Here is a 329,032-nt window from a genome sequence, read left to right on the forward strand (position 1 = left end):
AGTTTCGCGGTACGTTTTCACGCCGAGAACGACCGTTGCGGCGTATGCGGTAACCGCGATGAAGTCCGCGAGGATTATGGGTGCACTCACTGTTCTGTCCTCCCGCCATCGGCGGCGACATCTGGACCATCTTCGAGAGCACTTTCCGGGCCGTCCCCGTTGCCATCGTCCGCCAGTACTTGCTTGCGGCGCACGTACGCTGCAAACAGGAACGCGAGTCCTGATCCCATCAGACCAAGGTAGTGCTCGGTGTAATTGAGTACTGTACCGAGAAACAGGTTCTCGACGTTGGTCACGACCGTTGCTAGAATCAGTAGCATGTAGCCGAGTACGAACAGCCGCGAACTCCGCCGGTAGTACAGTAGTACTGGTATGAGTCCGATAACGGCAATAATCGGGAGTACGGCTTTGTGTGGGTCAAGTGCGGCCAGCCCTGTTTGCATGCGACGATATCAGCTTCAGGGTGTGTTATATGTTACCGCCCAATTACAACGGTTGAAAACGACATAACTGTTGTTCGAATAGTGGACCAAAGATAGTGGTCGGCTACTTACGACGAGCGAGAGTTAGCCCGGTGGCAGCGGCGAGGACTGCGATGCCGGCGAGTGTCCCGAACAACACCGTCGCGTTCGCAAAGGCCAGTATCGACCCAGCGAGACCACCGCCGAGCGCGCCGACCCCGAACACGCCCAGATAGGTGAAGCCGTACGAGAGTCCGCGCGTGCCGGCGGGCGTGTACTCGGCGACGGCGGCCTGATACATCGGCTGGACGACGAACAGCGCGACGCCCAGAAGTGCACCCAGCACCGCCAGTGGACCGAAGCCCATCGCCGACACCGGAACGAACAGCACCGCGAGGACAGCGAGCACTAGGAACGAGCCGGCGATACCGTATTCGACGGGAATCCGGTCGCTCAGTTTGCCGCCGGCGTACTGTCCGAGGACGCCGATGAGCAGCAGGCCCGCGTAGAAGTAGTCCTGTGGCTTGAGTGTCTGGCCCGTCCCGGCCTCGATACCGAGCGCGGAGAGCACGCCGGGAGGCAACAGCGTCTCTATCGGGATTGGCTCGAAGCCCGGCAGGTCTCGTAGGAGTTCCGGAAGGAACGTGAGGACACCACGATAGTACAGTCCCGAGCACATGACGACGACGAACACCAGGATGAAGCTCCCGGCCAGCAGCTGCTTGCTCTCCGAGAGGAACTCCTCGAGCGAGTCGATACCGCTGCTGGCCTTTGACCCGCCGTCAGTCGCGGTCGTCACCGCCGCCGTCTCGTCGAAGCTCGCCTGCGAGGCATAGACGGCGGCGAACAACGCAGGGATACCCAAGACAAGCGCGACGGTCCGCCACTCAGCGACCAGCAGGAGAATCGCGGCGACGAGTGGGCCGAGGCCGATACCGAGGTTGCCGGCGACGCCGTGATAGGCCAGTCCGGTCCCGCGCTGTTCGACACCTTTGCTGATGAGCGAGAGCCCGGCTGGGTGGTAGACGCTGGCCGAGAGGCCCCAGAGGACAAGCGCCAGCGCGATGACGACCATACTTGGGGCCAGGCCAAGCAGAATGTACGAGCCGCCCATCCCCAGCAGACAGCCGGTGATGAGTCGGCGGGAGCCGATGCGGTCAACGACGATACCACCCGGGAGTGCCCCGGCCCCGAACAGGCCATAGCCCAGCGTTACGATGATGCCGACGGTCGCCGTCGTCACGTTGAACTGTGCGATACCGAGGTTGATGAGATCAAACTCCGTGAGCCAGATGACGACGAATATCGGGATCGCCATCTCGTAGGTGTGGACGAGCCCGTGTGCGAGCATGACCAGTGCGGTGATCGCTCGGTCGTTCGCGTTCACACTGTGGTTCGTGTCGGCCGCCGTCAAGTGTGTGACGGTTTCGCGCATTCATGCGTGCGCCTTTTTGTCCCCTCCCAAAAGCAGGGGTGGGTTTTTATGTCCGAACAGTATAGGCGGCAAGTGTGAGCAAAATCAAGGTGTCACTTCCGGACCAGGTGGACTCGGACATCCAGCGACTCGTCGAACAGGGCGAGTTCCTCAACCGCGACCAAGCAGTCGAAGACCTCCTGAAGCGAGGGATTTCGGCCTACAATACCACAACCGAAGAGACCGAGACTCTCGATGAAGAGATTTTCGACCAGACGGCCTCGGAACAGCAGGACCCGGCGATGCAGGACGACTTCCTCTAATCGCGGTTCTGTGAGAGTCGGCCGTCGTCCTCGGATGCCCGCTGTCCGGAGCCGTCGTTTTCCTGTCGCTGTTGTTTCATTTTTGCGCCGGGTTTCGGACCTCTGTCGACTGACTCGTAGGGCGTCTCTGCGATGCTCTCCGGGATGATGTACCATGCGAGACCACCGCCGACGACGGTTCCGACGACAAACGTTCCAGCGACAATCGGTAGTTCCGAACCCCCGTACAACGTCACAAGCCCCATCGAGACGCCGAAGAGGAGCGCGAATCCGACTTGCGTATATTTGAGAAATCGTTTCCGGTCGGCGTCTGTCATCGAGGGGCCGACCATTAGCGACACCCGGTACAGATTGGCTGTGTCCGGACGCTCATCAGTAGAAGCCCCGCTCTACGTCTTCTTCGATAACGTCCTCGAACTCCGCGTCAAGTAGTTCCTCCGCTTCTTCGAATGTCTCGGTGAGTTCAGTCATCTGGTCTGGCCGGTCGTGGTGATCAAACTCCATCGGGCCGTAGGCAGGGGAGTCCATCGCGTCCATCATGTCCTCCAGCAGCGCTTGCGGTGACGTCGGTGCGTCCGCATGCGTTTCGAGGACCGTTTCGAGGTTCTTGGCCTTCTCTTTGGCGTCGTCCTCGTCTTCCGGCCCCTGCTGGACACCGAAAATTCCGGACCCGTCGTTCGGAAACAGCGGGTCGATGTCGTCGTCGATTCGGCGGGCCACCTGCGACCCGACGCCCTGGACCTCGAAGGGGTTCTTCGCGTAGGTCTTGAGTTGGTAGACACCAGCGTCGGGGTGACCGAAGTAGATATCCTCGCCGATTCCGTTCGCGCGGTCGCCCCCGACGGCACGCCAGTCCCCCGGATTGGCATTGCTCTCCATCACGTCTTCGAGAATGTCCTGCCAGTCACGAACGCGCATTGTCAGTTCCTTGTTCGGACTGAGTCAGAATGAACCCATCGGTCCCGACTGCTGCCCGGGAGATGGAGAAATGTCGTATATACTGGCTGAGTGTCCTCACGACTGCGGCCGCTGTCGACAACCATACCGGGGATTGATTATCTTTCACGCCAGTTTCTATGATAACAGCTCGGGGTGTCGCGGTACGGGCGCACGTTACGAGGGGCGACAAGTGGGTACAGCATCCGATACCGACCATGGCGGTGTTGACTGGCGGCAGCTACTACTGGTAAGTCTCTGCCTCGTCGGGCTAATTGTCGCTGCGTTTCTGGCCCCACCACCGGTTACTGAGAGCGGGGTCGACAACAGTGGGGGCAGTGACGGGAGCCGCGGGTCTGAACCACTCACGCAGACACCAACCGATACACGAGAACAGCGTCGCGACGGTGGCGGGAGCACCAACGTCACAGGCGACACAGAGCCGATTCCGCTTCCCGGCGAGACTACCCCGCCCACTGCGGACGGCTGTGGTGTCCTCATTGAATCGACGCCAAAAGCCGGGCATCCCCTCACAGTCCTGGTGTATCAAGATCTTGAACCAGCGGCCGCGACCCGTGTCTGGTTCAATGACCGATATGTCGGTCGGACTGACCAGAGCGGGCAGGTGACCGGACAGGTGCCCTACCAGCGCGAACTGAACGTAACGGTCGAATCGCCGGGCGTAGAGTCATGTCAGTTCTACCGTCGGCCGGACGAGGGATCGGGGACTGAAACGGCTGACCGTCTCGCGAGAGAGAATATGTGGCTATCTGGCGAGGGTGATTCGACTGCTACGCGCCAGCAGACAGCGGCCGACAATAACACCGGTCAGTACCGTGTCGCCGGGAACGTCAGCGTGACACTGCTTGGCGAACCGTACCCCGGGTCGACTGTCCCGCTCGTCGCAACGGTCGACGGCGTCCCGGTACGAAACGCGACCGTGAGCCACGACGGCGATATTGTCGGCCGAGCTGACACCACCGGCCAGTCTCAACTGACAGTCCCAGATAGCGATACCACTGCAGTAACTGTGTCCCGCGGCGAGTTCGAGGGTACCGCACGCGTCGACGTACTGAACTTACACGTCCGCGTCGTGCCAGCGAAGACCCTCCCAGTACCGAGTAATAGCGCCGCGGTTAACGCCACAATAAACGGCAAGGCAGTCACGAACGCAACTGTCACGCTCGGCGACCAGCGCCGCGGGACAACTGGCGCTGACGGCACCGTTGCTGTCTCACTCCCGGCAAATCCCTCGCTTACCGTTACAGCGGCAACAGACAGACAGACAGCGAGAACGACGCTCTGGGACGCGTATATCGGGACCGTTGTGGTGAGTTCGATGCTGCTGGTGGTAACTGTGGTGACTATCGCTATCGCCGCATTGCTGTACACTCCCAGGGTCGCACGCGGCGTCGGTGTGCTCTGGGCTATCTTTGATTCGCTGTTTTTCATCGGCGTGCTCTGGGAACGCGATGGACTGGTCATCGCGCTCACAGTCGTGGGCGTCGCCGCGCTGTACCACTATCGATCGGATGCGATCTCGGGCGGGCAGGCGGTCGCACATGCTGCCAGGAACGGCAGTAAAAGGGTTGCTGGCCTCGTCGCCCGTGTCGTTCAGTTGACCCGGCGAACAGCACTCTGGCTCGTCGGCTGTATCGAAGCCATGTTGCGCATTGGCCAACGACTGGCTATCCGTCTGGCCGCATGGCTCACGTCGCTGCCGCTGACGGTGACAGGACTGTCCCGTCGCTTCAGGCAGTGGCTCCGGTTGGCCGGGTATCGAGCCATCACTGTGGTCAGGGCTGAAACTACGCCGCGCAGGATTGTAACGCTCGGATTCTCGTGTGTCGGCGTGATACTGAGCTATGTTCGCTGGGGCGCGGCCGGTGCCGTCGTGGCTGGGGCCGGGGTGGCACTGAGTGCGGTCAGTGTCTACATCTCTGGCCGGACCGACGATACGGACCGCCAGACTGAGGCGTCTCGTCCCGGACCAAGCGAGTCGGGTACCGACTCGTCAGACGGCGACGAGTCGGCGCTCCCGTCGCTTCGGGACATCTGGCGTGCGTTCGCTAGGCACGTCGTCCCCGGGCACTGGCGGACGCGGACGCCCGGCGAGGTGTCCCGGGCCGCAATCGACAGCGGCCTCCCGAGGGCCCCCGTCGAAGCACTGACAGAGGCGTTCCGGGATGTCGAATACGGCGGCTATTCGAGCGATAACCGCCGTGAGCAGGCCCGTAACGCGTACGATGCGCTGGTGAGTGCGAGTGACGAGCAGGAGGACACAGAATGAATCGTCGTCACGTCGGGCTGGGAATCGCCGTGCTGTGTGGCATGTTACTCGTGGCTGCCGGCGCGGTTATCGGACTGATAGGGACGCCAGAACCCGCGGCTTCCGGACCGGGTGCGGCGGGTGTCCTCGTCCTCCTCGTCTGCGTGCTCGTGGCCGTCTGGAAGCTCTTGCGGACGCCCGACAACCCCACGATATCACCGTCACCGTGGGCTGATGACGACGGGTTCACCAGAGAGTATCTGGAGACGACACCGACAGATGACGCTGTCTCCGGAACCGAACTCGCAGAACGCGTTGAAGCGGCGGTTGCGAAGGCCCGCGACGATGGGTCGGTCGACGAGAGCCTTGACCCTGTCCGGGAACCACTTCGGGCGACGCTCACGGAGGCACTGGTTCAGGGAGGTCACGACCCCGACACGGTAAAAGCGCAGCTAGCCGCGGGGACCTGGACGGACGACCCGGTTGCCGCCGCGGTACTGGACGAATCCGTCACGCCGCCGGACCGGCCGTTTCGCGCGCGCCTCCGGGCTTGGCTGTTTCCGGAAAAGGCCGTCCGAAAGCGGTGTGGGCGAGCAATGGCGGCAGTCAGCGTTGCGGCCGATGATGCGTTGCCGGCAGTGGTCGGCCAGCGAGCGCCGCGTCCGATGCCAGTCGTCGCCCCAGCAGTCGCCGACCTGCAGCGGGCGGCTGATGGGAGCCTCCAGCGGGCCGTCGACGGGTCGATTCCCGAGCGGGAAGACATCGGGGCTAGCGCAGACGGCGCGTCAGAAGATGCCCGCGTCGACGGAGCCGGCACTGGGGACGGAACTGGCGCGGACGACGCGACCAGCGGTGACCCGGAAACTGGCGGGACAGCACCGGTCGACGATAGCGGAGCGGATACCACAGCGACAGACAGGGCCGACTGGGGCGACGTGACGGAGGGGAGAAACTGATGGGGCGACGAGCCACGCGGTGGCGCGGCGCAATCGTCGCCGCGCTGGCACTCGCCGGAGCGGGCATCTGGGAGGGGAGCGGGACACTGCTGCTGGCCGCTGCACTCCCGCTCTCGTATCTGGCCTACGGAGTCCTGTCGACTGCTGCTGTCCCGGCAGACCTCGTCGTATCGCGGGCGGTTGACCCGACGCCAGCGCCGCCGGGGCACCCTGTCGAAGTCCAGTTGACGGTGACAAACAGCGGCCAGCAGACGCTGTCGGACATCCGGGTCGTCGACGGCGTTCCGACTGACCTCGCAGTGCTGGACGGGTCGCCCCGCGGTGGCGAGACACTTGCTGCCGGCGAATCAGTCACGCTCGAATACACCCTCATCGCCCGCCGGGGCGAACACGACTTCGACGAGCCACGGCTCCGCGTCCGGGGAACGGGTGCCGGCGAAGTCGCGACTGCGACACGACACCCCGAGGGCGATGACAGGCTGGTGTGTCAGTTGGACGCTCGGGCGCCGCCGCTGTCCGACCAGGGAACCGACCGCGTGGGCCAACTCACGGCCGACGCCCCCGGCGATGGCTTCACCTTTCACTCGACGCGGGAGTATCAGCGCGGTGACCCGGCCGGCCGCATCGACTGGCGCGGCTACGCGAAGCGAGGAGAGCTGTCGACGGTCAACTACGAGCAGTGGGTGTCAACGACGGTCGTGTTCGTCGTCGACGCCCGTTCGCCAGCGCGGGTGACCGCCGGGCCCGGTCGCCCGACTGCGGTCGAACTCGGCGCGTACGCGACTACACACGCACTGACCTCGCTGCTGGATTCCGGCCACGAAGTCGGGCTGGCAATCGTCGGCATCGACGGCGACGGTCCAGCGGGACTGACCTGGCTCCAGCCAGGTGACGGACCCAACCAGCGGTCGCTGGCTGTCGAACAGCTACGAGCCGCTGCCGATGCTGCCGAGAGCGACCCGGTTGGTGGGCCAGCAGACGAGGCCGACACACAGCGGCAGTTCCGGAAAGTTATGGAGATGGCCGGACCCCGCTGCCAGCTGGTGCTCGTCTCGCCGTTGCTCGACGACGCGCCGGTCACTGCAATGGCGTCGTGGGCAGCGTTCGACTGCCAGCGAGCCGTGCTCTCGACGGACGTAACCGCGGCGAGCACCGTCAGCGGACAGTACGACCACGTCCGCCGTCGGACCCGTCTGGCGCGGTGTCAGGCGTCCGGGGCCCGGACAATCGACTGGCGACGTGGGACACCGCTGCCGCTCATCCTCGACTACGCCTTCGCCGTCGCGGCGCGCCAGCCGAATGGCAGCGCCCAGCCAGGAGGCGGAGCCTAAATGATTGCCGGGCCGCGACTCGACACACCATCGGCCGTCGGCGACGAGGGGCGACCGCGGGCGACCAGTCTGACTATCGCCGCGCTCATAGTCGCTGCGTCCGCCCTGGCGACAGGCGTTCTATTCGGCGACCCACAACTGTTCAGTGGTATCGCACTCCTCGCCGGCATTGCCGTGGCGGGACTGACGCTGCTGGACCGAGACGGACTGGGACCGACGGTCATTGGTCACTTCTGTTTCCTGCCGGCGGCGACCGGCCTCATCGCCTCGGTCGGGCAGGTAGCAGCCGCCCCGCTTCTTGGGTTCGGTGTTGCCGTCGCAATGGTCGGCGTCGCGACTGCCTGGACCAATGTGCTCGATAGAGAGGCAGTGTCAGCAGCGACAGTGAGCAGCGCCGTTTCGTATCTGTTCGCAGTGGTCGGCCTCGTCGTTGGCACGGTCGTAGTCGTGCTCGCGTTGTTTTGCTGGGAACTGGTGAGCGCTGTCGCTGGCGGGACATCACCGATGGCCGCCACGGTCTGTCTTGGTGTCCTCGGCGTCGCCGCGTCGGGCTGCCTGTATTTTGCCGTGGCACAGCTCCCACTCGTGCAGTTGACAGCGCGGAGCCGCCGAGACGCGATGGCGACCAGATTGAAACGGGGGACCCGGTCACTCAAACTGGTCGCAATCGGTTCAGTATCGTTCACTGTGGTCGCCCCGCTGGCGCTACTGTTTACGCCGTTTGGTCAGCTCGTCGCGTCCCCACCGTTCAGTCTCGGTATCCGAGTGCTGTCGTCGTGGGTCGTTCTCGCGCCGCTTCTGGCAGTCACAGTCGGCGCGCTGGTTGCTGGTAGCGGTGTGATTGTCATCCGAAAGTTCACAACTGAGTTCAACGCCGCCTCGGTGCGGACTGTCGGGGCCGCCATCGCGGCAGTTGGCTATCTGGTGTTGGTAGCCCTGTTCCTCCTGCGAACCGGGATCTTCGGGTTCGCCTCGCTCCCAGCGGTGTTCTTTGGTGCCCTCCTGCTGCCACTGGTGGTGTATCTGCTGCTTGTGCTCGTCATCGGCGCGCTCATCTTTGGCCTGTTGCCAGCACGTGCCGGCCCCGCGGCACTGACCGCTTCGGGACTCATCTGTGCGAGCATCGGTGCGGCACAGGCCGACCTTCCCACGCTACTGGTGTTTGCTGGTGTCGTCAGCGGCCTCGTCGCCTGGGACGTTGGCACATTCGGTCTGGGATTGACGGCAGAACTGGGGCATCGTCCGGAAACGCGACGGCTGGAGCTGTATCACAGCGTGTTCGCCGTCGGCGTCGGACTTCTCGGCATCGCCGCCGTCGGCATTGTCGATGCAGCGCGCCACGCTGTCGGTTCCGCAGTCGGATCGCCGGAGACAATGGCACTCGCCGCGGTCGGTGTGTTACTGCTGCTTGCCCCACTTCGTGGCTAAGAGACGGACTCACTGCTGATCCGTCCAGAATGGATCAGTAGCCACGAAGCTCGACAGATAACGGCTAATGGTACACATTGATACACCCCGAGTACAACGCATGGAGCATGGCCGGGTCATCGTCGGATTTGAGCGTTGAGGCGGCGTCAGAACACTGTCTCAACATTGTGGAGCGAGTTGAGGAGGCTGTCGTTGTCGAACGCCGAGTGCTGTTCGAGACACTGGCTGGCGTCATCGCCAGAGGACACGTTCTGGTCGAGGACGTACCGGGAACGGGTAAAACGGTTCTGGCGCGGGTGCTGGCGGAGGCGCTGGGCCTTGAATTTACTCGGGTACAGTTTACACCTGATCTGCTGCCGGCGGACGTGACCGGGTCAAACGTGTACAACGAGCACGAACGGGAGTTCGAGTTCGCAGAGGGGCCGGTGTTCTCGAATGTCGTGCTCGCAGACGAAATCAACCGTGCGCCGCCGAAGACCCAGTCTGCACTGCTTGAGTCAATGGAAGAGCGACAGGTCAGTGTCGACGGGACGACGCACCCACTCCCAACACCGTTCGTCGTTATCGCGACCCAGAACCCCGTCGAGCAGGAAGGGACCTTCCAGCTTCCCGAGGCCCAGCGGGACCGCTTCAGCGTGAAGACGTCGATGGACTATCCCGATGTCGATGGGGAAATGGGGCTGCTTGACCGGCGGGCCAACCGGCGAACACTCTCGCCATCGGTCGATCCGGTAGTTGACCCAGAGACGGTTCGTGCCCTTCAGGAGTGTGCGGAAGACATCCGCGTCGACACCAAGGTTCGTCGCTACATCGTCGACCTGGCGCGGGCGACACGCGAAGACGACCGGGCAAAGATCGGCGTTTCGCCGCGGGGCGTGCAGCGGGTTTTCGAGGCTGTCCGGGCCAGCGCGGTCATCGCTGGCCGGCAGTATGCCACACCTGATGACGTGAAGCGACTGGCAAACGCAACGATGAGTCACCGACTGGTCCTGACGACAGAAGCTACTATCGAAGGGACCGAAAAAGACGACGTGATTCAGGCCGCGCTGGACGCTGTCGACGTGCCCGCAGTCTCACCGAATGCACCGGAGACGGACGACAGGGCCGAATCGACGGCACCGAGCGGGTCCGAACCTGCTGACTCTCTATCGGAACCCTCACCAGACGGTAATTCTCCCGGGCAGCGCCCGTCGCAGAGTGCTGCTGGAGCAGAGGAGAGCCAGGCTAGACAACTGGACGGGGATGGCGACCAGCCCGCCAACTCATCAGGTGACACGCGAAGCCGGAGTGACGAGGACGACATCGAACAGGGACAGTGAGCGCGAGCGGGTAGCCGAACGGCTTTACTCTCCGGAACAGCCAGACGTGGTATGGAAAGCGAACACAACGTCCTCGGCGGGGAGTTGGCCCCCTGCTCGATGGACCCCGAGACAGGGTTTATGCGCGATGGCTACTGCTACCCGCTCCAGCGTGACCCGGGCCGGCACGAGATCTGTGCCGTGATGACGGCGGAGTTTCTGGAGTACAGCAAGGCACAGGGCAACGACCTCGTGACGCCGCGGCCAGAGCTGAATTTTCCGGGTCTCGACCCCGGTGATAGCTGGTGTGTCTGCGTTCCGCGCTGGATAGAGGCCCACGAGGCCGGGCACGCACCGCCAGTGAACCTCGACGCGACGAGCGAGGACGTCCTCGATGACGTGTCGCTGGAGACGCTCGAAGAGTACGCCGCCGATACCGAGTCCGATGCCGATACGACCAGCGAATGAGCCCCGGCGCGAACGACTTTTGAGGGACCGCCCCGTCGCTTGGGTCGTGCAACAGGGGAGGGCCGAAGCATGAGCGTAGACCGTGTTCGCGGTGTCGTCGTCGACATCGACGAGCCGAAGACGGTGAACACCCAGTACGGCGAGAGCGACCTCTGTGAGGTGACGATACGTCCCGACCGCGGGGCCGGCGAGCCCACGACGGTGACGCTTTGGGGGAAGTGGACCGAGAACGCCGCGGTCATCGAGATGGGGATGGAGATCGCCGTCTACAACCCCGACGAGCGGGAGTATCAGGGCGAACAGCAGTACTCCGTCGGCGGCGACGCCACGCTGGTCGTCCAGCCGGACTTCCTCGTCGACGTGACCGACATCCGGGCGTGGGTGCAGTGCCCGCGGATGTACTACCTCCGGAAACTCGACGGTGCGGAGCACGCCTACCCGCTTGTGAAGGGGACGGTCGTCCACGAGGTGTTCGGCGACCTGCTTCGGGGCCGGGACCTCGACACCGCTATCGAAGAGCAGGTCGACGCCGCCGGACTGGATATTGGACTGCTGGGCCGAGAGGCCGACGAGGTGGCCGGAGACGTGCGCGACCACGCGTCGGCTATTCAGGGGTGGCTCCAGCAGGGGACGCTCACGGAGACGGATGGAGCGGCGACAGCCGCTGACAACTCGGAGCGGGACTTCAGTCCCGCGGAGAGCGAGTGGCGCTCCGAGATGACGCTCATCTCCGAGCGGTTCGGCATGAAAGGGCGGGCCGACGCCGTCCGGCGCGGGATGCCCGTCGAGCTCAAGACCGGCAAGAACACCAAGCGGGAGCCGCGGTTTCAGGACAAGATCCAGGCGACGGCATACGCCCTGATGCTGGGGGAGCGCGCGGCTGGCACGGGCAGCGCCGTCGACGCAGCCCCGGACACAGGTACGCTCCTCTACACCAAAAACGCCGCCGTCGACCGCAACGAGGAGAGCGGCGACCTCTCGCCGGCCAAGGAGTTCTCTATCGGGAGCGGGCTGCTGAACTACGTCGTCCGGACCCGCAACGCGATTGCGGCGATGGAGTACGACTCTAGCGTGCCGACGGGCTACGAGGCCAACGCGAAATGCGAGTACTGCTTCGAACAGGACACCTGTATGGCCGTCTCCGGCCGCCTCGACCAGGAGTCCAAAGCAGGAACGGTCGGTCGAGCGGTGCCAGACGAGGAACTGGACTACTTCGAGCAGTTCTACACAGCCGTCGAGGCCGAGCGCCGGTCCGTCCACCGAGAGTACGCAAAGCTCTGGGAGCAGACGCCCGAGGAGCGCGCCGACAACGACCGGGCGCTCATCGGCCTCGAACCGACCGGCCGCCGGGAGCTCGACGGCGGCCGCTGGGAACTGCGCGCGACAGGGACCGGGGCCGTCTCGAAGATCCGCGAGGGCAATCTCGTGCTCGCCAGCGACGGCGACCCGGTGACCGGTAACGCTGAACTCAGCCCGCGTCGAACGTCTTGGCGAAGAAATCGTCGTCACGGCCGACGAGCCGCTTGACCTCCGCCGACTCGACGTGTACCCATCTGAGCTAACCACCGACCGGCTCCAGAATGCGCTGCACGACGCCGTTCTCCTCCAGTCGCCCGAGCAGAAGGACGTGTTGTTCGGGCGGCGCGAGCCGGAGTTCAAGCCAGTCGAGGAGACGTTCATCGACAACAACGACGCCCAGAACGAGGCCGTCCAGCTGGCGGTCGGCGCAGAGGACTTCGCGCTGGTCCATGGGCCGCCGGGGACGGGCAAGACGTACACGCTGGCGCGGATGGTCCGGGCACTGATAGCCCGGGGCGACCGCGTCCTGCTCTCGGCGTTTACCAACCGTGCCGTCGACAATCTGCTGGAAGCGCTGGAAGACCAGGGCTACACCGATATTGTTCGCGTTGGCACAGAAAGCGGCGTCCGCGAGGATATGCAGAAGTACCGGCTGGAGACCAGCGGCGACCCCGGCGAGTGTGCGAGTCAGCTCCAGAGCGCGCAGGTCGTCGCGGCGACGACGGCCACCTGCGGCGGGAGCACGCTTCAGACACAGGAGTTCGACGTGGCTGTCGTTGACGAGGCCGGCCAGCTGACCGAACCGGGGACGCTGGCGGCGACGACGCTGGCCGACCGGTTCGTGCTGGTCGGCGACCACCAACAGTTGCCGCCCGTGGTCCAGTCAGAGAACGAGACGTTGTCGACCTCGCTGTTTGAACGACTCATCGATGCTCACCCAGACGCAGGCGTGATGCTCGACTGCCAGTACCGGATGGCCCAGCACATCCAGGCCTTCGCTTCGCGGGAGTTCTACGACGGGCAGTTGCGGCCGGCGACTGGCGAGGTGGCCGCACAGCGGCTCGACGACCTCGACGGCGTTGCGACGGCGAGCTTGCCTGAAGGCCTCCGGGACCGCGTGGCGTTCGTCGACCCGGACGGCAGTCAGGTCGGCAACACCAACCCGACCGAGGCCGATCGAATTACCGAAATCGTCGCGTCGTACCGGTCTGCGGGAGTTCCAGCCGACGACATCGGCGTTATCGCGCCGTACCGCGCGCAGGTCGCGGAGATTTCCAAGCGCCTGCCGGACGTGACCGTCGACACGGTCGACCGGTTCCAAGGGTCGAGCAAGGAGGTCATCATTATCTCCTTTGTCGCCACCGGGACGCTCGACAGCCCAATCTTCGAGGATTACCGGCGTATCAACGTCGCCCTCACGCGGGCGAAGAAAGCGCTCGTCCTAGTTGGCGACGGCGACGCGCTGGCGACCGACGAGGTGTACGGCCGGATGGTCGAGTGGGCGCGGGGCTGACTACGCGTCCGCGTCGCCGCCTCTGGCGCCCGTCCGCAGCCCTGCGACGTGTGCGGTGAGACGCTCTCGTAACGTGTCTCTGAGTTCTTTTGCGGTGTCTTCGTCGATATCGTACACCTGAGCGACGCCGCCGAGCAGGCTTGACGAACTTGCCGTGTCAGCCCCCACGGTCGCCAGGTCGCGGCGGCGCTGGAACGGCGACCGCGTGACGAACACCGTCTGGAGCCGGTAGCACGGAACAATGCGCGTTGTCCGCCGCCAGAAGCCGCTCCGGGTCGCCAGCACCGAGTCATCGAGGTCGAACCCGCGGTGTCGCCAGCGGAAGTGTGCCGCCGGCACGACCGGGAGGAAGAGGAGAGCGGCGAGCCACCAGTAGCCGGTTTCAAGCACCAGCAAATCGATGCCGTAGGCGACTGCGGTGAGCCCGGCCGCGGCCAGCGAGAAGCGGGCGAGATAGCGCCGCCGGGCGCGCTTCGGCGGGCGGTCGAAGTCGAGGTCGCCGAACGACTCGATGTCGCGGGCCAGTTCGTATACCTCCTCGCGGGGCGCGAGGGGCACGGCGACGCCCTGTGTTGACTGCTGATTCCCACCGCTGTAGCCGGCCGTCTCAACAGCCAGCGTTGCGTAGCCGAACCGTCGCATCAGGACGTTCTCGCGGATGGTGACCGTCTGGACCTTCTCCAGCGGGATGTTACCGCTGTACCGGCGCAACAGCCCTCGCTCGTACCGGAGGTCGCCGTCGGCCTGTGTGAGTCGGAAGCCGTAGTATTCGATGACGGTCAGCGCCACACTGACGACCAGCGCAAGCAGGAGGAACTGGACGACAGAGAGGGCGGCGAAGACAGCCAGTCGCGTGGATTCCGGTGAGCTAGCCAGCCAGCGGACGACAGGCCCATTCAGCGACGCCCCAACGAGGTTCGCATTGAACCGCAGGACGGTCCAGACGATATCCATCCCCAGCGGGAGCGACGCGAGCGTCAGGACCGGCGCGGCCGGACGGACGGAGACGAGCGCGTACGTCAGGAGTTCGCGCTGGTCGAACGCGAACAACAGCGACCCGTCTGGCTGGTCGCGTGGTTCCGTGTCCGAAGCCGAGGCCGAGTCCCCGAAGTCATTCGCCGTCTTGGCGTCGCCGGTGTGTGCAGGTGTGGGACCGGTCACGCCGGGAAGGTCAGCGTGGGCCGACCGGCCAGATGTTGCAGTCTCAGACACCGCGTCGGAAGTTTCTGCCGCCGACTCGGCGGCTTCGTCCCGGTCGTGGGTCCGCACGTAGTTCCGGAGACGTTTGACCTCCGCCTCGTCGACCGCGTCCAGTGTGGCTTCCGTTGCGCTGCCGCCAGCCGTCTCGAAGCGGACGATTGCGAGCCCGAGCAGGCGGTTGAGGATGTTCTGTTCGACATCGAGGTTCTGGACGCGGCCCAGCGGAATCTGGCGGGACTGCCTGGCGAAGACACCAGATTCGACAGTGAGCGTGTCCCCATCGAGTTCGTAGCGAAAGCGGAGATAGCGCGCCAGCGCGTAGCCGCCAAACGTCAGTGCACCGAGCAGGCCCAGCAGCGGAACCGCGAACGCTGGCAGTCCGAGCATGCCGGTCCCGAGCGACCCGCCGAAGAAGCCGAAGAAGCCGCCTTGCAGCGCCGCTCGGGCAACGCTCAGGACCGCACTTCGCGGATGGAGCCGGTTCATACCGCGTCCGTGGCCTCGCTCTCGTTCGCGAGGTCACGGAGTTGTTCTCGCAGTTCGGTGGCTCGTTCGGGCCGCAGTCCGGGGATCGTGATGTCCGCGCCGCGGGTCCCGGCAGTGTAGACGACGACGCTCGCCAGCCCGATGGCCCGCTCTACCGGGCCGCGCGTGGTGTCGACGTGCTGAACACGAACGTACGGGACCGACGTGTCGGTCCGGGTGACGACACCGCGGAGGAGAAAGAGCGCGTCGTCCTGTAGGTCAAAGCGCCAGATCCGGTGGGCAGCGATTGCGTGGGCAACGCCAAGAAACACGAGCACAACCCAGCCGACGACGACCACCGTCTGTGGCAGTGAGACCGCGAACCGGTCAACAAGATACGCGATGACGCCGAGCACCGACGCCTGGATAACTGTCGACAGAACCCACAGCAGTCTCACCCGCGGGTGAAGCGACTCCATGTCCGAACCGAGGGGCCGGCCGCGGATTAACGGTTTGGCTCCGGGCCGAAATTGGAACGGTTTCGACCCGAACGCGGGGGACAGTTCATCCGGAGTTCGAAAAAGTTCCTTTAGGTAATCCATCGCGTGTCCAGACGGAATATGGCAGACACTCGACGCAGATTCCTCACGACGCTTGCAAGCACCGGGACTGTACTCGCACTCGCAGGGTGTAGCGGTAGCGACGGTGACGGCAGTGGCGGAACAGACGGTGAAATGACTGAGGGCGAGATGACCGAAGGTGGGATGACCGAGAGTGAGATGACGGACGGCGACGCAATGGATAAGGGGGAAGAGATGACCGAAGGATCGATGGACGGCGATATGGGCCCCACTGATCCCAGCGATGCCCCGATGGCGTCGGTCGACCGATTCAGCGACGCCGCCGGGATGCTCCACCAGCGCAGCGCAAACGACGCGCTTCCGGACGCCGACGAGCCGATCGACTTCGACGAGCAGTTCCTGACACAGGGATACGGGCCTGACGGAACCGTTATCGAGTACTACGATTTCGACGTCCAGCCGACCGAGGCAGCCCCGATTTACGCGCTGTTTTACGAAAACGGTGACCCGGTCGAGGACCAACTCAACATCATCGACGTGGTGCCCGGCGACGAGGGGTACAACGATTTCTGGCAAGTCCACAAAGTGACAGTGCCCGATGGCTACGAAGCGAACACGGCGACCAGCGTTTCTCATATTCGGGAGGCGGGTTACGACATTGAGCCGACGGAGACGATCAAGAACTGCCCGGTGGTTCCCGACGGGTCAACCGCGGAGCTACGACACAGTGTCGACAGCAGTTCGGCCGACTTGGTCGAGGGCTGGTACGATGGCGAAGTAGTCCCATACTTCCTGTTCGGCGAGGCGTCGCTATCGTCGTCCGACGGTACCGTCCCGATCTCCCCGATTTACGTGAGCTTCAACGCGAACCCCGACGAGGACGGCGGGGGCCCGCCATCCGGTTTCCTCTCGGAAGAGGGGAGCGACCAGACGCACAACGTCACCGCGACAGTGCCGGGTGACGACGGCTACTCGCCGCTGTGGCTGGTCAACATCTTCGACAACGCGGACTTCGACAGCGTTTCTGACCTCGACTCGGCCCAAGACGCCGACATCCTGGCCTCAGGCGCGGCGATGGTCAACTGTCCGGTCGTCGCCGAGCAGTAGGGCAGCCGCGGACAGCACGTTTGCCCCGATACTGTTCCGTCCCGTCTCAGTCACCCGGTGATGACCGTAGCGGACTACACGCGCTCGTTGACCTGTTCGGCGACCCGCTCGCCGGGTCGGCGGAGGTGGCCGCTCTCGACTTCGTAGACGTAGCCGGTCACCGTGACATCGTCAGGAATCAGCTCATGATTTTCGAGGTACTCGACCTGTGCCGCACAGGTCGCGTCGATGTCGTCGGTCATCCGGACCCACTCCGCGATTGACGCGTCACCGATATCTAGCTCCGGCAGTGCCGGGTCCAGATCGATATCATCGAGGTCACCATCGACCGCGGACTCGAACCCTGCAACGATATCCTCGTCGGACGCGCTCATCATTCCACAGTCGGTGTGGTTGACGACGATGATTTCCGTCGTATCGAAATACTGTGTTGTCAGCGCCGCTGAGCGAATTACGTCGTCTGTTACTTTCCCGCCGGCGTTTCGGTATATCTGTGCGTCGCCCAGCGAGAGCCCGAGCGCATCCTCAACAGGGATTCGCTCGTCCATACACGCTACGACCAGCAGTTGCTTGTCGGTCGGGATGCCCTTGCGCCGTCGACGCGCCCAGTCGTCCCTCGCGTCGACGCCGTCGTCGACCGATTCGTGAACGTGGCCGGCCTCCGGCTCTTCATGATCGTGTGCGTCGTCGTCGCTCCCGTGTGTGTGATGTGGCATTGCAGAACACGCCTTTGTGCCCCGTGGCCTTTACTGCTTGCTCGCCGGCAGTACAGCGGACGGGAGACAGGCACTCGTGTCGAACAGTGCCAGCCGCTCAGTCGTCAGTGGCGACGGTGCTGTCATCGGCATCCCCGTCCTCTATTTCGTTCAGGACTCGCTGGTGGAACTCCTGCAGGACAGCCGACTCGTCATCGGCGAGCACAACGTCGCTGGCCATCAGCGTCGCGAGACCGAAAGCCCGCGGCGACGGCGAGTCGACGCGGGTCCGAACCACGTCCACGTCGCCGTCCTGCATCGCACGCAGGACGGTCTCGATGCCGTCGACGTTGAGCTTATCCTCCAATATCTCCCGGTAGGTCTCCTCGACGACGGCGAAGTCACCGAGGTCCTCAGCGAACCCGAGCAGCATCTCCGAGGAGACTTGCTGCTCGCTGGCCGATTTCTCGTAGCCCTTGTAGCGTTTGAGTATCATCAGCGACCGCGTAGCGTTGATGCGGAAGTACCGCTGGAGGAGGTCTGTCCCGTCGAGGCTGGCCCGGAGGTCCTCGCGAGCCGTTTCTGGGTCCAAATCGCGGACGATTCGCGCGATATCCACCTTCCGGTTCAGCGGCATCGAGAGCGTGAAGCCGTTGTCGGCGACGGCGACCTGAACGTTTGCGCTGGCCGCCCGAGCGATGTGGTAGGCCAGCAGCCGTGAGAAGCCATCGTTGAACCGCCGGCCGTAGTTCGAGTGGACGTGGTAGTGGCGTTCGTACTCATCGTGGTCAAGCGTTTCCTCGATGACGAGGCGGTCAGTCGTGGCCACGCTGTCCGGGCCGGCGTAGGCCACCTGTTCTCGGAACATCCGCGCGATGGCCCGGACGCTGTTCTCGTCGACGGGGAACGTCCGGAGCCAGTTCCTGACTTCCGACATCCCCCCATCGCCAAGCCGGTCCAGCAGTTGCCCCTGAAAGTCGAGTATCTCGCGTCCGAGGTCGTATGAAAGGGGGAGGCGCTCGGAAAACCACGAGGGGACCGTCGGGCGGGCGGCGGTCCGGTCGACGTACACCTTCGACCCGCGGCGATAGCGGTACTCGAAGTTGTTTCCGCCCAGCACGAACACGTCGCCTTTCTCCAGCGTGTCCAGATATGACTCGTCCAGTTGGCCGACCCAGCTATCGTCGCTCCGGGTGACCACATCACAGGTAAACGAATCCGGAATCGTCCCGATGTTGGTCATGTAGATGACTCGCGCAAGCCGGCCGCGTTTGCCGATGAGGTGCTCGCCCACGTCGTAGTCCTCGTAGTGGTGCTCGCCGTCAGGCGCGTCGTTCGTGTCCCGCCAGATTTTGGCGTAAACGTTCTTATCCTCCATCCCCGGGTAGTCGGCGGTCATATACCGCATCAGCTGTTCCCAGTCCTCGTCGTCGTAGTCCCGGTACGGATAGGCCCGCCGGAGGACGCTTTTGAATGTCGCCTCGGGGCGAACGTCGTTGATAGCCATGCCGTATATCTGCTGTGTGGCCACGTCCTGTGCATTCTCGGGGATGAACACGCGGTCGACGAATCCCCGCTCGGCCTTTTCCAGCATCACCGCGCACTCGACCAGTTCGTCGCGATCCAGTGCGATGACGCGGCCCTCGACAGTCTCGCCGAGCTGGTGGCCGGCGCGGCCGATACGCTGGAGCAACGCGGCGACGGATTTGGGCGACCCGACCTGTACGACGAGGTCGATGTGGGGCATGTCGATACCCAGTTCCAGGCTGGTCGAGGTTGTCACTACGTCGAGCGAGCCCGCCTTCAGCGACTCCTCGATGTCGCGGCGTCGCTCCTTCGAAAGCGAGCCGTGGTGACAGCCGGAGTTGGATTCGTCGTAGCCATCAAACTTCTCGCGGAGGTTATGGAGGACCCGTTCGGCCCCCGAGCGTGTGTTCGTGAACACGAGCGTGTTGGTGTGGGACTGGACGTGGTCGTGAAGCTGTTTGTAGAACCGCTCAGTGATGATATCCCGCGGCGTGTTGATGAGGTCGTCGGCCGGACAGGACAGTTCCATGTCGAAGTCCCGGGCGAAGCGGGTGTCCACGATTTCGTAGTCCCGTGGGTCGCCACCGGGTTCCTCACAGCCGACCAGAAACTCGGCGACGGTGTCGAGTGGTTCGACGGTCGCCGAACAGCCGATGCGCGTCGGCGGTTCCTCGACCATCTCCTCTAGGCGCTCCAGCGATACTGAGAGGTGCGTGCCGCGCTTGTTCTCGGCGAGGCTGTGGATCTCGTCGACGATGACGTACTCGATGGTTTCGAGTTTCTGCTTGAACTTCGGCGAATTCAGCAGAATTGCGAGGGTTTCCGGCGTCGTGTTGAGGATGTGGGGCGTGGTTTCGAGCATCGCCTGCCGCTCGCTGTCGCTGGTGTCACCGTGGCGGATGGCGTGCCGTATCTCCACGTCCTCGCCGCGCTCGTCGAGTTTGGCAGTGATACCATCGAGTGGCTGTCCGAGGTTCCGGTGGATATCGTTGGCCAGCGACTTCAGCGGCGAGACGTACAGGCAGTAGACGGAGTTCTCCAGTTCGCCCTCGCGGGCCTTCCCGAACAGTTCGTTGATGATACCGGTAAAGGACGCGAGGGTCTTACCGCTCCCTGTCGGCGCACAGATGAGGGCGTTCTCGCGCTCGTGGATGAGCGGGATGGCCTCCTTCTGTGGCGGGGTGAAGAAGCCGCCGTTACCGGGGACGAACCCACCGAACTGCTCGACCCACCACTCCTGAACGACGGGCGCGAGGCGGTCAAGCACCTCGGCGTCGTCAATGTCGACCGCCTCCGGGTCGAACTCCGGGTCCGTCGCTGCGAGACGCTCGCGTCCTCCCATTGTCGGCTCTTATCGACCAGTAGGACTGCCGTGGCAAGTGGGTTCCGCCATATCGATGGGGAAAACGCCTAAGCGACCGCCGCGTCTGGCCTGGGGCATGGCTGACTCCTTCGACGTACTGACGCCGCTGGTGACGCCGTTCGACGCCGACGGCGAACTCGACGTTACCAGTCTGGAATCGCTGGTCCGGCACGTCTCGGCGGCGGGCGTCGACGGCATCGTTCCCTGCGGGACGACTGGTGAGTTCGAAACCTTGTCGCCACGGGAGTACCGGACCGTCGTCCGAATCACAACAGAGACAGCGCCCGACGACTGCCGCGTTATTGTCGGGACGGCCGCTACCGACGTGCCGACGGTCCACGAGCGGATGGCGTTCGCCGCCGAACAGGGCGCGGACAGCACGCTAGTCGTACCGTCGTACTACGGCGGGCAGGCGAGCGGAGCAGGCAACGAGGCGTTCTTCGACGCGGTGCTGGCCGACGCGCCGCTGCCCGTCTACCTCTACAACATCCCCGGAGCAGTCGGGCAGAAATTGTCCGTCGAGACGGTCGCCGCGCTTGCCCAGTCCGACGCCGTCGCGGGACTCAAGGACTCCTCGGGCGACCTTCCGTACGTCACCGCGGTCATGAATCAGACCTCTGAGGACTTCACCGTCTACCAGGGCCACGACGGCCTGTTCGTCCCGTCGCTGGTGCTTGGCGGCGACGGTGGCATCAGCGCGCTCTCGCACCTATTGTTCGACGAACTGGAGCAGGCGGGTACTGCCGTCGCAAGCGGCGACGTTGCACAGGCCAGAACAGTCCAGCGGGATGTCCTCTCACCGCTCTCGGACGCGTGTGCCGAGTTCGGCTTCGCGCCCACGGTGAAGGCGTTGCTCGCCGACCGCGGTATCATCGACCACGCGACGGTTCGACCGCCCCGAGACTCGCTCTCGTCGGACGCGGTCGCGTCGGTGACCGAACGGCTGGAGTGACTGTTTAGACTCAAATATTCCCGTGAGGTTCCACGAGATTCATTACGCTGGGCGGCAGTGAACGCAATATATGTCGTTGCTGCCCTCCCGCGGTCCCGACACAAGCACCTCACAGGACGGGGAGCTACAGGTCGTCGGGGTCGACGAAGATGTCTCAGCCGTACTCGATGCCCTCTCCTCGGAAACGGCCAGAGAAATACTCAACACGGTGTACGAAGAGCCGGGGACGCCCTCTGAACTAGCCGACCGGCTCGATATGTCGATACAGAAGGTCTCCTATCATCTGGAGAAACTAGAAGACGAGGAACTCATCGCTGTCGCCGGGGTCCAATACTCTGAGAAAGGCCAGGAGATGAAGGTGTACGAGCCTCCCGAAGACCCGCTGGTGTTGTTCGTCGGCACACAGGAGCGCAAGCGGTCGCTCCGGTCGCTCATCCGCCGCGTCCTGCCCGTTATCGGTATCCTCACCGCGGCCAGCGTCATGCTGCAACTCCTGCTCGGGCAGTTCCCGATCCAGTTCGGGAGTTCGGGGGCCGGCGGCGATGCGGGAACCGCCGGTGACGGTGCGCAGGGCGGCGGAGACGTTGAGAGTCTGGACACGGCGAACCGGACAGCCTCGACGGCCGAATCCACACCGACCTCGACGGCGTCGGACGACGGTGGGTTCCAGATAGCCGAGGCGACGGAGACACCAGAGGCCACGCAGGCCCCGAGAAGCACTCCGGCTCCAGAGGCTGACACCCCGGTCGCAGCAATGACCGAGGAGGCACGGCAACTAACGACCGACGCCGCGGCCAGTGGCGGCTTCCATATCGAACCCGGCGTGGCCTTCTTCCTCGGTGGGCTGCTGGTCCTGACGCTATACGTCTCGTTCTGGGCGTACAGAAACTACCGCTAAATCGGTCTCCCTATCCAGTCGCTTTAATCCGAGTCGACCTGTTCGGCGACCAGCACGCCGGCCTGCTCGGTAACCATCTCGACAGCTGTCAGCGCGTAGCCGGCATCGGTGAAGGCATCGGCGAGGACGCCGACCGTCGCCGGGTCGTCGACTTCGGGGCTGTAAAACGGTGCGTCGGGATCGTCGTCGCCGAACAGCATCACGTCTCCGAGGACAATGCGCCGCGGCCCCAGGTCGGCGATAGTGTCGATCGCCTCGCGTTTCTCGTCGTCACCGAGGTGGTGCATGGCGAAATTCGATGTGACGATGTTCACTGGGCGGTCGACGTTCGGAGCGCGGAAGCGACCGTCGCCGAAAGAAACGTTCTCCACGCCGCGTTCTTTCGCTTTCTCTTGGGCTTTCTCCAGCATTCCGTCGCTGATATCGCGGCCGATAACCTCCCGTGCATCGGACGCGAGCGCGAACGCAATCGCTCCGGTACCCGTGCCGAGGTCGAGCACTACGTCATCACTCTCGGGGGCCGCGTGGTCAACGACGAAATCGACGCAGGCGCGATACGCCGCCGAATCCTGTTCTTCATCGTACGCGTCGGCGTGGTCGGAGAATCGCTCAGCGTGTTCGTCAAGTGATTTCTTCATACTCGTCACTCGGTGCGGCCGTACAAGTGCTTCCCGCTCCGTTTTGCGGTCTCGGCGTGGGTCCGGTTCGGTAAAAACGCGTTTTGAGCCACAGGTGCGCTTTTGCTATCCCCGGCCGAAGCATGAATTGCGCCGTCGACGGGTGACCTTCCCACACGGCCGCCCTGACCCCGTCCCCGCCGACGGCCACCGCCCTCACTCCGCTGACGCTCCCTGGTGGTTCCCCTGCCGACGTGTGCCCCCAGACACCAACCCTTTGTCCGTTCGCTCGCTGTCGTCCGGTATGCGTCTCACGTTTCTCGGCACCGGCAGCGCCATGCCCACCGGCTCTCGAATGCAGACCGGCTATCTACTGGAACGCGGTGGGAACCGCCTGCTTGTCGACTGTGGTAGCGGCGTGTTGCACTCGCTGGCCCAGACAGACACGGGGTACGAAGGTGTCGACACCGTCCTGCTGACCCATCATCATCTGGACCACGTTTCCGATCTCGACGTGCTGATGAAGGCCCGCTGGCTGGCCGGTGAGACGGACCTCACGATCGCTGGCCCGCCGGGGACGAGCGACCTTGTTCGTGACCTGCTCGAAACACACGACTATATGCAGGACCGGCTGGACCTGACGGTCAGGGACCTCAATGGCGGACCGTTCGAACTGTCTGGGTTCCGCGGCGACACCTGCGAGACGCGCCACTCGATGCAGTGTTTCGCCTACCGGCTTTCTGTCGGTGACGGGCCAGCAATAACGCTCGGTGCTGACTCCGAAGCGTTCACAGACCTCATCGAGTTCGCCGATGGGTCGGCCGTACTCGTTCACGACTGCTCGTTCCCGGACGACGTGGACGTGTCGAACCACCCAACGCCGAAGACCCTCGGTCAGACGCTCCGCGATGCCGACGCCGAGGTCGGCCGCGTGTATCTCACCCACCTGTACCCACACACGGAGGGACGACACGAGGAGATGCTTGAGTCGATAGCAGACAGCTACGATGGCGACGTGCAGTTCGCCGAGGACAGCCTAACGATAACAGTCAGCTAGACGCGTTCGAGCGTGACGCGGAACTCGGCCCCGCCAGCGTCGCTTTCGCCCACGCTGACGCTGCCGCCGTAGGATTCAGTCAGCGCCCGGACGAATCCGAGGCCAAAGCCGGTGCCTGAACTCTCCTGGCCCTTGACCCCCATCTCGAAGATATCAGCACGCAGGTCCGGCGAGACACCATTCCCGTCATCAGCGAAGCAGACCGTAACTTCGTCGGGACTGACTTCCGCCGGGTACACTCGCATATGGACTTCGCCCTCGTTGTGGACCGCCGCGTTGGACATAATGTTCGTGAACACCGAGTCAAGCAAGTCACCGCCGTACACCTGATACTCGAAGTCTGACGACACAAAATCAATCGTCAGTGACCCGTAGTTGTCTCTGACATCACGCACGGTGTCCCCGAGGACTGATTCAAGATCCTGTGGCTCTGGATTGTCTTGTGCTTCCAGCGTCGAGACAAGGTCGCCGACGCGCTGGATGAGGTCGGCGGCGCTTTCGGCTGCGCGTTGGATCTTGCCGGCGTACTCCTCGGTCTGGCCGTCGACCTGTCCAGCGACGACATCGGCGAACCCGGCGATGACCTGCAAGTCGTTGCCCAGGTCGTGGCGGAGCAGTCGGTCGTACATCTCGATCATCTCCTTTCGCCGTTCGAGGTCCCGGTGTGCCCGTTCTAGCCGTTCACGGGAACGGATGTTAGAGATGGCCGTCGCGGCGTGAGTGGCAAGAATCTCCATCGGTCTGATGTATTCGTCCCCGAACTCCTCGACGGTCTGTGACCGAGTGACCAGCACAGCAGTCACCTCATTACCCATCCGAGCGGGGACAGCCAGCGCACCCGTCACATCCGAGTCGGCAGCGACAGCGGCATCAGACCCCTGTTCGACCAGCGTCTCGCCAGCCTCCTGCGCCCGTCGAGCGAGGTCACTCGGTGGCTCGCCCTGAACGAGATTCGGGTTTGTACTGTGGACGACACGGAGCTCGTCGTCACGAACCTCGACGAACGTAGAGTAAGAGAACTCGAACAGCAGCGACATCGCTTCGAGCGTGAGCGAGACGACTTCGTCGACGGACTCGCACCGATTGAGCGCCTGACCGTATTTGTTCAGGTCAGCGACCTGTCTAGCAAAATCCTGTTGTTCTTCGAACGACATATCACCCACTCCTCGCAGACATTGGAACTATGTACCAATGGAGAGCGGGGAAAAAACGGTTTCGGGGGACTCACCGGCAGAGTGAAAAATGGCAGACATATGTCGTGGGTACGCGGCCTCAGTCGAGTCGGTAGCGCAGCAGCGCCGCGACACCGCCCAGATTCGAGAGTTGCTGTCCGGGCGCAAACTCCGCGGAAAAGACGGTTACGTCACCGCCTTTTTGTTCTGTCGTTTCAATGATGTGGTCAACATCGATGTCCCAGTCGCCCTCGCCAGCCCGCTCCAGTCGGAGGCGCTCATCGAGCACGAGCAACGTCTCGATAGCGCCGTAGTCGGCCGCTTTTGCGACTTCCTCCGGGCCGTAAGCCACCTCCGATCCTGAGCCGATGCGCTCCATCAGTTCGTCGATGTAGTCCGCCTCTTCGGCGATGCGGGTCTGCTGCTGGACGTCCTCGACAGCGCCGCGTTTGAGTACTTCGTGAACGCCACGGTCGCCGACGGCAGACGTGTCTACGACGGTAATCTGTTCGGCAATGTCGGGAATCTCGTCCTGAAAGTGATCCAGTGCGTCCTGCTTGGTGAACCCGGGGCCGGCGAGGATGTAGGCGTCCACGTCCTGACGTTTGAGGACCGACGCCAGTTCGTCAAACAGTTCCTTTCGTGGGCGGGCGTACTCCCCTTTCCCGGTCGTCGAGGTGATGGTCGCCCGCTCTTCCGTGCCGTACTGGGCGACTGTGTGGACGTGTGCTTCGCCTTCCTCCACGGTCGCAATCGCCACGTCGGGGTTCTCCGTCGCCTCGACGGCCTCTTCCAGGCGGTCGGCCTGATCGGGCTTGAGGTGCTTCTCGACGGTGAGTTCGGTGTGTTCCTCGACGTTGAGCGTGTGGTGAAAGCCCAGCTGGTCCTCGCGGGAGCAGTCGACGATTTCGCCGCCGACACGGAGGCGGTTGGCGAACTTCGCGAACTCCACGTCGGTGACCTCGATCTGAATCCACATCGGCTCCCGCTCGCCGCCTTTGTCCCGGAGGTTGTCATCGTTGCGCTGGATGCGCCGCGTCGTGTCGCCGGAGACGAGGTCCCCCGGCTCGATGACATACGAGAGATGCCAGAGGTCGTCAAGCGTCTCGGGGACCACCTCGATGCGTTCTGCCCCTTCCGCGGTGGTCTCCTGACTCTGTATTTGCATACTGAAGCGTCCGCTTCATGGACACAAGTGTTCTGCCATTCGATTCGCCGGGACGCAAAATGCGGAATCGGCGTACTGTGTCGATCAGGCAACCGAGCCTGTCGCGGGCGTCTCATCGCCGGCGTCAGTGGCGGGCATATCTCGCACGGCAGTATATGTAGCAGTACGTGTGCCGTGCTGTCAGGTGTAGCCGGACAGCTCTCAGCGTCACTGCTGTTCAGCGTTGCCATCGCCGGCCGCCTGCAACCGCGCAAACGCCTCCCACGAGGGGTCTGCTCCAGGGTGTGACTGCCGAGTGCCATCGACGTACAGTCCTGAACCGTCGGTCACCTCGCCGACGACGGCCGCGGGCGTCCCACAGCCCCGAAGCGCGTCGACGACGCTATTGGCGTCCGCAGGGTCGACAGCGGCCAGCAGCGTCCCGCAACTACTGACGTGCCAGGGATCGATGTCGAGCGCGTTACAGAGATCCGTGACGCCGTCGGCGACCGGCATTGCGTCGCTGTCCACGTCGAACCGGACGCCCGCGCCGTCAGCCATCTCGATGAGCGCACCGGTGATGCCGCCCTCGGTCGCGTCGTGCATCGCCGTCACGTTTCCGGCGTTCGTCGCGGCCATGGCATCCTCGACGAGAGCGGTGTCGGCCAGCCGTTCCTGTGCGGTGGCGATTCGGTCGGGCGACAGCCCGATCTGCGCCGGGAAGAGAGTCGAAAACAGGCCCGTGACCTCCGCACCGGGGCCGGTCCCGACGACCAGTTTGTCGCCCGGTCGTGCGCCGTCCGGCCGGACGATGTCCCCGTGGGACCCGACGCCAAGCACCGTTGCGCCGCCGACCCAGGAGTAGTCAACGCCCGAATACCGGGCGGTGTGGCCGGTGACGACACTCACACCGACTTCTTCAGCCCGTCCGGCGAAGCCGTGCCACATCGCCGCCAGTTCGTCATCGGTCATCTCCGGCGGTAGCGTGAACGTCACGGAAAGATGGGTTGGTGGGATGCCGGAGACGGCAACGTCGGCCAGTACTACATCGAGTGCAAACCGACCGGCCCGCTCGAACCCCAGATCGGGGAGAACTGACAGCGGGTCAGTAGCTGTAACGAGGGCGTCGCCGCCCACGTCGATGACGCCGAAGTCAATGCCGTGGGTCGGCCCCAGCGTCACATCCTCTCGGTCCGCACCCAGTTCCGGATAGATGACGCTATCGAACAGTTCGCGGTCGATTTTTCCGAGGTCACTCATGCAGCCAGCCACCTCCGGCGCGGTGTTCCCTCTGACCCGACATGGTCAGTCCTCAGTCATTCGACTACCGCCAGGCGGCAAGAACTCCTGTATCTGGTCCGGGCTGGCGACCTTACGGACGAACGACTCGTCGGCGAAGCGGGACCTGAACTCCCGGTACAGGCGCTTGGCGATGTCGTTCTGCGCGAACTGTCCCGGTTCGACGGTGATGCTGGTCGCGGCCTGTCCCTCGATAGCCGCGGGTGGGCCGCCGATGACTCGCGTCTCGTCGTCGCAGGTGATGCCGACGGCGACGCCGGCCGGCGTGCCCTCAAAGTACGTCCGGTCGCCGCGGACGGCGAAGCCGCCCTTCTCCAGGTACTCGCCGCTTTCCGGCGTCTTCGACACCTGATCGGGGTCGACCATGTACACGTCGCCGGCGAACTTCCCGTCTTTCCAGACCGAGGAATACGAAACCGCGAACTTCGCGGCCTGGTCCAGTGACGACTGCGGGAACTCCACCTCCTTGGACGGCTCGCTGGGGCCGGTCGCTTTGAGTACCGTGACCGGGCCACCGTGAGCCTGGGCGTGGAAGAACTTGTCACCGCCCTCCAGATACTTCTGGACGAGTTCCTCGTTGTCATCTGCGTCCCGACCGCCGATGACGAGGAAGCCGTCTGAGGTGTGGAACCAGCGGAACTGCTCGTACCAGCGTTCAGTCGACCGGGTGGGGATGGACTGCATCGAGAGCCAGTCCGTCGGTTCGTCCTCGCCCTCGTCCTCGTCGGTCTCGTCTTCGCCGTCGTCGGCCTCCCACTCGTCCCGCCGCTCTTTGACCGCTTCGAGGTCCTCACGGGTGTTCTCGATAGCGGCGAGCGCGCCCTCCTTCTTTTCCTCGATGCGTTTGGCCTCTTTGTACAGTTCGTCGGCGTTCTTCTCGACGCCGGTGAAGGCGTCCACTGTGACCCGCGTGCCGTCAATGTCGAGGGTCACCGTCCCCTCGCTCCCGTCGAGAGAGACGACCGCCTCGGCAGCCGCGATGCCGCGGTCGGCTCCCTCGTCGAACTTCGCCTCGATGTCGTCCCAGGACACGTCGTCCTCGCGGGCGGCCTGAACCGTCGAGAGCACGTCGTCGACGAGGTCGTAGTTGGCGTACAGCAGTTCGGCCTTCTCCCGCTCGGCCTCGGCGTCGGCCTCGAAGTCCTCGATAGCCTGTTCCTGCTGCTGGATGATTCGTTTCTGTTTCTCGATCTCGGCCTCGAAGTCCGGGCGCTGTGTTTCGCCGCCCTCGACTTCCTCCTCCCGCTGGAAATTGAAGAAGTAGTCGTCCAGCGCGGAGTTGAACTCCGTGAAGGATTCGCTGTAGAGTTCCTCGTACTCTGACAGCGGAATCGGGGTCACGTCGACGCGCCGCCGGTCCGGGTCCTCGTCGGTCTCACCGCCGCTTGCCCCGTCACCGTCATCGAGCGTCTCGTAGTACACCCGCGGGTCGACGTTCCCCTCACGCAGGCGCGTCCCCATCTCGTCGATGAGTTCGTACAGCCGCTCGAAGTCGGACTCGTCGAGGTCGTCGACGGCGACGTTGTAGTCAATACCGGCGCGGGTACACAGCTCCTCACCGTAGAGACCGCCGAAGTTCAGTTGCGTCGCCAGCGTCCGCACGAGGTCGGCATCGGATTCCTTGATACGGGCGACGAAGCCGTCGTAATCGACGGTCATCGGGTTGAACCGCGCCGACGGGAACTCGTAGGGTGTCCCGGGTGCGACAGTTCGGGATTTGAGCCGAACCGTCTCCAGACAGTCGATGACCTCGCCGTATTCGTCCAACACGGCAACGTTGCCGTCGCCGAACAGTTCTGCAACGATAGTCGTCGACGCGTCCTCGCGGTCGAACTCCAGTTCGATGATGCGGTCGAACTCGAACTGCTCGACGCGGACGAGGTCAGCGCCCGACAGTCGGTTCCGGAGCATCATCGCGAAATCCGGCGGCCGACCCGGCGCGTCGGGGACGTGGCTCTGGTCAGCAACGTGGGCGCGCTTGACATCACCGACCTCGATGAGGAACTCGACGCGCCCGCGGTCGAAGTCCCGGAGCTTCAGTCTGACGAGGTCGTCCTCGGGGTAAAGGTACGCCTTGTCGAGCTTCGCGCCCTCGTAGCCGGCGAGTTCGCCCTCAAGCGCGGCGAGGTCGACGCTCGTCAGTTCCCGCTTGTGGTCCATGTCGGTGGCTGTCGGCGGGCACCCAAAGGCGTTCCGTTACCCGCTGTCGGCGATTGCCTCGCCCGTCTCCAGCCCGTTCCGGAGCGCCGCGTGGAGTCGCCCCTCGCCGGCCACCCAGTCGCCGGCAAAGTGCAGGTCGTGCTCGGCCGCACACGACAGCAAGTCGTGGTCAACGTCGCCTTCGGGCTGGGAGTAGCGCCAGTGCTGGTGGTCGGTCCAGTCGGGGTCAGCTCGCCGGTCGTCGTCCAGCAATCGGGCCGTCCGCGATGCGATGTCGTCGATGAGCGTGTCGGGGTGTTCGTCGTAGTTCGCAATCGACCACGGCTCGTTCATCTGGACCAGTAGCAGGGACTCGCCGTCGGGTACGTGGCCGTCTTTGCACTCTTCGCGGCCGATCCAGCCGATATCGTGGTCCTTGTCGCTATTGACCGCGGCGTACCACGACACGTCGAGTTCGAAGGGGTAGTGCAACACGCCGGCGATGACCGTTCGATAAGGGACCGTGGCGACCTCCTGCCGAAGTTCCCGGCAGTCGTCGTGGTCCCACCGCGACTGTCCCAGCAGGTCAGCCGTCTGTGGGGCCGGCGGTGTCAGCAGCGCAGCATCGAAGTATCCAAGATCCGCCCCCTCATCGTCCTCAAGCCGCCAGCCGTCGCGCTGTCGCTCCAGACGCTCGACCCGCACACCGTTCTCCACGTCGGCGTCGGCCTCGTTGAACAACCGCTTTGCAACCTGCGTAATGCCCGCCTCGTATGTCCATTTGTGTTCGTCAGCATCTCGACCAGTGTCGATATCGCCGGTCCTGTCGAACGTGTAGACCGGTTCCTCGATATCGACGAGTCCCTCGGTTGGGAGGGTCTCCGTGACCAGTTCCGTCACGCGACCGTCGTCGGCCTTGAGATAATTCGCCCCGTACTCGTACGTACAGTCACCATGCCGCCGAGTCGCGGCGCGCCCGCAGACGCCGCGGCTCTTCTCGAACACTGTTACGTCGACGTCCGCGTCGTGGAGCGCGTACGTTGCCGCTGCACCGGCACCACCGGCACCGACGACTGCGAGGTTACGAGCCATACTTGCTCGTCGGACGGTACGAGTAAAAATCCACCACACAACCAGTTCGGACCACCCGCCCGGGGCCCGATTCAGCGGCCCCGCTGGCGTCGGACGCTCTGACGCGTCCAGCCGATGACGACGAGTATCGCGACACCGACGCCCACCTGTGAGAGTGTGAATCCGGGGCCCTGTGCCGCAGTCGTTTCCCGGTCGCCGCCGTCAGTGACCGAAACGGATTGGTTCTCTACTCTGAGCGAGCCCGCTGTCTCGCCGTTGACTCGAACGGTTCCATCGACCGCCTCGAACTCAGTCTCGACGAGTGCCTCTTCCTCGGGGTCGAGTGCCACTCGGTCCGTTGCCACCGGTTTGCCGTCGACCGTCACAGTCAGTGTCTCGTTAATCGGCCGCGAACCGGCGTTCGTTACTGTCGTTCGCACAGTCGTATTGAACCCGGACCGGACCCAGTCAGCCGACAGTGACGCCTTCCTGACCTGCAAGTCGGCGTTTCCCTGCCCCGCGAGAGCGGAGCCTCCATCGGTACCCGTTTCCGTCCCGAATCCAGCGGTTTCGTTTCCGATGCCGGTCGTGTTGCCGGGAGGCGCGCCACCGCCTGCTGTTCCGTTCTGCGTGGTTGCGTTCACGCCCTCGGTCGGCGTCCGACTTTCATTCCTATCCGACTCCGTGAGATTGTCATCAATTCCACTGTCGGACTGAGAGTCGTCGCTATTATCGGAGTCATCAGAGTCGTCGGAACCGCCTGAATCGTTCGAACCACCACCATTGGTATCGCTGTCGTCGTCGGAGTTGTCATCTGAGTCGTCGGTGTCGGCAGCACCGGCATTGTCATCTGTTTCAGTTGCGTTCTGTGTCCCGTTTTCAGTCCCCTCGCTGTCGGTTGGTTGTTCAGTCCCTTCACCCTCAGTCGGCTCCCCAGTCTCTTCACTGTCGGTCGGTTCTTCGGTCACCTCACTGTCGGTCGGTTCTTCGGTCACCTCACTGTCGGTCGGTTCTTCGGTTTCCTCGCTGTCGGTTGGTTGTTCAGTCCCTTCACTGTCGGTCGGCTCCTCAGTCTCCTCGCTGTCGGTCGGTTCTTCCGTTTCCTCGCTGTCGGTTGGTTCCTCGGTCTCCTCGCTATCAGTTGGTTCTTCAGTTTCCTCACCGTCCGTCGGTTCTTCGGTCTCTTCACTGCCGGTCGGTTCTTCAGTCCGAGTCTGTGTCTCGGTATTTTCTCTTTCTGTGGGGTCCTCAGTTTGCGTCGGCTCCTCCGTTTCTTCGGTTTCCGTCGATTCCTCCGTTTCTTCGATCTCAGTCGAGGGTTCTGTCGCTGGACTTTCCGTGGGTTCCTCCGTCTGGCCGCTTTCAGTCGGGCCCTCCGTTTCTTCCGATTCAGTTTGGGCCTGTTCGGTTGACGTCTGTTGGTCCTCCGCAGTCTGCTCGCCGCCCGCCGGTGTGTCCGTCTCATTCACCTGTCCAAGCAGTCCTCCGGAGTCGGTCTGAAAAATAGGTTCGACTGTGCCTACTCCAGCGTCCGATACACGGTTCTGGGGGCCGGCATCGGACGCAACCACGCTACCGACGGCGAATGCGGACGCGAGCGCAGCGGTACCGAAAACGATAGTGACCGCAGTGAAGAGTGTCTTTCCCTCGCTCATACAGGGAGGTATGCGAGTGAAGGATTAGTTACCCAGCTGCCAAATCCTCGGTAAGCTCCTCCTTCATGCACAGTTGAGGTAGCGAGGCCGGATGCCCTGCCATCCGCATGGGTACTACACCCGACGACGGACGCGGACAAGACCGGCGATCAGCGCCAGCGCGAGTGCGACTAGCTGGACGGTGAATCCCGGGCCAGATGCTGCGACCGTTTCGGCGGCTGGCTCTGCGCCGCCACCGCTTTCACCAGTCTCGTCAGTCCCGGACCCACCCGTGCTCTGGGCGGTAGTCGAGCCGACACGCAGGTCACCGGCACTGACGCCGTTGACTGCTACTGCGCCGTTGACAGCCTCGAACTCTATTGTCACAGTAGTCTGTTCGCCGGCGTTAAGCCGGACCGTCCGAGAAGCGACCGAGTTGCCGTCAACAGTGACCGTCAGCGTCTGTTCGACGGTTTCGTTGGTCGGGTTCTCGACTGCCGCCCGCGCCGACGTGTTGAACCCGGACCTGACCCAGTCAGCCATCAGGGACGCATCAGCAACAGTGAGTTCTGCGGGTGTCGGAGTCGATGTATCCGTATTCGAAGAGTCGGATGCCTTCGGAGTGGACACATTGGCGGCCGGGGAAACGACAGAGATAGTTGATAAATTGGACGCCGTCGCCCGAATGGACCTGTTCGTCGCATCGACAGTACTGGGTAGCTGACTCCAAGACCCGTTGTGGTACTGGAACACCCGGACAGCGTCCATCGACCCGTTGGCCGGAAGCGCCGATTCGTTTAGCCGTAGGGTATATGTCGCCCGGCTGATAGCAGACGCATTTGCGCCGGAGGTGACGGTCACGTATCCGCGCACGCCATCTTCCTGAACCGCAACCATATCGTTTGGCGTGGCGTGTGGGCCGAGCAGCGTCGCGTTGAACCCATCGCTTTCGTTGGTCACGTTAAGCGAGAGTTCAGAGAGGGTAAACGCCGGCGCGGTCTCGGACGGACCGGAGCGGTTCAGCGACTGGGTGACCGTCGAGTTCGCGGCGTCGGCAGTCACTTGGACAGTGACTCCGTTGTCGATCTGTGACTGTGAGATGGAGGGAGCCTCTGCGCCGCCGCCGTTGTCGGTCTCGTCTGAGTCGTCATTGGAACTGAATCCGCCGCCGCCACCGCCTCCGCCGCCACCACCACCGCCGCCGCTACTGCTCTCAGCTTCGACGGCGAGCGTTTCGGTGGTTGCGTTGCCAATAGAGAGCGACCGATCTCCCTCATCATCGAAGGAGATACTGAATGACACAGTTGCTGTCTCACCGCCGGCAATCGGACCGATGCTTTTGGACTTGAGCGTCTGGTTGCTCTCTGTGAGCGCCGCGGTGTAGTTCCCACTCTCTGTGCCGACATTTGCAACAGTCGCTGTCACGTCAACTGATTCGCCGGTTTCAACGGATGAACTGCTCAGCTTTGCGTCACGAATCTTGAACGTCGCGGGCTGGGTTACTGAGATGTTTCCGCCGGAGTCACTGTTGACCGCCACATCGTACTCTCCGCCGCTCTCGAAGACGTAGACGAAGGTGACCTCGGTCTGTTGACCGCCCGAGAGCGTAACGTTCCTCGTGTCCACGATGTCGTCGTTGGTCTGCAGGCGAACTGGGGAGGTCCCCTCCTCGTCACCATTGTTGACGACCGTGGCAGTCACCTCAACGGGCTCGCCTGTTCGAGCGCTCGTCCGGTTCAGTTCGACAGCAGTCGTGTCGAACGCCGCCGGCTCTTTGACCGTGACTGTGCCCGCTCGCGCGCCATTGATATCGACGACGTAGTTCCCACTGTCGTTGAAGACGTGTTCGTACGTGATTTCTCTCGCCTCACCGCCATCTAAAGTCACTGTTCGGCTCTCCACGACCGAATTCGCGACTGAGAAGTTCCCTGTGACGTTCCCCGCCTGTCCACCGGTGTTCGTTATGGTCGCGCTAAGTTCGACAGCACCGCCTTGGGTCACGGACTCGCTACTGACTGCCGCGTTGCTGATCTCGAACATCGCCGGCTCAGTCACGGTCACACGGGCTCCGAACTGGTTGTCGACGGCAATGTCTCGCGTCCCCGCATCGCTGAATGACTGGACGAACGTGACAGTCGCTTCCTCGCCGCCGTTGAGTGTCACCGATTGCGTGTCGATCGTGGTACCGTCTTCCTGTAACCGCACATCGGCCGTCCCGGTCTGGTCACCTTCGTTCCGGACGGTCGCGGCGACCGCTATCGGCGCTCCGGTGACGACATCCGTTCTGTTCAGGTCAACGCTGGTGGTTTCGAACGTCGCCGTCTCAGACACACGGACCGTCCCGACCCGCACCCCATCAAGATCGATGGGGTACGTGCCAACGGCAGTGAACGGCTCCGTGAACGAGACAGTCGTCGATTCTCCGGGGCCTAATTGCAGGTCCGTGGCGCTCGTCTGCTCGTCAGCAACCGTAAGCGGGACCTCGTAGGTGCCGGCCTGGTCGCCGGTGTTCGTGACCGTTGCAGTCACCGCGACGCTCTGTCCCTCGCTCACACTTGTCGTGTTCAGCGCCCTATCGGATACCTCGAACGTCGCTGGCTGCTCTACTGTGACGGTCTGTGTCTCGCTCCCGACGGTGAACTGGTACGTTCCGGGCTCGTCGAACGTCCGCACGTACGTGTCCGTCCCGGATTCACCCGGTGCGAGGTCGAACGAGACGGCGTCGGGGACTTGATTCCCCGTTTCGATCCAGAACTCCTGGCCTGCGGTCACGGTTCCATCGTTTCTGGCCCTCACCGTCAGTTCTGCCGCGTCGCCCCGGGTGACCGTCGTCCGGTTCCAGCTCGCGTCGGTGATCTGGATATCGGGCTGGCCGACAGTCAGGGTGCCGGCAGTGACACCGCCCACCGTAACCTCGTGGTCACCCTCATCAACAGCTCCTTCAAGGCGATAGAGGTACGTCTCGTTGGCTGTCTCTCCAGCCGAAACCGTTATCGACTCCTGGCCGACCTGCGTACCACCAACTTCGATAGGCAGGGAAATTGTACCGGTCTGTCCACCAGCATTCTCCACCGTCACCCATAGCTCCGGCTCGCGGGTTCCGATGCCGCCCGTATCCGTGTCAGTATTGACCTGGGTGTCGATGAGCCCGGCGTCCTGAATCTGGATATTGGGTGGCTCAGCTCCACCGCCGTTCTGTGCTTCGACGATCAGCGTCCCAGCGGTCGTATCGCTAACCGAAATCTCCCGCTCGCCGCTGTCGTCGAACGAGCGACTGAAGCTCACTTCCCGAGAGCTATCGCCGTCGACTGCAACTGACTGCGTGTCAACGGTACTGCCGTCGACAACGAGTTCCGCCTCAAAGGTCCCGGCCGCCGCGCCGTTGTTCACGACCGTCGCCGTCACATCGACTGATTCGCCGACGGCCACGGTGTCAGTGCTCAACTGAGCGTCCCGAACCGCAAACAAGGCCGGTTCGAGTACGTCGACATCACCGGCCGATTCACCCGCGACGTCGACGGTATACGTTCCGCCACTGTCGAACGAATGCGTGTACGACACCGTCGTGGACTCGCCGCCGTCGAGCGTTACCTCCCGCGCTTCCACCGTGTCATCGTTGACCGTGAACGGCACCGCCAAGGTCCCCGCCCGGTCGCCGGTGTTCGTGACGGTGGCCGTTATCTCGACGGGCTCACCCACGTCGACCGTCGACCTGTTGAGTCCCCGCTCGCTGACCTCGATACTTGGCGGGTCGCCTACGCTGATCGTCTGGGTTTCCTCGGCGGTACCGAACTCGAATGTCCCGGATTCCTCGAACGTGTGTACGTACGTGTCCGTCCCGGACACGCCCGGTTCGAGGTTGAAAGACACTGCGTCAACTGACGTTCCGTCTACGTAAGTGAAAACATCCCGCTGGCCGGAAACAGCGCCGGTGTTCTCTGCGGAGACCGTCAGTTCAACGGCTCCACCTTCGCTGACCGTCGTCGTATTCCATGAATGGTCCGTGACGGTGATGTTGGACTCGCCGACGACCAGCATACCCGCAGGTTCACCGTTGACCGTCACTTCGTGTTCCCCGTTTTCGATATAGCCGCCGTCGCTGGTTTCGAGTAGGTACGTCGTGGTGACGTTCCTCGTTCCATCGGCGTTGACGGTCACCTCTTCGGGGCCGATGACCGTCACTTCTCGCCCGCCGACCTCGACAGTAATTGTTTCTGTCCCGTCCGTGTCGCCCGTGTTCTCGAACGTGACCCACAGCTCAGGCTCTGGCGTATTCATCTGCCCCGTATCGACCCGCTTGTCGATCAATCCGGCGTCCTGTACCTCGATGTCCGGTCCCGCAACCGTCTCTGTCTCGTGATTGGACGCCGCCGCGACACCCGTCCCGTACATCGGGGCCGTCGACACCGCAACCACAGCCAGTAGCGTCATCGCTGATAGCCACAGGCCCGTAATCTTACCCATGGGTTGGCCGATGATAGTCTGGTAATTAGTTAGCGGGAACGAATCGCAAAGTAAGGTCATATTATCGCTGCTACCGTCCGCTACCGCCGGTTCTAGTCTAATAAGGGCCGGGACACGGCATTACAGATAATGCCCTATTCGATCCACTCCGCCAGCACAGCCAGCGCGTCGGTATACATATAGTACCTCAAATGACGTTCGTCCTTTCAATCGTCGCCATCACCCGCGGCGCGGTGGCGAGCCTCACGCTGACCGGGCACTCAACAGTGCAGTTCTGCAGTATGGTCCATCGACAGGACACTCAGTCACACGGGGACAGTAGCGGTGAAAATCAAGTCGGGGCTATCAGAGACGCTTGCTCACGTACGGGCCGTCCTGTTTGTACCCCAGTTTCTCCCGGTAGTACTGCCGGACACCGATGCCGGAAATGACGGCCAGTTTCGGGAAGCCGGCGTCCCGGGCCAATACCTCCGCTTTCTCCAGCAGTTTCTTCCCGTAGCCTTTGTGCTGGTGGTCCTCATCATCACCTTCCTGCCCGACACCGACGGCGTTACCGTAGACGTGGAGTTCACGCACGATTGCGGCGTCCTGTAGCTCCCGGCGCACTGGGTCGTTGGGGAATCGAAGCCGACAGAAGCCGACGAGCACGTCGTTGTCGAAGTCTTCGAAAGAGATGAAGTGTTCCGTGCCACCACAGGCCTCGTAAGTCATCACGTTGAGTTCGATGTTCTCGGCGGCGTCGTCGCTGTGTCCAGCCTCCCGACAGCGGATACAGTCACACGTCCAGTCGTGTTCTTCCATCCGCTTCCAGGCGAGTTGCCGGAGGTTCGACTTCCAGACCCCACCTTCGATGAAGTCAGCCGGGATGTCCCGCTGGACGCGCTGGAGACGAGTGTAGCGGGGGATCATATCCTTGATTTCGGCGACTAGCTCGGCGGCCTCGTCGTTGTCCAGTGGGTCGAACTCGTCTTTGCGCCACCAGTCGTAGGTGACGGTTCCCTCGACGATTAGCGTCGGGTATATTTTCAGGTAGTCCGGCCGCCAGTCGGTCTGCTCAAAGATACGTCGGAAGTCCTCCAGACACATCTCCTTTGACATCCCGGGCTGGCCCGGCATCATGTGGAAGCCGACTTTGAACCCCGAGTCGCGCAGGCGACGGTTGGCGTCGATGGAGGCCTGGACGCCGTGGCCGCGGTGCATCTCGCGGTTGATCCGCTCGAAGGTGGTCTGGACGCCCACTTCGACTTTCGTTGCGCCGAGGTCGAGCATCCGGTCGATCTGTTCGGGGTCACACCAGTCGGGCTTTGTCTCGAACGTCGTGGCGACGTTGCGGACGTCAGCGGTCTCGTTCTCCGCGATGACGTCCTCGAGATAGCGGAACTCGTAGTCGTCTTCGGCGAAGCTCACGTCCTCTGCGGGCGTCGGCTCTCTATCCACGTCGAAGTCGTTCATCGCCTCGAGGGCTCGCTTGACGAACCACTCCTGATAGTCGTGGCTCCGGGCCGTCATCGTCCCGCCCATCACGATGAGTTCGGCCTTGTCGACGGGGTGGCCGATCTCCCGCAGTTGGTTGAGCCGAAGGGTGACCTGGCCGTACGGGTCGTAGTCATTCTGTTCGCCGCGTGCGGCCGCGGGTTCGTGACCGGTGTAGGACTGGGCGGAGGAGAACTCCGAATCGGGGCCGCCGGGACAGTACAGACACTTCCCGTGGGGGCACCGCTCTGGCGATGTCATGATCGCGATAGGGGACACACCTGAGGCGGTCCGAACCGGCTTGCGCTGGAGGACCTCCTCCAGCACCTCGCGGTGCTCTTGTGGCGCGTAATCGAGCAGTTCAGAGTTTTTCGGCACTTTCGGCGCGGAGTACTCCCGGCAGACGTCGATCTTGGCTGATTCGACGTCGTCGCGCTCGACCTCACCTGCGAGAATCCGGTCGACCAGCTCCGCACACACCTGCTGGAAGGTCTCTGTCTCGTCTGGGTCCGGCGTCTCCGTACTCATCGGCGTTGTGCGAAATCGGCGTCTCGGCCGAATAAGCGTGTCGCTCGGGTATCGTCAATGATGGGGCTAGCCGTGGGGTTCATTGTGCTGTCACCCCATATCAGAGTATGAGCGGTAAAACGGACGACAGCGGGAGCCTTGACCGGCCGACCTTCCGCGGCTGCGTATTCTGTTACAGCGCTGAGTGGGCGTACTACGGTGCCAAGAAGGCGGCTAAATCCGTCTCGTCACCGGATACGTAGGGCCCGTCGAATTCCGGAAACAATCCGGGGCCGTCTGCCCTCCGCCGCAGACGCCCTCGTTATTTTGAGAGATACTGCAGGTAAGTCGATACATATTGACCAAAGCGTGCGAACGACTGTCGATACGTCAATGCTGGTGCTGGCGATCCGCTGTATTGTGAGCGGCCGGTAACACGACTGCCGCCCAGAGAGCGGCGATAAACTAATTTCTAGAAAGGACGACCGGTTCTCCGGCCACGAGGGACGCACCGAGCGACACTATATTCCTCCGGTAAGGGGGCGAACGCGACGATACCGCAGTTCAAGCATTGATAATCTGCGCGAAAGGGTTAATTTGCGGTACTCGAACGATGCGTACGTATGGCTCAGTCAACGGGAAATGTCGGGCAGACAACAGACAGTAATCCAAGCGTAGCCGAGCGGCTACAAAGCTTTGTATCCTACATTCCGGACGGCTCGACAATCCCGGACAAGCAGTGGCGCAACCGGCACCGGAGCGTGGTACTCGTGACACTGCTTCACATCCCGTTCTTATTCGGGCTTGGTATCTACACTGGGTCTACTCCAATAACAGAAGCGCAAATACCTGCAACCCCGCTGTCTCGGGTACTGCTACTCTGTGGGGTCGTGTTTGCCCTGTCTGCAAGTAGCCTCATCCCTCGCTTCAGGCGGCGTGTCAGGACCATTCTCTCGGTTACGGCAGTATTTGTGTCGTCACTGGCTCTTGTCCAACTCTCTGGCGGCTATATCGAAGCCCATTTTCACTTCTTTGTTGGGATGGCGATAGTTGCTGTGTACGAGGACTGGGTCCCATTCCTGTGGGGACTGGCGTATGTCGTTCTCGCCCACGGATACTTCGGGACCATCGACCCGAGTCGCGTCTACAACCACACGGCAGCGATTAACAACCCGTGGGCATGGGGGCTTATCCATGGTGGGTTCGTCCTGATGCTGTGTGTCGCCCTCGTGAACAACTGGGTATCGACCGAGCGGTCACGTGAGAAATCCCAGGCACGCTTTGAACAAGCCGAACAGCGCGCCTCGGACATCGATGACCTCCAAGCCAAGCAAGAGGAGATAGAGCAACAACGCGCCGAGGCAAAAGAAGCCCGTAAAAAAGCGGAGCGAAAAATGCAGGAAGCCGAGCGGCAAAACACTGAATTGCAGGAGACGGCCAGCAGATTCAGTGAGGCCATGTCGGCCGCTGCCGACGGTGACCTAACAGTTCGGGTCGACCCTGACGTAGCTGACAACAACGCGATGGTACAGATCGCCGAGTCGTTCAACAAGATGATGACGGAGACGGAGTCGGCGATGGAAGAGATACAGACGTTCTCTCAGGAGGTTGCGTCCACAAGCGACCAGGCCACGGCCGGTGCGAACCAGGCAACAGGGGCCAGCGAAGATATGAGCGAATCGATTCAGGGAATCGCCAGCGGGGCGGCCGAACAGCAGGAGATGCTCGAAACCGTTTCCGGCGAGATGACTGACCTGTCGGCGACTGTCGAAGAGGTCGCCGCATCTGCCGAAACTGTCGCGGAGCGGTCCCGTGAGACGGCCGAAATCGCTGACGACGGCGAAGAGACAGCACAGGAAGCGATAGCAGGCTCCCGGGAAGTCCAGACGGCGATCGATTCGACCGTTGAAAACGTGGAGCGACTGGACGAGAAAATGGCTGAGATCGGTGACATCGTCGAACTCATCGGTGACATCGCTGAGCAGACGAACATGTTGGCCCTGAACGCCAACATAGAGGCTGCCCGGGCCGGAAACGGGTCTGGCGGTGACGGGTTCGCCGTCGTCGCGGACGAGGTCGAACAGCTAGCCGAGGAGACGCAGGCCTCGGCGACCGAAATCGAACAGCTCATCGCGGAGACGCAGGCACAGACCGAAACCACGGTCACGGAGGCGCGGGGGGCCAAGGAGGATATGCAAGAGAGCACCGAAGCCGTAGAGGCTGTTGTCGACACGTTCTCGCAAGTAGCTGAAAACGCCGAAGCGACTGACAACGGTATTCAGGAGATCAGTGACACGACCGATGATCAGGCCGCCACGACCGAGGAAACGGTGTCGATGGTCGAGGAGGCCGTGGACATCAGCGAGTCGACCGCCGCGGAGACCGAAACCGCCTCCGCGACGGCGCAGGAACAGGCCGCGTCGATGTCACAGGTCAGCGCCAGCATCGAATCCCTTGCCGAGCAGTCCGAGCGGCTCCAGACGATGCTGTCGGAGTTCGACGTCGGCAGCCGCTAAGACTCACTCGTCCCAGTACTCTTTTTCCGCGTTCATATCGAGATATGTTGACAGCGTCCGGTCTGCTTTCTCGCCGCCCGGAGGCGATCCGGCATACAGCCCGACCATCTCCCGGTCGGGGTAGACGGTGATGTCCGGCTCCTCCATTGTCGAGACCATCAGCAGCCGGAGTTCAGACTCACCAGCTTCGATTTCGTGCGCGCTCTCCTCGCCAGCCGGGAGCGCGACGTAGTCGCCCGCTTCCAGCGCGTGCTCGTCGGCCTCGGGGCCGAGCCGGAGTGTTCCTGTTCCGCCCCGAACGAATATCGCTTCCTCGTTGCCCTCGTGGTAGTGGCGCACCCAGAGTCGCTTGCCCGGCGGCACGGCATAGAGACTCGCGCCGAGTTGCTCACCCCCGGCAGCGTCACCGATCTGCTTGCGTCTGAAGGTCCGGTCGCCGTGGTCGTGGTCGGTCCAATCGAGATCGGCTTCGTTGACGGGGCCGTCGCTCATGCCCGATCAGATTGCCGGCGGGGAGAAAAAGTCTGCCGCGTTACAGCTCGTCAGCCAGCACGTCGAGCATGGCGTCGAGGACGGCCGGGCGCTCGCCGGCCAGATAACGGATGGTGCCTTCGCGCACGCTCCGTGTCGCGACGCCGCCTTCGGGAACTCGCTCGCTGACCTCGTTGACCAGTTCGTGCAGGTCCAGATCGCCGTTGGCGCGGACGTACATCGTGTCCGTCGAGATGCCGAGCACGGCGTCGCTCTCGTCGCGAACGTCCCGGTGGAGTTCATCGAGCAGGAGCGACTCCGGCGGGAACTCGTACTGGTGGGTGAACGCGTCCGTGTCGAGGACGGCGATGTCGACGCCGTCGACGGTCCGGTGATCGAGATTGGCCCGGGCGGTGGACACCTCTTCGTCGACCTTCTCGCGGAACTGCTCGGCGATGTGGCCAGCCAGGCCGCCCACGTCTTCCTCGTCGTCGCCGAATACGAGGTCGGTGATGAGTTCGCGCTTGTCCTCGTAGGACTGGTAGTGGGCTTCAAGCGCGACGGCTTCGCGGAGTTCCGACACCGCGGTCTCGTCGTAGCCGGCCTCGCTGGCGGCGTCCACGTAGGGTTCTGGGATATCCTCCCAGAAGCTCACAGCGGGGAGGTGTTGCAGGTCGTCGCGAACGTCTTCGTTGACGTGTGCAGCGACGTTGGCCGCAAGCGCCGTCGAGGTGGTTTCGGAAACGGCGTCAGCCGAAGGTGAGACGACAGCGTCGACGGTGTCGACGACCGCACCGTCGACGTCGATGTCGTCGATGACGACGCTCGGTGCGCCGTACACGTTCAGCAGGTCGAAGCCGTCGAGGCTCTCGCGCGTGCCGCCGGCGGCGACAAAGACGAACAGCGGGAGCTTCTCCTCGTGGCGCTCCCGGTTGTCAAGCATCGTCGTCGTGTCCTTCGTCGCGTCGTCCATGTCGTAGACGCCGCCCTCAATCGGTCGCCGATCGAAGTAGTGATACTTCGCGTCGGCGCGGCGGTGCTGCTCGGTGACGAGCGGGAGCGCGGCCCGTTCGAGCGCGCTGCCGGCGAGGTAGCCGTCCGCAGTGTTGGCGTGGCGAACGATGACCGGTCGGTCGGTCAGCACTGCTTTCCGGATCTGGGTCGCCGCTTCGACCAGTTCGTCGGAGAGGGCCGCGACCGCCGTGTCTTCGGCGAGCGGTTCAGCCGTGTCGGGTCGGGCCTCGTCGTCGAGCGCATCGGCGAGTCGCTGTTCGACTTCTTCGCGCTCCTCTGCTTCGAGCACGCCGAGGTCCTCGGTCTCGACCTGCAGTTCGCCACGTCGCTCACGGACGTCGCCCGACAGTCGAACGTAGTCATCTTCTTCGACTTCGGGGTAAGCGCGGACACCCGCTTCGACGAAAGCCGCACAGTCGACGGTGCCGGTCTCGTCCTGCAGTTCGAACACCGTCGGCCCGGAGGTTTGTCGGATGCCGACGACTTCGCCTTCCAGTCTAACGTCCGCACCGACGTGGTCGTCAAGGTCGCCGATAGCCGCGGCGACCGGTTCATCGGTCGTCGCTTCGTCCGACTGACTCGCCTCGCTCTCTGCGTCGGCTTCCTCGTCGGATTCGGTCATGACGGCGGTGTTCGACCCACTGTCGTTGCCGCCGACGGCCGCAGTGCCCTCGACGCGGTCGGCGTCGCTGGCTCGGCTGACGGCACCGGCGCTTGTGGAACTCTCAGATTCAGACTGGCTTGCGCCGGAGTCGTCGTCCGCACTCGACACGTCGTCACTCTGGTTTGCGGACTCGTCGGCCGTCGACTCGGACTCGACTTCTTCGTCCTCCTCGTCATCTTCGTTCTCAAGTAGGACGGAATGGCCGATTTCCGGGTCGTCGACGAGGACGCCGCGGAACTCGCGCTCGGACTGGCGAATCGACCAGCCGAGGTCGACATTGCCGTTGTCCCGTACGTTTTTGACCTGAACGTAGACGTTGTCGCCCGACTCCCAGTCGAGGGAATCGAGCCGCTGGTCCAGTTCGCTCCGGTGGAGCAGCCCCGTTACGCTGTCGCCGATGTCGACGAACACGCCGAACTCGGCGAAGCCGTCGACACTGCCGCGGTAGTAGCGGTCGACCGATAGCTGGTCGGCACGCGAGCCACGGAACTCGAACAGGGCGTCCTCCTCGTGGAGGTCACAGATGCGTCCTTCGACAGATTTGCCGCAGATGATACACGAACCCATTACACGGTGCAAGTATGTCGGGCCTAAAACGGTTGTCGAATTCCGGCCGAACGAAACAGGTCCGCTATTCGAACATCTCTCTCTCCTCTTCCAGCAGTTCGAGCCCTGAAGCGACCGCTTTCGCCTGTTCCGGGAACAGAGCAACCTCGATTTCGCTTCCCTGTTCGTCTTCGAAGGCAATTTTGACGCGCTTGTCGCCGTATTCGCGAACGTCGACGCCGTCCACGTCGTACATCTTGATCGTCGCTTCCTTGTTCGACGGGCCGACGCTCTTGAACGCTCCATCCTTGAGTTCCAGCATGAACTGGTCGATGTCGATACTGAGCATCGTTCGGAAACGCATGCCGACGGACCCTAAAACCCGTAGTTAGCGGCCAGCACCGAGAGGGCCTGGAAGCCGCGGAAGCCGTAGCCGAAGATAATTGCGGCAGGGATGGCCCCGACGATCGCGGCCACTGGGAGTCTAACGTTGTGGACGACAGCGGTCCCAATCAGGTACAGCCCCGCGCCCCAGGCGGTGACGAGCACCCGGACCTCTGCGCTCGGCAGACCCGCCAGCAGACAAGGGGCCATCGCGTAGCACATCACCTGCACGGTCTCGCTGACGCCACCGCGGTCCGACGCGACGGGGAGCAACAGCAGTGTCTGCAACGCCGCCGTTAGATGCACCGTTGCCGGCGTGACGAACACAAGAATGGCAAACAGTGCCAGTACCGCAACGCCTGGCGAGAACCCGCCGATGGCGGGATAATCAAACGGCCCCGTAGACAGGAGTCCCCGTTGGGCCAGTTTGACGACGGCGTAACGGCTCACTTCCTCGAAGAGGACGACCATCGCCGCGAACACCAGCCCCGGGGCCTGATCACCCGGTCCGACGCCGGTGCGGAAGAACCGCCGCGGACGCCGCAGTATCTCGACCCACGCGCGAACAAGCGCGGTTGGCCCCCGGTCCCGGCCACCGGTCGGATTCTCGACCCACTGAGTCACGCCGGGAACTTGGGCGCGGGCCGGTTTGACCGTTTCCTTCTCTCGGCCAGTGGCCCCTTCCAGCACAGACACGCATAGCGGTCTACGCGGCTAATCATCTGCTCCTTCGAATCAGTCGCTCACGGCTCGGACACCCACGGCGGTCCTCACGGCTAATCATCTGCTCCGACGTTCTCCGCACTCTCGAAACACGCCGGGTCCGGTTCGATGTTCGCGTACTGGACCGCTTCCTCACCGAGCGTCGTCACGCGGTCTTCGATGTCGGCGTCGACTATCTGATCGTCGGCGATATGATCGCTCGCGTTCGGAACTGCAGCCTGGTGTGGGATGACCCAGCAGTTCAGCGCCCGACAGACCGAGCGAAGGTGTTCGAGCGCGGTGATCGGAAAGCCTCCACCGGCAACTGCCAGTAACCCCACAGTTTTGTGTTCGAACTCATCGAAGCCACAGTAGTCGAGTGCGTTCTTCAATACGCCCGAGTACGACCCGTGATACACCGGCGTCCCAAGCAAAATCGAATCAGCCGCGTGGACGCTGTCAGCGAACGCGATGGCGTCGCCTGCCTCACGGTGGTCGGCGTCGAACACCGGCAGGCCAAACTCTTGGAGGTCAAGCAGTTCCGTCGTCGCTCCGGTCTCTTCGGCGGCGGCGAGCGCGCGCTTGATGCCGACTCTGGTGTAACTCTGCTCCCTGAGACTGCCGACGACGCCGACGACGTGTGGTTCGGACATGACGGACCTATGGAGTGGGGCCGGTATATCGGTGGGGGAGACAGAGTGCATCGCTAGTCTCGGTTCCGCTTCCGGATTGTCACGACGACGGCGGTTATCTGGTCGACGCTCAGTTGTCGTGGTACACGTAGAGGAGGTTCGGATACGGGATGTATGCGACGCGTTCCAGCTCGCCACCGCTGACCTCCTTTTTCAGGTGAACGCCGTTCGACCCCTCAACCACGTCGTGGATATTCTTGATTTCGGTGCCGTCACTCAGCTCAGCTGTCATGTGTGACATTACACAGCCTACGCACCCTGGTCGTAAAGCGCCCCGGGCTGTGCGTGGTCGACAATAGCAGTCGCTGAAAGCAGTCCGGATTGCGCATGGTTCGCTGACGTGAGCGGCTGGAAAAGGTGTTCGTGGCTCAGGAGCCGAGCTGGATCTTCTCGGACGAGGCCTCCTCACGGGAGCGGTGGCCGAGGTCGGCTTTAAGTGCCTCGATAGCTTCCTCCGGGTCGGTCTCCGAATCGAAGACCCGGTCGAAGCCGAGCGCTTTGAACGTCTCCCGCGTCTCCTCGAAGGAGTCCTGCCCGACAGCGAGGTTGCCGCCGATGTACGTCGTCACGTCAAGTCCTGCTTCGTTGATCTGCTGCTGGAACCCTTGGCAGTCCTGCTCGGCGTGGCCGTACAGCGACGAAACGAGTATCGCTTCGGCATCATGTTCATCCGCGGCGTCGATGAACTCCGACTGGGACGACTGGACACCGAGGTTGACTACGTTGAACCCTGCCGCTTCGAACGCTCGTTCCAGAATGGTAATCCCAACGACGTGCGCGTCGGAGCCGATGACACCGAGGATGACTGTCCTCATACAAGACGATCAATGGGTGTCACCTACATAAACCTAATGATAAACCATGATATATAGTGAGAGTGATTCACACACAAAGGAGAGGATATTAGCCATGATAGCACAAACGAGCCGATAGACACAGCATCTATGGGACGCGACACGATTCAGCATCCGGCCGAGCCGGCGGGACTGCGCCGCCTATCGCGTCAGTTTACCCGGTGTGGAACTGGCTCGGAACCATCTGTCTGTCCGTCGCCGGGACACACATGACGACTATCCGCCGAGCCTTCGACGCCGACGCCGACGGCATCCGCCGGGTCGCACGGGCAGCATGGCACGACGCCTACGACTCGCTGGACGCCGAAGTCATCGACGAGACGATATCCGACTGGTACGCCGACCCACTGGGCAGCGCGCTCCACGGGTGGGCTGGCGGCGTCCCCGCCAACGACCTCGACGACATTGAGGCGACGCTACTGGTCGCCGAGCAGGACGGCGAAATCGTCGGCTTCACCCAGGGCATCACCATGCATACAATGGGAACGATGCTGCGGCTGTACGTCCATCCGGACCATCACAGTGAGGGTGTCGGGACGGCGCTATACGACCGACTCGAAGACATCTTTCTGGAGCACGACGTCAAGCGGTTCCGCGCGCTCGACCTGGCCTCGAATGACCGGAGCCGAGAGTTCTTCGAGAACCTCGGCTTCGAGCGGACGAATGTTCGCACACTGACTATCGGCGGCGACCCCTACGACGAGGCCGTGTATTCCCGCGAGCTATCGCCCGAGCAAGGCGATGACTAGCATCAGAGCGTCACCTGCGTGTCGTGTTACAATCAGTGGCGGTTACCGCTGTAGGCGCGCGACCGTTTCGCCATCGCTGTCGTCAACATCGACTAGCCCGTCGTCGGTTAAATCCGCAAGCAGCCCGCGGAGCCACTCCCGGCCGTGCTCCCCCTCAGGTGCGTTGCCGAAGGTCGTCACGTGTCGCCGTTCCGTGACGGACAAGGTGGCTATATGCTTCCCGAACAGCGTTCCGGTGTTGGGCGGGGGTCGTCCCCTCGCCGGGGAAGTCCGCCGCCGTCACCATGGACGCTATTCGGTCGTCGCCCGGGGTGTCCACGTCGGCTGTTCCCGGTCGGCGTCGGCGGGGTCGAACTTCCACAGTCCGCCGCGCTCGTACTGAACGCCGGGAAGCCACGGCAGGACCGTCTCAGCCCACGTCCATTCAAACCGGGGTTCTTCCCGATTGGCGACTGTCCGAAGGTTCTTCCCGGCGGCCCCGCTCGTTCCCTGTTCGCGGATATGGGTCAGGACCGCTCGGAACGCCCTACGCCACGCGAGCGACCCCTTCGCCTTCGCCGGGAATTCCACGGCGGACACGGCGTCCTGAACCCATGCGTTCACGTCGGCGTCGTCGGTGACGGACATGGTCACTGTTCACCCCCGCGTTCAGCGACGGCTTTCTGGTACTCGCCGGGGTCGTCAACCGAGGCCGGGTGAACGCCGTTCCGGTCCTTCAGGAACGCCGCCGGGCTGTCGTAGTCCGCCGCCGCGAATTCGACGTAGTCCTCGGCACAGAACGCGGAATGCGCCCGTTCGTCCGGCGTCATCACGCGCTGTCACCCCCGAGAAGTCGGTCTACCGCGTCGTTGTAACTTTCGTCTTTGTTCCGTTCGTCTTCAAGTCGTTCCTTCACGTCCGCGTGAAGTATCACGGTGGTAACTTCGACCGGCATTACAGCCGGACAATTTCCGCCATTAATTAAGACAATCCGTGACGCTGTAACCTTCAACCCCTGCTCTCCCCGAGTTAGCAATACAGGGACTGTGTTCAGTGTTGTCCCTTTCGCTAATGAACCTCGTAATAATGCCCTTCTTGCCCGTAGTTTGAGTCTGGAAAGATCAGGTACCCCCCCGTTTTTCAGATTATATATCAGCCAATCCAAACATCTGGTTAGTTATTAGACATAGTGAATTCGTATATTGCGTAGTCACTGTTTTGATATACCAGTGAGAAATTCGCAGATTGTTGCAGCGAAGGGTGTAGTTCTGGAGATTGCTGCTGATAGCCCAAACCCGTCACCAGCCGTCCCACTGGGACAACAACGTAATCTGTCGAAATCGGCTCCGATGTAGCTAGTTTACGGAGACAATCAGCAGACTTACAAGACTGAATTGTGCGCCGTTGTTCAAGTTCTGTTTGCCGTTCACCATGGTCCCACTCCGCGCCGCGGGGGGCAACAAGAGAACGTCGATCGGAGAGGAGCGGCCACCACTCAGCGAAGTCGTCACCTACCATGAAGCTTGCATTAGACTCGGTATTGGTCTTTGCCCACTCGGCTGCGTCCAAGCCACCACTCCTAATAAACGATGGTGGAGCGTTCGCGCCAACAGCGCCCAAACCAGTCGCAACAGGGACAATCACAAGGCTCAGCACGGCTAAGATGGCTCCGGCTTGTTTCAGTCGCCGCTCGTTGATACCTCTGGCGACCTTGGTGAAGTAGGTCGGGCCGTCTTTGACGAGGAACAGTGCTGCAAGCGTCACGAGTGGGACGATGATGAACCGGGGCCGGGGTGTGAAGTAGGTAGAAAACGCGAGCAAGAGGAGCAAAAATGTACGGCGTTTTATAAGAGCTGTGAGGGTTCCGAATAATCCCAGTGTTACCCAGAACGGTCTATTCGTCCCGCGCCATCCCTCGGTGTAAATTCTGTTGACGGGATTCCAGGTCCATTGAAAGAGTCCGTTCCTAGACCCAGACACGTTCAGGTACATCTCAAGGCCATGGTTGAGGATTGACGGCAGCAACCAGATCGCTGCCACAAGCAGACTGCCAACCGCGATCAACACACCCCACCGAAACGTCCGCACGGTTGGATCAAAGGCGAGAAAAGCCGCAAGGACAGCCAGACAGGACATGAACCCATAGAACGGATGTGTTGAGATCGCCAGACCGGTGAGTAGTGTGGCCACAGCAAGCAGACGGCCCTCCCGGCCGCGAAAGAGCCTAATTGAGATAGCAATAAGCGAGAGATATAAAATATATCCAAGCGTGCGAACCGTGCCGCCAGCGGTCACATGCCAAAAGTACACCGACGGACTCACCGCCAGAGAACTGCCAGCAAGGACGGAGATCAACTTTCCGGAGCCTGAATCGCGGACGTAGGTTAGGACCGCATAGGTTCCCACAAGTGTCGCCACAACATGAAATAGGAGTGGGAGCCACATCGCAGCCGTTAATGGGGAAATGATTTTTGCGACAAGTGCGGCGATGATTGCACCGAAGGGGGGCATCCCCATCCGGACACCGTCAGCCGTGTACAACGGCACTGTTTCGGGATATGTTGGGAAGTTGTTGAGGACAGTATCACCCACTGCGAAATAAAAGCCGCCAGCTAATGCCGGATACGTATGAGAGACGGCGTAATCCGCGATGAGTGCGACCGCGCACAGAAACGGTAATAAATAAACTGCGCAGTTACAATTTAACAGGTCGCTCGGAGAGAGATTCTGAGGAATTCGAAAACGCATATATTTACAATTAAGTGATAAGTTGATCGTGTTCAGTTGATTACGCCATTCGGGAAGTACGGTCTATTGATGTAAGCACCGTGAATACCTTCGGTAGTGAAGAACCGAAGGGTTCGTCTTCTGTGTCTTCAATGATGTTCAGAAATTCACGCCGAATTTCATCATGGGTCTGTAATTCCCCAGACTCGACCCGATAAGTAAGAGATTCGAGTTGGTCGCGCATAGAATATCCTCTAAGCCACCAGACCTTAATCTGTTGGTCGTAAATATATCGGTGTATCGATGGTCCACTTTACCTACGTCGGTTTTACCAGACAATCATTGAAATATGTATTTCTTTTATACCCGGAAGCGGCTGGTGCGTTTACTGTTGAAGCCGGACAATGGTATCACCATCCTGTTCAGCGAGTTCAACCAGCCCGTCATCGGCCAAATCAGATACCAGCCCGTGAAGCCATTCGCGTCCGTTGTCGCCGTCAGGCGCGTAGTCAACGCGGACCTTCGGTCCGAGGTTGTCAAGAGTTAGTTCGTCGTGGTTCCCAAGGGCACGGATAACCCGTCCGCGAAACTGTCGGCGGCTTCCCTCGAAGTCGGGCTGTTCAGGAACGTCTGGGGCGGTGAAGTCGCCTGTCTCGTAGGCGTAACACCATTTGCGCCATGGACAAGATTCTTCCTCACACCGGGGCGTTTTCTGACAGGCGACGCCACCCAGTTCCATGATTGCGTTGTTCCAGACCCGCGACTGCCCTGCTGGCATAAGCGTGCTCGCAGCCGATTCAAATGCCGAGTCGTCGTCTGGCACATCGAAGGCGCGATACAGGACGCGCTTGACGTTCGTATCGACGACAGCGTTCCCATTGTTGAACGCGAAGGAGGCGACAGCGTTGGCGGTGTAAGGGCCGACACCCATCAGTTCGCTGAGGCCGTCCGGGTCGCGGGGCCACTTGCCGTCGTAGTCGTCAATCACCTGACCAGCTGCTTCGTGGAGATACTTCGCCCGGTTGTTGTATCCCAGCGAGTGACTGGTCCAGAAGCCGACCACGTCCGAGCGGTCGGCCGCTGCCAGCGCCGCCGCGGTCGGCCAGCGGTCCAAAAAATCCTCCCAGGCGTCGACGACCCTGTCCAGTTGGGTCTGCTGGCTCATCACCTCGGAAACGAGAATCTCGTACGGGTCTGTCGTCTCTCGCCACGGGTACGAGCGGTGGTCTGCCTCGTACCACTCCACGAGTGCGTCCTGGACAGCCGACGGGTCCGCAGGCACGCCTCCCTCGCGGTCCGTCGCTGTCGACTGGTCGGTCATACCCTCGTTTAGCTCTGTCCTGATTTGTGCGTGGCGGTCGTTACCGCTTAGTCGTCGACCTCGGACCGTCCCCACTCGAACTCGGTCCCGTACCAGTCCGGCTCGTCCTCGCTGAACACGTCCGCGAACACGAACATCGCGCCGTCGGGGTAGGTCGTGTCGATGTACAGTCGCCAGCCGTGGGCCTCCGCGATGGTCTTGACGATAGAGAGGCCGAGCCCGGTTCCGTCCTCACTCGTCGTATGGCCGTACTCGAAGATGTCGTCGACCGCTTCGGTCGGAATCCCCGGCCCGTCGTCGGCAACGTAGAACCCGTGGTCCGTCAGTCCGACCGTGACAGTCACGTCCGGGCCGACGTGGTCGATAGCGTTTCGAAACAGGTTCTCGAGGGCTCGCAAGAGTCGCGCCCGGTCAGCGTCGATGGTTCGACTGCCCGCGACTTCGATGCTGGCGTCCTTGTTGTCGATGTTGTCCCACGCCTCGGTGACGACGGCCTCCAGCGGAACCGGCGCCGTCTCCTCAACGCTCGCGCCCTTTCTTGTCAGCGTCAGCACGTCGTCGATGATGGATTCGATACGGTCGTGTGCGTCTTCGAGTTTCTCGATGTGAGACTGGAGGTCAGCCGACTCCGTCTCCGGGTCCGACAGCCGGGTCGCAAGCAGTTCGACATGCCCTCGGGCGACTGTAAGCGGGTTTCGGAGGTCGTGGCTCAGCGTCGATGCGAATTCGTCCAGCCGCTCGTTCTGGCGTTCGAGTTCATGGCTCGATCGCTCGGCCTCCTTCCGGGCCGCCTGTGCCTGTTGTATCTGACTCCGAAGCGTGTCCCGCATATTTCCGAAGGCGCCGTACAGCCGCCCGAGCTCGTCCTGCCGAGCGGTCGAGATGTCAACACCCAAATCACCCTGTTCCATCGCCTGCGTCCGGCTTCGGAGCTGTCTCAGAGGCCGAACCGTGTGCCGTCCGAAGAGGTACCCTGCGACGCCCAAAGAGACGACTGCCGTCCCGACGACAGCGAGAAATCCCAAGCCAACGAGCCGACTCGTTCCGTACAGCGACTCGCGCTCAGCGCTCGTCACGACCACCCACGACGTGCCGTTGACGGGCGCGTACGCTGCAACACGGTCCCCAGTTTCGATAGTCGTCGTTTGGCCCGCTATTGCGGCCTGAAGGCCGTCTGACTGATGGGCGCGGAACCGTCCTGGCCACCGATAAGCGGGTCCCCGTCCCCGGTGAGCAGTTGCGTCTCGAACCCGTTGCGCCCGTCGTGAAACTGCTCAGCCGGGACCCGGGCAACCAGCACTAGTGCCCCATCGCCATCGGGGACAGGGGTCACGAACGCCATCGAGTGGCCGTCACCATCCGTGTATGCTGTCGATTGCACCACTGTCTCGGTACCGGCGGTGTCATTCGTCGCCGCCAGTACGGGGGACTTCCACGCGGGTTCAACCGCCCACGGCGACCGGCCCTCTGTGTTCGTCTCAGTGCTGGCGACAACCATCTGGGAGTCGTCGACGGTGGAGACGTAGTGGAGCGAACGAATTTGCGACGACTCTGCCGTAGTGAGGTACTGTCTGACATCTGCGGACGTCCCAGTGTCGTACACACCTGCGGCTGCAATAGCAGTAGCCTCCGTCTCGGTGGTCGTCCGCCACTGCTCGATACTGTCGGCGCGATGGGTTGCCGACGTTTCGAGGTCTGTCGCCGCATCGCTGACGATTCGTTCCTGTATCTGCAGGTAGCTGCCGAAGCCGACGGCTGCGAGTACAACGACGATTACTGCCAGCGCGACAGCGAACTTCGCTGTGTAGCTCCGCGCGTACATATCCGGGACGACTGCGTGAAGCCGCTCTAGCAGCCCGTCGGGTTGACTGGACGCTGCTGTCTCGTCCCCACTACCTGTCATTATCTGATCTGAATCCTATGGTAGCTGACCGCTACACATCGTTATGTTCAACCCATGATATAATTTATCATATGTTATACTCGTAGCGATACGTGCTTCGAGGGAGCGTCCCCAGACGAGTCGTAAGGGGTTTCCTCGCGCTCGTCGTCCCCTTTCGTATGAGCCTTGAGGATCTACAGGATGATATCGAAGCGGTGTACGGCGACTTCGACGACGAATTCGAGCTGTCGATTGACCGCGAGACGCGCAACGAACTCGCGATGCTGTCAGTCGCACTCGATCCGGACGACCCGGATGAACTCGTCAGGCGTGCAGTTCATATGCTGTTTCAGTCGACTGTCGACCGCGGGACGCTGGATTTCCACCTCCGATCGAGCTACGACTGCACGTACGACGAGTACCTCTCGGGGATGACCTTCGACCAGATGACCGGGAACGACTTCCCCCAGCAACAGGACAAGGACGACCGGCGCTACCAGTTCTAAATCCAGAACACGGCGCGCGTGGCGAAGGCGCGGTTCGGCCTCGGGCAGTCAACACTGCTTTGAGGCCCAGAAACATCCCGAGCATCCCGCAAGCAGGACGAGACACAATCGTCTGAATCGACTCCGGGGATAGTTGCAAGCGAGTCGACATAGCTCCCACATGTGTGATCAGTTAGCAGTTAGTGATGGGAGACAGACGCTCGTTGCTTCTCATCCAAATATCAGCCAGCGAGACAGGCAGAAGATATGCCCCGTCACTCAGTTGTACACCCGCACGATGTCAGTCTGGTCGTAGGTGAAACAGTTGGATTCCGGCACAGATTGTGCGGATACCGACGCATATATAATCCACCTGATATATACGGGGAGAAGTTATAAAAAACGTCAAAATCATTCTTGGCTGTGGGATTAGCGCCCGGTCTACCGACGTGGATTCTCCTTGGTGCATTCGCGATAAACCTGGGAATCGCTGGAATCGCCGTTCGTCGGCGGAGCGTCCGCGGAGCAGTACCGCTCGCTGCGATAATGGCCTCTGTCGCGCTTTATTCGCTCGGCAACGGTGTTCTGTCTGCAAGCACGACAATGTCGACGTACCGGACTGGTCTCGTTATCAAATACATCGGCGCGGTCGGGCTCGGGCCAACACAGTTCTGGTTCGGGCTGACATACAGCGGCCGGGAATCACTCCTGACCCGCCGACGCTGGGCGCTACTGCTCGCTCCCCCGGTCATCGTATTCGGATTTGTCGTGACTGCACAGTCACACGATCTGATATGGACCCTCGACGGGTTCGTGCAGGGACCGCCGCTCGCGAGTCCGGAGCGTGAGAACGGCCCTGTCTTCTGGTTCAATCTCCTGTACCAGTACACTCTGATCGGGACGACGTACGTCATTGTCGGGCTCTTCGGGCTCAAACGAAGCGGTCGATACCGGACACAGGCGACCTTGATGTTGCTTGGCGGCATTATTCCGATGATTGCGAGCGTGGTGTTCATCTTCGGCAGCGGCCCGATGGGGTCCGCCGACCCGACAGCGTTTTCATTCACCTTTACGGGGATTGTTTTCGCTATTGCGCTCTTTCGCTTTGACCTCCTTGACTTGATGCCCGTCGCGAGACACACGCTCGTCGAGGAGATGTCCGATCCCGTCTTCGTCGTTGATAAAGACGAACGGCTTGTCGATGTAAATGAGGCTGGGGCGGACTTCCTCGATGATGAAGGGGCGGCAATCGGTCGGTCCGCGTCCGAAGTCATGCCGTCCTATGACTCGCTCCCAGACGGCGACGGCAGTGCCGACGCCGATGTCGTCATTGAGGCTGACGGCGGGCCGCACTACTTTGATATTAACCGTACAACGCTCACCGATCAAACTGGCTCAATGATCGGACACCTGCTCATCTACCGTGACGTGACCGATCGACGTATCGCTGAAGAGCGGTTCCAGCGCCTCATCGAGCGGTCTTCGGACATGGTGACAATTCTGGACGAAGACGGGGATTTCACGTACGTCAGCCAGCCAGTCGAGAAGATACTCGGGTACGAACCTGCGGAGTTAGTCGGTGAGAACGCCATCGAATACATCCATCCTGACGACAGGCAAGGCGTTGCTGAGGATTTGGCCAAATACGTTGACGATCACGGCTACTCCGGCACGTACGTAGTGCGATTCCGGGACGCAGCCGATAACTGGCGTTTCATCGAGGCACACGCAACGAATTTGCTTCACGACCCGTTCGTCGAGGGAATCGTTCTGAATTCCCGAGATGTGACCGAACAGCTACAGCGGAAGCAAAAACTGGAACGGCAGAACGAACGACTGGACCAGTTTGCAAGCATTGTTGCGCACGACCTTCGGAATCCACTGAACGTCGCTAGCGGACGACTGAGCCTACTTGAGAGCGATGTCGATGCCGATCACAGCGCGTCGATTGGGACGATTCAGGAGCAACTCGAGCGTATGGAGTCTATCATCGACGACTCGCTCACGTTGGCCCGCTCAGGTGAAACGGTGACTGAGACCGACGAGGGAGACCTCGAACTGATCGCATACGATGCTTGGCAGAGCGTCGAGACTGACGGAGCGACCCTCGTCGTCAAAACGACACTCCAACTCGATGGTGACCGTAATCGACTTCGGACCCTGTTTGAAAACCTGTTCCGGAACAGTGTCGAACACAATGAATCGGCCGATCTGACCGTCAAGGTCGGGTCCGTACCCGACGGGGTCGGGTTCTACGTTGAAGACACCGGGACGGGCATCCCCAGTGAAGAGCGTGACGCCGTCTTCGAGCAGGGATATACCACAAACGAAGAGGGAACAGGATTCGGCCTGGCTATTGTCAGAGACATCGTTCAGGCACACGGGTGGGATATATCCGTCACTGAGGGAGAAAGTGGCGGAGCCAAGTTCGTTGTCGAATGCCACGGGTCTCTCGTGGTGAACCAGCCGGAAACCACCTGACACCAAGCTGTTTCGTCAGCTGTGCGACATGTAAACGACGGCTTGTGTGTCTACGGCGATGACCGCCGTTATCGCACCGTGACCAGCTCCTGTTACTGGCGCTGTACCTGTCACTACCGACGATACGACGGCCTCGGCACAAGCCGCGGTACGACATCTTTAGAGGTCGACGTACTGGTCTTCCCACTCGCGCCGGGCGTCTATCTCACGACGCCCGCGACGCGTGAGCGTATAGAAGTTGGTCCGGCGGTCGCGCTGGCCCTTTTCCACCAGTCCCTTGTCGACAAGTGTGTCGAGGTTCGGATACAGGCGACCGTGATGGATCTCCTTCTCGTAGTACGCTTCGAGTTCCTCCTTGATAGCTAAGCCGTGGGGTTCCTCCCTGCCAGCGATCACGTAGAGAAGATCACGCTGGAATCCTGTCAAGTCGTGCATCGATTCTCCTATGTAATGATTTAGTATCTATACTGTTAAATATATCGGCCCAGAGAACTTGAGGTGGTTTCAGTAGTTTTGGGTCTCGAATTTTCTGTATGTAGGCCCTCAGTCATCGTTTTGTCCATATGGTAACTACAGTCAGTATATAATCATTCTCCGGAAACTGATTGCAGCAGTATTATTTGTCAGTACAGGAGAGAGATGGGCGGACTAGTCCTGTGTGAAATGGGTGATGTAGTTGGCCGCAACGTCACCGCGGCAGAGCACAGACTGATAACCGACACTCTGGAAGACAGATCAGAGGCCACGCTCAACGCAGTGGCCAGAAAGTCACGTTCACACCGGCGTCACAGGTGGCGTTTGAGTTGAAAGTAGAGTGCGGCGAGCCGAGGGCAGCGACGGGACACGCAACAGCGAGCTCAAACTGGTAGTGGTCCGGGAACGCGACAGGCACAGAGTTGTCCATCGAGTACGTTCTATCGTCAGTAATCACTTTCTGGATGTACAGAAATCACTCGTGTCAGGTTGTTTGCAGCGAAGTAAGTGGAAAGCGGTCGCGAAAAACGCGACCGCTTGCCGCCCTGAATTGGTCCCCGCTGACGCTTCGGCCCTCCAAGCGAAGCGTCACTTGGTCGAATGGGGCAGAATAACTTAAAAGTACCGGCCCCGTCCAGCAGATGTTAGTTATCGAATTAGAAGCGAATGTAAGCTGTAACTAACCTAGATGTGCTCCTCCTCAAGCGCCCAGCCAAGTGCTCGCTTGTAGTGGGTGAACATCATACGGACCCGCTCGTGGTCCATCTCCTCGTCGTCTAACTGTTCAGCAAGGAACTCGTACTGCTCGCGGATCTCGTCTTCCGAGCGCATGCGTTAGCGTAGACAGCCCTCACGGAACAATCTTGAGGACAGCCCTCTCAGCATCAGGTATGAAAGTCCGCGGGGAGCGCGAGTGTCAGGACTGTGGCACGCGGTGGCGGTACTACGAAACGGGAAGCATTGCCTGTCCGGACTGTGGCAGCATCCACAGTGTCGGCATCGACGAGCACACCGAACACACCGACACACCGGCCACGCTCGATTTGACGCCGGTGCGGAGTCGAATCGATGCGGATACGACCCGGGAAATCGCCGACACGGCAGCAGAGCACTGTCGGGAATACACGCGCAAGCGAGGGTTCATCGACGCGGGCGAGCTTCGCCCGCTCGACCCGACGTTCGTCGCCGCGGTCGAACTCCAGCATGTTGGCGCACACCTCTCTCGGGAATTGCGCAGCGGCGACCCAGCAGAGCGGTACTTCTACGAACTGCTCGGCGGGGCTGACGACGGCGACCATCCGGCTGTCGAGTCAGTCCCGTCGGCCCTTCGCGTGCCGTACGGGCTGGCGATGGCGGCCGCCGTCGACAGCTATCAGCGGGACGTGCGGACGTATCTGGACGCCAATCCGGACCCTACTGCACGACAGCTCTCCGGGCGGATTCGCGACCATCGAAAGCGGGTCGAAGCGCTGGACGGCGATGTCGACCCCGCAGACGCGAACCGTCTCGTCCATGCGGCGCGGGACCTGGGTTCGTACATCACCGGCGACGAAAGTGCCTTCGTCAGAGCCGAAAACTGGCTCACCGGAATCGAGGACGACACGGTTTAACCGGTCACCGGAGCCGCCGTACAAGCGACTCGTCCAGACAGTTTTCAGGGACTGATTCCCGCCACGTGACGGTCTCTATCGATTCGCCGTCAAGGCCGGGGTCCGACGCGAGCGCCGTTGCATCTGCCGTCCCGCGATAGGTCCCGAAAAAGAACGTCGCCTCGCGGTCGCCGTCGGTTACTGTGACCTCGGTGACGGCAGCCAGTTCATTGACAGCGATAGGCACACCAGTCTCCTCGCGTACTTCGCGGCGCACCGCTTCCTGACGCGTCTCGCCGGTTTCGACGCCGCCGCCCGGGAGCTTCCAGATGTCGTCCTCGTAGACGAACAGCAGACGGTCCGCCGGGTCGGTGACGAGCGCGCCGACTGCCCAGTGGAGCCCGCGGTCGGCACGGCCACGGACGCCGTCTACGCCCGCCGTGTCACTCTCTCTGGTCACTCGGCGGGTGAGCACGTCCCGGTCCGCAAAATCCGCAAGCGTCGGCATTCAGGGGAGGTCGACGTCAATGTCGTGTTGCAGGCCCGTCGCTTTGACCGTATTGTACAGCAACATCGCGCGGGTCATCGGGCCGACACCGCCGGGAACCGGCGTGATCGCGCCGGCGACCTCTTTCGCGCTCTCGTACTCGACATCGCCGACGAGTTCGTACCCCTTCTCGGTGTCGGCGTCGACGCGGTTGATACCCACGTCGATGACCGTCGCGCCCTCCCCAATCATCTCGCCGTCGATCATCTCCGGGACGCCGGCCGCAGCGACGAGGATGTCAGCGTTTCGCGTCCGTTCGGCGAGGTTTTCGGTGCGAGAGTGACACACCGTCGTCGTCGCATTGCCGCCCGGGGCTTTCTGAATGAGGAGGTTCGCCATCGGCTTGCCGACGATGTCCGAGCGGCCGACGACGACGGCGTCCTTGCCCTCAGTGTCCACACCGGCGCTCTCGATGAGTTTCTGGATGCCGTGGGGTGTGCAGGGCTTGTACCGAGCGTCGCCGGCCACGAGTCGGCCGACATTCTCCGGGTGGAAGCCGTCGACGTCCTTCATCGGGTCGATGGCTCGCAGGACCGACCGGTCCTCGACGTGGTCGGGGACGGGCATCTGGACCAGAATACCGTTGACGTCGTCGTCGGCGTTGAGGTCCTCGATGGTGTCGTACAGTTCGGCGGCGTCCGCGTCGGGGTCGATGTCGATGTCGATGGCCTCGATACCGACCTCCTCGCAGTCGTCCTGTTTCATCGAGACGTACGTCTCGCTGGCCGGGTCCTCGGACATCAGCACTGTTGCCAGCGACGGGCGGTGGCCGGCGTCGGCGAGGCGGTCGATGGACGCGACCAGGTCGTCCCGAATCGACTGTGCGACGGCGTTGCCGTCGATAATCTCTGTCATTAGGTACAACGGCGGCGCGGGGCGGTATGAACGTCCCGGATTTCAGTCAGCCGCGACAGGCTGGCACGCTCAGGGACAGTCCGACTCGGCGATTGACTTCCGCCCGGCTCCCTGCTGGATGGCCCGTGTCACGCCGCTCGGGACAGCCACCGTCATCGCCTGCCCGCCGTACTCGTGGGTCTGGTCATGCCCCCGAACCACGACACAGCCCACGTCGTTTGGAACCGTAATCGTCTCCGACCGGGTGAACGGGGCCGTCGAGTGAGCGTGCCGGAGGCCCCGGCGCCCGAGTCGGTCGCCCGCCAGCGTCTCGACTTGCCACCAGTTCGCGTAGCCGTCCTCGCCGTCGTCATCGTGGTAGAGTGTTACGTCGAAGCGGTAGTCGCCGCTCCCCTCGTCCGTGAGTTCGACGCCGACGACGTTGGCCTCCCGCAGGTCGAGCGCCTCGGCATCAGTTGTCTGGCCAGCACTGGCCCGCTCGGCTGTGGCAGTAACAGTATCTGTCTCTGACGCTGTTGTTGTGGGCTCACTCCCGCCACCATCGCTGTGTCCGGTTTCCTCCCCTGACTCGACCTCAAACTGCGTACAGCCGGCGAGTGTTGGCAGGGAGGCACCCAGTGCATAGAGCATCCGGCGTCGGGTTGCGCGGAGCATACCAGACGTGTCGGCTGGAAATGGTAAAAAGTGAGTTGCGGAGTGTGCGGATAGCAGAACCGCAGGCTACAGCTTCTGGCGCTATTCGTACAGCGTGTACTCGTCGGTCATCTCGTCCACGCGATCGCTGACTTCCGTGACGACATCGTCGTCATGGGGCGCGTCGACAACCTTGTAGATGAGGTCTGCGACCTCGCGGCAGGCGTCCTCGTCGAAGCCACGCGTGGTGAGCGCGGGCGTACCGGCGCGGATGCCCGAGGGGTTGAATGCTGAGCGGGTCTCGCCCGGAACGGTGTTGGCGTTGAGGACGATACCAGCTTCCTCCAGCGCTTCCTCGACTTCCTTGCCGGTGGTGTCCGGGTGGGACGGCCGGAGGTCGATGAGGACGAGATGATTGTCCGTGCCGCCGGAGACCAGATCCAGCCCGTGCTCTTTGAGTCGGTCGCCGAGCGCGATGGCGTTGTCGACGGTCTGCTGGGAGTATTGCTCGAACTCGGGAGCCAGCGCCTCACCGAAGCCGACGGCCTTGCCGGCGACGTTGTGCATCAGCGGGCCGCCCTGCGAGCCGGGGAAGACGGCAGCGTCGATGTCGTCGGCGTATTCTTCGTCGCACATAATGATGCCACCGCGGCCGGCGCGGATGGTCTTGTGCGTCGACCCAGTGACGAAGTCGGCGACACCGACCGGCGACTCGTGGACGCCGGCGGCGACGAGACCAGTGATGTGAGCGATGTCTGCGAGGTGGTAGGCGTCGACCGCATCGGCGGCTTCCTGAATCCGCTCGAAGTCGACTTCGCGCGGGTACGCCGAGTAGCCCGAAACGATGATGTCCGGCTCGAACTCCTCTGCATGGTCGTGGAGGCCTTCGTAGTCGATGTAGCCGGTTTCCTCGCCGACCTTGTACTGTTCGACTTCGTACACCTGCCCGGCGAAGTTCGCCGGGTGGCCGTGTGAGAGATGGCCGCCGTGGGTCAGGTCAAGCGAGAGGATCTTGTCGCCGGGTTCGAGGACGCCGAGATAGACGCCCATGTTGGCCTGTGAACCGGAATGTGGCTGGACGTTGACGTGGTCCGCGCCCCACAGCTCCTTTGCGCGGTCGATAGCGAGTTCCTCGACGTCGTCGGCGTACTCACAGCCGCCGTAGTAGCGCTCGCCAGGATAGCCCTCGGCGTACTTGTTCGTCAGTTCGGAGCTCTGTGCCTCCATCACAGCCTCGCTGACGTGGTTCTCACTAGCAATCATCGCCAGTGTGTCGTTCTGCCGGCCTCGTTCGCCTTCCAGGGCGTCTGCGACTGCCGGGTCTGCTTCCCGTACGGTTTCGTAGCTCATGTATCCGAGTCAGGACCGATACGACAATAATCTACCCTTTGACCCACGTATGTGCAATGTTATTATTTACCGTCTGGTGCCGGGGTATGGGGGGTGACGACGTGCTGACAACCGTACGTATATATCAGATGACGTTCTGTATAATCACACATGGTCACCTGGGGGGTGGCAGGCGAGCGGGTGGGCCGGGACGGCGGTGAAACGCTGGACTGGGATGGGGAGACGGTCGACCCGACCGCACTGGTGCACCAATTACACAATCGGGAGAGTACTGACGGCGAACAGCTACCACAACGTGTCGACGATTGTTACCGTGGGTCCGTCACCGAGTTAGCGCTACCGGCGGTTGATGCCACGGTAACCCGCGTTGCTGCTGATGCCGATAGCGAGACGGTTGATTCACCGACAAGGCTTCAGGAAGGGGAGTACCTGTTGACGATGCAGGCCCGCGCTGCGGATAGCGACCGGGACTCACCGCTGGGCGTCGTAGATGACATCCGGATCCACGTCCGCTTCGACGGCCCGGCGTCGCTCCACTCGGCCGGTATTACTACCGTGCTTGGCTTCCAGGAGCCGACGAGCATTACCGTCGGATTCGTCTGGGAAACGAACGCGGAGCGGCCGCATCTGCAGGTCCCCGCGACGCCCGCAGGGCTCGCAACGGCAATCACACATCTGAGCGGGGCTCATCACACGATGCAGCCGTCCCGCTCGCACCCGGAACTCCGCGGGCACCCGCCGATAGTCACGACCGGCGAGACAACCCGCATTCCGGAACCGGTTCGGCAGAACCGTCCCGAGACCGGTATCACGCTCCGTGTTCCAGAGTGCGAGGCGGAACTGCTCGTCAGCGCACCACTGGCGTACTATCTCGGGGCCGAAGTGGTGGTCGAGTCACGGGACGCCGCACTGTTGACGGCCGAAGGCACGTCGGTACAGCTCTCCTTCGACGCATGGCCGTCGCTACAGGCCGGCGTCGCAGCGCTGCTCCGGAAGGTATTCTATCTGGACTGCCAGGTCAGACGCGTCGACCCGGCCGAGAGCGGGCCTCGTATTACGTCCGCCCTCTCACTTGACCCGGACACGATTCGGTCGCTATCGCCGGCTGGACGGCTCGAACGGTACATCGATGTCTCCGATGAGGCCGTGAACTCGATTCTACCTGAGTGGCCCCTTTCGACGTACGTCTCGCCGGAGCCGGAGCGGGTCCGCTATCTGCCCTTCCTGCTTGACCGGCTCAGTCTTATCTACCTGCCGGACAGCTCCCGGCTTGACCAAGATGAGCTTCTCGACAGGACGCTGGCGGATTCGTATCTGAGCCGCGGGTCGGCCGAACGCCCACCGGTCATTGAACCGAACCTGCGTGAGGGGCAGTTGCACTCGTGGCTCGCTCCGGGGAACCCGATAGACGCTTGCAAAACGCCGCCGGAAGCGTACGTGAACCGCTACCGTAGTCAGAACCATGATACCGACAGCCAACAAGTCGCGGTCGTCCTCAACGACGAGGAGATGGCTGACGAACACACAGAAGTCACGGAGATATACCGGGCAGCGGACCTCCCGATGGACGTGCGGGTCAGCGAACTGCTGTCGGTCAACGAACTGGCCGACGTGTTCCGGCAGCCGACGGAGTTCGTCCACTTCATCGGCCACTGCGATGAGGAGGGACTGCGCTGTCCCGACGGTAATCTGGCGCTGTCGTCGCTGTCAGAATCCCGAACGCAGACGTTCTTCCTGAACGCCTGTGGCTCCTACGATGAAGGGCTTGACCTGGTCAAACAGGGTGCGGTCGCCGGCGCAGTGACACTCACCGACGTGCTGGACAAGCACGCCGCCCTAGTCGGGACCGCCTTCGCGCGCTTGCTCAGTAACGGATTCAGCATCCAGCGAGCGCTGGAACTCGCGCGCCGGCGGATAATGATGTGCAAAGACTACGCGGTTGTCGGCGACGGGACATACTCCATCGTTCCCAATCCGGCACACCCGGCGGTCGTCTGGCTCTCCGAAGGAGAAACCGGGTTCGACGTACAGTGTACGGTTGTATCCCCGGAACGGCCCGGTGAGAGCTACCGCCTGCCATTTGACGACAGCGCCGCGCTAAACGGCGAACAGACGAGCCACTCGCTCGGCGCTACGGAACTGGCCGACGCGCTGGGTCAGACCTCATTGCCCGTCATCTACGACGGGGAGTTCCACTGGTCCGATGATCTGGCCGCCCGCCTCCGGACGGGCTTCTGACGACTCCAAAAATGTAAGACAGGTGGTTTATCCTGAGACGGCTGTCGCCCGTTTCGACACTGGCCAACCGAGCAGTCGTAGTAATACGACACGCCATCGTTTCCTTGCGTACCCAGGTGAAGGTCTGATCTGGTCCTAAGTCGTGGCTTCTGGCGGGAAGGAAACAGTGAGACCAGCCACTGATTCGGCCAGATTTACACAGCGTTGATGAGCAGAACAGATGGTTCAGTCCGTGAGGCAAGCGGCTTCTGCTTAGGATAATTGATCAATATTTTATCGCTGTTCGCTGGTGGGTGTTGTCGGATTGTTGGCGAAATCAACACAGTATGGCCGGTAAAATTAAATATAACAGTACACTATATACTGGCAAGGGACAATGACCGAAAATCTCCTGCAAGACGACGTCGGTTCTATGTTGACCACGGTGTTTGGGGCAACTGACGAGCCGGTGTACGTCGTGAACCCGTCACGACGGACCATTTCTGAGCTTGTATCGACATTAGACGCAGATTCGGGCGCTCCAGAAGTTCGGCTGTTGGCCGACGAGCGGGCACTGAAAGACGTCATGGACGACTTCCTTGTCGCGAGCACCGCGGCCGACCTCATCGACGAGGGCCGGCTCACGATGCGACTGCTTGACGACGTGCCGAACCACTCGGTCGCGGTAACTGTGGATACGGTGTACGCGCTCGTCACGATCAGCGACACGGTCGGCGGTCTCGGGACCGATGACACGGCGTTCGTCGACAACGCCTACGACTACTACGACGCAGCCTGGACGGACGCCGACGAGTATTCACTCCGAACGCCGCCGCTCAACCGCGTCCAGAGAACGCTGGAATCCGATATCGGCCCGGAAACCGCATCGGACTTCAACGATGTTCTCAGCTCTCTGTCGACGGCCCGCGGCGACGGCGACGGCCTCGACGAGGTCACCATCAGTCTGCTCGTGGCCGCACGGAACGGCGAACTCCTGTACGACATCAGCAAATGGGGCGAGGATGTCGGACTGGCGAGCAAGGCGACGTTCTCGCGGACCAAGACGAAACTCGAAGACATGAATCTCATCGACACTGAGAAGGTCCCGATTGACGTGGGTCGACCGCGACTCCGCCTGATGCTCGGTGACGACCGGCTCAAAGACGCCGACCCGGATGAGCTGGCCTCCGTGGCCCAGTCCATCCTCGCCGCGTAGGTTTTTCTCCCTTCACCACGAGGGCTTCGGCATGCGAACTGTCGAAGTCGTCGGGCGTGGACCGGCTGTCGATGCACTTGCCGCGTTTCTCGCTGATATCGACGTTTCAGTAGCACAGCCGTCGACACCGGCGGACAGCAGTGGCGACCTCGTCATCGTCGTCGATACCGTCGGTTCGGAGACGTTTGCGGCATGGCACGACCGGGCGAAAGTCGAAGACAGCCCGTGGGTCGCCGTCGAACTGGGCGGCGTCGGCGGTGTCCCGATTACTGATGCCGCGATCAGCGGATTCGGACCTGAGACGGGTTGTTTCGACTGCCTGCGGGCTCGGGTTGAGGCGACGGTCGATGACACCGAGGAAGTCGCAGAAGCCCCGGCAGCAGCCACGCAACGATTCGCGGGGGCGCTGGCCGGTCGACTGGTGACCCAGTTTCTCGACGGTGACGCTGCCCTCTTCGGGACTGTCACGGAACTCCCACACACCCAGCGGCGGTTCCTGCCTGTCCCGGGCTGTGATTGTGGCGGGACACAGAGCCATACCCTCGGTGACGGTCGACAGACAGCCCCTGACAGCGAGGCGCTATCACGGGCGGAGCTGGGCCTTGACGACCGGGTCGGTATTGCAACGGAGGTCGGCGAAGTCGAATCGTTCCCGGCTCCGTACTACCTGTCGACGCTCGCCGACACCACCGGTTTCAGCGACGTATCGGCCGCCGCCAAGGCCGCCGGTGTCGCCGTCGACTGGGATACAGCATTCATGAAAGCGCTGGGCGAGAACTACGAGCGGTACGCGGCCGGCGTCTATCGAGACGGGAATCTACAGCGCGGGACAGTCGCCGATATTCCGGATGCCGTTACACCTGATGCATTCGTCAGAGACGAGGCCGAGTGGGACAAATCGACGGTGCTCCCCTGGGTTCCTGCCGAAAATCTGCTGACCGACGAACACCGGTCACTTCCTGCCGAGACCGTCCACTATCCGCCGCCGTCGAACGCCGTCAGACCGGCAACGACGACCGGGCTCGGGCTGGGAAACACCGTCACCGAGGCGCTGCTGACCGGGCTGTACGAAGTCATCGAGCGTGACGCCGCAATGCTGTCGTGGTACTCGACGTTCGAGCCGCTCCGGGTGGCCGTCGACGACCACGAGCGATACGAAACGCTCCGGCGGCGGGCGACATCTGAGGGCCTCGACGTGACAGCGCTGTTACTGACACAGGACGTGGACGTGCCAGTCATCACTGTCGCACTGGAACAGGACGGGTGGCCCCGCTTCGCACTCGGGACCGACGCAGATCTGAACCCGGGTGCGGCCGCCGTCGGCGCGCTGGAGGAGGCGCTTCAGAACTGGATGGAACTCGACAGCATGGGTCCCGAGGCAGCCATGGACGCACAGGGCGCTATCGGGCGCTACGCCAAATCGCCCGGTGAGGCGGCCGACTTGGCGGCTGCGGAGACGGCGGTCCCGCTGGACTCGCTTGGCCCTGATGCGGACCTCTCCGGCGAGGAAGAGCTAGAGACGTTGTGTGACCGGGCAGCCGACGCGGGGCTCGCGCCGTACGGGACACGGCTGACGACGCGCGACCTCGAACAGCTCGGGTTCGAGGCGGTCCGGGTCGTCTGTCCGTCGGCACAGCCGCTGTTCTTCGGTGACTCGTTCTTCGGCGAGCGGGCCGAAGCTGTGCCGGCCGACCTCGGCTTCGAATCACGACTCGACCGAGATCATCATCCGTTCCCCTGAGGGCAGACGGCATCAACCGCGTCAGATACCGAACGTCGCCCGCAGCATGTCTCGCGAGCCCGGCCCGAGGCCGACTGCGGTAACGGCGATGAGCAATAGCAGTGCGTACCGCGGGCTGTCGTCGATGAATTCCTGGTTGAACAGCGAGACGACCAGCGAGGCGACGGCGAGCTTGACGATCAGGAACGGCCATGACGTGCCGATAGCGGCCGAGAGGCCGGCCGGCTGGAGCGTCTCGGTAGCCGCGATGATGAACTCGTTGGCCGGGTGTTTCGGGTAGTACGTCAGCGGTACATTGAGTGCGTTGAGCCAGTCGGCCAGCAGGACGTTCGCGACACCGTCGATGGCGTGGCCCCAGATGACCAGCAGACCGATATAGCCAGTGCCGTCGTTCATCGCCGGGCGGTAAGATTCAAATAGCCGGTACAGCCCGTAGGACAGCGCTGACGCCAGTGCGACAGTCGTGATGAGGACTGACGGGTACAGCGTTGCGTACTCACGGGTGAGGGCGACAAACGTGAGATACAGGAGCGTCACAGCGACAAAGGCCCCGCCGATAGCGCCGGTCGTCCGGTAGTAGCTGTCGACGACCCCACGCCGTTCGAGGTCCACGCAGACGACGAGGACGAGCAGCGTCAGCAAGAACACGGTACCGTAAATCACGGGGCTGATGATGAGCGAGCTGAGCGGGTACTCGACGATAGGTGTGACTCCGGCGTCGACCGCGCGGTCAGTTGCGTCCTCGACGGTCCGCAACGCACCGCCGAGCAACATGAACGGCACAAACGCGAAGTAGAGCTTCGGGTCTTCGGCGATGTCCAGTCGCTCGAGGAGAAAGTAGACGCCGACGAGCATATACACCAGAATCAACATATACCCGATTTCAGAGACGATAGTGTATCCCGGTTCGGCGATGAGCCGTCCCTCCTGGATGGCCGCCGCACAGCCATCGTACAGTGGTTGTGGGCCGGATGCAGTCATTTCGGCACAGCTGGCCGACTTGGCGTCGGCATACACTGGCCCCCAGAAGTACTGCCAGAGGAACCGATCCCAGACGGCCTGTGGAGCGGCCGTAACAGCGCCGACCGCGACGAGGAGGACTGCAACGAAAGAGCCCACCCAGAGCTGGCCGGGCCCGTACTCATCGACGGCTCGCTCGAACGTATCCATGGCCGAGTGACCGGTGGCAGGCGGTTTTAGCGTTCCGGTCCCGTGTGCGTGGCGCGGAGTTCCGCGTGGTACTGAACTGCGTGGCGAAAGTGTGTTCAGTCCTGCCTGAGCGCTTCGTTGCCGGCCGTCACGAAGGCCTCGTGTGCCTCACCGTTGGAGGCGACGACAGAATCACTGTCGTGGGTCCAGGGCTCACCATTGAGGTCAGTAACCGTGCCGCCAGCCTGTCGAACCATATGGACGCCGGCGAGCGTATCCCAGGGAGCCATCGAGCGCGTGCAAACGAGTCCCTCAAGCGCCCCGTCAGCAACGTGGGCCAGCGTTGCCTGGAACGAACCCAGGCGCCGGATGTCGCCGAAGCGGTCACCGACAGCGCTACACAGCCGACCGAACTCGTCCCGGTCATCACGGTCCCACCAGCCGACGGGGGCCACGGCAAAGGTCTCCGGGTCGGTTCGTCCGCTCACGGAAAGTTCAGTCCCGTCTCGCGTCACGCTTTCGGGGCCGGCGGCGTAGAGGTCACCGTACGAGGGGAGATAGGTCACCGATGCGACCGATTCGCAGTCGACAACGGCGCTAACGGACGTCCCCCACAAGCGCATTCCGCGGACGTAGTTCGCCGTCCCGTCGATCGGGTCGATGACCCACACGGAGCCACTGTCAGGGACGCTATCGACCCCTTCGACATCGCGGTCGACCTCTGGGCCGGCCAGCGTCGAGAGGTCCTCCTCACAGAGGAACCTGTCACCAGGGAACTCCGCTCGAATCGTTGTGACGACCTGCCGCTGGGCGTCGCGGTCTGTTTCCGTGACGAGGTCGTTCTTGTTTGCCTTTGACTCGACGCTGAGGTCGCCCCGGAACTGCTCGCGGGCCACGACACCGCCGGCACGGGCCGCTCGCTCGGCAACCGCCGCCCGGTGGCTTGCATCTGTCATATCTGATGCTGGACCGCCCGTGTTCAAACCATCTCGCCTTCCAGCAAAACAGGGCCGACAGCCGGCGATGGGTTACTCCTCTTCGACAGCCTCGTCAACAGCATCGAGAATGGATTCAGCGATGTCCCGTGCCTCATTGGGCGTGTACAGGACCTGATTCCCTAGCGACTGTTCGATACGGACGTAGCCGTCATCGTCCTCGATGGAGAAAAACGCCGTATTCTCCAGCGGTGGCACGGGCAGGCTGGCCCCCTCGGACTGGTCTGTAGCCATGTTACTGATTAGCACATAGAACAGCTTAAATCTACGGCTCGGGACGACAGTGCTCGCCCAGTTACAAATATTAATAATTGGGCCGCAACGACTTATACTCGTCTTGGATATGTACATATATGGCATCGATACGTGGGGCACTTCAGTTCAGCAAGGACATCTCAGTTATCATGCTTTTAGGAGGCGTGTACGTCCTTGGACTAAGCGTCACAACGCTGGTCAGTGCATTGGAGGACCGACTGCCACGGCTACACGCTGCTGGTGGCGAGATACGGAGTCGACTTCGCCGCCCGGTGTAAGCCGCTCGGCAATTATGAAGCCCTAGAGTCGTCGACTGACACACGGAGTCAAGTGGTTGTCTCCAGAGTGCGTCTATCCAAGTTGGCAAATTTTTCCGACCGTGGACAATATCTGGGACCACTTCTCTGTGTCTCTCGTTAGACTTCCGGTGTAGTGTGATTCCCGCAAACGTGGCCGCCCTGTTGGTCATTGTATTGTAGTGTTTGAATGTCTGCAAATGATACCCGCTGCAGAGATAGTCCACTAGTTTGATAGATGTCTGTTCCACAACGTACATTAGTACGTGAATAATGTTCTCTATTGATAGGTGTCTACACCACAATATCGTCATGGTCGGAAGAAATTGTGCACATTCAGAGGAGAATAGGGAAGCCTCATGCTAACTATTGTTATTAATGATGGGTTATCCTACCCAACAGCTTTATTATATGCTGCTTTGACATGACATCCTGTGTGGGAAGCACGCGGTACCTATCAGAAGTTAGCCACTGAAATCAAATAAAATGGGGCTTACTAGCCGTATTCACCGAAAGCCGTTCAGGGGAGTGGAGAGCGTATGCCACTAGACGCGCCAGTTACAGCCGAGGTACGGGAATGACAATACAAGCAAATCAGGCAAATCAAGCGGACGAACGGGGGATCACAGCCAGCACTGCAGACGAGTTTCTTGTCACGCCGGAGAGCGAAGTCAGGCCGGTTTTGAGCGTCGTGATGCCCACCCTCAACGAGGAGAAAGGGATCGTAGAATGTATCGATTGGATCAAGACCGCGATCTCGGAGTTGCGCGTCCCGACTGAGATTATCGTAAGCGACAGTTCGACCGACGCGACTCCGGAGCTAGCTCGCGAGCGGGGTGCGACAGTCGTGACACCTGACGAACCGGGCTATGGCTATGCGTATCGCTACGCGTTCGACAAGGCACGAGGAGAGTACATCGCGATGGGCGATGCCGACACGACGTACGATTTTAAGATGATTCCACAGCTCCTCGAGCCGGTCCAGAACGGCGACGCGGACATCTGTATGGGGAGTCGACTTGAGGGAGAGATCCGTGACGGGTCGATGCCGCCGCTGCACAAATACGTCGGCAATCCGCTGTTGACGCGGTTCCTGAACACGTTCTATGGAGCCGGTGTCAGCGACGCACACAGTGGCTTCCGTGTGTTCACCAAGGACGCGCTCGAAACGCTAGAGCTAGAGACGACCGGGATGGAGTTCGCCAGCGAGATGATCATGGAGGCCGGCGCGAACGATCTCACCATCGAGGAGGTTCCGATTATCTACCACGAGCGGGAAGGCGAGGAAACGCTCGACAGTTTCAGTGACGGCTGGCGACACGTCCGATTCATGCTCGTGAACGCGCCGGATTACCTGTTCTCGTATCCAGCTCTATTGCTTGTCTCTGCTGGGGCAGTGTTGATGTCGCTGTCAATTGCCCAGCTGTCGGTTGGTGGCGTCAACTTCGGAATACAGACAATGGTCGGCGGGTCGTTGCTGGCAATCGTCGGGTATCAGGTCTGGACGCTCGCGCTGTTCAGTTCCATCGCTGCGAACCCGATCAACAAGCCGGAGGGCGTGCTTGTCGGTATGATACGGGAGCAGTTCCAGTTGGAGCACGGCGCGTCAATCGGTATCCTCGCGGCTGCAGCCGGAATTCTGTACCTCGGGGGCGTGTTTGGACAGTGGCTGCTCGCCGGCGAAGCGGCGTTACCGTCAGCCACGGCGACCCTACTGGCCTCGACAGTCGTGGTCCTCGGGCTACAGACAGTGTTCGGGTCGTTCTTCATGAGTATGCTGGCAGACAGCACCTAATCATTGACTGCCGTTTTCGTGCACTAATCAGTTCTGCGTACACCTGCTAGAGCACGTCCCGTTCTCCGCACACACAACGTCGGGCTGCGTTCGGTTCTCAGCAACGAACTCCCACTCGTTTCGACCCACGCTGTCGGTGCCGTTCGAATAGGTGAGTTGTCTGTACAGCCCGTTGTAGTTCATCACGCTATCGTACTCTGTCTGGGAGTAGCGCTCCTTGTCGATACCGTCCTGATAGGCGTCGAGCCCCATCGCATGCCCGAATTCATGCATAAACAGTGATGCGGTGATCTTCGTCGAATCGAACCGCTCCATCGCCGCGATTTCGGGTCGTCCCGCGCCGACGAAGTAGTCGTCACCGTTGTAGGCGACGTCATCGGTGAGCAAGACGTAGTAATAGCCGTCAGAACTGTACTCCGAATGGTTGGCTCGGAAGTCGTAGATATCGTTCCCGGAACCAGCACGGGATTTCGAGTGGACTGTTCCGTTGGTCGAGAGATTAGTATCATCCGTGACGAGATGAATGTCGATCCCGGTGGAGTCGTCCGGGTTCGAAACGGGTGCATTCTCAAAGGTCTCAACAATAGAGGTCTGGACTGAGTCGCTGAGCGTCGTTGACTGGGTAGAATCGACTTCGACATAGATATCGGTTCGCAGCGGGTCTGCATCCGGAATAGCCTGCTCACAGCGGACTTCCATGCCGTCCGGATAGCCGTCGCCGTCCGTGTCCGCGTCGGTCGGGTCGGTGCTGTAAGTGGACCGCTCTAGCGAATCCGACAGTCCGTCTTCGTCTGTATCGGTGGCGTTCACATCGGCCTGTGCCTGCTGTACATTTGGCGTATCGGCCCCACCACCACTAGCGGTGTTCACCTGTGGCGATATTCCGGCAGCTGGAAACACGACACCGGCGAGTAGCCCCGTGATGAGGACGATGGCACCGACACGAACCACCGGCACGTTACGGAGCCATCGGCCCGTGAGACGATGGGCTCCAGCAGGGGTGCCTGCATCTCCAGTTTCAATATTAAAACTGAGGCCAAAAGTCTCCTTCAGGCAAATCCGCAAAAACCGGGATAAAATAGACCCTTGAGTCATCTATGACCCAATGTTTTCGATTAGAAGGTAAGTAAGTAATTCTCCAAATATCAATATCGATTTCGATATTGGATCGGGTGTATATCCGAAGTCCCTGGCTGTGTCTGTCGGTATCTTCAATGGGCTCGATTCAGTAACAGAAGGTAATGCGTGTTACCCGGCGGTTCTGGCTCACGCTCACTGCTATCGGGAGCCTCGTCATAGGTGGTGGGCTGCTCGATGCACCCCTCTTAGTCGTCGGAGCCGTCGCGCTCGCAGGCTGGCTGCTCGCAATGCAGGTTGCGTTCGTTCGTGGCGTTTCACGACTTGAGGACGAACTCACAGTTAGCCAGTCGCTCGACCGGTCCCGAATACGGACCGGCGCCGAAACGACGTACACACTCGACGCATCGGTTGACGCTGCCGGCGATCACCTGCCGCTCTCCATCGAAGCACGGATTCCACTCACAGCGCAGATGGAAGCGGGTCCCTCTCCAGACATCACTCTCGGTACATCGATGCAGTCGTCATCAGTGACACTCCCGCTCACCTGGGAGACTGTTGGCAACTACACCGTTCCCGGAGCCACGGTGACTGTCAGTGACGGCACCGGGCTGTTTACCCAGTCGTTCACGACGGCTCCCGGCCCCGAAATAGCAGTCGAGTCGCCGTCGGTCGGCCCGATTCACGTTGGCCAGGGTGGGAAACAGTTGCTACGCGGTGTCGGCGAGCACGATGCCCGCGGGCGGACAGGTGGCTTGTCAGCCGAGGAGATTCGAAAATACGTTCCGGGTGACGCACTGAAATACGTCGACTGGAAGGCGACTGCCAGACTAGACGAGGCGCACGTCCGTAACTACGAAGCCGAGAGTAACCGTAGTGTGGTACTTATCCTCGATCACCGTCAGACGCTGGGTGATGGTGCACCTGGCGAAACGAAGCTAGAGCACCTCAAAGCGGTCGCCGCGGCGTTCCAGCAGCGTGCCGAAACGACCCGTGACCCGTTAGGGTACGTAACCATTGATGACGCAGGCGTGACAGACTCGAGAGTCCCCGTAGCGAGAACCGAGGTTTACAGGTCGTGTCAGCATCGGATTAATGACCTGGACACCGAAACTGAGACACCGGCAACAGCTATCACAACAGCGACTCACACCGGAACGGAGACAGGGAGAGTAAATCCGTCGACAAGCACACAATCACCGATAGAAGCGACGCTGCTAGCGTATCGGAACGCTGCTGGGTCAAAGCAACATCTTCCAGACCAACCACTGTACAACGGGTTGCAAGCGGCACCACACGAGATACGTAGCGCGGACCTGTTGGTCATCTGTACAGACGACAGCAACCCGAACGAACTGCGGAACACAGTTGGACTGGCAAGACGCAACGCGACGGAGGTCGTCGTATTTATTACGCCCGCAGTGGCCTTCGATACGGACCTTCTCACTGACCTTGGTACCGCCTACAAACGGTATCGGACCTTCGACCAGTTCCGGCGCGAATTGAACGAGATCGACGCAGTGACGGCCTACGAGGTCGGGTCGCCGGACCAGATCTCGGCTATTCTGTCTGGCAGCCCAGCGAACACAGACCAAGGGGAATACGTATGAGTATGGCACTAGCGAGGGAACGGTCGCTCCGATCACCGACTACCGTGCTCGGCCTGCTGGGAATCGGCATCGCGGCAGGCGGACTTGTCCTGAGTGGACCGGTCTGGCTTGGCCTCATCGGTATTGTCCTCGGCGGTCTCTACCTATCCGGAGCAGCCGTTCTCGCCGTCGTGCTTGGACAGATAGCGCTTATCACAGTCGATGCACCGTCACTTATACCCCTCGTCCTTGTCGAAGGTGGCCTGTTCCTCGCATTGCTTTCAGTCACTATTGAGATACCCGACAGTCGGGTCGCTGGCAGCCTCGTGGCGCTTGTCGTTCCACTGCTCGGCGGTCTTTCCTGGCTGTCGCTCGGGCCCTTGAACCTAGATCCCCTCAGGGTCGGGTCCGCCCTCCTCGTTGGGATTGCTATCGTCGGCTATCTGCTTCACCGATATCTGCTGATAGAACTCGACATCGTGACTGAAGACGTAGCTGCGGATCGTGATTTCCTATGAGTCAACCCGAGCCCTCGCAACTGGACGCATCAGCTGATGACAGCGACCAACAGACCGATGTTGTACCGGATGGTCAGACACTCGAAGCGGAGCTAGAAGTGTTGCGGGAGGAGAATCGCCGGTTGCGCGAGTCATACGTGCATGCGAAGCGAGCAACGTTCAGACGGACCGCGATAGGCTTTTTTACGGTCGGTGGTCTCTCCCTCATAGCGGCGTTCGTCTTTCCGGCCCTGCAAACCATCTTCATCGCGTTCGGTGGGACCGGTGTGTTCGCCGGCATCGTCACGTTCTATCTCACTCCCGAGCGATTCGTCTCTGCGTCAGTCAGTGATACTGTGTTTGACACGCTGGCCGATATCGAACAGCAACTCGTCAGCGAACTTGAACTCCAAACTGAGGCAGTGTATGTCCCAACAGCATCCCGCCCTGAGACGACTGCACGCCTGTTCGTTCCACAGCACGTCGAGTACGCAGTTCCCGACCCGGAGCAGTTGGGAGAGCTGTTCGTCACAGGCGTCGAGTCGGAGCAGGGCATATCGCTCCCTCCGACCGGTGGCCGGCTATACACCGAGTTCGAGCGAACGCTCTCGGGTGAACCCGATGACGACCCCCATTCAATAGCGACACGGCTGACTGCGGCCCTGTCCGAACAGTTCGAACTTGTCGACGGTACAACGATCGAAATTGATGGCGAGAGCCGAACCGCTTCTATTGCCATTGACAATCCTGCCTTCGGCGATATTCACCAGCTAGATCATCCGGTGGTATCACTGCTCGCGGTGGGGTTTGCCACGGGCTTTGACCGGCCGGTTACCGTCGACACGCGTGATGACGAGCGGTTCAGCGGTGTCGTGACCGTTTCGTGGGACGGACTCGAACAACCATCGGCGCAGTCCAATAGCGCGGCGACCCCGGAAAAAGAGACGACCACGATCCCAGAAAACAGCTAACTGCGGTCCGATCGCTATTCGAACTCACGTTTCGTCCCGCCATCGCCGACCGCTGTCTCGGTACCCGTACTGTGGTCGGTGTCGGACCCGGGCGGCGTGATCGACTGGAGAATTTCTTCGATAACCGCTTCGGCGCTGATCTGGCTTAGTTCAGCGTCGCTGTTCATAATGAGACGATGGCGCAACACCGGGAGCGCCATCTCTTTGACGTCGTCCGGGATGACGTACTCTCGGCCATTCAGACGAGCGACCGCCTTGGCTGTATTCTGTAGATCGATGGTCGCCCGCGGTGAAGCGCCGTGAATGACGTTTCGATGGTCTCGCGTTGCGCCGACAATAGAAAGAATGTACTCTTTGATTGTGTCTTCGATGTGTGTCTCAGGGACTACTGTCCGGGCGTCCAGAAGTTCGTCCCGAGAGATGACCTGTGAGATAGAGTCCGCATCGAGCGTCGGGTTTGCGTCGAACCGGTCAAGGATAGCGCGCTCCTCCTCTGAGTCGGGAATCTCAGTGACGAGTTTCATCTGGAATCTGTCGCGCTGGGCCTCTGGGAGTTTGAACGTTCCTTCCATCTCGAGTGGGTTCATTGTCGCAACGACCGTAAACGGAGTCGGAAGTTCGAGCGTCGACCCCTCGATAGACACCTGCCCTTCCTGCATCGCTTCGAGCAGCGCGCTCTGTGTTTTCGGCGGGGCGCGGTTGATCTCGTCAGCGATGACCAGATTAGTGAACACTGGGCCTTTCTGCAGTTCGAACTCGCCGTTTCGCTGGTGATACACTGTCGTTCCAGTGATATCCGCGGGGAGCAGGTCAGGCGTCATCTGAACACGAGAGTGCTGAAGATCCGTCGCGTTGGCGACGAGCGTGGCAATCGTCGTTTTCGCGACACCGGGGACCCCCTCAAGAAGCACATGGCCGCGTGTAAGCATGGCAACAGTAATGTGCCGAAGAACCTGCTCGTTCCCGATAAGAACTGTTTCCGTCTCCTCTCTGAGACGGTCGTACAGTACCGACGGATCAGTCATTACGCTGACGTTCGGACCGCTGTTTAATAATGGCTTCCGTTACTCGCTCTACCTGTGCGGCTTCCCAGTCCGGATGCCGGGCTGTGAGATAGGTCTCCACGCCGTCTCGGGACAGGTGCGGGTCCGACTCGTGACCTCTGTATTCGCTGAGTCGATCACGGAGAGACTCATCGAGACGGCGGTCGTACGCGAGCAGCGCCCCGACCAGTACGACGCCACAGAACAGCAACAGCGCGTCCGACCGCTGTACAGCGAGGACGGCAGCGGCCACTGGCGGGACACTACTGGCGCGTGAATAATCCAGTAGGGCCGTGTCGTGATTGGCGACGATGTTCTGGACGAACCGTCGGTTGTCACCACGTTCAAGCATTGCGTTCACGAAGATGCTCGGATCACTGACAGCGATAACTCGACCGTCGCCGACCGATTCGCTCGTGACGACGGGTCGGGACGCTAACTGCTCCTCGCCGTCAAGGTTGGCGTTCCCGTTACTGTCGAGGTAGGCATACTCAGAGGTGTTGACGAGCGTCGTCGCGCTGCCGGCTCTGACAGTCGTCCCGTAGTTGAGGACGACAGTATCGACGCCTGTAGTCTCTGGATAGTCGCCGGCAGGCGTCGCTTCCGGGAACGAGGAGTTCCGGTAATAATTTCTGTTGTCGTACACCGGGCGGCCGTCGAAGCGTGCATCTGCACCGACAGCCGCGAGTAGCTCATTTCCGTGTGGGCGATAATCCTCAGCGACGACGAGTGTCCCACCGCTTCGAACGAACTCAGCGATTCGTGTCCGCTCGCTTGACGAGTACGGCTCGGCCGGCGAGAGAACGACGGCAACGGTGCCGTCCGCGTCACTCGTCGGATACTGACTTACGTTCGTTCCGACGGTCACGTTTGCACCGGCGTCAACTGCGACGGTTCGGAGTTCGCCCGCCCCGTCCCACTTGGAATTATACGCACCGAACGCTGCTGAGGACGTGCTCGCGGCGTAGACGAGTGCGATGACCGTGAGGGCAGTGTAAGTGGCAAGCAGTAGCTGTGGGAGAGTGACCGACGGCAGCCAAGAATCGTCAGGAGACGGTGTCGGTGCCATCAGATCAGCCCCGGCGGTAGAATCGCAAGGATCCGTTTGATCACCACGTAGGCAAAGCCCACCAGACCAAGTGCGATGAGCCACCAGAGCCGCCGTCGCCAGCGCGGCGACACGGCCTGCGGTGCAACCAGTTCGACAGTAACGAGAAATCCGATCAGCGAGACAACGAAAAACAGCTCCAGCGTCAGCGCATCCAGGAGGGTCAACACGAGGATGGTACCAAGTACCCACGTGAGATGCCCGTATATGAACTGCTGGCGCTGTCGTGTCGCCATACTACGGCGTTCTTGTCGGTAGACAGTCAAAGTTCCGACCGACGGTCGACGGCGCAGGTTTCCACTGAACAAGCCGATCCCCGGCTAGTGGCTCGGTCAGTCGTCGCCAGGCTGTCCAGCATCCGCCGACTCCTCGTCGGGCGTCCGTGTTCGGTCGCCGCTCGGGAGCAACGAGACCGGCGAGGCCGTCAGATACGGCACCGTTGCGACGAGGGCCCCGAACAGAGCAAGCGAGACGCCGCCGACAAATATCGCTGCAAGGATGGCTGGCGGCGTCCGCGCGGAGAGGCGGAAGCCGAAGAAGACGAGCCAGCCAGCCCGTTCCAGCAGCTGCAACGCGAGAACCGATAGACCAAGGGCGAGGCCGGTCGCTGGAATCGCGATTCGAGCGATGTCGGCCAGAATCGTCCGCAAGACCCGCCACTGCGTCGCGCCGGTCGAACGATGGATGCCGATAGCCTGCCGACGCGCGTGGACTCCCTGCGCGAATGTCGCCGTGGTACTGCCGACGGTACTCAGCGCCGAGAGGACGACAAGGACGCCGAGAATCAACTGGACGTTCCCGAACACGCCCTCGACGGAGCGCTCAATTGGTGTTCCGGACGCGTACGACCCGCTGCTTGCCACCGCCGATGCCAGCCGCCGGTCGCCGGTCACCTTGTAGTCCGCTGTGGTGAGGGTGGTCCCGTTGGCTGTCATTCGATAGGTGTACGTTCCGGGCTGGCTCCGTCCGCCGTCCGGGGAGAACCGCGTTTGCGTGACGTTTCCAGGCGGCATATAGACGGTCCGGTTCCGGGAAACGCCGGGACCAATGACGCCCACGTTGCGCGTGAGCGGTTCCTGCCAGGGGTTTGCGAGTCCGACCCTGAGCGTTGGCGTCGTCAGGACCGACCCCGATGACGGAGCTATCGACAGCTCCCCGTACAATTCCCGCTCGGTTCCACGGACGATCTGAATGTCGTGTGTCGCCGTCTGGTCTCCAGACCGGGCCGTTATCGTGTAGTTCCCCGGCTCGCGTGGCAGGGGAACGACGGCGACACCGCTCGACCCAGTTCTGAGCGACGGGCCGTTCACCGTGACGGTGGCGTTCGAAACTCGTTCGCCAGTTTTCGTAACGACAGGGACGGAGAGTCCCGACCCGGGCGGGGCCTGTGACGGCAGCTGGCTCGGAATCTCGATCGCGTTCGGCGAGACGACGGTCACCAAATGGGTGTATTCCCCGGCAGTAGCGTTTGCGGTCCCCAGTTCCGACGCGGTAACAGAGACAGTACTAGTCCGTTCCTGCCCCGGCGGGACAGCCACCGTCGTTGTTCGCTGGTCGCCCTGATATCGGACTGTGACTTCCCGGTCTACCCGCTCGTTGCCGACGTTCCGGACGGCGACAGTGAGGTTGACTGTGTCACCTTTCGTGACGCGACTTGGACCCGACAGCCCTGTTACGACAGCTCCCGACTGGTTGGCCGCGACACCGTCGGCGTCGTCGAGAGCTGAGACCGAGCCTTTGACGCGAATCATATGGACCTGCCCTGGCCCGGTCGCCAAGTCGGCTGCGGAGTCAAGCGGCAGAATGAGCAGGTCATCGAGCGTTCTGGGGGCGTCGTACCGCCCGACGATGGTGACCCGGCGAACCCCAGGCTTGACGCTTCCACTGACGGTCAGTTCGTCACCGACCTCGACATCAAGCGTCTGTGCGAGGTCGCTCCCGATGACGGCCTCGTCATGTCGCTGTGGTCGCTGGCCTTCGACCAGCGTGGCCCCGGTGACGTTCGCGAACGCGTCGTACTCCGCCCCATGAGCCATGTACGGCTGGCCGTCCGAAACCTGGGCGTAGATGATCTCCGGGCTGGCCGGCGTCCCGTCGGCACTCAGGGCCGAGGCGTACTCAGCATCGAGACGACTGTTCAGCGGGTGGGGCGCGCCGGCTTCAGTGATGGTCCCGGTTCCGCCTGCTTCACCGCCAAGTGGGGACGCAAGGCCGGCCAACGAGACGACCAGCAGGAATGTGATTCCGAACACGGTCAGCGTCGCCGCCGTCGGCACGACCGAGCGCCACGAGAGAAACGTCGGTGTGACCCAGCTTCTGAGCCTCGCAAGCGTCGACTGCCCGGACTGGCCGGATCGAGTATGGCGGTTTCCGAGAGATGCCGGTGGACGAGTCGCCGCAGGGTAGGCCGCAAGCGCGCCTGCAACCAGCCCCATCAAGACGAAGATTCCAGCGACACCAGCAACGACAGTGGCGCTCTGGCCGGTAACAGTGATATCAAGCGCGATTGGGAGGCCGACGAAAATCGCGACGTTGACGAGCGCCTTGATAAGGATGAGTCCGACAGCGTAGCCCAGCACGACGCCGGTCGTGACGAGGAGACCAGCGCGGAGCGTAAACAGGAGCCCCACGCGCCACCCCGACGCGCCGGTCGAGCGGATAACTCGTATCGCATCGAGTCGGTCGCGAACGCTCATCCGCGTGACGTTATAGACGACGATGAGGACCAGCAATCCGCCGGCAGCCGCGGCGATACCCAGCGCCCAGAGAACCTGCTCCAGACCACCGAGGACATACAGGAGCGCGCTGACAAGCGGTGCCCCCTCACTCGGAAGACTCCCGAGCCCGGTCCCGCTCGGGCTGTGGTTGATCACGAAGTAGCCGGTGACGCCAATCCGCTGGGCAGTCGAGGCGTTCGTCGCGTACCACTGATTCGAGAGGAACCTCGTTCCCCGCTCCTGTGGCACGACCGTGAGCGAGACGGTGCTGTTCGACCCGCTGACCGTTCGGGTCTGTTGGTGGGAAACTGGTCCCCGGCCGTCGACCCCATGGGGGATTGTCGGTAATCGACCCTCCTGCCACTGGGCCGACCCCTCGATGAGCACCCTGGGCGTATCGGGCGGAATGCCGACGAGACGAACGTCGGTCCCGTCTGTGGTCGCCGTCGCTGTCGGGAGCACGGTGACATCCTCGCCGGTTTCCGGGGGGCCGTTGTCCGCGTCGTGGTAGGTGACTGTCCCGGAGTTCGCAAGCGGCTCGGCGAACGTTTCCGAGTACGTGACAGCGGTGAACAACAGCAGGACCGTACCGATGAGAAACGCGGCCGTGACGGCGACGACGACGACGGTGAGCCGATCCCGTCTGGACCAGCGAAACAGGAGGGCGTTTCTGTATCCCATCGATTCGTTAGTTCGTCTCCGTGGACGGGCTCGCGTCCGGCGCCGAGGCGGTATCGGAGACGAGCGTGCCACCGCGGATGAACAGCCGTTCGTCGAACCGCTGTGCCAATTGCGGGTCGTGGCTGATGACGACAAGTGCGGTCTCCGTCGATTCCTTCATACTGAACAGGAGGTTTAGCACCGATTCGGCGGTATCCGGATCTAGCTGCCCGGTCGGCTCGTCAGCAAGGATAATTTCGGGGCGGTTTGCGAGTGCCCGCGCGATAGCAACCCGCTGTTTCTCGCCCCCGCTCAGCGTCGCGGGGTACTGGTGTTCGAGTCCGGCGATGCCCAAGCGTTCGAACAGCGTGTCCAGCCAGTCGGGATCTCGGTTGCCCGCATGTTCTTGCGGGAGCGATGCGTTCTCGCGGGCGGTCAGGTCGCCGATGAGCTGGAAATCCTGAAAAACGAACCCAAGCGTCGTCCGACGCAGGCGGGCACGCTGGCGTTCGGATAGGGCACTCGCGTCTCGGCCGGCGACTTCCAACTGACCGCTAGACGGTGATTCTAGCAGTCCGAGGACATTGAACAGGGTCGACTTGCCGGCTCCGCTAGGCCCCTGAACGAGCATCGCCGCGTCGGACCCGACGGTAAGTGAGACACCGTCGAGAATCTTGGTCCCCCGTCGTGTGACACACAGCCCTGAACCGACGAGGACGGGGTCAGTCATTGTCGGCCTTTCTGCCGGCCCCGTATTGTATGCCACGGTTACATACACGGGAGAGACTGAGGGTGGAGAGCCAATCGAACTGTGTGCGCTCAGCAGTTCGTTCGGTTCCCGCCGGGGCGAACAAGGTACACGGAGTCGATCCCTCGGGTGTCATAGACCACATCGTTCTCGTAACGCCATTCCTCCAGCGCCGCGGGCGTGGTCTTCTCGCTTCCGGCCGGGAACAGATGTGCCCCGGTTGTCCCCCACGATGCCCGCGACAGCGTCGGGCAGTTTGGTTCCGCACCGCCACCGAGCCACCGGGCGGTCGGCTGGTACGTACCGTTGGCTGAACCCGGATAGTACAGGTCGACGATACGGCTGAACGGATGGTCGGAAGCCCACTGCTCGTCAACATGATCTGCGGTGAACGTGGCGGCCGCGAACTGCGATTCGGTCGCCCCCGTCGGGAACGCTAGCGTGTCGAGATTGACGAACGCGATAGGCATCGTTACGACTGCGGCGACCACGACGACAACTGTCAGAACCGTTGCGAGTCGGTGGTTGTGGGCCTTCGGCGATCCAACTCCGCCGTCCGGCGACGGCGACCGCCGATAGGCGACCGATGCGACGCCGATGCCAGCGAGCACGAACACGGGCAGATGAATGAACGTCTGCCCGCGGAGCGCCGTCCCGTAGTACTCTGGCGTCAGCGAGGCGGTCAACGAGAAGTACACAGTAACAATTGGCGCTGAGTAGCAGCGCAAGCACGACCGGGCCGATCAACCGACGATCACGGCTCGCGCGCGGGAGGCCGACGACCGCAAACGCCACCGGGACAGCAAAGGCCGCGACAAGCACCAAAAGGCCGATCGGCGTGGTCTGTGTCCCGGGGAACACGGTCTGTAACGCGTTCGCACCGAGCGTCAGGAACCAGAGACCGACTGCGCCGCCGATGGTCACCCGCTGCAGGCGAGCGCTCGTCCGCTGGAACCAGACAAGCGTCGCCACCAGCACAACGACCCAGGCCAGGAACAGCCCTGGATACGCGCTGATACGGTCAACGTAGGGAACCTCCAGTAGCGAGCGTTCTGCAATCCAGTAGTACCCCCACATATACACCCAGAAGCCCGCGACGACGGCGAGGGCGGTGACGGCATCACGACGCGACGGAATACCGGCGAGATAGGCGGCTAGCACCCCCGTCAGTACCAGCGCAACGATGAGCGAGCTAAACGTGTGCAGGAGCGGGAAGGCAGCGAACAGGACGATCACAACTGCCCCCCATCGACGCCTGTATCGATCCGTCGTGAGCAACCGATGAACGGCAATCGCAAACAGCGGAAGCAAGAGAAACGCCAGTGCCTCCTCGTCCGTCTGTCCGGTGCGCCGGAGATAGATGCCTTCCACCGCGAGCCCCATCCCGACCACGCCCATCGCCAGCGTCGTGCGCGAGTGTCGCCATCGACTCGACTGCGCGAGGCGTTTGACTAGCGCCATCGCCGTCAGACAGGATGCCGCACCAGTGACCGCGACGACCAGCTGGGCGATGTACAGCGGCCGTTCACCGGTGAGCGAACCGACGACCGTCAGCACAGCGGTAAACACGATGTTGTCCGCGCGGAACCGTGTGAGCGGAAAGGTCCCCGTCCGAAGCGTGTCTCTCGCCAGCGCGACGTAACCGAATCCGTCTAGCGTCGAGGGCAGTGGTGTCCAGTGGAGCGTCGTCAGTCGGGCCGCGGCTGCCACGGCCAGCACAGCCACGATGAGCAGCACTCGTCCAGTCCGGCCGTCACTCATTGCCGGGTCCTACAGCGGGTGGGTGTAAGATAGTTACCGCATTCCGCCGGCGGAGTCGGGGCTTACGATAGGCTGTCGATCTGAAACTCCCTAGCGTGTTCGACTGCGGCTTCCGCACTGGCACGGTCCATCTGGTCCGCCGAGAAGGCCGCGCGGTCGTATGCCTCCACGACGGTCCGGGCCGCGTCGACCTGATCTGTGTCGAGGGCGCTGTCCTCACACCATGCAAGCAATTCCCAGTGCGTCTTACTGTTCTGAAAGTCCGCAACAGCCCGGATGTCATCGGCGACCGATTCGTATGCCATCGTGACCGCTGAGTCGTACTTGCCGGCCGCGAGAGCGTTCCCCATCTGGTCCGTCGGACTGTCAGTTGATGTGGGAGTGTCGTCGGTGGACTCGATGGCTTGTGGTTCGTCGGTGTCCGCCCTCACGGTCGTCTCTGTCCCCTCAGACTGGGGGGTAGCGTCGGAAAACAACCCAAGTCGACGAAAGATGACCTCAAGAATCAGAAGGATAATCGCGGTCAGCAGTGCAGCGATGACCGGGACCGTGAAGAACGAACGGATCTGCGACACGAGCGGCTGGGGACTACTCCCTGACGGCTCCGTTGAGCCACCCGAGGTATCAACGGTCGCCGACGACTCTGCCGCCTCAGGGCCGACTATGATCGATGCGGTCGCGCGCTTGCCAGCAACCGCACGGCCCTCATACGGAACCACGGCCGTGACGGTTTGCTCACCGGTCGATACGCTTGGCGGCAGCCTGATGCTGGTCGTCACCGTCCCGTTGCTTCCGGTCACCACGCGTTTGAACAGCGCCCCACCGATGCGTAGTTCGACCGGGACATTGCTCACACCCTCCCCGTTGACGCGCACTGCCGTCGTGACTGTTAGTTCGTCGCCGGTAGCGAGACGGGTCGGTGACCGGTCGAGGGTGAGCGTCGGGGTCACCTGCGTGACACTGGCAGCGACGGTTGCCGTGTCACCGAGATACACCGCAGATTGGGCCGGAGTATATCGGACCGTAACGTCAGTGGGACCGGTCCGTGCCGACCGGGGCCGGTACTGAAACGCGAACGAACCGTTACCATCGGTCTCAACGAGTCGTGTTCGGTTTTCGACTTCGAGTCTGACCTGCTCGTTCGCGACGGGCGTCCCGTTCGCCGTCCGCAACGTCCCGCGGATGGTAGCGGGGTTCGTGTAGGAAATCGATCCGGGACTGATCTGAACGTCGAGAGTCGTATTCACAGCCCCTGTCTGGGTTTGTATTGGCGTCTCGTTACTGTCAGTAGCGACGGCTGTTGACCCGCCGATCCCGACAAACAGGACCAGCAGGACTGTTCCGACACCAACGAACCACGACTGCAGAGTTGCCACTACCGGACTCGACAGACGGTACGCATATTCTTTTTATCATTTCCGCCGCTGAGCGCTGAAGACAGCAGTTCCAAACCTGATTTCGGGCCACAGCAGAGACTCGAACCGGCGAGTGGACAGTCAGTGATTCCCGTTCGACTTGATCTTACGGGCGCGCTCCACAGCTGCTTCAGCCCGTGACGGCTCGACTGATGTCGGCGCGAACGCTGCGGTCTCGAAGGTTTCGACCACCGTTTCGATATCTGCTATCCGTTCTTCCGGGACGCCATGCTCCTGGCTCCGCTGGAGGAGTTCCCAGTGTGTTGCCCCCTCGTCAATCCCGTTTTCCACTGCCAGCACGTCGTGAACTGTGGTGTACGCTTCCATCGCTGCGGCGTCGTAGTTCCCGCTGTCCAGATACATCCCGACGCGGTCCTCGAACGTCGGCATCGGTTCATCTGACGACGTCGCCGACGGATCAGGGTCAGTCAGTGATGCATCACCCGTCTCGGCCGGATCAGGCGAGTCCATTTCCCGGGATTGGCGGACCCGTGACACGACAAACCAGGCCGCGCCGACAACTGCAAGCGCTACCCCGCCACCAAGGACGGGCAGCCAAGTGTAGCCGATAGCCCCGTTCCCGAAGGCTGCTACTGGGTTCTCGTTGGAGCCGAGCAGTATCGCCACCAGCTTATCGATAGTTGATAGATCAGTATCCGAATCGGAGCCGACCGGTGGGTCGCCACTGCCGGACCCGGCCGCCAGCGTTGCCGTTGCAGTCGCGTTACCGAGGTTTGCCCTCGGCTCGTCGTATGTGGCGGTAACAGTAACTGATTCGTTGTTCTGCGGATCCTCAAGAACAGTCTGGAACGACCCGTTCCGGTTCGTCTCGACCCGCTGTGTTCCGCTAGCACCAATCTGCAGGCGTACCGGACGACCCACCACTGGGCCCTCCTCAGCAACAGTCTGGAGTTTCCCGCTGACGAGGACCCCGTCATCCGTGCGTGATGCATTCACTGAGAGGTTTGTTCGAGTCTCGACGACGACAACAGGGGTTTCCGACTGGACGCCTGCAATTGCTCGGTCCTCATACGGAACCCGGGCGATGACCTGACGCTCCCCGTCGTTTACCGTCGCCGGGAGTCGGATCGTTTCTGTGGCGGTGCCGTTCGGTCCGGTCGTCGTCCGCGCAACGATAGACTCACCAATAGCAAACTCGACTGGGACCGCATCGACATCGTCCGACGCGACTGTCACGGACGCCGTGGCGTTGAGTCGGTCGCCGTATCCCACCGAATCCGGTGCGATTTCGCTCGTCAGGTCCGGGGCCACCTGTTGTACGGTAATCACGAACGTGGCGTTGTCGGACAGGTACACCGAGTCAGTTTCTGGGACGTACTCGATCGATATGGATTGCGACCCGAGCCTGGCCGAACGTGGCCGGTACTGCGTTTCGAATACGCCGCTCGAATCAGTCTGGACAGTCCGCGTCCGGTTCTCGATCCTGAGTTCGACCGCCTCGTCCGCGATGACCGAGCCATTCTCAGTCTGTATCTGGCCGGCGACCGTTCCGGAGTCACTGAATGATGCGGTCGAGTCTATCGACCGAACCGTGAGTGTCGTTCCGACGAGCGTCTCTTCACGGATGACTGCCTGTGTCGCCGTGATGTTCGCTGTCGTCTCGTTGATCTCGGCCTGTCCCGAAGACAGGTCGATAGATGTGGTGTTCTCGATCCGGTCGAGGTTCTGATTCAGTTCGTTGCTCCTGTCGCTGATGTTCGACGCCGTTCGCTCCATCGCCCGTGCAGTGGTGCGGGCTTCGCGTTCGTTACCGCGCTCGCGTGCTGTCTGATATGCCGCGTACTGTTGCCGATACCGCTGGACCTCGTTCGTTAGGTTTCGCTGGTTCTCGCGCGCGGCCTCGAACTCTTTTGCAGCGGTGTCGTCCGTCTCCGACGACGTGTCTCCAGCAACCTCGACGTACTGCTCTAGACGCTTGTCGTAGTCGTCGCCGAGGACCGACCGAGCCCTGTCGTACTGGGCGTTCGACAGCGCAATACTGCTGTTTTCCAGCTGTCCGCCCATCGTTCGAGCTAACCAGCCGGCTGTTTCGTCGCTGTACTCCCCGTTCGATACCGAATCCGGGTTTTTCTGTTGCGTCTCGTTGTTGTCCGCCGGCGTCTCCACCTGACGGTTCAGAGCCGGACCCCCGTCGTCGGTTCCCATCGCTGCCACCCCACCAGCGCCCGCTGTAAGCCCTAATATTGCCAGAGTGACGAATACGACCCACGACTGGCTCCGAAGCACACTGAGTTATTCTCCCGGTTTGGTAAAATGCGTTCGATTAGCTTACCGGAGACAATTGCAGCCATAGACCGAGACGGAAGGCGAAGCAATCAGCTATTTTTTTTACCGTGCCGATATGACACACTCCCAATGGCTGAAACCCAGGCGTGGAAACTACTCTTGCCGCGCCAGCTCCGCCACCTCCCGGCTGATCTAGCAGGCGTTGTCGGCGTTGTGGTCCTGACAAATTTGGCTGCCTTGCTGCCGGTCGTCTCCGACACGCCGGTCCGCATCATCGCCGGGCTCGTGTTTGTCCTTTTCATCCCCGGCTATGCGTTCATCGCAGCGCTGTTTCCAGAAGCTGGGAGTGGCCCCAGTGCCGACGATGAAACCGTTTCGAACCCAGAAGCGGACGGGATCGACGGGATCGAACGGACCGCACTCTCGTTCGGGCTCAGCATCGCTCTCGTTCCCCTGGTCGGCTTGGTGTTGAACTTCACACCATGGGGCATCCGCCTGCTTCCGATTCTTGTCTCGCTTAGTGGACTGACGCTCGTATTGACCGCTGTCGCGGCTGTCCGACGCTGGGCGCTGCCCGCCGATGAACGGTTCCGCGTTCCGTATCGCGCGTGGCTTAGTGCCGGACGTGAAGAGCTATTCTCGCCGGCCTCGCGGACTGACGCTGCCCTGAACGTACTGCTAGTCCTGAGTATCCTGCTTGCAACCGCCAGTGTCGGATACGCCGTCACGGTGCCGAAAGACGGTGAGCGATTCAGCGAATTCTACCTGCTGACAGAGGGTGAAGACGGCGAGCGCGTCGCTGACGGCTATCCGACGGAGTTTCAGCGGGGCGAAGGTCGCTCGTTGATCGTCGGTATTGGGAATCAGGAACACGAGCGGACGGAGTACACCGTTATCGTCGAGTTACAACGCGTTGAGCGCGTCGGGAATGAGACGCAGGTCCGGGAGCGATCTGAACTACAGCGCTTCCAGCCGACGCTGGGACACAACAAGACCTGGCAGCGCCAGCACGAGGTGGAGCCCGAGATGACTGGGGAGAGACTTCGGCTCCAGTACCTGCTGTACCGTGGCTCACCGCCTGAGACTGTGGCCCAATCGACCGCGTACCGGGAAGTCCACCTCTGGGTGAACGTGACCGGTTGATCCGTGTTCTTGTAGAGGGCAGCACCATCCCAGGTAAAACGGGGCTATCCCGCGGCCTGCGCTTTGAACACTGGACCCAGCGAACAGCTTTTATTTTCTCGGCCCATTCGCTTCACGGTGTACCCCGCAGGCCACTTCCTCCTCGCAGCCGTCCCGCTGACGGCGTATACGGTGGCTCGGTGGCATCGCCTCCCGTCCGGGCCGATGGTACTGCTCCTGCTTGTCGCGACACAACTTCCGGACGTAATCGACAAGCCGCTCGCGTGGACGTTTGCTCTTCTTCCGAGTGGGCGTATGCTAGCCCACTCGCTGGTCATCTCGCTCCCCGTCCTCACCGTCGTTGTACTGCTGGCTGCCCGCCGTAGCTACGGGCGGTACGCAATGGTGTTTTCTGCCGGCTATCTCTCACACATCGCCGGCGACTTCTATCCGATTGTGCGACTCGGGACGGATTACTACTTCTTCCCGAACCTGTTCTGGCCGGTGGTTGCGGCAAACCCCGATAGAACGCCGTCGTTTGCAGCGCATTCGCCCGACGGTCTGCTCTCGCTCGCTGTCCCCTGATCGTCTTCGGACTGGCCGTCAGCTACAGTTTCGTGACGGTGTACCGGAAAGACGAACGGATATCAGTGGAAATCCCACCGCGCTAACGCTTTGCTCACCGGTCGTTGTAAGCTGAAGTGACAACTCTCCAGCGGCGGACATCAGGTTAGCAGTCAGATAGAGTCGTTGCTGTTCCCAGCACTGGTGTCCACGGACTAAAACTAAAACGACGGTCTCAGACTGGGGCTGTGGATTCTATCGGCGCTTCGCCGCAGTTGACACAGACGTACTCTTCATCAACGGTGACCACGACCGGTGAGTTGCACTTGATACACTTGATCTTCGCCGCACGAGATGGTTTTGCGTAGTCCCCCATTGTATGTACCTTACACTGTCATGTTATCTGTAAATAATATAAAATTACCCCTTTCAGCAACATTGAATCTGCAACCGCTGGTACATGATAGTTCAGTTATTCGAGAACCGTAGACTTCGAATGGGCATGCAGCGGAGAAGGAAATCGCATCGGAGAAGAACCGAAACCGCTGTGTAAACTGGCGCGTTCGTTAGTCGCGTCGTGCCAGGAATCCAGCGCCTAGCAGTGCTAGCACCGCGACGAGGACGGTGAACCCGGGGCCACTCGAACTCGTGGTTTCGACCGTGCCCTCCGTTCCGGCTGTGTCCGTATCGTCGGGTTGCTGTGCCCCACCACCTGCGGTCGTAGCTGCTTCCGTTGGTTCCGCTCCGCCTCCAGTCTCGGTGCCGTCGTCGGTGTCGGTGTCAGTCGTAGTTTCGTCCGCTGTGTCTTCTTCGGTACTCTCGTTATCGGAGTCGTCATCACCGCTATTGTTGTTGTCGCTGTCGTCGCTTCCGTTGTTGTTGTTGTTGTTATCGTCGTTGTCGTCGCTTCCGTTGTTGTTGTTGTTGTTATCGTCGTTGTCGTCGCTTCCGTTGTTGTTGTTATCGTCGTTGTCGTCGCTTCCGTTGTTATTGTTGTCGTCGTTGTCGTCGCTTCCGTTGTTATTGTTGTCGTCGTTGTCGTCATTTCCGTCGTTGCTGTCACTGCCATCATCGCCGCCGCCAGTGTTGTTATCACTGTCGTCGTTATCGTCGTCCGACTGTGACAGTGTGACCGTTCCTGTGGAGGAACTGATCTCGTTTGAGTCTTCGCCAACAGCGACGTGCACGTACGTGTACGTCCCGTTCGACCAGGAGTCGAGCGTTTCGACATCGATGGTGGTATCGGAGGTATCGGATACCGTTGTCGCCGAGGCGTGCATCATATTATCACCAGTCGAATCCGGCGATGCTTCGGAGAGAACGAATCCGAACAGGCCGATCAGCCCCGCGGACGGCATCGTCCCCGCGGCTGTCGAGTCCCCACCGGTGAGGGTAGCGCCATCACTGGCCGACGAAACGCCGTTGACGCCCTCAAAGGAGTTCTCGACCGTGACTTGATCTTCGGAGAAATCCTCATTGATGTCACCAGTCACCCGAACGGTGCTCGTCTGGCCCTGCAGTTCGTCCTCATCGAACAACAACACGGCGTGCGTGACAGAGTCGTCTTCCAGTCCGGTCTCGATATCGAGCGAGACGTTATCCCCGGTGGAGACATTGTCGGCGGTCGCCTCGACCGTAGACGCGCTTTCCTGAACCAGCGTCTGTTCAACGCCGACAACGGTCACGTTTCCATCGGCCGAAACGTTGTTGTCCGAAACCGACAGTCCTTGTCCGTCATCGACGGTGACCAGAATGAAGCCGTAGGCACCACCCGAGTCAGGTGTGTACGAGGTTTCGAGCTCACCATTTTCATCTAGCGAACCGACCCCGTCCGCGTCGTCTAACAGTTCGACCGAGTTGGCGTTGGAATCGTTCGTAAAGATACTGAGCTCAGATCGGTTCTGACGCTTCCTTCGCTAAACCCAGCCGACTCTGGGCCTTCAGAGAGTCTGACAGCAAGCAGTTGCGCCTCGTCGCCGGCGAGTCCCGTGGTTCCAGCCCCGGTAGTTGATTCAAACGTAAGATCAACTGCTTCGTCTGTCTCGTGAATCGTGTACTCATCCCTGTTGAGGGGAACGTCACCGGTCTGTGCAGACTCGATGTTGATGTACGTCTCTGGCGCTGCTATCGTCGTTGGGCCGGTAGAAGACGTCCGAAGTGGGAGCAGTGACCGCTCCCAGACATCCACGTTTTCCGTCACTGCCGTCGTTTGTCCGTCATCCACTGGCGTTGCCGCTGCCGACGTTACCGACAAGGGAGCGGCTAACACCAGCAGCACTGCAATCGCACAAATTACAGTGTGTTTTCCTCTTGGTGTTTTATACATTACTGAATTTTTTCGGAGGGATACGGTATAATTCTTATGCAGTGACACTCAGCGCTACACAGTGTCATATGAAGGTTTCAAAACACGTAGATACTGTTGCGGGATTTTACAGGGCGAATCCTGAATCCTGTCTCGGTACGGTTACCCTATTCGCATCGGTGAGAACTGTACAGAATAGCGACTGGTCGGCGCTATCTAATTGACAATATACCTGGATGTAGGGTCAGTTGGACGACATATCCGTGGGATCGGTCAGGATCAGTAACGGTCGGTGATAAAATGGGTGACTTATTCTGTGGGCCGGCCCCGTGAAGTCCGCCAGAGCAGTTATTCTGCCTCGTCTTCGTCGTCCTCCGCAGTGTTGTTCGGTCCGCCAGCGTTATCTGGGGGACCGCCGCCGTTGTCAGGGCCGCCGCCCGGACTCAGTGCCACCGTGCCAGTATCCGAGTTGACCGTCCCGGACTCAGTGCCGACCGCGACGTGGACGTACTGATACGCGCCGTTTGGCCAGGAATCCAGCGTCTGGACCGTTACGTTGCCGTCAGAGTCAGCGCTGACGACCGTTGCAGAGGCGTGGATAACGTCGCCGTCGGCATCCGCTTCAGCTTCGGAAACCACGGTGCCGAATATACCCTGTACCCCGATTGCAGGTATCGACTGGTTTTCGGAGAGATTGAGACCTGCGATACCGGTGTTGTCGCCGACTGTCGCAACACCGCTGACGCTGTCAAAGGAATTTTCGACAGTGATCTGGTCCTGACTGAAGCTCTCGTTTAGCTTGCCGGACACCGTCACCGTACTTGACTGCCGCTGGAGTTCACCCTGTCTTACCAGCATTACTGCGTGCGTGACGTTTTCGTCCGCCATCTCTGTTGCAACGTCTAGCGTGACGTTATCACCGGGATTGACCGGGTTTTGCGTCGGCTTGACGGTCGAAGCGTTGTCCTGCACAAGCGCCTGCTCGACACCGACAACAGTAACTTTCCCGTTAACCGACACGTTTCCGTCGGATACCGACAGCCCCTCTTCGCCGCTATCGACAGTCACCAAGACGAAGGCGTATACACCGCCCGATTCAGGAGTGTAGGACGCGTTTAGTTCACCCTCGTCACTTATCGCTCCAACGCTATCTGCATCATCGAGTAGTTCCGCTGACGTGAGATTCGAATTGTTTGCGAAGATGTCTCCGAGTGAGCCCGAAATGTCGCTCGTGTTTGCGCCTTCGGTGGTCGGTGCTTCATCTAACTTGACAGCCAGTAGTTGCGCTTCGTCGCCGGCAAGTGCCCTCGTCCCGGCACCGATCCTTGGCTCGAAGGACATATTTATCGACTCGTTGCGCTCATGGACTGTCAGCGTCCGCTTGTTGAGCGGTAAGTCGCCAGTCGCAGCTGATTCGACGTTGATGAACGTCCGAGGTGCCACTATCGTAGTCGGCCCTTCTGACGTCGTTCGAAGCGTGAGCGGGGACCGCTCCCACACGTCGACGTTTTCAGTCACCGAGACCGACTGGCTCTCGGCAACGGGGGTTGCTCCGACAGTGGACGTCACTGATAACGGACCAGTGAGTACCAGCGTGACTGCCATCACGAGGATGACAGTCGGTTTTACTATTGGTGTTTTTACCATTACCAAAACAGTACTGAAGCCTGTGATATATTTCTTGTGCAGTGACACTATTTGAGTGACTCCAGAGAGCCTCTAGACGCACATAGCGCACAAACTAGAGTGGAATTGATTGTTTTCTTTTAGTTATTTCTTTTTGATGGATACTAGCAAATAAGGTGGTAATTAACCGATACTAAAACAGTCTATATAATAGCCCAGTGACTGTAGCCTGTGTTTAGAACTGTAATTACTGAACTAATCTGGTACAATTCAGTAGAGAGTTCGCTTCATCGGGCAGGTGCCATAGGCTAGTTACTGAGGGCTGTCAGGCACGCGGCGCTGCAATTCCACCTGACTCGCATGAAATACCCGAAAGCATGACATCGGCCCGTTTTCGGACGGATTGTGGCATGGGAGACTCCCCTCAGAATCCAGTCGGGACGAGACCACAGTGGGAGAGAACACGGAGAACCGCATCGGGAAGATACGTCTCTGGTATATTGGGTCGGAGAATTGCGAGGGAAGATCGCTCCGTGCGAGTCTTCCAGCACCGATCGGCTTCGTCTTCTCCGCGAGTCACCACCGGGGACGGCGGCGGACTCGCGACCGTGACGACGGCCGCTCACTGTTTGCGAGGGACCGTGTCGGTCCAACAGTGCGATGGAAGGGATTTGAACTACGCGGAGGCGGGCAACCGCCCCTGCTCTCATTCAAACTCTTCCGTGTGCATCTTTCGGCGCCGCGTTGTGCGGCCCCTATACGATGCGAGGGAAGGGATTTGAACCCTTGGACCCCTACGGGAGCGGATCTTGAGTCCGCCGCCGTTTCCTGGCTTGGCTACCCTCGCACGCGTATTGCATTCAGATACATGGTAGTACGGTATAAATGTCGTACGGAAGCGACTCGGGACCGGCCAGGCACATGGCAATGCTTGAACCGAATACACTAGACCTCACCGCGATCGTGCGCTCGGGGGTAGATTGGGTTTCAATGGCAATCATAGCTGACAGAACCGGTGGTTTGACCCACCATGAACCAGTAGCGTAGGCATGGACGACCACACGCGCGACCCGACCGTCGAGGCTCCCGACGGGAACCCATCGGGGTGGCGAAGTGACGGTCAGTGGGAACACGAGACGCTCAGACGGGCCGTGGTCCACGGCGTCCGCCTGTACAACTCTGACGAGTTCCACGAATCACACGACTGTTTTGAGGACGAATGGTACAACTACGGCCGCGGGAACACGGAGAGCAAGTTCCTCCACGGGATGGTGCAAGTCGCTGCCGGCGCGTACAAGCACTTCGACTTCGAGGACGACGACGGGATGCGGTCGCTGTTTCGCACGTCACTGCAGTACTTCCGTGGCGTCCCCAACGATTACTACGGCGTCGACCTGCTAGATGTTCGGACGACGGTAACAAACGCACTATCGGACCCGTCGGCACTACACGGCTGGCAGATCCGTCTCGATGGCGAGTACCCGACGTGCCGCCCGGAGGATATCGAGTTCGCGGAGTCGCTCGAACACTGACTGAATCCGGACAATTCTAAAGGCTGGGCGCGTTATCACGTGTAGATGCGAATCGAGCAACTGGGAGACGGGGTTCCAGAAGTGGCCGTCGTGGGGAGCATCCACGGCGACGAACCGTGCGGCAGGGACGGCATCGAAGCCATCCTTGCCGACCCGCCAGAGGTTGAGCGCCCTGTCAAATTTATTATCGCAAACGAAGCCGCCCTTGACGCGAACAAGCGGTATCTCGATACGGACCTCAACCGCTCGTTCCCTGGTGACACCGACAGTGAGTCCCGCGAGACACGGTTAGCCGCGACCATCACGTCTGAGCTCCGTGATTGCACTGTGCTTTCGTTGCACTCCACGCAGTCCTACGATGGGATGTTCGCCCTTGTCGACGAGCTCACACCAGAGATGGAGGACCTCTGCAGTGTCCTTTCCGTAGACGCCGTTGTACAGACGAAAGGTGCAAACAAGGGGCGAATGATTGCGACAGTGGACTCCGTTCTCGAGGTCGAGTGCGGATATCAGGGCTCCGCGGAAGCCGCTGAGAACGCAGCGCAGGTCATCCGAGAGTTCCTCGCCGCCACCGGCGTTACCGCCGAGTCACCGCCGCACCGAGAGACATCACTGCCAGTGTTCCAGCTCGGCGAGCCGATTCCGAAGGCAGCAGCCGACCAGTACGAAGTGTTCGTCCGGAACTTCGAGCCGGTCCCCGAGGGCGACCCTGTCGCAGCAGCCGACGACGAAACCGTTGTTGCGGAGGAGCCCTTCCACCCGGTGTTGCTCTCAGCCTACGGCTACGAGGACGTGTTCGGCTTTACCGCGGATCGGATCGGGATGCTTGATTGAGCGGGTTTGTAGCGGGGTTCGGCCCAGTCGTTATCTCACCGTCGATTAGTCATGGTTTTGCGCGAGAACTTCATACGAGGTATACTCAATCGTGTCCGGGTCGTCCGCAAGAACCGGGTCGAGTAGTTCATCTTCCCAGCGGAGCCACGCATCCGGATACGCCGACTTCGGCACCGGCTCATCAACAGGGCCCCAGACAGCCTCCCAGCTGGCCTTGCTCTCGTACACCCAGACTGCTGCGAACTGATCTGTGCGGCTTCCCTTGATGCCACGCCCGATCCGGTAGTCGACCAGTCCGGGTATGTCATCGAAGAGATTCTCGTCAACTGCTTCCGTAACTGCGTCGCAAAAATCAGCGGAGCTTGCCGAGTCAGCCAATTCGTACTGGTGAATGCTTACGATCATCCTGCAGTGTCGTTTTGGCTTTCTGTCATCATTGCTGTATTCCCTGGCCCAGAGTCAGTGTCATTCTGTAGCAGCCCACTGTGCTTCCGCCCGACGGATAGGTCAGTCCTCTGTGGTGGCTGACTCTTACTTAGACTGCTGCTGGCCATCAGTCTCGACTAAATGACAGGCAGCGCGGTGTCCATCCGCGACGGCTACTGTTCGCGGTTTTTCCCGAGCACACACTGTCGGAAACGCCTCAACGAGGAGTTCGTGTGCGCGGTCGGCCTCGCCATCAAGTACGAGGTCGAGTGCGTCTTCGACAACCCGGTCAGCCCGGCTATCGGCGAGCGTCTCGGGCATGTCGAACTCATCGCGTATCGCCCGTCGGGTCTGGCTGTCTGTGACTTCCTCGACTGCGGCACCAGTCTCGGCGGCGACGAACTCCCGGACGGTTTCGTGGTCGATCCCCTCCTCGTTGAGTCGGTGTCTGAAATCAAGCACTGCCCGCCAAGCGGACTGTTCGAAATCGTACGCTTCGGGCGGAATGACTTTCGGACACCGCGTGTGGAAGCGGCAACCACTTGGTGGATTCGCCGCCGACGGGAGATCACCGGAGAGGATGATACGGTCGCCACGCGCTCGTGGGTCGAGTGTCGGTATCGACGAGACGAGCACTTCGGTGTAGGGGTGGCAGGGTGCTTCGAACAACCGCTCGGTCGGCGCCGTCTCGACGATCTCGCCGAGGTACATCACCGCGATACGGTCGCAGATTTCCCGGATCACACTCATGTCGTGGCTGATGACGATGACACTGAGGTCGAACTCCGACTGCAAGTCCTGGAGTAGGGCGAGGATGTCGGACTGAACAGAGACATCCAGTGCGCTCGTCGGTTCGTCGGCGATCAGCAGGTCCGGGTTCAACACGAGCGACCGAGCCAGGGCGATTCGCTGTTTCTGTCCCCCGGAGAACTCGTGGGGGTACCTGTCGATGTCATCCGCGGAGAGGCCCACCCGTTCCAGCAGGTCCGACACCACTTCGCGCCGTAGCTCCCGGTCCGTCACACCGTGGATGACGAGCGGTTCTGCGACCGAATCCCCGATGGACATCCGCGGGTCGAAGCTGGCGCTGGGGTCCTGGAAGATCATCTGCGCCTTCCGCCGGAAGGCTTTGAGGTCGTCGTCGTCGAACGCCGTTACCTCCTGGCCGTCGAACCGGATCGACCCGGCGGTCGGCTCGACCAACTGCAACAGCGCCCTGGCGGCTGTCGATTTCCCACAGCCTGATTCGCCGACGATACCGACCGTCTCCCCGTGGTCGACCGTCAGGTCGATGCCATCGACGGCTTTGACCCGGCCGACCTCCCGTTTGAGGATTCCCTCGGTGATCGGGAAGTGTTTGCAGAGGCCTTCGATCGCCAGCAGCGGGGACTCACTCATCGGTGCGCTCACCTTTGTGTCCGTTCTCCACTACGGCTGGGTCGCCGTTCGGGCCGTAGTGGATACAGGACGCCGCTTGGCCGTCGCCGAGGTCGTACAGAGGCGGCTGGTCGCCGGTGACACAGGCGTCTCGGGCGTACGCGCAGCGGTCGGCGAACCGACAGCCAGCCGATACGTCGTGAAGGTCGGGAAGCGTGCCCGGAATTGTGTCAAGTTTAGTGCCGCGCCCGGGGAGACAATCGAACAGGGCTTGCGTGTACGGGTGGGCCGGCGACTCAAACACGTCGTAGACGCTCCCGCGTTCCATGACAGCCCCCGCGTACAGCACGACGACCCGGTCGGCTACCTCGGCGACGACGCCTAGGTCGTGCGTGATGAGCAGTATCGACATCCCCAATTCCGATTGAAGCCCCTTGAGGATGTCTAGCAACTGGGCTTGGATAGTCACATCCAGCGCGGTCGTCGGTTCGTCAGCGATCAAGAGGTCCGGATTCGCCGCGAGTGCCATCGCGACGGCGACCCGCTGTTTCATCCCACCGGATAGTTCGTGGGGGTAGGCATCGTAATGACTTGACGCGTCGGGGATATCTACTTGGTCAAGCAGCGTCACCGCGCGCTCTTTGGCCTCGGCTTTGCTGACATCTTCGTGTAGCTGAATCGCTTCGCGCACCTGCCACCCGACCGTGTAACAGTGGTTGAGGGCGTCCTGCGGGTTCTGGAACACGTGTGCGATTCGGTTCCCCCGGACCTCCCGCAACTCCCGCTTCGAGAGCGTCACTAAATCGCGGCCGTCGAACGTAACCGACCCGTCGACGATTCGGCCGGGCGGCATCGGAATCAGCCGGGTCAGCGTCTCCGCCGTCACCGTCTTGCCGCTCCCGCTCTCGCCGACGATGCAGACCGTCTCACCCCGGTCAATGTCGAAGGAGACGCCGTCGACGGCTCGAAGCCGGCCCGCGTCCGTCTCGAACTCGACGGTGAGGTCCTGCACAGACAGGAGTGGGGCGTTACGTGATGGACTCGCTGGGGCCTGGCGCTGGTCGCTCATGTGTTCCTCCCCGAGCGCGGGTCGAGGGCGTCCCGCAGCGCATCGCCCACGAAATTGAACGCCAGAATGGTGAGAAAGAGAAAGACGCCGGGAATCGTCGAAACCCACCACGCCGACCCGAGGTCGGACCGGCCGGCTGCGATGGTCTGTCCCCAGGAGGGGATCGTGGGGTCACCAAGGGAGAGAAAGGCCAAGCCGGCTTCGAACAGGATAAGTCCCGGAATCAACAGCGTCAGATTCGTGATGACCGTCCCAGAGACGTTCGGGAGGATGTGTCGGCGGATGACGTGTTTCGCGTCCGCGCCGGCGCAGCGAGCCACTTCGACGTACTCATCTTCCGAGCGCTGGAGCGCTGCACTCCGAACCAGTCGCGCGGTGCCGCCCCAGCTGAGCAGCCCAAACACGAGAATGAACATCAGCAGACTCCCGCCGAAGAGATAGATGAGAAGGATGTACAGCAGGAACGACGGAAACACTTGCTGGATGTCAACGTAGCGCATGAGTGCCTCGTCGACCAAGCCGCCGAGGTAAGCGGCCACGGTCCCGACGGTTGCACCGATACTGATGATGAGAAACGACGTGATCAGGCCGATGCGGATGGAGACCCGCATCCCAAGGACGACCAGCGCGAGGATGTCCTTGCCCTCACCGGTCGTTCCGAGGGGAAACGCCCAACTCCCGTAGCACTGACCGTTTGCCACCCGACCGGCACACTGCAACGGGACCGAGCTGTCGACGGCCACGCCGACCGGCGGCTGGTAGCTCTGTATCAGTTCGACCGAGGGTTTCCCGACGAGCAGTGGGCCGAACAGACCGATCGTGAACAGGACCACCAGATAGCCGAGGCTGACGACAGCGGCGCGATTCTTCCGGAACTCCCGCCAGTAGTGGGCAGCCATCCGCCGATTCGTCCACAGCGGGACGAGAATATAGAAGCCAAACAGCAGCAGCGACAGCGTGAACAGCCAGTCCAGCTGGGTGATGTCCCAGCCATTTCGGAATATGGGGTTCGGCTTGAACAGTGGTGACGGACGGAAGTAATCGTAGAGGAACAGGGCCGCGAGAAAGAGCAGCGACAGGAGGAACCCGGTCGTTTGCCGGGAGAGTCCGACCCCCCGGTCGGCGTCCCAGTCAATGTCCTCGAACCGTCGGCGGGGCGTATCCGAACTCATCAGCGATCACCGTAATCGATTCGGGGGTCGAGAACGGTATACGCGATGTCCTGGAGCAGGTTGCCGACGATAGCGATGAACACGCCGATCAGCGTCGTTGCGAGCACGAGCGGCGTGTCCTGGTTCTGTATCGCACGGAAGCTCAACTGCCCGAGCCCGGGGATGCCAAACACCACTTCGACGAGATACGAACTGGCGATGAACAGCCCCAGCAGGTCGGCTACGAGAATCGTCGACAGCGGGACAGCGGCCGGCCGGAAGACATGTCTGAGCAGTATCCGTCGCTCTGAGGCACCTTTGGCCTTCGCCGTCTTCGTGAACGTTGCTTGAACGTACTCCAGCGCCTCCGCGCGGGAGTAGCGCGCGAGACTGGCAATCGAGCCCGTTGTGAGGACGAACACAGGCAAAACGAGCTGTTTGGCGTTGGCCAGACTGAATACGGGGACATCTGGGTCGAACACGATAGGGACGAGGTCAAGATGGACACCGAAGATGACCAGCAGGATGATCCCGAACCAGAAGTTCGGGATGGCATAGCCGAAAAACGCGACGAACGTCGCCGCATAGTCGAACTTCGAGTACTGGTGGGTTGCCGAGTACAGCCCGACTGACAGCCCGAACACAACGGTCAACACACTCCAAGGAACCGAGTACATGACCGTGTACGGTAGTGCGTCCATGATGGCCGCGGTCACTGGCTGGCCCCGGGACGTGCTGTACCCCCAATTGAACGTCGCCATGTTCGTCATGTAGTCGACGTACTGTCGCCAGAGCGGTCGGTCTAACCCACGCCGCTGTTCGTAGGCTTCCCGTGCAGCCTCCGCGTCACCGCCCGAGACAGCCGCCTGAAACTGGATTGAGGCGAGCGTCTGTTCCTGAGTCACCAGCAGCAGCGCCCAGGTGATCGAGAGGATAATAAACGTCGCAACGACCGCCCAGAGCAACCGGCGGACGACGTACCACCTCATCTATCGAAGTAGTACCGCTGGTAGTCCCACCCACTGGCGAAGGTATCGCTCGGCCCGACGAGAGGGTCCTGTGCCCCGGTGATATCGGACTCCATCAGCAGAAACCCGAACGGCTGCTCCCGTGCAATCTGCTGGAATACCTGGCCGAACAGCTCCTGGCGCTCGGCCTCGTCGACGGTTCGGGACGCCTCCGCATACAGTTCCGGGATATTCGATTCTGGTACGTAGCCCGCGTAGTTGGCGTTCCCTCGCTCCCGGAAGAACGTCACGCTCGAACTCGGTGTTCTGGGATACGTGTTGAACCCCAGTACGACCGACATATCCCACGGTTCCTGGCTGACGGAGGTGTCCCGAGGTCCGCCGTTGAACGTTCCGGAACTCCACGGAGCGTCTTCGCCCTCTGGCGGAGAGTTCGACGCGTACTGTTGCTGAAACGTGTTCCCAGGGATCGTCTCGATCTGGATACTGATCCCCAGATTGGACTCGATCTGCTGGCCGACCAGTTCCGCCAGGGTCTGGTTCGTGTTGCTGGCCGAACTGGCGTACAGCGACAGCGTAACGGGGTCGCCGTCCGGGTTGAGGAGCATCTCCCCGTCGTACTCGTATTCGGTCCCCTCGATGCCCTGCTCCATCCGCGTTCGCGCCGGCCCCGAGCCCTGGAGATCGCCAGTCCCGAACGTGTACTCTTGGATCTCCTCCTCGGCATACCACTTCGAGAACCGCGGCTGCATCGTGTAGGCCGGTTCCGCGAAGCCCCGATAGAGGTTCTCCGCGAGGGTCGTCTTGTCGACGGCACAGACGAACGCCTGTCGCACCGGAATCTCTCGGAACAGCTCCCAGCCGTTCGCGCGCATGTTGTACTTCAACGCCTGGACGAAGGGCTGTGGCTGCACGTACACGTCGATATTTTCGTTCTCCTGGAACTCCTGTGCGCTTCGCGGTGGGATGCCGGCAATCGTCACCTCACCGTTCCGGAGCGCGTTGAGTCGCGAGGATTCTTCGGGAATTACCTGGACCGTGTATGATTCGAAATACGGAACGTTGTCCCATTCCTCGCCCAACTCGTCGACGTTGCGGAGATAGTAGTCATCGTTTCGCACAGTGACGTACTGGGACTCTCGTTCCCACTCCTCGTACGTGTACGGCCCCAGATTGCCGGTGTACTGGAGCGTGTTAATCTCCTCGTCCTGTCGGAGCCCCTCCGCATCCTTATCTGGAACGTACTTCTCTAAGATGCCCTTCGGGAGGCACAATTGGCCCCACATAATCGGCTTGAGCGGGAACGTTGGATCGACTTCTGGGAGCCTGATCTCGAAGGTGAGCGTGTCCACCTGCTCAACCGGAATCGGTGCGCCCTGCCGAAACCAGTCACCGGCGTTCGTGTACCCCGCCCAGTTGTCTTCGCCCTGGAAGACGTTCGTGATCATATATACCCAGTCCTCGGCAGTCATCTGCCCGTAGCCACCGCCCCACTGGAGATTGTCCCGGAGCGTGATCCGGTAGGTCTGTCCGTCCTCTGTCGATGGCTCGGCCCACAGCGGGAAGACGTTCTGGTCGTTGTCGACCGCCCAAGCACTGTCCAGCGTAAGGTCGATGTACGCGCCGGATGCCGTGTCGTTGACGTACAACCAGTTCAACGAGTTCGCGTCAGACCCGGCGACGGACGTGTACGCACCCGAGACTGTCCGCGAACTCGGATTTTCAGCCGCGTCGGCCGTGGCTGTGCCGCCGCTATCGCCATCGACCTCACGGTCAGTCTGTTCTGCGCCCCCGCCAATCAACCCGTCACAGCCTGCAAGCGCCGTGGCCCCGCCCACGCCGAGTACGTGCAACAAGTCTCGCCTGTTTGGTCGGTAAAGCCCACCCTGGTACTGGTCCTCGGGTGACATTGACTATCAAGAAGTGTCCAATATCAATAAGTATCACTGCTACTTTAGGAACCGGTGTACCTTTATCAATAAATGCGGGTATATAACATAACTACAGTTAGAAGGATAATTTTTCTCGTTCCTGTATTTTTGTTCTGCCCAGCAGACCGATCCGTCTGATGTCACCGACCCATCAGAGTTGAATTGACGGCACGGGACACTTCCAAGGATAGAGACGACGCTGGAGCCACTCGTACCCACACCATGATTTATTCTCGTATAGACCGTGTTTGAGAATGTATGTCAGAGCAAATCCAGCAGGAACTCGATGTCGACCGGTTTACGCTTGGACTCGTCGGACCGGACCAGGAATGGGCCGGCACAGTGGCCGACGGCGGGACCGTTCGCACCCACACGCCCCCTGCGTGCTGGGGACCGATGGTCACCCCCGAGTTCCGCGGCGGCCACGAGGTGACGCGACCGATCCGGGTCGAGAACGCCGAACCCGGCGACGCACTCGTTGTCCGTATCAAGGATGTTGAGGTGACGAGTATTGCGACGAGTACGGGCAGCATGGCCGAACGGGAGGACGCCTTCGGGAGCGACCCGTTCGTCGACCATCGATGCCCGGAGTGTGGCACCGAATGGCCCGACAGCGTCGTCGAGGGGACCGGCGAAGACGCGATTCGCTGTGCGGAGTGTGGAGCCAATGCCTCGTCCTTTGGCTTCGAGTTCGGGTATACCGTGGCGTTCGATGAGGACCGCTCGGTGGGGCTCACGGTCGGCCCCGACGGTGCGGCGGACCTCGCGGAGCGCGCCGACGAGGCGATGGCACTGCCCGACCACTCCCGGCAACACCCAATTTTGCTGTACAAGCCCGACGAGATTCCCGGCACGCTCGGGCACCTCCGACCGTTCATCGGGAACATCGGGACGACGCCGTCGGTCGAGTTCCCCGATTCACATAACGCCGGTGACTTCGGCCAGTTCCTCATCGGTGCCGACCACGACTGGGGCCTCGCCGACGAAGCGGCGCTTGCGGCCCGCACGGATGGCCACCTGGACTCGAACGATGTCCGCCCCGGCGCGACGCTCATCTGTCCCGTCGAGATAGACGGCGCGGGCCTCTACGTTGGGGACCTGCACGCCAACCAGGGTGACGGCGAACTCTCGCTTCATACGACCGACGTGAGCGGCCGTACCGAACTCGAAGTCAGCGTCATCAAGGACCTCGACATCGATGGCCCACTCCTGCTTCCGAACGAGTCGGACCTGCCGGATATCGCCAAGCCATACACGGACGCCGAGCGAGAAGCGGGCGAGGCCCTCGCTTCCGATCATCATGTCGATGACGTCGTCGATGCAGCGCCGCTCCAGATCATCGGGTCCGGCGCGACTATCAATGACGCCACCGAGAACGCATTCGCACGGGCTGGAACGCTCTTCGGTATGTCAGAGGGTGAGGTCCGGGCACGCTGTACGTTCACCGGCGGCGTCGAAATCGCGCGACTACCCGGCGTCGTCCAGCTCTCGATGCTCGCGCCGATGGATCTCCTCGAAGAACAGGGGCTCGCCGGAACCGTCCGCGAACAGTACGACCTGTAGTTGGACAGCGGCTGGTGGCGTTCACCCACCTCGCATCGCCGGAAAGAGTTCGACCGCCGCGCCGGACGGGACCCGCTGGTCGTGGGAGGCGTTGTCCCCGTCGACCATCACCCGCACACTCGGTCGGAGTTCGCCGTTCGCATCGACTAACTGTGACTTCGCACGCGGATACGCGTCGACGAAGGCCGTAATCACGGCTCCAACAGTGTCGCCATCGACTGTAATTTCGACTGTCTTCGCCCCTGTCGCCGCACGGAGCGACCCGTACACGGTCACGTCCACACTGCTCAGTTAGGTCCAAGACCGCAAAAAGATACGTCTCCCGCTCGATGTCGGCGCTGGATGTGAACGGCTTCGCCGGCAAGACAGTCCGACCAGATCGGATACTTTGTCCCGGCTTGTGCGAATACTATCGCGATTCAAACTGGAACCAAACGTAGAGTCGCCGGCTGCGATGACAGATAGCAAACATACAGAAGAGGTTTACAACCGCAGATGAAACCGGAAAGACGCTACTATGCCCTCCAAGCAAGCCGTCAGTAGCCTCGGGAGTCTGCTCGCCGTACTCGGACTCGCCGGGGTCGCAACAGCACAGCCTACAGCCCCGGGTGGGAGTGCGGGCCCGGGCTTCAATATCGTCCTGCGTTTCGGTGTCGGGTTCGTCATGATCTCGGTGTTGGGCGCCGCAGCAGCCGCTATCGGCCCGGAGTACACGACGAACGCCGTGCGGGAGATTCAAGACAACCTCGGCGACGCAATCGGCTGGGGGATTCTCGTCGGCATTCTGGTCCCCATCGGGCTGGTACTACTCACGCTGACGATTATCGGCGCGCTGATATCGATCCCCGGACTGCTTCTCATCGGCATCCTCAGTATCGTCGGCACCGGCATTACTGCTGTTTGGGTCGGGAATTCGGTTATCGGCGATGACGGCACCGTTAGCGCAACAGACGGCGTCGCCGGGGGGCTGTTACTGGCCGTTCCCTTCGCGATTCCAGTCGTCGGCGGCTTCCTCCTCAACCTCATAACGCTCGTCGGCCTCGGTGTCGTCGGCCGCGGGCTGTACGAGGAATGGTCGGACTGAGCGAGTGGTCGCCGACGGTTGAAGCGGTTTCTATCGGGTTCAGCTCGCACCGGGACACCCGAGTTCGTGCGGGTCGTCGTACACCTCCGGCGGAATAGAGATGGCGGTTGGTTCACCGTACTCGCTGTACTGGACCGTGATCGTGGCAGTTGCAGTCGCTCCACGCTGTGAGATTTCTATCCTGAGTTCCGACTGTACCGGTCGGTTCGTGTTTGGATTAACCCAGAGTCGCGCTGTCGCGTTCTCAAGCGAACCGCGGTTTAGATCCATGTCGCCAGCCTGTCGACGATCGATGAGTGATTCGATAGTTTCGGCGCTCGGGGAGGCCGTGACAAGGACCGTCCGGTTGCCGTCAAGCGTCTCATTGCCCCGCCAGTAGACGTTCGAGCGTTCAAAGAGCAGTAGTTGCCGATGGAGCGGCGTCGCGGTCGCCCACGGATCGGAACGCGATACGTTCTCGACGGCGTAGCCACCCCAAGGGTCCTGACAGCCCTGGTACGCTTTGTACCCGTCGACATAGGAGTCGATCGACTGGTCTTGCATCCGCGTCGTCGCTTGCATCCGTTTTACGGAGACGTTTACCGCACCATCGCCGTCGACTCTGACGGTCCGTGATTGCTCACCATCCGACGCTACCACATGCATCTCCATATCGAATCGATACGCTTCGACGGCGGCAACAGTGCTGTTCGCCTCCTCGACGACCGTGACGGCTCGTTCGTCGCTGGGTGGCGGGCTATCAGCCATGAATGTCCCACACCCGGCAAGGAGGGAAACGATGCATACGGCGAGGACCAATCGTCGCATACAGTGTTCTCGCTCGCCCGTCCGTCTAAAAGCTCATGGGTCCGATTCGTGACAGCCCAACAGCTGAAAATAGCGCCTTCGTCGCAACCGTACGGGAAGCTTCCGGCAGAATAGGGTCAATACGTCGTCAGTAGCTCTATTTCCCGTCTACGTGGATAGGTGGCAAGCAGGTGGAGAAACAAGAACAGAATGCAAGCGAATAGGCCGCTCCCTTTGGAACTATTAGATTGAGGACCGCTTCCCGGAGAATCGTTATTTCCGACCTGATATGCAGTACGCTGACTCTAGCGTGGTGCAGACACCGCTATCTAACGTCGAGTTGGGATTGCAGGTCCGCTACCAGCACGTACGCCACCAGCGTCAGGACGAGCACCGAAAACCCGGTCCAGAGATGCAGGTTCACTGCGCCCTCACCGACCCACTGTGGGACTGCCGGGCGCACAACGGGCGGCTGAAGCGGCCAGAGCAGGTCCGACGACACGTACCAGTTCGGCGGCAGGAGTTGCTGATTATCGGCCACCAAGTGTGAGAGATGGGCGAACGCAAATGCTGTCCCAAGTCGGGCCCGGTCCGTTCGGACTGCGTAAGCGATGACGACAATCGAGAGCGGAATTGCGAACGGGAGCGAGTGCATAAACACCCGACCGGAGGGGATGAGATGGAGTTCGTACGCTAACGGCTTGTCGATGATATCTGGGAACTGGCTGCCGAAGAACGTGACTGCGACCAACTGGAGCGACGGGAGCTGTCTGTCCCGGAGGAGTGCGTATACTGCGATGGGGAGGAGGGCGATGATGAAATGCTCGCTCGGGAGGACCATTTTCTGGTTAGTAGTGCTGAGGTCATGTGCGAGGAAATGCCTTGTGTGGGATGTTCTGCGTGTGTCATCGCGTTCAGATACTCAGTCCACACTGTTCCCTTCAGGGACACTCCGCTGTGTCCGGTGTTCTTTGGGGTGCGTTCGCTTTGGATGTGTTGCGCCGATATTAAATGACAGTTGCCATGATTGAGTTGACTGACACCCGCGAGGACCCCGGTTGGAGCGACCACGGCAATGTGGGGCTCAGTACACGAAGCAACGGTGTATCCACTTCTCTAGCCCGGTTAAGTGCCAAACTACTATTATATGTAGAATTGAATGTTTTATGTATATATATATGAACGATAAATCCGTGACTAACTCATCAATAGCGGGTAGTGCGAGTGATCAATCTAAAACGAAAATTGACCCCCATAGAGCCCCTTCAGTTGCTATTGTAATCCTCACCTGGGAGAACTACGAAGAGATAACCAAATGCTTGGACTCAATACAGTCGATTACATACCCTGATTATCGTGTGATTGTTGTCGATAATGGCTCAAAAGATGGCTCAATAGAACGGTTGCAATCAGAGTACAGCTGGTGTGAGTTTGTTCTCAACGAGGAGAACAAAGGGTTTGCAAAGGGGAACAACGCCGGCATTTCCTACGCTCTTGATACTGAAGCAGAGTACGTTCTTCTTCTCAACGATGATACCATCGTGACGCAAGACTTCTTGCAGCCTCTAGTTAATGCGATGCAAACGTACGATAACGTCGCAGCTGTCGGCGGTGTCAACCTTCACGCCGATTCGGGGGAAGTCCACAATGCAGGGTATGCTTTTCATCCCTGGATTGCAGCGAAAGGGGAACTGTATCGCAAACCGAAAGAGAGCGAACCATACTCAGTGGACTACGTCCAATCATGCCTTATCCTTCTGAACCCCGATTTTCTTGCAGAACACGGTCTGCTAAATGAGAATTATTTTCTAGGAATGGAGGATGTCGATCTGGCGTGGAAGGCAAGAGAGAACGGCTGGAAGGTATTGACAGCCCCTGACTCGCGGATCCGACATCACGTTGGTGAAACTTCCACGCGATCGCCATTCAGTTCGTATCACAAAATGAGAAATAAGCTACAATTCGGGGCCGAAAACCTCTCACTACCATGTCGAATGCCTCTCTACCTGACGATTATGGCTGATACAGTGTATCTGGTTCTATTATGGTCCGTAACCGGTGGGTTTGATAAAATACGAACAACTATGCTTGGAGCATATGATCATTTCAGAGACGCTGAATTTAGAGATTACAATGAACTCACTAATTGAACGTCTTGCCGATTCGTAGAGTAGGCGTTGTAAAAGACGGACAGCATGTCGTCTGACCTCTTTGCTGACTACCCTGCCTCACCAAGTAAACAAACCAATGTCGCGGTGAGATTCATTGGGTGTCAAAATTGGAATGGGGTTACGCACGACGGTCTTCCCGTCATTGAGCGAGTATAGCTGATGGGTCAACGCAGATGGCTGATTCAACGTTCTTACGGTACAAAAACGACCGCAGCTGCACATACCACGCCCGGCTTTGCGATTTCAATTGCACCCACGATGACGTTATCATATCCGGTATGCAAGTCAGCGTGTTCTCGCTACTATCGTATCTGGTGCCAAGCAGACCATTGACTCGTCTTCTAATCTAATGAAAATGGCTATCTTCGCCTCTAGTGACTGGACCGGGATATTTCTGAGCTGGTTTTGAGATCATACAATGAACTATATGTGTCCACTGTTTCTTCAGCCAAATTGTCGTAAGATTGTGAACGAGCATATGCTACCATTTGATCTTTCTCGAATCCGTGGACGGATTCAGACGCAGCAATCGAAAGTATATCGGCCAAGGCATCTGGATCTTCCGGCGGAAAGACCATTCCAAGGTCGTAACGGTTAGTACGGAGAGCCAGCTCACCAAAGTCCGAGACAATAAGTGGACGCACAGCAGCGCAAGCCTTCTGAAATACACCGCTAGTTCGGTATTCGCCGAATTGGCGTCGATACGGAAGAACCACCGCATCTGCAGCATGAAAGTATGACTTGACATCTTCCTCTGGAACGAATTCAAGTGTAGAGTGTAGCGCGATATTTGAGGCGGTGGTTGTGAGTGCAACGTCTTCATCATCAACATCCACCGGAGGTCCAGCCAATACAACAGTACATGGTGGACCTTCATACCTGCTACAAGCATCAAGAAGGATATCGGGTCCTTTTTCGTAACGAGTCTGGCCAAAAAACAAAAACATGGGACCCTCAGTAGGAATCCCAAGTTCATTCCGAAGATTTTTTTTATTTGACTCTTCGGTCCAGAGTTCAAGTGGATCCGGAACCACTGTACAGGACGTAGATTGGTTGCCCACTTTATTGATATAGGAGTGTGCTTTGTCACTATGAACAAACACATTATCAATCATATCCGAAGCCAAACAGCCACGCAGTGAGATACCTGGTGGACAGAGTTTAGAAGTCAAACTTTTGTTATAATCAGCAAGAGCTGACATAAGTCGGCGAATATTTTTTCCGTTTACATGAATGCTCAACTCGGTTGCGACCTCATCGGCCCACGAAAGAACTCGGTTATCCCCCATAAAAAAGAATGCACCGTTGATAGTGCCACACATCTTGAATGTTCGATCGGGAACAGGTGTAGTCGCTAGCTCAAACAGGAGATCGTCAATGTGGAGTGCATGCAAGATATCGTAATCACGTGACCCAGCGAATTCAAACAGATATTTTACAATCTTGCGCTTATTTGTAAAATTAAAGCTGTCGGATAAATAATATACGTTATGATTAAATTGGCGCATATATTCTGGACGAGACCCAGTAGAGAGATTACCTTCCGGATGTGGCTGCGTTAATAAGAAATCGACAGTTGACACACGCGGATCATCTTCAAGTTGATCAAGTAGTTTACCTGCATACTCAATGTGATGACCGTCGGAGTGTTGATCAAACAACAAAATATCCATATCTGAAATATCGAATTCTGATTATTTAAAACCGACGTGAGTCCGTGGTTACGACCCGTGATGTCTATAGTTTCTAGCCTAACAGCAAGCCGCCATCAGACAACAGGAACGCTAACAATATCGGTGCAGTCGAAGTTGTCGCCGGTGCAGTATGCTCACCGCTCAACGCAGTCCACAGTAAGTCCACTGTAGGAGAGTTCAATGTTAGTATCTCCAAATAGAAACATGGCTTCAGACATTACCTCGAGATTGCTGTCCGTGGGGGAGTTGATCTCTAACTCACTTGCTGAATCCACAGACATAACCGTTGTTGACGAGAGACTCAAACACACACAGGTCGCACTTCTCTAAACTCATCAACAACCGCGACGACCCTGAGACGTTTGACCCCTGCCTGCGCACCTCATAGGCCGCAACTCTATCATCAGCGTGTCGTCTAGACCAAACTATTAGTGTGGTTGACATGAGATGCCTCGCACTTGATGCAGTGAATCTCGAACTCAGCCATTCAGCAGTCCCATCAAATGATTTCTTTAGATACATCCATGGCTACGAGGTCGACTCAGACGGGCGAAGACTCAAATTTCACTTTCACACACGCGCGAACAGTCGTTTTACCAACTTAAACTGCGACAAGGATTCCAAGCAATCGGCGGCTTATATCGAAGAACAGAAAATATCTGTCGATACCGGCTAAGAATTCGGCTATCGTGCTCGATAGATGTTGCACAGACTCGGAATCGTTCGTAGTGAGGACAAAGTGTATATGATTGGTACAATCGAAGTGCTTACACACAGGAGAATGCTACGTATCTCGCTTGTCAGTGATCACTTCAAATACTTTGTCGTATTGGTCCATTAACGAGTCCCAAGAATGATGCGACGCAATCTCCGACCCTGCAGTCGCGAGTCGGCGCCGGAGTTCGTTCGAAGAACGAAGCCGTTTGATGCCGCTGACAAACCCGTCAGCGTCCTCGTAAATAAGCACCTCCTTGCCGTTTTCAACAGTGAGCCCTTGTGCGCCAACGGGCGTGGTAATTATCGGTAACCCCGCAGCCAGATAGTCTAACATCTTTAATTTAGTCCCGGAGCCACTAAATAGCGGACAAAGAGCCACGTCCGCTAACTGTAAGACGCCGGGAAGTTCGTCAACATAGCCAGGTGTGTACACGTTACTCACCGATGTTGAGGGAGGATTGCGTCCAATGAGAAGGAAATTTATATCATCAAATTTGGGTGCAATTTCGTTTATAATTACCTTTGCCGCGCGTTTGTTTGGTGCGTAATCGTATGAGCCAAGGAACACACACGTGAATGTGTCCTCACCTACGCCACATTCCCGTGCCGCCTGTTCTGGATTACCACCGCTGCGGATCCACTGGAAGTCACAGCCGTTTGGTATGACGAACGTCTCAACTCCGGCCATCTCCTCGAATAGAGTCTGATCATTCTCGGATTGGAACACCGTCACATCGGCTGCTCTAATCGCCTGCTGTTCGAAAGAATAGAGATTCTCTACCGCCCGGTGTCGGAGATGTTTGGGGACTGATCTCTCGCGGAGATAGCCGTCCAGTATCGTATGTGCGGCATTGTGCTTGTTCAGCAGCATCGCCGCATCGTGTTGCGCCGAGAGTTGGACTGCTGCATCCGTAACCTGGGGGAACTCACAGATGATGACATCGAATGTGATATCCCTCGAATTGACTTTCGTGACGAGCGCCCGAGTGAGTAGCTTTCGAAGTGGATGTCGCTCGTGGAATAAAAATAATCCCGTCCAGAGGTCGTTCCAGATCGGTTGCCAGGTAAACAGTGGGCTTGTTAGGTCAATCCACTCAATATCATTTGACGGTTGTTCATTGCAGTGAGGGGCAGCCACCCAGAGATCACCTAATTCAGTCATTTTTTGGGCGGTTTTCCAAAGACGCACTTCTGCTCCGTTTTGAGGCTGGTACATAGCTGTCCGAGTGAGCTGTAAAATATTCATTTGTCAAGAAGGGGTATACATAACTCTCGAACGGTATTGACCAGATGTTCGGGAGCCACACGTATTAGTTATATTGTGCTAATAGCTTGAACACCGCTTGAAATGTAACCGCTGCAACAGTACTGAGACTAGCGAAGATATCGTTCTACTTTTTGCGAGACACGTACTTAAAAGAAGACCTTGTATAGCCTTCGTGTTGTGAACTCGGCGTTCTTTCCGAAATCTACCAAGCGCTCCTCATGGGTTCGTTGATCGTAAAGTTGAGCAGGTGCTCTCCCCCAACCTCCAATAATCGACTGAAGCTGCTACCTTGTGGGATGCGGTAATGAAGCCGAGTGAGCCAGAATCACCACTTGGAAGACACGGGCGAGTGATTATTCGAGCTTCTTCAGCCGCTCATTGAGCGCTTTGATATCCTCTTCGATATCGCTGAAGTTCTCGTTCAGTGGGACGTGCCAATCCAGGGAACCCCGCGCGGGTCGATTGTACTCGCCAACGATGTTGGTGTTAGTCGTGTCATTGGTCGTATCGCTGGCCGTGTCGTTGGTCGTATCGCTGGCCGTGTCGTTGGTCGTGTCGTCGGTGCCGAGTGTCGCGGTGACACGGTTGCGCCAGCGCTGGCCACCTTCGGGCAGTAACGACTTGTCCTCCGGCCAGATAGTGTGTTTCGGGTTATCGATATTACCGTTCCAGTACGTCTGGAACACTACGTCATGGCTCTCAATCCAGTCGAAAAACCGGTTAATAAACATGGGATTGTCGGTGCCTCCGTTGTTCACCCAGGCACTGGATGCGAGCCCCCATTCACGGAACCCCAGAGACGCACCGCGGCTCTTGGCGAAATCAAGCCACATCTCCAGTTGCGGTTTGTGCTTTTCGGTCCATGCGCGCTCTCGCTGTTCATCAGTGATGTCCTCGGGGTCGCTGGGATAAATACCGTTTGCGCCATCATAGAACGAGGGTGCAACGATAGGGGCAGGTTCACCATCGGGCCAGTACTGCGAATCCATCGGCCAAGCTTCCGGTGCGATACCCTGTCTATTCCTGGCAGGAGCGAAACAGAATCTAAAGTTAGCCCCGTTGACTGACTGCATCACACTTACCAGACGGGCGTAGGCATCGGCGTAGTTCTGCGGGTCATTTGGGTATTTTCCTGACCAAGACAAATTAAACTCATGATTGGGCGTGATAATTGTATCGCCCATGCCGAGACTGACTAATTCTTCTGCAAATGAACGGTAACGACCGTTGAAATCTCCCTGCGCTGGCGCGGCGTAATCGCCACGGCTATCGCCGGCAAATTCGTAGGCAATGACCATTCTACGATCGGTCTCGCCGAACGTCTCTTGTAGCGACTGTTTGGTGTTCCGAGCGCCTGAACCAGGTTCCCAGGTGATACCGACCGCGTCGAACATACCAGCGGTATATGTCGTCGTGATCAGATCAATGTGTTGACCGTCCAACCAAGCATTTTCGAACCTTTCTACTTGATCTTTGCTTGTGAGATATATTCCGTGCTTCATGCTGTGGGATACATTAGCGCATTCGTTCTGTTTGCTATTCGACGATCCATATGGCGTTCGAGTCGCCTCGGTAGGTGTTCAATGGTTCCAGCCATGCAAGGACTGCTATACGGTATCTATAATTAACCGTAGTTACCCCCTACTATCTGTAAGGAACCTATAACTAGTCTCTGGAGGGAATGTAAATTAAGTTTGGTTATCAAATAGCTACCAATAATCATACCGAGACTGCCAGATCGTAGAAAAGTTCATCTATGGCGCCGAAATAACGTGTTTAGACATGAGGTAGGGAGGTATTTACCCACCAACTGAGACTGGTTCGCGATCGGCCCCTGCATGAAATTTCTGGTGCCTGAGAGGTCATAGAATGATTAACATGGTTTTCCGCCATCAGTTGTGAGGAGCGTTGCTGCTTTTGAATATCGGCATGATGTCGGTGCATCAGATGCCAGTTTTTCCGGAACTGCCACAGCATTTGAATTGTTCCATGACACCCTGGGTTGGATCTCAGTTCAATGGCTCGGACGAGACTGTCCGGGGCCAGACAGGACTGGGTACGATAGTAGGACGCTCATACGTAGGGAATCGGTGCAGCATCATAGCACAGTTCCGACAGTGGTTTTCACCGTTTCGTCTCTGAGTTTTTTTTTCGACCCGGTTCCGTAGTTGGTGCTCTCTGAGGTGGAATGTGAGTTTGTCTTTGGAGATGCTTCGATACGGCAAGAGCCATGCATCGCGCCAGCGATACGTAGTCCTCGCAAGTGTTGATGTGTACGTCGTAATCAGCGTTTTCACCCTCATCGTGGACCACATACTGCTGGTTGAACGCATCGACCTCATCGATGGCTCGTACGGCCGAAAGTCATCAGCGTAAACTATTACACACACCGACTGACGGTGTCCGAGCAGGAGTTGAATCATCGATTCCTTGCCACTTTTCGGAGTGAGCTTACGTCTCTGACGTACCACAGTCGGCGAGAGTGAACACCGGTCGCTTGTCCTTGTCGTGCTGTTCCATGCCTTGCATAGACAGGCCACGCGAGCGCGACGGTCGGTCGCGCTCGCGACTCTTCTTTCCTGCGTTGACGCACGGTTCGACGATTTTCACCAGTACTTTTGATGTGGCCAAGGCGCGTCCGGCACTTCCTGTGGGCCCCGGACGCATCGATATAAGATTCTATACGTGACAGGGGGTTCAGGATCCGGTTGGCCGGTGTGCGTGTAGGCGGTAAAATGATACTTACTAAACAGTCTCGCGGAATACCAGAAGACTGTGCCGTACCTGTCGTTGAATGTCCAGTCGCATCCTTACACAGATCTCGTCGAAACTCTCGATAGCAACTGTACTGAATCAATGATTTGGTACGGCAGCGTGGCAAGGGGCGTCGTGACGGGAGCGAACCTGTGCCGGCAGATTCACCATCTGACGTTCCACGATGAGGGTCTTGACTGGGAACATTGTTCCTCGGGTGGCGCGGCCGTGCCACCTATCCCGCTCTGTGACTTTCAGTCTCTACTCCGCCTTACTAACAATCCGCTACAAGAAGGTATATAGTCTAAAATCGTGCCAGTACCAACCTTATCGAGCGACAAAATACGAAGTGCTGTTTCGATCTGCCATCATACCGATTTCACCAGTCGTGTAGATCTTGTTTTCGCTGGTAGTGAGATCTTTCTGCCAATTCTCGGCGACAACCAGCGTTACCAAGGACCTGCGTTCCGGAATCAGGCGGATACTATGATCGACCCACCGTTGCCGATACATCAGCAACTCTTCATCAGATCTGATAGAACTATTTTCTATCACGAACGACTCAGATTCGGTACCGTATCTCATCAGGCCAATAGAAGTATGCCAGTCTGTGCTGACGCTGGCGTCGTTCCGTTGAATAAACCCGGACGAAAGCCGAAAGCTCTGCATTTCGGCGTGACTAAAATCCTTCTGTGGGTCGGGCGTTGTTTGTCTCTCCCAGAGGTCAGGACCGGACTGAAGCGCGTATAGGTCATCCGCTGCAACAGCTGCTCCTGCAGTCGATAGTAACACGAAGACGACAATCGCGGGTAATGCCCGTTTTATCTTCGAGTTGGTCAAAACTTGGTAGAGTCCAATCCCAAGAACGAACGCGACGAACAGGCTGAATGGCAGCTGTAACCTCGCACTCCCGTGTAAATCGATAGGCAATCGTAACATCAAAATAGAGCCAAAAAGGCCCACGACAATCGGTCCACCCGCGCGCCGGTATTCGCTCGATTTATCCAGTAAAATAGTCGCGCTGAAGGCAAGTGCGGCTACGAGCATGATGTTATACACTCCGCCGGGGCTGAGCAGGCTGATAAGTGCATCACTGACTGTAGTTTCAGGGATTTGGACCCCGAGCAATTCGAGTTTAGCACCGGCACCGGCATCGGTCGCGGCCTTACCACCGCTAATCACGTCAAAGAAAGCACTGATCAGGGTCTCATAGAATACATCCTGCCATAGCCAATAAATGATGCTACCAGCAGCCAATGATGCTATGGGAACCACCTGTGGCCGAACCGTACTACCAGATGTATATAAGTGGTTCAAAATAATTGGACAGATAGTCAATAAAAGAACCATCGGGACAAACAAAACCACGGTAAGGTGATGGGTAAACCACAGAGCCACAACGATCGGTGATGAGAGGATCAGCCCGGTTAGATACCGTCGTGGCCCTGCAGAGTTGTATTTGAATGCGACCAGAATAATAATAGAGATGAGCGCCACTGCCAACGATTGTGGATAGAAATACACGCTATATCGGTGTATTGGATCGAGCATGGTAACACCAAGAGCAATACAAACTGGTATGAGTTCGCTGTCGAACAGCATCTGAGCGAGCAGGTACACCGTGATAACGACAACGATATAAACACAAATTCCGATCAAAACCAGCGAGGAATATGGGGAAAAGTTAGTAAGGAGACTGACTGACCCGGCTAACGTCTGGAGCCCTGGAAAGAAGTGATAGAACGATGTTTCGGGGATCGTTCTCCAAGTGCCACTCGAGATAATGAGATCTGTATAATGAACGTGCTTCGGTATATCACCTCGCCCGAAATAAAAATCCGTAGACAGGAACTTAGTTACGAGATCCACCGAAAACAACGATAGTATCTGTGGCAAAACATACTTTGGTGATGGTTTCGCGTACAGTTGAATTATCAATAATGAGTAACCGACAGGGAGAATCATCACAAGAACAAACGTCCTGGCGATTGAGGCGTCCGCTCTGGAAAAAAGGCCGATTCCCGCGACAATCAGCACAGAAAAAAGCGCAATGAAGTGGACTGATAGGCGCAGCGACCGGCCGAACGATTTGAAACCAGTCGGTGAGCTTTTCGGCGCGATCGTGTTACCGGTGAAGCAGTAAATGATTAGCGCGATCAAGAGCCCAATAAACCCGTAGCCGCTTTTTATACCGATTATCGGATCAAAATTCACAAAGATGAGTAGCGATGCAACCAATGCCAACAGGAGTGAGACCGGAAGTAAGTAGGGGGTGAACTGTTGCCAGTATGTGACACTAGCTGAGACTGGTCTCATCATTTTCAATTGATATTTAACGACTGAACGTAACGGAGCAGGTATTATAATTATGTGTGTTTTTCGGGCTTTATTCTGCGAGGTCATTTCTATATTCCGTGATAATATAAATAAGCTACATATAGAACCGATTGACTCCCCTAAGGTTTCTATCGCAGTGCCGGTACGTGGTGCCTTCAATCTGTTTTTATTCGGGGTACCGCGGTAGCTGGCCGTACTGAACAGCTGCCTGAACCTAGTTGGGTAACCGAATCACGGTCCGAGCCAGCGGTACGACAGCTGTTTTTCGAAAGTCGTTAGATTGTTTCACAGGGCCCGATTGGTCGCACTGCTAGTACTCAACGGAATTGTGATCTGAACTCTTCAGAGGCATCTGGATTTGATGAGTACTGATCAGATACATGCAGTGAGTCCGGTCCGATATAATGGGGGCCAGCAGTGTAGCTCCAGAGATTGTGCCACCCGACAATGTCGGAGTTTGCCGACATCCATTCGGCGATATTTGCGATGAACTTTCTATTATCACCACCACCGGCGCCGTTCCAGTTACGAGCAGTTATACCGTACTCAGGGAATACGAGCGTTTTTTCATGTCGTCTCGAAAATTCTGCCCAAAAGTCTAAACCAAACTCCTCATTAACGGTTTTTTTCCAGTTTTGCTCACGACAATACTTGATCGACCTGTTGCCGCATTGACTCTGATATATTTCTCCTGCATCGTACACCGTAGGACCAATCATATCTACCCACTCATCTCCCGGATAGGCAGTCGTCGGGTCCATGTCCTCTCGGCCGTTACTTGGAGCCCATATGTAACTGAAGTTTGAGCCTCCAACGGAATTCATTGCACTGACCGTCTGTTTCCAGGCCTCGATGAACATATCGGGTCGTCCGACTGCACCGTCTGACGACCAATGGCCGTTGAATTCGTGACCAATCCGGATAGTTGCATCCGCCATCCCGTTGTGGGTCAAGCTACTGCCGAAGTTTCGGTGTTGTTCGGTGTGCTCTCCCCCCGCAACAGCTGACAGTGTCGAATCGGACGGGGGGAACATTTTTGCGGTCACGATAATGTCTCGCTGGTCTGCAATCGGCTCTATAGGAATCTCAAACGGCATGTTCTTTATGCGATAATCGTCCCAACCATCTCTCGGAACGCTGAACGAGTAGTGGTCAACGGTCCGTCCGAACCACTCTTCCCAGGGCTTTAGAGCGGATTCGTCGCCGAGGTATATCCCAACCCCAATATTGTCTCCTACCGATTTCTCTTCGGCAGGTGTTTCGGACGGGTCTGAGGCGAGTGAACGGCAACCAGACAATAGACCCGATCCGAGGACCGTCACAGCCGACAGCCCCTTTATAAATCGTCTCCGGTGCTGTCCATTTGTGTGCAGCGGTTCGCTATTGTTCGTTTGTGGGTCATTCTGGTAGGTCATCTTGTCAAAATATTACATTGTAACAATGGTACGCATTCGAGCGGAAAACTTGCAGTGTCTACTCGCGTTGGGGTTATTCAATTTTGTCCTCGCTATAACTCCGAGGCGCATTAACACGGTTATTTCAAGATTACCTCTCCCACGCCGGGTCATTTGTATCCGAGATTCTCCAGTTGGGTTTGCACTTGATTACTCACTTCTCGAACTTTGTCTCCCTCTGGCCACGGTGGGAGTTGCTGTGTCAGTTCGGACTCAACACCGTCCGGTAATTGAACCGTGGTTTCGCTCGGAATCTCGAATCCGAGAGTTGTGTCATCACCATTTGATCGGATCATCTTGTAATCTGAGTCGTAGATAGCTTTTTTTTCGTATCCATATCTCGACCCTTCAGTCAACAACATCCGTTGGGCAGGGAAGGGGTCACTATGTGAGTGCCCAGTGACCCCATCTGGAATATCAATAGACTTGTCTGAGAGTAATGTGGGGAAAATGTCGATAGTGGAACAGTCTTCGCTGGAGAATTCTGTATTTTTGTATAGGATTGGTACTCTGGAGATCGATTCATAAGGCGTCCCCCCGTGACCAACAGAGTACGCTGGCCGAGAGTCGTAGAAATTCGCAGAGTCGAGTTCCGGATGTTCCCACAGAGCTTCTCCATGGTCACTGGTAACGATGACAGTCGGATCAGTGTGCAACTTCCCACCAAGACGTCCGATTAGCTTCGAGATCTGAGAATCCACGTAGTTGACCGATGCTCGGTACAGGCGTTTTTTATGCTCCTGAAAGTACTCAGCGCCTTTCCCGTCCCAGTTGTCTGCGTAATCTCCCCATTTGGTTATTCCGTCCAAGTCGTCGTCGACCCGATACTCCCGCCAGTATTTTTCAGGGGGATCCGTGGGCTGGTGAGGATCAGCCAGATGGATATACGAGAACGTACTGTTGGTGATGTTGTTGTCTAACCACGTCTCATAGTTCGTCAGGATACGTTCTGCACCGGCGTCGTTGTACAGTTTGTGGGTTTCAAACCGCCCACTCGCTGCGAGAAACGGCATGAGGAAACCGAACGCTCCATATGTATTGTACCCTACACTAGCGAAGTGTTCAGGTAGAGTATGCTCCGTCGATTTTGGCGGAAGATAGATTTCATCTACCCCAACGTTGTCAGGGTCGTCATTCTGTCGAATCGCACCGTGCTGATGAGGATATAATCCGGTTAGTATCGAACTGACGGACGGATACGTCCACGGCGAAGGGGCTACAGCAGTAGTTTTGTCGAATTCGTTTAGCAGGGGTGTATCATGGGCGTTTATTACATCGCACCGGAGTGAATCAACTACTATCAGAATGATGTGGTCGTCACCAGCGGTGTGTGTTCTGTGGGTAGGAAGATTCCTATTGCTATACTCGTAGTCCGCCCTTTTTTCATGGAAGAGGTTATTCGGTACTATTTTGCCTAAAAACCTGTTTAGAAAGTTGCTTGCCCCGAGTTGGGAGTAGATTCCGAGTCCCTTTCTCACGGTCTCTTTCATAGGATTGTTTTATATTGTGCCCAGCAGTACTTAGAGCCTCGGGATATGACAATACAATATTATTTCAGTTTTGATATTATTTCCGGGCAGAAGGGCCGGTATCTCCCAGTCAATACACTGTCTCAGTCAGCCAGTAGGCGGATTTCAGCGCGGATCCGTTCGATTTTCGTGATGAATGCTACACACGTTGAGAGCCTGTCGAATCATCGGTATCCGAGTTCTTTAAGCCGCTTTTCCACTGCATCCGTCGCGTTTGCCCGGTTGGTGAATATATCACTCATAAGATTCTTTTTCTGTTTATGCCGCTCCAGCTTTCTCGACACAGCTTGCCGACTGGAATTTGAGTGATCTAGTATCGGTTGCTGCTCCGTTGGATCCGCTTCCAGATCGTAGAATTCGGTATCTATCTTGTTTCCATCCATGTCATAGGCTTCTATCAGTTTTGCACTTGAGGTTCGCAATCCGACATACACCCGTTCCTGGCCGTGAGAGTGATTTAGTATAATGCTCTCTCGTGGTTCACCATCGTAGGGTTCGCCGGTCCAACTATCGGGGATAGCTACGTTTACCCATTCAGCGATCGTTGGGGCGACATCGAGTTGTCTGATGGGGGACTCATCCATGCTAATGTCCGGATGCCGTACGAATAACGGGACTCGAACACACTCTTCGTATAGCCGAGCGTGACCGATATTTCCGTGATGAAGTTCCTCCCCGTGATCAGCCATCACAACAATGATCGAATCCTCCGGGAGAAATTGTATAACTTCTTGGATCCGCTCGTCAAGACGGTTGACACACTCCCAGTAGAGATCTCGGATCGTGTCGAGTACGCTATCAGGCGCGTCCATTCCGTATCGGGAGTACTGGACGAGTGAATAGTAATTCTTCAACAGTCCAGTTGTAACGCCACGCCGAAGTCCCGGATAGTATGGTGCATGGATATCCATGAGATGCATCCATAAGAACCGAGGTGAATCGGTTCCGTCAAGCCAGCGTCGCGCACGGGTAGCCACCTCCGGTGCAGTCACTCTGGATTCTAGTTTGAGGAAGTTCCGAATTCGATCAAACTCAGAGTATTCTGAACGGTTTGCGCCCTCGTTTTGATTACGCATTCCATCATTCCAGAACTCGTCGAAATGACTGGCCCACTTTCCGAGGAAAGGGTTCGAAGCTAGAAAGGCACCAGTTTTGTACCCTCTTCGAGACAGCAGTTTCGGTAACGACATAACGCTATCACCGACCAAATTCGGGTCTTCGGTTCGGTAAACCTCGTGGGAGTATTGTGACGCGAGTATCGCTGGGAACACCCCGTTTGTCGCGGCGGCTTGGCAGATGGCCTCATGTTTCTGGAAATCGGAGGTTAGCTCTTGAAAATGTGGCATCTCCGAGGGGGCATCGTATCGCCAACAGTCAATGGTTAACAAGACTACGTCTCGTTTCTCGGACCGGCCCGTTTCGGTAGCGCTCATCTGTGTCTATCTTCTAATCTAAATTAGATAGAATCTGATATTATTATTTGCACCATATAGGATACAAGAGGTGCTAGAGGAGAAGGTAGAGACTACATTACCACCGAGACTGTGTTCTGATAGCGGGGTCAATTCGTCTCTCTGCAAGGCCGCGCAGCAGTGTTATCAAGATCTTGTCATGGCGTATGAGCCTTACAGTTCGTGGCTACATTCAATAAATAGTCAATACCCTACAAGGGTTGTTAGTTAGAACGTGTACCTGCTGCAAATGTCTCTAACAGGTAGTGGCGGGCAGCAGTTGCTCGCCGCTGACAACGACAACTCCGATGTCACTCAGCGGGGAGGAACTACTCCTAATGTCTCATTAGGGCAAGAAAGGGATCAGAACGGATTAGCTGACGTCGTTTCATGAGTTACTGATAATAAAAACGACTACCGATAGATACCACCACTGAGCTGGAGTCAGTTAGTGTCACCCGCTCATATGGCAGAGCACACAGTCCACGGCAATAGTATCAAAACGAGTTGCCCAGTAACCGCCAAAATCCCTTGGTTCTTGTCGTTCACGGCGTGGTAGACTCCTAATATTAACACACCCAGAGCGCAAAAGTCAAACCAATTATATGAGTTTTCTCGAAATACTGAGACAGAAGGGACTCGTTACGACCGCTGGAATCTGTAAATCATACATTTTCGAGGTACTGTACAAATACTATCTCAATCGGCGAAAGAATGTGTCCGTACATGATTCAGCGGATATCCACCCGAACAGCAGATTTGGGGCTGATGGTTCAATAGTAATCAGGTCGGGTTGTCGCATCCGGAGACGTGCAGTCATTTCTCCGTCGGGAGGGAGCATCGAGATTGGTGAAAACTCGCTCGTAAACGCTTTTACTATGCTGCTTGGGCACGGATCAATCCGAATCGGTACAGACGTTTTGATTGGCCCACACACAGTGCTTGCAGCGGCCAATCATACATTTAGCGACCCTAAAGCCCCCATTATTCAACAGGAGATATCAAAAGAGGGTATCAAGATCAATGACGACGTATGGGTCGGTGCGAACTGCACAATCCTAGACGGAGTTACTCTTGGTGAAGGTAGTGTCGTCGCTGCTGGGAGTGTCGTGACTGAACCAGTCCCAGAGAACGCTGTCGTTGCTGGGGTCCCTGCCAAGCAAATTGGGACAAGGAATTGAGTGTCGGTGCCAGATCGGCGTTCAGTTGTGTGTTATGTGTGAAAAAATATAAATCGAATGGATATATCAATTAATATACTAGCAAAGGATGGCATGGATAGATCTGAGTAATATTTCCGATTCCGTTGGTCAATTTTTGAAAGATGTAAGTGCGTACTCCATCGCGGGGTTTATTCCGGCGGTTTTGAACATAGCAGCGCTAACGATTTTTACCCGTATATTCTCGCCAGCCGCGTTCGGTCGTCATTCGATCGCAATCGCGTTGGGGGGATCGGAAGTACGCTACTATATGGATGGTTAAACAAGTCGATAATTCGATTCGCGCCCGAGATGGATGAGAGAAGAGTCATCGGTACCGTATATGCCGTTGTCATGGGGATCAATATCGTCTTGATCACCATCGGTGGGAGCCTCTATCTCTTCGCCGGGAGTTCACTGGATGAGTACCAACCCTTCTACGTCGCGACGTTGGCGTTTCTGATGATCCAAGGAGCATTTCGGCCTATGATCGCACTGCTCAGAGCGACGCTGAAGTCCAAAGTAGTGACCCTTTTTATGATGGTTAGAGCAGTTTCCATGCTCGTACTCTCCGTTCTAATCGTACTATTTGTATACGATCATATCGCCGGATGGATCTGGGGCCGCATTATCGGGATCAGTATCGGTATTTTGCTAATTGTTGCGGTTTCGGATGCACTCAGAGTGATGCCACGGATTGACCGGGGTACGCTGATAAAGATATCGGGGTACGGACTTCCGATGGTAGGTTGGATAATGGGGGACCCGTTGTTGAACCAGGCAGATCGATTTTTGATTGAAGTACTCAGAGACAGCGCTACGGTCGGAATTTATGCTTCGAATTACAGTCTCGCCGATCGTGGAATGCGACTCGTGATGATACCGTTGCTTGATGCCATTCAACCAATAGTTATCAACAAGTGGAACGGTGATAACGTCAAGGAGATTGAGGGGTTATTACGTCAATTTACCAGATATTTTTTAATACTCTCTGTTCCCGCACTGGTCCTGTTGGGAGCACTTAGTAGACCGCTGAGTGAGGTCTTTCTTGGCCAAGAGTTCCATGAGGGATTTATAGTAATACCAGTCGTAGGTGCGGGTGTTCTTATGTGGTCGTTTTCAAATATCGGCCAGATAGGGTTAGAGATTCAGGAGCGGACCGCTCTGATGTCTCGAGGACTGCTCCTGTGTGTGGTATTCAACGTCGTTGCCAACGTTCCGCTCATCATAGCGTACGGATATGTAGGTGCAGCAGTCGGGACGTTCCTCAGTTACGGTGCGTACAGCGTGTTCGTGTTCTGGTCGTCCCGTGAGCGTATAGAATGGGACTTGCCAGTCCGAACAATCTGGAGTGTCTTCTTAGCGGGCAGCGCCATGGCAGCCATCCCATTATTTCTGTACGTTACCAATCGGTATACAATGATACGTCTGTTGTTATTATCTTTTTTCCTACCATTCATATACTTCCTCGTGTTATATCAGATCGGCGAGATTACAAGGGACAATATTGCACAGATCAGGGAATTCGTATGAGCCCTCAGTAGTCGTTTTTGCCCTGTGCTGGCGAGTAACGAGAGGTTCACCGATACGATGCGGTGTTTGAGACGTGGCTCTGGGCCGAACCCGCTGAGATCACGATTACTAACTCGACTATACAAAATCGACGAAGTGTACGTCTCTGCTGGCCTCAAAGGCAGCAAGCGCGACTCATAGTTGCGTTCGCGTATCTATCCGGGTATGCCGAGAATTAGACAGCGGCGACAAACCGCCGGTGTTCACGCTGTTCGGTTGTGGCTCGGACGATCGATACGTCACGCCAGCGAAATCAGCAGACGAATCAATCACCCGACTCCCGCTGGTTAACCACGAATAGGAGTCATTGTTCGCCCATACCGGCAGATTTCGCTCCTACGACACGCTAAATGAAGACGATATGTTTGAGCCCGATACATCGTTCACAGCAACCGAACAGACGCTGACGACAATTACACCATCTAGAGCCAGCAAAAAGTTTCAAGAGACAAGCTACAGTCGTACCTCAGAAGCTTTCAGTTCTCCCGCAAACCTACGAAAACCAAGCGACAAAGCACTCAAACAGTCTCTTGGCGCTGCCCCCTAAAAATTGAAAACGTACTTCACAAGAGCGTTGTTCTAAATTTGGCCACAAGGTGTATTTCGTGGCAATTCCTGAAAGTATGCCTTCAAAATGCACTTGCTGGAGCAGTATAACACTGCATACGTTTACATTTTATATCTTGTACTTATACGGTTATGAAGTTGCATAATATATCTTACCATGGGGTACTGTTTTATCATATGACTCTCCATCTGCTCGAGGAGGTCAGGCAGTCCGAGGTCGTGCAGGCAGATCAGTTTTAATAGTACCTCTACGAACCCCACACTCAGCCGAAATATTTTATTATAATCTAACCACTTACTCCAGTATCAAATTTCACTCGAGTGGTAGGAGGCTGATAATTTTATAGGACTACAGCAATTTTCTCATAATGACCGACGTAACGGTTATTGGTGGTGGTGTGGCAGGATGTTCACTTAGTTATCTCCTTGAGCAAGAGGGATTCGACGTAACAATTGTTGAGAAAGATGCCATCGGTGGTCTCCTTCGGGAGATCGAGTTCGAAACAGGTTATCATTGTGATTCGGCACCTCATCTATTGTTCTTTGATGAGGATGAAGAGGCAGTGGTCGGCGAACTCTTCTCAGAATTCACGCATCTTGAGCCTCACGAGTTCTACGCTGCAACGTATCCACGTGGAACGCTTTCCGACCCACATCACTATCCAGTGAGCAAGCAAAATATCGACGAATGGGATGATGCAGATTCTATTCGCAAAGAGCTAGCAGACGTTCCTGGGAAGACTGACGCTGAGTACTTTGCACAGTATATGAAAAATCAGGTTGGGGAGACATTATATAATAGATATAACAAGAACTATACTGAGAAGCACTGGGGGATAGATCCAAAACGGATCACCGGTGACTGGTTCGATTTCAAAATAAGTTTTCCCGAGGAGGAGCAGGAGTTTTTCGGCGACGGTGCGTACTATCCTGAGGACAAGTATACCGATATTCTCCAGTCAATGGTTGCTGACTGTGAAATTGTGTTCAACGGTGTCTCAGGTTTAGAGACAAACGGAAACCAAGTCACGGCAATCAAAACAGAGGATGGTCAGAGGATTGAAAGTGACCTTTTTGTCAGTACCATCGACCCCAGCATTCTAATCGATACGTCAGAGTCACTCAATTACCGAAGCATGGTGATACTTGGAACACATCTGAAAGCTCATGATCGGCTATTTCCTGATCATGTCGATTGGGGATACTTCCCGAACCACTATGACTTTACTCGCATCACCGACTACGACTTTATTCCACAGTCTACGCCTAACGGGGAGTATATTCTAACCACAGAATTCCCTTGTTTCATTGGCGATGATATCTGGGCGAACTCCGAGGAGTGGTACAGTGAATATTTGATGGACTTTTTACATGATCAAGGTATTAACGCGGAGTTACTCGATGCCCAAGTCAGGCGCGCACCGCGTGCGTATCCACTCCCGGTCGCCGAGGAGATTGATACGTTCGAAGATATCAATAATCAACTCAATGCCTACGAGAATATGTTCAACCTTGGTCGGGTGAGCACCTATGAATACATCTGGATTAAAGATATTGTCCAGCAAGCATACAAAGCTCGGAATGACATCCTTGAGTACGTCTAATGTTCTTAATCTGAAAGCGTACCATATTGTTTGGAGGGGCCGCTATCAATCCAATGTAACAGTTACCGAACTACAGTTATCCGTACCAATGACAGCTCTGAATATTCAATTGGCTGACTAGATTCAGTACCCATGGTAGTTGGCTTGACGTGAGTTACATGCTCTGTCGCGAGGAGTTGTCGATAGCGGTTGGACAATGCCGATAGGGGAGCTGTCGCTGTCGGCACGGTTACCGACAGCGATAGCGAGGCCACTCGCAAGGCGGCATCCCTGTCAATGACTGCCGGTAGAACCGGTCGTCAAATGGGCGATTCGCAGGGACAGCCCGATACACCGCAAAAACCGTCCGCTAGGCACACCATCCCGATGAACTCTCTGAGCGACTACAGTCAGTCGTGGCCACATCTTCAGCAAACAAACTTCTCAACTAACCGGCTGTGTGGAATTCTGGAATGCATTTTGTTAAACACTATATAAAATGTCCGCTCAGTTCAGGACTGTCTTGAGGTAGAATGCGATTCCTAACTGTCCGCTCTAAATGATAGTCTGTTTATAATTAATTCCGTTACGTGATTACTTATTACTAGGTAGACGTATGACTGACAGGCACTCCGAAACGGCCGACGAAGTGTTTATAACTGGGATAGCAGGGTTCTTGGGAAGTCATCTTGCTGATGAATTCTTGAGACAAGGGTACGATGTTGCTGGGAATGATAACTTTGTCGGGGGATATGAGGCAAACATCCCGGCAGATGCCGAGTTCCACGAAGTAGACTGTAAGGACATTTCGAGCATGAAGTCAGCAATGGAAGGTGCTGATATTGTGTATCACACCGCAGCGCTCGCATATGAAGGACTCAGCGTATTCTCCCCCAGTCGTATCAATCAGAGCATATACCAAGCGACGACTGCGACACTCACCGCAGCCGCGGACGTTGGTATCGACCGTTTCGTCTATTGTTCCAGTATGTCGCGGTATGGAGAGAACGATATGCCGTTTACTGAGGACATGGAGCCACAACCTCAGGACCCATATGCCGTAAGCAAGGTAGCTGCAGAAGAGATGGTTGAGCTGATGGCTGATATCTACGGGTTCGACTATGTTATTGCTGTACCACATAATATTATCGGGCCACGACAACGGTATGACGACCCATTCAGAAATGTCGCTGCAATTTTTATAAACAGGATGCTACAGGACAAGCAGCCAATCATTTACGGCGACGGCGAACAGAAGCGCTGTTTCACTTTCATCCAAGACGATGTGCGACCGCTACAGAAACTCGCCCACTACGATAATGTTACTGGCGAGGTCATCAATATCGGTCCCGATGATGAGTTTATAACCATCAATCACCTTGCTGAAACAATTGCCGATATTCTCGAGTTCGATCTTGATCCCATTTATAAGCCAGATCGGCCACAAGAGGTTAAACTGGCAAACTGCTCGGCTGATAAGGCACGCAATATGATCGATTACGAGGCAGAATATACCCTCCGTGACGGTCTACAGGAGATGGCGGCTTGGATCGAGGAGCGTGGTGCGAAGGAGTTTGAATACCATCTTGAGTGTGAGATTGTCAACGAACAAACTCCCGAAACGTGGACAAATGAGTTGATTTAGGTCACTTAGACAGCGTGTCGTAGAATCCGTCTCACACCCTATGGATGGCTCTCTTGACGACTCCATCTCACGTATGGCAGAGAAAAATCGGATTTTATGTTCAATTCAGGCGAGAGTACATGAGCTATTCTAGCAGAGAACTGTTGTGCGATGTATTTTGCCCAAATGAACTTTTTCGTTTTCAAGGGATCCTTGAGAGAGGTTCATGTCGGATTGATACTCTACTATCACTAATAGAGGTGGTCACTTGTCATACGGAAAGTGTGGGACCTCCTGATGTGACAGAGTGACTAAGCGGGAACACAGCTACCGATAGCCAAGGTCCTCAAGTCTAGATTCCACATCCCGTTCCAAATGTGGCTCGTTACTTGATCCGACATCTGATTCGATACAGTCTACCCGCCGTTCCGCAGCCGTTTTGATATCAGCTACTGCCTCCTTTTCGGCCTGCGTCATAGACTGTATCTCGTGCCCGGTCTGTATCTCAGTGAGGCGGGCCTCATCCCGTAACTCGTCTATTTCGTAGAGCCAATCTTCAGACCGTACGCCAACAATCGGGTTCCCTTCAACCTCATGTTCAGAAACAATATAGTCTCTGGTCGTTGACGTGACTGTTTGTCCTTCATACTCGTTTGGGATACCTATATCGGTCGCTTGGTGGAACATCGGCGGGAGGTCGAGCAGACTTACTAAGTCATCGGTTGCATTGCTGATTTCTGCCGGCCCGTTTACCACGACGAGTGGAACTTGGATTAATTCATCATACATCCGCTCCGGCTTCCCATATTGGCCATGTTCACCGAACAATTCGCCATGGTCCGAGGTTAGGACTATTAGTGTATTTGCTAGTTGGCCAGTTGACTCAAGTGATTTAATAAGTCGGTTAATTTGGCCATCTACGTAGACGATAGCTGCTCTGTACAGATTACGCATCTTCCCGATCTCTTCATTGGTAAGGGTTGTGGAGTCATCAAGCAGCATCGAGTACAGTTCAGAGACAGTTTCCATGTCGACGTGTTCGACGCCGAAAGACTCTCTATATTCTTTTGGGGGAAGCAGGGATGGTGTACATCCATATAATGGGCCCAACAGAAGAACGGGCGGTCCGCGTCTCGTAGCCAACTAATTGTATCGTCCGTTATTACTTCAGCGCTGACATACGGTCGTGATTTCCCACTGATGTGACGGTACGCCGATTTTATTATTCCTGTTAAATTTATTAAGTTATCGATACGTTCAAACTTTGGATTGTTTATTTCGATTCCACGAGGGAATATCCTCGTCGCAATGCCCATCATCGGGTTCTGGTAATCTTTAAATTCATCAAACCCGACGTCGTATTCAAAATGACTCGACAGGAAGGGGTTGCTGTGGAACCCCGCTGTTGAGAAGCCTCGATTCCGCAGTTCAACAGCAACTCGAGGCCTCTCTTCTATCAAAGGACCGAGGCCGTCATAAGATAGCGGGAGCGTCCCAGTTAATATCCCAGGGAATGACGGTGATGTACCCGGCCCAGTTGCGAACGCTTTCTCGAAGCTGACACCAGCTTGTTCCAGTTTTGGACCTGCGACGAGTGAAGACTGAATCTGATCCCAAGTGTCGTACCGGAGTGAATCGTATGTGATTAGTAGTACGTTATCGACGGTATCATCAGTCATAGTCGAGACTTCCTCCCTATCTTTTGTTCGACCTGAGACGTACCCGTGAGCATATCATAGTAGTTGTCGATGGCAGTTTCCTTGACGAAGTTTGCTTCAAAAGCTCTTCTAGCGTTTTGACCTTGCCTTTCAACACACTCCGGGTTATTTTGCCAGCATTCTATAGCGTCTGCAGCTGCCTCAGCGTCTCCCTGCTCAACATTAACGCCTGCATCGAACTGGTCAACAATTTGTGCTTCGTCATCGTTGGGCTGAGAAATCACAAGTACCGGCTGTCCAGCAGCCATCGCAGTGTACAATTTGCTTGAGACAACAATACCTTCGAATCCTTCCTTTACCGCTACAACCGAAGCATCGGCGGCAGTAAGACTGTAAGGCAGGTCTTCCCATGGCTGATATGGTAGGAAACGAACGGTATCGCCGTGGACATCTAACTCCTCCGCTAACTCAGTGATTCGGTCCTTGTTGTCGCCTTCGCCGATGATCAAGAACTGGATATCAGCATCATCCAATTTTGCTGCTGCTTTGACTAGTGTTTCCAGGTCGTGAAACGTTGCAATGTTCCCAGAATAAAGGACTGTAAACGTATCTTCAAGGTCATGTTCTTTGCTGAACCAGTTGTCGGATTTTTCCATCGGTGTAATAAAATCTTCATCTTCCCAGTTGTGTATAATCTTGACTTTGGTCGTGTCGAATGATGCACCCGCCTTCGCGGTGATGCGTTGTTTCATTACCGGACCGAGTGCAACAACGTGTTTTGCATCTTGGAAAGCGGTTCTGTCAAAAAACTCCCAAACTTGATGGACAAACCCACCCCTTTGTAAATATCCAAGCTCGACAGGTTCGTCAGGGTATAGGTCATATGCGATGTACGTGTACTCCCACCCTCGGACAGTACAGACAAGCCACATTGCAGCAGACATGAACGGCGGACAGGTAACAAATATCAGCTCCCGTTCACCTTCAACCCGTTCAATAAGTAGCAGGACTGTCATCCAAGCCGTAAACAGTGTCCAATTCATAAGCCGGCGCAGTAGTGAGGACTGTCGGACTTGTGGAGCCCTGATACGACGAACGGAAACGCCCTCGTAAGTTGAATAAGTTGGCTGCTGTTCGTTATCACCACTGTGGTAGTTCGGTTGACCCGTGTATACTGTCAGGTTTAGGTCACGTTCACGTAACCCGACAGCCAGATCCGTCATCAGTTGGCCGGTTGACGCTGTATCTGGGTGGAAGTACTCGGTAACCAGTAGGTACTCCTTATTATCCCCGGACATATTACCGTTCGTGGAGAAGCGTTTCTAGATTTGATTTTACGTAGTCACGGTCCCTATTATTCAGATACCAGTCTAACGTGTTTTCAAGCCCCTCTTCGAGCGTGTACTCTGGCTCCCAATTGAGGCGATTTTCAGCACGGGTTGTGTCTGCAGCCCTGTGTCGAACTCCAACTGGCTTGTCAGTCATATACTCTACTTCGCTTGGTTCCCAATCGAGATGCTCAAATATTGAATCGACAACCTCATTGATAGAGACATAACGCCTAATACCAGCGTTAACCGGCGTTGCATCAGTAATATTTTCAGCCGCAAGCCGGAGTGCCCGAGTTATATCTCTCACATACGTGAAGTTGCGAGTTTGTTCACCGTCGCCCCAGATTTGAAACGGATCCTGCTTTGCGTACGCCTTTGCCATTAGCGCGATTATCGCATGTGTTTCATTTTCGCGCGGCCCATAAGCGGTAAAGATACGGACGATACTCGCATCAATATCGTACTGCTCGTGGTACGCCTGTAACGAACGTTCACCCATGAGCTTAGCCCACCCATACACCTCATCGGCGTATGCACCACCTCGCTCATCGAAGCTTACCATATCTTCTTGCAGTCGTTGACGGTCTTGTTGGATGTCAGTCGGATACGTACACGCACTAGAGGCGAACGTGATTCGCTTAACATCGTTCTTTGCCGCAGATTCGTAGACGATATTATCTAGAGACATATTTGTTGCACAGTTAGCGGGATAATTAGAGATGTACCCACGACCACCGTGATCCGCAGCAAGGTGGAAGACAGTATCAATGCCGCTTGTAACTTCAAGGGCGAACTCCGTGTTTTTCAAATCCCCTTCAGCCACCTCTATTTGATTCCTTACCGCCCTGAGGTTTTCTTTCTCACCGCTAGAAAAGTCGTCGGCGACCCGAACGGCTGCCCCCTCTCCGACGAGATCTTCGACCAGATGGCTCCCGATAAATGATGCCCCACCAGTCACTAGTACGCGTTCATCCCCCCAGTCGATCATAGCTGGCCCCCTTCGGCTTGAATCGGCGATTGATGTGCATCTAGTTCTACCTCGGCCCATCTGTAGACCCGCTTGAGTCCATCTTTGAGCCCTACTGATGGCTCCCAGTCAAGCTCAGATTCCATTTTTGTCATATCGCAGGCGTACTTGTCGGTCCCGGTTGGCTTCGAGCGATCGTATTTCAGCGAGAGGTCCTTCCCACTAATTTCAATGATCATCCCAGCAAGGTCCTCAATAGTAGTTACTTCTGTAGAGTTCCCGAGGTTAATCGGATTTCCGTCAGCTTTCTTAGATAGCGCCTTAATCATCCCGTCAACAAGGTCAGTTACGTATATGAACCCTCGTTGCTGGGATCCATCTCCGAAGAGTTCAATCGCATCGCCGTCAGATGCCTCAATGACCTTCCGACAGAGAGACGGAATCACGTGACTGCTCTCTGGGTCCAAGCTCTCACGAGGACCGTAGCAATTGAAAATTCGGACGCTACTTGTTTGTATGTCTGTATCTGTGTGGTATGCGCTACAAGCTATTTCGCCAAGGAGTTTGGCCCATCCGTAAGTGCTGTGTGGATTAGCTGGGATCGCTTGATCTTCAGAGAAAAGATTCAAATCATCATGTTGCTGTCTGTACACGCATGCGCTCGATGCAAACAGGAAGCGGTCAACATCGTTGATTCGCGCGGCCTCAAGCATAAACTGGTTCATCAAAACGCTGGGGGTGAGTCCTCCGACGTTCTCTTTTTTTATGTAATGAATTCCACCCACGCTTGCGGCTAAGTGAAAAACGTAATCAATCCCTTCAGTTGCCTCAATGCATCCCTTCTGCGTCGTAAGGTCAACGGGTAGTATCTCGATACTATCTTGGACTGAATCCAATTTCGATACCTCGCCACGCGAAAAGTTATCAGCTACTCTGACGTTGGCTTCAAGTGAAACCAATTTTTCGGTCAGAAAGGAGCCGATGAACCCAGAGCCACCCGTAACGAGTACGTTGCTGCCTGAGAGGTTGACAGACATGAGTCACACTAAGATTTATCTTGTACGTACATTGTTATGCAAGGTTTACTGACACCCATTGGTATTGAGCAATCCTGTCAGCTACCCCGCTCGCGCTGAGGCACTCGCTGAGAACGGGCTTCCTATTTCCACAACGCAGTTGCCGCAGGAGTGAATACACCCAGTCTGCTCCCGTGTTGAGGTCATACGTGGGTTCGGCCGATACCCGTAGAGCCCATTGGAAAGAAATTCCAGCTTTACTCACTGTAGGTGAAAAATCGGGTGAATAGCGTATCGAAGATGCTGACAACGCTATATCACCTCCTTACTGCGTTTTTGACAGAGGTCTCAGTGCCCGCCATCAGTTTAACTTAGCGATATCCGAGCATCTCAAGTTGCTTTTCGACTTTTTGTTCAGTATTGCCGTCCACAGTTGTCGGTTCTATATGAGTCGTATATTCATTTTGGCCTTGGCCTGTTGTTTCGACCCATGGAACCTTTCGTAGCTGTGGAAGAGGAAGCATTGGGTGTGCGTAGATGCCAAATTCACCAAATGACTCACCATGGTCGGATGTGATAACTATCTTATCGGCATCAATATCCGTGATGATTGTTTCAACGCTCTCCAGTCCGAAAACGAGTTCTTCTATGTACGCGTTCCAGACCTGTTCTTTAGAGGTGCCACTTTTTAGGGCGTTCCATGGATCATTCTCTATATCGTTTAGTGGTCGATTCTGTTTAACTGAACGCGCCCCATATGGTATGTGTGGCGGGAGGTAGTGCACAATCATCCGGCTGGCGCGTGTGGATCGCCATGTCGATATCGCACGGTCTGTTACAGCGTATGGCATCACAGTCCCACTGAACGGGTTCTTTGGTCCGTATCTCCACACCTCGTCGAATTCGCAGAAGTGGTGGGGTTCAACAGTATCCCAATTTGTGAATCTTTTTGAAAACTCCGGCCAGTTTGGTTCAGCCTCGTGCCGTAGCCCCCACCTACTTGTGGGGTTTGCTGTTACCAGTGCTGTATTTCTGATCTCGTCTATGTTTTCAGTTGTGAACGTATGGGCAACCCACTCACGCGTTGCACTTCCTCGGGACCATACTGTCGTTCCAGAGTCGAGGAACTCATACTCCGACGCCACTTGATCCATCGCGTCTGCCCTGCACGTGTCAAGAATTAATAGAACATCCCATTCACGGTCGAATATATCGACACCGTGAGGGACCCAGGATGAGGAAATCTTCAAAAGAGCATCCGCTAATTGCTCTAAACGCGCTTTTTTTGGGATTCGACTATTAATGGCGCTCGAGAAATATTGGAAGGGTGTCGTCACCATACTTCTTAGATGTAATATAAAAATAAATCTCCCCCGACATATAGTTATATACGCTTTTGATCGGTGTATTATACGTACTACTCAAATTTGGGTAGATGATAGACCGTAGACTCAGCCTTCGTCCTATATTTCTTTGAATTTTGCTCTGCTGATATCCTGTTCAAGCCTTGCGGTTTCGTATAGCGGCTAGTTACTAGGGCCTGTTCATAAACGGCCAAGAGAGAACATCCTTCACATATTATCGATGAAGGTTTTCACCAAGACATTTGAACTAGGTAGGAGCAACCGATAGACCACTTCTATTCAATCTCATTGAGTCGCTTATTCAGATATTTAGTATCCTTTCAATGCCCTCGGAATTCTCGCTGTGTGGGATCTATAAGTCCAGAACTCTCTTTGCTGGTAAATCGCAATTCCCAAGCTGGGGAGACTGAATGTCATTCTCAGTGTCAGTCTCGTCACCGGTCCCGGTGTCAATATTAGAAACGTCGTTGGTATCGGTTCTACCACCGATACCCACAGGCGCTTCGCTTCCCCCAAGCTTTTGTTAATTCGATGTGATATATGTCAAGCATAGCCGCACCTCAACAAATATCGTGCTACTATGTGGAACTGATAAGCTACAATACCCCTGTTCCGACACAGCGGAGAGCGTGAGAATATAGTGAATGCCTTCAGATCAATAAACTGCTGATTAGATTAAACGACCGGTATTTTTGAGACTCGGAAACCAAATTCGCTTGCTTAGTGTGCTAGTATTGATGTTGTATCTTACCAAATGTTGATTCAGCGGTATGCTACCTCACGCACACCTTGCTTTTGCATACATAGCTTTTTCATCGTACGCTCATTCTGCCTTCCGTCGTGCTCCCGGCCAGCGTGAAGCCCTTGCAATCCTCGTTGGTTCTCAGTTTTCAGATATTATTGACAAACCCTTGATATTTCTTGGGGAGCCATTTGTGAGTGGTCGGACTGTCGCCCACTCAGTACTGGTAGTGTTCCCCGCTATTTTTATCCTGACCCTCATCTGTCGACAGTATATCCAAGATGGGAAGATAGCTTTTGCATTCGGGCTGAGCTGGATTTTACAACCGTTTGTAGATGCGTCGATATTTATCATCCACGGAACAGTGGCACGAGATTTCATCGAGATATCATTCTTAGTTTGGCCCTTCACCATACCTGCTGATAATATCGTTCAGATGTTATCGAATATCAATTACGTTGAGACAGCAATTCAACAGAAACCAGTCTGGATGGCACAGAGGGTACCGAAAAAACAGAATCTTCGAAACTGGATCCGTACTTTCGAGATACTCATAACCATCATATTTGCAATATTTTGGTACCACGATGGGGCCCCAGGCATAGACCTGCTCAAATCCGTTCGCTGACCTTCGGAGTGTTTTTATCTATGATTTCGGCTGGAAAATATAGGATAAGTATAGACATGATTATAAAAACAGCTGTCGATAGCAATACACGCCTAGTAGTATTAGCATTCGAACATTTACAGTGCGGTTAGGAGGATAGTCATAGTAGCGCCGATGATGATACGTCTATAATTGTCTGAATCGGCAATTTCTACACTATACACTCCTGAGAAACTGGAGCGCAAATACGGGGTACGCCGTGTATGTAAGTAGCCTCGGGTGCTGCACCGACATATACAAAGGTTACGATAAGTGGGTGTTCATCATAATATTGAAACGGTTTTTCAGAGGGAAATCATCGATTTTTATGCAGAGGGTTACTTCCGGGCGCAGCAGACCGCTGCTACATACGTTTCTGTGATTGGTGGTCCACGGTCAAGCTCATGATGAATCAAAGTGCTTGTCTTCAGGAGGAGAATACTCTTATTTCAGAAGGATATGAATAATAGACATGCTGTCACTCTTTGAAGAAGAGGAGTGGGACCCAATCATCTTATCTGACCTCATCGCTGTTGCTATTTTTACCCTGGTAACTGGTCTGTTTGTGTTTGTTCCACCACTGGATCAAACTCCAATACGGCCCATATTCGCACTAATATTTCTTCTATTTGTTCCAGGATATACTATTGCTGTTGCGCTCATACCTCAAGCCAGGCGGAAGAGCGCCGAGAACCAGGCCGCTGGGATGACCGATACGGTCTTAGAATATCTTGTGTTCGCGTTCGGAATTAGTGTTTCACTCCTGATCTTGGTGGCGCTCGCTTTGGGATTGAGACCTGGAGGGATTAATCCGGTTTTCATATATAGTTCACTAGCGCTCATTACCGTGACCTGCCTCCCGATTGCAGCGGTACGGCGATTCAGTGTTCCACCAGAAGACCGGACTCAACCGATACTTTGGGAGGTTACCCGTAGGACGAGTTCAAAATTCTCCACCGAGCAGGCAACTCCTAAGCTAGCTCTCAATATTGCATTGGTAATTATGCTCATTATCACACTAGTTTCTGCTGGTGCCGGGTTCGGTGAACAGCGGGACGCTGATATTACAGAGTTCTATCTTCTATCTGAAAATAGTGATGGGGAATTTGTGGCGACAGACTACCCATCTTCGCTTACTCGCGGTAGTCCCGAACTTTTTGCTCTTGGTATCAACAATCAAGAAGGCGAGACAATTGAATACACCGTAATTGTCCTTTTACAGCGGTTTGCAGATAGGAATGGAACGGAGATACTTGTCTCAGAAACCGAATTACAGAGAGTCAGTAGTACCGTTAGAAATGGAGAAACTGTGCAGATAAATATCTCAGTAACGCCAAAGGCCTCCGGCTCAAACTATCGGCTGACTTATTTACTCTATGTTGGGGAGCCGCCATCTGATCCAACTGTGAATAATGTTTATCGGGAGGTACACCTCTGGGTCGACATTGAAGACGCTCCGTAGTCCCAGTAGTGCTCATCTATACCCTTCTCCAATTCACTTGTTTCTTGATCGCCACGGTTATCACAGAGATGGTTCTGATAAGGTAGATCATGTCTGGCTCGAATGAGGACGATAATATCTTCAAAACTGGCGGCATATTTGCTAATAGGGAGTTGGTTCGAGTCGGCCACGTCCCTGATCTAGAGCGGGTCGTCGGCAGAGACGACGAAGTCAATGCTATCGGGCAAGCACTCGGTCCGGCAACGGTCGGCGGCCCACCGGAGAGTACGATCATATATGGGAAGACCGGGACCGGAAAGTCACTCGTTGCGAGGTGTGTGTCTCGTGAGGCGCACTTTGAGGCACAAGCTAATGACGTTTCGTTTCAGCAGGCGTATGTCGACTGCTCCGATTATCAGACCGATGCCAAGGCAAGCCGGGAAATGGCGCGTAAACTGGCGGCGAACCTCGACGCAGATATCGACGTCCCGCGTGTCGGGATCGGAGCCGCCGACTACCGTGACATCACTTGGGACCTGCTTGCGGAGTACGATATTAACTCACTTGTCGTGATTCTCGATGAAATCGACAAGCTAGACGACGAACTGTTACGCAGCCTCTCCCGAGCTCGAGAGAGCGGGAAGGCGGAGGCCCACGTCGGTGCTATCTGTATCAGCAACAAAATCGAATATCACGAGCGGTTGAGCGAACGCATCGACTCCAGTCTTCAGGAGAATGAACTCGTCTTTGATTCCTACGATACCGGCCAGTTACGGGCGATTTTGGAAAACCGGACAGACGCTTTCAAACCAGACGTGTTGGAGCCCGACGTGATCCCGAAGGTCGCGGCCCTCTCAGCCAAGGAACACGGGGATGCACGGAAAGCGATCGATACGCTGTACGAAGCTGGCCGTCTCGCTGAGAAACAGGGGACAGGAACAGTCACAGTCTCACATGTCGATGACGCCGTCCAGCGAGCAGAAGTGAACCGTTTCGAGAAACTCGTTCGTGGAACGACGCCACATGTGAAATACATTCTCCGAGCGCTGGCGCTACTTACTGTCGACAACCCAGAACAGGAGGCGTTTCGAACCCATCAGATCTATACGCTCTATCTGAAGGTCGCGGAGCAGGCTGGAGCGGATCCGCTCTCCGAGGATCGCGTGTACCGACTGCTGAAAGAACAGTCGTTTCTCGGGGTGACTGAATCGAATCATACAGGGGGCGGACAGGGTGAAGGGAGCTACTTGGAACATCGGCTACTTCGAGACCCAGAGGTCGTCATTCAGGCCATTGATAGCTCAACGAAGGGCGGGGACCCATGACGGTACTTCACTCGTTACGAGGTGTGTGGGTCAGCTTCGGTCACGGCACGCTGGGTCAGTCGTCAACTGTACCGGCGACAGGACGGGACTAAGGATCACAATGTGTTCGCTGCTGTCGTGACGACACAGACGTCCGTCATGCCGGCCTGCTATACACGATTTCGGCAGCCAACAGAGGATGTCTGGGGGACCCGGCTCTCACCACTTGGTGTCCGAGTGACTTACTGAGGAGTTGCAACGGCTACAGGAAGCAAAGTCTGTTTCTTGTCTTACACCGCTCAAGGGATAGCGGACTATCACAGTCAAAGTTCGGCGAAAAACCCGGACTAAGTGACTCTCACGAGGTATATTGTCGGTGAGCACTAGTTGAATTGGGCTGCTTCCAGGTGGTACTGGACACTCCAATACACACAAACTGGCAGTATTCTACGAGCACTTCAGTACAAACGAGGCGCGTAAGCTGTTGGAGAGATTTGAATTTCGGCTCACGCCAAGGTTCAGGGATGACTCAGCATAGTGGAGCTCAAATTCAATCACCTCCAGCACAAGTACTCTGATCAGCGTATTCCCAGAACGGTGACACTCCACAAGGAGGTCGCCGCGTGAAAGGACTCTCTAAGTGCCGAGGATACCGACATCAACCATCAATCTACCTTGGAATACGTATGGGTTAAACTCCAACGACTTTACTCACCAACTGGGGAACCCATAGATCGGGTAGGCATCATCTTAATGAGGGAAGAATGGAAACAGTTCAGTCGGAGTTATGAAATAAAAGTATGCACTTTCTCGTCATAACCAGAGAGTGGCCAGGATATACTTTGGGTGGCATATCATATCACCTAAGCAATATGTACCAAAGTGTTGTCAACATGGGTCACAAAATAACTGTTATTACTGGTGTTTGCCCACAAAGTAGAGATGAATTATTAGATGATAAGCCACCGACTGAAGAATTATATAAGCTACAATTTGGACATAGGAAAGGACACTTCGTTTTGTTTCCTGTTGCATTGAAAGCGTTTCTTTCTGATTTTGACTTTGATAATTTTGATGCTTGTGTCACCCACACAGAAATTCCCTATCATATCCCTCTACCGACCGTATCGAAACGGCACGACTGCTATCAAGAGACAAAGGCATATATACGTTCAGGACTCCCCCTGCATGAATCGATAGGGGATCGCCTTCTGGAGCCTTTACGTAAGGTTATTTATAACCGTTCTTTGGACATGTCGGATCACTTGATTTTTAATAGTAAACTTTGCCGAGAAGCATGGGCAGAGCACTACAACCTCGAGACTCCTTCTACGATCTCACATAACGGAGTTGATACAAACCGCTTCTATCCGGACCCTGGGTCACTGGACAATGAGTACATCCTGTTTGTTGGGAATTCTGAACGTAAGGGGCTATCTAAAGTAATTGAATTCGCAGAATCAACAGATAACTCTGTGATTATGGTAGGACCCTCTCAGATAAATAGTCAGAGTGTAAAAGCAGTTGGTCGAGTTAGTCCTGAAAAGCTTCGACGTATCTATTCAGACGCTGCAGTCACCGTTCACCCTACAGGATTTGAGGCATTTGGTAACGTTGTTCTTGAGTCGGTTGCTTGTGGCACACCCGTTGTTACTACTGATCGATGTGGAGCAGCCGAATGCCTGCCGAGTAGTTGCTGTATCACAACAAACGATTTGATTAGTGGGGTAGAATCGGCTCGGGAATTGGAAGAAAAGAATTGTGTTGAAGCCGCTCAAAATCTCACTTGGAAATCCCCAGCCAAAGACTTGGTTGAGGTTACAGAAGAGTTAGTCAGGGATATTACAGAACCATTGGAACGCCTTGGCTGAAATCTCTTCGGGGAGGCACCTGTTCGTAGCTGGCAATCAAAATCATTAGCTGCAAGAGACAGACCGAGGCACACGCGTTTTCGCACGAATACTCAGATGGATGTCGTCTTGAGGCTGCAACCTTTGCCCGCGCCAATCGTTCTCCAATGATTGTTTTCTCTTCCAACACTAACTATTTCGCCTTCGCCTCAACGTGATCAATTTGATGCGGAATGCTATCTTCGACCCTATAATTAGTGTCGAGTGGATGATTAGTTCTTTTACATCGTGAGAAGCAGCCGGCACGAGGGCCATCTTGTTGTGGTCATTGCACCGCTCATATATATCAACCAATCATAAACAAACATATACGTCTATATCTTATCTGCCTGCTTTTGCTGTGTGACGGCCGCTGCAATCGGAATTTTTCCTCTGTCGAAGTGATTATATAATCGTAGCCATAGTCGGTAGTTCCCATCGTTCCTGATTGCTGACTCGATATCTGGTACAGAATAGACGAGATCAGTGGAACCGATTCAGTCAGTCGAACAAAGACGGCGGTCTCACGATAGTGAGAGTGCCGTCACCGAGATAAGAGCTATAGCCATCGCTCAGCAGAGGGCTGGCGGTGGACGCGGACGGTTTCAGCCCGCGTCCAGCTGGCTGTAAGTCGGCGGGATACCGACCTGGTTGGTCGGTGCTTCCCACTTCCGACGTAACGTTTCGTCGAGTGCATGGTCAATCCACTCTCGGAATACCTCAAAGCGGAACCAGACAGGGAGTGCTCGCCCGCCGCGCCGCGGCGTGGCGAGCACGCCCCACCGAACGATGAGCCAGATATTCCGCAACAGGAAGCTCACCAAGATATACAGCAACCGCACGGCCGGATCGGTCGTACTCGTCCGTGCACGTGCTTGACGCATCGTCCGGAAGGCTGTCTCGATAGATGAGCGCTGCTGATAGAGGGTTTCGACTTCCTTGGACGTGCGATCGGCCAGATCGCACGCCACGTAAGCCCGAACGAGCAAGCCGTGTTTGTCTCGGTTCCCCTGCTGATAGGAGACGCAGACCGCGAGCGGGAAGCGAAGTTCCCGCTCGCTCCCCTTGTACATCACATACTTCGTCCAGTAGGAAACGGTCGTGTCCAGTTTTTCGGCCATCTGTTTCCCCCGTCGGATGACTGGGAGAGCGACTGATGCGGCAGCATCCAGTCGCTCGATAGATGCACCGTCGTAGAAGCCACGGTCAGCGAGGAGTACAGCGACATCGAATGGTAGGGCCGCGACGTGGTCGAGCAGTCGCTCAACCGCGTCGCTTGTGGGCTCGTCGCCACGGACAGGCGTGACTGCAACGATCAGAGGTTTGGCTCGGCAGAGGGCGAACCCGGCGAGGTAGCGATGGCACTGCGAGGTGCCATCGCGTGGTTTCGAGTGATAGAGTTCGCCAGCTTCAGCGTGTGGACAGCCGTGGTAGTGAATATCAACGAAGTCGAGGCAGATGATCCTCGGGCTGGGGCTGAGGATCATCTCCGCCTGTTGAACGAAGAGGTTGTTGACGATAGCTTCGAGTTCCTCAGGTGGGACGGTGTGCAGTTGTGTGAGCGTGTAGTCGTCGGAGTAAGTTCCACAAGTGGTGTCGGTGACAGCTTTGACAGACTTCTGGTCAACAGCAGCTTGGAGGAGCGTCTGGCGAATGATCCCGGAGTCGAAGGCTGCGGCTTCGACTCCGGGGATCGGTATTTCGTCCAGTAAATCAAGCGCTAAGGTTTCAAGGTCAGAAGCCGTAAGAACGGTGTCTGGTTAATAGAGAAATCTCATAATCACCCAACCAGACGTTCTCTAAGAATCTAACTTCGTCAGTCGTGATTATTGGCTATCTTGATGGGAACTACCGATAGTCATAATTGCCCTCGTCTTCGTCACTCTACCCGTATTTATACTCACATCTTCGTTCTCCGTGTCGTCTGATTTGTTCGACTGCAGTTCCGCGTGGTGTCGACATTATCTGGATGGGCCCGCGTACTTGTTGAGTTGATTCGGAAGGTCTTGTTGAGCATACTACCGTCTGCGACCTATTCAACGAATACTGAATGTGTTCTCGGCAACTAGCGCAAAGTCAATAAGAACCGATGAATCAACTACTAGAAGAGCCTGTCATAGAATCCATCTCATAGCTTGAGCTTCTCGCGGCCAGGGTTATCGCCCCGCTCAAAGCTGGTGATTGCAACGACGAGCCGGAGACACAGCGCAACGAATACTTCTGTTCGTGCGTGGACGCGGCCTCGGGCGCGGACGTGCCCGAGGCCGCAATCCTTGACTGCGTCGTTAGTTCGTTCGACTCCTGTCCGGCTGTTATACGTCTCGTCCAAGATAGATTGTTTCAGCTGAACGTCCTCGCTGTGTTCCTCGATTCGGTCTTCGACCCTGTACTCGATGTCCTTCGGGTCGTCAGTGTTTCGCGGATTGTATGGAGCGATTGGCACGACCCCTGCGGCCAGCAGGTGGTCGTGCCAATCGAGGATGTCGTAGGCGCTGTCTCCGAGCATCCAGACCGGTGTATCGACGGCGAGCGCGTCACGCGTGACGCGCATCGCCGTCTCTTGATCTGCTTGTTTAGCCTGTGTGAATTCCGCCGCAATTGGGATCTTCGCGCCGGTTGAGGCGATTGTACAGCCGAAGCCGTAGTAGTACTCTTCGGCTGTTGGATCGTAGTTCCACGATGCGGCGTCGTTGTGTTGGATCGCTTCGACGTGAGTCGAATCGATGGAGTACGTGGAGTCGAGCAGGCCGCGGGCGGCGGCCTGCTCGACGAGTCTGTTGAAGACATCGTCAACGACGTGTTCGAGATCAGTGAGAAACCGGTCAATGGTGTCTCTGGATGGCGGTTTGTCGAGACCGCAGTAGTACCAGACAAGGCTGTGTTGGAGTTCTCGTGTGACTGGACGAGTGCCGTAGACATCCTCGTAGTAGCAGTGTAGAAAGCCGCGAAAGAGGTCTGGTGGTTTGTGAACTCGTGTTCGCCCCCGCTTCGAGGGGGCGAACACGTCGTAATCCAGCAGAAACTCGAACTCAAGATGCTCGAACAGCGGTACCGTCTCGGTAGCCGCTGCATTCAAGAACTCGTTGACCGAAGCTACGTTTTGCAGGGCTTTGGAGCTGGTGGACACAGTTTCCAAACCCTGCTGCTTCGCACGTGACGCTTTCTATGACAGGCTCACTAGAACGGAACACCATCCAACCTACACTATCGCTAGATCAATTCATCGCGGAGTTCCCTGATGACCACTGTGGTGGCATAGACGTCTCGAATGAAAATACAGAATACTCCCTTTGATACTTCTGTTGCCCCGTGTTCTTGTTCTAACCCTCAACCTGCGGAACCGAACACGGAGGACTGCTATCGGACGATAAGGATACTCGGATAGCGCCAACGGACATATGTGCGTCTAGAATATGCATCTGAGAGAAAGATGGCCTAGAGTTTGTGGCGCTCGTCATTCACCTGTCATTCTCTGCTCACTGGTGTGTTATCCTTTCTATGATAGCCTCAAACATGGATGGCTACGTAGAGATAGTTTTACACCATCCTAAGATTACAATTGAATATGGCTTACGAGGTAGTTATTCCAAGTATTAAAGATGAAGTAATGACACTCAACTCGGTTCCAGAACAGATACCCACCCACGTGGTTAGGGAAGGGACTCTCAATGAAGCGAGGAATAAAGGTGTCAAAATGTGTGAGTCAGATATTGTCGTCATTTTAGATGATGACATCTCATTTTCTAAATCAACATTAACTGATGTAGTAGAATTAGTTAATAAAAACACATTAGTTGGGATGGCTGAGTCAATGATTGGTTTAATTATGGGTAGGGTTATGGCTTTCAACAAGGATCTCTGGCGAGCAGTTGGAGGGTTTGATGAAATACTACGATCACACAATGGTGATACGGACTTCGCTATAAGAGCAGTAGAACAAGGATTTGACTTGCAACGCATTCCGCAGTCTTGGTTTGACCACAAAGAACATCCCCGGTCTGTTACTTGGTTTGATTGGGCCTGGCGATTAGTCTATCTCTCTGCCTAGGCATCCTAAGTGGGCCCCTCGGTTGGTAGACTCTATTGCGTTGAAAGAGTACGCTCCCTTTATACGAGTCTGGGATAGCTAAATGTCCTCAGAAGACGAATTATTATCAACAAATTTTGGACAACAGGTTATCTCTGGCACAACCGCTAGAGTTATAACCGCCGCTATTGGGTTTGTTGGAAGTATTTATTTCGCACGTTTCCTTGGACCTACAGTTTTCGGTGCTGTATCCCTTATTTTAGCCCTCTCTGACTTAGCAGCACGACCCATCCATGGAGTGGGAGCAGCAGCAAAAAAAAGAGTCTCTGAACGCGACTCTTTGAGGGGCCCCCTTCTTACTATACTCCTTGGTGTGAGTGTAGGCTGGTCGATACTAATTACTATTATTTTTATACCCCTAAATAATATCATAAACTCCATGATTTCTGTAGACTATGCGTCTCTATATCTTATAGGGTTAATCGCTGCTACTGGAACTTTTACAATTTTGGGACTTCTTGTAACAGGGCGGGGAAAAGTAAGCGAATTTTTGTGGACTAATGCCATTCGAAAGAGCGGGGCTGTCGCACTACAATTAGCTCTAATTATATCTGGATTCAAAGTTTTGGGCTGGGCTTTAGGGCTTTTGATACCCACTATCGGCTTAATAATCATCTTGATTGCACTGATTGATGCTAAGCCGGCCGTTCCTTCATATTCACTGCTGAGAAGCATTTGGGACTTCGCACGCTTCAGCTCAATAAGTTCTCTTCTCTATGCAGCATACTCACGTCTTGACCTACTTTTAATCGGAGCACTTGTCGGTACAACCGCAGCAGGATACTATAGAGTAGGTTGGCAAATAACTATGCTTAGTATTTTTCTTGCAGAAACTATAAGTGATACAATAATGCCCAAAATTAGTTATTTACACCAAAACGGGAATTCAATTGAACTAGTAGACGAGATTGAAAAGGGGCTGGACTTTGCGCCAATTATATCTATCCCGATCTTGTTCGGGGCGATTGGTATAGGAGGGCCTCTGATAACTATTATTTATGGCGAAGATTTCTCACCCGCTGTATCGTTGGTTATTTTTATAGCATTTATTCGGGTATTTATGTCTCTTTCTAACCCTGTAATGGCAGCGATAGAGGGTATTGACCGGCCCGAAGTTGAGCTGCGGCTAACTACAGTTGGTCTGGTGTTCAATTTATTATTCGGTATTCCTTTGTTATACTTCTTTGGGCCAATAAGTCTCATAATCGTATCCGGCTTTGCTGAATTGATTCGGGTTAGTGGTGGAGTCCTATATCTTATGAGAAAATTTGATGATTTTTCGCCAACCAGCCGCTTACATACTATTCAACTCATCGCCGGAATATTTATGAGTGTATTCCTCATTTTTATTCAAAATTCCATAGTTGTAGATTCGATATATTCTTTATCAGGAATGATTCTTTGTGGTGGATTTCTTTATGCGGTCATACTAATATCTATGAGTAACAGAGTGCGCAATCTAATGCGCGCTGGATTACCTATACCATCTGAATAGATTTTGAAACACACATTCCTTACAGCACCGTGTCAAAGAATACTTTTCACGCCTACTTTCGACACAACTTGGCGGTTAGCTCAGTTATACAGAACCACATTGAGAAAACTTCCAGAGACCCCCAATACGGATGAGAGCTTTCACCCACTTTAGGAAGTCAGTCCGCTGAGTGTTAACATTGATTGTGGCGCTTTCGCACCAATACAACGGAGACTGACGGAACCCAGCGCTGATAATAAAGGCTTTTGAGGAAGTTCACGGGTCGTGTTTAGTTAAGCGTGAAAAGTGAGGCGAGGAAATTTCTTGCTGGTCTATGGCGAAATCGCCCGCCTCAACGGTCATAGAAAATGGATTGATTTGGATTTTATCGAGCGCGAGCGGACACCCAAGTCGGCGATGGCGTTGGGTATTCAATCGCACGTTGCGGGACATTCGTTGTCGAATACCGTCGAATTACTCAACTCGCTGGGTGTCCAACGCAGTCGAAAAGCGGTCCATGATTGGGTTCAGAAAGCCGATCTACAGCCAGAATCTGGTAAGTCTCCGAATCAGACTGCGCTAGACGAAACAGCGATTCGAATCAACGATCAGCAATTCTGGCTGTACGCCGCTGCCGGTCCGCAGTCGAACGAACTGCTTCACGCCTGACTGTTTGCGACGACTACTACCCTCACAGAAATTTTCCTATGCGAACTTCGGTAAAAACACGATATCGAAACTGCCGTCTTTCTCGTCAATGGCGCTCAACACCTCCAAGCTGCACTTCAACGATCTGGACTACGATTTCAAATATGCCGCCACGGAAATCGGAACGCTGTCGAACGGATTTTTCGAGAGTGGAAGCGTCGAACCTCGTCGTTTTCGGACTGCTTCAGTCACGTCGACCGGAGACCGCCGAAAACGGGTTACAAGGCTTCGTTCGCTGACGAAATATCAATAATTGAATATTACTGGTTCTCGGATAGACAGCACCATCTCTTCGCCACAGCGATTGACGTAGCTTCGACATTGTGTTTGTCGATAGTAAGCCAGTGCCGGTGTCCCGCTATCAACCTAAACGGCCTCACAGTCGCCATTAGGATATCTGTTTCCGAGATTTTGATTTTGCCGATCGTAGAGAAGAGCGAAGCCAGTGCATATATGCTGAGACACGGTTGGCTGATTATTATACAGGCTCTACAGCAGACTTTATTGTAATCCACCTAAACATAGCTAATATCCAATCCGGAACTATGCTCCCTAAAATATCAAAGTCGGCTGACATACTACGGAAGCAAGGAACAAAACATCTAGCTAAAGAGATTTGGGCTTACTGTCTACAGAGTGAAGACTTAGCCCGGAAATTAAAGAAGGTAGTTGGGAAGGAGAAGTATGAACAGATTGTTATGTTTCCGCTCTTGGGTTATTGGCCGCGCTTAGAGTTTCCGCAAACATTTAATGAAAAAATCTCCAACCGGAAACTCCATACAGATAATGATCTATACACAAAATTATCAGACAAGTATGCGGTTAGAGAATACGTGAGAGACAAAGTTGGAGATGAGATCCTCAACGAAGTATATTGGGTGACTGAAGAGCCCCAAGATATACCTTTCGAAGATCTCCCTAACAAATTCGTAGTCAAAAGCACGCATGGCAGTGATATGATTAACATTGTTGATGATAAGAGTACTGTAGATTTTGACGAAATCATATCTGAATGTGAGAACTGGCTTCAAACTGAGTTTGGATCACCAACAAATGAATACTGGTATCAAAGGATCGATCCGAAAATAATTGTAGAAAATAAAATACAGTCTGACAAGTACAAGGTTCCAGTCGATTTTAAATTTTTTGTATTTCATGGTCAAGTTGAATGCATACAAGTCGACGTAGGCAGGTTTGATGAGCATTCTCGCTGCATGTACGGCCCAGACTGGGAACTTGAGGACTATACGATAAAATACCCCAAAGGAAAGGGAGCTGATGAGCCTGAAATGCTAGATGAAATGATTGGGATAGCAGAGAAGTTGGGAGAGGACCTGGAATTTGCAAGAGTAGATCTATACCAACCTAAAAGCGACAAAATTGTTTTTGGTGAAATAACTCTCTCGCCCGGCGCAGGATACGAATGGTTCTCTCCACCAAAATATGACTTTATATTGGGATCATACTGGTGAAATGAGAAATTATAGCACACTAAAATAACATGTCCGCACAATCATCAATGAGAAAGAAAACAAGCATAATAGTTCTTATTATCATAGGAATTATTCCTCTAATAATGAATGAATCATTAGGACACTCTGCATACTATCGAGACGCCTTTTTTTATGCTGACAAGGTAGTTGCAGAGCAGATTCTAGATTATGGGTCAGTTCCACTAAATCCTGATGCACAAGTTTCAGATGCAGATCTCCGTTATTGGGGTAAAATCACATCCCGCCATTCGCAGCCTGTTCTTCCTATTTTTATGGTCATCGGAAATTTAGTTACCGGACTACCATTATATGTATTTCACAGTCATATTCCGTTGTATTTTATACTGGGTGGATTTTACTACATTATCTCAAAGAATTTTGCTTCGGCAAAGACCTCTATTCTTGTTGGAATAATTGGAGCTACAATAACAAATAATCCTATGAATTCTGGAGGCAGACTAATTAACAAGATATTGCTTCTCTTCTTGATCTGGTCAATAATCTATTGTTTCACTCATAAAGACTTTCATCGGGTAAGCTCTGTCTTTGTGCCAACTTCGTTGATAGCCCTCTTGTTTTTGTATCCGCGCCGTTTCATACAAGGGGCAACACTTGTTCTTCTTACATCTATTAGTCTATCCATAATGAGGCGGCGTAAGTTGCTGATTGGATCGTGCGTTTCCATTGTTGGGACGTGGGTTATTCTAGCTGTTCCGTTCAATGTATATTCTTATTATCTCATAACTGTATTCTCCAAACTGAGTAGTCTCGGTGGGAATGTTTCATCAGATGTTTCACCTAATCGGGTTCTTTCTACTCCAAATTATAATTTATTGCCAATAGTTCCATTATTTCTTTTAGGTGTTATTGGCGGGATTGTTGTAATAGCTGGGTTAGTTAAATATCGGACAGGTGAGAGTGAAATTCGACTTAAACAAGTACCACTTTTCCTTTGGGGAATTAGTATCACTTCTCTTGTATTTATGCAATTTGCTGTAGGATCCTCCTGGTTAAGCGGGAGATATGTTTCTACCTCCCTGCCTCTAATAGTTATAGCAGCCTCAGTCGGTGTAAAGGCAATAGATAAGAAGAGTGGGTTTAATCTAGCTAAGGGTTTGTTGGGGATTATAGTGATTCTTTCTCTAGTTTCGTATGGTCTTGTTGCCTCGTCAGCTTGGGTCAACATCCATACATATTCTAATGAGGATGTAGCGACAGCACAGTGGGCTTCATCGTATTCACAGTCAGAGATTAGATCTGATATGGCGGGGTCCGCGTTAGTGGTTCCTAAATCTGAAGCCACCTATCCTCTAAATAAGGAAAATATGAACGAGACATTTTATGATATAAACGTGAAGGAGCCACGGCATAGAGAGATTTTTATATTCCATACAGGTATGTACCAAGATGGGCTCTATTTGCCTCCGTATCCTCGTGAACCCGTATCTTATCGGTGGTTTGAATCGACTACTGCATCGAAAAATATAGTATACAGCAATCGCAAAAGTAAGATTGTGTGGGCAAGCCCAAGACGGTCAGTCACAGATTAGAATATATAATCTCTAACTCCTTTCCTGCATTTTGATAGTGCTGCTCCTTAGCATAAGATGAAACCCCTTTCTTCGGATATTTTTGATTCTCTTCAAGAAAATAAGATATATTTTCCATCAAACTCTCGACGGACCCGGTCTCGAACGTTTGACCCAGCTGATTTTGCTCTATTGTCGTACCAATATCTGAGCTTTCAGGTCCAATTATGTGCTTATTTGCCATACAAGCACGTCTAAGTGAGGACGAAATTCCTTCTTGATTTCGATAAGGAAGTACTAAGCAATCTGCGGCTATAAAATAGAGATCAACCTCATTCTCTGGTATATATTCTAGTCGAGATTTTATGTTCACCTCTGAGTTGGTATTGGTCTCCACAACATCTCGCTCAGTTATCTCTCCAGGCTTTCCTGCGAACAAAAATGTGCTCGGCTGTTTGATCATCTTCGCTGCATCTAACAGTATGTCTGGTCCTTTTTCATGTCTTAAGGTTCCGAAAAACAATAATACTGGATCTGGTGATTCTATGCCAATTTTTTTTCTTGCCTCCCGCTGTGAAACATCTTGCTGTATTGGTGGCGTAGGATTAGGGACTACTCTAACGGAGTTATGTTCAATTCGATGGAATTTTCGAACGGTTCTCTGTTTCATTTGCTCTGAATGAACGAGCAATCTGTCAATGGTTTCATCAGCCACAAGTTTCTCTGTGGCGTACTTTGTTACTCTTCTTGGCGGGTGTCGTAATATATTTTTAGCTGTTTTATTACTAAGGACGGTATCATTCTTGAATTTTTGAAATGGATCAGTCCGATGGATTGTTGCAACAATCGGAAACGGAGGGTTTTCTCTGGTTGACGTAAATAAAAATGGTATCTGAAGCTGGTCAAGGCTGGGTATGTGGAGGACATCTAAATCTATATTAGAATCAAATATCTCAGTAAAGCACCTATGCCTATAAAAAAGCGACTCAATATAGGATTGTATCGGTGACTGCTTCTCGTTGGGTGACGAAGGGAGCAGACAAACAGTCATTCTCTCTATATCCTCAAATTCTCCGATAAATTCGTGATCTTTTGGAGTGAATAGATGTACATTATGACCTAATTCAGTAAGTGATTTAATAGTCCATTTCGTATGGGCAGTATGGTGGCCTAACCATCTTAAACTTACAATGCCAATATCCATTTATGTGCCATAAATTCTCTTTAGGTCTAAATCCTTGCGAAATTAGATTTGATTTACACGAACTATAGACCGCCGTATAAAATATTTTAAATGTGTATAAAATCGGATTGGTATCGGATAAGATTTTAATAAGAGTTTGAAATTTGAGAGTATACAACATAGCATAATGCGAATAGCCTACGTCAGTAACGTTATTTACCCATTTGTCACCGGCGGCGCCGAGAAGCGAATCCACGAAATCGGCACGCGTCTCACTAACCAAGGCCACGATGTCACAATCTACGGCCGGCACTACTGGGACGGGCCCGATGAAATCACCCATGAGGGAATGACGCTGCGCGCGGTCGCACCCGAAGCAGACCTCCACAACGGAGATCGTCGTTCCATCACGGAAGCCATAGACTTCGCAGTCCGAGCGCTCCCATCCCTCCGCAGGCGTCTCCGTCGCGATGAACACGACATCATGGTCGCCAGTGTCTTCCCGTACTTCCCGGTTATCAGTACGAAACTTGCCACCCTCCGTACGGACACACCATTCGTAACGACATGGCATGAGGTCTGGGGAAACTACTGGGAGGAGTATCTTGGCCACCTTGCCCCATTCGGCAAACTCACCGAGCACGTCACCGCACGCACGCCACAGTATCCGGTAGCGATCTCGTCCATCACGGCCGACCGTCTCGCTGCTATTGGTCCCGCACGGGAGACCATCGAAGTCGTCCCGAACGGCATCGACATCAAGCAGATCAGAAGCGCCCCACTCCCCGAACAGGGCTACGACGTGCTCTTCGCGGGCAGACTCATCGAACACAAGAACGTGGACGTTCTCCTCGAAGCCTTCGACGAGATCGCCGGCGACCACAACAACGCCACACTGGGTATCATCGGTGACGGCCCCGAACGCGAACGCCTAGAAAGAAAGGAGGAATCACTGACTCACACTGACCGTATAGAATTTCTTGGTTTTCTCGACGATTACGAGGATGTTCTTGGCCATATGCGCGCCGCCGATATCTTTGCATCTCCGAGTACCCGGGAAGGATTCGGTATTACCTTCGCCGAAGCGATGGCCGCAGACTGTACTGTCATCGCTGCCAACCATCCTGATTCAGCTGCAGACGAGGTCATTGGCGATGCAGGCTTCCTTGTTAATCCAGCAGTCGAGTCACTGACAGACACACTCGATGTCGTACTACGTGGTAAACGACCACCAACCAATCCCGTCGAACGTGCGCAACGGTACGACTGGGATACGGTCGCCGATCAGGCAGAAACTGTTTATCAGCAGGCTATCGAACATTCTTGCTAATCCATATTTAGTTGTATCAGACCATACTTCAAGCAATCTTGATCGACCCAGTACCGTTCGAACTCTATTATTTCAACTGCTATGATGGCAACATATGCAGTCAGCACCTCAAGCATTCAGAGTATTTTAATCGGAGTCTCTCTATCGGTACCTTTGCAGAAACCGACTATCGGCTCGTCCGTCGCCCTGTCTGGGAGAGCTAACTAATGAACCCCCGAAGAGTGGGCAAGAGTGCAATAGTAGTCACTGGGAATGTTTTAAATGAGAGTCTGAACTAATTTTGTTATAAACCACGTTAACAGTAGACCGACACATAAGCCGACGCTAAGTGCAGTCTACAATCAAGTAGCCACAGTAATCTGCCGCCCCGGCCACAGTCATTCGGGCCGTGCCCGGACCGATAGGGACTGTATCGGCCACGTCTGGCAACCGTTGGCCGACCTTCACCAGTTCGATCCTTGTTTCCACGTCGATGCTAGTCTCACCGAGGACCGTCACGACCAGGTCCACCGCCCGACCGCGAACTACCGGTGCGTCCACGAGCGTCTGCAACTGGGTCTTCCGTGGAGCTGCACACACCCGCTCACGACTGCTTTTTGTGAACTGGACTATCTGGCCGGCGTTCGCTCCACGCCCTGCTAACTCAAATTTTGCTCGGACCATATGGTCTAGAACACAACGTTCAACGGCTAGTCTCCGATGACATCTACCTCGTACTCACTCGCTCGCACTCGAATCGGGAACCAGCCCTCTTCATCGACTCCAAGCAGTGCTTCGGAGTAGCCATCAGTGCCATTCCCGGCTTTTGCCGACTGCACCCAGTCGATCTCTCGGTCGCTGAGGTTGAACCACTCAGCCAGTTGCTGAGCCGCCTCATCAACGCGGTGGATGATCGTCATCGAACAGAGGTTTGCAATCGTCCGGGCTTCCGGCGTGAGTGCGAACTCACCACCGGTCTGGGTGATGAACTGCAGGGAGATATCGTAATGCCGACTGTGACGGACAGCCGTTTCGAGGAAATCCAGCGATGTTGCGTCATTCATCAGGTAGTGAGCTTCGTCGATAGCGAACACCACCCGTTTGTCCGTCTGTTTGGCGCGTTTGTACACTGCGTTGAACAACACCTGCATCATCAGACTCGTTTCGGACCGCCCGCGCGTCCCCTCCTCCTGATGCAGATCGAGATACACCACATCGGATGTGATATCGAACTCAGTAGGTTCCGCAAGGTTCGCGAGATCGCCACCCTCCCTGAAGGACGGCCGCAGGTCGATCAACAGTGATTCTGCATCCGTCCGGACGTTCTCCTGTTCACCAGCTGTGACGTAGCCAAACGTCGCCGGATCGTCTAGCAGTTGCTCAAGAACGTCAATCACGTCACGGACGGTCGGTGATGGCTGGTCGTGTGTCGCTGGGTCCCGGGTAATGCCCTGTTGCTCGTAGGCCTCCTGAACACACCGGCGAAGTGTCTGCTTTCGATCACCAAGGGGATTCCCAGCTACCTGTTCGAAGAACGTCTCGAAGAACGTGAGAACCCACGAGATTTGCTCAGCCCACGGGTCCAGATCCGGGACCGTATCTAACACAGTCGTCGGTGTGGGCTGTATCTCTAGCGGATTGAACGACCGGGACCCGCCGACTGTGACACGCTCACCGCCGAGTGCGTCGTTGAGTGACGCAAACCCTTCAAGCGGATCCAGCATCACGAGTACCGTGTCCTGATCGTGCATTGCTCGCCGGAGTAACTGCAGTTTCGTCGAGAAGGACTTGCCAGCGCCGAGTTTGCCGATCACCATCGCACAGTAGCCCGTTTCTCTGGCAAATCGATCAAGCAGGAGGGGACTCTCATTGAGTGCGTACGTCCCGTATTCGATGCCATGTTCGGCCATCGCTCCCGAGACGAACGGGAACATTGCCCCCAGTGCGCCACCCAGCATCGGCGTCTGCGTATCCTGCTCAAGATTCATCTTGTCCACACCGACCGGGCTGGCTGAGATGAGTGCGTCCAGTTGTGCCCATCGCGGCGACACTGGCGTTAGATTTGCTGGCGCTCGTCTGGCCGCGTTCGCAACCGTTTCGGACGTGACATCTTTGTTTGTCTTCCCTCGCTCGGTGAGATACATCGACACGTCGAACGCTTCCATCGACGTGTTTCGAAGCACATCGTACAGTTCCTGGTAGTCCTGCAGGTCCTTGCTGACTCCCCGTGCGCCTGCACGGCGCTTCTCCGAGAGATACTCCATTTCCGCTTCCAGATCCTCGATTTTGTTCTCCAGCGAATCCAGCGTCGTCTGCGTGTCTCTGGGTGTGATGTGTATCGAGATGTCTGTCGTTCGTGTCTCGGCCGTCGAATACAGTTTCTCGAAGAGCCCATCCCGCGGTGCATCCGGAAACTGGCCAATCCAGAACGTGCGTGCCCACCGCTCACCGGTTCGTATCGCCGTCGGCGTTCGCTCAATTTCCGATGGTGCGATGAGTGACTGATGTATATCTGCAGGTGTATCCAGTGACCGTTCACTCTCCCTGTCGACGACATTGAATGCAGGCGTGTCGTCCCCAGAGGATTCCGCTCCTGATGCAGTGTCTGAGTTCCCTCGGAAGGGAAGCCAATCCCACGTCATGGGCGGTCCCCCACGAGCGGACGTGTCCGGAGTATCTCCTCAAAGTCACCGTATTCTAACGTCTGGCCGGCCCAGAACTCACTGATGACTTCTGCCCCATCGCTTGCATCGACGGTCATCGCTTCACACCCTTCGATATCGCGTATTCCGGACTGAACACGAGAGAGTCGCTCTTCGAGTGTCGTGAACAGCGCCTCACGCTGTCGTTCAGGTGCTGGGGCAGTCAGCGCACGCACGAACACGCCGAGTACCGGAATATCACTGAGCGTCGTCAGGATACTCTCCCGTTCGAACTGGACTTCCTCGGGCGAGACCGTGACGATCACGTAGTGGTCTCGGATCGTCATCTGTCGGGCTGCCAGATCCTGTTCGTACCACTCGATATACCGCTCGATGAGTGTCCGGAGTTGTGTGTTTGCCTTTACATCAGGGTCCTCCAGCCGCTCACGATAGTGATCGAGATACGTCTCGACTGGGAACGGCTGGGTTGTCGAGTAAATCTGTATCGGGAATGTAACGGTCGTGTTCAGGAAGTCCTGAAAGCTATCGGCCGTTGTGGCCCATTCTTCCTCTGTTGCCAGTGCCATCGACGGTGGCGACACCCGAACAAGACCGATAACGGCGCCGTCTTGGCGCTTGATTGCGTTTGCATCCGGATACACGCGCTCAAGCTGGTGGTGATCCAGTGCCTCCGAATGTGATTTCTCCGTTGCGGTCGTATGGAATCGGATCATCGTCACCAGCCAGTCGAGGCTTGAGGTGTACGCTGGTGTCACGTACACGAACACCGCGCCGATACAGATCGCAACTGCAACGATCGGGAGAAGTATCGCCTGGATCGTGTAGCCAGCAATCCGTGTCGACGACGGGACGACTAGTTGTACGAGCAAGACGACAGCAACGGCGGGCAACAGTACCACGACGGCGTCGCCGAGGGTGTATGATCCAAGCAGCTTTGTTTCGGTACCAAGCGACTTCGGGATTCGTTTCGACGGAGTTCTCTCAGCCATTCTTAGTAGATGTAACGTGGGTTATCGTCATCGTCCGAGTCGCCATCCGACTCGTCAGTCTCGACGGACTCTGCGTCGGCCCCCGACTCGTCAAACGGGTCGGACTCGGGTGACTCGTTCTCGTGATCATTGTCTGGCGTGTCATTGTCGTCTCTATCCGTACTGGTTCTCGATTCGTCAGATTGTGCGGGATTGCTACGCTCGGTCGTCTCCGAGCTATCAGTCGTCGATGTACCGACCCTGGAACGAAGCGTTCGCTTCGTCTGGTCCACTTTACGGCCAACAGTGTGTGCGCTGGATGACCCCGACCCGAGCACTTCCTGGCCGCTGGCTCTGATCGCAGACTGTCCCGTGAGTCCACGACGGAGGTTCTTCAGGCCCAGCGTTCCGCGTTCACCTGCGTTCTCGACCGTTGCTTTGCGGTCGTGAGCACGCCGGCGTGAACTGTGCTGGGCCGCACGGTCAGCCATGAAGAACAGCGCCCCGGCCTGCCAGAAGAGGACAAACGGGGCGATAACTGCGATGAGCGGCGTAATGATGGCCAGAAGCCACTGCCCGAATCCACCGATCGAAACCGTGACTGAATCGCCCAGCAACTCGCCCAGGCGAAACAGTACCGCGATGGGAACCGTCATGAACAGGAACGGGACGTAAAAGCCCGCAAGTCGCGACATGAGCCGTGCAACCGGTGCAAACGGGCCGACACCCGGAACCCAGAACACGATCACCAGTGGCATCAGGAGGACATACAGGTATAGCGCCATCTGCCGGACGAGATAGATAAGCGCGAGAACGAGGAAGATCGTCAGATCGAGTGTCGCAGCAAGCGTCAGTCCCGAGAGCCCCATCGCACCGAACGATACTGTCTCGAACAGGCCGATACTGTCGAGGCTCGGCACAATATAATCGACCAGCCCATCGATGAATCGCAATGACAGTGCGGCCATCCACCACCACGACAGGATGCCAAGCAGGCCGGCAAATGCCCGCTTTTTGAGCTTCGTTCGATGGTACCCGCTGAACAGGTGGCTTGTCGATTCTAGAAAGATGATCACGCCAAGCGAGAGTCCCCACAGCAGGAGTGTCAGCGGGACCATCGTCTCCCAGTAGTACGTGTAAATCGACGGCCAGCCGCCGTTCGACGGTTGACTGAACACTGCATCCGGACGTGGCGTCGTCACGATCAGGTCGATGAGTGCCCCGACGTTGTCGCCGACGAACCCGAACACTGGATCGACCAACTTCTTCAGGAACCGCTCCAGTGCGTCGACGAATACGTCCCCCAGTGACTGTGTCATATTTTCCTCGCAGTGCTGTTGGTTGTCCGTCGGTTCCGTGCCGACCTGCTCCGTCTTGTCCTGTCCAACAACAGAGTGTGTCTCATTACAGATTCCTCCATGGGGGCCAGAATCCCCATCCCGTAATGCGATCGATCAACAAGCCAGCCAGCAGGAGCGTGCCGACCTGAACCCCAATCGTGAACAGGAGGTGGACGTACCGCAAGACCGTTCCACCGGTCGCCACAGTCGTTGTGTCACCCACGTAGCCAGGGATCGTCCGCCACCAGTCATCTGGCCGGTAGGTCGCAGTGATAGCATTCCCCTGCCGTGGGATCGTCGTTGTGACGGTGCCGTTTGCAGTCGTGTTGACTCGCTTCCCAGCAAGCTGGATATAGCCGTCACGAGTGACTGTTTCGATAGGCACACCCGTTGTAGCGTCTCTGAGTGTCGCTGTGACCGTCACGGTGTCTGCAGTCGTGTTCTGGACAGTGAGACGCAGATCACTCCGGTTTACCGAGAGATTCGAGGTCGTCTCTGGTGACAGACGTGTCGGTGACCGTCGAACGAGTCCAACTGCTCGAACCGGCTGGTCAGTGTCTTCCGGTGGCGCTCTGGCAGCGATCCCGAAACTACCTTCGTAGGTTCTGGTTATGCTATCCAGTGCAATCGACGAGTCAAGGGTAGGTGCCCGGAGCGTACGGCCGTACGAATCAAGGACTGTAATCTCACGGTGCGCATCCTGTGTGGTCCCAGTTCGGATCGGATACGCGTACACTTGGACTGGATGTACTGGTGAGTGGCCTGTTAGTGTCGTCTCTCCGTCCGTTTCGGTGAGTGTGTCCCACCCGGTATCCCGGGCGACGTAGAATCGCCAGATACCACGAATCTCTCCGGATGGCAACTGGAGTCCATACCAGGGCTGGCTCCGGAAGGCCACAACACCCAGATCTCCGTTCGGGTATGTGGTTCGATACCCAGAGAGCGTTGGGTTGTACACGCTCACCTGCCGCTCTTGTTCAACCGTGACCGTCTCGGTGTGCGTCTCTACCCGTCGTGTCCAGTAGTCTCGACAGGTTCTGTTCCCGTTGACGGGCTTGCAGACAGTTTTCTCTTCGTAGATGGTTTCTGTCAGCTCTACTGTGGCTGTTGCCTGAAGCACAAGCGGCTGGCTCCCAGAGACGTTTCGGGGTTGGTTCCGGTATGTGAGACGGACGACATTGTCTGTCGTCGTGTTCGCAACTGTCTCGCCGTCCATCCGTAACGTCACGTTCTCTATCGCGTGAGCGACAACGTCCCACTCAGTCCGGCGTGTCGGTGCATCTGTCCCGGCCGGCACGGCAACTCGGTAGTCGATTGTTCCAAGCACCGTTCCGTTCGGGGCGACGTACAACGGCTGCCGGCGTTCCGATACCATGGCTTTCGTCGACGGTGTGACCCCGGCAATTGCGACACCCACGTCTTTGAGATACGTGCCGTTAGTCCGAGTTGCTCCAGTCGGATGGATCGCTCGCGACGCATTCGTTGCGGGCATCTCGGCAATATCGCGCCGATTCCATGTTTCAGCCGCTTCAGGTGGCGCATCAAGTGGCACGTCACTCGTGTATCTGAGTGTCTCCGATGCTGATGCATTGGCAGTAGCAACGGTCTGTCGCTCTTCGTCACCGCTCCACAGATCATTGAATTCCGATTTATTCACACCATGGTCAGCCGTTTCCGGTGGATGTCCCGCAACCGGTAGTGCTGTGCCAAGGATGGCCCAGAGGCAGGCGATTCTGAACAGCGTGTTTCGAGCCATCTGCTCAGAAACTGCAACTGGTCCCACCTGAGACAACTGACGACAGAAGGAACTGGACGATCGTCGTCGCAAGCGGTGCGACGATGACGCCCCACACCAACCCCTGTGTTCGGATCTGTTTGAGTTCCATCTTCGTGTCGGCCTGTCGCACCATTGGTGTTGCAACTGCTGCACCAAGAGCGAGCGTCCCACCGACCAGCGGTCCGCCGAACTGGATCAGCGTGAAGATGTTCTTGATCGTCACTGCCATATCTGTCTGACAGAATTCTTCGCCGATTCCCTGTGCAGCAGCTGGCTCAACACATAGCAACGCCAGTGCTATCACGCCAACCGAGACCTGCCGACCGTACTGTTTCAGCAGTGCGATACGATTCCGTTCCGATGCCGAACTATCGGCACTAGATGTGACCCCCATCATTCCTATCTCACCGCCACTGTGTCAGTGAACTCCCCCCGGAATCCACTGTTTTCAGTGGCTAATCCAATATAGTAAACACTTTTATTTAAATTTAACCATTCTTAATGGAGTATTAATTTGCTGACGGGGTTACGAAAAGTCTCGCCGACCTCGTTGATAGCAGTCCCAACAGGGAAATTCCGGAAGACAGTCCTCGCACTCATCGGCGTTGGAGTCGTCAGTAAGGCGGTTTGTGCCATCTGTGGGTGCCCCCTCCCCAGTGTCCGAGTCCAATGAGGATCCACCGTCGCCTCTGAGATGGGCCCGAACCTGAGAGCTGCGGCGTGTTTGGTTCCCTTGTGGCCGTCGGATCGCGATTGCGACTCGATGTTTGCACGCGCCGTCAAATCGCTCGTCGGCTGGACAGGTACACGCTTGGGGAACTGACCCATCCATCCTGACGAAATACTCGTGATCGGCCGGGTTCGCATGACTTTCGTTGCGAATCTGGAACCCGCTTCCGACTGGCCTGATGTCGAACCGTTCGTACTGTGCGCGCTTTGCGACTCGGGTCGAGAACGTGAGTACTTCGAGTGGGTGCATAATCGCTCTCGCGGCGCACTGCAATGCGCCCGCACCCCTCCGGGCGCACAAAAACACTGCAGAGAGGCATTACTGTCTTGCCTGTGTGGTAAGCTGGGGTCTACCCCAACGAGACGTTTTATTCACCGACATCCCCCGCCACACGCAGGTACATTTGCTCGTCGACGATGCGGGACAACCAAGTGGTGTGTGGCGACACAACACGTTCCATCTTCGCCTCACCGACCAATACAGTACGCCGCTGAGACGGTGATCATGATTGGAGCCAGCACTGTACCCTAAACTGCGTCACAGTGGGCTGGACGGAATCACTCCATAAAGTCCGTGACAATATCCATCGAGGGGATGGCCTGTTGGGCGCCCTCTTCGGTGGTCGCCAGCGAGGCAGCAGTGATAGCAACGGTGACAGCGCCGACTAGCGGTTCGTCGGCCGCAAGCCGAGCAGCGAGGTAGCCATTGAACACGTCGCCGGCACCGGTCGTGTCGACGGGACTGACGTCTGGTGGGGTAACGCTGACCGACTCCCGGCCGGGTTGCTGGATGATCGCCGGGTCGGCGCCGCGCTTGCGAATCACGGTGCCCTCAAAGTCGGCAATGGCGTCCCGGAGCAGTTCGTACTCGTAGGCATTGGGGGTGATGATATCGACGGCGTCGTACTGGAGCAACGGCTCCGCACCGACCGATGGCGCCGGGTCGTAGATGACCGTCGGTCGATCGGGCTCGCTCTCGAGAGAGCTGACCAGTGACTCCATGGTTGACATGGGGATCTCGTTTTGCAGCAGCAGGCACTCGGCGTCGAGGATCGCCTCCCGGTGACGGTCGGCGTACGCACTGTCGACAGCCCCGTTAGCCCCTGGGATGATCGCAATCCGGTTCTCGCCGGCCTGGTCCACGAAGACGTACGCCTTCCCGGTCTCGGCGTCGGTGGACTCAATGTGGTCGACGTTGACCCCTCGGCCGTTCAGTGTCGAGAGGACGCTGTACTCCGCCTCATCCGAACCGACCAGTCCGCAGAGGGTCGTCGCCGCGCCGGCCCGAGCGGCGGCAACTGACTGGTTTGAGCCCTTTCCGCCGATCATGGTCCGGTTGACGAACTCATCAATCTCCGCAGGGACCGACTCGACGACCCTGGTCTCGTCTGGTGACGGGAACCACTCGTATCGGGCCGGCAGTTCCTTGACCGTCGTCTGGTCGAGACGCGCCACGAGGTCGACATTCACGCTCCCGAAACTCACCACATCAGACATCTACGCGGCTATTCGTCACCGGGAATAAAATGAGTGGCCACTGCAAACAATTTCAGGCGCGGTGGCCATGGCTATTGCAATTCTTACAGCCGTGGTCGTTTACACGCTCTATGATTAGTGGATACACTCTCCAAGCCTTGCAATCCACCCACGACAGAAACCGTAGAACAAACCAGCCGATCCGGTACACTGTCCCGCTGTACTGACTGCTCACGGAAGCTTGTAGACAGCAATACCGGTATGCCCACACTGGGGACAGGCATCCATCTCGGTGTCCTCTATGATAGTTTTTCCACACCGCCGGCACTCTCGATACACTGTCATGCGCTTGAACACCCTCCGAAGCCAGTCACCGATCATTCGTCGTCTGTGAGGAAGGCAATGAGTCGGTCACGGTGACTCCGGACCGTTGCCGCCGACACGTCTGCAGCATCAGCAAGTGCCAGTTGCGTCGGTGGATCCGCCATGGACGATGCGGCAACCGCGAGACAGGCCGCCCCAAAGCCTGCAGGATGGGTTCCACTGCTCACTCCTTCGTCGTGAGCACGGGCGGCGAACTCCCGTGCTCGCTGCTCGACCTGGGCAGGCAGTTCGAACTCGTCGGCGATCGACGGAATGAACGCGATCGGGGATTGCGGTGGCACGGGCAGTGCAAGTTTCCTGTTGAGCGTCCGGTAGCCGTTCTCGACGCATCCTACATCGACTGGTGTAACGGCTGCGACCTCCGCCAGAGTTCGTGTCGTTTCGTTCAGTCGGCAAATCGCGTACACGCTCGCGGCCGCGATGGACTCGATTGACCGACCGATGAGAAGGTCATTGTCTTGTGCAGTCCGGAACAGGGAACTCGCCTGTTCGCGAAGTGAATCTGCTAACTCCAGCTCCGAGGCGATCCGTGCAATCTCACTGAGTCCAGTGGCGAGATTCCGTTCGGCTTTCGAGCGCCACCGTGCTCTCGAGTGCTCACGACGGAGTCGATTGAGCTGACGCTGTTTCTTTGCTGGAAGTGCATTCCCGTTTGCATCCGTCTTGTAACCGATTTCCGTTGAGAGCCCTCGATCGTGCCGTGCTTCTGTGAGTGGCGCACCTGTTCGTGCTTTCGACGTATCGTCATCGGGGAATATCCGAGGACCACGTCGGTCAAGTCGGCAACCCTCGATGACGACGGCACAGTCCCGACAGGTGATTTCTCCACCGTCCGTTTCGAGGGCCCCACCACACTCCGGGCAGGTATCCGCAGCAATCGTTCGACCGCTCGATTCATCGAAGCCACGTTCGTAGATATCGCTGGAAGCCATCTGTGAATCCGAGGCCAACGCTGGCTGGCCCCGCACCCCTCAGGGGCCAATAAACCGCTCGGCGGTGGCTGTTACTGGTCTCGATAGTCAGCGAAGCTGCCATCCGACGGACCACCGTTGAGTCACACTGTCTGTAACCCGAGCAACTGCTTGTTCGATATTGGTGTTTCTGAATGAGACGAATACCAACGGTATACCGAACGACTCTCGATCGAGTCGTCCCTGACCGAACGCAACTGCGAGCGATATCGATTGATCGTACCCTTTCGTCTGGATTTCCACTGCGCTGCTCGAGTCGGCGAAAAACTGACTGACGTTCCCGCGGGAAATAGCGATTGGGCGAGATAGCCGGATGAGTTCAGTTTCGAATCGGTGATGGATTCTCTTTTATTAGGCAGCGCTCACTTGTATTGGTACTCTTCGACGACTTCGATTACCTCGGTCGCGGTTCGACTGATTCGACCGAGGCGGTCCAGAATCGTGTCAGGTTCTTCGGACTCCCATGCGGCGAGGTACAGGGCTGACCCGCTCATGTCTAGTCCGAAGTGTCGGCCCACGACGTAGGCGACCGATTCGGCTTCGACCTCTCGTTTCGTCCGCTCAGGTTTGTCTGTGACGCCCTTATGAAGTAATGCGTGGGCGTATTCATGGACAAGGACCGCAGCCATCGCGGCAGCACTCTCCCGAGCTTTGATCTCAATGGCAGCGTCGTACTCTTCTTCATCGTCGACCGGGCGACAGATGCCTTCGGCAGCGCCGTGTTGCCACTCCTCTGCATCAACGACAGCTACCTGCACCTCCAGCGTGTCCGCTGCTCCAGTGACTGCTGGAAACAGATCTGTGGCGTCCCCGCGTGCGTCCGTATCCAGTTCTGGCAGGGGTTCGCCCTCAGTCTGTGAGATATCAAAGACGGGGACGGGTTTGAACGCCACAGGCCCCTCCGACCACTTGTCGGGTGGCGTCTCGTCGTACTCACAGTCAGTGTCAGCGTGATAATTGGGGGAGTTCCCACAGCCCGGACACTGCTTGGCGATGATGGGTGCCCAGATCCAGATGGCCTGCTCGCCGTCTTGGACCTGTCTGTCGAACTCCTCCTGCCACGTCCGGTAGCCGGCGACTTTCGTCGCCTCGGGACACTGCCGGGCGATTAACAGTGTGTTCCGATACGAATAATCGTGGAAGCGACTCTGGACGTCAAGCCATGCTTGGAACTGCTCGCTTGCCTTTGCGTCGTCGACCTGTTCGGTCAGGTCCTGTACCCACTGTTCGATCGTGCGATGCATCTCGTCGGTGCGAGTGTCACTGGAGGGAAACTCCACTCGCGAGGTCGTGTTCGAAGCCATCTCGAAAACCTGCGAGGCACTGTGTGTGGCCCCGCACCCCTCAGGGGGCAAAAACAACCCGCAGGAGTGACGTTGCAGGACAGAGTGCTGAATGATGGCAGTCTGGTTCCGTTTGAGGTCCCGTGAGTTACTCTGAGGAAATCTGCCGTGGGAGGACCTGCCCCCAAATGTGCTTTTCGAGTAGGCGGACTGTCAGCGGGCGTTCTACCTCGATACAGCAGGAGAGTCGCGGATAGCCAAACCGAACCGCTGCCGCATCGTGCCAGTGTGTCGGTTCCGGGGCAGGATCGACTTCGACAGTACAGGTCGAACAGAGACCGCGGCCGCCACAGTTGGCGTACTGCGAGACAGTCCCGTATACAGGGAAGCCGCGCTGCAGTAACGCATCTCGGAGAGTGGTACCTCGTTCAACCTCGATAGTCGTCTTTTCATCCCCGGTAATGACCGTCACTGGAACGGTTTCGCTCATACGTTCGCTATCTTTTCTCTCATGAGCAGTCATTGATCGGAACAGCCAGCCCCTTGCATACCGCTCTCCCCGATACCAGCCTGCTTGCATCGGTGGGAATTGCTCGCCCTACGAATCCTCAGCTGATGGTAGCCGACTCGACAGTCGATCAAACCGACTCTGTGAAGCATCCTTCCGCGTTGCCGTCGTTTCTGGCTTATAATCTGCCGTGGCTAGCTCTCCACTCTCCACAGTGACCGACATGATCGCATCAGCGTGGTGCCCATCCTCAGGCAGTTCGGCTGCGTCGATCACTGCATGGCCGATCTCTGTGCCGTCCTGTTCGAAAAAGACGGTTGCGAGCCCGTTATCGATTGAATCGACAACGGCAGTGTACTCGCCGTCGGCCACTTCATCCAGATCTGTCATTCGTATGTCTCCTGACGGACGACACCCCCGTCACTGTTTCGCATAATCACTGTATCGCCACCGTTGTTCCAGATCGGGGATCCCGACCCCCAGTAGAGATCAGTGTCACTGTCGGCCCCACTCCCGGTGTGCAGCGTTACTGTCTCACCAGCACCCAGCGTGTAGCTATCCGGGAACGTGTACGTCTTTCCGACGTCATCTTCGACTGTCCACCCCGAGAACGCCAGTGGCTCGCCACCGGTATTTTCGAATACCACGTACTCGTCGTTGAGGTTCTCACGGTCGTCGCCCTCGGCGTCAGCGTTGATGGCCGCGATCTGAAGCGCGTCGGCCGTCCCCGTCGTCCCACCGTCAGTCGCGACAGTCGCTGTCCGTGTGGTGACTGGGCTGGCACCGAGCCGGTCCCGCTCAACGACACTGCCACTGGTTCCCGGCTCAACGGGCTCGCCGTCACGGGTCGCAAGCGGGTCCGTCGGCGCAGCCTGTTGTGTGCGAATCGAGACACCTGCCCCGTCGCTGACCAAGACGATATCGCCGTGGGTCGCCGTCCAGTATGCGGGTATCGATCGGTCATGCAGGCGTTGCAGGACCTCCTCTGTCGGGTGGCCATACTGAGAATCGTAGGCACTGGAGATGACGACCGCCTTAGGTTGGACTGCATCGAGCAGGTCCCCGCTGGTCGAACTTGATGAGCCGTGGTGACCAGCCTTCAGAACAGTCGCCCGCAACCGGTCCACATATTCCTCGACGAGGTACGCTTCCTGGTCGTCTTCAGCGTCGCCAGTCAGGAGGAAACTCGTCTCACCGTGCGTGAGCTTGAGAACGATACTGTTCTCGAGATATGGCTCTGGTGGGCCAAGCACCTGCGTGTCGACCCCTTCGAACTGTATCGGATCGCCCTCCTGGGTTTCGTACAGGGTGACATCGTGTTCTTCGACAGCGTCGAGATATCTTTCGTAAGTCTTCGTACTCGCGACGGTCCCTGGGTCGTAAATCGCGCCGATGCCATTGGCCTCAGTCTCGTAGTACTCGATGATCGCTGCGTTCCCACCGATATGGTCGGCGTCGCTATGAGAGACAACAAGGTGGTCAAGCCGACCGATATTATGTCGCTAGAGATACTGCAGGACGTACTCGCCATCGTCGGTGAAGTGACCCGTGTCGATTAACATCGTCTCACCGGTTGGGCCGATGACGAGCGTACTCGCTGACTGCCCAACGTTGATATAATGAACCTCGACTGTGCCGTTCGTTGCGGTCGTAGTCTCGGCTGCTGTCGCCGTCGGCATTGGTTCCGGTGTGGAGATATCTGCGGGTGCAGACCCGCTACAGCCGGCCAAGAGAAGGACCACTGGAAAAAGAATGATGGTTAGACTGCGCGACCTAGACATAATACGACTCCGCACGAGGTCGAGCGTGATAGCCTCCGTGCTCTGGAAGGTTAGACCATACTTTGGCTACAGTTCTAACTGCGAACGATCATCAGTCAGACAATAGGTCCTGATCCGATTAGCAGTTGGCTCCGGTATCGCGAGCAGATTGAGTGAGACAATGGTTGAAAACAGCAGTGAGAGGGCAGGCTTGAGGCGGGCTGCTGATGACAGTGGAGTCCTAGTCTGACAGTGGTACCGAGAACGACGACGCCGGCAGTGTGGGCTTGGCAGCTTGTATTCCGTTTCAGAACGTCAGTAGATTATTCTGCAGATACGCCGTCAGGACATTGATCGCGAAGGGGATCGGAAGCGCATAAAAGAAGTCACGGAGTGCGAAGACGTCGATCGGATAGTCTTTCATCTCTTTGACCACGGACAATCGCACGTATTCGTGTGTATATTCAATCGCATCGGTCGGTGAAGCCACTCGTGTCTCGGGGAATGCATGGTTGTCGGGACCCAGCATCTTCGTTTGGTCGACGATGGCGTTGATTTTCGCGTATTTGAGTGACTGCATATGAAACCCGACCCAGACGACTGGAATGAAAAACAGTACTGCGCCAACAAATGTGCCGGTGAGAATAAATGCTTGGTGGGCGATTTCGTTGGTACTGACTCCTTTTGCGATTGTCAGAAAGCCAGCATACAGCGAGAGTAAGCCAAAGAAGTGTACTGTCGAACTCCGACTCAGATGGCCCACGGAACGCAACCCCCCGTATCCATACATGTCTTCGAAGTCGATCAGGCCCTGTCTAGATATCCGGTACGGCAATAGTATGTGGATCGCCAGAAACATTGTCAAGAACTCAACCCCGATCGGATAGTAGAACAGCGGAATGATGACGCCGAATTTCAAGATAGCGACGAGTTCTCCTGCCGTTGCCATGACGTAGCTACCCGCGCTCGGGTCAGTCAGTATCCAGCCCACGTGGTAGCCCCACCCGAGTAACAGCAAACCGACCTTCTGGTGAGTCGGAAAGATGGTCTCGAAGGATGTCCCCGCTCCAGAAGGAATCAACCGACGGATAATCGGCTGAATGTGTCGTCTGGATGTCTCGGACACGGAACTGATTTCGGGGTCGGGATCTGGAAGGGTCTCGACCGTCCGCCAGTACAGCCGACGCAGTCTGAGAAGCGACCAGGTAACGATGAGCCATGCGGGAAGTATTAACAGTTCGGCCGGGTTTGCAAGTGTAAGATACCGCCCAGTCTGGAGGTAGCCAATGACTGGTAACACGAAGATATCGACCGATACGAGCGTCATGACAAGGAGATACGGCCCGTAGTCCGGCCTTCGATCGGCTGTGTCTGCTCCGATCAATCGCCGGAGATGCCTTCCTATCGTTTCGAGTCCAGTTGTCTGGGCCGCACGCTCCACCCAGAAGTCCTCCGAATGGCTTCGGTCATCATATGCCATATCATAGCACTCCACATACGAACTATCGTACAAATTCAGTCTAAATTACACTATCTGTATCGGCAAGTTCTGTGATGGGCGTGTCGGCAAACCACTACTCGGATTCGTCAAGGTTTGTGGCCGCCTGACTCGGACAAAGTAAGCCGGCAAAAGCGTGCTTTTTCATCTCTCATACTTGTTCGGCTCGCACCACAACTGTTCAACAGATAGCGGCCTGATTCAGTGGTCAATTGTCACCCCCCTTCGAGTGGACTGTCTTTGTGCGTGGCGACCCTGGCGACGTAGAGGCAAGGGTTTGAGAAGGGTCTCGTCGTAGAAGGTACATGAACAGAAATCAACTGCTGCCGCTCGTGATATACTATATTGTATTGTTGGTTCTGGTGTTTGTCATCCTCGAAGTCTCTCAAGCAGTTGTGGGAGAGATCTCGTTCTGGCTTGAAATGGTGATCATCCTTGGCGTTGTCTTTGCGTATCGATCTATCGCGGTCCGGCTCGGTCTCGACCCCAGTGGTCGGGAGTAGCGGGACGGGCCAGCGAGTCGTTTTCACTTTCACTATGTTTTGAGCGAAGGAACTGACAGAATAGATATACGGACTGAGTAGCGGCGGGTCCGTCAGTAAAGTATCACAGTGTCCGAGTGAACATTTTATGCTTCAATCGAGCCAGCACAATTCATATAATGTATGCAGGAGTATGTTCGGACGAAGCCATGCCCCGGACCACCGCCACCATTCCCGACGATCTCACTGATCTCATGGAGGGCGCTATCAAAGCAGGCATTTTCGAGAACAAGAGCGACGCGGTCCGTCACGTCTTACGCGAATACTTCGATGAACACGAGAATGCACGAATCGCTGCCGCGGTGTCACTATACGAGGACGAAGACATAACTCTCGGGACTGCTGCTCGGCTTGCAGGTATGAACCGCTTCGAGATGCGGGATGTCCTCCGCGAAGAGGGGATCGAACTTCGCTTTGGCCCCGAAGACATGGACGCTGCGCGTGACGAGATCGATGTCGCTCGGAATCTTGAATGACATCGGCACCACGCAATGCAATTGTTCTCAACACTACCGTGCTGTCGAACTTCGCACACGTCCAGCGCGTCGAACTGCTCGAAACCCTTCCTCGACTCGTCACTGTCCCTGCGGTCCGGACCGAACTCGAAGATGGTGTTGAAACCCATTCCTACTTAACAAACGCACTGACCGCCCTTGACACGGATATTCCGGTTGCCGAACTGTCACCACAAGCCCAGACACTGGAGGCGACCTTCCTGGAACGACTCGACCCAGGTGAGGCACAGGCCGTAGCCGTTGCAGAGGCCGTCGATGGGACCGTCATCACTGACGACGGCGATGCTCGTACAACCGCGATCCAACGAGACATCAGGTTAACCGGATCGATCGGCCTCCTCGTCCGTTTTGTCGAGAGCGATCTGATCTCCGCGGCGGCTGCAGATACGTATCTCAAACGCTGGATCGACGAAGCCGGGTTCCACTCGCCCGCTCGTGATTTTGAGACGTTCCTCACGGACTGAGACCGGTTTCACTCCAGCAGCTTCTGAACGACGACACTGATCAATAGTATATAATGCTGTGACGACCAGTTACAGAAGTATCTCCGGACGCGGTTGACCTCCTCCCGCGCCTGAAGACGCGGGAATCCCACCACGGGATTTCAGGCCGAGTGTGGCCCTGTGGTTTCAAGACGCATACGTTCCAAGCGTCTCATGCTGAGCTTCAGCATCGGCTTGGCTGTCTTGTGGCGCGGTCAAACGCGCCCCATCCTCAGCCGAGTCATCGTCGTTCGGGTGTTCTCTGGAACGACTCTCTCCGCTGAGGTAGCGGTCTGCGATGTTCGCCGCTCCGTTCACGTCGGCTTGATACTCGCCCACCCAGCAGTCGTCGCTCGTACACCTGAACGTCGCCTGCCCCGGGCGATACCCGATGTCACCGCACGCATGACACTCTTTCGGGGTGTTCCGTGGATTCACTGTCGCAACAGGAATGCCATTCTCGACGGCCTTGTAGCGTATCTGGGCGTGGAGTTTGGCGAACCCCCAGCCGTGCAGTCGGCGGTTCATGTACTTGCCATAGTCCATCGACTCCCGGATGTACGTCAGGTCTTCCAGAACCAGCACGGGGTTCTCAACGGACTCGGCGTACTCCACGACTTCGCGGGTGACGCGGTGGAACACATCGTCTATCTGGCTCCACAGGTCTGCCCCAAAGGACTCTGCGATACGCTCGCTTCCGCGCTTCTGGAGTCGTCTCTTGGCGGTGAAGTACGTCTTTCGGAGCCGCCGAACGGTCTTTCCCTCGTCGGCCCACAGTGTGGGAGCGGTCGGAGAACCGTCGTCGTCGCGGTGACACACCGTGACAAGTGACGCTTCCCCAATATCAACACCGATTGGCGTCCGTTCTTCGGCGGAAGCCCCCGAACTAGTCTCTACGTCGCGGGTAGCGGTGACGTGGAGGTACCACGTTCCGTTCCGCTCGAATAGCCGACTCTCGCCCATTTCAGCGTCTCCAGCGTTCAGCGCTTCGAGCCAATCCCGTTGTTCTGGGTTTGGCTGTGCTGGCATCCAGAGGTGGTAGTCTTCGTGATGCGGAATTTTGATGTACCATTCGATAGCGTTCTCGGGCTTGTGGTCGATTCGCAGCCCTTCGTTGGTGAATCGAACAGGGTGGTCGTCGTGGAGTTCACCCGCGTTGTACGCCGTCGTCAACTGCGGGACGTACTTTTTGAGTGCGTTTTTTGCGTACCCACTCAGGTCGTAGTTGACGACCACATCATTCGCCTCGGTCTGTGTGGTACATTGGGCCTCAAAAGCGTCCTGAAGCGCCTGCTGGTACGCCTCCCGCGTCTCTCGGAGTTTCTGGCGCTTGTGGGCGTTCGGCTGGACCAGTTTCAGTTCCAGCGTCTTCGTCAGTTCGGTCACGATTCGTCCTCCTCGTGACGCTGGATGTAGTTCTGGACTGTCTCGCTGGAAACGTCTCCTGCTGTTCCTGCATAGTAGCCTCTCGCCCAGCCGATTTTCTCGCCGTTGTGGTCGGCGTAGCGGTGGTTGTACTTCCGCGAACTGATGCTTTTGAACCAGTTGGCGAGAAGGGACGGGGCGTGCTTCGGTGGGCTACTGACGAACAGGTGGATGTGGTCAGGCTGAACGGTCAGGTCGAGTATTTCGAGGCCCTTGTCGTCGGCAATTTCGTGGAGGATGGTTCGCACACGGTCGGCAACCTCGCCGGTAAGTACCGAATCACGGTACCTCGGAATCCACACTATGTGGTAGTTGAGGTTGTAAGTCGCGTGCCGTGTGGTCTTCATCCGTATTGCACACTATTCCCGCTGGTATGTTAATATCTTCGGCAGAGCGTTGGAAATCCAGTAATCTGACTAGCGTGGAGTTGCATACTATGCCTACCGTTCAACCTCCGCCTAAAGACGGAGGTATGCGCTTTCGGTGTGTATCAGAGCTGTACGGCTGGCTCGGAGTGACGTTCCGGGCCAGTCTCAAGAGCATCTGAATGGCCATTTTCTCAGGCTGACTCGGCCACCAGCTCCGAATGCGCGTCTTTCAGGGCGCCTTGGAACTGCCAACTTGCCCGCTCGAAGGCCTCGTCGGTCGGGCCGTCCCACCGGGGGAACGTGGAGTGGCCGCTCACTCTGACGGTCCACTCAGCAGGCTCGTCGAACGGGGTCTTTGTCGGGAGTTCCACGACGTAGAGATACTCCTCGTCACCGTGGATGCCGCCTGCTGGATCCTCGACACCGTGGCCCAGCAGGAACAGTGGCCGGTCGAGATGCTCCATATTGGCTGGATCGAGGAGGTCAGCTGGCTGTGTTGCGTCAATCGTTCGCTCTGGATCACCATCCAGATACAACCCGACCGTCGAGAGCTTATCGAGGAACACGAACGTCGCCGCCGTGTAGCTCGGCCCGCGCTCGGCGCGGGTCGCATCGAGAAGCTGCTTCAGTTGAACGAGATCCAGAAGCACGCTCTCCGGGTAGCCGTCCGAATGCCGGTACACCTGCGCGACTCGATCGGCGTTATCTGCTGTTCCATCGGTCTGTTCGACTCGTTGGACGAATCGGAGTTGACTGCGCGTCGACATCGATACCCTCCGACGCGTGTGCGCCGGCACCTATCCCCGGCGGAAAAAACACTACACGCAGTCGCTATGTGACTGGACCCTGCTACGCCAGGTGCGATACGCTGTCTGGCTCTTCGATGTCGTCGAATTCACCACGTTCAACCGGCTCCCACTCCTCACCCGGCTTCGGACTCCACCAGTCAACCTCGTAGCCATCACGCGTACCGAATATCTTCACCCGTGCCGATCCATCGGGCAGATCACGACGGAGCTTCTCCTCGACATGGAGGTTCCAAGTCGTGTCAGTGTCGAAGCACGCGAGGATGGCCTCTTCGTGGCCTCGTGTCTCTTGGGACTCTTGCAGTACGACCTGCATGTTACAGTTCTTGCAGAACACCCCCTCGAACGGGATGTGGCTGAAGACTTCGTGTCCACAGACTGGACACCAGAGGAACTCAAACAGTGCATCACTATGACGGTCGATAACTTCCAGACTCATTGCTGAACCTGGCCCGCTGGGACGGGCCACCCATTGTGGCCCATTAATAAACCACACCCGAGGTCGTGGCTGCGCGCGCAGCGAAGCGAGCACGGAGCGGAGGGTGGGGTGGAGGGGTCTGGGCCGGTCCGGCAGACAGTAAAAAAGAGAGGCCTTAGCCCGTTATTCCCACCACCGACCGCGTTCGGGGAAATGGATGGAAGACCAGCCAGTCACGGCCAGCGAGGCGCGTCCCTCGTACCAGCTCACCGAGGCCCCGTGGATACGGACCTTATCCCCTTCCTCGATCCAGGGAGCTTCTGAGGCCTTCCAGATTGTCACACGCGTTCTGCCGCTCTCATCCTCAAGGAGCCCGACGTTCTGTATTTTGGGGCTTGAGGGATCCCACAGCTGTTCTACCCGACCTTCGACGCTCACCTCGCCGCGATTGACCTCGCCGACCTTCGCAATGGGAATGACTGTCCCGGCCGCCTGATCCAGTTCGTCATAGACATCGACGACTGCATCCGTCATCCCACGGCCGTCTGCGACCCGCTCGGCCAGCCGCCGACCGATCGCCGCCCGCGTCCAGCCATCGAGTTGCTTCGCCAACCGCGCTGCCTGCCTGTTGACCGTTGCGAGCTCTGACTGCGAGAGCAGTTCTCTGGGGTCGTCCTTCACTGGATCCTGCCATCGGTCCACGCTCGCGGCCCGCTCGTCGAACCGCTTGCGTGCCTGCTGCCTCGCCTCCTGCACTGCCTGTCGCGACCCCGCTTCCCGCGTTTCAATTTGCTCGCCGACCCGGGCCCGAGTTCGTGCGATCTCGATATCCCGCGCCATCGCTTCCTCTTCCTGTGCCAGCGTCATGCTCGACCGGCAACTGTCCGGGTGATTCGTATCGACTTTCCCTTGGATCTCCTGTTCGACCGACCGCCGCAGTTCGGGTGTCTCGTCGACGACCCAACCGCGCTTCTCGTCTTTTCGCTTCTGTGCGACCGTACGCTTATCACGAATGACCTTCTTACCTGACATTGGAATCAGTCCGATTCCGAAGGCGCTCACGCGCCGACACCGCGATGCTGCAACATCGCGGTTTTCACGACGACAACTGCCCGACAGTCCCGACTGCGCTCTCGCTCGCGCCTTCGCGAGCGCCCCAGTGGGCGCGAGCGAGAGCGCTTTCGTGCGATGAATAACCCAGCCACGCGCGCCACCACGCCGCCCGGAGCGAGCGGCCAGCGGGATTAGCTTGCTCGTGTCCGGCCCGGAGGGCGGGTTCGTGTCCAGTGTGACTGTCGACGAGTACTCGCGCCGTCAGGTGGCGCGAGGGCGCAGTCGGCACCAAACACTGGAACGCGAAAGCCCGCGAGGGGCGCAACCGACAAGCTAACCCGCTGGCGTCGAAGGCACATGCATTTTAGCCCGGCAGTCCGCCCGCCACTGCAGGCAGACCGCCCGGAATGGTCGGTCGCGAGCGACGCGAAGGGCGGCAAGGCGAGCGGGGCGGGCCGTCATGGACACACCTGTTCAGCCGACTACGACGCTCGATGAGCCATCCACCGTCCTGGTGGACTCAGAAAGGGCGAGGCTGCCTCGGTCGTCCCCCGACCCCGCAAGCACCGCAGGCACGAGGCGCGCAGCGGCGGTCGCGGGATGTCGAGCGGGCGAGGGCTTTCGAGTGTCCTCTCTCACCGAATCAGACCAGAATCCAGTCAGGTGTCTCAGGGGACTATGTCCTCAATGAACCGGAAGCCGTTGACGAACGTCACTGAATCCCTGTATCCCTCGCTCGCGAGCACGATTCCAGCCCCCTCGCCGGCCGCGGTATCCGTCGTGTAGATGTACACCTCAGTCGCCGTCCCTGCGCTGAAGTGCTGGGCAGTCAGGGCAGCGAGGGCGGCGTCGGCACTTGCGACCTCGTCGGCAGGGCGGTCGTCGGCGTTCTCGATGTTCCGCTGGAGGCCGCCCATCATCGGGGAGACGGCAGGCTTGGAGAATTCGTGCGGCACCGCGCCTGTCGCCCAACCCTCGTCGATCGTGACTTCAACGGGCGAGCCGCGAGTGATCCTGTTGGATACCAGGCGACTGAGCGGCATAAAAATATACTTCAAATGACAGGAGCTGTGAAGGGGACAAGCCCGCGTTACCGTGCTCGATTCGCTCGTTAACCGTGCCTGTTCGGGGTCGGCTCAGTCGGCGTCGAGTGCTGCCGCCAGTTTCGTCGCGCCGTCCTCGTAGATACTCTCGCCGTGCCCGACCAAGATGCGCTCTGGGTGGTAGTCGGCGAGGACCTCCGGTGTCTCGTCGAGAGCAGGATGGACGCCGATGTCGTTGTCGCCCTCACAGAACCCCGGGAGGGTGCCGAGTGTCTCCATGATGAATAGGGTCCCACCGGCCTCGTCGACGAGAACCGCCTCCCCCCACTCGTCTGTGTCGATAAGGCGGTGGATCTCGTAGTTCGTGCCGGGGAGTGTAGCTTCGAGTGGCTCCGGGTCGTCGTCGAGTTTCTCGCGGGTCAGGTCCATCCAGTCCGGGACATGCACGGCGACGTCGTGGCGCGCCGCGATTGCTTCGGCGTCGCGCGTGTGGCGGTCGTGGATCACGACCACGCCGGCAACTTCGCCCAGGTCGCTCAGTCGGTCGTCGAGCCCGTCTGCGTCGAGGGGGTCGACAACCCAGACGCCGCGCTCGGTCGCGAGCGCTTGACTCCCGCGCATGGCGTCTTCTTCGGGATGCGCGAACCAGGTGATGCCGCCGTCCCATTCGGTCACCGCTTCGAGCGAGGGTCGCTCCGTTGGCTCGTCATCGGACATGTGTAGTGGTATTAGACACCGCGTCTAAACCTCTGTGCCTACCGGCCCCAAGCGGGTCGTCCGTCACCCCTCGTCCGTTCGAAGATTGATCGTCGCCACAATCTCGTATGGTTCGTCGTCTTTGGGTGGTCGCGTGATGGAGACAGTGTCAACGGTCAAGGTCGTAGTCCAGCAGGAACTTCGCGATCGCGGTCGCCCCCGCGGTGTCGTCGGCGAGCGCGAAGGTGACCTGGGTACTCTGATCAGCCGCGTGCATCGACCCGCCCGAAGTCCGGAATGGTCAGTCGCGAGCGTTGCGAGGAGTGACCGTCACGAGCGGGGAGGCACGACCCGCGAGGAGGGAGCGACTCGCTGCGAAGGGCGGCAGGGCGAGCGGGGCGGGCCACAACCAGTTGATGTACAGACAATGTCGAGCCGAGTGAAAGACGGATTTGACGAGTGTGAACTATCCGAGCCTCGATTGAAGTGTCGCCCCTTCCGGCTGTGGGGGCAGCAGGTGGTCTGAATAAGGACACAGGGGTGAGAAGATAATTACCGACCAGAAAGGGCATCTAAGATCTCGTATAGACCTATCCAAAACTGGTACGAAGAGCAGATCAATTCCGAATATAAAACCAAAAAGCCTGCGCGGGTTCTGATCCCCGTAGAATCCCACCTGAGTCAGCCGTAGATTTATGACTGTTGGGGCCCCGAGATATTGGCACGAACAGTTCGTGAACACCCCGGCTTGTCGTTGCTGATGGAACGTAGGAAAATATAGGTTGCCGGGATATGAAACGCAGGTACCTTCCAATGGATATCCACGAAGCAGTCCAAACCCTCGAAGAAAAGTACGGTCTTTCGCAAAGCGAGCGCGCCGAACAGGCAGCCCGTTCGGTTGCCCATCTACAGGACTGACGTCGTCCGGTTCAGCGACTGTTTCTTGCAGTATTACGGCATCTCTTCTAGCCGCGTCGCAAACTGTGCTTTTCCCAAGCCGGGTTCCAAAAGCAGGTCACGATGATTCACTTTGTCTAAGATTGTCCGCGTTAGCTCAACACAGAGTTGCTCATGTTCATTGGCATAGTAGGTGTACGCCCTGTGTTTCGGCATATCGAGGCCATATGAATCGAGGTGGATGCGGATATCGTCTTTCCGCACAACAGTATCACAGCCAAGCTTCCAGATATAGTGGAACTTCTTATTGTTCCGGCGAACGGTGAGAGGTCGCTTGGAATCCCGTATGTAATTATTCACCCACGTCTGCCGATAACAGTCGAGAGAGCCCCCTTTACACGGACTTGGAAGTCACCGAGAGATCCCATACCCAAGCTGTATATGTAATTGGTAAGTATCCTGTAATAGATGCGCAAAGGACGGCTGCTCGTTGTCGGTGTCAGTCTCGTGGCGTTAGCGAGTGGCGTGACCGATCTCTTGAACGGAAACATAAGCCAGGGCGCGTTCGCGGTCGGCCTGTGTCTCGTACTCGGGTACTCGTTGAAGATCTCGACGGCCGAAGACCCAGTTGCTGGTGCGATTGTGTTCGTTGTGCTTCTCGTTGTACTGGGTGGTATTGTCGGCGCTATTGGTCTTGTATCCCCACTGGACACCGGCGACGTCCTCAACACGGAAGACACAGAACCCAGTCCGACACCTGAGCCGAGTGCGATCAAAACGGACACGACCAATGCTGGGTCGTCCGGATACAGCGGTGACTACGATTGCGACGATTTCTCATCACAGTCGGCTGCCCAGGATGTGTACGAGGAATCTGGTGGTGCACATGGGCTAGACGGTGACGATGATGGGAAAGCGTGTGAGAATCTCCCCTGAATTCGATTGGAGTGAGCGAGCGGAACGACCGACAACGATCTTGTTCTATTTTCGAGGAGCGTCAGTTGTGCTGTTGACATCCTCTCCAATCACATCTGTAGCCACCTGACCATCCGAACGGGTGGGGCTGAAAGGGGCCGGTCGCTCCGGGACGGCGGGCGACGCAAGCACCGACTGGAGCGCAGCGAGTGTGCGGCGCTCCGCGCCGCGACCACTCGAACGGTGAGCAAAGCGAGCCGTGAGAGCCCCCCGACTGGAGCGCCTGGGGGCTTTCTATGCCAACATAGCCGCCCCTCCAAACATTTTAAACCAAACACATACAAAGTAAATTACAATGAAGGCAAAAGAAAATTTACCGGTCCCAGTCGAGGAGACCCGGCAGTACATCCGGATCACGCCGACAGACGAACCAGTGGATCCGGACACCGTCAAGGCGCAGTTCGAACGCCTGCATAGACTAGAATCCCAAAACACCAACACTGGCCTTCTAGACCGATTCACCGGGTCCCAACCAACGATCGAAGTCTATCTAGTCGCCCCACCGGAAGACACGCAGACCATCCAGTACTACGTCGGCGTCGACACCCCGGACCTCCAGGAACCACTCGAGCGTATCCTTCGCACACTGTTCCCGGACAGTTACGAGTTCCAGACGGTCCAGTGGGCGCCGACACTGCTCCCTGAAGAGCCCGCAGCCGGCGTGCAGTTCGAAGCACAACCCGAACGACGCAAGGACTGGCAAACCCGGCTCACGCCGTTACACGAGTTTCAGCACGACGGCGAGCACGTCCGCACGCCACTGGCGAGCGTCGTCGAGTCGATGGCCGCCACTGAGGGCCCAACTCTCCTGCAGATACTTATCCGCCCCAAAACGGACTGGTCGACCGACAGAGATCTCCACCGACGAACGCTCGAAGAGGGTCGGGAATCGTGGGCCGGACAGGTTATCACCGCACTGCTGGGCCCGGCCGAGAGGAGCCACACCGACACGCCGATTCCCGTCGAAGACCGGACGCGTCTCGAAGAACTCGCCGACCGGGATCCCCGTCGTTCCTTCGAGGTCAACGTCCGCGCCGTCCTGTGCAACGACACGGACCAACACGTCGCCGACGATCTCGCAACAGCCTTCGCCGAGGTGAGTCACTCCTGTTACGAGATTACCGGCACCGTCTGCACGGGAACGGACGCAACCGATCTTCGAACCCAGATCTGTGACCGGGCGTTCCGGCCCGCTGACTACGACCGACTGCAGTACCGCCTTCCGTTCACTACTCCATCCAGTCCGGGGATCGTCGCCGACGCGAGCGAACTGGGGAGCTTCTGTCTGCTCGATGGGAGCGCGCTCACGACTGCAGCCAGACGTGCCCTCGCGACGACACCCGGTGAGCGACGCATGCTCCCACCGCCGCCGCCGTCACATCTCACCCCCTTTCGTGACGACGGCCTGCCGCTTGGCCGTCCGCTCTCACAGGACGGGACGGCCCGGGACGAGCCAGTAACGCTCCCGCCGTCACTCCAGTCGCTACATGTCGCATGGTTTGGCAAAACCGGGTCGGGCAAGTCTACCAGTCTCACAAACGGGATCCTCGCGAACCACGCGGCCACCGACGGAGCGGATATCGTGTTCCTGCCGAAAGGAGGTGGGATGGCTACCGAGTATATGCGTGCTCACTACGCCACGTACGGCGACCTTGATGACGTGTTGTACTTCGATTGTGCCGCGCTGTTACCTGCCCTCTCGTTTTTTGATATCCGCAAGGATCTCGAGGCTGGCGTTTCTCGGACCACCGCTGTTGAGGATAAAGCCGACCACTACCTCGAACTACTCGTGGGGATCATGGGCCGTGACCGGTTTGAACAGGCCGTCCGGTCGCCGGATATCATCCGCTATCTGGTGAAAGCGCTGTTTGACCCGGTCAACGGCGACGACGCCTTTCAGCATCGTGACCTGCACGCAGCTGCCCAGGAGATGCACGACCGGCAGTCCGCCCCGGCCGTGGCCGACGAGGATCTTGAACGACTGCTTTCCGGTGTCGTGGCCAACAGCGCCCGTTCGTTCGATGAGATCATGCAGGGAGTCGCCAACCGGATCGAGAAGATTCCTGTCGACCGCCGACTGGCCCGTCTGTTCAATCACGTCCCTAGCGACGACGATCCCCACTTCGACTTTGGTGAGTTCCTCGATGAGGACGTCGTCATCGTTGTCGACACTGGCCGCGTTCGCACGGACACCCAACGTGTTATGACGCTTGTACTACTGTCGAACCTCTGGTCTGCCCTGCGCCGGCGCGCCCAGTCGACACCCTCGACAGAATCATATAATCTCGTTAATGTATATCTCGAAGAAGCCGCCTCGGTTGCTACCTCGGATATCTTACAGGATCTGCTCTCACAGTCGCGTGGCTTCGGTGTCGGGATCACACTCGCGATGCAGTTTCCCGACCAGCTCCGCCGGATCGACGACGCCGTCTATCGAGAGTTGCTCAACAACGTCTCGACGTTCATCACCGGCAATGTCCCAACTGACGACCGACTGGCCAGCCGGTTCACCACCGCGGATATGTCAGAACAAGAGATTGCCGACCAGCTCAAGTGGCTCCCCCGCGGAGAGTGGCTGGTTCAGTTACCCGCCCCTTTCGACCACCCCGAACCACGACCGTTTCAGGTGGAATCTTTGCCACTCCCAGCTGGCAATCCAGACGGGCCCGGACAGTCGATCCCAACCGACGATATCGAGCCGATAGTTGCGGACGTAACAGCGCGGACACGGTCAGAAGCTGGACTCACCCTTGCGTCACCGAGCACTCCCGACGAAACCGGTGACAGCGATGATCCGACCGACGAGTCCGCGCCTGTGCGGGTCGATAGCGCTCTCCCACAGACGCGTCGGCTCCCGGAGACGGTTTCCTACGACCGTGAGAGTCACGCCCTGCACTGTCAGGACTGTGGGAACCGGTATGATCCGTCCATCGACGGGATGCGGCGTGCGATCGCCTGCTGTGGTTCCCTTGCCGATGTCGACCCTGATGACGTGCCGATCTGTACGCTGAATCTGAAGCGCTCGGCCGAGGAACGCGCAAACAGTGAATGGTCGACAACACAGCTGTGTTTCCTGCAGGCGGTCTACAACGCCCAGCAACTCCGATATGACCCGCTTGAATACGATCTCCTGTCCGATTCGATGCTTCGATTACAGGAGTATGTCGGTATCGAGAGCGATGCCGTCCAGGACCTTCTCGATGCCGACGTCCTGCGCCACGATACGGACCGCCCCCATCGCCTGTACTCGGTGACCCCTGCAGGCAGGGACGCTATCGGGGAATCGTACCGCCGTGGCGTCGATTACGGCCACGAATGTGGTGATCTTGAGGAATCCAGCGAGCACGTCCTCGCCGTGGAGGCGGCCCGGCTCTATCTCGAGCACAAGTACGCCGCGGACCCGGAGTCACCAGTGACACAGGTCGTCCCCTACTACGAAATTCAGGACGGCTCGCTCCCGGCTGCGACGTTCATGGGGACGGATGAAGACGCTGTCGAGGAAGTCTCAGAGTCCTACTCATTGCATCGGCTGGACCTTGTCGGGTTGGATGCCGAGGGCGAGATCCGTATTACGCTTGAGGCCGAACGCGTCAACAACGACCATCGACGCGCTGTCCCTGCTGATTTCGATAAGATGGCCGCGTGTAATCCCGACGAGGCCATCTGGGTCGCCATGTCGCACGACGCCGCTCATGAGATTCTTGCCGCGCTCAATGATCCACTGGAGGGCGAGCCACGTGTCGAGAAAACGTATTCCGAAAGCACCCCTGCGAGTTCCTTCACCATTGACGAACCCGGCTTCTCGGACATCATCACAGTTAACCAGCTGCTTGATCGGGTCGATCGCCCGGATCCGCGTGACCTGCAAGGCTAGCCTGGGTTGAGTGGGCCCGCTACACATGGCCAAAACCGTTCTTTGTCGATCTGGGGGTGTCCAACCCAGGGCTCCAGCCCCGCAACAAGGTGACTAATCGCTGTCGAGCCTGGCTAGATGCGTGGGGATATCAGCTGGCAAATGCCGTAGCTAACTGGCCAACGCGGCTCTATTCGTCGGACAGCGCCCTGCTCGAAGCCAGTCTGGAACTACCATGTCATGCCGGTTTGTTATTTTAATTTGAGGTTTCGGGTGCATCAAAATTTCCAACCTTGGTTGCAGTCTTGCGATTCTCTCTAAGGTTGGAGATAGTTACTACTCTGGTATATTTTGAGTCACCGATCTGTATTTCCCACGGAGCGCCCCGCTCGCCTGCCTTTTCCTCATGTTTCGCCCGTCTGCCCGTTCTGTCTGCTTGTTGGTTGGTGTCTAGGGAGTGCTAGAACTGCTTTGATTTATTCTACCGGTGGATTTTCCCAAGGTTGCCCAGCGAAAACTGCATTGGGAAACACCAGTTCCGCAACCTCGGGTGTTCATTTTGCATACCTCTCTACATCGGGCATTGGTGGAACCAACTTTGTGGATATATCAGGTATTGAAGGAGCGCAATAACTGAATCGTTCTTTTCGGAAACCAAGGGTAGTTCGATTTTGGAACCAACTTCGAAACCACAATTCCAGAAGCAACTGACCCTATCCCGCGGTCGGTACACTATTCCATCTGGGTAGGTCGGCCCTGCTTCTTGAATTGAGATTCCACCTGAAATTGTACTACCTTGTGTGTTTCCATCACACAATATTTCGGATGCCGATATGGCCAGCAGTTCGATGCAGCGGATGTAGTCGGTGCTGGGAACATGATACAAGAACTACTATTCTAGCTAACGGCTTTGCTGGTAACAGTGGAAGGCCAGCAATCCCAGAACTGATTGAGGATCTTGACCCGATGCAATAGAGGGTATGTTCGAATTTAGGTTGACGAGAAACGTATGCCAGCAAACTTGATTGCAATCAATGTGACATCTGACCGACTCATAGGAAATATTTTATTCATGATACAATATATCCCGAGCTAAATATAGTCTAATATAAGAGTGATGATACTGATAGAGATTTGTGCATCCCATAGATCATTCACGGAAGGTAATCATTTGATTCGTGTTATTGTTGAATAATCAACCGATTCTGGGGTGTGCCACACCCGCTGGAAGTGAAAGCATAGATCTGTTTCAGGTATGCACCACAGTTGAATACCACAGAGGGTGTCATATGACTCTGCACAAAGTGTTACTTTCAGCTAAGGTCCCTGAATAGACTATCTAGTGTCCTTACGAATCTCTGGCCTGGGAATGGAGGTGGCACGAAGCTATTCTTGGGGAGCTTCCAACTCCACCAACGTCAGATCTCGATCTAGCATACAGTAGTCATGCGGCGGGTCACCAACAATCTCGGATATCCGATATTCCTCATCAAACTCAGCCCCAGCAGGCTCACAGTAGGGGTGGCTGGGACACTCGGTGTGCGGACAGGGGCCCGGCAGCGACGCCTTACTCCCAGCGTACGCACCCTTCGAGGGGACGTTGGCCTGAATCGGTGCGGGCTCAACCTCAACGGCCCGAACGCCGTTTTCATGCACGGCACAGTCTAGCGTTTGGCCGCTCTGGCGGACGTTGGTGATCCGGTAGCGGTTTCCGGTCGTCAGATTGAGGCATTGGTCGCGGTAGGGACAGTCAGCACAGCCGCTGGCTTCGCCGCGGTAGACGAACTCCGCGCCGACCTCGGCGAGGCGCGTCCCGACGAGCGTGACAGTGGTCATACCGGGTTATACAACGCCGGCACGGTAAAGCGTCATGTCCGCCCGGTCAGGGCGTCCAGTTTGTCCAGATACGCCTCGCGGGGCACCTGATACAGCGAGCGGTAGTCCAGCTCGCCGTCGGCGAACCGAGTGGCGAGTGCGACAGCGCCCTCAACGGCAGCGTCGCGGCCCTCGTAGGAATCGGCGTCGCGCTCGACTTCGGGCTCAAGATAGAAGGTAACATACCAGCTTTCTCCGGTCCGGTCAGCGCCGGGGCGGCGGGTCCGTTTCCCGCGCGTGAGGTAGATAGTCGGCAGGCACGGTGCCGGGAACTGCTCCGAGTCGAACACGTCCGGGCGGTACGCGAGGATGAGCTTCTCGTCGGTCTCGTTCCACACCGTCCAGTCATCGGGGAGGCCCGACAGGTCCATACAGCCGAATCGGTGTGGACGGGCAAGAATCCGCTGGTCCGTCCCAGGCCCAGATACCGGCACTCGGTTGCACGACGGCAACAGCGATGCGCTGAGTGGCGCTGCCGTGTGTCCCGTTCTCGTTCGTCAATCAATCCGGCAACAGATTCACATCAATCCAGCGCTAAACACTGGCCGACCCACCAGAGAGAACAGTTGACAACCGACACAGTATATAAACCAATGCCAAAATAATGAGACATGGTAACATGGGTGTGCCCCGCCATCCCCGCATTCGAACGACTATCGGACCGGAATTTATCGGCGGTATGCACATAAGAGGGCAAAGTTCTTATATGAACAGAACTCGTACGGTAAATAGTATCGGAAACAGTTCGACACTGCTTCCCGTTACCACACCAGGTCGGAACAGTCCCCGTGTTCCGTCCGGCAGGTCAGCCATGGAAGGGCACACGCGTCACCCCGCAGTGAAGGGTGAGCCAGCGGCTGTTTGCGGTCACATCTGCAGCGGACAGCACCGACACCGAGTAGCGACACAGCCCCGAGACCAGCCCGCGACAGTCGGTGGTCGCCTGCAGCCACGACGAACTACTGAGATAGCATGAGCAAGAACAACGAGACACTCGAAGCGCTGAGCAAGGAGTACCGTGATACGATACCGGCGGACCTCCGGAAGACGAACACGTTCGACTGGTATCTGCAACAGTTGTACGATGAGCCGGAGATCGCCCGCAACGCCCACCAGCGCGTGGCGGATATGTTCGACTACTACGGCAAGAGCTACGACGAGGAGGCCGGCGTCGTCGAATACGAACTGGCGAGTGAGGACCCGCTCCACGACGGTGAGAACACCTTCTACGGACGGGTCATCCACGAGGCGATGCACGAGTTCGTCAACAAGGTCAAATCCGGTGCTCGCGGGCTCGGCCCCGAGAAGCGGATCAAGCTTCTTCTGGGGCCGGTCGGGTCGGGGAAGTCCGACTTCGACCGGCAGGTCCGGCGCTACTTCGAGGACTACACGAGCCGGGACGACGGCCGGATGTACACGTTCCGCTGGACGAACCTCTGTGACGTCATCCACGACCAGGATCCCGCTGACGATGTGGTTCGGTCGCCGATGAACCAGGACCCGCTCGTGCTCCTCCCGCAGGCACAGCGGGACAAGGTCATCGAGGACATTAACGCTGAACTCGATGCCCCCTACACTATCCGAAACGAGCAGTCGCTGGACCCCGCCTCGGAGTTCTATATGGACCGCCTGCTGGCCGAATATGACGACGACCTGCAGTCCGTCCTCGAGAACCACATCGAGATCGTCCGCTTTGTCGCCGACGAGAACCAGCGGCGCGGGATCGAGACGTTCGAGCCCAAGGACAAGAAAAACCAGGACGAAACGGAGCTCACGGGCGACGTCAACTACTCGAAGATCGCCATCTACGGCGAGAGCGACCCACGAGCCTTTGACTACTCCGGGGCGTTCTGTAACGCCAACCGCGGCATCTTCTCCGGCGAGGAGCTGCTGAAGCTCCAGCGGGAGTTCCTCTATGACTTCCTCCATGCCAGTCAAGAACAGACAATCAAGCCAAAGAACAACCCCCGTATCGATATCGACCAGGTCATCGTCGGCCGGACGAACATGCCCGAATACCGGGACAAGAAGGGCGACGAGAAGATGGAGGCGTTCAACGACCGGACCAAGCGAATCGACTTCCCGTACGTCCTCCAGTACGAGGCTGAGGCCAACATCTACCAGAAGATGCTGCGCAACGCCGACCTGCCGGATATTCAGGTCGAGCCCCACACGCTGGAGATGGCGGGCCTGTTCGGCGTCCTCACCCGCATCGAGGAGCCCGACAACGAGTCCATCGACCTCGTGCAGAAGGCGAAAGCCTACAACGGCGAAATCGACGAGGCAGACGACGTCGACGTGAAGAAACTCCGCGAAGAGGCCGAGAAGATGGCCGACATCGGCGAGGGGATGGACGGCGTCTCCCCGCGGTTCATCGGCGACGAGATCGCCGAGGCCATCATGGACTCGATGCACCGCAGCCGGGACTTCCTCTCACCGCTGACGACCTTCAATCACCTCGAAGGCAACCTTGAGAACCACGGCTCCATCGACGAGGAGTCGTTCAGCAAGTACTACCGCTTCCTCGAACTCGTCCGCGAGGAGTACAAGGAGCGGGCCATCGAGGACGTGCGCCACGCGCTGGCCTACGATATGGACGAGATCCAGCGTCAGGGCGAGAAGTACATGGACCACGTCATGGCCTACATCGACGACGCGACCGTCGAGGACGAACTCACCGGCCGCGAGCAGGAGCCCGACGAGCAGTTCCTGCGCTCCGTCGAGGAGAAGCTGAACCTCCCCGAGGACCGCAAGGACGACTTCCGGCAGGAAGTGTCGAACTGGGTGTCCCGTCGCGCACGCGAAGGAGACACGTTCAACCCACAGGACAACGACCGCCTGCGCCGTGCCCTCGAACGCAAGCTCTGGGAAGACAAGAAACACAACATCAACTTCTCCGCGCTGGTCTCCAGTTCGGAGATGGACGATGAGGAGCGCAACCAGTGGGTCGACGCCCTCATCGAACAGGGCTACTCCGAAGAGGGGGCCAAGGAAGTGCTCGAATTCGCCGGTGCGGAGGTCGCCAAAAGCGAGATGGAAGAGTAATGACTGGCGAGGAGTACATCGACCGCGCGGACGAGTCACTCGACGCCGCCTACGAGGCCCCGATGAGCCTCGCGGAGTACGTCGACACCGTCCTCGAAACGCCACAGGTCGCGGCCCACGCCTCAAAGTACCTCCTCGACGCCATCGAGGACGCAGGGACACGGATGGTCATCGAGGAGGGCGAGGAGAAGGAGCGCTACCGCTTTTTCGACGACCCGTACAACGACGGCGAACACGCCATCCTCGGCAACACTGAGGTGCTGAACGCCTTCATCGACGACCTCCGCTCGATTGCGGCGGGCCGCGGCAAAGACGAGAAGATCATCTGGCTCGAAGGTCCGACAGCCACGGGGAAGTCCGAACTGAAGCGCTGTCTCATCAACGGTCTGCGGGAGTACTCGAAGACCCCCGAGGGGCGGCGCTACACCGTCGAGTGGAACGTCGCCGGGGCCGGCGGCAACGCCACCAGCATGACCTACGGGAGCGCAGCCATCGAAGACGAGGACGACTGGTACGAGAGCCCCGTTCAGGCACACCCGCTGACGGTATTCCCCGAGGACGTGCGGACGGACCTGCTCGCCGAGGTCAACGAGCGGCTCGACGACCACATCCCGATCCGTGTCGACGGGCAACTCGATCCGTTCTCCCGGGAGGCCTACGACTTCCTCGAAGAGCAGTACCGACGGCAGGGCGAGACGGACCTGTTCTCGGCGGTCACCCAGCCGTCCCACCTCCGGGTGAAGAACTTCGTCGTGGACGTGGGCCGGGGCATCGGCATCCTCCACTCCGAGGACGAGGGGACGCCCAAAGAGCGCCTCGTCGGCTCGTGGATGCACGGGATGCTCCGCGAACTCGATTCGCGGGGCCGGAAGAACCCACAGGCGTTCAGCTACGACGGCGTCCTCTCGCAGGGTAACGGCCTGCTGACTGTCGTCGAGGACGCGGCCCAGCACGCCGACCTGCTCCAGAAGCTGCTGAACGTCCCCGACGAGTCCCACGTCAAGCTCGACAAGGGCATCGGGATGGACGTGGACACGCAGCTCATCATCATCTCGAACCCGGACCTAGAGGCCCAGCTGAACAAGCACGCCGACCGCGAGGGACAGGACCCACTGAAGGCACTGAAACGCCGGCTGGACAAACACGAATTCACGTATCTGACGAATCTCTCGCTGGAGGCCCAGCTTCTGCGCCGTGAGCTGACAAACGAGACGCGGGTCTGGGACCCCGAGACCTGGGACGAACTGGAAACGTGGATTCAGGAGCCACTGACTATCTCGGTCCGGGACCGGGTCGAGACGGCGACCGAGAAGGAACTGGCCCCGCACACCGTCGAGTCCGCGGCGCTGTACGCTGTCGTTTCGCGGCTCGACAGTGCCGAAATCCCGACCGGGCTGGACCTCGTGGACAAGGCCCTGCTGTTCGACCGTGGCTACCTGATGGAGGGCGACGAGCGTGTCGACATCGACGACTATGATCTGGAGACCACCGCCGATGACGGCGACCACGGTATCCCGGTCACCTATGTCCGCGACATCATCGCCGACCTGCTGCACGAGCCACAGGACCGACACCATCCCGACCTCCCGGTCGAACACGTGCTGATGCCCAGGGACGTGCTCAACGCCGTCGCTGAAGGGCTTTCAGACGCGCCTGTGTTCTCGACCGGTGAGGCCACGGAGTACGAGGAACGTGTCGTGACTGTCAAGAACTACATCTTCGGCCAGCAAGAACAGGACGTGCTTGACGCGATGATGCGGGACAAGCGCGTCGACGAGGCGACCGTCGAGGAGTACATCGAGCACGTCTACGCCTGGGAATCGGACGACCAGATCGAAAACGAGCGGGGCGAACTCGTCGACCCGGACCCACTGAAGATGAAGGTGTTTGAGATCGAGCACTTGGGCCGCTTCGACGAGAAGAACTACGACGGCAACGAGCCCGACCACGCCGTCGAGCAGTTCCGCACCGACAAGATCATTACGGCCCTGAACCGCCATGCGTGGCAGCGCCGCGACGAGGAGTTCCGTGTGGGCGACGTGAACCCCAAGGAGATTCCGGTCATCAACACCGTCCTCGGGAGCTACGACTGGGACGACATCCAGCGGACCTACGAAGACTTCGAGCCCGGCCAGTGGGACAACCCGCCGTCCGGAACCGAGACGGCCCGCCTCAAGGCGAAGACGCTAGATAACATGGTCGAGATGTTCGACTACACCGAGGCGTCGGCCGAGTTGACGAGCCGACACGTCATGAGTCAGGTGAGTTATAGATGGGACTAAAAGACGACCTCGAGCGGTATCGTGACGTGGGCGAGGAGCGCCGACAGGACCTCTCCGAGTTTATCCAGTACGGCGACCTGGGCCAGTCTCGGGGCGACTCGGTCCGCATCCCGATCAAGATCGTCGACCTGCCGGAGTTCGAGTACGACCAGCGTGATCAGGGTGGCGTCGGCCAGGGCGAAGGCGCCGAAGAGGGCGACCCGGTCGGCCAGCCACAGCCCCAGCCCGGCGACGACGGTGACGAGGACGGCGAACCCGGCGAGGAGGGCGGCGAACACGAGTACTATGAGATGGACCCCGAGGAGTTCGCCGAGGAACTCGACGAGCAACTGGGACTCGACCTCGAACCGAAGGGCAAGAAAGTCATCGAGGAGAAAGAGGGTGACTTCACGGACATCACCCGATCCGGCCCCTCCTCGACGCTTGACTTCGAGCGGCTGTTCAAGAAAGGGCTCAAGCGGAAGCTCGCGATGGACTTCGACGAGGACTACGTCCGTGAGGCGCTCAAAGTCGACGGCTGGGGGCCGGCCACCGTCTACGAGTGGACCCGCGAGCAGAATATGCCCGTCTCGAAGGCGTGGATCGACGACGCCTACGAGGAGCTGCCAAGCGAGGAGAAGGCCGTCTGGGACTCCATCGAAGAGATGGAGGACAACGTCGAGGAGGTCGAGACCTCCCAGCGCATCCGTCAGGAAGGGGTCAACCAGATCCCGTTCCGCCGTGAGGACGAGCGGTACCGCTACCCCGAAATCGTCGAGGAGCGCGAGAAGAACGTCGTCGTCGTCAACATCCGGGACGTTTCCGGGTCGATGCGCCAGAAGAAGCGGGAACTGGTCGAGCGGACGTTCACGCCGCTTGACTGGTATCTCACGGGCAAGTACGACAACGCCGAGTTCGTCTACATTGCCCACGACGCCGACGCCTGGGAGGTCGACCGCAACGAGTTCTTCGGCATCCGCTCGGGCGGGGGCACCCGCATCTCCAGTGCGTACGAACTCGCCGCCGAAGTGCTCGAAGAGGAGTACCCCTGGAGCGAGTGGAACCGCTACGTGTTCGCGGCGGGCGACAGCGAAAACTCCTCAAACGACACCGAGGAGAAGGTCATCCCGCTGATGGAACAGATCCCGGCGAACCTCCACGCCTACGTGGAGACCCAGCCGAGCGGTAATGCGATCAACGCCACCCACGCCGAGGAGGTTGAGCGCAACTTCCGGGACGCCGACAACGTCGCGGTTGCGTACGTCTCCTCGCCGGAGGACGTGGTGGATGCCATATACGACATACTCAGCACGGAGGACCAATGAACAACGATAGATTCGCGAAACAGCGCGTAGCCGATGACCTCGACGAGCCCGTCGAAGAGGCTGGCAATCTGGCCAGAAAGCTCGGCCTGAAACCGTATCCGGTGAACTACTGGATCGTCGACTACGACGAGATGAACGAACTCATCGCCTACGGCGGGTTCCAGCAGCGGTACCCGCACTGGCGCTGGGGGATGCAGTACGACCGCCAGCAGAAACAGGGCCAGTTCCTCGGTGGGAAGGCCTTCGAGATTGTCAACAACGACGACCCGGCCCACGCGTTCCTGCAGGAGTCGAACACGCTGGCCGACCAGAAGGCCGTTATCACTCACGTCGAGGCCCACGCGGACTTCTTCGCCAACAACGAGTGGTTCCGGATGTTCACCGACGGCTCCTCCCGAACGACGACCGACGCCTCCGGCGAGGACCGTCGTCGCGGCCCCGACGCCGCGGGGATGCTCGCTCGACACGGCGACACCATTCAAGAGTACATGCAGGACCCCGACATCGAGCGGGCCGAGGTCGAGCGGTTCATCGACCACGTCCTCTGTCTGGAGGACAACATCGACCAGCACGTCCCCTACAGCCCCGTCGAGACGGTTCCCGAGGAGTTCGAGGACATCGAAGGGGCCGACGTGACCGACCAACTGGATGATCTTGAACTCTCTGAGGAGGTCAAACGGCAGGTGTTCGACGAGGAGTGGCTGGACGCCCAGCGCGATGACGACGAGAACGTCACGTTCCCCGCCGAACCTGATAAGGACGTCCTCGGGTTCCTCCGCAAACACGGCATGCAGTACGACGCAGACGCCGAGCGCGCCACCGAGATGGAGGACTGGCAGAAGGAACTGCTGGAACTGCTTCGTCGGGAGGCCTACTACTTCGCCCCACAGAAGATGACGAAGGTGATGAACGAGGGATGGGCCTCCTACTGGGAATCCCTGATGATGACCGGCGAGCAGTTCGCCGGCGACGACGAGTTCATCCTCTACTCCGACCACATGTCGAAGGTGCTCGGATCGGGCGGGCTGAACCCCTACAGCCTTGGGCTGGAAATCTGGGAATACGTCGAGAACACGGAGAACCGCCGCGAGGTCATCGAGCGTCTGCTCCGGGTCGAGGGTATCACTTGGCGGAACTTCGACGAGAGCGTCGACTACGAAACCGTCCAAGACCACCTCGAACCCCCTGAGTGGCTCACCAACATTCCAGGCCAACTCGACGACCTCAACCCCGAGGACTCACGCGTCGATTCCGAGGGGCTAGCAGCGGCCCGCGACGGCGAGTTCGACGTGGAACAGTACCCGTGGAAGGTCCTGACCTACGAGGGACTGGCTCACCGGCACTACTCCTTAGTCAAGCCCCAGTACCGCGGCTTCGTCTCCCGGATCGGGCAAGAGGAACTGGAGCGGACCGCTCGCTATATGTTCGATGACTCGCGCTACGACAGCGTCGAGGAAGCGCTTGCAGACGTGGACTACACCCGCGGCTGGGAGCGGATGCGGGAGATACGGGAGAGCCACAACGACGTGACGTTCCTCGATGAGTTCCTCACCCAGGAGTTCGTCGACGACAACGACTACTTCACCTACGAGTACACCCACGCGTCGGGCGATTACCGGGTGACCTCAACGGACCACGAGGACGTCAAAAAGAAGCTGATGTTGCAGTTCACTAACTTCGGCAAGCCCACCGTCGTCGTTGAGGACGGAAACTATCAGAACCGCAACGAACTGCTGCTCGCCCACCAGTACAACGGCGTGATGCTCGACATCGGGCAAGCCAAGGAAGTGCTCAAGCGCAGCTTCGAACTCTGGGGCCGCCCGGTGAACCTCCTGACCATCGTCAAGGAGTTCGACGACCACGACGTGGAAGTCGCCAAGCGCCGCGACCGCGAGCCCGAACCCGAAGAAGTCGGCAAGCGCATCCGCTACGACGGCGACGAGGTGACCGTCACTGATGTGGACTGGGCCGAGGTCGAGCACCTCACCGCAACCGATATCGATTACAACACCAAGCCGGACGAATGGCTGGCCTGAGCGCTGTGTGGCACTCCCGACGAAGGCTGAGAACCGCCCTGCGACGCTGACAGGCAGTTTCTCGTTGCAGCCACCCGAATCGTATGTCATAAATGACCTATCTTCACATAGGTCCGGGGAGTGGGATTCGATATGAACGCAACTCGGTTCACCGTCAAAAGCGACACGCACACAGACGTGATTGATATCACCGACCGGGTTCGGGACGTGATTCCTGAAGACACCGAAGGGACCTGCACCGTGTTCGTCCGTCACACCACGGCGGGCATCACCGTTAACGAGGCCGAGCCTCGATTGCTGGGTGACCTTGGCGACGCACTCGGGGACCTTATCCCGGACAGCGGGTGGGACCATGACGAACTGGACGGCAACGCGGATTCACACATCCGGGCAATGTTCGTCGGGCCAAGCGAGACGATTCCCGTCCGCGACGGGGACCTCGATATGGGGACGTGGCAGTCCGTGCTGTTCGTTGACTGTGACGGACCGCGCGAACGAGCCGTTGACGTGGTCGTCACCGACTAAATCGGGGTTCCAGTGGCCGTCAGTCAGGCCGCCTCAACCTGTTGCTCGCCGTATATTTCGGCAAGTTTCTCGCGGTACGCGCTGCGGATGTTGCGGCGTTTCTTTTTCATTGACGGGGTGAGCAAGTCGTTCTCGGCGGTCCACTCCCGGGAGACGAGCGCAAACGACTTGATCCGCTCGACACGTTCCAGTTCCTCGTTGACCGCGTCGACGGCCGTCTGGACCCACGCGTGGACGCGTTCGTCATCAACCAGTGCTTCGGGGTCGTCGGGAAGGTCGACACCCTCGCTTTCGGCCCACCGGTGGAGTTCCTCGAAGTTCGGGACGAGTATCGCGCCGACGAACTTCTGGTCGTCGCCGACAACCATGACCTGATCGACCCGGTCATTCGTCGCGAACTGGTCTTCGATCGGCTGTGGCGCGACGTTTTTGCCCGTCGAGAGGACCAGCAGTTCCTTGAGGCGGTCGTGATAGATGAGGAACTCGTCGTCGGTTCGTTCAACGATATCGCCGGTGCGGAACCACTGGGTGCCGTCGATTTCCGTGAAGGCCCGTGTCGTCGCATCGGGCGCGTTCCAGTACCCCTGAGTGACGTTCGGGCCATTGACGAGCAGTTCGCCCACATCGCCAGTGACGTTGTCGAACTCGCTGGCGTCGACGACCCCGGTATCGATGTGAACGTCGACGTCATGCAGTGGGGCTCCCAGGGTTCCGGGCCGGACGTCCTCCGGTGGGTTCACAGTCAGGACTGGCGATGTCTCCGTGAGGCCGTACCCTTCGAGTATCGTTAGCCCCATCCCGAGGAACGTCTCACAAAGCGTTTTTGAGAGGCTGCCGCCGCCACTGACCATGAACTCGATGTTCCCGCCAAGCCGTTCTTTGACGGTGCTGTAGACGAGGCGGTCCGCAAGTGAGTGTTTTGCCGTGAGTATCGGTCCCGGATTGTCGGTCCGGGCATAGTCGCGGGCCACGTCCATCGACCAGTCGAAAATCCGCTTTTTCAGCGGGGACTCGCTGGCCTGCGTTCGCATATTGTCGAAAATCCGCTCGTAGACTCTGGGAACGCTTAACCCGGTCATGGGTTTGACAGTCTGAAGGTCGTCAGCCAGCGTATCCGGACTCTCGGCGTAGCTCACAGCCGCGCCGGAGGCGTACATGAAGAAATGGCCCGCGAGGCGTTCGAACACGTGTGCCAGCGGGAGGAACGCTATCGAACGCGTGTCTGGGGTAACGGTTGGTAGTTCCGACGGCTTGTCCGGTCGTGGCCCGATTCGCCTGCGCGTCTGATTGACGTTCGCCCGGAAGTTACGGTGGGTGAGCCGGACCCCTTTCGGCTGGCCTGTTGTCCCGGAGGTGTAGATGAGACTCGCCAGATCGTCGGGGTTACGTTCGTCCAACCAGGACTGGTATGCCGTCTCGCTAAACGTCTCCTCGCCGCGCCTGTACACCGTTTTGAGCGTGTACACGTCCTCTCGGTCCACATCAGTGTCGTCCATGACGACGATGAACGAGAGTGACAGGTCGTCCTCGATAGCCAGCACACGGTCCAGCATCTCAGCGTTCTCCACGACGACGGCGCTCGCCTCTGGGTCCGATAGCAGATACTGCACCTGCTTCGACGAGGAATCCGTGTACACGGTCGTCACCACCCCACCCGCAGACAGAATGGCAAAGTCACTCAGCGCCCACTCCATCCGCGTGTTTGCCAATATACCAACACGAGCGTCCGAGCCGACACCCAGGTCCCGGAACCCTGCGGCCAGGTATTTGACCAAATGATGCATCCGCTCGTAACTGAGAGCGGCGTAGTCGCCGTCAGGAGCCGCCGGTATCACATCGTCAGTCAGTGACCGATCATAGACACCACCCTTGTACAACTGTGCCGTCGTGTCGGCGTTCCGCGCTGCGCTTGCGGCGAACATCTCACCCAGTGTGTCGTCACCGATGACTTCGTCAGTGTACTCCTCCTCAGCCTGACGCCAGCCAGCGTGATTGCCCGCGGTCATGTCATGGGTCGTTGTTCATCGTGGGAGCCCAAATACGTGTAGGATGTTAACAACTAGTTGGTTTGTCGGAGTTGTTTTGCGGAAGTCGTATAGCTCGTCGATAGTGCTGATACGATGTCGAAAGTCAGTCAGATAATCTATATTTTCTGTGGCAGTGTGCGCACTCAGGAGTGATATTGTCTGACAGTCTGATAAATAAGGCAGTAAGTTCGACTTGCTTCTAAAACGTTTTTCTGTGCCCTCACACCCCCATTTTGCGTGATATTAACGTCATACTATTAGACGGTTTGAGCCGATTTGTGATACAGCGCTATGTTTTTCTGGTGTATAATTAACATAGGTCAATTAATAGAGTATTCGAGAGGAGTTTAAATCAATGCTGCCAACGCTATCAGACCAGGTCGATATGACCCCCGAGGTACAGCTTTCTGCAGAGATCAGACGCGTGTACACTGGGTGTACATAGACCGATATGATACTCTCCGGCCTACTCGTTATTACTGGGTTGACACTCGGCGTGACAGCCACGCAGTTGTGGGACCTCAGGCTGTCAGGGGTCATTGTCGTGCCCCTGTTTGCACTGTACACACTATATGACGTCTCATCCTTGCCAGTGCTGGTCGTCAGTGTCGCGGCTGCGTATTGGTGCCTTACCGTCGTTTCCGAGCGGACGCTGTTGTACGGTCGAAGACTACTATACACCGCAATCTTGTTCGGCGCGGTCATCCCGTGTATCGCCGTCGCCGTACTGGCATCGTTCGGCTATTACACCAACTCGATTGAGGTGTATGCGATCGGAAGCATTCTCCCGGGAGTCGCAGCGTATAACCTCCATCGACTTGAGTTTGAGCGACTAGTTGATGACATCGTCGCTACGGTCGCTGCGTACATTGGCCTGCTCATACTCGGTTCTGCACTGGTCTCAGAGACCACACTGGCACTGCTTGGGACGGACGCAACGCTCCTGTTTTCGCCAGCATCTGATGTCGCACAGCTCCGGAATGTCGCTGTTGCAGGCGGTAGTTTCGAGATGGTACATGGTCCAATAGTCGGCCTGAGCGTTCTGTTCTTGGGACTCCTGGTATCGTTGTTCGTGGAGACAGTCTGGAACGTCCGGCTGTACGGGATTATCGCGCTCCCGCTACTGGCGCTGTTTGTTGTCGCTAGGCCGTCCGTGTTCTTGCTCTATGCCGCCTTCCTGCTGGCGACGTATGCGATCATTCAGTTCATCCATCGGCGGACATTGGTGTATGGGCGGGTCCTCCTTTCAATGGCAGCCGTCACTGCTGTGTTGCTGTCCGTCCCCGCCGAGATGCTTACCGCGCTTCCGGGCAATTACCTCTTATTCACCGCGCTGATCGCCGGAATCGGTGCATACAATATCCACCGCCTCTCTGTGGCTGAACTCCGCCAGTCGACCCGTCTTTCAGCAGCCATTTTGGGCGTATTTGTGCTGCTGGTGTCAGCACTGACGGCGCCCCCGCCAGTACCCGGTGGAGTCGGAACGGTTGCGCTGATGGCAGGTATAGTGCTCATCCCAGGCGGGCTAACAGCTGCCCGGCTTGAACAGCAACGACGACTCGATAAGCGATGGCGACCAGTCAAGCGGGACGCAGTATGAATTTCAGAAAATATCTCCAGCGGCTGCGCAACGTTGCGAGCCGAGGACCGTCGCACAAAGCTCGATTAGAGAATATAGACGAGAAGATCGTCGTAACCGGCACCCGTGGGAAGTCCGGCGCAACGCGCTGGCTCTACGAGATTCTGTACGGTCGCGGACGAGATGCGTTCGCGAAGATTACCGGGAATCGCCCACTCGTTTTGCATGACGGGGAATCGCACCCGATTGAGCGAGGGCGTCGAGTCACGCTGTACGAAAACGAGGCCCAACTACGCCAGTATGCACCAGTCGAAACAGCGATCTTCGAGAATCAGGCAATTGGTGAGTACACTACGCGAACGGTCCATCAGCGGTTCACCGACCCAGATGTCATCTTTCTTACCAATATCAGGAGCGATCACCTTGACTGGCTCGGGGATACCCCTACACAGATAGCCCGGTCGTTCGCCAGAACGATTCCCGATGGGGTGACGCTCGTCGTCGGCGAACAGCGTCCGACCCTTCGCGCAGTGCTGAAACGAGAACTGGAGGATACTGACGTTCGGATCCGCTGGGTGCTGGTTCCGAAGCCACTGCGAGATGTACCGGGCGCAGAGACGATACTCGGGCTGAATGAGGTGCTTGAGGCACTTGGTGAACAGCCGCTCTCTGACCGACAAATAGAGGCCTATATCAATGAAATGCAGGTCAGATGGACATCACTGGGCGACGGCCGCGTATACAATGCTGCGTCAGTCAACGACATCGACAGTACCGAAATCGTCCGTCGGGCACTCGATGACAGCGAGATTGACACGATTCAGCCGCTGATATACTTGCGTCCAGACCGCCGTGCCAGAACAGCGTCGTTTGTGTCGTATCTGGACGGGTTGTATTCGGATGACGTGTTCGAGGTCACGCACGCTGTTGGGCCGCACGCGGAACTGTTCGACAAACAGGCGTCATTCCCGGTTGCGACGCACGATGCATCGAAATCTGCGAGTGCTGTGTTAGATGCAGCGCTATCACCGGGCTGGCCGGTTTTCATCATGGGGAACACTGTCGCCGACTTCATGCGCGACCTCGAAGCCGAAATCGAGGCACGGAGGGCTGACAGTAGCCAGGAAATGCCGGAGAAGTCCACGTCAGTGGACGAGCAACGAACGATCGAACGCACGCAATAACGATTACCAATGACAGACGAGACTACCGATAACGATGGCGCACAGTCGACGAACACCCCTGCTGCCACTGGCGACACCGACAGTAGCCAGTCGACCACCAACGAAAAAGCACCGACCGAGACCACAGCAGACGCGAGCGAGAGAAACAGTGGAATCCGCCGGCGGGCGGTAATCGCTGGGACGCTCGGCTCCCCCGCTCTGTTCGGAGCCGGCTTTGCTGCCGTAGATTCATTCGGCATCCCCAGCATGCCGACTCTAATCGGTGTCGGGGCTGCCAGTCCGTTAGAGCAGGCGAGAAACGGTACTGCGACGGCTGGGCAAGTAGACAGTGCCGCCGTCACGATCGACGAACAGACAGCACAGAATCTCCCAACGAACCGCTACAGACAACTCCACATTGCGGAGCCGATCCGCAATATGCTCGAACGCGACCGTGGCGATCAGGTGCGTGTTACGCGCGGAAACGATGCTGCCGTCTATACGATCAGTAAAACCATCAGTGGAGATCCAAGTACTGTTCGGACCTCATCAGAGGGCAAATGCCGCGTTTCCTTCTACGAGGATGGGAGCTTCGCTGACGACCGGCGGTGGGGTTCCCTGCGTGGGGATGATAACTGTAGTCTCGCCGACGAAGCGTTTGACGTTGAGATCGATCCACGAGTCCCTGCACCAGACTTGAGCCCTAGTGAAGCAAAGGACCATGATGAGCTCATCGAAACGCTCGACATGGGTGGGAGTGAGTACGCCATCCTCGCACCACACGGCGGACAGATCCAGCCGTTCACGGGCGGGCAGGTCACACGGCTCCAGTCAGAATTCGCTGATACCAACCTCACGTCTTGGAAACTCCAGGGATACGGGACGGACACGAGTTTCTACCGGTGGTACGTCCCATCGGCAGAGCTCTCGACGATCTGCTATCCGCGTCTCGCCGAACTGTCCGAGCAAACATACGACTACGCAGTCAGTTTCAACGGTATCAACGAGAAAACGATCTATGTCGGTGGCGCTGCATCCGAAAACATCCGACAGTCAGTTGCCGATGCGATTGACAGCGCGCTGCCCCACGACGGGTCACCAGTCAAACTGGGTGAGAGCCACTACGCAGCAGACAGCCCACAGACGTTAGTCAATCGGGTTACTGAGAATCAGTCGAACGGAATCTGGATCGGACAGCCCATCGCCGACAGACGAAAGTACAGCGACTTGATCGCTGATGCTGTCGGGTCGGCGCTGTTCGACAGCTGAAGACGAAACTGTGTTCGGGCCCAACCGTTCCGTCCTAGTTTCTGAAGACAGAGGTTCTAGACGGTGGCTGGGCTCATGCGGTCTCCTACAGCGCTTCAAATACACCAGCGACTGCGTCAGCAACAGTATCTCTTCGGTCGTCTCTGACCGCCCACGGTTGCTCAATCTGGACGCCGTCGCTCCCGGATTCGGTAATCCAGTTGACGACGTTGTCCGGCGAATCGCCGTCCCGTGAGCCATCAGTAGCAAGGCGAACGTCACAGTCGACAACCTCGGAGATGGCGTCGCGAACATCAGCGCGGAGCCAGGTGGGTGCAGCGCCGCCAATCCCCACGTGAGACTCTGACCAGCCATGGAAGGCGACGGCGTGGTCAAACCCCCGATCAGAGATATCTTGTAAGGCCGGGAACGATTCCGGGTGGATAGCTGTCGAGGTAACGTGCCACCGACGGAACGCCCCGCCGCCGGGCGACCATCCCGAACTACACCACTTGGTTGCGTCCAGTTGGGCTGTCATACGCTCTGCCTGGGTGTCAGTTCCCCACTCAATGTATCCGCCGTGTGGCGCAAGAACTGCCAGTTCAGACTTCTCCGACTCAGTTGTCTGTTCTATAAACCCACCTTCTGCCTTGGCTGTTTCTTCATCGAGATTCGAATCGATAACATCTGAACGGCCCTCAACGCGGAACGACCCGTTTTTCGCTCGCAGACGATCTCTCCCACTGTTGCTGACATATCCGAACGTATCGTCCGAGATATCAACAGTGAATACTGCGGCCTCGCCGTCATATACGAGTCGAACCTGCTGGTCCGCCTGAACACCGAGAGCGTCCATCGTCGACTGTGGAAGCCGGCATCGCTCCGCAGAGCCGATACTGTCGCTCGCTTTCATCCGCACAGTCGTATCGTTACGGCCGGAGCCGGGGCCTGGGTTTCCCCTCACAACAGTCGCACCGATTGTAAAAATGGCACTGCCAGCACTTGAAAGAACAGTTCGTCTTGTGAGTCGATCCATCACGTCTCAACAACATAATCTGTTTTATACGCATTGTGGCCAGATTATCTGCTCTGATAATCCTTCAGAACCATCATTACAGTATTATTTTTATCGGAACGGTCCGTGGTCTTCCCATGGTAATTTCATCTGAGCCGGTCTGGGGGGACGCAATAGACGACTTCGTACAGGAGTATCAGAACGCGATTGTTTATGCTGACAGAGAGCAAGAGACAGTCCTCCACGAAGGTGAGGTCCGTATCCTGGCAAACGGATGGGTCAAACTCCCCACAGGGAGACTACTCTCTCCCGATGCAGTGCATCACATCGATATCGAGCCGGTGTAAACGGACGAATCGTTGATACATCCCTGTGGTCTGTCAGAGACGCACTGCGGACAATACGGTATCCGGGCGTTTGCCGTTGAACTGGGAGAAAACAGACGCGTTATTGCCACTCTAGCCGGCAGTCCTCGTTGCAAAAGTGAGCGGTTTCGACACTGCCGTCCTCGATCCATGTAATAACGCGATGGGTCACTTCGTTAGCGATAGCGTCACCGCAGGTGGCACACTCCGGGGCCTCGTCCTCGTCGATATCCTCGTGGTGATCTGATGTCGGGTCGACCATCTTAGTTGAGAGTGTCTTTCACGGCACTTAATCCCACATACTTGCACTGAACGTCACGAACATACACGAATGTCGAGTCGGTAACAGAAGGGCAACTATGCGTACTTACGCCAAACGGAGACTCACCGTGAAACCCGCGCTATCGGTCTCGCGTGACAGATTCACCGGGAGTCGTCGTCGCGCCCGATGAGAGAACAACGCCGGCGTTCAGACTGGTGTTGATCGCGGTCTTCGCATTGTCGCCCGCGACGACGCCGAACTTCCGCCGGCCCGTCGAGACGCGGTCGCCTTTCACTGTTATCCGGACCGGGTCACCGTCGTGGCGAAGGTTCGCCACCTGCGTTCCAGCGCCGAAGTTGACCTCGCGGCCGATGACGCTGTCACCCACGTAGGACACGTGAGGGACGTTCGAACCAGCCATCAAAACCGTGTTCTTGAGTTCGACCCCATGGCCGACATGGGTATCCTCGCCCAGGAGGGTCGCACCGCGAATGTAGGCGTTCGGCCCGACGTGAGCGCCCGAACGGACCAGCGCCGGCCCCTCGATGACGACGCCGGGTTCGATGACTGCGCCCTCCTCGACGACGACTTCGCCGCGCAGGTCTGCATCGCCCCGCACCTCGCCGTCGAGTCGCCGGTCCAGTTGTCCCAGTTTCCACTCGTTGGCCTCCAGTAGCTCCCAGGGCCGGCCCACGTCCAGCCAGCGGTCGACTTCGACGGCAGTGACCGTCGACTCCTCAATGACTCTCGCGAGGACGTCTGTGATTTCGCGCTCCCCGCGGTCGCTGAGCGGCACGTCCAGCCAGTCCCGTGCCGCAGCCGGGAAGACGTACGCGCCGGCGTTCGCCAGGTCCGTCGGCGGATCGTCCGGCTTCTCGACGATGCCGGTGATGGTGTCGCCCTCGGTCGACAGGACGCCGTAGCTCGTCGGGTCATCGACGCGGTAAGCGGCGACCGACGGCGCGGCATCGAAAAGGCCACTGAGACTCTCGGTGTCGTAGAGGTTGTCGCCGTTGAGGACAGCGAAGGGACCATCGAGGTGTTCCTTTGCGGCGGCTACCGCATCGGCGGTCCCCAGTTGCTCCTCCTGTACGGCAAAGCTGACCGGGACGCCGCTGTACTCCTCACCGAAGTACGAACGGACCGCCTCGGCCTCATAGCCAACGACGAAGATGAGTTCATCGGCCCCCGCCTGAATCGCGGTGTCGGCGGTGTGTGCCACCAGCGGCCGGTCCCCAACCGGTAGCATCGGCTTCGGTGTGTAGTCAGTCAACGGCCGCATACGCGTCCCTTGCCCCGCCGCGAGTACGACTGCTTGCATGGTCTTCCCGTCACCCGGCCCCGAAAAATACCTACCGCTGTTGACTCGTTCGGGAAGCGGCATACACAGAGGTTACCTGAGTGGCAAAAGTCGTACCTACACCTATTCCACGGCCTCGAACGTCCACTCCGCCCCGAAGGGTGTCGTCCGGTAGTCCCACCGCATGTCCGAATCCGGTTCCGTCACCAGTTCGATCGTTCTGGTTTCCCCAGCGGGAATCCGCTGTGTGAAGGGACCATCAGAGTCAATGTACCACGTATCTGCGGAATAGCCGGCAAATAAGCCTGGCTCTTCGGGCGTCTTGAACTCAAAGATGGATTTGAACATTCCGGCGCTGTCGCCCACGTTTTCGACCTCCATCGTAACTATCGCTTCATCACCTGTAACGTCCTCCGGCGGAACATCGATGTTCGCCAGTTCGAACTCGGGGAAGCCACTGGGTGATTGTAGCGGGATTTCGATATCGGCGACCGCACTCCCTTCAGCGAGATTTATTCCGAATGTGAGGTCGTCAATCTGGGCCTTCGGGACAGCGTAAATCAGATGGCCGCTGTAGGTCTGTCCCGGGTTGATGTTCTCCCCGGCCGCATTCGTTCCGTCACGACCTGCGGCAGACTCGCTCACGAAGCTCGATTCGGGGATGACAAAGTCATCTGTTGACACTGTCTTTGCCTCACCCGTTCCGTTCTCGAACGTAACGCTCAGAATCAGCAGGATATTATCGGTGACCGTTTCGCGAATAGCATGTGCGGTGTTGTCGCCCAGGGTCCGTTCGCCAGGAGACAACTCGTATGCGATCATCTGTTCATAGGCCATATCCGACACTGTAGCCAGAACCCCACTCGCAAGCTCGATCGTTTCCCCAGTGCTCCCCTGCTTCGGGAGGACTGACACAGTTGACGTGACCGTATCGTCGACAGCGTAGAACTCGGATGACGCTTCAAACGCCCATGCACCGGCGTACTCGGCGTCAACACGATAGCTATGTGAGACTTCTTCGCCGGACTCCAGCCCATCAGCGTTGACGGTGACTGTCTGTGGCTCAGTGGCACCCGATTCGGAATGGACGAACTCAATGGTCGCATCTCCGGAGATCGGTTCGCCACCAACATTGACAGCGGTCACGTCACCCTCGATGGTGTCACCGAAGGCAACCTCTTTTGGCCCACTCACCGAGAGCAATTTCAGCCGCGCCGGTGCTTCCTGGTCTACTTCATACGTGGGTTCGGGCGTTGGCGTTGACTCGTCTCCGTCTCCACCGTCTCCGCCGTCGCTACCACTACATCCGGCAAGGCTGAGTGCAGCGATGCTGCTTACAATTGTACTTACGTATGTTCGTCGATTCATATACTACTGACTTTATATACATATACAAATATGTGTTCATTTATCTAGTTACTTGTCAGATATAATTATGTAAGAGAGCTACTATTCAAACATACTATTCGAGTCTTTTTTGAGGCGATCAACCATCAGAATGCCACGTGACACTGGTTGGACTGCAAACAGAACCCCGCCAGTATGGCGGTCGTTCGTAGGATGGGACTCAGTCTGTTTCGGTTGTCATTGGTCCACGGTACAGCACCCAGACAAGGCAGTGACACAATAGACACGAAACTTATCCCGGACCGAGAGCCAGCCCATCGTAATGAAATCCAGACGGACGTTTCTGGTCGCGTTCGGGGCCGCGCTCACTGGCTGCGCTGGTCCCAGTGGCAGCCAGACCGAGATACCACAGTCAGCGTCTCCGACGGGCACGACAAGGCAGTCTGATCCGGCGACAGAGACAGCGACGGACCAGCGGACAGCAAGTGAGAAGCGTCCCGACCCGCCAGAGGGTGACGCAGTCCGGTGGGTGTACCAGACGAACGGCCCAATGGCGGGGCAGTGGGCTCAGTACGGGACGAACCGGCCGGTTGTACGGGATGGGACAGTGTACGCCGTCGGCGGGAGCAATGACCGAGGAACCCCGCCCCAAGAACGCATGCAACCGCCCAGAAGTCAGAACGTCTACGCGGTCGGCACCGACGGAACACAGCAGTGGCGCTACGCCGCGAACAAGAGCGTGCCCGTAGTGACTCCCGCAGCCAACGGGGTGTACGCTATCGTCGGCTGGAACACGAGGATGCTGGGAATTGGGCAGCAACTGGTTCGCATAGAGAACGGCGAAGTCCAGTGGCGGACGGAACCACGGGATACGTACCTGTCCGTCCTCGGGACCGCCGACGGGACAGCGATCATGAGCACGCATGACGATGAGATCAGCCGCAATGGGGAGTCGCTGTTTGCTGTCACCGCTGATAGCGGAAGGCGGTTCGAACGTGAAACGGGGGATATCCACAAAGCGGTGGTACAGAACGGAACAGTGTACGCCTCTGAGGGTCCAGACCGCACCAGTGCATTCGACACAACAGACGGCACGCGTCGCTGGTCGTATCCGGGACGACTGCTGGGAGACCCACCAGCGCACGACGGAGATTCGCTGTACGTCAGGGAGGAAACGGATTCGGGGGAGCCTGCACTCGCTGCGATAAATAAATCGACAGGGGATTCCAGCTGGCAGTATCAGGCGGGAAACGCCACTGAGGACGGCTTCAATGTGACGGGCGCAGTAGAACGCGATGGGACGGTATACGCGACCGAATACGGCGGGCTTCTGGTTGCGCTCCAGTCAGCGGACGGGACCGAAAAGTGGCGGTACCCGACAGCGGATGACACGAGAGGTCCGCCGGTCATCGCCAACGATACGGTGTGCGTCCCTGTTGGTAAGACGACAGTCCATGCCGTTGACCGAAGTACCGGAGAGCGCATCTGGAGCCACTCATTCAAGCGGTCGCTACGAGAGATGCAGACGGCATCCGATGCGGTTGTGTGCTGGACGCAGGGTGACGATGCCGCTGGCGTACACGCACTTTCCTTCGACGGCGACCCGATGTGGCGCGTCATCATTCAGGGAACGACGACTGCCCCAACGGTCACGGAGTCCGGAACGTATATCGGAACACGGAGCGGCTACATCCTGAAGCTTGGAGAGTGAGCCCGCTACGTACCGTGTCTGTGCAGAGGCATGCTATACAGAATGGCGGCGGACGCTGTTGCTCGCGGAGTAGTTTGCGACAGTAATGTGCTCGGTCAGGGATTTGAACCCTGGTCCTCGGCTCGAAAGGCCAAGATGATTGGCCGGACTACACCAACCGAGCGTACTCAACCGTTCCGGGTGGACCAATTTAACCCCATCGAAATCAACGCTACCTGAGGATGCGTACCACAGGCGCGTGATTAGCGTAAGCAGACCGACCCTGAGACGTATCCAACGAAAAGATGTAATGTAGTTGCTCGGCGAGCGACTGTCCGGTATTACTTCCCTTCGAAGTCCGGCTCTCCGTCGCCCATGAACGCGTTGATGCCCTCCATCACGTCGTCGGTGCCGATGAGGTGGCCAAAGGCCTGTGATTCGACTTCGAGGCCAGCATCGATGTCGTCGCGGCCGGCGAGCATCGCGCGCTTGGTGAGTTTCTGTGCGACCGGCGGGCCGGCGGCCATGTCTGTGGCCATCTCCAGCGCCCGCTCGTGGAGGGCGTCGTTGTCGACGACCTCATTAATGAAGCCGTACTCGGCCATCTCGTCAGCATCGTAGCGGTCGCCCGTGAAGATAATCTCCTTGGCGCGGCCTTCGCCGACGATCCGGGCGAGGCGTTGCGTGCCGCCCCAGCCCGGCAGCAGGCCGAGGTTGTGTTCAGGCTGGCCCAGCTCGGAGCGCTCCGAGGCCACGCGGAGGTCGGCACAGGTCGCCAGTTCCATCCCGCCGCCCAGCGCGTAGCCGTCGATTCCGGCAACAACCGGCATCGGGCATTCCTCAAGCTTTCCGAAGGTTTGCTGGCCTTTGCGAGAGAGTTCAATAGCGTCCAGCGGCGTCGCGTTCGAGGCCATCGCCTGCACGTCGGCCCCGGCAGAGAACGCCTTGTCGCCGGCTCCGGTCAGCAGGATGGCACGCACCTCGTCGTCATTTTCGAGCAGGTCGACAGCGTCGGCGAGGTCGTCCATCAGTTCCGGGCTGACGGTGTTCATCCGGTGCGGGCGGTCGAGTTCGATGTGACCGACCATGTCACCAGGATATTCGACGGTGACGTTGTCGAACTCCGCCGGTGCGTCGTCTTCGCTGCCGTAGAAGCCGCCCGCCTCGGCGGCTTCTTGGAGGCCGTCAGAGACGGCGTAACGCTCCGCGCCGGTCTCATCGTGGGTTTCCTCGAGTGTGTCGACGAGCGTCTCCAGACCAGTCTTGTCGGCGATCTTCGCGGGACCGTCCGGGAAGCCGCCGCCGAGCTGGACAGCCTGGTCGATGTCTGCAACGGGAGCGACGTCGTTCTCAACGAGCTTTCCGACCTCATTTGCCATCACGGCGACGAGGCGGTGCTCAACGTCTTCGCGGCCGGCGTCGGTCGGAATGTCGACGCCGCCGTTCTCGTAGTCGTAGAAGCCCTTCCCGGTCTTCTTCCCGAGTTCCTCGTTCTCGACTTTCTCTTCGAGCAGCGGACACGGGGCGTAGGGCTCGCCCAGTACTTCGTGCATATATTCGAGGACGTGGAGGCCAACGTCGTTGCCCACCTGATCGGAGAGTTCGAACGACCCCATCGGCAGGCCCATGTCGAACTTCGTCGTCGAGTCAACCTCAGCGATAGTCGCGTCATCGCTGTGGACGAGCCACGCGGCCTCATTCATCAGCGGGACGAGGATGCGGTTGACAATGAAGCCCGGCGAGTCCTTGCGGACGCGGACCGGCGTTTTGCCGAAGTCCTCCGCAAGCGCCTCGATAGCGTCCAGCGTGTCGTCGCCCGAGTGTGCGCCGGAGATTACCTCGACCAGTTGCATCCGCACGGGCGGATTGAAGAAGTGCATCCCGCAGAACTGCTCGGGCCGTTCGGTCACTTCCGACAGTTCCGTGATGGAGAGGCTAGACGTGTTCGTGGCGAAGATGGCGTCCTCGGGTGCGTGTGCCTCGACTTCAGTGTACACGTCCTTCTTGATCTCCATTTTCTCCGGCACGGCCTCGATGACTACGTCGATGTCGCTGACCGCTTCCTCGACATCGACCAGCGGCGTCACGCGATCAAGCGCCGCATCGGCCTCCTCCTGCGTGAGCTGGTCTCTCTCGGCCAGCTTGTTCAGCGACCACTCGATGTTGTCGTAGCCGTCCTCAACGAACTCGTCTTTGATGTCTCGCATCCGCACGTCGTAGCCTGCGAGCGCGGCCACTTCGGTGATTCCATGGCCCATATTCCCGGCACCGAGCACAGCGATAGTGTCAATATCCTCGAAATCCATGACATATCGTTCCACTGCCGGCCGAGGCTTCAACGTTTCTCTCATTAGAAAACCACTCTCCAGTTTATTTCGGATTACAAACCATTAATGCAGTTCACGTCAACACACCACATATGGACTTCGGACTGACAGAAGAGCAGCGACAGATACAGGACGAGATCGCCCGGTTCGCGGAAAACGAAATCAAACCCGTCGCGACCGAGTACGACACCGAAGAGAAGTTCCCCAAGGAAATCGTCGAAAAGGCCGCTGAGATGGGGCTGACAGGCGCGAACATCCCGATGGAATACGGGGGCGCAGGCTATGATACACTGACGAACGCCATCATCGCTGAGGAGCTGTTCGCGGCCGATCCCGGGATCGGTCTGAGCATCCAGTCGGCCGCATTCGGCGCTGACGCCCTCATCGGGTTCGGCTCAGAAGCCCAGAAAGAGGAGTACTTAGAGCCAGTCGCGACGGGCGACGCCATCATGGGCGCGGCCATCTCCGAGCCCGACACCGGCTCGGACGTGTCGTCGGTGTCGACACAGGCCCGAAAGGAGGGCGACGAGTGGGTTATCAACGGCAACAAGATGTGGATTACCAACGGCTCGGTTGGTGACTACTTCGTCGTGCTCTGTGAGACTGACCCGGACGCGGAGGGGCGCTACAACGGCTTCTCACAGATTCTCATCGAGTCCGACCGCGACGGGTTCGAAGCCGAGAAGATCACGGGGAAGCTCGGTATCCGTGCATCGGACACGGCAGAGCTCATCCTCAACGACGTTCGTGTCCCCGAGGAAAACCTTGTTGGCACGCGCGGGGCCGGCTTCCTCCAGATAATGCAGTTCTTCGACGAGACCCGGACCGGCGTGGCCGCACAGGGTGTCGGTATCGCCCGTGGGGCTGCCGAACGCGCTCTAGAATACGCCCAGGACCGCGAGCAGTTCGGCCAGTCTATCTCGGAGTTCCAGGCCACCCAGCACAAGCTCGCCGAGATGTTCACCGAAATCGAGGCGGCACGTCAGCTTACGCATAAGTCCGCCTGGAGCGTCGACAACGACGCCGACAAGCTCACCCAGCTAGCTTCGATGGCCAAGGAAAAGGCTTCCCGCGTCGCTGTCGAGACGGCCGACGAGGCCGTCCAGATCCACGGCGGCGCTGGCTACGTCAATGACTTCGACGTCGAGCGGTTCTACCGCGACGCCAAGATCACCCAGATTTACGAGGGGACGACCGAGATCCAGAAGAACATCATCGCCCGGGAACTGCTCGGGAAGGGCATGGCCTGAACAGACTCCAGTTGTCGGCGTTTGACGCCTGTCTCCCGAGCGTACACTTGCTGGGTGTTGAAAGTGGTCGAACCACTGCTTTTTAACCCACCGAGCGATGTAGTCGGAGCAACGATGGGCGATCAAGTCTCATGCCTCGCTACTCGCCCGTTTCGGACCGTGATCAGTTGCTGCTCTCCCCGTCGCTGTTGTCGGCCTCAGTAACTTCTGTCGGGGGATTCGGACCGCGACCGACTGTTTCGTGCGCAGACGATACGCCATCACTACAACACACCAATGTTCGACCGACTGAAAGCGGATATCCGTACAGCATTCACAAAGGACCCGGCGGCGACCAGCGCCGTGGAGGTCGCACTCACGTACCCCGGCCTACACGCGATCTGGACCTATCGCGTCGCTCACTGGCTCTGGATGAACGACCGGACCATGCTCGCAAGACTCATCTCCCACGTCACGCGGTTCCTGACAGGTGTCGAGATCCACCCCGCCGCGGAGATCGGCGAGCGTGTGTTCATCGACCACGGAATGGGCATCGTCATCGGGGAGACTGCCGAGATCGGCGACGACGTGCTCCTGTACCACGGGGTCACCCTCGGCGGCACGTCCATGCGTCGGAAGAAGCGCCATCCAACGGTCGAGGACGGCGCGACCATCGGCGCTGACGCTTCGATAATGGGGCCGATCACCGTTGGAGAGAACGCGTCCGTCGGCGCTGGCGCTGTTGTCGTCGATGACGTGGCCCCGGAGGCAACAGTCGTGGGCAATCCGGCGGAGCCCGTCGGCGCTGCCGGTGTGGCCTCGCCGAATCCCGACCCTATTATCGCCGACGGCTAACGACGACAGATACGTTCTTTTCCGTCGAGTCAGTACAACAAAGCGATGAGTGACTCGCCACACGAGGTGTTACGCGCAGACCCCGACATCGGGCCGCTGGTCGAGACACACGGCGAACTCACGCTCGACCCGGCGTCGGATCTCTTCGAGCGGCTCGTCGTCTCGATTCTCCGCCAGCAGGTGTCGATGGCGTCGGCCGCCGCGACACGGGAACGGCTGTTTGACGCCGTTACCGTGACACCGGCGGGCATCAGAGACGCTGACAACGAGGTGCTCCGAGATGCCGGCCTCTCGCGGCAGAAGACCCGCTACGTCAACGAGGTCGCCGATGCGTTTCTGGAACACGGCTACTCGCTGGCGGCGTTCGAGGATGCCGCTGACGAGGAAATCCACGAAGAGCTAACGGCCATCACGGGCGTTGGCGACTGGACCGCAAATATGCAACTCCTGTTCGCGTTCGGCCGCGAAGACGTGTTCCCGGTCGGCGACCTCGGCATCCGGAAGGGGTTCAAAGCCGTCGTCGGTGAGGGATACAGCCGCGCGGAGATGCGAGAGTACGCCGAGCAGTGGTCACCGTATCGGAGCTACGCGAGCCTGTATCTGTGGCGGGCTAGCGAGGATATCGCCGAGAGCGTCGCGGAAGTGAACGAAGACTGAACCGGGCCGGAAGCTGGTACTGGCGCGCCGTTACTCTTCGCTCTGTTCCTCTTCCTCGGTGTCTACTTCCGATTCGTCGTCCGCGCGGCGGTTCACGTCAACCTGGTAGTGTTTGAGGATGTCCCGTCCCAGCAACAGCGGGTAGTCCATGTGCCCGCGGTCTTCAACGCTGGCAGTGACGGTGTGCTGGGTCCCGCCAACGCCGACGACGAGGTCGACAACTGGGCGCGAGCGGCCAGATTTGACGCTTCCGGACTTGATCTTGACGATGTCGAGAATCGGCCCCGTTCCGATTTCCGCGGCGAGCTTGGCGTCGATGCTAGTTCTGGTCGCGCCAGTGTCGGATTTTGCAAGGACGGACTTTGTCCCCTGTGTTCCGGTGACGACGACCTCCTCGATGTAGCCAACGACGACGTTTTTCTGCGCTTGCGGCTGTGGCTTTTTCGGCGTACACGCGGGCTTTGAGTCGTCAATCCGGTCGGAAAGCCGCTCAACGGTGTCTTCGTCAACGCTCCCACCGGCCCGTTCGATGGCGAGCTGGGCGATGTAGGGGGCGGGGCTGACGCCGCTAGCTTTGAATAGGCCGCGGAACCCGGCAGTGGGGTTCACTTCGAGTACGTAGTAGCCGTCATCGCTCTGGACAATGTCGACGCCGGCGTAATCTAGCCCGATGGCGTCGACCGAATCGAGCGCGATTTCCTTGACCCGTTTGGGGAGTTCGCCCGTCATGTCCTCGACCTCGCCGCCGAGCGCGACGTTCGTCCGCCACTCGCCCTCTGGCGCGTAGCGGTTCATCGCGCCGACGATCTGGTCGCCGACGACGTACACGCGGAGGTCGTGGTGACGCTGCTCGTCGTGTTCCATGTACTCCTGTAGGAACGCGTAGCGGCCGCCAACCTGTGCGTTGACCTGGTTTTCCAGGTCGACCATCCACGTCCCGCCGCCGTGGGTGCCGATAGCCGTTTTGTACACCGCGCGGTCACCGAAGCGGTCCCGCTCCTCGTTCAGCAGGTCACTCGATAGCGCGAGCAGGGCGTCCGGGACTGGAACGCCGGCATCGGCCAGCGCGGCGGCGCTTGCGAACTTGTGCAGCGCCGTGGTCGCAGCCATCGGCTCGTTCAACGTCGGTGCGAGCCGGCTGATGGTCATCCCGAGGCCGATGCCTTCCGCGGGGTGTTCGTCGCTGGAAAGCAGCAGACGGTTTGCGACCACATCGACGTTGGGATCAAGCGTCATTTCGCCGTCGGTAACGCTGATAGCGGTGTTTTCGGCGCGGAGCCACTCCGTATCGTAGCCCATCTCATCGACCGCGTTCAGGATGGCCTTCGACTCCTTGCTGGAGTGGAGGCTGAGAACGCCAACCGTGATATCCTGGTCGCTCATGCTGTCGCTTTCTGTCGGCCATAGTATAGATGTACGGATACGTAATACGGGACAACTCTACCGAAGGACCGCCTTGCCGGAGGGGTTTTAGCTGTCGCCTCTCGTTGTGATGGCATGGACGAGGCCGAGCCCTTCACCTACGATGGGGGAATCGTTGCGCCGGGCGAAACCCGCAACGTTCGCTACACGGTCAGCGAGACGTATCTGGGGGATTCCGTCCGGATGCCGGTTACCATCGTCAACGGGGAGCGGCCCGGTCCGACAGTGTTTCTCACTGCAGCGGCACATGGCGACGAACTCAACGGCATCGAGGTCGTTCGAGAGGTCGCTCACGAATGGGACCACGACGGGCTGGCGGGGACACTGGTCTGTCTGCCGGTGTTGAATGTCCCTGCGTTTCTGGCACAGGAGCGATACCTGCCCATCTACGACCGGGACCTGAACCGCTCGTTCCCCGGCGACCCCGAGTCGACGAGCGCGAAACGGATGGCCCACGAGATTTTCCGGAATTTTCTGGCCCCCTGTGACGTAGGCCTCGATTTCCACACGTCGACGCGTGGGCGAACGAATATGCTCCACGTCCGGGCGGACATGGACGACCCAGAGGTTGCACGGGTCGCGAACGCCTTCGCGTCGAACGTCATCATCTCCTCAAGTGGCCCGTCGGGGTCGCTCCGGCGGGAGTTGAGCGATTCGGGCGTCCCGACAATCACGATAGAGATGGGCGAAGCCCACCGGTTCCAGCGGCCGCTCATCGACTCAGCCCTGGAGAGTGTACGGTCAGTGCTTGCGGAGTTCGGCCTCCGGGACTCCGACACCGTCCGGTGGCCGGGCTGGCGGACAGTCATCGACGACAACGGCGAGAAAACCTGGATCCGTGCGGACTCGGGCGGCCTGGTGGATATGCACTATGACCGCGGCGACCTGGTGTATGAGGGCGATGTGATCTGTACGATCACGAACCCGTTCAAGACGGAGAACACGTTGATGCGTGCGCCGTTTACCGGTCTGCTGGTCGGTATCCTTGAGAACCCACTGGTGTATCCCGGCAACCCCCTCTGCCATCTGGTTCGACTTGACGACCGGACACAGCGGGCGATCGAGTGGAACCGCCGGACGAACGACGACGATTGGTAACTGTGGAGTAGTCAATTGACGAACGTCTTCGGGCGGGATTCTGGCGATACGCGTCCGTTGTAGAAACTACTATCTGTCCCCGGACTAACCCCCCAGTGTATGAGTCAGTCTTACAATCGCGGCACCGTCGAGGACTTCGGACGGTGGCGGGAGTTCACGGCCGGGATGTGGGCCTGGATCTTCCACAAGTTCACCGGCTGGGTTCTCGTGGGCTACCTGTTCACCCACATCGCGGTGCTGAGCACTTCGGTCGGCGTCGATCCGGCGAGCGCGCAGGCAGGCAGCGACCTCTACACCAGCACGCTCAGTGGCCTCGAATCGCTTCTGATCGTCCGGTTCCTTGAAGTCGGTCTGCTGGCCGTCGCCGTCTTCCACATCCTCAACGGGATTCGGCTACTGATGGTTGATCTCGGCGTAGGGCTGGAATCGCAGGACAAGAGCTTCTACGCGTCGCTCCTGCTGACCGGCGCAATCGTCATCGCAAGCGTGCCGACGTTCCTCGGGGGAAACTAGCCTAATGGCACAGCACTACTCCTCCTTTGACCGCGGCGGGCGTCGCTGGCTGTTCCAGCGCCTGACAGCGGTGTTCCTCATCGGCGTGCTCGCGTTCCACTTCATGCTGTTGCACTTCGTGAACCACGCTTCCGACATCACGTTCCTGGGCACCCAGGCCCGAATGAGCCAGGTCAGCTACTTCGCAACGATGTGGCTGTTCCTCGTGACCGCAACATTCCACGGCGTCAACGGCGTGTACAACGCACTGGTCAATCAGGGACTCACCGGTTCCCAGAAAAACGCAGTCAAATACATGCTCGGCATCGCTGGCCTCCTGCTCGTCGTGCAGGGGACCCGCGTGTCGCTGGCCATGACGACCCTCGTCTGAACTATGAGTACGCAAATCGAACAACAGGAAACCGAGACGGAGGCCGACGAGGAAACAGAGCCCGAAGTCGAATCCCCGGGTGACCGTCGGCGCGCACAGCGAGACGAACGACAGGCAGAAGAGCAGGCCCAGCGAGAAGTCGAAGAGGAGACGCTTGACGACGACGACACGATCACGCTGAAAGTGTTCCGCTACGACCCCGAAGTCGAGGGGAAGCAGGAACCACGCTTCGATGATTTCCGCGTCCCGTTCCACAAAGGGATGACCATCCTCGATGCCCTCATCTACGCACGGGACCACTACGACTCATCGCTGACCTTCCGACACTCCTGCCGGCAGGCCGTCTGTGGGTCGGACGCGCTGTTCGTCAACGGGCGGCAGCGACTTGGCTGTAAGACGCAGATATCCGAGCTTGAGAGCCCGGTCCGTATCGAGCCGCTGCCCCATCAGGAGGTCGTGAAGGACCTCGTCGTCGACATGGAGCACTTCTACGACCAGATGGAGGCCGTCGAGCCGTACTTCGACGCCGACGAGACCCCGGACGACAAGCTCGAAGAGCAGCGCCAGACCCGGGAGAACCGCGAGAAGGTCAAGATGTCCACGCGGTGTATCTGGTGTGGCGCGTGTATGTCCTCGTGTAACATCGCCGCTGGCGACAACGAATACCTCGGCCCTGCCGCCATCAACAAGGCCTACCGCTTCGCGATGGACGAGCGCGAGGGCGAGAACCGTAAGCAGGAGCGCCTGCGCATCATCGAGCAAGAACACGGTGTCTGGCGCTGCCAGACCCAGTTCTCCTGTACCGAAGTGTGTCCGAAGGACATCCCGCTGACCGAGCACATCCAAGAACTGAAGCGGGAAGCCGTCAAGAACAACCTGAAGTTCTGGTGAATTCAGGGTAGCATTCCTTCTGCAGAAAGCCGCTAGTCGTCAGGTACGCTTCGTCTGTCGCCACCTGTCATTGGTCAGTTGTTTCAAAAGCGTACGCGCTTCCTCACACGACTAAAGTCGTAGGCTTCCGCGCTGCTCCCGCTGTGACCCAGAGTAGCCTGAGACAGTCACTATAGGGACATTGGCCCACAGTGCGTTCAGGAGCTATCAAGATTTATTGGCAACTCTGGACAACTATTCGACAAATGTCCCTCCCTGCGGTCATCAGGAAAGATTTCAACGACGCAATCCGCTCAGGAACGTTCCTCGCTACCACCCTGTTGTTCGTCCTCGTCGCCGGATTCTGGGCGGCGATTCAGCACGTCCCGCTGACGGCTTCGGCGAGCGATGTCCCGACCAGCACGCTGGCGCTGCTCAACAGTATGGGTCAGCCGATGAGTTTCTTTGTCCCACTGCTGGGGTTAGGCATCTCCTATGCCGCTATCGCCGGTGAGCGTGACAGCGGGAGCATCAAGCTCCTGCTCGGCCTGCCGAACTCGCGCCGTGACGTTATTCTCGGGAAGTTCATCGGCCGGTGTGCCGTTTTGACTATCGCTATCCTCAGCGGCTATTTTGTCGTCGCTGTCTTCGCACTGTTCACCTACGAGTCATTTGCGGCCGTCAAATTCGTGCTCTACACCATCTTGACGGTCTTCTACGGTGCGGTCTATGTCGCAATTGGTATCGGCTTCTCGTCGATACTGAAATCTCAGTACACGGCGGTTATTGGTGCGGGGGGACTTTACATCCTCTTTCAGCTCGGATGGGACGTTGTAACGGCTATTCTGCAGGTCATCACTGTCGGCTACACGCCCCCAGATTCCGGTGCACCGCCGTGGCTGATTGTCGTCCACGCTCTCAACCCGACTGCGGCAGTCGGCTACGCGGCACGGGCGATAATCCCCACGTTCGACGAAATAATGTCCTACCCAGTATCGGCTTCATTCTACCCTCCGAAGTGGGCCGGGTTCGCCATTCTTGGGGGCTGGCTCGTTCTATCACTCGGGTTCGGCTACATTCGGTTCCAGTCGGCGGATATAATGTAAAGTTGCACAGTCCGACAACGATGACGAGGTGGTGCGTCCGTTCCCCACTCTGTACTGTCGTGGTCGGGCTCGCCTGTTACTCCCGTCTGGCCGTCGTCGTCGCGAGAATCGCTGTCACGGCCGTGTTCATCGGCGCATCAATCCGGCCTCGGCCGGGTTATCGGTCGCCGGGCGGTCGACCGCCATATCGCCGTGGATACTCTCGACCTGCAGCCCATCAGTTTGGAGTGCAGCTAGGTGGTCACCTCTCGCAATGAGGCGTACCCCGTGGCCCGCGTGCGCCAGCCGTGCGCCCAGATAGCCGCCAATACCGCCGGCGCCGAAGATACAGAGTTTCATACTCTGTAGGCTTACAGCGGACCGGAACAAAGGGACTGCGGGCAGTCCGTCGCGGCAAAGCGCGAGCGCCCCCGCAGCGGTCAGGAGTTCCGACAGATGAACTCGAAGCGCGCACCGCCGCTTTCGCTGTCGGTCGCGATGACCTCCCAGTTGTGTGCGTCGACGATCTGTTCGACGATGCAGAGCCCAAATCCGGTCCCGTCATCGGCCGTCGAGTAGCCGGGTTCGAACAGGTCCGCAGTGCCGTCGGGGAAGCCCATCCCGTCGTCCGTGACGTAGAACCCCCACGATTCCGTTCCGACAGTGACGGTTACGTCGTCGCCACCGTGTTCGATAGCGTTCCGAAAGAGGTTCTCCAGTAATTCCAGCATTGCACCTTCGTCGGCTTTGATGCTGTCGTCGGCATCGGTTTCAAGCGTCGCGTCCTGGGTGTCGACCATCGACCAGGCTCGCTGTGAAAGGGTGTTGAGGTCGATTGTCTCGATTTCCGCGGGGTTAACGCCCTGTTTAGCGAGCACCAGTAGGTCATCGATGAGCGTGTACATCCGGTCGATACTCCGCTCGGCGCGCTCGAAGTGCGCCTCTTCACCTGTCTCACGTGCGAGTTCGAGCGAGCCGTCGAGGACGTCCAGCGGGTTCCGCAGGTCGTGGCTAATCGCGTCCGAGAACCGCTCAAGGCGCTGGTTCTGTCGCTTGAGTTCCTGTTCGCGCTGTTTCCGCTCGGAGATATCGCGGGTCGTCACGACGACGTGGTCTTCCAGCGGGCCAGTCGTGACCTGCTGGCCGCGGGACTCCGCCCAGATCCAGTCGCCATCTGCATGGCGGTATCGATGCTCAATGACCGCGACGTATCCCGGATCGTCTATCATCCGGCCGAACTCGGTGAGTGCGTTCGGGAGGTCGTCCGGGTGTACGTACTCGAAGAGGTCTGAGTCCTGCATCTCGTCTTGCTCGTAGCCGAGGACGCGTTCCACGGACGGACTGATGTACTCGACGTTACCTTGCTCGTCGAACACAGTGAGCACGTCAGAGGTGTGTGTGACGAACTGGCGAAACTGAGCCTCGAAGCGCGGTCGGTCGCTGACATCGCGAGAAGTAAACACCTGGCAATCACGGTCCGTCTCAGTATCCGTTGAGACGATGGTTTCGAGCCAGACCCAGTCGCCGTCGGCGTTCCGGAACCGGTACTCAACCCCATTATCCTCTCGCACGCCTGCAAGCGTGGCGAGGACGCGCTCTGTATCCTCCGGATGGACGAGATCCAGCCAGTTCGTGCCAACGAGCGACTCCATATCGTACCCTAACACGCGTTCGATTGCTGGACTGACGAACTGTATTACCAGTTCGTCATCAGTGACTGTCAGTACTGAGGGTGCCTCGGCTAACACCGCTTCGAAGTCATCAGTTGACGTGAGATACTGGTCTGGCATCAGGTTTGAGACGGCTCAACGCCCGTAGTAGGACTATCCGTAGGGTCAGGTATCAGTAGTTGGTTCCTAAGTATTCACAGCACGTGATATAATTCCATCGGATAGTACAAAATTCATTTCCTCTGATATTTCGGCCCGATAGCAGAAGCGGGGTGTGGCCCACTGATGGCGGAGCTCTTGGTAACGCAACAGGGAGGCTTAAGTTTGGCTAATCCTAAGCCGAAACCACGCCAAGAGACACTCTCACAATGTACGAACACGATGTCATCGTGGTCGGCGCGGGTGGCGCTGGCCTCAGGGCGGCTATTGCAGCGGACGAAGAGGGTGCAGATGTTGCCCTCGTGACCAAGCTCCATCCAGTTCGGAGCCACACAGGTGCTGCGGAGGGGGAATCAACGCCGCCCTCCAGAAAGGGGACTCCTGGGATCTCCACGCGTACGACACGATGAAGGGGTCCGACTACCTCGGCGACGCCCCTGCCATCGACACCTTCGCCAAGGACGCCCCGGAAGAGGTCATCCAGCTCGAGCACTGGGGAATGCCGTTCTCCCGCGAGGACGACGGCCGCGTCTCCCAGCGCCCGTTCGGCGGCCTCTCCTATCCGCGGACGACGTACGCGGGTGCCGAGACCGGTCACCACCTGCTGCACACGATGTACGAGCAGGCGGTCAAGCGCGGCATTGAGGTGTACGACGAGTGGTACGTGACCCAGCTCGCGGTCACCGACCACGACGACCCCGAGGACCGCGTCTGTCACGGCTGTGTCGCCTACGATATCAAGTCCGGCGAAATTCAGGGCTTCCGCGCCAACAACGGCGTGATTCTCGCGACCGGCGGGCTGGGACAGGCCTTCGACCACACCACGAACGCCGTCGCCAACACCGGTGACGGCTGTGCGATGGCTTACCGCGCCGGCGTCCCGATGGAGGACATGGAGATGATCCAGTTCCACCCGACGACGCTGCCGTCTACGGGCGTCCTCATCTCCGAGGGGGTCCGCGGCGAGGGTGGTATCCTCTACAATGACAACGAGGAGCGGTTCATGTTCGAGCACGGCTACGCCAACAACGAGGGGGAACTGGCCTCTCGCGACGTGGTTGCCCGTGCCGAACTGACGGAGGTCAACGAAGGCCGCGGCGTCGAGGACGAGTACGTCGACCTCGATATGCGCCATCTCGGCGAGGAGCGCATTCTCGACCGGCTTGAGAACATTCTCCACCTCGCGGAGGACTTCGAGGGCGTCGACGGCCTCGACGAACCGATGCCGGTCAAGCCTGGCCAGCACTACGCCATGGGTGGCGTCGAAACCGACGAGAACGGCGAGACGTGTATCGACGGCCTCTACGCGGCCGGCGAGACTGCGTGTGTCTCGCTGCACGGTGCGAACCGGCTCGGGGGCAACGCCCTGCCGGAATTGCTTGTGTTCGGTGCCCGCGCCGGCCATCACGCCGCCGGCAAGGACATGAAGACCGCCGAAATCCAGACTGGCCCCTCCGCAAAGAGCGAACCCGGCGACGTGGAGCCGCCGGTCGACCCCGGTGCAATCGACGCCAGCAGCGACGATGTCGCCGCCGACGGGGCCGCCGTCGAACCGAAAGCGGTGCTCGGAAGCACCGTCGAGCAGGAACGCCAGCGCATCGAGAACCTCATCGAGTCCGACGGCATCAACCACGCCGAAGTCCGTGCGGACGTGCAAGAGACGATGACTGATAACGTCAACGTGTTCCGGACGGAGGAAGGTCTTGAGAAGGCCCTTCGGGACCTCCGGATGGCGCGCAAGGAGTACGAAAACGTTGCCGTCGAGGACCCGTCCCGCACCTACAACACGGACCTCATCCACACCATCGAAACCCGCAACATCCTCGATGTGGCCGAGGCCATCACGCTCGGCGCACTTGCCCGCGAGGAGTTCCGCGGCGCACACTGGCGTGCCGAGCACCAGGAACGCAAAGACGAGGAGTGGATCAAACACACGATGCTGGCCTGGAACGAGGGACAGCCGGAGCTGTACTACAAGCCCGTCATCCTCGAAGGCGACGAAGAGACCTACGAACCGAAGGTCCGGTCGTACTGACGACCTGACCACCGACTGCGATATCCGTTTCTGCGAGTTTCAGGGCGCGCCGACGAGGACGAACGTGCTCTCTGTCTCGCCGTTGTGAATCGTCCGTTCGGCCTCCGGCGGAAGCTTGATTGCGTCACCCGCTTCGAGGGACACGTCTTCGCCGTCAACCTCGACAGTGGCTGTCCCCTCAACGAGGACGTACACCTCCTCGTGACCTTCGTCGGCATGATCGTGCGGTTTGCCGGTCCAGCCGGCCTCACAGTCCAGCACAGTGACGCCGACCTGCTCACAGTCCAGCGGGTCTCGGAGGAAGTGCATCGCGTCTGCGACCGGTTCCACGTCGGTGTAGTTGACTTTTGTGTAGCTCACGTCCACTGGTGTCGCCAGCCAGTACAAAATAAGTTGTTGTAGATCCGAAAGGAAAGCCCGGAAGGAGATATTGCTCTCACTTCAGGTGTTCCCGCTGGTGAGACACAGATCAGCGTCAGGTTAAATCGCAGCAGAATACTGGGGGCGTTGTGTGTGGAAACACCCGGAATCATCACTTACTTGGTTGTCAGGAACGTATTATGGGTAGCTTGGAAGGGTGGCTCAGTGGTAGAGCGCTACCGACCAACATGCCAGAATCGGTTGGTGGTTACCCCGCAAAGGGCTCCGCGTGGTTCGACTCCCGCCCCTTCCATTTTCCGTGGTTCGCTATGAGCGGATGCAACCGGCCTCACGTGTGCCACACTGACAAATCAGACCCGACGGCTGACCAGGATTACTGCAACATCGTAGAGGTGGGCTATGAGCTATCGGGTCCCTGTTGGTGTAGGAGCCAACGACTCACAGGAAGTGGAAAGGTAAGGAATGTGGGGGTGGGGGTGGTGCGGCACCAGTGTGGTGCCTATCAGAAACAACGAGGGGAGCTATATAAAAAATCACCGCTGGGATTATCAAATCTGATTTTTCCACAGGTCGATAGCACCGGACATCACGCCATCGCCGTAGAGAATGAGCGGAGAAACAGCCACGACGTATCCGGGTTCCGATCAGTTACTTGTGGGTAAACAACACGACGCTCCCATCGTTGATCGTCGTACAGAGATCCATCTCGAAATCGAGATTGAGGGAGGTGAACTCCTGCTTGCAGACGACCATATCGTCGAACGGCTCTTCACAGGACGGACAGGCCACAGCCGTCGTGTTCTGGTAGGAAGCAATCGCCTCGTTGTCCTCGCGCGGCGTCAACGATGACCGAAGTTCGTCGAAATCGTCCATGTTCGGGCAACCGCGGGCGTACGGCATAAATCATACGCCGCCCCAGCACCAAGGTATTAAAGTTTACTTGTGGTAATACAACCACAATGACTTCACCCGGTGGCGGCACGCGCTTCGCACTCGTCGCAGGAACCACGGAAACCGCAGGTCGGGCGGGGATCAGTGCCGCCGGAGCTGATCCCGAGTTAATGTCGGTAACGCCCGCTGCAGACGCCGAACTGGTTACCTACGGCACTCCAGTCCGGACGGACGTGACACCGGTCAGTCCGAGCGGCTGTCCGACGCCAGCGCTGGTGACGCGGGCCGTCCGCGAAGTCATGGGATTTGACGTCACAGTTGTCGACGGCGGGCTGGCCGAGAAAACGGGGGCTCCAACAGTCTCCGTCGGCGCACGCCCGGGAAAAGACATCGCGGAGCAAGACCCGGTTCCGACGGCCCACGGAGCGTTCGCGGCCGCCCGACAGTTCGGGCACGCACTTCCGGCCGACGAACTGTATCTGGGCGAGACGATACCCGGTGGGACGACGACGGCGCTCGGTGTTCTTCGTGCACTGGGCGAGACGGGGATGGTCTCTTCGTCGCTTCCGGAGAACCCCACGGAACAGAAAGAAAAACTGGTCTCCGAGGGACTCCAGGCCAGTTCACTGGAACCGGGCGACGCTGCAAACGAACCGAAGCGAGCGGTTCGGCGGATAGGGGACCCCGTTCTGGCAACGCTTGCGGGCCTGACCGCGGGGGCCGTCGAGAGCGATACCGCAGTGACACTGGCCGGCGGGAGCCAGTGCGTCGCCGTCGCTGCGCTGGTCCGCCACGGCGGCTACGAGGGGCCGCTCGGACTGGCGACGACGAGCTACGTGGCTGACGACGAGAGTGCCGACGTGCGGGCGTCGGCTGCCCGACTCGACCTCGACCTGACGGTAACGGACCCCGGCTTCGACCGGAGCGACCACGTCGCGATGGAGCGGTTCGTCGCTGGGGAGGCCAAGGAAGGGGTCGGCATGGGCGGCGCGCTGGCGCTGGCCGACCGCGCCGGCATTCCGATGGCGGAGGTTCGGGACCGCTTTGCGGGCATCTACGACGAACTGATCGGCGACGCGCCCACAGCGACGGCTGAGGAGGGGAAGTGACGATGGACGGGGTCGTTCTCGCCGGCACAAGCTCCGGCGTCGGCAAGACCGTTGCCACGCTGGCGACCCTGACAGCGCTCGAAGATGCCGGGTATCAGCCCCAGCCCGCCAAAGCAGGCCCGGACTTCATCGACCCGAGCCACCACGAAGCGCTCGTCGATACGCCCTCGCGGACGCTCGACCCCTGGCTCGCGGGCGAGGACGGAATGCGCCGGACCTACTGGCGCGGCACGGGCGACATCTGCATCGTGGAGGGTGTAATGGGGCTCTACGACGGGACGAAGACATCGACGGCAGCGGTCGCCGAGGGGCTTGACCTCCCAGTTGTTCTGGTCGTGGATGCGAAAGCCGGTATGGAGAGCGTCGCCGCGACGGCGCTCGGATTCGCACAGTATGCCGACCGCATTGGTGTCGACATCGAGGTGGCCGGCATCCTCGCACAGCGCGCTCACGGCGGCCGACACGCCGACGGCATCAGGGACGCGCTCCCCGAGGACCTCACCTACTTCGGTCGGATTCCGCCGATGTCGGACCTAGAGATTCCCGACCGCCATCTGGGGCTACATATGGGCTCGGAGGCCGGGCTCGACCGCGACGTGCTCTCGACGGCGGCGGAGGCAATTGACGTTGAGCAACTGGTCGAGACAGCACGGGCACCGCCAGAAGTCGCGACTACGGTGGAAAATACCGGCGACTCGCCGGCCGACCGCCGGGTCGCCGTTGCACAGGACAGCGCGTTCTGTTTCATCTACCCCTCAGTGCTCGAACGACTCCGGGCTGAGGCAACCGTCGAACCGTTCTCACCAGTCGCCGATGACCCGGTTCCCGATGCCGATGCAATCTATCTGCCCGGCGGCTATCCGGAACTCCACGGCGAGTCGCTCGAAACAGGAGACACGCTCGGCGAGATAGCCAGTCGTGCCGCCGAGGGGGTCCCCATCTACGGCGAGTGTGGCGGTCTGATGGCGCTGTCGGAGTCGCTAACGACGGCTGATGGCGACACTTACGAGATGGCCGGGGTCCTCCCCGCGGACATCGAGATGCGGGACCGGTATCAGGCACTCGATCATGTGGAGCTAGAGGCCCGGACGGACACCACCGTGGCCGCGTCCGGAGCGCACCGCCGTGGACACGAGTTCCACTACTCCGCTGCGACCCTCGGCAACGATGCGTCGTTCGCTTTCGACATGGTTCGGGGCGACGGTATCGACGGCGACCACGACGGCCTCACGGAGTACAACACCGTCGGCACGTACTGTCATTGCCACGGAGAAAGCGGCGCGTTCGACCGTTTGCTTTCGATGCCCTCGAAGGACATCTGACGTGCGGCCCGTCGTCGGACGCGTGGCTGACTGCCCGCAACCTTTTTTTCGACAGACAGCATCGTTCTGATAATGAACGAGTTGCGCGACCTGCTCGGAGACCTGGTCGCAGACGTCGACGCCGTGTTCCTGTTTTCCCCGAACGCGTCGTTTTTCGAGGAGTTCGGCGACGTCGACGAAGAAATCGTTGTCGTTGGTCCGGAGAATACCCTCGATGCGGAGCCGTTTGTCGAGCTACCAATCGATTTCACCGATCTTGAAGGCCGTCTCCGCTTCGGTATCGAGGGCGCGCTGGAGCAGGGCATCGTCGACGAGGGCGACGAGGTGCTCTGTGTGACTGAAGTGCTTGATGGAGCTGAAAACACGCTTGTGCGGGTCCAGACCAACGACTTCTCGCCCTCCGGCGTGTACGACATGTTCGTCAACTCCAGAGCGGACGCAAGCGTCGTCCGTGATGTCTTCGAGGTCGCCATCGAACTGGGGAAGAAAGGCCAGAAGGGCAAGCCCGTCGGCGCTCTGTTCGTTGTCGGTGACGCTGGCAAAGTGATGAACAAGTCCCGGCCGCTGTCGTACAACCCCTTCGAGAAATCGCACGTCCACGTCGGCGACCCAATCGTCAACGTGATGCTCAAGGAGTTCTCGCGGCTCGACGGGGCGTTCGTCATCTCTGACGCCGGGAAGATCGTTTCCGCGTACCGGTATCTCGAACCCTCCGCGGAGGGGGTCGACATCCCAAAGGGCCTCGGGGCTCGGCACATGGCGGCCGGCGCGGTCACCCGTGACACCATGGCGACTGCCATCGTTCTCTCCGAGAGCGACGGGCTCGTGCGGGCGTTCAAAGGCGGGGAGCTGGTCCTCGAGATCGATCCAGAGGAGTACTGAGGATGCAGTTTGGCTTCGACTGGGCGACGATCATCCGACAGGTATTCTCGCCACAGGGCACGTTCGTCTTTTCGCTCGTGGTACTGGCCGTGGGCATCGTGCTCGGCTATCTTGTCTGGCGCTCGTCGCGGCGGTTCATGCGTGAACTCGGTGTGCCAGAAACCGTGGAGGGGACACCGTTCGAGCGGACGGCGAGGGGTCTCGGCACATCGACCGTCGGCATCGTCTCGAACCTGGCAGCACTGTTCATCTACATCACGACGGTCACCGCCGTCCTCAACATCGCGCAACTGACAGACCCGAAACTATACTGGGCCCGCTTCACGTCATTTCTGCCCGACCTGTTTATCGCCCTGTTCGCCGTCATCATCGGCCTCATTGCGGGCGACAAGGCCAAGCTCGTCGTCTCAGAGCGACTGCGCAGCGTCAAGATGCCCGAGGCGACGGTCCTACCCGAACTCGTCAAGTACAGCATCTTCTACCTGGCAGTGCTCATCGCGCTCGGGCAACTGGGCGTCGAAACCCTCGCCCTGCTCATTCTCCTCGGGGCGTACGCGTTCGGACTGGTGTTCGTCTGCGGGCTGGCACTGAAGGACATCCTGCAAGCCGGTGCGGCCGGCATCTACCTCCTGTTGACAGAGCCATACAGCATCGGCGACGAGATCGTTATCGGCGACCAGAGCGGGATCGTTCAAGAAGTCGACATCCTCGTCACGCGTATCGAAAGCGACGGTGAGGAGTACATCATCCCGAACAAGCGCGTCTTCAATACCGGTATCGTCCGTATTCGGGGCTAAGTGAGGTTACGATTCTTCGGTCGTCTCGTCGTCCGAGCCCAGCGGCTCAGCCGGGACACCGGCAACGGTCGTCTCTGGCGGCACATCGGCAGTTACGAGCGAGTTCGCGGCGACCTGTGCGCCCGGGCCGATTTCGACACCGGGCAGCACAATCGCACCCGCACCGATCATGGCCCGCTCGCCGACAACGACTTCGCCGGTCCGGTACTCGTCCTGCAGGAACTCGTGACACAGCAGCGTCGCGTCGTAGCCGATGATAGCGTGGTCCTCGACGGTGATGAGTTCCGGCCAGAACACATCAGGTGTCGACTCCAGCCCCCAGGCGACGCCGTCACCGACGGTGACACCGAGTCGCGAGAGCAGCCAGTTTTTCAGCCGGAGGCTCGGCGAGATGCGACAAACGAGGATGATAACATAGTTGACCATCACCCGGAGCGGGTGTTTGGCGTCCGGCCATGGGAACAGCGAGTTGTGCGGACCGGGCGTCGGGTGCTGGCGCAGTCGGTCGTGTCGTGGACCACTCACGTCCGTCGTGTACGGGGCCGCGGTAATCAAACCCGGCGGCTCCGATGCCGCGCGTTCAGTCCGCGCCGCCGCGGATGTCGTCCATATGGTCGATACGCTGCTGGACGAGGTCGGCTTTGCCGATGTCATGGCGGACCCGGAGGCCCTCCGTACCGGCCCGCTGCAGCGCTTCCTCGGCGATAGCCTCCGCATCGCTAATCGTCTCTGCTAGACCGACGACGGCGTACGAGCGAGAGGTAGTCGTGTAGATGCCGTCCTCACGGTCGTCAACGCTGGCGTAGCACAGCAGCGCCTCCGGAGCCGTCTCCGCGTCGTCATCGGACTGCTCGCGGTGGTCGTTGACGACATCCGCGATGACGTCGTCGTCGATTGTTACCTTCGCCCCGGCGTCGGGGTCGGTCGGGTAGCCGTCCGGGACGGCGTACTTACAGACGGTCGCCATCGGGCGGAAGGAAAGTTGTGGCAGGGGTTCGTCATCGCGTGCGGCGGTCAGTACGTCAAGGAAGTCCGTGTTGAGCACCGGCAGCGTGTTCATCGCCTCGGGGTCGCCAAAGCGGGCGTTGAATTCCACGACGCGTGGCCCGGTCTCAGTGAGCATGAACTGGCCGTAGAGGACGCCCTTGTAGCCCTCAAGCGCGTCGACGGTGGCCCGGAGCACGTCGACGGCGTCCATGTAGTCGTCCTCGTCCATGAACGGCAGATGGAGGCTGGCGTCGGAGTAGCTCCCCATCCCGCCGGTGTTTGGCCCCTCGTCACCCTCGTAGGCACGCTTGTGATCCTGTACCGCCGGCGTGACGCGCAGCTGGCCGTTGGCGACAAAGGCCTGCACGGTGAACTCCTCGCCGACGAGGCGCTCTTCGAGGACGACGCGGTCGTAGTCGGAGCTCCGGAGGTACTCTTTGGCCTCCTCGGCGGTACACTGGTCGCCGATGACGCGGACACCCTTACCACCGGTCAGCCCGGCAGGCTTGACTGCGAGATCGCCGTCGTACTCGTCGATGTGCTCGCAGGCGTCGTCCATGTCCTCAAACGTCTCGAAGTCCGGACAGCCGGGGATGTCGTGTTCCCGCATGAACCGTCGCTGGAACGCCTTGTCCGTCTCGATGCGGGCCTCCTGCTCCTGTGGCCCGAACGTGTAGATACCAGCGTCGTCCAGCGCGTCAGCGACTCCGGCGGCGAGGGCCGCCTCAGGTCCGATAACCGCCAGCGTGGCGTCGACCTCCCGTGCGTAGGTGGTTACGGCTGTCGGGTTGGTCGTATCGAGTGCCTCGAAGCCGTCGGCGAGGGCGACGATGCCTGGATTCCGGTTGCTGGCACAGGCGTACAGCTCACCCGGCGAGTCCGCGAGCGAGCGCGCAATCGCGTGTTCCCGGCCGCCGCCACCCACGAGCAGCACTGTCTCTGACATACCCGAAGGCCGGATGGGCTCTCACGTAAGTATTGTCTTTTCCCCGGTTTGCGCTGACTGTGGCAGTCGTTTCTGGGCTGTTTCTGTTTCGAGCGCGCTCGTATGCAGGTCCGCCGGACGGAGACCGGGAGCTACTTTACCCAACTGTCGGACACACAGACACATGTCCCCTCCCCGCCCATTCATCGACCCCGCGACAGGAGAGATAGACAGGGCCCAGATACTCTCGGAGGCCGTGCCACTCGCGAAGCTCATCGGCGTGTTCGTCGCTGGGAGCCTCCCTCTCTATGCAATCGCGTTCTTCGGTGCGGAGAACTCCGCACTGGGTGTAGTACTGGCCCTGCTTGGTGAGTTCATCCTCGCCGTCGGCGCTGGAATTGTCCTGATGTACGTCATCGTCCGAGGAATCCGGCTGGCCGGCGAGTGAGGCGTCGCTGCCGGCGTCGCGTTCCTTTTCACCGCGGCGCTCCCAGCCACGGGTATGAGCGACGCCACGGACCCGACGGCCCGAAACCGACTCGACGAGGCGGAGAGCCCATATCTCCGCCAGCACGCTGACAATCCCGTCAACTGGCAGCCCTGGGACGAGACGGCCCTGGAAGCCGCCAGGGAGCAGGACGTGCCCATCTTCCTCTCGATTGGCTACGCGGCGTGTCACTGGTGTCACGTCATGGAGGAGGAAAGCTTCGAGGACGAGGCCATCGCCGACCAACTCAACGAGCACTTCGTCCCGATAAAGGTCGACCGCGAGGAGCGCCCGGACCTCGATTCGGTGTACATGAGTATCTGCCAGCAGGTGACCGGTGGTGGTGGCTGGCCATTGTCGGCCTGGCTCACGCCGGAAGGGGAGCCGTTCTACGTCGGAACGTACTTCCCACCGGAGGAGAAGCGCGGGCAGCCGGGCTTTGGCGACCTGCTCCAGCGGCTGGCGAACTCGTGGTCGGACCCCGAACAACGCGAGGAGATGGAGAACCGTGCCCAGCAGTGGACCGAAGCTATCGAGAGCGACCTCGAAGCGACGCCGGCTGACCCCGAGGACCCCGCCGAGGACATCATCCAGACCGCCGGAACCATCGCCCACCGCGGCGCGGACCGACAGGACGGGGGCTGGGGCTCCGGCGGGCCGAAATTCCCCCAGAACGGGCGGCTGCACGCGTTGTTGCGGGCATATGCTGACGGCGGGCAGGAAGACTACCTGAACGTGGTCGAGGAGACACTGGACGTGATGGCCGACCGGGGGCTGTACGACCACGTCGGCGGGGGCTTCCACCGCTACGCGACGGACCAGCAGTGGGCGGTCCCGCACTTCGAGAAGATGCTGTACGACAACGCCGAGATTCCGCGGGCCTTCCTCGCCGGCTATCAGGCCATCGGCTCGGAGCGCTACGCGTCGGTCGTCCGGGAGACCTTCGAGTTCGTCCAGCGCGAACTGCAACACCCTGATGGTGGCTTTTTCAGCACGCTGGACGCCGAGAGCGCACCTCCCAATGACCCGGATGGTGACAGCGAGGAAGGGCTGTTCTACGTCTGGACGCCCGAGGAAGTCCACGAGGCTGTCGACGACGAGACGGACGCCGAGGTGTTCTGTGACTACTTCGGCGTCACGGAGCGGGGCAACTTCGAGGGCGCGACCGTGCTCGCCGTCCGGAAGCCGGTAGCTGTGCTGGCCGAGGAGTACGACCAGAGCGAGGACGACATCACGGCGAGCCTCCAGCGCGCGCTAAACGAGACGTTCGAGGCCAGAAAGGACCGACCGCGCCCGGCCCGCGACGAGAAGGTGCTGGCCGGCTGGAACGGCCTGATGATCCGGACGCTCGCCGAGGGCGCGATTGTGCTCGACGACCAGTATGCTGACGTGGCCACCGACGCCCTCTCGTTCGTTCGGGAGCACCTGTGGGACGAGACCGAACAGCGTCTCAATCGCCGGTACAAGGACGGCGACGTGGCCATCGACGGCTATCTGGAGGACTACGCCTTCCTCGGCCGCGGCGCGCTGACGCTGTTCGAGGCGACCGGCGACGTTGAGCACCTCGCGTTCGCGATGGACCTCGGCCAGGCCATCACGGAGGCGTTCTGGGACGACGAGCAGGGCACGCTGTTTTTCACCCCGACCGGCGGCGAATCGCTGGTCGCCCGCCCGCAAGAACTGACCGACCAGTCGACGCCGTCGAGTACGGGCGTCGCCGTCGACCTCCTGCTGTCGCTGTCCCATTTCAGCGAGGACGACCGCTTCGAAAGCGTGGCCGAGCGGGTCATCCGGACGCACGCCGACCGCGTCTCCTCAAACCCGCTGCAACACGCCTCGCTCACGCTGGCGACGGACGCCTACGAGCAGGGCGCGCTGGAACTCACGCTGGTTGGCGACCAGTCAGACTACCCGAGCGAGTGGACGGAGACCCTCGCCGAGCGGTACGTCCCGCGGCGCCTGCTGGCTCACCGGCCGGCCGAGGAGGGCCGTTTCGAGCAGTGGATCGACACGCTGGAAGTTGACGAGTCGCCGCCAATCTGGGCCGGCCGGACGCAGGTCGACGACCAGCCGACAGTGTACGCCTGCCGAAACTTCGCCTGTTCGCCGCCGAAACACGACCTCGGAGCAGCGTTAGACTGGGGCGAAACGCCCGACAACGCAGAGTAAGGTTACGCCATCGCGTCTTCGATTTTGTCGGCGAGATACACCGCGATAGGGACCGGCTCTTCCTCGACGAATCGGGCGATCTCCTCGCCGTCGTGTTCGACGACAACCGTCGGGATGAGGTCGATGCCGTACGCTTCGACCTCCGGTCCGGTCTTCGAGCCGTCGTCTTCCTTCTCGACGGGGTAGTGGTGAATCTGCTCGGCTGGAACGCCGGCGGCTTCCAGGGCTGCCCCGAAGTCTGGGAGCTGCGCCCGGCAGTCCTTGCACCAGTCACCGCCCCAGATCTTGTATTCGAACTCGTCAGCGTAGCGTGTGAGAACGTCGACGGTGTCGGCATAGGCGTCTTCGACCCATACCGGATTCGGCTCCATGGTTTCGAGCGTCTGACTCATGACCGGCTATATGTATTCAGGGGGCTTGAAATCCCCGGCCATAAATTTCCCGCTTCAGACGGGCTTTAGCGGAAAAAGCGGTGTTTCAGCCGAAGCAAAGACCAGACACGCTACTGGTCGACCGTCACATTCGTCCGGATGTCCCGCGACGAACGGCCGATCTCGACGGTGTAGGTCCCAGCATCGACCGTCCAGCCGGAATCAGGGTCGTACCATGAGAACGCCAGATCGTCCAGCGTTAGTTCCACCGTCTGCCGTTCGCCGGCGGCTAACTGCACAGCCTCGAACCCGGCGAGTTCACGCTGTGGGCGGTCAACGCCGTCCACGGACGGCGGCCGGACGTAGGCCTGAACGACCTCGCGACCCGACCTGTCAGCGACGTTCTCGACTGGAACTGCGACCGTCCGCTCGCCTGTGTGTTCGGCTTCGCCGTATTCGAACGTCGCATACGAGTGACCGTGCCCGAATGGATAGGTCGGGTCCGTGTCTTCGTCGTCGAAGTGTCGGTAGCCGATAAAGACGCCCTCGTCGTAGTGGACTTCGTCGTCGACTCCGGGGTAGCGGCGTTCGGCTCCTGCAGTCGGATACTGGCTTTCCGGGGCGAACGTGACCGGGAGCCGACCGCTTGGATCCCGGTCACCATAGAGGACAGCGGCCGCCGCGTCCCCATCCGCCTGCCCGGGATACCACTGTTCGAGAACCGCGGCCACGTCCTCGCGCCACGGGAGTTCCACGGGGCCGCCGGACCTGACGACGACCACAGTGTTCTCGTTGGCGGCCGCAACGGCCGAAACGAGTTTGTCTTGCTGGCCCGGGAGCGCGAGAAATCCCGGTCCCGCGCCTCTGTCGTTGCATCGCGGACAAACACGACGGCGACATCGGCTTCCGCGGCCGCGTCGACAGCGTCGTCGAGCGACGGCTCCCGTCGGATGGTGTCCTCGGCCGAACCGTCGGTATCGTCGTCCTCACCGACGAACGGCAGGAGGTCGAACAGTGAGACGGATTCGATTTCTGGCACGCCAAACGCCGTCGTGACTGCGCCCTCGGCGCGGGATTCGATCCCTTCAACAGGGGTGACCGAGTGGACCGGCGTCGTTTCAGAAGAGCCGCCTCCGCCCAGTTTCGGCTCGTCGATGTTCGGTCCGATGACAGCCACGTCAGCCCCGTCGTCCAGCGGCAGGACCCCGTCGTTTTCAAGCACTACTGTTCCGCGGGCTGCCACATCCGCAGCGAGATCTCTGTGTCGCTGGCTGTCGAGTTCGCTAGCCTGGTCGTCGCTTTCACCGTCTTCGGCGGCAGCCCGGCTGCCGTCCAGCCGCCCGAATCGGTCCATCTGTCCGAGAATCCGCCGGACCATGTCATCAAGGCGTTCGGTCGGAACCTCGCCGCTGTCGATGACTTCGGCCAGTGGGTCGCCGAACAGGCCTGCACGGGTCGCGTCCGGAATCCCGTCGGGCCACTCGAACTCCTCGTCGCCATCCGCGGTGTCGCTGTCGGCGGCTTCCGCTGCGCCGGGAGCCGCCACCCCGGGCATCTCAGGTCCATGCCTGCGTTCGCCGCACCGACAGTGCTCTCCAGCCCGTACCAGTCCGAGACGACGTAGCCGTCGAACCCCCACTCGCGTTTGAGCACGCCGCCGACGAGGCGCTCGTGGTCGCTCATGTGCGTGCCGTTCACTCGGTTGTACGCCGTCATCACCGACCCGACGCCAGCGTCAACAGCCGAACGGAACGGTGGGAGATACAGCTCTCGGAGCGTCCGCTCGTCCACTTCGGCGCTGACGGTCGTGCGATGTGTTTCCTGGTTGTTGGCGACGAAGTGTTTCACCGTCGCAACGACATCAGCGGACTGGATGCCGTCAATAAGGCTAGCCCCGACAGCACCGGCGTGGACCGGGTCCTCGGAGAGATATTCGAAGTTGCGGCCGCAATGCGGGACCCGGATGATGTTCACGCCGGGCGCGAGTAGCGCATCCTGTCCAAGCGCTGCCGCTTCGCGGCCCATGGCCGCCCCCTGTTGCCGAGCCAGATCGGGATCGAACGTCGCCGCCGTCGCAATTGACGCCGGAAAGGCGGTCGCACGCTGTCCTTCGGCACGGATGCCTAGCGGCCCGTCAACGAGTCGAAACGGCGGAATCCCGGCTTCGTCGACACCCGAAATGTACCCCGTTGCTGTGCCCTCTGGATCGGTTGCGCCGCGAACAAGCGCGAGTTTCTGGGCGCGGGACAGCCGGGCAAGCACCGCTTCAGTGTAGTCGTCGTCAGCCATACCGAAGTTCACGGCCGGGCGGGCCTTAGACTGTCGACTGATCAGGACGCCGTCTCGGACGGCCTCGCCGGCTGCGTTTCGAGTCCCGAAACGACGAGTTTCGCGCCGCCAGACCGGCTTTCCGTCATCTCGACAGTCCACCCGTGAGACTCGATTACGTGCTGGACGATTGCCAGTCCGAGGCCGGTTCCCGACTCGGAGCTGGTGACGCCGTGTGTGAATATCTCCTCTCGTTCCTCGGGTGGGACACCGGGGCCGTCGTCGCTGATCGTGAACCCGTCCGGAGTGGCGTCAACACGTATCGTTACTCCTGTGCCCGGCGGTTCCATGCTGTCGTTGGCTCCTGGCTGACTGCTTGTGGAACCATGTTCGACACTGTTCCGAACCACGTTTTCGAACAGTTGCAGGAGCTGGTCACGGTCGCCGATAATCTCCCTGTCGCCGGCGATCTGCAGCGTCGCCTCGCCGGTATCGACGTGCCCCCAGGCCGCCTTCGCCAGCGCCGAGAGCTGTAGTTCGACCAGTTCGGTTGTTTTCTCGTCGCGGGCAAAGGCCAGGACCTCATCGATGAGGCTGCTCATTCGCTCGTGAGCTTCCTCGACACGGTCGAACTCGTCGGGGTCGTTGCGTTCTCGGGCCAGTGCCAGTCGTCCCGAGGCCACGTTCAGCGGGTTCCGTAGGTCGTGTGAGAGGACAGCGGCGAACTGGTCGAGCTGCTGGTTCCGGCGTTCGAGTTCTCGTTCCCGCTGCTTCTGGTCGGTGATTTCGTGGACGAGAAACACGCGCCCGACCAGTGTGTCATGAGAGTCATACAGCGGAGTCAGCTGGACATCGAAAAACCGATTGCGCTGCTCGATGACGGTCTGTGTCTCTTTGTCGTAGTCGGTCAGACCGCGGTATTTTTCGAGTAAATCGGGCGACGTTTCGAGCACGTCCTCGATAGACTGATCGACGACGGGTTCGCCTCCGAGTAGTTGGCGGCCAGCGTCGTTGGCCTCGATTATTCGGTCATTCGTGTCGACGAGGAACACAGCGCTGTTGAGCGACTCGACGACCTCTCGATAGGCGACTGGTGAGATATCCAGCAATCGCCCCCTGAAGAACGCCCACGAGAGGGTGAGCCCAGTGCCCGCCAGCAACAGTGGTGGGAGTTCGATGCTGGTGTCGCCGAAGATGCTGAGGACGCTCCCGAACCACGGGAGGCCGATTGCCAGCAGGACAGCGTACACCTGCTTTCGGTACAGACCGCCGGAAACGAGTGCGTAGTGGATGATGAGCGCACTTGATACGGCGATAAGTGCGTAGGAGTACACCAGATGACCCCAGAAAACAGGCCCGACAGTGATTTCCCAGCCGTACATACCGGCATCTGTCGGACCGGAAATCCGGTATATCACGCCATCAGGGCCGACAAACAGCGCAGCAAAGAACACGAGGGGTTCGACGGTCAGTAGCGCGACGGCCCGTCGGCCGAGATAGCGGTCACGGTCAGTGTAGGCCAGCGCGAACGCGAACAAGCCGGCCATCGCGGGCATCACACCAACGAACACGCCGTACGCGAAGAACAGAGCCAACTCAGTCCCGCGCGTCAAAACACCGGCCGCAGCACAGAGGTCCCATATCGAGAGCCCGGCAAGCAGAACCGCGAGTGCGGTCCCACCGCTGTAGTCGCGCCGCCCCCACGCGTACACCGATAGCGTCCCAAGGACAACGGCCACGGCAAGCAGAAGAAAGGCGTACGCAACGAGCAGCGTGGCCATTACTGTATAATCCGGCCCAGCGAGTAAATGGGTTCCGCCCAGTTCGAGGGGTTTACACACTCGCTCGGCATACCGGCGCGTATGCCTGTCGATAAGCAAGAGTTCGACGAGATACTGTCGTTCGAGCTTCACGAACCCGCGGACATTCTTGACGCCGACAAACTGTACACCATCCCAGAAATCGCTCGCCTCCTGCAGGGCCTTCCGGCAGATGCAGAACTCAATGAGGCCAACGAGTCGGTGTTCATCGACTGGGCCATCCCGTGGATGATCTTCAATCAGGACGACCTCGTGATCGCCGATCCGCAGGACGACGATGTTGTCGGGCTGTACGGTCTCGCTGAGTCATGAAGCTCCTCATTGCCGGCAGTGACCGCGTCGACGCGGGCAAGACCACGTTCAGCGTCGGCCTGCTTGAACGAACCAGCGCTCAAGGGTTCAAGCCCAGGGCGGGCAACAACTACTGGTTCGACCACGACGACTATCAGCGAGCGACGACCGAGGGACGGCTGTACGGCAAGGACGCCAAGCGCCTCGCGGCCGCATCACCGAGCGATGTCGTCCCGGAGGAGATCAACCCAATCCACCGACTGTGGCATCCCTCACCGGGGGCCGAAACGGGGCTGCTCGGGAAGGAAAACCAGCAGTTCGTCGTCGACCGGGTCGGCCGCCCGAGTGCCGAAACGGGTGTCGAGTATGTCGTCAACGGGACCGTCGACATTCCGGAGTCCGCTGCCGAGCGACTCCCGCTTGCCAATGCGCCACGAATCACCTCGATCGCGGATTTCAACGACCTGATGCGGGTGATGCACGTCGAGGCGCTGGAGTCGGTCGCCACAGATATCGAGACGACGGACCGGGCAGTCATCGAGTCATACGGCGACGTGGCCCGGCCGCTGTCGGGTATCGAACCGGACGCCGTGGCCGTCGTCGAGCCGGGCCGAGCGCGCATCTACGACGGCGACCGGTACAGCAAGGCCTGTCAGATCGCCACCGGCGGCCCCGGTGACGGGCAACTGGAGGAACGGGTGCCAAACGTCATCGACCTCATCGAGCAGGTCGCAGCAGTACGGCTCCCCGCACTCGACGGCGAGCAGCGCAGTGACCCGGCGGCTGTCGCCGATGCGTACGACCACGCCTACGACGCGCTGCTGGCCTGTGCGTTCGACTGAGAGCTGTGTGCCGGCCTGCCCTCAGAACTTCGCGGCCTGTAATGCCAGTTCGATGTCCTGATACGGCGCGTCGGTAACGCTCGGTCCGTGGCCGGTATGCATCTCCTGTAAGTCCTCGTCTGTGACCGACAGAACTCGCTCAATACTGTCGACGAGCAGGTCTCGGTTACCCTCATCGAGGTCCGTCCGGCCGAAGCTCCCGTTGGCGAACACGAGGTCGCCAGCGAACAGGACGCCAGCGTCGGCCGAGTAAAAACAGAGATGGTCGTTCTTATGGCCTGGCGTGTGCAGCGCCCGGTAGTCGTGGCCACCCAGCTGCATCGTCTCGTCGTCGGCGATAGCGTGTTCGATGCCATCCTGATCCGTATCGTAGCCATACACCGGCACGTCGAAAGCGTCGACAACGCTGTCGAGGTTCTCAACGTGGTCGTAGTGGGTGTGGGTGACGGCGACAGCGTCGATATCGTCGACGTGCTCTTCGACAGTTGACACCACGTCGAACTCGTTGCCGACATCCACCAGCACGGTTCGGTCCCCAGTGACGAGGAACACGTTGCTCGTGAAGGCCTGTTGCCCACGGGCGAGATTTCGAATCATTACCCGCTTATTTGCCGTCGTCCCGGATGTGGGTATCGTTCTGTCATCGATCGAGACGCGCTGCACGCCCGCACCCACAGGGCTATGTACGTGGATATGCAAACGAGGGATAGTAGAACATTATGTCAGATTCGGACCTACCTGTGGTGCTTATCGTCGAAGACGAACCAGATGTTGCCGAGACGTACAAACTGTGGCTGCAACAGGAGTACGAGGTCCGCATGGCACAGAACGGTGACGAGGGCCTAGAGCAACTGGATGCGGATGTCGACGTAGTGCTGCTTGACCGGATGATGCCCGGACTTTCTGGAGACGAAGTGCTTGAGCGTATTCGCGAGCGTGACCTGGGCTGTCGAGTGGCGATGGTCACCGCCGTCGAGCCGGACTTCGATATTCTGGAGATGGGCTTTGACGCATACCTCTCGAAGCCGATCCGGAGCGAACAGCTCCACGAGACAGTCGACAATCTGCTTGACCGCTCTGAATATGACTCGCTGCTGCAGGAATACTACGCACTCGTCGAGAAGCAGGCGACGCTCGAAGCGACGAAATCGAGCGCGGAACTGGCCGAAAGCGACCAGTACGACGAGCTGAGCCAGAGAATCGCGGAGATGCGAGACGACCTCTCAGATACACTCGGTGGCATCGAAGACGACTCCGATTTCATCGCAACGCTTCGCGGACTGAGCGACGATGAAGACAACTGAGCGACAAACAATGTATGATCTCACCTCAGTACTAGAGTTCGATGCGCTCAGTGAGGTCCGGCCAGGGTCTAGCATCCTGATATCCGGTCCAGCAATGAGCGGGAAGGAACGACTCGCATACGATATTCTCGCCGACGGGTTGGACAAGGGTGACGGCGCGGTGGTCGTGACGACCGGTGACGGCGCGGGCAGCGTCGTCGAGGAGTTCCGGTCGCTCGTGCCCGACCTCGACGACTCCCAACTCGGTGTCATCGACTGTCGGGGCGAAGGTGGCACGGACGAGGAGGCAATCGGTAACGCCCACGCGCACCACGTCTCTTCGCCCGGTGATCTCACCGGCATCGGTATCGGCATCACGAAGGCGCTGGAAGGGCTGCACAATGCCGGTAACGAACAGGGCCGTCTGGCCCTCGTCTCGCTGTCGACGATGCTGACCTACACGGACAAGAAGACCGTCTTCAAGTTCTGTCACGTGCTGTCCTCGCGTCTTGACTCCGCGGGCTACATCGGCGTGTTTACCATTGATTCGGGAGCCCACGACGACCAGACCCTGCAGGTCATCAAGCAGGCATTCGACGGGATGATTGACGTTCGCGACGCCGAGGGCGGCGGCCGAGAGGCCCGCGTGCTCGGCCTTGCCGGCGAACCGACCGACTGGCAGGATATCTGAGTACGAGGCTATCCACAGGCGGTCCGAACTCCGTGTCGGTCCGGGAAGGAAGTATTTTGCCGCTCCGGGACACCCTCCCGATATGGACGTAAAGCTGCTCGAAGCGACAGACGACCCTGAGGATCTCATCTGCAAGGCAGCACGCAACGACTACAGCGACACCTCCGTCGGCAGCCAGTCGTTCGAAGCGACAATGGCTGAGGTCGACGGGGATACTCTTGACGACAAAAAGGAGACGCTCATCGGGCATCTACTCGACCACGGCCACTTCGGCCCCTTCGAACACGCGCAGGCGACCTTCGCCGTCGAAGGCGTCTCCCGCTCCTGTATGGCCCAGATCACCCGTCACCGACACGTCTCATTTGATGTACAGTCGATGCGGTACGTCTCCTTCGACGATATTGACCCCGAAGCCGTCCGCGAGGGAGAACTTGTCGTGACGCCACCGTCCGCAACGGACCCGGACTGGATCGGCCGGAACCAACAGAAAGCGAGCGTCTCTGACGACGAGTTCGAGAAGCGAACGGAGATATTCAAACACACCATCGAGCAGGCGGTCGAATCGTATCAGGAGCTGCTTGAACTCGGAATGCCGCCGGAGGACGCCCGGTTCGTGCTGCCAATCGGGACCAAGGTGAACATCGTGATGTCGATGAACGCCCGGATGCTGATGCACGTCGCGGATATGCGGGCTGCGGCGGACGCACAGTGGGAGATCCGGGAGATGACCGAGGAGATGCTTGACCTGGCAGCCGACTGGTGTCCCAAGACCTTCGAGTACTACGACGAAGAGATGAAGGGGCGCAAGAACCGGCTCGCTCCCTGACAGGTCCGGCACTCTTTCCAACGTTCAGAGCGGCTATCTCCGGCCACAACCATCGACAATCGTTGAATCGACCTTGATACTCACAACGGCAATAGGAAGACACAACTCGTTTTGCTGCATAAATGGCCGGGCTTCAGAGTATCAAAAGACGAAACGAGTACGACACATTCATTACCGCACATCCTAGATGAACAATCGTGTCTTACGAGGTTGAACGTCCCACCCGTCGGTCGGGAACTGCGCCTGATGTGATGTGTGCTGTCGACGATGTCGACGGCCAGCAGCGGTTCGTCATCGCCGATATTGCCCACGATGACACCTGGATTTCGATGGTAGCGGACGAGACCTGTACACTTACAGCCTGGCGATAACTGACGACCACCGGCTGAAAAGTTTTTGTTGGCTGCTCTGTGACGTAAGAGTATGGAATACGACGACATGCTTGACCGGGCGATGGAAGAAACGCCCGAGATCGACGGCACAAGCGAGCGGTTCGAGGTCCCAGACCCGGATGTCCGACAGGAGGGCAACGCCACCGTCTACGAGAACTTCCAGTCGACGTGTTCCCGACTCGGACGTGAGGACGACCACGTGATGAAGTTCCTCCAGAACGACCTCGGGACGAGCGGCCACATCGACGAGAGCGGTCGAGCGCGCCTGACCGGTGAGTTCGATGCCGACCGTATCGAGGCGTCCATCGACGACTACGTCGACGAGTTCGTGCTCTGCTCAGAGTGTGGACTGCCAGACACGCAACTGGAACGGGAACAGGGTGCGCTGTTGCTTCGCTGTGAGGCGTGTGGCGCACGCTCGGCGACGAGCGAGTAGTTACTGCAGCCCTTTCAGCGTCTGCAAGTCGTTTTCCGTACGGGTGAAAACGGCGAGCCGATGGCTCGCATGACAGTTCGGGCAGTGGAACGTCGTGTCGTGTCGCGGCAAGTCTGTCGGCGTCGACTCCCAGTCTTTCTTACACTCAGGACAGAGCAATCGCACGTACGCTTCCTCCATGTATGTTACTCACACACATAGCCAATGATAAAAAGCCTTGTCGTCTCCCCATTAGTCTGCCTTCACCCGGGCGTCAGGCCGGAAGGTCCTCGGCTTCGAGGAGTTCCTTGTATCGGTTTCGGATAGTCACTTCAGAGATGTCAGCGACGTCGCTAACCTGACTCTGTGTGACCTTCTCGTTGGTCAGCAGCGCGGCGGCGTAGACGGCTGCAGCGGCGATACCGACCGGTGATTTGCCGGAGAGCATCCCAGACTGGCGAGCACCCTCGATGAGATCTCGTGCCTGTCGCTGGGTCTCCTCGCTAAGTCCGAGGTCGGAGATGAACCGTGGAAGGTAGTGTTCCGGGTCCGCCGGCTGGACTTCGAGGCTGAGTTCGCGGACGATGTAGCGGTAGGTTCGTGTGAGCTCCATCTTCTCGACGCGGGAGACACGGGCCATCTCGTCCAGCGACCGGGGGTTTCCGGCCATGCGAGCGGCCGCGTACAGCGCAGCGGTCGCGACGCCCTCAATGGAACGACCTGGGAGGAGGTCGTCACCGAGCGCGCGGCGGTAGATGACGCTGGATGTCTCGCGGACGTTCTGGGGGAGCCCCAGCGCAGAGGCCATTCGGTCGATTTCGCCCAGCGCCTGCTTGAGATTGCGCTCCTTGGAGTCACGGGTACGGAATCGCTCGTTCCAGGTCCGGAGTCGCTGCATTTTCTGGCGCTGCTCGCTGGAGAGGGAACGCCCGTAGGCGTCCTTGTTCTGCCAGCCGATGTTCGTCGAGAGGCCCTTGTCGTGCATCATGTTCGTCGTCGGCGCGCCGACGCGAGACTTGCGGTCCTTCTCGGCGGAATTGAACGCACGCCATTCCGGACCGTGGTCAATCTCGTCCTCCTCGACGACCAGCCCACAGTCTTCACAGACTGTTTCGCCGTGCTCAGTGTCCGTAACGACATTGCCACTACATTCGGGACAGGTCTCTACAGCCTCCTGTTCCGTCGACTCAGTAATTTTCTCGTCTCGTTCTCGTGTGCTTGTCCGCGTTGTTGATTCACTCATGATTGGAAGTCCTGTTCTGCCGGGTGCAGAAATTTTAAGACTATTTGGGGATTTGTCTTACCCTATAGTTAGTCCGTAAAGTATATAAATCTTTCGCCGTCTTTCGGCACAAACCGCGGGACAGCGGCGTGATAGGGTATAGCATGGCCCGCTGTAGGGATATATAACCTTGCCGATTACCGCCAACTCCCAGACATACCGCATAATCGGGGGACTGCAACGCCATGTGACTCCGTCGGTGCAGCGCTGAACGACCAGTCCACACCCTGCAACAGTCACTCCAGTTCGGTCGAGAACGGCGAGTGGGTCCCGGAATTACCGGGTCAGCGGGAGTCACAGTGTGGTTCCGCACATCGTGGGGGAGTGATATGATGTAAAAAGCGATGTTACCATCTGACGCAGTTTGGTTATGATTACATACCAGATGAGTACAGACAGTGATGATGACGCCCTGTCACTGGAGCGGCCAGCGACCGATTAATTGGGGGCGATACAGACCACGGGGCCACCGAACTCAAGTACCGCAACGAACGGCATCCAGCGACTTGAGAGAGGCTGCGGTTCGCAGTAGGGCAGCAGCCTATCGGTCGAACAGATAGTAGTAGACTGACAGACATTTCTCTGTGAGCGCCAACCCGATATCCATCGGACCGGGTTTCAGACAGTGAATAGGTGCCCCTCAGTTGGGACATCGAAGAGGCCGATACGCGCGCCCGCGTCCAACCACGCGTGTCCATACGAGAACGACGCCAGCGCGTTCACGAGGTCGTCGTCGTCTCTAAAGTGACGCCCATCTTCAAGATACGCCGACGCCATCTCCTCACACTCTAGAGCGGCGTCGTGCATCGGCGTTCCGTCAGGTGGTGCGACTGATGCCGCGTCAAGTGCCTCAGCAAGCAGTCCCTCGTAGCGGTCGGTCTTCTCTTCGAGATCAGCGGCCATACCCTCAGCGAGCGGTGGCAGCGGCCTAAGCGTGTCGTCCCAACGTGAGTTCGGCGCACGACAACACAAGCTAAATACGGCCTGGTAGTCTAACTTGGCTAATGACAGAATCGGTCGAACACCGACGACTCATCGTCGCTGGCACGGGCGCAGCGGGACTGACAGCGGCCATCTACGCCGCCAGGAGCAACAACGACCCACTCGTTCTCGAAGGCGACGAACCCGGTGGGCAACTCACGCTGACCAGCGAAGTCGAGAACTTCCCCGGCTTCCCCGAGGGGCTCTCCGGGCCGGACCTTATCAACAATATGAAAGAGCAGGCCGAGCGCTTCGGCGCTGAGCTGGAACACGGTATCGTCGCCGATATTGACGACAGCGAGCGGCCGTTCCGCGTAGAACTGTCGAACGGCGACGTGTACACCTGTGACGCCTTCATCGCCGCCTCCGGAGCCAGCGCCCGGACGCTGGGCGTCCCCGGCGAGGACGAGCTAATGGGCTACGGCGTCTCGACGTGTGCGACCTGCGACGGCGCGTTCTTCCGCGGCGAGGACATGCTCGTCGTTGGTGGCGGCGACGCGGCCATGGAGGAGGCCCACTTCCTCACGAAGTTCGCCGACACCGTCTACATCGCACACCGCCGTGAGGAGTTCCGCGCCGAGGACTACTGGATCGACCGTGTCCAGCAGAAGGTCGACGAGGGTGAAATCGAGATCATGCGCAACACCGAACTGCTGGAAATGCACGGCTCCCCCGAGGACGGAGTCGACCACGTCACCCTCGCACAGAACGACGAGGGTCATCCCAGCGAGAAGCTCGACGACGACGGGACCGAAACCTTCGACTTCGACGTTGGCGCCGTCTTCATCGCCATCGGTCACACGCCCAACACCGGCTACCTCGAAGACACCGGCGTCGAACTTGACGACACCGGGTACATCCAGACCCACGGCGGCACCGGCGGCGACCAGACTGCCACCGACGTGGACGGTATCTTCGGTGCCGGCGACGTGGTCGACTACCACTACCAGCAGGCCGTCACCGCTGCCGGGATGGGCTGTAAAGCCGCCATCGACGCTGACGAGTACCTCGAAGCAAAGGCCGAAGCTACCGCAGAGGCAGAGTCCGAAGCCGCCGCGGAAGCCGACGACTAACGCAGCTGCTTCTCCGTTCTCACATCCACAGACCCTTTAGGATAGCCCCCGGAGTCGATGGCATGGCAACCGACACTGTCACGCTGACTATTGACGACGGCGAAGAGACCGACGAACTCACAGTTCCGAGCGAACTCGTGGACATCCTCCGAGAGTCGCCGGACGAGACGGACCCGCAGGTCGTCGGCGACATCGCGATGTTCGGCATGACCCAGCGGATTCACAGCGCTGTCCACCACGCGCAGGGCGAGCCGGACGAGCAGATCGTCGCACTCGAAGAAGAGACCAGCGAGCTGTTCGAGGAGCGCTTCGGCCAGTCCTTCGCCGAGCTGACCGGTCACGACCACTAATTCTACCGGCCAGTTCTCAGAACTGCCAGTGAAGCACTACGCCGTCGTCGACCCGTTCGACGTCGGCCAGCTCCGGCTCCGGGAAGTCCTCAATGAAGCCGTCGCCGTCGGCCAGCGTCGGCGCGTCCCGGCCGCCGATGACCTTCGGACCAACGTAGACGAACAGTTCGTCGACCAGCGCCTCCTCTAACAGGCCGAAAATGAGTTCGCCGCCGCCCTCGACCATGAGCTGGTCGATGCCGTCGCCTTCCAGCTTCGCGAGCGTCGTCGTCAGATCGACCCGGTCCTGACCGGCAGCAATGACGTACGCGCCGGCGTCTTCCATCTCCTCGATGAAGTCCGGCGGCGCGGCTTCGCTGACGAGGAGGTAGGTCTGAGCGCGGCCGTCAAGCACTGTGGCGTCCGGTGGCGTGCGGATACGGGAGTCGGCGATGACGCGGGCGGGGTTTTCGGGGTCGCCGCGATCGGCCCGGTCGGCGCGGCGGTCGGCATTGTCGACGGTCAGCGAAGGGTCATCGGCGAGAATCGTGCCGACACCGACCATCACCGCGTCGCTGTCGGCTCTGAGCTGGTCGACGCGGTCGAAGTCGTCCGGGCCGGAGATAGCGATCTGTTCGCGGCGGCGGGAGGAGAGCTTCCCGTCGACACTCATGGCGGCGTTAACGACGACGTGCATACTCGTCCGTGCCGGCGATGCGTCAAACGGCTTTTGGGTTACGCTCAGGAGGAAGGCGTCTCGGGGCGCTTCGAAAGTTTTCGGGCGTCAAGTTTCTTTACCGTGCCGTCGGCGGTTTGCAGCTTCAGCACCGTCTTTTTCAGTACCAGCTCATCGACGTCAAGCGTGGTCTCACTGGTCCAGCCACGGAGTCTAACTATCCCTTCCTCGTCGATTTCAACGAATGTACGGGGCTTGCGCTGAGACCCCATCGTCCACTCCTCGTCACCGACGGAGAGTTCCTGTCCGCCGTCTTTTGACCAGCAGAACACGCAGGCAAACTGCTCGCGGGGTTCGTCCGCACGGTCGTGGTCGACGCGGGACCACTGCTCGAAGTCGACGCCGAAATGAGCGGCCCACAGTTCCAGATACTCAAAATCGAATTTCTTCTTGCCGTCGTTGTTCCGGCCACTCCGCCAGATGACGTGAGCCTCTGACGGCTTCGACCCGAACACGCTCCCCATTGTCAGGCCCCCCGAGGTCCGCATGCGTTATCAATCTCGATATTTTTCTGCCCAGTTAGCTTGATATGGCCAGTAGCGGAATATTCGGCCGCTTGAAACGTACTAACTCGGTCAGAGAGCATATGCTGAGAGATTACAGTATCATAAATAAGAATTTTGGGCGATTTCAAACAGGTAGCGACAGCTGTATCCCATACGGCCGGCCGAAAACGCTTTTGAGTGCTCCCATCGAACCGTCAGTCGATGTCTCTCGAAGATCATGCCGAGGAGCTCGCCTCCGACCTCGGCGTTGACAAAGAGGAGGTCACACGCGACCTGGAAAACCTCGTGAACTACTCCGTCCCGATGGACGAGGCCAAGCAGAGCCTCAGACGGAAGTACGGTGATGGCGGCTCGGGCGGCGACAGCACGCCGTCAAGCAAGGCCATCAACGAGGTGTCGACCGACGACTCAAACGTGACAGTCACCGCCGTGGTGCTCACGTCGGGTCGCCGGTCCATCCAGTACAACGGGGAACAGCACGTCATCCGCGAGGGCGAACTCGCCGACGAAACGGGCAAGATATCCTACACGGCATGGGACGGATTCTCTGGTGACCTCCAGCCCGGCCAGACCGTCCGGCTCGGCAACGCCGGCGTCCGCGAATGGGACGGCCAGCCGGAACTCAATCTGGGCGATAGCACCAACCCCGAGGTCGTCGACGAAACACTCGACATCGACTACGAGGTTGGCGGCCGCGCCGCGCTACAGGACCTCGCACCGGGTGACCGCGGCATCACTGTCGAGGTGCAGGTGCTGGAATGCGAACAGAAGGTCATCGACGGCCGCGACGGCGAGACAACGATTCTCAGCGGCGTCGTCGGCGACGAGAGCGGCCGGCTCCCGTTCACCGACTGGGAGCCCCATGACGAAATCGAGGAAGGGGCGTCCGTGCGCCTCGACGAGACGTTCGTCCGTGAGTTCCGTGGCGCGCCATCGGTGAACGTCTCCGAGTTCTCGGCAGTGACCGCGCTGGACCGCACGGTCGATGTCACCGAAGACGCACCCCGGTTGTCGATCCGCGAGGCCGTCGAGAGCGGTGGCCTGTTCGACGTGGAACTGGCCGGCAACGTCATCGAGGTGCGGGACGGCTCCGGCCTCATCGAGCGCTGTCCGGAGTGTGGCCGCGTCATTCAGAACGGCCAGTGTCGCTCCCACGGCGCGGTCGACGGCGAGGACGACCTGCGGACGAAGGCCATCCTCGACGACGGAACTGACACCGTCACCGCAGTGCTTGATAATAAACTCACCGCCCGCGTGTACGGTGGCGACCTCGATGATGCCCGCGAGCACGCCCGCGATGCGATGGATAAAGAGGTCGTTGCCGAGCGCATCAGCGACCGTATCGTCGGCCGCGAGTACGTCGTCCGCGGGTCGCTGTCGGTCGACGAGTACGGCGCGAACCTCACTGCCTCGACCTTTGCCGAGGCTGACGACGACCCGGCGACGCGTGCGCAGGCCCTTCTACAGGAGGCAGACACATGAGCGAGTCCGGAGATAGCGGCCCCGGCCGCCGAGAGGTCGCCCATCGGCTGTTCGCCGCGGAGTTCGACGACGCCGACTTCTCGTACTCCGAGTCCGATGAGGAACGCGCGCCGAACTACGTCGTCACGCCGACCGGCGCGCGGGTCAACCGCCTGTTCCTCGTCGGCGTCCTCACCGAACTCGAACAGGTCAACGACGACGTGTTGCGCGCTCGCGTCGTGGACCCGACCGGCCCGTTCGTCATCTACGCCGGCCAGTACCAGCCCGACGAACTGGCCTTCCTCGAAGCCGCCGACCCGCCGATGTTCGTCGCCGTCACGGGCAAGGCCCGCACCTTCCAGCCCGACGACAGCGACCGGGTGTTCACCTCGGTTCGACCCGAGAGTATCAGCGAAGTCGACGCGGACACGCGGGACCGCTGGGTCGTCCAGGCCGCCGAGCAAACCGTCTCGCGAATCGGGCAGATGGCCAGTGCGAAACAGGCTGATCTGGCGGGCGACGAACTCCGCCTTGCGTTGCTCGACCGGGGCATCGACGAAAGCGCCGCGGCCGGTATCACGCTCGCGCTGGACCACTACGGCACGACCGGCGACTACCTCGATGCACTCCGGACGACAGCGCTCGGCGCCGCTCGTGTCGTCGCCGGCGACACGGACGAGGCAGAAGGGCTGTCGCTGTCACCGGGCGACGGGACTGATGACCCGATTCCGCTGCTTGCCTCCCTCGAGCTCGATACTTCCGTTTCCACGCCTGAGACGGCGACAGAAGCGGGAGGGGGAGACACGACAGCCGACGAACTGGCTGCGGAGTCGGGCGCCGACGAGCCAGCAACGGAGACAGCGACTGACGAACCGGTGGCTGAGCCGACAGGAATGGACACGGCTGTAGACGAGTCGGCAACAGCGCCGGCGACCGAGGACGCTGCCACCGACGAGACGACAGACGTTGCAGAGTCGTCGCCGTCAGCAGCGGAACCCGAGACCATCGATACTGGGCCCGAAGACGTCGACACCGAGTCCGAAGCCGTCGATACCGAGTCCGAAACGTCGACAATGGCTGCGTCTGAGAGTGAGTCGGAATCAGCATCTGGCACTGGCGCCGGTGCGAGCGCCGAAACGGCAGAGAGCGATTCCGACGCCACCGCTACTGAGCCAGAACCGACCACGTCGACGGCCCCAGACAGCGACACAACGGCGGCGGACGCGGACGACGACCTCGGCGGCTTTGACACCGAGTTCGAACTGGACGAGGACGAACGCGAGGAGATCGAGCAGGAGTACGGCACTGACTTCCAGAGCGGGACGGAAGTGGATGAGCCCGGCGAGGCTGACATCGAGACGCCAGACCACGAAGAACTGGCCGACGTGGCCGAGGAGGGCGCGCCCGCAGACGCCGCCGACGCCGAGCCCGCACCCGGTTCGCCCGGTGCACCGGCCGGCAACGAGTCCACCGAGCCAGACGCTGACGCGGCCACAAGCGACGCACCCGCCGAGACGCCCGAAACAGCGACCGGCGCCGGAGCCGACGAGACCACGCCCGACGAGTCGGCGAGCGAGGACGCGCCCGCCGAGGACGTGGACCTCGAAGACGCCGTCATGGCGGTCATGGATGACCTCGACGACGGCAGTGGGGCCGACCGCGAGGAACTCCGCGCAACGGTCGTGAGCCGCCACGGCGCGGACGCCGACGCCGTCGAGGACGCCATCCAAGACGCGTTGATGGGCGGGCGCTGCTACGAGCCCGAGGACGGCAAGCTCACACCCATCTGACGCGCCGAGCCGCGGTCCTTTTCTCCCCTGCGACCCAACGGAGCGCAGATGCGTGTCGAACCGCTTCCCGGCGTTCCAGCGGCCACAGTCGACACCGACGGAGAGCGACTGCTGGCGGTGGCCGATTATCACGCCGGCATCGAAGCGGGACTCAGGTACGAGGGGGTCGAACTCCAGTCAGCCGCTGAGGACCGCCGAGAGCGATTACTGGCATGTCTTGACCGTGCCCGCGCCGACCGGCTGGTTGTCATCGGCGACCTAGGCCACGCCATCGGCGACCCGTTCGACGACGAGCAGGCGGAACTCGAAACGCTGTTCGACGCTCTTGACGTGCCCGTGACGCTGGTGAAAGGGAATCATGACGGCGGGCTGGAGCCGGTTCTGTCTGATCTCGACGCCGATGTCGAGGTGACGCCGGGACACGGAACCCGTATCGGTTCGGTCGGGTTCGCCCACGGCCACACCTGGCCTGAACCGGACGTACTCGAAGCGGATGTCGTCTGTGTCGGCCACGAACACCCGGTTGTCCGGCTGGAGGACAACGTCGGCGGGGCCCAGAAGGAGCGGGCCTGGCTCCGCGGCTCGCTGGTGACTGAGCCCTTTTCTGAGCAGTTCGACCAGGCAGTCGAGAGCGCGCCGGATGTCGTCGTCTTCCCGGCGTTTAACGACCGCTCCGGGGGAACGTGGGTCAACGTCGACGGTCAGGAGCTCCTCGCCCCGTTCCTGCCCGAGGGCATGGCGGATACCGAAGCGTTCCTGCTCGATGGCACGCGATTAGGGGCCTACCGGCAGGTCTGAGCCGGCTGGCTGCACCCGCCTATGCTTCCGAGAGCGCCGCTTCGAGTTCCTCGACCAGTTCGGTGTTACCGAGGAACGTCGGCGTCCGGTCGTGGATACCGTCCGGTTCAACGTCGAGTAAGGACTGTGAACCGTCGCTAGAGGCCCCGCCGGCCGCCTCGACGAGATACGCGAGCGGCGCTGATTCGAAGTGGACTCTAAGCTTGCCGTTTGGATACCCTGACGTCACCGGATACCCGAATAGACCGCCGTATTCAAGCACCTGTGCCAGGTCGGCGACGGTCGCGCCGCCGTAGCGGAGTTTCAACTCTCGCTCGAAAGACTGGGCAATCTCGTTGAACTCGTCGCTGCGCTCGCCGGTCTTGCCCGCTAACCCAACGACTGTGGCCTCCGCCGGCAGTTCGAACTGACCCCAGCGCTCGCTGTGCCCATCCCGGAGGAGGTGCTCCTGAACGACATCGCGGTCGGACCGGGCGATTGTCAGCGTCGTATATGGGCCATATAATACCATCAGCGACGCGACCATTTCCCGGCCTGGCGCGGGGAGTTCGGCGTCGTAAACTCCGATTATCGTTCCCACGGAGTTGTTCGAGGCGAGGTTCGAAGAGCCATCGAGCGGGTCGATAGCGACGCTGTAGCCGTCACCGCAGTCGACCACGTCGCTCCGCTCCTCGCTTGCGTACGCCCCGATGCCGTCGATGTACGCGAGCGCGTCGAAAAACAGGTCGTCGGCCCACACGTCGCCACCGACCTGTTGCTCCCCGCTCGGGTTCTCGCCGGCGGCTCTGTTGGCGTAGTTCGCCAGATTCCCGCTAACGTAGTGGGCCGTGTCCTTCACCGCCCGTTCGATCTCGTCGAGCGTGTTCACAGGCCATCACCGGTCGCAGTTGCACAGGCGTCAGTCATGGTTCCACATATCCCAGGGCAACGACATAAGGCTGTACCCGTCGCTCCCCCGCAACACCCGCAGTGCCCTAGTTACCGACAGGGGACGAGAGAATGTGACACAACGTGTTTAACCCGGTGTAGTCGCTAGAGAGGGGCGATGACTGACGGGGTCGCTCGCGGCGATGACGCCTTCACTGCGCTCGGGCCGGCCGTCCGCAGTGCGCTTTCAGAGCGCGGCTTCACGACGCCAACCGACCCACAACGAAAGGCCATTCCGACTTTAGCTGACGGGCGGGACGCGCTAGTCGTTGCCCCGACCGGAACCGGGAAAACTGAAACGGCGATGTTGCCGGTCTTCGACGCGCTGGCTGAATCCGAGGACCGTTTTGGCATCGGCGCACTGTATATCACTCCGCTCCGTGCGCTGAACCGCGACATGCGCCAGCGCCTCGACTGGTGGGGCGAGACGCTTGGCCTCGAAGTGGACGTTCGCCACGGCGACACGACTGACTACCAGCGCCAGAAGCAGGCTAACGACCCGCCGGACGTGCTGGTGACTACACCGGAAACGCTACAGGCGATGCTCACCGGGTCGAAGCTCCGGACAGCGCTAGAGGATGTCGAGCATATCGTTATCGACGAGGTCCACGAACTCGCTGCGGCCAAGCGCGGCGCGCAGTTGACGGTCGGTCTGGAGCGACTCCGGGAGCTGTCCGGGCGGTTCCAGCGAATCGGCCTCTCGGCGACTGTCGGCGATCCACACGAAGTCGGTCGGTTTCTTACCGGCGGCCGGACGTGTGCCATCGTAGAAGTGGACATCGGCAGTCGGCTGGACATCGAGGTGGTTCGACCTCAGATCACCGACCGCGACGAGAAACTGTCGAGCACGCTCGTCACCGACGCCGGAACGGCCAGTCACGTCCGCTACATTGCCGACCTCATCGACGACCACGAGTCCGTGCTGCTGTTCGTCAACACCCGTCAGACTGCCGAGGCACTGGGCTCGCGGTTCAAAGAGCTGGGAACCGACCTTGGCGTCCATCACGGCTCACTGTCGAAGGAGGCCCGCATCGACGTGGAGGACCGCTTCAAGGCCGGCGACCTCGATGCGCTGCTGTGTACGTCCTCGATGGAGCTGGGTATCGACGTGGGGCACGTCGACCACGTCGTCCAGTACGGCAGCCCCCGGCAGGTGTCCCGTCTGGTCCAGCGTGTCGGCCGTGCCGGCCACCGCCGGGACCTCGTCTCCTCGGGGACGGTCGTGACGACTGACACCGACGACACGCTGGAGGCGCTGGCGATTGCGAGACAGGCCGAAGGCGGTGATGTCGAACCGGCTGAAATCCACGACGGGAGCCTTGACACAGTTGCCAACCAGATCGCCGGACTGGTGATGGACACCGGCGAAATCCGGGCGATGCGGGCCTTTGAGATACTGACCCGAGCGTACCCGTTCCAGGGTCTCGACGAGGATCAGTTCAAGCAGGTCATTGAGGAACTCGCGTCGAACAACGTCATCTGGCTGGACGAGGACCGGGACACCTTAGAGAAGCGCCGCGGGACCTGGCAGTACTTCTATCAGAACCTCTCGATGATCCCCGACGAGGCCACCTACGACGTGGAAGATGTCGCCTCGGGCCAGCAGGTCGGAACCCTCGATGAGAAGTTCGTCGTCAATTTCGCCACGCCCGGCGAGGTGTTCGTCCAGCGTGGAGAGATGTGGCGCATCACGAATATCGACGAGGAAGACGAAATCGTGACTGTCTCACCCATCGAGGACCCCGCTGGCGAAGTTCCCTCATGGGTCGGACAGGAGATCCCAGTGCCAAGAGCCGTCGCCGCTGAGGTCGGCGAACTCCGTCGCGTGGCTGGTCGGCAACTTCAGGACGGCGCGAACACCGACGCCGTCGCCAGAGACGTGGCGACTCGCTACGCCGCTGGACCGGAAACCGTCGCAGACGGTCTCTCACAGGTCGAAAAACACGAAGGACCGATTCCGGATGATACGACCATTCTGGTGGAGTTCCACGGCCGGGAAGTCGTCGTCAACGCCTGCTACGGCCACAAAATCAACGAGACGCTGGGGCGGGTCCTCTCGGCGCTGCTCGGCCAGCGGGCAGGGTCGTCAGTCGCGATGGATGTCGACCCGTACCGGATTACACTAGAGGTCCCGCGCCGGATCACCGCCGGCGATGTCATCGAAGTCATCGAGGACACTGACCCCGACCACCTCCCGGCGCTGATCGAACTCAGTCTGAAAAACGCCGACGCGCTGAAGTTCAAACTCGCGCAGGTAGCGACAAAGTTCGGCTCGCTCAAGCGCTGGCGCGGTCGCGGGTCGACGGACTTCGGCCGCGACCGTCTACTTGCTGCTCTGGAGGACACGCCGATGTACGACGAAGCCCTGCGCGAGGTGCGCCACGAAGACCTCGCTATCGAGGCAACGGCTGACCTCCTGCGGGATATCCAGAGTGGGGACGTGGCTCTCGAAACAGTGGGCGAGCACACGCCAATCGGGACCGGCGGTAGCTCCTCCGGGCGGGAACTCCTCTCCCCGGAGAACGCCGACGCGAGCGTCATCAAGACTGTCAAGGAGCGCATCCAGAGCGACCGCGTTATCCTCATGTGTCTGCACTGCAAGGACTGGGACCGGAAACAGCAGGTCAAGCGGGTTCGGGAGCAGCCGTCGTGTCCGCAGTGTGGGTCCACCCGCATCGCCGCACTGAATCCCTGGGCTGAGGAAGTCGTCTCGGCCGTTCGGACCGACGACAAGGACGACGAGCAGGAGAAGATGACCGAACGGGCCTACCGCGCGGCCTCACTAGTCCAGAGCCACGGGAAGCGAGCAGTGGTCGCGCTGGCCGCCCGCGGTGTCGGACCACACAACGCCGCTCGCATCATCAACCGCCTGCGGGAGGACGAAGATGAGTTCTACCGAGACATCCTCCGGCAGGAACGGGAGTACGCACGGACGCAGTCGTTCTGGGGTTGAGGACAGGAGCGGACTGGGGCTTAGCACAGGAGTGCATGGCGACAGACTCAGCTCAATTCCTGAATCGCGTCCACGAGTCGTGGCTCGATAGCGTCAGAGTCAGGAGCGTCTATCGTGAGTTGCGTGTGTCGCTCGTCGGCATCGGTCATCTCCGAGAGTAGTCCGGCGCTGCGGTCGACCTCGATGTACACCGTAAGCTGGTCGTCGTCGAACACTGGGATAATCTCGACCTCGTCGACCTGATCGGAGAACTCGCCGCGCTGAGGCCGGAACTCGAACTCCTGCACAAAGCTCGCCGAAGTAGTGAACAGGCTCCCGGCTGTCGCCTCACAGGCCGAGGCGTGGCGCGAGAAGCCGAGCGAATCGAGCGCGTCGAACACTGCCTGCATGCGGTGTGTCGGTTCGACTTCGATATAATCCTCATCGCCGGGGTCAACCGCCATCGAGATATCGAGGCCGGTCTCGATTTCAACGGCCGTCGAGCGTGTGGTCACCGGCGTCTGTCGGGGAATATCGATAGTCGCCTCGAAACGTCGTTCCTCGCCGGCTTCGATAGTGAACGGCTCGGTGAGTTGCCACTGGTCGATGATAGCGTCTTTGTACCCCTCGTCGGACTTGTATTCAGTTTCCAGCGCGAAGTAGACCGCATCGATGTCTTGGTCTGTCGATCCGCCCTCAACGTGGACTTCGGCCCGGACGGATTCACCGGCTCTAACGGAATCTGTCGGCAGAACCGTGTCTACTGTAGCAGACCCGATACCAATTCTGGAGAGCACGTCTTTCATTGGTATTGTGCAATTCAACCGTCATGTGGTATAAAGTTCAGGGAGCGTCGGGGCGAACAAATTGTCTGTAAGCGGACACAGACACGTCTGCGTGTGGCGGCCGGTCAGCACAGTCCAGCACACAGGGCCGGCCATAGTGATCGGCAGCTGCAACGGATGTACACTCGATCAGGTATCAGGGGTATCCTGACCGAGTATGACCAGCCCCGCTGTGTTGTTATCCAGGTCAGTCAAAGAGTGAGCGCGGAACTCGTACGGCTGTTGCTGACCGCTGTCGAGGCGCAGGCTGGCCGTGACAGTAGTTCTGCCAGTACGGAGTGCGTCGTCAACCGCGTCAGTAATTGTCTCCCGCTCGTCGTCGGGAAACAGGTCAGTGATCGGCATTTCGACGGCTGTTTGGTCGGTATGCCCGGTAAGCTCGAGTGCGCGATGGTTACAGTGCTTGAGGCGACCATTTATATCCGTAACGAACAGCGGCTCATCGAGCGCATCAAGCGCTTGCTGAATGACGGCCCGTTCTTCACGTAACTTCTGCTCACGGGCGTGCCGTTCGGTGATATCGGTAAACGCGACGACGAGTTGCTCGACCTCACCGTCTCTGATGATCGGCGTGGTGTTGGCTTCATGAACGACCTCGCCAACTGGGTGAGTAAGTGTCACCGCGTAAGTAATTGTCTCGCGCATGGCGGCGCATTTCCGATACGCGCCGACGACCGCTCTGGCATTCTCGTAGCCGAGTGCCTCCTGTGGGGTCTTACCGATAAGTTCCGACTCTGCAAGTCCCGTAAACTCCAGAACACGTGAGTTACACCGCCGGAAGCGAAACCCCTCTTGTTCAACGTCGACAAGTAAGAGCCCATTCCGTGCGTTCTCGAAAACAGCGGCATACTCTTCTTTGGTCTCGCGCAGCTGTTTTTCTGAGTGATACCGAGTGACAGCGTTGTTAATGCGGTTGGCCAGTAGCTCGTACTGCTCAGTCCCGGATTGTTTCTGTAAGTAGTCAGTTGCGCCGGCAGAAATCGCATCGCTTGCGATCTCTTCGCTTCCCCGGCCAGTAAACAGGATGAATGGGAGTTTGGAGTGTTCCTCCCGGACGGCCTGTAGAAACTCAAGTCCGTCTATTCCGGGCATTTCAAAGTCGGACACAATGCAGTCAGGTGAGAGATCATCGAGCAACTGCAGCCCTTCTGTGGCGGTTGCGGCAGTCTCCACGTTGAACCGACTGTCCTTGCGTTCGAGTAGGTCGGCAGTCAGGCTAGCAAGCCCCTTGTCGTCATCAACGTGTAGAATGTCAACGCCCCCCATATGTCATGGTGGGCCTGTACGGGATTATTTCTTTCTATCACTCAGGTCACACTCAGTAGCCGGAACCCCACTGCAGCGACAGTGCATTTGGCCGCATGGGTCATGCTGCGCTGTGGTGCAGTATCAACTCCTTTGAGGGAGATATTATTTTTGTATGACATTATCCGGGTCACTCAAACCGTTCGGTGCGTAAAAGGGGATATGGCCGAGTGGCGTGACGCGTCTGACCCTGCCTGCCCGGAGTGTGGCGAGCCGCTGGAGCCCACAGCGATGGCCTGTCCACACTGTGACACATCGCTACTCACCGACGAACAGGCCAAAATGCTTGACGAGCGCCTGACCGAGACGCTGGAGTCGGTGGATTCCGGTACACCAACGTGGGCGGTGGCACTCACTGGACTCTCCCTCGGTATCGCCATTGCGCCGCTTGTGCTGTACGCCGTCGTCATCCTCGTCGGCGACCTCTCACTTCCCGTGGCCGTCGGCGTCCTGCTGACCGGCTGGCTCGGCCCAGCTGCGTATCTCTCGCGGCTTCGCAATCCCAGTGAGGTGCTTGCCCGCGGGCTATACCTCGTCGTCGCCGGCGTTGCCGTGGTCGTACTTGTGGTCGGCTACGAAGTCCTCCTGTCGGATGGCCCATCAGTCGTCTCCGAGCAGACTGCGCTTGTGTCGCTCGGTCTGGCGATTCCGGCGGCACTGGGAGCGCTCATCGCACGCCGTGCCGCCCGGCGAGCTGACCGGCAGGCCCGCGGGGAACCGGGGCCACTGCACGAACGCTTCGGTGTCGACGACGACGAGCCAGACAACTGAAAACGCCTAAGCGGGCCGCCGTTCTCCACCCGTGCATGCGACTGGAGGAGTACTGGGGCATCGGCCCAAAGACGTCCGAACTGCTCGCCGAGGAGTTGGGCGTCGAGCGGGCTATCGAGGCCATCGAGTCGGCGGATACACGAGCGCTAACTACGGCTGGCCTCTCCCGGGGGCGAGCGACGCGTATCCTCCGGCGGGCGACCGGAGCCGAGTCGATGGACCTGCTCGCCACCAGAGACACCCGCGACGTGTACAAGGAACTGCTCGACCTCGCCGAGGAGTACGCGGTCACGGCGGATGCGGCGGACAGCATCCGGGTGCTGACGCCGCTGCCGACCCGCGAGGCGATGGACGAGCGGCTGGACGACGTACTCGAAGCGCGGGACACATGGGCCGACCTCTCCGGCGCGGACCAGGGGGCCGTCCTCGATGCGTTTGAGGGATACGATGCTAGCGGGGGAGAACTGGCCGCGGTCGACGTGGCGCTCGCCCTCCGGGACACCGGCATCGAGAGCGGCGTGTTCGAACCGCTAGCGGCCATCGACGGGGAGTCACTGTCGGCTGGCCGGGCAGCACTCGCTGGCCTCGCGGGCGACGGCGACGCTGTCGGCGAAGGGGCTGACGATGAGCTCGACCGCCTGCGCGACCAGCTCGGACAAATCGAGGATCTCGCGGCGGCATCGATGGAGGTTGTCGAAGCTGTGCAGGAGGGTGCGCGGCGGCCCGACGAGTTTCAGGACGCGCTCGTCCGGCACGTCACGACCGAGACAGGCATCGACACTGCTCGAATCCGAGACGCGATGCCACGAGAGGCGACTGACGCGCGGGACTTCGTCGACGTGGCACTCCGGGAACTCCGGAGCACGCTACGGAGCGACCTTCAAGACCGCGAGCAGGCGGTCGCCGACCGGCTGGAAGACGACCTCGCGGACGCTCGTGGGGACATCGACGCCGCAGTCGAAGCGGTGGACGACATCGCGTTCTCCGTCTCGCTCGCCCGCTTTGCCATTGCCTTCGACCTGACAAGGCCCGAGTTTGTCGAGGACCGCAAGACGATTGCGGTGAAACAGGCCAGGAACCTCACCATCGCGGACGTGGAGAGCGTCCAGCCGGTCACCTACGCTATCGGCGACCACACGCTGGATTTGGACCGGGCGAACCAGCCGCCCAGCGGCGACCGGGTGGCTGTCCTGACTGGCGCAAACTCCGGCGGGAAGACGACCCTGCTGGAGACGCTGTGTCAGGTGCAACTGCTGGCCCAGATGGGGCTGCCGGTCCCCGCCGAGGCCGCAGAGGTGGGCATCGTCGACACCGTCGTCTTCCACCGGCGGCACGCGTCGTTCAACGCCGGCGTTCTCGAATCGACGCTGCGGTCGGTCGTGCCGCCGCTGACCGAGAGCGACCGGACGCTGATGCTCGTCGATGAGTTCGAGGCCATCACTGAACCCGGCTCCGCCGCCGACCTCCTCCACGGGCTCGTGACGCTGACTGTCGACCGCGACGCGCTTGGCGTGTTCGTCACCCACCTCGCGGACGACCTCGAACCGCTGCCTGTTGAGGCCCGAACCGACGGCATCTTCGCCGAAGGGCTGAATCAGGATCTCGAACTCCAGGTCGACTATCAGCCCCGGTTTGGCACTGTTGGCAGATCGACGCCAGAGTTCATCGTCTCCCGACTGGTCGCGAACTCGAACGACCCCGTTGAGCGCAGCGGCTTCGAGACGCTTGCCACAGCTGTCGGCGAAGAGGCGGTCCAGCGGACGCTTTCGGACGCGCTCTGGACCGACGAGTAGCGCAGTTACGACAGCGACCCAGCGACGACTTGTTCCTCCCCTTCGACTGCCTCGGCGACGTTTTCCAGAAGTTTTCGGACCTCTCGGCGGTTATACCAGCGGATGAGCGGCGCGAGGAGGAACTCCGGAAGCGGGCCGGGAACCTCGTAGTCGGCCGTGTACGTGAGCCGTGTGCCACCGTCCTCAGGTTCGAACCGCCAAGCGATCCGCCCCGTCAGGTCGCCGCGCATCTCGTAGACGATGCGCTCGGGCGGTTCGTAGGTCGTCGCGCGGACCTCGCCGGTGAAGGTGAGCCCGAACATCTCGTACTCGTAGGCGGCGCGGTTGCCACTGTTCGGTAGGCGTTCGATACGTTCGGCGCGAGACAGACTCGGCGTGACGGCCGCCTGGTTCGACGGCTCGTCCATGAACGCGAACACCGTCTCGACCGGCACATCAAGCCAGCGGTCGTCGGACGTATGGAACGTCATGCCTCGTGCTTCGCGCTTCAGTATCTTACAGTCTCGGCCACACGGTGACGGCAGACCAATCCGGGATCAGGAACGACTGCGACCGATCCCGGCGGCTACAGCCGCCGAGTGCGGCGTGACTGTGCTCGGCTCTTCGAGTCGCGTCGCCGCCTACCGATGACAGCGGCGAGGTATATCCCGTGCATACGTGTGGACTTCCCGGCAGGAATTGAACCAGCGCCGGGCGAGAGCCCGGGTCCGGTTGGGACATTCGGGAAGGCAGGGCGGAGTGGAGGGCTTCGCTTACGCGTCACCAGTCACGTCGACACGGTTGACTGCCATCACGCCGAACCCTGCTTGCAGGAGTTCGGTGCGGCCGTCCGCTGTGTTCCGATCGTCGTCGACCTGCAGCGTCAGCGACACGTCGGCGTCGACCCGGATATCCGTCCAGGTGGGTCGAACGCTAGTCACGCGGTCGACAGCCACGTCTTCGACGCCGTCGACGGCCGCGAGGACGCCGGCGACACCGGCTTCGAGGGTCTCGGACCCGCCACGCGGAACGCGCAGTGATACGTCGGCCGATACCTCGGTCGGGGGAGTCGCCTGCAGCGACATAACGCCGACAGCCGGAGTCGAACCGGGCCGAGAGGGCACTCGCCAATTGAGTCGCGTCGGTCGGGGACTGCGCGGGTGGCGGGCACGTACGTCCGGCCGGGAGCGGCCGGCGGATTCCCACACCGAGACGATGGGGAACCCAAAGGCTGGACAGCGAGAGAGTGTCACGATACAGTACAGGCTCAGGGGAGAGTGGCGACACACCGACAGACCACACTGGGCGGTGCAGGCCTCTCAGACGGAGCGGCCAAAGGGGGTAGAGCCCCGCCGCTCGACAGTGAGCCCGATCGAATCCCCGCCGCAGTGCGACGTCCGTGAGTGGGACGCCGGTCCCACGGCGGCGAACCAGTCTATGATGCCACGGGCGGAATCTTCACCGGACGGGTGTCCGCGGCGGCCCGTTCCCCGATAAGGGATGCATACCCGACCGTAGCGTCAAGGCTACGTTCGATGGCCGACCGCCCGCTGTACAGCCAGCGAGCGAACGACGTTGGCGCGGGAACGGGAATTGCGTAGGTCATGGGTCACCACGTCGGTGAAAGCGACGTATATGTGACCAGAACCGGTGATATATTAAATCTGTTTCAGACACGGTACCAAATAACAAACATTCAGCAGTCGCTGGCAAGACAGCAATCGACAGCCGGTGTCAGTCGGCCGCTGCTGGTTGCTGTGGCGTAGCCGGTCCATCGGCACTCGCCTCGCCGTGTGAGGCTGTGCCTGCCAGCGTCCGTGTGGAGTTCCCCACGACGAGCAGACTGCTAGCCGTCATCGCCAGGGCCGCAAACAGCGGGTTCAGGACGCCAAGCAGCGCGAGCGGGAGCGCCACGGCATTGTAACAGAACGCCCACGCGAGGTTCTGGCGGACCCGCGTACGGGTTGCGGCCGTCACTGAGAACACGTCGGGGACGGCCCGCAGGTCGTCCGTCGTTACGACCGCGTCTGCCGCATCGGCGGCCAGTGACGTGCCCGACGCCATGGCGATGCCAACGTCGGCGGCAGCCAGCGCCGGGGCGTCGTTGCTCCCGTCGCCGACCATTGCGACGGTCCCGCGAGATTGCAACCGCTCGACGACTTCGGCTTTCGCCTCGGGCGGTACCCCGGCGAACACCTCGTCGACGCCGTCGTGGCGCTTGAACGGGGTGGCGGCTTCGGGCCGGTCGCCGGTGATGACAACCACGTCGCGGTCGCGAGCGAGCGTCGAGACGACTGACTCCCAGTGCGAGCGGAGCCTGTCGCCCGCAACAAGTACGTCTCGCGCTTCGCCGTCCCAGCCGACCAGCGCCGGGACACGCCCGTTCTCGGTCGCGCGTTCACACCGGCTTCGGAGGTTGGCAGGCACGTCGAACCCGAGGTCGTCGAACAGTGCTTGCGTCCCAACAACGACGTGGTCACCGTCAACCGTCGCACTGACGCCCTGACCCGGATGTTGCTCGAACCCGGAGACATCCACGTCCGGGACCGGGACGGCGTCCGTCACGGCCTCGGCGACGGGATGCTCCGCGAACTGCTCGACTGCGGCCGCCCGGGCCATCGCTCCCTCGTCGGCCCGCTCCAGCAGTTCCATCTCGCCGGTCGTCAGTGTGCCCGTCTTGTCGAAGGCGACCACGTCCGCGTCGGTCGCCGTCTCGAATACCGCGTCACCGGTGACGACGGTTCCGCCGTCGAGCGCCCGACGGATTCCGGCCGCGGTTGCAAGCGGCGTCGCCAGCCCCAGCGCACAGGGACAGGAGACCACGAGCACCGCCAGCCCGGTCAACATCGCGTCCGTCAGTCTTGCGCCAGCGACGAGGTGTCCGCCGGTGGCGAGTACAGCCAGAACGACCACCAGTGGAACGAAGACGGCAGCGATGCGGTCGACCAGCCGCTGAACGCCGCCGCGCGTGCTCTGGACCTCCCACAGCAGGTTCGTTAACCGGTCGACAGTGCTCTCGGCGTCCGGCCCGACTCGCACGACGATGCCGCCCTGCGTCACCAGCGACCCCCCGATAACCTCGTTGCCGTCGGTCTTCCTGACGGCCAGCGACTCGCCGGTGACGAGTGACTCATCGACAGCAGCAGTCCCCTCAAGTACAGTCCCGTCGACGGGGATTCGCTCGCCGGAGCGGACGACGACATCGTCGCCGGCCGACAGTGCCCCCACGTCGACCTCTTCATGACCACCGTCGGTGCGTCGCCGAGCGCTATCGGCCCGCTGTGTCGTGAACTCCGTGAGGCGGTCCAGCGCGCGTCGCCGGACCCGGTCCTGATAGTAGTCGCCGACCGAGACGGCCATGACGATGACCGTCGCCACGTCGAAGTACACCTCTGTATGTCCCAAGATGACAGCGACGACGCTGTAGAGGAAGGCTGTCACAGCAGCCATCGCCACCAGCAAATCCATGTTCGGCCGACCAGCCCGAAGGCTGACGTAGGCCCCGCGAAGCAACGGCCACCCGGTGTACCCGACCACAACACCGGTCATTACGGCCATGTTCCACAGCAGGTAGTCCCCTGCCTGCCCCGACGGGTCGAACAGCAACAGGGACGAATCGACGCCGAGATAGGCCGGGTAGAGAAAGAGGATGTACCACAGCATCGTCATCATCCCGAAGAAGCCGCCGACGATGAGACGCCCCTCAAGTTCGTACTCGTCATCGGTTTCCGTGGCCTGTAGGCTGGCGTCGTAGCCGGTGCCGGCCACTACCTCGGTGAGGTCTGACTCCGAGAGCGCATCGGAGTCGTAGGTGAGTTTCATCGTTCCCGTCGGGTAGCTGGCGGCCGCAGCGGCGACGCCTTCGTGGTCCGTGGCCCGCGCCTCAAGAAATGTCTCGCAGGTCGCACAGTGCATCCCGTCGACGGAAACAAAAGCCGTCTCACCGTCGGCGTCGTCTGGGTCGGGGCCAGTGTCGGCGGCGTCACGGGTCTCCGTCGCCGGGTCGTCGAGCGTCCGCGCGACTTCCAGACAGCCACGACAGCAGAACGTCCCCTCGACCCCGTCGTCGGTGACCGGCGCATCGACCGGCAGGTCACAGAGCGTACAGTGAGTCATGTCCAGGGCATCGGCAAGGGTGGTTTCGGGATAACGATACCGAACGCCGCCAGGCCGTTCGACAGCGGGACGAGCGCGAGCGCGATGAAAACAACTCCGAGCGCCCGGTGCAACGTTGCGCGATGGCTCGGCGACAGCGTGCCGAAGGCGGTCCCGTAGGCGAACACCAGCGGAAACGTCCCGAGACCGAGCGCGGCCAGCGAGAGGCCGCCGGTGAATGCGGAACCGGTCGCGAACGCGTAGAGGAACGCCGGGTAGAGCAGCGGACAGGGAAGCAGCCCGTGCATCGCGCCCAGCGCGATCATCCCCGGGCCGTCGACCCACCGGTCGACCTTAGCGACGAGCGATGCGGAAAGTCGCTGGAACAGGTCCCCAACCAGCGGTAGCGACCGAGCCACATCGACGGCGCGACCACGGGAGAGATACCCCAGCCCAACAGTGATGATAGCAAGGCCAACAAAAATCCCGACGGTCCCCCGGACAGCGGTCCCGAGGCGTGCCAGGCCGGCGACATCGTACAACACACTGCCGGCAGCGCCAAGCACGGTCCCGACGAACGCGTAGCTCAGCGTCCGGCCGGCGTTGAACAGCGCGTGTTGGCGTATCTCGTGGCCAGACACCGGGCCGCCATCGTCAAGTCTGTCGGCGTAGGTGGTGACTAGCGGTCCGCACATCCCGAGACAATGGACGCTCCCGACGAGCCCGAGCCCAACGAACGCTGCGAGGCCGGCCGTCTCACCGGAACTCAGCCCCGCCGTCCCAAACTGCATATCAGACGGGATTCGACTCTGTTGGTTTTGTCATCAGGAACAGACTGCCGGCGATGATGACGACGCTGAGCAGCGAAAGCGCGACGATGGAGCGGCCGGTTCCCTGCATATAGTACGCGACCGGCGCGAGTCCGAGCAGCGCCAGCAACGTTACGAGCCGAGGGCTTGACGCAGACATACATGGCCGTACGTTAGAGGGGTTATAAAAACGAGTGGGTCGTTCCTGACGACTGAAAACACCATCAGGGGTTTTTTTAGGTAATCTGCTATTCTCCCAGATATGGTACGGCACGAAGCTAGAAGCAGCCAGCTGCCAGATTCGCACGATGCGGTGGGGGTGCGACAATGGCGCTGAGTCGGCGACAGTTCGTCGGTGCCGCGGCCGGGACAGCGGCGCTGGCCGCGACCGGCACGGCGACAGCACAGGAGGAACCGGACTACGGCGGCTGGTTCGATGACGTTTCGAACTACGACGGGACCGCCGACAAGCGAGGCCAAGACACCGTTACGATCACCGTCGGCGCGCAGGGGAACAACGGCGCGTTCGCCTTCGACCCGCCCGCAGTAATGGTCAGCCCGGGCACAGAGGTCGTCTGGGAGTGGAGCGGCGAAGGCGGCGGCCACAACGTCGTCTCGGACGGTGACGGGCCGCTTGACTCCGGAAGCGCAGTTAGCGAAGCTGGAACGACCTACAGCCACACCTTCGAGTCAGAGGGGATGTTCAAGTACGTCTGCATCCCCCACGAAGCCCTCGGGATGAAAGGTGCAGTCGTCGTTCGGCCCGGTGGCTCCGGTGACGGCGGCTCCGGCGGGCAACAGCAGCAAGGCCCACCCGAGAACCCTGATTACGGCGGCTGGTTCGATAACGTCTCGAACTACGACGGGACGACCGTCGACAGGACCGACGCCGACAGCGTCGAAATCTCGGTCGGTGCACAGGGCAACAACGGCGCGTTCGCCTTCGACCCGCCCGCGGTTCGGGTGACACCCGGAACCGAAGTGACGTGGTCTTGGACCGGCGAAGGCGGCGGCCACAACGTCGTCTCGGACGGTGACGGCCCGCTTAACTCCGGTGACCCAGTCAGCGAAGCGGGGACCACCTACAGCCATACATTCGAAGAGATGGGCGTGTACAAGTACGTCTGCGCCCCCCACAAAACGCTCGGGATGAAGGGCGCTGTCGTTGTCGGTGGCCCGCTCGATGGCAGCGGAAGCGGCAGTGGGGGCGAAAGCGGACAGGAGGGTGGCGGTATCGAACTCTCGGGCCCGCAGTGGCTTCTCTCAGGCTCAGTCCTGCTGGCGTTCTTCTCGCCGCTGCTGTTTGCCGTCGCGATGCGACGCCGCCAGAACGGGCGGCCACCACAGACGGGTAAAGGTGGCGAACTGCGGCGGGCGACCGGCCCGGAGCCGGTTGAAGAGGCTGCAGAAACTGAACCGGCTGTCGAACTGGGCCACGACGAGTACGACCCGAAGGGAACGGCGGCGCTGGTCGCCTTCTACTTCGTGCTGATCGGCCTGCTGTGGGTGTTCATGTACTTCGTCGAGTTCCTCGGCCGTGTCTCGATAATCGGGTGATACCATGCAGGTTCATAGATTCGAAAAAGTCTGGCTCGGTGCAGCGATACTGCTCATCGTCGGTTTCATTGCGACCATCGCCTACGGATCGGTCGGCGTCGGTGTCGGGATGGTTGACGATTCGGGCGGGCAAATAAGTGCGCAAGCGGTACAGAACGGGAACACTGGCACCCAGTTTGACGACCCCGGTGTGGTTAAGACGGGCGACGATCAGTACACCGTGTACGTCGTCGCCCGACAGTTCCAGTTCGCTCCAGGGAGCGGGGACAATCCGATCCAGGTGCCCGCAGGGGCCAACGTAACGTTCAGGGTGACCAGTGCAGACGTGGTGCACGGCTTCTCCGTAGTCGAGACCAACATCAACACGATGGTCATTCCGGGACAGGTCTCAGAAGTCACGGCCCGGTTCAACGAGCCCGGTAGCTACGGTCTTATCTGTCACGAATACTGTGGGGCGGCCCATCACACGATGGGTGGCTCCGTCGAAGTCGTTCCGCCAGAGGAGTACGATATGCAACAGGAGAACATCGACCAGTCCGCAGCTGATGCACAGGCGCAGGAGGAGGCGGATCAGTAATGGTGTTCGTCGACTCCTATCCGAAAACGTCGAAACTCGTCCGGAGCGAGTTCATTGTGGCGTTTGTCGCCCTTGGGATCGGTGCGTTATTTGGCGTCATTCAGGCGCTCCATCGAACCGGCGTGTTCCGCGGATTCATCAGTTCTGCGGACTACTACACGATTCTGACGGGCCACGGCGTCTTGCTGGCGCTCGTATTTACGACGTTCTTCATCGCGGGGCTGTTCACATGGGCTGTCGCTAGCAGCCTCGAACGGGAGCTGCCACAGCGCATCGCCTGGTCAGCCTTCTGGATAATGCTCACGGGGACAGTGCTTGCGGCCGTGTCCATCATCGGCGGTCTCGTCGGTGCGCCGTCGATTCTGGGTCACGACCTCAAAGCGGATGTGTTGTTTACCTTCTACGCCCCGATGAAGGCACATCCGGCGTTCTACATCGGCGCCGCGCTCATCATCGTCGGCTCATGGGTCGCTGGCCTCGCGTACTTCAAGTCCCTGTGGGACTGGCGGTCTGAGAACCCGGACGAACGCATTCCCCTGCAGACGTTCATGGTCCTGACGACAATGCTGATGTGGTACGTCTCCACCATCGGCGTCGCCGTGGAGGTCGTCGCCTTCCTCATTCCGTGGTCGCTCGGGCTCATCCAGAACGTCGACCCGCTGCTGACGCGGACGCTGTTCTGGTACTTCGGCCACCCAGTCGTGTACTTCTGGCTTATGCCGGCGTACCTCGTCTGGTACACGATCCTGCCGAAGCTGGCGGGCGGGCGACTGTTCAGTGACCCGCTGGCTCGCGTGGTCTTCGTCGCCTTCCTGCTGCTCTCAACCCCGGTCGGCTTCCACCACCAGTACACCGACCCCGGTATTCCATCAGGGTACAAGTTCATCGCGATGACGAACACGATGTTCTTGCTGTTGCCCTCGCTGTTGACTGCGTTCACCGTGGTCGCCTCAGTTGAACACGGGGCTCGCCAGCGGGGTGCAAAGGGCTACCTCTCCTGGCTTCGGAATCTGCCGTGGGGCAAGCCGGCCTTTGCTGGCTGTATGCTCGCCGGCCTGATGTTCGCAGCGGGTGGGTTCTCCGGCATGATCAACGCCGGGATGAACATCAACTACCTCATCCACAACACCATCTGGGTGCCCGGCCACTTCCACCTCACCGTTGGGACTGCGTTCGCACTGACGGCGATGGCTATTAGCTACTGGCTGGTCCCACAGATCACCGGGAAGAAACTCCGACAGCGGAGCCTTGCTTCAGCTCAGCCGTATGTCTGGTTCGTGGGTATGGCAGTGATGTCGAACGCCATGCACCGGGCCGGCCTCGCCGGCATCCCACGACGGACTGCCGAACCGACGTACGACGAGTTCGCGTTCGAGGCCGTCGCCGGGACGGTCGGCGAGATGCGAATCCAGATTGCCATCGGCGGCTTCCTACTGTTCGTCGGCGCGGCGATGTTCCTCATCGTCATGGCCGACACCCTGCTCGCTCGCCGTGGTGGGACGATATCGGTCAACGGCAACATCCCGGAGCCGCTATCCGGCGCGGACCACAGCCCGCGTATTCTGGACAACTACAAGCTCTGGACGGCGATTGCACTGCTGCTCATCGCCATCGCTTACGGGCCGCCACTCGCCAGCATGGTCGCTGATGGCCTATTCGCGCCCGGTAGCCCACCGATCCCGGTCTAACACCACTTCACTACTCTCTCATCATGTTTGACGACATCGACGGTCCGGAGCAGAAAACGCTGCTACGACTCCTCATCATCGTTGGAATCGGCTTGCCGATCCTCATCGAGGTCGTTACCTTCGGGAGTATGATGGGGCATCACTTGATGGGGGACACCGGAGGTGAAGCAGTCCCTGAAACGCCGACAGCGGCAGAGGCCGGTGCCGGCGTCGGTGACCCGATTCTGGAATCCGCCAACGTCTCAGCCCGCATCGATGCGGCGTCTGTCGTCACCGCTGACGATGGGTGGCGGTTCACGCTCGCAGTGAACGTGACGAACACTGGGTCAGACCCCACAGCAGTTCGTCTTGACAGCGTTACCACCCGCAACGGAGAGACGGTTGCGGACACCGCAAGCACAGGACAGCTACCAGTGGGAGGAACTGACGACGTAACGCAGTCGTGGCTACTCCCGCCCGGCGAGCGCCCGGATACCGTCGCTGTAACGGTGTTCGTGTATCCAGACGGGGAGTCAGTGCAGTCGACACAGTATACCGTCGCGCTCGGTGACATCCCCGTTTCGAACCGCTGACCGCCTCACCCGTCGACGGGGTCGCCACAGGACGGGCAGGTGTCAGCGTCGGGCGGCAGCGACTCGCCGCATTCGCTACAGTACGACTGGCCGGCATCGCGGCCGCCCGGTGTGAAGACGGACGTATCGTCCATCCACGCTTCGTCGGTTGCTGAGGCGCCCTCATGCGTATCGTCGGTCCCGGCCGCCTCCGAGTCCGTGTCTGTCCCGCTGTCGTCGACTGCCATCTCCGGTTCTTCGCCATCTCCCGATGACTGCGCGTTGTCCTGTACCGATTCGTGAGCGGGCGGCTCCGCCGCTGGGACCTCGTCGGGCGAAAACACTCGAGTCCCGGTGTGTCCCGATGGCTCTTCGTCGCTACCAGTATCTACGGTGTCGGCTCCCTCTCCAGTCTGTTCCCGGGAGTCCGGGGCAGCGTCCGCAGCCCGTTCGGCAGTCGGACTCTCGCCGCCGTTTTGTGAGCCGCCGACCGGTGGCATGATCGGGAACCGCTGGTCCGGACGGCGCTGTGGGTTCGAAAGTGGCGCGCGGATTCTGACGGCGGTCCCAGCGAGCAACTGGAGGAAGAGATATGCACTCGCCAGCACGCCGGGGACGGCAATGAAGAGGGGTGTGGCCTGCGATGGCTGGACGCCCGTCAGTTGGAGCGCTGTCTCAGCCACAGGACCAACGCCGGCCCGAGTCAGCCACGGGGACAGTGCCGACGATACGCCGGGTGCGGTGACCGTCTGGACCAGCCATCCAGTACTAAGCGAGACTGCGCTCACAAACACCAGCAGCGACAGGAATGCGGGGACCGAAACTGTGTACACGCGATGGCCGTAGGCGACGGTCCGGACGACCAAATGCACTGTTCCGAAGAGCGCAATGACCGTGAGCAGACGCCGCTGCCCGAGAGTGAGACTCACCAGCAGGCAGCCGAGGAGCACACTGCCGGGGATAGTGAGCAACAGGCTTGGGTGGTCCAGTCGATACGCGTCGGCGAGGTTGCCGTAGCTGTTCCGAAGCCGTCGGTTGACAAGGACGACAGTCGCCAGTGACGGACCGACGAGCCAGAGACCCGCGGCAAGCACAGTTCGCAGCGAGACAGTTTGGCCAGTAAGTGTCGCAAAAACAGTACGTTCGAGTCCGGGGAACTGCGCCAGCAGCAGCCCCGTCGCGAGCACCCAGCCACCGTAGATGAGCCATGCCAAGCCCACACCCACAAACAGCCAGGTCTCAGCTCGCAGTAGTGCGGCGGACTCGCGGAGTTCCAACCCCAGTCGACCACGCTCCATCAGCCTGATATTTTCCGACCGACCGCTTAACTGTGGGTGGTCATGCCGCCTGAATTGTTATCGTTGCGACACCCGATAGTTCAAGTTCATCGCCCGGTTGGATCGGTTCACGGTCGCCTTTCTGCAACTGGGTCTCGTTCAGTCGCGTCGGGTTGTCCCCAAGGTCAACAAGATAGTATCCTTCTGATTGGCGGTCGAACCGGACGTGTTCGCGGTGGATCCGAACCGCCTCGTCTTCCGGTCGCCCGGCGTCCAGTAGCGCGGCCCGGATCTCCCGACCGATGCGGTCCCCGTCTTCGACGGTGATGTCTCGACCTTCGACCGAGAGGACAAGTTTGTCCGGTACAGTCGCGTCGTCGGTGGACTGTGACGCGAGCGTGTCGACGGCGTTGCCCGTGGCTGCTGACTCACGCTCTGTCTCGTCGTCGGTTGACGACCCTTCTGTCGAATCAGCCGTCGACGTGTCACGTCCGCCGCGATGCGCGTCTAAATCTTCCCCACAGTTGACACAGAAGCTGGCATCGTCGTCGACAGCGATGTCACAGGACGGGCACGCGTCAAGCAAGTCGTCGTCTCCCGGTGTAATGTCCTGTACGTCGGCACCGCAGGCGACACAGAAATTCGCGTCGGCGTCGAGTTCGCAGTCACAGTCCGGACAGCTAATCGTCGCCCCGTCGTTATCTGCCTCCTGAGCTTCGTCGGATAGCTCGTCGTCCACATCGGAGTCACTGCCGGATTGGTCCGAGGTGCCGTCGGCCTCACCGGGTTCTGCCTCGGTACCAGTGTCGGCTTCAGTTTCGTATTCCGTCGCTGTCTCCGCGGTTTCCGCCGTCTCCGCTGTCTCCGCAGTTTTCGCCGTCTCCGCTGTCTCCGCCGTCTCGTCTCCGGCCTCGGCTGCCCCAGTGTCCGAGACCTCATCCTCCGAGACTTCGTCGACGCTATCATCGTCGACAGTGTGCCCGTCCTGAGACTCGGTTTCGTCGCTAGCCTCCACCGGCCGGCCATCCATCGGGTCCGCCTTGTCCGTGCCTTCCGGTATCAGGTCGGCATCGTCCGGCACCCCATCATCGGTGTCAAAATCAGCAGCGCTTTCGTCAGTGTGTTTCCACTCACCACAGTCCGGATTTGTGCACCATCCGCCCGCGACTGTCGGATCAAAGTCCTCGTCGCATATGGGGCATTTTACCGTACGGTCGGATTCAGGCATGGGTTTCGTTAGGTCCTACAGAGTCGAGAAATAAAATACTTGTCCCACGAAACTTTCTCTCTACTCGTCTGTCATAATCACGGTGTCACGTTCGGAAATATCGAGGTCAGGGTCAATGTCTCGAACTGGCATCCCACCGCTTTCCGGTGTTTCTGGGAGCGCACTGTCGGCAAACAGGAGCACCGAGATGTTGTCTTTCCCACCGCGGTCGTTTGCCAGTGACATGAATTCCTGACTCGCCGCGTCGAGGGACGATGCATCGAGGATCACGTCACGGATCTCGTCGTCGGTGACGGCTGCTTCGCGGATACGCTCGGCCACTGAATCGGCGTGGTCCGAATCGACGTACTCCTCGTACAGTTCCGGCGCGTCGGTCTGTGCATCGATGAGTCCGTCGCTGGTCGCCAGCACCGTGTCTTCTGCGTACAGCCTGACTGTTCGCGTGTCCACCCCGACAGTCGCCTCGTCGGGGTCCTCATAGCCGGACCCACCCAGCGCGCGTGTGATTTCGTTCCCGTTGGGATGGACATGTGCCTCAACAGGGTCGATTTCGTCGCTGTCGACCCACTCCTGAACGACGGCGTGGTCTCTGGTCAGCGGCGAGATCGTCTCACGGGCACTGTTGACGACGTAGGCCCGACTATCACCGACCCAGCCATAATGGAGTTTGCCGTCGGCGTAGATCCCTGCGACAACCGTCGTGTAGGACTGTGTCCCGGTCTCGTTTGCGTACCGGATGATCTCACGGTGGGCAGCCGTAATCGCCTCTGCCACGGCAGTTTCGAGTTCCCGCTCACCGGGCGGGTCCGGGAGGACATCACGGGCGACATCGACATCGAAGTCACCGGGATAGCTCCGGGCCGTTCGAATCGCCACGGGAGCAAGGTGTTCAGCCACGATGGTCGTCGTGATGTACGACGCGATGTCGCCGGCGTCGTGCCCGCCGGCCCCGTCAGCGACCACGAACACACCGGCCGAGCGGTTCATCGGTTGTTCGGTGCCATCGGGTTCGGACGTATCTCCGTCGTCAATGTCAGCGCCGTCCGTGTCGGCAGCCGTATACGCCGCCGTCTCAGTACCGGCTGTCTCGTCTGTCACGTCCGCCGTCTCGTCGCCGTCTGCTGTGGCCGTGTCCTGCGACTGCGGTCTGTCTTGCCCGCGGTAGCCGTCCCGATGGCCCTCCTCGAACACCGTCAGAGAGACGCTGTCCTCGTTGATTCCCTGCCCTCGCTTCCTGTCGCCGATGTCGTAGTTCGTGCTGTATCTCATGACTCCTCCGGATGGAACTCGAACGTAACCCCGTAGGTCGGATGAACCAGCGATACCAGATCGCCGTCAGTGAGTGTCACCGACTCGGGGGGCACGTTGCCGTGTCTGTCAGTCGGGTCCTCTCCCTCGGAGCGCAGACGGTTGCGTCCGGGTTCGGAGAGGACCCGCTGCCAGCCCGCCCCTTTCTGGACGAACGTCCCATTGAGACTTCGGTCGTGGAGGGACCACTCGCCGTCCTCGATATCAAACTGTACCTGTACTGAGGAGATGTACTCTCCCTGCGGGTCCTCGATTGTTATCGATGCCGGGGGACCACTCGCGCCCTGTCGCCCGATAGTGTCGCCCGGTTCGACAGTGAACTGCCTGTCTGCCTGAATATATGTCACTGACGCCGTCGCGGGCGGTGTTGGGTCTCGCCGTTCGAGGACCTCTTTGAGAACCGTCGCGTTCCGGTATCGGTCACGATAGTGTGACTGTGTGGCCCGCTCGACAATTTCAGCCAGATAATCGTCGCAGTTGGCTCCGAACGCCTGCGGGTTCACGCCGTCCTTTTTCGGGACGCTCCCCTTGAGCAGGAACAAGAGTATTTTGCCGATAGAATACACGTCCGACCAGGGGCCCTGCCGAACGTCGGTTCGACTGGCCTCTGCGACTTCCCGGGGCTTGAACGGCCCCAGAATCGTCGTCCCGGTGTTCCCGGAGGACGGATCCTCGGTCGCATCGAAGCCCGTCGCAGTATTGAAATCGATTAGTGTAGGCGTGATATCGGGCGTGAGCATCACGTTCTCCGGTTTCAGGTCCCGGTAGACGATCTCGTTCTCGTGGAGAAAGCCCATCGCGTCACAGAGGTCGATACCAATCTGACGGACCTGTTCGCTGTCGTCGATTGGACCGTGCTGGTCGATGACTTCGTCGAGTTCGATCCCGTCGACGATTAGCTGGACGACCAGAAACGGAACGTCGCGCTCTGTGACCTGGTCGTAGTAGTCCATCACGTTCTCGTGGCCGCCGGCCCGGCGGATGCGTTCCAGTGAGCCGACCTCCTTTTTGAAGTACTCCTCGATGATGTCGGGGTTGTTCTGGGATTCGGTGTAGTTGGGATATTTCACGGCGACGGACTCGCCGCTATCGATGTCTGTAGCGCGGAACGCCTTTGCGAACCCCCCTTTGCCGAGGAACTCCTCAAGTTTGTACTGGCCGGCGATGACATCACCGCTCTCAGGTTCCCAGGTCATGACTTACCCGTTTCCCCGACCGGTAGCGGTCCTACCGACACCGCAGATTAGGACGGTCACTTCTGGATGCCCTCGTCGGTGACGATTTTCGTTGCCTTGTTTTGCTCCTTGCGCCCGCCTTCCATCACGATACGCGTCTCCCGCTCGGCTGTCTGGACGGCCTCAGTGTCCTCGCCGTGGATGCGCGTCATCCGCTCCAGTTGGGTCTGGGCTTCGGCGACGTTGCCCTTGCCGAGTTCAGTCTTGATAACGGTCTGTCGGTGGTCCACGTCGACCTGTTCGTTGTGTTCGGCCAGTTTCGTCTCGTCGTCGGTGTAGTCAACGGTGATTGATTCCCGCGTCATCTCGCCGCCGGCGTGCAGCGTGACATCCGCCAGTAACACGGCGTCTTGCAGGTCGCTGGCCGGGGCGTGTATCTTCAGCACGACTCGCTGGGTCTCCCGGTCAAGCAGGTCGGGCAGCGGCACGACGGCCGTGTTGTCCTCCCAATCGGGGTTCACAGACTGCGTCTGTGGGAGCGAGCGGTACACCTCGCTCACCTCGACACCGTCAGCCACGTCGAGTTCGAGACGAGCGTCGGGAGCGACAACGGTCCCGGCCTCCTCGACTGCATCGCCGAAGAACGACTCAATGTCGCCGGCGGCATCCAGATGTGTCCATTCGCCGCGGGCAACGGTCCCGAGCGTCCGGATGGTCTCCTCGCGGTAGTCGCTCCCGATGCCGGCCGCCTTGATTCTGATACCCTCGGTGTCGATTTCGCGCGCTAACGTCCCGAACGCTTCCGGGGCATGTGAGTTGTCCTTCCCGTCAGAGAGGAGCAGGACTCGACGGGCCGTGTTCTCGTCGGTCGGTAAATCCTGCAGGGACGCCTTCGCTTCCAGCAGGCCGCTGTACATATCAGTGCCCCCACCAGCGGAGATGTCAGCGACCGCGTCCACTGCCGTATCACGCGAAACAGTTCCCCACCGCGTCGGCGCAAGTACCGTCGTAACCTCGTTGTCGAAGGCGATGATCGAGATGTAATCGTCTTCGTCGAGTAGCCCGAAGACCCATTCAGCGCCGGCGCGTGCCTGCTTGATGTCGTCGCCGGCCATCGACCCACTGGCGTCGATACAGAGAGCAATCTGTCGCGTGGGTGGTTCCTCCAGCCGTCCGGGCTCAACTTCGATCTCAGCAGTCAGTTTCGCCCCGCCCGTCGGCACGTAGGGTCGGTTGACCTCGCTCACGACAGTAGCGGTCATACTGGTAGATGGGTCGTAGGAAGTAATTATATGTTTCCCTCAAATCGAGGGAAAAAAGTTCCAACCGCTACCTTGGACGGTAGCCTGTCGCTACTATCTATCCCCCAGTAGTAGGTACTATCTACGCGACCTGTTGCGCCGTCTCGACTCGGCTCCCGACCCAGAGAAGGGTTCCGAGCAGTGCCACGACAGTGAGGGGAAGGAGCCACTGGAACAGCGAGAGAAGCCCAGCGCTTGCCTGCACGCCGACAACGAGCAGGATAGTGGGCCCACAGCAGGCGAACCCGGAGAGCAGTCCCGGTAGTCCCGACACAGCCCCTGCACCCGGGCCGAGACGGCAGGCCGATGGGCCGCGCCACACGACGACGGAGACGGCAAGGTTGAGTCCGACCAGCGCTGCCAGGACGCCCCCAAGAAGGATGTTCAGCGGCGCAACAAGCAGTTCAACTGGGCCGACGACCACCAGTGCAATCGGTTCCCACTGAAACGGCCCGACCTGCCGGAACGAACGGGTAAGCGGGTTACTGACGACAGAGATCTCGTAGCCGGATGGGCCGAAACCGAGGTGTCTGAGACCAGCGAGATACAGCAGGAAGTACGCCAGTCCGGACACACCCAGAGACACCCGTCCGTCACGGCGGCTGAGCGTCCCGCTGACCGCAACTACAGTGTTCCGAAACAGGCGCTGGGTGCTGGCAACCACACCTGCCCCGTCGGTCGGGCTGTCAGTTGACATACCCACTCTCCGGATAGAAGCCGGCCCAGGCGAACCACATCGCGTCGAAGGACAGCGTTCGATCCAGCGGGAGCGAATCGGGATCATATGCCGTCCCGTTGATCGTGTAGCTGTCGTCCGACGCCACAACTGACATCGATTCTGGATTCGCGTACACGTAGCCGGTTGCGAGGTCGGTATCAGCAACAGCGACGTACGGCGTGTCGTCGATATGGCCAGTCAGCACGCGCTGACTCAGCAGTGTCTCCTTGTCGAATGCGAGCGCCCCTGTGTCCGTCCGGGTTCCGATGACGACAGCCTTCGGGTGAGCGCGACTATCGCCTTGCAGGGGCTCAAACAGCGTCCGCGTACTCGAATAGTAGCCGCGCTTCTCGTTGTACTGACCGTACGGGTCGACACCGTAGCGCCGCGAGAAGCCGGTGTCTTCGGTGAGGATGCGGGTCTCCGGATAGACGCCAGACCAGTGGCTCCACGTCGTCCAGGTGACCCGGAACTCCCGTAGCGACTCGCTAGTTAGTGGGCCTGTAATCGCTGTCGCCAGCATCTGGGGCCACCAGCTATCGGTGCCCCGGTCGTACATCGTCAGATTCGAGTTCACTAGCCGCCCGGAGACGCCGAACTCCACCGGGCCGCGCTCGAACCCCTGTGCAGTGCCCGTCAGCGGGCAGTATGTAACAGTGATTGGGTCGCCGGCGAGAGTGTCGTTCACAATCTCGTGATGAACGAGAATGTACTGCGGATAGGCTTTCGCCTCCCCGTCCTGAACCACGCCGAATACCGGGTCGTCCGGAGCCAGTCCATCCGGGGGCGTGTCGGCGAACGTCGGGTCGTCGATGGCTGGAATCCCGTCTTTGGGAACGCCGCCGCTGACGATATTTTCTTCGAGTGTCCCGATTTCGTAGTCCAGATACAGGCGGCTATCAGCTGTCGGTGGCTTTGACCCGTCGCTTCGGTCGGTTGTCGTTGACGCCGCGCTGGTTCCAGTACTGGATCCGGGTGCCGAGCCAGCTTCAGTAGTAGAACTGTCATTCCCAACACAGCCTGCGCCGCCGAGCGCCACACCAACTCCAGTCGTAGCGAGAAACCGTCGGCGGGAAAAGTCCATACTATGTGTGAGAATGCCAACCACTAAGTCTCGCGGTGAGGGGGCGGTAACTCCCTGCTCGGCCACTCATTGAGGGAATTTCGGCGAGCGTGCCAGCGGTCGGACCGCCTAATCGACGAGAGTAGCGACCAGCGACGAGACGTACGCCAGTTCGTCCTCGTTCACGCCGTGGCCCATCCCCTCGTAGATGCGTTCCTCAACGTCTCCGTTCAGTTGCTCGAAGACCGAGGCCGTGACGTGAACGCGCTCTTCGGGAATGTGCGGGTCGACGTCGCTACAGCCCAAGAACACCGGCGTCTCCTCGATGTCGCCCTCGTACTCGCTTTCATCGATAGACTCGCCGATGAGACCGCCACTGAGGGCTACAAGACCGCCGTAGCGCTGTGGGTTTCGAGCGACGAACTCGCTCGCGAGACAGGCTCCCTGTGAGAAACCGAGAACGAGCACGCTATCGGTCGGAATCCCGGCTTCTTCTGCCTTCGTGATGGCGTCCTCGATAGCTTGCAGCCCCGATGACCGACCGGGCTCGTTCTGGTCGACTGGCGAGAGGAAGGAGTTGGGGTACCAGGTGTTCCGCGCGGCCTGGGGCGCAAGCAGGGCCAGCCCGTCCTGCTGGAACTCGGCGCCCATCTGGACGATACTCCGGGCAGTTGCACCCCGGCCGTGGACCAGCACCGCTGCCGCGCTCGCCTCCGACAGCGCGGTTCCGGCGGTCACGAGTTGCTGACCTTGGTGGGGGCCGCTCATCGCTCTCCTTCCGGTCGTTGGCTTCGTCCTGTCACGCCCGTGCAGTCGGTTTCTCTTCCAGTTCGCCCGGTCACCGTAGTCAGCCACCGTGTCGTGTGCATACTCCAGATAGCGCGCGAAGACACTTGACTTGGCACATCGGTCAATCGGTCGAAATGTCCCGTATTCAAGTTCGCAGGCGGAGTTCGATGTCGTCGCCGTCGTGCACTGTGAGACCGGCATCGGTTTCCGCGACAGTATAGTCGGACTGACGGAGGCGCTTCTCTGCCGCCTCAAGAGTCGCTTCGTCGGGGAGTCGAATCTCGAACCACGCCAGCCCCTGCCCGGTGTGGGGTCTGGACCGCCGCTGCCAGACGTTGGCCCCGATGTGGTGGTGGTAGTCACCGGCCGCCAAGAACACCGCGCCGTCGTACGTGGCCCTGACGCGCAGTCCGAGTGCGTTGGCGTAGAACGACCGGGCTGTCTCCACTGACGAGACTTCTAGATGTACGTGCCCGATGTCGGAGTCGGCGGGCATCGACTGTTCGCCGGTCGCAGCAGCCGCGACTGACTGCGTGTCGAGGAGTTCAGTTACCATTTCGACGTGCCCCGACGGTGTCTCACCCCACGATGCCTGCGGAAAGTCACGGTAGATCTCGACGCCGTTACCGGCCGGGTCCGACAGATACAGCGCCTCGCTGACACCGTGGTCCGATGCACCGTCGAGTGTCCACTCGGAGTCGATGCGACGGAGAGCATCACCCAGTGCCGCTCGCGATGGAACGCGAAACGCGACGTGATACAGCCCAGTCTCTGAAGCATCCCTCGCTGGTGCGTCCGGCCGATGGTTCAGAACCAGAAGCGCCTGTCCTCCCGCACCGAGTACCGTCCAGTCGCTGCCCGAGTCTAGTACCTGCAGGCCAACAACATCACGGTAGAAATCGACAGCCGGAGAGGGGTCAGCAACGGTCAGGGCCACCCGGCCGATCTCGGCTTCCGATGAAAGAGTCGCCTGATCCATACCGATAGTAGGTGTAGACAGCCCATAATCCTGGGTGCCAGCCACAGATACCCACAATAAGTTTGAGGCAACAGTGTTCGACCTACCGCAGTTCATGATCGAGGTATTGATCTTTGCTAGCATACAGCGATGTCTTTGGAGAATTGATAAAATTTAGTGTAAAATACTCAGAATATACATCGAACGGAGAATTATGCATAAACTATTACGTATTACTAGCAGAGACGTGTGTTAACCTTCATCAGAGTAGTACTATAACCTTCGAGTTGTTACCTTGGGTTGACTATGAAAAAGCAGGAGCTCATCCACCTTCACGGCCTGCTTGCACAGGTACAGAACCACTACGAAGCCGAATCCGGGACGGAAGTGGACCACGACGAATACGCGGAACTGGGCGTTAAGCCGACATCGATTCACAAGTCGAAAACAGACCACAAGGCCGCTGTCTTTGCGATTGCTGACGGTATTGCCTCTGAGATGGCCGACGAAACCAAAGAGCCTGTTTCTGCCGCCGCGGACTAACGAAACTCCGTAGTTTCTACCGCAGTTTTGCCGCCAAGCAATGCAATTAGTGGCTATATAACAGCTGTCAGATATATGTTAGAAGTTCTATAATTCGAGAGTGTAGCACAGATCTGCCCTTGCTGCTCAGGAGCCGGGCTTACTCATCGATTAATTCCTCGAACTCGGGTAACACGTCGTCCGATTCGTCCGTGGATTGGTCCGACGACAGGTCATCGGTGTCGGCTTCCGACTCTGCGGACGAGGACTCGTCTTCTGTCGTCTCGTCAGACTCCTCCGGAATCTCTTCGATTTCGAGCACATCGAGCGGGATGTTTTCGAGCCGTTGCCCGATCTCCTTGCGTGCAATTCGGGCGGCGTGTTCGTCTCGTTCGACGTTGAAGACGGTCATCTCCAGTTCGAGTGCGACGAGACTCTCGTCAGCTGCGAGAAACGCGGGTTCCAGTGTCTCGCCGCAGTGTGGACAGTGCCGATCCCCCATGTTGATCTCGACGTAGTTGAGGTCGGGGTTCAGCATCTCCCCCGTTTTCGAGATGGCGATACGAACTGCCTCGTCCGCAGATGCCACGTCGTATACTGGGACTGCGGCCTCGACAACAACTCGGCAATTCATGCCAGTATGTTTGTTTCCCAATATAATGAAGGTTAGCCCTGAACCAGTGTGTACCATACGGTACGGATATCCGGGGTAAGAGAGACGGAGCGCCCAATCGAGTGGTAGACGTACGAGCGCTCCAAAACATCACGACGACAAAACCAGTGACAAGTGAGACAACGACGGTCCCTGTGTTGGTGGTGCGCGTACAAACCCAATACGAGCGAAACTCGTAACGCCATTACCTCTGGGTCCGTACACACAGACAATGGAACAGGGCGTCATTGATGTTGGGTCGCTGGCAGGCGGTATCGATTTGCAGGCAACTGTCGAGAGCGGGCAGTCCTATCTCTGGAACCGGGACGACGGCGAGATGTACCAGCGCGAGGGCGCAACCGGCGGGGACGCCTGGTACTGGACGACAGTCCGCCGGGATGGGTCACCAGAGGTCATCCGTGTCCGGCAGCGGGATGGGATGCTCGAATGGGAATCGACGATTGATGCCGAAGTGGACCTCAGGCGACTCCTTCGGCTTGACGACGACCTCACCGCGATTCGGACGACAGCACCGGACGACGACGTGGTTCAGTCGGCCTATGAGACGTTCTGGGGGTTGCGACTGGTTCAGGACTCCCCGTTCGGGTCCCTCATCTCGTTCATCTGTTCAGCCCAGATGCGTGTCGCCCGAATACACAGTATGCAGCAGGCGCTCCGTGATACGTTCGGCGAAGAGATAGAGTTCAGCGGGCGAACGTACAACGCCTATCCGACGCCATCGGCGCTGGCTGAAACGACAGAAGAACGGCTCCGGGACCTCGGACTGGGCTATCGTGCGCCGTACGTCCAGCGTACCGCGGAAATGGTCGCAAGCGGCGAGGCCGACCCCGAGGAAGCTGTCGGCCTTGACTACGAGGACGCCAGAGAATCGCTCACCCGCTTCGTCGGCGTCGGCGACAAGGTCGCAGATTGCGTGTTGCTGTTCTCGCTTGATTACCTCGAAGCGGTCCCGCTAGACACCTGGATCCGGACAACAATCGAGGAGTACTATCCGGAGTGCGAGCAGGGGAACTACACCGACACGTCGCGGGCTATCCGGGCAGCACTGGGTTGTGAGTACGCCGGCTACACACAGACGTATCTGTTCCATTACCTCCGAACGGGCAGCAACGAAGACTGACACGCGTGGCGGAAGGCGACAGTATAACGGAGGCCGCCGGCAAATCCTCGGATATGACTCGCACGCGAGCACACGTGTTCGTCTCCGGTCGTGTTCAGGGCGTCTATTACAGAGCGACCACACGGGAGCGCGCACAGGACCAAGGAGTCAACGGGTGGGTCCGGAACCTCGACGACGGCTGTGTCGAAGCAGTGTTCGAAGGCCCTGAAGCCGACGTTGAGGCGATGATCGAGTTCTGCCACGAGGGGAGCGACCGCGCGAACGTGACCGACGTCGAAGTCGAGTACGAGGACCCGGAGGGTGTCGACGGCTTCGAGGTCCGCTGGTAGGCCGCCGTCCCGTAGAGTTACTTCACTGGCGGGCGAACCCGCGGATATGCTCACCGGCTCCGAAATGGGTGTCGTCGATGAGAACGCTGCCGCGCTCGGTGTCCCGCGTAAGCAGTTGATGGAGTCGTCCGGCCACGCCGTCGCACGGGCGGTCGGTTCCATCGCTGATCCCGGCGAACAGGTCACTATCGTCGCCGGACGGGGAAACAACGGTGGGGACGCGCTCGTCGCCGCCCGTTTCCTCGACGACTACGACCTTCGCGTCTTGTTACTTGGGCGTCCGGGTGCCATCTCGACGACGATTGCCAGAGAGAACTGGGAAGCCCTCCAGCACGCTGAGTACCCGACAGAGACGGTCAGAGATTCTTCGGCGCTGAGCTTGGAACCCCCGATGTCGTCGTCGACGCGATGCTGGGCACGGGTATCACCGGCGACCTCCGGGAACCGGCGGCGACGGCTGCCACAAGCATGAACGAGAGCGACGCGACCGTCCTCTCTGTCGATGTCCCGTCCGGCCTCGACGCTGAAACAGGGCGGCTGGCCGAGAACGCTGTCGACGCCGACCACGTCGTCACGTTTCATGACACCAAGCCCGGCCTGCCCGCCCTCGACGTGCCGGTCACCGTTGCCGACATCGGCATCCCCGACGCGGCGGAGCTGTTCATTGAGCGAGGTGACCTCACGCGACTCGAACGTGACCCGGCGAGCCACAAGGGCGACAACGGCGAGGTGCTGGTCGTCGGTGGCGGCCCGTACACCGGTGCACCGGCGCTCACGGCACAGGCCGCCCTCAGAAGCGGGGCCGACCTCGTTCGAGTCGCCTGCCCCGCTGTCGTCGCTCGCGAGATCCAGTCCTACAGCGAGAACCTCATCCTCAGACCCTTCGACGGGGATCACCTCGCGCCGCCGCACGTCGACCGCCTCGCCGAACTGGCGGCAGACCACGACACGCTGATTGTTGGACCGGGGCTCGGAGATGCCGACGCGACGCTGGATGCTGTTGCGGACCTGCTGTCCGGATTCGAAGGAACGGCCGTCGTCGACGCCGACGCGCTGTCGGTAGTCCCGGACATCGAAACGGACGCGGAACTCATCTGCACACCCCATCAGGGCGAACTGCTCGGTATGGGTGGTGAGACAGCCGAGGACTGGCAGGAACGGGCGGACGTAGTGGAGTCCTTCGCGGCGGAGGTCGGCCAGACGCTGCTAGTCAAAGGTCCGTACGACATCGTCTCCGATGGGGAGCGGACCCGCGTGGGCCGGACGGGCAATCCGGGAATGACGGTCGGCGGAACCGGCGACGTGCTCGCAGGTGTGACGGGCGCACTCGCCTCCGTTCAGGATCCACTTGATGCGGCTGCCATCGCCGCCTACACTGTCGGCAGTGTCGGTGACCGCGTCGTTGACGACCGCGGCTACGGACTGGTTGCGACGGACTTGCTAGACGAGATACCAAGTGTTCTGTGGCAGCGAGAAGCAGAGCCGTAGATCGTAATCAGGCCGACGCACCGACCAAGTCCCCCGCTTTCGCCCGGGACTGCTCGATGATTGCCGGCCGCGCCTCGAACTCGATGACTACCTGGTCGCCGTAATCGACCGTCTCGACGCTGGCGTGGTCGTGAATCCACGAGACGAGACTCATCGTATCGTCGGTCATCGGGAGGACGAGCCGTTCGTGCTCGTAGTCCGGCAGTTCGTGGTCGATGCGGTCCGTGAGGTCATCCATGTTGAGCCCCTGTTTGGCGCTGACGGCGACGGGGTTCGGGGCCAGCGACGAGAGTGCGTCTTTCTTGCGACGGACCTCCTCGTCGTCAACCATGTCGGTCTTGTTGAGGACCGTGACGATGGGGGCTTCGTTGCGCTCGTACAGCGTATCGTGGCTCGTCACCAGTTTCTCCCGGATTTCCTCGACCGATTCGGAGACATCGACAACGAGCAAGACGAGATCGGCGTGATACACCGACCCCAGCGTGGACTTGAACGACTCGACGAGCCAGTGCGGGAGGTCCTGAATGAACCCAACCGTGTCGGTGACCAGCACTTCGCGCTTCCCGACTTCGGCGCGGCGAGTGGTCGTCCCGAGCGTCGTGAACAGGCGGTCCTCGCTCTCTGCCGTGGTGTCGAGGTCAGGATGGAGGTCGTCGTTCTCGTCAACGTCGAGGTCGTCAGCGAGGCGGCGCAGGAGTGTTGATTTTCCGGCGTTGGTGTAGCCGGCGAGGGCAACGAGGTCGAAGCCGGACTCCCGGCGCTGTTCCCGACGGTGTCGCTCGGTCTCCTCGATGGATTCCAGCTCGTCCCGGATGTTGGCGATCTGCTTTTTGATGTCCTCTTCGCGGGACTCGTCGTACTCGCCGAGGCCCATGAACCCCGGGCGCTCGTCGCGTTTGGCCAGGCTCGCCTTGGCCTCGGCACGCGGGAGTTCGTAGCGTAGCTCCGCGAGTTCGACCTGCAGCTGGGCCTTTCGAGTCTGGGCTCGCTGGCCGAAGATTTCGAGGATAAGCCGGAAACGGTCGATGACGCGCACTCGCACGGGGAGTTCGTTCCCGATGTTGTACGTCTGGTACGGGCCGAGCTGGTTGTCGAAGATGACGACAGCAGCCTCTTCACGGGCGACCGCGTTGCTCAGTCGGGTTACCTTCCCCTCGCCGAGGTGGTACGCCGGGTCCTCCGTTCTGGTCTGTGTCACTTCGCCGACGACATCGTACCCGGCCGCCCGGGCGAGGTCCCGGATTTCTGTCGTGTCGGCGGTGCCACTGTCGACGCGCTTCGCGATGACCGCTCGTTCGGTGGTGTGTGTCGCCGTCACTCGTTGTGAAGATACGGCGTCCGATTATTTAACCCCCCGGGCGGCTCGCAGTAACGTCCAGTGCGCCGGCGGAAAGCGGTAAAATGGCAGATACTGAAGGGCAGCGGCGGTTGGTTACTACCTTCTGACCGTTCTGTCTCGCGATAGCTGGATACAGCCACCACGGCGGTGGCGTTCGCTCCGGCCTATTCGAGGTCGAAGCGGTCGAGCTTCATGACCTTGCTCCACGTGTCCACGAAGTCGTGGACGAGCGTCTCTTCCGCGTCGGCAGAGCCGTAGACTTCCGAGATGGCCCGGAGCCGGTCGTTCGAGCCGAAGATGAGGTCGATGCGTGTGGCTTCCCACTTGACCTCGCCGGTGTCGCGGTCGAGGCCCTTATACCGGTGTTCCGAGTCCGCTGCGGGCTCCCACTCCGTGCCCATGTCCAGCAGGTTCACGAAGAAGTCGTTGGTCAGCGTCTCCGGTTCGTCGGTCAAGACGCCGAGGTCGGTGTCCTGGTAGTTCGCACCGATCGAACGCATGCCGCCGATCAGCGCCGTCAGTTCCGAGGCCGTCAGGTTCAGCAGATCCGCGTTGTCGACCAGCACTTCCTCGGCTGGTCGCGTGATGTCGTCCTGGATGTAGTTTCGAGCCCCGTCGACCTTCGGCTTGAGGGCGTCGAAGGAGGGGGCGTCGGTGTGTTCCGGCCCGGCATCCACTCGGCCGGGTTCGAACGGGATTTCGACATCGTAGCCGGCGTTCGCTGCTGCCTGCTCGACGGCCGCGTTGCCGCCCAGCACGATCAGATCAGCAAGCGAGACCTGCGTCCCGTCGGAGCGTGAGTCGTTGAACTCTGTCTGGATGTTTTTGAGCGTCTCCAGAACCGTCTCCAGCTGCTCCGGCTCGTTGACTTCCCAGTTCTTCTGGGGTTCGAGTCGGAGACGAGCGCCATTGGCGCCGCCGCGCTTATCGCTGTCGCGGTAGGTCGATGCTGACGCCCACGCGGTCTTGACGAGCTGGGTGATGGAGAGATCCGAGTCGAGGATTTCTTCCTTGAGCTCGGCGATTTCTGCGTCCCCGATGAGGCCGTAGTCAGCGTCCGGGAGCGGGTCCTGCCAGATCATCTCCTCGTCAGGAACCTCCGGACCGAGGAATCGCTCGGGCGGCCCCATGTCGCGGTGGGTCAGCTTATACCAGGCCTTCGCGAAGTTCATCCCGAACTCCATTGGGTTCTCCTGGAAGGTCTCCATGACCTCTCGGTAATCCGGATCTTGCTTCAGGGCGATATCCGTCGTGAGCATCATCGGCGTCTGCTTCTCGGACGGATCGTGGGCGTCCGGCACGCTGTTTTTCAGCTCCTCGCTCTTGGGGGCCCACTGCCACGCGCCACCGGGACCCTTCTCCGGTTCCCACTCGTAGTCAAGCAGGTTGTTGATATACCCCATGTCCCACTCAGTCGGCGACTGGGTCCACGGCCCTTCGATACCGCTCGTAATCATCTCGCCGCCCTTGCTGTTGCCGTTCTTGTTCTGCCACCCGAGGCCCTGTTGCTCGATTGGGGCCGCTTCCGGCTCGGGACCGAGGTTCTCCTCGGGGTCGTCAGCGCCGTGAACTTTGCCAAACGTGTGTCCGCCGGCGATGAGCGCGGCTGTCTCTTTGTCGTTCATCGCCATCCGGTCGAACGTCTGCCGGATGTTCTTCGCCGACGCCTCCGGGTCCGGGTTGCCGTCCGGCCCTTCCGGGTTCACGTAGATGAGACCCATCACAGAGGCACCGAGCCCTTCTTCGATTTCGCCCGGCTCGTCGAAGCGCTCCTGGGTCTCGAACTCGTCTTCTGGCCCCCAATTGACAGCCTTATCCTCCTCGAACGCATCCTCGCGGCCGCCAGCGTAGCCAAAGGTCTTGAATCCCATCGACTCGATAGCGACGTTCCCTGCGAGGATCATCAGATCGGCCCAGGAGATCTTGCGGCCGTATTTCTGTTTGATCGGCAGGAGCAGCCGTCGCGCCTTGTCGAGGTTCGCGTTATCCGGCCAGCTGTTGATCGGTGCAAAGCGCTGTCGACCGCCAGCCGCGCCGCCGCGACCGTCGGCGGTCCGGTACGTCCCGGCACTGTGCCAGGCCATCCGGATGAACAGTGGCCCGTAGTGGCCGTAGTCAGCCGGCCACCAGTCCTGGGAGGACGTCATCAGCTCTTCGAGATCCGACTTCACCGCTTCGAGGTCGAGCTTCTGGAACTCTTCGGCGTAATCAAAGTCATCCTCCATCGGGCCGACATCCCGGGTGTTCTGGTCGAGGATTTCGAGGTTCAGCTTATTTGGCCACCAGTCCTGGTTAGATTTTGGTCGCTTCGAACGTCCGCCTGCGGCACTGCTCATATCGGAATTCGGTGTTTCTGCCATCTTAACAGTAAGAAGGATTCGTCCCTCGAATACAAATCTTTGGATATGAGTAAAGAAATAGCACCGTGTGAAAAATAATTCCCTGAGTTCTTTGGGACACCCGGGTAGCAACGATGCCACATCTCTGTAGCAGAAGCTGTGTATAACAGTGAATGCGCCAAAGGGAGCACAAAGGATTTAAAAGCAGGCGGTCAGGTACGCGGTATGGGTGAGTTCGTACTCCAACTAGATGGGTTGGGCCTCCAGCAGATGGGCCTCGAATTCGGTGGTGGCGGCCTTATCGGCGGGATCATCGGGTTCGCCGCCAAGAAGATCGCAAAACTCATTGCCGTCATCGTCGGCATTGAGCTGGCGCTGTTCAAGTTCCTTGAGACACGCGGCATCCTGCAGGTGAACTGGGACGCAATAGGCGGGGCCGCACAGAACGCAACTGGCACTGCCGGGAACGCGACGGCGACACAACCACCGTCCTGGATCACGTCGCTGCTCTCGGCCCTGCCGGTCAGCGCCGGTTTTACGGCCGGGTTTCTCGTCGGATTCAAGAAGGGGTAACGCGACGTCGCGGCGTCAGCCGCGTGTACTGATATCGTCTTCGTCTTTGATGATTTGGGTCTCCGCCTCGCCGCTTGTGTGCTCGTTCACCACGTCATAGAAGTCGTTCTGCAGGCCGGCCGGGAACGTCATGACGCCGACCCACGAGCCGTCGGACTGCCACTCCTCGCGTTCGAGGTCGCCGAACTGACGGATCTGTGCCTGGGCGCTCCCGGCGTAATCCGCGGGGACCTGCACGGCGACGGTGACCTCATCAAACCGGATTGGGATGACTGGTCGGAGCGCATCGAGGGCGTCGTCGACCTGCGCCTCGACGGGCTCCATCGGGTCAACTCTGAAATCCGTTTCTTCGAGGGCGGACTCGATTCGCTCCGGCGGGTGTGGCGCGTCGTCCATCTGCGGATTGACCGCGTTACGCGTAATCCGCTGGATGAGCTGTTTGTGCTTTTGTTCCTGCATTTCACGGCGCTGGTCGGCCGTGATCTGAATCTCTCCCCGCTTGATAACTTCGGGAATGATAGCCATCGGATCGGTCGTGTCAAACACCTCTTCGAGCATATTCTCGGGCGGTCGGTCCCCTCGCGAGGCGTCCTCGAACACGTCCTCCGCCGCGATAACGTCCTCAAGGTCGTCGTCGAAGTCATCACGTTTTATCGCCAGCGCAGCGTCCGGATCCACCAGTACCTCGAACCGTTGACCGTGGGATTCGAGGCGCGCCGTCACCGCCTCGTCAAGCGATATCATACCCGTCGGTAGCAGTGGGCCAGTTAAAGGCCTTACTGCGTGGTCGGACAAAAAAGTCCAGTCGCCCGCGAGGGCCGCCGGAAGAGTTACTCTTCGGTGGCGTCTTCGTCTTCGCCTTCGTCGTCCACGTCTTCGCCGGTATCAAGCAGATCAGCCTCTGCGAGGTGGGTCTCTTTCTCCTCGTCGGTCAGCTGACCGAATGTCTCCGTTTCCACGTCAACCGTAGCGACGCCGATGCCTTCCGGCGTGAGTCCGTCTTCGTTGACCGACGCGAGGGCGGCCAGTGCGAGGTCGACGCCCTCGTCAAGGTCCATCCCTTCGTCGTAGTGCTCTTCGAGGTAGTCCCGGATGTCGCCGCGGTCGGCCCCGACGGCGAGGGCCTTCCACTCGTAGGGCGTCCCGGAGGGATCGGTCTCGAACAGGCGCGGCTCGCCGTTGACGATGCCGCCGATGATGAGGGCGACACCGAACGGGCGCGCGCCACCGACCTGCGTGTACTGCTGGATGTAGTCGGTGATTTCCTTGGTGAGGGTCTCGACGCCGACCGGCTCGCCGTAGCGGAGCTGGTTCACCTGCGCCTGTCGGCGGGCGAAGTCGATGAGCTGTCGGGCGTCAGCGACGTGGCCGGCCGAGGCGATGCCGATGTGGTCGTCGGCCTTGTGGATCTTCTCGACCGAGGAGCGCTCCATCAGCGGCGATCGGATGCGCTTGTCCACGGCGAGAACGACGCCGTCGCTTGTTCTGACGCCGATACTTGCTGTGCCGCGTTTGACCGCTTCGCGGGCGTACTCGACCTGGTAGAGGCGTCCGTCCGGCGAGAAATAGTGATCCCGCGGTCGTAGGCCTGCTGTTGATTTTGTCCCTGCATAGTTATCGGAAATCGAGTGCTGTCGCGCCGACGAACGCAACGTCGGAGGCCGTTTCGACATCGTAGCGCGGAGGCCGAACAGTAGCGCTCCGGTCTGCGTTCTCGAACACGACGTGTCTCTGTTCAGTGGATTCCGGCGGCCCGCGTATATACTTTTCTTCACAGGCACGCACGGTGCCGCTAATCCCCCGGACACGGACCCGAACGTCATCGTTATCGACGCTGTCCAGACAGGTCAGCGCGGCCCGTGCCGGGTCCGTCTGGCCGCGTCTGGTCCGGACGATAGCTTCGGCCGTGCCGTCGTAGCCGTGGAACTGGAGGACGGTCATATCCGTCTCGGCGCTGCCGGTGTCCCCCAGCAGGTTCTGGGCGGCGTACCACACCTCGCGCTGGAACGCCCGGCGACCGAAGGAGGCATTCGGCCACGTCTCGATACCGACGGCGAGATAGCGCCACCGGGGCCGGAGATGCTTTGGGAGGTGTTTCATACGCCAGCGTTAGCGCGGAGGACAATGAGCAGTCCGGTGTGGGAGTCGGCAGTAGTCAGCCCCGGTCACACAGCACAGTACCCCGGGAAACGAGTTGGTCCGGCGTCGCGTCAGAACAGGCTATCAGTCGTCACCGCGCCGACGACGCTGAACACAGCCCCGACGCTGACGGCGCGGAACGTGACGACCATCTGGTCAGCCAGGGGAAGGTCACCCAGGAACTGGTCGGGAGCCGTGACCGCGATTGCGAGCGTTCCGACGGAGCCGAACGCGACAACCAGGACAGAGATGAACCGGACCGGGACGCCGGCGACCGCGGCTTCGCGTCTGGGGTTACGGTCGTTGTCAGCGCCGTATAGCCCACCGTAGCCGATGGCAGCGACAATACAGACGAGGAACACGTTGTGGAAGACGGTCATGTTCAGCGCGAGCGCCCACACCTCCTGAGTCACGACGAACGGGCCGGACAGCAGGAACCCGCCGACGATTTGTTGAGCCGTGTCCGCGAGCTTGTGCTTTTGTCGTTCTTTCATACGTCTCGTGTACTCCGGTCGAATGCAAACGCGTTCGGGTCAAGTCAGTCGGCTGACGTGCCGTGACAAAAAGCGGACGGGCTGCACCGCTACATCCTACACAGAACCGATACCGTCCAGTGAGAGTGGTATCAGCGCCGGTTACTCAGTGTCGTCCCCGTCGCGTTCGAGTCGGACACCCGGTTCGATGACGGCGTCGCTTTGGCGTTCCCGGTTGCGCTCCACGACGCGGCCCCACTCTGCAAGGCCCTCCCGGACGGTATCAGCGTCGAATCCGATGGTCTCCCCGACGGCGATGATGTCCCGTGGGGCACGAATCTGGAGATGGGAGCTCGGCGACGCTGAAACGACAAAGGGTGCACCAGCGTCCTCGATGAGTTCTCGCAGTTTCCGCAGTTCCTTGATAGCCCGAACGCGACTGCCGCCGGAGGCCCGGAGCACCGGGCCGAAGTCGAACTCGACGCGGACACCGTTGTCGGCCGCCGCGTTCGCCAGCACGTGGTTGAAATCGCCGTCCTCACGCATCGGATGGGCGAGCACGTCGACGGATGGTTGCTCGACCGCGAACCGATTGATTCGGCGGTTGCCGCCGTGAACGACGACGACCGTTCGGTCGCTCCGGTAGTTCCCGACGAAACCGCTGGCCCGTGAGGGGTCGTCCGCTCGGACCTCGACGCCCGCCGCGATATCAACCCCGTAGGCGTCGCTGATGGCCTCGGCGTCGTAGTCCGCTTGCTCGTCGCCGTGGTTCCTGACGACGATACCGTCGTATTCTGAATCGGCGGCCGTCAGCGCGTGTCGGGCGACAGTGCTGTCGCCGTCAGGATGAGCGTAGACGGCCTCGTACATCACAACTCCTCTAGGAGTTCGCGGGCGTTTTCGACGGCCTTCTCCCGCTTTGCGGGGTAGGCCTCGACTTTCGCCCGGAGCGTGATGCCGTCGCCGCGTTCCACGCTCCCGCCGAACGCGGCCTGTTTGTCGAACGTGAGGAAAAACGAGCAGTTGTCGTCGACCCGGTCGTCAAGTTCCGCACGCACCGCGTCAATGTCCGGCGCTGACGCTACTTGTGTGAGCACGTGCCGGATGTCGTCGGCGTTCTCGACGCGAGCCGAAAGGACGATAATCCGGTCGCCGTAGTGCCCCTCGCTCTGTGCGCGCTCAATAGGGTAGTCCTCAGGGAGGAACGTCCGGAGCGCTTCCTCGATACGCTTGTCATCCTCTGTTGCGTAGCAGAAAGTCCGGAGGTCGACGTAGTGGAACGGAACCGACGACATTGTGGCCCTACTCGTCCTCGGCGGCTTCGAGGTTATCCTCGGGGACGCCCTGTTCCTGGCCGTCCTCGAAGGAAACCGTGTAGTTGGCGTCGCCGAACATCGTCTCGACGACCTGCGTGATGGTGCCTTCCTCGCCGTCGTAGTCGCTGTGCTCGTCGTGGAGAATAACGCTGTCGTCCTCTTCGAATGCCATACCCGGCGGTACTCGGTGGCTCGTCAAAAAGGGACTGATTCGGGTTTGCTCGGCCCAACCGCGGACGTGGTCAGAGAATGTACCTGTGACACGTCCTGTATGGACAAATCGGGACAGCGACAATCCACAGACAGCGTAGCTCGGGCGGTGTGCCGGGCAGCGATGACTGTTCACATTGTTCTCTATCGCTTCCGCTTCGAAAGGCCCGACGTTTATTAGACTGGTCTAAATATTTTATTAGAGGAATAGAATTAAGTACCGGGGAGCTCCACATTCGCATGCGTTCTGTCAACCACGGAACGCAAAGGCGTACAGATCGAATGGTTAGACGAACCGTCAGGTCGTCGCAATAGCCAAAGAGTTCCTGCTACACGGGAGCGTGGCTATCCTTGTTCGGACCTCTTCCCGTGTTTCGCTTCGAATGAGCCAGACCAGACGTGTATCCGTGTCTGCAACTTCCCCACCAGTGTCAGCAGCGCAACGGATACGGTGGCGAAACCGCCCAAGATCCGCCACGACAGCCGATCTGTCACAACAACTGTTATGGGACTCTCGAAACTACCCATCGACATGATCAATCCACCGCTTTCCCCCATCGAGACGCTTGTTTCGTCGAGGTGTCAGACACAGATAGGACACAGATGACGAGTGTCGACGACCTGTGGTTCCTCTCCGATAAGGCCTGTCAAACGGCCGAACAGACGTATCACGACCTCCGGAAGCGCTACACGGGTTTTGTCGAGTTCACGCGCCACCGCAACGTCCCGCGGAATCGGTTCCGGGACGTGGCTACCGTCGCCCGGGACCACGGCGCACCATACGGCGCGCACACGCTGGCTTACAGACCCTCCGGCGAACTCCTGCTCGTCCGCCACGAGGGCGTCGACCTGTGGGTTCTGCCCGGCGGGGAGCTCGACGAAGGCGAATCGCTGCAGGAGGCCGCACTACGGGAATTAGGCGAGGAGAGCGGTATCGAGGCGACTATCAAGGGACTTGGGATGCTCGGGCGGATCGAGTTCTACTGCGACGGCAATATGGCCTGGGGCGTGCTGCCAGTGTACGAGGCGCACGCAGAGACGACCGACATTGCCGTCGACGACCCGGACCACGAAATCAGTGAGGCCCGGTGGTTCGACGAACTGCCGGCCGACACGCGCGACCGCGAGGAGATTTTAGAGTGGCGCGGACAGCGGTTTGGCGACGGGGCGTAAGCCACCGAAGCGGGGCCGTTACTCCGGCCCGAACGATTGCCCGTCGCGAGCGTCGGCGTTCATCCGCCGGATGGTCGCACGGGCGTTGCTGGCGTCGTAGCCGAACAGCACGGTTTCGGCGTACTCATCGGCCACCTCAACGGCCTTCGAGAGGTCGTCAAAGTCCACATCGACGGCGTACAGTTCGATGCTGAACGAAGTCGAGAGGCGGTCTTGCCAGCCTTTCGCGAGAATCTCTAGCCAGTAGGTCGTCGAATACGCCATGTCATAGATAGGGACGACAAATTCATCGACGTACTCAGCGATATCGTCGACCGCGACGCCCGAGCGGGCTTCGAGGTGGCCGGGGTAGGGGTCGGGATACAGCGTGAGATACATCTTCCCGGGCACGCGCTCGCGAGCTTCGGCGACGAACTCCGTGATGACGTTGCTGCGCCAGGCCGACCAGTCCTCGAACTCGCTGTCGGCGAAGCGCTGCTCGCAACGGTCACAGTGGCAGTACTCGTCCCGGGGAAAGCCCACGTCGTCGAGGCGGACGTCCTCATTGACGGCGGCGGCCTCCTCAATGATGTCGAGCAGGCCCTCACGGTAGCGGTCGTGGGTCGGGCAGACGTACGTCCAGTCGAAGTAGGGCTGATTCCGTGTCGCCGGCGTCCCCTCGTCGTCGAACGCAAGCAGGTCCTCCTCGCTTTCGACTGCATTGTCGCCGAAACAGGATACCATGTTTACCGCGCCCGTAATCGGTTCGACAGCGCGGCCGGTCACATCCTTGACCTCATAGAACGCCCGGTCGAACTCGGACCACTCCGTCTCTTCCTCGTTACGGGTGACGACGCCGTACATGCACGCTGGTACGGCGGTTCGCCGGGTAAGGGTTCGGAAAGCGACGGCGCTGCCGCTGACAGCGCAGAAGCCAAAAAATACTACCGACCATCATGGGACCCGACCCAATACAATGCCGTTGAGGACCAGTGGGCAGGGCGGCCGGTAGTAGGTTCAGAGGGCGATACAGCTGATTCGCGCAGCCTTACCGCTTGACGACGTACGCGAGGGCAAGCGCCATGACCGCGACGAGGGCGATGACTTTCTTTTGCATCATTTCAATGAACGAACACCGATTATAAAGAACTATCGCCGTGCTAATCGTCGGCACGACCCTCCGTATCAGTGGGCATATCAGCGTCAGAGCCGGGGATGTCGGCCTCATCATGGGTACCGACCGGCGGCCGGTTTACTTCTGCCGCTGGCGAGTCTTCAATCGCAGTCCGGTCGTCAGCGTCGGCCTCAATCGACTCCATGTCGCCATCAGATCGTGCATCCTGATCGATACGCATCGAACAGAACTCTACGCCACACATCGAGCAAAAGCGCGCCTCCTTGTAGTTGTCACCGGGGAGCGTCTGGTCGTGGTACTCGCGGGCGCGGTCTGGGTCCAGCGCCAGGTCGAACTGCTCTCGCCAGTCGAAGGCGTACCGGGCTTCCGAGAGAGCGTCGTCCCAGTCCCGTGCCCCCTCGCGGCCGTTTGCCACGTCGGCGGCGTGCGCAGCGATACGATAGGCCGCAAGTCCGTCTCGCACATCGGATTTCTCCGGGAGGCCGAGATGCTCCTTGGGAGTCACGTAGCAGAGCATCGCCGCACCGGCACGGCCCGCCTCCGTCGCGCCGATAGCGCTCGTAATATGGTCGTAGCCCGGCGCAACGTCGGTCACGAGCGGGCCGAGCACGTAGAACGGTGCGCCGTCACAGGCCTCCTGTTGACGTTCGACTTGCTCGGCGACCTGATCCATCGGGACGTGGCCGGGTCCCTCGACCATCACCTGCACGTCGTGCTCCCAAGCGGTCCGCGTGAGTTCCCCGAGCGTATCCAGTTCGGCGAACTGTGCGTCGTCGCCGGCGTCGGCGAGACAGCCCGGCCGGAGGCCGTCGCCGAGGCTGAAGGTCACGTCGTATTCGTGGAATATCTCGCAGATATCCTCGAATTTCGTGTACAGTGGATTCTCCATCCCATTCTCCTCGATCCACTGGGCGAGAATGGACCCACCACGGGAGACAATCCCCGTTTTGCGGCCGTCAGTCAACGACAGGTGTTCCATCCGGACGCCGGCGTGGATGGTCATATAGTCGACGCCCTGCTTTGCCTGCTTCTCGATGACGTCAAGCAGCAGTTCGTGGGTGATCTCGCTCGGGTCGCTAGCGCGCTTGACCGCCTCGTAGATGGGAACTGTTCCAATGGGGACCGGCGAATGCTCGACGTTGGCCGACCGTATCTCGTCGAGGTTACTCCCAGTCGAGAGGTCCATCACCGTGTCTGCACCGTAGTGAACAGCTGTGTGGAGCTTCTCCAGTTCGCCCTCAATATCGCTTGTCTCTTCGCTGTTACCGATGTTTGCGTTGACTTTCGTCGCAAACTCCCGGCCGATAATCATCGGGTCAAGTGAGTCGTGGCCGACGTTTGATGGGATCACCGCCTGTCCGTCAGCGACTTGTTGCCGGACGAACGCCGGGTCGACACCTTCGCGTTCTGCGACTCGCGCCATCTCTTCGGTGACAGTTCCGTTCCGCGCTGCTGCCATCTGCGTCATAATCACTAGGTTATACTATCGGATTATAAATCACTATGGTCGAACGCGTGAAAGACACCCTGTCAATACTGGGAACAACCCCAACACCGATGTACCCGAACGAGAAATGAGCGAATAATGGCCCAGCAAACCCGGCGTGCAGTACTCGCGGCACTGGGGAGTGGTGTCGCCGCAACCGCAGGGTGTGGGGCATTCGGTCAGGAACGGGTAGACGTACTGGTCGCGGGGAGTTTGCAAAAAGCGGCCAGTGAGACGCTTCAACCCCAAACGGGTGTCGAACTCGCCGTCGAAGCCCGCGGGTCAGTGCAGGCCGCCCGGCTGGTCGCCGATGGGAAACGCGACCCGGCTATTGTCGCCCTGGCGGACCCGACCCTGTTCGACCGGGTCATGGACACCGCCTGGCACGCGGTGATTGCCAGCAACGAGATGGTGCTTGCGTACAACCCAGAGACGGACGCCGGGACCCGCATTGCGGACGCAGAGCCGTGGTACGCCCCGCTCAAACGTGACAGTGTCTCGCTCGGCCGCACTGACCCGGCGCTTGACCCGCTTGGGTATCGAACGCTGTTCGTGCTGTCCCTCGCAGCCACCTACTACGATGAGCCTAGCTTGGCCGGTGCAGTCCTCTCGCCGGACCAGACGTACCCCGAGACACAACTGCTCGCACAGTTCGAGACGGGGGCCGTCGACGCCGCCTTCGTCTACCGGAGCATGGCGGTCGAACGGGACTACCCGTTCCGGGAGTTTCCGCCGGAGATACATCTTGGCGACCCCGCATACGCCGAACAGTATCAGACCACCAGCTACGAGCTGCCGAACGGCACGACAATTACTGGCAGCCCTATCGAGTACGGAGCTGTCCGCCGTGATAATCAAGAAGCGACGCGTACAGCCTTCGAGGCAGTCCTGTCCGGTGACTGGCTCGCACCACACGGATTTACCCTCCGCCAGGCGTATCCTCGACTAGTGGGAGATGTCCCGAGCACTGTCACGCGGTGAGACCAGAGCCGGCCATACGGTCGGCGTGCGCGAGCTCGTTCCCGTGCTGGGAGCGGTGCTGCTCCTGTATTTTGTCGTTCCGGTGCTGGTGCTCGTTATCACGTACTCCCCGACAGCGCTGCTGACGAGTCTGACAGAGACGTACGTCATCAACGCTGCAATCACGTCTCTCGTTGCCGCACTCGGCAGTACGACCATCGCTGTCGTGTTCGGCCTCCCGCTTGCCTACTGGCTCTCGCGAAACACCAGCGTGCTGGCGACCGCAGCGATGGGCGTCGTCGTCCTCCCCCTCGTCCTCCCGCCGGTCGTCAGCGGGATGTTGCTGTTGACCGTCGTCGGCCCGAACGGACTCGGGGGACTTACCGACCTAGCACTGACGCGGTCGCTGCTTGGCGTCGTCGCCGCCCAGACGTTCGTCGCGTCGCCGTTCTTCGTCGTCACCGCTAAGGCCGCCTTCGATGGCATTGACGACCGACTCGAAGAAGCCTCACGCTCACTCGGACGCGACTGGGTCGGGACAATGCGTTCAGTGACGGTCCCGCTCGCAAAGCCCGGGCTGCTCGCCGGACTCGTACTGACCTTTGCACGCGCAATGGGGGAGTTCGGCGCGACGATGATGCTGGCGTACTACCCGCGGACGCTCCCCGTGCAGATCTGGGCCTCGTTCATCTCTGACGGATTGGATGCGGCGCTGCCCGTGGCAGTAGTGCTGCTCGGCGTCGCACTCGGCACGCTGCTGGTGGTCCATGCACTGCGGGCGGCGCCATGGCGATAGCGGTCACCGCAGAAAAAGTCGCACCGCCGGCTTACCGCTCGTGTGCCCAGAACTCCTCGTCAACGGTGACCTCCTTCTTGAACAGCGGCACTTCCTCTTTCAGCCGGTTGATGCCGTCTTCGACGGCGCGGAACGCCTCAGTTCGGTGGCCGGCCAAGATGACGACGAAAACAATGTCCTCGCCAGCGTCGACCACGCCGGTTTTGTGGTGAAGCCGGACCGCGTAGATACCGTCCCGCGCTTCGAGGTCCCGGCGAAGCGTGGCCATCTTCTCGGCGGCGACCTCGTCGTAGCGCTCGAACTCCAGCAACTCCGTCGGCGGGTCCTCCGGCCCCTCTTGTGCGCGGACACGCCCGGTGAACGTCGCTATTGCGCCGGAGTAGACTTCGTCCGGGTCCCGCTTTATGTCGGCGACGAGTGTTTCCAGCGTGATGTACGGGTCTCGCTCCTCCATCGCGGTGACGATCTCGTCGAGGTCAGCGTCCGCGCCATGGGGCGCGCGATGCACGACCGGGTCGGCGACCTCGCGGTCGCCGAGGACGACTTTGGGGATGCTCGCGTCCGAATATCCCTCGACGAGTGCGTAGTCGTAGTCGGGCGCGAGCGCGTCCAACGTCTCATCGAGCGTCCGCGACTGTCCCGTCGCGTACCACTCGCCGTCGTCGGTAAGCGCGACCGTCTCGCCCGCGCCGGCGTCGCGGTGTCGAGCCGTGTCTTTCCCGTCCGTGTCGACGTCCGGCGCGTGCGTGCAGTGTTTCACCGTCGCGACACGGCCGGTCCCGGAGAGCCACTGTGTCAACCGCTCGACCAGCGTGGTCTTCCCCGACTCGGAGTGGCCGACGATACCGAGGACTTGCATGCACACCAGTAGCAGGGCGACGTAGATAGACCTTTTTCATAACAGCGGCGCAACTGTCGTCAGTTGCCCCGTCTCAGCGGTCGACAGTTTTCTCGACGACGCGGACGTTCTGGATTGCCGTCGTGGGGTACTCGCCGTTGTCGTCTTTCTCGTTGGCCTTCACCATGTCCCAAACGACGTTGAGGCCGGTTGTCACACCCTCCAGCGCTTCCATCTCGCAGCCGGTCTTGCCGACCGTCTCGACGGCGACCGTGATTTCGACGGCATCGTCGTTGACAGTGAACTCGACTTCGACGTTGGTGATGGGGATCTGGTGGCACATCGGCACCGTCTCCCAGGTGTGTTTTACCGCCTGAATCGCGCCGATACGGGCTGTCGCCAGCACGTCGCCTTTTTCCACCTCGTCGGCGTCGATGGCCGCCAGCGTGGACTCGGTGAGCCGAATCTGTCCGCGCGCGACCGCGCGGCGCTGGCTCTCGGCCTTGTCGCCCACATCGACCATCTGTGCGTCCCCCGACTCGTCGACGTGCGTGAACTCCTCGGACATAGCTGTCCGTAGCCGACGCCGGCCCAAAACCGTGCGGGTCCATGCTACCGGCGGACGAGCCCTAGCAGGTGGCCCACGGCTGGCGCGACGAGTTTCTCTGCACCCGTCCGAGCGGCGTTCTCGCTGCCAGGGAGACAGAATACCAGACGGTCGTCGACGATGCCGGCAGTGGCGCGTGACGCCATCGCCATCGGCCCGACTTCCTCGTAGGAGAGCCAGCGGAACAGCTCGCCGAAGCCAGGAACGGCCCGGTCGAACAGTGGTTCGATAGCATCGACGGTCACGTCGTCGGGCGTGAGCCCCGTCCCGCCGGTCGTCAGAACCACGTCGACACCCTCATCCAGCAGGGCGGCGACGGCATCTCCGATAGCGTCCATCTCGTCCGCAACGAGGCGGCGCTCGGCGATTTCGTGGCCCGCGTCTTCGCAGGCCGCGGCAATGATGTCGCCCGCCGGGTCATCATCGAGTGTTCTGGAGGTAGAAACTGTGAGAACCCCTATGTCAACCCCTTCGGCGTCGTGAGCGTGATGGTCGTCATGGGTGTGTTCTCCGTGGCTATGGTCGTGGTCACTGTCGTGTTCGTGCTCTCGGTGGTCGTGGCTATGTTCGCCGTGGCTGTGGCCCGCCTCGTCGTGGCCGGTCGTTTCATCGTGGTCGTGTCCCATACGGGAGATGATAGGCGGCGGAAAAATATACCCTCGGCTGCGTGACCGACAGTCGCGCTAACTCCGGCAGCATGCGAAGGCAGGAGCCGGCCGACGGGACCGGCAGCTTACTCGTAGTACGGGAGCCGTTCGACGATCTCCGCGAAGGCCACGTTCTCGCGGACCTGGTCCATCTCGACGCGGAGGCGCTCGCCGACATCCGCGTCGGAGACGATGACGACGTACCCGCCGTCGATACGCGCGACCCCATCGCCTTTGTCGCCGATGTTCTCGATTTCGACCACGCGCGTCTCACCCTCGGCAACGGGCGGGGACGACGGTCCGAACTCCGGTTCCCTGCTTGGCTCGTCGGACCGCGAATCGGACTGCGACCCGGATTGTGAACCGGACTGTGGCTCTGACTTGGAGTTGGAACTGGACTGCGGATCAGGCCTGGATTGGGAACTTGACTGTGACTGGGACGTGGGTGCTTCAGCCGCCGACTGGAACAGTGCGATCCGGTACAGCGTCTCAGGGGCCAGCGTCCCCAGTTCGACCTCTTGTTTCGGAATTTCGATCACGTACGAGTCATGCTGCTCCTCAACGGGTGCGGTAAAGAGACAGTGAAGATCTGAATCGGTCGCCATTAGTATAATTGGTTGGGCTAGTACCGGAACTGCATTGATTCTGGTGTTTTCGATTCGCCGGACCAAGCGCTGCTGGAAGGAGTGGTAAACAGGCTGTACACGCCCGCTATCGAGCAAGCCGTCGAGCAGAACGAGGCGATTACTCGAATTCAAACAGCCGACGGAGTTCGCGCTCGATAGCGTCAGTGAACGCCGACAGCACTGTGTCGAACGTCGCTTCGTCCCCCGGCAATGACTGCGCACGCGCCGCAGTGTCGTCGGGCAGCCGGATGCTGAACGTCCCGTCGCCCTCGTACACCGGCCCGCTCTCGCTGAGAATCTGCCGGTCGATCCCACGGAGGACCTCGGAGTCGTATTGCCCGTGTAACTCTTGATACGCGTTCGAGTACGCCGTTTCGAGCTCCTCGAAGTAGTGGACATATTTCTCGTCGAACTTCTCGGCGTCGAACTCGGTCATGGATGCAGTGTCGCCGGGGCGAGGGTAAAGGGTTCTGTGACTCCGTGGACGCCGCTTACGACTCCCCCATAACCCCGATTTCATTGGCGAATTGCGTGAAAAACTCGTCCATGAATTCCTGACGCGTCCGGCCGAGACGCCGGCCGGGTTGGGTGTACAGCATGTCTAACCGTTCCTGCGCCCAGTCCTGAAGCAGTGCGATATCCGGAGACGCCGACGATTCGAGGTCGGTCGCTGACGTGTCATCGATGACGGCGTATTTCTCACCCATCCGCCCAGACCGCTCGCCGACGATACAGGCCAGTCGGACGAGTCCGCGTGCTCCGGCGGCGTCGAGTTTGTCCGCGTCGAAGAGGAGTTTCGCCTCCAGTGTTTTCGGCTCCGGAGAACTTGTGCGGATACTGTGTGCTCGAATGCAGTGTTTGATACGGTCGATTCGGTCGGGTGCCACGCCTTCGGCCGCGAGTAGTTGCGCGGCTTCCAGCGTGGCCCATTCGTCGTGGTCATCGATTTCACCGGCCCGCTCCCGGGGCCGACCGATATCGTGTAACCACGCCGACGCAGCGAGGACATCCCGGTCGACCGAGCCGTCGTAGTCGCCCGCGAGGCGAAGCGCGATATCTCGGACTCGCTTGGCGTGAAACTGGTCGTGCGCTGGGAGGGCGTCTTCGTAGTACGGCAGCGACAGCGTTCGAGCAAGGGGACCTAGTTCCTGTGTCATTGGCGGCGGTGACACCTCGCGTTCCGGCTGGAATAACTGCTATGAAATATATCAGACTTAGTGACACATGCCAGTGGGTCGCGGCGATGTCCGTATCAGCGGGAGTCAAGCAGGTCGTCGAGGAGTTTTCGCTGAGCCGCAGCGAGATGCTCGGTAAACGTCGAGGTGGAGATATCCAGTGCGTCGGCCACGTCACCGGCGGTCGCATCGCGCGGATGTTCGAAATAGCCCATCTCATGGGCACGAGTCAGTACCTCGCGCTGGCGGCCGGTCAGTTTCGCGCGGTCAAGCACGACCGGCCGGTCCGTCTCTGTAGACGTGTCTTCCAGTAGCCGCCGGAGTTTGACAGTATCACCCTCCGACTGGAGGTCGTCAACAATCTCTCGCAGGGTCGGAACATCGTCGACGAGAAACGTGACGACGATGGATTCAGTGTCCGCCGAGAACTCATGAACAACGCAACCGGCTGCTTCGATACGTTCACACACGCAGCCCTGCCCGGCCGCTCTGGACAGTTGGAAAACGTGTCGCTGCTCGTAGGCGAACACGTGATCGACGTTCAAATCATCAGTCTGTAGCACTGATGGCGGCTCGTCGCCGCCTTTGAGGGTGAAATCTTCGATGACGGGGTCAGCATCAACACTCGTTACGCTCCGGGAGACCGACGACACTGACCACTCCTCGTCGGCGTGTGGCTGTACGTGGCAGGACCGGGGGCCGAACACTTCGACCTCGGCGAGCATTCGGCCCGACATGTCTGAGAGTTGCCCCGGCTGACATAAGAAGGTCTGTGCGAACATGTTCGGATAAAAAACCGCCATATAATGGGCCTAAGATGTCGGGCTGGCAGTTCATCGGGGTGCTGGGACAAACCCCGAATACAGCGACACAGATAGCCGTTCGAATCGCTGGCGAACCGAGATACTACAAGATTATGAGACGCAACACGATACTCATCGGTCTGTTGATAACAGCGGTGTTGCTGCCGATGTGGTACGTCGCCTTGCACGGCGAACCACCGTCGGAGGAGATCGCTATCGACGAGAGCGTCAGCGACATCCGGCCGCTGGATAGCCCGGTAGAGACGCCGAACAAACTGTCACCGAGCCAGGTCGGTGTCGTCGTCTGGGTCGCCCTGTTCGGTCTCGTGGGCGTGCTGACGGCCGCCCATCAGTTCATGAACAGAGCTGTCCGGCCGCCTGACGAGGCCGAGCCGGTCACCGACGGCGGGACCGTTTCGCTGCCGTGGCTCAACACGGAGCACCGCTGGGTTGTCGAGTACCACGACGCTTCGGACGCCATAGAGGGACTCGTCGCCATGAGCGGGCTGACAGTCCTCTCTATCGTCTTCGCGGCGTTGTTCACCGGCGAGTACCTCACGCTCGCTCGCACCCAGTACTTCGGGCTGTACGCGACCGGGATGTTCCTCTCGCTCGCGCTCTCGACGGTCGCGTACTATGCCTGGTTCATGCCACACGTCGAAGTCGCCGAACTCAGGGGGCACGAATGATAGAGTATCCGAAACCCGACGACGACGAGGAACAGGGCGACGACTGCTCGTGTGACGGGGCAACCGGGACGTCTCCCACACTGTATGGGGACGCCCGCGCAGAACTCCGCCGCCGTGACTTCGCGAAGTTCCTCGCGACCGTCGGCGGTCTGACCGCCGTCGCCAGCCTCACCGCACCGCTTGCCAGCACTACACAGGTGTTCGAGCGAGGGTACAAGGGGCCGGTGTACTCCGACGGCATCCACCTCGTCGACGGCAAGGGCGAGCGAATCACGGAAAGCCGACTTTCCGAAGGCGAGCACATGACCGTGTTCCCGGAGCCCCGGCCCGGCATTGAAGACGCGCCGACGCTGCTGGTGCGCTATCCCGAGTCCGAGTACGGCAGCGACATCTCGGAGGGGTTCACCGTCAGCGGCTACGCCGCCTTCTCGAAGGTCTGTACCCACGCCGGCTGTATGGTCTCTGACCGAGAGGAGGACTTGGTCGTCTGTCCCTGCCACTTCGGGAAATTCAACGTTCTGGAAGGGGCGGCGGTCAGCGGCGGCCCGCCGGGACGACCGCTCCCGCAGCTTCCGATTACGGTGACCAGCGACGGATTCCTCGTCGCCACCGGCGACTTCGAAGGGCCAATCGGCCCGGGGGGTGAGTGATGTCCCGCGCCGAAGCCGTCTACGACTGGTTCGACACGCGTCTCGACCTAGAGAACGGCCAGAGGTTCCTCGGCAAGGCGTTCCCGGCAGAGGACTCGTTCCTGCTGGGCGAGGTGGCGCTGTTCTGTTTCCTCCTCCTGATCCTGTCGGGGGTCTTCCTCGGGTTCTTCTTCGAACCCTCGACCTCCGACGTAGAGTACGACGGCAGCGTCCAGAAGTTCCAGGGCCAGGATATGCCCGAAGCGTTCGTCTCGGTGCTGCACATCACCTACGACGTGCCCTTCGGGATGTTCATTCGCCGGCTCCACCACTGGGCGGCCCACCTCTTTGTCGCCTCAATAGGGTTGCACATGTTACGGGTGTTTTTCACCGGCGCATACCGCAACCCGCGGGAGCCGAACTGGATCGTCGGCACTGGCCTGGCAGCCCTCTCGATGGGCGCGGCCTACACCGGCTACGCGTTACCGTTCGACGAGTTCGCTGCCACAGCGACGGGCATCGGCTACAACCTCACGATATCCATCCCCCTGTTAGGTGATTTCCTCGGCCAAGTGGTGTTCGGGGGTGAGTTCCCGTCGTAGTGCCACTATCCCACGGCTGTACTTCCTGCACATCCTCGTGATACCAGCGGCCATCGCCGTGGGCTTGGCCGTCCACATGGCCATCCTCATCCGGCAGAAACACACCGAGGCCCCGCGGGACGGGGACGTAACGACCGGCCGCCAGTCCGTCGACGAAGAGAACGACGACATCATCATCGGCCTGCCGGCGTTCCCGAATCAAGCCGCCGTCTCCGCGGTGGTGTTCTTCGTCACGGCGGCGACACTATCGGCGCTTGCGGGCCTGCTGCCGGTCCACAACGTCGCCGAATACGGCCCGAACAACCCCGCGTCCACGCCGGAACTCATCATGCCAGACTGGTTCCTGATGTGGGTGTACGGCTTCCTGAAGCTCCTGCCACAGATCAGCTTCAGCATCGGCCCGGCTCACATCAACGGGGAGTTCATCGGCGGCATCGTCCTCCCGGGGCTGGTGTTTGCCGCAGTCGCCGTCTGGCCGTTCATCGACCGGACCGGGCCGGTCCACTTCACCGCAGACCCACTGGATCGGGCCTGGCAGACCGGTGTGGGCGTGGCCGCCGTTGCGTTCATCATGATCGCCTCCATCGCGGGGATGAACAACATCCTCGCGGACCAAGTGCTTGGGACGACGACGAACGTAGTCAACCCCATCCTGACGGCCGCGTTGCTCATCGTCCCCCCCATCTTCGGCGGCATCACGTACCTCCTGTTGCGCGACGGCGAGCCCACGCCGTCACAGGAGGGCGACGTGGCCGCCGACGGCGGCTCGGCCGCTGCTAAAACGGAGCGAACCGATTCGGAGGGAGACGGATGACTGCGAACGTCGAACTGACTGAGCGACAGTATCGCCTGCTGGATACGACGAGCAAGCTGGTCGGCCTCGTGCTGGTCGCCGCCGGCCTCGAAGTCGGGGGTAGCACGCTCGCCGGCATCGCGCTGGCCGTGGCCGGCACTGCCTGCGCGACTGCGACAGTGTTCATCACCAATGAGTAGAAACGACCTGACCGACGACGAAACGAACAGTGCGGGAATCAGTCGCCGCGACTTCGTGCGCGGCCTCGGTGCCGCGTCGCTACTGGGTGCGACGGGGCTGTCCTTCGCCGACGACGGCATGGACGGCCTCGAAGCGGTCGACGACCCCATCGGGAATTACCCCTACCGGGACTGGGAGGACCTCTACCGCGACGAGTGGGACTGGGACTCCGTCGCCCGCTCGACCCACAGCGTCAACTGCACCGGTTCCTGTTCGTGGAACGTCTACGTCAAGGACGGACAGGTCTGGCGCGAGGAACAGGCCGGTGACTACCCGACGTTCGACGAGAGCCTCCCGGACCCCAACCCGCGGGGCTGCCAGAAAGGGGCCTGTTACACGGACTACGTCAACGCAGACCAGCGCGTGCTCCACCCTCTGCGTCGCACCGGCGAGCGCGGCGAGGGCCAGTGGGAGCGGATTAGCTGGGACGAAGCGCTCACCGAGATTGCCGACCACGTCATCGACGAGGTGGAGGCGGGCCGGTACGACGCGATTTCGGGGTTCACCCCAATTCCGGCGATGTCGCCGGTCTCCTTCGCCAGCGGGAGCCGGCTCGTCAATCTGCTCGGCGGCGTTTCACACAGCTTCTACGACTGGTACTCGGACCTGCCGCCGGGCCAGCCGATTACGTGGGGCACCCAGACGGATAACGCCGAATCCGCCGACTGGCACAACTCGGACTACATCATCGCCTGGGGGTCGAACATCAACGTCACGCGCATCCCCGACGCGAAGTACTTCCTCGACGCCGGCTACGAGGGTGCAAAGCGCGTCGGTATCTTCACTGACTACTCACAGACGGCTATCCACACCGACGAGTGGCTCTCACCCCACGGCGGCAGCGACACCGCACTCGCGCTAGGTATGGCCCAGACAATCGTCGAAGAGGGACTGCACGACGAGGATCATCTCAAAGAACAGACCGACATGCCGCTGCTCGTCCGGGAGGACACCGGCAAGTTCCTCCGAGCAAGCGAGGTCGGCCTTGCCGAGGACGCCGACGACCCCGACAAGGTGTTCGTCATGGTTGACGCCGACGGGAACCTCCGTCGTGCGCCCGGCTCGCTGGGCGAGCGGGACGGACAGCACGACCACTCGAAGAGCATCGAACTCGACTTCGACCCGCAGTTATCGGTCGAGCGGAGCGTCGACACCGACGAGGGTAGTATCGCGGTCCGCTCGGTCTGGGAGAACCTCACCGACGAACTCAGCCAGTACACGCCCGAAGTCGTCCACGAGGAAACCGGCGTCGGCGAGAACACCTACCAGCGGATCGCCCGCGAGTTCGCCGAGGCCGACGCCGCCAAAATCATCCACGGCAAGGGCGTCAACGACTGGTACCACAACGACCTGGGCAACCGTGCCATCCAGTTGCTCGTGACGCTGACGGGCAATCTCGGCGACCCCGGCACCGGGCTGGACCACTACGTGGGACAGGAGAAAATCTGGTCGTTCCATGGCTGGAAGGTGCTCTCGTTCCCGACCGGGAACGTCCGCGGCGTGCCGACGACACTGTGGACCTACTTCCACGCGGGCATCCTCGACAACACGGACCCGGACACCGCAGAGAAGATACGCGAGTCCATCGATAAGGGATGGATGCCGGTCTATCCCGAGGAGCGGGACAACGGGAGCCGACCGGACCCGTCAACGATGTTCGTCTGGCGGGGGAACTACTTCAACCAGGCCAAGGGCAACGTCGCACTCGAAGAGCAGCTCTGGCCCAAACTCGACCTCGTCGTCGACATCAACTTCCGGATGGACTCGACGGCGATGTACTCGGACATCGTCCTGCCGGCGGCCAGCCACTACGAGAAATACGACCTCTCGGAGACGGATATGCACACGTACGTGCATCCGTTCACGCCGGCCGTCGAACCGCTCGGCGAGGCCAAGACCGACTGGGAGATATTCCGCTTGCTTGCCGAGAAGATACAGGAACGCGCCCAAGAGCGCGATGTCGAGCCCATCGAGGACCGGAAGTTCGACCGGACCATTGACCTCACGACCATCTACGACGACTACGTTCGGGACTGGGAGACCGGTGAGGAAGAAGGGCTCGTTGAGGACAAAGCCGCGGCGGAGTTCATCCTCGAACACTCGGAGGAGACGAATCCCGAGGGCAGCGACGAGCAGATAACCTTCGACGACATCGACGAGCAACCACAGCGGTTCCTCGAAGCTGGCGACCACTGGAGTTCCGACATCAAAGACGGCGAGGCGTACGTTCCGTGGCAAGACTACGTCCACGACAAGAACCCCTGGCCGACCTTCACCGGCCGGCAGCAGTACTACATCGACCACGACTGGTACCTCGAACTCGGCGAGGAGCTGCCGACCCACAAGGAAGGGCCCGAGAACACCGGCGGTGACTACCCGCTGTCGTACAACACGCCCCACGGTCGCTGGTCCATCCACTCGACGTGGCGTGACGACACCAAGATGCTCAGGCTCCAGCGTGGCGAGCCCGTGGTGTATATCAACCCCGAGGACGCCGAGGAGCGGGGCATCGAGGACGGGGACACCGTGGAGGTGTACAACGACCTCGGGAGCGTCGAGGTGCAGGCGAAGATCTACCCCTCCAGCGAACCGGGGACGGTCCGGCACTTCTTCTCCTGGGAGAAGTTCCAGTACCCCGACCGGGACAACTTCAACACGCTCGTCCCGATGTACATGAAACCGACCCAGCTGGTCCAGTATCCGGAAGACACCGGGGAACACCTGCACTTCTTCCCGAACTACTGGGGGCCGACCGGGGTCAACAGCGACGTTCGTGTCGATATCCGACCGAGCGGAGGTGACACCGAATGAGTACCGACCAACAGGACGAACAGGGCGAGGAGGACACGCTGGTCAACGTCGCCGACGGCGTCGACCACCAGGTCGCGATGGTGATGGACCTGAACAAGTGCATCGGCTGCCAGACGTGTACAATCGCCTGCAAGAACCTCTGGACGGAGGACGGCGGCAGCGAGTACATGTACTGGAACAATGTCGAAACCAAGCCCGGCGAGGGCTACCCCCGCGGCTGGGAGGACTCCGGCGGTGGCTGGGAATCGGGCGAGCACTCGGACCGCTCGCCCGGCGAGATTCCCGACGAGGAGGACTACGGCCGCGCCTGGGAGTTCAACCACGAGGAAATCATGTACGAGGGCAGTGACGAGCCGTTGCGGCCCCGCGACGGCGCGGAGTGGGGGCCGAACTGGGACGAGGACCAGGGAGCCGGCGAGTACCCCAACAGCTACTACTTCTACCTTCCGCGCATCTGCAACCACTGTACCCACCCCTCCTGTGTCGAGGCCTGCCCGCGCTCGGCGCTGTACAAGCGCCAGGAGGACGGCATCGTCCTCGTCGATCAGGACCGCTGCCGGGGCTACCGGTACTGCGTCGAGGGGTGTCCGTACAAGAAGGTGTACTACAACACCGTCTCGAAGAAATCAGAGAAGTGCATCTTCTGTTACCCCCGCATCGAAGGTGAGGGCCCTGAGGGGGAGACGTTCGCCCCGGCCTGTGCCGAGGAGTGTCCGCCACAGCTCCGGCTAGTCGGCTTCCTCGACGACGAAGAGGGCCCGATCCACAAGCTCGTCAATGAGTACGAAGTGGCCCTGCCGCTCCATCCGGAGTTCCGCACCCAGCCCAACGTCTACTACATCCCACCCTTCGCGCCCGGTCAGCACACGGAGGACGGAGAGACGGTCGATATCGACCGGATTCCCCGCCAGTACCTCCGGAACCTGTTCGGCGACGGCGTCGACGAAGCGCTCGACACTATCGACGCCCACCGGCAGCGCGTTCGTCAGGGTGGTGACAGCGAACTGATGGAACTGCTACAGGACAAAAACCCGGCCAAACAGTACCGATTGGAGGTCTTCGACGATGAGTAGCGAGCCGCTACGCGGCTCGGAAACGCGAGCGGGCGATGCCCGCGAGCGGCCCCAGTTGACTGTGCCAGAGCGTGCTCAGGAGGTGGTCAACGATGGCTGACCACCGACGCACACTCACACTCACGGCGGTGCTTTCGGCGCTCATCGTTGTTTCGACGATGGCCGCACCGATGGTGAGCGCCCGGCCAGCACACGAAATCCCGGTTTCGGAGGTATCGACGGCCGACCTCGCCGAACCGAACGCCGGCGGCTGGGCGGAGGTCCCGGCCTCGGACGTGCCGCTTGCGAGCGCCCCGAGTAGCGTCCCGAACGCCGACGACACGTCTGTTGAGACGGTCGACGTGCAAGCGGCTCGCACGGACGAGCGGCTGTACGTCCGGCTGGAGTGGCACGACGCGACACGGGACAGGAACGCCAGCGCCACACGGGAGTTCGCCGACGCGGTCGCGGTCCAGTTCCCGGCGAACACGAGTTCCCGGCCGCCGATAGCGATGGGCGGCCCGGATAACCGGGTCAACGTCTGGTATTGGAGCGGATCAACCGGGACGCAGGAACTGCTGGCCGGCGGCGCAGGCTCAACCACGCCGTTCGAAAACCCGACCGTCCGGACGAACGCGAGTTACACCGGCACTGGCGGAAACGCCACCTGGGCGGTGGTCTACTCGCGCCAACTTGACGCACCAAGCGAGAACCGGACCGACCTGCGGACCGACGGCGACCTCGACGTGGCCTTCGCCGTCTGGAACGGCTCCAACGGCGAGCGGTCGGGACAGAAGGCGGTCAGCGAGTGGCACTACTACCCGTTCAGCGGCGGCCCGCAAGGTCCGCCCTACGAGACGCTGCTGTGGACCCTCGCCGGCATCGCTATCGTCGGCGTCGTCGGCGTCACCAGCTTTGGTATCTACCGCACGCGGGGGGCTGAGTAATGGCAACCACGCCAACCGACCCGATGGACGACCTCGACGAGGACGCCGCCGCCCGCGGTGCAGTGTACGCGACGCTCGCGAAAGCGTTCGAGTACCCCGAGGAATCGTTCCATAGCGCGGCAGCCGACGGGACGCTGGAAGCTGACCTGAGAGCGTGTCTCGACCAGTCAGGCCTTGATGTGGCCACCCCGGCGCTGACCACTGACGACGACTACGAGACGCTCGCGGCCCGCTACAACGACATCTTCGAACTCGGCTACAGCGAGTACACGGACCGGACAGACGGCTCGCTAGAGGCGGAGGGGCCGCCGGTCCCGCTGTACGAGTCCAAATACCGGCCGGACCATTCCTGGAACGACGTGAACCTTGACCTCTCGCGGGCCTACAGCCACTACGGCCTGGAGATCGACCAGGACCAGCGGGACAACCACGACGCGCTGACCTACGAGCTGGAGTTCGCGGGCTACCTGGCCCGCCGTGAAGCCGCCGTCGGCGAGGACGCCGCGATCGCTCGGCTGGACTTCCACGATCGACACCTCGGCCACGCGGCTACGGGTGTGGCCGACCGACTGGCCGACGAACCGGGAACCGACATCTACGGCGGCTTCGGCGAACTGCTTGAGGCGTTCGTCCGAGCTGACCGCAACGACCTCGCAACACGGTTGGAGGAGCAGCGATGACTGCGGCGCTACAGCAGCGGGTCAGACCGCTACTGGCCGGCGGAAGCCACTCGCTGGCGAACATATCGGTCGGCGTTGCGGCCGTCGCGGTTGCCGCCCGGTACTTCGCCGTGCTGTTCGTCAACGCGCCGGGATACGCGGGTGTCCCGGTCTCACCCGGGCTGGCGACAGGCGTGTCCACGACCGTCGTCGCCGCCGCAGCAGTTGTCGTCGCCGTCACTGACGCCGATCCGCTCACCGGCATCGGCCTGCTGTTCGTCGGCGTGTTCGGCCTGCTGTCGCTACTCAGTAGTGCAGCGGCGCTCCCGGCGGCCGCCGCAATCGTCCTCGGGACGGCGACTGTCGCCGCCGTCGCGGGCCGACGGCTGGTTCCTGTCTCGGCCGCCGCTGTCGCCCTGCTCGTCGCGGCGCTGAGCATCGGGCTGGCAAGCGGCGTCGGCGGCTTGACGGGCCTCCGGCCGGTCGCCTCGACCGTGGCGCTGCTCGGGATCGCGTCGACGCCGGCGTTCGCCGCGACGGACTGGCGCTCGCTGTCGACGGCGGACTGGGGCGCGGTACTCGGCGGCCTCGCCGCCTTCGCCGTCGTCCTGAGCGTCGGTCGCGCTGTCCCGTTCGTCACTGGCGCGGTCACGCTCACGGGAACCGGCGTTGTCGGGACGAGCCTGCCGGTCGTCGCACTGGCCGCTGCTGGTGCGGTGACGACGGCCAGCGCGGCCAGCCGAACGCGGCAATGGCCGCTGCTCGCCGGCGTTGCGCTGGTCGCGTTCGCCGGCGTTCCGGCATCGCTGCCGCGGGCGCTCCCGTTCGCACTCGGTATCGCCGTGCTCACTGCACAGGAGGGAGCGCAATGACGGGCTGTCACGACGACGATGAGTTCGAGAAGCACCTCGAAGAGGACCCGGACCCGCAACTGGACCCAGAGCGCAGTCCGGGTCTACATACCGACATCGAAGCGCTGGAAGACATCGAGGTGTCCCGCGAGGACGTGACAATCGGCGAGGCCACGCCGGAGGAACTGGCCGCCAGCGACACGGAACCGGTCGAGGACGACGCGGTGGCGTCGCTGCTCTCGGACATCGAACACGGCGAGAAGACCGACCGCCGACGCGCCGCCCTCGAACTCAAAGACCGGGCGACGACGGATGAAATCGTGGCGGCGCTAGCCCGTGCTGCAACGACCGACGACGACAGCGACGTGCGGCAGTTCGCCGTCGAGGCACTGACGGCCCACGGCGGCGAGCGGGCCGCAGCGGTGGCGGTGGAACTGCTTGACGACCCCGACCCGTGGGTCAGGGCGGAAGCCGTCGTCACGCTCGACAATGTCGACCGCGAGGCCCACGAGGACGACATCGCGGCCGCTATCGACGACGACCACCACGCAGTCCGGCGCAACGCGGCCATCTCGCTGTTCAAACTCCGCGGCGAGGCGATGGCCGACCTGTTGCTGGAGCAGAGCCGCGACGACAGCGAGCGGGTCCGCGAGTGGGCCGCCCACATGCTCGGCGGCGTCGACGAGGACCGCGCCCGCGAGCGACTGCGCGAACTCGCTGACGACCCGGCCACGGTAGTCCGCCAGACCGCCGAGCGGTCACTCGAAGCGGACCCCGGACGGTTCCGAAGGCAGTTCGGCGGCGCGCTGGAGAACGACGCACGGCTCTTGCCCGGCGAAGACAGACTCAATCGGATGCCCGACCTCTGACGATGACTGACGGAACGCCCACCACACTGACCGACCGTATCGAAGCCGCACTGCGAGACGTGCGCGACCCGAACGCCGACCTCTCCGTGTTCGACGCAGGGTTCGTCGAGAACATCGACGCGGCCGATGGCGAGGTAACAATCGAAGCCGACCTGACCGCACTGGACGGCCAGACGAGCACGCAGGTCGTTCAGGCGATGCTCCACGCGGTCGACGACGTGGACGGCGTCGAGAGCGTCCACGTCGAGCGGACGACACCGACGAGCGATGACCACGCCGGTGTCGCGTCGTTCGACCACATCGTGGCCGTCGCCAGCGCGAAAGGCGGCGTTGGCAAGTCGACAGTCGCCACTCACCTGGCCTGTGCACTGGCCGCGGACAACGACGTGGCGCTGTTCGACGCCGACATCCACGGGCCAAACGTGCCCGAACTGCTGGAGGTGAGCGGGCCGGTCCACTCCAGCGAAGAGGGCGACCCGCTCCCGGTCCGGACCGGCCCGATGGACGTGATGAGCGTCGGCCTGATGGAGAGCGGCGCGCCGCTGGCCTGGCGCGGCGCGATGGCCCACGACGCGCTCGATGACTTATTCGAGAACACCGCCTGGCGTAACGACGAACTACTGGTGCTCGACCTGCCGCCAGGGACGGGTGACGTGGTACTGACGACGCTGCAGGAGGTCCCCGTCGACGGCGTGGTCGTCGTCACGACGCCGTTTCACGCGAGCGTCAGCGACACCAGCCGAACCGTCGAACTGTTCCGTGACAACGACGTTCCGGTCCTGGGAACCGTCGTCAACATGGCCGAGTACGTCTGTGACTGCTGTGGCGAACCGAACGACCTGTTCACCGGCGACGCGCTGGGGGACCTCGATGCGGAAGTGCTGGCCGAACTCCCGTTCTCACACGACCTGCAGGGAACACCAGCACCCGGCGACGTGCCAGATACTGTCAGCGACCTCGGGGACGCCGTCGAGTCCGCCCTCGACACCGCCGGCGAGGTACGTGTCGACCCAACCGCTGATATCCGGGACTTGCCGCCACAGGAGCGCAAAGATCGGGTTCGCGAACGGTTCATCGCGCTGGACAGCGGCGAGCCGTTTGTCCTCGTCAGCGACCGCGATCCGACGCCGGTCGGACAATTCCTAGGCCAGCTCGCGGAAGCCCCACGCGAGGCCTTCGACCCGTTCGAGGTCCGCCGGGAAACGCCCGAGGCCTGGGTGCTGGAGACAATCAAGCCGTAGGTATGGTCGCTGGCAGTAAGCAGTGACAGATAGTAGCATGCCGCCAGCGCAGGAGTAAAGGCATAATTGTCCGCACCCGTAGTAGTACGGTAATGACCGCTATACTCGTGGCGGCGGGTCGACTCGCGCGCGGTCGCGTACGTGTCAGGTCCAGGCGAGTCGGAGGGGCAGCGTGACCGACGCGTTTGCCGTGATGAACGCTATCGGACTGATCGGGTTCGCGTTCGTCGGCGCGGCAAAGGCGATCGAAAAACGCTACGACGTGTTCGGCGTCACGGTTGTCGGCGTGATGACGGCACTGGGGGGCGGGACGACGCGGGACTTGCTGTTGAACAGGGTTCCGAACTCCCTGCAGTCACCCGGCGAAGTCGCCCTGTCGCTGCTTGGTGTCACCGCCGCTGTGCTGTTCGTGCATTTCCTCGACGACGGCCACCAGCACCCCGTCGTCCTGACGGCCGACGCCATCGGGTTGGCGGCCTTCTCGACTACTGGAGCACTGCTGGGTCAGCAGGCCGGCCTCCCGGTGTTCGCCGTCGTCGCGCTGGCGACAGTCAACGCGGCGGGCGGCGGCGCGATCTCGGACCTGCTGTTGGGCCGGACGCCCTTTATCCTCCGCGAGGACTTCTACGCGTCATGTGCGGTTATCGGCGGCCTCACCTTCTGGGCGCTGGCACAGATTGGCGTCAGCGTCAGCGTGGCATCGGCCGGGTGCGCACTCGCGGTGCTTTTGGCCCGGGGGCTGGGCATCGGCCGCGGGTGGTCGCTCCCGACGGTACAGGCATGGGAGCGACGCGACGCACAGTAGGACGGCGTTATTTCTCGTTCGGCCACCATCTGAGCGTGAGCGCGACCGACTGGTCCAGACCGAACACGTCCGACGAACGGTCGACAGTCGCGGTTTCCGGGCAGTCGATTTCGGTACGCTCATCTGCGACTTCGACGGTGACTGTCCCCTGTGCCTGCTGGAAACGGTCGGCAAGTGTATCGATCTCTTCCAGTAACGCCTCACGGGACATCGTCGTCTCCCGAGCGGTGTGCTGCTGGCTATGGTCGCCAACGACAGGGTCGATATCCACGTCCGCAGAGCGATTCGAGAGAACGGCGTTGATGGCCGCCCCAAGCAAAATCAGCAGGCCGATAATGTACAGCCAGCTCAGCAGGACGAGGATGCTGGCGATGATGTTCCCGCCCGTTGAGCCGGATTTGAACGCCGTGAAGAGAACCTGTGCAATCGTGAGGCCACCGGCAGCAAAGGCCACACCCGGCACGATCTCAAGCGGCGAGATGTCCGTGTCCGGGAAGATGTAGTACATCGGATAGAAGACGATGAACAGGCCGGCGGCCCGGACCAGCCCACTTGCGACTGCCCACAGCGGGCCGCTCCCGGCCTCGGGCAGGACGCTGCCGAGCGCGCTGGCACTGAGTATCACCACCGCGACGGTCACAAGCAGTACCAGCCCGTCGCCGAGCTGGTCAAGGAAGGTGTTCGACGCGCCTGTTTCGTAGATGTCGGAGAACGCAGTGTCCAGCCCCCGAAAAATTCGCAGGGAGCCCCAGAGGAGGAAGCCAACGCCCAGCACTGATACGGATGCGTCGGCCTCGGTCAGCCCCTGCTGGATGATGCCGCTGGCCTGTGTGGTCAAAACGGCCTCCATGATGCCAACGACAGAGGCCCGTAGCGTGACGTTCTCCGTTTGCTGGACGAAGGTCAACACCAGCAATAGCAGCGGGAGAATCGACAGGAAGGCGTGGTAGGCTATCGAACCAGCCATGAACGTGAGTCGTTCCGCCCTGATTTCGTGAACAAGAGCCCGCAGAACCTCCTCCGTGCGGACGCGACTGAAACGCATACGGAGCGTTCGGCGCCGGGACGCAAATAGACGGCGTCGTCTGGTGCCCGCACAGTGGTGTCATCAGAGTCACAAGATAAATGCCGCCTCCGCCTGATACATCGACAATGGTCCTCTCGGACGTTTTGCTTGCCCCCCTGGGACTGGCCGCCCTCCTCCTTGTGGTGCCGATCGTCGTGCTGTATCTCATTCGACCGGACCCGCAAGAACTCACCTTGCCGACGTTCCAGTTTCTCGTCGCCGGAGAACGCCAGCAGTCAGCGACGCCGTTTCTCGAACGGATCTCACGGAGCCTCCTACTGCTGTTGCAGGTGCTGGTCGTGCTAGTGCTCGCGGTCGGACTGGCGACACCGTATGTTACCGTCTCCGAGCGGGCGACGGTTGAAGAGACAGTCATCGTCGTCGACACGAGCGCGTCCATGCAGACCGACGCCGACGGCCAGACACGCTTCCAGCGGGCCGTCGCGGCCGCCCGAGAGGAGGTGACGGGGACGACCTCTATCGTCACTACGACCAACGGTGGCGAGGTAGTGCTCCAGCGCGGCACGCCGACAGCGGCCCAGGGAACGCTGGACGGACTCAGCCCAACGGATGCGCCGGGAGCGCTTAGCGGCGCTATCTCGCAGGCGGCTTCGCTGACCGGCGAAAACGCCAGAATCGTCGTTCTGAGTGACTTCGCTGGTGAGGAATGGACCACTGCGGTCACGACGGCTCGCGGGCGCGGGCTCTCCGTCGACCTCCAGCAGTTCGACGGCGGGGGCGACGGGAACGTTGGGTTCATTGACCGCCGGTTCTCCGGCTCGGCGGTGACGCTGTCGGTGAAAAACTACGGCGACTCGACTGTTACCCGGACTGTCCGGCTGGGGAACACCCAGCAAGAGCTCCAGCTTGGGCCCGACGACGTGGGTTCGGTGACGCTCCCAGTCCCGGCCGGCGGGAGCGAAGCCCGGCTTAGCCCGGGCGACAGTTTCGCGACGGATGATAGCGTCTACGTCGCCGCACCGGCGGACGCAGCCGTCGACGTGCTGGTGCTGACAAACGACCGGAACCGGTACCTGACTACCGCGCTGTCGGTCGTCGATCGGGTGAACGTGACGGTCAGGCAGCCGCCGACGACGATTCAGGGCGACTACGACGTCATTCTGTACAGCAACGTCGACCCGAACTCACTGCTCCCTGGCAACGTCGAGAGCGGGCGCGCGCTGGTCGAAGACGGTGGCGGCGTCGCGGTGCTGGCACAGGACAATCTCCCACAGCGGTACCAAAGCCTCCTCCTCATCGAACCCGGCGAGACTCGGACGGGCGCGACAGTCGGTCAAACGGCACAGACACAGCTCACCCGCGGCATCGACTTCCAGCCACCCGATGAGTACGTTTCGGGCTCGCTGCGCTCCGGGTCAGCACAGGTACAACTGAGCGACGGGACGCCGCTCATCGCGACTGAGGACCGGAGCGGTGGCCGCGTCATGTACTACGGCTACATGGAGGACCGGTCCAGCTTCAAGTTCAATTACCAGTACCCCGTGTTCTGGAAGCGCGCAGTGTACTACCTCGCGGACAGGGAACCGCTCCCGGCGCTGAACCACGAGACCGGCGAAACCGTCCGGTTCGGCAACACCACTGTCGAGGGGCCAGACGGGACCATCTCCGGGAACTCAGTCCCGCTCCAGCGGGCCGGTCTCTACCGGAGCGAAAGCCGGCAGGTGAGTGCGTCGCTGCTGGACGAGAGCGAGTCAAACACCAACGTCGAGGCACTCGACCAGCGCGCCGGGACGGCTGGGAACCTCACCCGGACCGAACGACGGTCGGTGCCACAGCCGTTGACCGAGTACTTCGCGCTAGCTGGGCTGGTACTCGCGCTGGCCGAAGTCGGCTATCTCCGCCGGCGGGGTGACCTCTGATGGCGGTCTCCTACACCCTCGCGGAGGGACTCACCGTCGGCGTCGAGCATCTGTGGCCGCTGGTGGTTCTGCCGGTCGCCGTCGGCCTCCTCGCGTATCTCATCCGGCGTGGCGACGGCGGGCCGCGGTCAGCCTCAAACCGGAGCCGCCGGCTCCTGCTGGCCAGCCGCGTGCTCATCGTCTGCCTGCTCGTCCTCGGCGCGATGGGACCGTACACCGTCCAGACCAGAGAGACGCCTGGCGAACCGGGCGTGACACTGCTGACAGATGACTCCGCGAGCATGGGTATCTATCCGAACACGACCGACGCGCTGGTACAGAGCATCGAGGCCGAGGGCGTCCCGGTGACGCGGGCGACAATCGGTAGCGGCTCGAACTCGCGGCTTGGCGACGGCGTGGCAGCGAACCTTCAAGAAAATGGGACGGTCGTCGTCGTCTCCGACGGTCGCGTCACGGAGGGACGGAGCCTCTCAATGGCCGCCGAGGACGCCACCGACCTCAACGCAACCGTCCACAGCGTCACTCCCCAGTCGCCACGCACCGAGCGCGCCGTGGCGATAGCCGGGCCGTCGACAGTGAGCCGCGGCGTCCAGTCGCAGTACACCGTCTCGATGCAGGGCGTGAGCGTCCTCGAGCCAGTGCCCGTCGAGGTGACCATCGACGGCGAGACAGTCACTGAGGGCGAACTCCAACCGAATGGGACGCTCACTGTCGACCACACGTTCGAGGCGCTCGGGTCACACCGGGTGACTGCGACGCTGTCTGGCGACGACGAGTACGCACGAAACGACGTGTTCTACAAGAGCGTCCGCGTTGTCGAGCAGCCCGACGTGCTGTACGTCTCACAGGGCGAGTATCCGCTGCGGGGCTATCTCGACTCGCTGTACAATGTCTCGACGGCCTCGTCGGTTCCGGCGGACCTCGATGACTACGCCGCCGTCGTCATGCAAGACACGCCGTCGGGCAATATGGGGAACACCACCGCACTGCAGGACTTCGTGATCAACGGCGGCGGGCTGGTCGTCGCGGGCGGCGACAACGCCTACGAGAACGGCGGCTACGAAACGTCGTCGGTGGGCTCGATGCTTCCGGTCCGCGTCGGGAACGCGACCGGCGGCGAGTCGAACATCGTCGTCCTCGTCGACGTGTCCGGCAGCGCCGAAAGCGGCCTCTCGATACAGAAAGCTGTCGCGCTTGACGTACTCGACCAGCTCGGCGACGAGAATCAGGTGGGTGTCGTCGCGTTCAACCAGAACGCGTACCGCGTCTCGGAGATGCAAGCACTCGGTCAGAACCGGGCGGAGACTGCCGATAAGATACGGCGGCTTGAAAGCGGTGGCGCGACGGATATCGCTGTCGGACTTCAGGGCGCCGACGAACTGCTGGGCGACCGCGAGGGGACGATCATCCTCCTCAGTGACGGCCAGGACCGGCTCGGCCCGCCGGCGGCCGTTGCCAACCAACTGGGCCGTGAGGGGACCCGCGTCGTCTCGGTCGGTGTCGGCAAGCGCGTCGGTGTCGCAACGATGCGCCAGATTGCCAGCGAGTCTGGCGGCTCGTACTTCGCGGCCGACGAAACCGAGCGGCTTCGGCTCCTCTTTGGCGGCTCATCGCGGCGCTATCAGGGTGAAAACCTCACCATTGTCACGGAAGACACGTTCATCACCTCGGGTGTGGAGCTGACAGCAAACCCCGGCCAAGCAAACAACGTTCAGGTCAAGCCCGGGGCAGACTATCAGGTCGCCACCGCGGACGGGAAGCCGGCCATCGCCTCCTGGCGGTTCGGGCTGGGCCGCGTGGTCTCTATCACCGCCTACGATTCGGATAACACGATGGGCGGCCTGCTCGACCGGCCGGACTCGCTGGTCGTCACAAAATCGGTCAACTACGCGGTGGGTGACCCCATGCGCACCCAGACCGGCGTCATAGCGGTCGGCGATGCCCGCGTCGGACGTCCAACGACGCTGACCTACCAAGGCGATAGCCGCCCGGACGCGGCGAATATCTCCTTCCGTCAGGTCGGCGACGGCCGGTATCGCGGCGAGTTCACGCCCAGAGAATCGGGGTATCAGACGGCACTCGACACCGAATACGCGGCGAACTACCCAGTCGAATACGCTTCCTTCGGCCCGAGTGAGAGCCTTGAAGCGCTCGTCGAAACGACGGGCGGGCAGACATTCAGCCCAGACCAGGGCGAGCAGATAGCCAGTGAGGCACGCCAAAAATCTGCCCGGGTCCGCACCGTTCGGGACACTTGGGACTGGATTGCCCTGCTCGGTGCACTCTTGCTGTTCACCGGCGAGGTGGTCGCCCGGCGTATTCAAGTATACCGCGGCCGGACCTCTCTGGAGAGTGGTCTCCCGTGAGCGCAATCGGTCGTCGGATCAACCTCGGACTCGTGGCGTTTGTCGTCCTCTCGATGGTCGGTACCGGCGGAACAACGGTGCTGTATCAGGACTCCGCGAGCGAACTGCGCTCGCAGAACCAGGAGCTCCGCCAACAAAACGCCGACCTCCGGGAGAATCTGGACGACACCAGAGGTGAGCTGGAATCTACACAGACCCGCGTTGAGGAACTCGAAGACCAGCTAGAGACGCGATCTGAGGACGTCGATCAGGTCGCGACCAACCTGAACCAGACAGAGGAGCAGTTGAACGCCACGGAGAGCCAGCTAGCAGAGACCCGGCGGTCGCTCCGCGAGAGCGAGGACCGCGTCGAGGAGCTGGAGGGGGCGGTCGATGACCTACAGGATGAGCGCGACACGCTCGAGAACGAAGTCGATGACCTTGAGTCGACAATCAACGACCTCGAAGGCGAGAATGAAGACCTTGAGGAGCAGGTATCAGACCTCAACACAGAGATTGATAATCTAGAAAATGAGATTGACGACCTCAACCAAGAGATCGATACTCTCGAATCGGAGAACCAGGAACTCAGGAACCGGCTCAACCGGGCCTGTAACGCGCTGGACAACACGAACGAGACCTCCAGCGCCTGCGAGGGAGTCTGACCATGAAAGACGAAGTCGCATCCGACACGTCTGGAACAGCCGGCAGCGAGAGTGAGGCAACGTCTATGGGAGACTCCGGTAGGTCAGACTCGCGCCGTCGGATGGCGAGCGCGCTCGACGAGATCAGACGCGAGGGCAAGAAAGCGGCGTTCGTCTACGCCGTCGTCGACGCGGTGCTGGTCTTTCTTCTGGCGAACATCCTCCTGACTGTCCTTTCGCCGGCCGAACTCCCGACACAGGTGTCGGTTCCCACGGCGGTGACGGACCCGGTCGGGGCGGCTGTCGGCCGCTCGATACCGGAGCTGTCCTTCCCCACGGGCGCAGTTGTCGGCATGGTCGTCGGAGTGTGCTGGCTCATCGGCGAGTATCTGTACCGAGTCCGTCAGCCGCTCGTCGAGCAGTTCGAGGCGGCGAACGCGAACGTCACTGACGCGCTCCGAACGGCGCGGGATGCGGTAGAAGACGGAGCCGAAACGCGGATGGCGGGCCGGCTCTACGAGGACGTCCTTGATGGGCTGAAACAGAGTTCAAGCGTCGCCCTTGTCGATAGCCGGCGACTGCTCGGGACGCTCGTCGTTGTTATTCTGCTGAGCCTGGCGACAGTACAGGTAGCCGTCGTCGACATCGGCTTGCTCGACCGCGGCACAGTCGAAACGGAATCGCCAAACGACCGTCCCCGCGAGTACGAGGGGCTCGAAGACGGCGACGCGATACTCGGTGACAGTGAGGACGTGCAGGCGGGCGACGAGAACCTTACCGCTGAGATCGATTCGACGGGTGGCGACGAGGAAATCGACCGGAGTCAGTCGTTCCCGTCGTCGGACACCGGGGGGCCGGGGAGCGGCAGTGGCACAGTCGACAGCCAGCAGGCCGGGTTCGCCGGCCAGGAAGACGTTGAGGACGCGGACCTCATCCGCGAGTACAATCTCAGGATTCGAGATCAGGACACAGACGACGAGGACACCGACCCATGAGCCCAGAGCAAGACATCGACGAACTACAGCAGAAGATCGCGAACGCACGTGAACAGATCAGCACCCGGATCGTCGGCCAGGAGGAGGTACTGGAGCAACTGCTCATCTGTATCCTGGCCGACGGTAACGCCCTGCTCGAATCGAACCCAGGGCTGGGAAAGACGACAATGGTCCGGACCGTCGCAGAGGTGACTGACCTCCAGTTTTCCCGGATTCAGAACACCCCGGACCTGATGCCCTCCGATATCACGGGAACCGAGATCATCCGCGAGACCGACAGCGGGCGTGAGTTCGTCTTCGAGAAAGGGCCGGTGTTCGCCAACGTGGTACTGGCCGACGAGATCAACCGGGCGACGCCGAAGACACAGGCCGCCCTGCTGGAGGCGATGCAGGAGAAACAGGTGACTGCCGCGGGCGAGACCTACGAACTGCCGCGCCCCTTCTTCATTCTGGCCACCCAGAACCCAATCGACCAGTCGGGAACCTATGCGCTCCCGGAGGCCCAGACCGACCGCTTCATGCTGAAGCTGCTGGTCGACTACCCCGACTACGACGAGGAGCGGACCATCGTCGACATGTACACCGCCGGCGCGGAACAGGTCCCCGTCGAGCGCTCGCTGACCCGCTCGGAAATTCAGGAGATCCAGCAGCTGGTCCGCGAGATGCCTATCGCGGATGACCTGCGGGACCGAGCAGTCCAGCTCGTCCGCCGGACGCGCGAGGCCGACGACATTGAGTTCGGGGCCAGCCCGCGGGCGAGCATGGCGCTCGTTCAGACAGCGAAGGCCCGGGCGTTCCTCCACGGCCGCTCGCACGTCACCGGCGAGGACATCGAGGCGCTGGCCGCGCCCGTCCTCCGCCACCGGATTATCGTGGACTTCCGGGCTGAGCGAGAGGGACGGACGGCTGACGACCTCATCGCGGCCCTGCTGGAATGAGGCACCCAGTGACCGCGGTTCAGTCGGCGGCGGGCCAACGAGAGCGGGGGGACAGCTGTGACTATCGAGCCGGACTTTCTGGACGAACTCGGCCGGTTCACCGCGGCACTGAACCGCCAGACGACCTCGATTCGACAGGGCGATCAGGAGTCCCCGCGGGTCGGGGAAGGGCTCACGTTCAGCGACTACCGGCGCTACTCGCCGGGGGACGACACGCGGCGTATCGACTGGAAGCTGTTCGCCCGGACGGAGGAGTATTTCATCAAGCAGTACGAGGAAGAGCGAAGCCTGACCGTCCACCTGCTTGTCGACACGAGCGCGTCGATGGACTACGGCGACGCGGCGAGTCACAAGTTCGAGTACGCTGCCAAGCTCGGGCTCGGCTTCGCCTACCTCACCGCGGAGGAGAACAACGACTTCCAGTTCTGTACCCTCCGTGACCGGGTGAACCGAATTGATACCGGCCAGTCGAACCGCGGCGAACTCCTCTCGCTTATCGACCAGTTGAACGAGCTGACGCCCGACGGGACGGCTGATTTCGAATCCGCGCTGGAGGCGTACGCCGAACGCATTCGCTCGCGCTCGCTCGTCGTCGTGTTCAGTGACTGCTTGGCCGACCCGGAGACGCTCGAATCCGGTATCGCCGCGCTCGCACGCAACGACGCCGACGTGCTGCTGGTCCGCGTGGTTGCTCCGGCGGAACGAGACCCCGGCGTCGTCGGTGACGTCCTGTTCGCCGACCCGGAAAGCGATGAGACACGCCGGTCGTACTTCAGCGGCTCGCTGGCAGAAACGTACCAGTCGCGGCTCGACGCCCACATTGATTCGGTTTCGAACCGCGTGACTGCACTGGGTGCGGACCACGTGCTAGTCGAAACCGGTGCAGACTACTTCGACTCGTTCGCGAGCATCTGGCTGCAGTAGCCAGACGGCGACAGGGTCGGCTTACTCTGCGAGGATGTGTGCCGGCAGGTCATCGCGGATGATCGTATCGCAGTACTCACACCGGACGCCGTCGTCGCCGACGGCAAAGCGTGAGTCGACTGGTTCGTTCTCGGTCGTGATGCAGTTGTGGTTCGGGCATTCGAGGACACCCTCAACGACCGACGGCCGCTCGACGCGGCCTTTTTCGACGACCTCGTAGTCACGAATGATGTTGATCGTCGCCGCGGGCGCAATGAGCGAGAGGACGTCGACCTCGTTTTGAGAAAGTTCGCGGCCCTCAACCTTGACCACGTCCTTGTGGCCCAGGCGGTCCGAGGGCATATTCATCGCGACGGAAACGGAGTCGCCGCTGGTGCCGTCGATGCCGAGAATTGCCAGGACGTTCAACGCCTGTCCGCCCGCAATGTGGTCGATGACGGTTCCGTTCTGAATCTTCGAGACACGGAGTTGCTGGTCGTTGTCGCTCATTGGTCGCCTCCAAGCATCAGGTCGAGCAGCGCCATCCGTACGGGAACGCCGTTGTGGGCCTGCTGGAAGTACTGTGCGTGGGTGGTCTCGTCGACGTCGTGGGCAATCTCGTCGACGCGCGGGAGCGGATGCATCACGGTCAAGTCGTCTTTGGCCGCCGCAAGCGTGTTGGCGTCGATCTGGTACTGGCCGGCGACTTCACGATACTCGCTCTCATCTGGGAACCGCTCAGCCTGGATGCGTGTCACGTAGAGCACGTCCAGTTCCGGGAGTATGTCGTCAAGTTCGGTGTGTTCGCGGATGCCCGCGCCGGCCTCGTGGAGGTCGTATCGAACCGACCGTGGAAGCTGGAGCGACTCCGGGCTAATGAAGTGCTGGCTGGCGTCGACGGTCGTGAGTGCGTGGGCCAGCGAGTGGACGGTTCGTCCGTACTTCAGGTCGCCCATGATGCCGATAGTCAAGTCGTCGAAGCCCGCGTTCTCACGGATCGTGTAGAGGTCAAGCAGCGTCTGTGTCGGGTGCTGGCCGGCCCCGTCGCCGGCGTTGACGAGCGGCACGTCGACGAACTCGCTCGCCATTTTCGCGGAGCCCTCCATCGGGTGCCGGAGCACGAGCGCGTCGGTATACCCCTCAACGACGCGGACAGTGTCGGCTAGTGACTCGCCTTTTTTCACGCTTGAGGACTCGACAGAGCCCATGTCGACGATGTCGCCGCCGAGGCGTTTCATCGCCGTTGTGAAGCTCATCTTTGTCCGGGTACTCGGCTCGAAAAAGAGGAGGCCAAGCAGCGTGTCGCTGTGCCGGTCCGCGAACGCTCCCGGGTCAGCCGCGATGTCAGCCGCGTGGTCGAGCACCGTCTCGATGTCGCCCCGCGAGAGTTGTTTCGCGCTGATGATGTGGTCGTGCCGCATTTCACTCGATACCGCGCTCCGGACGCTCTTGAATCCCCCGACACGGGAATTGAACAGTCACGTACATCATCAGGTTCGGCTTCAAGAGCAGCGGCACTGGGTTCGAAAGCGGGGTCAGAAGGCGCGTAGCGGTCGTAATAACAGAACGAGGCGACTCGTCAGGGATTGCTCTGCCAGACATCGACGCGGGGCTCGGTGTACGCCTTGCCGACGATGTCCGGGATGCCGTCACCGTCAAGGTCGACGACCTTCGCCTCGTGGGTAGGGATACCGGTGTTCAGTTCTTTCTGCTCGAAATTCCCCGCGCCGTCGTTGTGGAACACGAGCTGTCGCGGTTCATGTCCTTCCTCCAGACCCATTTCCGCGACGAAGATGTCAGGACTGCCGTCGCCGTCGAAGTCCGCCACGTCGAGGCTATGTGGGTTCGAGAGGTCGTCGTGCAGCAGGGTCAGGTCCCACTCGGGCGGGTCGAACACGCCCAGCCTGGCCGGACGGTCGTCGAGATACGGCTCGTCACCCTCGACGAGGATTATCTCCAAGTCGCCGTCGCCGTCGACGTCCTCGATAGCGACACGAGTACACTGCCAGTCCTCGACGATTGGTTCCCGGTCCCACCCGTCTGCTGTCCGGTGGAAGACGTTGGGGCCGGCGACGATTTCGACCTCGCCGTCCCCGTCGGCATCCTCGACTGCGACACCCTCGACATCGAGGTCTTCGGCGACGACGTGTCGGTTCGCCACCGGCCACGGTTCGCTCGTTGGGTCCTCAGGAATATCGTAGTAGAACACCGTCTTGGACTCCTGAGACAGTCCGACGACCTCGTTCTGTCCGTCGCCGTCCACGTCCGCCACCGCGGTGTCGTGATACTTCTCGAAGTCGTCGGTTATGAGCCGACGCGTCCACTGTTCTCTCGGATCGTTCGGTATCTCGAACCACCACAGTTTGTGCTGGTGGATGTTCTGGCCGGCAACCATATCCGGTCGGCCGTTCCCCGTGATGTCGCCGAGCGAGCCGCCGACAGAGAGTTCCGGTGCACTGGCAACGTCGTGGCGCTCCCAGCCGGGGTTTTCATACCAGAACACGTTCGTCTGGAGCCAGCGGGCCAGCGGCCCCATGCCGAACACGGACAGCAAGTCGACTGACTTGTCGACGAGTGGGAACTGGACCTCGTGCTTGTCGCCAAGCGCCCCGACAACGACGTCCGGTCGACCATTTCCCGTGAGGTCGGTCGTGAGACAGAAGCTCATCGTACTCGCCGGCGGCGACGCTTCGATGCGCTCGTGGTGTAGGTTCATGTCCCAGCCCTTCGGGTACATCGGTATTGTTATAGCCGGGCTAACACCGACCGACAGCGGTCACAGTCTCGAACTATGCCCGGCAACGGAACCCAGCGTGTAAGAGTAGGCAACAGCCAACGACGTAAGTCAGACCTTCCGGCCCAGTTTTGCGGTCACTGTTCGTGATTCATAGTACAAGGGTTCAAAACCGATAGACAGGCCACACTCACTATGCTCGCAATCGCTGGCGGCAAGGGTGGCTGTGGCAAAACGACCATCGCCCTCGGGCTCGGTCAGGCACTGGGGACGCCCACCAAGCGGTCGTTGGTCGTAGACACCGATCGCGATATGCCGAACCTCCACCGTCGCGCTGGGGTCACTCCGACACCCGGAATCGCTGATATCACAACCTCGGCTGAGCCGACCACAATTGCCAAGCCCGCCATGACCGTCGAAAACGTCGAGGTGCTTCCCTGTCAGAGCGCAACCGAAGCCGCTGTTGACAATGCCATCGACAGCCTGTCCCGACGTGCTTGCCCTGTAGTACTCGACTGTCCGGCCGGCGCTGGCCCGGACGCCGCGCGGCCGCTACGGGCGGCTGACAGGACAGTACTCGTGAGTGCACCAACCCGCCAGAGCCTCACCGACACAGCCAAGACCGCGGCGATGGCCCGTGCGCTTGATGCACCGCCGGCGCTCACGGTCCTTGTTGGCAGTGACGGGTCCGTGGACCCATCGGACCTGCTGTCCTGCTCGGAAACAATTCACGTGCCGTCGGTGTCGAAGCCACTGGAATCGGACCGGGCGGCAGCAAAATACGTCGAGATGGCGAACGTTCTCGCCAAGCGGAATACTTAATCTCGTGGGAAAATAAGTTCTCAGTGGTATGGCCAACCGGTTGCGAACGGGGATCGATGTCCTCGACAGAAAACTCGATGGTGGCATCCCTGCAGGGAGCATCGTCGTGCTCTCTGCCCAGCCGGCTAGCCAGGCGGAACTGTTCCTCTACGAACTTACCGCCACGCGCGGGACGCTGTGGCTGTCGCTCGACCGGACCGCCGAATCAGTCATTGCAAGCATTGAGCAGACGCCGGCTAACACCGGGGACCCGACGGTACGGCACATTTCCGGTGAGGCGCCCCTCGACAACGCCGGCAAGCTCGTCTCGGCGCTGCCGGAGACATCGAACCTCATCGTCGACCCACTCGACGTGCTGGAAGCTCAGGAGCCACACTCGCGCTTTCGCGCGTTCATGAACGACTTGCAGAACCACATCGTCAACACTGGGAGCCTCGCTATTGTCCACTGTCTCGATGGCCGTGACGTGCCACCGCTCCGGGATACGACCGAGCACTTCGCTGACGTGGTGTTCCAGCTCAACACCACAACGAACGGTGATGAGGTCGAAAACCGGCTCGCGATTCCGAAGTTCCGCGGCGGGCGCGCCCCCACCGACATCATCAAGCTCAATCTCGTCGAAGAGGTCAGCATCGATACGAGCCGCGACATCGCCTGAGTCTATTCGCCGCCGGGCCGTGGCTCTCTGTCCGTCGAGCCGAACTCAGTGCCGACGAGTATCAACAAGAATAGTCCGAGACCAACGCCGACGCCTGCTGCCAATCCTGCGCCGGTGCTTCCAGTCAGCACGACCGTGCCGACGCCAAACGCAATTCCCGGCGGGAGCGCGAGCAGTGACGGGTACACCAACGACACTCGCATGCGTAGTGATGACGTGTCGTGCGTATAACGGTTCTCCCGTATTGGCCGTCAGAAAGTGGCAGTCGCTACCGCCTAGAACGGTAAAACCGCCCGCTACCGCTCGATACCGCAACCCCATTCGCTGTCGCTCAGCACCGTAGAACCGCTCGCGTGCTCGCTGTGCAGTTACTCTTCGGCGCCTTCGATCTCTTCGACGATCTCTTCGGCGTCAACGTCGGCATCTTCCAGCGCATCTTCGATGTCAGCGCCGCCGGCACCGCCCATGCCGCCCATCATGCCGGGCATGCCCATGCCGCCGCCACCGATCTCTTCCTGCACGATGATGCGGTCAATATCGAGTAGCTGCGTGAGCTGCTGGGCGATCTGCTGCTTGCCCATCATCCACTGCTGGTTCATCGTCAACTGCGGCGTCGCCTCGATGTAGAGCGTTTCCTTCTCGACTTCGACGGTTTCGTATTCGGGCTCGGACTCTTCGTCTTCGTCGTCCTCGCTCTCGACGACCTGTTCTTCTTCGACGGTGTCGGTCTCGAACCACACGTCGAGCTCCATGTCGAGCATCATCTGGATGATGCCCTGTGCCTTCTCCTCGCGGTCCGTGACCTCTTCGAGGACTTCGTAGTCGTACTCGACGTCCTCTCCGGCCAGCGGGTGGTTGAAGTCCACTCGCGCGCGGCCGCCAATGATGGTCTCGACGTGGCCGTGTTCGCCCTCAAGGTCGACGTGTGCGCCAGGGTAGCGGTCGTCCTCAGGGATCTTGTCTTTCGAGACCGTCCGGACCTCTTCCTCGTCGTACTCGCCGAAGGCGTCGGCAGCCGCGACGGTCACGTCGCCCTCGTCGCCGACCTCCTTGCCGTAGATGTCCTGCTCAACATCCGGGAAGATGTGGTTCTCGCCCAGCACGATGGTGCGCGGGCCGAACTCCTGCTGTTCGGTGTCGATACCGTCGTCTTCGGCGACTTCTTCGTCGGTCGTGTCGACAAGCTGGCCGCCGTCGACGGTGCGGGCGGTGTAGGCGAGCTTGACGACATCGCCTTTCTGAAGTCCCTCCGCCTGTTCTTCTTCGTCTGCGGTCTCCTCGTCTACGTCAGTCTCAGACTCGTTGCTCATACCCTGTTCGTCAGTCGTGGCACTCTTAAGGACAACGTTTCCCGGTCAGCAGCGATCGAAAGACTTCCGAAGTGACCAGCTAGTACTCGCTCTCTGCCAGCAGTCGGTCAAACTTCTCTCGGTCGATATTCCGTCCCGAAATGGGGAGAACGACTGTCTCGCCCCGTAGTTCGTCACCAGCCTGAAGCGCTGCGGCGACAGCGGTCGCACAGGCCCCTTCCATGACGATGCGGTCTGTCTCGAACAGGCGTGCCACGGCGTCGGTAATGGCGTCTTCGGATACGAGCCGGAAATCGGCAAGTCCCGACTGCAGGATTTCGGTCGGGAGCGCGAACGGAACCCGGGTTGCGACGCCCTCGGCAATGGTGTCGACGCTGTCGAGAGCCTCCAGCGTCTCGTCCTGCCAAGCGTGGTACACCGCGGGCGCGCCAGCGGCCTGCACGCCGACGACAGCGGCGTCGGTCATCGCCCCGAGCGTGACGCAGTACCCGGCTGCGGCGGTACCGCCACCGACAGGACAGAACACGCGGTCAACGTCGGGTCGTTCATCGAGGATTTCGAGGCCTGCTGTGCCGACGCCGGCGAGCAACTTCGGTTCGTTACCCGAGTGGACGTAGCGCGCCGCACGCTGGGTCGCCAAGTCCTCGATGTGTTCGCGGGCCTCGTCGTAGTCTTCCCCGTACTGGATAACTTCTGCACCGAGTTGCTCCAACGCATCGACCTTTCCTGCATTGGCTTCTTCGGGGACACCGATGGTGACTGGTATGCCGAACTCGCGGCCAGCCCACGCGATAGACTGCCCGTGGTTCCCCGTGCTCGCAGCGAGCAGTCCAGCGTCGTGGAACTCCTCGTCAAGGGACGCAACGAGGTTCACGCCACCACGGACTTTGAACGCGCCAGTCGGGAGCGTGTCCTCGCGCTTGAGCAAGACATCTGCGTCGAGGGCTTCTGAGAGGGCTTCGCTGCGGACCAAGGGTGTCTCTGGAAGATGCTGTCGGATGCGTTGCCGGGCGCGCGCGACCGTTGCAACTGTCGGCGGTGTCAGGTCGTGATACGGAAAGAGGGTCGTCTCATCCGGGGAGTCGATCGGTTCGTAGCGACCGGCCATACTACTACCCGGGAGAGCGGACACAGTAAAGGGCGCGGTCGACGGGAGCGTTTTTCAGCAGCCCGGCCCAGCCCCACAGTATGTACGAAGTCGAGGTGAAAGTGCCAGCGGATATCGAGGCTGTCGCGGAGCGACTCGACGAACTCGGATCCGAGCAGGTCGATACGGTGATACAGACGGACACGTACTACGATGCGCCCCACCGGGATTTCGCTGAGACAGACGAGGCGTTCCGGGTTCGCCGTGAAACCAGAAAAGGAGTAACGAACGCGAAAGTCACCTACAAGGGGCCACTCCTCGAAGCAGAGTCGAAGAGCCGAGAAGAGTTCGAAACGGGCGTCGAGGACGGCGACGAAATCAGCACTATCGTCCAGCACCTCGGCTTCGAGCCCGCGGCGACAGTCCGGAAGAACCGCCGAGTCTACGAAGTTCGAGAGTACGACGTCACGCTCGACGCTGTCGACGATGTCGGCGAGTTCGTCGAAGTCGAGCGCGAAACCAACGGCGATATCGAACCCGTCCGAGAAGAAGCCTACGAGGTGCTTCAGGACCTCGGTCTGAACCCCAACGACCAGCAGCGGACCTCCTATCTCGGCATGCTACTTAGCGATGCGAACGAGTAATCATTCCGTTATTATCTGTTCCCGTAAGTTATAGAACCCGGCCAGACGAAGTCGAGGCAATGACCGAGCGGAACATCCACGTCCAACCTGCGAGCGGGCTTGCCGTAGAAGATCAGGACATCGAAGTCGTAGAGCGCAAGGGTATCGGCCATCCAGACTCCATCTGTGACGGCATCGCGGAGACAGTGTCGCGTGCGCTGGCACAGACGTACATTGACCGGTTCGGTACAGTCTTGCACTATAACACAGACGAGACACAGCTTGTCGCCGGCACTGCCGCCCCCGCGTACGGCGGCGGCGAAGTGCTTGAGCCGATCTACATCCTGGTCGTCGGCCGAGCGACAAAGAAGTTCGACGGCGAACGCATCCCGGCTGAAAGTATCGCCCTCCGGGCCGCACGCGACTACCTCGACGAGCAATTCCCCCACCTCGATCTCGGCTCCGATGTCATCGTCGACGTTCAGTTCGGCGAAGGGTCGGGCGACCTCCAGACCGTGTTCGGCGAGGAAGCAGCAATTCCGATGGCGAACGATACCAGCTACGGCGTCGGCCACGCTCCGCTAACCGAAACTGAACAGATCGTCCGCAACACCGAACAGCGATTGACCGGCGAATACGCAGAGTCCAACCCAGTCGTCGGCCAAGACGTGAAGGTGATGGGCAAACGCGAAGGCGACCACATCGACGTGACCGTGGCCGTTGCGATGGTTGATGAACACGTTCCGGACCTCGATGCGTACAAAACCGCAGTTTCGGACGTTCAGGCGTTCGTCACCGATCTCGCCGAGGAGTACACTGACCGGGACGTAACGGTCCACGTCAACACGGCCGACGACTACGACGCCGAGTCCATCTATCTCACCACCACCGGGACCAGTGCCGAGCAAGGCGATGACGGCTCTGTCGGGCGCGGGAATCGCGCGAACGGCCTTATTACCCCGAACCGCCCGATGAGCATGGAAGCAACATCGGGGAAGAACCCCGTCAACCACATCGGGAAGATCTACAATCTCCTCTCGACAGCTATCGCACAGTCCGTCGCAAATGAGGTCGACGGCATCCGACAGGTCCAGATGCGTCTGCTCTCACAGATCGGGTCACCGATTGACGAGCCCCACGTCGCCGACGCGACAGTAATCACAGAAGACGGTATCGCGGTCGGCGATGTTGAATCTGACATTCAGGCCACAATCGACGACGAACTGGCCGACGTGACCGACATCACGCGGCAGGTCATTGAGGGCGACCTCTCGACGTTCTAAGACACCGAGGCGACACCCCTTTACTCACCGATAGTCAACTCGCGGGTATGCATCCGTCAGACGCCGACAGCGTGCTCGTTCGCCACGGAGAACTCGGCGTCAAGAGCGACCAAGTCCGTCGAAAGATGGAGCAGCAGCTGGCGGACAATCTCCGCGCAATGTTCGACGCGCGCGGCTTGTCAGGAGACATTGAACAGCGCCGGAACCGACTGTTTATCCACACTGACCAACCAGAGGGTGTGACCGCAGCCGCGGCCGACACGTTTGGCGTCACCTCCGCCTCGGCGGTCACGACCATCGAACCGACGCTGTCTGCAATCGAAGCGGCACTGGCCGCAACCACGCGAGAACAGTACGATGGTGGCGCTTTCGCTGTCAACGCTCGCCGGGCGGGGCCGGCGGACGCACATCCCTTTTCGAGTACAGACATCGAATCCGACGGCGGGACCGCCGTCTGGGAGGCAATCGATGAACTGGGCGGCGATCCCGCTGTCGACCTCGACGACCCCGATTTCGAACTGTTCGTCGAGTGTCGCGCGGACGAGGCGTACGTCTTCTGTGAGAAACGTTCGGGCCCGGGCGGACTCCCGCTCGGAACTCAGCGGCCCGTTGTCGCCCTCATCAGTGGTGGTATCGACTCGCCTGTCGCCGCCTGGAAGCTCATGAAACGCGGCGCACCTGTGATTCCAGTCTACGTCGACCTCGGTGACTACGGTGGCCCCGACCACCGGGCGCGAGCCGTTTCGACCGTCAAAACGCTTGCCTCGTACGCTCCCGGGCACGACCTGTCCATCAACGTCGTTGACGCCGGTGACGTCGTCACCGACCTCTCGAAAAATCTCGGGGCGCTTCGAATGCTCGTGCTCCGCCGGTTCATGCTCACAGTCGCCGAGGGTATCGCGCACAACTGCGACGCTGTCGGCATCGTCACCGGCGAAGCTATCGGGCAGAAATCCAGCCAGACGAGCGCGAACATTGCCGTCACCGATGCCGCGACCACACTCCCGGTGCACCGACCGAACCTCACCGTCGACAAGTCCGACATAACCAATCATGCGCGAACTATCGGGACCTTTGAGGACTCGACAATCGACACCGGTTGCAACCGTGTCGCACCATCGCACCCGGAAACCAATGCCACGCTAGAAGCGGTCCGGGCGGCCGAACCCGACGGCCTGTTCGAGCGCGCCGAAGCCTGTGTTCAGGACCGCACTGTCGTCCCCATCGAAAGCTAAATTTCCGGGGCGGGCCAGGATTGAGTCATGACGCAGGTCTGTCTCGTCGGGAGCGACGACGTGAACCTTCGATACGAACTCCTCTCTCGCGAGACTGCGCGGAACGCACTTGCCACCTACGACCTGCAGGAACCGTTCGCGAATACCGTCGCCATCGACACCGTGAGCCTCGGAGCGGCAGTGGCGCTGCTCAACGACTTGAACTGGTATCTCGTCCGCTTCGCGAACGCCGCATTCGTTCGGGATCCATCGATTAGTGAGACTGAGTGGCTCTCTCGGAACCTCGCCGCGGCGATACGGGACGATGACATTGCGCCCGAAGACACCGGGCGCTTCCTCAAGGTGTACGGTATCGTCGAGCCGGACAGGACCAGCGACGCTGACGATGAAACCCAGACCGAAGAAGTGTCAACACTCGACACGAAGGCGATGGAAGCCGATGGCCCACCGGAACTGGTCGAGCCGATGCTCCTGACACGGACTGGCAACACGATTCCCGAGTACGATCTTCAAGACGTGGATGAAACGCTCATCGTTAGAGTGACCGAGTCGGAGTTCGGTGCCTGACCCGGGTTACGCTGCGCGCAAAACAGACCGGTTTCAGTCGAACATTCCGGTCGACATATACCGCTCGCCGCTGTCCCAGTAGACTGTGACGACGAGCGGGTCGTCAACGTCGTCCGCGACGAGTTGCTCAGCTACCTCTCTTGCCGCGAGGTTCGACGCACCCGAGGACTGGCCGACGAGGATGCCCTCCTCGTGGGCGAGTCGCCGGCATTCGTCTTCTGCATCCGGGAGTTCGACTGTCAGCACGTCGTCTAGCAGATCGGTATCGAGATTGTCACTGACGAACCCCGGCCCCATTCCCTGGAAGCTGTCTTCACCAGTACCCGGGTCCATCCCCGAAAGTACAGCGTTGTCCGCCGGCTCGACCGCGACGATATCCATCTCGGGGAACGCCTCACGCAACCGACGGCCGGTCCCAGTGAGTGTGCCACCAGTGCCGACGCCCGCGACCAGCGCGTCGACGGTCCGGTCGCCCACCTGTTCGAGTATCTCCTCACCCGTCGTCTCGTAGTGCGCTGTCGGGTTCGCCGAGTTCTCGAACTGCCGGAGCTGGACGTAGTCGTCGCGCTCGCAGAGTTCGTTTGCGCGCTCTTTCGCGTCGGAGATATCGCCCTCAACTAGTTCGATATCCGCACCGTAAGCCTTCATTATCTGTCGGCGCTCCGGCGACTTGGAGGACGGCATCACTAGCACCACGTCGTACCCCTTCGTCGCTCCAACCATCGCCATCCCGATACCGGTGTTGCCACTCGTCGGTTCGACGAGCGTATCACCCGGTTCGAGCATGCCGTTCCGCTCAGCGGAGTCAATCATGTACTTCGCCGGTCGGTCCTTCGCGGACCCCCCGGGATTGAACGACTCGATTTTCGCTGCAACAGTTGCCCCCTCCGGTGCGCGAACCGAGACCAGCGGGGACCCGATCGTATCGAGAATAGAGTCTTTCATCGCCGCCGGCTACGCGGCCCCGACTTAAACGCCTACTGAAGGTCTCAAACGGTTCGCGGACTTCCGAGACGTGGCAGCTCTTTCCAGCGTCGACACCCTCTCACGTGAACATGTTGATGTCATCAACTGGCAGCACCGAGTAATCGACAGACAGCGTGTCTTTCGTGGCACGGACTTTGCCGACAAATGCGGAAATGTCATCTAGCTGTCCCTCCAGCACGAATAGTTCCATACAGTACCGGTCGCCGACGTGACTGTGGAAGTTCGACGCGACGATGGACTCGTGGTCGTGACGGAGATGCATCATTTTCTCCTCAACGGTTGTCGTCTCGTAGTCGAACAACACAGTGACGATCGCCATCAGTTCGCGGTCCTCCAGCCGCTTGTCCTCGAACTCCCCCATCAGATTCCGGACCGCTTCCCGAACGACCTCGCTGCGACCCGTGTACCCGTGTTCGTCGGCGAACGTGTCGATTCGCTCCTCCAGTTCGTCCGGCATCGAGATACTAACAACGCCCATGTATTAACTCGGCGCCGTTGGAGTATTAATAGTTCATATCCGCCCGCACAGACTGGAATCACCCCGGATAGCGCTACCGCTAGCTCGTATCTTGTAAACGACCGGCTTGCTGTGCTGATAGCTATGATCTGTATA

General features: G+C 59.7%; 285 protein-coding genes, 3 tRNA genes and 16 pseudogenes (1 of these 304 running past the window's edge). 130 read left to right on the forward strand and 174 right to left on the reverse strand.

Features of this window, described 5'->3' with window-relative positions; genetic code table 11:
* The 3 genes from ACODNH_RS18315 to ACODNH_RS18325 form a co-directional block, all read right to left on the reverse strand.
* On the reverse strand, positions 1–90 hold the beginning of the coding sequence (locus tag ACODNH_RS18315) for a methyl-accepting chemotaxis protein (protein ID WP_434530742.1). 1,521 nt of this gene lie to the left of the window's left edge; 90 of the gene's 1,611 nt are visible here — the first part of the coding sequence; the start codon lies at positions 88–90; its stop codon lies off the left edge, out of view.
* The gene (locus ACODNH_RS18320) at positions 87–443 is read right to left on the reverse strand and encodes a hypothetical protein (RefSeq protein ID WP_306706766.1); all 357 of its coding nucleotides are present in this window, start codon (positions 441–443) and stop codon (positions 87–89) included. The genes ACODNH_RS18315 and ACODNH_RS18320 overlap by 4 nt, the downstream gene beginning before the upstream one ends.
* Before the next feature lie 103 nt (positions 444–546).
* On the reverse strand, positions 547–1,896 hold the full coding sequence (locus ACODNH_RS18325; RefSeq protein ID WP_306706768.1) for an MFS transporter: 1,350 nt from the start codon (positions 1,894–1,896) through the stop codon (positions 547–549).
* A 74-nt stretch (positions 1,897–1,970) separates the two neighbouring features.
* Between ACODNH_RS18325 and ACODNH_RS18330 the strand changes: the two genes are divergently transcribed.
* The gene (locus ACODNH_RS18330) at positions 1,971–2,198 is read left to right on the forward strand and encodes a ribbon-helix-helix domain-containing protein (RefSeq protein WP_004518043.1); all 228 of its coding nucleotides are present in this window, start codon (positions 1,971–1,973) and stop codon (positions 2,196–2,198) included.
* Here ACODNH_RS18330 and ACODNH_RS18335 read toward each other — a convergent pair.
* Positions 2,195–2,515: a hypothetical protein gene (locus ACODNH_RS18335; RefSeq protein ID WP_306706771.1), complete on the reverse strand. Its 321-nt coding sequence runs from the start codon at positions 2,513–2,515 to the stop codon at positions 2,195–2,197. The genes ACODNH_RS18330 and ACODNH_RS18335 overlap by 4 nt on opposite strands.
* Before the next feature lie 55 nt (positions 2,516–2,570).
* A complete protein-coding gene (locus tag ACODNH_RS18340; RefSeq protein WP_004518045.1) occupies positions 2,571–3,116 on the reverse strand; it encodes a hypothetical protein in 546 nt (181 codons plus the stop codon).
* Between the two features lie 211 nt (positions 3,117–3,327).
* Between ACODNH_RS18340 and ACODNH_RS18345 the strand changes: the two genes are divergently transcribed.
* The 7 genes and pseudogenes from ACODNH_RS18345 to ACODNH_RS18375 all read left to right on the forward strand — a co-directional run bounded on the left by ACODNH_RS18345 (position 3,328) and on the right by ACODNH_RS18375 (position 13,696).
* Complete coding sequence (locus ACODNH_RS18345) at positions 3,328–5,424, forward strand: DUF4129 domain-containing protein (protein ID WP_434530743.1); 2,097 nt, start codon at positions 3,328–3,330, stop codon at positions 5,422–5,424.
* The gene (locus ACODNH_RS18350; protein ID WP_306706775.1) at positions 5,421–6,359 is read left to right on the forward strand and encodes a DUF7269 family protein; all 939 of its coding nucleotides are present in this window, start codon (positions 5,421–5,423) and stop codon (positions 6,357–6,359) included. The genes ACODNH_RS18345 and ACODNH_RS18350 overlap by 4 nt, the downstream gene beginning before the upstream one ends.
* Complete coding sequence (locus ACODNH_RS18355; RefSeq protein ID WP_434530744.1) at positions 6,359–7,690, forward strand: DUF58 domain-containing protein; 1,332 nt, start codon at positions 6,359–6,361, stop codon at positions 7,688–7,690. The genes ACODNH_RS18350 and ACODNH_RS18355 overlap by 1 nt, the downstream gene beginning before the upstream one ends.
* A complete protein-coding gene (locus ACODNH_RS18360; protein ID WP_306706779.1) occupies positions 7,691–9,118 on the forward strand; it encodes a DUF7519 family protein in 1,428 nt (475 codons plus the stop codon).
* A 107-nt stretch (positions 9,119–9,225) separates the two neighbouring features.
* Positions 9,226–10,437, forward strand: a complete 1,212-nt coding sequence (locus ACODNH_RS18365) for an AAA family ATPase (RefSeq protein ID WP_306706781.1) — start codon at positions 9,226–9,228, stop codon at positions 10,435–10,437.
* 51 nt (positions 10,438–10,488) lie between these two features.
* Positions 10,489–10,884, forward strand: a complete 396-nt coding sequence (locus tag ACODNH_RS18370; protein ID WP_306706782.1) for a DUF2237 family protein — start codon at positions 10,489–10,491, stop codon at positions 10,882–10,884.
* A gap of 69 nt (positions 10,885–10,953) precedes the next feature.
* A pseudogene (locus ACODNH_RS18375) lies at positions 10,954–13,696 on the forward strand (AAA domain-containing protein).
* Here ACODNH_RS18375 and ACODNH_RS18380 read toward each other — a convergent pair.
* Together ACODNH_RS18380 and ACODNH_RS18385 are read right to left on the reverse strand one after the other, a co-directional pair.
* Complete coding sequence (locus tag ACODNH_RS18380; protein WP_434530745.1) at positions 13,697–15,382, reverse strand: PH domain-containing protein; 1,686 nt, start codon at positions 15,380–15,382, stop codon at positions 13,697–13,699. It lies immediately after the preceding pseudogene.
* A complete protein-coding gene (locus tag ACODNH_RS18385; protein WP_306706787.1) occupies positions 15,379–15,840 on the reverse strand; it encodes a PH domain-containing protein in 462 nt (153 codons plus the stop codon). Before ACODNH_RS18385 ends, ACODNH_RS18380 begins: the two co-directional genes overlap by 4 nt.
* Positions 15,841–15,981: 141 nt before the next feature.
* Between ACODNH_RS18385 and ACODNH_RS18390 the strand changes: the two genes are divergently transcribed.
* Positions 15,982–17,049 carry a hypothetical protein gene (locus ACODNH_RS18390; RefSeq protein ID WP_434530746.1) on the forward strand — a complete coding sequence of 356 codons (1,068 nt, stop codon included), beginning with the start codon at positions 15,982–15,984 and terminating at the stop codon, positions 17,047–17,049.
* Between the two features lie 74 nt (positions 17,050–17,123).
* On the opposite strand, the gene ACODNH_RS18395 is transcribed toward ACODNH_RS18390, so the two are convergent.
* Together ACODNH_RS18395 and ACODNH_RS18400 are read right to left on the reverse strand one after the other, a co-directional pair.
* Positions 17,124–17,765, reverse strand: a complete 642-nt coding sequence (locus tag ACODNH_RS18395) for a beta-class carbonic anhydrase (protein WP_434530747.1) — start codon at positions 17,763–17,765, stop codon at positions 17,124–17,126.
* A gap of 97 nt (positions 17,766–17,862) precedes the next feature.
* Positions 17,863–20,613 carry an ATP-dependent helicase gene (locus ACODNH_RS18400; RefSeq protein ID WP_434530748.1) on the reverse strand — a complete coding sequence of 917 codons (2,751 nt, stop codon included), beginning with the start codon at positions 20,611–20,613 and terminating at the stop codon, positions 17,863–17,865.
* Positions 20,614–20,710: 97 nt separating this feature from the next.
* Between ACODNH_RS18400 and ACODNH_RS18405 the strand changes: the two genes are divergently transcribed.
* Positions 20,711–21,586, forward strand: a complete 876-nt coding sequence (locus tag ACODNH_RS18405) for a dihydrodipicolinate synthase family protein (RefSeq protein WP_434530749.1) — start codon at positions 20,711–20,713, stop codon at positions 21,584–21,586.
* Between the two features lie 70 nt (positions 21,587–21,656).
* The gene (locus ACODNH_RS18410; protein ID WP_434530750.1) at positions 21,657–22,484 is read left to right on the forward strand and encodes an ArsR/SmtB family transcription factor; all 828 of its coding nucleotides are present in this window, start codon (positions 21,657–21,659) and stop codon (positions 22,482–22,484) included.
* 23 nt (positions 22,485–22,507) lie between these two features.
* Here ACODNH_RS18410 and ACODNH_RS18415 read toward each other — a convergent pair whose 3' ends face one another.
* A complete protein-coding gene (locus ACODNH_RS18415; protein WP_306706799.1) occupies positions 22,508–23,122 on the reverse strand; it encodes a class I SAM-dependent methyltransferase in 615 nt (204 codons plus the stop codon).
* A gap of 283 nt (positions 23,123–23,405) precedes the next feature.
* On the opposite strand from ACODNH_RS18415, the gene ACODNH_RS18420 reads away from it, so the two are divergent.
* Entirely contained in the window at positions 23,406–24,158 is a 753-nt protein-coding gene (locus ACODNH_RS18420) for an MBL fold metallo-hydrolase (RefSeq protein WP_434530751.1), read from the forward strand.
* On the opposite strand, the gene ACODNH_RS18425 is transcribed toward ACODNH_RS18420, so the two are convergent.
* The 8 genes from ACODNH_RS18425 to ACODNH_RS18460 all read right to left on the reverse strand — a co-directional run bounded on the left by ACODNH_RS18425 (position 24,155) and on the right by ACODNH_RS18460 (position 39,085).
* Entirely contained in the window at positions 24,155–25,312 is a 1,158-nt protein-coding gene (locus ACODNH_RS18425; protein WP_306706803.1) for a sensor histidine kinase, read from the reverse strand. The two genes, ACODNH_RS18420 and ACODNH_RS18425, sit on opposite strands and share 4 nt — an antisense overlap.
* A 118-nt stretch (positions 25,313–25,430) precedes the next feature.
* Positions 25,431–26,498 (reverse strand): mRNA surveillance protein pelota, encoded by a 1,068-nt coding sequence (locus ACODNH_RS18430; protein ID WP_434530752.1) that lies wholly within the window; start codon positions 26,496–26,498, stop codon positions 25,431–25,433.
* A 207-nt stretch (positions 26,499–26,705) separates the two neighbouring features.
* Positions 26,706–27,737, reverse strand: coding sequence for an AIR synthase family protein (locus ACODNH_RS18435; protein ID WP_306706806.1), 1,032 nt, complete (start codon positions 27,735–27,737; stop codon positions 26,706–26,708).
* 45 nt (positions 27,738–27,782) lie between these two features.
* Positions 27,783–29,936 (reverse strand): ribosome rescue protein RqcH, encoded by a 2,154-nt coding sequence (gene rqcH, locus ACODNH_RS18440; protein ID WP_434530753.1) that lies wholly within the window; start codon positions 29,934–29,936, stop codon positions 27,783–27,785.
* A gap of 36 nt (positions 29,937–29,972) precedes the next feature.
* A complete protein-coding gene (locus ACODNH_RS18445; RefSeq protein WP_434530754.1) occupies positions 29,973–31,007 on the reverse strand; it encodes an NAD(P)/FAD-dependent oxidoreductase in 1,035 nt (344 codons plus the stop codon).
* Between the two features lie 71 nt (positions 31,008–31,078).
* Positions 31,079–32,641, reverse strand: a complete 1,563-nt coding sequence (locus ACODNH_RS18450) for a hypothetical protein (RefSeq protein ID WP_434530755.1) — start codon at positions 32,639–32,641, stop codon at positions 31,079–31,081.
* A gap of 114 nt (positions 32,642–32,755) precedes the next feature.
* The gene (locus tag ACODNH_RS18455) at positions 32,756–37,084 is read right to left on the reverse strand and encodes a beta strand repeat-containing protein (RefSeq protein ID WP_434530756.1); all 4,329 of its coding nucleotides are present in this window, start codon (positions 37,082–37,084) and stop codon (positions 32,756–32,758) included.
* A 345-nt stretch (positions 37,085–37,429) separates the two neighbouring features.
* Positions 37,430–39,085 carry a tRNA uridine(34) 5-carboxymethylaminomethyl modification radical SAM/GNAT enzyme Elp3 gene (locus tag ACODNH_RS18460; protein ID WP_434530757.1) on the reverse strand — a complete coding sequence of 552 codons (1,656 nt, stop codon included), beginning with the start codon at positions 39,083–39,085 and terminating at the stop codon, positions 37,430–37,432.
* A gap of 107 nt (positions 39,086–39,192) precedes the next feature.
* Between ACODNH_RS18460 and ACODNH_RS18465 the strand changes: the two genes are divergently transcribed.
* A complete protein-coding gene (locus tag ACODNH_RS18465; RefSeq protein WP_434530758.1) occupies positions 39,193–39,327 on the forward strand; it encodes a hypothetical protein in 135 nt (44 codons plus the stop codon).
* Between the two features lie 360 nt (positions 39,328–39,687).
* Entirely contained in the window at positions 39,688–41,580 is a 1,893-nt protein-coding gene (locus tag ACODNH_RS18470) for a methyl-accepting chemotaxis protein (RefSeq protein WP_434530759.1), read from the forward strand.
* A 3-nt stretch (positions 41,581–41,583) separates the two neighbouring features.
* Here the strand turns inward: ACODNH_RS18470 and ACODNH_RS18475 are convergent, their stop codons facing one another.
* The 7 genes from ACODNH_RS18475 to glmS form a co-directional block, all read right to left on the reverse strand.
* Positions 41,584–42,072, reverse strand: a complete 489-nt coding sequence (locus ACODNH_RS18475) for a cupin domain-containing protein (protein WP_306706820.1) — start codon at positions 42,070–42,072, stop codon at positions 41,584–41,586.
* Between the two features lie 40 nt (positions 42,073–42,112).
* The gene (locus ACODNH_RS18480) at positions 42,113–44,296 is read right to left on the reverse strand and encodes a DHH family phosphoesterase (RefSeq protein ID WP_306706822.1); all 2,184 of its coding nucleotides are present in this window, start codon (positions 44,294–44,296) and stop codon (positions 42,113–42,115) included.
* 64 nt (positions 44,297–44,360) lie between these two features.
* The gene (locus ACODNH_RS18485; RefSeq protein WP_306706824.1) at positions 44,361–44,624 is read right to left on the reverse strand and encodes a hypothetical protein; all 264 of its coding nucleotides are present in this window, start codon (positions 44,622–44,624) and stop codon (positions 44,361–44,363) included.
* Between the two features lie 26 nt (positions 44,625–44,650).
* Positions 44,651–45,283 carry a YIP1 family protein gene (locus tag ACODNH_RS18490; RefSeq protein ID WP_306706826.1) on the reverse strand — a complete coding sequence of 211 codons (633 nt, stop codon included), beginning with the start codon at positions 45,281–45,283 and terminating at the stop codon, positions 44,651–44,653.
* 152 nt (positions 45,284–45,435) lie between these two features.
* On the reverse strand, positions 45,436–46,014 hold the full coding sequence (locus ACODNH_RS18495; protein WP_306706828.1) for an NADPH-dependent FMN reductase: 579 nt from the start codon (positions 46,012–46,014) through the stop codon (positions 45,436–45,438).
* Positions 46,015–46,123: 109 nt separating this feature from the next.
* Positions 46,124–46,285 carry a hypothetical protein gene (locus ACODNH_RS18500; RefSeq protein WP_434530760.1) on the reverse strand — a complete coding sequence of 54 codons (162 nt, stop codon included), beginning with the start codon at positions 46,283–46,285 and terminating at the stop codon, positions 46,124–46,126.
* A gap of 136 nt (positions 46,286–46,421) precedes the next feature.
* Positions 46,422–46,868: a methylaspartate mutase subunit S gene (gene glmS, locus ACODNH_RS18505; protein WP_101350135.1), complete on the reverse strand. Its 447-nt coding sequence runs from the start codon at positions 46,866–46,868 to the stop codon at positions 46,422–46,424.
* A 248-nt stretch (positions 46,869–47,116) separates the two neighbouring features.
* Between glmS and ACODNH_RS18510 the strand changes: the two genes are divergently transcribed.
* Positions 47,117–47,656, forward strand: coding sequence for a GNAT family N-acetyltransferase (locus tag ACODNH_RS18510; RefSeq protein ID WP_306706834.1), 540 nt, complete (start codon positions 47,117–47,119; stop codon positions 47,654–47,656).
* Positions 47,657–47,698: 42 nt separating this feature from the next.
* Here the strand turns inward: ACODNH_RS18510 and ACODNH_RS18515 are convergent.
* From ACODNH_RS18515 to ACODNH_RS18545, 7 genes and pseudogenes are all read right to left on the reverse strand, one after another.
* Positions 47,699–47,818 (reverse strand): annotated as a pseudogene (locus tag ACODNH_RS18515) (A/G-specific adenine glycosylase); the annotation flags it as partial.
* A gap of 129 nt (positions 47,819–47,947) precedes the next feature.
* Positions 47,948–48,283, reverse strand: a complete 336-nt coding sequence (locus ACODNH_RS18520) for a hypothetical protein (RefSeq protein ID WP_306706835.1) — start codon at positions 48,281–48,283, stop codon at positions 47,948–47,950.
* Positions 48,284–48,285: 2 nt separating this feature from the next.
* Complete coding sequence (locus ACODNH_RS18525) at positions 48,286–48,465, reverse strand: hypothetical protein (RefSeq protein WP_306706837.1); 180 nt, start codon at positions 48,463–48,465, stop codon at positions 48,286–48,288.
* On the reverse strand, positions 48,465–48,590 hold the full coding sequence (locus tag ACODNH_RS18530; RefSeq protein ID WP_306706839.1) for a DUF7557 family protein: 126 nt from the start codon (positions 48,588–48,590) through the stop codon (positions 48,465–48,467). Before ACODNH_RS18530 ends, ACODNH_RS18525 begins: the two co-directional genes overlap by 1 nt.
* A gap of 218 nt (positions 48,591–48,808) precedes the next feature.
* Positions 48,809–50,227, reverse strand: coding sequence for a hypothetical protein (locus ACODNH_RS18535; protein ID WP_306706841.1), 1,419 nt, complete (start codon positions 50,225–50,227; stop codon positions 48,809–48,811).
* Positions 50,228–50,747: 520 nt separating this feature from the next.
* A complete protein-coding gene (locus ACODNH_RS18540) occupies positions 50,748–51,683 on the reverse strand; it encodes an A/G-specific adenine glycosylase (protein ID WP_306706844.1) in 936 nt (311 codons plus the stop codon).
* Between the two features lie 47 nt (positions 51,684–51,730).
* Positions 51,731–53,586 (reverse strand): annotated as a pseudogene (locus ACODNH_RS18545) (sensor histidine kinase).
* Positions 53,587–53,744: 158 nt separating this feature from the next.
* Here ACODNH_RS18545 and ACODNH_RS18550 point away from each other — a divergent pair.
* Positions 53,745–54,071, forward strand: coding sequence for a hypothetical protein (locus tag ACODNH_RS18550; protein ID WP_306706848.1), 327 nt, complete (start codon positions 53,745–53,747; stop codon positions 54,069–54,071).
* A 402-nt stretch (positions 54,072–54,473) separates the two neighbouring features.
* Positions 54,474–56,531, forward strand: a complete 2,058-nt coding sequence (locus ACODNH_RS18555) for a sensor histidine kinase (protein WP_306706850.1) — start codon at positions 54,474–54,476, stop codon at positions 56,529–56,531.
* A gap of 159 nt (positions 56,532–56,690) precedes the next feature.
* Here the strand turns inward: ACODNH_RS18555 and ACODNH_RS18560 are convergent, their stop codons facing one another.
* Both ACODNH_RS18560 and ACODNH_RS18565 read right to left on the reverse strand, forming a co-directional pair.
* Positions 56,691–56,966: a PadR family transcriptional regulator gene (locus tag ACODNH_RS18560; RefSeq protein ID WP_004518082.1), complete on the reverse strand. Its 276-nt coding sequence runs from the start codon at positions 56,964–56,966 to the stop codon at positions 56,691–56,693.
* Positions 56,967–57,689: 723 nt separating this feature from the next.
* The gene (locus ACODNH_RS18565) at positions 57,690–57,836 is read right to left on the reverse strand and encodes a hypothetical protein (protein ID WP_195156665.1); all 147 of its coding nucleotides are present in this window, start codon (positions 57,834–57,836) and stop codon (positions 57,690–57,692) included.
* Positions 57,837–57,895: 59 nt separating this feature from the next.
* Between ACODNH_RS18565 and ACODNH_RS18570 the strand changes: the two genes are divergently transcribed.
* On the forward strand, positions 57,896–58,615 hold the full coding sequence (locus ACODNH_RS18570; protein WP_434530761.1) for a DUF7117 family protein: 720 nt from the start codon (positions 57,896–57,898) through the stop codon (positions 58,613–58,615).
* 4 nt (positions 58,616–58,619) lie between these two features.
* Here ACODNH_RS18570 and ACODNH_RS18575 read toward each other — a convergent pair whose 3' ends face one another.
* The 4 genes from ACODNH_RS18575 to glyA all read right to left on the reverse strand — a co-directional run bounded on the left by ACODNH_RS18575 (position 58,620) and on the right by glyA (position 61,979).
* On the reverse strand, positions 58,620–59,102 hold the full coding sequence (locus ACODNH_RS18575; protein ID WP_306706857.1) for an NUDIX hydrolase: 483 nt from the start codon (positions 59,100–59,102) through the stop codon (positions 58,620–58,622).
* Positions 59,103–59,996 carry a bifunctional methylenetetrahydrofolate dehydrogenase/methenyltetrahydrofolate cyclohydrolase gene (locus ACODNH_RS18580; protein WP_306706859.1) on the reverse strand — a complete coding sequence of 298 codons (894 nt, stop codon included), beginning with the start codon at positions 59,994–59,996 and terminating at the stop codon, positions 59,103–59,105.
* Between the two features lie 69 nt (positions 59,997–60,065).
* Positions 60,066–60,650 carry a hypothetical protein gene (locus ACODNH_RS18585; RefSeq protein WP_434530762.1) on the reverse strand — a complete coding sequence of 195 codons (585 nt, stop codon included), beginning with the start codon at positions 60,648–60,650 and terminating at the stop codon, positions 60,066–60,068.
* Between the two features lie 81 nt (positions 60,651–60,731).
* A complete protein-coding gene (gene glyA, locus ACODNH_RS18590; RefSeq protein WP_434530763.1) occupies positions 60,732–61,979 on the reverse strand; it encodes a serine hydroxymethyltransferase in 1,248 nt (415 codons plus the stop codon).
* A 150-nt stretch (positions 61,980–62,129) separates the two neighbouring features.
* Between glyA and ACODNH_RS18595 the strand changes: the two genes are divergently transcribed.
* The 3 genes from ACODNH_RS18595 (at position 62,130) to ACODNH_RS18605 (ending at position 67,153) form a co-directional block, all read left to right on the forward strand.
* Positions 62,130–64,217, forward strand: a complete 2,088-nt coding sequence (locus ACODNH_RS18595) for a hypothetical protein (RefSeq protein WP_434530764.1) — start codon at positions 62,130–62,132, stop codon at positions 64,215–64,217.
* Positions 64,218–64,593: 376 nt separating this feature from the next.
* Positions 64,594–65,412, forward strand: coding sequence for a transcriptional regulator TbsP (tbsP, locus tag ACODNH_RS18600; protein ID WP_306706868.1), 819 nt, complete (start codon positions 64,594–64,596; stop codon positions 65,410–65,412).
* Between the two features lie 31 nt (positions 65,413–65,443).
* Positions 65,444–67,153, forward strand: a complete 1,710-nt coding sequence (locus ACODNH_RS18605) for a YcaO-like family protein (protein ID WP_434530765.1) — start codon at positions 65,444–65,446, stop codon at positions 67,151–67,153.
* A 21-nt stretch (positions 67,154–67,174) separates the two neighbouring features.
* On the opposite strand, the gene ACODNH_RS18610 is transcribed toward ACODNH_RS18605, so the two are convergent.
* From ACODNH_RS18610 to ACODNH_RS18620, 3 genes are all read right to left on the reverse strand, one after another.
* Positions 67,175–68,323, reverse strand: a complete 1,149-nt coding sequence (locus ACODNH_RS18610; protein ID WP_434530766.1) for a DUF63 family protein — start codon at positions 68,321–68,323, stop codon at positions 67,175–67,177.
* A 95-nt stretch (positions 68,324–68,418) separates the two neighbouring features.
* Positions 68,419–69,258 carry an inositol monophosphatase family protein gene (locus tag ACODNH_RS18615; protein WP_434530767.1) on the reverse strand — a complete coding sequence of 280 codons (840 nt, stop codon included), beginning with the start codon at positions 69,256–69,258 and terminating at the stop codon, positions 68,419–68,421.
* A 72-nt stretch (positions 69,259–69,330) separates the two neighbouring features.
* Positions 69,331–69,531 carry a hypothetical protein gene (locus ACODNH_RS18620; RefSeq protein WP_434530768.1) on the reverse strand — a complete coding sequence of 67 codons (201 nt, stop codon included), beginning with the start codon at positions 69,529–69,531 and terminating at the stop codon, positions 69,331–69,333.
* A gap of 894 nt (positions 69,532–70,425) precedes the next feature.
* On the opposite strand from ACODNH_RS18620, the gene ACODNH_RS18625 reads away from it, so the two are divergent.
* Complete coding sequence (locus ACODNH_RS18625; protein WP_434530769.1) at positions 70,426–71,643, forward strand: glycosyltransferase family 2 protein; 1,218 nt, start codon at positions 70,426–70,428, stop codon at positions 71,641–71,643.
* 27 nt (positions 71,644–71,670) lie between these two features.
* On the opposite strand, the gene ACODNH_RS18630 is transcribed toward ACODNH_RS18625, so the two are convergent.
* Entirely contained in the window at positions 71,671–72,594 is a 924-nt protein-coding gene (locus ACODNH_RS18630) for a hypothetical protein (protein ID WP_434530770.1), read from the reverse strand.
* A 290-nt stretch (positions 72,595–72,884) separates the two neighbouring features.
* Between ACODNH_RS18630 and ACODNH_RS18635 the strand changes: the two genes are divergently transcribed.
* Genes ACODNH_RS18635 through ACODNH_RS18645 form a run of 3 tightly spaced genes read left to right on the forward strand, consistent with a single transcriptional unit; the run spans position 72,885 to position 75,777 of the window.
* Positions 72,885–74,330 (forward strand): DUF58 domain-containing protein, encoded by a 1,446-nt coding sequence (locus tag ACODNH_RS18635; protein ID WP_434530771.1) that lies wholly within the window; start codon positions 72,885–72,887, stop codon positions 74,328–74,330.
* Positions 74,327–74,827 carry a hypothetical protein gene (locus tag ACODNH_RS18640; protein WP_434530772.1) on the forward strand — a complete coding sequence of 167 codons (501 nt, stop codon included), beginning with the start codon at positions 74,327–74,329 and terminating at the stop codon, positions 74,825–74,827. Before ACODNH_RS18635 ends, ACODNH_RS18640 begins: the two co-directional genes overlap by 4 nt.
* Positions 74,824–75,777: a hypothetical protein gene (locus tag ACODNH_RS18645; protein WP_434530773.1), complete on the forward strand. Its 954-nt coding sequence runs from the start codon at positions 74,824–74,826 to the stop codon at positions 75,775–75,777. The genes ACODNH_RS18640 and ACODNH_RS18645 overlap by 4 nt, the downstream gene beginning before the upstream one ends.
* A 14-nt stretch (positions 75,778–75,791) precedes the next feature.
* Here the strand turns inward: ACODNH_RS18645 and ACODNH_RS18650 are convergent, their stop codons facing one another.
* From ACODNH_RS18650 to ACODNH_RS18685, 8 genes and pseudogenes are all read right to left on the reverse strand, one after another.
* Positions 75,792–76,802: an AAA family ATPase gene (locus tag ACODNH_RS18650; RefSeq protein WP_434530774.1), complete on the reverse strand. Its 1,011-nt coding sequence runs from the start codon at positions 76,800–76,802 to the stop codon at positions 75,792–75,794.
* Positions 76,795–77,889 carry a DUF4350 domain-containing protein gene (locus ACODNH_RS18655; protein WP_434530775.1) on the reverse strand — a complete coding sequence of 365 codons (1,095 nt, stop codon included), beginning with the start codon at positions 77,887–77,889 and terminating at the stop codon, positions 76,795–76,797. The genes ACODNH_RS18650 and ACODNH_RS18655 overlap by 8 nt, the downstream gene beginning before the upstream one ends.
* The gene (locus ACODNH_RS18660) at positions 77,889–78,164 is read right to left on the reverse strand and encodes a hypothetical protein (RefSeq protein ID WP_306706889.1); all 276 of its coding nucleotides are present in this window, start codon (positions 78,162–78,164) and stop codon (positions 77,889–77,891) included. The genes ACODNH_RS18655 and ACODNH_RS18660 overlap by 1 nt, the downstream gene beginning before the upstream one ends.
* Positions 78,165–78,260: 96 nt before the next feature.
* On the reverse strand, positions 78,261–81,326 hold the full coding sequence (locus ACODNH_RS18665) for an FtsX-like permease family protein (protein WP_434530776.1): 3,066 nt from the start codon (positions 81,324–81,326) through the stop codon (positions 78,261–78,263).
* A gap of 7 nt (positions 81,327–81,333) precedes the next feature.
* Positions 81,334–82,035, reverse strand: coding sequence for an ABC transporter ATP-binding protein (locus ACODNH_RS18670; RefSeq protein WP_434530777.1), 702 nt, complete (start codon positions 82,033–82,035; stop codon positions 81,334–81,336).
* Between the two features lie 89 nt (positions 82,036–82,124).
* Positions 82,125–83,814 (reverse strand): annotated as a pseudogene (locus tag ACODNH_RS18675) (sodium:phosphate symporter).
* A 62-nt stretch (positions 83,815–83,876) separates the two neighbouring features.
* A complete protein-coding gene (locus ACODNH_RS18680) occupies positions 83,877–85,190 on the reverse strand; it encodes a hypothetical protein (protein WP_434530778.1) in 1,314 nt (437 codons plus the stop codon).
* Positions 85,191–85,310: 120 nt separating this feature from the next.
* The gene (locus tag ACODNH_RS18685; protein ID WP_434530779.1) at positions 85,311–87,395 is read right to left on the reverse strand and encodes a hypothetical protein; all 2,085 of its coding nucleotides are present in this window, start codon (positions 87,393–87,395) and stop codon (positions 85,311–85,313) included.
* 210 nt (positions 87,396–87,605) lie between these two features.
* Here ACODNH_RS18685 and ACODNH_RS18690 point away from each other — a divergent pair, with 210 nt between their 5' ends.
* Together ACODNH_RS18690 and ACODNH_RS18695 are read left to right on the forward strand one after the other, a co-directional pair.
* Positions 87,606–88,619: a DUF1616 domain-containing protein gene (locus ACODNH_RS18690; protein WP_434530780.1), complete on the forward strand. Its 1,014-nt coding sequence runs from the start codon at positions 87,606–87,608 to the stop codon at positions 88,617–88,619.
* Positions 88,620–88,736: 117 nt separating this feature from the next.
* The gene (locus tag ACODNH_RS18695) at positions 88,737–89,183 is read left to right on the forward strand and encodes a metal-dependent hydrolase (protein ID WP_434530781.1); all 447 of its coding nucleotides are present in this window, start codon (positions 88,737–88,739) and stop codon (positions 89,181–89,183) included.
* 214 nt (positions 89,184–89,397) lie between these two features.
* On the opposite strand, the gene ACODNH_RS18700 is transcribed toward ACODNH_RS18695, so the two are convergent.
* From ACODNH_RS18700 to ACODNH_RS18715, 4 genes and pseudogenes are all read right to left on the reverse strand, one after another.
* Positions 89,398–89,538 (reverse strand): hypothetical protein, encoded by a 141-nt coding sequence (locus ACODNH_RS18700; protein WP_306706949.1) that lies wholly within the window; start codon positions 89,536–89,538, stop codon positions 89,398–89,400.
* 190 nt (positions 89,539–89,728) lie between these two features.
* Positions 89,729–91,488: pseudogene (locus tag ACODNH_RS18705) on the reverse strand (PGF-CTERM sorting domain-containing protein).
* A gap of 327 nt (positions 91,489–91,815) precedes the next feature.
* Positions 91,816–93,072: a PGF-CTERM sorting domain-containing protein gene (locus tag ACODNH_RS18710; protein WP_434531452.1), complete on the reverse strand. Its 1,257-nt coding sequence runs from the start codon at positions 93,070–93,072 to the stop codon at positions 91,816–91,818.
* Positions 93,073–93,856: 784 nt separating this feature from the next.
* Positions 93,857–93,940 (reverse strand) — tRNA-Leu (locus tag ACODNH_RS18715).
* Between the two features lie 202 nt (positions 93,941–94,142).
* On the opposite strand from ACODNH_RS18715, the gene ACODNH_RS18720 reads away from it, so the two are divergent.
* Positions 94,143–94,625 (forward strand): DUF309 domain-containing protein, encoded by a 483-nt coding sequence (locus ACODNH_RS18720; RefSeq protein WP_306706954.1) that lies wholly within the window; start codon positions 94,143–94,145, stop codon positions 94,623–94,625.
* A gap of 45 nt (positions 94,626–94,670) precedes the next feature.
* Entirely contained in the window at positions 94,671–95,459 is a 789-nt protein-coding gene (locus ACODNH_RS18725) for a succinylglutamate desuccinylase (protein WP_434530782.1), read from the forward strand.
* A 45-nt stretch (positions 95,460–95,504) separates the two neighbouring features.
* Here the strand turns inward: ACODNH_RS18725 and ACODNH_RS18730 are convergent, their stop codons facing one another.
* The 6 genes from ACODNH_RS18730 to ACODNH_RS18755 all read right to left on the reverse strand — a co-directional run bounded on the left by ACODNH_RS18730 (position 95,505) and on the right by ACODNH_RS18755 (position 102,360).
* Complete coding sequence (locus tag ACODNH_RS18730; RefSeq protein ID WP_434530783.1) at positions 95,505–95,864, reverse strand: hypothetical protein; 360 nt, start codon at positions 95,862–95,864, stop codon at positions 95,505–95,507.
* Between the two features lie 126 nt (positions 95,865–95,990).
* Positions 95,991–97,283 (reverse strand): ABC transporter ATP-binding protein, encoded by a 1,293-nt coding sequence (locus tag ACODNH_RS18735; RefSeq protein WP_434530784.1) that lies wholly within the window; start codon positions 97,281–97,283, stop codon positions 95,991–95,993.
* Entirely contained in the window at positions 97,276–98,331 is a 1,056-nt protein-coding gene (locus tag ACODNH_RS18740; RefSeq protein ID WP_434530785.1) for an ABC transporter ATP-binding protein, read from the reverse strand. The genes ACODNH_RS18735 and ACODNH_RS18740 overlap by 8 nt, the downstream gene beginning before the upstream one ends.
* A complete protein-coding gene (locus tag ACODNH_RS18745) occupies positions 98,328–99,503 on the reverse strand; it encodes an ABC transporter permease (RefSeq protein WP_434530786.1) in 1,176 nt (391 codons plus the stop codon). The genes ACODNH_RS18740 and ACODNH_RS18745 overlap by 4 nt, the downstream gene beginning before the upstream one ends.
* Positions 99,503–100,471, reverse strand: coding sequence for an ABC transporter permease (locus tag ACODNH_RS18750; protein ID WP_434530787.1), 969 nt, complete (start codon positions 100,469–100,471; stop codon positions 99,503–99,505). The genes ACODNH_RS18745 and ACODNH_RS18750 overlap by 1 nt, the downstream gene beginning before the upstream one ends.
* Positions 100,468–102,360: an ABC transporter substrate-binding protein gene (locus ACODNH_RS18755; RefSeq protein WP_434530788.1), complete on the reverse strand. Its 1,893-nt coding sequence runs from the start codon at positions 102,358–102,360 to the stop codon at positions 100,468–100,470. Before ACODNH_RS18755 ends, ACODNH_RS18750 begins: the two co-directional genes overlap by 4 nt.
* A gap of 279 nt (positions 102,361–102,639) precedes the next feature.
* On the opposite strand from ACODNH_RS18755, the gene ACODNH_RS18760 reads away from it, so the two are divergent.
* Positions 102,640–103,944 (forward strand): acetamidase/formamidase family protein, encoded by a 1,305-nt coding sequence (locus ACODNH_RS18760; RefSeq protein ID WP_434530789.1) that lies wholly within the window; start codon positions 102,640–102,642, stop codon positions 103,942–103,944.
* A gap of 21 nt (positions 103,945–103,965) precedes the next feature.
* Here the strand turns inward: ACODNH_RS18760 and ACODNH_RS18765 are convergent, their stop codons facing one another.
* Positions 103,966–104,226: a ubiquitin-like small modifier protein 1 gene (locus tag ACODNH_RS18765; protein WP_434530790.1), complete on the reverse strand. Its 261-nt coding sequence runs from the start codon at positions 104,224–104,226 to the stop codon at positions 103,966–103,968.
* Positions 104,227–104,461: 235 nt separating this feature from the next.
* On the opposite strand from ACODNH_RS18765, the gene ACODNH_RS18770 reads away from it, so the two are divergent.
* Positions 104,462–105,028, forward strand: a complete 567-nt coding sequence (locus ACODNH_RS18770) for a hypothetical protein (RefSeq protein WP_434530791.1) — start codon at positions 104,462–104,464, stop codon at positions 105,026–105,028.
* Between the two features lie 39 nt (positions 105,029–105,067).
* Here the strand turns inward: ACODNH_RS18770 and ACODNH_RS18775 are convergent, their stop codons facing one another.
* Positions 105,068–105,835: a hypothetical protein gene (locus ACODNH_RS18775; protein ID WP_434530792.1), complete on the reverse strand. Its 768-nt coding sequence runs from the start codon at positions 105,833–105,835 to the stop codon at positions 105,068–105,070.
* A gap of 304 nt (positions 105,836–106,139) precedes the next feature.
* Positions 106,140–106,655 (reverse strand): metal-dependent hydrolase, encoded by a 516-nt coding sequence (locus tag ACODNH_RS18780; RefSeq protein ID WP_434530793.1) that lies wholly within the window; start codon positions 106,653–106,655, stop codon positions 106,140–106,142.
* A 352-nt stretch (positions 106,656–107,007) separates the two neighbouring features.
* On the opposite strand from ACODNH_RS18780, the gene ACODNH_RS18785 reads away from it, so the two are divergent.
* Positions 107,008–107,964 carry a glycosyltransferase family 2 protein gene (locus ACODNH_RS18785; protein WP_434530794.1) on the forward strand — a complete coding sequence of 319 codons (957 nt, stop codon included), beginning with the start codon at positions 107,008–107,010 and terminating at the stop codon, positions 107,962–107,964.
* 392 nt (positions 107,965–108,356) lie between these two features.
* Here the strand turns inward: ACODNH_RS18785 and ACODNH_RS18790 are convergent, their stop codons facing one another.
* The 8 genes and pseudogenes from ACODNH_RS18790 to ACODNH_RS18825 form a co-directional block, all read right to left on the reverse strand.
* Positions 108,357–109,658, reverse strand: a complete 1,302-nt coding sequence (locus tag ACODNH_RS18790) for a glycosyltransferase (RefSeq protein WP_434530795.1) — start codon at positions 109,656–109,658, stop codon at positions 108,357–108,359.
* Positions 109,659–110,463: 805 nt separating this feature from the next.
* Positions 110,464–111,612 (reverse strand): glycosyltransferase family 4 protein, encoded by a 1,149-nt coding sequence (locus tag ACODNH_RS18795; RefSeq protein WP_434530796.1) that lies wholly within the window; start codon positions 111,610–111,612, stop codon positions 110,464–110,466.
* Between the two features lie 404 nt (positions 111,613–112,016).
* Positions 112,017–113,057, reverse strand: a complete 1,041-nt coding sequence (locus ACODNH_RS18800; protein WP_434530797.1) for a hypothetical protein — start codon at positions 113,055–113,057, stop codon at positions 112,017–112,019.
* Positions 113,058–113,761: 704 nt separating this feature from the next.
* A pseudogene (locus ACODNH_RS18805) lies at positions 113,762–114,624 on the reverse strand (IS1595 family transposase).
* Between the two features lie 120 nt (positions 114,625–114,744).
* Entirely contained in the window at positions 114,745–116,661 is a 1,917-nt protein-coding gene (locus ACODNH_RS18810; protein WP_434530798.1) for a hypothetical protein, read from the reverse strand.
* A gap of 410 nt (positions 116,662–117,071) precedes the next feature.
* Positions 117,072–118,076, reverse strand: coding sequence for a glycosyl hydrolase (locus ACODNH_RS18815; RefSeq protein WP_434530799.1), 1,005 nt, complete (start codon positions 118,074–118,076; stop codon positions 117,072–117,074).
* Between the two features lie 242 nt (positions 118,077–118,318).
* Complete coding sequence (locus ACODNH_RS18820) at positions 118,319–119,698, reverse strand: sulfatase-like hydrolase/transferase (RefSeq protein ID WP_434530800.1); 1,380 nt, start codon at positions 119,696–119,698, stop codon at positions 118,319–118,321.
* 203 nt (positions 119,699–119,901) lie between these two features.
* Positions 119,902–121,170, reverse strand: coding sequence for a sulfatase-like hydrolase/transferase (locus tag ACODNH_RS18825; protein ID WP_434530801.1), 1,269 nt, complete (start codon positions 121,168–121,170; stop codon positions 119,902–119,904).
* Between the two features lie 896 nt (positions 121,171–122,066).
* On the opposite strand from ACODNH_RS18825, the gene ACODNH_RS18830 reads away from it, so the two are divergent.
* The 5 genes and pseudogenes from ACODNH_RS18830 to ACODNH_RS18850 all read left to right on the forward strand — a co-directional run bounded on the left by ACODNH_RS18830 (position 122,067) and on the right by ACODNH_RS18850 (position 127,754).
* Complete coding sequence (locus ACODNH_RS18830) at positions 122,067–122,369, forward strand: acyltransferase (protein ID WP_434531453.1); 303 nt, start codon at positions 122,067–122,069, stop codon at positions 122,367–122,369.
* 330 nt (positions 122,370–122,699) lie between these two features.
* Positions 122,700–123,920, forward strand: coding sequence for a lipopolysaccharide biosynthesis protein (locus ACODNH_RS18835; RefSeq protein WP_434530802.1), 1,221 nt, complete (start codon positions 122,700–122,702; stop codon positions 123,918–123,920).
* 229 nt (positions 123,921–124,149) lie between these two features.
* A pseudogene (locus ACODNH_RS18840) lies at positions 124,150–124,257 on the forward strand (IS1595 family transposase); the annotation flags it as partial.
* A 637-nt stretch (positions 124,258–124,894) separates the two neighbouring features.
* A complete protein-coding gene (locus tag ACODNH_RS18845) occupies positions 124,895–126,130 on the forward strand; it encodes a protoporphyrinogen/coproporphyrinogen oxidase (protein WP_434530803.1) in 1,236 nt (411 codons plus the stop codon).
* A gap of 595 nt (positions 126,131–126,725) precedes the next feature.
* Positions 126,726–127,754, forward strand: coding sequence for an NAD-dependent epimerase/dehydratase family protein (locus tag ACODNH_RS18850; protein ID WP_434530804.1), 1,029 nt, complete (start codon positions 126,726–126,728; stop codon positions 127,752–127,754).
* Between the two features lie 306 nt (positions 127,755–128,060).
* Here the strand turns inward: ACODNH_RS18850 and ACODNH_RS18855 are convergent, their stop codons facing one another.
* The 6 genes from ACODNH_RS18855 to ACODNH_RS18880 all read right to left on the reverse strand — a co-directional run bounded on the left by ACODNH_RS18855 (position 128,061) and on the right by ACODNH_RS18880 (position 134,045).
* Positions 128,061–128,762 carry a sulfatase-like hydrolase/transferase gene (locus tag ACODNH_RS18855; protein ID WP_434530805.1) on the reverse strand — a complete coding sequence of 234 codons (702 nt, stop codon included), beginning with the start codon at positions 128,760–128,762 and terminating at the stop codon, positions 128,061–128,063.
* Positions 128,651–129,412 (reverse strand): sulfatase-like hydrolase/transferase, encoded by a 762-nt coding sequence (locus ACODNH_RS18860; protein WP_434530806.1) that lies wholly within the window; start codon positions 129,410–129,412, stop codon positions 128,651–128,653. The genes ACODNH_RS18855 and ACODNH_RS18860 overlap by 112 nt, the downstream gene beginning before the upstream one ends.
* Complete coding sequence (locus ACODNH_RS18865; protein ID WP_434530807.1) at positions 129,409–130,689, reverse strand: glycosyltransferase family 4 protein; 1,281 nt, start codon at positions 130,687–130,689, stop codon at positions 129,409–129,411. The genes ACODNH_RS18860 and ACODNH_RS18865 overlap by 4 nt, the downstream gene beginning before the upstream one ends.
* A gap of 1 nt (position 130,690) precedes the next feature.
* Positions 130,691–131,710: an NAD-dependent epimerase/dehydratase family protein gene (locus ACODNH_RS18870; protein WP_434530808.1), complete on the reverse strand. Its 1,020-nt coding sequence runs from the start codon at positions 131,708–131,710 to the stop codon at positions 130,691–130,693.
* On the reverse strand, positions 131,707–132,726 hold the full coding sequence (locus tag ACODNH_RS18875) for an NAD-dependent epimerase/dehydratase family protein (RefSeq protein ID WP_434530809.1): 1,020 nt from the start codon (positions 132,724–132,726) through the stop codon (positions 131,707–131,709). The genes ACODNH_RS18870 and ACODNH_RS18875 overlap by 4 nt, the downstream gene beginning before the upstream one ends.
* Positions 132,727–133,076: 350 nt before the next feature.
* Positions 133,077–134,045 (reverse strand): hypothetical protein, encoded by a 969-nt coding sequence (locus ACODNH_RS18880; RefSeq protein WP_434530810.1) that lies wholly within the window; start codon positions 134,043–134,045, stop codon positions 133,077–133,079.
* A gap of 794 nt (positions 134,046–134,839) precedes the next feature.
* On the opposite strand from ACODNH_RS18880, the gene ACODNH_RS18885 reads away from it, so the two are divergent.
* The 4 genes from ACODNH_RS18885 to ACODNH_RS18900 all read left to right on the forward strand — a co-directional run bounded on the left by ACODNH_RS18885 (position 134,840) and on the right by ACODNH_RS18900 (position 140,073).
* Positions 134,840–135,439, forward strand: a complete 600-nt coding sequence (locus ACODNH_RS18885; protein ID WP_434530811.1) for a metal-dependent hydrolase — start codon at positions 134,840–134,842, stop codon at positions 135,437–135,439.
* Positions 135,440–135,929: 490 nt separating this feature from the next.
* Positions 135,930–136,919, forward strand: a complete 990-nt coding sequence (locus tag ACODNH_RS18890) for a DUF1616 domain-containing protein (RefSeq protein ID WP_434530812.1) — start codon at positions 135,930–135,932, stop codon at positions 136,917–136,919.
* 89 nt (positions 136,920–137,008) lie between these two features.
* A complete protein-coding gene (locus ACODNH_RS18895) occupies positions 137,009–138,223 on the forward strand; it encodes a Cdc6/Cdc18 family protein (protein ID WP_434530813.1) in 1,215 nt (404 codons plus the stop codon).
* A 779-nt stretch (positions 138,224–139,002) separates the two neighbouring features.
* Positions 139,003–140,073 carry a glycosyltransferase family 4 protein gene (locus ACODNH_RS18900; RefSeq protein WP_434530814.1) on the forward strand — a complete coding sequence of 357 codons (1,071 nt, stop codon included), beginning with the start codon at positions 139,003–139,005 and terminating at the stop codon, positions 140,071–140,073.
* A 623-nt stretch (positions 140,074–140,696) separates the two neighbouring features.
* Here the strand turns inward: ACODNH_RS18900 and ACODNH_RS18905 are convergent.
* Positions 140,697–141,851 (reverse strand): annotated as a pseudogene (locus tag ACODNH_RS18905) (ISH3 family transposase); the annotation flags it as partial.
* Positions 141,852–142,219: 368 nt separating this feature from the next.
* Positions 142,220–143,218: a transposase gene (locus ACODNH_RS18910; protein ID WP_434530815.1), complete on the reverse strand. Its 999-nt coding sequence runs from the start codon at positions 143,216–143,218 to the stop codon at positions 142,220–142,222.
* Between the two features lie 438 nt (positions 143,219–143,656).
* On the opposite strand from ACODNH_RS18910, the gene ACODNH_RS18915 reads away from it, so the two are divergent.
* The 5 genes and pseudogenes from ACODNH_RS18915 (at position 143,657) to ACODNH_RS18935 (ending at position 149,403) form a co-directional block, all read left to right on the forward strand.
* Positions 143,657–144,139: a glycosyltransferase family 2 protein gene (locus ACODNH_RS18915; RefSeq protein WP_434530816.1), complete on the forward strand. Its 483-nt coding sequence runs from the start codon at positions 143,657–143,659 to the stop codon at positions 144,137–144,139.
* Positions 144,140–144,221: 82 nt separating this feature from the next.
* On the forward strand, positions 144,222–145,673 hold the full coding sequence (locus ACODNH_RS18920; protein WP_434530817.1) for an oligosaccharide flippase family protein: 1,452 nt from the start codon (positions 144,222–144,224) through the stop codon (positions 145,671–145,673).
* Between the two features lie 306 nt (positions 145,674–145,979).
* Positions 145,980–146,599 (forward strand): annotated as a pseudogene (locus tag ACODNH_RS18925) (IS6 family transposase).
* 306 nt (positions 146,600–146,905) lie between these two features.
* The gene (locus ACODNH_RS18930) at positions 146,906–147,832 is read left to right on the forward strand and encodes an ATP-grasp fold amidoligase family protein (RefSeq protein ID WP_434530818.1); all 927 of its coding nucleotides are present in this window, start codon (positions 146,906–146,908) and stop codon (positions 147,830–147,832) included.
* Between the two features lie 47 nt (positions 147,833–147,879).
* Positions 147,880–149,403 carry a hypothetical protein gene (locus ACODNH_RS18935; RefSeq protein ID WP_434530819.1) on the forward strand — a complete coding sequence of 508 codons (1,524 nt, stop codon included), beginning with the start codon at positions 147,880–147,882 and terminating at the stop codon, positions 149,401–149,403.
* Here the strand turns inward: ACODNH_RS18935 and ACODNH_RS18940 are convergent.
* Positions 149,393–150,586, reverse strand: coding sequence for a glycosyltransferase family 4 protein (locus ACODNH_RS18940; RefSeq protein WP_434530820.1), 1,194 nt, complete (start codon positions 150,584–150,586; stop codon positions 149,393–149,395). The two genes, ACODNH_RS18935 and ACODNH_RS18940, sit on opposite strands and share 11 nt — an antisense overlap.
* Positions 150,587–150,752: 166 nt before the next feature.
* Between ACODNH_RS18940 and ACODNH_RS18945 the strand changes: the two genes are divergently transcribed.
* Entirely contained in the window at positions 150,753–151,895 is a 1,143-nt protein-coding gene (locus ACODNH_RS18945; RefSeq protein WP_434530821.1) for a glycosyltransferase family 4 protein, read from the forward strand.
* A gap of 324 nt (positions 151,896–152,219) precedes the next feature.
* Here ACODNH_RS18945 and ACODNH_RS18950 read toward each other — a convergent pair whose 3' ends face one another.
* The 14 genes and pseudogenes from ACODNH_RS18950 to ACODNH_RS19015 form a co-directional block, all read right to left on the reverse strand.
* Positions 152,220–152,558: a hypothetical protein gene (locus ACODNH_RS18950; RefSeq protein ID WP_434530822.1), complete on the reverse strand. Its 339-nt coding sequence runs from the start codon at positions 152,556–152,558 to the stop codon at positions 152,220–152,222.
* Between the two features lie 26 nt (positions 152,559–152,584).
* Complete coding sequence (locus ACODNH_RS18955) at positions 152,585–154,516, reverse strand: VirB4 family type IV secretion system protein (protein ID WP_434530823.1); 1,932 nt, start codon at positions 154,514–154,516, stop codon at positions 152,585–152,587.
* Positions 154,513–155,526 carry a hypothetical protein gene (locus ACODNH_RS18960; RefSeq protein ID WP_434530824.1) on the reverse strand — a complete coding sequence of 338 codons (1,014 nt, stop codon included), beginning with the start codon at positions 155,524–155,526 and terminating at the stop codon, positions 154,513–154,515. Before ACODNH_RS18960 ends, ACODNH_RS18955 begins: the two co-directional genes overlap by 4 nt.
* Before the next feature lie 2 nt (positions 155,527–155,528).
* Entirely contained in the window at positions 155,529–156,824 is a 1,296-nt protein-coding gene (locus ACODNH_RS18965; RefSeq protein ID WP_434530825.1) for a hypothetical protein, read from the reverse strand.
* Between the two features lie 85 nt (positions 156,825–156,909).
* Positions 156,910–158,601, reverse strand: a complete 1,692-nt coding sequence (locus ACODNH_RS18970) for a hypothetical protein (RefSeq protein ID WP_434530826.1) — start codon at positions 158,599–158,601, stop codon at positions 156,910–156,912.
* A 4-nt stretch (positions 158,602–158,605) separates the two neighbouring features.
* Positions 158,606–159,016, reverse strand: coding sequence for a hypothetical protein (locus tag ACODNH_RS18975; protein ID WP_434530827.1), 411 nt, complete (start codon positions 159,014–159,016; stop codon positions 158,606–158,608).
* Positions 159,017–159,148: 132 nt separating this feature from the next.
* A complete protein-coding gene (locus ACODNH_RS18980) occupies positions 159,149–159,601 on the reverse strand; it encodes an SWIM zinc finger family protein (RefSeq protein WP_434530828.1) in 453 nt (150 codons plus the stop codon).
* 308 nt (positions 159,602–159,909) lie between these two features.
* Positions 159,910–160,848, reverse strand: a complete 939-nt coding sequence (locus ACODNH_RS18985) for a PfkB family carbohydrate kinase (protein WP_434530829.1) — start codon at positions 160,846–160,848, stop codon at positions 159,910–159,912.
* A gap of 356 nt (positions 160,849–161,204) precedes the next feature.
* Positions 161,205–162,143, reverse strand: a complete 939-nt coding sequence (locus ACODNH_RS18990; RefSeq protein ID WP_434530830.1) for a transcription initiation factor IIB — start codon at positions 162,141–162,143, stop codon at positions 161,205–161,207.
* Between the two features lie 401 nt (positions 162,144–162,544).
* Complete coding sequence (locus ACODNH_RS18995) at positions 162,545–163,486, reverse strand: ArdC-like ssDNA-binding domain-containing protein (protein ID WP_434530831.1); 942 nt, start codon at positions 163,484–163,486, stop codon at positions 162,545–162,547.
* Between the two features lie 127 nt (positions 163,487–163,613).
* Positions 163,614–163,955: a 2Fe-2S iron-sulfur cluster-binding protein gene (locus ACODNH_RS19000; RefSeq protein ID WP_434530832.1), complete on the reverse strand. Its 342-nt coding sequence runs from the start codon at positions 163,953–163,955 to the stop codon at positions 163,614–163,616.
* A 108-nt stretch (positions 163,956–164,063) separates the two neighbouring features.
* Entirely contained in the window at positions 164,064–164,363 is a 300-nt protein-coding gene (locus tag ACODNH_RS19005; RefSeq protein ID WP_434530833.1) for a DUF3006 domain-containing protein, read from the reverse strand.
* Positions 164,360–165,754: pseudogene (locus ACODNH_RS19010) on the reverse strand (lamin tail domain-containing protein). Before ACODNH_RS19010 ends, ACODNH_RS19005 begins: the two are co-directional and overlap by 4 nt.
* Positions 165,755–166,040: 286 nt before the next feature.
* Complete coding sequence (locus tag ACODNH_RS19015; protein WP_434530834.1) at positions 166,041–167,213, reverse strand: hypothetical protein; 1,173 nt, start codon at positions 167,211–167,213, stop codon at positions 166,041–166,043.
* A 323-nt stretch (positions 167,214–167,536) separates the two neighbouring features.
* Here ACODNH_RS19015 and ACODNH_RS19020 point away from each other — a divergent pair, with 323 nt between their 5' ends.
* The 3 genes from ACODNH_RS19020 (at position 167,537) to ACODNH_RS19030 (ending at position 168,752) form a co-directional block, all read left to right on the forward strand.
* Positions 167,537–167,734 (forward strand): hypothetical protein, encoded by a 198-nt coding sequence (locus ACODNH_RS19020; protein WP_434530835.1) that lies wholly within the window; start codon positions 167,537–167,539, stop codon positions 167,732–167,734.
* A gap of 188 nt (positions 167,735–167,922) precedes the next feature.
* Positions 167,923–168,249, forward strand: coding sequence for a UPF0175 family protein (locus tag ACODNH_RS19025; RefSeq protein ID WP_434530836.1), 327 nt, complete (start codon positions 167,923–167,925; stop codon positions 168,247–168,249).
* On the forward strand, positions 168,246–168,752 hold the full coding sequence (locus tag ACODNH_RS19030) for a twitching motility protein PilT (RefSeq protein ID WP_434530837.1): 507 nt from the start codon (positions 168,246–168,248) through the stop codon (positions 168,750–168,752). The genes ACODNH_RS19025 and ACODNH_RS19030 overlap by 4 nt, the downstream gene beginning before the upstream one ends.
* A 165-nt stretch (positions 168,753–168,917) precedes the next feature.
* Here ACODNH_RS19030 and ACODNH_RS19035 read toward each other — a convergent pair whose 3' ends face one another.
* From ACODNH_RS19035 to ACODNH_RS19060, 6 genes are all read right to left on the reverse strand, one after another.
* The gene (locus ACODNH_RS19035; protein WP_434530838.1) at positions 168,918–170,156 is read right to left on the reverse strand and encodes an RNA-guided endonuclease InsQ/TnpB family protein; all 1,239 of its coding nucleotides are present in this window, start codon (positions 170,154–170,156) and stop codon (positions 168,918–168,920) included.
* A complete protein-coding gene (gene tnpA / locus ACODNH_RS19040; RefSeq protein WP_434530839.1) occupies positions 170,153–170,542 on the reverse strand; it encodes an IS200/IS605 family transposase in 390 nt (129 codons plus the stop codon). Before tnpA ends, ACODNH_RS19035 begins: the two co-directional genes overlap by 4 nt.
* Positions 170,543–170,754: 212 nt before the next feature.
* Positions 170,755–171,330 (reverse strand): hypothetical protein, encoded by a 576-nt coding sequence (locus ACODNH_RS19045; protein ID WP_434530840.1) that lies wholly within the window; start codon positions 171,328–171,330, stop codon positions 170,755–170,757.
* 82 nt (positions 171,331–171,412) lie between these two features.
* Positions 171,413–171,808, reverse strand: a complete 396-nt coding sequence (locus ACODNH_RS19050) for a DUF7567 family protein (protein WP_434530841.1) — start codon at positions 171,806–171,808, stop codon at positions 171,413–171,415.
* 162 nt (positions 171,809–171,970) lie between these two features.
* Positions 171,971–172,819 carry an SOSS complex subunit B family protein gene (locus ACODNH_RS19055; RefSeq protein WP_434530842.1) on the reverse strand — a complete coding sequence of 283 codons (849 nt, stop codon included), beginning with the start codon at positions 172,817–172,819 and terminating at the stop codon, positions 171,971–171,973.
* A 64-nt stretch (positions 172,820–172,883) separates the two neighbouring features.
* Positions 172,884–173,129 carry a hypothetical protein gene (locus tag ACODNH_RS19060; protein WP_434530843.1) on the reverse strand — a complete coding sequence of 82 codons (246 nt, stop codon included), beginning with the start codon at positions 173,127–173,129 and terminating at the stop codon, positions 172,884–172,886.
* A gap of 68 nt (positions 173,130–173,197) precedes the next feature.
* Here ACODNH_RS19060 and ACODNH_RS19065 point away from each other — a divergent pair, with 68 nt between their 5' ends.
* The gene (locus tag ACODNH_RS19065) at positions 173,198–173,338 is read left to right on the forward strand and encodes a hypothetical protein (protein WP_434530844.1); all 141 of its coding nucleotides are present in this window, start codon (positions 173,198–173,200) and stop codon (positions 173,336–173,338) included.
* Between the two features lie 170 nt (positions 173,339–173,508).
* Here ACODNH_RS19065 and ACODNH_RS19070 read toward each other — a convergent pair.
* Both ACODNH_RS19070 and ACODNH_RS19075 read right to left on the reverse strand, forming a co-directional pair.
* Positions 173,509–173,838: pseudogene (locus ACODNH_RS19070) on the reverse strand (hypothetical protein); the annotation flags it as partial.
* 138 nt (positions 173,839–173,976) lie between these two features.
* Entirely contained in the window at positions 173,977–174,600 is a 624-nt protein-coding gene (locus tag ACODNH_RS19075; protein ID WP_434530845.1) for a hypothetical protein, read from the reverse strand.
* Positions 174,601–175,944: 1,344 nt separating this feature from the next.
* Here ACODNH_RS19075 and ACODNH_RS19080 point away from each other — a divergent pair.
* Together ACODNH_RS19080 and ACODNH_RS19085 are read left to right on the forward strand one after the other, a co-directional pair.
* Entirely contained in the window at positions 175,945–176,412 is a 468-nt protein-coding gene (locus ACODNH_RS19080; RefSeq protein ID WP_434530846.1) for an excalibur calcium-binding domain-containing protein, read from the forward strand.
* A gap of 334 nt (positions 176,413–176,746) precedes the next feature.
* Positions 176,747–180,325: an ATP-binding protein gene (locus ACODNH_RS19085; protein ID WP_434530847.1), complete on the forward strand. Its 3,579-nt coding sequence runs from the start codon at positions 176,747–176,749 to the stop codon at positions 180,323–180,325.
* A 1,365-nt stretch (positions 180,326–181,690) separates the two neighbouring features.
* Here ACODNH_RS19085 and ACODNH_RS19090 read toward each other — a convergent pair.
* Together ACODNH_RS19090 and ACODNH_RS19095 are read right to left on the reverse strand one after the other, a co-directional pair.
* On the reverse strand, positions 181,691–182,140 hold the full coding sequence (locus ACODNH_RS19090; RefSeq protein ID WP_434530848.1) for a UPF0179 family protein: 450 nt from the start codon (positions 182,138–182,140) through the stop codon (positions 181,691–181,693).
* A gap of 32 nt (positions 182,141–182,172) precedes the next feature.
* A complete protein-coding gene (locus tag ACODNH_RS19095; RefSeq protein ID WP_434530849.1) occupies positions 182,173–182,550 on the reverse strand; it encodes a DUF5820 family protein in 378 nt (125 codons plus the stop codon).
* Positions 182,551–183,151: 601 nt separating this feature from the next.
* Here ACODNH_RS19095 and ACODNH_RS19100 point away from each other — a divergent pair.
* From ACODNH_RS19100 to ACODNH_RS19120, 5 genes are all read left to right on the forward strand, one after another.
* A complete protein-coding gene (locus ACODNH_RS19100) occupies positions 183,152–185,224 on the forward strand; it encodes a PrkA family serine protein kinase (protein WP_434530850.1) in 2,073 nt (690 codons plus the stop codon).
* Positions 185,224–187,506 carry a PrkA family serine protein kinase gene (locus tag ACODNH_RS19105; RefSeq protein WP_434530851.1) on the forward strand — a complete coding sequence of 761 codons (2,283 nt, stop codon included), beginning with the start codon at positions 185,224–185,226 and terminating at the stop codon, positions 187,504–187,506. The genes ACODNH_RS19100 and ACODNH_RS19105 overlap by 1 nt, the downstream gene beginning before the upstream one ends.
* Positions 187,497–188,810, forward strand: a complete 1,314-nt coding sequence (locus tag ACODNH_RS19110; protein ID WP_306707133.1) for a YeaH/YhbH family protein — start codon at positions 187,497–187,499, stop codon at positions 188,808–188,810. The genes ACODNH_RS19105 and ACODNH_RS19110 overlap by 10 nt, the downstream gene beginning before the upstream one ends.
* Positions 188,807–190,846, forward strand: a complete 2,040-nt coding sequence (locus ACODNH_RS19115; protein WP_434530852.1) for a SpoVR family protein — start codon at positions 188,807–188,809, stop codon at positions 190,844–190,846. The genes ACODNH_RS19110 and ACODNH_RS19115 overlap by 4 nt, the downstream gene beginning before the upstream one ends.
* Positions 190,847–190,978: 132 nt before the next feature.
* On the forward strand, positions 190,979–191,371 hold the full coding sequence (locus ACODNH_RS19120) for a secondary thiamine-phosphate synthase enzyme YjbQ (protein ID WP_434530853.1): 393 nt from the start codon (positions 190,979–190,981) through the stop codon (positions 191,369–191,371).
* Between the two features lie 23 nt (positions 191,372–191,394).
* Here the strand turns inward: ACODNH_RS19120 and ACODNH_RS19125 are convergent, their stop codons facing one another.
* Positions 191,395–193,377 carry an AMP-dependent synthetase/ligase gene (locus tag ACODNH_RS19125; protein ID WP_434530854.1) on the reverse strand — a complete coding sequence of 661 codons (1,983 nt, stop codon included), beginning with the start codon at positions 193,375–193,377 and terminating at the stop codon, positions 191,395–191,397.
* Positions 193,378–193,849: 472 nt separating this feature from the next.
* On the opposite strand from ACODNH_RS19125, the gene ACODNH_RS19130 reads away from it, so the two are divergent.
* From ACODNH_RS19130 to ACODNH_RS19140, 3 genes are read left to right on the forward strand one after another with little or no spacing between them, the layout of a single operon-like run.
* Positions 193,850–194,998, forward strand: coding sequence for a poly-gamma-glutamate biosynthesis protein PgsC/CapC (locus ACODNH_RS19130; protein ID WP_434530855.1), 1,149 nt, complete (start codon positions 193,850–193,852; stop codon positions 194,996–194,998).
* The gene (locus ACODNH_RS19135; protein ID WP_434530856.1) at positions 194,995–196,161 is read left to right on the forward strand and encodes a Mur ligase family protein; all 1,167 of its coding nucleotides are present in this window, start codon (positions 194,995–194,997) and stop codon (positions 196,159–196,161) included. Before ACODNH_RS19130 ends, ACODNH_RS19135 begins: the two co-directional genes overlap by 4 nt.
* Positions 196,162–196,170: 9 nt before the next feature.
* On the forward strand, positions 196,171–197,409 hold the full coding sequence (locus ACODNH_RS19140; RefSeq protein ID WP_306707157.1) for a poly-gamma-glutamate hydrolase family protein: 1,239 nt from the start codon (positions 196,171–196,173) through the stop codon (positions 197,407–197,409).
* Positions 197,410–197,494: 85 nt separating this feature from the next.
* Here the strand turns inward: ACODNH_RS19140 and ACODNH_RS19145 are convergent, their stop codons facing one another.
* Positions 197,495–198,301: a poly-gamma-glutamate hydrolase family protein gene (locus tag ACODNH_RS19145; RefSeq protein ID WP_306707162.1), complete on the reverse strand. Its 807-nt coding sequence runs from the start codon at positions 198,299–198,301 to the stop codon at positions 197,495–197,497.
* A 239-nt stretch (positions 198,302–198,540) separates the two neighbouring features.
* Here ACODNH_RS19145 and ACODNH_RS19150 point away from each other — a divergent pair, with 239 nt between their 5' ends.
* Positions 198,541–198,750, forward strand: coding sequence for a hypothetical protein (locus tag ACODNH_RS19150; RefSeq protein WP_306707166.1), 210 nt, complete (start codon positions 198,541–198,543; stop codon positions 198,748–198,750).
* 100 nt (positions 198,751–198,850) lie between these two features.
* On the opposite strand, the gene ACODNH_RS19155 is transcribed toward ACODNH_RS19150, so the two are convergent.
* The 3 genes from ACODNH_RS19155 to ACODNH_RS19165 form a co-directional block, all read right to left on the reverse strand.
* On the reverse strand, positions 198,851–199,030 hold the full coding sequence (locus tag ACODNH_RS19155; protein ID WP_004592530.1) for a DUF7576 family protein: 180 nt from the start codon (positions 199,028–199,030) through the stop codon (positions 198,851–198,853).
* A 139-nt stretch (positions 199,031–199,169) separates the two neighbouring features.
* Positions 199,170–200,351 carry a bifunctional sugar-1-phosphate nucleotidylyltransferase/acetyltransferase gene (glmU, locus tag ACODNH_RS19160; RefSeq protein WP_434530857.1) on the reverse strand — a complete coding sequence of 394 codons (1,182 nt, stop codon included), beginning with the start codon at positions 200,349–200,351 and terminating at the stop codon, positions 199,170–199,172.
* A gap of 102 nt (positions 200,352–200,453) precedes the next feature.
* Positions 200,454–201,698 (reverse strand): DUF4352 domain-containing protein, encoded by a 1,245-nt coding sequence (locus ACODNH_RS19165; RefSeq protein ID WP_434530858.1) that lies wholly within the window; start codon positions 201,696–201,698, stop codon positions 200,454–200,456.
* Positions 201,699–201,999: 301 nt separating this feature from the next.
* Between ACODNH_RS19165 and ACODNH_RS19170 the strand changes: the two genes are divergently transcribed.
* Positions 202,000–203,388 carry a PQQ-binding-like beta-propeller repeat protein gene (locus tag ACODNH_RS19170; RefSeq protein ID WP_434530859.1) on the forward strand — a complete coding sequence of 463 codons (1,389 nt, stop codon included), beginning with the start codon at positions 202,000–202,002 and terminating at the stop codon, positions 203,386–203,388.
* An 88-nt stretch (positions 203,389–203,476) separates the two neighbouring features.
* Here ACODNH_RS19170 and ACODNH_RS19175 read toward each other — a convergent pair.
* Together ACODNH_RS19175 and ACODNH_RS19180 are read right to left on the reverse strand one after the other, a co-directional pair.
* Positions 203,477–203,551 (reverse strand) — tRNA-Glu (locus ACODNH_RS19175).
* A 157-nt stretch (positions 203,552–203,708) separates the two neighbouring features.
* Positions 203,709–205,673: a 3-hydroxyacyl-CoA dehydrogenase NAD-binding domain-containing protein gene (locus tag ACODNH_RS19180; protein ID WP_434530860.1), complete on the reverse strand. Its 1,965-nt coding sequence runs from the start codon at positions 205,671–205,673 to the stop codon at positions 203,709–203,711.
* A 113-nt stretch (positions 205,674–205,786) separates the two neighbouring features.
* Between ACODNH_RS19180 and ACODNH_RS19185 the strand changes: the two genes are divergently transcribed.
* The 3 genes from ACODNH_RS19185 to ACODNH_RS19195 all read left to right on the forward strand — a co-directional run bounded on the left by ACODNH_RS19185 (position 205,787) and on the right by ACODNH_RS19195 (position 208,435).
* Positions 205,787–206,944: an acyl-CoA dehydrogenase family protein gene (locus ACODNH_RS19185; RefSeq protein ID WP_306707182.1), complete on the forward strand. Its 1,158-nt coding sequence runs from the start codon at positions 205,787–205,789 to the stop codon at positions 206,942–206,944.
* A 276-nt stretch (positions 206,945–207,220) separates the two neighbouring features.
* Entirely contained in the window at positions 207,221–207,778 is a 558-nt protein-coding gene (gene cysE / locus ACODNH_RS19190; protein ID WP_434530861.1) for a serine O-acetyltransferase, read from the forward strand.
* 45 nt (positions 207,779–207,823) lie between these two features.
* Entirely contained in the window at positions 207,824–208,435 is a 612-nt protein-coding gene (locus ACODNH_RS19195) for a DNA-3-methyladenine glycosylase family protein (protein WP_434530862.1), read from the forward strand.
* A gap of 30 nt (positions 208,436–208,465) precedes the next feature.
* Here ACODNH_RS19195 and ACODNH_RS19200 read toward each other — a convergent pair whose 3' ends face one another.
* Positions 208,466–209,818, reverse strand: coding sequence for a RimK family alpha-L-glutamate ligase (locus tag ACODNH_RS19200; RefSeq protein ID WP_434530863.1), 1,353 nt, complete (start codon positions 209,816–209,818; stop codon positions 208,466–208,468).
* A gap of 114 nt (positions 209,819–209,932) precedes the next feature.
* On the opposite strand from ACODNH_RS19200, the gene ACODNH_RS19205 reads away from it, so the two are divergent.
* From ACODNH_RS19205 to ACODNH_RS19225, 5 genes are all read left to right on the forward strand, one after another.
* Positions 209,933–210,955 carry a succinylglutamate desuccinylase/aspartoacylase family protein gene (locus ACODNH_RS19205; protein ID WP_306707191.1) on the forward strand — a complete coding sequence of 341 codons (1,023 nt, stop codon included), beginning with the start codon at positions 209,933–209,935 and terminating at the stop codon, positions 210,953–210,955.
* Between the two features lie 99 nt (positions 210,956–211,054).
* On the forward strand, positions 211,055–211,468 hold the full coding sequence (gene sdhC, locus ACODNH_RS19210; RefSeq protein ID WP_434530864.1) for a succinate dehydrogenase, cytochrome b556 subunit: 414 nt from the start codon (positions 211,055–211,057) through the stop codon (positions 211,466–211,468).
* A gap of 4 nt (positions 211,469–211,472) precedes the next feature.
* Positions 211,473–211,838 carry a succinate dehydrogenase hydrophobic membrane anchor subunit gene (locus ACODNH_RS19215; RefSeq protein ID WP_004592521.1) on the forward strand — a complete coding sequence of 122 codons (366 nt, stop codon included), beginning with the start codon at positions 211,473–211,475 and terminating at the stop codon, positions 211,836–211,838.
* A gap of 3 nt (positions 211,839–211,841) precedes the next feature.
* Positions 211,842–212,729: a succinate dehydrogenase/fumarate reductase iron-sulfur subunit gene (locus ACODNH_RS19220; RefSeq protein ID WP_434530865.1), complete on the forward strand. Its 888-nt coding sequence runs from the start codon at positions 211,842–211,844 to the stop codon at positions 212,727–212,729.
* A gap of 245 nt (positions 212,730–212,974) precedes the next feature.
* On the forward strand, positions 212,975–213,814 hold the full coding sequence (locus ACODNH_RS19225; protein ID WP_306707200.1) for an ABC transporter permease: 840 nt from the start codon (positions 212,975–212,977) through the stop codon (positions 213,812–213,814).
* A gap of 126 nt (positions 213,815–213,940) precedes the next feature.
* On the opposite strand, the gene ACODNH_RS19230 is transcribed toward ACODNH_RS19225, so the two are convergent.
* Entirely contained in the window at positions 213,941–214,153 is a 213-nt protein-coding gene (locus tag ACODNH_RS19230; RefSeq protein WP_434530866.1) for a ketopantoate reductase family protein, read from the reverse strand.
* 80 nt (positions 214,154–214,233) lie between these two features.
* Positions 214,234–215,583: a PAS domain S-box protein gene (locus tag ACODNH_RS19235; RefSeq protein WP_434530867.1), complete on the reverse strand. Its 1,350-nt coding sequence runs from the start codon at positions 215,581–215,583 to the stop codon at positions 214,234–214,236.
* A gap of 248 nt (positions 215,584–215,831) precedes the next feature.
* Here ACODNH_RS19235 and ACODNH_RS19240 point away from each other — a divergent pair.
* Positions 215,832–217,657: pseudogene (locus ACODNH_RS19240) on the forward strand (FAD-binding protein).
* A 39-nt stretch (positions 217,658–217,696) separates the two neighbouring features.
* Here ACODNH_RS19240 and ACODNH_RS19245 read toward each other — a convergent pair.
* Positions 217,697–218,017 (reverse strand): cupin domain-containing protein, encoded by a 321-nt coding sequence (locus tag ACODNH_RS19245; RefSeq protein WP_434530868.1) that lies wholly within the window; start codon positions 218,015–218,017, stop codon positions 217,697–217,699.
* A 211-nt stretch (positions 218,018–218,228) separates the two neighbouring features.
* Here ACODNH_RS19245 and ACODNH_RS19250 point away from each other — a divergent pair.
* A tRNA-OTHER gene (locus ACODNH_RS19250) sits at positions 218,229–218,330 on the forward strand.
* 356 nt (positions 218,331–218,686) lie between these two features.
* Here ACODNH_RS19250 and ACODNH_RS19255 read toward each other — a convergent pair.
* Positions 218,687–218,911 carry a DUF7385 family protein gene (locus tag ACODNH_RS19255; RefSeq protein WP_049919159.1) on the reverse strand — a complete coding sequence of 75 codons (225 nt, stop codon included), beginning with the start codon at positions 218,909–218,911 and terminating at the stop codon, positions 218,687–218,689.
* Positions 218,912–218,997: 86 nt separating this feature from the next.
* Here ACODNH_RS19255 and ACODNH_RS19260 point away from each other — a divergent pair, with 86 nt between their 5' ends.
* The 4 genes from ACODNH_RS19260 (at position 218,998) to ACODNH_RS19275 (ending at position 223,039) form a co-directional block, all read left to right on the forward strand.
* Complete coding sequence (locus ACODNH_RS19260; RefSeq protein ID WP_434530869.1) at positions 218,998–220,038, forward strand: nicotinate-nucleotide--dimethylbenzimidazole phosphoribosyltransferase; 1,041 nt, start codon at positions 218,998–219,000, stop codon at positions 220,036–220,038.
* 2 nt (positions 220,039–220,040) lie between these two features.
* Positions 220,041–221,360 (forward strand): cobyrinic acid a,c-diamide synthase, encoded by a 1,320-nt coding sequence (locus ACODNH_RS19265; RefSeq protein WP_434530870.1) that lies wholly within the window; start codon positions 220,041–220,043, stop codon positions 221,358–221,360.
* Between the two features lie 72 nt (positions 221,361–221,432).
* On the forward strand, positions 221,433–222,242 hold the full coding sequence (dacZ, locus tag ACODNH_RS19270) for a diadenylate cyclase DacZ (protein ID WP_306707213.1): 810 nt from the start codon (positions 221,433–221,435) through the stop codon (positions 222,240–222,242).
* Between the two features lie 2 nt (positions 222,243–222,244).
* A complete protein-coding gene (locus tag ACODNH_RS19275) occupies positions 222,245–223,039 on the forward strand; it encodes a mechanosensitive ion channel domain-containing protein (RefSeq protein WP_306707214.1) in 795 nt (264 codons plus the stop codon).
* Between the two features lie 6 nt (positions 223,040–223,045).
* Here the strand turns inward: ACODNH_RS19275 and ACODNH_RS19280 are convergent, their stop codons facing one another.
* Complete coding sequence (locus ACODNH_RS19280; RefSeq protein ID WP_434530871.1) at positions 223,046–223,594, reverse strand: acyltransferase; 549 nt, start codon at positions 223,592–223,594, stop codon at positions 223,046–223,048.
* A gap of 25 nt (positions 223,595–223,619) precedes the next feature.
* A complete protein-coding gene (gene purD / locus ACODNH_RS19285; protein WP_434530872.1) occupies positions 223,620–224,972 on the reverse strand; it encodes a phosphoribosylamine--glycine ligase in 1,353 nt (450 codons plus the stop codon).
* Positions 224,973–225,135: 163 nt separating this feature from the next.
* Between purD and ACODNH_RS19290 the strand changes: the two genes are divergently transcribed.
* Positions 225,136–225,399: a hypothetical protein gene (locus tag ACODNH_RS19290; RefSeq protein WP_434530873.1), complete on the forward strand. Its 264-nt coding sequence runs from the start codon at positions 225,136–225,138 to the stop codon at positions 225,397–225,399.
* A 54-nt stretch (positions 225,400–225,453) separates the two neighbouring features.
* On the forward strand, positions 225,454–227,607 hold the full coding sequence (locus ACODNH_RS19295) for a thioredoxin domain-containing protein (RefSeq protein ID WP_434530874.1): 2,154 nt from the start codon (positions 225,454–225,456) through the stop codon (positions 227,605–227,607).
* Between the two features lie 2 nt (positions 227,608–227,609).
* On the opposite strand, the gene ACODNH_RS19300 is transcribed toward ACODNH_RS19295, so the two are convergent.
* The 3 genes and pseudogenes from ACODNH_RS19300 to ACODNH_RS19310 all read right to left on the reverse strand — a co-directional run bounded on the left by ACODNH_RS19300 (position 227,610) and on the right by ACODNH_RS19310 (position 232,027).
* Positions 227,610–227,999: a thioredoxin family protein gene (locus ACODNH_RS19300; protein ID WP_434530875.1), complete on the reverse strand. Its 390-nt coding sequence runs from the start codon at positions 227,997–227,999 to the stop codon at positions 227,610–227,612.
* A gap of 110 nt (positions 228,000–228,109) precedes the next feature.
* Positions 228,110–230,267: pseudogene (locus ACODNH_RS19305) on the reverse strand (beta-glucosidase).
* 41 nt (positions 230,268–230,308) lie between these two features.
* A complete protein-coding gene (locus ACODNH_RS19310; RefSeq protein WP_434530876.1) occupies positions 230,309–232,027 on the reverse strand; it encodes a histidine kinase N-terminal 7TM domain-containing protein in 1,719 nt (572 codons plus the stop codon).
* 27 nt (positions 232,028–232,054) lie between these two features.
* Between ACODNH_RS19310 and ACODNH_RS19315 the strand changes: the two genes are divergently transcribed.
* Positions 232,055–232,378: a DUF5827 family protein gene (locus ACODNH_RS19315; RefSeq protein ID WP_306707227.1), complete on the forward strand. Its 324-nt coding sequence runs from the start codon at positions 232,055–232,057 to the stop codon at positions 232,376–232,378.
* A complete protein-coding gene (locus tag ACODNH_RS19320; protein WP_434530877.1) occupies positions 232,375–233,199 on the forward strand; it encodes an ATPase in 825 nt (274 codons plus the stop codon). The genes ACODNH_RS19315 and ACODNH_RS19320 overlap by 4 nt, the downstream gene beginning before the upstream one ends.
* A gap of 21 nt (positions 233,200–233,220) precedes the next feature.
* On the opposite strand, the gene ACODNH_RS19325 is transcribed toward ACODNH_RS19320, so the two are convergent.
* Positions 233,221–233,796 (reverse strand): MBL fold metallo-hydrolase, encoded by a 576-nt coding sequence (locus ACODNH_RS19325; protein WP_434530878.1) that lies wholly within the window; start codon positions 233,794–233,796, stop codon positions 233,221–233,223.
* Between the two features lie 122 nt (positions 233,797–233,918).
* On the opposite strand from ACODNH_RS19325, the gene ACODNH_RS19330 reads away from it, so the two are divergent.
* From ACODNH_RS19330 to ACODNH_RS19350, 5 genes are all read left to right on the forward strand, one after another.
* The gene (locus tag ACODNH_RS19330) at positions 233,919–234,503 is read left to right on the forward strand and encodes a response regulator transcription factor (protein WP_306707233.1); all 585 of its coding nucleotides are present in this window, start codon (positions 233,919–233,921) and stop codon (positions 234,501–234,503) included.
* Positions 234,504–234,513: 10 nt separating this feature from the next.
* Complete coding sequence (locus tag ACODNH_RS19335) at positions 234,514–235,173, forward strand: RAD55 family ATPase (protein WP_005534121.1); 660 nt, start codon at positions 234,514–234,516, stop codon at positions 235,171–235,173.
* An 82-nt stretch (positions 235,174–235,255) separates the two neighbouring features.
* The gene (gene thyX / locus ACODNH_RS19340) at positions 235,256–235,999 is read left to right on the forward strand and encodes an FAD-dependent thymidylate synthase (protein WP_434530879.1); all 744 of its coding nucleotides are present in this window, start codon (positions 235,256–235,258) and stop codon (positions 235,997–235,999) included.
* A 197-nt stretch (positions 236,000–236,196) separates the two neighbouring features.
* Entirely contained in the window at positions 236,197–236,370 is a 174-nt protein-coding gene (locus ACODNH_RS19345; RefSeq protein WP_306707238.1) for a DUF7556 family protein, read from the forward strand.
* A 52-nt stretch (positions 236,371–236,422) separates the two neighbouring features.
* Entirely contained in the window at positions 236,423–236,827 is a 405-nt protein-coding gene (locus tag ACODNH_RS19350) for a translation initiation factor IF-2 subunit beta (protein WP_306707240.1), read from the forward strand.
* Here ACODNH_RS19350 and ACODNH_RS19355 read toward each other — a convergent pair whose 3' ends face one another.
* The 3 genes from ACODNH_RS19355 to ACODNH_RS19365 all read right to left on the reverse strand — a co-directional run bounded on the left by ACODNH_RS19355 (position 236,828) and on the right by ACODNH_RS19365 (position 238,991).
* Positions 236,828–237,007, reverse strand: a complete 180-nt coding sequence (locus tag ACODNH_RS19355) for a hypothetical protein (protein WP_004515550.1) — start codon at positions 237,005–237,007, stop codon at positions 236,828–236,830.
* A 73-nt stretch (positions 237,008–237,080) separates the two neighbouring features.
* The gene (locus ACODNH_RS19360; protein WP_306707243.1) at positions 237,081–238,049 is read right to left on the reverse strand and encodes a transcription initiation factor IIB; all 969 of its coding nucleotides are present in this window, start codon (positions 238,047–238,049) and stop codon (positions 237,081–237,083) included.
* A 657-nt stretch (positions 238,050–238,706) separates the two neighbouring features.
* On the reverse strand, positions 238,707–238,991 hold the full coding sequence (locus ACODNH_RS19365) for a DUF357 domain-containing protein (protein WP_306707245.1): 285 nt from the start codon (positions 238,989–238,991) through the stop codon (positions 238,707–238,709).
* Positions 238,992–239,092: 101 nt separating this feature from the next.
* On the opposite strand from ACODNH_RS19365, the gene ACODNH_RS19370 reads away from it, so the two are divergent.
* Complete coding sequence (locus ACODNH_RS19370; RefSeq protein ID WP_434530880.1) at positions 239,093–240,142, forward strand: NAD(P)/FAD-dependent oxidoreductase; 1,050 nt, start codon at positions 239,093–239,095, stop codon at positions 240,140–240,142.
* Between the two features lie 62 nt (positions 240,143–240,204).
* Entirely contained in the window at positions 240,205–240,492 is a 288-nt protein-coding gene (locus tag ACODNH_RS19375; RefSeq protein WP_004592488.1) for a DUF7545 family protein, read from the forward strand.
* 16 nt (positions 240,493–240,508) lie between these two features.
* Here the strand turns inward: ACODNH_RS19375 and ACODNH_RS19380 are convergent, their stop codons facing one another.
* Positions 240,509–241,168, reverse strand: a complete 660-nt coding sequence (locus tag ACODNH_RS19380) for a 2,5-diamino-6-(ribosylamino)-4(3H)-pyrimidinone 5'-phosphate reductase (protein ID WP_306707250.1) — start codon at positions 241,166–241,168, stop codon at positions 240,509–240,511.
* A gap of 44 nt (positions 241,169–241,212) precedes the next feature.
* Complete coding sequence (locus ACODNH_RS19385) at positions 241,213–241,671, reverse strand: hypothetical protein (protein ID WP_306707504.1); 459 nt, start codon at positions 241,669–241,671, stop codon at positions 241,213–241,215.
* Positions 241,672–241,914: 243 nt separating this feature from the next.
* Between ACODNH_RS19385 and ACODNH_RS19390 the strand changes: the two genes are divergently transcribed.
* The 3 genes from ACODNH_RS19390 to ACODNH_RS19400 are packed head-to-tail and all read left to right on the forward strand — an operon-like array spanning position 241,915 to position 245,762.
* Positions 241,915–243,195: a Single-stranded DNA binding protein gene (locus ACODNH_RS19390; RefSeq protein ID WP_306707252.1), complete on the forward strand. Its 1,281-nt coding sequence runs from the start codon at positions 241,915–241,917 to the stop codon at positions 243,193–243,195.
* Positions 243,192–244,964: a hypothetical protein gene (locus ACODNH_RS19395; protein ID WP_434530881.1), complete on the forward strand. Its 1,773-nt coding sequence runs from the start codon at positions 243,192–243,194 to the stop codon at positions 244,962–244,964. The genes ACODNH_RS19390 and ACODNH_RS19395 overlap by 4 nt, the downstream gene beginning before the upstream one ends.
* Before the next feature lie 48 nt (positions 244,965–245,012).
* Complete coding sequence (locus ACODNH_RS19400) at positions 245,013–245,762, forward strand: metallophosphoesterase (RefSeq protein WP_434530882.1); 750 nt, start codon at positions 245,013–245,015, stop codon at positions 245,760–245,762.
* Between the two features lie 19 nt (positions 245,763–245,781).
* On the opposite strand, the gene ACODNH_RS19405 is transcribed toward ACODNH_RS19400, so the two are convergent.
* Entirely contained in the window at positions 245,782–246,630 is an 849-nt protein-coding gene (locus ACODNH_RS19405; RefSeq protein WP_434530883.1) for a class 1 fructose-bisphosphatase, read from the reverse strand.
* A gap of 177 nt (positions 246,631–246,807) precedes the next feature.
* Here ACODNH_RS19405 and ACODNH_RS19410 point away from each other — a divergent pair, with 177 nt between their 5' ends.
* Entirely contained in the window at positions 246,808–249,642 is a 2,835-nt protein-coding gene (locus tag ACODNH_RS19410; RefSeq protein ID WP_434530884.1) for a DEAD/DEAH box helicase, read from the forward strand.
* A gap of 47 nt (positions 249,643–249,689) precedes the next feature.
* On the opposite strand, the gene ACODNH_RS19415 is transcribed toward ACODNH_RS19410, so the two are convergent.
* Positions 249,690–250,427: a sporulation protein gene (locus tag ACODNH_RS19415; RefSeq protein WP_434530885.1), complete on the reverse strand. Its 738-nt coding sequence runs from the start codon at positions 250,425–250,427 to the stop codon at positions 249,690–249,692.
* A gap of 168 nt (positions 250,428–250,595) precedes the next feature.
* Positions 250,596–251,732 carry a PAS domain-containing protein gene (locus ACODNH_RS19420; protein ID WP_434530886.1) on the reverse strand — a complete coding sequence of 379 codons (1,137 nt, stop codon included), beginning with the start codon at positions 251,730–251,732 and terminating at the stop codon, positions 250,596–250,598.
* Positions 251,733–251,933: 201 nt separating this feature from the next.
* Here ACODNH_RS19420 and ACODNH_RS19425 point away from each other — a divergent pair, with 201 nt between their 5' ends.
* Positions 251,934–252,542 (forward strand): zinc ribbon domain-containing protein, encoded by a 609-nt coding sequence (locus ACODNH_RS19425; protein WP_434530887.1) that lies wholly within the window; start codon positions 251,934–251,936, stop codon positions 252,540–252,542.
* A 35-nt stretch (positions 252,543–252,577) separates the two neighbouring features.
* Complete coding sequence (locus ACODNH_RS19430; protein ID WP_434530888.1) at positions 252,578–254,335, forward strand: MutS-related protein; 1,758 nt, start codon at positions 252,578–252,580, stop codon at positions 254,333–254,335.
* A gap of 5 nt (positions 254,336–254,340) precedes the next feature.
* Here the strand turns inward: ACODNH_RS19430 and ACODNH_RS19435 are convergent, their stop codons facing one another.
* From ACODNH_RS19435 to ACODNH_RS19460, 6 genes are all read right to left on the reverse strand, one after another.
* Positions 254,341–254,805 carry an SRPBCC family protein gene (locus ACODNH_RS19435; RefSeq protein ID WP_434530889.1) on the reverse strand — a complete coding sequence of 155 codons (465 nt, stop codon included), beginning with the start codon at positions 254,803–254,805 and terminating at the stop codon, positions 254,341–254,343.
* Positions 254,806–255,087: 282 nt separating this feature from the next.
* Complete coding sequence (locus ACODNH_RS19440) at positions 255,088–255,399, reverse strand: hypothetical protein (protein WP_306707272.1); 312 nt, start codon at positions 255,397–255,399, stop codon at positions 255,088–255,090.
* A gap of 350 nt (positions 255,400–255,749) precedes the next feature.
* Positions 255,750–255,920 (reverse strand): hypothetical protein, encoded by a 171-nt coding sequence (locus tag ACODNH_RS19445; protein ID WP_306707274.1) that lies wholly within the window; start codon positions 255,918–255,920, stop codon positions 255,750–255,752.
* 128 nt (positions 255,921–256,048) lie between these two features.
* A complete protein-coding gene (locus ACODNH_RS19450; RefSeq protein WP_434530890.1) occupies positions 256,049–258,430 on the reverse strand; it encodes a heavy metal translocating P-type ATPase in 2,382 nt (793 codons plus the stop codon).
* The gene (locus ACODNH_RS19455; RefSeq protein WP_434530891.1) at positions 258,427–259,200 is read right to left on the reverse strand and encodes a sulfite exporter TauE/SafE family protein; all 774 of its coding nucleotides are present in this window, start codon (positions 259,198–259,200) and stop codon (positions 258,427–258,429) included. The genes ACODNH_RS19450 and ACODNH_RS19455 overlap by 4 nt, the downstream gene beginning before the upstream one ends.
* 1 nt (position 259,201) lies before the next feature.
* The gene (locus ACODNH_RS19460; protein ID WP_306707280.1) at positions 259,202–259,378 is read right to left on the reverse strand and encodes a hypothetical protein; all 177 of its coding nucleotides are present in this window, start codon (positions 259,376–259,378) and stop codon (positions 259,202–259,204) included.
* Positions 259,379–259,545: 167 nt separating this feature from the next.
* Here ACODNH_RS19460 and ACODNH_RS19465 point away from each other — a divergent pair, with 167 nt between their 5' ends.
* The 4 genes from ACODNH_RS19465 to ACODNH_RS19480 are packed head-to-tail and all read left to right on the forward strand — an operon-like array spanning position 259,546 to position 263,612.
* Complete coding sequence (locus tag ACODNH_RS19465; protein WP_434530892.1) at positions 259,546–260,775, forward strand: halocyanin domain-containing protein; 1,230 nt, start codon at positions 259,546–259,548, stop codon at positions 260,773–260,775.
* A gap of 4 nt (positions 260,776–260,779) precedes the next feature.
* Entirely contained in the window at positions 260,780–261,352 is a 573-nt protein-coding gene (locus tag ACODNH_RS19470; RefSeq protein WP_434530893.1) for a cytochrome c oxidase subunit II, read from the forward strand.
* Complete coding sequence (locus ACODNH_RS19475; RefSeq protein WP_434530894.1) at positions 261,352–263,040, forward strand: b(o/a)3-type cytochrome-c oxidase subunit 1; 1,689 nt, start codon at positions 261,352–261,354, stop codon at positions 263,038–263,040. Before ACODNH_RS19470 ends, ACODNH_RS19475 begins: the two co-directional genes overlap by 1 nt.
* 23 nt (positions 263,041–263,063) lie before the next feature.
* Positions 263,064–263,612 (forward strand): hypothetical protein, encoded by a 549-nt coding sequence (locus tag ACODNH_RS19480; RefSeq protein WP_434530895.1) that lies wholly within the window; start codon positions 263,064–263,066, stop codon positions 263,610–263,612.
* Positions 263,613–263,617: 5 nt separating this feature from the next.
* Here the strand turns inward: ACODNH_RS19480 and ACODNH_RS19485 are convergent, their stop codons facing one another.
* From ACODNH_RS19485 to ACODNH_RS19525, 9 genes are all read right to left on the reverse strand, one after another.
* Complete coding sequence (locus tag ACODNH_RS19485; RefSeq protein ID WP_434530896.1) at positions 263,618–264,889, reverse strand: zinc-ribbon domain-containing protein; 1,272 nt, start codon at positions 264,887–264,889, stop codon at positions 263,618–263,620.
* 40 nt (positions 264,890–264,929) lie between these two features.
* Positions 264,930–266,096, reverse strand: coding sequence for a double zinc ribbon domain-containing protein (locus tag ACODNH_RS19490; protein ID WP_434530897.1), 1,167 nt, complete (start codon positions 266,094–266,096; stop codon positions 264,930–264,932).
* Between the two features lie 60 nt (positions 266,097–266,156).
* Positions 266,157–267,365 (reverse strand): PP2C family protein-serine/threonine phosphatase, encoded by a 1,209-nt coding sequence (locus ACODNH_RS19495; RefSeq protein WP_306707294.1) that lies wholly within the window; start codon positions 267,363–267,365, stop codon positions 266,157–266,159.
* Positions 267,362–268,600 carry a protein kinase domain-containing protein gene (locus tag ACODNH_RS19500; protein WP_434530898.1) on the reverse strand — a complete coding sequence of 413 codons (1,239 nt, stop codon included), beginning with the start codon at positions 268,598–268,600 and terminating at the stop codon, positions 267,362–267,364. The genes ACODNH_RS19495 and ACODNH_RS19500 overlap by 4 nt, the downstream gene beginning before the upstream one ends.
* Positions 268,601–268,656: 56 nt before the next feature.
* Positions 268,657–269,841 (reverse strand): vWA domain-containing protein, encoded by a 1,185-nt coding sequence (locus ACODNH_RS19505; protein ID WP_434530899.1) that lies wholly within the window; start codon positions 269,839–269,841, stop codon positions 268,657–268,659.
* A 121-nt stretch (positions 269,842–269,962) separates the two neighbouring features.
* Positions 269,963–270,577, reverse strand: a complete 615-nt coding sequence (locus ACODNH_RS19510; protein ID WP_434530900.1) for a hypothetical protein — start codon at positions 270,575–270,577, stop codon at positions 269,963–269,965.
* Positions 270,567–271,682 (reverse strand): DUF3179 domain-containing protein, encoded by a 1,116-nt coding sequence (locus ACODNH_RS19515; RefSeq protein WP_434530901.1) that lies wholly within the window; start codon positions 271,680–271,682, stop codon positions 270,567–270,569. The genes ACODNH_RS19510 and ACODNH_RS19515 overlap by 11 nt, the downstream gene beginning before the upstream one ends.
* Before the next feature lie 108 nt (positions 271,683–271,790).
* Positions 271,791–272,429 carry an alpha/beta hydrolase gene (locus tag ACODNH_RS19520; RefSeq protein ID WP_434530902.1) on the reverse strand — a complete coding sequence of 213 codons (639 nt, stop codon included), beginning with the start codon at positions 272,427–272,429 and terminating at the stop codon, positions 271,791–271,793.
* Between the two features lie 166 nt (positions 272,430–272,595).
* Entirely contained in the window at positions 272,596–273,429 is an 834-nt protein-coding gene (locus tag ACODNH_RS19525) for a VOC family protein (RefSeq protein WP_306707304.1), read from the reverse strand.
* A 285-nt stretch (positions 273,430–273,714) separates the two neighbouring features.
* On the opposite strand from ACODNH_RS19525, the gene ACODNH_RS19530 reads away from it, so the two are divergent.
* The gene (locus tag ACODNH_RS19530) at positions 273,715–273,951 is read left to right on the forward strand and encodes a UPF0058 family protein (RefSeq protein ID WP_306707306.1); all 237 of its coding nucleotides are present in this window, start codon (positions 273,715–273,717) and stop codon (positions 273,949–273,951) included.
* A gap of 139 nt (positions 273,952–274,090) precedes the next feature.
* On the opposite strand, the gene ACODNH_RS19535 is transcribed toward ACODNH_RS19530, so the two are convergent.
* On the reverse strand, positions 274,091–274,564 hold the full coding sequence (locus ACODNH_RS19535) for a DUF555 domain-containing protein (protein WP_306707308.1): 474 nt from the start codon (positions 274,562–274,564) through the stop codon (positions 274,091–274,093).
* Positions 274,565–274,814: 250 nt separating this feature from the next.
* Here ACODNH_RS19535 and ACODNH_RS19540 point away from each other — a divergent pair, with 250 nt between their 5' ends.
* The 3 genes and pseudogenes from ACODNH_RS19540 (at position 274,815) to ACODNH_RS19550 (ending at position 277,540) form a co-directional block, all read left to right on the forward strand.
* Positions 274,815–275,723 carry a DNA-3-methyladenine glycosylase family protein gene (locus ACODNH_RS19540; protein WP_306707310.1) on the forward strand — a complete coding sequence of 303 codons (909 nt, stop codon included), beginning with the start codon at positions 274,815–274,817 and terminating at the stop codon, positions 275,721–275,723.
* 5 nt (positions 275,724–275,728) lie between these two features.
* The gene (locus ACODNH_RS19545) at positions 275,729–276,052 is read left to right on the forward strand and encodes an acylphosphatase (protein WP_373567952.1); all 324 of its coding nucleotides are present in this window, start codon (positions 275,729–275,731) and stop codon (positions 276,050–276,052) included.
* Between the two features lie 46 nt (positions 276,053–276,098).
* Positions 276,099–277,540, forward strand: a pseudogene (locus tag ACODNH_RS19550) (NAD(P)H-hydrate dehydratase).
* A 7-nt stretch (positions 277,541–277,547) separates the two neighbouring features.
* On the opposite strand, the gene hflX reads toward ACODNH_RS19550, so the two are convergent.
* Both hflX and katG read right to left on the reverse strand, forming a co-directional pair.
* Positions 277,548–278,858, reverse strand: coding sequence for a GTPase HflX (gene hflX, locus ACODNH_RS19555; protein WP_434530903.1), 1,311 nt, complete (start codon positions 278,856–278,858; stop codon positions 277,548–277,550).
* 185 nt (positions 278,859–279,043) lie between these two features.
* Positions 279,044–281,239 (reverse strand): catalase/peroxidase HPI, encoded by a 2,196-nt coding sequence (gene katG, locus ACODNH_RS19560; protein ID WP_306707318.1) that lies wholly within the window; start codon positions 281,237–281,239, stop codon positions 279,044–279,046.
* Positions 281,240–281,443: 204 nt separating this feature from the next.
* Between katG and ACODNH_RS19565 the strand changes: the two genes are divergently transcribed.
* Positions 281,444–281,791, forward strand: coding sequence for an FUN14 domain-containing protein (locus ACODNH_RS19565; RefSeq protein ID WP_306707321.1), 348 nt, complete (start codon positions 281,444–281,446; stop codon positions 281,789–281,791).
* 15 nt (positions 281,792–281,806) lie between these two features.
* On the opposite strand, the gene ACODNH_RS19570 is transcribed toward ACODNH_RS19565, so the two are convergent.
* The 7 genes and pseudogenes from ACODNH_RS19570 to ACODNH_RS19600 all read right to left on the reverse strand — a co-directional run bounded on the left by ACODNH_RS19570 (position 281,807) and on the right by ACODNH_RS19600 (position 285,891).
* Positions 281,807–282,535 (reverse strand): ribosome assembly factor SBDS, encoded by a 729-nt coding sequence (locus ACODNH_RS19570; protein WP_058995435.1) that lies wholly within the window; start codon positions 282,533–282,535, stop codon positions 281,807–281,809.
* Positions 282,536–282,621: 86 nt separating this feature from the next.
* Positions 282,622–283,403: pseudogene (gene psmA, locus ACODNH_RS19575) on the reverse strand (archaeal proteasome endopeptidase complex subunit alpha).
* A 2-nt stretch (positions 283,404–283,405) separates the two neighbouring features.
* Entirely contained in the window at positions 283,406–283,891 is a 486-nt protein-coding gene (locus tag ACODNH_RS19580) for an Rpp14/Pop5 family protein (protein ID WP_306707325.1), read from the reverse strand.
* Between the two features lie 110 nt (positions 283,892–284,001).
* Complete coding sequence (locus ACODNH_RS19585) at positions 284,002–284,424, reverse strand: DUF2391 domain-containing protein (protein ID WP_306707327.1); 423 nt, start codon at positions 284,422–284,424, stop codon at positions 284,002–284,004.
* A 141-nt stretch (positions 284,425–284,565) separates the two neighbouring features.
* Complete coding sequence (locus tag ACODNH_RS19590) at positions 284,566–285,273, reverse strand: RNase P subunit p30 family protein (protein ID WP_434530904.1); 708 nt, start codon at positions 285,271–285,273, stop codon at positions 284,566–284,568.
* Positions 285,273–285,698, reverse strand: a complete 426-nt coding sequence (locus ACODNH_RS19595; RefSeq protein ID WP_306707331.1) for an RNA-binding protein — start codon at positions 285,696–285,698, stop codon at positions 285,273–285,275. The genes ACODNH_RS19590 and ACODNH_RS19595 overlap by 1 nt, the downstream gene beginning before the upstream one ends.
* Positions 285,699–285,705: 7 nt before the next feature.
* Positions 285,706–285,891 (reverse strand): hypothetical protein, encoded by a 186-nt coding sequence (locus ACODNH_RS19600; protein WP_004515500.1) that lies wholly within the window; start codon positions 285,889–285,891, stop codon positions 285,706–285,708.
* Positions 285,892–286,532: 641 nt separating this feature from the next.
* On the opposite strand from ACODNH_RS19600, the gene ACODNH_RS19605 reads away from it, so the two are divergent.
* Positions 286,533–287,102, forward strand: a complete 570-nt coding sequence (locus ACODNH_RS19605; protein WP_434530905.1) for an NUDIX hydrolase — start codon at positions 286,533–286,535, stop codon at positions 287,100–287,102.
* A gap of 18 nt (positions 287,103–287,120) precedes the next feature.
* Here the strand turns inward: ACODNH_RS19605 and ACODNH_RS19610 are convergent, their stop codons facing one another.
* The 3 genes from ACODNH_RS19610 to thiC form a co-directional block, all read right to left on the reverse strand.
* The gene (locus ACODNH_RS19610) at positions 287,121–287,945 is read right to left on the reverse strand and encodes a hypothetical protein (RefSeq protein WP_434530906.1); all 825 of its coding nucleotides are present in this window, start codon (positions 287,943–287,945) and stop codon (positions 287,121–287,123) included.
* A gap of 184 nt (positions 287,946–288,129) precedes the next feature.
* Positions 288,130–288,255: a hypothetical protein gene (locus ACODNH_RS19615; protein ID WP_434530907.1), complete on the reverse strand. Its 126-nt coding sequence runs from the start codon at positions 288,253–288,255 to the stop codon at positions 288,130–288,132.
* The gene (gene thiC / locus ACODNH_RS19620) at positions 288,242–289,684 is read right to left on the reverse strand and encodes a phosphomethylpyrimidine synthase ThiC (RefSeq protein WP_434530908.1); all 1,443 of its coding nucleotides are present in this window, start codon (positions 289,682–289,684) and stop codon (positions 288,242–288,244) included. The genes ACODNH_RS19615 and thiC overlap by 14 nt, the downstream gene beginning before the upstream one ends.
* A 117-nt stretch (positions 289,685–289,801) precedes the next feature.
* Here thiC and ACODNH_RS19625 point away from each other — a divergent pair, with 117 nt between their 5' ends.
* Positions 289,802–290,683 (forward strand): extracellular solute-binding protein, encoded by an 882-nt coding sequence (locus ACODNH_RS19625; protein WP_434530909.1) that lies wholly within the window; start codon positions 289,802–289,804, stop codon positions 290,681–290,683.
* Positions 290,658–291,458 (forward strand): ABC transporter permease, encoded by an 801-nt coding sequence (locus ACODNH_RS19630; protein ID WP_306707346.1) that lies wholly within the window; start codon positions 290,658–290,660, stop codon positions 291,456–291,458. Before ACODNH_RS19625 ends, ACODNH_RS19630 begins: the two co-directional genes overlap by 26 nt.
* Positions 291,459–291,489: 31 nt before the next feature.
* Here the strand turns inward: ACODNH_RS19630 and ACODNH_RS19635 are convergent, their stop codons facing one another.
* The 7 genes from ACODNH_RS19635 to ACODNH_RS19665 all read right to left on the reverse strand — a co-directional run bounded on the left by ACODNH_RS19635 (position 291,490) and on the right by ACODNH_RS19665 (position 296,088).
* Entirely contained in the window at positions 291,490–292,317 is an 828-nt protein-coding gene (locus ACODNH_RS19635) for a molybdopterin synthase (protein WP_434530910.1), read from the reverse strand.
* Between the two features lie 73 nt (positions 292,318–292,390).
* Positions 292,391–292,864, reverse strand: coding sequence for a cyclic pyranopterin monophosphate synthase MoaC (moaC, locus tag ACODNH_RS19640; RefSeq protein WP_434530911.1), 474 nt, complete (start codon positions 292,862–292,864; stop codon positions 292,391–292,393).
* Between the two features lie 44 nt (positions 292,865–292,908).
* Positions 292,909–293,529: a molybdopterin-binding protein gene (locus ACODNH_RS19645; RefSeq protein ID WP_434530912.1), complete on the reverse strand. Its 621-nt coding sequence runs from the start codon at positions 293,527–293,529 to the stop codon at positions 292,909–292,911.
* Positions 293,530–293,636: 107 nt separating this feature from the next.
* Positions 293,637–294,155: a TRAM domain-containing protein gene (locus ACODNH_RS19650; RefSeq protein WP_306707353.1), complete on the reverse strand. Its 519-nt coding sequence runs from the start codon at positions 294,153–294,155 to the stop codon at positions 293,637–293,639.
* 139 nt (positions 294,156–294,294) lie between these two features.
* Positions 294,295–294,612: a DUF5783 family protein gene (locus ACODNH_RS19655; protein ID WP_434530913.1), complete on the reverse strand. Its 318-nt coding sequence runs from the start codon at positions 294,610–294,612 to the stop codon at positions 294,295–294,297.
* Positions 294,613–294,667: 55 nt separating this feature from the next.
* A complete protein-coding gene (locus tag ACODNH_RS19660; protein WP_434530914.1) occupies positions 294,668–295,333 on the reverse strand; it encodes an HD domain-containing protein in 666 nt (221 codons plus the stop codon).
* Positions 295,334–295,428: 95 nt separating this feature from the next.
* Complete coding sequence (locus tag ACODNH_RS19665) at positions 295,429–296,088, reverse strand: helix-turn-helix domain-containing protein (protein ID WP_434530915.1); 660 nt, start codon at positions 296,086–296,088, stop codon at positions 295,429–295,431.
* Between the two features lie 179 nt (positions 296,089–296,267).
* On the opposite strand from ACODNH_RS19665, the gene ACODNH_RS19670 reads away from it, so the two are divergent.
* From ACODNH_RS19670 to ACODNH_RS19725, 12 genes and pseudogenes are all read left to right on the forward strand, one after another.
* Positions 296,268–296,843, forward strand: a complete 576-nt coding sequence (locus ACODNH_RS19670; protein WP_170096340.1) for a hypothetical protein — start codon at positions 296,268–296,270, stop codon at positions 296,841–296,843.
* A complete protein-coding gene (locus ACODNH_RS19675) occupies positions 296,840–297,493 on the forward strand; it encodes a ubiquinol-cytochrome c reductase iron-sulfur subunit (protein WP_306707361.1) in 654 nt (217 codons plus the stop codon). The genes ACODNH_RS19670 and ACODNH_RS19675 overlap by 4 nt, the downstream gene beginning before the upstream one ends.
* Positions 297,493–298,888, forward strand: a pseudogene (locus ACODNH_RS19680) (cytochrome b). The gene ACODNH_RS19675 and the pseudogene ACODNH_RS19680 overlap by 1 nt, the downstream one beginning before the upstream one ends.
* Positions 298,885–299,067: a hypothetical protein gene (locus ACODNH_RS19685; protein WP_007190098.1), complete on the forward strand. Its 183-nt coding sequence runs from the start codon at positions 298,885–298,887 to the stop codon at positions 299,065–299,067. Before ACODNH_RS19680 ends, ACODNH_RS19685 begins: the two are co-directional and overlap by 4 nt.
* Entirely contained in the window at positions 299,060–301,918 is a 2,859-nt protein-coding gene (locus ACODNH_RS19690; RefSeq protein WP_434530916.1) for a molybdopterin-dependent oxidoreductase, read from the forward strand. The genes ACODNH_RS19685 and ACODNH_RS19690 overlap by 8 nt, the downstream gene beginning before the upstream one ends.
* Positions 301,915–302,991 carry a 4Fe-4S dicluster domain-containing protein gene (locus tag ACODNH_RS19695; protein ID WP_306707370.1) on the forward strand — a complete coding sequence of 359 codons (1,077 nt, stop codon included), beginning with the start codon at positions 301,915–301,917 and terminating at the stop codon, positions 302,989–302,991. Before ACODNH_RS19690 ends, ACODNH_RS19695 begins: the two co-directional genes overlap by 4 nt.
* Positions 302,992–303,083: 92 nt before the next feature.
* Complete coding sequence (locus ACODNH_RS19700; RefSeq protein WP_434530917.1) at positions 303,084–303,917, forward strand: ethylbenzene dehydrogenase-related protein; 834 nt, start codon at positions 303,084–303,086, stop codon at positions 303,915–303,917.
* Positions 303,917–304,597 carry a molecular chaperone TorD family protein gene (locus ACODNH_RS19705; protein WP_306707374.1) on the forward strand — a complete coding sequence of 227 codons (681 nt, stop codon included), beginning with the start codon at positions 303,917–303,919 and terminating at the stop codon, positions 304,595–304,597. Before ACODNH_RS19700 ends, ACODNH_RS19705 begins: the two co-directional genes overlap by 1 nt.
* A complete protein-coding gene (locus ACODNH_RS19710; RefSeq protein ID WP_306707376.1) occupies positions 304,594–305,448 on the forward strand; it encodes a phosphate ABC transporter permease in 855 nt (284 codons plus the stop codon). The genes ACODNH_RS19705 and ACODNH_RS19710 overlap by 4 nt, the downstream gene beginning before the upstream one ends.
* On the forward strand, positions 305,445–306,296 hold the full coding sequence (locus ACODNH_RS19715) for a HEAT repeat domain-containing protein (RefSeq protein WP_306707378.1): 852 nt from the start codon (positions 305,445–305,447) through the stop codon (positions 306,294–306,296). The genes ACODNH_RS19710 and ACODNH_RS19715 overlap by 4 nt, the downstream gene beginning before the upstream one ends.
* A 2-nt stretch (positions 306,297–306,298) precedes the next feature.
* Positions 306,299–307,537 (forward strand): P-loop NTPase, encoded by a 1,239-nt coding sequence (locus ACODNH_RS19720; RefSeq protein ID WP_306707380.1) that lies wholly within the window; start codon positions 306,299–306,301, stop codon positions 307,535–307,537.
* 172 nt (positions 307,538–307,709) lie between these two features.
* Positions 307,710–308,342 (forward strand): trimeric intracellular cation channel family protein, encoded by a 633-nt coding sequence (locus tag ACODNH_RS19725; protein ID WP_306707382.1) that lies wholly within the window; start codon positions 307,710–307,712, stop codon positions 308,340–308,342.
* 7 nt (positions 308,343–308,349) lie between these two features.
* On the opposite strand, the gene ACODNH_RS19730 is transcribed toward ACODNH_RS19725, so the two are convergent.
* Complete coding sequence (locus tag ACODNH_RS19730) at positions 308,350–309,387, reverse strand: YhjD/YihY/BrkB family envelope integrity protein (RefSeq protein WP_306707383.1); 1,038 nt, start codon at positions 309,385–309,387, stop codon at positions 308,350–308,352.
* Between the two features lie 107 nt (positions 309,388–309,494).
* Between ACODNH_RS19730 and ACODNH_RS19735 the strand changes: the two genes are divergently transcribed.
* The 6 genes from ACODNH_RS19735 (at position 309,495) to ACODNH_RS19760 (ending at position 317,134) form a co-directional block, all read left to right on the forward strand.
* Positions 309,495–311,288, forward strand: coding sequence for a vWA domain-containing protein (locus ACODNH_RS19735; protein ID WP_434530918.1), 1,794 nt, complete (start codon positions 309,495–309,497; stop codon positions 311,286–311,288).
* Entirely contained in the window at positions 311,288–313,654 is a 2,367-nt protein-coding gene (locus ACODNH_RS19740) for a VWA domain-containing protein (RefSeq protein ID WP_434530919.1), read from the forward strand. The genes ACODNH_RS19735 and ACODNH_RS19740 overlap by 1 nt, the downstream gene beginning before the upstream one ends.
* A complete protein-coding gene (locus ACODNH_RS19745; RefSeq protein WP_434530920.1) occupies positions 313,651–314,298 on the forward strand; it encodes a chromosome partitioning protein in 648 nt (215 codons plus the stop codon). Before ACODNH_RS19740 ends, ACODNH_RS19745 begins: the two co-directional genes overlap by 4 nt.
* Positions 314,299–314,363: 65 nt before the next feature.
* Complete coding sequence (locus tag ACODNH_RS19750; RefSeq protein ID WP_306707507.1) at positions 314,364–315,272, forward strand: DUF7502 family protein; 909 nt, start codon at positions 314,364–314,366, stop codon at positions 315,270–315,272.
* Positions 315,269–316,210, forward strand: coding sequence for an AAA family ATPase (locus tag ACODNH_RS19755; protein ID WP_306707391.1), 942 nt, complete (start codon positions 315,269–315,271; stop codon positions 316,208–316,210). The genes ACODNH_RS19750 and ACODNH_RS19755 overlap by 4 nt, the downstream gene beginning before the upstream one ends.
* A gap of 57 nt (positions 316,211–316,267) precedes the next feature.
* Positions 316,268–317,134 (forward strand): DUF58 domain-containing protein, encoded by an 867-nt coding sequence (locus ACODNH_RS19760; protein WP_434530921.1) that lies wholly within the window; start codon positions 316,268–316,270, stop codon positions 317,132–317,134.
* Between the two features lie 21 nt (positions 317,135–317,155).
* Here ACODNH_RS19760 and pyrI read toward each other — a convergent pair whose 3' ends face one another.
* The 3 genes from pyrI to ACODNH_RS19775 all read right to left on the reverse strand — a co-directional run bounded on the left by pyrI (position 317,156) and on the right by ACODNH_RS19775 (position 319,850).
* Positions 317,156–317,623: an aspartate carbamoyltransferase regulatory subunit gene (pyrI, locus tag ACODNH_RS19765; protein ID WP_004960695.1), complete on the reverse strand. Its 468-nt coding sequence runs from the start codon at positions 317,621–317,623 to the stop codon at positions 317,156–317,158.
* Positions 317,620–318,534: an aspartate carbamoyltransferase gene (pyrB, locus tag ACODNH_RS19770; protein ID WP_434530922.1), complete on the reverse strand. Its 915-nt coding sequence runs from the start codon at positions 318,532–318,534 to the stop codon at positions 317,620–317,622. Before pyrB ends, pyrI begins: the two co-directional genes overlap by 4 nt.
* A gap of 158 nt (positions 318,535–318,692) precedes the next feature.
* On the reverse strand, positions 318,693–319,850 hold the full coding sequence (locus ACODNH_RS19775) for an FG-GAP repeat domain-containing protein (RefSeq protein WP_434530923.1): 1,158 nt from the start codon (positions 319,848–319,850) through the stop codon (positions 318,693–318,695).
* A 192-nt stretch (positions 319,851–320,042) separates the two neighbouring features.
* Between ACODNH_RS19775 and ACODNH_RS19780 the strand changes: the two genes are divergently transcribed.
* Together ACODNH_RS19780 and ACODNH_RS19785 are read left to right on the forward strand one after the other, a co-directional pair.
* Entirely contained in the window at positions 320,043–320,669 is a 627-nt protein-coding gene (locus ACODNH_RS19780; RefSeq protein ID WP_434530924.1) for a MinD/ParA family ATP-binding protein, read from the forward strand.
* Between the two features lie 28 nt (positions 320,670–320,697).
* Positions 320,698–321,327: an RAD55 family ATPase gene (locus tag ACODNH_RS19785; RefSeq protein WP_004960685.1), complete on the forward strand. Its 630-nt coding sequence runs from the start codon at positions 320,698–320,700 to the stop codon at positions 321,325–321,327.
* Between the two features lie 2 nt (positions 321,328–321,329).
* Here the strand turns inward: ACODNH_RS19785 and ACODNH_RS19790 are convergent, their stop codons facing one another.
* From ACODNH_RS19790 to ACODNH_RS19800, 3 genes are all read right to left on the reverse strand, one after another.
* Complete coding sequence (locus ACODNH_RS19790) at positions 321,330–321,530, reverse strand: hypothetical protein (RefSeq protein WP_004960683.1); 201 nt, start codon at positions 321,528–321,530, stop codon at positions 321,330–321,332.
* A gap of 165 nt (positions 321,531–321,695) precedes the next feature.
* Positions 321,696–322,637: an FKBP-type peptidyl-prolyl cis-trans isomerase gene (locus ACODNH_RS19795; protein ID WP_306707403.1), complete on the reverse strand. Its 942-nt coding sequence runs from the start codon at positions 322,635–322,637 to the stop codon at positions 321,696–321,698.
* A 79-nt stretch (positions 322,638–322,716) separates the two neighbouring features.
* Positions 322,717–323,745, reverse strand: coding sequence for a threonine ammonia-lyase (locus ACODNH_RS19800; protein WP_306707404.1), 1,029 nt, complete (start codon positions 323,743–323,745; stop codon positions 322,717–322,719).
* Between the two features lie 80 nt (positions 323,746–323,825).
* Between ACODNH_RS19800 and cyaB the strand changes: the two genes are divergently transcribed.
* The 4 genes from cyaB to ACODNH_RS19820 are packed head-to-tail and all read left to right on the forward strand — an operon-like array spanning position 323,826 to position 327,432.
* Positions 323,826–324,368: a class IV adenylate cyclase gene (gene cyaB / locus ACODNH_RS19805; protein ID WP_306707406.1), complete on the forward strand. Its 543-nt coding sequence runs from the start codon at positions 323,826–323,828 to the stop codon at positions 324,366–324,368.
* Between the two features lie 59 nt (positions 324,369–324,427).
* Positions 324,428–325,630, forward strand: coding sequence for a methionine adenosyltransferase (locus ACODNH_RS19810; RefSeq protein WP_306707408.1), 1,203 nt, complete (start codon positions 324,428–324,430; stop codon positions 325,628–325,630).
* 47 nt (positions 325,631–325,677) lie between these two features.
* Positions 325,678–326,865 carry a tRNA sulfurtransferase gene (locus ACODNH_RS19815; RefSeq protein WP_306707410.1) on the forward strand — a complete coding sequence of 396 codons (1,188 nt, stop codon included), beginning with the start codon at positions 325,678–325,680 and terminating at the stop codon, positions 326,863–326,865.
* A 27-nt stretch (positions 326,866–326,892) separates the two neighbouring features.
* Entirely contained in the window at positions 326,893–327,432 is a 540-nt protein-coding gene (locus tag ACODNH_RS19820; protein ID WP_306707412.1) for a DUF5804 family protein, read from the forward strand.
* Between the two features lie 33 nt (positions 327,433–327,465).
* On the opposite strand, the gene ACODNH_RS19825 is transcribed toward ACODNH_RS19820, so the two are convergent.
* Positions 327,466–328,377: a PLP-dependent cysteine synthase family protein gene (locus ACODNH_RS19825; RefSeq protein ID WP_306707414.1), complete on the reverse strand. Its 912-nt coding sequence runs from the start codon at positions 328,375–328,377 to the stop codon at positions 327,466–327,468.
* A gap of 100 nt (positions 328,378–328,477) precedes the next feature.
* Positions 328,478–328,897: a CopG family ribbon-helix-helix protein gene (locus ACODNH_RS19830; RefSeq protein WP_306707416.1), complete on the reverse strand. Its 420-nt coding sequence runs from the start codon at positions 328,895–328,897 to the stop codon at positions 328,478–328,480.
* Positions 328,898–329,032: the final 135 nt, after the last annotated feature.

Origin of the sequence: Haloarcula sp. NS06, assembly GCF_051122755.1 — an archaeon.
Lineage (GTDB): Archaea > Halobacteriota > Halobacteria > Halobacteriales > Haloarculaceae > Haloarcula.

Bases quoted from the DNA above. Each gene is read 5' to 3' on its own strand.
- ACODNH_RS18320 (WP_306706766.1), bottom strand. From the start codon at position 443: ATGCAAACAGGGCTGGCCGCACTTGACCCACACAAAGCCGTACTCCCG.
- ACODNH_RS18325 (WP_306706768.1), bottom strand. From the start codon at position 1,896: ATGCGCGAAACCGTCACACACTTGACGGCGGCCGACACGAACCACAGT.
- ACODNH_RS18335 (WP_306706771.1), bottom strand. From the start codon at position 2,515: ATGACAGACGCCGACCGGAAACGATTTCTCAAATATACGCAAGTCGGA.
- ACODNH_RS18340 (WP_004518045.1), bottom strand. From the start codon at position 3,116: ATGCGCGTTCGTGACTGGCAGGACATTCTCGAAGACGTGATGGAGAGC.
- ACODNH_RS18350 (WP_306706775.1), top strand. From the start codon at position 5,421: ATGAATCGTCGTCACGTCGGGCTGGGAATCGCCGTGCTGTGTGGCATG.
- ACODNH_RS18355 (WP_434530744.1), top strand. From the start codon at position 6,359: ATGGGGCGACGAGCCACGCGGTGGCGCGGCGCAATCGTCGCCGCGCTG.
- ACODNH_RS18360 (WP_306706779.1), top strand. From the start codon at position 7,691: ATGATTGCCGGGCCGCGACTCGACACACCATCGGCCGTCGGCGACGAG.
- ACODNH_RS18365 (WP_306706781.1), top strand. From the start codon at position 9,226: ATGGCCGGGTCATCGTCGGATTTGAGCGTTGAGGCGGCGTCAGAACAC.
- ACODNH_RS18370 (WP_306706782.1), top strand. From the start codon at position 10,489: ATGGAAAGCGAACACAACGTCCTCGGCGGGGAGTTGGCCCCCTGCTCG.
- ACODNH_RS18380 (WP_434530745.1), bottom strand. From the start codon at position 15,382: ATGAACCGGCTCCATCCGCGAAGTGCGGTCCTGAGCGTTGCCCGAGCG.
- ACODNH_RS18385 (WP_306706787.1), bottom strand. From the start codon at position 15,840: ATGGAGTCGCTTCACCCGCGGGTGAGACTGCTGTGGGTTCTGTCGACA.
- ACODNH_RS18390 (WP_434530746.1), top strand. From the start codon at position 15,982: ATGGCAGACACTCGACGCAGATTCCTCACGACGCTTGCAAGCACCGGG.
- ACODNH_RS18395 (WP_434530747.1), bottom strand. From the start codon at position 17,765: ATGCCACATCACACACACGGGAGCGACGACGACGCACACGATCATGAA.
- ACODNH_RS18400 (WP_434530748.1), bottom strand. From the start codon at position 20,613: ATGGGAGGACGCGAGCGTCTCGCAGCGACGGACCCGGAGTTCGACCCG.
- ACODNH_RS18405 (WP_434530749.1), top strand. From the start codon at position 20,711: ATGGCTGACTCCTTCGACGTACTGACGCCGCTGGTGACGCCGTTCGAC.
- ACODNH_RS18410 (WP_434530750.1), top strand. From the start codon at position 21,657: ATGTCGTTGCTGCCCTCCCGCGGTCCCGACACAAGCACCTCACAGGAC.
- ACODNH_RS18415 (WP_306706799.1), bottom strand. From the start codon at position 23,122: ATGAAGAAATCACTTGACGAACACGCTGAGCGATTCTCCGACCACGCC.
- ACODNH_RS18420 (WP_434530751.1), top strand. From the start codon at position 23,406: ATGCGTCTCACGTTTCTCGGCACCGGCAGCGCCATGCCCACCGGCTCT.
- ACODNH_RS18425 (WP_306706803.1), bottom strand. From the start codon at position 25,312: ATGTCGTTCGAAGAACAACAGGATTTTGCTAGACAGGTCGCTGACCTG.
- ACODNH_RS18430 (WP_434530752.1), bottom strand. From the start codon at position 26,498: ATGCAAATACAGAGTCAGGAGACCACCGCGGAAGGGGCAGAACGCATC.
- ACODNH_RS18435 (WP_306706806.1), bottom strand. From the start codon at position 27,737: ATGAGTGACCTCGGAAAAATCGACCGCGAACTGTTCGATAGCGTCATC.
- rqcH (WP_434530753.1), bottom strand. From the start codon at position 29,936: ATGGACCACAAGCGGGAACTGACGAGCGTCGACCTCGCCGCGCTTGAG.
- ACODNH_RS18445 (WP_434530754.1), bottom strand. From the start codon at position 31,007: ATGGCTCGTAACCTCGCAGTCGTCGGTGCCGGTGGTGCCGGTGCAGCG.
- ACODNH_RS18450 (WP_434530755.1), bottom strand. From the start codon at position 32,641: ATGAGCGAGGGAAAGACACTCTTCACTGCGGTCACTATCGTTTTCGGT.
- ACODNH_RS18455 (WP_434530756.1), bottom strand. From the start codon at position 37,084: ATGGGTAAGATTACGGGCCTGTGGCTATCAGCGATGACGCTACTGGCT.
- ACODNH_RS18460 (WP_434530757.1), bottom strand. From the start codon at position 39,085: ATGAGTACGGAGACGCCGGACCCAGACGAGACAGAGACCTTCCAGCAG.
- ACODNH_RS18465 (WP_434530758.1), top strand. From the start codon at position 39,193: ATGAGCGGTAAAACGGACGACAGCGGGAGCCTTGACCGGCCGACCTTC.
- ACODNH_RS18470 (WP_434530759.1), top strand. From the start codon at position 39,688: ATGGCTCAGTCAACGGGAAATGTCGGGCAGACAACAGACAGTAATCCA.
- ACODNH_RS18475 (WP_306706820.1), bottom strand. From the start codon at position 42,072: ATGAGCGACGGCCCCGTCAACGAAGCCGATCTCGATTGGACCGACCAC.
- ACODNH_RS18480 (WP_306706822.1), bottom strand. From the start codon at position 44,296: ATGGGTTCGTGTATCATCTGCGGCAAATCTGTCGAAGGACGCATCTGT.
- ACODNH_RS18485 (WP_306706824.1), bottom strand. From the start codon at position 44,624: ATGCTCAGTATCGACATCGACCAGTTCATGCTGGAACTCAAGGATGGA.
- ACODNH_RS18495 (WP_306706828.1), bottom strand. From the start codon at position 46,014: ATGTCCGAACCACACGTCGTCGGCGTCGTCGGCAGTCTCAGGGAGCAG.
- ACODNH_RS18500 (WP_434530760.1), bottom strand. From the start codon at position 46,285: ATGACAGCTGAGCTGAGTGACGGCACCGAAATCAAGAATATCCACGAC.
- glmS (WP_101350135.1), bottom strand. From the start codon at position 46,868: ATGAGGACAGTCATCCTCGGTGTCATCGGCTCCGACGCGCACGTCGTT.
- ACODNH_RS18510 (WP_306706834.1), top strand. From the start codon at position 47,117: ATGACGACTATCCGCCGAGCCTTCGACGCCGACGCCGACGGCATCCGC.
- ACODNH_RS18520 (WP_306706835.1), bottom strand. From the start codon at position 48,283: ATGTCCGTCACCGACGACGCCGACGTGAACGCATGGGTTCAGGACGCC.
- ACODNH_RS18525 (WP_306706837.1), bottom strand. From the start codon at position 48,465: ATGACGCCGGACGAACGGGCGCATTCCGCGTTCTGTGCCGAGGACTAC.
- ACODNH_RS18530 (WP_306706839.1), bottom strand. From the start codon at position 48,590: ATGCCGGTCGAAGTTACCACCGTGATACTTCACGCGGACGTGAAGGAA.
- ACODNH_RS18540 (WP_306706844.1), bottom strand. From the start codon at position 51,683: ATGACCGACCAGTCGACAGCGACGGACCGCGAGGGAGGCGTGCCTGCG.
- ACODNH_RS18550 (WP_306706848.1), top strand. From the start codon at position 53,745: ATGAGCCTTGAGGATCTACAGGATGATATCGAAGCGGTGTACGGCGAC.
- ACODNH_RS18560 (WP_004518082.1), bottom strand. From the start codon at position 56,966: ATGCACGACTTGACAGGATTCCAGCGTGATCTTCTCTACGTGATCGCT.
- ACODNH_RS18565 (WP_195156665.1), bottom strand. From the start codon at position 57,836: ATGCGCTCGGAAGACGAGATCCGCGAGCAGTACGAGTTCCTTGCTGAA.
- ACODNH_RS18570 (WP_434530761.1), top strand. From the start codon at position 57,896: ATGAAAGTCCGCGGGGAGCGCGAGTGTCAGGACTGTGGCACGCGGTGG.
- ACODNH_RS18575 (WP_306706857.1), bottom strand. From the start codon at position 59,102: ATGCCGACGCTTGCGGATTTTGCGGACCGGGACGTGCTCACCCGCCGA.
- ACODNH_RS18580 (WP_306706859.1), bottom strand. From the start codon at position 59,996: ATGACAGAGATTATCGACGGCAACGCCGTCGCACAGTCGATTCGGGAC.
- ACODNH_RS18585 (WP_434530762.1), bottom strand. From the start codon at position 60,650: ATGCTCCGCGCAACCCGACGCCGGATGCTCTATGCACTGGGTGCCTCC.
- glyA (WP_434530763.1), bottom strand. From the start codon at position 61,979: ATGAGCTACGAAACCGTACGGGAAGCAGACCCGGCAGTCGCAGACGCC.
- ACODNH_RS18595 (WP_434530764.1), top strand. From the start codon at position 62,130: ATGGTCACCTGGGGGGTGGCAGGCGAGCGGGTGGGCCGGGACGGCGGT.
- tbsP (WP_306706868.1), top strand. From the start codon at position 64,594: ATGACCGAAAATCTCCTGCAAGACGACGTCGGTTCTATGTTGACCACG.
- ACODNH_RS18605 (WP_434530765.1), top strand. From the start codon at position 65,444: ATGCGAACTGTCGAAGTCGTCGGGCGTGGACCGGCTGTCGATGCACTT.
- ACODNH_RS18610 (WP_434530766.1), bottom strand. From the start codon at position 68,323: ATGGATACGTTCGAGCGAGCCGTCGATGAGTACGGGCCCGGCCAGCTC.
- ACODNH_RS18615 (WP_434530767.1), bottom strand. From the start codon at position 69,258: ATGACAGATGCAAGCCACCGGGCGGCGGTTGCCGAGCGAGCGGCCCGT.
- ACODNH_RS18620 (WP_434530768.1), bottom strand. From the start codon at position 69,531: ATGGCTACAGACCAGTCCGAGGGGGCCAGCCTGCCCGTGCCACCGCTG.
- ACODNH_RS18625 (WP_434530769.1), top strand. From the start codon at position 70,426: ATGACAATACAAGCAAATCAGGCAAATCAAGCGGACGAACGGGGGATC.
- ACODNH_RS18635 (WP_434530771.1), top strand. From the start codon at position 72,885: ATGCGTGTTACCCGGCGGTTCTGGCTCACGCTCACTGCTATCGGGAGC.
- ACODNH_RS18640 (WP_434530772.1), top strand. From the start codon at position 74,327: ATGAGTATGGCACTAGCGAGGGAACGGTCGCTCCGATCACCGACTACC.
- ACODNH_RS18645 (WP_434530773.1), top strand. From the start codon at position 74,824: ATGAGTCAACCCGAGCCCTCGCAACTGGACGCATCAGCTGATGACAGC.
- ACODNH_RS18650 (WP_434530774.1), bottom strand. From the start codon at position 76,802: ATGACTGATCCGTCGGTACTGTACGACCGTCTCAGAGAGGAGACGGAA.
- ACODNH_RS18655 (WP_434530775.1), bottom strand. From the start codon at position 77,889: ATGGCACCGACACCGTCTCCTGACGATTCTTGGCTGCCGTCGGTCACT.
- ACODNH_RS18660 (WP_306706889.1), bottom strand. From the start codon at position 78,164: ATGGCGACACGACAGCGCCAGCAGTTCATATACGGGCATCTCACGTGG.
- ACODNH_RS18665 (WP_434530776.1), bottom strand. From the start codon at position 81,326: ATGGGATACAGAAACGCCCTCCTGTTTCGCTGGTCCAGACGGGATCGG.
- ACODNH_RS18670 (WP_434530777.1), bottom strand. From the start codon at position 82,035: ATGACTGACCCCGTCCTCGTCGGTTCAGGGCTGTGTGTCACACGACGG.
- ACODNH_RS18685 (WP_434530779.1), bottom strand. From the start codon at position 87,395: ATGGGAACCGACGACGGGGGTCCGGCTCTGAACCGTCAGGTGGAGACG.
- ACODNH_RS18690 (WP_434530780.1), top strand. From the start codon at position 87,606: ATGGCTGAAACCCAGGCGTGGAAACTACTCTTGCCGCGCCAGCTCCGC.
- ACODNH_RS18700 (WP_306706949.1), bottom strand. From the start codon at position 89,538: ATGGGGGACTACGCAAAACCATCTCGTGCGGCGAAGATCAAGTGTATC.
- ACODNH_RS18710 (WP_434531452.1), bottom strand. From the start codon at position 93,072: ATGGCAGTCACGCTGGTACTCACTGGTCCGTTATCAGTGACGTCCACT.
- ACODNH_RS18720 (WP_306706954.1), top strand. From the start codon at position 94,143: ATGGACGACCACACGCGCGACCCGACCGTCGAGGCTCCCGACGGGAAC.
- ACODNH_RS18725 (WP_434530782.1), top strand. From the start codon at position 94,671: ATGCGAATCGAGCAACTGGGAGACGGGGTTCCAGAAGTGGCCGTCGTG.
- ACODNH_RS18730 (WP_434530783.1), bottom strand. From the start codon at position 95,864: ATGATCGTAAGCATTCACCAGTACGAATTGGCTGACTCGGCAAGCTCC.
- ACODNH_RS18735 (WP_434530784.1), bottom strand. From the start codon at position 97,283: ATGAGTGAGTCCCCGCTGCTGGCGATCGAAGGCCTCTGCAAACACTTC.
- ACODNH_RS18740 (WP_434530785.1), bottom strand. From the start codon at position 98,331: ATGAGCGACCAGCGCCAGGCCCCAGCGAGTCCATCACGTAACGCCCCA.
- ACODNH_RS18745 (WP_434530786.1), bottom strand. From the start codon at position 99,503: ATGAGTTCGGATACGCCCCGCCGACGGTTCGAGGACATTGACTGGGAC.
- ACODNH_RS18750 (WP_434530787.1), bottom strand. From the start codon at position 100,471: ATGAGGTGGTACGTCGTCCGCCGGTTGCTCTGGGCGGTCGTTGCGACG.
- ACODNH_RS18755 (WP_434530788.1), bottom strand. From the start codon at position 102,360: ATGTCACCCGAGGACCAGTACCAGGGTGGGCTTTACCGACCAAACAGG.
- ACODNH_RS18760 (WP_434530789.1), top strand. From the start codon at position 102,640: ATGTCAGAGCAAATCCAGCAGGAACTCGATGTCGACCGGTTTACGCTT.
- ACODNH_RS18770 (WP_434530791.1), top strand. From the start codon at position 104,462: ATGCCCTCCAAGCAAGCCGTCAGTAGCCTCGGGAGTCTGCTCGCCGTA.
- ACODNH_RS18775 (WP_434530792.1), bottom strand. From the start codon at position 105,835: ATGCGACGATTGGTCCTCGCCGTATGCATCGTTTCCCTCCTTGCCGGG.
- ACODNH_RS18780 (WP_434530793.1), bottom strand. From the start codon at position 106,655: ATGGTCCTCCCGAGCGAGCATTTCATCATCGCCCTCCTCCCCATCGCA.
- ACODNH_RS18790 (WP_434530795.1), bottom strand. From the start codon at position 109,658: ATGGATATTTTGTTGTTTGATCAACACTCCGACGGTCATCACATTGAG.
- ACODNH_RS18795 (WP_434530796.1), bottom strand. From the start codon at position 111,612: ATGTACCAGCCTCAAAACGGAGCAGAAGTGCGTCTTTGGAAAACCGCC.
- ACODNH_RS18800 (WP_434530797.1), bottom strand. From the start codon at position 113,057: ATGTTCGACGCGGTCGGTATCACCTGGGAACCTGGTTCAGGCGCTCGG.
- ACODNH_RS18820 (WP_434530800.1), bottom strand. From the start codon at position 119,698: ATGAAAGAGACCGTGAGAAAGGGACTCGGAATCTACTCCCAACTCGGG.
- ACODNH_RS18825 (WP_434530801.1), bottom strand. From the start codon at position 121,170: ATGAGCGCTACCGAAACGGGCCGGTCCGAGAAACGAGACGTAGTCTTG.
- ACODNH_RS18830 (WP_434531453.1), top strand. From the start codon at position 122,067: ATGCTGCTTGGGCACGGATCAATCCGAATCGGTACAGACGTTTTGATT.
- ACODNH_RS18835 (WP_434530802.1), top strand. From the start codon at position 122,700: ATGGATGAGAGAAGAGTCATCGGTACCGTATATGCCGTTGTCATGGGG.
- ACODNH_RS18845 (WP_434530803.1), top strand. From the start codon at position 124,895: ATGACCGACGTAACGGTTATTGGTGGTGGTGTGGCAGGATGTTCACTT.
- ACODNH_RS18850 (WP_434530804.1), top strand. From the start codon at position 126,726: ATGACTGACAGGCACTCCGAAACGGCCGACGAAGTGTTTATAACTGGG.
- ACODNH_RS18855 (WP_434530805.1), bottom strand. From the start codon at position 128,762: ATGGAAACTGTCTCTGAACTGTACTCGATGCTGCTTGATGACTCCACA.
- ACODNH_RS18860 (WP_434530806.1), bottom strand. From the start codon at position 129,412: ATGACTGATGATACCGTCGATAACGTACTACTAATCACATACGATTCA.
- ACODNH_RS18865 (WP_434530807.1), bottom strand. From the start codon at position 130,689: ATGTCCGGGGATAATAAGGAGTACCTACTGGTTACCGAGTACTTCCAC.
- ACODNH_RS18870 (WP_434530808.1), bottom strand. From the start codon at position 131,710: ATGATCGACTGGGGGGATGAACGCGTACTAGTGACTGGTGGGGCATCA.
- ACODNH_RS18875 (WP_434530809.1), bottom strand. From the start codon at position 132,726: ATGTCTGTCAACCTCTCAGGCAGCAACGTACTCGTTACGGGTGGCTCT.
- ACODNH_RS18880 (WP_434530810.1), bottom strand. From the start codon at position 134,045: ATGGTGACGACACCCTTCCAATATTTCTCGAGCGCCATTAATAGTCGA.
- ACODNH_RS18885 (WP_434530811.1), top strand. From the start codon at position 134,840: ATGCTACCTCACGCACACCTTGCTTTTGCATACATAGCTTTTTCATCG.
- ACODNH_RS18890 (WP_434530812.1), top strand. From the start codon at position 135,930: ATGCTGTCACTCTTTGAAGAAGAGGAGTGGGACCCAATCATCTTATCT.
- ACODNH_RS18895 (WP_434530813.1), top strand. From the start codon at position 137,009: ATGTCTGGCTCGAATGAGGACGATAATATCTTCAAAACTGGCGGCATA.
- ACODNH_RS18900 (WP_434530814.1), top strand. From the start codon at position 139,003: ATGCACTTTCTCGTCATAACCAGAGAGTGGCCAGGATATACTTTGGGT.
- ACODNH_RS18915 (WP_434530816.1), top strand. From the start codon at position 143,657: ATGGCTTACGAGGTAGTTATTCCAAGTATTAAAGATGAAGTAATGACA.
- ACODNH_RS18920 (WP_434530817.1), top strand. From the start codon at position 144,222: ATGTCCTCAGAAGACGAATTATTATCAACAAATTTTGGACAACAGGTT.
- ACODNH_RS18930 (WP_434530818.1), top strand. From the start codon at position 146,906: ATGCTCCCTAAAATATCAAAGTCGGCTGACATACTACGGAAGCAAGGA.
- ACODNH_RS18935 (WP_434530819.1), top strand. From the start codon at position 147,880: ATGAGAAAGAAAACAAGCATAATAGTTCTTATTATCATAGGAATTATT.
- ACODNH_RS18940 (WP_434530820.1), bottom strand. From the start codon at position 150,586: ATGGATATTGGCATTGTAAGTTTAAGATGGTTAGGCCACCATACTGCC.
- ACODNH_RS18945 (WP_434530821.1), top strand. From the start codon at position 150,753: ATGCGAATAGCCTACGTCAGTAACGTTATTTACCCATTTGTCACCGGC.
- ACODNH_RS18950 (WP_434530822.1), bottom strand. From the start codon at position 152,558: ATGGTCCGAGCAAAATTTGAGTTAGCAGGGCGTGGAGCGAACGCCGGC.
- ACODNH_RS18955 (WP_434530823.1), bottom strand. From the start codon at position 154,516: ATGACGTGGGATTGGCTTCCCTTCCGAGGGAACTCAGACACTGCATCA.
- ACODNH_RS18960 (WP_434530824.1), bottom strand. From the start codon at position 155,526: ATGGCTGAGAGAACTCCGTCGAAACGAATCCCGAAGTCGCTTGGTACC.
- ACODNH_RS18965 (WP_434530825.1), bottom strand. From the start codon at position 156,824: ATGACACAGTCACTGGGGGACGTATTCGTCGACGCACTGGAGCGGTTC.
- ACODNH_RS18970 (WP_434530826.1), bottom strand. From the start codon at position 158,601: ATGGCTCGAAACACGCTGTTCAGAATCGCCTGCCTCTGGGCCATCCTT.
- ACODNH_RS18975 (WP_434530827.1), bottom strand. From the start codon at position 159,016: ATGGGGGTCACATCTAGTGCCGATAGTTCGGCATCGGAACGGAATCGT.
- ACODNH_RS18980 (WP_434530828.1), bottom strand. From the start codon at position 159,601: ATGCACCCACTCGAAGTACTCACGTTCTCGACCCGAGTCGCAAAGCGC.
- ACODNH_RS18985 (WP_434530829.1), bottom strand. From the start codon at position 160,848: ATGTCTGATGTGGTGAGTTTCGGGAGCGTGAATGTCGACCTCGTGGCG.
- ACODNH_RS18990 (WP_434530830.1), bottom strand. From the start codon at position 162,143: ATGGCTTCCAGCGATATCTACGAACGTGGCTTCGATGAATCGAGCGGT.
- ACODNH_RS18995 (WP_434530831.1), bottom strand. From the start codon at position 163,486: ATGGCTTCGAACACGACCTCGCGAGTGGAGTTTCCCTCCAGTGACACT.
- ACODNH_RS19000 (WP_434530832.1), bottom strand. From the start codon at position 163,955: ATGAGCGAAACCGTTCCAGTGACGGTCATTACCGGGGATGAAAAGACG.
- ACODNH_RS19005 (WP_434530833.1), bottom strand. From the start codon at position 164,363: ATGACAGATCTGGATGAAGTGGCCGACGGCGAGTACACTGCCGTTGTC.
- ACODNH_RS19015 (WP_434530834.1), bottom strand. From the start codon at position 167,213: ATGGCATATGATGACCGAAGCCATTCGGAGGACTTCTGGGTGGAGCGT.
- ACODNH_RS19020 (WP_434530835.1), top strand. From the start codon at position 167,537: ATGAACAGAAATCAACTGCTGCCGCTCGTGATATACTATATTGTATTG.
- ACODNH_RS19025 (WP_434530836.1), top strand. From the start codon at position 167,923: ATGCCCCGGACCACCGCCACCATTCCCGACGATCTCACTGATCTCATG.
- ACODNH_RS19030 (WP_434530837.1), top strand. From the start codon at position 168,246: ATGACATCGGCACCACGCAATGCAATTGTTCTCAACACTACCGTGCTG.
- tnpA (WP_434530839.1), bottom strand. From the start codon at position 170,542: ATGAAGACCACACGGCACGCGACTTACAACCTCAACTACCACATAGTG.
- ACODNH_RS19045 (WP_434530840.1), bottom strand. From the start codon at position 171,330: ATGTCGACGCGCAGTCAACTCCGATTCGTCCAACGAGTCGAACAGACC.
- ACODNH_RS19050 (WP_434530841.1), bottom strand. From the start codon at position 171,808: ATGAGTCTGGAAGTTATCGACCGTCATAGTGATGCACTGTTTGAGTTC.
- ACODNH_RS19055 (WP_434530842.1), bottom strand. From the start codon at position 172,819: ATGTCAGGTAAGAAGGTCATTCGTGATAAGCGTACGGTCGCACAGAAG.
- ACODNH_RS19065 (WP_434530844.1), top strand. From the start codon at position 173,198: ATGCATTTTAGCCCGGCAGTCCGCCCGCCACTGCAGGCAGACCGCCCG.
- ACODNH_RS19075 (WP_434530845.1), bottom strand. From the start codon at position 174,600: ATGTCCGATGACGAGCCAACGGAGCGACCCTCGCTCGAAGCGGTGACC.
- ACODNH_RS19080 (WP_434530846.1), top strand. From the start codon at position 175,945: ATGCGCAAAGGACGGCTGCTCGTTGTCGGTGTCAGTCTCGTGGCGTTA.
- ACODNH_RS19085 (WP_434530847.1), top strand. From the start codon at position 176,747: ATGAAGGCAAAAGAAAATTTACCGGTCCCAGTCGAGGAGACCCGGCAG.
- ACODNH_RS19090 (WP_434530848.1), bottom strand. From the start codon at position 182,140: ATGACCACTGTCACGCTCGTCGGGACGCGCCTCGCCGAGGTCGGCGCG.
- ACODNH_RS19095 (WP_434530849.1), bottom strand. From the start codon at position 182,550: ATGGACCTGTCGGGCCTCCCCGATGACTGGACGGTGTGGAACGAGACC.
- ACODNH_RS19100 (WP_434530850.1), top strand. From the start codon at position 183,152: ATGAGCAAGAACAACGAGACACTCGAAGCGCTGAGCAAGGAGTACCGT.
- ACODNH_RS19105 (WP_434530851.1), top strand. From the start codon at position 185,224: ATGACTGGCGAGGAGTACATCGACCGCGCGGACGAGTCACTCGACGCC.
- ACODNH_RS19110 (WP_306707133.1), top strand. From the start codon at position 187,497: ATGGGACTAAAAGACGACCTCGAGCGGTATCGTGACGTGGGCGAGGAG.
- ACODNH_RS19115 (WP_434530852.1), top strand. From the start codon at position 188,807: ATGAACAACGATAGATTCGCGAAACAGCGCGTAGCCGATGACCTCGAC.
- ACODNH_RS19120 (WP_434530853.1), top strand. From the start codon at position 190,979: ATGAACGCAACTCGGTTCACCGTCAAAAGCGACACGCACACAGACGTG.
- ACODNH_RS19125 (WP_434530854.1), bottom strand. From the start codon at position 193,377: ATGACCGCGGGCAATCACGCTGGCTGGCGTCAGGCTGAGGAGGAGTAC.
- ACODNH_RS19130 (WP_434530855.1), top strand. From the start codon at position 193,850: ATGATACTCTCCGGCCTACTCGTTATTACTGGGTTGACACTCGGCGTG.
- ACODNH_RS19135 (WP_434530856.1), top strand. From the start codon at position 194,995: ATGAATTTCAGAAAATATCTCCAGCGGCTGCGCAACGTTGCGAGCCGA.
- ACODNH_RS19140 (WP_306707157.1), top strand. From the start codon at position 196,171: ATGACAGACGAGACTACCGATAACGATGGCGCACAGTCGACGAACACC.
- ACODNH_RS19145 (WP_306707162.1), bottom strand. From the start codon at position 198,301: ATGAAAGCGAGCGACAGTATCGGCTCTGCGGAGCGATGCCGGCTTCCA.
- ACODNH_RS19150 (WP_306707166.1), top strand. From the start codon at position 198,541: ATGGTAATTTCATCTGAGCCGGTCTGGGGGGACGCAATAGACGACTTC.
- ACODNH_RS19155 (WP_004592530.1), bottom strand. From the start codon at position 199,030: ATGGTCGACCCGACATCAGATCACCACGAGGATATCGACGAGGACGAG.
- glmU (WP_434530857.1), bottom strand. From the start codon at position 200,351: ATGCAAGCAGTCGTACTCGCGGCGGGGCAAGGGACGCGTATGCGGCCG.
- ACODNH_RS19165 (WP_434530858.1), bottom strand. From the start codon at position 201,698: ATGAATCGACGAACATACGTAAGTACAATTGTAAGCAGCATCGCTGCA.
- ACODNH_RS19170 (WP_434530859.1), top strand. From the start codon at position 202,000: ATGAAATCCAGACGGACGTTTCTGGTCGCGTTCGGGGCCGCGCTCACT.
- ACODNH_RS19180 (WP_434530860.1), bottom strand. From the start codon at position 205,673: ATGGATTTCGAGGATATTGACACTATCGCTGTGCTCGGTGCCGGGAAT.
- ACODNH_RS19185 (WP_306707182.1), top strand. From the start codon at position 205,787: ATGGACTTCGGACTGACAGAAGAGCAGCGACAGATACAGGACGAGATC.
- cysE (WP_434530861.1), top strand. From the start codon at position 207,221: ATGTTCGACCGACTGAAAGCGGATATCCGTACAGCATTCACAAAGGAC.
- ACODNH_RS19195 (WP_434530862.1), top strand. From the start codon at position 207,824: ATGAGTGACTCGCCACACGAGGTGTTACGCGCAGACCCCGACATCGGG.
- ACODNH_RS19200 (WP_434530863.1), bottom strand. From the start codon at position 209,818: ATGAGCGACCAGGATATCACGGTTGGCGTTCTCAGCCTCCACTCCAGC.
- ACODNH_RS19205 (WP_306707191.1), top strand. From the start codon at position 209,933: ATGGACGAGGCCGAGCCCTTCACCTACGATGGGGGAATCGTTGCGCCG.
- sdhC (WP_434530864.1), top strand. From the start codon at position 211,055: ATGAGTCAGTCTTACAATCGCGGCACCGTCGAGGACTTCGGACGGTGG.
- ACODNH_RS19215 (WP_004592521.1), top strand. From the start codon at position 211,473: ATGGCACAGCACTACTCCTCCTTTGACCGCGGCGGGCGTCGCTGGCTG.
- ACODNH_RS19220 (WP_434530865.1), top strand. From the start codon at position 211,842: ATGAGTACGCAAATCGAACAACAGGAAACCGAGACGGAGGCCGACGAG.
- ACODNH_RS19225 (WP_306707200.1), top strand. From the start codon at position 212,975: ATGTCCCTCCCTGCGGTCATCAGGAAAGATTTCAACGACGCAATCCGC.
- ACODNH_RS19230 (WP_434530866.1), bottom strand. From the start codon at position 214,153: ATGAAACTCTGTATCTTCGGCGCCGGCGGTATTGGCGGCTATCTGGGC.
- ACODNH_RS19235 (WP_434530867.1), bottom strand. From the start codon at position 215,583: ATGCCAGACCAGTATCTCACGTCAACTGATGACTTCGAAGCGGTGTTA.
- ACODNH_RS19255 (WP_049919159.1), bottom strand. From the start codon at position 218,911: ATGGACGATTTCGACGAACTTCGGTCATCGTTGACGCCGCGCGAGGAC.
- ACODNH_RS19260 (WP_434530869.1), top strand. From the start codon at position 218,998: ATGACTTCACCCGGTGGCGGCACGCGCTTCGCACTCGTCGCAGGAACC.
- ACODNH_RS19265 (WP_434530870.1), top strand. From the start codon at position 220,041: ATGGACGGGGTCGTTCTCGCCGGCACAAGCTCCGGCGTCGGCAAGACC.
- dacZ (WP_306707213.1), top strand. From the start codon at position 221,433: ATGAACGAGTTGCGCGACCTGCTCGGAGACCTGGTCGCAGACGTCGAC.
- ACODNH_RS19275 (WP_306707214.1), top strand. From the start codon at position 222,245: ATGCAGTTTGGCTTCGACTGGGCGACGATCATCCGACAGGTATTCTCG.
- purD (WP_434530872.1), bottom strand. From the start codon at position 224,972: ATGTCAGAGACAGTGCTGCTCGTGGGTGGCGGCGGCCGGGAACACGCG.
- ACODNH_RS19290 (WP_434530873.1), top strand. From the start codon at position 225,136: ATGTCCCCTCCCCGCCCATTCATCGACCCCGCGACAGGAGAGATAGAC.
- ACODNH_RS19295 (WP_434530874.1), top strand. From the start codon at position 225,454: ATGAGCGACGCCACGGACCCGACGGCCCGAAACCGACTCGACGAGGCG.
- ACODNH_RS19300 (WP_434530875.1), bottom strand. From the start codon at position 227,999: ATGAGTCAGACGCTCGAAACCATGGAGCCGAATCCGGTATGGGTCGAA.
- ACODNH_RS19310 (WP_434530876.1), bottom strand. From the start codon at position 232,027: ATGGCCACGCTGCTCGTTGCGTACGCCTTTCTTCTGCTTGCCGTGGCC.
- ACODNH_RS19315 (WP_306707227.1), top strand. From the start codon at position 232,055: ATGGGTTCCGCCCAGTTCGAGGGGTTTACACACTCGCTCGGCATACCG.
- ACODNH_RS19320 (WP_434530877.1), top strand. From the start codon at position 232,375: ATGAAGCTCCTCATTGCCGGCAGTGACCGCGTCGACGCGGGCAAGACC.
- ACODNH_RS19325 (WP_434530878.1), bottom strand. From the start codon at position 233,796: ATGATTCGAAATCTCGCCCGTGGGCAACAGGCCTTCACGAGCAACGTG.
- ACODNH_RS19330 (WP_306707233.1), top strand. From the start codon at position 233,919: ATGTCAGATTCGGACCTACCTGTGGTGCTTATCGTCGAAGACGAACCA.
- ACODNH_RS19335 (WP_005534121.1), top strand. From the start codon at position 234,514: ATGTATGATCTCACCTCAGTACTAGAGTTCGATGCGCTCAGTGAGGTC.
- thyX (WP_434530879.1), top strand. From the start codon at position 235,256: ATGGACGTAAAGCTGCTCGAAGCGACAGACGACCCTGAGGATCTCATC.
- ACODNH_RS19350 (WP_306707240.1), top strand. From the start codon at position 236,423: ATGGAATACGACGACATGCTTGACCGGGCGATGGAAGAAACGCCCGAG.
- ACODNH_RS19355 (WP_004515550.1), bottom strand. From the start codon at position 237,007: ATGGAGGAAGCGTACGTGCGATTGCTCTGTCCTGAGTGTAAGAAAGAC.
- ACODNH_RS19360 (WP_306707243.1), bottom strand. From the start codon at position 238,049: ATGAGTGAATCAACAACGCGGACAAGCACACGAGAACGAGACGAGAAA.
- ACODNH_RS19365 (WP_306707245.1), bottom strand. From the start codon at position 238,991: ATGGCCGCTGATCTCGAAGAGAAGACCGACCGCTACGAGGGACTGCTT.
- ACODNH_RS19370 (WP_434530880.1), top strand. From the start codon at position 239,093: ATGACAGAATCGGTCGAACACCGACGACTCATCGTCGCTGGCACGGGC.
- ACODNH_RS19375 (WP_004592488.1), top strand. From the start codon at position 240,205: ATGGCAACCGACACTGTCACGCTGACTATTGACGACGGCGAAGAGACC.
- ACODNH_RS19380 (WP_306707250.1), bottom strand. From the start codon at position 241,168: ATGCACGTCGTCGTTAACGCCGCCATGAGTGTCGACGGGAAGCTCTCC.
- ACODNH_RS19385 (WP_306707504.1), bottom strand. From the start codon at position 241,671: ATGGGGAGCGTGTTCGGGTCGAAGCCGTCAGAGGCTCACGTCATCTGG.
- ACODNH_RS19390 (WP_306707252.1), top strand. From the start codon at position 241,915: ATGTCTCTCGAAGATCATGCCGAGGAGCTCGCCTCCGACCTCGGCGTT.
- ACODNH_RS19395 (WP_434530881.1), top strand. From the start codon at position 243,192: ATGAGCGAGTCCGGAGATAGCGGCCCCGGCCGCCGAGAGGTCGCCCAT.
- ACODNH_RS19400 (WP_434530882.1), top strand. From the start codon at position 245,013: ATGCGTGTCGAACCGCTTCCCGGCGTTCCAGCGGCCACAGTCGACACC.
- ACODNH_RS19410 (WP_434530884.1), top strand. From the start codon at position 246,808: ATGACTGACGGGGTCGCTCGCGGCGATGACGCCTTCACTGCGCTCGGG.
- ACODNH_RS19415 (WP_434530885.1), bottom strand. From the start codon at position 250,427: ATGAAAGACGTGCTCTCCAGAATTGGTATCGGGTCTGCTACAGTAGAC.
- ACODNH_RS19420 (WP_434530886.1), bottom strand. From the start codon at position 251,732: ATGGGGGGCGTTGACATTCTACACGTTGATGACGACAAGGGGCTTGCT.
- ACODNH_RS19425 (WP_434530887.1), top strand. From the start codon at position 251,934: ATGGCCGAGTGGCGTGACGCGTCTGACCCTGCCTGCCCGGAGTGTGGC.
- ACODNH_RS19430 (WP_434530888.1), top strand. From the start codon at position 252,578: ATGCGACTGGAGGAGTACTGGGGCATCGGCCCAAAGACGTCCGAACTG.
- ACODNH_RS19435 (WP_434530889.1), bottom strand. From the start codon at position 254,805: ATGACGTTCCATACGTCCGACGACCGCTGGCTTGATGTGCCGGTCGAG.
- ACODNH_RS19440 (WP_306707272.1), bottom strand. From the start codon at position 255,399: ATGTCGCTGCAGGCGACTCCCCCGACCGAGGTATCGGCCGACGTATCA.
- ACODNH_RS19445 (WP_306707274.1), bottom strand. From the start codon at position 255,920: ATGACCTACGCAATTCCCGTTCCCGCGCCAACGTCGTTCGCTCGCTGG.
- ACODNH_RS19450 (WP_434530890.1), bottom strand. From the start codon at position 258,430: ATGACTCACTGTACGCTCTGTGACCTGCCGGTCGATGCGCCGGTCACC.
- ACODNH_RS19455 (WP_434530891.1), bottom strand. From the start codon at position 259,200: ATGCAGTTTGGGACGGCGGGGCTGAGTTCCGGTGAGACGGCCGGCCTC.
- ACODNH_RS19460 (WP_306707280.1), bottom strand. From the start codon at position 259,378: ATGTCTGCGTCAAGCCCTCGGCTCGTAACGTTGCTGGCGCTGCTCGGA.
- ACODNH_RS19465 (WP_434530892.1), top strand. From the start codon at position 259,546: ATGGCGCTGAGTCGGCGACAGTTCGTCGGTGCCGCGGCCGGGACAGCG.
- ACODNH_RS19470 (WP_434530893.1), top strand. From the start codon at position 260,780: ATGCAGGTTCATAGATTCGAAAAAGTCTGGCTCGGTGCAGCGATACTG.
- ACODNH_RS19475 (WP_434530894.1), top strand. From the start codon at position 261,352: ATGGTGTTCGTCGACTCCTATCCGAAAACGTCGAAACTCGTCCGGAGC.
- ACODNH_RS19480 (WP_434530895.1), top strand. From the start codon at position 263,064: ATGTTTGACGACATCGACGGTCCGGAGCAGAAAACGCTGCTACGACTC.
- ACODNH_RS19485 (WP_434530896.1), bottom strand. From the start codon at position 264,889: ATGGAGCGTGGTCGACTGGGGTTGGAACTCCGCGAGTCCGCCGCACTA.
- ACODNH_RS19490 (WP_434530897.1), bottom strand. From the start codon at position 266,096: ATGCCTGAATCCGACCGTACGGTAAAATGCCCCATATGCGACGAGGAC.
- ACODNH_RS19495 (WP_306707294.1), bottom strand. From the start codon at position 267,365: ATGAGATACAGCACGAACTACGACATCGGCGACAGGAAGCGAGGGCAG.
- ACODNH_RS19500 (WP_434530898.1), bottom strand. From the start codon at position 268,600: ATGACCTGGGAACCTGAGAGCGGTGATGTCATCGCCGGCCAGTACAAA.
- ACODNH_RS19505 (WP_434530899.1), bottom strand. From the start codon at position 269,841: ATGACCGCTACTGTCGTGAGCGAGGTCAACCGACCCTACGTGCCGACG.
- ACODNH_RS19510 (WP_434530900.1), bottom strand. From the start codon at position 270,577: ATGTCAACTGACAGCCCGACCGACGGGGCAGGTGTGGTTGCCAGCACC.
- ACODNH_RS19515 (WP_434530901.1), bottom strand. From the start codon at position 271,682: ATGGACTTTTCCCGCCGACGGTTTCTCGCTACGACTGGAGTTGGTGTG.
- ACODNH_RS19520 (WP_434530902.1), bottom strand. From the start codon at position 272,429: ATGAGCGGCCCCCACCAAGGTCAGCAACTCGTGACCGCCGGAACCGCG.
- ACODNH_RS19525 (WP_306707304.1), bottom strand. From the start codon at position 273,429: ATGGATCAGGCGACTCTTTCATCGGAAGCCGAGATCGGCCGGGTGGCC.
- ACODNH_RS19530 (WP_306707306.1), top strand. From the start codon at position 273,715: ATGAAAAAGCAGGAGCTCATCCACCTTCACGGCCTGCTTGCACAGGTA.
- ACODNH_RS19535 (WP_306707308.1), bottom strand. From the start codon at position 274,564: ATGAATTGCCGAGTTGTTGTCGAGGCCGCAGTCCCAGTATACGACGTG.
- ACODNH_RS19540 (WP_306707310.1), top strand. From the start codon at position 274,815: ATGGAACAGGGCGTCATTGATGTTGGGTCGCTGGCAGGCGGTATCGAT.
- katG (WP_306707318.1), bottom strand. From the start codon at position 281,239: ATGGCAGAAACACCGAATTCCGATATGAGCAGTGCCGCAGGCGGACGT.
- ACODNH_RS19565 (WP_306707321.1), top strand. From the start codon at position 281,444: ATGGGTGAGTTCGTACTCCAACTAGATGGGTTGGGCCTCCAGCAGATG.
- ACODNH_RS19570 (WP_058995435.1), bottom strand. From the start codon at position 282,535: ATGATATCGCTTGACGAGGCGGTGACGGCGCGCCTCGAATCCCACGGT.
- ACODNH_RS19580 (WP_306707325.1), bottom strand. From the start codon at position 283,891: ATGAAACACCTCCCAAAGCATCTCCGGCCCCGGTGGCGCTATCTCGCC.
- ACODNH_RS19585 (WP_306707327.1), bottom strand. From the start codon at position 284,424: ATGAAAGAACGACAAAAGCACAAGCTCGCGGACACGGCTCAACAAATC.
- ACODNH_RS19590 (WP_434530904.1), bottom strand. From the start codon at position 285,273: ATGTACGAGGCCGTCTACGCTCATCCTGACGGCGACAGCACTGTCGCC.
- ACODNH_RS19595 (WP_306707331.1), bottom strand. From the start codon at position 285,698: ATGTCGTCGGTTCCGTTCCACTACGTCGACCTCCGGACTTTCTGCTAC.
- ACODNH_RS19600 (WP_004515500.1), bottom strand. From the start codon at position 285,891: ATGGCATTCGAAGAGGACGACAGCGTTATTCTCCACGACGAGCACAGC.
- ACODNH_RS19605 (WP_434530905.1), top strand. From the start codon at position 286,533: ATGACGAGTGTCGACGACCTGTGGTTCCTCTCCGATAAGGCCTGTCAA.
- ACODNH_RS19610 (WP_434530906.1), bottom strand. From the start codon at position 287,945: ATGTACGGCGTCGTCACCCGTAACGAGGAAGAGACGGAGTGGTCCGAG.
- thiC (WP_434530908.1), bottom strand. From the start codon at position 289,684: ATGACGCAGATGGCAGCAGCGCGGAACGGAACTGTCACCGAAGAGATG.
- ACODNH_RS19625 (WP_434530909.1), top strand. From the start codon at position 289,802: ATGGCCCAGCAAACCCGGCGTGCAGTACTCGCGGCACTGGGGAGTGGT.
- ACODNH_RS19630 (WP_306707346.1), top strand. From the start codon at position 290,658: ATGTCCCGAGCACTGTCACGCGGTGAGACCAGAGCCGGCCATACGGTC.
- ACODNH_RS19635 (WP_434530910.1), bottom strand. From the start codon at position 292,317: ATGCAAGTCCTCGGTATCGTCGGCCACTCCGAGTCGGGGAAGACCACG.
- moaC (WP_434530911.1), bottom strand. From the start codon at position 292,864: ATGTCCGAGGAGTTCACGCACGTCGACGAGTCGGGGGACGCACAGATG.
- ACODNH_RS19645 (WP_434530912.1), bottom strand. From the start codon at position 293,529: ATGGGACACGACCACGATGAAACGACCGGCCACGACGAGGCGGGCCAC.
- ACODNH_RS19650 (WP_306707353.1), bottom strand. From the start codon at position 294,155: ATGGCGACCGATTCAGATCTTCACTGTCTCTTTACCGCACCCGTTGAG.
- ACODNH_RS19655 (WP_434530913.1), bottom strand. From the start codon at position 294,612: ATGACCGAGTTCGACGCCGAGAAGTTCGACGAGAAATATGTCCACTAC.
- ACODNH_RS19660 (WP_434530914.1), bottom strand. From the start codon at position 295,333: ATGACACAGGAACTAGGTCCCCTTGCTCGAACGCTGTCGCTGCCGTAC.
- ACODNH_RS19665 (WP_434530915.1), bottom strand. From the start codon at position 296,088: ATGTCGGGCCGAATGCTCGCCGAGGTCGAAGTGTTCGGCCCCCGGTCC.
- ACODNH_RS19670 (WP_170096340.1), top strand. From the start codon at position 296,268: ATGAGACGCAACACGATACTCATCGGTCTGTTGATAACAGCGGTGTTG.
- ACODNH_RS19675 (WP_306707361.1), top strand. From the start codon at position 296,840: ATGATAGAGTATCCGAAACCCGACGACGACGAGGAACAGGGCGACGAC.
- ACODNH_RS19685 (WP_007190098.1), top strand. From the start codon at position 298,885: ATGACTGCGAACGTCGAACTGACTGAGCGACAGTATCGCCTGCTGGAT.
- ACODNH_RS19690 (WP_434530916.1), top strand. From the start codon at position 299,060: ATGAGTAGAAACGACCTGACCGACGACGAAACGAACAGTGCGGGAATC.
- ACODNH_RS19695 (WP_306707370.1), top strand. From the start codon at position 301,915: ATGAGTACCGACCAACAGGACGAACAGGGCGAGGAGGACACGCTGGTC.
- ACODNH_RS19700 (WP_434530917.1), top strand. From the start codon at position 303,084: ATGGCTGACCACCGACGCACACTCACACTCACGGCGGTGCTTTCGGCG.
- ACODNH_RS19705 (WP_306707374.1), top strand. From the start codon at position 303,917: ATGGCAACCACGCCAACCGACCCGATGGACGACCTCGACGAGGACGCC.
- ACODNH_RS19710 (WP_306707376.1), top strand. From the start codon at position 304,594: ATGACTGCGGCGCTACAGCAGCGGGTCAGACCGCTACTGGCCGGCGGA.
- ACODNH_RS19715 (WP_306707378.1), top strand. From the start codon at position 305,445: ATGACGGGCTGTCACGACGACGATGAGTTCGAGAAGCACCTCGAAGAG.
- ACODNH_RS19720 (WP_306707380.1), top strand. From the start codon at position 306,299: ATGACTGACGGAACGCCCACCACACTGACCGACCGTATCGAAGCCGCA.
- ACODNH_RS19730 (WP_306707383.1), bottom strand. From the start codon at position 309,387: ATGCGTTTCAGTCGCGTCCGCACGGAGGAGGTTCTGCGGGCTCTTGTT.
- ACODNH_RS19735 (WP_434530918.1), top strand. From the start codon at position 309,495: ATGGTCCTCTCGGACGTTTTGCTTGCCCCCCTGGGACTGGCCGCCCTC.
- ACODNH_RS19740 (WP_434530919.1), top strand. From the start codon at position 311,288: ATGGCGGTCTCCTACACCCTCGCGGAGGGACTCACCGTCGGCGTCGAG.
- ACODNH_RS19750 (WP_306707507.1), top strand. From the start codon at position 314,364: ATGGGAGACTCCGGTAGGTCAGACTCGCGCCGTCGGATGGCGAGCGCG.
- ACODNH_RS19755 (WP_306707391.1), top strand. From the start codon at position 315,269: ATGAGCCCAGAGCAAGACATCGACGAACTACAGCAGAAGATCGCGAAC.
- pyrI (WP_004960695.1), bottom strand. From the start codon at position 317,623: ATGAGCGACAACGACCAGCAACTCCGTGTCTCGAAGATTCAGAACGGA.
- pyrB (WP_434530922.1), bottom strand. From the start codon at position 318,534: ATGCGGCACGACCACATCATCAGCGCGAAACAACTCTCGCGGGGCGAC.
- ACODNH_RS19775 (WP_434530923.1), bottom strand. From the start codon at position 319,850: ATGTACCCGAAGGGCTGGGACATGAACCTACACCACGAGCGCATCGAA.
- ACODNH_RS19780 (WP_434530924.1), top strand. From the start codon at position 320,043: ATGCTCGCAATCGCTGGCGGCAAGGGTGGCTGTGGCAAAACGACCATC.
- ACODNH_RS19785 (WP_004960685.1), top strand. From the start codon at position 320,698: ATGGCCAACCGGTTGCGAACGGGGATCGATGTCCTCGACAGAAAACTC.
- ACODNH_RS19790 (WP_004960683.1), bottom strand. From the start codon at position 321,530: ATGCGAGTGTCGTTGGTGTACCCGTCACTGCTCGCGCTCCCGCCGGGA.
- ACODNH_RS19795 (WP_306707403.1), bottom strand. From the start codon at position 322,637: ATGAGCAACGAGTCTGAGACTGACGTAGACGAGGAGACCGCAGACGAA.
- ACODNH_RS19800 (WP_306707404.1), bottom strand. From the start codon at position 323,745: ATGGCCGGTCGCTACGAACCGATCGACTCCCCGGATGAGACGACCCTC.
- cyaB (WP_306707406.1), top strand. From the start codon at position 323,826: ATGTACGAAGTCGAGGTGAAAGTGCCAGCGGATATCGAGGCTGTCGCG.
- ACODNH_RS19810 (WP_306707408.1), top strand. From the start codon at position 324,428: ATGACCGAGCGGAACATCCACGTCCAACCTGCGAGCGGGCTTGCCGTA.
- ACODNH_RS19815 (WP_306707410.1), top strand. From the start codon at position 325,678: ATGCATCCGTCAGACGCCGACAGCGTGCTCGTTCGCCACGGAGAACTC.
- ACODNH_RS19820 (WP_306707412.1), top strand. From the start codon at position 326,893: ATGACGCAGGTCTGTCTCGTCGGGAGCGACGACGTGAACCTTCGATAC.
- ACODNH_RS19825 (WP_306707414.1), bottom strand. From the start codon at position 328,377: ATGAAAGACTCTATTCTCGATACGATCGGGTCCCCGCTGGTCTCGGTT.
- ACODNH_RS19830 (WP_306707416.1), bottom strand. From the start codon at position 328,897: ATGGGCGTTGTTAGTATCTCGATGCCGGACGAACTGGAGGAGCGAATC.